Here is a 358811-nt window from a genome sequence, read left to right as displayed (position 1 = left end):
GGCCTGCCGCGCGTCCGCTTCGGCAAGTGCCCCCGGTCCCGCTTGCCAAATGATGGCGCAAAACGGCGCTCCCTGGCGCGAGGTCGGGTATAGCGTGATGGGGTCGTTGTCGCATTCGTCGGCGTCGCAGTTGTCGCCGGGCAAGCCCACATGGGCGTCGGGGGCAAGGCAATCGGCGACGAAGGCAGGCGCGGCGGTAGTGCCGGCCGCGACTGCATGCTGGAATGGGGAAGGGCTGGCGTAAGCCATGCTGGCGAACGCCTGGGGTAGGGCGATGAAAACAAAAAGGCAGAGCAGGACGAGAGCTCGTCTCATATACAGGCAGATAGTTCTGGAACCGTGGAGTATAGCACGGGCACATAACAGCCCGATGACAGGACTTGCGCAACTGACAAGCATGACGTAAATTGCGAGAGCAATAATTTCACGTGGCGGCGAAGACGCAGCGCGGGCACCGTGATCATTCTTGCGTTCGTATCGCATTGTGCTTGCGTATCTTTCATTGCGCTTGCGCATCTTTATAACGTAGTGCCACCAGGACTCCGACTTGAAACCAATTACCGCCCTCCTGCTTGCCGCCGGCATCCTCTCGCCGTCGTTCATCCTGGCCGCCACCCCGGTCGATGCCGCGCCGGCCCAGAAAACCGGCAAGCTTGCCGCCAGCCGCGCCGCCGCCGTCAAGGTCACCTCCGTCGAAGGCATCACCGAATACCGCCTGGCCAACGGCTTGCGCGTGCTGTTGTTCCCTGATGCCAGCAAGCCTACGCTTACCACCAACATCGTCTACCTGGTCGGCTCGCGCCATGAAAACTATGGCGAAACGGGCATGGCCCACTTGCTCGAGCACTTGCTGTTCAAGCCCAGCGCCAACTTCGGCGTCAAGAAGGGAACCAAGACCCCCGTCGAGATACTGAACTCGACGGGCGCGCAGTTCAACGGCACCACCTGGTACGACCGCACCAATTACTACGCCACCTTCCCCGCCAACGACGACAACCTGCGCCAGATGCTGGCCATGGAAGCGGACCGCATGGTCAACGCGGCCATCGACCAGAACGACCTGTGGAACCCGAAGACGCAAAAGGGCGAAATGACCGTCGTGCGCAACGAGTTCGAGATGGGCGAGAGCGACCCGATCGGCGTGACCAGCGAGCGCATCCAGGCCATCGCCTACGACTGGCATAACTACGGCAAGTCGACCATCGGCGCCCGTTCCGACATCGAACAGGTGAACATCCCCCGTTTGCGCGCCTTCTATCATAAATATTATCAGCCCGATAACGCCGTGCTGATGGTAGCGGGCCGCTTCGATGAAGCCAAGGTCCTGGCACAGATCAATGAGCTGTTCGGCAAGATACCGAAACCCACGCGCGTGATCGAACCGACCTACACGGCCGAACCGGTGCAGGATGGCGAGCGCGCCGTGACGGTGCGCCGCAGCGGCGGCACGCAGTTCGTCGGCGCCGGCTACCACGTGGCGCCGTCCGGCAACCCGGACGCCGTCGCCATCGAGGTGCTCGGTCACGTGCTGACGGACGCGCCGGCCGGCCGCTTGCACAAGGCGCTGGTGGAAACCAAGCTGGCCAGCAAGATCGAATACAACTCGGTGAGCAACCTGGAGCCGGGCTACAACCTGTTCGGCGCGCTGGTGCCCGTCGATGGCAACCTCGATGCGGCGCAGGCGGCCATGCTGAAAGTGCTGGAAGACTTGAAATCGCAGCCGATCACGGATGCGGAAGTGGCGCGCGTGAAACAGCAGCTGAACAAGCAGGTCGAGCTGATCACTTCGAACACGGCGCGCATGACGATCGCCCTGACGGAGTCCCTGGCGGCCGGCGACTGGCGCCTGTTCTTCCTGCAGCGCGACCAGCTCGACAAATTGACGACGGCGCAGGTGCAGGCAGCGGCCGAGAAATACCTGAAGAGCTCGAACCGCACCCTGGGCCGCTTCATCCCCACCGATGCGCCGGACCGCACGGTCGTGCCGGCCTACGCCGACGTGGCGCCGCAGCTGGCCGGCTACACGGGCCGCGCCGTGGTGGCGCAGGGCGAGGCGTTCGACCCCAGCCCCGACAATATCGAAGCGCGCACCACGCGCTTCACCTTGCCGAATGGCTTGAAGGGCGCCTTGCTGCCGAAGAAAACCAAGGGCAGCAACGTCAGCGTCGTATTGAAATTGCAGCTCGGCAGCGAAGAAAGCTTGCGCGGCAAGGCGCAAGTGGGCGGCTACACGGCCAATTTGTTATCGCGCGGCACGGATAAACTGTCGCGTCAGGAAGTGAAGGACAAGTTCGACCAGCTGGGCATGCAGGTGGCCATCACGGGCGGCGCCGAGGGCGTGACCGCCATGCTGACGGGCAAGCGCGAGAACTTGCCGGCCGCCATGGACCTGCTGGCGCAAGTGCTGCAAAAACCGGCCCTGAGCGAAACGGAATTCCTGGAATTGCAGCGCGAGCGCGTGGGCCGCGCGGAGCAGGAATTGCCTGAACCGCAGCCGCTGGCCGTGAACGCCTTCCGACGCCTGCTCGACGCCACGCCGGAAGGCCATGTGCGCCATGTGGCCACCTTGCCGGCCGAGCTGGCGCAATGGAAAGCCATCAAGGTTGCCGATGTGAAAGCCTTCCATGGCGCTTACTATGGCGCGGCGAACGCCACCTTTGCCGCCGTGGGCGACTTCGACCCGGCCGCGCTGAAGGCGCAAGTGGCCAGTCTGTACGGCAGCTGGAAGGCGCAGCAGCCGTATGTGCGCATCCCCGACGCCGTCAAGCCCGTCAGCGGCGAAAAAGTCACGCTGGAAACGCCGGACAAGGCCAACAGCGTGCTGTTCGCCGTCCAGCCGGTTCCCCTCAAGGATGACGCGGCCAGTTATCCGGCCTTGCTGATCGCCAATCACATGCTGGGCGGCGGTGCCTTGCGCAGCCGCCTGGCCGACCGCATCCGCCAGAAGGAAGGCCTGTCGTACGGCGTCGGCTCGCAAGTGTCCGTGCCGTCGCGCGAAGCGGCCGGCTACTGGATGGCCTACGCCATCAGCGCGCCGCAAAACACGGTCAAGGTGGAAGCGGCCCTGCGCGAGGAAATCGCCAAGGCGCTGGCCGACGGCTTTACACAAGAGGAACTGGCCGAGGCGAAGAAAGGCTGGCTGCAATCGCAGGAAGTGGGCCGCACGCAGGACAGCGGCCTGGCGCGCGAACTGGCCGGCTACCTTGCCGAAGACCGCACCATGGCCTATGACAAGGACCTGGAAGCCAAAGTGGCCGCCCTGACCCTGGCGCAAGTGAACCAGGGCCTGCGCGAATACCTGAAGCCAGCGGCCGTGTCGGTCGTGACGGCGGGCGACTTTGCCAAGGTGGCGAAAGAGGGCGAGAGCGGCGCCAAGGCAACGACGTCGAAATAAGCTACTTCAAAATAAGCTGCTTTAAATGAAAAAAACCCGTTGGCAAGTGACCGTGCCAGCGGGTTTTTTTACGATCTTGATTTTGATGTCAACGTCCCGACACCGAACAAAACCGTAGCGAGCGGAAGGGAGAGGTGGCCGAGAAGCGCAACCGTACTCTGGTACGGTGAGCATCGCCGGCCGCCTATACCGATGCGCAGTAGGTTTGGTTCGGTGTTACCCCCGTGGGGCTAGCTCTGCTACGTAGATTTCCACGCGGCGATTGCGTGCGCGTCCCGAGGCATCCGCATTCGAGGCGATCGGCTCGCGGGCGCCGCGGCCCTCCGTGACGACGCGCGTCGGCGAGACGCCGCGCATGGCAAGGTAGTCGCGCGTGTGGGCGGCGCGTTCCACCGACAGCGGTTCGTTGATGGAATCGCTGCCCGTGCTGTCCGTGTGGCCGATGATGCTGACCGTGGTGTTCGGGTTTTCATTCAGCGTGGCGGCGAAGCGGTCGAGGATGGGGCGGAAGTTGCCCTTGATGTCGGCGCGGTTGGTGTCGAAGGAAATGTCGCTCGGGATTTCCATTTTCAGGCGGTTATCGGCCGTCTGCGACACTTGCACACCGGTACCCTGTGTCGCCTGTTCCATGGCGCGCTTCTGGTTTTCCATGCGGTTCGACCAGATATTGCCGACCACGGCGCCAGCTGCGGCACCGATCAGGGCGCCGCCGGCCGTGCGGCCGCTGCTGCCGCCACCGGTGGTGCCGCCGATCAAGGCACCGAGGCCCGCGCCGATGCCGGCGCCCGTGGCCGTGCCACGTTGCGTCGAGGACATGTCCGCGCAGCCGGTGGCGGCCAGCGCGATCACCAGCATGCCGATCAGGGATGTGGCGCCAGGACCTTTTTTGAATGCTTGTTTCATGGATTTTCTCCTTGTTTTGTTATTGGGACATACCCAGGAATTACCTGCACACGTTACTGCAAAATGCCGCGGCGTGCCAGTGCGCGCATACGGACGCAAAAAGCGGCAAAAAGGCGGCGCCCGTTTGCACGCGCGCCGCCCTGTCTGGCTAGTGCGCCAGCCTCTATAAACCGCGCCCGCTGATCAGGCGCAGCAGGATCATGATGACCGCGACGACCAGCAGGATGTGGATGAAGCCGCCAATGGTATAAGAAGTTACCAGGCCCAGCAGCCAAAGAATAATGAGTACGACGGCGATTGTATACAGCATGATGTGTCCTCCGAGAGTAATGTGTGGATGACGGCGACTGCCTTGGCCTTGTGCTGTCATCGGTTTTTGTCATTGCGCGGCGACTTGGTCGCTGAGCGCTGATGCCATGACTTATTGTCTACTTTGTTTCTGAAACTTTCTGTACGGTGCCGTACACAAGCCTTATTTACCCAACTTATTTGCTTTATTGGGCCAGCTTATTTGGCCAGATTCTGTTCGCGCATCGGCCGGCGTTCCTGCTCGCCATCCATGCCCGGTATCCAGGCCAGCATGCCGGCCATGCCGACGGCGCCGGCCAGGCAGCTGACCATGCCGCCCGTCAGCAGCAGCATGACGCCAAACACGGGGGCGCTGCTGGCCGCGGGCGCCAGGTCCAGCGCGCAGAAGCCCAGCGCGGTAGCCAATATGCCGCCGCCGATAAAGCCGAGCCAGATCCGGTGGCTGCCTGTCTTGTCGTTTTCCATCGCATCTCCTTGAAGATATCCGTTGAACTTTCTTGAATGCATCATCTCGCGGGACGGCAAGCTCATCTGTACGCCAGCGAACATTGCCAAAAAGAAAACGCCCGGACAGGCCGGGCGTGTGTTTGATTTGCTGCGCTGGCGGGCGGCGCGCTGGCCGCCGAGAGCTTAGCCGATGGCGCGCAAGCCGCCGTTGACGACGCGCACGCGGTCGCCCTGGCGCCAGTTCGGCGCGGCGCTCTGGTGCACGGTGCGCGTCTTGCCGTTATCGAGGCGCACGACGATGTTGTAGCTGCGCGTGGCGCGCACGCTGCCTTCGATCTGGTTGCCGGCCACGGCGCCGCCAACGGCGCCCAGCACGGTGGCCAGCTGCTTGCCGTGGCCGCCGCCGACCTGGTTGCCCAGCAAACCGCCGACGACGGCGCCGCCGGCCGCGCCCACGCCGCTGCCTTCGGCGCGCGTATTGACTTCATGGATGGCTTCGATCACGCCGCAATTGCCGCACACCTGCGGCGCCGGCGCGGGGGCGGCCGCGTATTGCGGTTGCGGTTGGGGCTGTGGCTGGCGCACGGGCTGCTGCTGTGGCTGCTGTTGCTGCGGCGGCAGGGCGGCCAGCGGCTGTGCGGCGGCAGGCTGCAGGTTCGCTGGCGGCTGGTTCGCCTGCAGGCTGGCCATCTGCTCGGCGGAAGTGCTGGCCGCCAGCGGCTGGCTATCACCCTGCGACGAGGGCAGCCAGCCCATCAGGGCCGCCGTGCCCACGCCGCAAAACAGCAGGACGGCGACGGCGGCGGCAAGCACCAGCGGATGGAGGGATTTGGTGGTGGTGGTCATGGAGAGCTCCTTGGTTTTTATAAATAATGAAATGGGTAGTGCGTGTTATCCGTGCGATTCGCGTGTATTGCCAGTGTGCTGTGCCGCTTGCCTCGCTTCCGTGCGTCACCGTACATACAGGGATGGTATGGCACCGTAGGCTAGGTAAAAATTATGTCGAGTTGTAACGGCACCAAGGAAAAGCAATGCCACTAACGAACGCCAGCATGACCCTGTCCCGCGACGCAGGCCGATCCGGCCTGGGCACGCCTGCGGGCACGCTTGACGCGGGCAACCGTCTGCTGGCCAGCCTGCCCGAGCACGACTTGCGGCACCTGACGGCGCTGTTCGATACCGTCACGGTCGAGGTGGGCGAGGTGCTGTACGAGCCGGGCCAGCCTATCGGCCACATCTACTTCCCCGGCGACTGCCTGATCTCGCTGCTGGCCGTGGCGGAAGGCCGCATGACCCTGGAAGTGGGCTCCGTCGGCCGCGAAGGCGTGCTGGGCGCATCCGTCGCGCTGGGCCACGACCTGGCGCAAGTACGGGCGGTGGTGCAACGTTCCGGCACGGCCAGCCGCATCTCGCGGACCGATTTCTGCGCCGAGTTCGCTCAGCTCGAGTCCCTGCAGCGTTTGCTGTACCGCTACACGGACACCCTGCTGGCGCAAGCCATCCAGATTGCCGTGTGCAGCCGTTTCCACGTGCTCGAGGCGCGGCTGGCCCGGTCGCTGCTGATCACGCGCGACCGCCTGCAGTCCGAAAAATTTCACCTGACCCATGAATTCCTCGCCCACACCCTGGGGGTGCGGCGCGTCGGCGTGACCAAGGCGGCCAGCGCGCTGCAACAGCAAAAGCTGATTACTTACAGTCGCGGCAATATCGAAATCCTCGATTCGGCCGGCCTGGAAGCCGTTTCTTGCCGCTGCTACGAGCTGGTCAAGGATAGCGGCGCCATCGGCATGGCCAACGTCTTCGTTTAATTTCCTCAGAATAACTTTTCAATGTCGTCAACGGAAGCCGGACGCAAAAAAGCGGGGCAGGCGCCTGGGCGCCCACCCCGCTTTTCGGATGGCCGATTACTTCGGCTTGACCTGGTTGCCGATCACGCCGCCGACTGCGGCGCCGCCGACTGCGCCGACAGCGCTGCCGCCCGTCAGCACGGAACCGGCAACGGCACCGACGCCGGCGCCGATGGCCGTGTTCTTATCCTGGTTGGACATGTTGGCGCAAGCAGTCAAGCTCAGCAGCAGAGCGGCAACGGAAGTGGTAGCGGCGATTTTTTTAATGATTTGCATGATAGTTCTCCTATGAATTCGGACCTCGTGGCGCCGGCATGGTATGGGCCGGGGGACTTCGTATCGCCACGTCTTGGGTGTTTCAGGCACGATCACAGAATAGGATTGTGACAAGGCAGGGTCTGTTCGGCAACGCACATAGGGGTGTAACAATTGTAATCGTGCACGGCTGCCCTCTCTTCCCCTCTTGTTCAGCGGTGTTTGCGCGCCGTCTTGCCCGGCTTCGGCGCCACCGGTTTCACGCGCGCCTGGGCCAGCAGCGCCGCGCATTCGCTGTCTTCGACGGGGCCGGTATTGACCAGCGGCAGCAGTGCCGCCACGGGCGCCACCACGGCCAGCGCCAGGGCGCCGCCGGCGCGCAGGGCCAGCACGCCCTTGTCGACGCTTACGTCGGGCTTGCTGAAGGTGCCATGCACATACAGGGGCGAGCGCAGCGAAAAGACGCGCAAGCCCTTGCTGTCGGGCCGCAAGGTCAGGTCCAGCCGTTCATCGGCCAGGTTCACCGTGCCATCGATATGCAGGACGGCGTCATCCGTGTCGACGATGAACTGGCGCGTCTGCATCAATCCCTTGGTGACGGCGAAGTCGGCGGCCATGCAATTGAGCTTGACCTGCTTGTCACCGGCCAGCTTGGCCAGCACGACACTGCCGATATTCAAGCCCATTTCTTCCAGCAGCAGCTTGCTGATGCTGCCCCGGTTGATCAGCGCGCGCACTTCGCCGTTCGAGCTGCCCAGCAGGCTGGCGACGGAATTGCCCGTGGCCGACAGTGAAGCGTCGCCATTGATTTCGCCCACGCTCGCTTGCAGGGCTGGCAGGCGGGGGAACAGTTGCTGGATATGCAGATGGCGGGCGCTGGCCTTGAGTTCGGCGGCGATGCCGTTGGCGATGACCTTGCCGCTGCCGTCGAGCTTGATCTGCGAGCTCAGGGTGCCGCCCGCCACGTTGAAGTTGAGCGGCATCAGGGACAGCACGCCGTCCGTCAGCACCACGTGCGTGTCGAGCTTGCTGATCGGCAATTCGGCGTCGCGCGTGATCTTGTCGGCCGTGTAGCGCACGTCGGCGTCCAGGCTGGTCCAGCGCTCCGTCTTGAAGGTTTCCACCGGCAGCACGCGGCCGGCCGGCTGCGTCGACGGCACGCCACGCTCCTTCTTGCTGGCGCTGGAATCGGCGCCCACCAGCGGGCCCAGATCGGAAAATTGCAGCAGGCGCGAGTGGACTTCGCCCGTCAGGCGCTTGCGCGGCTTGCTGGCGGAAAAGGCCAGCTTGCCACTGATGTCGCTCGAACCCACCTTGCCGCTGAACTGGTCGTAGACCCACTCGCCGCCGCGCGGCGCCAGCGTGCCCGTCAAATGGCCTTCCGTGCTGAAATGCGGCGTTTCCGGCAGCAGCACGCCCGTCAAGGGGTACAGCCGGGCCATGCTGGGTCCCGAAATTTTCAGGCGCACATCGAGTGCGGCCAGGTTTGCCGGACGCGTCAGGGTGCCTTCGATGGCCACGCTGCTGCCGCCCGCGCGCATGTCGGCCTGGATGGGGAAGGGCGTGCCCTGCTGCTGCAGTGACAGCACGCCGCCCGCCTTGCCGCCGCCCTTGATGGTTTCGCCATGGTATTTGCCCGACAGCGTCCACGCGATGCCATAGCGCGTATCGCCGGTGATGGTGTCGACATCGGCGCGCATGGTCGTGCCCGTCACGTCATCGTCGAGCACCACCGTGCCTTTGCTGAAGACCACGCTTTGCAGTTCCAGCTGCCACGGCGATGGCTGCTCCTGCTTGTCGAAGGTCCAGTTGTTCTTGCCGTCCTTGTTGCGCAGCAAACGCACCTGCGGCGTGTCGAAGCGCAATTCCGGGATGACGATCTTTTTGTCCAGCAGGGCCAAAGGATTGAGAGAGAACGCCAGCTGGCTGACGCTGGCCAGCTGCGCCTGGTCACCCGTCCCGGCCATGGCACTCGGGTTGCCCAGGCACACGTCCTTGGCCTGCAAGTGCGGCCAAGGCAAATAGTCGCGCCAGCTTTGTTTGCCTCCAGTCGTGGGCTGCTGCCACGTCAGCGTCAGGTCGCCCGCGATGGCGAACGGTCTCCCCAGTGCTTCGCTGGCGCGCGCATTGAGCCAGGGCTTGGCGCGGTTCCAGTCCATGTTCAGCAGGACGATGGACGCCGTGACGGGCAGGGCGACGAGCACGGCGGCGCTGGCGAGGGCGATTTTCTGGCGGCGCGAGAGGGAGGTAAAGCGTGGCATGGGAGAGATTCTTTCTGGACAAGTATTCACGATGCTACAGGAATCGCTTCAAAGCCGGGCCCGTTTCTCGCTTTTGCGGTCCGGCACGTGCGCTGGCGCACGTTGCCGATGCAAGTATTGTCGATTTCCTACTCTATGTGCGGCACCGAACGGATATGCGGGAAGCTGGAGCCTATAACGTCATACATCAAACGCAGTTCCTGATTCCAGATGCACCGACGTTGATACCTACCGCTTAAACATTCTCCAGGAGAAAAAAAATGACAAACCGAGATTTCAAGATTTCCCCGCTGGCCGCCTTGGCCGCCTGCGCCACCGCCGTCGTCCTGATGACGGGCTGCTCCAGTCTGAAAACGCCAGCCACGGCCGATGTCGCCGTGTCGCGCGCCGCCGTCGATAACGCCGCCAGCGCCGGCGCCGCCGACCTGGCACCCGATGAAATGCGTTCGGCCCGCGAAAAAATGCGCATGGCTAACCAGGCCCTGAAAGACCGCGACTACAAGACGGCGCGCGAGCTGGCCGACCAGGCGCAAGCCGATGCCAAGCTGGCGCAAAGCAAGGCCAACTCGGCCAAGGCCACCAGCGCCGCCGATGAAATCAACGAGAACATCCGCGTCATGCGCGAAGAACTCGACCGTGCCAATCAGCAAGCCCCAAAACAATAACGAATAACAGGATCCCATCATGAAAAAAGCTACCTACACCACCATCCCCGGCCTGCTGGCCATGGCCGCCCTCGTTGCCGCCTGCAGCTCCGCACCGACCACCACCAGCCTGCTCGACCAGACGCGCGGCGACTACATGGCGGCGCAATCGAACCCGATGGTATCGACCTACGCGCCGCGCGAATTCCGCGAAGCGAGCGCTGCCCTGGAAGCGGCAAACGCAGCCGCCACGCGCCAGGAAGATAGCGAAAAAGTCGACAAGCTGGCCTACCTGGCCAAGCAAAAGATAGCCACGGCGCAAGAAGTCGCCAAGCAGAAGGCGGCCGAAGCCGATATCGCCAACGCCGGCAAGCAGCGCGACCAGCTGCGCCTCGATGCGCGCACGCAGCAGGCTGACCAGGCCACGGCCCGCGCCCAGGCGGCGCAAGCGGATGCGGAAGCGGCCAAGGCCCAGGCCCAAGCGGCCGAAGCATCGGCGCGCGATGCGCAAGCCCGCGCCGCCGGACTCGAAGCGCAGCTGGCTGACCTGGCCGCCAAGAAAACCGAACGCGGCATGGTGATCACCTTGGGCGACGTGCTGTTTGGCACGGACAAGGCAAACCTGACGGCCGATGGCGCGAATACGGCGCGCAAGCTGGCCGACGTGCTGAAAAACAACCCGCAACGCACCGTGCTGATCGAAGGCTTTACGGATAGCACGGGCGGCTCCGCGCACAACCTGGAATTGTCGCAACGCCGCGCCGAATCCGTGCGCAATGCGCTGCTGGAGCAAGGCATCAGCCGCGACCGCATCGCCACGAAAGGCTATGGCGCCGCCTATCCGGCCGCCGGCAACGATACGGCGGCGAACCGCCAGCTGAATCGCCGGGTGGAAATCGTCTTGTCGGAAGATAACACGGCCATTCCCGCCCGCCGTTAAAACACCAGGCCAAACTACGGTTTTGCCTAGTGTTTGATTTGTTAGTAGGCAGCACCGGCCGAAGGCTGGCCGGTGGATACCCATGCAAGACTTGAAAGGAAACATCATGACCCAAACATCTGTTGAGATTCCAGCTGGCATCGACACGGCCGCCATCCGCGCTGCCGCCCGCAACCTGGACGACGGCGCCGTGACGGCCGGCTATCAGGGCGACCGCCAGGAGTTGATCACCCTGTTGAATGGGGCGCTGGCAACCGAACTGGTGTGTATTGCGCGCTATAAACGCCATTACTACACCGTCAGCGGCCGCGACAATGGCACCATCAAGGCCGAGTTCCTCGAGCATGCGCAGCAGGAGCAGGAACACGCGGACTGGCTGGCCGAGCGCATCGTGCAATTGAATGGCAAGCCAGATTTTAATCCTGCAACATTGCTTGCACGCAGCCATGCCGAGTATGATGACTCCGAAGACGTGCAAAGCATGGTGCGTGCCAATCTGATCGCGGAACGGGTGGCGATCGAGTCGTATCGCCAGATGATCGTGAAAATCGGCGACAAAGACCCAACCACACGCCATTTGTTGATCAAGATCATGGCTGTCGAGGAAGAGCACGCCGATGATATGCGCGATCTAATGGAATAGTGTTTTTGAGTAAAGTAGGTATAGTAACTACATTCATCCACAGCTAAGGAGCTAAACCATGTTGGAAAACAATATCACCACCGTTAATAACGATGTCAAAACCCTGGTCAAGGATGCGCAAGCCCTGTTCAGTGCCGCTGCCGCCCTGACCGGCGAAAAAGCCGATGAAGTGCGCGTCAAGGGCATGAAAACCCTGGACGCCGCCCTGGCCAAGGCGCATGAAGCGCAAGCATCGGCCATCGTCGCGACCAAGCAGATGGCTGCCCAGGCTGACGGCTATGTCAAGGAAAACCCATGGCGCACGGTGGCCGTCGCCGCTGGCGTCGGCGTGCTGGTCGGCTTCATCCTGGGCCGCAAGTAATCCACTTCAGGAGCGATATGGACAAGTCTGCTTCGTCTCACCAGGGGCCGGGATTGATCGGCTCGGTCGCCGGCCTGGCCAAAAACGCCGTCGGACTGATGTTGTCGCGGCTGGAACTGGCCACCATCGAACTGTCGGAAGTGCGCAATCACATGTTGCAGCTGATTGTCATTTTCGCGTTGGCGACGGTGGCGGGCTTGTTCGCCATTGCTTACGGCAGCGTGCTGATCGTCTTCCTGGCCTGGGATAGCCTGGGTTGGAAGATTCTGGCGATCATGACGGTCGTGTTCGTACTGCTGGCCATCGCCCTGGTCATGTATGCGCGTGCCATGCTGCGTCAAGGAAAGCTGTCCATGCCGGCCACCATGGCGGAATTGAAGGCCGACCGCGACATGCTGATGTAAGCGGCATTACGAGGAGAATTCATGTCGGACAACGACAAACTGGCGGCGCAAGCCGCACGCAAGCGCCTGCTGATCGCCCAGGGCGAAATGTACCGCGTAGGCATCGTGCATGCGCGCGCCAACGTCGGTTATGCCTTGCGCCCCGAGTCGATGCTGCAGGGCGTGGTGGAAACGGCGGTCGGCTTTGCCGGCCACCGCGTCGAGTCCCTGCTGGCGCCGGGCGGCATGCGTTTGCAAGGCGCCATGCCCTACGTGCTGACGGCGCTATCGTTTATCGGACGCAAGAAGCTGGTCAAGCCGGCCCTGGTCCTCGTGGCCGTGGCCGCCGTGGCCGCCAGCTGGCTGCGCCGCAAGCGCTGAACGCCAGCCGCACAGGAACGCCGTCATTGACGGCGTTTTTTTTGCCCGTACCCAACGTCCGGCACGGGCAGGCGCAATCCCTTACAATGATTCACGCCGCATTTTGCGCGGCGCACAGAGGGGCCATCTTGATGACGAATTCGAAGACACCGATCAATCAGTTAAATCCCTCGCGCCTGCGCATCGTGCTGGTGCTGCAGGGCGGCGGCGCACTGGGTGCCTATCAGGCCGGCGTCTACCACGCGCTGCACGAACATGGCCTGGCGCCCGACTGGGTGGTGGGTACCTCGATCGGCGCCATCAATGCCGCCATTTTGGCCGGCAACAAGCACGAGGACAGGCTGGTGCGCCTGAAACAGTTCTGGCAGCGCGTGGCGCACCGCGACAGCATCGACATGAACCTCGTTTCGGACCGGCAGCGCCGCTCGAACATCTGGCTGGCCACGCTCGATACGGTGCTGCGCGGCGTGCCCGGCTTCTTCAAGCCGCGCGCCTTCAGTCTGTTTCCCGTCGGAATCGCCGTCAAGCCGGAAGAGGCCAGCTTCTATGACACCAGCGAGCTGGCCGATACCCTCGAGGAACTGGTCGATTTCGATTACCTGAACCAGCCCGGCGGCATGCGCCTGACGGTCAACGCCCTGCGCGTCAAATGTGGCAGCCTCACCAGTTTCGACAGCCAGCAGCAAGCCCTGACGGCGGACCATATCCGCGCCAGCGGCGCCCTGCCGCCCGGCTTTGCCGGCGTGCGCGTCGATGGCGATTTATATTGGGATGGCGGCCTGTACTCGAATACGCCGCTGGAAACCGTGCTCGACGACACGCCCCACGTTGACACCCTGGTCTTCATGGTGGACCTGTGGAGCTCGGAAGGGCCGGAACCGACCACCCTCGATGAGGTGCAGACGCGGCAAAAGGACGTCACCTTCGCGTCGCGCTCGAAGCGGCATATCGCCGATTATGTCAATACGCACACCTTGCAGCGCAAATTGCGCGAGCTGTACGCCGGCCTGCCCGACACCAAGCACAACCGCCAGCAGACGGAAGAGCTCGTAGCGCTGGGCTGCGACAGCACCATGCATATCGTGCGCCTGCCGTATGCGGGGCGCGACTGGCACATGGCGGCCAAGGATATCAATTTCTCCAAGGGCTCCATCGAGTGGCGCTGGGAGCAGGGCTACCAGGATGGCTTGCGCGCGATCAAGGCGGCCGGCTGGCTGGCCTTCGTCACGGAAGACACGCCGCTCGTGGTGCACGAGTTGCCGCCGTACGAACGCGACGCCGCCTGATCAGGCGTTGCCGGAAACGGCATATCACTGCGGATGGGCCGCTGCACGCAGTTTTTCCGCATTCGCCATGTCTTGCCGGTAAGTATCCTGCGCCTCCTTCAGGCAGGTGGCGCGCGTGGCGGATGGCTCCAGGCGGCACGCTTTTTTGGCCTCGGTCAGGGCGGCGGCGATTTCCTTGCGCAGGGTGCGCAGCTGGGCTTGCGCCGTGCTGTCTTCCTGGTACCAGCGTTGCGGGTCGCCCGGCTGCGGCGTGGCCGTCTGGGCCAGTGCCAGTGGTGCCACGCTGCAGGCGAACAGGGCGGCCAAGAGTGTGTTGTGGATAGTCATGATATTTCCTCCTTGAAATAGAAAAGGCGCCGAAGCGCCTTTTTTTACAACCTGCCCGTCAGTAATAGCAGGATCAGTATCACTACGACCAGGCCGGCGATGCCGCTGGGGCCGTAGCCCCAGTTGCGGCTATGCGGCCAGGTAGGCAGGACGCCGACCAGGGCCAGGATCAAGATGATCAGAATGATGGTGCCCATGGCAACTCCTTGTTATCGTACGACTCATGCGGATGGCGGATGCCTGCTGACAAGCTCCGCCGAAAATTAATAGCGGTAGACGCGGCCGTCGACGACGCGCACGCGATTACCTGGGCGCAAATCATTCGCGTTGTCCTGCACCACGGTGCGGTATTCGCCGTTGTCGAGACGCACGCTGATCTGGTAAGCCTGGGCTTGCTGTTTGCGGCCTTCCACCTGGTTACCGACCACGCCGCCGGCAACGGCGCCCGCCACGGTGGCGGCCGTGCGTCCGCTGCCTGAACCGATGGTATTGCCCAGCAGGGCGCCGGCGATGCCGCCGACCACGGCGCCGGCGCCGCTGGTTTGACCGCCACCCTGCACGATCTGGATGGAATCGACGGTGCCGTACATGGCGGACTCAGGCTGGTTGGCCGGGTAATACTGTTGTGACTGGGAAGGACCGGTGGCGCAACCGCTCAATACGGCGGTGGCGGCAAGCATCAGTGCAGCCAAGGTGGCGTTGGTTTTCATTTTATTCTCCTGACGAGGTGAGGGTGTAGTGCCATCTTAGTCATGCCCCCGTCCCCGGTCTGTACGCTGCCGCACGTACCTATTTGGTATCAAAACGGCACTTTTGGCTGGAACGATCCGCCAAAACGTTGTTATTTCTCCCTGTCTGCCTTCCGCTTTCAAAATAAATTACTTGTGTACGGCAGCGTACAGAAGAGTGGCCACGATCCACGTAAAACGGTAGTCATGCCAAGCAGACATGCTTGCTACCACCAGGGAGAAATACAACATGAACAAGAATAAGCTTTTCACCGCCATCGTCGTCAGCCTGGCATGCGCCGCCTGGGGCGGCCAGGCAGTGGCGGCCACGCCGGAAGCGAAAGCAGCCTACAAGGCGGCCAATGAACAGGCTGGCCTGAACTACAAGCTGGCGCATGCCGAGTGCGAAAAAATCACGGGCAACCCAAAGGATGTCTGCATCGCTGAAGCGAAGGCCGTGCGCGCCTACGATGAAGCCGTGGCGCAGGCGCAATACACGAATACCTTGCGTGCCTATACCAAGGCGCGCATCAAGATTGCCGATGCCAATTACGACGTCGATCTGGCCCGCTGCAATGCGCTGACGGGCAACGACAAGGATGTCTGCGTCAAGCTGGCCAAGTCCACCAAGGTGGCGGCCCTGGCCGACGCCAAGGCGGACAAGAAAGTCATCGAAGCGCGCAGCGATGCGCGTGAAGCAAAAAGAAAAGCCGAGTACAAGGTCGCGACAGAAAAATGCGATGCATTAGCCGGCGCAGCCAAGGATGACTGTATCAAGGCTGCAAAAACCCAGTTTGGCTACTGAACGCCCTCCGGCGCGCAGGCACCACGCTGGTATAAGAAGCTCATTGTGAGCACATTGATTGACCACTCCTAAGGAAAAAACCATGAAATTCACTAAATCTATCGCTACTGGCCTTTTCGTCGCTTCCCTGTTCGCCGTTGCAGGCTGCGCTTCGACCCCAACCAAGGAAGGCACGGGCGAGTACATCGACGACGCGGCCATCACCACCAAAGTGAAAGCCAGCATCTTCAACGAGCCGACCCTGAAATCGACGGAAATCAACGTTGAAACCTTCAAGGGCGTGGTTCAGCTGAGCGGCTTCGTGGCCCAGCCAGCCGATGCCGCCAAAGCGGGCGAAGTCGCTCGTGGCGTCAAGGGCGTGAAGTCGGTGAAAAACGACATCCGCGTCAAGTAATGGCCTGACCTGCCGCAGCGGCCAGCCCTACGGCTGGCACTGCGGCCCTCCACCGACCGTCGCGGGAATCGCATGCATATCCAGCCTACAGATACCCCGCCCGAGCCGGTGGCGGCTGCCTCCACCGAGCCTGCCGGGCCACCTCCCGGCGCGCCCGTCGAGCACCCGGACGCCTCGCTGCGTTTGCCGCTGCACGTCAACGCGCGCGGCATGGCCCTGGGCATCATCGCCACCGTCAGCTTCATCTATGCGCTGCAGTGGGCACAGAAATTCCTCATTCCCGTCATCTTCGGCATTTTCATTGCCTATACCCTCAATCCCGTCGTCGCCTGGCTGGAAAAGCTGCGCCTGCCGCGCGCCATCGGCGCCACGGCCGTCACGGCCCTGATACTGTTCGGTTCCATCGTCGTTGTCGAGCGCGTGCAGGGCGAATTCGAATCCATCGTGGAAGAGTTACCGGCCGCCACGCACAAGCTGTCGCGGCTGATCGCCGCCAATACGGGCGGCAAGAACAGTACCTTCCAGAAAATGCAGGCCGTGGCCAATGAAATCGAGCAAGTGGCCGCCGGCGCCGAAGCGCGCCGCAACAACCGCCGCGCCGCCGCCGCCGAGGCGCCCAACTTCAAGATCATGGACTGGGTCTGGGCCGGTTCGCTGGGCCTGGTGGGCTTTCTCAGCCAGGCCACCATGGTCATCTTCCTCGTGTTTTTCCTGCTGCTGTCGGGCGATACATTCAAACGCAAGCTCGTCAAGCTGACGGGACCGTCGTTAAGCCGCAAGAAGGTTACCGTGCACATCCTGGAAGACATCAATACCTCGATCCAGAATTATATGTTCATGCTGCTCGTCACGAATGTCTTGCTGGCCGTCCTGATGTGGATCGCCCTGCGCGTGATCGGCCTGGAAAACGCGGGCGCTTGGGCCATCGTGGCCGGTTTGCTGCACATCATGCCGTACTTCGGCCCCTTGCTCATCACCATCGCCACGGGCCTGGTCGCCTTCCTGCAGTTCGAATCGCTGGAAATGGTCTTGCTGGTGACGGGCACGTCGATGGCCATCGCCACCCTGGTGGGCACCTTCGTCACCACCTGGATGACGGGGCGCATCGCGCGCATGAATCCTACTGCCGTGTTCGTCAGCCTGCTGTTCTGGGACTGGCTGTGGGGCGTCTGGGGCTTGCTGCTGGGCGTGCCCATCATCGTCATGGTGAAGGTCGTCGCCGAGCGCGTGCAAGGCATGGAAGTGGTGGCGGAACTGCTGGGCGAATAGCTTGCGGCAAGGCCAAGAAAAACGGCGCCCTCGGGCGCCGTTGCTGCATCCGGAACGACACCTTACGACTGGTGGCGTTTCAGTATCTTCACTTGCACGTCGCCATCGTCCGTCTTCGGCATATCCTTCATGCTGCCCAGCTGCAGGGCGAACTGGCGCGTGAATTCGGCACCCAGGAAGAAGATTTGCGCCGAGTAATACACCCACAGCAGCAGGGCGACCAGCGAACCGGCGGCGCCATAGCTGCTGGCCACGCCGCTATTGCCGATATACACGCCAATCGCATATTTCCCCAGTGAAAACATGAAGGCCGTGCCCACGGCGCCGATCACCACGTCGCGCCAGGACAGGCGCACGCGCGGCAGCATCTTATAGATGACGGCAAACAGGCTGGCGATGACGGCAAAGCCGATCAGGTTCGACAGGATGGTAAACAGCACGGCCGTATCTTTCCACACGCCTTCCCAGAAGTTGGCGAGGATGGCCATGGCGGCGTTGACCACCAGCGACACCATCAGCAGGAAGGCCAGCACCAGCACCAGGCCGAAGGACAGCAAGCGCGTGCGCACCATATCCCAGGCACCGGCTTCCTTCAGCGGTGGTACTTGCCAGATTTCATCGAGGCTGGCCTTCAGTTCGGCAAACACGCTGGTGGCGCCAAACAGCAGCAGGGCGCTGGCGATGAGGGTGGCGATGCGGCCCTGTTCATGGTTTTTCGCGCCGGCCAGCACCAGTTGGATGGCTTCTGCGCCTTGCGTGCCCAGCAATCCTTGCAGTTGCCCCATCAGCTCGCCGCGCGCGGCGGCCGGGCCATAGAAAAAGCCGGCGATGGCGATCACCAGCACGAGGATGGGGGCGATGGAAAACAGGGTGTAATAGGCGAGGGCGGCGCCCTTGCTCGAAGCGCGGTGCTCCAGCCATTCGGTGACGGAGCAGACGATGACACTGCGCATCTGCCTGCTGAGCGGCGCCAGGCCGGCCAGCCTGGGATAGCGGGTAGAGAAATTCATGATGGCTTTCAATGCAAAAAAGGGGCGCGAGCCCCTTTTTCTATTCACAAGTGGCGTACCACTGTCGAGCTTACTGCACGCGGCGTTCGATGGTGATCTGTTCCACTTCAACGCGGCGGTTTGGTTCCAGGCACTTGATCAGGTCGGCACGTTTCTTGTTATCGCAGGTGACGACAGGATTGGTCGAGCCCTTGCCTTCGGCCGTCAGGCGGTTGGCGGCGACACCGTGGGCCACCAGGTATTCCTTGACTGCATCAGCGCGCTGCTGCGACAGTTTCAGGTTGTACTTGGGTGAACCGATGCGGTCGGCATAACCACTGATGACGACGTTGTTGACGTCCGGCGCTGCGTTCAGCACGCGGGCGATTTCGTCGAGCTTGGTCTGTGTCGGACCCAGCTTGGCGCTGTCGAACGCGAACAGTTCCGTTGCCGACATCGTCACTTTTTCAAAGCGTGCTGGCGGCGGTGGCGGTGGTGGCGGCGGCACGACGACGACGACTTCCTCGCGCACTGGCGGCGGCGGCGGTGGTGGTGGCGGCGCAGCCGGTTTGTCGAACGCGTAGTTCAGGCCCACGGTGACATAGTAGTTGTTGGATTTGCTGCTTGGATCGAAGGTATTGCCGCGCAGGAAACCGTGCACGTTGCGCACGTCAGCCTGCAGGGACAGCTGCTCCGTGATGCTGGACTGGAAACCCAGGCCCACGCTCGCGTATGGCGAGCTCTTCGTGCGTTCACCGAAGGCGAAGCTGGTGTCCTTGTCGCGCTGCATGCCGGCACCGACCAGCAGGAAAGGACGGAAGGCTTTACGCGAGAACATGTACAAGCCGTCTACGCCCAGCGTATTTTGCTGGTAGCGCTGACCGCCATCCTTGGAGCGGGCATACGTGGTGCCCAGCTGGATATCCCAGTCCTGGGAAACAGGCTTACCGAAACGCAAGCCTGCGCCATAGCCGGTTTTGTCCGTGGCGAAGTCGGAATCTGGCTTGAGTGCGTTGATGCTAGGTTGAATATACCAGGAGGGATTGATTTCCTGGGCCTGTGCGCCGAGGGCGGAGCACAGGACTGCGGCGGCAACGGCGATTTTTTTTAGATTATTCACAAGTAACTCCCAACGTTGATAAGAGATTTTCTCTACGGCATCAAAACGACATCTTGCTACACGTGCTATTGCTAGAGATAGACCACACTTCCAGGTGCGCTTTCTTGCGATAAATGCACTGCTGTTGGACTAGAGAATACGTTTGCAGGTTCAGGTGGTCGGTGCGCTGGCGCACAAAGCATTGCGGTATATCAATGGTGTTGCAGATTCACGACAAAGACTTTGGTGTTGAAAAAAACTAATTTTATTGGTGAAATTTTTACAAGCGCGGGCTTTTCCTGGCGGCGCGGCAAGAGGCAATCGTACGACTTGTCACCTGCATGCCACTGTATATTAGCAACAATGATGAGCTTGATAACTAATATTACATTGATGTTGTATTCCTGCCGCGTTCTGTTGCTTTTCCAGGCTTCCGCCAAGCAACTTTTGCGCGCCGCAGCCAGCTCCGCCACTTTTCATCAAGGAGTTACCCGTGCCTGACCTGAGCCATATTCTTACTTCCCCGCTGCCTGGCAAGCTGGGCCCGCTGTGTCTGCTGCTGTCGCTGGGCCTGGCGACGCCGGCCTGGGCCGATAGCGGCGTGTCCCTGTTTTCACCGAGCGGCACGGTCAAGGCCGTGCGCCAGGTACGGGCCCAGTTCGCCACGCCGATGGTGCCGTTCGGCGACATGGGCTTGCCCGCGCCGTTCGCCATCGATTGCGGCAAGGCGGAGCCGGCCGTCGTGGCGGGCGCGGGGCGCTGGGCTGACGAACGCAACTGGAACTTCGATTTCGAGCGCGACTTGCCGGCCGGCGTGGCCTGCAGCTTCACCTTGCAGCCGGGGCTGAAGGATCTGGCGGGCAAGCCTTTGCAGGGAACGGCATCCTACCGCTTTTCCACGGGCGGTCCGGCCATCGTCGAGGCCGTGCCCTATGATGGCCAGCCCTACATCGATGAAAACCAGATCTTCGTGCTGGGCCTGGACGCCGCGCCGAACGAGGCCAGCGTGGCCGCCAACGCGTATTGCCGCGCCGATGGCATCAATGAAAAGATTCCCGTGCGCCTGCTCAAAGGCAAGGAACTGGAGCAGGTATTGACCCTGCGCAAGAGCTTTCTCGACCGCTACCTGACCGTGTACTTCAAGAAGCGGGGCACGGTCTGGAAAGCGGGCATGCCCGTCGCCAGCAAGGGCGCGCCGCCGCTGCCCGTGACCGTGCTGCAATGCAAGCGCAGCTTCCCCGCCAACGCCAAGGTATCCTTGGTGTGGGGCGAGGGCATCGCCAGCGCCGGCGGCATCGCTACGGACAAGGCGCAAACCCTGCAGTTCAAGACGCGGCCCGATTTTACGGCCAAGTTCAGCTGCGAGCGCAGCAATCCGAAGGAGCAGTGCATCCCCTTCCTGCCCATGCGCGTGCAGTTTTCCGCGCCCGTGAGCGCGTCGCTGGTGCGTGCCATGACCCTGAAGGGCGGCGGCAAGACGTATGCGCCGACGATTTCCAAAGAGGAAGAAAAGGCGGAATTCCTGTATGGCGCCGTCTTCAATGGCCCATTCCCTGTGCAGGCCAGCCTGGTGCTGAGCTTGCCGCCGGGCTTGAAGGACGATGCGGGCCGCGCCTTGCTCAACCGCGCGCGCTTCCCCATGACGGTGCGCACGGGCGAACAGCCGCCGCTGCTGAAGTTCCCGGCCCCGTTCGGCATCATCGAAGCGAAGGGCGACGGCTTGCTGCCCGTGACGGTGCGCAATATCGAGCCCGTGCTGTCGGGCAAGGAAATCGCCCAGCCATCCGCTGCCGCCACGGGTGCCACCTTGCGCGTGCCCGACAATGACGACAAGTTCGTCATCGAGTGGATGCAGCGCCTGGCCGGCAATGGCGCCGGGGGCGAGTACTGGCAGCCGTACGCCCAGTATGCGGGCAACATGAGCAAATCCGTGCTGGCGGACGCCGCCGGCACGCGCCCCATCAGCCTGCCGCGCCCCGATGGCAGGAAAACCTTTGAAGTGATCGGCATTCCGCTGCAGAAACCGGGCTTTTATGTAGTCGAGCTGGCCAGCCCCATCCTCGGCAAGGTGCTGCTGGGCAAGCCGACGACGGCGTATATCCGCACGGCCGCGCTGGTGACGAACCTGGCGGCCCACTTCAAGCACGGCGCGCAATCGTCGCTCGTGTGGGTCACGTCGCTGGACAAGGGCGCGCCTGTTGCGAAAGCGCAAGTGGCCGTGCGCGACTGCGCCGGCAAGCTGCTGTGGCAGGGCGCCACGGGCGCGGACGGCGTGGCGCACATCCCCGGCGAGCTGGCCGCTTCCAGCTGCAAGAACAATGGCCGCTACTTTATCAGTGCGCGCAGCGGCGGCGACATGACGTTCACCCTGTCGGACTGGGTGGGCGGCATCGAAGCCTGGCGTTTCAACCTGCCCACGGACGACACGCGCGCCGACAACACCCTGCTGGCGACGGTATTCGACCGCACCCTGCTGCGCGCCGGCGAAACCGTGCACATGAAGCATTTCATCCGCAAGCACACGGGCGAGGGCATGAGCCTGGTCGACAAGAACAACGGCCCCGGCAGCGCCACCTCCATCGTCATCACGCACCAGGGCAGCGACCAGAACTATCAATTACCGCTGCGCTGGTCCGCCGGCGGCACGGCGGAAAGCGACTGGCTCATCCCCGCCGACGCCAAGCAGGGCGAATACAGCGTGACGATGGCTGGCCGTCCGTCCGGCAGATTCCGCGTGGAAGCGTTTCGCGTACCGACCATGAAAGCCGTGCTGCAGGGCCCGAAAGCGCCCGCCGTGCAGGCCAGGCAGCTGGCCCTGGATGCGCAAATCAGCTACCTGGCCGGCGGCGCCGCCACCAACGCGCCCGTCAAGCTGCGTACGGTGCTGCAGGACAAGAGCGTGACGTTTGCCGACTATCCCGACTATAGCTTCAGCAATGGCGACGTGAAGGAAGGTCTTGTCAAGCAGGGCACGGGCTATGACGACGATGAGGGCGAGTGGCAGGACGAGGGCCGTGGCGGCCCCGCCGGCGCCGGCGCGGCTGCCGCGCGCACGCAAAGCTTGACCCTGGACAAGGCGGGCGGCGCGCGCATCGTCATCGACCAGCTGCCGCAGCTGTCCGTGCCGCGCGACCTGGTGGCGGAAATGGCTTTCCAGGATGCGAATGGCGAGACGGCCTCGGTGGCCACGCGCGTGCCGCTGTGGCCCTCCAACTATGTGATCGGCATCAAGCCCGATGCCTGGGCCTTGAGCAAGGATGCCTTCAAGTTCACGGTGGCCGTGCTCGGTACCAATGGCAAGCCGGTGGCGAATGCCCCTGTGGCCGTCGACTTCTTCCAGCGCAACAGCTATTCGCACCGCCGGCGCCTGATCGGCGGCTTCTATGCGTATGAAAACAGCAGCGAAGTCGTCAAGCTGGGCCAAGCGTGCTCGGGCAAGACGGACAACAAGGGCTTGCTGGTCTGCGACGTGAAGGCGCCCGCCAGCGGCAATCTGGTGTTGCGCGCCCGCACGCAGGACAGTGCCGGCAACGCGGCCGTCGCCAACCGCGAAACGTGGGTGGCCGGCGGCGGCGACTGGTGGTTCAACGCCAGCGACAATGACCGCATCGACGTCTTGCCTGAAAAGAAACGCTATGAACCGGGCCAGGAAGCCAGCTTGCAGGTACGCATGCCGTTCCGCGCGGGCACGGCGCTGATCACGGTCGAGCGCGAAGGCATCCTCGACACCTATGTGCGCCAGCTCAATGGCCGGGAACCGGTGGTGACCATCCCGGTCAAACCGAATTATGCGCCGAATGTGTATGTGTCCGTGTTTGTCGTGCGGGGCAGGGTTGATGGCGTGCAGCCGACGGCCCTGGTTGACCTGGGCAAGCCGGCCTACAAGATGGGCATCGCGCCGCTGAACGTGGGGTGGCAGGCGCACGAGCTGAACGTCATGGTGGTGTCCGACAAGGAAGTGTACAAGACGCGCGACAAGGCGGAAGTGTCCGTGCGCGTGCGCCGCGCCGACGGCAAGGCCTTGCCGGCCGGCGCCGAAGTGGCGCTGGCGGCCGTCGACACGGGGCTGCTGGAACTGATGCCCAACGATAGCTGGAAGTTGCTCGATACCATGATGGCGCAGCGCAGCTTGCAAGTGGAAACGGCGACGGCACAGATGCAGGTGATCGGCAAGCGCCATTTCGGCCGCAAGGCCTTCCCGGCTGGCGGTGGCGGCGGCAAGGGCGCCAGCCGCGAGCTGTTCGACACCCTGCTGTTCTGGAAGGGCACCGTCAAGCTCGACGCCAAGGGCGAAGCGACGGTGCAAGTGCCGCTCAACGATTCCTTGACGGGCTTCCGCATCGTTGCCATCGCCAGCGCGGGCAAGGAATTGTTTGGCACGGGCAGCACGGACATCCGCAGCTCGCAAGACTTGATCTTGATGTCGGGCTTGCCGACCCTCGTGCGCGAAGGCGACCAGTTGCGCGCGGGTTTTACTGTGCGCAACACCTCGGCCGCATCCTTGAACGTGGAACTCAACGCCAGCGCGGCAGGCAAGGCGCTGCCGCGCCAAAGCTTGACGTTGGCTGCCGGCGAAGCGCGCGAAACGGGCTGGGATTACCAGGTGCCGCTCGGTGCGCAGAATGTCGTTTGGGAGATAGTCGCCAAGGCGGGCAGCCACACGGACAAGCTGAAAATCACGCAAAAGGTAGGCCAGGCCACGCCCGTGCGCACGTATCAAGCCACCTTGCTGCAGATCGAGAAACCCGTCAATATGTCCGTGCAGATGCCGGCCGGCGCCTTGCCGGGCCGGGGCGGCATCCAGACCAGCTTTGTCGCCAGGCTGGGCGGCGAGTTGCCCGGCGTGCGCGAGTACATGGCCGCCTATCCGTACACCTGCTTCGAGCAAAACACGTCGAAAGCCATCGCCCTGCAAGACCAGGAGGCGTGGAACAAGCTGGCCGCCAGCCTGCCCGCCTATCTGGACAGCGATGGCATGCTGAAATACTTCCCCATCATGGAGCAGGGCAGCGACAGCCTGACGGCCTACGTGCTGTCGGCCACCAGGGAAGCGGGCTATGCGATTCCGGAACAGACGAAGAACCGCATGGAAGCCGCCTTGACGGCCTTCGTGCAGGGCAAGATCGTGCGCCGTTCCGCGCTGGCCACGACCGACCTCGCCGTGCGCAAGCTGGCCGCGCTGGAAGCGCTGTCGCGTTCGAATAAAGTGCCGCCCGATGCGCTGGAGAGCATCAGCATCAGCCCGAACCTGTGGCCCACTTCCGCCGTCATCGACTGGAGCTTGTTGCTGCAACGCACGCCCGGCCTGGCGCGCCGCGATGCGCTGCTGGCCGAGGCGCAGCAGATCTTGCGTTCGCGCCTGAATTTCCAGGGCACGACCATGGGCTTTTCCACCGAGCGCAAGGATAACTGGTGGTGGCTGATGGTGTCCGGCGACGTCAACGCCAACCGTTTATTGCTGGCCGTGATGGACGACCCGGCGTGGAAGGATGACATCGGCCGCCTGGTGCGCGGCAGCATGGGGCGCCAGAAGAAGGGCCGCTGGGATACGACGGTGGCCAACGCCTGGGGTACCCTGGCCATCGCCAGATTCTCGGCCAAATTCGAGTCCACACAAGTGACGGGCGCCAGCGCCGTCAAATTAGGCGGCGATACGCAAGCGCTCGTGTGGAATGGCGCGGCGAAAGTGGGCCCCGTGCTGCAGGCGTGGCCGAAGGGCACGGACACCCTGGGCCTGGCGCACAGCGGTACGGGCAAGCCGTGGGCCACCGTGCAAAGCCTGGCGGCCATCCCGCTCAAGGCGCCCGTCTCCAGCGGCTACACGATCAAGAAAACCATCACACCCGTGGAGCAGAAGACGGCGGGTGCCTGGTCGCGCGGCGACGTCTACCGCGTCCGCCTGGAGTTGTCGGCGCAGGCGGACATGAGCTGGGTGGTGGTCGACGACCCGATACCCGCCAGCGCCAGCGTGCTGGGCAATGGCCTGGGCCGCGATTCGCAGCTGCTGACGGCCGGTGAAAAGTCCACGGGTTGGGTCTGGCCCACGTTCGAGGAACGCGCGTTCGATGCTTTCCGCGCCTATTACGCCTTCGTGCCGAAGGGCAGCTGGAGCGTGGAATACACGGTGCGCCTGAACAATGCCGGGGATTTCAGCCTGCCGGCCACGCGCATCGAGGCCATGTATTCGCCCGAGATGTTTGGCGAAGCGCCGAATGCGAATGTCAAGGTGGGCCAGTGAAGAGTTTGATTTTTATCATGGGCGGCCTGCTGGCCAGCCCGGTCTTCGCCGAGGCGGTCCTGACGCCGGCCCAGGTGCAGGCCGCCTACCGCAGTTCGGAAGCGCAGCTGCTGGACCGCGGCGGCGCATCCTTGCAATCGTTGCGCGTGGATATGAAGGTGCGGCGCTTGCCGTGGGTGCCGCTGGCCGATATTTCCCCCGCCGTGCAGCAGGCCGTGCTGCTGGCGGAAGACCAGCGCTTCATGCGCCATGGCGGCGTGGATGTGTCCGCGCTGGCCACGGCCGCCTGGGACAATCTGTTTTCCAAGAAAGCCCGGGGCGCCTCCACCATCACCATGCAGCTGGCGGGCCAGCTGGACGCGGACTTGCAGGCGTCCTCGGGCGGACGCAGCCTGCGCCAGAAATGGGACCAGATGCGCGCTGCCCAGGCCATCGAGGACAGCTGGAGCAAGGCGCAGATTTTCGAGGCCTACCTGAACCTCGTGTCGTTCCGGGGAGAACTGCAAGGCATCGCCTCCGCCTCGTACAGCCTGTTCGGCAAGGCACCGTCGGGCCTGAACCAGACGGATGGCATCATCCTGGCCAGCCTGGTGCGGGCGCCGAACGCGCCGCCGGCTACCGTCACGCGGCGCGCCTGCGCGCTGGCAAAGGAATGGCGCTTGGACAGCAGCTGCCAGCTGATCGGCCAGCGCGTGCAGACGGCCTTGCAGCGCAATGCGCTGTATGCGGAGCTGGCCCCCGCGCCGCAGGTGGCGCAGCAGTTATTGAAACAGCCGGGCGCGCAGGTCGCCAGCACGCTCGACGGCCCTTTGCAGCGCTTCGCGCAGGAAAACCTGCGCCAGCAACTGGCGTCCTTGCGCGAGCGCAATGTCAATGACGGCGCCATCGTCGTTTTAGATAACCGCAGCGGCGAGATCCTCGCCTATGTGGGCAATGCGGGCGGCAGCCACGTCGATGGCGTGACGGCCCTGCGCCAGGCCGGTTCCACCCTGAAACCATTCCTGTATGAACTGGCCATCGAGCGCCGGCTGATGACGGCCGCCTCCGTCATGGACGACTCCCCGCTGGACGTCGCCACGGCGTCCGGCATGTATGCGCCGCAAAACTACGACCGCAATTTCAAGGGCTACGTCAGCGCCCGCACCAGCCTGGCCAGCTCCCTCAACATTCCCGCCGTGCGCACGGTGCTGCTGACGGGGCAGGACGGTTTTTATAACCGCCTGAAGGACGTGGGGCTGTCCAGCCTGACGGAGCCGGCCGAATACTACGGCCCGTCGCTGGCGCTGGGCTCGTCGGAAGTGACCCTGCTGGAACTGGCCAACGCCTACCGCGCGCTGGCGAATGGCGGGCTGTACAGCACCGCCAGCCTGCAGCCGGGGCATGCTGGCAAGGACCGGCGCCGCGTGATGGAACCGGGCGCCGCCTTCATCGTCGGCGACATCCTGGCCGACCGCGCCGCGCGCAGCATGACCTTTGGCTTGCGCAACGAGCTGGGGACGAATTTCTGGAGCGCCGTCAAGACGGGCACGAGCAAGGACATGCGCGACAACTGGTGCATGGGCTACTCGGAGCGCTACACGGTGGGCGTGTGGGTGGGCAATTTCGACGGCAATCCCATGTGGGACGTGTCGGGCGTGACGGGCGCCGCGCCCGTGTGGCGCGACGTCATGGATTACCTGCACAAGAACGTGCCCAGCCATGCGCCGAAAGCCCCGCCCGGCGTGCTGCAGCAGATGGTGGCGTACCAGCCCGCGCTGGAAGCGCCGCGCCGCGAATGGTTTATCGTCGGCACGGAAAGTCCCGTCATCGCCGTGCTGGGCGACACCGTCAAGCCGCCCGCCATCGTGTATCCGGCCGAGGACAGCATCCTCGCCATCGACCCCGACATCCCGCCCGCCCTGCAGCGCGTCTTCTTCCAGGCACAAGGCAGCCACGGCTTGCGCTGGGTGCTCGACGGCAAGGATATGGGCGGTGCAGCGGAGAGCATCAGCTGGCGCCCCGTGCCGGGCAAGCATGCGCTGGCCCTCGTCGATGACGCCGGCAAGACGGTGGCGCAGGTGGCGTTCCAGGTACGGGGCAATGCCCTGGCGCAGCTGAACTAGGCGGTGTGGCGTCTCCCCTTGGCCCGCTTGCTATCCGCCACTTCCGGCGCCAGCCACAGCAGCAATACCCAGACAAGAAAAGAGAGGCTGCGCTGCAGCGGCACGCTGCACAGGCTGAAAATAATGACCCAGGCGAAAGAGTACGTACGTGGTACTTGCGCGTAATCGAGCAGCCACAGCGTGGCGGCCATGGCGATGAACATGACCGGCAGGGCAAACCACCATTTGCGTTCGATGGGCGACATGACTTCCTAAAAAAGTGTGTTTCACCGATTCTAGCGCAAAAGTTGCTAAAAATTACGGCGCGCTGATGATGTTTGTCAGCGCAATGCGATACGCGGGCTGCACGTCGCCATCCTGGTCAATCTTGTCCGTCATGATCACGCCGAAACCCTGCGCATACCACACGTATTCGCCGCTTTTACCCTTGCTCTTGCCGCCCACGTCGTGCAGTTCGAACTTGCAGGCGTCGGGGAAGCGGCGCCCGCCCAGTTCCAGGCGCTCCCAGCCCAGGAAGGTGATCGAGAAATCGCGTTGATCCGTGCGCGTGGAGGTGGTGATCTTGTCGGACAGGCCCGCCAGCGGGTAGTGGGTGCTCGTTTGCGTGTCCGTGAACTGCACGCGCACTTCCTGGCCCGGGCGCATCCTGGCGGGGATGGCGGACTGCGGCGCGTAGACGTTCTTGCTGCGCACAGTGCCGTCTTCGTTGTAATGGACCGTGCCCGTCAGGAAGACCTGGCCGTCGCGGATGTCCTGGTAGGACGTGGCCAGCAGCACGCCGCCGTCGAGGATCAGCTGGATACCCTTGAGTTTCTTGCCTTCGAAGACTTCCTCGACGTTGACTTGCGCGTCGCCATTGTTCTTGCTGAACTTGACGCCCGTCGTCAGTTCCATGCACTCGCCCACCGTGGTTGCCGCCTGTACGCCTGTGGCCGCCAATACGCCTGCCGCCACCATCGCTTGCCATGCTGCTTTCATTGTCATCCCGGCTATCTTGTAAAGGCGCGATGATAGCGTGCCTTGGAGCAATGTGGCGCAGCGCTGATCTTATTTTGCGGGGGCGGGGGGGATGCTGGGCACAGCGGGTGTAGATGCTGTCGGCTTGCCGCGCCGCGTGCGCTTGTCGGTGCGCGTTTTGGCAGGCTTGCCGTCGTGGATCAGCTTGCCCTTGTTGTCGAGCTTGTCGGATTGGTCCGATTGCTGGCCCGGATCGTTGGCATTGTTGGTGTGGTTGCCCGTCTGGTTCACGTTTGTCGTCGACTGGGCTTGTACCCAGGCGCCGCCGACGGTCATCAGGGTGGCGGCCAGCAAGAGAGCGGCGGTTTTCATGGCAGTGTCCTGTGCAGAAATGAATAAGAGCTTGCATTCTCACACAGGAGACCGCCCGCACGGGTAGGACGCCGCCCCATGGCTGTGTCGGCCATTTGCTTCAGATTAACGGAATTGCTCCGTCGAGATATCAAATCGCTTGAGCTTGTCGTACAGGGTTTTCTTCGGGATATTCAAGCTGGCGGCCGCGTCGATGACGTTGCCATTGTGGCGGCGCAAGGCTTCCTCGATGATGGAAATCTCGAAGGTGTCCACCTGTTCGGCCAGCGACGCTTCGCGGCAGCCGGCGGGACTCAGGGTCTCGTCCAGCAAGCCCAGCACGAAGCGGTCGGCCACGTTGTGCAGTTCGCGCACATTGCCGGCCCAGCGCTGCGCCATCAGCGAGGCGATCAGTTCGCCGCTGACGAGGGCCGCCGGCTGGCCGTAGCGCAGCGCCGCCTGCAGCACGAAAAACTCGAACAGCAGGGGGATATCCTCGCGCCGGTTGCGCAGCGCGGGGAGCGTGAGGCTGGCCACGTTCAGGCGGTAGTACAGGTCGGGCCGGAACTTGCCCTGTTCGGCCAGCACATTGAGGTCTTCCTTGGCGGCGGCGATCACGCGGAAATTGACGGAAATGAGCTTGTTTGAGCCGAGGCGCTCGACTTGCCGTTCCTGCAGCACGCGCAGCAGCTTGACTTGCAGGGCCAGCGGCATGCTTTCGATTTCGTCTAAAAACAAAGTGCCGCCGTTGGCGTACTCGATCTTGCCGATGCGCTGGCGCTGCGCGCCCGTAAATGCGCCTTCCTCGTGGCCGAACAGTTCCGACTCGAAGATCGATTCGGGCAGGGCGCCGCAGTTGATCGCCACGAACGGGTGGTCGCGCCGCTCGCTGAAGTCGTGCAGGCAGCGTGCGATCAGCTCCTTGCCGGTCCCCGTTTCGCCGAGGATGATGATGTCGGCCGACTTCGGCGCCAGGTTCAGCACCAGCTGGCGCACCTTGGCCATGGCCGCGCTGCGGCCCACGATGCGCGCCTCGATGCCGACGCGCTGTTCGAGCTGGCGGCGCAAGTTCATGTTTTCCAGCACCAGGTGGCGTTTATCCAGGGCACGGCGGCACACTTCCACCAGCAGATCGGCGGAAAACGGCTTTTCGATGAAATCGTAGGCGCCGCGACGCATGGCGCCCACGGCCATCGACACGTCGCCGTGGCCCGTGACGAGGATCACGGGCAGGCTGGCATCCTGCGCCACGGCGATATCGAGCAGTTTCAAGCCATCCATGCCGGGCAGCTTGATATCGCTCAATAAAATACCGGCAAATTCGGGTACCAGGTAAGGCAGCGCCTCCTCGGCCGTGGCGACGGCCGTCACTTGCAGGCCCGCCAGTTCCAGCGATTGCCGGGCGCCCTTGCGCACGACGGCGTCGTCTTCCACCAGCAGCACTTGCATGCCTTCAAAATTATTCTCGTGCATTCCCTATTCCTTCGTCTCTATCTTATTCTCCCCCGGGGCGCAGCTCAGGGTGATGGTAAATTGCGCGCCGCCCCCTTCCTGCGCGCTGCGGTTGCGCACGGCCAGGGCGCTGCCGGCCGCGCGCAGTATGCCAGCGCTGATCGACAATCCCAAGCCCAGCCCGTGTTCCTTGGTGGTATAGAAGGGGTCGAAGATCTTGTCGAGCGAAGCGAGCGGGATGCCGGGGCCATTATCGGTGATATGCAGCACGGCAAGGCTGCCTTCGCGCCGCACCTGGAGCCAGATTTGCACGGGCTCGCTTTCCGGCACGGCATCCATTGCGTTCGTGATCAGGTTGGTAAATACCTGTTCCAGGCCGATGGCGTTGCACAGCACGATGATGTCGTCCTCAAGCCAGCTTTCATGCAGGGTCAGGCGCTGCGAGCCTTTGCGCGTGCGGATTTGCAGCATGGTTTGCGCAAACGCCTGCCGCACGCTGACGGGTTTGCGGGCATCGTCGCTGCGCCGCGCAAAGCCCTTCAGCTGCGACGTCACGTAGCCGAGGCGCTTGACGAGGTCGGAAATGGTCGACAGGTTGTCGAGCGCGTCATCGATCTGGCCGCGTGCCAGAAACACCTTGGCATTGTCGGAAAACGTCTGCAGGGCGGCCAGCGGCTGGTTCAGCTCGTGCGTGACGCCGGCCGCCATCTGGCCGATGGCGGCCAGCTTGCCGCTTTGCACCAGTTCCGCCTGGGCATAGCGCAAGGTTTGCTCGGCCCGCTCGCGCTCGGTCACCTCCGCCTGCAGGCGGCCGTTCGCGTGCACGAGGTCGGCAGTGCGCTGCTCGACCTTGATTTCCAGCTGTTCATAGGCACGGGCCAGCGTTTGTTGCGCATTGAGCTTGTCGGCGATGCGGCGCCGGCGCTGGCGCGCATACATCAGGGCCAGCAGCAGCAAGGCCCAGCCCAGCGCGGCGGCGATGGCCGCGTTGCGCGCCGCCTCATTCACCTGGTCGAGCTCGGCCAGCACGGTGATTTGCCATTGCAGCGGGCCCAGCACGCGGTTCACGGCCAGATAGTCCGCCTTGTCGGCACTGCCGGACAGGGCGGGGGAGTCGCCAGCCTGGGGACGTTCCAGGGTCATGACGCTGGCGCCGTCGGCGAACTGGCGCTGCACCTTGTGCGGCAGGATGGGCAGATTTTCTTGCAGGAACTGGCGCTGCTCGCTGATGTCTTTCTTGGCGGCCGGCGACAAAGGCGCCAGGGTCTTGAACTTGAAGGCGGGGGTGGTGGCCAGGATGATCACGCCATTCGCATCCTTGACCCAGATCTGTTCGCCCGCACCGGGCGTGCGCCACGATTGCTCGATCCAGTCCAGGTTGACCTTGGCGGCGACGATGCCGAGGATGCGCCCGTCGCGCTGCACGGGCTGCGAAATGAAATAGCCGGCCTCGAAGGTGGAAAAGCCGATGCCGTAGAAGCGGCCGATGCCGCCCGCAATGGCGTTCTTGAAATACGGACGGAAGCCGTAGTTGACGCCCACATACGAGCTGCGGTCTTGCCAGTTGCTCGACGCCAGGGTCGTGCCCTTGTCGTCGAGCACGTAGACGGCAAAGGCGCCCGCGCGGCGGTTCATGTCGACCAGGTAGGCATTGATCTGCGTGACCTTGTCGGCGCTGGGCCGCTGCAGCAATTGCGCCACCGCATCGCTCTGGGCCACGGCCAGGGGCAGGAATTCGTATTTGTTCAGGGCGCCGCCGATGGACGCCGCATACAGTTCCGCGCGCGAATCTAGCGTGCGGTGCAATTCATCGAGCTGGCGCTGCTTGACCCAGGCATACGAGACCCATGTCAGCACGACCAGCGAGCCCACGGCCAGCAGGGGGCCGAATAGCCTTGGGGTCTGACCCGCCGGGTCAGACCCCAAATAAGTTTGCGGTCGCTTAATCAAGCTACCTCAATCGGCGGTGCTGGCCATCGTCTCGGCGTTATGGTGCCTTTGCTGCTCTTCCATCACCATCTCGCCCAGCATGCGCTTCAGGCGGTTGAACTCGGGGTCGCTCGGGTCGCGCGGGCGGGGCAGTTCGATGGCCACGTCGCGCTTGATGGTGCCGGGACGGTAGGTCATGACGATGGTGCGGTCGGCCAGGTAGATCGATTCCTCGATCGAGTGCGTGACGAAGACGATGGTGGTGCCGAAGACTTTCCAGATTTTCAGCAACTCATCTTGCAGGTTGCGCCGCGTCAAGGCGTCCAGCGCGCCGAACGGTTCATCCATCAGCATGATCGGTGAATCGAGGGCCAGCACGCGGGCGATGGCCACGCGCTGGCGCATGCCGCCGGACAAGTCTTTCGGGTAGCGGGCACGGAATTCCGTCAAGCCCAGCATGCTCAGCAGCATGTCGACCCGTTCCTTGATCTCGGCTGGCGTCTTGCCGGCGATTTCCAGGCCGAAGGCGATATTGCTTTCGATGGTCATCCAGGGGAACAGCGCGTATTCCTGGAACACCATGCCGCGGTCGGGACCGGGCTCGGTGATCAGCTTGCCGCCGGCCAGGATCTGGCCCGAGGTCGGCTGCGAAAAGCCGGCGATGGCGTTGAGCAAGGTCGACTTGCCGCAGCCGGACGGTCCCAGCAGGCAGATGAACTCGCCGCTGGCGATTTCCAGGTTGATGTCCTTCAGGGCGATGACGTCCGCGCCGCCCGTGGTGAAGATTTTATTGACTGCATTGATATTGATCGTGGTCATGGCCGTTCCTCTCAGTGTTCCAGGCCGCGGTGCCACTGCAGCAAATGATTATTCAGGGCATTCATGGCCATGTCGATGGCCAGGCCGAACAGGCCGATGGTAAACATGCCGGCGATAATCTTGTCAGACCAAAAATACTCGCGCGCTTCCAGGATGCGGAAACCGAGGCCGCTATTGACGGCGATCATTTCCGCCACGATCACGACGATGAAGGCCGTGCCCATGCCGATGCGCGCGCCGGCCAGGATATACGGCGTGGCCGCCGGCAGGATGACGCGGCGGAACATGGTCATCTGGCTGGCGCCCAGGTTGCGTGCGGCGCGGATATAGATGCCGTCGACCTGGCGCACGCCGGCGATGGTATTCATCAGCACGGGGAAGAAGGAACCGATGCTGATCAGGAAGAAGGCGGGCGGGTTGCCCAGGCCGAACCACAGGATCGCCAGCGGAATGTAGGCGATCGGCGGAATCGGGCGCAGCACCTGCACCAGCGGGTCGAACAGTTTATAGATGGTCTTGTTGGTGCCCATCAGCAAGCCCAGCGGCAAGGCCAGGCCGGCGCCGATGGCGAAGCCGCCCAGCACGCGCGACAGGCTGGCCCAGGCGTCGTGCGGCAGTTCGCCGGAGAACATCCACACCAGGTAGTTGCCCGCTTCGGGCGTGTACGCTTGCATCGGCATCAGGTATTCATACCACTTCACCAGCACGGCCACGGGCGAGGGCAGGATTTGCGGGTTGATCCAGCCGAAGGTCGACATGGCTTGCCACAGCAGCAGCACGGCGACGGGCACGGCGGCGCCGTGCGCGAAGCGTTTCATCATTTGAATATTCATCGTGACACTTTCAGATTAGCGTGGTCGTGGTTAGCGTGGGACATAGGACTTCTTGGCTTTTTCCAGCAGATCCAGTTTGACCCAATCCTTGGCGGCAGGCGCCTTGGCCATGCGGCCCACGCCGAATTTCACCATGTAGTCGGTGGTCAGCTGCACGTGGCTTTGCGTGATGTCTTCCGTGAAGATGGCGTTGTCGATGGCGTCGCGGTAATCGTCGCTCGTGATCTGGTTCTTGAACATCGATTCGCGCACGTATTTTTCCGCCAGTTTCGGGTCGGCCAAGAACGCCCGCGTGGCGGCGACGAAGCAATCCATGAAGCGCTGGGCCACGGCCGGCTTTTCCTTGTACATCTTTTCCGTCATCACGAGGGCGCGCACGGGCTCGCCCAGCGGCGTGTCGTAGGGCTTGATGATGGCCGCGCCGTATTTCTTGTGGATCGCCTGCGTCGAGTACGGTTCGGACTGGCTCATGACGTCGATATCCTTGGTCAGCAGCGCCTGGTTCAGGTCAGGGTAGCCCATGTACAGGATCTGCACGTCCTTGCCCGGCTTGTCGGACCAGCTCAGCTTGGCCTTGGTCAATTCGGCAAACAGCAGGATTTCCTGCGGGCCGCCGCGCGTGACGCCGACTTTCTTGCCTTTCAGGCCAGCAATATCCTTGATGTTGAGGTCGGGACGCCCGACGATCTGCACGCCGCCCTTGGCGAAGCCGCCCACCAGGTACACGGGCAAGCCCGTGGCGCGGCCCGTGATGGCCGCTTCCAGCGCGCTGGCGGAGACGTCGATTTCGCCGGCGATCATGGCTGGCACGATGTCGAGGCCCTTGGCGAAGATGCGCTCTTCAATTTTCAGGTCGTATTTGGGCGCGATTTCCTTCATGTAGGCGACGGCGCCGTAATGGGCGAATTTCAGGTTGCCCAGGCGAACCAGATCGGCCGCATGGGCCGCCAGCGGGAATTGCGCGGCCAGTGCGACGGCCACGGCCAGTGCCTTGGTGTTCAGGACGGATGCGATGCGGAAGGTGCTTGCCATGCTGTTGTCTCCAAAAAAGGTAGATGGTTTTTATATTGGGTGAGGCTGCCGCTCTGGTGGCGGTTACAAAAATATAAAAGCATCTTCCGTGCCAGTGGAGCGCATTTTGGCGTTTATTGCAAGTGATTGTTTATAAAGGTTTAATTTGAATCTATTGAAAATGGGAAATGGCGAGATTCCGCCTTTCCGCACGGCGAGGGGAAAGGCTGTGCGGATTGCCGCATTTTGGCCGGTGGATGCGATGCGGGCTGGCGCCGCGTGGGGGCCGGCATGCGGGTGAACCTAAATGGCGCGGCCGACTCCAATCGTAAAAAAACGCGTTGCAAACAGGCTGGCAACGCGTAACTCCCCCGTGGAGTAGGGGCGGCGCCGCGCGGGCGCCTGATCGGTCGGCTTTGGCGGGCCTTATTTCGGCGCCGTGGCGGGCGGCAGGGCCGGCGCGGTGGCCGGATCGGTCAGCGGCGCGGGCGGCGTGGTGCTGCCCGGGCCCGTTTCCGGCGTGGCTGGCGTCATGGGGGCGGGCAGTACCTGCGGGGCGGATGCGGGGTTGGGCGCCGTTTCAGGCAGCGGCGCCTCGGCCGGTTTTTTGCAGGCGGACAGGGTGACCAGGGCAGCGGCGGCCAGCAGAGTAGGCATGTTCATGATGGTTCCTTTGCAAAATATTAAGAATTGGCGCGATGCGGACGGCGGGCGCCGCGCGCGAAGCTTGAATTTATTGCAAGAATGCCGACGCTTCTGTTCGCTATTTCACTTTGTGCGCGTATGGGATACGGGGTTTTTCAGATGTCTTTTATAGATGCCGCGAGAGAAATAATTCAGCAGGGCAATATTTTTCACTTTCTTGCTTCTAATGTTCGTTAACGCACAGACCAGTGAGGAGCAGGATGGCATTCTGTGTCCAGACGCTCAGGATTCGTGGCGTTCTGGTATAAAAATTGCCAAGAACTTAACAATCCGGGCTACCGGCAATCGTTTAAAAGGAGTATTCAAATGCATGCAATGACTCAGTCTCACGTGAAGAGCGAATTAAAGGCAGCGCACCAGGAACTTCGTAGCCCCGAAAAAGGCTCGCAAATGGTCGAACGCGCAGCACCCATCCCCCCGGAACGCATGAATCCCATTTCCATGGCACCGATCGAGCGCGTGCGTTCGACGTCGGCCACCCTGCGCCGCATCGAAAACATGCAAAAACTGATCGGCGAATTGTCGCTGCACGAGATGCTGGCCGACGAAATCGCCTGGTTCCTCAAGTTTTCGCCATCGGGCGCCCGCAAATACATCCGCGACCTGCGCGAAGCGGGCGTGATCGAACTGGCCCGCTACATCGAAGGCACCGCCACCTACCTGGGCAAGGCAGTGTACCAGCTGACGCCGGATCCTGAGCGCGTGCGCGCCTTCCTGGCCGCCATCGTCCAGCCGAAACGCGAAGGCGCGCCACCGCGCAAGGACCGTCCCGGCCTGCGCGAGCAAAGCATGGCAGGCAGCGGCCGCCACTTCCACATCCTGGCCGATGACACGCATTACGCCATCCGCGTCAACCGCGGTCCCGTGACGCGCGATCCGCTGGTGGCCGCCCTGTTTGGCGCGCCACAGCAAAAGTCGGCCGAGTAACACCTGACCAAACCTCGCGCGGCGTGCGGCCTGCGATGCTCACCGTACTAAGGTACGGTTGCGCTTCTTGGCCACAAATCATCGCCGCTCGCTACGGTTTTGTCAGGCGTTGGGACGTAATAGAAGCCGGGTTGCAACCCGGCTTTTGGCGTTGGGGCAAGCCCTTTGACCTTGGCGGATTGAAAAGATATTAATCAACCCCATGTGGGCTGGACTGCTGCCCGCAACGCGCGGGTTCATTTGAAGGAGCTTGTCCTTGTCTGCCTACGCCGCCCTGTTATCGTTCCCGCCATTGCGCTGCCTGAAACGGGCCGCCGCATGAATCCGTTCCTGTGGATCGCCCTCGTCACGGCCGCCATCGTCTTTTCATTATGGTTCCCCCGCTGGCGCTTGAAACGTGCCCTGTCCAGGCCCTTGCCGCCGGAAGGCCTGGCCGTGCTGGAAAAGAATATTCCCGTGTATCCGCGCATGCCGGCGCCGCTGCAGCAGCAGTTGCGCCGGCTCGTCGTGCAATTCCTGTATCAGAAGAAATTCGTCGGCTGCGGCGGCCTGGAGATCACGGACGAGATGCGCTACACCATCGCCGGTCAGGCGTGCTTGCTGCTGCTGAATCGCCAGACCCAGGTGTATCCGGAACTCGACACCATCCTCGTGTACCCCACGGAATTCATCGTCACGCGCAATGAAGTGGGGCCGGGCGGCGTGGTCACGCCATCGGCCAATGGTCTATTGGGCGAATCCTGGGGCGATGGCCGCGTGGTGCTGGCCTGGGACCACGTGCAGCGCGGTGCGGCCGACTGGACCGATGGCCACAACGTCGTGCTGCATGAATTCGCCCACCAGCTCGACAGCGAATCGGGCGCCGCGAATGGCGCGCCCTACCTGCCCAGCGTGTCGAGCTACCGCAGCTGGGCCACCGTGCTGTCGCGCGACTTCGACAACCTGCGCCACGACGCCATCTATCAGCAGCACAGCGTGATGGACCACTACGGCGCCACGAATCCCGCCGAATTCTTTGCCGTGGCGACGGAAACCTTCTTTGAAAAGCCGTACCAGATGGCCGAGCACCACGAAGAGCTGTACGCGCAATTCTTGCAGTATTACAAGGTCGACCCGCGCGACTGGATGGCGCCGCCTGTGGAACCCGAACACATGGCCTCGCCGTTTCCCAATTACGCGCCCCACTGGTAGGCGGGGCTTCAGCCCAGCAACCGCTGTTTCAGCGCGGGATAGCTGCTGCGCGAGACGGGGATGCCCGTGCTGGTTTGCGTGTCGAGCGCGTATCTGCCGCCCGCGGCGATCTGCAGCCGTTTGAAACCCAGGCTGTTGACGAGGTAGGAGCGGTGCACGCGCAGGAAATGGGGCGGCAGCAGGGCCATGAGCTTGTCGATCGGCAAGTCGTGAAAGCACTGTTCGCCGCTGCGCAGCACGATGTTGCTGTAGTGGCCATCGGCTTGCACGTGGTCGATCTCGGCCATGGCGATCCATTCCAGCGCCCCCCGTTTCTTGACGGCCAGCGAGGCCGCTTGCGTATGCCGCCCCGTGTAGCGTTGCAGCGCCTTCTGCAGCCGTTCGCGGCTGAAGGGCTTGGCGACGAAATCGAGCACGCTGAATTCGAAGGCCGTGATCGAGCGCTCCGCGTGGGCCGAGACGATAATGGTCTGGAACGGGGCTTGTTGGGCCAGGCGCAGCAGGTCATAGCCGTCCCGGCCATGCAGGTTCAAATCCAGCAGCAGCAAGTCGATCTTGTTCTGCGCCAGGGCGGCCAGCGCTTGCGGCACATTGTCGTGCAGCGCCAGCGCCGCCAGGCGCGTCCCGAAATGCGCGCGCACCTCGCGTTCCAGGCCTTGCGCGATCAGCGGTTCATCTTCCAGTATCAATACGTTCATGGGGCCGCCGGCAAGGTAAAGGTGAGGCGCCAGCCTGTCGGCGGCTGTTCGCTGGCATATTCACAGGCATAGCTGGCCGCATCGCCGAATACGGCATGCAGGCTGGCGCGGATGTACTGTTCGCCCACGCCGCTGCCCGCATGAGTGCGGGCCTCGCCCTCGGGCAGGATCAGGGTCAGTATGTGCGTTTGCGCAAGCCTGGCGCTGCGCAGCACGAAGTGGGCGCCGTGGCGGTAGCGGTTATGGCTGAACGCATTTTCCAGCGCCGTCAGCAAGATGGCGGGCGGCACGGTGATGCCCGCCGCCTCCCCATCGAGCTGCAAACGGCACGGCTGCTGCAGCCGCGTGCCCATGATGCTCAGGTAATTCTGGCACAGGGCCAGTTCCTGCGTCAGGGCGATGCTCGGTTGCTGGGCAAATTCATTGAGCATGCGCAACTCGGCTCCCAGCGCCTCGATGAAGGTTTCGGCCGCCTGCGGCGATTGGGTATTGAGTTCGCTGATCAGGCTGAGGGAATTCATCAGGAAATGCGGTTGCATGCTTTTGCGCAAGAGCTGGTTTTCCAGCTGCCGGGCGCGCGCCGCCTTGCTGCGTTCGCTCAACAGCTGCGCCAGCAATTGCGCGCACAGGGGCAGCAGCAAGAAGCACACGACGAGGGCGAAGCCGCCTTCGGCAAACTGGCTGCCCGTCAGCAGGAACATGGCGCACGAGGCCAGCGCGATCAAGGTGCCGCCGCGGCTGCCCGGCAGGCGGCGCCACAGGGCGCCCAGGTTGAGCAGCAGACTCGCTGTCAGGCCCGTCAGAAACATCAGCCAGCACCGGGCGTCGAAATGCGCGGGTAGCGCGCCGGCCAGCGCAATGCACGCGAGCAACACCGCCGCCGCCAGCGGCCAACGGGGCAGGCGCCAGGCCGTATAAAAATACAGGGGCAGCAGGGCGGAAAACAGCCAGGTCAGGGCGCTGACGGCATACAGGCGCGGCAAGTGCCAGGGGTAGGCGTAGCCGGTAACGCTGCGCCAGAGTTCCGCCACCAGCAGCAGCGCCGCCACCAGGCACAGCGCGGCAAACATGGTCCAGTGCCGCTGCCGCTGGTACAGCGCCGTCAAGGCGAGGAAGAGCAGGGCGACGGCGCCCAGCGCGCCGGCCAGCAGCAGCGGCGGCAGCCGGTACCAGGCCAGCGCCGCGCGGTACTCTTGGCGGTCGACCAGGTACAGCGCATAGAATGGTGACACCAGGCGGGCCGGCGCCTGCTGCGTCGATAGCAGCAGGCGCAGGTGGTGCTTGCCTACGGTCAACTGTTGTGGCGTCAGGTGGATGGCGAAATCGATGTCGCCCGGCCTTTCATCGACAGCCTGGCGGGCCGGCAGGCCATTGCTGCCGATCAAGTTGCCATCGAGCCACAGCTCGCTGGAAGCCAGCGCCGACAGGACCAGCAGCTGCGTCGACGACGGCGTGGCGGCCAGGATCAGTTCGCGCTCGATGCACAGCAGCTGGCCCGGCCGGAGCAACTGCCGCAGTGTGGCGGCGGGCGCGGAGGGACTCGCGCCGCAGGTGCGCCAGCCTTCGTCCAGCCAGAGCGGATGCATGGCGCAGGCGAAAGAGGGCAAGGCCAGGCAGCACAGCAACAGGTAGCGGAAGAGGGAGGGCATGGCGGGCATTGTAGCTGTTCATTTGCCAACCCTTTGCAACATTTTCATGCTCCCCGGTGCCGTTCATGCAGTCCGCGTGCATTTCATGCATCGCCCGCCCATGGCGCTGTCATGATGCTTATCATGCATCAGTGCCGCGTGGTGGACGCGGTCTCACCATGGAAGCATGACTATGCAAAGCAGCAACTACTACGGTTTCGCCGGCGCGCTGGCGCTGTTCTGCGGCGTGGCGCAGGCCGCATCCGCTCCCGCATCTGTTCCCGCCCCTGCGCTGGCCGCGCGCCTGGCGGATTTCGACGGCTGGGTGGCCCGGCGCATGAGTGCGCAGCGCATCCCGGGCGTGACCGTCGGTTTCAGCCAGGGCGAGGTGGAATGGGTAAAAGGCTATGGTTATGCCGACCTGGAAAACCGCGTGCCGGCCACGGCCAGCTCCAGCTACCGGCTGGCGTCCGTCACCAAGCCCATGACGGCGGTGGCCGTGCTGCAGCTGGTCGAGCAGGGCAAGGTCGACCTCGATGCGCCCGTGCAAACCTATGTGCCGTATTTCCCCGTCAAACCGTTTACGGTCACGGTGCGCCAGTTGCTGGGTCACCTGGGCGGCATCGATGCCTACCGCAACAGCCAGGCGGAACAGCATTTCAAGGAGCACAAGGATACGCGCCAGTCCCTCGCCGTCTTCGAGCAGTTCGACCTGATCGCCGAACCGGGCACGCGCTTCCGCTACACGAGCTATGGCTACAACCTGCTGGGTGCCGTCATCGAGGGCGCCTCGGGCGAAAGCTATGGCGGCTACATGCGGCGCCACGTGTGGGGGCCGCTGGGCATGGACACCATCGTGATGGACGACCCGCACGCCCTGATCGCCCACCGCGTGCGCGGCTACCGGCTGGACGGCCAGGCTTTGAAAAACGCGGAATTCGTCGACATCAGCAGCCGCTTTTCCGCCGGCGGCACGCGCGCCAGCGTGCCCGACATGCTGGCCTTCGGCCGGGGCGTCCATGAAGGCAAGATCCTGTCGCCAGCCAGCGTGGCCGCCATGGTGCAGCCGATGGCCACGCGCGCGGGCCGCTTGACGCGCTACGGCATGGGCTGGGAAATCCTCCCCACGGGCGGGCGCTACGCCATCGCCCACAGCGGCCAGCAGCCGGAAACCGTCACCTATCTGTACAGCTTTCCCTCGCGCAAGCTCACCCTTGCCGTTGCCGCCAATCTCGAGCGCGTCAATCCCGAGGCCTTCGTGCAGCGCCTGTTCGAGGTGGTCACGGGCGAGCCGTGGCAGCTGAAAACGTATATCGCCGATGCGGGCGCGCAGCGTGCTTACCAGGTGGCGCAAGGCTTGTTCGAGGAGGGCAGAGCATACGCCGAGCGCACGCGCCAGCCGTATGCGGATGCGGCCGCCACGCGGGCAGCCTTTGCGCAAATCAACGGGCAAGCGCTGGCGCCGGACGCCACGGCCGCGCGCGCCTTCATCGAGGCGGCCCGCCATCCGGCCGGCGGAAGCGTCTTCCTGGCAGCAGGCGCCAGCATGGCCGAGGCGTTGCGCCGGTCGGGCGCCGACCTGGATACCTACTCGCGCGGCGGCGCGCTGGCGTTTGCGCGCGACTATATTTTGCTGTCGCAAGGAAAAGCGTCCGGCACCTTGCCCCGCTTCGATCCCGCCTTCGAGCAAGCCATCGTGGCCCTGGCCGCCAGCTGGGATCGCACGGCCGCCATCGCCTGGCCGCAGGCCCCCGTATCCATCGCCGCACTCGACGGCCAGCTGCGCGCCGCTTTCCGCGGCCAGCGCGCGTATCCCGATTTCGTGCCCGAGCTGCTTGAGCTGGCGCAAGCGTCGGCCGCGCGCGGCGAAGCGGAGGCGGCGCTGGCGGCCGGCCGCCTGGCCGTGGCACTGTATCCGCTCAGCGACGGCGCGCATGCGCTGCAGGGCTTGACCTTGCTGCGCGCCGGCAAGATGGAAGATGCCACGGCCGCCCTGCGCGTGTCGCTGGCCCGCGACCCGCGGGGCGCGGCCAGTCCGGCGGCGCTGAACTTGGAAGCGTATCGATTGAAAGGAAGCGGCGCCGTGGCGCAAGGCATGGCCGTGCTGCAGGCGGCCGTCAGCCTGCATCCGCGCGACGCGAATCTGCACGATAGTCTGGCCGAGTTTTATGTGGAGCAAGGCTTGCGCCCGCAAGCCGTCGAGGCTTACCGCCAGGCATTGCAGCTCGATCCCCGCTATCCGGGCGCCGTGGGGGCCAAGGCGGCAATCATCCGCCTGGGCGGCGAGACGAAGGCGCTGGCGCCTTAGCTGAGGTCTTCACTGATGCCTTAGATGAATTCTTTATAAGCAAGGCTGAAAAGATTCCTTTTTGGAAATAAGGACGCTGCGGTCTAATGGCGGCATTCGTTATCCACCAGAGGAATCCCATGCAGACCCGCCTTCATTTCGCCGCGCTTCTTTTCACTTCCATCGCCTTTACGCAGGTGGCGCAAGCGGACCAGCTGGCCGCCATCAAGGCGAAGGGCGAGCTGGTCTGCGGCACCCTGGGCACGGATGAGCCGAACAGTTTCATCGACGCCAAGTCGCGCCAGCTGGTCGGTTATGAAGTGGACCTGTGCCGCGCCATCGCCCAGGGCCTGGGCGTCAAACCGGTGATCAAGCAGCTGGCCGTGGCCGCCCGAATTCCCGAATTGCAGCAGGGCCGCATCGATATCCTGACGGCATCCCTGACGCACAACAAGGAACGTGAGGCGCTCGTCGATTTCTCGCTGTCCACGTTTTACACGGGCCAGCGCGTGCTGGTCAAAAAGAGCAGCAACATCACGACGGTCGCGGGACTGGCCGGCAAGAAAGTGCTGACCGTCAAGGGCGGCACGCAGGAACCGAATATCCGCAAGGCCGTGCCCGGCGTGGACGTGGTGACGTTCGAGACGGCGGGTCAGGCTTATCTGGGCTTGCAGCAAGGTAAGGGCGTTGGCTATGTCGACGATGAAGTGTCCCTGCTGAACAATTACGCCAAGCTGGGCAGCGCGCAAAAAGACTATATTGTGCTGCCGCAAAACATCAGCCAGGAAGTGTTTGCCTTCGGCATCCGCAAGGGCGAGACGGGCGTGAAAACGGCCGTCGACCAGGTGCTGCGCGGTCTGGAAAAATCGGGCGAGGCGGAAAAGCTGTTCTTCAAATGGTATGGCCCGACGAGTAATGTGAAATTTGAGAAACGTAATTTCAAGATCGAATCGGACAAGATCGACGCCTGAACCTTGCCTGACTCTCCCGCATGTTTGATCTGCACTTTTTGCTGGCCGGCGACTACCGCGACTGGCTCGTTTCCGGCTTGCTGCTGTCCCTGCAACTGATGGGCATTACCTTGCTCTTGTCTTTGCCGCTGGCCTGCGGCGTGGCCATGCTGCGGCTGGCCCCGTCGCGCCTGCTCAATGCCCTGGGCGTGGCGTATGTCGAGCTGATCCGCAACGTGCCCCTGCTGGCGCACTTCCTGTTCTGGTATTTCGGCGCGCCCGAATTGTTGCCCGAGGCGTGGAAGGAGTGCTTGTATGCCGGCAATATCGAAGCCGTCAGCGCCGTCACGGCCCTGACTTTATATACGGCCGCCTACATGGCGGAAGACATCCGCAGCGGCATCCGCGCCATTCCCGCCCAGCAATTCGAGGCGGGCCGGGCGCTGGGCTTCAGCTTTCTCGCCACCATGCGCCTGTGCATCGTGCCACAGGCGTTGCGCCTGGCCGCACCGCCGCTGCTGTCGCAAACCCTGACCCTGTGGCAAAACACCAGCATCGCCACCGTCATCGGCGTGGCCGAGCTGATGTACCAGACGCAGCGCGTGGAAGCGGCCTCGTTCCGCAGCGTCGAGACCTTCGTCTTTGCCAGCGCGGCCTACCTGGCCGTCTCCCTGCTGATCGCCGGCCTGGCGGCCTGGCTGCAAAGAAAGGTGGCCTGATGCTGGAACTCCTCCATGATTACTGGTTGTATTTCCTCGTCGGCCGCTATCCCGAGGGGCCGCTGGGCGGACTGGCGCTGACGGTCGTGCTGGCCAGCCTGGCGCTGGTGCTGAGCCTGCCGTTCGGTTTGCTGCTGGGGCTGGCGCGCCTGAGCCCCTGGCGGCTGCTGCGCTGGCCCGTCGCCGCACTGATCCACGTGGTGCGGGGCATCCCCTTGCTGCTGGTTATCTTCTGGGCGTACTTCTTCCTGCCCAGCATCACGGGACATGAAAGCGGGCAGTTCGGCACCATGCTGGCCGCCCTCGTCCTCTTCGACGGCATTTATCTGGCGGAAATCGTGCGCGCCGGCGTGCAAGCCGTGCCGCGCGGGCAGGTGGAGGCGGCCCGTTCGCTGGGTTTGAACTATCTGGACAGCATGCGCTCGGTGGTGCTGCCGCAGGCGCTGCGCCACATGCTGCCCTCGCTGGTCAATCAGTTCGTCTCGACCATCAAGGAAACCTCGCTCGGGTACATCATCGGCCTGGCCGAGGTGTCGTTCATCGCTTCGCAAGTGAACGGCCTCGTGCTGACCAAGCCCGTGCAAGTGTATTTCCTGTTGGGCATGACGTATTTTGTCTTGTGTTTCAGCCTGTCGCGCGCCGCCTTCTGGCTTGAGCGGCGCCAGGCGCGTTTCCTGAAAGCGGCAGCATGATTACCTTTGACAATGTCAACAAATACTATGGCGATTATCACGCCTTGCGCGAGATCAATGAACACGTCGCCAAGGGCGAGGTGCTGGTCGTGTGCGGACCATCCGGCTCGGGCAAGTCGACCCTGATCCGCACCATCAACCGCCTGGAGCCGGTCGCCTCGGGCCGCATCACGGTGGCGGGCCAGGATATCCACGCGCCGGGGCTGGACGTGAATGCCTTGCGCTCGCATATCGGTTTTGTGTTCCAGCAATTCAACCTGTTTCCGCACTTGTCCGTGCTGGACAATTGCGCGCTGGCGCCGCAGCGCCTGCGCGGCCTCACCCGGCGCGAAGCGCACGAGCGGGCGCTGGCCCTGCTGGAGCGCGTGGGGCTGGCGCACAAGGCGCGCGCCATGCCGGCGGCCCTGTCGGGCGGGCAGCAGCAGCGGGTGGCCATCGCCCGCGCACTGGCCATGCAGCCGCCGCTGATGCTGTTCGACGAGCCGACCAGCGCGCTGGACCCGGAAATGGTGGGCGAGGTGCTGCAAGTGATGCGCGACCTGGCGCGTGAGGGCATGACGATGGTGTGCGTGACGCACGAGATGGGTTTCGCGCGCGAGGTGGCGGATCGCGTCTGGTTCATGGACCACGGGCAAGTGCTGGAACGGGCCGCGCCCGAGGATTTCTTTGCGCGGCCGCAACATGTGCGCGCACAGCAATTCCTGGCCGATATCCGCAGCCCGTTCAGCGCGAGCGCATGAATGAGCGCATGATAGTGTGGCTGTGTGCGCAAGCGAACGGTCTGTTGGCGCCGTCCGGCGCACGCTATCGGGGTGGCGCACGGGGCGCCCGCAGCCGACCAGGAGGGCCTTATCATGTCACGCATCATCGCAGGTCATTTTCAGTTGCAGGAGCAGATAGACGCCGCGCGCGCCGCCCTGAACCAGGCGGGCTTTCCTGACAGCCGCATCAGCGCCTTCTTTGTCAACCAGCCGGGCCAGCACGATCTGCACGCGCTCGGCGGCGACCGCGACATCTCGCCCGGCGCCAAGGAGACGCCCGAGGGCGTGGTGGAGGGGGTGGCCGTCGGGGCCGCCGTCGGCGCGGGCATCGGCGCGGCCACCACGCTGGCGACGGGGCCGCTGGGTCCTGTGGTGGGGGCGCTGGTGGGCGCCCACGTGGGCTCGCTCTACAGTTTCAATAAAATGAAGGAGGCGGGCGAGCCCGAGAAAAATGGCGAAAACCACCGCCAGCCGCGCCATCCGGGCATGCTCATCGCCGTCGCGCTGGGCGGCCTCGACGAGCGCGAACGGGCGCTCGAGACACTGCACCGGCTGGGCGCCGAGCATATCGAGGAAGCGGAAGGCACGATCGCCAATGGCGACTGGCATGACTTCGATCCGCTCAGCATTCCCGTGCTGGTGGCGTGAATCGGCGCCTCTGTGGTGCCATATGCATAAATTCCGCGCTGCACGAAATTTAGGTATGATCCTTGTTAGTATTGCTAATGATTGGTAAACAATGCCGACAGGGATAGTTTCCGCGCGCCCGAAGTGACACTGGACCCAGGTGACTGCCCGTAGTACTTGCCTCGCATGCTAACGAGTATGGATAGGAGGGCGCGTCATGACACAGGCATGGTTCATCCTGACACGGGCCGATGGGCGCGACATCTGCGCGCCCTCGCCGGCACAGCTGGCCGATGCGCTGGCCGAGGTGTACCGCGGCGGCGCCGTCGCGCCGGACGGCAGCCCGGCCGCCGTCTTGTTGCGCTTCGGCTACGACGATGGCTTGATGTATCAGGTCGAAGTCGCTAGCGGAGGCGAAGTCACCTTCGAGGAATGGTCGGACCGCGATTGCGAAATCGCCCTGGCCAGCCCGCGCCACATGTCGGCCCTGCCGCAGGACGACGCGCTGCAGCTGTGGCAGTGGCTGGCGCAGCGCCAGGTGGCGAAGATCCGCAGCCTGCCCTGGCAGGGTAGCTAGCCCTGCCGTCTTGCCAAGAGCCTAGTGCGCCATCAGCACGGGGATGGTCATGCTCTGCAGAATCGTGCGCGTGACGCCGCCCAGGATGGTTTCGCGCAGGCGCGAATGGCCATACGCTCCCATCACCAGCAAGTCGGCCGACAGGTCGGCGGCCTGCGACAGCAGCGCCTCGCCGATATCGCCGCGCCGCACGCCGCCGCCATCGAGCAAATGCAGCCGCGCTTCCACGCCGTGGCGCGCCAGGTACTGCAGCAGTTCCGCGCCTGGCTGTTCGCCGTGTTCGGCCGCATGCACCTGGGCGTCGAAGATGGCCACATGCACATGTTCAGCCCGCTGCAGCAGGGGCAGGGCGGCGGTCACGGCGCGGCTCGCTTCCTTGCTGGCGTTCCAGGAAATGAGTACATTGCGCGCCCCTGCCGGCGGCGCCAGCAGGGGCAGCGGCGGCGCATACGGCACGATCAGCACGGGGCGGCCCGAATGCAGCAGCACATAGGCGGGAAAGTCGCGCATCACGGACGGCGATTTATCCTTGGCATTGTATTGGCTGATGACCACCAGGTCCGCATAGCGGGCCAGCAGGCTGATGCCGCCCGCCGCCTCGTCGTCGAGCACGCGCTGTTCGAACGAGGCGACGCCGGCCGCGCGCACCTGCTGCTCGAAACCGTCGAGGGCGCGCGTGGCCCGCTCGCGCAGGAAGTTCAGATGCAAGCTCAGGTTCGGGTCCGCATCGAGGTCGGGCTGGTGCTGGTACAGCAGGCGCGACACGCCCGTCAGCGCCACGCCCGTCAGGTGGCCGCCGCACGCCTGAGCGATGCTGGCCGCCGCTGCGATGCGGGCGGCGCGCCCGGCGCCATCGTCGATGTGGAGCAATACGGTCTTGTACGTCATGGCCTGTCCTCTCGCTGTGCAGTAGCGGCCATTCTGGCACAGTCCGGGGCGCCGGCCGCGCACGACTGCGGCCGGCGCTTGTCGCTTCAGCTCATGGCGATGATGATGATATCGGCGTCGCAGTTGCGATAGTGAATCACGATGACGATGATGCGCCGCAATTGCGCCGCCTTTTGCGCCACCTCCAGCATGGCGCGGCTGGCACGGTTCTTCATGGTCACCTGCACTTGCGAGGCGTCGCTGACGGGGATGCCCATGGCCTTCAGCGCCGCCTTCGGGTTGGCCATCAGGGCCAGCGCATGCTGTGGATCGAGCTCCGCCTGATGCACCGATTCCACGTCGCTCATGCCGGGATTGATGTCGTTGAACAAGTCCCTCAATGCTTCTGTGTCGTCCTGGATTTCCATCGCGTTCTCCTTTGGATCATGCCATCAGGCAAGGATTATCTGCCTTGCCCGCCGAGGTGCCATCACCTCTCCGATGAGTATGATTTTGATAATTTCTCGCATGTGGACACAGCGCAGACGAACGCGGCAGTAAGCAGACCGGGCCTTTGATCTGGCGCAATGCCCGCTTCAAAAGCGCCACCTACACTTGATCCCACGCAGAACAACCATAACAAGCGGGGAGAGACAGCAATGAAGGAACAAAAGGTAGCGTTGGTGACGGGCGGCATGGGCGGCCTGGGCACGGCCTTGTGCCGCCGCCTGCATGCGGCGGGCTTTGCCGTCGTGGCGGCGCATACGCCGGGCAACACGCGGGTGGAAAGCTGGCTCGACGAGCAGCAGTCGCAGCAGTATTATTTTCATCCGCTGGCCCTCGACGTGACGGATTTTGCTGCCTGCAGCGAAGCCGTCGGCAGGGTGCTGGCGCAATTCGGCCGCATCGACGTGCTGGTCAACAACGCGGGCATCACGCGCGACCAAAGCATGCGCAAGATGGAGTTGCCGCACTGGTCCGAGGTCATGCGCACCAATCTCGACAGCCTGTTCAACATGAGCAAGCAGGTGCTGGAACCCATGCTGGAAAAGAAATGGGGCCGCATCATCAATATCTCGTCCGTCAATGGCCAGAAGGGCGCGTTTGGCCAGTGCAACTACGCGGCCGCCAAGGCCGGCGTGCATGGCTTCAGCAAGGCGCTGGCGCTGGAAGTGGCGCGCCACGGCATCACCGTCAACACGGTCTCGCCCGGCTACCTGCGCACGCAGATGGTGACGGCCGTGCCGGCCGATATCCTGGAAACGAAGATCCTGCCGCAGATTCCCCTGGGCCGCCTGGGCGAGCCGGACGAGGTGGCGGCCCTGGTGGCATACCTGGCGTCCGACGAGGCGGCATTCGTCACGGGCGCGAATATCGCCATCAATGGCGGACAGCACATGAGCTGATCCGGGGTGCCGCGGGACACTTGAAACTGGGCAATGGCAGTAGAGGAGACCCGTCCACCCAGCCGGCGCATAGACGCTGGCGGAGGACGGCAGGCAGCATGGTAGTCACGCTGGAAAACAGGGGGCAGGGCAGCGATGCCTTGCCCTTTGTTGTTGTGCCGCCGTCATGCTGCCGTCATGGTAGCGGGCGGCGGGCTTTCTCCAGCCGCGTCTGGCAATCGATGCACAGCCGCGCTTCGGGGCGCGCGTTCAGCCGCGACAGGCCGATGGCTTCGCCGCAGTTGTCGCACAGCCCGTAGCTGCCGTCGGCAAACTTGGCCAGCGCGTGCTTGATGATGGCCAGCTGCGCCTGATTGTGCTCGGCCGCTTCGCTGACGAGGGCGTTCAAGGTGCGCACGCTGGCATTGTCGGCCGGCGAGGCTTCGACTTCATTGAGCAGCGAGGCGCGCGCATCGGCCTCGGCCGTTTCATTCTCGATCTGTTCCTGCAGCGCCAGCTTGCGTTGCTCCAGCACGCCCTGCAGGCGCTGTAGCTGGTCTTGCGGCAATCCATTCATGGCGGTCCCCGATAGGAGTCACTCCTCTATGGTAGTCCAGGATGGGCGCTTCTGCTTGCGCTACTGCCCGCGCCGCGTTTGATGCGGCGCAGGCAGGCGCGGGCCGATCTATGCTGGCTCTTTCAGGCAGTTGACCATCCAGGCCACGCCGAACTGGTCTTTCAGCATGCCGAAGCGCTTGGCCCAGAACGTTTCCTCCAGGGGCATCTGGATGTTGCCGTCACGCGCCAGCGCGTCGAAGACCCGCTCCGCCTCCTCCGGCGTATCGACGGTCAGGCAGATCGAGCTGCCGCTCATGCCCTTGGCGCCCTCGTCGCAGCCGCCGTCCGAACCCATCAGCATGGTGGGACCCAGCTGCACGGAGCCGTGCATGATTTTGTCATACCAGTCTTCCTTGACTTGCTCCTGCATCGGCGTGCCGCGATACGGCATCAGGCACAGGTCGGTGCCATGCAGGTGCTGGCGGTAGTATTCCAGCGCTTGCGCGCAGTTTCCATCGAATTGCAAATACGGTTCGATACGCATGTTGGTCTCCTCTGGCAATCGCCCCGCAGGCACGATTGCCAGGCGGGGACGTCCCAGTATAGGCGCTCGCCGGCCGATTTCAATCAGTCCGGCGCCATCTCTTGCAGCCGCTCACGCACCTTGCCCAGGGTGCTGAGGATGCGCTCGGGATTGCCGGCCAGGACGGCGCTGCCCAGGTGCAACAAGCTCGTCGCCAGGCTGATCCAGTGCCGCACGTCGTCGTTGCGGGCGATGCGCAGGCGCACCGTGTCGAGCAGGCCGCTGAGCTGGCGCTGCGCCGTTTCCAGGCCCATTACCGTATGCCCGGCCGCATCGGCATACAGCTGGTTGGCTTGCTGGCGCAAGGCCACTTCCAGGGCGAAGACGGCTTGCGCCTGGCTGTGGCTGATGCCGTTGGCGCCCTGGCTGGCGCGCTTGCGGATGGCGCGCATGACGGCGCCGTGCAAGGTGACGGCCGCCTGCGACAGGCTGTCGGCCAGTTGCTCGACGCGCATGGCGCTGCTGAGGGCCGCTTCGCGGCGTTCGCTGCCGCCGCTCCTGCCTACCGATCCGTCCATCTTGCCTCCGTGGTGGTGAGGGCGGCGGCCAGCTGCGCGTGGCTGCGCGCCAGTGCCGCCAGTTGCCGGCGCGCCAGGGTATGGCGCAGGCCTAGCAGCCGGTATTCTTCGGTTTTGCTTTGCTGCATGGTTTTCGCCAGCACGGCCAGCAGGCGCTGCCGCGGCGTGTCCGCATACGCGATTTCCACGTCGAGCAGACCGAGCACGATGTCGCGCTCGTTGTCGCCGCTTTTGTCGTACAGCGCCAGCAAGCTGTCGAGCGCGGCCAGCAGCGCTTGCAGGGGCGCGTCGCCATCGTGCAGCACTTGCGCCAGGTGCGCCTGCTGGCTGGCCGCCCCGCCCAGGCGCGACAGCTGCTGCAGCAACAGGGTGTAGGCGCTGACGTGGCGGTCGTCGATGCCGCTGCCGGGCCAGGCGCGGATGGCGGCGCCCGCGCCGGCCAGTTCCGCCTGCACGTCATACGCATCGGCATTCGCCAGCCGGCCCAGCGCCTGCAGGTACAGGCGCACGGCTTGCGCCAGGCGCGCGACGTCCGCTTGCGCGGCGCGGCGCTGCGCATCGAGTAGGCGTTCGCGCGCGTCTTCGGCCGGCGATAGATACGGGCGGGCGCGCTGGTAGCTGTCCACGTGGCGCTGCGACAGTTCGCCGAAGGCGGTCAAGGCATCGGTGCCGGCGGCCAGGGCGCGCACTTGCGCCAGGTCGGTGCGCGGGCTGGCGCAGCCGCACAGCACGACGGCCAGGAAGAGGCTCAGGTACAGGTTGAGGCACAGGGCGCGGCGAAGGCGGGCAGGCAGGGCGGACACGTCACCTCTCGACAGGAAATACTGTATGGAAAGGTATTGTCGTGCCGGCCTGCGCTGCCCGCCTTGTGCGGGCGCAAGCGCGCTGCGATCAGGCGCCCATCGTGCCCGTCGTGGCCGTCAATTGCTCGCGCCAGCCCAGTCCGGCCAAGGTGTCGCTGGCGGGACGGTATTCGCAGCCGACCCAGCCCGCGTAGCCGACCTGGTCCAGCAGCTTGAACAGGTGGCGGTAGTTGATCTCGCCCGTGCCCGGTTCATGGCGGCCCGGCGTGTCGGCGATCTGGATGTGGCGGATCAGGGGCAGCAGGGCGCGGATGGTGTTGCTCAGCTCGCCCTCCATGCGCTGCATGTGATAAATGTCGTACTGCAGGAAGATATTGCCGCGCTGGCAGTCGGCGATGATGTCGGCCGCCTGCTGGCTATGGTTCAGAAAGTAACCGGGCATGTCGTAGCGGTTGATCGGCTCGATCAGCACGTTGATGCCGTGCGGACGGCAGGCGTCGGCCGCAAATTGCAGGTTGCCGATCAGGCTTTGCCGCGCCCGCTCCAGGCTCATGCCGGGCGGCACGATGCCGGACATGCAGTGCAGCTGTTTCGCCCCCAGCGCCAGCGCATAGTTGAGCGCCAGCTGCACGTTGCTGCGGAATTCCTCGCCCCGGCGCGGGTCGCAGGCGATGCCCCGCTCGCCGTGCTCCCAGTCGCCGGGCGGGAAGTTGAAGACGGCCAGCTGCAGATGGTGGCGTTCCAGCCGCATGGCGATCTGCCGCGCCTCGACGGCATAGGGAAACAAAAACTCGACGGCATCGAAGCCCGCTTCCCTGGCGGCGGCAAAGCGGTCCAGGAAGGGCAGTTCGGTAAACATCATGCTGAGATTGGCAGCGAAGTTCGGCATGGCGGCACGCAGGTGAGGAAGATGGATACTATCCTAGCCCAAATCGGCAAAAGGTGGCGTGCATGAAAAAACCGTTCCAGAAGCAAGTCCTGGAACGGTTTTGATTGCTGCGATACGCGCTTACAAGCGGGTATTAGCGGCCGCGGCCGCCGGAGCGGTGGGAGGCCGCCGAACGCGGCGCATTGCCGGAACGGTTGCCGCCGCCACCGCCGCCCGCTGGGCCGGCGCTGCGTGGCTTGGCGCCGCCGCCGCCCGTTTTCACGCGCACCACGGCGCCGGCTGGCGCGCGGCTGTTGTTGCGGTGGCCGCCGGTGCCGCTGCGCAGTTGCACAGGCTGGGCGCGGGCGTTCAGGTCCGGTTCGAAGCCGGGGATGACTTCGCGCGGCAGCGTTTGCTTGATCAGCTTTTCGATGTCTTTCAACATTTCGTGCTCATCCACGCAGACCAGCGATACGGCTTCGCCCTTGGCGCCGGCACGGCCCGTGCGGCCGATACGGTGCACATAGTCTTCCGGAATGTTCGGCAAGTCGTAGTTGACGACGTGCGGCAACTGGTCGATGTCGATACCGCGCGCGGCGATGTCGGTGGCGACCAGCACTTGCAGGGTGCCGTCCTTGAACTCCGACAGGGCGCGCGTGCGGGCCGACTGGCTCTTGTTGCCGTGGATGGCCAGGGCGCCGATGCCGTCCGCGCCCAGCTGCTCGACCAGCTTATTGGCGCCATGCTTGGTGCGCGTAAAGACCAGCACTTGCGTCCAGTTGTTCGACTTGATCAGGTAGGACAGCATCGGGTGCTTCTTGTCGCGGTCGACGGGATGGATCTTTTGCTTGATCACTTCCACGGTCGAATTGCGGCGCGCCACTTCGATCATGGCCGGCTTGTTCAGCAAGCCGTCGGCCAGGGCCTTGATCTCTTCCGAGAAGGTGGCCGAGAACAGCAGGTTCTGGCGTTTCGGCGGCAGCACGGCCAGCACTTTCTTGATGTCGCGGATGAAACCCATGTCGAGCATGCGGTCGGCTTCGTCCAGGATCAGGATTTCCACCTTCGACAGGTCGACGGTGCCCTGGCCCATGTGGTCGAGCAAACGGCCCGGCGTGGCGACGAGGATGTCGACGCCATGCTTGAGCTGCTTGATTTGCGGGTTGATGCCGACGCCGCCGAAGATCACGGCCGAGTTCAACTTGGTGTACTTGCTGTAGGCGCGCACGCTTTCCTCGACCTGGGCGGCGAGTTCGCGCGTCGGCGCCAGGATCAGGGCGCGGATCGGACGCGTCGAGGTGTTGCTGGTGATGGCCGCGCCATTCGCGTCGGTCGACAGGCGGTGCAGCACGGGCAGGGTGAAGCCGGCCGTCTTGCCGGTGCCGGTTTGTGCGCCGGCCAGCAAGTCGCCACCAGCGAGCACGGCGGGAATCGCCTGCGACTGGATGGGGGTCGGCACGGTGTAGCCGTGTTCGGTAACGGCACGTACGATAGCGTCGGACAATCCGAGGGAGGAAAAGGACATGGTAACTTTATTGTGAGATCGGCCTGTCGCCATCGTGGGGCGCCAGTCGCAGGCAATCAGATTAGGGGTCGAAAGACAGCGGCAAGGGGACTGGTCATATGTGCCGCACACGCGAAGTATAACAGCCTGGCAAAAACGCGCCTGTTTTGTTTCAGGTTTGCAATGTCGCAAGTAAAGAAAAGTGAGGCAATGGCGCGCTGCCCTGGCGTAATTCTGGGTAAAATTCCTGTCTGCACCCCTTGCGCGGGGGATGGCCGCGCTGCCGGGGTTCTTGTTCCTGGAGGAATACCATGCGCATTGCCGATCTTCGCATCGCCACCCGCCTGTACGGCGGTTTTGGCGCCATTGTCCTGCTGCTGGCCGTCCTGGTCGCTGTTGCTACTTTGAATTTCTCGAAACTGGCCGACGCCAACGCCATCAATACCCATACTTATCAGGTGCTCAGTGAAAATGATGCCATCCTGGAAAGCTTGATCAATATGGAAACGGGGCAGCGCGGCTACGTGATCACGGGCGCGGAGGCGTCGCTGGAACCATATGTGCTGGGCAAGGCGGCATTCCGCGCGCATCTGGACAAGACGCGCGCCCTGACCAGCGACAATCCTGCCCAGCAGGAACGCCTGGCGAAACTCGATGCCGCTCAGCAAGCCTGGCTGGCCCGCGCGCTCGATCCCGTGATCGCCCTGCGGCGCGCCGTGGCGCAGGGCACGGCCGCCATCGAGCCCGTGCTGGCGCTGGAAAAAGAAGGCCGCGGCAAGCAGGGCATGGATGCCATGCGCGCGCTGCTCAAGGAGGTGGGCGAGGCGGAAACGGCGCTGCTGGCGCAGCGTTCGCAGGCGCTGGCCGGCCTGCAGCTGCAAACGCGCTGGGTCTTGCTCGGTGGCGGCCTGGTGGCCCTGGTGCTGGCCGGCCTGGTGGCGATGTGGCTGGCAAGAAATATCAGCGGACCCTTGCGCTCGGCCATCGACGTGGCCAGGCAGGTGGCGCAGGGCGACCTGACGGTGCGGGTGGCGGTGCGCTCGAAGGATGAGACAGGCGAGTTGATGCAGGCATTGAAGGAGATGGCGGCCAGCCTGCTGCACATCGTCACCGAAGTGCGGGGCGGCACGCAAGCCATCGCCACGGCCTCGCGCCAGATTGCCTCGGGCAATCTCGACCTGTCGTCGCGCACGGAACAGCAGGCCAGTTCGCTGGAAGAAACCGCTTCGTCGATGGAGGAACTGACCGGCACGGTACAGCAGAACGCGCAGAATGCCCGCGAAGCCAACGGCCTGGCGGCGTCGGCCTCTGCCGTGGCTGGCAAGGGCGGCGCCGTGGTGGCGCAAGTGGTCGACACCATGGGTTCGATCAATGCCTCCTCGCGCAAGATCGTCGACATCATCGGCGTCATCGACGGCATCGCCTTCCAGACGAATATCCTGGCCCTGAACGCGGCCGTGGAGGCGGCCCGGGCGGGCGAGCAGGGGCGCGGCTTTGCCGTCGTCGCCACCGAGGTGCGCAACCTGGCGCAACGATCAAGCCAGGCCGCCAGGGAAATCAAGGCCCTGATCAACGATTCGGTGACGCAGGTGGAGAGCGGCGCGCGCCTGGTCGACGAGGCGGGCAGTACCATGCACGAGATCGTCGACAGCGTGCACAAGGTCAGCAGCATCGTGGGGCAGATCGCGGCCGCCAGCGACGAGCAGCGGACCGGCATTGAACAGGTCAACCAGGCCATCAGCGAAATGGATCACGTGACCCAGCAAAACGCTTCACTGGTGGAAGAGGCGGCCGCGGCTGCCGAAGCCATGCAGGAGCAGGCGGCCCGGCTGGCCGATGCGGTGGCCGTGTTCAAGACGGCGCAGGCGGACGCCATCGCGGCGCCGGCACCCCGGCCCGCCGTGCGCCGCCCCGTGCCGCTCAAGGTGGCGCGCGCTCCCGCCCGCCTCAGCGGCAAGCCCGTGGCGCGCCATGCGCCGCAAGTTCCGGCCGGCAAGCAGCGCCCCGGGGACGATGAGTGGGACGAGTTTTAATGGCGGCGTCCGAGTGCATGCGACAGCTGTCGCAAATAGCGCTTGCGTGCGTGTGACTGTTGTCGCATAATTGTGTCAATAGTCACTCAAAGGATGCACCATGAGCACGCCCTCCGTCACCGAACTGTCTTTATTGAAAGCCTTGTGGAAAGACCACCCGCTGTCCGCGCGCGAATTGCATGCCCGCGTGGAAGAAGAGCTGGGCTGGTCGTTTTCCTCCACGCGCAAGACGCTAGAACGCATGCTGGACAAGGGCATGCTGCTGCAGCGCAGCGTGCACGGCGTGCTCGTGTATGAGTCCAACGTGGACAAGGTGGCCACCCTGGCTGCGTTTGCCCACGACTTTGGCCGGCGCGTGATGGAGATCGACAGCCCCTTGCCGGTCAGTATGTTTACGGGCAGCAAACTGGTGGACCAGCAGGAACTGGCGGCGCTGGAACAGCTGCTGCACGACTGGCCTGCGGACGCGAAGGAATAGGCCATGACCCTGTTCGCCCTGACCTTGTTGCAGGCGACGGCCGCCTGCCTGTGCGCCGGCTTGCTGCTGCAGTGCTTGCTGCACCTGGCGCAGGGGCGCTGGCCCGCGCTGGCGGCCCAGCGCAGCGCATGGCTGGTGGCCGCGCTGGTGCTGGCCGCCGTGTTCCTGCTGCCGCTGCTGCCGCAGGGCCAGCAGATCAGCGTGGTACCCGAGTTCAGCCTGTCCGCCGCCGCGCAGGCAGCGCCCGAGGCGGCTTTGCCGATGGCCGCACCCGCGCCACGCTCCGCGCCCATGCCTGCGCCGCTGGTGGCAGCGCCATCGGTGATGACCTGGCTGAGCATGCTGGCCACGCTCTGGCTGGGTGTGTATCCGCTGGGCCTGGCCGTGCTGGCGTGGCGCCGCTGGCGTAGCCGCGGCACGCTGCGGACCTTGCTCCAGGCGGCGCGGCCGCTGGCGCCGGCAGCCTTGGCCGCGCATGGCGCGTTTGCGCCGGAGCAACTGCGCCAGCTGCAAGCCCAGCGCACCGCCGTGCTGGAAATCGACGCGCCTATCTCGGCCATGCTGGTGGGCGTGTGGCGGCAACGTTTGCTGTTGCCCGCGCATTTGCGGCAATTCACGGCCGAGCAGCAGCAACTGGTCATCGAACACGAGCTGACGCATGCGCGCCGCCGCGATCCCGTGCTCCAGCTGCTGGCCAGCGGCGTGCAACTGCTGTTGTGGTTCAACCCGGCAGCGCGCTGGCTGGCAGGCAAGCTGGCCTGGGCGCAGGAACTGGGCTGCGACCGCCATGTGCTGGCTGGACGTCCGCAGCAGCAGCGCCGGGAATATGCGGCCGCGCTGGTGCGCCAGCTGGGCCTGCAAACCCGTGCCCCTGCCGGCCTGGCGTTTGGCGGCCAGCCCGACAGCATGCTGGAGCGCGTAGCCCGCATGCGCGACAGCAGCGCCGTCAAGATGCACTGGCGCGCCCGGCTGGCCATGGGCCTGGCCCTGTGCGCGCTGGGTGCGGCCAGCGTGGCCTTGCAGCCGGCACTGGCCTTGCAGCCGGCACCGGCCATGCAGCCCGCAAGGGCCTGGACATCGGCCGCGTCCCTTGCCAGCCCGGCCCCGCTTTCGGCCGCGGCGCCTGTCCATGCGCCGTGGCGCAATCCGCTCGCCACCATGCGCGTCACGGGTTTCTTTGGCGTGGTGCGCCCCATCACGCAGAAGGGCTTGCGCGGGATTGACCTGGCGGCGCGGCGCGGCACGCCCGTGCAGGCAGTGGCCGATGGCATCGCCACGGTGACGCAGGACGACTGGCTGGGCAAGGCCGTGCACATCGCCCATGGCGGCGGACTGCAATCGGTGTACGTCCACCTCGACAGCGTCGCGCTGGAAGACGGCGCCATCGTCGAGGCCGGCCAGCGCATCGGCACGGTGGGCGACACGGGCCGCGCGACGGGGCCGCACCTGCACTTCCAGGTGCGCCAGGACGGCCGCGTGCAAGATCCGCAGCGCTGGCTTGCCGGCCTGGATGCCAACGCCAGCGAGCGGGCCCTGCGCATGCGCAAGGAGCAGTTCGGCCGCTGACGCCGTACGGTTTTTTGTCACCCAGGAACAACAAACGGGGGCGGACTCGGCAGGGTCTGCCCCGGCGTGAGGCTCTTGGTTTTCACTGAAATATCCTTTCTTTCGGGAATCCCCATGCGATTGAGTATCTTGTTGTGCAGCCTCGCGCTGCCGTTGACGGCGCACGTCCGTGCCGAAGACATTCTCCCTTCCGTGACGGTCCATGCGGGCAAGGCGGAGCAGCGCCGCAACGACACCGTCGCCGCCATCGTCGTCGGCCGCGATGAATTGATGCGCCAGGGCGACCGCGTGCTGTCCGATGCCCTGAAGCGTCTGCCCGGCATTTCCATCGGCGGGCCGTCCGGCGCGGCTGCGGGCGCCGCTGGCGGGCAAATCCAGATGCGTGGCCTGGGCCAGGGCTATACCTTGATCATGCTCGATGGCGTGCCCGTGGCGCCCGGCTTTTCGCTCGACGCCCTGGACCCGGAACTGGTCGAGCGCGTGGAAATCATGCGCGCCGCCACGGCGGAATTTTCCACCCAGGCGATCGCCGGTTCCATCAACATCGTGCTGAAAAAATCGGGCGGGCGGCGCGAACGCACGTTCAAGCTGGGCGCGTCCGCCAGCCACGGCATGCCCGCCGGCAGCGCCACCGTGCAGTGGTCGGACAAGGATGGACGCCTGTCGTACGCGCTGGCCGGCACGCTCAGCCATACGGGACGCGAGGCGCTGCTCGACGAGTGGAACCGCGAATTCGATGGCGGCGGTGCGCCCACGGTGGTGCGCCACGTGCCGCTCACCGAGCGCGTGACGAGCGACGGCATCGAGCTGGCGCCCCGCGTGCAATGGGCGCTGGCGGGGGAGGGCAGCCTGGCCTGGCAAAGCCTGGTCAACGTGCGCCGCCTGGCCAGCCGCCGCCACGCGCTGGAAACGGCTTACCTGGGCGGCACGACCGCCTATCCGGAGAACCAGGCGCATTTCAACCAGGACAGCAGCACCGTGCGCAGCGACCTGCACTGGCTGCGCAAGCTCGACCATGGCGCCAGTCTCGACGTGAAGCTGGGCGCCAGCGTCAACCACCGCGCCAATGATTATCAGTTCCTGGGCCGCGGCGCGGCGCCGGGACAGGGCATCACGCGCCTGGTCGATTCGGGCCTGGACGAGGTGGGCGTGCAGGCGAGCGGCACCTACCGCCGCGCGCTGGGCGAACACCACGCGCTGGCGGCGGGCTGGGATGCGGGGTACCGCCGGCGCACGGATTTTCGCCGCGAACGCCAGCTGGAGCCGGGCGGCCTTCCCGTGCTCAGCGACGAAGATTATGCGGCCACGGTGCGGCGCCTGGCCCTGTTCGCGCAGGATGAATGGGAACTTTCCGCGCATTGGTCGCTGTACCTGGGCTTGCGCTGGGAAACCTGGCGCACGGCCAGCGCCACGGGCGGCGGCGAGCCGGTCGACGTGCGCGCGCAGGTATGGAGCCCCTTGCTGCAAAGCCTGTGGAAGTCCGGCGGCAAGCAGCAGGTGCGCCTGGCCGTCACGCGCACCTACAAGGCGCCGCAGATTTTCGAGCTGATCCCGCGCCCGTACACGGTCGACAATGGCAACAGTCCCACGAATCCCGACACCCAGGGCAATCCGGCGCTGCGCCCGGAACTGGCGTGGGGCCTCGATGCCGCCTATGAATACTATCCGGGCGCGGGCGCCATGCTGGGCGCCAGCGCCTCGCTGCGGCGCATCAGCGACGTGATGCTGGAGCGCCTGTATCAGGACAACGGGCGCTGGGTGAGCACGCCCGTCAACCAGGGACATGCCGACGTGCGCTCGATCGCGCTGGAAGCGAAGCTGCCCTTGACGGCGCTGTGGGCGGGCGCCCCCGCGCTGGACTTGCGGGCCAACGTGGCGCGCAACTGGTCGAGGCTCGATGCCGTGCCCGGCCCCGATAGCCGCCTCGACAGCCAGCTGCCGTGGAGCGCCAACGTGGGAGGGGACTACCAGCTGGCCCGCCTGCCCCTGAGCCTGGGCGCAGACCTGAGTTACCAGGCGGGCGGGCGCTCGCGCGAGTCCGGCCAGCTGCTGGCCTGGCAGGGCGCCAAGCGCGAACTCGATATGTACGCGTTGTGGAAAGTCAGCGACAGGCTGCGCCTGCGTCTGTCGGGCGCCAACCTGCTGGGGCAGGATTACCGCACGCGCAGCCTGTATGCGGATGGCGCGCGCAGCGTGCTGCGCACGCTCGATACGGGCAGCTACCGCAGCTGGCGGCTGATGCTGGAGGGGACCCTGTAGCCGGCCTAGTCGTCAATCTCGTCGACGGTGTAGCTGACGCCCTGCGCCTCGAGGTAGCCGCGCACGGCGTCCAGGCCGTGCCACGGGTCGGGGCGCAGGTGCTGGCATATATACAGACCGGCGTCCGTCAGCCTGGCGTCGGTGTCGGGCATGGCGCCGCTGGTCGCGCGCGGCGCCTGCGGCAGCACCGCCAGCAGCTGTTCGAGGTGCTGGCGCTGGCGCGGCGCCAGGCTGGCCGCGATCCTGAATTCAAATCCCATGTTCTTCCCCTTGTGCGTCTGTCGGTGTGCTTATTTTATATCATCGAAAAAATTGCACATAGCTTGGCATTCTTTCCGTTTTTGTTTTCAAAGTATCTCGTCCATACTGCACAGCACTGGCCCGGCACACACAGCGTGACGCAAGGGCAGGAGCAGAAGCACCGTACAAGGACCTCTCTTTTTTCATATTCAATTATTTTCACTAAGGAAAACATCATGCCTATCGCCACCGCCCAAGCCGCCCACAAACTGCTGACTCCAAACGATCATACCCTGATCATGATCGACCACCAGTCGCAGATGGCGTTCGCCACCCGCTCGATCGACCTGGCCTTGCTGCGCAACAATGCGGCCCTGGTGGCCAAGGCGGCGGCGGAGTTCAAGGTGCCGGCGATTCTGACGACGGTGGCCGCCAAATCGTTCTCCGGTCCCATCTTTGACGAGATCCAGTCCGTCTTCCCCTAGCAGGCGCCGATCGACCGCACCAGCATGAATACCTGGGAAGACGCACGCATCGCCGACAAGGTGAATGGCTACGGCAAGGGCAAGATCGTGCTGGCCGGCCTGTGGACGTCCGTCTGCATCGTGGGCCCTGCGCTGTCGGCGCTGGAGCAGGGTTTCGAGGTGTACGTGATCGCCGACGCCAGCGGCGACGTGTCCGACGAAGCGCATGCGATGGCCATGCAGCGCATGATACAGGCGGGCGCGCAGCCGATGACGTCCGTGCAATACCTGCTGGAACTGCAGCGCGACTGGGCCCGCGGCGAGACCTACAACGAGACGGTGGCGACGGCCGTGGCGCACGGCGGCGGCTATGGCCTGGGCTTGATCTACGCCAAATCCATGTTCAACGCCAGCGAAGGCCATTGATTTTTCACTGACTCCGGCTCTGCCGCCCGCTGGCGGGGCCGTGTTTTCACCTGATCCGGGAGTTCCCATGCACGCAAACACGATCTTGCTCAATGGCCGTTTCCATACGGTCGACCGGACGCGGCCGCTGGCGTCCGCCGTCGCCATCGCCGATGGCAAATTCCTCGCCGTCGGCGACCTTGAAGACGTGATGCGTCATCGCGGCCCCGCCACGCAGCTGATCGACCTGGGCGGCCGCACCGTGATTCCCGGCCTGAACGACTCGCACCTGCACCTGATACGGGGCGGTTTGAACTATAACCTGGAATTGCGCTGGGAAGGCGTGCCCTCGCTGGCCGACGCCCTGCGCATGCTCAAGGAGCAGGCGCTGCGCACGCCGAATCCGCAGTGGGTGCGCGTGGTGGGCGGCTGGACGGAATTCCAGTTCGCGGAAAAGCGCATGCCGACGCTGGACGAAATCAACGCGGCCGCGCCCGACACGCCCGTCTTCATCCTGCACCTGTACGACCGCGCCCTGCTGAATCGCGCCGCCCTGCGCGCCGTCGGCTACGACAAGAACACGCCGAACCCGCCGGGCGGCGAAATCGTGCGCGATGCATCGGGCAACCCGACCGGCTTGCTGATCGCCCGGCCGAACGCCATGATCCTGTATGCGACCCTGGCGAAAGGCCCCAAGCTGCCGCTGGAATTGCAGGTCAACTCCACGCGCCAGTTCATGCGCGAACTCAACCGTCTCGGCATCACCAGCGCCATCGACGCGGGCGGCGGCTTCCAGAATTATCCCGAGGATTACGCCGTCGTCGACGAACTGGCGCAAAAGGAGCAGCTGACGATCCGCATCGCCTACAACCTGTTCACGCAAAACAAGGGCGCGGAATTGCAGGACTTCCAGAAGTGGACGGGCATGATCAAGCCCGGCGACGGCACGGATTACTATCGCCACAACGGCGCCGGCGAAATGCTGGTGTTTTCCGCCGCCGACTTCGAAGATTTCCTCGAGCCGCGTCCCGAGCTGGCGGCCGGCATGGAAGACGAGCTGGAAAAGGTCGTGCGCCACCTGGTCGAGCAGCGCTGGCCGTTTCGCCTGCACGCCACCTATGACGAATCGATCGGCCGCATGCTCGACGTGTTTGAAAAGGTCAACCGCGACACGCCGTTCGGCGGCCTGCACTGGCTGTTCGACCACGCTGAAACCATCAGTCCGGAAAATATCGACCGCGTGAATGCGCTGGGCGGCGGCCTGGCCATCCAGCACCGCATGGCTTTCCAGGGCGAATACTTTGTCGAACGCTACGGTTTTGAGGCGGCCAAGGCCACGCCGCCCGTGCAGCGCATGCTGGACGCGGGCGTGCCCGTGGGCGGCGGCACGGATGCGACCAGGGTCGCCAGCTACAACCCGTGGACGGCGCTGTACTGGCTCGTATCCGGGCGCACCGTGGGCGGCCTGGCCCTGACGGATGCGGCGGGCAGGTTGCCGCGCGACACGGCGCTGGAGCTGTGGACGGCGGGCAGCGCCTGGTTCTCGAGCGAGCAGGGCAAGAAGGGGCGCATCCGCGAAGGCATGCTGGCCGACCTTGCCGTGTTGTCGGCCGATTATTTCGCGGTGCCGGAAGAGGCGATCAAGTCCATCGAATCCGTGCTGACCATGGTGGGCGGCAAGGTCGTCTACGCCCAAGGGGAATTTACCAAGCTGGCGCCGCTACCGATTCCCGTGCTGCCCGAGTGGTCGCCCGTGCGCACGGTGCCGGGACACTACCGTCCCGTGGCCAGGCCGGTGCAGGCGCAAGCCATGCTGCCGCACCAGTGCGCGGGCGCCTGCGGCGTGCATGCGCATGCGCACGACCGGGCGCGCAAGTCGGCCGTGCCGGTTGCCGACTTTTCCGGCTTCTGGGGCACCCTGGGCTGCAGCTGCCTCGCCTTCTAGATGGCGGCCGGGCCTTATCTGGAAATGCGCAGGATGGCCGAAGCGAGCCGCGTGAAACATGGGCTCAGCTCGCTTTCGGTGGCCGCATAGCAGTACAGGCCCGCGGGTTCGGCCGGCTTGCGGCAAGCCGCCTTTGCATCGGTGGTGTTGGCCAGGCAGCGCAGCAAGTCTTCGCCCAGCTCGTTGTCCGGCCCTTCCTTGGTTTTCAGCGAGGCACCCATGCCCAGGGTAAAGACGAAAATGCCCTCCTGGCGCGCTTTTGCCGCCATCGCTTCTACCAGGTTGCGCGAGGCGCGGTGCACATTCGTCCATTGCGCTTGCGCCGAGGCGATGGAAGAAGTCACCACGCGGGGCGTGCTGGTCACGATGGGAAACTCGCGCAGCGCCGCGTCATTATTCGCGTTATACCATGCGGGAAGCCCGGTGATCTGACTGGCGGCGCAATCGCCGTATTGGAGCGAGTCGCTCACTTTCATCCTGTACAGGCCCGCCAATGCCGGGTTTTGCAGTTTCGGAAAGGTGGCGAGGCCGCCTGCATCCTTGCATTTGTTGTCCTTGTTGGGAAAGTACGCGGAAAACGCCGCCGGCGAGCCATCGGAAAAAAACACGATGACGCGCAGGCTGGAGCGGTTCAGTTGTTCGATATCGTTCAGCTGTTTGCGCGCCTGGAACATGCCGGCGGAGGAATTGGTGCCGCCGACAAACGTGAATTGATCGATCTTTCCATTTTTCATGGTCATGCTGCCGCGGTCGAAACCGCGCTCGACCTGCCTGATCGGGACATCGATCTGCGCCTCCGAAGCGAAGTGCAGCAAGCCGACCCGGTCGACCGTGGAATTGAATTTGTCCAGGAAGGACTTGCCCGCCGCCCGCACGGCGTCCGCATTGTTTTTCAGCGAACCGGACGTATCCATCACCAGCACCATGTCCAGGTCCTTGCGGATGGTTTGCGCGCTGGCCGCCACGTTCAGGGTCTTGAAGCCGAGTATGCCCATCAGCGAGACGGGCAGCGAGGCGGTGGCCGAGACGTCGATGGTGACGGTGCCTCTGTCGAACGTGACGTCGACGGGATTGAGGACCGGCGTCGAGAGCAGGAAGTTGTCCGGATAATTGATGTCGAAAAACTCCCTGGCCGACTGGCGCGCGCTGGCCCGCTGTTCCGCTTCCGAATTGCCCGCCGTGATGCCGCGCGCCGCCGCCAGGCTGGCCGAGTCGACGGCCGCATTGAGCTTGGCCTTGACGAAGTAGCCGAGGGCGGAATCGACGGCCAGGCCCACCGAGGCGATCAGGACGACGGCCGACAGCGCCACCATGATCAGCACTTGGCCGCTTTGCCGCTTGTGTGGAATGCGCATCAGAATACCGTCATCGAAGTGAGGTTGGGGCCCAGCACGGGCGTCGTGCTGTTGCCAAAGTTCAGGGTGCCGAACAGCATGTCGAAATCGTAGAACGTTTCCACGGCGTAGATCAGTTCGCCATCGGCCAGCTGATTCCGCATCAATGCCACCGTGGGGGCATGCTCGTCCCTGGCGATGCCGGTGCACGTGCCGTCGCTCCAGCTGCCGCACTGCCACACCTGGCTGGCGGGCAGGTAGCCGCTGGCCCTGGCGCCGGCCTCCCAGCGGTATTGTTCCAGCACGATATTGCGCAAGCCGTTCTTTGCCGTGTAGCCCATGATCTTGGTGATGTAGATCATGCCGCGCCTCTTCATGTCCAGCGGCGGCGTGCTGGCGGCCAGCGCATTCATGATGGCCTGGCCCGAGCCGCTCAGGTCGGACGTGGAGCGCGAGGCCAGGTTGGCGCCTTCGCGGCTGATGTTGAGCAGGATGGTCTTGGCCTGGATGGCGCGCGACAGGTCGACCAGCATGAACAGCAGCAGCGCCAGCAGCGGCAGCACGATGGCCAGTTCCACGGCGGCGATGCCGCGCGCGGCGCGCGGCGCAGGAGGGCGGGCGCGCATCACAGGCCGCCAAAGCTTTCATTGCGCATGGTGGCGGCCACGACGAAATGCGCCTGCCCGTCGCGGAACAGGGCACGGATCATCGGCGTGGCAAACGCCCAGCGGCAATCGACGGAGATGACGACGATATCGCCGGCCTGGCCGAACATGGCGGCGCCGACCGCATCGCTGCCGTTGACGGAGATCACGGGGCTGACCTTGTCATACATGCCCATGGAACTGTCGCGTATTTTTTGCATCACGGCCTGGTAGCGCTGCTGGTTGGCGCTGTCGGGGTCGAGGTCTTTGGCCCCCGTGACGGCATAGCGCGCGCCTTCGCGCACCGCGTGCTGCATGGTCATATTGGCAAAATACGCCATGCTCAATTCGATGATGCCGATTATCAGCATGAGAAATGCCGGTGTTATCAGGGCCAATTCCAGCAAGGTGGCGCCGCCCTGTGCGCCGGGCTTGCGGAATATGGGGGAGTCGGCCTGTTTTAAGCGCATGGGAGTAATCCGGTTAAGTGCCGCGATGAAGAATGCCGGGTGGCTGGCATTGCGCCATTTGACTGGTGATTATTCTATATCGATTTTCAAGGGCATGGCCGTCATTTAAATTATTACAGGTCAAGATAATCGAAATTAACTGCCTTATTTCAAGTGTGCGGGTCCCGTCCCTACAGGGCCGGGAGTAATATGCGCGGGTATGAAAACAGGCCTGGTGTCAGGATTGTCCTGCGTGCAGGCAAGGACTTGTTGTGCAAGGTGAAGCAATAAACATGCTGCAATGTAAGCAACAGCAGCGGTGGCAGCAGCGATGGCGCGCCGGCGGCCCGCCCGCCCTGGCCGCGCTGACCATCCATTGGCACGCGCCCGGCGTGCGGCGACCGCCGGCGTGGGTCACGCACCGCGTTTGCGCGTGCCGGCCCAGCGCCTCTTCCTTCGTGCCCCCATGACTTCCTCCCCTGCGCGCGGCTGCGGAGGCGCGCGCGGACGACGTAGGCAACCCGATTCGGATCAACAACATTCCCCGAAGGGAATGGGCTACACGTTAAGAGGTAAAGCATGTCAACAAAAAATGTCATACGCGTCATGCTGGTGTCGGACCACAAGACCTGGCTGTGGGGCCTGGAGCAGCTGCTCGCCGGCGCCCAGCCGGCAATGCAGGTGGTGGCCAGCGCCACCGAGATCGACGGCGCGCTGCTGCTGGCCCGGACCCTGTGTCCCGACGTCATCGTGCTCGACGCCGATCTGGGCTGCGGCGACACCTGCGCCATCGATTATCTGCCGCAGCTGCTCGGCAATGGCGTCTCGCGGGCATTGCTGTTTCGCGGCACGCAGGACCAGGCCGCATGCGGGCGCGCCGTGCGCAGCGGCGCGCGCGCGGTGGTGGGCAAGGAGACGCCCGTCAAGCAAATGGTCGACGCCATCGTCCGCCTGCATCAGGGCGAGTTGTGCCTGGATCCGGCGTTGCTCGACAGCATGCTGGGCGTGCTGAATAAGCCGGAAGCGGCGCCCGATCCGGAAGAACAGCGGATCGCCAGGCTGACGCTGAAGGAGCGCAAGATCGTCGCCATGATGGTGGAAGGAAATGGCGCGCTGAACCGTGCGATAGCCCAGCGCGCTTTTATCTCGGAGCAAACCTTGCGCAATCATCTGACATCGATCTACAGCAAGCTCGATGTCACCAACCGCCTGGAATTATATGTGTACGCCACCCGCAACCGGCTGGCCGAGCCCGTCCACGCGGAATGACAGTACATATGTCCTGATTATAGACAAAAAATTAAGATGGTTTGTACTGCGCATAAAATGACTTTTCTCTGATTCGATTTAATGTTTGTTTATATAAAATACACGCATCAGAAATTGGCAAATAAAAACAAGGTGAATGTTTTTATTTTCAGACTGTATTTTCAGTTTTTATCATGTTTAAAACTTGACCTGAAAGGGAATAATATGAATTGCATTAAAAACTTTATCGCCGAAGAAGATGGCGTGACCGCCATCGAATATGCGCTGATCGCCGCGCTGGTGGCGGCCGCACTGGTCACGGCCGTCGGCTATTTCACCACCGGCCTCGATGGCGCCTTCAAGGCCATCGGCACCAAGTTGACGGGCGCGGCGATCTAACACCCCTGCCCACCGCGCCGCACCCCGGCAGGCCGGTTGCCCATGCGCACCGGCCTGCCGGCTTCCCGCCCAACGATGCGCATGCCGTCATGCGCTCGGCTTGCATCAGGTACACGATGGACCCTCATTCTTTCTGGACGTTCAGCCCCGCCATAGTCTTGTGGGGGCTGCTGGCCGCCGCTGTCTGGCATGACGCGCGCCGCCGGCGCATTCCCAACCGCCTGGTATTTTCCGGCGCCTTGCTCGGCGTGCTGCTCAACAGCCTGGCGTTGCCCGGGCTGACGCCGGCCGGGCCGTGGCTGGCCTTGGGCGGCCTGGCCGTCGGCCTGGGCTTGCTGCTGCCCATGTATGCGCTGAAGGCGCTGGGCGCGGGCGACGTCAAGCTGATGGCGATGGTGGGCGCCTTTGTCGGTCCGCGCCCCGCCGTGTCTGTCGTGCTGTGCAGCCTGCTTGCTGGCGGCGTGCTGGCGTTGGCCGTCGCCCTGTGCCAGGGCACGCTGCGCCAGACGTTGGCCAATGCCCGGCAATTGCTGCTGCAAGGCTGGCTGCGCGCCGCGGCAGGCGAGGCGCCGCAGGTCGGCGCGCCCGCGCTGCCAAGCGGCAGCCTGCCGTACGCGATCGCCATTGCCGCCGGCACCGCCATCAGCCTGGCCCTGGCGGCCGCCGGCCATGCATGACCCGGCCGGCAGCGATCTGGCCGCGTGCACCCGGAAACCCAAGTTTTACCAAGAGGACAAATCATGAGAAATAGCCGCGTTGCGATCGTGCTGCTGCTGGCGCTGCTGATGGCGGGCGGCGCCGTGCTGGCGGCGGCGCGCTGGATGTCAGGGCAGGGCGCGCCGGCCAGCCAGACGGTGATGGTCGCGCTGGTTGACATCGGCGTGGGCGCGAAGGTGACGCCGGCCATGCTGCGCGGCATGGACTGGCCGGCGGGCGCCCTGCCGCCGGGGGCGTTTGGCGAGGCCGGCGCGCTGGACGGGCGCATCACGCGCAGCGCCGTCAGCAGGGGCGAGCCTGTGCTGGAAAGCAAGCTCGCGCCGCCTGGCGCCACCGGTGGCCTGTCGGCCATCGTCGCTGCCGGCAAGCGCGCCATGACCGTGCGCGTCAACGACGTGGTGGGTGTGGCCGGCTTCGCGCTGCCGGGCAACTTCGTCGACATTCTCGTGCATACGCAGGATGACCGCGCCAGGCCCGCGGGCGGCGGGCCGCTGGCCATTTCGAAGATCGTGCTGGAACGCATCCTGGTGCTGGCCGTGGCGCAGGAATCCGGCCGCGACGACAACAAGCCCAAGGTGGTCAATGCCGTGACCCTGGAGCTGACGCCGGAGCAGGTGGAAAAGCTGGACCTGGCGCGCAGCGTGGGCAGCCTGTCGCTGGTGCTGCGCAACCAGGTCGATCCGGCGCCCGCCGACACGGGCGGCGCCACCAAGGAGTCGCTGCTGGAATTGAAGGCGCCGGCACCGGCTGCCCCGCCCGTGCGCGCGGCGCGGCGCCCGGCGGCCCCGGCACGCGCTGCCGCGCGCGACAGCGTCACCGTCATCAAGGGCATGGATACCAGCGTCCAGCAATTTTAAATCAGCAGGCAAGCAAGGATGATCGATGAACACATTTCGTAAGCACACCCCGGGTGCGGGCATGCGCCTGGCCTTGACCCTGGCCTTGGGTGGCGCGGCGGCGGGCCCGGCCTGGCCCGGCGGCGCCGGCGCGGCGGCGCCTTCCCGGCAGGCCGTCATGACGCCCGTCGCGGCGCCGCCCATGTCGCTGGGCGCCGATATCGCCCGCCTGGGCGCGCCCGTGCGCATCGCCGTGGGCAAGTCCACCTTGCGCAGTCTGAGCCTGCCGGTGTCGCAGATCGCCGTCAACGATCCCCGCGTGGCCGGCGCCAGGATGCTGGGCTCGTCCAGCCAGCTGTTCGTCTGGGGCCTGGCCCCGGGCAGCACCAACCTGATCCTGTGGGACCGGCAGCAGCGCCCCGTGATCGTCGATATTGAAGTCGAGATCGACGTCGAGGGCTTGCAGGCGCAGCTGGCCTATGTCTTCCCCGGCGAACACGCCGTCAAGGCGGGCGCGGCCGGCGGCAGCATCGTGCTGTCGGGGCAGGTCAGCGACAGCGTCAAGGCCAGCCAGATCCTTGAGATGGCGCAAGCCTATGCCCAGCGCGGCGCGGGCGAAGCGGCGGCGCCGGCCGACGGCGCCGCCAGCACTGTCAATGCCGCCGGCGGCGTCAAGGTCATCAATATGCTGACGGTCGCGGCGCCGCAGCAGGTCATGCTGGAAGTGAAGATCGCCGAAGTGTCGAAGACCCTGGTCGACCAGTTGGGCGCGAGCGTGGGCATCAGCGGCACGCGCGGCAACTGGAGCTACGGCCTGCTGTCGAACCTGCTCAGCGGCAATCCCAGCCAGCTGGGCGCCGTCAACGGCAAGAATGGCAACGGTCTCACGCTCGATGCGCAAAAGCGCGACGGCCTGGTCAAGGTGCTGGCCGAACCGAACATCATGGCCATCAGTGGCCAGGAAGCCAGTTTCTTGGCGGGCGGCAAGATTTTCATTCCGGTCGCGCAAGACAGCACCACCAACAAGATCACGCTGGAAGAAAAGGAATTCGGCATTGCCGTCAAGTTCACGCCCACCGTGCTGGAAGGCGGACGCATCAACCTGAAGGTGGCGCCGGAAGTGTCGGAGCTGAACCGCGAAGGCATCGGCATCACCACCGGCGGGGGCGCCGCCGCCAACGCGGTGCTGCCGGCCTTTACCACGCGGCGCACCACCACGACGGTGCAGCTGTTCGATGGCCAGAGTTTTGCCGTCGGCGGCTTGATCAAGAACAATGTGACGACCAATATCAAGGCCTTGCCCTTCCTGGGCGAGATACCCGTGCTGGGCGCGCTGTTCCGCAGCAGCGATTTCCAGACGGACCGCACCGAGCTCGTCTTCATCATCACGCCGCACCTGGTCAAGCCGCTCGACAGTGAGATTGTGCTGCCGACCGATGCCTATGTGGCACCCAGCCGCGGCGAGTTCTTCTTGCAAGGAAAAATGGAAGGCGCCGCCGCGCCACGGCCGCGGCAGGAAGCGGCCACGCAGTCAGCGCCGGCCGGCCCGGACATTCAATAGGAGCACATCATGCAGCATGCCGTTTTCCTTCACCTACTGCTGGCCGCCCTGGCCGCCAGCGGCTGCGCCGCCACCCCGAATCTGGACCGCCAGTTCGGCCACAGCGTTGAGCAACTGCGCCAGCGGCAAGTGCTGTCGCCGCAGGCGGGCGCGAACCGCGACCCCGTGGCCGGCCTGGACGGCAAGGCCGCCCAGGCCGCCTACGCGGCGTATCAGAAAAGCTTTGCCGCGCCCGCGCCGCAAGCGGCCGCCTTCACCATCGGTGTCGGGGCGCGCAAGTGAGCCTGGCACCGTCATCACAGAACCAGCAAGGCCTATCGTGAAAATCGCCATCAATTCCAGGGATGAAAAAACGCTGTCCGCGCTGGGCCAGCTGCTGCGCGGCCGCAACCGGCTCGACGAGATCAGCGCGGGCGGCGAAACGCTCGAACCGTTGCAGGCGGCGCCGTCGCCGCCCGACGTGCTGATCTTCGACCGCCCGTCGAACGACGGCGCCGACCTGGCCGCCATCGAGCGCCTCAGCAACCTGCATCCGCGCATGGCCCTCATCGTGCTGTGCCACCAGCAGCCGCCCGAATTCCTGCTGCAGGCCATGCGCGCGGGCGTGCGCGACGTGCTGCCGTTTCCCGCCGCGCCGGCCAGCCTGTATGCGGCGCTCGAACGCATCGAGGAAAAGCTGGAGCGGCGCGAGCATGGCCATGGCAAGGTGCTGGCCTTCATCTCGTGCAAGGGCGGCAGCGGCGCCACCTTCATCGCCAGCAACCTCGGTTACGCGCTGGCCGCCGGCGGCCAGCAGCGCGTTGCCCTGATCGACATGAACCTGCATTTTGGCGACGCCTCGCTGTTCGTCTCCGAGCACAAGCCGCTGGCCACGCTGTCGGACGTCACGCGCGACATCCACCGGCTCGATTCCTCGTTCCTGGGATCGAGCATGCTGCACATCCTGCCCAACTACAGCGTGCTGGCCGCGCCCGAGGACCCGGCCCACGCCAGCGAAGTGGCGCCCGAACACATCGACGCCATCATCCGGCAGGCCAGGCGCCAATACGATTTCATCGTGCTCGACGTGGGCCGCAACCTCGATGCCGTCAGCGTGCGCGCGCTGGACCACGCCGACATGATCTTTCCCGTCCTGCAGGCGACCTTGCCCTACATCCGCGACGGCAAGCGCCTGCTGGGCATGTTCCGCTCGCTCGAATACGCCAGTGACAAGGTGCATATCATCGTCAACCGCCACGACAAGGGCGGCGAGATCCGCCTGCGCGACCTGGAAGCGGCGTATGGCACGGCCGTCTACCGCACGGTGCCCAATCACTACGCCTCGGCGGCCGCCTCGGTCAACCAGGGCGTGCCGATTTTACAGCTCGACAAAGCCAGCCCGATCACCCGCTCGCTGCAGGAATTCGCCGCCAGCCTGGCCGGCGGCGCGGCCGGCACGGCGCGCCAGGGCTGGCTGGGCCGCGTCCTGCGGCGCGCCTGATTCACGCGCTTGATCCACATCATAGAACAGGAGCATTTCATGGCTGGTTCCCCCATCGCCGCCTTGTCCATCCGCGAACGGCTCGGCAGCGCCAAGATCGCCGCACTCGCGCCGCAACGCATGGCGGCCATCGACAACCGCGGCTACCGCGACCTCAAGCTGCGCATCCATGGCCTGCTGCTCGAACGGGTCGACCTGGAAAGCATGCAGCGCCTGTCGCAGGAGCGCATCCGCGAAGAATTGCGCGCCCTGGTCGAGCGCTTGCTGGACGAGGAGGCGGTGGTCATCAACGAGGCCGAGCGCAGGAGCCTGACGCGCGACATCCAGCACGAGATGCTGGGCTTCGGCCCGCTGGAAACCCTGCTGTCGGACGCCGGCGTGTCGGACATCCTCGTCAACGGCCACCAGCAGGTCTATGTGGAGCGCGGCGGCCGGCTGGAGCTGACCGACGTCAGTTTCGACGATGACGCCCACCTGATGAAAATCATCGACAAGATCGTCTCGCGCGTGGGCCGGCGCATCGACGAATCGAGCCCCATGGTCGATGCGCGCCTGCCCGACGGTTCGCGCGTCAACGCCATCATCCCGCCGCTGGCCATCGACGGCCCCGTGATGTCGATCCGGCGCTTTTCCGTCGATCCGCTGCGCCTGGCCGACCTGGTCGCCTACCGCAGCATGACGGCGGAGATGGCCGAGGTGCTGCAGGGCCTGGGCAAGGCGAAGATGAACATCCTCATTTCCGGCGGCACGGGCAGCGGCAAGACCACCATGCTCAACGTGATTTCCGGCTTTATCGGCAATACCGAACGCATCGTCACGGTGGAAGACGCGGCCGAACTGCAATTACAGCAGCCGCACGTGGTGCGGCTGGAAACGCGGCCCGCGAATATCGAAGGCAAGGGCGAGGTGAGCCAGCGCGCGCTGGTGCGCAATGCGCTGCGCATGCGCCCCGACCGCATCATCCTGGGCGAGGTGCGCGGCGCCGAGGCGCTCGACATGCTGGGCGCCATGAACACGGGCCACGAAGGCTCGATGGCCACCATCCACGCCAACACCCCGCGCGACGCGCTGACGCGGCTGGAAAACATGATCAGCATGGCGGCCGCCAACCTGCCCAGCAAGGCCATCCGGCAGCAGATCAGCTCGGCCGTGTCGGTGGTGGTGCAAGTGTCGCGCCTGATCGACGGCAAGCGCAAGGTGACGTCGATCCAGGAAATCACGGGCATGGAAGGGGAGGTCATCACGATGCAGGAAATCTTCAGTTTCCGGCAGACGGGCGTGGCCGAGGGCGGCGCGGTGGTCGGGCATTTTTCGGCCAGCGGCATCCGCCCGCGCTTTCTCGAGCGCCTGAACAGCTTTGGCATCGGCGTGCCGGCCTCGCTGTTCGAACCCACGGCGGCGGGGCGCTGACATAGCATGCTTTCCTACCTGGTCTATCTGTTGATTTTCCTGGCCGTCCTGCTGCTCGTGGCTGGCGCCTGGCTGGCGTGGCAGGCGGCGCGGGGGCCGGGCGCGGCGCGCGTGGCGCGGCGCCTGCAAGCCATGTATACGGCCAGCGATGGCGAACAGGCGCTGTCGATCACCAAGCAACGTCCGCTGAGCGTCCATCCGTTTCTGCAAGGCGTGCTGGAAGGTTTACCCGGCGCGCGGCGCATCGAGCAGCTGCTGCTGCAGGCGGGCATGCGCTGGCTGGTGGCCGGTTTCCTCGGCTATTGCGTACTCGGCGCGGCGGTGGGTCTGCTGCTGGCCGGCGCGCTGCCACTGCCCTGGTATGTGCGCCTGGGCCTGGGGGCGGGCGGCGCCATGCTGCCGTATCTGCTGGTGCGCCGCGCCAGGAGCCGGCGGCTGGTGCGCATCGAGCAGCAGTTGCCGGACGCGCTCGACCTGATGGGCCGCGCCATGCGCGCCGGCCATGCCTTTCCCACCGCGCTGAAAATGGTGGGCGAGGAGATGACGGGGCCGCTGGCCGAGGAATTTCGCGCCGTGTTCGACGAAGTCAGTTTCGGCGTCGCGATGGCCGATGCGCTGGGCAACCTGGCCGCGCGCGTGCCCAGCACGGACTTGCGCTATGTCGTCATCGCCGTGCTGATCCAGCGCGAAACGGGCGGCAACCTGACTGAATTGCTGAGCAGCATCAGCGCCATCATCCGCGACCGCCTGAAATTGCTGGGCCAGGTGCGCGTGCTGTCGGCCGAAGGGCGCATGTCGGCCTGGGTCCTGGGCCTGCTGCCGTTCGGCGCGGCGCTGATGATGCACGTGATGACTCCGCAGTTTATCGCCGTGCTGTACACGGATGGGGGCGGGCGCAAGATGGTCGGCGTGGCGCTGGGCTTGCTGATGGTTGGCGTGCTCTGCATCAGAAAAATTATCCATATCCGGGTGTGACATGAAAGAAAAAACACGATGAGCGGCATGAGCGCGGCGCAGCTGGCTTTGCTGGGCCTGCTGTTCCTGATCGTTTTCGCGCTGGCCTTGCTGGTGCTGCGCATGGTCGCCGGCAGCGCCGTGCAGGAGCGGCTGCAGGCGCTGGGCGACGCCGGCGCCGCTGGCGATAGCGGGCGCCATGCCAGGCGGCGCTGGCTGGCGCATGCCGTCAGCCTGACGCGCCCGCTGGCCAGGCTGTCGCTGCCCGACGAGGGCTGGGAAAGTTCGCCCATCCGCAGCCGCTTCGTCCATGCCGGCTGGCGCAGCCAGGCCGCGCCCGCGCTGTTTTACGCGGCCAAGACGGCTTTGTCCGTGGGCTTGCCGCTGCTGGCGTACTTCCTGCTGCGCCACGGCGGGCAGAATATGCTGTTGTGGCTGGTCGCGGCGGCGGCCCTCGGCTATTACCTGCCCAATCTCTGGCTGTCGCAGTGCCTGAAACAGCGCCAGCGCGAAGTATTCGAGACCTTTCCCGATGCGCTGGACCTGATGACGGTGTGCGTCGAAGCGGGGCTGGCCATGGATGCGGCGCTGGCGCGCGTGGCGCAGGAGATCGGCTTGAAAAGCGCGGTCCTGGCCGAAGAGCTGCAACTGGTGACGCTGGAACTGCGCGCCGGCAGCGCCAAGGACAAGGCCTTGCGCAACCTGGCCCTGCGCACCGGGGTGGAAGATGTGGACGCGCTGGTGACTCTGCTGATCCAGGCCGAGCGCTTCGGCACGAGCATCGCCGCGTCGCTGCGCGTGCAGTCCGACCAGCTGCGCACCAAGCGGCGCCAGCGCGCCGAGGAAACGGCGGCCAGGATCGCCCTCAAGCTGCTGTTTCCGCTGATCTTTTTTATCTTCCCGTCGCTGATGGTGGTGCTGATGGGGCCGGCGTTCCTGCAGATTTACCGCGTGCTGCTGCCGGCCATGCGGGGCGGCTGAGGGCTGGCCAGGGCAAAAAAAAAGCTGCCGGAGTTTCCTCCGGCAGCTTTTCTACATCAGGGCGCGCCTGGCGATCAGGCGAATGGCGCCAGCAGGGTGATCATCTGGCCGAAGATCTTCGGGCTGGCGGCGATGACGTCGCCCTTGTACAGGTATTCGGATTCGCCGGAAAATTCACCGACGATGCCGCCCGATTCCGTGATCATCAGGGCGCCGGCGGCGATATCCCAAGGCTTCAAGCCTTTTTCGTAGAAGCCGTCCAGGCGGCCGCAAGCGACGTTGGCCAGGTCCAGCGCTGCCGAGCCGGCACTGCGCACGCCCTGGCTGCGTTCGGCCATGATCTGGTACATCTTCAGGTATTCGTCGAGCGCGCGCGGGCCGGCGCCGTGGCCGGTGCCCAGCATGGCGTTCGAAATGCGGTCGAGCTTGGTGACGCGGATGCGTTTTTCGTTCAGGTAGGCGCCGGCGCCCTTGGTGGCCGTAAACAGGTCGTTGCGGACCGGATCGTAGATGACGGCTTGCGTGACGACGCCGCGATGCGCGAGGGCGATCGAGATGCAGTATTGCGGGAAACCGTGGATAAAGTTGGTGGTGCCATCGATCGGGTCGATGATCCACTGATATTCATTCTCGTCGTGCGAGTTGGCGGAAGCTCCCGATTCCTCAGCCAGGAACGCGTGGTCCGGGTAGGCTTTGGACAGCACCTCGATGATGGCTTGTTCGGCCGCCTGGTCGACGTCGGTGACGAAATCGTTATGTTGTTTTTCCGTGACGACGACGCGGTCGAGGTCAAAAGAGGCGCGATTGATGACGGCGGCGCCGCGGCGGGCGGCTTTGATCGCCGTGTTGAGCATTGGGTGCATGTGAGCTTCCGTTAAAAGCACGCGACCGCCCATGGCCGCCTTGCGGCGCCGGTACGATAGAGTGCAAGAATGAATTAAAGAGCGGAGCGGTGCCGAAGTGGTTAAAATCCCGGCCTGGCGTCAGCGTTTTGTGACTCCGTTTCCCGAAATTTCCTGTATCGATACCGCGCAATAGCGCTATTTTAAATGAATCTGCCCGAAATCAACACGTCTCTTTTCACACGCCTGCGATTTATTCTTGTCGAAACTAGTCGCTCTGGCAACATTGGCGCCGTCGCGCGCGCCATGAAAACGATGGGTTTTTCCGATCTGGTGCTGGTCAATCCCCGCTTTCCCGACGCCTTGACGGATGCGGAAGCGGTGGCCTTCGCCAGCGGCGCGCAGGATATCCTGTCCGGCGCGCGCATCGTCGGCAGCATCGCCGAGGCGCTCGAAGGCTGCAATTACGCGGCGGCCGTGTCGGCCCGGCTGCGCGAATTCTCGCCGCCCGTCACCACCCCGCGCGCCATCGCCGGCCAGCTGGCCGCCGGCACGGACCTGCACGCGGCCGTCATCTTCGGCAACGAGCGCTTCGGCTTGCCCAACGAGATCGTCGAGCAGTGCAATGTGCTGATCAACATTCCCGCCAATCCCGCGTATTCCTCGCTGAACCTGTCGCAGGCGGCGCAGGTCGTGGCCTATGAATGCCGCGTGGCGGCCCTCGATGCGTCGGACGAGGCCCGGGCGGCCAGCCCCGTCGGTTTCCATGGCGACGCGGCCAGCCTGGCGCAGGTCGACGGCATGTATGCGCACCTGGAACAGGCCCTGGTCGCCATCGATTTCCTCGACGCCGACAACCCGAAAAAGCTGATGCCCCGTTTAAAACGCCTGTTTTCGCGCACGGGGCTGGAGACGGAAGAAGTCAATATCCTGCGCGGCATCGCGCGGCATATCCTGGCGGTCGCCAAAAAAGGCCCATGATCGAGACGCGGCTGCTGCGCCAGTTCATCGCCGTCGCCGAGGAACTCAATTTCCGCCGCGCGGCCGAACGGCTGCACATGGCGCAGCCGCCCCTGTCGCAGGCGATCCTGCGCCTGGAAGACGCGCTGGGCTACCCCGTATTCGAGCGCACCAACCGCAAGGTCAGCCTGACGCCGGCGGGGGACGCTTTCCTGGCCACGGCGCGCCAGGTGCTGGCCAGCCTGGAAGAGGGCGTGGCCGCCACGCGCCGGGTGGCCCAAGGCATCGAGGGGTACTTGCGCCTCAGTTTCATCCACATCACGCCGTACTCCCACGTATTGAACGCCTTGCGCGCCTTCCGCGCCGCCTCGCCCGCCGTGCAATTCACCTTGCGCGAAGCGTCGACGCAGCAGCAGGTCGAGTGGCTGGAACGGGGCGAGGTCGATATCGCCCTGCTGCGCGCGCCCGGGCGCGGCACGCCCGGCCTGCGCTTCGAGCGCCTGTCCGGCGAAGACATCGTGATCGCGCTGCCGTCGGACCACCGCTGCGCGGGCCAGGCGCGCGTGGACCTGCTTGACCTGGCCGGTGACGATTTCGTCGCCTCGCCGCGCGAGCTGGGCCAGGGTTTCCACGACCAGCTGGCCAGCCTGTGCCTGCATGCGGGTTTCGTGCCGCGCGTGGTGCAGCAGGCGCGCCGCTTGCAGACGGTGCTGGGGCTGGTGGCGGCAGGCTTCGGCGTGGCCCTGCTGCCGGCCAGCCTGGCGGCCTGCGCGCCGGCGGGCGTGGTCATGCTGCCGCTGGCAAGCAGCGCGCCCGAGGCCTTGCGCCAGCTCGACCTGTACATGGCGTGGGACCCGCGGCGCACGTCCGCCGTGCGCGAGCGGTTGCTGGCGCAATTGCGGCGGTCCGCTGCTCAATGAGACGTAGATAGTCTCATTTCAAGATAAATAAGATATTTTACAGATGATGGCGCAGGGGCCAGCATGGCGTTTTTGATTGTCGGGAATGCCATGTCCAACGTTTCGCCGCGCAGCCGCGCGCTGCCTCCTTCGATTTATTGGCTGTCCTTGTGCAGCTTTGCCTTCGGCTTGTCTGAATTCATCGCCGCCGGCCTGCTGTCGCCCATGGCGCGCGACTTGCACGCCAGCGTGGCGGCGGCCGGCGGCGCCATCGCCGCGTATGCGCTGGGGGCGGCCATCGGCGCGCCCGTGCTGACGGCCCTGCTGGCGCGCCGGCCCGTGCGCCAGGTGCTGGTGGCCACCATGCTCGTGCTGGCGGCCGGCAGCGTGGCCATGGCGGCCGCGCCGGCGCTGGGTGCGCTGCTGGGTGTGCGCTTTGCCGTCGGCCTCGCGCATGGCGTGTTCATGGCCGTCGCGTCGCATGCGGCCACCAGCCTGGTCGACCCGTCACGCGCGGGACGGGCGCTGTCCATCGTCTGGCTGGGCCTGACCCTGGCGCTGGCCGGCGGCGTGCCGCTGGGGACGTGGCTGGGCGCCGTCTCGTCGTGGCGCTGGGTATTTACGGCCATCGGCGTGCTGGCCCTGTGCGGCGGCGCCGGCTTGCGCTGCGCCATGCCCGCCGCGCGCCAGCCGGCCGCCGCCACCTCGGCCCTGGCCAGCCTGCGCGCCATCCTGCAGCCGCCCCTGCTGCTGGCGGCCGGCGTGGCGGCGCTGGTCAGCGTGGCCACCTTCAGCTTTTTCACGTATGTCTCGCCGTTCCTGCTGCAGCTGGGCGGGCTCGATGCGGGCTGGCTCAGTGCCGCCATGCTGTGCTTTGGCGCGTGCGCCATCGGCGGCAACCTGCTGGGCGGCTGGTGCGCGGACCGCCCCCACGCCCTGCGCTGCACCATGCTTGCCCTGGCCGCGCTGGCGCTCAACCTGCTGGGGTTTTATGCACTGCGCACGCATCCCCTGGCCATGCTGGCCCTGTGCGGTACTCTGGGCTTGCTGTTCTTTGCCCTCGTGACCCTGTCGACCATGCGGCTGCTGCGCCTGGCGCAGCAGCATTGCCCGGGCAGCGACGCGGTGGCGGCGGGCTTGAATATCGCCGCCTTCAATGCGGGCACGGCTGCCGGCGGGGCGCTGGGCGGTGTGCTGATCGTCGCCTTCGGCTTGTCCGGCATCGCCATCGGCGGGGCGCTGGCGGCGCTGCTGGCCATGCTGCTGCTGTGCTTCCAGTCGCGCAAACTAGACGGCTCGCTCTAGTTTTTGCGCGCGGAGCGGCGCTGCCTTTGGCGTACACTGGCCTGCAAAAGGCGGTACAAAACAAGGGGAGACATGGGAATGCGACGCAGATCGTTTTTGAAGCTGGGCGTGCTCGGCGCCTGTGCGCTGGCGGCCGGCGGCGCCGCCTACCGCCTGGTGCGCGGGCCGGCGCCCCCTGGCCGCTTCGTGCTTGACGGCGAAGCGCGCGCGGCGCTGGCGGCCATCGTGCCGGCCATGCTGGGCAGCGCGCTGACGCAAGATACGGGCGCGCGGGCCGCGGCGCTCGATGGCGCCATCGCCGGCGTGGACACGGCCATCCATGGCTTGCCCTTGGCGGCGCAGCAGGAAGTGCAGGACCTGTTCGGCTTGCTGGCGCTGGCGCCCGCGCGGCGCTTCGTCGCCGGCGTAAAAGGCGGCTGGCCCGGGGCCGACCCGGCCCAGGTGGCCGCCTTTCTGCAATCGTGGCGCACGCACCGCCTGGCCACCCTGCAGACGGCCTACCTGGCGCTGCACGACCTGATCCTCGGCGCCTGGTATGCCGATGCCGCCCAGTGGGCCGCCATCGGCTATCCCGGACCGCTGCCCGAATTGAGCGCATAAGGCATCCATGAGCACATCCCCCATTCCTGATCCCATCGCCGCCGGCCTTGCCGCCGGCTGGAACGTCACCGACGCCAGCACCCTGAGCACCGACCGCACCCTGGAGGCGGACGTCGTCATCATCGGCAGCGGCGCCGGCGGCGGCGTGACGGCGGAAATCCTCGCGCTGGCTGGCTTGACCGTCCTGATCGTCGAAGAGGGCGGCTTGAAGTCTTCGCAGGACTTCAAGATGCGCGAAGCGGATGCCTATCCCGCGCTGTACCAGGAATCGGCCGCGCGCAAGACGCGCGACAAGGCGATCAATATCCTGCAGGGGCGCACGGTGGGCGGTTCGACCACCGTCAACTGGACCTCGAGTTTTCGCACGCCGCCCGGCACCCTCGATTACTGGCGCCGGCACTTTGGCTTGTCCGGCTATTCGGTGGACGCCATGGCGCCGTGGTTCGCCATGATGGAAAAACGCCTGCACGTGAGCGACTGGGCCGCGCCGCCCAATGAAAACAACGATTTATTGCGCCGTGGCGCCACGGCGCTGGGCATCCCCACGGCCGCCATCCGGCGCAACGTGAACGGCTGCTGGAATCTTGGCTACTGCGGCATGGGTTGCCCGACGAATGCCAAGCAGTCGATGCTGGTGACGACGATTCCGTCGGCGCTGGCGCTGGGCGCCGGCCTGCTCGTGCATGCGCGCGCCGAGCGCTTTACCTTCAAGGGCGAGCGCATCGACAGCCTGCAGGTGACGGCGCTGGACGCGGCCGGGCAGGCGCCCACGGGCGTGCGCCTGACGCTGCGCGCCAAACACTTCGTGCTGGCCGGCGGCGCCATCAATTCGCCGGCGCTGCTGCTGCGCTCGCAGGCGCCCGATCCGCACGGCTTGCTGGGCCGGCGCACCTTTTTGCATCCGACGGTGGTATCGGCGGGCCTGTTCCCGCAGCGCGTCGACGCCTACGCGGGCGCGCCGCAGACGATTTATTCCGACCATTTCCTGCACACGGCGCCCATCGACGGCCCCATCGGCTACAAGCTCGAGGCGCCGCCTTTGCACCCGCTGCTGATGGCCACCACCATGGGCGGCTTCGGCGACGAGCACGCGCGCACCATGCGCGCATTCCCCCATGCGCATGCCTTGCTGGCCCTGCTGCGCGACGGCTTTCACCATGAGTCGGTCGGCGGCAGCGTCTTCATCGACAGCTTCGGCGCGCCCGTGCTCGACTATCCGCTCACGCCGTTCATCTGGGATGGCGTGCGGCGCGCGCTGCTGTCGATGGCGGAAATCCAGTTCGCCGCCGGCGCCAGGAGCGTGTATCCCGTGCACGAGATGGCCAGCCATTACACCAGCTGGACGCAAGCGAAGCAGGCCATCGGCGCTTTGCCGATGCAGGCGCTGCTCGCCAGGGTTGTCTCGGCCCACGTGATGGGCGGCTGCGCCATGTCGGACGATGCGCGCCTGGGCGTGACGGGCGCCGACGGCCGCTACCACGGCGTGCGCAACCTGTCCGTGCACGACGGCTCGCTGTTTCCCACCTCGATCGGCGCCAATCCGCAACTGACGATCTATGCGCTGGCCGCGCGCCTGGCCAGCGGCCTGGCGCGGGAGCTGACGGGTAAACCCGCGCCCGTTCCCATGCCCGCCTCGGCCACGGCATGATCGCGCGCATCCTCAAGTGGTTGATGCTGCTGCAGGTGCTGGCCGTGCTGGGCTTTGCGTACCTGGCCATGCAGGCGTGGGGCGTCGCTTCCCCTGTGCTGGCCGTGCTGCTGGGGGCCGCCATGCTGCTGGCCGTGCGCGCGCTGATCGTGGCGCGCAACTTCTGGGAAAGCCGGCGTGCCGGCAGCCCCGTGCCGGCGCAATACCAGCTGGGCGCCGGGGGCGCCGCGCGCCTGTTTTTCGGCGAGCTGCGCGCCACCCTGTGGACGTCGTCGTGGGGCATGCTGCGTCCGCGCCTGCATGTGGCCGACAACGTCGCTGGCCAGGGTCTGCCCGTGCTGCTGATCCACGGCTATGTGTGCAACCGCGGCTACTGGACAAAACTGAGCCGGCAGCTGGCGCGGGCCGGCATCGCGCACGACGGCGTCGACCTGGAACCGATAGGCGCCGACATCGAAGAATTCGTGCCGCAGGTCGAGCAAGCCATCGAGGCGCTGTGCGCGCGCACGGGCAGCGACCGCGTGATTCTCGTTGCCCACAGCATGGGCGGCCTGGTGGCGCGCGCCTGGCTGCGCCGCCATGGCGCGGCCCGCGTGGCGCGCATCATCACCATCGGTACGCCGCACCACGGCACGGCGCTGGCCAATCTGGCGGCGGGCGCGAATGCCCGCCAGATGAGCCGCGTCGATGGCGCGCCGGACGCCTGGCTGGCGCAGCTGGCCGCCGGCGAGACGCCGGCGCTGCGCGCGCTGATCACGTCGATGTATTCGCATCACGACAATATCGTCGCGCCGCAAGCGTCCGCGCAGCTGCCCGGCGCGCGCAATCTGCCCTTCGGCGGCATCGGCCACGTGGCGCTGGCCAGCGATGCGCGCGTGCTGCGCCAGCTGCTGGCGGAAATCACTATCAAGGACGAAGTCGCGCAGCCCCCTTCGGCCTCCCATTTCGCCTGAGCCCTGTTGTGTTTTGTCTGCATGGCAAGACTGTCTCTTTTGACTCTGCTGTTGCTCTTGTTTAACAGAGCAAGGGACAGAAAATGCTGTTTTCCACTGGCGTACTGTATTAAGCTAATGCCGGAAGACAGGCGTGGAAATTTGTTCTTGAGGCCGCTTGCCCCGTTCCGCAGACATCCGGTGGCCACCTATTTCTCTGGATATATGGCAAGATGTTGTAGGATTGTTATGTTGGCCGCGCAAGCGGAAAGTTGAACGCAGGCAGAAAATGAGTCCATGCAGTTTTTATTGGGGGCGCTAATTGTCCGCACGTATACTGATTATCGAAGATAACGCCACCAATATGGAATTGATGGTGTACCTGCTGCGTGCCTTCGGGTACACGCCGCTGGCCGCCTACGACGGCGAAGAGGGCGTGCGCATGGCGCGCAGCGAATTGCCGGACTTGATCATCTGCGACGTGCATTTGCCCAAGCTCGATGGCTATGGCGTGGTGGCGGAACTGAAAAAAGACCCGTTGCTGCGCAAGATCCCGGCCCTGGCCGTGACGGCGCTGGCCATGGTGGGCGACCGCGAACGCCTGCTCGAAGCCGGTTTCAACGGCTACATCGGCAAGCCGATCGAGCCCGACCTGTTCGTGGCGGAGCTGGAGTCTTTTTTACCCGGGGCGCCGTCGACGCCAGTTAAAAACGACATAGCCACCATCCTGATCGTCGATGATCATGTGCTGAACCGCGAATTCCTCACCGCGCTGCTGGGCTACGGCGGCCACCGCCTGCTGGAGGCGGCCAATGGCGCCGACGCGCTGGAAATCCTGCGCACCGAGCGGCCGGACCTGATCATCTCCGACATCCTCATGCCGAACATGGACGGCTACGAATTCGTCACGCGCGTGCATGCCGACCCGGCGCTGACCGACGTGCCCATCATCTTTTATACGGCCACCTACCGCGAGCAGGAGGCGATCCTGCTGGCGCAGGCGTGCGGCGTGCGCTGGGTGCTGCCCAAGCCGTCCGACCCGGAAGTCATCGTGCGCACCGTCAACGAAGCGCTGGGACTGATGCCGGCGGTGGTCCAGGTGCCGGCGGCGCCGGAGGCCGGCGGCGGTGCGGCCCTGCCCGCCACGGGCAAGCTGGCCGGCATCGAGCACCAGGTCAGCGGCTACCTCGACGAACTCGAATCGAGCAGCCAGCAGATTTCGCAGCTGGCCAGCCAGCGCGAGGGCCAGGCCGCCCTTCCCGAAGACCTGGGCGTCATGACGGAGCGCCTGTCGCGCTCGCTGTCTAGCCTGCAGGCGGTGAGCCTGCGCCTGACGGCCCTGATCGAGCTCGGCATCGAGCTGGGCGCCGAACGCGATCCGCGTGCCCTGATCGAGGCGGGCTGCAAGGTGGCGCAGAATATCTGCGTCTCCAAGTACGCCTGCATCGGCGTGCTGGAAGAGGGCGCCGAGAAGCTCAGCTATTTTTCCTCGTGCGGCGCCGAGAAAAACCTCGAGCGCATCGCCAGCGCGCCGCGCACGGGCATTTTGAACCGCTTGCTGGAGCAGCGCCAGCCCTACCGGGTCAATGGCCTGAAGGGCGACCCCGGCGCGCTGGGCTTGCCCGACACGCATCCGCCCGTGCATTCCTTCCTGGGCGTGGCCATCGCTTCGCGCGAGCGCAGCCACGGCTGGCTGTACCTGGTCGACAAGCTGGGGGCGAACGAGTTTTCCGAAGTCGACGAGCGCGTCGCCGCCACGGTGGCGGCGCAGATCGCCGTCGCCTACGACAACCTGCTGCTGTACGACGAGATCAAGCGCCACCACGAGCAGCTGACCCTGGACATGGCGGCGCGCATCCGCCTCGATGAAGACTTGCGCCGCTTCCGCCTGGCGATGGACGCCACGGCCGATGCGATTTTCCTCGTCGACCGCGCCGGCATGTGCTTCGTCGACGTCAACCAGACGGCTTGCCGCATGCTCGGTTTCGAGCGCGAGGATTTCCTGCGCGTGGGGCCGGGCCGCGCGCACGAGGGCGAAGCCCAGCTGGAAGAACTGTACAACAAGCTGCTGGCCGGCGACCAGGGCGGCCCGATGACGGAATTGCAGCTGCAGCGCAAGGACGGCTCGCCCCTGTCGGTGGAAGTGCAGCGGCGCACCCTGCGCTCTGGGCAGAGCTGGATCCTGGTGGCCGTGGCGCGCGACATCACCGAGCGCAAGGATGCCGAGCAGCGCCTGATGAAGCTGGCCCATTTCGATACCTTGACGGGCTTGCCGAACCGCGGCCAGTTCTACGCCTCGCTGACCCATTCGCTGGCCCAGGCGGCCGAGCACCAGTGGGCCGTGGCCGTGCTGTTCATGGACATCGACCGCTTCAAGAATATCAACGATACCCTGGGCCACACCATCGGCGACGACCTGCTGCGCCAGTTTTCCAGCCGCCTCGTCGATTGCCTGCGCGTGCGCGATACCATCGGCCGCTTTGGCGGCGATGAATTTGCCACCATCCTGCTGCTGCCCGAAGGCGCCCAGCATGCCGTGGGCGTGGTCGATAAGATCCGCGAGGCGATGCGCAAGCCCTTCGAGCTGCAGGGCCACGAGGTGACGGTGACGGTCAGCATCGGCATTTCCGTGTTCCCCGAAGACGCGGCCGACGCGGACACCCTGATCCAATACGCCGACACGGCCATGTACCGCGCCAAGGAAGCGGGGCGCGACGCCTTCCGCTTCTTCACGGCGGAAATGAACGCGCAATCGATGGCGCGGCTGGACATGGAAAATGCCCTGCGGCGCGCCATCGACAACGAGGAATTCGTGCTGTTCTTCCAGCCCAAGGTGAATATCATCTCGGGGCGCATCAGCGGCGCCGAGGCGCTGATACGCTGGCGCCGTCCGGGCCACGGCATGGTCTCGCCGGCCCTGTTCATCCCCCTGCTGGAAGAAACGGGGCTCATCGTGCGCGTCGGTAACTGGGTGCTCGACGAGGCCTGCAAGAAGATCAGCGAGTGGGGCGCCAGCAGTATCGGCCCCGTGCACCTGTCGGTCAACGTGTCGGGCATCCAGTTCTTCGTCGGCGGTCTGGAAGAAGAGGTGCTCAAGGCCATCCGCAAGCACGATATCGCGCCCGACCTGCTGGAGCTGGAGCTGACGGAAAGCTCGCTGATGTCGAACGCCGAGGAAACCATCGCCGTGCTGCGCAACCTGAAGGCGCTGGGCATCCAGATTTCCATCGACGATTTCGGCACCGGCTATTCCAGCCTGGCCTACCTGAAGCGCTTCCCCATCGACAAGCTGAAGATCGACATCGCCTTCGTGCGCGAAGTGACCAGCAACCCGGACGACGCGGCCATCGTGCTGGCCATCATCAGCATGGCCCACAGCATGAAGCTGGAAGTGATCGCCGAAGGCGTGGAAAACGATGCGCAGCTGGCCTACCTGCGGCGCCACGGCTGCGACGAGATGCAGGGCTATTATTTCAGCCGCCCCGTGCCGCAGGAAGAATTCGAGCAGATGCTGATGAAAGGCAAGCAGCTGCAGGCGCCGCAGGATGATGGCGGCGACGAGCAGCAAACCTTGCTGATCGTCGACGACGACGTCTTCATGCTCGACGTGCTCAGCGACTTCCTGGCGCAGGACGGCTACCGCATCCTGACGGCGCAGACGGCCGCCGAGGGCTTCGATATCCTGGCGCGCCACAAGGTGCAGGTGATCCTGTGCGACCAGTGCATGCCGCTCATGAGCGGCACCGAGTTCATGGAGCGGGTCAAGCACCTGTGTCCCGACACCTTCCGCATCATGCTGTCCGCCTTTGCCGACCTGACGCCCATCATGGCGGCCATCAACCGCGGCGCCGTCGACCGCTTCTATACCAAGCCGTGGAAGGGCGCCGTGCTGCGCGAGAATATCCGCGAAGGCTTCCGCCTGCATAAGCTGCTGCATGGTCCCGTGAAAGCGGCGGCCTAGGCGCTGGCCGCGTGCAAGCGACCGGCCGCCGCGTGCGCTGGCGCACCTTGGGGCGCAGTTCGCTATCGAATTAGACTCCCGTCTCTAGTTTTGCTCACTAGAATAAAAATATCCATGAAGTGGCATGGCCTTTCACATGACGGGAGCTGGCGATGGTGAAGAAATTGAAGGAACTGGCGGAAGACACGGAATTGGCGAGCGCCGTGCGCTCGTCCGCGCAGCAGATCTGGCAGGCGGGCCTGGGCGCCTTCGCCAAGGCGCAGGAAGAGGGCGGACGCGTGTTTTCCCGGCTGGTGAAGGAGGGCACGGAATTCCAGAAGCGGGCCGAAGACAAGGTGGCCGATGTCAGCGGCAGCGTCGGCAAGCTGGCCGACGGCGTGGGCAAGCAGGCCAGCGGTTCCTGGGACAAGCTGGAACAGGTGTTCGAAGAGCGCGTGGCGCGGGCGCTGGCCACCATCGGCGTGCCCATGCAACACGATATCGCCGCGCTGCACGCGAGGATCGATGCCTTGAACGTGCAGGTGGCGGCGCTGTCGGCCAAGGCCGTGCCGGCGGCCAAGCCGAAGGCCGTGGCCAAGCCCGCCGTGAAGGCGGCGCCGAAAACAGCGCCGAAAACAGCCGTCGCCAAGGCCCCGGCCAAGCCCGCGAGCAAGCCGGTGAACAAACCCGCTGGCAAACCCGCCGCCAGGCCGGCGGCGAAGAAAAAAGCGCCGGCCGCCTGAGCTGACGCAGCATTCCTCCAGCCTGCTTGCGCAGGCTTTTTTTTGTCTGCCTTATTCGCCGGCGCCATGGGGCGGAGTGTTTCATTACGGCTATCTTAGGTGGTATGCTTGAGGCAGAACACAGAGAGATTGCCCGCCATGCTACAAAAAGCACCACGCCGTACCCGCGAACGCATCCTGGAGTTGTCGCTGCGCCTGTTCAATGAGTTTGGTGAGCCGAATATCACGACGACCGTGATTGCGGAAGAGATGAACATTTCGCCGGGAAACCTGTATTACCACTTCCGTAACAAGGACGACATCGTCAACTCGATCTTCGTCCAGTTCGAGGCGGAAATCGAACGCATCCTCACCGTGCCCGACGGGCGCCGCTCGAATATCGAGGACGTCTGGCTGTACCTGCACCTGATGTTCGAACTGATCTGGCGCTACCGCTTTTTCTATCGCGACCTCAACGATTTGTTGTCGCGCAACCGCAAGCTGGAATTGCACTTCAAGCTGATCCTGGCCCACAAGATCAAGGTGGCCACGCAGCTGTGCGAAGATTTGCGCAGCGAACAGTCGCTCGAGGCGTCGGACATGGAAGTGGCTGCCATGGCGACGAATATGGTCGTCGTCGCCACCTACTGGCTGTCGTACGAGTACGTGCGCAACCCGCGCAAGTACAGCGAGCAGCAATCGATGTCCGATGCGCTGGCGCGCGGCTGCTACCAGGTGCTGTCCCTGATCGGGCCCTATTTGCGCAATGAAACGCATTTGCTGTTTCGCAAACTGTCGGAAGAGTATGTGACCAAACTCAAGAACGACTGACACGGCTGCTGGCGCCGCGTCGTCATTTACAGGAGAGAGATATGGCTTGGCAACAATTTCCCTATCCGGACGCAGCATATGTCTACACGCCGCAAACCCTGGAAGCGGCTTGGTCGCGCCTGCATGCGGGCGACGTGGAACCGTTTCCCACGCACCCGGCGCTGCTGCAGGCCTGGCTGGCCTTCCATGCGGGCGACTTCGAGCGTGCCGTGAAGCTGGGCCTGGCCGTCGGCGTGCCCGGCTATGCGGTCGCGCACAAGGCCACCTGCATCTATACCACGCACCTGGAAGTGGACGACAGCCAGAAACTCGACATGTACGAAGAAGTGGCCGAGCGCTGCGAGCGCCAGCAGAGCGAGCAGCCGGACAATCCGGCCGGCTACTACTGGCATGCCTACAGCCTGGGCCGCTATGCGCTGGGCACGTCCGTCGTCAAGGCCCTGGCGCAGGGCATGGGCGCGCGCGTGCGCAACAGCCTGGACCGCACGATGACGGTGGCGCCCATGCATGCGGAAGCGCATATCGCGTTTGGGATTTATCATACGGAAATTATCGACAAGGTCGGCGCCATGATCGGCAGCCTGACCTACGGCGCCAACAAGGAAGACGGCTACCAGCACTTCAAGACGGCGCTGGCCCTGACGCCCCATTCGGCGCTGGCGCACAGCGAATATGCGCGCGCGTTGAATATGCTCGATGGAAAGAAAAAGCTGGCGGAAGCGCTGGCCCTGTATGAAAAGGCGGCCCAGTGCGTGGCACTGGACGCCAAGGAACGCCTCGAGGTCGAGGCGGCGATCGATGAATTGAAAGGCTAGGGATTACTGTGATCAAGGCTTTATGTGTGTACTGTGGCGCCAACGCGGGCGTCTCGCCGGACTATGCCGTGGCGGCGCGCGAACTGGCGCGCGTGCTGGTGGCGGAAAATATCTCGCTCGTGTATGGCGGCGGCAAGGTGGGTCTGATGGGCGTGATCGCCGACGAAGTACTGCGCCTGGGCGGCGAGGTGACGGGCGTGATTCCCACCCAGCTGGTGGAGCGCGAAGTGGGCCACATGGGCTTGACGCGCCAGTTCATCGTGAAGGATATGCATGAGCGCAAGGCGATGATGGCCAGCCTGTCCGACGCCTTCATCGCCATGCCCGGCGGCTATGGCACGCTGGAAGAGCTGTTCGAGATGCTCACGTGGGCCCAGCTGGGCTTGCACGCCAAGCCCATCGGCTTGCTCAATGTCGACCGTTTTTATGACGGCTTGATCGCCTTTGTGCAAAACGGCAAGGAGCAGGGCTTCATCCGCCCGCAGCACGCGGCGTTCCTGAATGCCGACGCCGATCCTGCAGCGCTGGTGCTGCGTCTGAAGGAGTGTACGCCGTAATTCCGTTTTTGCCTGGCACCGCGATCCTTGCCGGCCAACTAGTTTTCCTGCCGCTTGAAGAAGGCCATGCGTACTGCATGGCTTTTTTATTTCCGCACGGGAAAACTGATCGGGCTTGGTGATTTAATTAATAAAAATATGGCAAAAAAATTACTATGTTGGCATGTTTTTTTGAAAATGAAGATGCTTTTCAGGCATGGGTGTGGTCTACTGGCAGGGTTCAAAAGTTAGGAATATCGGACACCGACGAGCGTTGTACAGACTCCCCAAAAAAGGTGCCGACCCGTTTCAAGTTGCCACAGCCACGCTACTTCATCATCTCGAAAGGATGCTATTTTGAAACCTATGACCCTCTTGCGAGCGACCGCTGTCGCCGCCATTCTCGCCGCCTCCGCTGGTGCCCAGGCACAGACCACCACGATCACCTTCGATCCGCTGGAGCAAGCCGGCTACTTTGCTTCCACCTTCAAATCCTATTCCGAAGGCGGCTACAACTTCGACAGCAGCTGGTTAGGCTTGCTGAGTTCGGCACACCAGGACAGTTTCGCCTATGCCGGCTCGGCCGGTCTCGGTGCGACGCCCCTGTCGACGACCACCCTGAGCCGTGCCGATGGCGCCGCATTCTCGCTGAGCTCGATCAGCCTGGCCGACTTCGTCAGCTTGCCCGGTTCCTTTGACGTGACCTTCGTCGGCCACCAGGTGGGCGGCGGCACGGTGACCCAGACCTTCACCCTCGGTGGCGGCCACACCTTCGCCGACTACACGTTCACGGGTTTCAGCAATCTGCTGTCGGCCACATGGCGCGAAGGCGCCTTGCACACCTTCCAGGTCGATAATATCGCCGCCACTGTCAGCGCCGTGCCGGAGCCGGCCACCTATGGCATGCTGCTGGGCGGGCTGGGCCTGCTGGGCTTCATGCTTCGCCGCAAGAACGCCGCCTGAGCCTGAACATGGCGCCGGCCATGCCGGCGCATCAGGAAAAATGCCGCCCTGTGTATGCCGGGCGGCATTTTTACGTGGACGTCATGACCAGGACGTCATGACCAGGACTTCACGAACAGGATTTCACGACCACAGGCGCCGGCCAGACAGGTCGAGCTGGGTCAGGTACAGGCGCACGTCGAATTCGTACTGGTGGTATTGCGGTTCCATATACGTGCACAGCTTGTAGAAGGCCTTGTCGTGCTGTTTTTCCTTGACGTGCGCCAGTTCGTGCACGGCGATCATGCGCAGGAATTCCAGCGGCACTTCTTTGAACATGGTGGCCACGCGGATTTCATGCTTGGCCTTGAGCTTGCCTCCCTGCACGCGCGAAATCGAGGTGTGCAGGCCCAGCGCATGCTGGATCACGTGGATCTTGCTGTCGAACGCCACTTTGTTGATGGGCTCGGCATTACGCAGGAATTCATTCTTCAAGTCCTGCACATACTGGTATAAAGCCTTGTCGTTGCGCACGTCGTGGGCGTTCGGATAGCGTTTTAACAGGACCTCGCCCAGTTTGTCTTGGGCGATCAGTTGCTGCACTTGCGCTTGCGTTTGTTCGGAATAGGCGCTCAGGTATTTCAGGGATGGCTGCATGCGGGGAAGGGCGGGGCGGGGCGCGGCGGTGTCGGTAAGGCGAGAATGTACCATACCGCCGTGCCCGGCGCTGCGCCATCCCCTGCACGGGGCCGCCAAGCCCCGTGCCTTCCTGCGCCTTGTGCGTCAAGCCGCGCTGGGCCCTGCCTGCCCCGTCAGCCCTTGTCGTCCTCGTCCTTGCCGCCCTGCCGGCCGGTGCGGCCCTGCTCGCTGCCGCCGCTGCGCGCCGCCGTGCTGCTGCGGTTTTCATTGGCGCGCTGGGCCGATTGCCGGCTTTCGCCGCCTTTCCTGCCGATTTCCGCCATGTGTTCGCGGTTGCGGCTGACGGCTTCGCCGCCTTTCTGCCCGGCCCGGCGTGCTTCTTCCGAGTCGAATTCATGCGCCGTGCCCTTTTGATGGGCTGCCTGGCCGCCTTTGCTGGCAATTTCGCGTTGCTGTTCCTCATTCATGGCGGCGAAACCGCGCTTGCTCGTGCCTTTGGCGCTGCCCGATTCGCCGGCCTTCTGGCTGCTGCCAGCGCCTTTGCCCTGTTCATTACCTTGATTGCTAGCCATGTCGCTCTCCTTGCTGTCGAGTGGGGGTCAAGTGGTCTATGCAGGCGCTCAACGCGCCTGATCGGATTGCCTGTTGGTATCGTGGCTGCGGCCCGCGCCGTCGCGGTGGCCCGTGGCGTGCATTTTTTCGATCATTTCACGCTGGCGCTGCGTGGCTTTTTCCGTTTCCTCCGCCGTCTTGCGCACCACTTCGTCAGCGAAGGCCACGGCCGTGCGGCTCGTTTCGGGCAAGTGGTTCTCTGCTGTGCGGTTCATCTCGACATTGGCGTTGGCGACGAGATTGCCGAGCTGCTGCTGGTACTGGCGCAGCTTGTGGCTGCCGGGCTGCAACTGGCCGGCGGCCAGCGACATGAACTCACCCGTGTCGCGCGCGCCCAGTAGTTGCTGGCTGGCGTTGCTCCACTCGTGCAGCAAGTCTTGCGCCAGCCGCAGATGCAGCTCGCTCAATTGCTGCGCCGTATCGAACATCTTGCGCGATAATTCCGTGGCGAAATTGCACTGGGCCTCGAGATGGGACTTCAGGGCCGGGCTGAGACTGGGAAAAATACTGTTTGTGAACATGTTCTACCTCAATGAAAAGCGGATCCAGAAAACATCCGGTGCACCGGATGCGGCGTATGGTGAAACAAGCAAAGAGATAGACGCCGGATGGCGTGCCAGGTTCCACGCCAGGTACCGGTTTGGCGCGAGAATAAGGCCTGGCAGAAGGAAAAATGCGATGACTTTGCGCCAGATCAAATGAACGTCAATCCGCTTGGCGTCGCCGGCAGCCATGCTGCTTGTGCGGAAAATGCAGGTTTACAGGCCCGGCCGTGCGACAATAGCCGGCTCGCGGCAGCGCAGCCGATGGCCGGCGCGCGTGGCTGAGCCGAGCATAGCCCTAATTTTTTGCCTTATTCCGCGACCATGACGCATCCCGAATACATCCTGACCCTGTCCTGCCTGGACCAGCGCGGCATCGTGCACCGCGTCTCCGGCTTCCTGGCCGATCACGGCTGCAACATCCTCGATTCCGCCCAGTTCGGCGACCAGGAATCCCAGCTGTTCTTCATGCGCGTGCATTTCGCGCTGGAAGACGGCGCCGTCAGCGACGCCCAGTTGCGCAGCGACTTCGCCGCCTTGTCGCAAGTCATGCAGCTCAATGGCCAATTCCATGGCCAACTGCACGATGCGCGCGTCAAGCCGCGCGTCATGCTGATGGTGTCGAAGATCGGCCATTGCCTGAACGATTTGCTGTTCCGCTACAAGAGCGGCTTGCTGAACGTGGAAATTCCCGCCATCGTGTCGAACCACATGGAGTTCTACCAGCTGGCGGCCAGCTACAATATTCCCTTCCATCATCTGCCGCTGGCGGCCGGCGCGCCGGAAGCGGCCAAGCTGGCGCAGGAAGCGAAGATCATCGAGCTGATGGACACGCACAAGATCGACCTGGTGGTGCTGGCGCGTTACATGCAGATCCTGTCGCCCGGCCTGTGCCAGGCGCTTGACGGCCGCGCCATCAATATCCACCATTCCTTCCTGCCCAGCTTCAAGGGCGCCAAACCGTATGCGCAGGCGCATCACCGCGGCGTCAAGCTGATCGGCGCGACGGCGCATTTCGTCACGGGCGACCTGGACGAAGGCCCGATCATCGAGCAGGACGTCGAGCGCGTCGACCATGCGATGGATGCGGAAACCCTGACGGCCATCGGCCGCGACGTCGAGTGCGTGGTGCTGGCGCGCGCCGTGAAATGGTTCGTCGAGCACCGCATCCTGAAAAATGGCGACAAGACGGTGGTTTTCCGCTGATACCGGCTTCATTATTCACTTTACCGAGACAGAAACACGATGGCCCTCAAAGCAACAATTTTCAAAGCCGATCTGCAGATCGCCGACATGGACCGCAATTACTACCAGGATCACGCGCTGACCCTGGCGCGCCACCCGTCCGAGACGGATGAGCGCATGATGGTGCGCCTGCTGGCGTTCGCCATCCACGCCGACGAGGCGCTGACCTTCACCAAGGGCCTGTTCGATACGGAAGAGCCCGACCTGTGGCAGAAGGATTTGACGGGCGCCATCCAGCTGTGGATCGAAGTGGGCCAACCGGACGAAAAGCGCATCCTGAAGGCCTGCGGCCGTTCGGAGCAGGTCATCGTCTACAGCTATGGCGCAACCAGCCACATCTGGTGGAAGCAGATCGCGAACAAGCTGGAACGGGCGAAGAACTTGACCGTGATCAACCTGCCATCCGAGGCGGCGCAAGACATGAGCAAGCTGGCGCAGCGCACCATGCAGCTGCAATGCACGATCCAGGATGGCCAGATCTGGCTGACGGACAGCGTCAATACCGTGCTGATCGACCGCGAACCGGTCAAGCCGGCACGCTGATATAGTCTGTCTGAAATGCAAAAAGCCCGGATCGCTCCGGGCTTTTTGCATTGTGATTGATCAGTTAGGCGCGCTGCCGAGGTGCTTGATGCTGCTCGACCGCTGCATGCTGCGGCTGATGCGCGGGTCGCCGTAGTAGCTGACTTCGCCCGAGCCGCCGATGCTGATGGTCAGCTCATCCTTGGCCCACACTTGCGCCTCCCCCGAGCCGCCGATGCTTACCTGCACCGCACGCGCGGCCAGGCGGCCCGCCTGGATATTGCCCGAGCCGCCGATCGAGGCCGTCAGCTGCTCCGTCTTGCCGCTGGCCTTGAAGCTGCCGCTGCCGCCGATGGCGATGGACACCTGGCGGCTGTCGAGATCGCGCGCATTGATGGAGCCGGAGCCGCCCACGTCGAAGCGCAGATTCTCGGCGCGCAAGCCCGTTGCCGTGATGTTGCCCGAGCCGCCCACGCTGACGCGTTCCACCTGGCGCGCCTGGATGACGATGGTCAGGCTGCTCTGGCGGAAGCTGGCGTTGCGCTTGGCGGGGCGGATGCGCAGGGTGCCGTTTTCCACGGCCGTGTCGATCAGCGGCAGGATATTGTCGTCGGCTTCGATGGTGACGCTGTCCGTGTTGCCGATGCGCAGCTCGACCGTGCCCGGCACGTTCAGCGCCACGGCATGGAAACTGCCCACTTCGCGCGTCTGCTTTTGCAGCTTGCCGCTGCCCTGGATGCTGTTGCCGGCAATCCAGTCGAGCGGCGAGGCCAGCGCCGGCGCGGCCGGGATGGCCAGCGCGCAGGCGGCCAGCAGCAGGGCGGCCGCGGCGCTGGCGTGACGGCGGTGGAAAAGTGGCTGTGTCATTCTTGCTCCCTGTTTTGAATTGGACTGCGTGCATGGTATGCCAGCCGGCCGCGCCTGCGTAGCGCGCTGCGACAGACTGCGCCGGCAGCGGCATGGAATGCAGGAGGATGCGACAGGATGGCATGAGGTATGATGTCGGTGGGACATACGACGAGCGGCACGCGCCGCTCACACTACTGGAATTACATGCTGATCATCACCATCAAACAGGGCAAGGAAAAGAGCTTGCTGGGCCAATCGTGGATTTACGCGTCCGCGATTGAAAAAGTCGAAGGCAAGCCGCAGGAAAAAATGAAGCCCGGCTCGACGGCCATCGTGCAGAGTTCTTCGAAACAATTCATCGCCCGCGCCGCCTACAATTCGAAGTCGCAGATCCGCGCGCGCATCTGGAGCTTCAAGGAAGACGAACCGGTCGACCACGCGCTGATCAAGCGCAGGGTCAAGGCCGCCATCGAGAAAAAACTGCCCGCCATCAAGAAGGCGGGCGACAACCAGCTGCTGACGCTGATCAAGGGCGAGGACGAGGGCTTGCCCGGCCTGGTGGTGCAGCTGTTCGGCGGCGTGCCAGGTTACCTGATCTGCGAATTCAACGCCGGCGGCGTCGATGCGTGGAAAGTAGCCATCGTACAATCGCTGATGGCGTCCACCGGCTGCGTCAACGTGTACGAGCGCTGCGACGACCTGATGCGCAAAGGCGAAGGCTTGCCCCTGATCGACGGCGCCCTGGCCGGCGAGGAACCGCCCGATGAAGTCATGCTGACGGACAACGGCGTGCGCTATGCGCTGGACCTCAAGACTGGGCACAAGAGCAAGTTCCGCTGAGGATTGCTGCTTGCGATGAAAAAACCGGCGCTTGCCGGTTTTTTTACGAGCTCACCCGTTAAATGAGTGCTGGGGTCAGACCCGGCGGGTCTGACCCCGGATTTCCGCTGCGTTACTCGATTATTCCAGCGGCACGCTGCGGTATTTATTTACCTCCAGCGCAGAAACCGCCGGCGCATCATTGCCCCACGAGGCCCGCAGATACGTCACCACGGCGGCCACTTCCGCGTCATCCATGACGGGGCCGAACGGCGGCATGCCATACGGGCGCGGGTTGCCGCGGGTTCCTGGCGCGAAGCCGCCGTTCAGCACGAGGCGGATGGCGTTGACGGCCGACTGCGTCGTCAGCGCGCGGTTGCCGGCCAGCGGCGGGTAGCCGGGCGGCATGCCCTTGCCGTCGGCCTGGTGGCAGCTCGCGCATTGGGCTTCATACAGTTTCGCGCCCAGCGCAAGTTGCTGCCGGGCTTGCTCTGACGTGTCGCGCGGCGTCCGTGGTGCGGGCTGCGCCGGGCCGGGCAGGCTTTTCAGGTACACGGCCATCGCCTGCACGTCGGCGCCGCTCATGTGCTGCAGGCTTTGCCGCACCACCTCGGCCATGGGGCCGAAGACGGTGGCGCGCGGCGAGACGCCCGTTTGCAGCAATTCCACGATATGCGCCGTGTCCCAGTCGCCCAGGCCCGCTTCCGCATCCGACGTCAGCGAGGGCGCATACCAGCCCAGCACGGGGATCAGGCCGCCCGACAGGCCGTCGTCGCTGCCGCCCAGGGTGGTGCGGCTGCTATGGCAGGCGCTGCAGTGGCCCAGGCCCTGCACCAGATAGGCGCCCCGGTTCCATTCCATGCTTTTGCTTGTCAGCGGCTGGTACACGCCAGGCTTGAAATACAAGGCGCGCCAGGCGGCCAGCGCGATCTGCTGGTTGTAGGGGAAGCGCAGCGCGTGCGGCGCGTTCGTCTGTTTGTGCGGCGGCACGCTCTGGAAATATGCATACAGGGCGTCGCTGTCCTCGCGCTGCACCTTGGTGTAGTTGGTGTAGGGAAAGGCCGGATACAGCAGGCGGCCGTCCTTCGACTTGCCGTTGTGGATGGCGCGCCAGAAATCGTCGGCTGTCCAGCTGCCGATGCCCGTTTCCTTGTCCGCCGTGATGTTGGGCGAGAGCACCTTGCCGAACGGCGTCTGCAAGGCCCGTCCGCCCGCGTACGGCACGCCGCCGCGCGTCGTGTGGCAGGCCATGCAGTCGCCCGCCTTGGCCAGGTAGGCGCCGCGCGCGACCAGCTGTTCCTGGCTCAGGGTGCTGGCGACGGCGGGCGGGCCCATGTCGTCGTCTGGCCACAGCAGGAATTTGGCGCTGGCGCCGGCGATCAGTACCAGGCCGGCAGCCGCGATCATCCATTTTTTCATGGCGCCACCTGCGCGCTCGAGCCGGGCACGCCGCCGCAATGCAGGGGCAAGGGCAGGGCGATGCCGCTGGCGGGGCGGGCGTCGGCGCTGGCCACCTGGGTGCCCAGCCAGGCGGAGACGGCGCCCACGTCCGCATCGGACAGGCGCTGCGCCACGTGCGCCATGCAGTCGGGTGCGTGGGCGCGGCGGATGCCGTTCTTCCAGGCGCCCAGCTGGGCGTTGATATAGTCGCGCGGCAAGCCCAGCAAGCCGGGGATGGCGGGCGCCACGCCGGCCAGCTTCTCGCCATGGCAGGCGATGCAGGCGGGAATCTTCTTACTCGCATCGCCATGCAGCACCAGCTGCTTGCCGCGCGCCAGGGCCATCGTGCCGGCGCTGCTGGGCTGGGCCGGCGGCGGGGCCGGGTGCTGCGCCGCAAAATACTCGGCGATTTCGCGCAGGTAATCGTCGGGCAAGTGCTCGACCATGTAGTTCATCATCGGATACTGGCGCCGTCCCTCGCGAAAGTTCAGCAGCTGGTTGTACAGGTAGCCTGAAGGCTTGCCGGCGATGCGGGGAAAGAAGGCGTCGTGGCGTTCCTTCGGCGCATGGCAGGCCGTGCACGCCTTGATGCGCTGCTCCAGGCTGTCGTGGCTGGCGGAAACGGTGGCCGGCGCGGCCAGCGCCATGCCGGGCCAGGCGATAGCCAGGGCCAGCACCAGCACGGGAGGGGAATGCAGTAGCATGGAACGTTGCATGGGAAAATAACCTGTCTCGTCGGTCGATATGGCGTGCCGGTGTTGCTGCCCGGATGTTGTTACCCTAGCATATACCGGGTGCTGTCACTGTGACAGGATCAGTTGTGCAAAAAAACTACGGATCAGTTTGAGGAGCAGGGTTGAAACGATACGAGGAAATGGCGGAAGAAGTCGCCGCCATGATAGCCACGCAGCTGTTGCTGCCTGGGGATAAATTGCCGTCCGTGCGCCAGCAGCATGCGCGCAGGGGCGTGAGCCCGTCGACAGTGTTCCAGGCGTATTATTTGCTCGAAGCGCGCGGCATGATCGTCTCGCGCCCCCGCTCCGGCTATTACGTGGCGCCGCAGCGCGCCGCGCTGGCACCCGAGCCGGACAGTTCCCACCCGCTCGACGCCAGCACCACCGTCGACGTCAGCGACCTCGTGTTCGAGGTGCTGGGCGCCGTCGGGGCACGCGATATCGTCCCGTTCGGCTCGGCCTTTCCCAGCCCGCATCTGTTTCCGATGGAAAGGCTGGCGCGGGCCGTCTCGGCCAGCATGCGCCGCCTCGACCCGTGGAGCACCGTCACGGATTTATCCCTGGGCAATGCCGAGCTGCGCCGCCAGATCGCCCTGCGCTACCAGCTCGACGGCGTGCCCGTTTCCAGCGACGACATCGTCATCACGAATGGCGCGCTGGAAGCGCTGAACCTGTGCCTGCAAGCCGTCACGCGGCCCGGCGACACGGTGCTGATCGAGTCGCCCAGCTTCTATGCCTGCCTGCAGGCGTTGCAGCGGCTGGAACTCAAGGCGGTGGAAATTGCCACCAGCCCCCGTGACGGCGTCGACCTGGCGGCGCTGGAAGAGTTGCTGCAGCGCCACCAGCCCAAGGCATGCTGGCTGATGACGAGTTTCCAGAACCCGCTGGGCAGCCTGATGCCGCCGGAAAAGAAGCGCGCGCTGGTGGAACTGCTGGCGCGCCATGGCGTGCCGCTGATCGAGGATGATGTGTATGGCGAGCTGTATTTCGGCAAGCAGCGTCCTGGCCTGACGAAAAGCCACGACGGCGCGGGTCTCGTCATGCATTGCAGCTCGTTTTCGAAGACCCTGGCGCCCGGTTTCCGGCTGGGCTGGGCCGTTGCAGGCCGCTACGCGCGCCAGGTCGAGCGCCTGAAGCTGACGACGAGCCTGTCGGCGCCGATCCCGCTGCAGATGGCGCTGGCCGACTACCTGGCGCAGGGCGGCTACGACCGGCATTTGCGCCAGCTGCGGCTGACCCTGGCGGCGCAGCAAAACACCATGCTGCAAGCGATTGCCGTGCATTTTCCGCCCGGCACGCGGGTCACGCGGCCGCAGGGCGGCTATTTCGTCTGGGTCGAGATGCCGGTGGGCATCGATGCGCTGGCCTTGCACCGCAGCGCGCTGGCGGCCGGCATCAGCATCGCGCCCGGCCCCATCTTTTCCGCCACGCGCGCGTTTCGCCACTGCATCCGCCTCAATTACGGCCACCCGTGGAGCCCGCAGCTGGAAGCGGCCATCGCCACCCTGGGGCGGCTGGCGCTGGCGGCGGTAAGCGGGGCATGAAAAAAAGTCCCTTGCGGCAGCAAGTGTTTCATTCCAAAAAGAAATATTACTGTTATATTGATGTATCTATAACTAATGATGGGAATGATAATGGATAACACGCAGCCGGAAGTGGGTCGTACGCAAGATACGACGATCGCCATCCTGTCCCATATTGGCGGCCTGTTCACCAGCTGGGTGGCGCCGCTGATCATTTACTTGATCAAGAAGGATGATGCGGACAAGTTCTCGGCCGAGAATGCCCGCGAAGCGCTCAATTTCCAGATCACCCTGATCCTCTGGTACATCGTCTGCTTCATCCTGACTTTCGTCATCATCGGCATTTTCATGTTCTGGCTGGTGGCGCTGGGCAATCTGGTGTTTTCCATTATTGCCGCCGTCAAGGCCAGCAATGGCGTCGTCTACCGCTATCCGCTGACCTGGCGTCCCGTCAAATAAGCTGGCGCCGGCCGCCGGGTTTTATCCCGGGCGGCCGGGCAGTATCAGGAATGATGCAAAGTCGGGCGCCACCGCGGTGGCGGTCCCTGTTTCGTGCGACCACAGCACGACCACCGGCTCGCCCGTGGGTCCCGTTTGCGCATAATCAAAACAATAGTAATCGCCCGTGCCGAACTGGGCAAAGGGCAGCAGGGATGCGGCATCGCCGTCATCCGCATTCTCCAGCCATTCCTGCCAGCTCGTGCGGTAATGGCGTTCTATCGATTCCCACGTCTTGCGCGCATTGGCCGCGTCGTAGACGGGAAATACGCTCAAGGCGCCCAGCGCGCGGCCATTGTTGAGCAATAACCATTGTACGTAGGACGGGGGCAGGGATCGCCCCAGCGCCTGTTCGGCGGCGGCGATCGCGTCAGGCGTGGTGCCGATGGACTTGTTCTTGCTCATGTGGCTGGAAGGCGTGCCGCCTCAGGCGGCGACCGGCGGCGGGACGGGCGGCGTGCTGGCGTGCGGGGCCTTTTGCGGCGCGACCTTGCCGCCGTCGGCGATCCAGCGGCGGTACACGCGCAGGGCCACTTGCGCATCGTCGGCCGCGTACAGGATCTGCTTTTCCGTCAGGCGCGAGGTGGCCCAGTTGGTGGTGGAGATCTTTTTCGATTTCTGCAGGTGCAGGCCGAAGAACTTGGCCACGGCCGTCTTCGCGCCCAGGTCGTTGCGCTGGCCGCCGCGCAGGGCGACGGACAGGTCGAGCACCTGGGCCGGCGCGATGCCCAGCTTGTTGCGCAGGCGCTTGACGTCGTCGGACAGGCCAAAACCCACCTTCAGGGTGGTGGTCGATTCGAGGATGGCTTTGAGTTCGGCCAGGGCCGGCGCCGGCGTGCTGCCTACCTGGAACAGGTAGGCGATGTCGTCGGTGGCCAGCTGGATCAGATGGGGGCCCGTGGAGGACTCGCCCTTGACGAACGTCGGCTTCGATTCCGTATCGAAGCCGATGGCGTCCGCTGCCAGCAGGGCAGCCATGGCCGCTTTTGCCTCATCGCTGGTGCGTACCAGCCTGACGTGGTCGAGGGCAATGCCTTGATAGGGGGGCAGTGGCGGTGCGGCAGCTGTGTCCATGAAACCGGATCAGCCTTTGCGCGAGAATTTCGCGGTCAGCTGATTCAGTTTTTCCAGGCGCAAGCGGTTCGCTTCTTCGGCGGCGGCCGCGTCGCGCTCGGCTTTCTTGCGCTCGGCTTCCTTCTTGAAGCGTTGCTGCAAGACTTGCGTGGCATGGTCGCGGTGCGTTTGCGTCACTTCCGCGCCGGCGGTGCCGTCGAGGTCGTAGCGGATCTTGGCTTTTTCCATCACGCGCAGGTAGCGCAGCGAACCCGTGTGGATGCCCAGCGCCGTGCGCATCAGCTTGCGGTCCAGGTCCGGCAGGCGCGCCAGGATCTGCTTGTCGATACCGATCGACAAGGGCAGGCAATCGCGGAATGGCGGGAATTGCTCCTGGAACTGCTTCAGCAGGGCGCGCGCGGTCAGGCCGGCAGGCGCCGGCGTGGTTGCCGCTGCGGCCGGTGCCGCCGCTGGGGCTGCATCGACTGGCGTGTCAGGAGTGGTGGCTTGCTGGTCTGGCGTGGAGCTGGTCATCGACATCATTGGTTGGGCTATAAAAGGGGAGCATAGCACGCGCCACAGGCAAGTGCATTGTCTTTTTTGGCAACTTGCGCTGTAACAAGCGGGTCCGCCCTACAGCGGACGCAGCGCGAAATGCGGGAAATGTGTATAATGTCGGCTTGCGCTGATGACTGGACCCCGTATTTGACGGTCTGGCTCAGGTGTGCAGGGGATAGGAGCAGTGCGGTGCAGGGCCATCATTATTGATATTTTTGATATCAGATATTTTGCTTATCAATTATCCAGATAACTGGCCTTCGTGCATAATCTTGCTCTCCGCTGTGTCTTCACTGAACAACAATAGATTCAAGCCCGTTCTGGTACGGGCTTTTTTTCATTCCGCAATGTACATCGCTTATTTATCTGACCCGGCTTCGGCCCCGCCGCCGCTGGATGCGCGGGCTTTGAACGTCCCGATAGACAGGCGCCGCTGCCCTTGACGGCAGCCGCAACAATACGCTCCATCGAGTCCGGTTTCGCAGGCTTAGGTGGAATCATTCACTTCGCGCCGACACCATCTGGTCTCGCATTAAGAGATATCTCATGAAGAATACGCCAAAAACTTTAACGTTGTCCGCCAAGGCGCCACGCCCAGCCGCGGCACCACTTGCCGTACCCAAAACGACTTTATCTTACTTCATCGATAATGCGCAAGCGAATCCGGAAGCCACCGTCACGACGGCGCCCACCGTCGTCACCGTGGTGAAGAAAAGCCGTTCGCGCCTGGCCGCCGTGCCGCCGGCCGAGCCAGCTGCAGAAGCGCCAGCGGCGGCTGTCGAAGCCGTTGCCGACGTGGCCGAGGTGGCCGACGCCGCGCCGGTCAAGACGCCGAGCGTGAAGATCGCCCCCGGCGCCAAGGCCCCGGCCGCGCCGCGCAAGGTCAGCGAAAGCGCCGCCACGAACAAGGTGGTGACGGCAGCCCGTTCGAAGGTCGTGCGCGCCAAGCCTGAGGCGGCACCCGTGACCATCATCACCGGCGCGCAAGTGGTCAGCAAGACCACGGACGCCGATGCCCTGGCCGCCATCGACACCTCGAATTACTTCCTGCCGACCGTCAAGGTACCAGGCCGCCGCGGCCGCAAGCCGAGCGAATTCACGCCGGAAAACGATGAAGTGGCAGCACTCAACGCCGTCGAGCGCGCCGAACTGAAGGCCGTGTCGAAAGCGCGCGACCGCAAGGCCAAGGGCGGCCTGGCGGACGCGCTGGGCGATCCGGAAGCGTCGGCAGCGGACCTGGAACGCCGCCGCAAGCAGATCACGGGCTTGATCAACATGGGCAAGGAACGCGGTTTCCTCACCTATGCCGAGATCAATGACCAATTGCCGGAAAACATCATCGATCCGGAAGCGATCGAAGGCATCATCGCCACCTTCAACGACATGGGCATCGCCGTCTACGAGCGCGCCCCTGACGCGGAAAGCCTGTTGTTGACCGACAACGTCGCCACCGTCACCAGCGACGATGAAGTGGAAGCGGCTGCCGCGACCGCCTTGTCGACCGTCGACTCCGACTTCGGCCGCACCACCGACCCCGTGCGCATGTACATGCGTGAAATGGGCGCCGTGGCGTTGCTGACGCGCGAAGGCGAGATCGAGATCGCCAAGCGCATCGAAGGCGGCCTGAAGGACATGATCCAGGCCATTTCCGCCTGCCCGACCACCATCGGCGAAATCGTCGCCCTGTCGCAAAAAATTGCGCGCGACGAAATCAAGGTCGATGAAGTGGTCGACGGCTTTGTCGATCTGAACGAAAGCAATGCCCCGGCGCCGGCCGCTGCCGCCGCGCCCGTCGCCGCCAGCGGTGACGACGAGGAAGAGGAAGAAGAAGCCGAGGAAGAAGACGGCGACGCCAATGGCGGCGCGGCCGGTTTCTCCAGCGAGCAACTGGCCCAGCTGAAAAAGAATGCGTTGGAGAAATTCAACGTCATCTCGACGCAGTACGACAAGATGCGCAAGGCGCCCGAGGGTTACAACTCGAAAGCCTACATCAAGGCGCAGGAAGCCATTTCGCAGGAATTGCTGGGCATCCGCTTCACGGCCAAGGTCGTCGAAAAGCTGTGCGACACCCTGCGCGGCCAGATGGAAGAAGTGCGCCACATCGAGCGCGCCGTGCTGGAACTGTGCGTGAACAAATGCGGCATGCCGCGCGCCCACTTCATCAAGGTGTTCCCGGGCAATGAATGCGACCTGGAATGGGTCGACCGCGAAGTCGATTGCAAGTATCCGTACAGCGCCATCCTCAGCCGCAACGTGCCTGCCGTCAAGGAACTGCAAAAGAAGATGATCGACCTGCAAGCGCGCGTGGCCCTGCCGCTGGCGGACTTGCGCAAGATCAACAAGCAGATGGCGGCCGGCGAAAAGCGTGCGCGTCACGCGAAACGCGAAATGACGGTTGCCAACTTGCGCCTGGTCATTTCGATCGCCAAGAAATACATCAACCGCGGTTTGCAATTCCTCGACTTGATCCAGGAAGGCAACATCGGTCTGCTGAAGGCGGTCGATAAATTCGAATACCGCCGCGGCTACAAGTTCTCGACCTACGCCACCTGGTGGATCCGCCAGGCGATCACGCGTTCGATCGCCGACATGGCCCGCACCATCCGCGTGCCGGTGCACATGATCGAAACGATCAACAAGATGAACCGCATCTCGCGCCAGATCATGCAGGAAACGGGCAGCGAGCCGGACCTGGCGACCTTGGCCGTCAAGATGGAAATGCCGGAAAACAAGGTGCGCGAAATCATGAAGATCGCCAAAGAGCCGATTTCCATGGAAACGCCGATGGGCGAAGATGGCGATTCGCAACTGGGCGACTTCATCGAAGACAACACGACGTTGGCGCCGCTGGACGCCGCGCTGCACGCCTCGATGCGCAACGTGATCAAGGAAGTACTCGATTCCCTGACGCCGCGCGAAGCGAAAGTGCTGCGCATGCGTTACGGCGTGGAAATGTCGAACGACCACACGCTGGAAGAAGTGGGCAAGCAGTTCGACGTGACGCGCGAGCGAATCCGCCAGATCGAAGCGAAAGCCATGAGCAAGCTGCGCCAGCCTTCGCGTTCGGACAAGCTGAAGACTTTCCTGACGCAGAACTAAGCGGTCAGCAGGCAATAAAAAAAGAGGCGCAAGCCTCTTTTTTTTCGTCCGTACCCGTATTGATTTACAGCAAATGCCGGCGCTGTCCCAGCAGGCCGGCGCGCAGGTGGCGCTGTGCGCGGTACAGGGCCGCGCCGCAGGCGGCGGCGATGACGCTCAGGAAGAGCCAGTCCAGCGGGTTGCGGCGTGGCGGTGCCGGCGACGCTTGCGACGGCACGGCGAAGGCCTGGAATTTATGCCCCGTGTAGATGGCGCCCACCACCAGGCCGGCGTCCGTGATCTTGTTGGTCAGGTACAGGCCGTCGTCGCGGCGGCGCACCGTCATCACGCCTTCCTTGTAGACAAAGGTCATCGGTTCAAAGCCGTTGATGTTGACGCTGCCGACGACGTGTCCGGCCGCGTTGACTGCCGTGGCGTAGCTGTCGCCCTGGCCGATCATGGCGCCCAGGTCGAGCATGCGCTTGCCGTCCCAGGCAAACGCGTGCCAGCGGCGCTTCTCCGTTTCCGAGGCGCCCACGATTAGGCCCGCGTCGTTGATGGCGGTGGCCGAGCTGATGCGTCCGCCGGGCAGGGTGCCGATTTCCTGCATGCCCGCGCCGGGCCGGTAGACGAAGGCGCGGCGGTAGCCATCGCCGCGCTGCGCCGTGCCCACCGCCACGCCATGGCTGTTCAGGCCGCTGGCATAACTGCTGGCGCCGCCCAGGGTGCCCAGGTCTTGCAGGCTGTGGTCGGCTTTCGTCACGAAGGCGTGGAAATCGCCGCCGCTGGTATCGGCATAGCCGGCCACCTGGCCGTCGCGCGTGATGGCCGTGGCATAGCTGCTGTTGCCGCCCAAGGTGCCCAGGTCGCGCATGCCGCCCGCCGCGTCGTAGCGGAAGGCGTGCCAGGCGCCGGCGGCCGTCTGCGCCGACCCCACCACCACGCCATGCATATTGATGGCCTTGGTAAAACCTTCATCGCCGCCCAGGGTGCCCAGTTCGCGGAGGCGGCCATGCTGGTAGGTCACGGCGCGGCGCCGTCCTTCCTCTTCCATGATGATGCCGGCCACCAGCCCTGCCGGGTTCAGGTCGGACGCGATGCTGCCATTGCCATCCTTTTCTCCAAAGCCCCGTTCGGCATAAATGGTGGCGCTGGCGATGGGGGCGGCAGCCAGCAGGAGCAGGCCGAGCAGCAGGGCGGGGAAGCGGGCGGACCGTGGCGGCATGATAGTTTCCTCAAGGAAAAAACCTACTATACTTTTATTTATCAAAAATACATATTTAATTCGCTACTGTTTTTGGTAATTTTTATGTTTTGGCATGACCGGCATGGCGCGCCTGCCCGCGTGAGGCAGGTAGATGACCAGCGCCGTGCCCTGGCCCGCCTGGCTGTCGATGCGCAGTTCGCCGCCCAGCGCGTGGACACGTTCGCGTATGCTCTTCAGGCCGAAGGCGGCCCGCTTGCCGTCGTCGCCCGGCTGCATGCCGATGCCGTTGTCGCTGATGCGCAGCACGATGGAATCCGCATCTTGCTCCAGCGCCACTTCCACTTCGCTGGCCTGGGCATGGCGCACGATGTTCGACAGCGATTCCTGCAGCACGCGGAAGATGGCCGACGTCTGGCGCTGATCGAGGCCCAGGTCCGGCGCCTCGCTGTCGAGCGTGAGCCGGTAGCGGATGGCGCCGCGGCCTTCCATCTGGCGGATCAGCCATTCGGCGGCGGGGCCCAGTCCCAGCTCCAGGGTGCTGGGATGCAAGTCATTGATGATGGTGCGCACGGAGCGGATGGTGGCGTCGATGGTGTCGAGCACGCGCTGGGCGTGGCGGTGCAGGCGCGGGTGGGTCCTGGCCGTGCGCGCGTGCAGCAGCGACACATCGATGCGCAGCACCATCAGGTTCTGGCCCAGATCGTCATGAATGTCGAGCGCGATGCGCCGGCGTTCCTCTTCCTTGATGGTTTGCTGGTGGTCGGTCAGTTCGCGCAGCTGGGCCAGGGTGCGCTCCAGGTTTTCCTCGTTGCGCTTGCTGTCGGTGATGTCGATGGCCATGGCGATGATCATCTGCGGCCGGCCTTCGGCGTCGAAGATGGGTTTCTTGTGCGTCTGCACCCGGCGATTTTCCTGCAACTGCGCATTCCATATCAGTTCTTCGCGTATCACCACCTTGCGGCTGGCAAACGCCTCCTGGTCCGCCGCGTGGAAGCCCACGCTCTGGTCGCTGGGAAAATGCTGCAGGTCGCGCCCCTCGGCGATGTCTTCCTGGCGCACGCCCCATTGCTGTTCGCAAGCCTGGTTCATCAGCAGGATGCGCGAATCGGCATCTTTCAGGAACAGCGACAGGGGCATCATGGAAATGATGTCCTGCAGCCGTTCTTCGCTGCGCGCCAGGGCCGCTTCCGTCTGCGCGCGCATGGCGATTTCCGCGGACAGCTGGAGATTGACGTCGAGCAGCTGGGCCGTGCGCAGGGCCACGCGGCTTTCCAGTTCCGCATGGGCGACGCTCAACGCGTGTTCGGCCCGCTTGTGTTCGGTGATGTCGCTGGCCAGCACGAGGGCGCCCGTCAGCGTGCCCTGCTGGTCGTACAGGCAGCGGCCGCTGATCATGGCCCAGCGTTCCGAGCCGTTGCTATGCTGGTAACGCAGTTCTCCCATGCAGCTATCCGTGGCCGTCTGGCGCAGCGGACACAGGCGCAGCAAGGTCGCCTCGTCGTGGAATTCCTCCATCGAATGGTTCAGCAGCCGCTCGGCGGGCACGCCCAGCATGTCGCACAGGCGCTGGTTGACGTGCAGGATGCGGCCGTGCGCATCCGTTTGCCACATGCCGTCCTGCGCCGCTTCGCTCAAGTGGCGGTAGCGCATGGCGCTGGCGTCGAGCTGCTTGCGCGTGCTGGCAAGGTGGGCGCGCAGCGCGCGCAGCAGCCACATGGCCGTGCCGGCGACGGCCGCCAGCAGCAGCGACAGCCAGATATGTTCCCAGACGTCGAGTTCCTGCCAGGCCGCACCGGCCAGCCAGCCCAGCATGATCAGGGTGAGGGCGGCACATGCCGTACTCAAGGTTTCAATCGACCATTTGCTCATCCGCGTCCCTGGCGTCATGGTTGGCCGCTGCGGTGCGCATGGCGCCGGAGTGGGAAAAGTATCCGACGCTAGTGTAATACCAAATGTTGTTTTCTTGAGAATATTTTTCCATCAGGAAAGCAAAAGGGCCGGCCCTTGCGGTGCCGGCCCCTGCATGCCGATGCAGTGCGACGCTATCAGCCCGTGTTGCGCAGGCCGGCCGCCACGCCGTTGATCGACAGCTGGATGCCGCGGTGCACCCGTTCATCGACCCGGCTTTCCGCGGACAGGGCGCGGTTGCGCTTGATCAATTCCACTTGCAAGTGGTTCAGCGGGTCGAGGTAGGCGAAGCGGTTCTGGATCGAACGGGCCAGCAGCGGATTGCCGGCCAGGCGCTCGGTATTGCCGGTGATCAGCTCCAGGCAGCGCAGGGTGTTGCCATGCTCGTCCGTGATGCGCTTGTAGATGCGTTCGCGCAAATCCTGGTCCGCCACCAGTTCCGCATAGCGCGAGGCAATCGCCAGGTCCGTCTTGGCCAGCACCATGTCCATGTTCGACAGCAGGGTGGCAAAGAAGGGCCATCGGGCGTACATGGCGCGCAGGGTGGCGATCCTGTCATCCTTTGAAGCTGACTCGCCATCGTTGATCCAGGCTTCGATGGCGCTGCCGAAACCGAACCAGCCCGGCAGCAGCAAGCGGCACTGGCCCCAGGAAAAGCCCCAGGGAATGGCGCGCAAGTCCTCGATGCGCTGGTTGGCCTTGCGCGAGGCGGGGCGCGAACCGAGGTTCAGCTCGGCGATTTCCGCAATCGGCGTGGCCGAGAAGAAATACTCCGTAAAGCCCGGCGTTTCATACACGAGGTGGCGGTAGGCGCGATAGGCGCGGTCCGACAGCTGCGCCATCACGGCTTCGAACTGCGCCAGCTCGCTCGCATGGGCCGGGCTGGCGGCCTGCGGCGCCAGGCTCGCTTCCAGGGTGGCGGCGACCAGCAGTTCCAGGTTGCGCCGGCCGATTTCCGCGTTGGAAAACTTCGAGGCGATGATCTCGCCCTGTTCCGTCAGGCGGATCTGGCCGTTGACGGTGCCCGGCGGCTGGGCCAGGATGGCTTCGTAGCTGGGCCCGCCGCCCCGGCCCACCGTGCCGCCGCGGCCGTGGAACAGGCGCAGCTTGACGCCGGCCTTCTGGAAGTCGGACACCAGCGCCAGTTCCGCCTTGTACAGTTCCCAGTTCGAGGTGAGGAAACCGCCATCCTTGTTCGAATCGGAGTAGCCGAGCATGACTTCCTGCAACTGTCCCTGCTTGGCGATCAATTGTTTGACCAAAGGCAAGGCCATGAGCTGGCTCATGATGCCGGCCGCGCGCTGCAGGTCGGGGATCGTCTCGAACAGGGGGATGACCATCAGCTCGCACGTGCTGTCGCCAGCTTGCCAGTCGGTGCGCAGCAAGCCTGTTTCCTTTTGCAGCAGCAACACTTCCAGCAGGTCGGACACGGTTTCCGTGTGCGAGATGATGTAGTTGCGGATGGCCCGCGCGCCGTAGCGCTGGCGGATGTCGCGCGCCGCGCGCAGGATGGCCAGTTCGGAATCCGTTTCCGTGGCGTAGCTGATGTAGGGCGAGTACAGCAAACGCGGCTGCGCCAGTTCGCTCAGCAGCAGCGCCTGCTTGTCTTCCTCGGACAGGGCCGCGTAATCGGCGGCCACGCCGCTTTTCGCGAACAGGTCGGCCAGCACGCGCTCGTGCACGTCCGAGGTCTGGCGCATGTCGAGCGACGCCAGGTGAAAGCCGAATATGTCGGCCGCGCGCGCCAGGGTGGCCAGGCGCGGACGCACGAGGGCCGCGCCATGGTGCGACTCGAGCGAGGCGACGATGGTGCGCAAGTCGGCGACAAAGGCGGCCGCGTCCGGATAGGGGGCCGCCGCGCCCACTTCCTTGCGCAGGATGTTGGTGGCGCCCAGGGCGCGGGCCGTGGCGGCCAGGCGCGCATAGATGCCGATCAGGGCGCGGCGGTACGGTTCGTCGCTGCGGTGCGGCGAGGCGTCCGGCGACTGGTCGGCCAGCGCCTGCAGTTCCGCGCTCACGCCCACCATCAGGGTCGAGACGGACAGTTCCGCGCCCAGCGCATGCACTTCGTCGAGGTAGAAATCGAGGATGGTGGTGGCGTGGCGCGCCAGCGCATGCTGCATGGTGCCCGCGTTGACGTTCGGGTTGCCGTCGCGATCGCCGCCGATCCAGCTGCCCATCTGCACGTAGGCGGCGTTGATCGGTTCGATGGTGCCGTCGCCGTTCGGGTACTCGGCGGCGATATCGTCCTCGATGTCGTCATACAGGCCCGGCAGTTCGCGCAGGAAGGTGATGCGGTAATACGACAGGGCGTTTTCGATTTCGTCGGCCACCGTCAGCTTCGAGTAGCGCAGCATGCGCGTCTGCCACAAGGTGGCCACGCGCGAGCGCAGCAGCTGCATGTTGGCATGCCGTTCCTTCGGCGTCTGCGGCAGGTCGCGCTCGGCCAGCAGGCGGGCGATGTCGTGCTCGGCGTCGAGGATGCTCTTGCGCTGCACTTCCGTCGGGTGGGCCGTCAGCACGGGGGCGATCAGGGCGTCCTGGAAAAAGGTATCGACGGTCTTGCGCGGCACGCCGGCGGCGCGCAGTTTTTTCAGCGCGAAGCTGACGCTGCCCTTTTGCGCGGGCGAGCCGGCCAGCAGGTGGGCGCGGCGGCGTCGGATGTGGTGCTGGTCTTCCGCGATGTTGGCCAGGTGCGAAAAGTAGGAAAAGGCGCGCACGACGGAAATCGTCTGTTCGCGGCTCAGTTCCTTGAGCATGGCGTCGAGTTCCAGCGCCGCGCCCGCGTCCGCTTCGCGGCGGAAGCGCACGGACGTCTGGCGTATCGTTTCCACCACGTTGAAGACGGCGTCGCCTTCCTGTTCGCGCAGCACGTCGCCCAGCAGGCGGCCCAGCAGGCGGATATCTTCTTTCAGCGGCGCGTCCTTGTCGGAGCCGGCCGCCGGGACTATTTCTGGTGCTACTGCGTCATTGAGCATAATAAAGAACCAAAGTAAGTGTAAAAGCAAGGGAATGTGGATCGCACCGGGCGTTTGGCCGCAGAGGGGAGGGGGCGCATGATAAAATTTGTGGTCTTCAACATGGACGCTAGCCTGACTTGGCCTTCTAGGCTAAGGGATAACGATTATAGCGACGCCGGGCGCCATTCCGATACAAATTGATATCGGACGGGCGAATTGGCAACGATAATGACAACGACAGCCACAGCGAAAGAACTTGTTTTGAAAGCATCCGAATTGACCCCGAACGAATTGACCCCGAAGATTCCCGCCCGCCTGGTGATCGCCACGCGCGAGAGCCGTCTTGCCATGTGGCAAGCTGAGCACGTGCGCGCGCGCCTGGCCGCCCTGTATGCGCAGTGTAGCGTTGAAATTCTCGGCATGACCACACGCGGCGACCAGATTCTGGACCGCGCCCTGTCCAAGGTAGGCGGCAAGGGCCTGTTCGTCAAGGAGCTGGAAGTGGCGATGGAAGAAGGCCGCGCCGACCTGGCCGTGCATTCGCTGAAGGACGTGCCGATGGAGTTGCCGGAAGGCTTTGCCCTGGCCGCCATCCTTGAACGCGAAGACCCGCGCGACGCGTTCGTGTCGAACGATTACGCCAGCCTGGCCGAGCTGCCGCATGGCGCCGTCGTCGGCACCAGCAGCCTGCGCCGCCAGTCGCTGATCGCCGCGCGCTATCCGCACCTGACGATCTTGCCCCTGCGCGGCAACCTCGACACGCGCTTGGGCAAGCTGGACCGTGGCGACTACGCCGCCATCATCCTGGCCGCCGCCGGCCTGAAACGCCTGGGGCTTGAGGCGCGCATCCGCGCCGTGCTGGCGCCGGAAGACAGCCTGCCGGCCGCCGGCCAGGGCGCCATGGCGATCGAGGTGCGCGCCGGGCGCGCCGACGGCGTCGACATGACGGCCCTGCTGGCGCCGCTGAACCATGCTGATACGGCGCAAGCCGTCACGGCCGAGCGCAAGGTGTCGAAGATTTTCGGCGGCAGCTGCCAGATTCCGCTGGCCGCCTTCGCCACCGTCGAGGGCGAACGGATGCGCCTGCGCGCCATGGTCGCCACGCCGGACGGCGCGCGCATGGCCAGCGCCGAGCTCGAAGGTCCGGCCGCTGCGCCGGAACTGCTGGGCGAACAGGTGGCCGAATTGCTGCGCGGCCAGGACGCCGCCGGCATCCTCGCCTCGTGCGCCGTTACGCCAGACAACCATGAAGGCCTGGCGCCGCATGCCTGACACCGTGGTGATCACGCGGCCCGCGGCGCAAGCGGGGCCGCTGGCCGCCAGGATCGCGGCGCTGGGCTGGCCCGTGACACTGCTGCCGCTGCTGGAAATCCACGCGCTCGATGGCGCAGATGAATGCGCGCAGCTGCAAGCCGTGCTGGCGCGCCTGGCGGAATATGACTTGGTGGCCTTCGTCTCGCCCAACGCCATCGATTGCGTCTTTGCGCACCTGCCCGCCTGGCCGCCAGGCGTGCCGCTGGCCGTGGTGGGCGAGGGCAGCCGGCTGGCGCTGGCGGCGCATGGCGTCACGGAAGCCAACGCGGCCATCACCAGTCCGCTCGACACGGCGCGCAGCGATTCCGAACATCTGTTGCTGGCGCTGGACTTGCCGGCCCTGCGCGGCAAGCGCGTGCTGATCGTGCGCGGCGACGGCGGACGCGATTACCTGGCCGACGGCTTGCGCGCGGCAGGCGCCGAAGTCGAGTTCGTCACGGCCTACCGCCGCCAGGTGCCAAGACTGACGCCGGCCTTGCGGGCGACCCTGGAAAAGCTGTTGCAGCATAATAATGACTGGATCATCACCAGCTCGGAAGCGCTGCGCGGTTTGCTGGCGCTTCTTGATGAATTGGATGCTGAAAAGACGGCTGTTGCAAAAATGCAACAGCAGCATCTGATCGTGCCGCACGCGCGCATTGCACAAACGGCGGCGGCCCTGGGTTTTGCCCGTGTCACCCTGACAGGATCAGGCGACGCAGGAGTGCTCGCCGCGTTACAATCACGACCATGAACGAAATGCCTACACTCTCCGAACCGAATGCAACGCCTGGCAGCGCCGTGAAGACGGCGCCGCAGGCGGCCGACCAACCTGCCGGCCGCGCGCCGACCCTGCTGGAACAGCTGCAAAAGCCGATGAGCATCGCCGTCATCGTGCTGGCCGTGCTGCTGGCGGCGCAAAGCTGGTCGACCAGCAAGCAGATCCGCAACCTGCGCGAAGAAGTGGCCAAGCGCCTGCAAAAGGGCGATGTCAGCAATGCCGAAACGGGTGTGCTGGCGCGCAACGTGCAAGAAGGCACGAAAGAGCTGCAAATCAAGGTGGGCGCGCTGGAAAACCGCCAGAGCGAAACGCAGAGCCAGCAGCTGGCGCTGGAACAACTGTATAACGACTTGTCGAAGAACCGCGACGAGTGGGCGCTGACGGAAATCGAGCAAGTGCTGTCGACGGCCAGCCAGCAGCTGCAGCTGGCCGGCAACGTGCCAGGTGCGCTGATCGCCCTGCAAAACGCGGACCGCAGCCTGTCGCGCTCCGACAAGCCGCAATTCATCACCATCCGCCGCGCCATCGGGCGCGACATGGAAAAACTCAAGGCCCTGCCCAGCGTCGATTCGACGGGCGTGGCCCTGCGCCTCGACGCCGTGATCGCCCAGATCGATTCTCTGCCGATGCTGTCCGACGAGACGCCGGCCTTGCCGGCCGCGCCGGAAAAACCGGGCAAGGCCAAGGCCGTGCGCGATGCCGCCGGCAAGCTGGTGGGGCCGCCGGCGCCGGAACCGCTGCTGCAAAAAGTGCGCGACGGCTTCAATACCTGGAGCGGCGACATGTGGGCCGACGTGCGCCAGCTGATCCGTATCCGCCGCGTCGACACGCCGGAAGCGCTGATGCTGTCGCCGACGCAGTCGTATTTCTTGCGCGAAAACGTCAAGCTGCGCCTGCTCAATGCCCGCATGGCCTTGTTGTCGCGCAATGAAACGGCTTTCCGCAACGACTTGATCGCCGCCCAGGATGCGCTGGCCAAGTATTTCGACACCCGCGCCAAGGGCACGCAGACGGCGCAAGCCTTGCTGCGCCAGGTGCAGGGCAGCAACCTGGCCATCGAAATGCCAACCTTGTCCGACAGCCTGGCGGCTGTGCGCAACTACAAAGCGAAGTCCTGAGCCCATGCGTCTATTTCTCTGGTTACTCGCCCTGATGGCCGCGGCGATCGGTATCGCCGTGACGGCCCGTTTCAACCCCGGCAACGTGGTGTTGTTCTATCCGCCTTACCGCATCGACTTGTCGCTGAACTTCTTCCTGCTGCTGCAGGTCGTGCTGTTCGTGCTGCTGTATCTGCTGGTGCGCGCCGTGCGCGCCACCGTGCGCATGCCGGCGCAAGTGGCGGCCTACCGCCAGCGCAAGCGCGAGCGCGATGGCAACAAGGGCTTGCGCGAAGCTTTGAAAGCCCTGTTCGAAGGCCGTTTCGGCCATGCGGAAAAGGCCGCCCTGCGCGCCGCCGAGCTGGATGAGAACGCCGGCCTGGCCGCGCTGATCGGCGCGCGCGCCGCGCACCGCATGCGCCAGTCCGAGCGCCGCGACAGCTGGCTGGCCCGCGTCGAAGGCGACGCCAGCCTGAAGACGGCACGTTTGATGACGGTGACGGAATTGCTGGTCGACGACCACCAGCCGGAAGCGGCCCTGGCCGCCGTGCGCGAACTCAATGCCAGCGGCACGCGCCATATCCACGCGCTGCAATGGTCGCTGAAAGCCGAGCAGCAGGCGAAGAACTGGCCGGAAGTGCTGCGCCTCGTGCGTTCGCTCGACAAGCACCGCGCCCTGCATCCGGCCCTGTCGTCGCGCCTGCGCGAGCTGGCCTACGACCATTTGCTGTCCGACCCGTCGCACGATGCCGAATCGCTGATGCGCGTGTGGTCCACCGTGCCGAGCACGGACCGGGTCAAGCCGTATATCGCCTGCCGCGCCGCCACCGCCCTGAATGCGCGCGGCCTGCATGACGAAGCGCGCCTCGTGTGCGAAGAGTCGCTGGCCGCCGACTGGGACGAGCGCGTCGTGCGCGCCTACCGCGAAGCGGCGGCGCCCGCCGGCACGCCGGCCCTGCTGCTGCAGATCGAGCATTGCGAGCAATGGCTGAAACAGCGTCCGCTGGACGCGGAACTGGCGCTGACCCTGGGCACCCTGTGTCTCAAGCAAAAATTGTGGGGCAAGGCCCAGCGCCACCTGGAGCAGGCTTTGTCCGACGCGAACGAGCCGCAGATGGTGCGCGACGCCCACCTGAAGCTGGCACAGATGCACGATGCCTTGCAGCAGACGGAACAGGCCGCCGCCCATTACCGGCAGTGCGCACTGGCCACCATCCTGTAATCTGTTGCTCCAGACGTAAAAAAGCCGTTCAGTGCAGACTGAACGGCTTTTTTTATGCGCGCACTCCAGGATGGAGTGCGCTGCTGATTACTTCTTCGGTACCGCAGTGCCTTCGGGCAAGGCATACGCGACCAGGGTATCGCTCATCTTCGTGCCCAGCGAACCGTGGCCGCCGGCCATGACGACGACGAACTGGCGTCCCGACTTGTTCGACACATAGCTCATCGGGGTGGCTTGGCCGCCGGCCGGCAAACGGGCTTTCCAGATGACTTTGCCGTTGCTGACGTCGTAGCCGCGGATGTAGTAGTCGAGCGTGCTGCTGAGGAAGGTCACGCCGCCGCCCGTGGTGACCATGCCGCCCAGGCTGGGCACGCCCAGTGGCAAGGGAATCGGCACGGGACCGCTGTCGCGCGTGGTGCCGTTCTTGTGCATCCACACTTTTTTCATGGTGCGCAGGTCGACGGCGGCCACATAGCCCCACGGCGGTGCCTGGCATGGGAAGCCCAGCGGCGACAAAAAGGCCTTGATTTCCACGGCGAACGGGACGCCCGTCTGTGGCTGCAAGCCCATTTCGCCGCCCGTGCCGCCCTTGGCCGTCGTTTCGGCGCGCGGCACGAGTTTTTCCAGGAAGCCCATGTAGTCAGGGTTGACGATCAGCAATTGACGCACGGGGTCGATGGCCGCGCCACCCCATTCGAAGATGCCGAGCGGGCCCGGCGAGATGACGGCGCCCTTGCCGGCCGTTTGCGGCGTGAACGGGCCTTCATAGCGGCGTTCCTTGAAGATGATGCGGCAGGCGAGCTGGTCAAACGGCGTGGTGCCCCACATGTCCGCTTCGCTGATATTGCGTTCAGGCAAGAAGGTCAGGGCCGAGAACGGCTGCGTGGGCGACAGGGTGTCGCCGGCGGCAGGATTGCTCGTTGGCACGGGTTTTTCTGGCGCCGGCACGACCAGGCTGCCGTCGCGGCGGTCGATCACGTAGATGTCGCCCCGTTTCGTCGTGGCGACGACCGATGGGACTTTGCCTTTTGGCGTGTCGATGTCGACCAGCGAAGGCTGGCCGCCGATATCCATGTCCCAGATATCGTGGTGCACGGTCTGGTAGACCCAGCGCACTTTACCCGTCGCCAGGTCCAGCGCGACGATGGCGCTGTTGAATTTCTCGCCATTCTTGTTGCGGTTGCCGCCCCAGGTATCGGGGGTTTCATTGCCCATCGGAATGTAGACCATGCCCAGCTTTTCATCGATGCTGGCCACGCCCCACGAGTTGGGCGAGTTGTTGGTGTAGTTCTTGCCTTCCGGGAAGGGCTGCGTATCTTCCGGCGTGGCCGGGTCCCAGTTCCACATCAGCTTGCCGGTGACGGGATCGTAGCCGCGGATCACGCCCGACGGCTCTTCCGTCGAATGGTTGTCCGTCACGCTGGCGGCGATCACGGCCATTTTCTGCGAGACGGCCGGCGGCGAGGTGGGCATCAGGAAGCCGCGCTTGATCATGGCCATGTTTTTATACAGGTTGATGACGCCGTTGTTGCCAAAGCTCTTGCACGATTCGCCCGTATCGGCATTCACGGCGATCATGGTGCCATCCATGGTCGGCGCCAGGATGCGGCGCGGGCATTCCATGCCGGCCGCTTCAGGGGCCGGGTTGTTCTTGGCGCGGCCCGCGTTGACGTCCCAGTAGGCGACGCCGCGGCAGATCATGTGCTGGTAGCTGGCCGCGTCGCGGTTGATCTTCGGATCGTGGCGCCAGATTTCCTTGCCCGTGTCCGGGTTCAGGGCGATGACGATATTGTGCGGCGTGCACAGGTACAGCATGTCATTGACCTTCAGCGGCGTGACTTCATTGGCGATCTCGCCCGGATCGTTCGGCCCCTTGAAGTCGCCCGTGTGATAGGTCCAGGCTTCTTTCAGGCCGGAAATATTGGCCGGCGTGATCTGCGCGGCCGGCGCGTAGCGGTCGCCATAGCCGGAACGGCCATACGCGGACCAGTCGTTGTGCTCGACGCCGGGCGCCAGGTCGCCGCTGGCGGTGGCGGCCATGTTTTCGGCAGGCACGTCGCCATGCAGGTCATGGTAGTCCTGGAACAGGGCGATGACGCCGGCGATAACGGTCAGGGCCACGGCGGCGGAAAGGGCCGTCTTGCCCAATTGCCCCTGTTTCTCCGCGGCGGGTGGCGCCAGGCGGCGGCTGACGAAGGGCAGCAACAGCCAGACGGCGGCGGCAAACCAGATGTCGAGGCGCGGCAGCAATTGCCACCAGTCAAATTTCACTTCGATCACGGACCAGATGAGGGTGGCGAGCAGCAGCAGCGCCATGAACGGTTGCGCGCTGCGCTTGCCCTGGAACACGAGCACGCCTGCGATCAGCATGCCTATGCCGGCCAGCAGGTAGTACCAGGAGCCGCCGAGCGTGGCCAGCCAGATGCCGCCGCCCAGCAGGGCGAGGCCAAACAGAATGAAAATAACGCCGGTGACCTTTAATAGAGGCCCGGACCGGAAGGAGGGAATCATCATATTCCTTTTTGCAAGGATTTATCGGTGGCGCGTTGAAAGCGCCATATTGAATTCAGGGAAGGCGTCGATTGCAGAATATACAAAGTTTGGAATCACCAGAATGTGACAGTTTATCAGAATTGAAGATTGTCTTCCGGTCGCGCCATTTTTTGGCAAGGACGCCATTTGAATCAGATAAACTCTTCAAATAAGAGCAAATATTATGCTGGAAGAGCAGATTGCGGGGCTGGATGGGCGTTTGGCGAAGCATGTTGAAACGCCCGCGTCATTATGTGCAGGCATCGCCGGATGCATGATAATGAAATTGTTGTTATAAGTGGCTGCAATAAATGCAATGCCGATTATAATAACCATGTTTGCCGCATGGTGATATTGAAATGAAAATACGCAGATATTCCAGATATTAATTCAGGCGTGAGCGTAGTATTACTTACGTGTTTTTACTTATTATTTTGGGCCGCCTGTTTATTCTTTCTCTGGCAGGCCGCGGGGGGCAGCGGCTCATGCATGCCACTGTTGCTGGCAGGACGCGCAAAACGCCGCCGGGCCGCTGCTGCATCGCACAAGCTGCCTGTACTTCGCTATAATTGCGCGGTTAAAACACCATCCGCTAATGAGGAACCCCATGAGTTTGAATAACGTCTCTTCCGGCCGCGACCTGCCGAACGATTTCAACGTCGTCATCGAAATCCCGATGAATGCCGATCCGATCAAGTACGAAGTCGACAAGGAAAGCGGCGCGATCTTCGTCGATCGCTTCATGGGTACCGCCATGCATTACCCGTGCAACTACGGCTACGTGCCGAACACCCTGTCGCCGGACGGCGACCCGGTCGACGTGCTGGTCATCACCCCGTTCCCGCTGATCCCGGGCGTGGTCGTGCGCTGCCGTCCTATCGGCGTGCTGAAAATGACCGACGAGTCGGGCGAAGACGCGAAAGTGCTGGCCGTGCCAGTCGACAAGGTCCTGTCGATCTACAGCCACTGGCAAAAGCCGGAAGACTTGAACGAACTGCGTTTGCGCCAGATCCAGCATTTCTTCGAGCACTACAAAGATCTGGAAAAAGGCAAATGGGTCAAGATCGACGGCTGGTATGGCCCTGAAGTGGCCAAGGAAGAAATCCTGGGCGGCGTCGCCGCCTACAAGGCAGATGCCGCAAAAGCATAAGAGCACCCAGTAAGAAAAACGCTCCCCGCCAGTCATGGCCGGGAGCGTTTTTTTATGCGCGAAACGGGCTGTGCTCGTTCAATTCATCGAGGTAGGCGTCGATGCCGCCCCGTTCCCGTTCGAGGAAGCGCTGCACGGCGTCCGCAAAGGCCGGGTGCGCCAGCCAGTGGGCGGACCAGGTCTTTTGCGGCAGGAAGCCGCGCGCCATCTTGTGCTCGCCCTGGGCGCCGCCCTCGAAGGTGGCAATGCCGTTGGCGATGCAAAATTCCAGCGGCTGATAGTAAGCCGTCTCGAAATGCAGGCACGGTACGTGCTCGAGCGCGCCCCAGTAGCGGCCATACAGGGTGTCGGCCGTGTGGATCACCAGCGAGGCGGCGATGGCCCGGCCGTCGCGCTCGGCGATCACCAATAAAATGTTTTGCGGCATGCTGGCGGCTATGCGCTGGAAGAAGTCCAGGCTCAGATAGGGCGAGGAGCGGTGCTCGGCATAGGTATTGCTGTAGCAGCGGTGGAACAGCTTCCAGTCGGCGTCCGTGGCGTCCATGCCGCGCACCTGGCGCATGGTCACGCCCGCTTCCCGCACCTTGCGCCGCTCGGCGCGGATATTCTTGCGCTTCTTGTGTTCCAGGGTGGCGAGGAATTGCTCGAAATCCGTGTAGCCGGGATTGAGCCAGTGAAACTGCACGCCACTACGCATCAGGTAGCCGGCCTGCGCCAGCTGGCGCGCCTCGCTTTCCGGTGGGAACAGGATGTGGCAGGACGTCACGTCGCTGGCCTGTTGCTGGGCTTGCAAAAAGGCCAGCAGGGCGGCGCGCGCTTCGCCATCGCGGGCCAGCAAACGCGTGCCGCTGACGGGCGTAAAGGGAATAGCGGACAGCAGTTTCGGGTAATATTCGAGGCCATGCTGCTGATAGGCATCGGCCCAGGCCCAGTCGAACACGTATTCGCCATACGAGTGCATCTTCAGGTACAGGGGCAGGGCGGCGGCCAGGGTCTCGCCTTGCCACAGCACCAGGTAATTCGGCTGCCAGCCCGTGTCTGCGCTGGCGCAGCCGGACTCGTGCAGCGCATGCAAAAAGGCGTAGGAAAGGAAGGGATTCGCATCCGCCTGGCGCGCCAGCAGTTCAGACCAGGTCGCTTCGCCAATTTCAGCCAGGGTAGTGACGATAGCCGTGCGATAATTCATTGTTGTAGTGTGCATTCATCACTCTCGGGGCGCCGCCGTCGGTCTGCGCGCCCCTGTCTTGTTTAATAGAACGAAATATCCATCATCATCATGACAGTCAAAGTCGCAATTGCTCAAATGAATAGTACGGTCGGCGATCTGGCCTGCAACCGTGCCAAGATCTTCGACCTTTCCCGCCGCGCCTTTGAAGCGGGCGCCGATATCGTCCTGACGCCGGAACTGTCGCTGGTCGGCTATCCACCCGAGGACTTATTGCTGCGCAATGCATTCTACGCAAAAACGCAGGAAGCGTTTGCGGGGCTGGCGGCCGACCTGGCGCAGTTCAAGGATTTGCACGTGGTGGTGGGCGTGCCGCTGCAGGACGAGAAGGGCGTGCGCCACAATGCCGCCTCCGTGCTGCTGAACGGTGAAGTGCTGGGCACCTACCGCAAGCACGATTTGCCGAACACCACCGTATTCGATGAAAAACGCTACTTCACGTCGTCGGACCAGGCTTTCGTGTTCGGCGTGAAGGGCGTGCGTTTCGGCATCACTATCTGCGAAGACACGTGGTTCGAGCATGCGCCGATGCGCGCCCGCGCGGCCGGCGCGCAAGTGCTGCTGGTGCCGAACGGCTCGCCGTACCATATGAACAAGCAGCATCTGCGCTATGAAACCATGCGCAGGAACGTCAGCGCGCAAGGCATGGCTCTTGTGTACGCCAACCTGGTCGGCGGCCAGGATGAACTGATTTTCGACGGCGACTCGTTCGTCATGGATGCGGCCGGCACGATCTGCGCCCAGCTGCGCCATTTCGAGGAAGACTTGCAACTGGTCGAGTTCGACGGTGCCACGCCCGTGCCGCAGCCGCTGGCCGCCCCGTTGACCACCGAGGCGCAGGTGTACCAGGCGCTGGTGCTGGGCGTGCGCGACTATATAGTCAAGAACGGTTTTCCTGGCGTGCTGATCGGCATGTCGGGCGGCGTCGATTCCGCGCTGACCCTGGCCATCGCCGTCGATGCGCTGGGCGCCGACAAGGTGCGCGCCGTGATGATGCCGTCGCAGTTCACGGCCGATATCTCGTGGATCGATTCGCGCGACATGGTAAAACGCCTCGATGTGCGCTACGATGAAATTCCGATCAAGCAAACCTTCGATGCCTTCCGCGCCACCCTGGCGGACGAGTTCGCGGGACTGGCGGAAGACGCGACGGAAGAAAACATCCAGGCGCGCATCCGCGGCACCCTGCTGATGGCCCTGTCGAACAAGCATGGCAGCATCGTTTTGACGACGGGCAACAAGAGCGAGATGGCGGTCGGTTATTGCACGCTGTACGGCGACATGGCGGGCGGCTTTGCCGTGATCAAGGATATCGCCAAGACGCTGGTGTACCGTTTATGCGCGTATCGTAACAGCGTGTCGGACGTGATCCCCGAGCGCATACTGACGCGCGGACCGTCGGCCGAGTTGCGCGCCGACCAGCTGGACCAGGATTCCCTGCCGCCGTATGACGTACTCGACGGCATCATGCAGCTGTACATGGAAGAAAACCGGCCGATCGCCGAGATTATCGAGGCTGGCTACCCGCCGGCCGATGTGGCCCGGGTCACGCGCCTGATCAAGATCAATGAATACAAGCGGCGCCAGTCGCCAGTGGGCATCCGCGTCACGCACCGTGGCTTCGGCCGCGACTGGCGCTATCCCATTACGTCGAAGTTTTACGAATAACGTGGGGAACCCCGCCAAACCTACTGCGCAGCTCACTACCGGGCATCCGTTGCTCACCGTACTAAAGTACGGCTCCGCTACTCAACCCGGTATTGAACTTGCTCGCTACGGTTTTGCGGGGTCCCGTTAAGCCAGCTAATGAAGAACTGACGATTATCAATAAGGAGAAAGCCATGAAACAGATTACCGCCATCATCAAACCATTCAAGCTCGACGAAGTACGCGAAGCGCTGGCCGATGTGAACGTGACGGGCTTGACCGTGACGGAAGTGAAGGGCTTTGGCCGCCAGAAGGGCCATACCGAGCTGTACCGTGGCGCCGAGTACGTGGTTGACTTCTTGCCGAAAGTTAAAGTCGAAGTGGTGGTGGACGACAGCGTGTCGGAACTGGTAGTCGACGCCATCATCAAGGCAGCCCGCACGGGCAAGATCGGCGACGGCAAGATCTTCGTGCGCGACGTGGAACAGGTCATCCGTATCCGCACGGGCGAGACGGGTCCGGACGCCGTCTAAGTTTTTGCTGGCGGCTACGGCAACAATGGTGTCGGATTACGGCTCTTCGAGCCTGATCCGACCTACGCCTGATATACGTCGATACGCGTAGGTCGGCTTAGCGCGCCAGCGCGTAAGCCGACACTGCTGAGCCACCCAAGCTGCCGGATTGCGCATCAGCGCCCCAGCCGCATGTCGAATTTCCAGCAGATCAGGCGCAGGATCGTGATGCCGCTGGCGCTGGTCCACAGCGCGAAGTCGTGCTCGGCGCCGAAGTGCATCTGCAATAAGTAAGCCCAGCAGCCGAAGAAGGCGCAGATGGCGTAGGGTTTGCCGTCACGAAACACCATCGGCACTTCGTTGCAGACAATGTCGCGCATCACGCCGCCGAAAATCCCCGTAATCACCCCCATCATCGACGCAATAAAGATCGGCATGCCGGCGCGCATCGCTTCGGCCACGCCGGCGATGGCGAACATGCCCAGGCCGATGGCATCGGCGATGACGATCAGGCGTTCCGAGACGATCTGCCGCAAATGCTGGATCAGGGGCGCGGCCGTCAGGGCCAGCACGAAGATCAGGATCGCATACTCCTGGTGCGAGACCCAGAACAGGGGCCGCTTGTCGAGCAGGATGTCGCGCAACGTGCCCCCGCCGAACGCCGTGATGAAGGCCACGACGAATACGCCGACCAGGTCCATGCGCTTGCGGCGCGCTTCGATGAAGCCGGAAAACGCGCCCACCAGGATGGCGATGACCTCAATGATCTTGATCAGCGAGCCAGGCGGCAGTTGGGGTGGCATCATGGGTGGAGCGCGTGCACGAGACGCTAAGCAGGAAATAATTGTCACAGGTTAACATGACACGGCCCCGAATGGTGACAAACGGGGCCGTGTGCAGTGCGGAACGTGTGACGGAATGGTAATTCCTTGCTGGCAAGCCTAACGGATGGGCTGCAGGGCTGCCGAGAGCAGCACGACGAGGGCGCCATCGCCCCCTTCGGAGCGGCGCGCCTGGCAAAAGGCGATGACTTCATCCTTTTGCACGAGCCAGCTGTGCACCATCGATTTCAAGACCGGTTCCTGGCCTTTCGAGCCAAACCCCTTGCCGTGGATCACGCGCACGCAGCGCAGCTTGCGCCGTGTCGCCTGGTTCAAAAAGGCGCCGATGCCGTCGCGCGCCTCGTCGCGGCGCAAGCCGTGCAAGTCCAGCTCATCCTGGATGGGCCAGTGGCCCTTGCGCATCTTCTTGACCACGTCCGGTCCCACGCCGGGGCGGGCGTAGTTCAGGGCCGGATCGTTTTCCAGGTAATGGTCGACTTCGAACAAGTCCGACAGCGACTCGCGCAGCACGGCTGCATCGTCCTCTTCCGGGGACAACTTGCGCGCGGGCTGCTGGACGCTTGCCGCGCCCGCCTTGGGCAGGCTGGGCACGTAGCGGTCCGACTCGGGCAGGCGCTTGACGCCGCCGATGCTGGCCTTGAACAGATTGCTTTCCACGGCCTGCACCTTGGCCTGTTGGGCGCGCGCCGCTTGCTCGGCTGCGCGCGCATCGGCCTGTTCCTTGAGCTGCTTGCTGACCGCTTTCAGGTCGGCAAAGTCTTTCATCGACGCCATGCGACGCTTACTCCTGGCCTTCCAGGTAGCGCTGGGCGTCCAGTGCTGCCATGCAACCCGTACCGGCGCTGGTGATGGCCTGGCGGTAGATATGGTCTTGCACGTCGCCGGCGGCAAACACGCCAGGTGCGCTGGTGGCGGTGGCCATGCCTTCCAGGCCCGTCTTGGTCTTGATGTAGCCGTTGTGCATGTCCAGCTGGCCTTCGAAGATGCCCGTGTTCGGCTTGTGGCCGATGGCGATGAAGACGCCATGCACGCTCAAAGCTTCGACCTTGCCGTCGATGGTCGACTTGATGTTCAGGCCCGTCACACCGCCTTCGTTGCCCGTCACTTCGTCCAGAGTGTGGTTATATTTCAACACAATCTTGCCCTCGGCAACCTTGGCGTTCAGGCGGTCGATCAGGATCGCTTCGGCGCGGAACTTGTCGCGGCGGTGGATCAGGGTGACCTTATTGGCGATGTTCGACAGGTACAGCGCTTCCTCGACGGCCGTGTTGCCGCCGCCGACGACGGCCACTTCCTGGTTGCGGTAGAAGAAGCCATCGCAGGTGGCGCAGGCGGACACGCCCTTGCCCATGAATTCCGCTTCCGACGGCAAGCCCAGGTATTGTGCGGATGCGCCCGTGGCGATGATCAGCGTGTCGCACGTGTATTCGTGGCTGTCGCCCTTCAGGCGGATCGGCTTTTCATTGAGGAAGGTGGTGTGGATGTGGTCAAAAACGATTTCCGTATTGAAACGCTCGGCATGCTGCAGCAAACGCTGCATCAGGTCCGGGCCTTGCACGCCCATCGGGTCGCCGGGCCAGTTTTCCACGTCGGTGGTGGTCATCAACTGGCCGCCTTGTTCCACGCCGGTGACCAGCATCGGGTTCAGGTTGGCGCGGGCGGCGTAGACGGCGGCGCTGTAGCCGGCTGGGCCGGAGCCGAGGATCAAAACGCGGGCGTGTTTGGTAGTGGTCATGGGAGGCTTCTCTATGAGTGGGGTCTGTCCGAATTGGGGGCATACGCGCGAAGAACAAGGGCGCATTGCGCTTGCGCAATCAATCCTCGATTATAGACCAAGCCGCCTGCAGCGACGAATCGTGGGGCCGTCCGGGGCATATATGGCTTAGAATACTTCCTTATTATGGGAAATTCCCTTTCAGAAACATTTTTCACCTTGCAGCGCTTCCCAGAATGACTAAACCAGCCCAGGCCAATCAAAATAGCTACACCCGAAAACCGGTCGAACGCCGGCCCTTGCCCAACCGGCTGGTACGGCTGCTGTCCGAGGCGCGCTGGTTCGCGCTGGCCGCGTTTGCCCTGTATTTCGTGCTGATACTGGCCAGCTTCAACAAGCTCGACCCCGGCTGGTCGCATGCCACCAATGTCGACAAGGTGGCCAACCTGGGCGGCAAGCTCGGCGCGACCTTCTCCGATCTGCTGCTGTATATCTTCGGCTTTTCCGCCTGGTGGTGGTGTGTCTGGCTGCTGCGCACCGTGTGGAATGGCTATCGCCGCCTGAGTAAGCGCTTCCTGCTGGAAGAGGAAGAGGTGGAGCGCGAGCACCATGTCGAGATGCTGATCCGCATCGTCGGCTTCTCCATCATGCTGATCGGCAGCATGGGCCTTGAATACCTGCGCATGGCGAAGAGCCTGCACGTGCAGCTGCCGCGCGACCCGGGCGGCGTGCTGGGCCAGCTGGCGGGGCATTCGGCCCACGTGGCCTTCGGCTTCACCGGCGCTACTTTATTACTGCTGCTGCTGTTCGGCCTGGGATTTTCCCTGTTCTTCCACGTTTCTTGGCTGCAAGTAGCCGAACGCATCGGCGGCGCCATCGAAGACGTTTTCAACTGGTTCGTGCTGCGCTATCAGGACCGCGAAGACCGCCGCCAGGGCGAAGTGGCTGCCGTGCGCCGCGACGAAGTGGTGGTCATCGAACGGGCCAAGCACGTGGAAAAGCACGTGGCTGCGCCGCCCGTCAAGATCGAGCCGCAAGTGGTGACCGTGGTGAAATCCGAGCGCGTGGAAAAGGAGCGCCAGGCGCATTTGTTCGAGGGGCTCGGCGATGGCAAGCTGCCGCCGCTGTCCTTGCTCGACGAAGCGCCGCCCGTGGTGGAAACGGTATCCGTGGAAACCCTGGAATTCACGAGCCGCCTGATCGAAAAGAAATTATCGGACTTTGGCGTGGATGCCAAGGTAGTGGCCGCTTACCCCGGCCCCGTCGTGACGCGCTATGAAATCGAGCCGGCCACGGGCGTCAAGGGCAGCCAGATCGTGGGCCTGGCGCGCGACCTGGCCCGTTCGCTGTCGCTCACCTCGATCCGCGTCGTGGAAACCATTCCCGGCAAGAATTACATGGCCTTGGAATTGCCGAATACCAAGCGCCAGATCGTGCGCCTGACGGAAATCCTCGGCTCCAAGGTCTACAACGATGGCGTGTCCAGCCTGACGATTGCGCTGGGCAAGGATATCGCCGGCAAGCCCGTCGTGGCCGATCTCGCCAAGATGCCCCACTTGCTGGTGGCCGGCACTACCGGTTCCGGCAAGTCCGTCGGCATCAATGCGACGATTTTGTCGCTGCTGTACAAGTCCGACCCGCTCGACGTGCGGCTGATCCTGATCGATCCGAAGATGCTGGAAATGTCCGTCTACGAAGGCATCCCGCACTTGCTGGCGCCCGTGGTGACGGACATGCGCCAGGCGGGCCATGCACTGAACTGGGCCGTGAACGAGATGGAACGCCGCTACAAGCTGATGAGCAAGATGGGCGTGCGTAACCTGGCCGGCTACAACGCGAAGATTGCCGACGCGAAAAAGCGCGAAGAGCACATCCCGAATCCGTTCAGCCTGACGCCGGACTCGCCGGAACCGCTGGAAAAACTGCCGACCATCGTCATCATCATCGACGAGCTGGCCGATCTGATGATGGTGGTGGGTAAAAAGGTCGAGGAATTGATCGCGCGTATCGCGCAAAAGGCCCGCGCCGCCGGTCTGCACTTGATTCTGGCCACGCAGCGCCCATCTGTAGACGTGATCACGGGGCTGATCAAGGCGAACATTCCGACGCGTATCGCCTTCCAGGTCTCGTCGAAGATCGACTCGCGCACCATTCTCGACCAGATGGGCGCGGAAACGCTGCTGGGCATGGGCGACATGCTGTACATGCCGCCCGGCACCGGCCTGCCGATGCGCGTGCACGGCGCGTTCGTGTCCGATGAAGAAGTCCACCGCGTCGTCAGCCATTTGAAGCTGCAGGGCGAACCGAATTACATCGAGGGCATCCTCGAAGGCGGTACCCTGGAAGGCGACGGTGCCGAAGGCGGCGCGCCGGGCGAGGGCGGCGGCGAGGCCGATGCCCTGTACGACCAGGCGGTGGCGGTGGTGCTGAAAAACCGCCGCGCCTCGATTTCGCTGGTGCAGCGTCATTTGCGCATCGGCTACAACCGCGCGGCCCGTCTGCTTGAGCAGATGGAGCAGAGCGGGGTGGTATCAACCATGCAATCCAATGGCAACCGGGACATTCTGGTGCCGGCGGCGAGTAGCGAACAAGGGTAAAACAGTATGAAGAACACGACTTTCGCAGCAAAAATGATCATCGGCGCGGCCAGCGTCGCCTGCAGCCTGCTGTTCGCGGCCAGCGCCTCGGCCAGCGCGCTGGAGCAATTCAAGAGCTTTGCGGCCGGCACCAAGTCGGCCAAGGGCGAGTTCGTGCAGCGCCAGGTCAAGAAGGCCGATGCCAGCGGTAAGGCGAAAGTGTCGACGCCCGCCAGCGGCACCTTCGAGTTCGCCCGTCCGGGCAAGTTCATCTGGACGTATCTGAAACCGTACGAGCAGTTGCTGCAGGCCGATGGCGACAAGCTGTATATCTACGACAAGGATTTGAGCCAGGTGACTGTCAAGAAACTGGGCGACGCGCTCGGTTCCTCGCCGGCCGCCATCTTGTTCGGCAGCAACGACCTGGAAAAGAATTTTACCCTGGCCGAAGCGGGTACGCGCGATGGCCTGGAATGGCTGAAAGCGACGCCGAAAGCAAAGGACACGACCTTCGACGAAATCAGCATCGGCCTGCGCAACGGCGTGCCGGAAGCGATGGAGTTGCGCGACTCGTTCGGCCAGACGTCGGTGCTGGCGTTCAAGAATTTCCAGAAAAATCCGGCGCTGGCCGCGAACCATTTCAAATTCGTGATGCCTAAAGGCGCGGACGTGATCAACAACTAAGTTTTTCACGTGCTGTTTTTTTGACCGGCCTCGCACCATGCGGGGCCTTTGCATTCTTACCCGGTACATATTATGGCGGATCTCTTTTCCACCGCACCGCGCCAGCCGCTGGCCGAAGCCTTGCGGCCTGCTACCCTCAACGAAGTCATCGGCCAGACGCATCTGCTGGGCGTGGGCAAGCCGCTGCGCCTGGCGTTCGAGGCGGGCAAGGCCCATTCGATGATCTTGTGGGGGCCACCTGGCGTGGGCAAGACGACCTTGGCGCGCCTGATGGCGAACGCCTTCGACAGCGAATTCATCGCCCTGTCGGCCGTGTTCGCGGGCGTGAAAGATATCCGGGCGGCCATGGACCAGGCCCGCCACAGCCTGGACCAGTTCGGCAAACACACCTTGCTGTTCGTCGACGAGATCCACCGGTTTAATAAATCGCAGCAGGATGCCTTGCTGCCCTTCGTCGAGTCGGGTCTGGTGACGTTTATTGGCGCCACCACCGAAAACCCCAGCTTCGAAGTGAACTCGGCGCTGCTGTCGCGCGCGCAAGTGTATGTGTTGAAATCGCTCAACGAAGACGAGATGAAGCAGCTGCTGGCCAAGGCGCAAAGCACGGCGCTGACGCACCTGAGCTTCGACGAGGCGGCGGCCGATACCCTGATCGGCTACGCGGACGGCGACGCCCGCCGTTTTCTCAATCTGCTGGAGCAGGCCGAGACGGCCGCCAGCTCGACGGGGACGACCAAGATCGACGCGGCCTTCGTCGACAATGCGCTGACCCTCAATTCGCGCCGCTTCGACAAGGGCGGCGACAATTTCTATGACCAGATTTCCGCCCTGCACAAGTCCGTGCGCGGTTCGAACCCGGACGCGGCCCTGTACTGGTTTTGCCGCATGATCGACGGCGGCGCCGACCCGCGCTATTTGTCGCGGCGCATCGTGCGCATGGCCTGGGAAGACATCGGCCTGGCCGACCCCCGCGCCTTGACCATGGTCAATGATGCGGCGGAAACGTATGAGCGCCTCGGTTCGCCCGAAGGTGAGCTGGCCTTGGGCCAGGCCGTCATCTACCTGGCGATTGCCGCGAAAAGCAATGCCGGTTACAACGCATTCAATACGGCCATGGCCTTCGTCAAGAAGGATAAATCGAAGGAAGTGCCCGTGCACTTGCGCAATGCGCCGACGAAGCTGATGAAGGAACTCGGTTACGGCCACGCCTACCGCTACGCGCACGACGAGCCCGATGCCTATGCGGCTGGCGAAACGTATTTTCCGGACGGCATGGCGGAACCGGGCTGGTACCAGCCCGTGCCGCGCGGCCTGGAAAGTAAAATAGCCGACAAATTGGCGTGGCTGCGCGAGCTGGACAGGAAAGCAGGAAAACCGGCCGGCAAGGGCTGAATTACAGTCCCAGCAAGCTAAAACCGTCGTCCTGCGGCGCGTAGCCGACCAGCTGGCGCGTCGCGTCGATGGATAGCCGTTTATAACGGTTGTCCGACACCCCATGTACGACGTGGTAGCCGGGCGGCACGTCCGCCGCGATGCAGCAGGCCAGCAGCTGCACCACGTCGCGCTCGCTGATGAAGGCGGCGATGTCGCGCGCGCTGTGCTGTTGACCTGGCGCAAACCGGGCCACGTTGGCGATGCGCACGGCAATGGCCGTCATGCCATGCTGGTGCGCGAAGGCCGACGCCACGCCTTCACCGAAGGCCTTGCTGGCGCCATACATGTTCGCCGGGCGCGCCGGCATGCTTTCGTGTACTTGCACATCGAGCGGATAGCCTTCGATGGCTTGCGCGCTGCTGGCAAACACCACTCTTTTCACTCCCTGTGCCTGCGCCGCGCGGAAGATGTTGTGCGTGCCGACGATGTTCGGCTGCAGCAATTGCGTATCGAAATCGGCGCTGGCGTGCGGCACGCCGGCCAGGTGCAGCACCACGTCGATGTCCATGCAGGCGGCCAGGCAGGCGGCGGAATTGCTGACGTCGAGCTGCATGGACGGGCAGGGCGCCGATGCCAGCCCGTCCGTGTGCAGGTCGGCCAGGCGCAGGGAGAATTCCCCGTGCCGGCGCTTCCAGAAAGCGGTGCCGATGATGCCGGCGGCGCCCGTGACGAGGACGCGCAATGGTTTGTGAGTCATGTATTCCTAGTATTCAGTGTGTGAGGCAGTGCCAGGCTCAGCCAGCGCAGCAGGGCGGGGCGCGGGGCTGCCGTCCCATGCACGCGGATGCGTCCGCTACCGACGGCTTCGACCAGCACCAGGCCGTCATTCGGTATCGTGTAGCGTTCGCCGCTGCGCAGCACGCAATCCTCGAACTGGGCGTAGGCCGTGATCCAGGCCGTGCCGGACAGGCATTCGATGACCCTGGCGCGCGCTTTTTCCAGGCGCAAGGGCCGTTCGCTGCGTAATTCGTGGTCGGTTTGCATGGCATCGCTCCTGTTGTGCTGACAGGAACAGCTTAGGCGCTTGGATAGAACCATGACAGATGCAGGAAACCGAAATTGTCATGCATACAGTGTGCTTCGTCGTACACTGTGCTTGTCAAAAAAACGGGCAACTGTATCTGTGCGTGCCGCGCGCGGCAGCCGCATACTGAAGGGATGAACATGAATGCGCCTTTGAATCTGTACGAGCACCTGGCCAACGAGCTGGGCGCCCTGATCGACGCGCGCGTGTTCGCTCCCGGCGACCGCCTGCCGTCGATCCGCCACCTGGCGCAGCAAAAGCGCATTTCCGTCAGCACCGTGATGCAAGCCTTGCGGCTGATGGAAGACCGGGGGCAAGTCGATGCGCGGCCCCAGTCCGGCTATTTCGTGCGCCACCGCGCGCCGCGCCGGCCCTGCAGTGCCGACGCGCAGCATCTGAAGGAGCCGGCCTTTGTCGGCATCAACAACCTGTTGATGCGCGTGCTGAAGGAAAACGAGGCGCCCGCTATCGTGCAGCTGGGCACGGCCTGGCCGCCCGACGAGATATTGCCCATCAAGCGCATGCAGCGCACCATCAGCGCGGTGGCGCGGCGCGAGCCCGCCTTGTTGAGCAAGGTCAGCTGCTACGACGTCAGCGAAGGCAATTTTTTGCGGCAGGTTGCGCGCCGCGCGCTGGACTGGGGCAAGCTGGACCCGCGCGAGATCGTCGTGACGAATTCCTGCACGGAAGCGATCAGCCTGTGCCTGCGCGCCGTCGCCAAACCGGGCGACACCATCGCCATCGAGTCGGCCACGTATTTCGTGCTGCTGCAGATGATCGAAAGCCTGGGCATGAAGGCGCTGGAAATTCCCACCGACCCGAAGACGGGGCCGTCGCTCGACGCGCTGGAACTGGCCCTGCGCGCCGGCCTCGTGCAGGCTTGCCTGTTCGTGCCGAACGCGAATAATCCCCTGGGCTGCGTCATGCCGGAAACGAACAAGCAGCGCTTGGCGGGCCTGCTGTCGGAGTTCAATATCCCACTGGTGGAAGACGATGTGTATGGCGACCTGTGCTTTGCGCCGCAGCGCCCGTGGCCCGTGAAGGCCTACGATACGAGCGGCAATGTGCTGCTGTGTTCCTCGTTTTCCAAGGCTATCACGCCCGCGTCGCGCGTCGGTTACGTGCTGGCCGGGCGCTACGCGCAGGAAGTGGCCCTGCTGAAAACCGTGTCGAGCGGCGCCACCAGCCATTTCTTCCAGGCCGTGCTGGCCGACTTTTTGGAGGGCAGCAGCTACGACCAGCAGCTGCGCAAGATGCGGCGCACCCTGGTGCAGCGCATCGCGCGCATGTCCGATGCCGTGGCGACCAGCTTTCCGGCGGACTGCATGCTGTCCGAGCCGCAGGGCGGTTTCGTGCTGTGGGTGCAGATGCCGCCGCAGGTCGATGCGCTGGCCCTGCATGGCCAGGCCATCGCCGGCGGCGTGGCCTACATGCCGGGCCAGCTGTTCTCGGCCTCGGGCAAGTTCGGCAATTATCTGCGCCTCAATTGCGGCAATGCGTGGACGCCGCGCATCGAGCAGGCCATCGGCCGGCTGGGCCGCCTGGTGCATGAGGCCTTGTAACTATTCTTTGCGTTTCAGTCCCCGTTTTTCACCGTTCGCTCCCTGTTTTTCGCCGCCGGTCGCAAGCCGGTGGCCTTGTTTGCCGCCGTTGGCTAAAGTAGCACCATACCAGCAGCAGTCAACGACGCAAACTAACCAGGAGTCACATCATGAACGTACTGAAAAACATGGAAATCACCTTTGTCGCCGCCGCCATCATCGCCATCGGCGCCAGCTTCGCCACCGCCGGCGCGAATACCTTGGAAGTGAGCGCCAGCAACACCGTGATCGCCCAGGCCGCCGACAGCAGCATGCCCGTCGTCACCGTCAGCGCCCGCCGCCTGACGGACGCTGAAAAAGCCGCTTTCATTTAAGTATCCGCCGTAAAGCGGGCGAGAGTGCCCGGTCAGGCTGCCATGACGATGGTTGACCTTGCGCAAAACTCATCGAAGTGAACAGGGTCTTGGTACAATGAGTGCTTTCGATACATCGGCACCGCCATCCACCCATGATAGATATCCAACTTCTCCGTAAAGACATCGCCAACGTCGCAGAACGCCTGGCGACGCGCAAATTTCAGCTCGACGTGGCAGGTTTTACCGCCCTCGAAGCCGAACGCAAGGCGATCCAGACGCGCACCGAGGAACTGCAGGGCAAGCGCAACGCGCTGTCCAAGCAAATCGGCATGTTGAAAGGCAAGGGGGAAGACACCTCGGCCGTGATGGCGCAAGTGGCCGGCCTGGGCGATGAACTGAAAGCCGATGAAGCGGCCCTGACCCTGGTGCAAGCCAAGCTGAGCGACTTCATCATGGCCGTGCCGAACCTGCCGCACGAATCGGCACCGGTAGGCACGGACGAGTCGGGCAACGTGGAAGTGCGCAAGGTCGGCACGCCGCGCACGTTTGATTTCGAAGTCAAGGATCACGTCGACGTGGGCGCCCCGCTGGGCCTCGATTTCGAAGTGGCCACCAAGCTGACCGGTTCGCGCTTCTCCGTGATGAAGGGCGGCATCGCCCGTTTGCACCGTGCACTGGCGCAATTCATGCTCAACACGCACGTTGACGAGCACGGCTACACGGAATGCTATACGCCGTACATGGTCAACGCGGATTCGCTGCGCGGCACGGGCCAGCTGCCGAAATTCGAAGCCGATCTGTTTTCGGTGAAAAAAGGCGGCGTGGAAGGCGAGGGCGAGACCTTCTACTTGATCCCGACCTCGGAAGTGTCGCTGACCAACATCGCCCGCGATGAAATCCTGGCGCTCGACCAATTGCCCCTGAAAATGACGGCCCATACGCCATGCTTCCGTTCGGAAGCGGGCAGCTATGGCCGCGACACGCGCGGCATGATCCGCCAGCACCAGTTCGACAAGGTGGAAATGGTGCAAGTGGTGCACCCGGACACCTCGTACCAGGTGCTGGAAGAAATGGTCGGCCACGCGGAAACGATCTTGCAACGCCTGGGCCTGCCGTACCGCGTGATGTCGCTGTGCACGGGCGATATGGGCTTTACTGCCAGCAAGACCTTCGACCTGGAAGTGTGGCTGCCGGCGCAAAACACCTACCGTGAAATCTCGTCCCTGTCGAACACGGAAGCCTTCCAGGCCCGCCGCATGCAGGCACGTTTCCGCAACGCCGCCGGCAAACCGGAACTGGCGCACACCCTGAACGGCTCCGGCCTGGCAGTGGGCCGCACCCTGGTCGCGGTGCTGGAAAACTACCAGCAAGCGGACGGCAGCGTCGAAATCCCGCCAGTGCTGCGCCCGTACATGGGCGGCCTGACGCATCTGAAGGCGTAAAAAAGACCAGGCAGCTTGCTGCAATGGAAGGCTTAAAATAGTCCTTCCATTTTTTCAGGCGGCTGCTATAATCTTGCCTTCTCGCAGCAATGCGGGAAAAGACCGCAGTAAATGGAGAGGTGGCAGAGTGGTCGAATGTACTTGACTCGAAATCAAGCGTACGTTAAATCGTACCGTGGGTTCGAATCCCACCCTCTCCGCCAGAACAAATAGAGAAAGCTCCCGCAAGGGAGCTTTTTTTATTTGTGGCGGCGAAGAGGAGTACGCCCCCTGCGGGGCGTACGCGTGGGATTCGAAGCCCCGCGCATATTTGCGCGGGGCTCTCCGAATCGCCCAATTGGTTTTTACGCGTGCGCCAAGGCGGCAGCTTCGAAGACGAGCGCGTACTCGCGCGAGGCTCCCCGAATCGTCCAATTGGTTTTTCGGATTGGCACCCAGCATTGAGTTACAAATCACCAATAAACCCCTACCCAACCCAACAACACCCATGCTAAAATAGCGCCTCGTTCAAACAGGCATGCCAGTTTGAATGAATAGACCGCAGTAAACGGAGAGGTGGCAGAGTGGTCGAATGTACTTGACTCGAAATCAAGCGTACGTTAAATCGTACCGTGGGTTCGAATCCCACCCTCTCCGCCAGAATACATAAGAGAAGCTCCCGCAAGGGAGCTTTTTTTATTAGCGATGCCAAAAGCCTGAGACGTATCAATGCAGGTAGAAAAACCGCCCAAAGCGCGCAGCGCAAGGCGTTTTTTTCCATTCAGGCCTTGAAAGCCAGCGCCCCACTAACGTAACCCAAGCTAGTGCACCAGCCTCGCCACCGCAAACACTACAGCTGACGTAGCAATCATCGTCCCCACGCACCATAAAATCATGGCCAATCTGGCCGCAGCCACATCGCTTTTGGTCGCGTAATCGGCATGCTCCATTTTCATATCCGCCGTATCCCGCTCCTGTGTGTCGCCCCATCCGCTCATGACAGTATCCTCCTCATTACCCACTCCATGCTCCGCGCTTCTTTCAGCGCTGTCAAACCGTGTCACGAGGGTATCGTGCACGGTCCGGCTATTGCGCTGTCGCATATCTGGCCTCAACAGCTGCCCCCCACCTTGACCCCGTTCAGCCTATGTTAATCTACCCCCTCCCATCCCGACCCCACCCATAAAAGCAATGAGCCGATTCTGGAGCAACATCGTCAGCGAGCTGACCCCCTACGTCCCCGGCGAGCAGCCGAAACTGCCCGACCTGGTGAAACTCAACACCAACGAAAACCCCTACGGCCCGTCGCCGCAGGTGCTGGCAGTATTGCGCGACGCGGCCAACGACAGCCTGCGCCTGTATCCCGATCCCACCGCCAGCGAACTGAAGCAAACCCTGGCCGCCTACCACGGCCTCAGCAGCGACCAAGTGTTTGTGGGCAACGGTTCCGACGAAGTGCTGGCGCTGGCCTTCATGGCCTTGCTCAAGCACGATGCGCCCTTGCTGTTCCCGGACATCAGCTACAGTTTCTATCCCGTGTATTGCAAGCTGTACGGCATCGATTACCGCACGGTCGCGCTCGACGAGGCCATGCGCATCCGTCCTGAAGACTACCGGGGGCCGTGCGGCGCCATCATCTTCCCGAATCCCAACGCGCCCACGGGCGTGGACTTGCCGCTGGCCGGCGTGGAAACCTTGCTGCGCGACCATCCCGACGCCGTGGTCGTGGTCGATGAAGCGTACGTGGATTTCGGCGGCGAGAGCGCCGTGGCCCTGATCGACAAGTATCCGAACTTGCTGGTGGTGCAGACGTTCTCGAAATCGCGTTCGCTGGCCGGCTTGCGCGTCGGCTGCGCCTTCGGGCATGCGGACCTGATCGAGGCGCTGGAGCGCGTGAAGAACAGTTTCAACTCGTATCCGCTGGATAGGCTGGCCCTGGCCGGCGCCGTCGCTTCGCTGCACGACGAAGCGTATTTCCAGCAGACGCGCCAGGCCGTCATCGCCAGCCGCGAACAGCTGGCGGCGGACCTGGCGGCGCTGGGCTTCGAAGTGCTGCCGTCGGTGGCCAATTTCATCTTTGCCCGCCACCCGCAGCATGATGCGGCGCAACTGGCGGCCGGCTTGCGCGCCAAGTCGGTGATCGTGCGCCATTTCAACGCTCCGCGCATCAGCCAGTATTTGCGCATCAGCATCGGCAATCCGGCTGAGTGCGCGGCGTTGATGGCGGCATTGTGCGCAGTGCTGTGACGCCATGCTGACCTTCGTCCCTGCCAGCATCGCCGATGGCGAGGCGCTGGCCAGCCTGCGCGTGGCCGCCATGCGCGACAGCCTGGAGCGCATCGGCCGCTATGATCCGCAGCGCGCGCGCCAGCGTTTCCTGTCCACCTACGACCCCGATTGCACCTGGCAGTTGCGCCATGGCGGCGCGCTGGCCGGCTTCTATGTGTTGCGCCCGCAAGCGGATTATTTGCTGCTCGACCACCTCTACCTGGCGCCGGAATGCCAGCGGCAAGGCATGGGCGCGGCCGTGCTGGCGCGCGTGTTTGCCGAGGCCGATGCGGCCCGCAAGAGCGTGCGCGTGGGCGCCTTGCGCGGTAGCGAGGCGAACCGCTTCTATGTGCGTCACGGCTTCGTGCCGGACGGCGAGGAAGAGTTCGACCTGTATTATCGGCGCGCTCCTGCGCCTTGATGCTGCCGGCGGCGACTGTTTGTGCAACAATAATCGGATTCATTCATCGACAGGACGGACAAAATGGCAAAAGTGGCATTCATCGGTTTGGGCGTCATGGGTTTCCCTATGGCAGGTCACCTGGCGGCGGGCGGGCACGACGTCACCGTGTACAACCGCAACCCGGCCCGCGCGGCCGCCTGGCTGGAGCAATACAAGGGCAGCAGCGCCGCCACGCCGGCCACCGCCGCTGCGGGTGCCGAGTTCGTCTTCACCTGCATCGGCAACGATAACGATCTGTATCAAGTGATCCTGGAAGAGGGCGGCTTGCTGTCCACCATGACGCCGGGCAGCGTCCTGATCGACCATACGACGGCGTCGGCCGAAGCGGCGCGCACCATCCACGCGGCGGCGAAGGAGAAGGGCGTGTTCTTCCTCGACGCGCCCGTGTCCGGCGGCCAGGCGGGGGCGGAAAACGGCAAGCTGACCGTGATGGTGGGCGGCGATGCGGAAGCATATGCACGTGCCGAGCCCGTCATCGCCCTGTTCTCGCGCGCCGTCACCTACATGGGCGCTTCCGGTTCCGGCCAGCTCACAAAAATGGTCAACCAGATCTGCATCGCGGGCCTGGTGCAAGCCTTGAGCGAGGGCATTGCCTTTGCGGAAAACGCGGGCCTTGATGCGGCGCTGGTGGTCGACGTGATTTCCAAGGGCGCGGCGCAGTCGTGGCAGCTGGAAAACCGCGGCAAGACCATGATAGCGCGCAAGTTCGACTTCGGTTTCGCCGTCGACCTGATGCGCAAGGACCTGGGCATCTGTCTCGCCGAAGCGAAACGCAACGGCAGCGACTTGCCCGTGACCACCTTGACGGACCAGTTCTATGGCGAAGTGCAGCAGGCGGGCGGCAACCGTTACGACACGTCCAGCCTGATCACTCGCTTGAACAAAAAGTAACTTTTTAACTCTTAAGTAAAGAGCGGCGCGTCCCTGCCCAGGGCCGCGCCGCTTGTCGTTTACGGTGCCGGCATCATTAAAACGTCAGTTTCCGGAACATCTGGTTTCGATTTTCATGGAAAAGCATGGACTTCGCTAGCTCATCGTGTATTATTAAAAAACGAGATGAAATGTCCCAATTTTTAAAACATTATGAGCGGACCCGCATGAAAACCAACTCCTCAGCGATAACACGCGTTGTCGACAAGAACATCCCCTATTTGTCTTCCGCCATCGCCATCTGGCGGCCCCGCGCCGTGCTGCGCAGCTGGCCCGGCGTGGCCATCGCGCTGGTGATCGCCCTGTCGGCCACCTTTATTTCCAGCAATTACGGCGGCCCCCAGCTGCTGTATGCGCTGTTTTTCGGCCTGGCTTTCCACTTCCTCGCGTCCGACCCCACCTGCAAGCCCGGCATCGAGTTTTGCAGCAAGGTGCTGCTGCGCACGGGCGTGGCCCTGCTGGGGGCGCGCATCACCTTCAATCAGATCGCTTCCGTGGGCGTGACGCCGTTGCTGATCGTCGTCGGCGGCCTGGTGGCGACTTTGGGCTTCGGCTACCTGCTGGCCAAATGGCTGAAACGCCCCATCACGGAAGGCATTTTGTCGGGCGGCTCCGTGGCCATCTGCGGCGCCTCGGCCGCGCTGGCCATCTCGGCCGTGCTGCCGCAAACCAAGGAAAACGAAAAATTCACCCTGTTGACGGTGGTGGGCGTGACCTCGCTGTCCACCCTGGCGATGATCGTCTACCCGCTGCTGGTCAAGCTGCTGGGTTTTGACCCGACGGAGGCGGGCGTGTTCATCGGGGGCACGATTCATGACGTGGCGCAAGTGGTGGGCGCCGGCTACCTGGTCAGCAACCATACGGGCGACGTGGCCACCTTCGTCAAACTGACGCGCGTCGCCTGCCTCGTGCCCGTCGTGCTGGGCCTGTCGATCATGTTCAAGCGCAAGGACGGCAAGAGCGAAGTCGATGCGCCGCCGCTGGTGCCGTTCTTCCTGATCGGCTTTGTCTGGCTCGTCATCACCAACAGCCTGGGCCTGATTCCGCAGGAAGTGAATGGCTGGATCAACAATGCCTCGCGCGCCTGTCTCGTCATCGCCATTGCCGCCCTGGGCGTGAAAACCTCGTTCCAGTCGCTGGCCTCGCTGGGCTGGCGTCCCGTGATCATGCTGGTGATGGAGACGGTGTGGATCGCCGCCTTCGTCGCCATCGCCGTGCTGCTGACGCGCTGAGCGCTGGCTATTCGCCATGAAGATCCTCGTTCTCGGCGCCGGCGTGGTCGGCACGGCATCGGCCTGGTACTTGCGCCAGGCGGGCCACGACGTGCGCGTGCTCGAGCGCCAGGCGGGCGCCGCGCAGGAAACCAGTTTTGCCAACGGCGGGCAGATTTCCGTCTCGCATGCGGAACCGTGGGCGAATCCCGCCACCCTGCGCAAGGTCGTGAGCTGGCTGGGCAAGGACGACGCGCCGCTGCTGTTCCGTCCCCGCCTCGATCCGCTGCAATGGCAGTGGACCTTGCATTACCTGCGCGAATGCCTGCCATCGCGGGTGGCGCGCAATATGCGCCAGATCGTCGCCCTGGCCGAGTACAGCCGCCAGAGCCTGCAAGCCTTGCGCCGCGAGACGGGCATCGCCTATGACCACCTCGAGCGGGGCATTTTGCATTTCTATACGGACCAGCAGGAGTTTGATAAATCGCAAGCGGGCGCCGCGCTCCTGCGCGAACTGGGCTGCCCGCGCAATACCGTCAGCGCCGACGAAGTGATCCGGCTGGAACCGGCCTTGGCCCATGCCCGCCAGCAGATCGTCGGCGGCGACTTCACGGCCAGCGACGAGTCGGGCGATGTGCACTTGTTTACCACGGCCCTGGCCGCGCGCGCGGCGGTCACCGGCGTGGATTTTCAGTACAGCACGACGGTGACGCGGCTGCTGGCCGATGGCGCACGCATCACGGGCGTGGAATGCATCGATGCGCAGGGGCGTCATCGCCTCGAGCATGCGGATGCCGTCGTGGTGGCCATGGGCAGCTTTTCCGCACCGCTGCTGCAGCCGCTGGGCATCCGGCTGATGCTGTATCCGGGCAAGGGCTACTCGGCCACGTATCCGATCATCGACCCCGTCAGCGCACCCAGCGTGTCGCTGACGGACGATGGCCATAAGCTGGTGTTTTCGCGCCTGGGATCGCGCCTGCGCGTGGCCGGCACGTGCGAGCTGAACGGCTACACGCGCGAACTCAACCCCGTGCGCTGCGCCGCCATCACGCGCCGCGTGCAGGCGCTGTTCCCCCACGCCTGCGATTATAGCGATCCCGTCTACTGGGCCGGCTTGCGCCCCCTGACGCCGTCGAACGTGCCCTACATCGGCGCCACGCGCTACCGCCAGCTATTCCTCAACACAGGCCACGGTACCCTGGGCTGGACCATGGGCTGCGGCGCGGGCAGGGCGATCGCCGACCTCGTGTCGGGACGGCGGCCGGAAGTCGATTTTGCGTTTTGCGGCGAAGCCCCCCGGCAAGAGGCCGCGTTGGTTCAACTTAGGAGAGCACCACGATGAGAGACGACGCCACCCCCAGCCATACCCCCGGCGGCCTGACCCTGGCCGGCACCACCTACCAGTCGCGCCTGCTGGTGGGCACCGGCAAATACAAGGACTTCGAGGAGACGCGCCTCGCCATCGAGGAAAGCGGCGCCGAGATCGTCACCGTGACCATCCGCCGGGTGAATATCGGCCAGGAAAAGGGCGAGCCGAACCTGCTCGACTTCATTCCGCCATCGAAATACACGATCCTGCCCAACACGGGCGGCTGCTACAACGCGCGCGACGCCGTCTACACCCTGCAGCTGGCGCGCGAGCTGCTGGGCGGCCACCAGTTGTGCAAGCTGGAAGTGCTGGGCGATGAAAAGACCCTGTTCCCGAACATGCCGGAAACGTTGAAGGCGGCGGAACAGCTGGTGAAGGATGGCTTCCAGGTGATGGTGTATTGCAGCGACGACCCCATCCAGGCGCGCATGCTGGAAGATATCGGCTGCATCGCCGTCATGCCGCTGGCGTCATTGATCGGCTCGGGCATGGGCATACTCAATCCTTGGAACTTGTCGCTGATCATCGAGCAAGCCCGTGTGCCCGTGCTGGTCGATGCCGGTGTCGGCACGGCGTCGGATGCTGCCATCGCCATGGAACTCGGTTGCGACGGCATCTTAATGAATACCGCCATCGCGGCGGCGCGCGAGCCTATCCGCATGGCGCGCGCCATGAAACTGGCAGTGCAGGGCGGACGCGAGGCCTATCTGGCCGGGCGCATGCCCCGGAGAGCGGGCGTCATGAGCGCATCGCCCTCGTCGCCGATGGCCGGGCTGATCGCCTGAGCCGCCGCATTTACCGCAGTCTGCAGCACCGTTGTTGATTCTGTTTGAAGCACCCATAAAAACCACAATACCTGGAGATGACATGAAACACACACTCGTAGCGGCAGCAATTTTCGCCACATTCTTCGCCGGCAGCGCCGGCGCCCAGTCGTCCGTCACCGTGTACGGCTTGCTCGACGCGGGCTTCACGTCCGAGCACGGCGGCGCGGACGGTTCCGTCACCAAGCTGGCCACCGGCGTGCAGTCGGGCAGCCGCATCGGCTTCAAGGGCACGGAAGACCTGGGCAATAACTTGAAAGCCAACTTCCTGCTGGAAAATGGCCTCGACCTCGACACGGGCGCCAACCGCCAGGGCGCCTTGTTCGGGCGCAAGGCCTACGTGGGCCTGTCCGGCGACTTCGGCACCGTGAACCTGGGCTTGCAGCACAACCCGCTGTTTACCGCGCTGGACAATATCGACCCCTTCGAGACGGGCATGACGGGCGCCTCGATCAACCTGATGAGCGTGGCCAGCCTGCGCACGAAAAACTCCATCATGTACGAGACGCCGAAGGTGAAGGGCCTGTCGGCATCGATCATGTATGGCCTGGGCGAAAAGCCGGACAGCAATACCCTGGGCCGCACCATCGACTTTTCCATCGACTACGCCAACGGCCCGCTCGTGCTGACGCTGGCGCACGACAACCGCAAGGATACGCCGCTGAACACGGCGAAAGTCACCTTGCTGGGCGGCACCTACGACTTCGGCCCCGCCAAGCTGCACGCCGCGTATGAAACGGACAAGGACGATGCGGGCACGGATTTCCGCAACTACATGCTGGGCGCGTCGGCCCCCGTGGGCGCGGCGGGCAGCGTGATGGCCTCGTACATCCGCAAGGATGACCGCACGAATGCGCGCCGCGGCGGGCGCCAGCTGGCCATCGGCTACACCTATGCCTTGTCCAAGCGCACCAACCTGTACACCTCATACGGGCGCATCAGCAACGATGGCGCGGGCACCAACTTCGTCGGCGACGCCTCCAGCGGCGGCAGCGTGCCCTTGCCTGGGCATAACTCGAGCGCCTTCACGGCCGGCATGCGCCTGAAGTTCTAAACGCGGCAGTGCAGGTGGCGATGGCGGCTTGTCTGTTGCGGATAAGCCGCCATTGTTGTTTCAGGAATGGGGCAAAGTCACAGATTCCGGATTCAGGAATGAAACAGTCCGATTTTTCATGAATTTTCATTGACAGTGCATTTCGCAACCGTTAAATTGAACACGTATTTCAAATATCGGAACAAAATATACCGATTTTTTATAAAACCGTAAGGAGACTGAGCCATGACCGATTTGTCCGACCAAAAAGCCGCCGCAGCCGCCGCAGTGCATCCACCCGCTCCTGTAGGCCCGCAAAAGATGACGCCGTCCGAAGCGTTCGTGGAAACCCTGGCCGCCAATGGCGTGACCGACATGTTCGGCATCATGGGCTCGGCCTTCATGGACCCGATGGATATCTTTGCTCCGGCCGGCATCCGCCTGATCCCCGTCGTGCACGAGCAGGGCGCCGGCCACATGGCCGACGGCTACGCCCGCGTCTCGGGCCGCCATGGCGTCGTCATCGGCCAGAACGGCCCCGGTATCAGCAATTGCGTCACGGCGATTGCCGCCGCCTACTGGGCGCACACCCCGGTCGTGATCATCACGCCGGAAACGGGCACGATGAGCATGGGCCTGGGCGGCTTCCAGGAAGCGAACCAGCTGCCGATGTTCGAGGAATTTACGAAATATCAAGGCCACGTGACCAATCCCGCCCGCATGGCGGAATTCACGGGCCGCTGCTTTGACCGCGCCATGTCGGAAATGGGCCCGACGCAACTGAACATCCCGCGCGACTATTTCTATGGCGAAATCAAGGCGGAGATCCCGAAACCGAACCGCCTGGACCGCGGCGCCGGCGGCGAGCAAAGCCTGAACGATGCGGCGGAGCTCCTGGCCAAGGCCAAGTTCCCCGTGATCATCTCGGGCGGCGGCGTCGTCATGGGCGAAGCCATCGACGAGTGCAAGGCCCTGGCCGAGCGCCTCGGCGCCCCCGTGGTGAACAGCTATCTGCACAACGACTCGTTTCCCGCCAGCCACCCGCTGTGGTGCGGTCCGCTCGGCTACCAGGGTTCGAAGGCGGCGATGAAACTGATCGCCCAGGCCGACGTCGTCGTGGCCTTGGGTTCGCGTCTGGGACCGTTCGGCACCTTGCCGCAGCACGGCATGGATTACTGGCCGAAAAATGCCAAGATCATCCAGATCGACGCCGACAACAAGATGCTCGGTTTGGTGAAAAAGATTTCGGTGGGCATCTGCGGCGATGCCAAGGCGGCCGCCAAAGCCATCCTGTCCCGCCTGGACGGCAAGACGCTGGACTGCGATGCGACGCGCGACGCGCGCTATGCCACCGTGCAAGCGGAAAAGGCCGCATGGGAAGAGGAGTTGACCAACTGGACCCATGAAAAGGATGCCTACAGCCTGGACATGATCGAAGAGCAGAAGAAAGAGCCGGGCAACTATCTGCACCCGCGCCAGGTCTTGCGCGAGCTGGAAAAAGCCATGCCGGAAGACGTGATGGTGTCGACCGACATCGGCAACATCAACTCGGTGGCCAACAGCTATCTGCGCTTTGAAAAGCCGCGCAGCTTCTTTGCGGCAATGAGCTTTGGCAACTGCGGCTATGCCTTCCCGACCATCATCGGCGCGAAAGTGGCGGCTCCCCACCGTCCGGCCGTGTCGTATGCGGGCGACGGCGCCTGGGGCATGAGTCTGATGGAAACGATGACCTGCGTGCGCCACAACATTCCCGTGACGGCCGTGGTATTCCACAACCGCCAGTGGGGCGCGGAAAAGAAGAACCAGGTCGATTTCTACAACCGCCGCTTCGTCGCCGGTGAGCTCGACAACCAGAGCTTCGCCGAGATCGCGCGGGCCATGGGCGCCGAAGGCATCACGGTCGACAAGCTGGAAGACGTGGGGCCGGCCCTGAAGAAGGCGATCGACATGCAGATGAATGAAGGCAAGACGACCATCATCGAAATCATGTGCACGCGCGAGCTGGGCGACCCGTTCCGCCGCGATGCGCTGAGTAAGCCGGTGCGTCATCTGGATAAGTATAAAGACTACGTTTGATGCGCTGAGGTTGTTGGATTACGCCTTTTAGGCTAATCCAACCTACCCAACCTACGCGACTGTGTAGGTCGGATTAGCCGGGCAAAGCCCGGCGTCATCCGACACCACCCGGGCAGTAGCCAGGCCCGGCGTCATCCGACGCCACCCCGACCGATCCTTGTATGACCCCGGCTTGCCGGGTTTTATGTGCCGGAACCATCTTTATGCTTCCATGGTTCCGGCACTTTTTTTACCGAATTGGAGTCGCCATGAAAGCCCTGCACCGCATCATCGAACAAGCCCGTGCCGTGCCGAAAAACATCGTGTTGTGCGAGGGCGGCGATGCGCGCGTGCTGCAGGCTGCTGCGCGGGCTGCCGCCGAAGGCCTGGCGCACATCACCCTCGTCGGCAAGCCGGCCGCCATCCTGGCCCTGGCGCAGGAGCACGGACTGGACCTGGACGCGGTGCGCCTGGTCGATCCGGCAACGTCCGACGAGTCGGAACACTATGCCCAGCAATTGTTTGTGCTGCGTCAAGCCAAGGGTATGACGGTGGAGCAGGCGCGCATCGCCGTGCAGGATCCGCTGTGCTATGCCAACCTGATGGTGCGCCTGGGTGACGCCGACGGCTGCGTGGCGGGGGCCGTGCACACGACGGCCGACGTGGTGCGCAGCGCCATCCAGATCATCGGCGTCGACCCGGCCTTCAAGCTCGTGTCGAGCTTTTTCCTGATGATGCTGTGCGAACCGTTCCACAGCCTGAAGGGCGGATTCATCTTTTCCGACTGCGCCCTCGTCGTTGACCCGAAGGCCGAGGAATTGGCCGACATCGCCATGGCCGCCGCCGACAGCGCGCAAGCCTTGCTGATGGAAGAACCGCGGGTGGCCATGCTGTCGTTTTCCACCAGCGGCAGCGCCCACCACGCGGCCGTTGACAAGGTGCATGCGGCCACGGACCGGGTCAAGGCCCAGCGTCCGCTGCTGGCCATCGATGGCGACGTGCAACTGGACGCGGCCATCGTGGCCGAGATTTCCCAGAGAAAAGTCAAGGATTCCGTCGTCAACGGCCGCGCCAACGTGCTGGTGTTCCCGAACTTGGACGCGGGCAATATCGGCTACAAGCTGGCCGAACGCATGGGCGGCGCCGTCGCCATCGGCCCCTTGCTGCAAGGCTTGAACAAGCCGGCCAACGATCTGTCGCGCGGCTGCAGCGCCGACGACGTCTACAACGTCATTGCCGTGACGGCCGTGCAGGCCCAGGGTGGGCGCTGAGTTGTTCAGCCTGCCCGTGCTGGCGTTGCTGGGCGTGGTGGCGGCCGGCACGTATTTCCAGACCGTCACGGGCTTTGGCCTGGGCATGATCGTCATGGGCGTGGCCAGCGGCCTCGGCCTGGCGCCCGTGCCCGCGCTGGCGGCCCTCGTCAGTTTGTTGTCCCTGGCCAATTGCCTGGTGGCCTTGCCGGGCGCCTTGCACCACCTGGACTGGCGCGCCATCCGCGCCGCCAGCATCGGCTTGCTGCCGGCCATGGCGGCCGGCGTGTTGCTGTTGGGATATCTGGACCAGGCATATGCGCCCGTGCTGAAACTGTTGCTGGGCGCAGCCATCGTGTATGGCGGCGTCAGCATCCTGCTGCAGGCGCCGCCGGGACCGGGCGCGGCGGACAAGCGCAGCTTTTTCATCAGCGGCGTGTGCGGCGGCCTGTTCTCGGGTCTGTTTTCGCTGGCCGGCCCGCCGCTCGTGTACCAGTTTTACCGCCAGGAAATGAGTTTGACCACCATCCGCTACAGCCTGATCTTTTTGTTCGCCATCAGCGCGGGCGGGCGCTCGCTGATGGCGGGCAGCCAGGGCCAGCTCGACGCGAAAGTCTTGCTGCTGTGCGCGCTGGCCTTGCCCGTCGGCGTGCTGGCCACCATGGCAGGCAAGCGCTACCCGCCGCCGATCGCCCAGCGCGGCATGCGCCGCATCGCGTTTGCCGTGCTGACCGCCATCGGCCTCTCGCTGATGGCGGCGGCCGTGCCGCAGTTGCTCAGGCCTTGAACGTCAATAAAGGTTTCAAGCGCGCCACCGATTGCAGCAAGCCCGCTTCCTCCTGCGCGGCGATGACGGGACCGATCTTTTTATAGGCCATCGGCGCTTCCTCGACGCGGCGTTCCTCGCGCAGCGTCACGCACTGGAAGGTCATCTCGTCGCCGCCCACCGTGGGCCGGATGGCGCGCATGGCTTGCCTGCGGATGCTGCGCCCCGCGCCGTGCGAGCACGACCACAGCCAGTCGGGATTGCCCATCCCCGTTGCCACATAGGAATAGTCGCCCATGGAGCCGGGGATCAGCGCCAGGTCGCCCTCGCGCGCCGGCGTGGCGCCCTTGCGGTGGATGTTCATGCCATGCTCGCGCAGGATGACGTTGTGCGGCACATCGACCACCAGGCGCGATTGATCCTGCGCAAACACTTGCGACAGGCTGTCGCGCACCAGTTCGGCCAATACCATGCGGTTGACCCAGGCGTAGCGCGAGGCTACGCCCATGGCGTCCATGTATTCGCCGGCCAGTTCGCCCGTCAAGCCGTACAGGCCCGACTGCGGGTGGCGCACGCCTTTCGGCCACGCCTCCCTGGCGCGGTCCATCCAGCGGCTGCCCACAAAAAAACCCACGTCGCGGCTGCCGCTGTGGATCATCACGACCACTTCGCCGGGCACCAGCCCGTGCCGGTATGCGGCGTGGCGTTCCATGACCGTATCGACCAGCTGGATTTCCACGAAATGGTTGCCCGATCCCGTCGTGCCCAGGCTGGGGTCGCGTATCACTTCGCGCGTGCCCACCAGCGCTTCGGGCGCATGGCGCAAGCCGCCGCCCAATTCGCGCAGGGCGATGCAAGCGTCGAGCTCGCGCAACAAACGCTCCTTGTCGACGCGGGGCCACAGGCCGCACATGCCATCCTTGTGCAGGCTGTCGATGAACGCTTCCGGCCCCACCTCGAACAGGGCGGAAAACGCCTTCGAGCGCAGCGGCACGTTGCGGCCGTCTTCCAGCAACACGTGTTTGAGCTTGCTCAATAGCTGCGGCTTGCGGGCCTCGAACTGGGCCAGGGTCAGGCCTGTCGTGATCAGGCGCATGCCGCAGGCGATGTCCGTGCCGGGAATGGCGGGGATCACCATGTCGGGGCTGGTGGCGACGATGCTGCCGACGGGCGCGATGCTGCCAGGGTGGAAGTCGGGCGTGGCGCACGCCTTGCACACATGGCCATCCTGGCCCGGCACGGCGACGGCGGCAAACTCCATCAGCTGGCGCACGGCTTTTTCCTCGAGGGGAAAGTTGTGGGGCAGCAGTACGGACGCCTGGGCGTGCGGATTGCTGAGCGTATAAATACCGTCGGCATAGGCGACGGCGATGCCCTGGCGGCGCAGGGCTTTTTGTAATCTGGATATGGGAAACACGATTCTGCTCCGGAAATAACGAATGCACGGCCCTTTTGCAAGGGCCATGTTTGTTTTCCACGCAGCAGCGACAGGAAGTGCCGCCAGCTTAGCAAATTTTGCGGGGATTGCAAAGCCAGGGATGCGCACGATAGGAAGAGCCACTTGCAAAATAATCAAACTGCCTTTATATTCGCGGTTCTTTCTCGAACCTCTTCCTTATTGGAGCCAAAAGTGCCTCGCTTCTTCGCCATCACCTGCTAACGCTGACGAAATGCTCTCTGCAGCATCGTTCGGCGCGTTGACGCCCCCGATTGCTGCGGCACTGTTTTTGCTCTTTCCGCACACGTATCCAGGACCACCGTCCTGATCGTCCACGCCCGAACACGTCGTCAGCACCCCTGACCCTGTATGGACACGCCCCGGTGAACGCGGCGTGGGACGCTATGTTTTTACAATCTTTGCCTTTATTTAAATACCCGCGCACGCCGCACCTGGAAGGCTCGCGCCTGCAGGACGGCGACGACGGTTCCGACCAGATGCCCCTGAAAAAGCTGGCCGGCCGATACGTCGTCATCGAGGAAAAAATCGATGGCGCCAACTCCGCCGTGTCGTTCAGCGATGCGGGCGAGGTGCTGCTGCAGTCGCGCGGCCACTACCTGGCGGGCGGCGGTAGCGAACGCCAGTTCAACCTGTTGAAACCGTGGGCCCATGCGCATGAGCACGCCTTGCTGCATATGCTTGAAGATCAATTTGTGCTGTTTGGCGAGTGGTCTTACAGTAAGCATTCCGTGTTTTACGACCGCCTGCCCCATTATTTCAACGAGTTCGACATGTATTGCCGCCGCAGCCAGATGTTTTTGTCGACGGCGCGCCGCCGCGCCATGCTGGCCGGCTCGCCCGTGCTGTCGGTCCCCGTGCTGTATGCGGGCACCATGCCCGCGTCGCCGAAACAGCTGTGGCAGCTGCTACGCCATTCGCTGGCCAAGTCCCTGCTGTGGCGCGACGCTTTCGAAGGCGTGGTGGCGCGCGAGCGCTTGCCGCTGGACCTGTGCTGGAAGCAGACGGACAAGTCCGACCACGCGGAAGGCCTGTACCTGAAAGTGGAAGACGACGAGCAAGTGCTGGCCCGCTACAAGCTGGTGCGCCATGACTTTACGCAAACCATCCTCGACAGCGGTTCGCACCACAGCACGCGGCCATTGATCCCGAACCTGCTGGCCGACGGCGTCGACCTGTACGCGCCGCAGCCGCTGGTGACGTGGGAAAGCCTGGGCTTGCATACCTGCCAGTCGCTCGATGAACTGGCAGCCTTCTCAAGGAGTATGAAATGATGAACTGGAAAACCCTGCAGCAACTGGTGCCCACAGCGGGCCGCTCGCCCGACTTCAGCGCCTGCCTGGCCGCTTTCCCGCAGCTGGAACTGGCGAAGACGACGCCGCAAAACCCCGTGTACCACGCGGAAGGCGATGTGTGGACGCATACGATGATGGTGGTGGAATCCTTGCTGGGCATGCCTGAATATCAGCAAGCGACGCGCGCGGAACAGGAAATCGTGTTCCTGGCCGCCTTGCTGCACGACGTGGCCAAGTGCAGCACGACGGTGATCGACCCCGTGACGGGCGCCATCGGCCAGCCCGGCCACTCGCGCAAGGGCGCGCTCGATGCGCGCATCGCCCTGTGGGACTACGACGTGCCGTTTGCCGCGCGCGAGGAAATCTGCCGCTTGATCAATGTGCACCAGGTGCCGTTCTTTGCGCTGGAACAATCGCGGCGCGGCGTGACGCCGGAATTTACCGTGCGCGAACTGTCGTGGCAAGTCGATATCCGCCTGCTGGCCATGCTGGCCGAGGCCGATATCCGCGGCCGCATCTGCCCGGACCCGCAGCGCATTTGGGATGCCATCGAGCTGTTCCGCGAACTGGCGCGCGAGGAAGGCTGCTATGGCCAGCGCAGGGTCTTCGTCGACGACCACACGCGCGTGAAGTACTTTCGCGGCGCCGAGGCGCATCCCGATTATTCCCTGTTCCAGGAGCCGGGTTCGCACGTGATCGTCATGTCGGGCTTGCCCGCCTCGGGCAAGAATACCTGGGTGGACAAGCACCATCCGCGCCTGCCCGTCGTGTCGTTTGACGATGCGCGGACGGCCTTAGGCTTGAAGCATGGCAAGAACGAGGGGCAGGTGGGCGACTATGCGGAAGAGCGGGCGCGCGAACTGCTGCGCAAGCACGAACCGTTCGTGTGGAATGCCACGCATCTGTCCAAGCTGATGCGCGAAAAGACGCTCAACCTGCTGTACAAATACCATGCGCAGGTGGAGCTCGTGTACCTGGAACAGCCGCGCAAGGAATTACTCCGACGCAACGGCCAGCGCGACACCTCGCTCAGCAACAAGAAGCTGCAAGCGATGCTGTGGAACTGGGAAATCCCGCTGCCCATGGAGGCGCACACGGTGCGTTACTGCGTCGAATGAGGCGCCAGCAACGGCGCGGCGCTCTCTTCGTCCCGCTGCATGATCGTTGCATGGGAAATCAAAATAACAATACTTATTTTTAAAATTGCAACAAACTGAGTATATTGCGACTCTTTCATTTATTACAATGAATTGTCTGGTTAGCTGAATGGCCGGGCTGTGGCGCGAGGGACCTCCCTCGCGCTTCCTGCGTGAATCACTGCGTGATCCACTCTTCCTCATTGAATGAACAGGAGTCATCCATGCAAAAATCTCTCATCGCACTGGCCGCAGCCGCCGTGCTAAGCCTTGGCGCTGCATCTTCCGCGCAGGCGGCCACCCAGACCATCAGCTTCAGCGCCGACCGCGCCCTGGGCGCCACCAATTGGTCAGATACCCTGGGGCTGGGCAAGTTCGACAGCAGCCTGGGCACCTTGACGTCGATCAAATTCCATCTGGAAGGGGGCGTGCAGGGCAGCGGCAGGGCGGAAAGCCTGGATGCGGGCGCTTCCGACGTGACCCTGAGCCTGGCCTCGCTGCTGACCTTGTACCGTCCCGACAATTCCACCCTGCTGGTGGCCAATCCGCTGTTCACGCAGACATTCGCCCTGAGCGCCTTTGATGGCAGCATCGATTTCGCGGGGACTTCGGGCGCGGACACGGGGCCCCGCTCGAGCACGGGGGCGAATAGCTACACGACCGCCAGTGCCAGCGACTTTGCCCTGTTTTCCTCGGCGGGCGGCGGTTTGATTTACCTGGGCTTGAATGCCATCGGTTCCTCGACGGGCAGCGGCGCGGGCAATTTGCTGACGCAGTTCCAGACGGCCGCTTCCGGCCGCGTGGCAGTGACGTATGAATACGTGAGCGCCGTGCCGGAACCGGAAACCTATGTGATGCTGCTGACGGGGCTGGCGCTGGCCGGCGTGATGATGCGGCGCCGCAAGCCCCGCGCCTGATCAGCGCCGGCTGCGCCCGGCAACCAGCTGGGCGATCTCGCTGAACAGTTCATTGTTCAGCGAGGCGGGCAGGGTGGTGGCCAGGCTGCGGCTGTAGTAAGCGCCCAGGTCCAGTCCCAGTCCCAGCCCGCAGATTTCCACGGCGCCCTGCGCTTCGCGGCGCGCCACCACCTGTTTCAGATGTTGCGCCAGGTAAAACTCGTCGTTGGCCAGATTCGTAGCTGTATCCATCGGGCAACCGTCTGATACGACGAGCAGGATGCGCCGCCGCTCCGGGCGTGCCAGCATGCGCGTGCACGCCCAATCCACGGCTTCGCCATCGACGCCTTCGCGGTACAGGTCCGCTTTCAGCAGGGCGGCGATGTCGGGCCGCGCGCGGCGCCAGTTCGTCTCGCCATCCTTGAAGACCATATGCACGAGTTCATTCAAGCGGCCCGGATGGGCGGGCGAGCGGGCGCGCATCCAGTCGCGCTTGACGCGGCCCCCGTTCCAGGCGCCCGTCGTAAAGCCCAGCAATTCCGTCGTGATGCCCGCCTGATCCAGTGCGCGCAGCAATATGTCCAGCAGCACGGCCACGGATTCCGCATGCGTCTTCATGGAGCCGGAGCAATCGACGAGAAAGGTGACGAGGCAATCGGCCTGCGGCAGGAATTGTTCCTTGCGGAACAAGCGGCGCTCGGACGGCGAGCTGATCAGCTGCGCCAGGCGCCGGCCATCGATATAACCCTCTTCTTCGCCGAACGACCAACCGTCGCGTTGGGGCACGGCCAGCAATTGCGTGAAGCGCCGCGCCAGGCGCGCCGTATTGATGCCCAGGCTGGCGATGCGCGCATCCATGCGTTCGCGGTACTCGAGCAGCAGGGCGCGGCGCACGAGCTCGCCCGCCTTGTCTTCGCGGTCATATGCCGTGGAGTACGCCTTGTAGCCGCCATCGCTGTCGCGCAAGGCGCGGCTGTCGCCCAGCGGGGCGGCATCGGGAACATTGTCGTTATCGCTGTCGAAATCGAGCAGCAGCCTGAAGGCCGCCTGCGCCTTCGCGTCGCCCCCGTAGTCCTCGCTGCCGTCGCGCGCCGCCTGCGCCTCTTTCAGCATGGCGTCGACGGCATGGGCGATGGCCAGCGCGTGGCGGGCAAAGGCGGCCTGGTCGGCGCGGTGGCGGCGCAAGCCCGCCAGGTCGCCGCTCAGTTGCGAGGACAGGGACCAGCGCGTCGCCTCGATGAAATCTTCCGTCTTTTCCAGCACGGGCCTGGCCGTCAGGCGCGACCAGCACATCTGGAACACGGTGTACAAGAGCAAGCCCGACGCGCCTTCGGCCAGGCCGGAATCGTAGAACGCGTGCGACCATGCAGTAAAGCGGTGGCGCAGGTTGGCGATGACGCCGGCATGCCGCTCTGGCGCCAGGGTTTCCACGCGCAGTTGCTCCAGCAGCTCGAAGACGAGCCGCGCCACGGATTCGACCGGGCACAAGGACTTGTGCAGGGCCGCATCCGTATGCAGCAAACGCAGGGCCACGCTGTCGGCCGCGCCGCGCAGCGAGGGCAAATCCTGCAGCGCCGCATCGGGCTGCAGATGGGCCGCGTGGATGGGCAGGGGGCGGTGGCCGTCGTGCAGGCGCCGTCCGCGGTAGCGGATCGCCGCCTGTCCGCTGAGCGCGCGGATGGCACCCGCGCACAGCTCATCCGTTTCCTGCTGCTCGCGCGTGTAGGCGGCGGGCGCGGTCGCTTCGGTACTCATGCCTGGCTCGCCAGCAATTCCTCGTTGAAACAGCGCTGGTAATACTCGGCCACCATGGGCCGCTCGGCCTCGTCGCATTTGTTGAGGAAGGACAGGCGGAAGGCCAGGGCCGGGTCGCGGAAGATCTGGCAGTTTTCCGCCCAGGTGATCACCGTGCGCGGCGACATCAGGCACGCCAGGTCGCCCGCCGCATAGCCGTGGCGCGTCAGGCTGGCCACGGCCACCATGCTGCCTGCCAGCTGGCGGCCCGCCGCGTCGTTCATGGCGGGAACCCTGGCCAGCACGATGTCCGTTTCCTCGTCCTGCGGCAAATAGTTCAAGGTGGCAACGATGTTCCAGCGGTCGATCTGCGCGTGATTGAGCACTTGCGTGCCGTGGTACATGCCGTTCAGGTTGCCCAGGCCCACCGTGTTCGAGGTGGCGAACAAACGGAAGTGGGGGTGGGGCGTGATGACCCGGTTCTGGTCGAGCAGGGTGAACTTGCCGTCGCGCTCAAGGATGCGCTGGATGACGAACATCACGTCGGGGCGGCCCGCGTCGTACTCGTCGAAGATCAGGGCCACGGGCCGTTGCAGCGACCAGGGCACGATGCCTTCCTGGAATTCCGTCACCTGCTGCTGCTCGCGCAGCACGATGGCATCCTTCCCGACCAGATCCAGGCGGCTGATGTGGCCATCGAGGTTGACCCGCACGCAGGGCCAGTTCAGGCGCGCCGCCACCTGCTCGATATGCGTGGACTTGCCCGTACCGTGCAAGCCTTGCACCATCACGCGGCGGTTATGCGTGAAACCGGCCAGGATGGCCAGGGTCACGTCCTTGTTGAAGCGGTAGGCGGGATCGATGTCGGGCACGTGCGGATCGCGCTCCGTGAAGACGGGCACGAGCAGGTCGCTGTCGATATGGAACAGGCTGCGCACGGACTGCAAGGTTTGCGCTGCGGCGGCGGGGGGATGTTGGCGTGAATCTGGCACCTTGTTCTCCTGGTCAAGCCGCAGCATGGGTGCCGCAGCGGTTATGAATTACCTGTCTGCAATGCGTCGTCGTCCCCGCCCGTCGTCGGCATGGTTTCCGATTCGATGGCGGCCAGGGCTTGCGCGGCGCGTTGCAATGCTGGCAAGAAATGTAAAGCCTTGTCGTGCGTCAAACGGATGATGGGCGCCTGGATCGCCACGGCCAGGTTCGAGCGGCCGTTCGGGTTCGGCACCAGCACGGCCACGCACAGCAGGCCGGGCAGGAATTCCTCGTCGTCCAGCGCATAGCCGTTGCGGCGCACCAGTTCCAGTTCGCGTTCCAGCTTGGCGGGGTCCGTTTCCGTCTTGTCCGTAAAGCGCGTCAATTCCATGTGGCCCAGCAGGCGGCGCCGTTGCACGGGCGTCATCTGCGCCAGGAACAGCTTGCCGCTGGACGAGCAGTGGGCCGGCACCCGTGAACCGGGATGCAGGTAGAAGCGCAGCGGGGCCGCCGTTTCCACGCGGTCCAGGTACACCACTTCGCTGCCGCTGAAGGCCGTCAGGTTGCAGCTTTCGCCCACTTCCTCGACCAGCTGGCGCAAGACCATGCGGCGGGCGCCATGGAAGGTGTTGTTAATCAAGAGGTTAGACGCCAGGCGGCGCAGGCGCACACCCGTGCTGTAGTGGCGGCCGTCGCTTTCGCGCTGCAGCACGCCCACGCTTTCCAGCTGTTGCAGCATGCGGTGCAGGGTGGGTTTCGGCAGCCCCGTTTCTTCCACCAGCGCTTGCAGCGACAGCAGTTGGTCTTTTTCGGCAATCACTTCCAGCAAGGCAAACAAACGCATCGTGGGCGTGTCGCCTTCCAGTTTTTCCGGCTCAAGTTTTGGGGATGAAATCATGTCCATGGTGGCCTCGGTTGGGTATCTGAGTGTTACATCAGCTTATTTCATTTTCGAACTCAAATTGTACCGTTTCCTCGAAATTCTGTTTGACTTTTGATTGCCGAACGCTTAAATTGAATTGTATATCAAATTTCGGAACAAAATATACCGTTTTTTGATAAATAAATTGATAAATACGCTGCAGTTCATTACCACAGACCAGGAGACACCCATGAATGACATGACCGAGCAAAAAGCCGCCGCCGCAGCCGCGATACCTGTAGGCCCGCAAAAGATGACGCCGTCCGAAGCGTTCGTGGAAACCCTGGCCGCCAATGGCGTGACCGACATGTTCGGCATCATGGGCTCGGCCTTCATGGACCCGATGGATATCTTCGCCCCCGCCGGCATCCGCCTGATCCCCGTCGTGCACGAGCAGGGCGCCGGCCACATGGCCGACGGCTATGCCCGCGTCTCGGGTCGCCATGGCGTCGTCATCGGCCAGAACGGCCCCGGTATCAGCAATTGCGTCACGGCGATTGCCGCCGCCTACTGGGCGCACACCCCGGTCGTGATCATCACGCCGGAAACAGGCACGATGAGCATGGGCCTGGGCGGCTTCCAGGAAGCGAACCAGCTGCCGATGTTCGAGGAATTTACGAAATATCAAGGCCACGTGACCAATCCTGCCCGCATGGCGGAATTCACGGGCCGCTGCTTTGACCGCGCCATGTCGGAAATGGGCCCGACGCAACTGAACATCCCGCGCGACTATTTCTATGGCGAAATCAAGGCCGAGATTCCGAAACCGAACCGCCTGGACCGCGGCGCCGGCGGCGAGCAAAGCCTCGATGATGCGGCGGAGCTCCTGGCCAAGGCCAAGTTCCCCGTGATTATCTCGGGCGGCGGCGTCGTCATGGGCGAAGCGATCGACGAGTGCAAGGCCCTGGCCGAGCGCCTCGGCGCGCCCGTGGTGAACAGCTATCTGCATAACGACTCGTTTCCCGCCAGCCACCCGCTGTGGTGCGGTCCGCTCGGCTATCAAGGCTCGAAAGCGGCGATGAAACTGATCGCCCAGGCCGACGTTGTCGTCGCTTTAGGTTCGCGCCTGGGACCGTTCGGCACCCTGCCGCAGCACGGCATGGATTACTGGCCGAAAAATGCCAAGATCATCCAGATCGACGCCGACAACAAGATGCTCGGTTTGGTGAAAAAGATTTCGGTGGGCATCTGCGGCGACGCCAAGGCGGCCGCCAAGGCGATTATTGCCCGCCTCGATGGCAAGACGCTCGACTGCGACGCCACGCGCGACGCGCGCTACGCCACCGTGCAAGCGGAAAAGGCCGCGTGGGAAGAGGAGTTGACCAACTGGACCCATGAAAAAGATGCGTACAGCCTGGATATGATCGAAGAGCAGAAGAAGGAGCCGGGCAACTATCTGCACCCGCGCCAGGTGCTGCGCGAGCTGGAAAAAGCCATGCCGGAAGACGTGATGGTATCGACCGACATCGGCAACATCAACTCGGTGGCCAACAGCTATCTGCGCTTCGAAAAGCCGCGCAGCTTCTTTGCGGCGATGAGCTTTGGCAACTGCGGCTATGCCTTCCCGACCATCATCGGCGCGAAAGTGGCGGCTCCCCACCGTCCGGCCGTGTCGTATGCGGGCGACGGCGCCTGGGGCATGAGCCTGATGGAAACGATGACTTGCGTGCGCCACAACATTCCCGTGACGGCCGTGGTATTCCACAACCGCCAGTGGGGCGCGGAAAAGAAGAACCAGGTCGATTTCTACAACCGCCGTTTCGTCGCCGGTGAGCTCGACAACCAGAGCTTCGCCGAGATCGCGCGGGCCATGGGCGCCGAAGGCATCACGGTCGACAAGCTGGAGGACGTGGGGCCGGCCCTGAAGAAGGCGATCGACATGCAGATGAATGAAGGCAAGACGACCATCATCGAAATCATGTGCACGCGTGAACTGGGCGATCCGTTCCGCCGCGATGCGCTGAGCAAGCCGGTGCGTCATCTGGATAAGTATAAAGATTACGTTTGATGTAGCGGGTGTTGTTGGATTACGCCCGTTGGGCTAATCCAACCTACCCAACCTACGCGACTGTGTAGGTCGGATTAGCCGGGCGAAAGCCCGGCGTAATCCGACAAAGCGTTGTGACCAAATTCTCACAGATTGTCACGAAAACATCATAATTTCATTAAAGAATACAAGGCGTCCCGTTTTTTGGATTATTTGATTTGACAAGGCCATGCTTAAGGCTTAAATTCAATAAAAGACAAAAAACGGAACGTAGCGTATCAAAAACGATTTACGGAGACCACCATGAACCACCCTGTACCGCACACCGACGCCGTCACCATCGACTTCCTGCAAGCGTTCGGCGATGCCTGGAACCGCCACGATATCGAGACCTTGATGGCCGCCATGGCCGACGACTGCGAATTCCACGCTGTGGCCGGTCCTGACTTGCTGGGCAAGAGTTTCATCGGCCGCGACGCCGTGCGCGCCGGTTTCGAGCTGGCCTGGCAAACCTTTCCCGACGCGGCCTGGCTGAACCCCGTGCATTTCGTCAGCGGCCAGCGCGGCGTGACGGAATCGACCTTTGCCGGCACCAAGGCGGACGGCACGCGCATCGAGGCGCGCATGGTCGACATCTTTACTTTCCGCGATGGCAAGATCGCCGTGAAGAACGCCTTCCGCAAGGATCGCCCACCCGTCGTCAAAGCTTAAGCCAGCACGTTCACCAGGAATGATCATGAACAAACCTGTCGACACCCCATCTGACGTACTGGGCAACAGCACCGCCGCCCGCACGGCCTACGATCCCGCCTACGATCCGCTGGTGGCCCAGCGGCCCGGCCACGGCAATGCCTACGCGCCCACCTACTGGATCGGCACGGCCGGCGAGCCGCCCGCCGACGACGGTCCCATCACGCATGACATCGACGTCGACGTGGCGATCATCGGCTCGGGTTTTACCGGTCTCTCCTGCGCCATCTTCCTGGCCCAGGAACACGGCATCAAGGCCACCGTGCTGGAAGCGAATCGGGTCAGCTGGGGCTGCAGCACGCGCAACGGCGGCCAGGCGCAATGCACGACGGGCCGCCTGAAGCGCTCGCAGTGGATCGCCCGTTACGGCATGGACACGGCCCTCAAATTGCACGCGGAAGTGTGCGACGCGATGCAGACATTCAAGAAGATCACGGCCGACATCGATTGCGACCCGCAGCCGGGCGGCCACCTGTACATCGCCCACAAGGCGAAAGCCATGCCCGCGCTGGAAAAAGAAGCCAAGGTCATGCGCGAGATCTTCAAGTATGACGCGCGCATCCTCGACGCCGACACCGTCAAGCGCGAGTATGTGGATGACAAGGAAGCGGCGGGTGCCCTGCACGAACCGGAAGGCATCGGCATCCACGCGGGCAAGCTGGCCTTCGGCTACCTGCGCAAGGCGCGTGCGCTGGGCGCCAAAGTGCATCCATCGAGTCCCGTGATGGGCTGGGAAACGCGCAACGGCGTGCATTATCTGCAAACGCCGGGCGGCGTGGTGCGTGCCCGCTCCGTGGCCGTGGCCACGGGCGGCTACACCTCGCCCCACCTGCATGCGCAAGTGAAAAACCGGCTGCTGCCGATTTTGTCGAATTCCATCGTCACGCGCCCGTTGACCCCGGCGGAAATCGAGGCGTGCAATTTCCGCACCCACCAGGTGATCACGGATACGCGCATCCTGCGCCACTACTACCGCTTGATGCCGGACAACCGCGTGCAGATCGGCAGCCGCAGCGCCATCACGGGCGCCGACGCGCCGGACGACAAGTACAAACAGTTTTTGATCAATGACCTGCACCGCAAGTTCCCCGCGCTGACCGGCATAGCCATCGATTACTCGTGGTGGGGCTGGGTCGACGTCAGCCACGACATGATGCCGCGCATCGTGCAACCGGACCCGAAGCAATCGATCTTCTATTCGCTCGGCTACGGCGGCAACGGCGTCATGTATTCGGCACAGGCGGGCCGGCGCATGGCCGAGCGCATCGCGGGCAAGGCCAGCGACACGGGCTTGCCGATCTTTAATTCGAAATTGCCGTATCCCAACATGATGGAACTGGTCGAGTCGCAGGCGTTCGCCCCGTTCCGCCGCCTGGGCCAGCGCTTCCTGTACCGCTGGTATCACTTGAAGGATGAAGTGTTTTAAATAGCAGCAGCCGTACTAAGCCGCCGTATGGTTGACAAAGAGCAACCAGCGGCGCCATCCGCAAGGATGAGATTGCCCGAACGTTCACACATAACAATAACTTGGAGTGAGACATGAACACAAATACGAGCAAAACGGTTTTTTCAACGATGCGCCGCGCCGTCCTCGGCACCTTGGTGCTGGGCGTGGCGGTCGCATCGAGCGGCACGGCCTTCGCGCAGGGCAAGGAAGTGACGATTGCCTATCAGGAAATCAACGGTCCCTTCCTGGTGGCGATCGCCAGCGGCGAGGTGGAAAAGACCACCGGCTACAAAATCAACTGGCGCAAGTTCGATTCGGGCGCCAAGGTGGCCACCGGCATGGCGTCCGGCGACGTGCAGATCGGCGTCATCGGTTCGAGCCCATTGACGGCGGCCGTCAGCCGCGGCGTCGACCTGCAGCTGTTCTGGATCATCGACGACATCAACGAAGCCGAAGCGATGGTGGCCCGCAATGGCGCCGGCATCAGCAAACCGACCGACTTGCGCGGCAAGAAGATCGCCGTGCCGTTTGTTTCCACCACACACTTCCACACCATGTTCGCGCTGGAAACGTGGGGCATCAAGCCCACGGAAGTGAAATTGCTCAACATGCAGCCGAACCAGATCGCCGCCGCCTGGGAGCGGGGCGATATCGACGCGGCCTTCGTGTGGGACCCGGCCTTGAGCAAACTCAAGCAAAACGGCAAGGTGCTGGTGACCTCTGGCGAACTGAGCAAGAAGGGCAAGGCCACGTTTGACGGCATGGCCGTCGAGCACGCCTGGGGCGAGGCGAATGCCGATTTCATGGCCAAGTTCGTCAAGGTGATGGCCGCCGCCGATGCCGACTACCGCGCCAATCCGAAGGCGTGGACCATCGATTCCCCGCAAGTCAAAGCCAACGTCAAGCATTCGGGTGCGGCTGCCAAGGACGTGGCAGCTTCCGTGGCCCTGTACGCCTATCCATCGTTGCAGGAGCAGGCTTCGCCGGCCTGGCTCGGTGGCGGCGCGAAGGGCGGCGTGGCGCAAGCCTTGCTGGCCACGGCGCAATTTTTGAAGGGCGAAGGCAAGATCGATACGCTGGCCCCTGACTACGCCAAATATGTGACACCCAAGTATGCACAGGCCGCCGGCCTGCTGAAGTAAACGTTGTGCGATGGCGCGCCTGCGGGCGCGCTGACTGAACAGAGTGCGTTGAACAGAACTGTGGGGACACGATGGAAAATCTGTACGTCAAGGATGTCAGCGTGATTTATCCGGGCAAGACGGCCGGTGAACGCGTACATGCCTTAAATAATATCAATCTCACCATCAATAGCGGCGACTTCGTCGTCGCGCTCGGTGCTTCCGGCTGCGGCAAGACAACCTTGCTGAGCCTGATGGCGGGCTTTATTGCCCCGTCCAAGGGGGAAATCATGCTCGGGGACAATAAGGTGGAAGGGCCTGGCGCCGACCGTGGCGTCGTGTTCCAGAAACACGCCTTGCTGCCGTGGCTGAACGTGATGGAAAACGTGGAATTCGGCCTGAAGCTGCAAGGCGTGCCGAAAGCCGTGCGGCGCGAACAGGCGGCCAAGAACCTGGCGCTCGTGGGCTTGAAGGACTTTCACGACAATATGATTTATCAGTTGTCGGGCGGCATGCAGCAAAGGGTGGGCATCGCCCGCGCGCTGACCAGCAATCCCGCCATGCTGCTGATGGATGAGCCGATGGCGGCGCTCGATGCGCTGACGCGCGAGACCATCCAGGAATTGCTGCTCGATATCTGGGCCAAGTCCAGCACCATGTTCTTCTTCATTACCCACAGCGTCGACGAGGCGCTGTTCCTGGCGAACCGGCTGATCGTCATGTCGCCCCGTCCGGGACGCATCACGCACACCTACGAACTCGATTTCAACAAGCGCTTCCTCGAATGCCGCGATGCGCGCGCCGTGAAATCGAGCCCGGACTTCATCAAGATGCGCGAAACAGTGCTCAACATCATTTATGGCGACGAGCGGGCAGTCAACAAAGAGCTGGAGGTGTCCCATGCATAGCCCATCCGTCGTGGGATTTCCTCCCGCCACCGCCAAGCGCGCCGGTTTCTTTGGCCGCCTGTTCGCTCCCCGCTGCGCCATGCCCGGCGAAGCGTTCGGCGCGCCGGGGCAGGGCAATTCCAGCCGCATCGCCACCGTCACCGTCATCGCCGTGCTGCTGCTGTGGTTTGGCGTGACGGCCAGCGGCCTCGTGAAACCCCTGTTCCTGCCGTCGCCGCAAGCTGTCTATGAAAAATTCATCATGGCGGCCACCACCGGTTTCGGCGGCGCCACCCTGTGGGAACACACGGTCGCCAGTCTGGTGCGGGTGTTTGGCGCATTCGGCCTGGCCTGTGTGCTGGCCATTCCCATCGGCGTGATGATGGGCGTGAACCGCGTGGCGCGCGGCATCTTCGATCCCTTGATCGAGTTCTACCGTCCGTTGCCGCCGCTCGCTTACTTGCCACTGGTCATCATCTGGTTCGGCATCGGCGAGTTTTCGAAGGTCTACCTGATCTTCCTGGCCATCTTCGCGCCGATGGCCATCGCGGCCCGCGCCGGCGTCAGCTCCGTGTCGCTGGAGCAAATCCACGCGGCCTACTCGATGGGCGCCACCCGTTTCCAGGTGATCGTGCACGTGATCCTGCGCGCGGCGATTCCGGAAATCCTCACCGGCATGCGCATCGGCATCGGCGTGGGCTGGACCACCCTGGTGGCGGGCGAGATGGTGGCGGCCACGCGCGGCCTCGGCTACATGGTGCTCAGCGCTTCCGAGTTCCTGGCCAGCGACGTCGTGATCATGGGCATCATCGTGATCGGCTTCTTCGCTTTCCTGTTTGATTTGATGATGCGCTACCTCGAACGTACTCTCGTGCCATGGAAGGGCAAGGTGTAAGACGTTCCCGGGAGTGGCGCTAATGCCACAAGTGTTGCCGCCGCTCCCATTTTTTAACCAGCAATAACTCAGCCATACCCCGTACGTATCCTCCAGCGCGCTTGCCCCTTGGGCGCCGCGCCGGGCCGCTGCATTTCCAGATTGACTTATGGCATGCAGCCAACCAGACTGATTTGATGATGTATCGATGCTGCTTGACGGTGTTGCCCAAATAAAACAAAGCCGCGCGGCAAGAACAGGCCGCAGCAGGCCAGGGCGCACCGAGCTTCAGATATTGACAACACATGACAATCGCCGTAGCGAGCGGCAGTGAGTTGTGGCTGAGAAGCGGAGCTGTGCGGATGCACAGTGAGCATCGGAGGCCGCAAATCGCGACGCGCAGTAGGCGTTGTCAGGTGTTTTAACAGGAGACAAACATGATTAGCGACAACCACAATAACACGGGCTTGCAGCACTCGCTGAAGCAACGCCACATGAGCATGATCGCCATCGGCGGCGTGATCGGCGCCGGCCTCTTTGTCGGCAGCGGCGTCATCGCCAAGGCCGCCGGCCCGGCCGCCATCCTATCCTTCTTGCTCACGGGCGGCCTGGTCGTCCTGATCATGCGCATGCTGGGCGAGCTGGCCTCGTCCCTGCCCGTGGTCGGCTCCTTTTACGAATATGCGCGCCTGGCCTTCGACGACAAGCCGAAGGTCTCGAAATTCCTCGGCTTCATGAGCGGCTGGATGTACTGGTATTTCTGGGTCGTCGTGGTGGCGCTGGAAGCCATCGCCGGCGCCAAGCTGGTCAACTTCTGGCTGCCCGACGTGCCTTCGTGGGCCATCAGCCTGGTCTTGCTCGTGTCGATGACGGTGCTCAACCTGTTCTCGGTGAAAGCCTTCGGCGAATTCGAATTCTGGTTTGCCTCGATCAAGGTGGTCGCCATCATCGTCTTCCTGTTCGTCGGCGCCCTGTTCATCACGGGCAGCTTGCCTAACAGCATCCCAAGCCTGGGCTTTTTGACCAGCCATGGCGGCTTCATGCCCCACGGCTGGGGCCCCGTACTGAGCGGCGCCGTCGCCGCCACGGCCTTTTATTCGGGCGCCGAAATCGTCACCATCGCCGCCGCCGAAACGTCGGACCCGGCCAAGGCCATCGCCCGCGCCACCAATTCCGTCGTCACGCGCGTGCTGATGTTCTATGTCGGTTCCATGTTTGTCGTCGTCTGCATCGTGCCCTGGGATTCGCCGGCCATCGCCACGCCTTTCGTCAGCGCCCTGACCGTCATGAACATCCCGTACGCGGCCCACATCATGAACGCCATCATTTTGACGGCCGTGCTGTCGGCCCTGAACTCCAGTCTGTACGCCTCGTCGCGCATGATCTTTGCGCTGACGCGCCGCGGTGACGCACCGACGGGCCTGGTCAAGCTGAGCAAGAATGGCGTGCCCATTCGCGCCATCCTGTTCAGCACCTTGTTCGCCTATTTCGCCATTGCCGTCTCGTATGTGTCGGCCGACCTGGTCTTCCCCTTCATCGTCAACTCCTACGGCATCCTGATCCTGTTTGTCTACCTGCTGATTGCGATATCTCAATTGCGTTTGCGCCGCCGCCTGGAGCGCGAATGCCCGGAACGCATCAAGGTGCGCATGTGGCTGTTCCCCTACCTGACGTATTTCACCATCATCGCCATGCTGGTGATCCTGGGCGCCATGAGCGTGTCGTCCGATACGGAGCAGCGCGTGTCGTTCTGGTTCGGCCTGTTGAGCGTGGTCATCATGAGCGTCATGTACTACATCAAGAAGCTGGTCAACGACGACCGCAACGGCGGCGAAGCGGCCGACACCAAAGTGGAGCTCAAACATGTCTGATACGACCTTGTTGCCTGCAGGCCGGCGCCGCTTCCTGCGCACGACGGCCGCCCTGGGCGCCGCCGCCGTGGCGGGGCCTGGGTCAGCCTTGGCTGCTTCCGTCACCTTACCGTTTGAAAATGGCGAGCGCGAACTGGTGGCCTTCCCGCAAAAGCGCCCGCTGATTTTACTGACCAGCCGTCCGCCCCAGCTGGAAACGCCGTTCAGCGTCTTCAATGAAGGCGCGATCACGCCCAACGACGCGTTTTTCGTGCGCTATCACTGGAGCGGCTTGCCGACCAGCATAGATGGCGGCAGCTACCGCCTGCGCATCGGCGGCCTCGTCAAGACGCCGCTGGAACTGTCGCTGGCCGAACTCAAACAGCTGGCCGACCCCGTCGACGTGGTGGCCGTGACCCAATGTTCGGGCAACAGCCGCGGCTTCTTCGCCCCGCGCGCCAACGGCGGGCAGCTGGGCAATGGCGCCATGGGCAACGCCCGCTGGACGGGCATCCCCCTGAAAACCGTGCTGGAAAAGGCCGGCATCGCTGCCAGTGCCGTGCAAGTGGCCTTCAATGGCCTGGAAACGCCGCCCGTGGGCGACGGTCCCGACTTCCAGAAAGCCTTGTCCGTCGAGCACATCATGGCCGGCGACGTGATGCTGGCCTGGGCCATGAATGGCGAGGACATCCCTTTCCTCAACGGCTATCCGCTGCGCCTGATCGTGCCGGGCTACTATGGCACTTACTGGGTCAAGCACCTGAGCGACATCACCGTGCTCGACAAACCGTTCGACGGCTTCTGGATGAGCACGGGCTACCGCATTCCCGACAACGGCTCCGGCTTCATCGAGCCGGGTACACCGGTGGGCAAGACGACGCCGATCAGCCGCCTCAACGTGCGCTCTTTTATTACCAGCGTGCAGGATGGCGCGCGGGTGAAGGCGGGGCGCGACCTGGCCTTGCGCGGCATCGCCTTCGATGGCGGGCAGGGCATCATCGAGGTGACAGTGTCGGTGGACGGCGGCCAGACGTGGCAGGAAGCGAAGCTGGGCAAGGACCTGGGCCGCTTCTCGTTTCGCGAGTGGACCATGGTCATGAAGGCGCCGCGCAAGGGCAAGCACGTGCTGATGGTGCGCGCCGTCAACCGCATCGGCCAGAGCCAGCCGATGAAAGCCCTGTGGAATCCCATGGGTTATATGCGCAACGTGGTGGAAACCACGCGCATCGACGCAGTGTGAGGAGAACCAGATGCTGATCAGAACACTTGCTACCGCCGTGACGCTGGCGCTTGCCGGCAGCGCGGGCGCGCTGGAAATTCATTTGCCGCCGGAAACGGCCACCTACAAACCCAGCGAATTGCCCGGCTACCAGCTGGTGCAGCGCAACTGCATGACGTGTCACGCGGCCCAGTATGCATCGAGCCAGCCGCCCGCTTCGCCGCGCGCCTACTGGGAAGCGACCGTCAAGAAGATGAAGAAGCCGTTCGGCGCCCAGTTTGACGACGCGGACGTGCCGGCCATGGTCGACTACCTGGTGAAAACCTATGGCGCGGAGCGGGGCGCCGCGGCGCCTGCCGTCGCAACGAAGCCCGCCGCAGCGGCTGTCCCGGCCGCCGGCGGCAAGGATGTGAAAACCCTGCTGGCGGCAAATGGCTGCATGGCTTGCCACGCCCTCGACCAGAAAGTCGTCGGCCCCGGCTTTGCGGAAGTGGCGGCCAGATACAAGGGCAAGGACAGCGTTGCCGCTGTGGCGGCCAACATCCGCAATGGCGGCGCCGGCAAATGGGGGCCCGTGCCCATGCCGCCATTCAGCCAGCTCAGTGTAGCCGATGCGGCGACCCTGGCGAAATACGTGCTGAACAGGTAACGCACTTCACCTTCTCTTCCTATCCGCAGCCAGCTTGCATGTCGGCCCTGTGCCCGACATGCAAGCTGGCTGTCCCGCCTGTTTTTTCAGTCATTTCCACTATCGATATTGATTCATTGGAAATTCATTTTTGCAAGAATGTTACATGCGCTGATGGCGCAAGAAATTGCGCCTCTGGAAGAGAAGCGGTGTATGCAAAATAGTAACATTGTTTTATCTTGCGACAATATCAATAATTCATCATTGAAACCAATATTTGGGCAGTGAAAAGTAGCATCTCGATAGTAAGCATCAGGGAAGTTTGTTGCGTGAAGACAACGAATTTCTGAGCGGAAAGATGCGTTTTCAGGTGATTTTACGGATTTTGCTGACGCACGTGTTTTGGCTGCACCAACAGAGTGAGTTACTCCCCCCGGACAGGTATTTTCGCGTCTCATGACGCGCTAAAATGGAGCAATGTTGCCGTTGAGAATTTTATTTTTTAGTTGCCATTCTATTTAACATTGGTAGCAAAAGAATATTTTTCTTCAAGCTCTTGTATTCCCCGCCAGTGCAGCCGGAAACGGCGTGCCTGGCGCGGGCGCGCCGCCTGAAAGGATGACCTTGAATACCAAATTACTTCCATTGACCTTGCTGGCGCTGATCCAGACCGCCTGGGCCGTCGATCCGCCAAGTTCCGGTAGCCAATTGCAGCAGATACCCGCCGCGCCACAGTTGCCGAAAGCGCCGCCGGCCATCCGCGTGCAGCAGGGTAATGTGCCGGCCACCACGGTGGGCGATACCACGCGCATCACGGTACGGCGCCTGCAGATCACGGCGCCGCCCGTCTTTGCCGAGAGCGAACTGGTCGCCGCCACGGGTTTTGTCCCGGGCAGCGAGCTGACCCTGGGCGAACTGCGCGGGATGGCGTCAAAAATTGCCAGCTATTATCAGAACCGCGGTTATTTCCTTGCGCAAGCCTATCTGCCCGCGCAAGATATCCACGATGGCATCGTCGCCATCCACGTGCTGCCGGGCCAATATGGCCAGGTGCAGTTGCGCAATCAGAGCAATCTGTCCGACGGCCTGGCCGGCACGATACTGGCCGGCCTGGATGGGCAGGTGATCGCCACGCCGCCACTGGAGCGGCGCTTGCTGCTGCTGTCGGACTTGCCGGGTGTGCAGGTCAGCTCGACCCTGGCGCCGGGGGCGTCCCTGGGTGCGTCCGACCTGATCGTCGACGTGCAGCCTGGCGCGCGCTTCAACGGCAGCATCGACCTGGACAACCAGGGCAACCGCTACACGGGCCGCAACCGCATCGGCGCCACCCTGAACATCAATGAACTGGCCGGCATCGGCGACGTGGCCACCGTGCGCGCCTTTACCTCGGCTGACGGCTTGAACTACGGCCGCCTGGCCTATCAGGGACAGGCGGGCCTGTTGCGTCTGGGCGGCGCCTACACGTATATGGATTACAAGCTGGGCAAGGAATTTGCCGTGCTCGACGCTAAGGGAACGGCGAAGATCGCCAGCGCGTATGGCAGTTATCCGCTGATCCGCTCGCGCAGCAACAATCTGTATGCGCAAGTGAGCTACGACGACAAGAAATTCCAGGACAGGACGGAATCGACGGGCAGCGTCAACGACAAGACGGCCAAGGTGTGGATGCTGAACCTGAATGGCGACAGCAAGGACGGCTGGGGCGGCGGTGGCGTCAGCACCTATTCCGTCACGTACACCACGGGCAAGATCGATATCGAGACGCCGGTAGCCTTGCTGATCGACCAGCTGACGGTGAAAAGCAACGGCCACTTCAACAAGCTTGCCTTCAACGCGGCGCGCGTGCAAAGCCTGGGCGGCGAGACGAGCTTGTTCGGCATCATCAGCGGCCAGGCGGCGTCGAAAAACCTCGATGTTTCCGAAAAGATGGGTATCGGCGGCGTGGGCGGCGTGCGCGCCTATCCGGGCGGCGAGGCGTATGGCGACCAGGGTTACGTGCTGAACCTGGAGCTGCGCCAGAACGTGACGGCGTTCACGGCGTTTCCCGGCCAGCTGCAGGTGCTGGCCTTTGCCGATACGGGCACCGTCAAGCTGAACCGCGACGCCTGGAGTGCGGGCGAGAACCGCCGCACCCTGAGCGGCGCCGGCGTGGGCGTGACGTGGACGGGCGCCAATGCGCTCGTCCTGAAAGCGTATTACGCGCACAAGCTGGGCAATGCCAAGGCGACCTCGGCACCCGATGCGGCAGGCCGCTTCTGGCTGCAAGCGATCAAATATTTCTAAATTACTACATCAATAAAGACATCAGGACATTGCCATGAACCGCATCTACCGCTCCATCTGGAACCAGGCCACCGGCGCTTACGCCGCCGTTTCCGAAAACGTCAAATCCGCAGGCAAGCGCTCGATGCCCGGATGCAGCGGGGGCGGGGCGCATTTCGCCTTGAAGAGCATGGCGGCGGCGCTGATGCTCGGTTATGGCTCGCTGGCCCTGGCGGGGCCGGCGGGCGGCACGGTGGTGGCGGGCCAGGCAACGATCAACGGCGCGCCCGGCTCCACCGTCATCCAGCAGGGCAGCCAGAACGCCGTCATCAACTGGGCCAGTTTCAATATCGGCAAGGGCGAGTCGGTGCAGTTCCAGCAGCCCAACAGCAATGCGGTGGCCCTGAACCGCGTGCTGGGCGGCGACGGTACTACCATCCTGGGCAACTTGTCGGCCAACGGCAAGGTGTTCATCGTCAACCCGAACGGTGTGCTGTTCGGGCAGGGCGCGTCCGTGAACACGGCGGGCCTGGTGGCCTCCACCCTGGACATCTCGAATAGCGACTTCATGGCGGGCAAGTACCAGTTTTCCGGCAACGGCAGCGGCAAGGTCTTGAACCAGGGCAGCATCAGCGCGCCGGGCGGCTATGTGGCCTTGCTGGGCGCCAACGTCTCGAACGAAGGCACGATCCAGGCGCGCCTGGGCTCGGTAGCCCTGGCGGCGGGCCGCGCCATCACCCTGGACGTGGCCGGTGACGGTTTGCTGAACGTGGCGGTGGACCAGGGCGCCGTGGGCGCGCTGGTCAACAATGGCGGCATGATCCAGGCGGACGGCGGCAGCGTGGTGCTCACGGCGCAGGCGGCGGGCGACTTGCTGAAAACCGTGGTCAACAACACGGGCGTGATCGAGGCGCACACCATCGACACGCGCGGCGGCACGATCAAGTTGCTCGGTGACATGCAAAGCGGCACGGTGCACGCGGCCGGCACCCTGGACGCCAGCGCGCCCGCTGAAGGCAATGGCGGCTTCATCGACACCTCGGCCGCGCACGTGAAGATCGACGATGCGCTGAAGGTGACGACGGCGTCGGCCAAGGGCCTGTCCGGCACCTGGCTGATCGACCCGACCGACTTCAATATCGCCGTTTCCGGCGGCGACATGACGGGCGCTTTCCTCAGCAACTCCTTGAAGTCGGGCAATGTGCAGATCCAGAGCGTGTCCGGCGGCAGCGGCACGCAGGGCAACATCAACGTCAACGACAACGTCAACTGGACGGCCAACAAGCTGACCCTGACGGCACAGAACAATATCAATATCAACAAGGCCATGCGCGGCGCGGGCACGGCCAGCCTGGCCCTCGAATACGGACAGAGCGGGCTCGCCGCCGGTAACTTGTCCACGTACAACGTCAAGGCCGAAGTGGACTTGCCATCGGGGAATAACTTCAGCACCAAGCTGGGCAGCAATGGCAGCGTCGTCGTGTATCAGGTGATCAACAGCCTGGGCGCGTTCAACAGCACGACCGGCAGCGACGTGCAGGGCATGCAGGGCAATTTGTCCGGCAAGTATGTGCTGGGCAGCAATATCGATGCGCGCGGCACCTCCGGCTGGGATGGCGGCAAGGGCTTCGCGCCCATCGGCAGCGATGCGACGCCATTCACGGGCACGCTCGATGGCCTGGGCCATGAAATCGTGGGATTGACGATCAACCGTCCTGAAGTGCCTGTCGGGATGTTCGGCAATATCGGCGCTGCCGCTGCCGTGCGCAATCTGGGTTTTAGCGGTGTCAGCGTTGCCGGATCGGCCGCCAACTATAGCAGCACCTATGCGGGCATAGGCGCACTGGCTGCCGTCAACAGCGGCAAGATCGATAATGTGCGCAGCAGCGGCGGCGTCACCGGCTCAGGTTATGTCAATCTCGGTGGCCTCGTGGGCATTAACAATGGCACGATCAGCAACAGTGCCAGCGCAGGCACGGTGACGGCCGGCGGCTATGCGGCGGCGGGTGGCCTGGTGGGCACCAATGCCTTGGGCGCCTTTGTCAAGAACAGCTCCAGCGCCGCTACCGTCACCACGCCGCATTACATGGCGGCCGGCATGGTTGTGATTAACCGCGGCGCGATCAGCGACAGCTATGCCACCGGCACGGTCAATTCTGGCGGCAACTACGGCGGAGGCCTGGTCAGCGTGAATACGGGCAGTATCAGTAACAGTTACGCCACCGGGACGATGAATGCCTCGGGCAGTGCTGGCGGCCTGGTTGGCACGAGCGACAGCTCGGAGTCAAGCATCAGCAACAGTTATGCGACAGGCAAGGTCATCTCCACCGGCGGCTACGTCGGCGGCCTGGTGGGCCTGTTGCGCGGCACCTTGAGCAACAGCTATGCGACGGGCGACGTGCAGAACACCTCGCTGGCGGGCGGCATCGTCGGCTACAACGTGGGCGGCACCATCACGAATGTGTACACCACAGGCAAGGTGACGGGGGGCGGCGCCAGCGTGGGCGCCATCGTCGGCGAGCATAACGGCGGTAGCGTCAACCGCGCCTATTTTGACAGCACGATTAATTCCGGCCTGAATGGCATCGGCCAAAGCTTCAATGGCGCCACCTCGAATGCGCAAGGGCTGAGCACAGCGCAGATGCTGGTATCGAGTAATTATGTGGGCTTCAATTTCACGACCACGGGCGGCGCGACGGGCAACAACTGGGTCCTCGTCAGCGGCGATGGCGCGATCAATGGCGCAAGCGCCGGCACGCGCCCCATGCTGGCGTCGGAGTGGTCGAATACCATCAATTCCACGCACCAGCTGCAATTGATGGCGATGAACAAGGCTGCCAGCTACACGCTGGGCAGCAGTTTCAGCGCCGCCACGACGGCGGCCAATGGCAAGGATATCTGGGGCAGCACGGGCTTCATCCCCGTCGGCACGGCGGCTTCGGCCTTCACGGGCAGCCTGGATGGCACCGGCCATATCATTTCCAGTCTGAACATCGCCAAGGCGGGCGTGAGCGACGTGGGCCTGTTCGGCACCATCGGCAGCGGGGGCGTGGTGGCGAACGTGGGCTTGTCCGGCGGCAGCGTGGCGGGCGGCACCAATGTGGGCGCACTGGCCGGCAGCAATGCGGGCACGATCAGCGGCAGCTTTGCCACCAGCGGCGTGACGAGCACGTCCACCGGAGGCGGCCTGGTGGGCAGCAATACAGGCACGGTGGTGGACAGCTATGCCAGCGGCGCCGTGAACGGTACGAGCGCCGTCGGCGGCCTGGTGGGCAGCAATGGCGGCAGCGTCGCCAACAGCTACGCGAACGGCAGCGTGAGCGGTTCCAGCAATGTGGGCGGCCTGGTGGGCGCCGGTGCGGGCAGCGTCACGGGCAGCTACTGGGACACGGTGAGCAGCGGCCAGGCGGCCAGCGCGGGCGGCACGGGCATGACGACGGCGCTGCTGAAGAACCTGTCGAATTACACGGGCGCCGGCTGGGAACTGGCGCAGATGTGGGTGGTCTACGACGGCCAGAGCGCGCCTTTCCTGCGCTCGTTCATGAAGCAGGTCGCCGTGCGCGTTTCCTACGACAGCAAGGTGTATGACGGCGTGGCCTACGCTGGCGGCAGCAATAGCGTCACCTACTCGAACACGGTGGATGGCGCCAGCCTGCTCGGTACGGTCGCGTATGCGGGCAATGCCACAGGCGCCGTCAATGCGGGCACGTATGGCGTGTCGGCCAGCGGCCTGTATTCGTCGGGCGGCCAGGCCGGCTATGCGATCAGCTATATCGATGGCGGCCTGGTGATCACGCCGAAAGCCCTGACGGTGACGGGCGCGACGGCGGTGGACAAGACCTATGACGGCAACGCCACGGCGGCCATCACAGGTGGCGCGCTGAGCGGCTTGGTGAATGGTGAAACGCTGGTCTTGAACAGCGCCAGCGGCGTCTTCAATAACCAGAACGCGGGCAATGGCAAGGCCGTCACCATCACCGGCGGGAGCCTGGGCGATGGCACTGGCCTGGCCAGCAACTACACGGTCGGCAGTTCGTCGGCCGGAACGGCCAGCATCACGCCAAAGGCCCTGACGGTGACGGGCGCGACGGCGGCGGACAAGACCTATGACGGCAACGCCACGGCGGCCCTCACGGGCGGCGTCCTGAGCGGGCTGGTCGGTTCGGAAACGCTGGTCTTGAACAGCGCCAGCGGCGTCTTCAATAACCAGAACGCGGGCAATGGCAAGGCCGTTACCGTCACGGGCGCCAGCCTGGGCGATGGCACTGGCCTGGCCAGCAACTACACGGTCGGCAGTTCGTCGGCCGGAACGGCCAGCATCACGCCGAAGGCCCTGACGGTGACGGGCGCGACGGCGGCGGACAAGACCTATGACGGCAACGCCACGGCGGCCCTCACGGGCGGCGCCCTGAGCGGGCTGGTCGGTGGGGAAACGCTGGTCTTGAACAGCGCCAGCGGCGTCTTCAATAACCAGAACGCGGGCAATGGCAAGGCCGTCACCGTCACGGGTGCCAGCCTGGGCGATGGCACTGGCCTGGCAAGCAACTACACGATCGGCAGTTCGTCGGCCGGGACGGCCAGCATCACGCCGAAGGCCCTGACGGTGACGGGCGCGACGGCGGCGGACAAGACCTATGACGGCAACGCCACGGCGGCCCTCACGGGCGGCGCCCTGAGCGGGCTGGTCGGTTCGGAAACGCTGGTCTTGAACAGCGCCAGCGGCGTCTTCAATAACCAGAACGCGGGCAATGGCAAGGCCGTCACCGTCACGGGTGCCAGCCTGGGCGATGGCACTGGCCTGGCCAGCAACTACACGATCGGCAGTTCGTCGGCCGGAACGGCCAGCATCACGCCAAAGGCCCTGACGGTGACGGGCGCGACGGCGGCGGACAAGACCTATGACGGCAACGCCACGGCGGCTATCACGGGCGGCGCCCTGAGCGGGCTGGTCGGTTCGGAAACGCTGGTCTTGAACAGCGCCAGCGGCGTCTTCAATAACCAGAACGCGGGCAATGGCAAGGCCGTCACCGTCACGGGCGCCAGCCTGGGCGATGGCACGGGCCTGGCCAGCAACTACACGATCGGCAGTTCGTCGGCCGGAACGGCCAGCATCACGCCAAAGGCCCTGACGGTGACGGGCGCGACGGCGGTGGACAAGACCTATGACGGCAACGCCACGGCGGCTATCACGGGCGGCGCCCTGAGCGGGCTGGTCGGTTCGGAAACGCTGGTCTTGAACAGCGCCAGCGGCGTCTTCAATAACCAGAACGCGGGCAATGGCAAGGCCGTCACCGTCACGGGCGCCAGTCTGGGCGATGGCACTGGCCTGGCCAGCAACTACACGGTCGGCAGTTCGTCGGCCGGAACGGCCAGCATCACGCCGAAGGCGCTGACGGTGACGGGCGCGACGGCGGCGGACAAGACCTATGACGGCAACGCCACGGCGGCCCTCACGGGCGGCGCCCTGAGCGGGCTGGTCGGTTCGGAAACGCTGGTCTTGAACAGCGCCAGCGGCGTCTTCAATAACCAGAACGCGGGCAATGGCAAGGCCGTCACCGTCACGGGTGCCAGCCTGGGCGATGGCACGGGCCTGGCCAGCAACTACACGGTCGGCAGTTCGTCGGCCGGAACGGCCAGCATCACGCCGAAGGCCCTGACGGTGACGGGCGCGACGGCGGCGGACAAGACCTATGACGGCAACGCCACGGCGGCCCTCACGGGCGGCGCCCTGAGCGGGCTGGTCGGTTCGGAAACGCTGGTCTTGAACAGCGCCAGCGGCGTCTTCAATAACCAGAACGCGGGCAATGGCAAGGCCGTTACCGTCACGGGCGCCAGCCTGGGCGATGGCACGGGCCTGGCCAGCAACTACACGGTCGGCAGTTCGTCGGGCGGGACGGCGAACATCACGCCGAAGGCCCTGACGGTGACGGGTGCGACGGCGGCGGACAAGACCTATGACGGCAACGCCACGGCGGCTATCACGGGCGGCGCCCTGAGCGGGCTGGTCGGTTCGGAAACGCTGGTCTTGAACAGCGCCAGCGGCGTCTTCAATAACCAGAACGCGGGCAATGGCAAGGCCGTCACCGTCACTGGCGCCAGCCTGGGCGATGGCACTGGCCTGGCCAGCAACTACACGGTCGGCAGTTCGTCGGCCGGAACGGCCAGCATCACGCCGAAGACCCTGACCTTGACGGGCTTGGGCGGCAACAATAAAGTCTACGACGGCACAGCCGGTGCGAACCTGACCGGCGGCACCTTGAATGGCCTGGTCAATGCGGAAACCCTGGGCTTTACCGTGCAGGGCGCCAGCTACAACGACAAGAACGCGGCAACCGGCAAGACCATCACAATCGGCGGCGTGACCTTGAACGATGGCAGCGGCCTGGCCGGCAACTATACGCTGAGCGCGCCTGGCGGCCTGACGGGTGATATCGCGAAGGCAACGATTACGGGCATCACTGGCTTGAGCGCCGATGACAAGGTCTATAACGGCAACGTCAGCGCCAGCCTCAGTGCCAGCTTGGCCGTGATCAATGGCAAGATTGCCGGCGACGACGTGCAATTGTTTAGTGCGAATGGCGCCTTCACGGATAAGAACGTGGGGACCAACAAAGCCGTCAATATCAGCAATATCACCTTGTCCGGCAGCGATCTGGTCAATTATGACTTCCTCAACAATACGGCCAGCGCCACGGCCAGTATCACGCCCAAGGCCGTCACGCTCTCCGGTGTGACTGCGGGCAATAAAGTCTACGATGGCACGGCGGCGGCAGTCTTGTCGGGTGGCACCTTGAGCGGCATGGTCGCGGGTGAAACGCTGAACTTCATCGGCGGTGTCGGCAGCTTCAGCGACAAGAATGCCGGCACGGGCAAGGTGGTCACGATCAGCGGCACGGCCTTGCAGGATGGCACAGGCCTGGCCAGCAACTACACCTTCACCAGTCCGGGCAACGTGACTGCCGAAATCAGGAAGGCAAGCATCACCGGCGTGACCAACGTGGGCATCAACAACAAGACCTATGATGGTTCCGCCACAGCCACGCTGAATGGCACGGCGACCTTCACCGGCATCATCGGCGCCGACAGCCTGAGCGTCGTCGGAAATGGCGTGTTCAGCGACAAGAATGCAGGCACGGGCAAGACAGTGGCTGTCAGCGGCATCACCTTGGGCGGCGCGGACGCGGGCAACTACATCCTGGGCAGCACGACAGCCAGCGGCGTGGCCGACATCGCCAAGGCCAGCATCGGCAGCGTGTCGAACGTGGGCGTCAACAACAAGATTTATGATGGCTTGAGAACCGCCACCTTGAATGGCACGGCGACCTTCGATGGTATTGTTGGCAACGACAGCTTGAGTGTTGCAGGCTCTGGCTTGTTCAGCGACAAGAATGCGGGCACGGGCAAGGTGGTCTCGGTCAGCGGCCTCACGCTGGCTGGTGCGGATGCCGGTAACTACATTCTGGCTAGCAATGTATCCAGCGGCACGGCCGATATCACGCCCAAAGCCCTGACGGTGACGGGCCAGGTGGCGGGCAACAAGGTCTACGATGGCAATGCGGTGGCGCAACTGATCGGCGGCAGCCTGGCCGGCCTGGTGGGCGACGAGACCCTGGCCATCGGCGGCCAGACGGCGGCCTTCGGCGACAAGAACGCGGGCAATGCGAAAGCCGTGACGGTCAGCGGCACGACCTTGCTCGACGGCACTGGTTCGGCCAGCAACTACACGGTGGCCAATCCGACCGGCTTGACGGCCAGCATCACGCCGAAAGCCCTGACGGTGACGGGCCAGGTGGCGGGCAACAAGGTCTATGACGGCAATGCGGTGGCGCAACTGACCGGCGGCAGCCTGGCCGGCCTGGTGGGCGACGAGACCCTGGTTATTGCTGGCCAGACGGCTGTCTTCGGCGACAAGAACGCGGGCAATGCGAAAGCCGTGACGGTCAGCGGCACCACCTTGCTCGACGGTTCCGGTTCGGCCAGCAATTACACGGTGGCCAATCCGACCGGCTTGACGGCCAGCATCACGCCGAAAGCCCTGACGGTGACGGGTCAGGTGGCGGGCAACAAGGTCTATGACGGCAATGCGGTGGCGCAACTGACCGGCGGCAGCCTGGCCGGCCTGGTGGGCGACGAGACCCTGGCCATCGGCGGCCAGACGGCGGTCTTCAGCGACAAGAACGTGGGCAATGCGAAAGCCGTGACGGTCAGCGGCACCACCTTGCTCGACGGCTCGGGTGCGGCCAGCAACTATACGGTGGCCAATCCGACCGGCTTGACGGCCAGCATTACGCCGAAAACCCTGACGGTGACGGGCCAGGTGGCGGGCAACAAGGTCTACGACGGCAATGCCGTGGCGCAACTGATCGGCGGCAGCCTGGCCGGCCTGGTGGGTGACGAAACCCTGGTTATTGCTGGCCAGACGGCGGTCTTCAGCGACAAGAATGCGGGCAATGCGAAAGCCGTGACGGTCAGCGGCACCACCTTGCTCGACGGTTCGGGTTCGGCCAGCAACTACACGGTGGCCAATCCGACCGGCTTGACGGCCAGCATCACGCCGAAAGCCCTGACGGTGACGGGCCAGGTGGCGGGCAACAAGGTCTACGATGGCAATGCGGTGGCGCAACTGATCGGCGGCAGCCTGGCCGGCCTGGTGGGAGATGAAACCCTGGTTATTGCTGGCCAGACGGCGGTCTTCGGCGACAAGAACGCGGGCAATGCGAAAGCCGTGACGGTCAGCGGCACCACCTTGCTCGACGGTTCGGGTTCGGCCAGCAACTACACGGTGGCCAATCCGACCGGCTTGACGGCCAGCATCACGCCGAAAGCCCTGACGGTGACGGGTCAGGTGGCGGGTAACAAGGTCTACGACGGCAATGCGGTGGCGCAACTGATCGGCGGCAGCCTGTCCGGCCTGGTGGGCGACGAGACCCTGGCCATCGGCGGCCAGACGGCGGCCTTCAGCGACAAGAACGCGGGCAATGCGAAAGCCGTGACGGTCAGCGGCACGACCTTGCTCGACGGCTCGGGTTCGGCCAGCAACTACACGGTGGCCAATCCGACCGGCTTGACGGCCAGCATCACGCCGGCGTCCATCAGCGCCATTGCCGGTATCGTGGCCGCGAACAAGGTGTACGACGGTGGCACGGCCGCCAGCCTGAACCTGGCTGGCGCCACCTTCAAGGGCCTGGTGGCTGGCGACGCCTTGAGCCTGGCTGGCGGCCCCGTGCTTGGCGCGTTCAGCGACAAGAACGCGGCAACGGGCAAGACCGTGACCATCAGCGGCCTGGGCCTGGCCGGTGCCGATGCGGGCAACTATGTGCTGGCCAGCAGCCAGGCCAGCACCACGGCCGATATCACGCCAGCGGCGCTGACGGTCAGCGCCAGCGGCGTCAACAAGGTGTATGACGCCACCACGAATGCCGTCGTCTCCTTGCGCGACAACCGTATCGGCAATGATCAGCTGAGTATTGCCAGCAACGGCGCCAGCTTCAGCGACAAGAATGCGGGCGTGGGCAAGACGGTGACGGTGGCCGGCATACGCCTGAGCGGCGCGGATGCGGGCAATTATGTGGTCAACAGCACCGCCAGCACGACGGCCACGATCTCGCAGGCGGCGCTGACGGTGAAAGTCGAGAATGCCGAAAAAGACCAGGGACGCGCCAATCCCGACTTCCGCGCCAGCTACAACGGCTTGCTCGCTGGCGATACGCTGGCCACGGAATTAAGCGGCAACCTGGCCTTCAGCACGCCGGCGACGACGGCTTCCGCGGCAGGCAATTATCTGGTATCGGCATCGGGTCAGACGTCGAACAACTACGCCTTGAGCTATGTGGATGGCGTGCTGAAAGTCAATCCGACGGAGGCGCTGCAAAGCGCGGTCGCAAGCGTGATTGCTGCCGTTGCCGTGGCGCCATCGCAGGGCAATATGGTGCAGGCGGACATGATCGTCAGTGGCGAAACGGCGCCAGGCAAGCCCGCCGCCGCGCAGGAGGCGCCGCGCGAGGGCGAGCAGGGCAGCGCAGGCAGCGCGCCGGCGGTGCAGTTGGCCGGCAATGTCGTCGGCAATGTCCTGCCAGGACTGCGCCTGAGCGTGGTCGATAGCGGCTTGCGCCTGCCGGCCGAAGCTGGCGGCAACACGCGCCAGGATAGCCAGTAAAGCCAGCGGCGTCACCGCATGGTGGCGCCGGAGATGCCGCTTCGTATTTCGAAGCGGCATTTTTTTTTACCGGCGCGTCGTTGACGCGCTCGTATAATGGCTACACCATCCTTGATTTCCGTCAGAAGAGCAGCGCTGAACAGAAAGTACAATCGCATGACATCCAACTTCATCGGCGTGGCCGGCTTGCCACGCGCCGGTTCTACCTTGCTGTGCCAACTGCTGGCGCAGCATCCCGACTTGCATTGCGAAGGCAATAGTTCGCCCCTGTGCAACGCTTTGCTGGGCATGCGGCGCATGGTCAGCGACGACGCTTTTTTCCTGTCGCAGCTCGACAGCTCCTTCGATGCCAGCTATGACCATCTGAAAACGGCCATGCAGGGCTTCCTGCGCGGCTGGTACCGGGATTGCGGCAAGCAGGGCGTGGTGGACAAGAACCGCGCCTGGCTGCATTGCGTGGAAATGCTGCTGCAGCTGGCGCCGGAAGCGAAAATCATCGTCTGCGTGCGCGAACTGGGCCAGGTCTACGGCTCCATCGAAGCGCAGCACCAGCGCACCATTCTGCTCGATTTTGTCGACCATCTGGCCGATTTCGACCGCCTGGGCCGTGCCGACATGCTGTTTGCCAAGGACCGCACCATCGGTGCTCCCCTGAGTTCCCTGCATGCCGTGCTGGACTTGCCTGCCGAAGTGCAGCAGAAGCTGTATTTCGTGCGTTTCGAAGACTTGATGGCGCGGCCGGTGGAATGCATGTCGCACCTGTACAGCTGGCTGGGCCTGGCACCGTTCCAGATCGACCCGCACGATCTTGCCGTGGGCATCCAGGAAAGCGACAGCCATTACCGCATGAAGTATACGCACCGCCAGCAGGCGACGATCAGCGCGCCCAGGCCGCATGCGATACCGCCGCGCATCCAGGCGCAAATCGAAGATGCGTATGGCTGGTTTTATGACCTGTATTATCCGCAACACCAACGCGCGGCAACGCCATCGGCCTGAAAACACCTGCGGCAGTGCTGATACCACTTGCCGCGCCGATGCTGGCGCGGTATTGCCGGAGCCGGCCGCATATCTTTCCCTTTCATTCTTTGCCAACGGTGCCTTGGGCACCGGCGCTGATGCAACTGGTATTGTAAAAAACACCGTTGTATAAAACCACTTGACTACCAATTTTCGGCGACGCATTCTTGATGCAGAAAGCCGACGCTTCGCTGTGCTTTCTTTACGTACAACATAAAAAGCTACTTCGATAGTTTTCGTATAACGTTCAGGAGACATTGTGAAGACACGGCAAATTAGCCGGCTGGCCTCGCCTTTGATGGCTGGCCTGCTGGGCAGCGCGCTGCTCGCTTGCGGCGGCAATTCCACCACCGAACCCCCCTCGACCCTGCTGGCCGCCACGGCCGCCAGCGATCAGTGCGCTGCCTGGAGCGCCGCCGCCGTCTACACGGCGGGCCAATGCGCCGTCTACGACGGCAAGGTGTACCGGGCCAAGTGGTGGGTGCAAGGCACGGCGCCGAACAACGACCAGTGGGGACCGTGGAGTCTCGATACCAGCACCCCGACACCGACGCCCACTCCGACGCCAACGCCAACGCCAACTCCGACGCCAACTCCGACTCCCACGCCAGGCGTGCCCACCAAGGCCCAGGCCGAGGCGAACGAGGCGGCGCTGACGAACAACGATTTCTTCCGCAAGGTCAAGGCGTCGATCCGCACCCTGGGAAATGCCGCCGTCGAGGCCGTACAGCCTGGACTGGCCGGCAATCCGCTCAACGTCAAGCGGGTCGAACGCCTGCTGCCAGCGGCGAAGTGGGATTACTATTTTGCCGCGCGCGACGCCAGCTACACCTACCAGCGCTTCCTGCAAGCCGTGGCCAAGTTCCCCGCCGTGTGCGACGACTACAGCGACGGGCGCAACGCGGACGCCATCTGCCGCCATAGTCTGGCCACCATGTTCGCCCATTTCGGGCAAGAAACGGGCGACCATAACGCCAGCAGCCCGCTGCCGCAATGGCGTCAGGGTTTGAAATATTTGCGCGAACTGGGCTGCGATGAAACGGGTGCCGGCTGCGGCTACAACATCGAGTGCGCCGATCCCGTCTTCAACAAGGTATGGACGTGCGGTAAGAATGCCGACGGCAGCTTCAAGAAATACTTTGGCCGCGGCGCCAAGCAGCTGTCCTACAACTACAACTATGGTCCATTTTCGCAAGCCATGCATGATGGTGACCAATCCGTGCTGCTGAAAAATCCAGACCTCGTCGCCTCGACCTGGCTGAACCTGGCGTCGGCCACGTTCTTCTTTGTCTATCCGCAACCGCCGAAACCGTCGATGCTGCATGTGCTCGACGGCACTTGGGTGCCGAACGCGGCCGATACGACGGCCGGCGCGGGCAATAATTTCGCCACCACCATCATGATCATCAACGCCGAATGCGGGCAGGGCACGGAAAAGCAGGCCGCGCAAAACCGTATCGATTACTACAAGCAATTTGCCGCCGACATGGGCTGGGATTATTCCGGCGAACAATTGTCTTGCGCCAACATGCAACGCTTCACCCCGGCCAGTTCCGCTGCCTACAACATCTACTGGGAAAAGAACTGGAGCGCCGGTGGCGAGAACCAATGCCAGCTGGTCAGTTACCAAACCCCGTACAGCGCCTTGCTGGCCGGGAACTACGTGAAATGCGTGGAAGCCAACTGGAATGTGAAGTTGCAGTAGCAGTCAATGCAAGACAGCCGGCCAGGGATAACAGTTGACAAGAGCCCCTTCAGGGGCCTGCAACAGCTCTCGATGTACAACCATAACGGAGACCAATACCACATGAAATCGAATGCATTATTGATGGCCCTGCTCAGCGGCGTGCTCGTCGCTTGCGGCGGGGGCCAGGACGGCACGACCGCCCCCCCGAACACCTTGCTTGCCGCCGTGGAGGCGTGCGCCGTCTGGGATGCCGCCACCGTCTACACGGGCGGCCAGTGCGTGACGTACCAGGGCGTCACCTACAAGGCCAAATGGTGGACGCAAGGCAATGTTCCCAGCGCCGCCGACCAGTGGGGCCCATGGGCCGTGACGGATACGCCGACGCCAACGCCGACACCGACGCCGACACCGACGCCGACACCGACGCCGACGCCAACGCCGACACCGACGCCAACGCCGACGCCGACGCCGACACCAACGCCGACACCGACACCGACACCGACACCCACGGCTTGCCGTCCGGACGGCCTGATTTCGGCCGTGCCGAATGTGCCGTATTGCAAGGTGTACGACGCGAATGGCCGCGAAGTGCTGAGCAATGGCTTGAACCGGCGCATCGTCGGCTACTTTGCCAGCTGGCGCACGGGCGTCGATGGCAGCCCAACGTATCTGGTGAATAACCTGCCGTGGGACAAGATCACCCACTTGAACTATGCGTTCGCCACCGTCGATCCGGCCACGTCGAAAATTGCCATCGGCAGCGGCGCCGCCAATCCCGATACGGGCCTGACGTGGCCCAACGTACCGGCGGCAGCCATGGACCCGTCTTTGCCGTACAAGGGCCACTTCAACTTGCTGTCGCAATACAAGAAGAAGTATCCAGGCGTGAAACTGATGATTTCCGTGGGCGGCTGGGCCGGCAGCGGCGGCTTCTACACCGCCACGACGAACGCGGACGGCAGCATCAACACGGCCGGCATCAACACCCTGGCCGACTCGATGGTGGCCTTCGTGCGCCAGTACAACTTCTTCGATGGCGTCGATGTCGATTACGAACATCCGACCACCAACAATGAAGCGGGCAATCCGAACGACTTCGCCGTGTCGAAACCGCGCCTGGCGGGCCTGATGACGAGCTACAACGTGCTGCTGAAGGTGCTGCGCCAGAAGCTCGACGAAGCGGCCGTGCAGGACAATAAATACTATCTGCTCACCATCGCCGGCTCCGCCTCGGGCTGGGTCTTGCGGGGCGAGGAAAACATGTCGGGATTGAAATATCTCGATTACGCCAGCCTGATGAGCTACGACTTGCACGGCGCATGGAACCAGTATGTGGGACCGAACGCGGCGCTGTTTGACGACGGCAACGATGGCGAATTGCGCGCCGGCAATGCCTATCAGTTCCAGAACATCGGCTACCTGAACACGGACTGGGCTTACCGCTACTACCGGGGCGCCATGCAGGCGGGCCGCATCAATATCGGCGTGCCGTTCTACACGCGGGGCTGGAAGGATGTGACGGGCGGCACCAACGGCTTGTGGGGCACGACGCCGCTGATCAGTTCCACCGTCACCTGCGCCGGCACCAAGACGTGCGGCACGGGCGCCACCGGCATCGACAACGTGTGGTTCGACCTCGATACACAAGGCAAGCCGACGCCGGGCGGCGGCAACCCCATCTGGCACGCGCTGAACTTGCAGAACGGTATCGTGCCGAGCTACCTGGACGCGTATAAAGTCACGGACAAGGCGCTGGTAGGCACCTATGTGCCGTACTACAGCAGCACCATGGTGGCGCCGTGGCTGTGGAATGCGACTAAAAAAGTATTCATTTCCACGGAAACCACGCAGTCGATCGCGGCCAAGGCCCAGTACATCGTCAATAACAATATCGGCGGCGTGATGATCTGGGAAATGGCGGGCGACTATGCCTGGGATGCCACGCGCAACGGCGGCAAGGGCGAGTATTTCATGGGCACCACCCTGACGGACGTGCTGTACCAGGCCTTCCGCACGGCTGGCGTGTACGGCAACAAGCGCGCCGAAATCGCCATGCCGGGCACGGCGGCCAACGTCAGCATCACCCTGGGCGGCTGGAAGCTGGGCGACAACAACTTCCCCATCAACCCGGTGATGACGGTGAAGAACAACACCACGTCGACCCTGCCGGGCGGCACCGTGGTGGAGTTCGACTATCCCGTCTCGGCGCCATCGGACATGAGCGACCAGTCCGGCTTCGGCTTGACGGTGATCAATGCCGGCTACACGGGGCCGAACAATATCGGCGGCTTCACGAAGAACTACAACCGGGCCCGCTTCGCGATTCCCGCCTGGCAATCGCTGGCGCCGGGCGGCTCCGTGGCGCTGACCCTGAACTACCGCCTGCCGATCTCGGGACCGGCCAACTACACGGTCACCGTGGGCGGCACCAAGTACGCCTTGACGCAGGAGTATCCGGAACTGCCGGTGGCCTTGCCGTAAGTTGAATCCGGCAGGGTAAACAGAAAAGGGCGGAACCGAGGTTCCGCCCTTTTTTCTTGGCTTTCTTTTGAAATAAAACGCCGGACAAAACCGTAGCGAGCGGCAGTGATGTGTGGCTAAGAAGCGCAACCGTGCTAGAGCACGGTGAGCATCGCAGGCCGCACAGCGCGCCGCGCAGTAGGTTTTGCTCGGTGTTTAGAACCAGGTTTCTACCTGGAAGCCGTACGACGTGCCGCTGGTATTGTTGTTATAGATCGGGCCGCCGTTGTTCGACGCATTGACCGAGGCGGTGGCCGCATCGTTCCATTTGCCGTAGGTAACAAAAGCGCGCAGCTCGGGACGCGACCACAGGCCAGGGCCGGCCGAGATCGTCGGCGCGATGGTCAGCTTGGTCAGGCGCTTGGCCGGCAGGCCGCCCGCTTGCGTCACGCGGTCAGTACCCAATTCGCCCACCAGCTTGAAGTTGTTGGTGAACGCGTACACGGGACGCACGCCGACCGAGGTCCAGGTCGAGGAACCGTTGGCGTTCGATTCGTCTTTTTGCCACAAGGCGACGAATTCCATGCCGAAATTGGCCATCGGCTGGATCGCCATGTCATTGAAGATGCGCGTGCGTTTCACGTCCGAACCGAAATTGGTGTCGCCCGAGGCGCCGAACTGCGCGCCCTTGCCCGTGCCGGGACCGACGCCGTACTGCACGCCGAAGGTATTGCCGCCGCCGAAGACTTTCGCCTGGCGGTGGAAGGCCGACAGCTGCCAGCCATTGTGCTTCTGGCCGAAAGCGTCATTGTCCTTGCCTTCGCCGATGATGTAGGTCGCGGCCAGGTCCAGCGTGCCGTTTTCATTGACGGGAATCTCGCCGTAGATGAAGTTCTGGCGCACGGCGGACTTGGTGCTGACGACGCCGGTCGGCGACACGGTGTTGATGTCGTTGTCCTTGAAGAAGGCGTACGAGAATTTGCCGGGGCCGGCAGGAATGCGGTCCAGGCCGGCGCCCGTGCCGTTCATATTGATGTACTGCAAGTCCAGCATGTGGATGTCGGGACGGTAGTAGAAGCGTTTGCCGATCCAGGCCGTGCCGCCGTTCAGGAAATCGAGTCCCTGCGCTTCGACATAGGCCTTGACGATGCCCAGCTTGTTGTCGCCGAAATCGGAGTTGGGCGCGTAGGCGTTGACCCAGATGGTGGCCAGGTAATTCACGCCGCCGGACTGGGCGACGGACTTGGTGTAGCCGAATTCCGTGTAGGCGTCGCACTCATTGCCCAGACGATATTTCATGGTATTGCCGCCCAGGCCGAAGCAGCCTTGCGAACCGCCGTCGCCCGAAGTATTGCTGCCGGCGCCGGCGCGCAGGTAGCCGTGGAAGCCTTCGGAGTCGGATGGATACATGGGGTCGGCCATGGCGGCAGCGCTGGCGATGGCCAGGAGCAGGGCAGGTAAAGTTTTCAATGCAGTGCGATTCATGCGGTCTCCAGAAGAATGTTGGTGGTAGCGGTGGCGCCCCGGAAGGCCGTTCACCGCACACGGTCTAATGCCGAAAACCAAGTCTAGCAGCGCTTTTTTAACCAGCCTGATACAAATCGAACAAGTACCGATACTTTCTTTCAAAGTGTTGTTTTTACTCGATATCGATACTCTGGCGCATAGAGGGGTTGCAAAAGAGTATCGAATTGCGGTTTTGGAGTATCAGAAAGTATCAAAGTCCGGTGCTACATTGTGGTCGTGGTGCTAAGTACCTGAGCATTGCCAACGACAAAAAACACTGGAGACACACAATGAAACGTTCCGCCATTGCCGCGCTGTGCGCCGGCGCGCTCTGCCTCAGCTCGTCCGCTTTTGCCGCAACCGATCTCGTCATCGCCACCGTCAACAACGGCCACATGATCGAAATGCAAAAGCTCGGCAAATTCTTCGAGCAAGCCAATCCCGACATCAAGCTCAAGTGGGTGACCCTGGAAGAGGGCGTCTTGCGCCAGCGCATGACCACCGATATCGCCACCAAGGGCGGCCAGTTCGACGTGATGACCATCGGCCTGTATGAAACGCCCATCTGGGGCAAGAAAAACTGGCTGATCCCCATCAAGCCGGACGCCAGATACGATATCGACGATCTGCTGCCCGCCATCCGCGAGGGACTGTCCGGCGACGGCAAGCTGTACGCCTCGCCGTTCTACGGCGAAAGCTCGATGATCATGTACCGCAGCGACCTGGTCAAAAAGGCGGGCGTGACGATCGAGGACCGTCCCAGCTGGAACCAGCTGCGCGACGTGGCGGCCAAGCTGCACGATCCGGCCAACGGCGTGTACGGCATCTGCCTTCGCGGCAAGCCGGGCTGGGGCGACAACATGGCCCTGATCACCACCATGGCCAATTCCTACGGCGGCCAGCTGTTCGACATGCAATGGAAGCCGCAATTTACCAGCAAGCCGTGGAAGGATGCGGTCACCATGTATGTCGACCTGATGAAGAAATACGGCCCGCCGGGCGCGGCCGCCAACAGCTTCAATGAAAACCTGGCGCTGTTCAACCAGGGCAAGTGCGGCATCTGGATCGACGCGACGATCGCCGCCTCCTTCATCACGGACCCCAAGCAAAGCAAGGTGGCCGACAAGGTAGCGTTCGCCCAGTCGCCCATCGGCGTGACGGAGCGGGGCGCCAACTGGTTGTGGATCTGGTCGCTGGCGATTCCATCGAGCTCGAAGCGCCCGAACGAGGCGCAGCGCTTCATCAACTGGGCCACCTCGCCCGATTACGTGAAACTGGTTGCCAAGGAAACCAGCTGGGCCAACGTGCCGACGGGCACGCGCAAGTCGACGTATGCGAGCCCCGAGTTCCAGAAAGTGGCGAAATTCGCCGCCGCCGAAGGCAAGGCCCTGGCCACCACGCGCGCCGTGCAAAGCACCTTGCCGCCATCGCCATATGTTGGCGTGCAATTCGCCTCGATTCCCGAATTCCAGGTGATCGGCGTGGCGGCAGGCCAGCAGATGGCGGCAGCGCTGCTGGGCAAGGTGACGGTGGAGCAGGCGCTGGAGTTGTCGCAGCAGACGGCGGAACGTGAGATGCGCAAGGGTGGGTACTACAAGTAAGACTTTTCTTGCCGTCTGGTTTATCAACAGGCGAAGAGATTGGCGGCTTAAAACTGGGGTCAGACCCGACGGGTCTGACCCCGGATTTCTGTTGATGATCATTCCCTCACGTCCCAAGAGTATCCTATGAAACGCATTATCCCCCGGACTTTGCTGACGCCGGCCGTGGTCGCCGTCTCCGTCATTTCCGTGATTCCGTTATTGATCACGCTGTATTACGCGTTCGTGCGTTATTCCATGCTCGATCCGAGCGGCCATCCTTTCCATGGCCTGGCCAATTTCCACTTTTTCTTTACCGATGCCTCGTTCCTGCCGGCCTTGCAGAACACGTTTACCTTGCTGTTTTCCGTCATGCTGATCACGGTGGTGCTGGGCACGGCGCTGGGCTTGCTGATCAATGAAGCGTTCCCGGGGCGCGCCATCGTGCGCGTGCTGCTGATCTCGCCGTTCCTCGTCATGCCGGCCGTGAATGCCCTGATGTGGAAAAACATGCTGCTCAATCCGATCTACGGACTGTTTGCGCAGATCAGCCTCTTCTTTGGCGCCACGCCCGTCGACTGGCTGTCGGCCCATCCCCTGTTTTCCATCATCATGATGGTCTCCTGGCAATGGCTGCCGTTTGCCTGTCTGATCTTCATGACGGCCCTGCAATCGATGGACCGCGAACAGCTGGAAGCGGCGCGCATGGATGGCGCCACCTATCTGCAGCAGCTGCGCTACCTCTACATTCCCCACCTGGGCCGCGCCGTCTCGGTGGTGCTGATGATCGAGATGATCTTCCTGCTGTCGATCTTTGCGGAAATCTTTACCACCACGGGCGGCGGTCCCGGCTTCGACACGACCACTATCACCTTCATGATCTATCAGCAGGCACTGCTGTCCTATGACGTGGGAGCGGCCTCGGCCGGCGCCCTGTTCGCCGTGCTCATCGCCAACATCGCCGCCTTCTTCCTGATGCGCGTCATCGGCAAGAATCTGTCGAAATAAGGAGACCTTGATGCATAGCAAACTCAATCTGTATGGCCGCACAGCCGCCGCCTGGCTGTGCGCGCTGCTGCTGTTCTTCCCCATCTTCTGGCTGGGCCTGATGGCCTTCAAGACGGAAGGGCAAGCCATTTCCACGCCGCCCCTGCTGTTCTTCACGCCGACCCTGGACAGCTTCCGCGAAGTGCTGGCGCGCGACAATTACTTCGGCTACGCGTGGAACTCGCTGTTTACCAGCGTGGTGTCGACGGCCATTGGCCTCTTGATCGCCATCCCGGCAGCGTATTCGATGGCCTTCTTTCCCACGGGCGGCACCATCGGTTTGCTGAAGTTCATGCTCAGCTCGCGCTACATGCCCGGCGTGGGCGCTTTGATGCCCATCTATATCTGCTACCAGTACTTCGGCCTGCTCGACACGCGCATCGGCCTGACCATCATGTTCATGCTGATGAACCTGCCCATCATGATCTGGCTGCTGTACACGAGCATGAAGGAGCTGCCGCGCGAAATCCTCGAGGCCTCGCGCATGGATGGCGCCACCGTGTGGGACGAGTTCCGCCACGTCGTGCTGCCCCTCTCCGTGGGCGGCATCGCTTCCACAGCGCTGGTCTGCATGGTGTGGTCGTGGAATGAATCGTTCTGGTCGCTGAACCTGGGCGCCTCGAACGCGGGCACCCTGGCCTGGCTCATCGCCTCGTATTCCAGTCCGGAAGGACTCTTCTGGGCCAAATTGTCGGCCGCTTCCCTGATGGCCATCGCGCCCATCATGGCGCTGGGCTGGTTCTGCCAGAAGCAGTTAGTACAAGGCATGACTTTCGGCGCTGTTAAGTAAACACTATTGGATGACATCATGGCTTACCTTCAACTGAGCAATATCGAGAAATTCTTTGGCGAACATCGCGCCATCAAGGGCATCGACCTGGACATTCAACAGGGCGAATTCGTCGTCTTCGTGGGGCCGTCCGGCTGCGGCAAATCTACCTTGCTGCGCCTGATCGCGGGCCTGGAACCGATCGACGGCGGCAAGCTGTCGCTCGACGGGCGCGACATCACGAACCTGCCGTCGTCGAAGCGCGACCTGGCGATGGTGTTCCAGTCGTATGCGCTGTACCCGCACATGACGGTGTTCCAGAACATGTCGTTCGCCTTGAAACTGGCCGGCGTCGATCCGGCCGTCATCCGCGAGAAAGTCGACAAGGCGGCCGCCATCCTCGATCTGGGTAAATACCTGGAGCGCACGCCGAAGGAACTGTCGGGCGGCCAGCGTCAGCGGGTGGCCATCGGCCGCGCCATCGTGCGCGACCCGAAGGTGTTTTTGTTCGATGAACCGCTGTCGAACCTCGATGCGGCCCTGCGCGTGCAGACGCGCATCGAGATCGCCAAGCTGCACCGCGAGCTGGGCGCCACCACCATCTATGTGACGCACGACCAGGTCGAGGCGATGACCCTGGCCGACCGCGTGGTGGTGCTGCGCGACGGCCAGATCGAGCAGCATGGCTCGCCATTGGAATTGTATGACCGCCCGGCGAACCGCTTCGTTGCGCAATTTATCGGCACGCCCAGCATGAACGTGGTGCCGGCCGACGCTGCGCCGCAGCTGCTGGCGCAGGCGGGCAGCGCGGCGCAGGCCGACGGCTTTGTCGGCATCCGCCCCGAGCACGTGCACCTGGGCGCGGCGCAGCCGGGCAGCGTGCCCGTCACCGTCGACCTGGTGGAATCGCTGGGCGTGGAAACCCTGACCTATGTGCGCCTGCCGAACAATGTGCAGGTGGTGTCGCGCGGCGCGGAGCGCAGCAGCCTGCAGCCGGGCCAGCAGACGCACCTGACGTTCGAGCCGGGCTTCGTCCATTATTTCGACCGCGCCGGCAAGACCTATGCGGCGGCGAAAGGAGCGCTGTAATGGATGCCATCGCATTGAAGCAATCGAACCTGGCCAAGCTGCCGGCGGACGTGGCCTTGCCCGCGTATGCGCGCGGCGCGCTCGTGCCCGGCATCGTGCATATCGGCGTGGGCGGCTTCTTCCGCGCCCACCAGGCCGTGTACCTCGACGATTTGCTGGCCTTGCCCGGCAACGCAGAATGGGGATACTGCGGCGTGGGCTTGCTCGCGATTGATGCGGCCATGCGCGACGCCATGCGGGCGCAGGACGGTTTATATACGGTGGTCGAGCGCAGCGCGGCCGGCGACTCGGCGCGCATCATCGGCTGCATCGGCGAGTACCTGTATGCGCCCGACGAGCCGCAGGCCGTGCTGGAAAAGCTGGCCGACCCCGGCACGCGTATCGTCGCGCTGACCATCACCGAGGGCGGCTATTACGTCAACCAGGGCACGGGCGAGTTTGACGCCGGTCATGCCGACATTGCGTACGAACTGGCGCATCCCGAGGCGCCGCGCTGCTCGTTCGGCTACCTGGCCGCCGCGCTGGCCGTGCGCCGCCAGAAGGGACTGGCGCCGTTTACCATCATGTCCTGCGATAACCTGCAAAACAATGGCGACGTGACGCGCAAGATGCTGCTGGCCTTTGTCGCGCTGCGCGACGCAGAACTGGCGCGCTGGCTGGCCACGCATGGCAGCTTCCCCAACAGCATGGTCGACCGCATCACGCCGGCCACCACGGACGAACACCGGGCGCTGGTGCGCGACAGCTTCGGCATCGTCGACGCCTGGCCCGTCGTGTGCGAGCCGTTCCGCCAGTGGGTCATCGAGGACGAGTTCCCGCAGGGCCGCCCGGCCTGGGAAAAGGTGGGCGCGCAGATGACGCACGACGTGCTGCCGTATGAAAAGATGAAGCTGCGCTTGTTGAATGCCAGCCACCAGGCCCTGTGCTACATCGGCATGCAGCTCGGTTACACGTTTGCGCACGAAGCGATGGAGGATGCCGGCATCCGCGCGCTCGTGCGGCGCATGATGGACGACGAGGTCACGCCCCTGCTCGATAGCGTGGAAGGCATCGATCTGGCGCAATACAAGGACACCCTGATCGAGCGCTTTTCGAATCCGGCCGTGCGCGACCAGCTGGCGCGCATCGGCACGGAGGGTTCGGCGCGCATCCCGAAATTCGTGCTGCCGTCCGTGCGCGAAGCGCTTGCGCAAGGCGGCGCCATCAAGCTGCTGGCGTTTACCGTGGCGTGCTGGTTCCGCTACCTGGAAGGCCACGACGAAGCGGGACGCGAGATGCCCCTGAACGACCCGTACGCGGCGCGCCTGCGCGCGCTGGCGCTGCAGGGCGGGGCGGACGCCTCGGCGCTGCTGTCACTGCGCGAACTGTTCGGCGACCTCTGCGACACACAAGCGTTCACGCAGGCGGTGGGGCAGTCGCTGGCCAGCCTGTATGGGCTGGGCGCGCGCGCGGCGCTGGAACAGATCGTCGCCTGACGGGGAGGGCGCGCCATGCCACGCAAAGCCGATGCCACCTTGCCGCAGATGGAGCTGGAACAGCAGCGCGACGCCACGCCCGGCTTCGAGCCGAAAGGCAGTTTCGGCTTCATCCGCTACCTGGAGCACGGCTTTCCGAATGCGCTGGTGCGCTGGCATTATCACGACGAGTACGAGCTGCACCTGATCCTCGAAAGCAGCGGCAAGGTCTTTGTCGGCGACTATATCGGCCAGTTCGCGCCCGGCCACCTGGTGCTGACGGGGCCGCGCGTACCGCATAACTGGGTCTCGCTCGACACGCCGCCCGAGGGCGTGGCCCTGCGAGACATGGTGATCCAGTTCGGCCATGCGCCGCTGGCGTCGATGGCGGCCGCCATTCCAGAATTGAAGGGAATCTTCCCGTTGCTGCAGCGCGCCCTGCATGGCGTGGAATTCTTTGGCGTCAGCGAGCAGTCGCTGCGGCGCTTCCGGCGCATCCGCGACAGCAGCGGCCTGCCGCGCTTCATCGAATTTCTCACCTTGCTGGGCGAGCTGGCGCAGACCAGCGATTACCAGCTGCTGTCGACGGTGCCCATGCAGTCGAGCGACGATGACGTGGCCTTGGCGCGCATCAGTTCGGCCATCAACTTCATCGTGCACAATTACAGCAGCCAGTTCTCGCTGAAACAGCTGGCCGAGCAGGTGGACATGCCCGAGCGGACGTTTTCGCGCTTCTTTCGCAGCGCCACGGGCAACAGCTTCACGGATTTCGTCAACCGCCTGCGCATCAACAAGGCGTGCCAGCTGCTGATGGAGACGGAGCGCTATGTCAGCAACATCTGCTACGAGGCGGGTTTTAACAATGTGGCCAATTTCAACCGGCGCTTCCTGGAATTGAAGGGCATGACGCCGAAGGAGTTTCGCCAGCAGGCGCTGGGCCGTTTTGGCGAGTGAAGCTTTTTGAGGTACATTCGATGGCACGGGCGGGGACAGCCTGAGAGAGACGAGCATGGAACACCTATGGCACAAGGACAGCGAGCGCAAGGCGCCCGAGCTGGAACGCGAAAGCTACGACGGCATCATCAATTACCTGGAACATGGCTATCCCAGCTCGCGCGTGCGCTGGCACTGCCATGAAGAGTATGAGCTGCACCTGATCGTCGCCACCAGCGGGCGCCTGTTCGTGGGCGACTACATCGGCGAATTCTCGCCCGGCCACCTGGTGCTGACGGGCCCGCGCCTGCCGCACAACTGGATTTCCAACGTGATGCCGGACGGCGGCGTGGCCCTGCGCGACATGATCGTGCAGTTCGCGCATGCGCCTCTGGCGGGCGCCGCGCGCGTGATTCCCGAATTGCGCGAGCTGCTGCCCCTGCTCGAGCGCTCCAGCTATGGCGTGGAGTTTTTCGACATGGGCCACGAGGCCGAACAGCACCTGGCGCGCATCCGCGCCACGCATGGCGCCGAGCGCTTCGCCGAATTCGTGCAATTGATGAGCAAGCTGGCGCGCACGGCCAACTACCGCCTGCTGTCGAGCGCCTCCCTGCGTTCCTACGACGATGACGCCACCCTGGCCAAGGTCAATTCCGTCCTCAACTACATTACGGAGAATTACCGCGAGCCGATTTCGGCGGAAATGCTGGCCGAGCAGGTGGGCATGTCGCTGAGTAAATTCTCGCGCTTCTTCCGCAAGGCGACGGGCAACAGCTTTACCGATTTCGTCAGCCGGCTGCGCATCAACAAGGCGTGCCAGCTGCTGATGGACACCGACCAATACGTGTCGAACGTCTGCTACGACGTGGGTTTCCAGAACGTGGCCAACTTCAACCGCCGCTTCCTGCAGGTGAAGGGCGTCACACCGAAGGAATTCCGGCGCCAGGCCGATGGCCGCTTCGGCGGCATCGGCGGCCCTGTTGCGGATACGCCACTGGCGTGACGGCTGTCATGGGCTTGTCACGTTGCCCAGTTACTCTCCACGGCTTCAATCCCACCTTAGCCGAGGAATGCATGAACACTGCTGTAACGTCGAACCCGAAACTGACCCTGCTGGCCATCGCCGCCGGCCTGGCCCTGGCCGCCTGCGGCGGCAGCGATAATCCGCCGGCGGAGCCTTCCAAGCCCGTGGCGCAGACGGGCGTGTTCCTCGACGGCGCGGTGGAAGGACTCGATTACGTGGCCGGCGGCGCCCCCAAGGCCAGCACCAACGCCAAGGGCGAATTCATGTGCAATCCGGGTGAGACGGTAGCCTTCAGCGTGGGCGGCCTGGCCCTCGGTTCGGCCCCATGCGGCGCCGTCGTCACGCCGCTGGCGCTGGCCGCCAGCACGAACGTGGCGGACGACAAGGTCGTCAACCGCCTGCTGGCGCTGCAACTGCTCGACGACGACAGCGATCCCTCGAACGGCATCAAGCTGACGGCCGAAGTGAAGGCCGCGCTGGCCGGCAAGACCCTGGACTTTGCCGCCGCGCCGGCCGTCTTCAACGCGGCCCTGGCTGCGCACCTGGCCAGCGTGGGCGGGAAATTCGCCGGCCGCACGGTCGACGCGGAACGCCGCGCCCTCGTGCGCGAGCATTTCGAGGACACCCTCGCCTCGAAAGCGGGCGCGCCCGTCAACGAGGCGCTGACACAGGCCAATCCTGTGGGTGAAGTGAAAGTGACGGTGACGCGCTACCAGATCCAGGCGGCCGACAAATTCTACGTGCCGTACGAAGGCGCCAATGCCAAGATCAAGGGCGAATTCCCGAATGGCTTCCTGCCGTCGTACGGTTCCGGCCTGGCCTACAAGGGCAAGAACGCGGCCGGCGACCTGGAATTCTATGGCTTGACGGACCGCGGCCCGAACGGCGACGGCCCGCTGGTGCCCGATCCTTCGGGCAAGGGCACCATCGGCAGCAAGATCTTCCCGTCGCCCAGCTTTACACCGTCGTTCGGCGTGATCACGGTCGGCAAGAACGGCGCCGTGCTGGGTTCGTCGACGCCGATCAAGGTGTCGGCCACCGTCAACAGCTCGGGCTTGCCCGTGCCCGTGGGCGCGGTCGGCAATTCTGCCGAGATGCCCGTCATGGATGCGATGAAGTTCGACGCGACCGGCAAGGCCGTCTTCAATGCGGGCGGCCTCGATTCGGAAGCCATCGTCGTCGATGCCAAGCGCAATGCGCTGTGGGTGTCCGACGAATACGGTCCCTTCATCGTCAGGATCGATGCGGCCACCGGTATCATCCAGGCCAAGTACGAGCCGGGCAAGGGCTTGCCGGCGCTGTTCGCCAAGCGCCGCGCGAACCGCGGCATGGAAGGCATGACACTCGACACGAGCAACGACAAGCTGTACGCCTTCCTGCAAAGCCCTCTGTCCGACGGCACGGCACCATATTCTGTGACGAAGAAGAATGAACAGGTCGAGCGCTTTGCCCGCTTCACGCGCTGGATCGAATTCGACCCGGTGACGGGCACCAGCGGCAAGATGTATGCGTATCCGCTCAACGCGGCTGACTACCAGGATGGCCGCACGGGCAACGCCAAGCTGGGCGACATGGTGGCGCTGGGCGGCGGCAAGTTCCTCGTCATCGAGCAGGGCGCCGCGCCGTCGGGCAAGGTATTCAATAAACTGATGCTGGTCGAACTGAAGGGCGCCACCGATATCGCGTCCGCCGCCTATAACGCGACGACCTCCGACCTGGAGAAAAGCAGCATGGGCGGCGCCCCCGTCAATGGCGCCGACTGGGCCGCTGTCACGCCGCTGAAGAAAACTGTGCTGCTGGACTTGAACGCCATCGGCTGGGCGGCGGAAAAGGCCGAAGGCCTGACCCTGATCGACGACTCCACCATCGCGCTGGCCAACGACAATGACTTCGGCCTGAAAACCAAGGTGTATGACGCGAATGGCGTGGAAGTGGCGGACGCCGACGTGACCAAGTGCACGGTCGACGCCAACGGCGCCATCGTCACGAGCAGCGCGGCCGGCTGCAACGCGGCCAACACCATCCGCGTGGCGCGCGGCGACGACCGCGAGCGTCCAAGCCGCTTGTGGATCGTGAAGTTTGCCAAGGCGCTCAATACGTATTGATGTGATGCGCAGTGTCGGATTACGCGGCGCGCGCGCCGCTAATCCGACCTACAAAACAAAAAGCCGCGCGGTGCAGAGATGCACCGCGCGGCTTTTTTTTGATATGAGGAGCGAACGTAGGTCGGATCAGGCGGGGCCGCCGAGGCCGAAGGCCGTAATCCGACTTTCACCTCATTGCTTCATGGCTTACTTCTTGGTATAGGTATTCAACCAATCGAGCACCGTGTGATGCCACAGCAGCGAATTGGCCGGCTTCAGTACCCAGTGGTTTTCGTCCGGGAAGACCAGCAGCTTGCTCGGGATGCCGCGGCGTTGCAGCGCCGTGAAGGTACCCAGGCCTTGCGCGGTGGGGATGCGGAAGTCGAGGTCGCCCTGGACCACCAGCATCGGCGTCTTCCAGTTCTTCACGAAGTTGACCGGGTTGAACTGCTCGTACTTGGCCGGCGCGTCGTAATAGGTGCCGCCGTTTTCCCACTCGGTGAACCACAACTCTTCCGTCGCGTAGGCCATGCCGCGGTTGTCGAACACGCCGTCGTGGTTGACCAGGCATTTGAAGCCGTCCGGCCAGTTACCGGCGATCCAGTTCATCATGTAGCCGCCGTACGACGCGCCCAGCGCGCAGCTGCGTTCGCGGTCCAGCCACGGGAATTTCTTGGTGGCCGCTTCCAGACCCTTCTGCAGGTCGAGCAGCGGCTTGCCGCCCCAGTCGCCGCTGATGGAGTCCGTGAACTTCTGGCCATAGCCGGTCGAGCCGTGGAAGTCGATGAAGACGGTGGCGTAGCCTGCGCCCGCATACACTTGCGGATTCCAGCGGTAGCTCCAGCTGTTGCCGAAGCTGCCCTGCGGGCCGCCGTGCACCAAAAAGGCGACCGGATATTTTTCGCCCGGCTTGGCGTTCCATGGCTTCATGACGTGGCCGTAGACGGTTTCGCCATCCGCGCCCGCGAACGAGAACTGCTCATATTCGCCAAAGCGCACGTCGGCCAGCGCGGCCGCATTCTGTTTCGTCAGCTGAACCATCGGTGCCGATTCGGACTTGGCGTCGAGCTTGCGCGTGTACAGTTGCGCGCCCGAGGCCAGGTTGGCTTGCGCCAGCACGATGGTATTGCCGCGCACGTCGAAGTCGCCCACGGCGCCCTTGCCCGTCAGCGCGTTGACCTTGCCGCTGGCCGCGTCGATGTGGAACAGACGGTGCTGGCCCACGTCATCGGCGGCGACGAGGAAGGCCTTGCCGTCCGGCGTCCAGCGGAAATCGGCCACGGAGCGGTCCCAGTCGTCGGCCAGGGTGCGCTTCTTGCCCGTGGCGACGTCCATCAGCACCAAATGAAAACGGTCCGCTTCGAAGCCCGGCTTGGTCATGGCGACGTAGGCGAGGGTGCGGCCGTCCGGCGAATAGGTGGCTTTCGCATCCCAGGCCGGATTGTCGGCCGTGAGGTTGCGCGGCGCCTGGCCGCCGGCGGCCGGTATCGTGTAGACGTCGAAGTTGGTCGACCACGATTCCGTGCGGCCGGCCACGCGCACCGAGAAGGCCACCGTCTTGCCGTCCGGGCTGAAGTGGTATTCGCCGTTGTCGCCGAATGGCTTCGATGGCGCGTCGCCATCGAGGGTGCCGCTCAGGCTCACGGGCGCGGCGCTGACCTTGCCGGTCGCATCGATCGGCGCCGAATACAGCGCATTGCGGCGGCCGTCGGCCCAGGTATCCCAGTGGCGCACGAACATCTGCTCGTAGACCATGCCGCTGGCCTTGTTTTTCGCTTTTTCATCGAGGCGCTTCCTGGTGCAGGCGATGTCCGCGCAATCGAGGAAGACGCCCATGCTGAAGGCCAGGCGGTCGCCCTGCGGCGACAAGCGGTAGGTGTCGACGTCCAGCGCCAGGTCGGTGACCTTGGCCGCTTCGCCGCCGTTCAGGGGCAGCTGCCACACCTGCGAGGAGCCGGAGCGGCCCGAGAGGAAGTAGATGGCGTCGCCGTTCGGCGACCATTGCGGGTCGCTGGCGCTGGCATCGCCGCGCGTGAGCTGGCGTGGCGCCGCGTTCGGCGCGCGCAGGTCGATCATCCACAGCTGCGTGTTGCCGCGGTTTTTCTCCAGGTTGGTGGTGCGCACCGTGTAGACGACGCGCGTGGCGTCCGGCGACAGCACGGGGCTGCCCACCCGTTCCATGGCCACCATGTCTTCCACGGTGAAACCGCGTGGCGCGGCCAGCGCCGGTGCCGCAGCAGCGGCGGTGGTGGCCATGGCGGCACTGAATGCTCCCAAGAGCAGCAGACGTAAACTCATTCAAACTCCCGATTCTGATGACGACGTTATCGATATGGTATTGACGTGGCCGGCTGTACCGCCGGCAGCCCGACATCATAGCAATAAAGACGCGCTTGCTGCGGGAGTTGACCGCCGGTTAGCCGGCCGGCGCTGCCAGTTGGTCGAGCGCCACGTGGCCCAGGAAACCGCCCTGGCTGGCGGCCGGCAAGCCCGCCTCGATGGCGTGGGCAAAGCGGATGCCGGGATCCTGTTCCAGCGCGGCCAGCACGCGCGCCACGTGCGGATAGTCGCTTAAGCGTGCCAGCTGCAGCGGTTCGGCCCAGCGCGCCGTGGCGGCCAGGTAGGCGTCGGCAATCGTCGGCGCCGCATCGGAAGCGAGCCAGACGCGGCCGGCGAGCAGGCGCTCCAGGTGCGCCAGGCCTTTGTTGACCTTGTCGACAGCCATTTCGCGCCAGACGGCCGCGCGCGCATCGCCATCGGCCGCGCGGCTGGCCTGGAAGGCGGGCATGAAGGCCGCGTGAAAGGTCGTGTGCAAAAACGAGAGCACGCTGTTCAGGCGGTCGTAGGCGGGCGTGCCTTGCGCAAAGCCCAGGCCGCTGGCCGGCGCGCGGGCGGAGATATGCAGCAGGATCGCCATGCTTTCCAGCAGCGGCGCGCCCGCGTGCGTGAGCAGGGCCGGCGTCTGGCCCAGGGGATTGATGGCGAGAAAGGCCGGATGCTGCTTGCTGGCCGGGTCGCGCGCTTCGACGCGGGCCAGGCGATACGGCAGGCCGCTCCATTCGAGGGCGGCGATGGCGGCAAACGAGCAGCCGAACGGCACGCTGTAGATCAGGGTGGTTTCCATGCTGGAGTTCCATTCAGGTGAGGGAAGGGAAGTCTAGCGGCATAAGTTACTATTTGGAAGAAGGCAGAATAATGTGGTATAGGTACATTTTTTATACCAGGTAGGGATCGCCATGAAAGACAATGTTTCCGGCTGCGCCGTGGAAGAAGCCATGCGTCTGCTGGGCGGGCGCTGGAGAGCGGTGCTGCTCAGCTATCTGATGGCGGGGCCGAAGCGCTTCAGCGAAATCCGCCGCGCCGTGCCGAATATCTCGCAGCGCATGCTGACCCTGGACTTGCGCGCGCTGGAAGCGGCGGGCTTGCTGACGCGCACGATCTATGCGGAAGTGCCCGTCAAGGTGGAATACCAACTGACGGACGAGGGCCAGCGCCTGCGCGAGCTGGTCGAGATGCTGCGCGCCATCGGCTTGCGCCTGCGCGGACAGGCGGACGGGGGCGGCGCCTTTCTCGCGCCCGATGCCGTGGATAGTTCTCTATAGAAACAGCTGTTTTTTATGCAAAGTGCTAGACTGCCGGCCTTTGACCACTACTATAGACACCCATGCGCCTGACTACTCTCGCCCTGACCGCCGCCGCCCTGTTCGCCGCCTTGCCGGCCCAGGCCGCTACCATGCCCACGCTCGAACACATCCAGGCCGCCGTGCAGGCGGGCGTGGCCAAAACGCAAGCCAGGATGCAATCGTCGATACCGGTTCCCATTCCCGTCAAGGCCACCAGCCTGCAGGGTTGCCAGGAGTCGCAGGAAGTGCCGGGCGAGGTGGTGTGTCTGGTCGGCATGAGCGCCGGCATGCGCGACGGTTTTATGGTCTTGCCGCTACGTAACGATAACGGCACCTGGGTCGGCGTCGAGCGCAAGGACGCCAAGTTCGCGGGACCGTCGCCGGCCGAGGCGCAAGCGATGATACGCGCCTGGGCCAAGGAAGAAGTGGCGCGCAATCCGGAGGCGGCCAAGGACGTGCAGATGCAGGAAGCGCAAAGCACCATGCAGGTCAAGGCCGTCAACGAGTGCGATGTCAAGCGCAAAACGGGCTACCTCGTGTGCGACACGGAATTGAGCGTGCCGAGCCGTCCGGAAGGCATCAAGACGGAACTGACCTTCATGCTGGAAAACGCCGGCTGGCGCTACGTGCCGCGCTAAGCTGCACTCCTCCTCCCATAGCGCCAGCCCCAGTTCGGGGCGCACGGCGCTGGTGTCTTTCCCTCCTGCACGTCAAGCCCGTGCGGCGGCCCATGCGGCCGCCGGCAGGCATATCGCATCCCTCATCCGTACAAGACATTCAGTCAAGTAAATCCAATATGTATTAATTGATATATTTGTTGATTTAATATTTTTCAACAACGAAAATGATAGAATTAGTGATTATCTTTATGATTGTTGTGATTTTTCCATATAAAACAATTTATTTGGTTTAATCGTTATTTTTTGGCGTATGATATTGATAATGCGCAAGTAAATGCTGCGATCTGAATGTCTGGAGAACCGCCGTGCTGAAAAAAATAACGAGTAGCGAACTCATGCTGGGAATGTATGTCGAACGTCTGGGCCGTTCCTGGCTCGATACCCCTTTCTGGACGCGGTCGTTCTTGCTGGAGTCGCCGGCTGACCTGGAGCGTATCCGCTCGGCACGCTTGTGCGAAGTGTGGATCGATACGGCGCGCGGGCAGGCGCCGCAAGTGGCGCCGCCCGTCGCGCCGCCTGCCGCGGCAGGCGCTCCCGCAGCCGCGCCGGCCGCCGTGCGCGCAAACAAATCCGGCGCCGTCGCCGAGGCGGACCCGCCCCGCTCGCGCGAGGAGGAGCTGGCGCGTGCCCGGCGCCTGATCGAACGCTCGCGCCAGGCCGTGCAGACGATGTTCGACGAGGTGCGCATGGGCAAGGCCTTGTCTGCGGAGCAAGCTTACGAACTGGTCGACGATATCGCCGCCTCGGTGCAGCGCGGCGGCGATGTACTGCTGGGCCTGGCGCGCCTGAAAACCGCCGACAATTACACGTATATGCATTCGGTGGCCGTGTGCGCGTTGATGACGGCGCTGGCCAGAGAACTGGGCCTGGCGCCTGAACAGGTGCGCTCGGCCGGCCTGGCGGGCTTGCTGCACGATATCGGCAAGATGGCCGTGCCGTCCACCATCCTCAACAAGCCGGGCAGCCTGAACGAAGCGGAATTTTCCTCCGTGCGCGCCCATCCGGCCGCCGGCCACCGCATGTTGCAGGAAGTGGGCGAGATCGATCCGGTGGCGCTCGACGTGTGCCTGCACCACCATGAAAAATTCGATGGCAGCGGCTACCCCAAGGGACTGCGCGGCGAGGAAATCAGCCTGTTTGCCCGCATGGGCGCCATCTGTGACGTGTACGACGCGATCACCTCGAACCGTCCGTACAAGCAGGGCTGGTGCCCGGCCGATTCGCTGCGCCGCATGGCAGGCTGGCGCGGCGGGCACCTGGACGCGCAACTGTTTGCCGCCTTCGTCAAATGCCTGGGCATCTATCCGCTGGGCACCCTCGTGCGGCTGCAGTCGGAGCGCCTGGCCGTGGTGGTGGGACAGGCGCCGGGCAAGCCGCTGACCCAGCCCAGCGTGCGCGTGTTTTTCTCCATCCGCGCCGGCACCTGCATCGCGCCGACCGTCATGGACCTGGCCGCGCCGGGTTGCCAGGAGCGCATCGTTTCCACGGAAAGCGCAGCCCAGTGGCGCTTGCAGGACATCGACCGTTACTGGGCCGGCGAACCTGCCGTGGCATGACGGCTGGCACGGCCGTAATAAAGTGCATTTTGTTAATAATAAAATATTAAAATAATGGTGCCAGTGCCGGGCCCGCTTTGCTGGCTGGCGACCGTTCCTTGTCCGCTTCCCCGTCACCGTACGGGCTACCACTGAGGATGTGACCATGCGACTCAATCTTCCCGTCAGCGATACCGAAGTCAACTTGAGCGATACCGAGACCATCGTCTCGACTACCGACTTGCAAGGCAATATCACGTATGCCAATCCGTATTTCATCGCCGTCAGCGGGTACAGCGCGGAAGAATTGATCGGCGCGCCGCAAAACATCCTCCGGCATCCGGACATGCCGGTCGAAGCGTTCGCCGATTTCTGGGCCACCATCCGCTCGGGGCGCTCGTGGAGCGGCATGGTGAAAAACCGCTGCAAGAACGGCGATTATTACTGGGTGCTGGCGAACGTGACGCCCGTGGTCGAGGACGGCGTGGCCGTCGGCTACATGTCCGTGCGCACCAAGCCCACGCGCCAGCAGGTGGCACAGGCGTCGGCCCTGTACGCGCGCATCAAGGCGGGACAGGCCGGCGGCATCGCCCTCAGCCAGGGCGCCGCCGTGCACACGGGCTGGCTGGCCAGGCTGGCGCGCCTGCGCGACCTGCCGCTGGGCAAGCGCATCGGCTGGAACCTGGGTTCGTTGTCCCTGTTGTTGCTGCTGCAACTGGCGTGGGATGCGGGCGTGCTGCCGGAGGCGGCCCACGGCTGGCTGACGGGCCTGTCCGTGCTGGCCCTCTGCTTGACCCTGTATTTCTGGCATGCCTTGCACAAGGTAGTGCTGCAGCCGCTGCAGCGGGCGCGCCAGGCGTGTGACGTGATGGCGGGCGGCGACCTGACGGGCGAGCTCGACACCACGCGGCGCGACGAGATGGGGCAGCTGTTGCGCTCCTTGCGCCAGTTGCGCGTGAACCTGCATTCCATCGTCGGCGACGTGCGCGGCAACTTCCTGCGCATCAGCATGGCCAGCCAGGAAATCGCCGCCGGCAATATGGACTTGTCGGGCCGCACGGAAGCACAGGCGTCGGCCCTGCAGCAGACGGCGTCGAGCATGGAGCAGCTGGCGGCCACGGTGCAGCAGAATAGCGGCAATGCCGTGCAGGCCAGCGACATGGCGGGCAAGGTGCACGGCCTGGCAGGGCGCGGCGGCGAGATCGTCGGCCAGATGGTGACGATGATGGCGGACATTGACGCCTCGTCGAAGAAGATCGGCGACATTACCGGCATTATCGAAGGCATCGCCTTCCAGACGAATATCCTGGCCCTGAACGCGGCCGTGGAAGCGGCGCGCGCGGGCGACCAGGGGCGCGGTTTTGCCGTCGTGGCGGGCGAAGTGCGCAGCCTGGCCCACCGCAGCGCGGCGGCCGCCACGGAAATCAAGCAATTGATCACGGCATCGCTGGAGCAGGTGCAGGCGGGCGCGAAGCTGGCGCGGCAGGCGGGCGCAAGCAGCGCCGAAATGCTGGGCGCCGTGCAGGGCGTGCACGGCATCATGGAAGAGATCGCCTCGGCCTCGCGCGAGCAAAGCCACGGCATCGGCCAGGTCAACATGGCCGTCACGCAAATGGATGAAGTGACGCAGCAGAACGCGGCGCTGGTGGAGGAGTCGGCGGCCGCCTCGGCATCGCTGCAAGACCAGACCTTGCAGCTGGAACAGGCGATGGCTCTGTTCAAGCTGGAACGGCGGCGCGGCGGCCAGGCGACGCCCCTGCGCGCACCCGAGCGCCGCCGTGCTACAGCAGGCGCTCTGACAGCGCCTTGAAGGCCACTTGCGGTACGAGAAAGGCGAACGGCTTCGATAGGGGCGGCAACTGCCCCAGCAAGCCGCAGTCGGCGCGCCAGGCCGTCAGCGCTTGCACTTGATCCACATCAACGGGCAAGTCGATTTCGCCGAAGACCAGCTTGCCGTTGCGCGGCACGTGCGCGATGGCCGCATCCTGGCAGGCGAGGAAGGCGACGGCGTCGCGCCAGTTGCCGAACAGTTGCTGCCAGTCGGCATCGAGGCCATGCGCCGCCGTGATGGCCGCCTGCACGTCGAGCGCCGGGGCGCTGCCGGTGCCGCCGGCAATGCTGCAGTGCGCCTGCGTGGCCGTGACGTCCAGCGTCATGCCGGCGGCCAGGTGGGTCGGCAGGATATCGCTGAACAGCCGCGTGCCCAGCGCATGCGGCAGGCTGGCCATGATGTTTTTCAGAAAGTACACGCAGGGCACGGCGGGTGCGCCCGCTGGCGTGTGGTCCAGATATAAACGCCAGTTGCTTTGCAGTGGCGATGGCAGCAGCTTGCGTAACGGACCGAACAGGGCGGGGCCGAAATGCCCGTGGCGGTAGGTCAGCACGGTGAATGGCGTCTTGCCGTCGCGCTGCCACAGGGCCACGCCCGGCGGCAATAATGTCTGCGCCGCAGCGGCGTCGACCAGCCAGCTCACGTAGACGACGTCGCGCACGTCGCTGTGCAGTTTCAGGAAGGGCAGGCGCGACATGACGGCCTGGCGCATGTTGGCGAAACGCGTGGAATTGGCGAGCGCGGCAAGCAGCCGACCGAACCGGCCCGCGCGCGGGTGGCGGTAAGTGTTGTCTTGCAATTGGGAACTTTCTGGAAAGGCGCAGGAAGATTCATACGCTGACGCTGCAACGCCCGTCCACATCATCGCGAGCGGCAGCGATGTGTGGCCGAGACGCGCAGCTGTGCTGGAGCACAGCGAGCATCGCAGGCCGCACAGGGCGCCGCGCAGCCGATGTGGGCGGGCGTCACTATTATTGCATGTGCCAGCCGTGACTGACCACGATGGACTGGCCGCTCAGGGCGTTTGACGGGAAGGCCGCCAGGAAGATGGCCGTTTGCGCCACGTCCTGCGTGGTGGTGAATTCGCCGTCGATGGTGTCTTTCAGCATCACTTTCTTGATCACCTCTTCTTCGCTGATGTTCAGCTGGGCCGCCTGTTCGGGGATCTGCTTGTCGACCAGCGGCGTGCGCACGAAGCCGGGGCAGATGACGTTGGCGCGGATGCCGTCCTTCGCGCCTTCCTTGGCCACCACCTTGGCCAGGCCCAGCAAGCCGTGCTTGGCCGCCACGTAGGCGCTCTTGAACGGCGAGCCTTCGTGCGAGTGCACGGAGCCCATGTAGATGATGGCGCCGCCGCGGCCCGCCTTGATCATTTCGCGCATGCAGGCGCGCGTGGTGAGGAAGGCGCCGTCCATGTGAATGGCCAGCATCTTTTTCCACTGCTCGAACGGGTAGTCGACGACGGGGCTGATGATCTGGATGCCCGCGTTGCTGATCAGGATATCGATGCCGCCGAAGTGGGCCACGGCGTCCGCCACGCCCTGGTCGACCTGCGCTTCGCTGGAGACATCCATGGCGACGGCAAACGCCTGACCGCCCGACTGCTTGATTTCCTCGGCCGTCTTGCTGGCCGCTTCCAGGGCCAGGTCGGCGATGACGACCTTGGCGCCCTGTTTCGCGTATTCGACGGCCATTTCCTTGCCGATGCCGCTGGCGGCGCCGGTAATCAGTGCGACTTTGTCTTTGAGTTGCATATTAATCCTTTGCATTGCGGGTTGGAGTGATCGTGGAAAACCTGACTATGCCAGTATAGCCAGAAAACGGGCCACGCATGCCCCGCGCACGCCTAAACGGCTTGCTGCCGGTCAAGCCGATCAAGCTGTCTGTCCAGCATCTCCTGCAGGCGCCAGGCGCCGGGATTGGTGCCCGACCAGGTGCGGAACGCGTGGTTGAACGCGCTTTGTTCCTGGTAGCCGAGCAGGAAGGCGATGTCGACCAGCGACAGGTCCGGCTCGCGCAGATAGTCGCGCGCCAGGCCGTAGCGGGCCTGGTCCAGCAGGGCCTGGAAGCTGGTGCCCGCGTCGGCCAGCTTGCGCTGCAGGGTGCGCGGCGTGACGGCCAGGGCGGCGGCAACGGTGGCCAGCCGCGCCGAACCGTGGCGCAAGCCTCCCACGATGGCCGCGTGCACCTGCGCGTCGATGGTGCCGCCAGTGCCTGTTTCAGCCTCGCGCTGCGCCAGCAATTGTTCCGCATGCCGGCACAGCACGGGATACAGGCTGACGTCGGCGTTCGGCACGGGCCAGTCCAGCAATTGCGCGTCGAAGGTGGCCGTGTTGGCGGGGGCGTTGAAGGCGGGCAGGCTGCCCAGCACGCGCACGTATTCGTCGCGGTGGGCCGCGTGGCGCAGCAAGTCGCCGCCGCCATCGTGGGTGAATGCCAGGCGGGCCGGCGGCAGCGGCATGCCGGCCAGCCAGTCGCCGCACACTTTGACACCGGCAAAGACGCTGTCGACCAGGTGCCGGCTGGCGCCCGGGTAGTTGCTGGCCCAGCGGTAATGCGCGATGGCGCCGTCGCGCTCCAGGGTCGAGCGGCCCAGGTCGTGCGCCAGCCGTTCGTAGCGGGCCGTCTGTTCCAGCGCCTGGCCCACGTTGCCGCAACTGAGCAAGATCAAGCCATACGCGCTGTACGTGCCCATGCGCACGCGCTGGCCCACGTGCAGGCCGAAATGCGCATCGCCCGCCAGCTGCGCGCCCGCATCGAGCAGGCGCACGTAGTCGCGCGCGGCCAGGCCCAGGCCAGGCGCGGCCGCTTCCAGTCCGTGCGGCGCCACGCCGGCCGCCTGCGCCAGGGTGGCGCTATCGATACCGTGCGCGCTTGCCGCTTCCAGCAGCGGCAGCAGATAGGCGCCGGCGACCCGGCCGTCAGTGCTTGTCATGATGGAACAATGCGATTGTCATGAAAAACCAATACCCTTCGTCTGTGGCGGCATATGCTATTGATCTAGCAAGAAAATCAGGCAAACACAGTATAGCAAGCCGTCGTGGCGCGCAACTGGCCGCAACACAGGGGATGTTCATGCAACGCTGGAATGGCTGGGGAGACGACAGCATCACGTATGCGCTGGGCGAGGATGCGCTGGCTTTTTTGCGCGGGCGCCTGGGGCCGGGCAGTCCCATCGCGGACGCCAGCTTCGACGACGCCTGCGCGCAGGTGCCCGCGTCGCGCCTGGCGCCGCATCCGCTGATCGACACCCAGCCTGCCACGCGCGTGCGTCATGCGCTCGGTCAAAGCCTGCCCGACTGGTTTAAATTACGCCACGGCCGCATCGGCGCGGTGCCCGACGGCGTGGCCTTTCCCGACAGCGCGCTGCAGGTGCGCCAGCTGCTCGCGTATGCGCGCCAGGCGTGCGTGGCCGTGATACCCCACGGCGGCGGCACCAGCGTGGCCGGGCATTTGACGGTGGCGGCGGGACCCCGTCCCGTGCTGTCGCTCAGCCTGACCCGCCTGTGCGCGCTGGCCCACCTGGACCGCGAAGCGCAGCTGGCCACGTTCGGCGCGGGCGTGTATGGCCCCGACCTGGAAGCGCAGCTGCGCGCGCAGGGCTACACCCTGGGCCACTATCCGCAGTCGTTCGAATATTCGACCTTGGGCGGCTGGATCGCCACGCGCTCGTCGGGCCAGCAATCGTTGCGCTACGGCCGCATCGAGCAGCTATTCGCGGGCGGCGAGATGGAAACGCCGTCCGGCACCCTGACGATTCCCACGTTTCCCGCCTCGGCGGCCGGCATCGACCTGCGCGAAATGGTGCTCGGCTCCGAAGGGCGGCTGGGCATCCTGACGCAGGCCACCGTGCGCGTCTCGCCGCTGCCGTCGTATGAGGCGTTCCACGCCGTGTTCTTTGCGGACTGGGGCCGGGCGCAGGCGGCCGTGCGGGCGCTGGTCCAGTCGCGCCTGCCCCTGTGCATGCTGCGCCTGTCGAACGCGGTCGAAACGCAAACCATGCTGACCCTGGCCGGGCATAAAAAACTCGTGGGACTGCTGGAACGCTACCTGTCGCTGCGCGGCTGCGGCGAAGGCAGGTGCATGCTGATGCTGGGCGTCAGCGGCGACGAGAAACCGGCGCGCGCGGCCCTGCGCGGGGCGCTGGCGCTGGCGCGGCGGCACGGGGGCGTGCACGTGGGGCGCCACATGGGCGACAAATGGAAGCAGGGGCGCTTTCGCAACGTCTACCTGCGCAACGGCGCGTGGGAACACGGCTACGTCATCGACACGGTGGAAACGGCCGTCGACTGGCCCCGCGTGGCGGCGATGATGGCGGCGCTGGAGCAGGCGGGCGTCAGCGCGCTGGCCGCGCACGGCGAGCAGGTGCACGCCTACACGCATTTGTCGCACGTGTATGCGCAGGGCGCCAGCGTCTACACCACGTATGTGTACCGGCTGGCGCCCACCTTTGAAGCCAACATGGCGCGCTGGCGCACCTTGAAGGACGCGGCCGGCGCCGCCATCGTCGCCAACGGCGGCACCATCAGCCACCAGCATGGCGTGGGCACGGACCACGCGCCGTGGCTGGCGGCGGAAAAGGGAGAGCTGGGCATCGCCGCCATGCGCGCGCTGCTGCGCCAGTTCGACCCGCAGGGCATGATGAACCCCGGCAAACTGCTGCCCGACGCCGGCGGTGCGTCATGAACAGGGAGGCGCTGCCGGGCGTCCTGGCGCGCGAGTGGGATGTGCTGATCGTCGGCGGCGGCATCACGGGCGCCGGCATCCTGCTGGAAGCGGCGCGGCGCGGCCTGGCGGCGCTGCTGGTAGAACAGCGCGATTTCGCCTGGGGCACGTCGAGCCGTTCGTCGAAGCTGGTACACGGCGGCTTGCGCTACCTGAAGCAGGGCCAGTTCGCGCTGACGCGCGAATCGGTGCATGAGCGGCAAGCCTTGCTGGCGGATGCGGCCGGGCTGGTCGAGCCGCAGGGCTTCGCCTTCGGCGACTACGCGGGCAGGAAGCCGGGGCGGCGCCAGTTCATGCTGGGCCTGGCCATCTACGATGCGATGGCGGGCAAGCGCGCGCGCCGCTATGTCGATGCGCCTGATTTTGCCATGCTGGCGCCGCACGTCCGGCGCGACGGGCTGCGGGGCGGCATGCTGTACCAGGACGCGAAGACGGACGATGCGCGCCTGGTGCTGCGCGTGCTGCAGGAGGCGCGGCGCCATGGCGGCGTGGCCGTCAACTACCTGGGCGTGGCATCGCTGCTGCGGGAAGATGGCAAGGTCGCCGGCGCCACCTTGATCGATGCGCTCGATGGCACGGCATGCACCGCGCGCGCGCGCCTGGTGATCAGCGCCACGGGCGCCTGGGCCGACGGCTTGCGGGGCCAGGTGGGAGCGCCGCCGAAATTGCGGCCCCTGCGCGGCAGCCATCTGTTGCTGCCGGCCTGGCGTTTGCCGCTGGCGCAAGCCGTCAGCCTGATGCACCCGCACGATGGCCGCCCCGTGTTTGCGTATCCGTGGGAGGGCGTGACCCTGGTCGGCACCACCGATGTCGATCACGCCGGCGGCCTGGAAAGCGAGCCGGCCATCACGCGCGGCGAACTCGATTACCTGCTGGCGGCGCTGCGCTGGCAATTTCCGCAGCTGGCGCTGGGCGAAGACGACGTGCTGGCCACGTTTGCCGGCGTGCGCCCCGTCATCGACAGCGGCCAGCTTGACCCGTCGAAGGAAGCGCGCGAACATGCGCTATGGCTGGAAAACGGCTTGCTGACGGTGGCGGGGGGCAAGCTGACGACGTTCCGCGTGATCGCCCTCGATGCCTTGCGCCGCGCCGCGCCGCTGCTGCCGGGCTGGCAAGCGGATTTGCGTCCCTTGCCGATTTTCGATGCGACGCCGCCCTTGTCAGGCAAGGCCCTGGCGCTCGACGGCGAGCAGCGTGTACGTCTGCTGGGCCGTCATGGCGCTGCCGCGCAGGCGCTGTGCGATGCGGCGCTGGACGGCGAATTCGAGCCGGTGCCCGGCACGCAGACCCTGTGGGCGCAGCTGCGCTGGGGCGCGCGCAGCGAGGACGTGCAGCACCTGGACGACTTGCTGTTGCGGCGCACGCGTCTCGGTTTGCAGCTGGCCGGCGGCGCGCTTGCTATCATGCCGCGCCTGCGCGCCATCTGCCAGCATGAACTGGGCTGGGACGATGCGCGCTGGGAGCAAGAGCAGCAGCGCTACCTGGCCTTGTGGCGCCGCCATTACAGCGTGCCGCAGGGCGACTGAAAAACCATAAAAATAAACAAGAGGAGAGCATCATCGACACCACCCTGTTTGGCCAGCCCCTGGCGCTGGGCGACGCGCGCATCACCTACGACAGCCTGTCGCCGCTGGACCTTCGCCAGCCCGTCGATACCCTCGTCGACGAGCTGGGCGAAGACCTGCTGCAAATCACGTGCGCGAATGGCGACATCGTCGACGTGGGCTGGTATCCGGCCTGGAGCGAGCAGGGACGCTTGCGCGTGGTGGCCGTGCGGGGGCAGGAATGGGAAGCGCCCGTCTTCAGCGCGCAGCCGGAAAAAGATCCGCAAGCGCTGCTGCAGGCGCTGCGCGCCGCGCTGGCCGCATTGGCGGGCTGAGGCCATGGCGACCGAGTGCGGCGCCGGACCGTACATCCTTGCCATCGATAATGGCACGCAAAGCGTGCGCGCGCTGCTGTTCGACCGGGAAGGGACGCTGGCGGCCAAGGCGCAGGTTTTCCTCGAAGCGTATTACTCCGACCACCCCGGCTGGGCCGAGCACGACGCCGACGGTTACTGGCAAGCCGTGTGCGAAGCGTGCCAGCAGCTGTGGCGCGGCACGGACATTGCCAAATCCTCGGTGGCCGGCGTGGCCGTGACCACGCAGCGGGGCACGGTGGTCAACGTGGATGCATACGGCGCGCCGTTGCGGCCCGCCATCACCTGGCTGGACCAGCGCAGCACGCGCGATATTCCCCGCCTGGCGCCGTGGTGGCGCGCCCTGTTCCGCGCCACGCGCCTCGATGGCACGATCCGGTATTTCCGCCGCGAGGCCGAGATCAACTGGATCAGCGCGCACCAGCCCGACATCTGGCGCCGCACGCACAAATTCCTGCTGCTGTCGGGTTTTTTGAACCACCGCCTCTGCGGAAAATACATCGATTCAACGGGCTCGCAAGTGGCCTACATCCCGTTCGACTACAAGCGCCATGCCTGGGCAGGGCGCTTCGACTGGAAGTGGCAGGCGCTGGCCATTCGCCGCTCGATGCTGCCGGAACTGGTGACGCCGGGCACGCGCATGGGCGCCATCACGGCATCGGCCGCCGCGGCGACGGGCATCCCGGAGGGCACGCCCCTGCTGGCGGCGGCGGCCGACAAGGCCTGCGAGGTGCTGGGCGCCGGCTGCGTCGAGCCGCACGTGGCGTGCCTGAGCTACGGCACCACGGCCACCATCAACACGACCAGCCGCAAGTACGTGGAAATGACGCGCTTTATTCCGCCGTACCCGGCCGCCATGCCGGGCGCCTACAGCACGGAAGTGCAGATTTTCCGCGGCTACTGGATGGTCAACTGGTTCAAGGAGCAGTTCGGCGACCGCGAACGGGCGGCGGCGGCCGAAGACGGCATGGGCTTGTCCGCCGAAGCGTTGTTCGACCGCCTGGTCGACGCCGTGCCGCCCGGCTCCATGGGCCTGATGCTGCAGCCGTACTGGAGTCCAGGCATCAAGGTGCCTGGGCCGGAAGCGAAGGGCGCCATGATCGGCTTTGGCGACGTGCACACGCGCGCGCACATCTACCGCGCCATCCTCGAGGGCCTCGCGTATGCGCTGCGCGAAGGCAAGGAGCGCATCGAGCGGCGCAGCGGCATTGCCATCACGGAGCTGCGCATCGCCGGCGGCGGTTCGCAAAGCGACGCGGCCATGCAGCTGACGGCCGACATCTTCGGCTTGCCGGCCGCGCGCGCCCACGTGTATGAAAGCTCGGGCCTGGGCGCGGCCATCGCCGCCGCCGTGGGCCTGGGCTGGCATGCGGACTTTCCCGCCGCCGTGCACGCGATGACGCGCAAGGGCAAGGTCTTCCAGCCCCATCCCGAGCACCGCAAGATCTACGAACAGCTGTACCGGCGCGTGTATCGCAAGATGTATGCGCGGCTGCAACCGCTGTACCGCGAGATCGCAGACATCACCGGCTATCCGGAATAGCTAGGTCTTAAATGCTATTGCGAATCATTCTCATCTGATATATGATGTGTTCCGCATTTCACTAAGGCAACTTATCCCCGGTGACTGCAGTGCGCCGCCGGCCTTGCGCCGGCGGCGTGTCCGCGCGGGCAGGGTTCCGCCGCAACGCTTCCGTCAACGCCGCCGCTTGATCGTGCACCGCCTTCCTCTGCCCAGCATTTTTTCATTCCACAAGCATGAAGCAGCAAACCCAGGCAAGGATAGCGATGAAGAGCAGCAACAAACAACGATTGACCCCGCTGGCCGCCGCGCTGGCGCTGGCATTGGGCGGCGCGCACGGCCATGCGTGGGCGGCGGCCATGGCCGACAAGGCCGAGAAGGCTGGCGCCGTGCAGATGCCCGCCATCAGCGTGTTTGGCGACGCCATCAGCGCCGGCACGGCCGGACGCTCGTACATCAACAGCGCCGACATCGAGCGCCAGCAGGCCGACAATGTCGCCTCGCTGCTCGATACCTTGCCCGGCGTGGACCTGGCCGGCACGGCCCGCCCCAGCGGCCAAAGCCTGAATATCTGGGGCTTCAATAAAGTGCAGGACGTGAAAGTCATCCTCGACGGCGTGCCCAAGGGCTTCGAGAAATACCGCCAGGGCTCCATCTTCATCGAGCCGGAACTGATCAAGCAGATCGAAGTGAACAAGGGCGCGCATACTAGCTTGTACGGCAATGGCGGCTTCGGCGGCGTCATCACGGTCGAGACCAAGGATGCGCAGGACTTGCTGGAAGGCGGCGAGAGCGTGGGCGCCATGCTCAAGTACTCGCGCCACTCGAACAATGGCGAAAACGACGCCACCGTGGCCGTCTACGGCCGCACGCAAGACGGCCGCTTCGATGCGATGGCGTTTACCACGCAGCGCAAGTCCGACGATTTGCGCAAACCCGACGGCAAGCCATTCCGCTTTTCCGCCATCGACGCGCCATCGAGCCTGGCCAAGCTGAATATCCGGCTGACGCCGGAGCAGCTGCTGACCCTGACGGCGATGAAGGGCGGCAGTTCGGGCTGGGGTCCGTTCGCCGCCATGGGCGAGGACGTGCCCACGCCGACCGAGGCGGAAATCAAAAAGTATGGACTGGAAGAGGCGTGGCAGCGCAAGGCCGTCTACCGCGACCAGGACGACGACACCTATTCCGTGAAGTGGCAGTACGCGCCGCAAGATAATCCATGGATCAAGCTGACGGCCAGCGCCGGCTATTCGCACACGGACCAGCATGACAAGCGCCTGCCGTCCGCTTCGCTCGGTTCCTACCTGGGCTCCCTCGGCAACGAGAGCTGGGCCTCGTACGTGGACCGCATCGCGGAGGTGCGCAACGAAAGCGTGTTTGCGACGGGCGCCGTGTCGCACGTGCTGCAAACGGGCCTGCAATGGCACAAGAATGTGCGCGACACCCTGATGTACTATCCGTCGTCGACGGCGCTGAAAGACCCCAGCTACAACTACGGCTACTTCCAGCCCTATTACATGCCGGCCGGGCGCCAGGAAACCACGGGCCTGTATCTGCAGGATGCGATGACGTATGGCGACCTGACGCTGACGGCGGCCCTGCGCCACGACCGGGTCGTCTCCGAAGGCGTGCCGAACAAGGCGTCGCGCTACAACAGCCAGCTGGCGGCGGCCGGCCACGACTTCAGCGAAAAGGCGCACGAAGACTGGTCGCCCCGCCTGGGTCTGTTCTGGAAGGCGTCCGGCACGTTGGCCTTGTTCGGCGACTTGAGTCGCACCTGGCGCGCGCCGACGATCGACGAGATGTATTCGAACGAATACTATGTGTCGTCCCGGCTCGGTTCATCGACGCCGGGCACCAGCCGCGACCTGGCCGTCGAGCGCGTGACGGCCGTGCGCACGGGCGTCATGCTGCACCGCCAGAACGTCTTCATGGAGCGCGACGACGTGCAGCTGCGCCTGACGGCGTACCGCAACAAGGTCAGCGACAATATCGGCCCGCGCCTGGGCATCCTGATCGAAGGCTATGTGCCGGGATCGGGCAAGGTGCCGCCGGCGCTGTCCGACTACCGCAACCTGGCCGGTTTCCATACGCAGGGCGTGGAGGTGGAGTCCTACTACAATTCGCCGCGCCTGTTCGCCAGCGCCTCGCTGTCGAAGCAGCGCGGCACGCGCACGGGTTCCCAGCGCGACCCGTGGGGCCGGGACGAACCCGTATCGACCATCGCGCCCGATAAATTGATGGCGGGCCTGGGCTGGCGCATGCCCGACCTTGGCGCCAGCATGGGCTGGCAGGGCCGCTTCGTGGCGAAGCAGGAGCGCGTGCTGCCGGTGGGGAATGTCTACCGTCTGCCGCCGTCGAAAGGCTATGCGCTGCATACCTTGTTCGCGTCGTGGAATGGCAGGCAGGGCGTGTGGCGCGGCACGGAAGTGCGGCTGACGGTCGATAATGTCTTCAACCGCAATTACATGCCTTACCTGAGCGAGGCGGTCACCGGTGTGGGACGCAATGCGAAGTTGAGCGTGTCGAGGAAGTTTTGATTAATTTTAGGAATAGCGGGCCGGAGACGCGGGCCTGAGAAAATGCCGATGGCGGCGTTGCAGCTTCCTTGCCGTACATGCGTACTGTCTGCGTCGCTGCGCCTTGCCCTCGACATTTTTCAGGCCCGCTTGGCCCGGAGTGCCTTTTTTGGTGACTTGGGCCTACTCCCGGTCCGTTGCATGTTCCGTTGAACTTCCAACTTCCAACTTCCAACTTCCAACTTCCAACTTCCAACTTCCAACTTCCAACTTCAAACGTCAACGTAAAACGATCGCCTTGACCGTTTCCCAGGCCGTGCTGCCCGAGTGCGTGGCGCGGACCTGGTTGCGGCCCGCTTCCTTGGCCACGTACAGGGCGCGGTCGGCGGCGACGAACAGCGCTTCGCGGTCGTCCAGCTGGTGCGGGCGGATGGTCGCCACGCCGATGCTGACGGTGATCCACGGCGAGGTGCTGGAGCGCGGGTGCGGCAGTCGCAGCGCTTCGATGCTGGCGCGGATGGCCTCGGCCAGGTGCAGGGCGCTGGCCGCGTCCGTGTCGGCAAACAGCAGGACGAATTCCTCGCCGCCGTAGCGGGCCGCCAGGTCGCCGGAGCGGCTGGCATGCGCATCGATGGCTTGCGCCACCTGCTGCAGGCAGCTGTCGCCGGCCGGGTGGCCCAGGCTGTCGTTGTACAGCTTGAAGTGGTCGACGTCGAGCACCACCAGCGACAGGGCGCCGCCGCCGCGCACGGCGCGCTGCCACTCTTTGTCCAGGAAGCTGTCGAAATGCCGGCGATTGGCGATCTGCGTCAGCGGGTCGAGATAGGCGGCGCGCTGCAGCGCGTCTTCCGACTGCTTGTGGTGCGTGATATCGTGCAGCAGGCCGATATACAGGGGCTGGCGCAGATACATGGGCGTCAGGGTCAGATCCATGCTCAGCGCCGCGCCGTTGCGGTGGCGGATCGCCACTTCGCGCGTGCCGTGGTTGTGCGCCTTTTCCGGATTGGCCGCGTGCATGGCGAAGTAATCGAGGTATTCCTGCGTCACGAGGGGGCTGAGCAGCTCGCCGATGGAACGCCCAGCCAGTTCGTTTTCGCGGTAGCCCAGATACTGGTCGCAGGCCGGGTTGGTGTACTGGATGCGCCCGTCGGCCTCGATGATCAGCAAGCCCTCGGCCATGTTGTTGACGATGGTGCGCAGGCGCTCGGCCTGTTCCTGCTGGGTTTCATTGTTGCTGCGGATTTGCAGCTGGGCGCGCACGCGCGCGCGCACTTCGGCCATGCGCAGCGGCTTGCTGATGTAGTCGACGGCGCCGCAGTCGAAGCCGGCCACCACGTCTTCCGTTTCCGTCTTCGCGCTCATGAAGATGACGGGGATGCGCTGCGTCAGCGGGTGCTGCTTGAGGCGGCGGCACGTCTCGATGCCATCCATGTCCGGCATCATCACGTCGAGCAGGATCAGGTCGGGCTGGGCGCGCTGGGCGATCTCCAGCGCCCGTGCGCCGGACGTGGCGACATAGGTCTGATAACCCTGCTCGCTCATCAGCTTGCGCAGCAGCTCAAGGTTGGCCGGCGCATCGTCGACAATCAAAATCGCGGCTTCTTGCCGCTGGGAATGCCCCACACTGCCTGGACTCATTGCTACCGGCCTTCTCGGATGTACTCTGCGCTGCCAGCATTTGCTGCATTGTCGGTGATGCTGAGCGGATTCAAATCTGATACAGCGGTCAAATCATACCGCCTTGCTAATTTTTTGGGTGAAAAAATCGATGTTTCGCGAGATGGGAAAGTATTATTTTTATGATATTTTTAAAAATAAATACACGCAGTTGCTATCGTGAAAGCGTTTTTTAGGCGGAAAAGACGCGTGCCCGGTGGCGCTGGGGCAGCTGGGACACGCCCCGCGGCTGCGGGGCGTGAAGAGGCGAGTTACATTTTTGCGGCGATCAGTTTGCCCAGGATGGCGATGCCTTCGCGGATGCGTTCCGGCGGCACCGTCACGAACGACAGGCGCAGGGTGTGCGTGTCCGGCGTGTTCGCGTAGAACGGCGCGCCCGGCACGAAGGCGACCTTGTTGGCGATGGCTTCGTCGAGCAGTTTCATCGCATCGATATGTTTCGGCAGGGTGACCCAGATGAACATGCCGCCTTCCGGCTTGGTCCAGGTGACGCCGGCCGGGAAGTGCTCTTCCAGCGCCGACAGCATGGCCTGGCACTGGTTGCCGTACAGGTTGCGGATGCTGGGAATGTGCCGCTCCAGGAAGCCATCCTTGATCACTTCATGCACGACCATCTGCGTCAGCTGCGAGGTGTGCAGGTCGGCCGCCTGCTTGGCCAGTTCCAGGCGGCGCACCAGCGGCATCGGCGCCACCACGTAGCCGAGGCGGATGCCGGGCGTGAGCACTTTCGAGAACGAGCCCATGTAGATGACGCCGTCCGGATTCATGTTGATCATCTTCGGATACGGCTCGCCGCTGTAGCTCAGGGCGCCGTACGGATCATCCTCGATCAGCGGCAGGCCGTGGCGGGCGCAGGTCTCCACCAGTTCCACGCGGCGCGCCACGGACAGGCTGCGGCCCGTCGGGTTCTGGAAGTTCGGCAGCGCGTACAAGAGCCGCGCGCCATCGGCGACGGGGTCGATCGACGACGGCACCAGGCCTTCGTCATCGGTATCGACGGAAACGAATTCGGGACGGTAGACGGAAAACGCCTGCAGGGCGCCCAGGTAGCTGGGGGTTTCCACCAATACCTTGCTGCCTTCGTCGATCAGGACCTTGCCCAGCAAGTCCAGCGCCTGCTGCGAGCCGGACGTCATCAGCACCTGTTCCGGCAGGATGGTGCTGCCATTGCTGGACAGCGAGTCGGCGATCCACTGGCGCAGCGGCAGGTAGCCGTCGGTGGGGCCGTATTGCAGGGCCACCTTGCCATTGTTCGACAGGACCTTGTCGAAGGCGGTCTTCATTTCTTCCACGGGGAAGGTGGCGGGCGAGGGCAGGCCGCCGGCAAACGAGATGATCTCGGGACGCTGCGTGATCTTCAGGATTTCGCGGATGAACGAGCTTTGCAGCTGTTCCGCGCGTTCGGCAAAGCGCCATTGGATCGGATTCGGATTTTCAATTTTCATACGAGTCTCACAGAAGATGCCGAGCTGCGCCGGCTGGATTTGTTGGCCCGCTTGTGGCGGTGCGTGCGCAAGCGGCGCCGGATAGGCGCCGCCATGGTGCTGCGGTATTGTACGGCTTGCACGCCGCCGTGCCCATCCGCACGCGCAACGGCGTTGCAAATGGGCGTCAAGGAACCTTACTTCAGCTTGCGTCCGATGGCCACGACGGCGATCACGGCGCCGGCAAACAGCAGGCTTTCGCCCGTCAATGGCTCGTGCAGCAGCACGGCCGCGCCCACCAGGGTGAGGAAGGGCTGCAGCAGCTGCGTCTGGCCCACGCGGGCCACACCGCCCAGCGCCATGCCCCGGTACCAGAAGAAAAAGCCGATAAACATGGAAAACACGGAGATATACGCAAAGCCCAGCCAGGCGGCGCCGCTGGCCTGCGCCATCAGCGCGCGCTGCGGCCAGGCGCTCCACAGCACCACGGGCAAGACAAAAGGCACGGCCAGCAGCAGGGCCCAGGAAATCACGTGCTGGCCCGGCATCGCTTGCGCCAGGCGTCCGCCTTCCGCGTAGCCGAGGGCGCCGAGCAGCACGGCGGCGAACATCAGCCAGTCGGCCAGGTGGAAGCTGCCGCCGCCCTGGCGCAGCGCGAACGCCACCACCAGCGCAGTGCCGAGCAGGGCCATCAGCCAGAAGCCCGGGGACGGACGTTCCTTGCCGCGCATTACGGCAAACACGGCGGTCGCCAGCGGCAGGATGCCGACCAGCACGGCGCCATGCGAGGCGGGCAGGCTGCGCATGGCGATCGACGTCAGCCAGGGAAAGCCCAGCACGCAGCCCAGCGACACGAGCGCCAGCGGCAGCCATTGTTCGCGGCGCGGCAGCGGCGCGCGCTGCTGCCATAGCCACAGGCCGGCCAGGCCGGCGGCCACGAGGGCACGGCCCAGGGCGACAAAGGTGGGATCGAGTTCGGCCACCGCCAGGCGCGTAAACGGCAGGGTCAGGCTGAAGAGGGCGACGGCGATGAGGCCCAGCAGCAGGCCCTTGCGGTCGGCGCCGAGGCGCAGGGGAGAAGTGGGGGAGGTGGTGGCGTGCGATGGCATGGCTGTCCTGGTACGGGTGGCATGGGTAAATAAAGCGGGGTGGATCAATCCGCCCCGTGCTGCTATCCTAGAGGTGAATAGCAATACAGTACAAATACACTTTCACGCATAATTTCACATACTGTCATGGTCATATGAGCAATACACCCGCCTTGCCGTCCCTGCCCTTGCTGTCGCGCGCCTCGGGCGAAACCCTGATCGACCAGATCGCGCGTTCGCTGGCGGCGCGCATCGACGACAAGCTGCTGCGCGGCGGCGCGCGCATGCCCTCGATCCGCCAGTGCGCCGCCAGCCTGGACGTGTCGTGCGCCACGGTGGTGGCCAGCTACGACAAGCTGGTGGCGCGCGGCTACCTGGAATCGCGGCGCGGCGCCGGCTTTTTCGTGCGCGAGCGCTCGCCGCTGAACACGCCGGCGCCGCCCGCCGGCGCGCAGGACGCGGCGGCGCAGCCGATGGACGTCGTCTGGCTGATCCGTAACATGTTCCGCCAGACGCCGGCCATCCCCGCGCCCGGCACCGGCATGCTGCCCGCCGAATGGCTCGATGGCGAGCTGGTGGCGCGTGCCTTGCGCGACGTCAGCCGCCAGCCGGGCAGCCTGCTGCTCGGGTACGGATCGCCGCAGGGCTTTCTGCCGCTGCGCCAGCAGTTGCAGCTGAAGCTGGCCGGCCTGGAAATCGCCTGTCCGCCCGAGCAGATCGTCACCACGGTGGGCGTGATGCAGGCGCTGGACCTGGTGGCGCGCGAGTTTGCCCGCCCCGGCGACACCATTTTCGTCGACGATCCCGCGTATTGGCTGATGTTCGGCGCCTTTGCCGCCATGGGCATGCACGTCATCGGCATCCCGCGCTTGCAGGACGGCCCCGATATCGCCGTGCTGGCCGAGCTGGCGGCGCTGCACCGCCCCAAGCTGTACGTGATCAATTCGGTGCTGCACAACCCCAGCTCGACGTCGCTGTCGGCCGCCAAGGCGTTCCAGGTGCTGCGCCTGGCCGAACAGCACGATTTCCTCATCGTCGAGGATGACATTTATTGCGACATGCACCCGGGCGGCGCGGTGCAGGCGGCCACCCGCCTGGCCGCGCTGGACCAGCTGCGCCGCGTGATTTACCTGGGCGGCTTTTCCAAGAGCCTGTCGGCCAACCTGCGCGTGGGCTTCATCGCCACCTCGCCGGAATGGGCGCAGCGGCTGGCCGACCGCAAGATGCTGGCCACGCTCACCACCAGCGACATCGGCGAGCGCGTGGTGTACAAAATCCTCTCGCAAGGGCTGTACCGCAAGCATGCGGAGCGCCTGCGCGCGCGGCTCGACAAGGTGCGCGAGGGCACGTACCGCCGCGCCGAGCGGGCCGGCCTGCGCTTCGATCCCGCGCCGGCTGGCATGTTCATCTGGGCCGATGCGGGCTGCGACACGAATGTGCTGGCCGAGAAGGCGCTGGCCGAAGGCCTGGTGCTGGGGCCGGGCAGCCTGTTCTCGCCGCGCCAGCTGCCGTCGACCCGCATGCGCCTGAACCTGGCCACCGTGCAGGACCAGCGCGTATGGGACTTTTTCGGCCGCGCGCTGGGATAAGACACGGCGTGAAACGGGAGCCCTTGAAATCGCTTATATAATCCCCAACTTCATCAAATCCGTCCCATCCACAAGACTATGAGGTAAAAATGGCTGTCTCCGAAAAGCAAACCCTGGGTTTTCAGACCGAAGTGAAGCAAATGCTGCACCTGATGATCCATTCGCTGTACTCGAACAAGGAAATCTTCCTGCGCGAATTGATCTCGAACGCGTCCGACGCGGCCGACAAATTGCGCTTCGAAGCGATCGATAACGACGCCCTGTACGGCAACGATCACGAATTGAAGATCAAGGTCAGCTTCGACAAGGATGCGCGCACCATCACCATTTCCGACAACGGCATCGGCATGACCCGCGACGAGGCGATCTCGCACCTGGGCACCATCGCCAAGTCGGGCACCAAGGAATTCTTCGGCAAGCTGTCGGGCGACCAGCAGCAGGACGCGGCCCTGATCGGCCAGTTCGGCGTGGGCTTCTATTCGGGCTTCATCGTCGCCGACAAGATCACCGTCGAAACGCGTCGCGCCGGCGTGGACGCTTCCGAAGGCGTGCGCTGGGAGTCGGCGGGCGAAGGCGATTACAGCATCGAGAGCATCGACAAGCCGTCGCGCGGCACGGACATCATCCTGCACCTGCGCGAAGGCGAGGACGAATTGCTGTCGAGCTGGAAGATCAAGTCCATCATCCGCAAATACTCGGACCATATCTCGCTGCCGATCGTGATGCGGAAGGAAGAGTGGGACGACGAGAAAAAAGAAACCGTCCTGAAGGACGAATTCGAAACCGTCAACCAGGCCAGCGCCCTGTGGGCCCGCAACAAGGCCGACATCACGCCGGAACAGTACGACGAATTCTACAAGCACGTGTCGCACGACTTCCAGTCGCCGCTGACGCACACGCACAACCGCGTGGAAGGCCGCAGCGAATACACGCAGCTGCTGTACATCCCGGCCAAGGCGCCGTTCGACATGTGGGACCGCAACAAGCGCGGCGGCATCAAGCTGTACGTCAAGCGCGTCTTCATCATGGACGATGCCGAGCAGCTGATGCCGACCTATCTGCGCTTCGTGCGCGGGGTGATCGACTCGGCCGACCTGCCGCTGAACGTGTCGCGTGAAATCCTGCAGGAGTCGCGCGACGTCAAGGTGATCCGCGAAGGCTCGACCAAACGCGTGCTGGGCATGCTGGAAGAACTGGCGAACGCGGACGAGCAGGACAAGAAGGACAAGTACGCCGTCTTCTGGAAGGAATTCGGCCAGGTGCTGAAGGAGGGCATCGGCGAGGACGCGGCCAACAAGGAACGCCTGGCCAAGCTGCTGCGCTTTGCCTCGACGGCCAACGACAGCGACGGGCAGATCACCTCGTTCGCCGACTACGTGGCGCGCATGAAGGAAGGCCAGGACAAGATCTATTACGTCACGGCCGACAACTACGCCGCCGCCAAGAACAGCCCGCACCTGGAAATCTTCCGCAAGAAGGGCGTCGAAGTGCTGCTGCTGACGGACCGCGTCGATGAATGGATGCTGTCCTTCCTGCAGGATTTCGAAGGCAAGGAACTGGTCTCCGTCGCCAAGGGCGGGCTGGACCTGGGCGCGCTGGAAGACGAGGCGGAAAAGAAAGAGCACGAAGAAACGGAAACCTCGTACGCCGACCTGGTGGGCAAGATGAAGACCGTGCTGGCCGACAAGGCCAAGGACGTGCGCGTGACGTTCCGCCTGACCGATTCGCCAGCCTGCCTGGTGGCCGATGAAAACGAATTGTCGGGCAACCTGCTGCGCATGCTGAAGGCGGCGGGACAGAGCGCGCCGGAATCGAAGCCGATCTTGGAAATCAACCCGAACCACCCGCTGGTGACGCGTCTGAAATACGAGGACGCGGAAGGCGGCAAGTTCGGCGACTGGGCCAACATCCTGTTCGACCAGGCCATGCTGGCCGAAGGCGGTTCGCTGGCCGACCCGGCCAGTTTCGTCAAGCGCCTGAACGAGTTGCTGCTCAATACGGCGAAGTAATCGCTGCAATGTACGTAGGTCGGATTAGCGGGGCCGCCGAGGCCAAGCGTAATCCGACAGCCGCAGCGGCGACTGATGCAGCGAAGCCGGCCCTTTCGTCATGAAAGGGCCGGCTTTTTTTTATGCTACAGTGCGCGATTATTTTATTTTATGGAAATAGCAATGGCGCATTGCCCGGCATGTGACAGTTCCAACATTCAACGCCTCTCCATGGTGCATGCCTCCGGCATTTCCGGCACCTCTACCCATATCTCGGGCAGGATCGATGGTGATTTCATCCACGGTCATGCGCATACGCGCAGCCAGACCTTGTTGTCGCGCCAGGCCGCCGGACCAACGATGCAGACCCACCAGAAGGTAGGGCTGATCGTGTTGGGCGTGATCATTTTTGTCATCGCCGCCGTCATCTTTTACCAGGCTGGCGCAAATGGCCTGTTCTGGATCTTCGTGGCAGGGGGTGTCGTCTCCGTCGCCTTGTCGCAAACGTCCTTCGTCGCCAATTGGGACAAGGAGGCCGCCGCCTTGCAGGATAAATATGCGCGTACCTTCATGTGCCATGCCTGCGGCCACCGCTTCATTCCTGTACTCAAGCAACCGTGAAAATCCGCCTGATGGCCGGCCTGGGCGCGCACGCGCTGGGCTGCCTGCTGTTTATTGTATTGAGCTGGCTGGGTTTTTACCTGTACACGCAGGTGTTCGGCAGTCTCGGCTCGCGCGGCGTGGCCGGCGGCCTGGCCCTGCTGCTGGTGTTTTATGTGTATGCGGGCACGAATCTGCTGCTGGCGCTGCTGCCGCCCGGCAGGGTGAAACCGCTGCTGTGCGCCGTGCTGGGCGCGGCCGTGCTGGCGTATCTGCTGCCCCAGCATCCACTGCGGGCCATCTACTTCAGCGTGCTGTCGGGCGGCTTGAGCTGGCTGGCCGTGCTGGCCAGCGCGCGCTTAAGCGGGTATTTGCGGGGCTGACAGGCTTGTAATAAAAGCGGCCACCGCATCGGCGGCCGCTTCCGGCGCCGCCTGCAGCAGCATGTGCGGCGCGGCGATGTCGACCAGTTGCGCGCCCGCTGCCTGCCGCAGTATCTGCACGGCGTTCGCCGGCGGCACCAGGCGGTCGTGGCGGCCACGCAGATACAGCACGGGCAGGCTGCCGCGCACAAACGCCCGCGTGGCGTCGGCATCGATCACGGCGCGCAGGCGCTGGCGCAGCACGCTGGGCGGCACTTGCGCCAGCGCCGCGGCCAGTTCGGCCTGCAACTCCGGCGTGGCGCATGGCGCGAGCAGCGCCTGGCGCAGGGCGAAGCCGGGCAGGGCGCCAAAGGGCACCAGGCCGAGCAGGTGGCGCAGCGGCGCCAGCATCGGGCGCGGATTGCGCACGAACGAACAGCACAGGACCAGGGCGCGCATGCCGGGCGGCGGATCGGCGCGCAAAGCTGTCCCCAGCGGACCCGAAAACGATTCGGCCAGCACGACGAACGGGCGGCCCTGCGGCAAGCGCGCGCGCACGAACGCTTCCAGCGCCGCATAGTCCAACGGCGCGGCCGGGTAGGCGATGGCCTGGGTGTCGATGGCGGTTCGCGCGCGCACGGCGGCGTCAAAGCGGTGGAACAGCCGGGCCGTGCCATCCATGCCGGGCAGGAGGACAAGCAGTGTCGGGGCAGGGGAGGGGATCGTCATCGCGGCCATCATACCAGCCCGCCGATGCGCGCGCCGTCCGCCTGCCGCACGGCATGGGCGCTGGCGCCATGCTAGAATCGCCAGCGCGCCATGCGTGGCCAGCGGCCACTGGTGGCGGCCAAATCCCCCGACAGACAGAATCATGCATATCATCTTTTCGAATTACCGTACCCTGGGCGGCGCCTTGCTGGCAGCGGCCTGCGTCCTTTCCCAGCCCGCCCGCGCCACGGCGGCGCCCTCGGCGCCGGCCGGGAAAAGCCTGTCCGCCCTGCTGGCCCGCGGCCCCTTGCCGCGCCTGAGCGAAGACCCGCAAGTGCGCGCGGCCCTGTTCGATTTCTTCGGCTACGCGCGCGGCAGCTACACGGAGGACGATGAACTGCTGCTGGCGCAGGCGCTCGAGGCGATCAGCGAAAAGCGCGACGCCACGCGCACCGTGCTGGCCGATGGCCGCCAGTTGCTGGCGTCGATGAACGACCGCAAGCAGGGGCGCGAACGGGGCGCCATGCTGCTCGACAAGCGCGGCGTCATCATCGCCTTCGGCCTGGTCAACGGACATTGCCGCCTGGAGGGCCAGCCGCTGGCGAAAGTCTGCAATCCCGATCCGAATGCCGTGCTGACGGTATTCCACCGCAAGGGCATGCTGGTCGGGGATGCGGCGCCCTTGCTGGCCTGGGCCCGGCAATTGCCGCCCATGCTGGCGCTGATCGCGGGCGACAAGGAGGCGGGCGCCGATGGGCAGAAGATCGCCAGCGTCGAATACGTGCTGGCGCAGCCGGCCCTGCCGGGCTGGAACCGCGCCCAGCTGCCGCCCGCCTATCCGCCGGCGCTGCTGCCGCTGCTGCTCGATAAATCGACGGTGCTGACGTCGGCCGGCGCCGGCGTGTTTGCCTATCCGCTCACGCTCAAGGGCAAGAAACAGAACAATGTGCTGGACCATGCCGAAGGCCGCCCGCCGCGCGACCTGGAAGTGGCGCTGCGCAGCTATGCCAGTTTCGACACGGTGGTCGAGCGCTACCGCCAGTTGGCCAAGGGCGCCAGGCTGCAGCGCAACGAGCGCACGGCCTACCTCGATGGCGACATGGGACAGGGCAGCTACCGCGTCTACATCCGCAACACGGGCGCGGACGGCGTGATGATCGACGTGGCGCTGTGGCAGCGCAGGCTGGCGGCCAGCCGCTGATTTCAGCGTTGCTGTCAGAGCTGTTGTCAGTAGTAGGGCGCCATGGCGTAACCGAGTTGCGTCAATTGCGCGCGGATTGCGTCGTCGCGCTTTTTTGCTCCCGTCGAAAAACTCAGCTGCTTTAATGCGGCCGGCATGCTCGCGGCCAGCAGCGCATCGATATCGAGCCGCGTCATGTGCACGGCCAGCGCCTGTAGCGCAGGCAAGCCCGCGAGGCCGCTCAGGTGCTCGATGGCCTTGCAATTGCGCAGAACCAGCCATGCCAGCGCCGGGTTGGCGCCCAGCCGTACTTCCTTCACCTGACTCTGGTCTTCCACCGACAGCCGCTCCAGGTGCGGAAAGCGGCCGATGTCGCCCAGGTCTTCCAGTCCGCGCACGCGCGCCACTTCAAGCTCCCGCAGCTGCGGCGCCGTGACGTGGGCGATCGATGTCCGCCCTCCCAGGATAAAGCACAGCCGCTCCAGCGCCGGCATGGCGCCGATGAAGTCCACGTCATCCTTGCTTTTGATCTGCGCCAGCGTCAACTTTGCCAGCGTTGGCACGGCGGTGATCGCCTCGATGTTTTTCGCGTGGCCGGCAGTCTGCAGCTGCGTCAGCCGCTTCCAGTGCCGCAGCGGCGCCAGGTCGATATGCGCCCTGGCCGTTGGCTCCAGGCTCAGGGATTCCAGGCCGCGCAGGTTGTCCAGCGCCAGGATGTCGCCTTCGGCCAGATGATGCACGCCCAGGCACAGGCGCTTCAAGTGGCTCAGGCCGCCCAGCTGCTCCAGGTGGATGGCGCGCATGTGGCAGTCGAGCGACAGGTTGACGGCATGCGGCAGCGCGCGCAGCACGCGGGCGTCGAAAGGCCGGGTACTGGCGCCAAAGAAGCGGATCTCCAGCGCCGTTCCGCAAGTGGAGGCCAGCGCATCGAGGCTGGCCAGCAGCGGCGCCGGCAGGCGGTCCTGCGTGAATTGAATGACCACCTGCTCGCCCTGGTCTATGCATGCGCGGATGGCGGCGGCATCGATGTGGGCCGGTTGATGGATGCGTTCCTGCACGTGTGGCTGGTACATGGGCGGGTTCCGGAAGGTGAATGGAATGCTGCTTACGGGCGGGGCGTGGCGTAGCCGCGCTCCGCCAGCTGCGCGGCGATGGCGTCGTCGCGTGTTTTTTTGCCGGTGCGCAGACGCACGTGCGTCAGCGACGCGGGCAGATCCTGCAGCAGTGCGTCCACGTCGAGCAGGGTTTCCGACGCCGACAGCTGGCGCAGGGCAGGCAGAGTGGCCAGGCCGGGCAGGCTGTCGAGCGACTTGCAGGTGTGCAGATTCAGGCGTTCGAGCACGGGATTGGGCCCCAGCGCGATCTGCCGCAGCTTGATCTGGTCTTCCACCCATAGCGCCTGCAGCAGCGGGAAACGGCCGATGTCGCCCAGCGTTTCCAGGCCGCGCACGCGTATCACTTCCAGTTTCCTCAATAGCGGCGCCTCGATGTCCGCGAGCGATGCGCGGCCGCCCAGCTGCAACAGCAGCTTGTCCAGGCGGCTCATCTCCGAGATGAAATCGAGCGCCACCTTGTTCTTGATGCGGTACAGCGACAGCTCGTGCAGCGCCGGCAGGCTGGCCAGGGTCTCGATATGCTGGTGGTGGCCTTCGATGGACATGCAGGCCAGGTGCGCATACTGGCGCAGGGGCGCCAGGTCGATATTGTTCCTGGCCGACTCGCCCAGGTTCAGGTATTCGAGGGCGCGCAAATTCTCCAATTGCAGGATGTCGCCTTGCGCCAGCTCGTACACGCCCAGGCTCAGGCGCTTCAGGTGCCGCAGTTCGCCCAGCGCTTCCAGATGGATGGCTTGCCGGTGGCAATCGATGGACAGGCTGGCCACATGCGGCAGCGCGCGCAGGATGCGGGCATCGAACACCCTCGGGTCGTAGCCGTAGATGCGGATGGTCAGCGCCGTGCCGCAAGTGGCGGCCAGGGCGTCGAGGTCGGCCAGCAGCGGCGCCGGCTCGGCCAGGGTATTGAACTGCACCAGCACCTCTTGGCCGCCCGCGATGGCGGCGCGGATCGCCCCGGCATCGATGCGCTCGGGATTCTGGATGCGCTGCGGCTGTCTTGTTTGCGTCATCGTCACAGTCCTATCGGGTAGTCGACCTTCCTGGGGGGAGGGCAGCCTTCCGGCCCCGGGAACGTCTGCTTGCCCGTGTCGTCGTAGCGCTTGCCGCATTCGACGAGCATGCGCTTGCGGAAGGTGTAGATGCTGGCCACCTTGCCATTCGGGTGGTAGCAGATATTGTCGCCATCGCGGTCGGCCGAAGCGTAGCTGATCATGGTCTGGCCATTCACCGTGCGCGTGCTGTGGCCGCTGCGCGGCTCCGTGCATTTGAGCTGGCCGCTTTCGTAATACGCGTTGACGACGGAAGTGTCGGCGGCGCGGTCGACCAGCAGTTCATCCTTGCGCTTGCCGTTCGGGTAGTTCGAATAGCCTTCCTGGCGCTGGCCGTACTGGAAGGCGTAATAGTACTGCGGCTTGCCGTCCGGGTAGTACATGTGGTGGTACTCGCACACGTCGTCGCGCGTGCTGCCGTACTCCTTGAAGGTGCAGCGGTGGATGTCGTTGAACAGCTGGCCGTCCTCATAGTATTCGCGCAGGTGCGTGAGCAGGCGTCCCTGGTCGACGACGGCCAGGCGTTCCGGCTTGCCGTCCGGGTAGTAGCGCGCATCGAGGCCCTGCTTCTTGCCGTTGTCCCACAAGGTGTCGAGGCGCAGGATCTTGCCGCTGTCGTCGAACGCCTGTTCCCGCCCATCGAGCTGGCCGTTGCGGTAGGTGGCCGTGTAGACCACGTATTCCTTGCCGGCCGGGCCCAGATAGCGCGTGCGGCTGCCATCGAGCACGCCCGCCTGGTAATGGTCGCGCACGCGCAGCGCGCCTTGCGCATCCGTGTCCAGGGCCTCACCCTGTTTTTTGCCTTTCACAAAAGCGACGCTTTGCGTGGCCTTGTCCTTGAGCTTGAGCGTCCACGGGCCGTCGCGCAAACCGTCGATAAAGCTGCCGTCACCGTCTTCCGTGATCCACGCGCTATGGCGCGCGCCGTTGACGTAGCTGCCGCGCGTGCGCAGCTTGCCGCCCATGCGGCGTTCGTGCGGGCCGTTCAGCTGGCCATCCGCGTAGGTGTCGAAGCCCGTCACTTCCTCTTCATCGGCATAGTTGACGACCGTCCAGCGGCCTTCCCGCTTGCCGGCCCGGTACATGCCGCTCTCGCTCTGTTTGGGATAATTGAAGTACCACATGCCTTCTTGCAGGCCGTCGACGAAGTGCCCCTTTTCGCTGCCTTCGTGCATGCCCTCGCGCACCCACAGGCCCTGGCGCTTGCCTTTCGCGTACTGGCCCCGCTCGACCACCGAACCGTCGTCCCAGGCCAGGCTGTAGATGACGGACGGACCGTCTTCGCTGCCCGTGAACTGTTTCGGCGCCGTTTCCCACGTCACTTGCCACAGGCGGTAATTGGGCAGGATGCCGGCGCCTGCATCGCTGTACAGCGTGTAGCTGGCGGTGAGAAAACGCTCGCCTTTTTTCAGGAAGGTTTTCTTGTAGGTGATGGCGTCCTTGCCGCCGGGCGCCACAGGCTTGCCTTCGTCGCTGTAGTAGCCGACGATGCTGCCTTGCGTATGGTCGATGGCGTCGAAGTCCGCATTGCCGCTCTTGCCGCGCGCGACGCTGTAGTCCATCGGCGCCAGTTTCGCCAGCGCGGCCTTGACCTGGCCCGCGTTGGGAGCGGCGCTTTGCGCCACGATGCGGTTCAGGGCCGGCTGCAAGCCGTCGAGGCGCCGGTACTTGCCGGAGCTGCGGTGGTAGCGGTAGGCGCGCAAGCCGTTCTTGTCGCCCTGGCGGAACAGCACCAGCATGGTTTGCACGCTGGTGTCCGATTCCTTGTCCAGCGACGCATAGAAGACGGAGCGGATGACGGCATTGCCGAACTGGTCGAGCAGGAAGGTTTTCGAAGCGCTGTTCGTGCACTCGCAGTAATAGCCGTTGACGCCGTCTTTTTCCTTGATGAAGGCGATGTCGAGGCCGCTGTCTTGCGAGGCAGTGATGGCGGGATGGGCGAGGCTCTTGCCTTCGTAGAAGGGCGCGCCGTGGGCGAGGGCGGAGCAGAGCAGCAAGGGCAGGAGAACTGGCAAGAGCGGACGTTTCATCGTGGGGCTGGCACCGGTGCGCCGCAATGGAAAGGCCACGATTCTGCCTGCGTTCTTACTTGTGGGCAAATGCGCGCACGCGTATCGTGTGCGTGCCTGCGGTTCAGGGCTGGTGCGCGGCGCAAAAATCGAGCAGCAGCTGTTCGCCGTCCGGCCAGGGACCGTAGCCCGCATCGCCGTTGATATGGCCGGCGTCGCCGATCATGGTGAAATCGCTGCCCCAGGCGGCGGCAAATGCGCGCGCCCGCGCGAAGCTGACGTAGGGATCATCGCCGCTGGCCACCACCAGGCTGGGAAACGGCAAGGCTTGCAGCGGCATCGGTGCAAAGCCCGTCGTGCCGGCGGGGTAGGAGGGCGTTTCCACGTCGCTGGGGGCGACGAGGAAGGCGCCGGCGATCCTGTGCGGCGAGCCGCTGGCCGCCCAGTGGGCCACCAACGTGCAGGCCAGGCTGTGCGCCGCCAGCACGGGCGCTCGCTCGCAGGCGGCGATGGCACGGTCGAGCTCCGCCACCCATTCGTCCTTGTCCGGCGTCTGCCATTCCCCGTGCTGCACGCGCGACCATTGCGGGTGGCGCGCTTCCCAATGGGTTTGCCAGTGCTGCGGCCCGGAATTCCACAGGCCGGCCAGGGTCAGGACGAGAGGCGACATCGATGCTCCTTAAGTTATAACTCCGTGCGCAGGGCGAACAACTCCGGGAACAATACCACGTCGAGCATCTTGCGCAAATAGCTGACGCCCGCCGTGCCGCCCGTGCCCGTCTTGAAGCCGATGATGCGCTCGACCGTCGTCACGTGGCGGAAGCGCCAGAAGCGGAAGGCCGTTTCCAGGTCGACCAGCTTTTCGGCCAGCTCGTACAGGGCCCAGTGTTTCGACGGGTCGCGGTAGACTTCCAGCCAGGCCGCCTTGACGGAGGCGTCGGAGGCGGTCGGCAGGGTCCAGTCGGCGTCCAGGCGTTCGGGGGCGATGGGCAGGCCGCTGCGCGCCAGCAGCTTGATGGCTTCGTCGTAGACGGACGGCGCGCGCAGGGCGGCGTCGAGCACCTTGTAGGTGTCGGGAGCCGTCGTATGCACGTTGAGCAGGGCCGCGTTCTTGTTCCCCAAAATGAATTCGATCTCGCGGTACTGGAAGGACTGGAAGCCGGACGAGGCGCCCAGGTAGGGACGGATGGCCGTGTATTCGGGCGGCGTCATGGTGGCCAGCACGTCCCAGGCATGGACCAGCTGGTCCATGATGCGCGCGACGCGGGCCAGCATTTTAAACGCGGGCGCCAGGTCGCCGCTTTGCAGGTTGGCGCGCACGGCGTGCATTTCGTGCAGCATCAGCTTCATCCACAATTCGCTCGTCTGGTGCTGCACGATGAACAGCATCTCGTTGTGGTTGGGGGAGAGCGGATGCTGGGCCGTCAGGATGCGGTCCAGCGCCAGGTAGTTGCCGTAGCTCATCGATTCGCTGAAGTCCATCTGCGCGCCATGCCACTGCGCATCCTGGCCGCCGGCATGCATGGGGCAGCCGCTGGTGTTTTCCTTGTTCATATTCTTGTCGTCGCTCATGGGATGGGTCAGGTGACGGCATCGCGCTTGGCGGCGATGTCGTAGGCTTGCGTGTCGAGGATGTCGCGCAGGATGTCCACGGCATCCCACACCTCGGCAAAGCTCGTGTACAGGGGCGTGAAGCCGAAGCGCATGATGGCCGGCTCGCGGTAGTCGCCGATCACGCCGCGCGCGATCAGCGCCTGCATCACGGCATAACCGTGCGGGTGCGTGAAGCTGACCTGGCTGCCGCGCCGCGCATGCTCGCGCGGCGTGACGAGGCCCAGCGGATGGCTGGCGCAGCGCTGTTCCACCAGCGCGATGAACAGATCCGTCAGGGCCAGCGACTTGCGGCGGATGGCTTCCATGCTGGTTTGCGCAAAGATATCGAGGCCGCATTCGACCAGGGCCAGCGAGACGATCGGCTGCGTGCCGCACAGGGCGCGGGCGATGCCGTCGGCAGGCGCGAAGCCCGGGTCCATGGCGAACGGCGTGGCGTGTCCCCACCAGCCGGACAGCGGCTGGCGGAAGCGCGCCTGGTGTTTTGCCGGCACCCAGATGAAGGCGGGCGAGCCGGGGCCGCCGTTCAGGTATTTATAGGTGCAGCCGACGGCCAGGTCGGCGCCGGCGCCGTTCAGGTCCAGCGGCACGGCGCCGGCCGAATGGGCCAGGTCCCACAGCGCCAGCGCGCCCTGCGCGTGGCAATGGCTGCTGATGGCGGCCATGTCGTGCTGGTAGCCGGTGCGGTAGTTCACGTGCGTGAGCATGGCGACGGCGCAATCGGCATCGATGGCTTGCGCCAGTTCGTCCGGGCTGTCGACCAGGCGCAGCTGGTAGCCCCGGTCGAGCCAGGCGGCCAGGCCTTGCGCCATGTACAGATCGGTGGGGAAGTTGCTGCGTTCGCTGACGATGACGCGCCGCGCGGCCTGCGCGGGATCGCCGGCCTGCATCTGCAGGGCGGCGGCCAGCGCCTTGAACAGGTTGACGGAGGTGGTGTCGGTGATCGCCACTTCGCCCGTGCCGGCGCCCAGCAGCGGCGCCAGTCGGTCGCCCAGGCGCTTGGGCAAGTCGAACCAGCCGGCCGTATTCCAGCTGCGGATCAGGTCCGTGCCCCATTCGGCCGTGATGACGTGCTGGGCGCGGGCCAGCGCCGCTTTCGGCCGCGCGCCCAGGGAATTGCCGTCGAGGTAAATCACGCCTTGCGGCAAATCGAATTGCTGGCGCAGGGGCGCCAGGGGATCGTCGAGGTCGCGCGCGCTGCAGTCATGTCGAGAAATCATGGTGGCTTTCATGTTGATACTTGTCTCAATGGCACGATATTGCTTGAAGCTTAAAGTATTGTGCGGAAGCAGGCAGTGTAGCAAATCCACGCCGGAAAGCGGAATTTCCAGCCTGGCTGCAGCGCGAAAAGTGCCTGGCTGCGGGGCGTCAACGAAAAAAATCACGATTTTCAAAAATATTTTCAAATCGCCCTAAAGTTTTGCCAGGCGCCGCCGTCAACGATTACATGAACGGTGTCAAACCGGCCGAAAAAGAATGCGGGTCTTTGAAATATTTTTCAAAAAAACCCTAAAGTTCCTGCCAAGGCAGCCGTTATCTAGGTAGACAGGCTTGATTCTGATCAAGTTGTTGTAAAAAAGTGATATTTTTTACAGGCCAAAAGTCGGGTAAACCCGTCGCAGAGCCACGCACCCACATCCGCGCCGTTACTGGCGTGCGACCATGATCGAGCAGTGTTTGTCAGACAAACACCTACGGTCCCATCCGCCATTCCCCGACCAAAAATACAGCGCTGCGCCTCTGTTGCGTTTAATGTTGCTCCTGCAGAATGTATCTCACTGGCAACAAACAATGCTGGCTGAATTCAACGGATTGAGGAGATGGAAATGACTGCTAACGACATGATGGCTGAGATTCGCGACGCTAACCTGAGCTACCTGATGCTGGCGCAGCAAATGATTCGTGCGGACAAGGTAACGGCCATCTTCCGTTTGGGCATTGCCGCCGACATCGCCGAATTGATCGAAGGCATGAGCAATGCGCAGATCCTGAAGCTCGCTGGCGGCAACATGATGCTGGCCCGCTTCCGCTTCGACGACAGCGCCATCCTGGGCATGCTGACGAACTACAATAAAGACCGCTCGCTGGCCCAGTCGCACGCTGCCATCCTGATGGCCGGCCAGGGCGTCGAAGAAATCGCTTAAGGTTCCCATCAAAACGTCCATGGCTGCGTTGCATTGCCTCGCCGTACATTCGTACTGTCTTCGGCAACGCGCCTTGCCCTGAACATTTTGCCGGCAATCTTTTAGTCAGTATCAGTTAGTCAGTATCAGTCAGTCGCGGAGCACACAGCATGGCCAAGAAAAGTGTCGTATCGGAAGCGCAGGAAATCCAGCTGGCCATCGAATTGATACAGCTGGGCGCACGCCTGCAACTGCTGGAGACGGAAGTCTCGCTGTCGCGCGAACGCCTGCTGAATCTGTACAAGGAATTGAAGGGCGTCTCGCCGCCCAAGGGCATGCTGCCGTTTTCCACCGACTGGTTCCTTACCTGGCAACCGAATATCCATTCCTCGCTGTTCATCAACATCCACAAATTCCTCATCGACCACGCGGGCGCCACCGGCATCGAAGCCGTGATGAAGGCGTATAAGCTGTATCTGGAGCAGATGCCGCCCGAAGCGGGCGAAGAACCGTTGCTGTCGCTGACGCGGGCCTGGACCCTGGTGCGCTTTTTCAGCAGCAAGATGCTGGACATGGCGCCCTGCGGCAAGTGCGGCGGCAAGTTTGTCGTCAACTGCCTCGACCTGAACGCCGATTATGTGTGCGGCCTGTGCCACATGCCTTCGCGCGCCGGCAAGACCAAGAAGGCGCGCGATGAGGCGGCCGCTGTCGCGCCGCCCGGCGTCGTCGCCTGATCCTGCTTCAAGAATAGCCTCAGTGAAAACCGGAGCGGTCGCCAGACCGGACTCCGGTTTTTTCATGGTGCTTTCGCTTACACTGGCGTTTTCCTCCGATGGCTGTCCCATGCTGCAACAAATCCTGCGCGCACCCGCGTTCAAGGCGATCCTGATCCAGGCGCTGGCCTTTCCCTTGATGTTGCTATCGGTATATGGCCTGGCGCGCGCCGGCGCGACCATGCCGCTGCCGGCCGTGGCGCTGGTGCAGGGCGTGCTGGCGGCGCTTCTTACCTGGCGCGCGGGTCTGGCGCGCTGGTGGTGCGCCATCGGCCTGCTGTTTGCGCCCGCCTTGCTGGGCGCCAGCCTGCTCGATTTGCCTCCGGGCGTATTCCTGGCGGCCTTTGTTTTCCTGTTGAGCCTGTACTGGTCCACATTCCGTACGCAAGTGCCGTTTTATCCGTCGGGGCCGAAGGTGTGGCAGGCGGTGGCCGAGCTGATCGCGGACCGGCCCGGCGTGCGGCTGGTCGATATCGGCAGCGGCCTGGGCGGCCTGGTGCTGGACCTGGCGCGGCGCCGGCCCGACGGGCAGTTTTCCGGCATCGAACTGGCGCCGCTGCCGTGGCTGGCCAGCCGCTTGCGCGCGCGGCTGGCGGGTAGCCGCGCGCGCTTCCTGCGCGGCGACTACGAAGGACTCGACTTCGGCCGCTACGATGCCGTGTTTGCCTACCTGTCGCCGGCGGCGATGGCGGCCCTGTGGATCAAGGCGGAAAGGGAGATGTTGCCCGGTAGCATGCTTATTAGTTACGAATTCCGGATCGCGGCGCGCGAGCCCGATAAGACCATCGCCGCCACAGAGGGTGGCCCTTTGCTTTACATATGGTGCTTTTAAGCAATTGTCTGCGTTATTTGCTTGCCCGGAGGGCAATCTCACGTTATTGTAGTTCCACACGGCATTTTCTCGGAATTGCATTGAAAAGCAGCACATTTCAATTAACTTCCGGTTACTTTTTTTGCCACTGTCCTTGCCGGCGGCGCAGCCGCCAGAAGACGGAAACAGGTTTGAACATGCCGGGCGCACAGCCTCGGCCATTATTGGGAGTCAGGGCACTTGTTAGTCATAATCGGATACATCATCGTCTGCGCCTCGGTCTTTGGCGGCTTCGCAATGGCCGGCGGCCATCTGGCGGCGCTGTTCCAGCCGCTGGAGTTGCTGATGATCGGCGGCGCCGCCCTGGGCGCCTTCCTTGTTGGTAACAATAACAAGGCCATCAAGGCGACGATCGCCGCCTTGCCCAGCCTGTTCAAGGGCTCGCGCTATACCAAAGAGCTGTACATGGAACTGATGTCGCTGTTGTTCGAAGTGCTCAGCAAGGTGCGCAAGGAAGGCTTGATGTCGATCGAAGGCGATATCGACAAGCCGGAAGAGAGCCCGCTGTTTTCCAAATACCCGGCCGTGCTGGCCGACCATCACATCGTCGAATTCATGACCGATTACCTGCGCCTGATGGTGTCGGGCAATATGGATGCGTTCCAGATCGAAAACCTGATGGACAACGAAATCGAGACGCACCATCATGAAGGCGCCGTGCCGGCCCACGTGATCGCCAAGGTGGGCGATGGCTTGCCCGCGTTCGGTATCGTCGCCGCCGTGATGGGCGTGGTGCACACGATGGAATCGGTGGGCATACCGCCGGCCGAGCTGGGCATGCTGATCGCGCACGCGCTGGTCGGCACCTTCCTCGGCATCTTGCTGGCCTATGGTTTCGTCGGCCCGCTGGCCAGCCTGCTGGAGCAGAAGCTGGAAGAGTCGAGCAAGATGTTCCAGTGCGTGAAAGTGACCCTGCTGGCCAGCCTGAACGGCTATGCGCCGGCGCTGGCCGTGGAGTTCGGCCGCAAGGTGCTGTTCTCGACCGAGCGCCCGACGTTCAATGAGCTGGAAGACCACATCAAGAAATCGAAAACGAAGTAAGCAGTGAATATACGCCTGGACACCATGAGTCATTTGCAGCACACGGAAGGGGGACGCCATGGCCGATGAAGGCATGCGCCCGATTATCGTCAAGCGTATCAAGAAGACGGCTGGCGGGCACCATGGCGGGGCGTGGAAAATCGCCTACGCCGACTTTGTTACGGCCATGATGGCCTTCTTCCTGCTGATGTGGCTGCTCGGCTCCACCTCGAAGGGCGACTTGAACGGCATTTCCGAATTCTTCAAGACACCGTTGAAAGTGGCCATGGCGGGCGGCTCCGGCAGCGGCGAAAGCAATTCCGTGATCCAGGGCGGCGGCCAGGACCTGTCGCGTCAGGATGGGCAGGTACGCAAGGCGCAGGAAGAGCAGCAGCGCAAATCGTTCGACCTCAATTCCGCCAAGGCCGCGCTCGAGCGCGAGGAAGGCAAGCGCCTGCAGGCGCTCAAGGCGCGCATCGAAGCGACCATCGACGCCAATCCCCTGCTGAAAAAATACAAGAACCAGTTGCTGCTCGATATCACCAGCGAAGGCTTGCGCATCCAGATCGTCGACGAGCAGAACCGTCCGATGTTTGCGCTCGCCAATGCGAACCTGCAACCGTACACCAAGGAAATCCTGCACGCCATCGGCTCCGTGCTCAATGAAGTGCCGAACCGCATCGGCCTGTCCGGGCATACGGATTCGACGCCCTACATGAGCGATGCCGGCTACAGCAACTGGGAATTGTCGGCCGACCGCGCGAATGCGTCGCGGCGCGAACTGGTGATCGGCGGCATGAAGGAAGAAAAGGTCTTGCGCGTGGTGGGCCTGGGTTCGGCCGCGCACCTGGACAAGCTCGATCCCTTCAATCCGATCAACCGGCGCATCAGCATCATCGTCATGAACAAGCGCACGGAAGAAAATGTCCTGCGCGATGGCGCGGCGATCGAATTGCCGGTGACCGATGCCGCTTCCGCCGCTGTCGCTTCCGGGCTGGCGGCCGGCGCGCCGCCCGCGGCGGCGCCAGTCCCCGCCCCGGCAGCGGCGAAAAAATAACACGCAAGGCTGTCGACGCGTGGTGTATTGAAACAATGAGATCTTTATGACAAGAAAGAAAATACTTGGCTCGCATGTAAAGCGCCTGCTGTCTGGCGTGTCGGACCATGGCCGCAAGCACTTGACGGAGGTGGAAACCGACCTGGTGCAGACCGGCATCTTGCTGGAAGAGGCGATCGAGAAGCTGTCCTTCAATTTCATGGCGATACACGCAGCCGTCGCTGCGCAGCAAGACACGATCGCCTTGCTGCTCGACGGCGGTATTCCTGCCGAGCAGCAGCGGGAAAAACTGCTGGCCTTGCAGGATGAGGTGGGAGGCTATGTGAATGCCGCCATCACCAGCCTGCAGTTCCAGGACATGACCAGCCAGCTGATCGAGCGCACCTTGAAGCGCGTGACGGGCTTGCGCGAGTTCCTCGGGACCCTGGGCGAGCATGGTGCGGAGATGTTGCCGGAGAGCGACAATGAAGAAATTGTCGCTTTGCTGGGGCGGGTCAGCATGGCGCTGGCGATTCAAAGCCTGGAGTTGCGCAGCGTGCTGCGCAAGGCTGTCAGTCAACAGCATTTGGAAAGCGGCGACATCGAGCTGTTCTAGCATGCCAGTGCGGAGCGCTTGTGGTTGCATGGATTGATTAATCAAATACTCGGGCAGGATGCCCGGAATAAGTGGGAGCAAAGATGGCCAAAACGATACTTGCAGTGGACGATTCCAGCTCATTGCGCCAGATGGTGGCGTTCAGCCTGAAAGCCGCCGGTTACCAGGTGGTGGAGGCCGTCGACGGTCAGGATGGACTGGAAAAAGCCAAGCTGCAAACCGTGGACCTGGTATTGACGGACCAGAACATGCCGCGCATGGATGGCCTGGAGCTGATCAAGCTGCTGCGCGAACTGCCGACCTACCAGAAGGTACCCATCCTGATGCTGACGACGGAGTCGTCGGACGAGATGAAATCGAAGGGACGTGCCGCCGGTGCCAATGGCTGGCTGGTCAAGCCGTTCGATCCGCAACGCCTGATCGAAGTGGTCAAGAAGGTGATCGGCTGATGCCAGCCGCGCAGCACAACGATGCAATTGACGGAGTCACCCTATGACCATCGATATTAGCCAGTTTTTTCAGGTCTTTTTCGATGAGGCCGAAGAACTGCTGGCTGAAAAAGAACGGCTGCTGCTGGCCGTTGATATTGCGGCGCCCGACGCCGAAGATCTGAATGCCATTTTCCGCACCGCCCACTCGATCAAGGGCGGCGCATCGACGTTCGGCCTCTCCGACATGAGCGAGGTGACGCACATCCTCGAGTCGCTGCTCGACCGCATCCGTCAGGGCCAGATGGCCCTGACGGCGGAACACGTCGACGCCTTCTTGGCGGCCAAGGATATCCTCAAGATGCAGCTCGACGGCCATCGCCTGGGCAGCGCCGTCGACCAGGATGCCGTGGCCAACGTGCGCATGATGCTGCAGTCGTTCTCGCAGGACGTGCCGGTGGCCGCGCTCACGCCCGTCGCGCCAGCCTTCCATACGGCGGAAAAGGCCGCCGTCAGCCATGCCGGCGGCCATCGCATCCGCCTGGAGCTGCCGGCCATGGAGCCGCGCGAAGTCGATGCGCTGGCGGCCGAACTGGGCTTGCTGGGCGACGTCGCCGTATCCAGCCTGCCCGATGCGCGCAAGGTGCTGGAAGTGACGACGCATGAAAGCCTGGACGATATCCTGGCCATCTGCTCGTTCGTGCTCAATCCCGACGACATGGTGATCACGCAGGCGCCGCCGCTGGCGCCGGGCGAAGCCGATGCGGCCCGCGCGGCGCAGGAAAAGGCCCAGGGCTACGGTTTCTTCGACCCGCTGCCAGGCGCGCCTGCAGCACAGGGCGCGACGGACCCCGGCTACGGCTTCTTCCAGCCGATCGAGGATATCCGCGCCGCCGCCGGCGTGCAGAGCGACGCCGAACAGGGCTACGGTTTCTTCCAGCCGCTCGAACAGATCCGCGCCGATGCCGCCAAGGCGGGCAACGCCAGCGCCGCCGCCGCGCCAGCCGTGGCGAGCGCCGTGGCCGAAGCGGAGCAGGAAAAGAAACCGGCCAAGAAAGAGGGCGACAAGGCCGGCGCCGAATCGTCGTCGATCCGCGTCTCGATCGAGAAAGTCGACCAGCTGATCAACCTGGTGGGCGAGCTGGTGATCACGCAGGCGATGATCGAGCAGCGCGCCAGCGCGCTCGATCCGATGCTGCATGAAAAACTGCTCGACAGCGTCGGCCACCTGACGCGCAATACGCGCGACTTGCAGGAAGCGGTGATGTCGATCCGCATGATGCCGATGGATTTCGTCTTTTCGCGCTTCCCGCGCATGGTGCGCGACCTGGCCACCAAGTTGGGCAAGAAGGTCGATTTCATCACGAATGGCGCCGCCACGGAACTGGACAAGGGTCTCATCGAGCGCATCGTCGATCCGCTCACGCACCTGGTGCGCAACAGCATCGACCATGGCGTGGAAATGCCGGCCGCCCGCGTGGCAGCCGGCAAGACCGAGGCGGGACGTCTGTTCCTCTCGGCCAGCCACCAGGGCGGCAACATCATCATCGAAGTGTCCGATGACGGCGCGGGACTGAACCGCGAGCGCATCCTGGCCAAGGCCGCGCAGCAGGGCCTGGACGTGTCCGAGTCGATGAGCGACGCCGAAGTGTGGCAGCTGATTTTCGCGCCCGGCTTTTCCACCGCCGAAGCCGTGACCGACGTGTCGGGCCGCGGCGTGGGCATGGATGTCGTCAAGCGCAATATCAGCGCCATGGGCGGCGTCGTCGACATCCGTTCGGCCAAGGGTTTCGGCACGACGATTTCCATTTCGCTGCCGCTGACCCTGGCCATCCTGGACGGCATGTCGATCCGCGTCGGCGACGAAGTGTATATTTTACCGCTGGGTTTTGTCATCGAATCCCTGCAGCCGGCCGTTGAGGACATCAAGGACATCAGTGGCAAGGGGCAGGTGGTGAAAGTGCGCGGCGAATACCTGCCCTTGATTCCGCTGTACCAGATGTTCGACATCGCGCCGCGCTTTACCAGTCCCTCGGAAGGCATCTGCGTGATCCTCGAGACGGAAGGGCGCAAGGCGGCCCTGTTTGTCGACGACCTGGTGGGGCAGCAGCAGGTCGTGGTGAAAAACCTCGAATCGAATTACCGCAAGGTGGTGGGCATTTCCGGCGCCACCATCCTGGGCGATGGCGGCGTGTCGCTGATTCTCGATGTCGCCGCCCTGATCCGTTCCTCTCGCCAGCTGGCCGACGAGTCCATTTTTTCGTAATACCGATAGATAAAGATAGGAAAACGCACCATGTCAGATACTCAACAAACATCCGGAAGCAATGCGGGCGACGGCAAGGACATCGCCGGCCGTGAATTCCTGGCCTTCACCCTGGGCTCCGAAGAGTACGGCATCGATATCCTGAAGGTCCAGGAGATCCGTGGTTACGAAGCGGTCACCCGCATCGCCAACGCGCCTGAATTCATCAAGGGCGTGATCAACCTGCGCGGCATCATCATCCCCGTGGTCGACATGCGCATCAAGTTCAACCTGGGCACGCCCGTGTACGACCAGTTCACGGTGGTGATCATCCTGAACATCGGCGGCCGCATCGTCGGCATGGTGGTCGACAGCGTTTCCGACGTCACCACTCTGACGCCGGAGCAGGTCAAGCCGGCGCCGGAAATGGGCACCGCCTTCTCGACCGACTACATGATCGGCCTGGGCACCATCGACGAGCGCATGCTGATCCTGGTCGACATCGACAAGCTGATGTCGAGCAGCGAGATGGGCCTGATCGACAAGCTGGCGGCGTAAGCTGCAGCATGGCGGCGCGCGGTGCGCCGCCGTTTTACCACGCAAAGAATCACTACAGATATGCATGTACCGGCGCGGGAAAGTAATCCTCGGGAAATTATTGTGAATTTATGACGAACAGAACCGGATGCTGTGCAAGGCGCCCGCAGCGACGCAGTGCGAGCACTGCCAGCTGCGGGCAACGCCGCACAGCGCCGGTTATGGAAGTCAGAAATCATAATAATTTATTGGGGGTTACTTGCTAGAGGCGCGCCGGCAGGCTGCAAGGTCCGACAGAGACCCGGCCATAACACGGCGCCGTCCGGTTGAACGGGCGCCGTTCACATAAATATTGGAGACTGTAATGAGTTTGCGCGATTTCAAGATAGGCACCCGGCTGGGGATAGGTTTTGGCAGCATCCTCGCCATCCTGGTGGTGGTGATCGTTTCGGCGAATGCCCTGAATTACCGTAACAAGGCCCAGTTGCTCTCGGGCCTGGAGCTGGCAAGCGAAAAGAATACGCAGGCGTCGCTGATGAAAAGCGCGATGCTGGAAACCGGCATCGCCATGCGCAATATCGGCCTGCAGGGCGATGTGGGCCTGATGCAGGTGGAAGAGGGCAAGGTGCGCGAGCAGCGCAAGCTGTACGACGGCGCGCGCGGCAAGCTGGCCACCTTGGGCCTGTCCGATGGCGAGAAGGCGCTGCTGGCCAACATCGCCAAGGCCGACGGCGAAGTCGATGCCGCCTTCAAGGAGGCGATGGGGCAGGTGCTGGCGTTTAACAGCGAGGGCGCGGCGAAGGTGATCGCCACCCGCATCGACCCCTTGAACAAGGCGACCCTGGCCGATATCAACAAGCTGCTCGACTTGCAGCACGTGGCGCAGCAAAGCTTCATGGGCGACTCGCTGGCGGCCGATGCGCGCCTGATGACGGTACTGTTCGTCCTGGGCGGCGCGGCGGTGGCGATCGGCGCCTGGTGCGCCATCTTCATCACGCGCTCGATCACGGTGCCGCTGTCGGGCGCCCTGGCCGTGGCGCAGAAAGTGGCTGCCGGCGAGCTGACCTCGCGCGTGGTGGTCGAGGGCAAGGATGAAACGAGCGCCCTGCAGCAGGCATTGAAGGACATGAACGCGAGCCTAGTGCAGACGGTCAGCGACGTGCGCACGGGAACCGACACCATCACCGTGGCGTCGCGCGAGATCGCCAGCGGCAATGCGGACCTGTCGGCGCGCACGGAAACGCAGGCCAGTTCGCTCGAAGAGACGGCATCGTCGATGGAAGAACTGACGTCGACCGTGAAGCAGAACGCGGACAACGCGCGCCAGGCCAACCAGCTGGCCGTGTCGGCGTCGTCGGTGGCGGAGCAGGGCGGCAAGGTGGTGGCGCAAGTGGTCGACACGATGGGTTCCATCAAGGACAGTTCGCGCAAGATCGTCGATATCATCGGCGTCATCGACGGCATTGCGTTCCAGACGAATATCCTGGCGCTGAATGCGGCCGTCGAAGCGGCGCGCGCGGGCGAACAGGGACGCGGTTTTGCGGTGGTGGCGTCGGAGGTGCGCAATCTGGCCCAACGATCGGCCGGCGCGGCGAAGGAAATCAAGGGCCTGATCGGCGACTCGGTCGACAAGGTCGATGCCGGCAGCCGCCTGGTGGACGAAGCGGGACAGACCATGGGCCTGATCGTCACGTCGATCCGGCAGGTGGCCGACATCATGGGCGAGATCACGGCGGCGACGCAGGAACAGAGCCATGGCATCGAGGAAGTGAACCAGGCCATCGCGCAGATGGACCAGATGACGCAGCAAAATGCGGCGCTGGTCGAGGAAGCGGCGGCGGCGGCCGAAAGCATGCAGGACCAGGCGCAGAAACTGGCCGACGCCGTCAGCATCTTCAAGCTGGACGGCGAGAGCGCGGCGCAGGCGGCCATGCCCGCGCCCGCGCCAGTAGTCAAAGCGGCGGCACGGCCGGCGCCTGCAGTGGCGGCAACTACACGGCGGTTGGCAAAGACGGCGCAAGCCGGCACGCCACCGCCGGCGAAAAAGCTGGCGGCGGCCGGCGGCGACGATTGGGAAGAGTTCTGACGCCGACCCGGTCCCGCTAGTTATACTTGCAAAGGCATTGGTCAGAGTAGTCATAGAGAGGTAAAAACAAAATGCCGCAAACTAAAACGGATTCGGTCAAGGAATTTGATTTCACTGGCAAGGACTTCGAACGGGTCCGCGCCATGATTTACAAGCGGGCCGGCATCGCGCTGGCCGACAGCAAGCAGGAGATGGTGTACAGCCGCCTGGCCAGGCGCCTGCGCGCGACGGGCATCTCCTCGTTCGTCCGCTACCTGGACGACCTGGAGGCGGGCCGCATGGGCGACGAATGGGAAGCGTTCACGAATGCGCTGACGACCAACCTGACGTCGTTCTTCCGCGAGGCGCATCACTTCCCGCTGCTGGCCGAGCATGTGAAAAAACTGAGCGGGCCGATCACCATCTGGTGTTCGGCCAGTTCCACCGGCGAAGAGCCGTATTCGATCGCCATGACGGTGTGCGAGGCGTTCAATACGCTCACGCCGCCGGTCACCATCATCGCCACGGACATCGACACGAACGTGCTGGCCACGGCCGCCAATGGCGTCTACAACCTGGACCGGCTCGACAAGATGCCGGCCGACCGCGCGCGGCGTTTCTTCTTGCGCGGCAAGGGCGACCGCGAAGGGCAGGTGCGGGTGCGCCCGGAACTGCGCCAGATGATCACCTTCAAGCCGCTCAACCTGTTGGCCGACGGCTGGCCGTTGACGGGCCAGTTCGACGTCATCTTTTGCCGTAACGTGATGATTTATTTTGACAAGGCGACGCAGCGCAAGATCCTGTCGCGCTTTGTGCCCTTGATGAAGCCCGATGCCCTGCTGTTCGCGGGCCATTCGGAGAATTTTCTGTACGTGTCGGATTCATTGAAGCTGCGCGGTAAAACAGTCTATGAGCTCGATCAGCCTCGGGGCGCCGCGCCCAAGGCATCGTCGCATCGTACATGAGAGTGAGATATGAGCCTGGAATCCAAAGAGCAATTCGCCACTAACGTCTATTACGACAGGACGTTCAATTGTGACGCCGCCAAGATCTTGCCTGGTGAGTATTACTTTACCAACAAGGACATGCTGATCGTCACCGTGCTCGGCTCCTGCGTCTCGGCCTGCATCCGCGACCGTGTCACGGGCCTGGGCGGCATGAACCATTTCATGCTGCCCGACGGCGGCAGCGATCCGAACAGCCCGATTTCCGCGTCGATGCGCTATGGCACCTATGCCATGGAAATCCTGATCAACGATTTGCTGAAGGCCGGCGCGCGGCGCGAGAACATGGAAGCGAAAGTGTTCGGCGGCGGCGCCGTGCTGCGCGGCTTCACGGCGATCAACGTGGGCGAGCGCAATGCGGCCTTCGTCATCAATTACTTGAAGGCGGAGAAGATGCGCGTGGTGGCCGAAGACCTCAACGACATCCACCCGCGCAAGGTGTATTTCTTCCCCCGCAGCGGCAAGGTGCTGGTGAAAAAGCTGATGCAGACGCACAACGACACGCTGGTGCGCCGCGAACTCGATTACGCCAGCCGCCTCAAGGTCGCGCCGGTGGGCGGCGAGGTCGAACTGTTCTAGTGACAGCGGACCAAACCTGCTGCGCGTCGCGCTGTGCGGCTTGCGCCGGTTTTGTCCGTTTACTAATTTAATAAAGAATAAGGGCCGCAAGGCCTGGAAGGATATTTATGAAGATCAAGGTATTGATCGTGGATGATTCGGCGCTGATCCGCAGCGTCATGACGGAAATCGTGAACAGCCAGCCCGACATGGAAGTGGTGGGGGCGGCGCCCGATCCGCTGGTGGCGCGCGAGATGATCAAGCAGACCAACCCCGACGTGCTGACCCTCGATGTCGAGATGCCGAAGATGGATGGCCTGGACTTCCTGGAAAAGCTGATGCGCTTGCGCCCGATGCCGGTGCTGATGGTGTCGTCGCTGACCGAGCGCGGTTCGGAAATCACCATGCGCGCGCTGGAACTGGGCGCCGTCGATTTCGTCACCAAGCCGAAGATTTCCATCCAGAGCGGCATGCGCGAGTACACGGACATGATCGCCGACAAGATCCGCGCCGCCTCGAAGGCGCGCATCCGCGCGCGCACCCTGCCGTCGGCCGGCGACAAGGCGGCCGCGCCGCTGCCTGCGCTGCGCAGCCCGTTGACGTCGAGCGAGAAGCTGATCATCGTGGGCGCCTCGACGGGCGGCACGGAAGCTATCCGCGAATTCCTCATGCAGATGCCGTCCGATTGCCCCGGCATCCTGATCACGCAGCACATGCCGGAAGGCTTTACGCGCTCGTTTGCGCGCCGCCTCGATTCGCTGTGCAAGATCTCGGTGCAGGAAGCGGCGGGCGGCGAACGCGTGCTGCCCGGCCACGCCTATATCGCACCCGGCCATTCGCACCTGACACTGACGCGCAGCGGCGCCAACTACATGACCAAGATCGACCAGGGCGAACCGGTGAACCGCCACCGCCCGTCCGTCGATGTGCTGTTCCGTTCGGCCGCGCAATCGGCCGGGAAAAATGCCGTCGGCGTGATCCTTACCGGCATGGGCAAGGACGGCGCACAAGGCATGTTGGAGATGAAGGCCGCAGGAGCGTATAATTTTGCGCAGGATGAAGCCAGTTGCGTGGTGTTCGGCATGCCGCGCGAGGCGATCGCCGTCGGCGCTACGCATGAGGTCGGCGCTCTGACGGCGCTGCCTGGCATGGTGCTGGGACACCTGGCGGCGCACGGCATGCGTGCTTTGCGCGTGTAAGCCACGTTTTATATGATCTGAGGCAAGTTTGTTCGCCTAAAAGCAACGAAAATGCTATCCTACAACTTGCTGCCGTAGTGTCGACCATAATGTCGGCATTCATGTCGATATTATTAACAAACCGCTACAGAAACAACGGAGTTATTCATGGCTGATCCAAAGATGAAATTTTTAGTCGTTGACGATTTTTCGACGATGCGCCGCATTGTCCGGAATCTGTTGAAGGAACTGGGTTATGCCAACGTCGATGAGGCGGAAGACGGCGTGATGGGCCTGGCCAAGCTGCGCGCGGAATCGTTCGATTTCGTCGTCTCGGACTGGAACATGCCGAACATGGATGGCCTGACGATGCTGCAGCATATCCGCGCCGATCCCGCACTGGCCAAGCTGCCCGTGCTGATGGTGACCGCCGAAGCGAAAAAAGAAAACATCATCGCCGCCGCGCAAGCCGGCGCCAGCGGTTATGTCGTCAAGCCGTTCACGGCCGCGACCCTCGATGAAAAGCTGAACAAGATTTTCGAGAAGCTGGAAAAAGCCGGCGCCTGATCACGGTTTGATTTGCTTCAAGAAAAAACGCTGCCGGTGCGAACTGGCGGCGTTTTTTTTCATCGGCTGAACTTGCTTATACCAGGCCGCCGTTCGCGCGCAGGGTCTGGCCGTTGATCCAGCGGCCATCGAGGCCGCACAGGAAGGCTACGGCGGCGGCGATGTCGTCCGGCGTGCCCAGGCGTTCCAGCGGCGCCATCTTGCTCATGCGTTCTATCGTTTCTTCCGTCTTGCCGTTCAAGAACAGGGCCGTGGCCGTGGGGCCGGGGGCGACGGCGTTGACGGTAATGTTCTTGCCGCGCAATTCCTTGGCGAAGATATTCGTCATCGTCTCGATGGCCGCCTTGGTGGCGCCGTAGACGGCATAGCCGGGCAGGGCCAGGCCGGTCACGCTGGTCGAGAAGTTGAGCACGCTGCCGCCGTGGCGCAAGCGCGTCGCCGCCTGGCGCATGGTGTTGAAGCTGCCCTTGACGTTGATGGCGAACAGGCTGTCGAAGGTGGCGTCGTCCGTATCGGCCAGGGTGGGCAGCGCGGGCGGCATGATGCCGGCGTTGTTGACCAGCACGTCGATGCCGCCATAGGCAGCCTCGGCCGCATCGAACAGCGCTTGCACCTCGCCCGCATCGGCCACGTTGGCCTTGACGGCGATGGCGGCGCCGCCTTCGGCCGCGATGGCCGCCACCAGCGCATCCGCCGCCTCCCTGCCGCTGGCGTAATTGACGATGACCTGCACGCCGTCGCGCGCCAGGCGGCGGGCGATGGCCGCGCCGATGCCGCGCGAGGCGCCCGTGACGATGGCGACCCTGGCGGGGATGGTTGCTGTGTTCATGGTGTTCTCCTGTCGTGGTGGCGACCCGCATGGGCCAGTGCAGCCATTGTGATCTTTATCAATGCATGGATAAAGATGGGAATCTTGATTTCAATGTGCAAATTCCATTAACAATGATTGCTGGCCTCGCTGGTATGGACAGGCGTGGTGCCGCTGACCATAAGTAATTGCGCAAAGGAATGAAATATTTCCCAAAGTTAACTTTACACGTCAAATAATTTGGCCCATGATCGCTGCAGTATTCCCCCTTTGTCCCCGACCCCGACAAGAAGGAGCGCAACATGCGCCGAGCACCCGTATTATTTTTTGCCCTGAGCACGGCCTTGCTGGCAGCTTGCGGCGTGAGCCTTGAACAAACCGCAGTCGTGCCTGTCGCGTCCGTAGAGATGCAGGAGCCGGCCGCGCAGTGGCCTGCCGAAGGCGATGGCCGGCATGCCTATCTGCACCGTGTGGGTGGCCGCGATTATGTCAGCCTGAGCCAGCATGGTCCGGAGGGCGGCTTGCCGATACTCACGGGGACGCAGCGCCATGCGCACGCCATCCGCCTGCTGGCAGCCGACCCGGCCCAGGTCCGTGCCATCCTGCGCAGCCTGAGGTTGCCTGCGCACCAGCGCAAGCTGTGGGCGGGAGAGGAAATCGTGCTCGATGCGGCCAGCTATGACATGTTGCAAGCGGCACGCGGCAGCAACAAGCCGCTGTTTGCCGAACTCAAGCTGGTGGGGATGGAGAAGTAATAAAAGAAACGGGGCCGAACGGCCCCGCTGTGACTGCGCTTAAATTTCCAGGTTGTCGATCAAACGTGTCTGCCCCAGCTTGGCGGCGGCCAGCACCACCAGCGGTTCGCCCGCGGCCAGTTCGGCGGCGCTCGGCGCTTGCAGGTTGGCGCGCTTGCGTACGGCGATGTAGTCCGATTTCCAGCCGCGGCTGTTCAATAGTTGCATGCTGGCCTGTTCCAGTTCGCCCACGGCCAGGTTGCCCTTGCGCACTTCCTCGGCGACGAAATTGAGGCCCTTGAACAGCTCCGGCGCTTCCGCCCGTTCGCTTTCCGACAAGTACATATTGCGCGAGGACAAGGCCAGGCCATCGTCGGCGCGGTAGGTTTCGGCGGCGATGATTTCCGTCGGCAGCGCGAACTGGCGCGCCATGTTGCGGATGATCATCAGTTGCTGGTAATCCTTCTTGCCGAACACGGCCACGCGCGGGCCCACGCACGAGAACAGCTTGGTGACGACCGTGCACACGCCTTCGAAGAAGCCGGGGCGGAATTCGCCTTCCAGTGTATTGCCCAGGTCATCGGGCGGACGCACGCGGTATTCCTGCGGTTCCGGGTACAGTTCCTTTTCCGTCGGCGCGAACAGCACGTACACGCCTTCCTTTTCCAGCTTGGCGATATCGGCCGCCATGGTGCGCGGATATTTCTCGAAATCCTCGTTCGGGCCGAATTGCAGGCGGTTCACGAAGATCGAGGCGACGACGGGGTCGCCATGCTTGCGCGCCAGACGCATCAGCGACAGATGACCTTCATGCAGGTTGCCCATGGTGGGGACGAACGCCGTGCGCAGCTGTCCGCTGAGCTGGTCGCGCAATTCTTCAATGTCGGAAATAATTTTCATGGATTGCTTTCGCTAAAACCCCGTTGTACGGTGGTCAGTGACAAAGGGAAGGGATCAGGCGGGCGAATACGCCAGCCGGACGTAGATGGGGGCAAACGGTTCTGCCTGCGTGATTTCGATCAGGGTTTCCTTGGCCAGTTCCAGCAGGGCCACGAAGTTGACCACGACCACGGGCACGCCGCCGGCAATGTCGAACAGCTCGCTGAACTCGACGAAGCGTGACGACTGCAAGTGGCGCAGGATGCTCGACATGTGCTCGCGCACGGACAGTTCCTGGCGGCTGATGCGGTGATGCTGGGTCAGCTTGGCGCGTTTCAGCACGTCGAGCCATGCCTGCTGCAAGTCCACCGGTTCCACGTCGGGCCAGGTGGGCGTCAGGCTTTGCTCGATGAAAATCTGCGTGCGCACGAAATCGCGCTCGAACTGGGGAATGGCGTTCAGGTCGTAGGCGGCCAGCTTGATCTGCTCGTACTCGAGCAGGCGGCGCACCAGTTCAGCCCGTGGGTCGCCGCCATCTTCCTCGACGTCGCTCTTGCGCGATGGCAAGAGCATGCGCGACTTGATCTCGATCAACATCGCCGCCATCAGCAGGTACTCGGCGGCCAGTTCCAGGTTGCGCACGCGGATCTGGTCCACGTATTTCAGATATTGCAGGGTCACCTGCGCCATCGGAATGTCGAGAATGTTGAAGTTTTGCTTGCGGATCAGGTAGAGCAGCAAGTCGAGCGGGCCTTCGAAGGCTTCGAGGAAGATTTCCAGCGCGTCCGGCGGAATGTACAGATCCGTCGGCATGCGCAGCATCGGTTCGCCATACAGGCGGGCGATGCCCAGCGGGTCGGCGGCGGGCGCCGCGTCCGTGCTTGCGGATGCTGCAGGGTCGCCGCTGCCGTCGCCATCGGCGACAGGATCGGGCGACTCGATGACTGCGCCGGCACCGGAAGCGTCGGCTTCCGGGGTGACTGCAGACTCTTCAGGCAACATCGTGCCGGTTCCAGGTCTTAGTTCTTGTTCTGGTAAACGTAAGCCTGTTGCTTGACGGCCGACGCCAGCTGGCGCTCCTGCTCATCGATGCTGACGGCTGGCTTGTCCCACAGCAGGGCGCGGCCCGCTTGCTGGCCCGCTTCCATGCCAGGATTCTTGGCCTTCAGTTCGGCGATGAACAAGGTGTGGTCGGATACGTAGTTGTTGTGTTTTGCAGGCAGTTTCATATTCTCTTCTGAGTGTCTTATGGGTAAGGTCAGCCGGCCGTATTTTACCGCGCCGTGCCGCTTGGCGGGTTGTTGTATCGGCAAGTCCGGGGCGAAATTGCTAAAAATCAATAACGCAGCAGGCGCCGCATCACCATCGGCGCCGGTTCGGCGGGGTTGGCGTGCGAATATTCCAGTTCTTCGGCCAGCTCGAATTCGAAGGCCGCATAAAAATCGATCAGCTTGCGCTGGTCGCGCCGCACGGCCAGGCGCAATTCCTCGGCCTGGCACGACAGGCCGTGATGAATGATGGCTTCGAGCAAGTGCTGCGAGACGTGGCTGCCCCGGTAAGCGGGCAGCACGCCCATGCGTGAAATCTTCCAGATGGCGGGGTCGCTGTCGAGCGGCATCCAGCGCAGCGAACCGGCTGGAATGTCGTCGATCAGCAACAGAAAACCGCCGCCGTGGCGCAATTGCGCTTCCACCTGCTGCGCCGTCTCGTGGTGCCCGCTGGACGAGGCCGCCACCTTGCCGGCCCACGCGGCGCGGGTCAGCTCGGCCATCAGTTGTGCATCGGCATTTGTTGCTTCGCGCACCACGATATTCATCATCGGTCCTTGTGCGGGCTTAGCGGATGCGCATGCCAGGTTCTGCGCCCGGCCATGGGTTCAGGATGTAGATGCCCGGATTGGCCTTCTCGTCGGCGGCGGAGGCGGCCATGACCATGCCTTCCGAAATGCCGAACTTCATCTTGCGCGGCGCCAGATTGGCCACCAGCACCGTCAGCTTGCCGATCAGTTCTTCCGGCTGGTAGGCCGAGCGGATGCCCGAGAACACATTGCGCAAGCGGCCTTCGCCCGCATCCAGGGTCAGGCGCAGCAGCTTGTCGGAGCCGTCGACCAGTTCGCAGTTGACGATCTTGGCGATGCGCAGGTCGACCTTGAGGAAGTCGTCGATCTTGATTTCGGGCGCCAGTTCCTCGATGGCGGCAGCGGCGGCAGCAGGGGCCGTGGCGTCGTTGGCGGCGTCGCCAGCCGGTGCGGCGATGGCGGCGGCTGCTTGCGGCGCGTCAAACAGCGCTTCGATCATCTTCGCATCCATGCGCGTCATCAAGTGGCTGTAGGCGCCGATGGTACGGCCCAGCATGCTGTTCGAGACGGCGTCGCCGAACACTTGCGTATCGGCCCAGGTGAACTCGGCGTCATTGAGGAACGATGCCACGTTCTTCGCCACGCCCGGCAGCACCGGCGACAGCAGAATCGTCAGCTGGCGGAACAGGATCAGGGCCGTCGTGCACACGTCGTGCAGCTCGGCCGTCTTGTCCGCATCCTTGGCCAGAATCCATGGTTTGTTTTCATCGACATACTGGTTGGTGATGTCGGCGATTTCCATGATCTCGCGCAAGGCCTTGCCGAATTCGCGGTTCTCGAAGTGCGCGGCGATGCTGGCCTGGCGCTCGACGATGACGCCGTTGACGTCCACCGTCAGCGCGCGGTTGATCCAGCTTTGCGCGCCTTCCGACAGCGTCGACGCCAGCTTGCCGTCGAAACGCTTGGCGATGAAGCCGGCGCAGCGGCTGGCGATGTTCACGTATTTGCCGATCAAGTCGCTGTTCACGCGGGCAACAAAATCTTCGCCGTTGAAGTCCAGGTCTTCCACTTTCGAGTTCAGCTTGAAGGCGATGTAGTAGCGCAGCCATTCCGGGTTCATGCCCAGGTCCAGGTAGCGCAGCGGCGAGATGCCCGTGCCGCGCGACTTCGACATTTTTTCGTTGTTGACCGTCAGGAAGCCGTGCACATTGACTTTCAGTTTGTCGATCACGGGGTGATCGGCGAACTTCAGCATGGCGGGCCAGAACAGCAAATGGAAGGAAACGATGTCCTTGCCGATGAAGTGGATCTGTTCCGTCGACGGGTCATTCAGGAAGGCGTCGAAATCGATGCCTTTCTTGTCGCAATAGTTTTTCAGGCTGGCCAGGTAGCCGACGGGCGCATCCATCCACACATAGAAGAACTTGCCCGGCGCATCGGGAATCGGGATGCCGAAGTAGGGCGCATCGCGCGAAATGTCCCAGTCGGCCAGCTTTTCGCCCGCCTCGCCCAGCCACTCGCTGACCTTGTTGACCATTTCCGGCTGCAAGCGGCCTGGCGTATTCAGCCAATCCTTGAGGAATTCGAAGCAGCGCGGGTCGGACAGCTTGAAGAAATACTGTTCCGACGGCTTCATCACGGGCGTCGCGTTGGTGAAGACCGAGAACGGGTTGACCAGGTCGGTCGGCTGGTAAGCCGCGCCGCAGACCTCGCAATTGTCGCCGTACTGGTTCTTGGCGCCGCATTTCGGGCATTCGCCCTTGATGTTGCGGTCGGCCAGGAACATGCCTTTCACCGGGTCGAAGAAGCGGTCGACGGTTTTCGTGACGATCAGGCCCGTATCGCGCAGCTTGCGGTAGATCGATTGCGACAGATCAACGTTTTCCGGCGAATCGGTCGAATACCAGTTGTCGAAGGCGATGTGGAAGCCATCGAGGTACTGGGCGCGGCCGGCGGCGATGTTGGCGACGAATTGCTGCGGCGTGATGCCTTCCTTTTCGGCGGCGATCATGATGGGCGTGCCATGCGTATCGTCGGCGCCCACAAAGTGCACTTCACGGCCGGCTGCGCCATCGCGTTGCATTCGCTGGAACCGGACCCAGATATCGGCCTGGATGTATTCCATGATGTGGCCAATGTGAAAAGCGGCGTTTGCGTAAGGCAGGGCAGTGGTGACGAACAGCTTGCGAGTCATGATTGATGCACTTTTGGGATGGATAATAGGACATTTTAACAGCGGAAAGGCAATATGAGCAGATGCAGCGCCGGCAAGTGATGCTTTTGCCGCCATCGCACCATGCAAATTTGCGCTAGACTGCGCCTTATTGCACATATGTAGTACACATGGAGATTTACATGAGCATCACAGTAGAAGACGTCAAGGCCGCGCTGGCCCAGGTTATTGATCCAAATACACATAAAGATTTCGTTTCCAGTAAAACCGTCAAGAATCTGAAGGTCGATGGCAGCGACATTTCGCTCGACATCGAACTGGGCTATCCCGCCAAGAGCCAGATCGACCTGATCCGCAAGTCCGTGCTGGCCGCCCTGCGCGTGCTGCCGGGCGTGGGCAACGTCAGCGTGGGCGTGTCGTCGAAGATCATTTCGCACACGGTGCAGCGCGGCTTGAAGCCGATGAGCAACGTGAAAAACATCATCGCCGTCGCTTCCGGCAAGGGCGGCGTTGGCAAATCGACCACGGCCGTCAACCTGGCCCTGGCCCTGGCCGCCGAAGGCGCCACCGTCGGCATGCTGGACGCCGATATCTATGGCCCGTCGCAGCCGATGATGCTGGGCATCAGCGGCCAGCCGAAGACGCTGGACGGCAAGAGCATGGAGCCGATGGAAAACCACGGCCTGCAAGTGTCGTCGATCGGCTTCATGATCGATCCGGACGAGCCGATGGTGTGGCGCGGCCCGATGGTCACGCAAGCCTTGCAGCAGTTGCTGGACCAGACCAACTGGCGCGACCTCGATTACCTGATCGTCGACATGCCGCCAGGCACCGGCGACATCCAGCTGACCCTGTCGCAGAAAGTACCCGTCACGGGCGCCGTGATCGTCACCACGCCGCAGGACATCGCGCTGCTGGACGCGCGCAAGGGTCTCAAAATGTTCGAGAAGGTCGGCATTCCGATCCTCGGCGTGGTGGAAAACATGAGCACGCACATCTGCTCGAACTGCGGCCATGCGGAAGAAATCTTCGGCGCCGGCGGCGGTGCGAAGATGTGCGCGGACTTCGGCGTGGAATTCCTCGGCGCCTTGCCGCTGACCATGGCGATTCGCCAGCAGACGGATTCGGGCACGCCCACCGTCGTGGCCGAGCCGGAAGGCCCCGTCGCCGTGATCTACAAGCAGATCGCCCGCACCATCGCCATTAAAGTGGCGGAAAAGGCGAAGGATATGACAAGTAAATTCCCGTCGATCGTCATCAAGAACGACTGATGGTTGGGTGGCCTTGCAAACCTGCTGCGCAGCTCACTTTCGGGTCGGCGTTACTCACCGTACTAAAGTACGGTTGCGTTACTCAACCCGACATTGAGCTTGCTCGCTACGGTTTTCAAGGCCACCAGTGGCACCATTGGCTTAACTCGTCCCCGGCGCCATGACCGCCAGGAATATGGTTTCATGCAGTCCATGTTGTTATTAAACAAGAGGAGACATCATGCAATTGAACACCGTATTCCTGCGTCGTAGTATCGCCGTGATCGCCGGCAGCCTGCTGGCCGCCAGCGCCTTTGCCCAATCCGTCTCGTTCGTCGAGCCGGTTGACGGCGCCACCGTCAGCAGCCCGTTCAAGGTCAAGTTTGCGATCCAAGGCATGGACGTCAAGCCGGCCGGCGACATGACGGCCAAGACGGGCCACCATCATCTGCTCATCAATTCGGGGCCGATGAAGGCGGGCGAGATGATACCCATGGATGACAAGCATTTGCATTTTGGCAAAGGTCAAACGGAAACGGACGTCACCTTGCCGCCGGGCCAGTACACCCTCACCATGCAGTTTGCCAATGGCGCGCACCAGTCATATGGACCGGAGTTGAGCAAAAGCATCAAGGTGACGGTCAAGTAAGTCAGATATATTGTCTGTTGCGGCATAGGCCGGGTTCCAGCGATGGAGCCCGGTCTTTTTCTTGTTATTGCCTTTTGTCATCATTGCGTCATATAGTCGGCGTATGCTGCCCGGTGGCCTAACTTTTGATGAGTGGATATGACGAAACATTTCTCCCTTTCCCGGCAAGTGGCGCAGGCGCTGCTGGTGGTCGCTGGCGTGGCGGCGTGCCAGGCGCATGCGGCCAAGGTGGTTCCCACTGCCGTGGCGCAGCCAAAGCTGGTCGTGGTGCTGGTGGTGGACGGCTTGCCGCAGGAACAGGTGACGCGCTATCGCGACCAGTTCGGCCAGGGCGGCTTCCGCCGCCTGCTGGAGCAGGGCGCGTGGTTCAGCGATGCGCACCAGGCGCATGGCATCACGGTCACCGCCATCGGCCACTCGGCCGTGCTGTCGGGCGCCTACCCGTACCAGCATGGCGTGATCGGCAATAACTGGATCGATCCCGTTACGAAAAAGTCCGTGTACTGCACCGAGGACGGTAATTTCCATTACATTGGCGAAGCAACGCAGCCGGACGACGGCACGGCGCCGACGAAGCTGCGCGTGAGCACCCTCGGCGACGAGCTGCGCTATGCCACGGGCGACCAGGCCAAGGTCGTCACCGTGTCGGGCAAGGACCGGGGCGCCATCCTGCTGGCCGGGAAAACGGGCACGGCCTATATGTACATGGAAAAGACGGGCAATTTCGCCAGCAGCACCTATTACATGCAGCAGCATCCGCAATGGGTGCAGCGCTACCAGGCGGCCAAACCGCAGGACCGTTATTATGGCAAGAGCTGGACGCCGCTGCTGGCCGATGCTGCCTATGCGCGCGACGCCCGTGATGATCTGGTGGCGGCCAAGCCGGGCACGCGCAATACCTTCCCGTTCGCCTATTACAGCGACAGCGGCAAGCTCGATGGCGAGTACTACAGCCGTTTGAAGTCTGGTCCCTTCCTCGATGAGCTGACCCTGGAATTCGCCCGCGCCGCCATCGATGGCGAGAATCTGGGCCGCAATCCGGCCGGCGTGCCCGACATCCTGGGCGTGAGCCTGTCCGCGCACGATTATGTGAACCATGCCTACGGCCCGGAAAGCAAGATGTCGCACGACCACCTGCAGCGCCTGGACCGCATGCTGGCCGGCTTCTTTAGCGACCTGGATAAAAAAGTCGGCATGGATAACGTGCTGGTGGTGCTGACGGCCGACCATGGCTTTGCCAACGTGCCGGAATTTGCCGAAACGCGCGGCTTTTCCGCCAAACGCATCGATGGCGCCAAGCTGGTCGATGCCTTGAGCCGGCACCTGGCGACGAGCCTGGGCATCGATAAACTGGTGACGACGTCGTCGCTGCCGAATATCTACCTCGACTACGCGCTGGCGGAAAAGAGCGGCATCCAGCGCGCCGCCCTGGAAGACGCGGCGGCCCGCTTCCTGCTGCAGCAGGACGGCCTGGCGCAAGTCTACACGCGCACGCAGATGGAAGCAGGCGCCGTGGTCACCCGCATGGATACCCTGATGCGCCGCGCCTGGAACCGCCAGCTGTCGGGCGACCTGATGGTCGTCACAAAGCCGGCCTGGTACTTTGGCAAGGGCAGCGGCGGCACCTCGCACGGCACGCCGTACACGTATGACACCAACGTGCCGCTGATGGTGTTCGGCCCCCGCTGGATCAAGCCGGGCGCCTATGGCCAGTACGCGGAAGTGGTCGACATCGCGCCTACGCTGGCCCACCTGCTGCGCATACGCCAGCCGTCCGCGTCGGAAGGGCGAATCTTGACGGAAGCGGTGCGGTAAAGGGCGGTGCTGCGCGCTTGTCGGCTTACGCGCTTTGCGCTAACCCGACCTACGATGACCTTGTAGGTCGGATTAGCGGGGCGCAGCCACGCGTCATCCGACAACATCGTCGGCAAAACCGATTACAGCAACCAATCGATCGGCAGCACCGACAGAATCGCCACTCCCATGCGCCTCCACACGCTGGTGCCCGGTTCCGTGTCGTAGCGCGTGGTGGCGCCGCTGGCGTCGCGGGCGATCCAGTACAGCGCGCCGTCGTCGCCAAGCAGCACCTGGTAGGCGCGTTGCGGGATAGTGGTGCGCATGGCTTGCCCCAGCTGGCTGGCCAGCGCGGGGCTGTCGACGACGAGGCCCATTTCCGTGTTCAATTCGATCGAGCGCGGATCGAAGTTGAACGAGCCGACAAAGATGCGCCGGTCGTCGACGGCAAAGGTCTTCGCATGCAGGCTTGATGCGGAACTGCCGAAGCGGCCCGGCTGCTCGCGCGCGTCGCCGGCCTCCCACGAGCGGCGCGATTCATACAGCAGCACGCCCGCTTCTAGCAGCGGTTTCCTCCACTTTGCATAGCCCGCATGCACGGCCGCCACGTCGGTCGCTTCCAGCGCATTCGTCAGGATGCGCACGCCCACGCCTTTTTTCGCCAGGTCGGCAAAGGCCTGGGTGCCGGCCTTGCCGGGCACGAAATACGGCGACACCAGGTCCACTTCCTTTTCCGGCACGCCCAGCAGGTTTTGCAGGTTTTCCGCCACGCCCGTGCCTGGCCTGGCCTGGTCCAGCACTTTGGCCGGGTCATCGCTGACCATGCGTGTGCGCGCCCATTCGAAGGGCAGGGTGCGTTCCATCATCTGCTTGACGAAGGGCGAGGTGCGCAGCGCCTGCACGTATTCCTCGGCGGCCCTGGTGTCGTCGATGCGGTCCGCCTCGGCGGCGATGGTGGCCGCGTCGCCATCGACAGGGCTGGTCAGCAGCAGTTGCGCAGGGTAAGCCGAGGCGCTGTTCCAGTAGCGGTCGAAATCCTGCGAGACCTCGCCGACGATGGGGCCGACGGCCAGCACGTCCAGGTCGGCGAACAGCACCTCGCCGGCCGCGCCAAAATATTCATCGCCCACATTGCGTCCGCCAACGATGGTGGCCTGGTTATCTGCCGTGAACGATTTATTGTGCATGCGCCGGTTCAGGCGCGAAAAATCCATGGCAAAGGCCAGCGCGCGGGGAGCGCGGGGCAGGAAGGGGTTGAACAGGCGGATTTCCAGGTTCCGCTGCTTGCCCAGCATGGCCAGGGTCTGGTCCAGGCCCGCCGTGTTGTTATCGTCGAGCAGCAGGCGCACGCGCACGCCCCGTTCCGCCGCCTGGCGCAGGGCGTCGAACAGCAAGGTGCCCGTGATGTCCTTGTGCCAGATGTAGTACTGCACGTCCAGGCTGCGCTGGGCGGCGGCGGCCAGCAGGGCGCGCGCAGCAAAGGCGTCGCGGCCGTCGACCAGCGGATAGATGCCGGACACGCCGGGATGCTGCGCCACCATAGGCGCGATGGCCGTGGCCAATTGGGTGTGCTGTGTGTCTGCGATGACGGTGGAGGGGCTGCGGCCGTCCAGCGAGGGCAGTGTAGTGCAGCCGGCGAGGACGGCGGACAGCAGCAGGGGCAGCAGCAGCCGGGTGGCGCTGCGGAAGGGAAGTGCTTGGGCGGGCATGGCGGGCTTTCATCGAGTTGCCCCGATGTTAGCAGATGCGCATGCCCGCACGCGGGCGAGGATTTACAGTTGTTCCAGCGCGATCAGCTCGGCCACCGTCTGGCGGCGGCGGATCAGGCGGGATTGCGCCCCATCGACCAGGTATTCGGCTGCATGCGGGCGGCTGTTGTAGTTCGACGACATCGACGCGCCATACGCGCCCGCGCCTTCGAAGACGACGTAGTCGCCCACCTGCGCTGCAGGTAGCAGGCGGGTTTCCACCACGCCGCCATCGCGCTGGGTAAACACGTCGCCCGATTCGCACAGGGGGCCGCCGACGACGGTGGCGTGCTGCTCATCGAGAGCGCGGCCGTCGTGCGCGATCACCGACATTTCATGGTAGCTGCCGTACATGGCGGGACGCATCAGTTCATTGAAGCCCGTATCGAGCAAGGTGAAATGGTTGCCGCCCATTTGCTTGGTGGCGCGCACTTCGGCCACCAGCAGGCCCGCGTCGGCCACGAGGAAGCGGCCCGGTTCGATTTCCAGGTGCACGGGATGGCCCAGGTGCGCCTCGATCTGCTTGCGCGCCGCATCCCACAGCTGGAAGTAGTGGTCCGTGTCGACGGGCTGCTCGCCTTCGCGGTAGGGCACGGACAGGCCGCCGCCCGTGGAAATGGCTTCCAGGTCATGGCCCATGTTCTTGACCAGGTCGACCATGGTGCCGCAGACGGTTTCCAGGTGGCTGTAGTCGACGCCCGAGCCGATATGCATGTGCAGGCCCACCAGGTGCAGGCCATGCGCGCGGATGACGGCCAGCGCTTCCGGCAGCTCTTCATGCCAGATGCCGTGCTTGCTGTTTTCGCCGCCCGTATTCGTCTTGTTGCTGTGGCCATGGCCATAGCCTGGATTGATGCGCAGCCAGACGCGGTGGCCGGGCGACACGGGGCCCAGCTGGCGCAGCATGTCGACGGAGCCGCAATTGACTTCGATCTTCGCTGCCGCCACGCGCGCCAGGGTGGCGCGGTCGAACAGGTCGCAGGTGAACACCACGCCGGCGGCGCCATTCGTTTGCGCCGGCGTAAAGCCTGCCTGCAGCGCACGCTCGATCTCGCCCAGCGAGACGGCGTCCACGTGCACGCCCGCTTCGCGCATCAGGGTGAGCAGATGGATGTTCGAGTTGGCCTTTTGCGCGAAGCGCACGGTGTCGAACTGCGCCAGCTGCGCGATGCGTGCGCGGATGGTGGCCGCGTCATACACCCACAGTGGCGTGCCGTGTTCCTGGGCGAGTTGGGCGAGGGTGGCGTCTGGCACTGGTTTCATGGTGGTGGTCTTTGTCGTGTGATGGGTGGTGTCGGAGGTGGTGTCGGATTACGCGGGCTTTGCCCGCTAATCCGACCTACGATGCTGGCCATGATGCGGCTTTTCTGTGTAAACATAAAATATCCATTTAAGGCGACCTTATTCATTTATGATATGCGCATGACCATCTCATTGCGCCATATCGAGGTTTTCCGCGCCATCATGACGACGGGCAGCGTGACGGCCGCCGCCGCCATGCTGCACACCTCGCAGCCCACCGTCAGCCGCGAGCTGGCGCGCTTCGAGCATTTGACGGGCCTGACCCTGTTCGAGCGCGAACGGGGGCGGCTGCGCCCCACGGCCCAGGCGCTGCAGCTGTTCGAAGAAGTACAGCGCGCGTATTTCGGCCTGGAGCGCATCGTCAGCACGGCGACTGCCCTGCGCCAGTTCGACCAGGGGCAGCTGTCGATCGCCTGCCTGCCCGTGTTTTCCCAATCCCTGCTGCCGCAGGCCTGCAAGCGTTTCGTCGCCGATTTTCCCAAGGTGAGCATCAGTATCACGCCGCAGGAATCGCCGCTGCTGGAGGAGTGGCTGTCGGCGCAGCGCCATGACATTGGCCTGACGGAAGTGGGCAATGCGCCGCCGGGCACCGCGCTCGACACCCTGATGTCCGTCGATGAAGTGTGCGTGCTGCCCGACGGCCATGCGCTGGCCGGCAAGGCCGTGCTGCAGCCGGCCGATTTCGCGGGCCAGCCTTTCATCAGCCTGGCCGCCGTCGACCCCTACCGCCAGCAGATCGATGCGATCTTCGCGCAGGCCGGCGTGGAGCGGCGCATGGCGCTCGACACGCACAGCGCCGCCTCCGTCTGCGCCATGGTGCGCGAAGGCGTGGGCCTGGCCATCGTCAATCCGCTCACGGCGCTGGACTACGCGGGGCAGGGCTTGCAGATCCGCCGCTTTGCCGTGTCCCTGCCGTTCACGGTGAATCTGGTCAAGCCCCTGCACCGGCCCTTGTCGCAGCTGGTGGCCCTGTTCGAGCAGGCGCTGCATGCGCAGGCGGGCGAGGTGAAAAGGCGCTTGCTGCAGCTGTGACGGCGCTTGTGGAGCGGCGGCGGTCAACAGAGTAAAATGGCGTTTTACTTATTCAAGCCTGATTACTTCGATGACCACAAACGCTACTCCCGTCCGTACCCGTTTCGCTCCCAGCCCGACCGGCTATCTGCATCTGGGCGGCGCCCGCACCGCTTTATACAGCTGGGCGTATGCCCGCCACTTCGGCGGCACCTTCGTGCTGCGCATCGAGGACACGGACGTGGAGCGTTCCACGCCGGAAGCCGTGCAAGCCATCATCGAAGGCATGAAGTGGCTGGGCCTGGACCACGACGAAGGCCCGTTCTACCAGATGGCCCGCATGGACCGCTACCGCGAAGTGGTGGCGCAGATGCTGGCCGAAGGCACGGCGTATCACTGCTACTCGTCGCCGGAAGAAGTCGAAGCGATGCGCGAGCGCATGCGCGCCGCCGGCGAAAAGCCACGCTACGACGGCACCTGGCGCCCGGAGCCGGGCAAGACCCTGCCGGCCATCCCTGCCGACCGCAAGCCCGTCGTGCGCTTCAAGAATCCGCTCGATGGCGACGTGACGTGGGACGATGTGGTCAAGGGTACGATCGCGATCTCGAACCGCGAGCTGGACGACCTGGTGATCGCCCGCCCGGACGGCACGCCGACCTATAACTTCTGCGTGGCCGTCGATGACTGGGACATGCAGATCACCCACGTGATCCGCGGCGACGACCACGTCAACAACACCCCGCGCCAGATCAACATCCTGCGCGCCATCGGCGCGCCGCTGCCGCTGTACGGTCACCTGCCGATGATCCTCGGCGCGGACGGCGAGAAGCTGTCGAAGCGCCATGGCGCCGTCAGCGTGATGGATTACCCGGCGCAGGGCTTCCTGCCGGAAGCGATGCTGAACTACCTGGCGCGCCTGGGCTGGAGCCATGGCGACGATGAAGTGTTCTCGACCGAGCAGTTCTGCGAGTGGTTCAACCTGAATCACCTGTCGAAATCGGCGGCCCAGTTCAACAATGAAAAACTGGCCTGGCTGAATAATCACTATATCAAGCAGGCCGACAATGCCCGTCTGGCCGACCTGGCGCGTCCGCAAATGGTCGCCGCCGGCGCCGTCTTCGAAGGCGCGCCTGATCTGGCGCAAGTGCTGGGCATGATGAAAGAGCGCGCCAACACCGTCAATGAGCTGGCTGCCGCCTCGATGCTGTTCTTCCGCGCGCCGCAGCCGGAAGCTGAACTGGCAACGCAGCACATCACGGACGCCATCAAGCCCGTGCTGGCGCAGTTTGCCGAGCGCATCGCCACGGTGGAGTGGAGCAAGGAAGCCGTGGCCGCCATGATCAAGGAAGTGCTGGCCGCCAACGCCATCAAGATGCCGCTGCTGGCCATGCCCTTGCGCCTGATCCTGACGGGCCAGCTGCAGACGCCGGCCATCGACCAGGTGGTCGTGATCTTCGGTCGCGACACCGTGCTGGCGCGCCTGGCAAAGTGGCTGTAATCGCCGCGCTGAATTGAGCGCGTAAACGCAGTGCGGAAACCGCCCCTATGAAAAGTTGCTCATAGACGAAAAAGGGTATTTGCAGAGTGAAACTTCTTTGCTATACTCTTGTTTCTGCACCAACGGGGGTATAGCTCAGCTGGGAGAGCGCTTGCATGGCATGCAAGAGGTCAGCGGTTCGATCCCGCTTACCTCCACCAGCAGCAATGATGTTGCTTGTTGAAGTGGTGCAGATGTTGTTTGGAAGTTCCGCGGTCCCCATCGTCTAGAGGCCTAGGACATCACCCTTTCACGGTGAGTACAGGGGTTCGAATCCCCTTGGGGACGCCAGGTAGTTGTGGTATAGTAGTGGCAGTTGTTTGTACTGATTGTTGTAAGTTCAGGCCAGTTAAAAGACGGGTTCTGGATGGAAAGCAAGTAGTGGAACAAAGTCGCCAAGTGCGGCTTTTATTATTTCTGCGCCCGGGGGGTATAGCTCAGCTGGGAGAGCGCTTGCATGGCATGCAAGAGGTCAGCGGTTCGATCCCGCTTACCTCCACCAACAGCGCAGAAGTAAGGCGGCAAATTGTAGAAGCAAAAATGCAGTACCCAGGTCCCCATCGTCTAGAGGCCTAGGACATCACCCTTTCACGGTGAGTACAGGGGTTCGAATCCCCTTGGGGACGCCAGTTCAGTCTGGTGTTGTAGTCGTAAAGAAGTAGCAGTGTTTCTGCGCCCGGGGGGTATAGCTCAGCTGGGAGAGCGCTTGCATGGCATGCAAGAGGTCAGCGGTTCGATCCCGCTTACCTCCACCAACAGCGCAGAAATCACGTGATAATCAAAGTCGCCTCGGGCGGCTTTTTTTATTTCCGCGACACTTCCCGCCATACCCCTCGGGGGAATATGGCTAAGCTGTTAGCGCGCTTGCATGGCATGCAAGAGGTCAGTGGTTAGCTCCCGCCAACCTCCACCAACAGCGCAGAAGCAGGCAGTAAATAAATCAAAGTCGCCTTGGGCGGCTTTTTTTACGTCTGCGAATTAAGTGCCATACCCCTCTGGGGTGTCGCGTAGGTCGGATTAGCGCAGCGTAATCCGACAGCGCCGTCGGCCTGCATCAACTCCACGTGCATGCTAGGTCGCATATGCGGCTTTTTTTGCGCCAGCTAAAATTGCAATACGCAGTATTTCCATATCCTGCGAGGATCTTCCGCCACATAGGAGGAGCCCCGCAAATAAGATGGAAAATAAAACTCCCGGCAGTTGATTTCGTGAATCGCCCCATGCTATACTTCGCGCACGCTTTTTTGAGGGGCTAAGCAAAGCCTTCAACGAAGAGTCCGCTGAGAGTAAAGCCAGCACAGGTCCCCATCGTCTAGAGGCCTAGGACATCACCCTTTCACGGTGAGTACAGGGGTTCGAATCCCCTTGGGGACGCCAGGATTTAGTTGTAAAGCAAGAGTGCAGTGCTGAACGGGCCTGACAAGTCAGGCTTTTTTTGTTTCTGCCATATTGCTGCAGTACCGGGTCAGGATGCGAAATAATGCATTCAGGACAGATTTCTGTCCCCATCGTCTAGAGGCCTAGGACATCACCCTTTCACGGTGAGTACAGGGGTTCGAATCCCCTTGGGGACGCCAGATTCGCGTAGTAAAAAGGTCGGGATGCAAAGCAGCGCATCCAGGACAGATTTTCTGTCCCCATCGTCTAGAGGCCTAGGACATCACCCTTTCACGGTGAGTACAGGGGTTCGAATCCCCTTGGGGACGCCAGACCGGCTGAATCAGCCAACAAAAAAGCCGCCTGGTAACAGCGCGGCTTTTTTGTTATTGGCCGCCATGCCCACGTTTTTCTCTTCCCGTCGACTATGCCACTACCTACCGATCGCGCACCATCCCTGGCCATCTTCTGCAAAGTCGTCGACAACTACGGCGATATCGGCATTTGCTGGCGCTTGGCGCGGCAGTTGAGCGGCGAGCACGGCGTCGCCGTCACCCTGTGGGTCGATGATTTATCCAGTTTCCGGCGCATCTGCCCCGCCATCGACGTGGCGGCCGAGGCGCAGCAGGCATCCGGCGTCACGGTCCGCCACTGGCGCGGCCAGGATGGCGTGTTTGCGCCCGCCGACGTCGCCGATATCGTCATCGAGTTTTTTGCCTGCGATATTCCGCCCGGCTATATCACCGCCATGGCGCAATGCACGCCGCAGCCCGTGTGGCTGAATCTGGAAGGACTGACGGCGGAAGAGTGGGTCGAGGGTTGCCATGCGCTGACGTCGCCGCGCCACGGCATGATCAAGCATTTCTTCTTTCCCGGTTTTACCGATAAAACGGGTGGCCTGCTGCGCGAAGCGGCGCTGGATGAGAAAAGGCTGGCGTTCCAGGCCGATGCGCCCGCCATGGCGGCCTTCCTCGGGCAATTCGGCGTGACGGCGGCGGAAATGTCCGCCTTGAAGGTATCGCTGTTCTGCTATCCGTCCGCGCCCGTCGCCGAACTGTTCGCGGCTTGGCGGGCGGGTGAGCAAGCTGTGGTATGTCTGGCGCCGGAAGGCGTCGCGTTCGACGCCGTTCAGGCGTTTATAGGCGACGATGCGGCAGTGGCCGGCGCGGCGCGCACGCGCGGCGCGCTCACCGTGCGCGTGCTGCCTTTCGTGCCGCAGGACGATTACGACCGCCTGCTGTGGGCTTGCGACGTCAATTTCGTGCGCGGCGAGGATTCCTTCGTGCGTGCGCAATGGGCGGGCCAGCCGTTTCTCTGGCATATCTATCTGCAGGATGAAAACTTGCATCACGTGAAATTGCGCGCCTTCCTGCGGCGCTATGCTGTCGATGCGGACGGCCCCATCGACAGCCTGGTGCAGGCGGCGCTGGCCTGGAATGGCGCCAGCGCGGACGCCTTGCCGTGGGCGCGGCTGTGGCCCGCATTGCAGGCCGATCTGCCGCGCATCCGGGCGCGCGCGCAGGCCTGGCAGCGGCAGATGCAGGCGCATGGCGATCTGGCAAGTAACTTGCTGGCGTTCGCCGGCGCGACGAGATAGGCGCTTGCCAAAAATTAAGGTAAAATGCTCGGTTATTTCTAACGTATTTTTAACCGATCAAACGCAAGCTTGCGGCGCTGATGGCGCACAGGCGGCAGATGGTCTTCATGCAACCCACTTTTTACGTACATTCCTATGAAACCCGCAAAAGAAATTCGTGTTGGCAATATCATCATGGTCGACAGCAAGCCAATGATCGTGTTGCGTTCTGATGTCAACGGTTCGAGCCGCACGGGCTTCACCTACAAATGGAAGATGAAAAATCTTCTGACGAACACCCCGATGGAAAACGTGTTCCGCGGCGACGACAAGTTCGACGTTGTTGTTCTGGATAAAAAGCCAGTGACGTATTCCTACTTCGCCGACCCGCTGTTCGTTTTCATGGACGCTGAATACAACCAGTACGAAATCGAAGAAGAAAACCTGGGCGAAGCGCTGAACTACCTGAAAGATGGCATGGAATGCGAAGCCATTTTCTACGACGGCAAGGCTATCTCCGTTGAACTGCCTACGACCATCGCCCGTCAAGTGGTGTACTCGGAGCCTGCGGTCAAGGGCAACACGTCGGGCAACGTCCTGAAAGAAGCCAAGATCGAAAACGCCATCGACGCACACCGCCACACCGTACAAGTGCCGCTGTTCGTGGCACAGGACGACGTGATCGAAATCGACACCCGTACCAACGAATACAAGCGTGTCGTACGCAACTGATACGCCCCAGTGCTTGACCATCAAGAAACGCTGCCTTCGGGCGGCGTTTTTTTTTTGCTTGAAAAATAATTCCTTTCAACAACAATTGTGTTGCTAGGACTGCTATGCTATGGCTAGCACATTATTGCGGTAGAAACATTGAAGTTTCCTGGAGATAGCATGCAGCGCAGTCAGATGTTACGCAGTGGTGCGTCCCGGGGCGTGGCGCGCCCCGTATTGGCCCGTGCCACGGCGCCCGCCAGCCCCATGGCCCATCTGCTCGATGCGGGCGTCTTGCCGCAACAGCAGATGATGCAGGCAGGCAAACTCAGTTCGCATGCGCTGACGTCGCAGTACCTGAGGCGCATCCGTTCCCTGTGCAGCACGGGCGCGCGCGCCTATCCCGGCATTGAAATCAATCCCGATGCCTTGAAAATTGCCCTGGAAATGGACCGCGAACGGCAAGTGCACAAGGTGCGCGGCCCCTTGCACGGCATCCCCATCGTCTTGCGCGACAATATCGCCACGGGCGACCGCATGAAGACGCGCACGCAAGCACCCCTGGCCACGCATGCCAGCTGCGATTCCTTTGTGGCGGCGCGCTTGCGCGCGGCCGGCGCCGTCATCATCGGCAAAAGCAATTTGCGCCAGTGGGCCGCCGTCAGCATGCCGCATGCCAGTGCCAGCTGGGCCGGCCTGACTATCCTGGCCGTCGACAGCGCGGCGGACGGCTCCATCGTCGCGCCTGCTTCAAACTGCGGCCTGGTCGCCATCAAGCCCACCGGCAGGACCGCTGGCGGGCAGGGCGGCGAGCCAGCCACGGCTGGGCCGATGGCGCCCAGCGTGCGCGAGGCTGCCTGGCTGCTCGCCGCCCTGACGGGCGAGCGCCTGGCCGATGGCTTGACGCTCGACCTTGCCGGCTTGCACGGGCGTCGCATCGGCGTGGCGCGCCACCTGTTCGGCCTGTGTGCGGGGACCGATGCCGTGATCGGGCAGGCGCTGCTGGTGTTGCGCGCACTGGGCGCGGAACTGGTCGAGACGCCGCCCGCGCCCGGGCCTGGCGGCATCGAAGCGCTGCTGCGTTCGCATACGCTCGATGCGCTCGTGGGCCCCACCTGCCATGGCGTATCGCCGCAGTCCGACTTGCCGCATATCACGGTGCCTGCCGGCATGGTTGGGGGCTTGCCGGTCGGCTTGTCCTTCATCGGCCCTGCCCACGGCGACATGCCGCTCATTGCGATGGCGTATGCCTACGAGCAGGCGACTTTGCACCGGCACACGCCCGCACTGCCATCGAGCATCGCCCTGGCGCTGCGTTGACCATGATTTTTCCTTTTGTTTTCTTTTGATAATCTATGCTTGCAATCTTGCTGCTGACTGCGGCCGCGGCCGCCAACCCGACTCCTTTTGATGCCGCGCAACTGTCCGGCAGCTGGTCCGACAGCGTGAACACGAGCAGTGTGTGCGAAGAAGCGCGGCACTTTACGCGCATGCAGTTGTCTGACGATCATCAGCGGCTGGCGATCTTCAACGACCGCACGTGGAAAAGCAAGCTGGGCGAAACCAACCGCTTTGCCGCGACGGTCGTGGCGGAAACGGAGCGCAGCCTGACTTTGCGCTATGACAATGAAACCCGCGTCAACGACGCTGGCAAGCTGGTGGAATGGCAATTGATCATCGTCGCGCCGGGCGTGTACCGCTGGCGCGAGACGGGCTGGCCGGAAGGCAAGGTCAACGGGGTCGTCGGCATCCGCTGTTCTCCCTGAGGCGCGCGCACCGGCATGCCATTCTGCTATGCTGCCTCCATTACTGAATGCTGTTAGGAGATTGCATGTCCGCACGTTTGCTGTTTCCCCTGTTCCTGGGCGCCGCCGTGGCGCTGGCCGCCATGCCGGCGCAAGCGCGTACGCCCAAACTGTCGCTGATCGAGCAGGCGCAAAGCTGCGATGGCGGCCATACCTGCCCGTATTTCCCCGACGTCTACAAGGCGGACTACGCCTTTCGCAAGGCGTTCAACGTGGGGCTGAAAAAGGCTGGCCTGAAGCGCCAGCGCTGGGTGCCCGATGGCGTGGCCAGTCCGCTCAAGCCGGTCGAGATCGACGGCAAGGCACGCCTGCTGAGCAGCGTCTGCGAACCGCACAATTGCGGCCACCGCTACTCCATTTTGTACGACCCGGTCGCGCGCAGCATGACGGGCGTGTACATGGGCAGCGATGCCAAGGGCGGCTTGCGCACCGTGTATTTCGGCGAGCCCAGCATCGCCGAAGCCGACTTGCTGTACAAGAACTGATGCACGCGCCATTACACATTTCCAGCGAGCGCGGCGAACTGGACGTGCCCATGATCCACCGCTACCTGAGCGAGCAGTCGTACTGGAAGCGTGGCGTGGCGATCGAAACGGTGCGCAAGGGGATTGCCAACGCGCTGTGTTTCGGCGGCTATGCGGATGGCCAGCAAGTGGCGTTCGCCAGGGTCATCACCGACTACACGGATTTTGCCTACCTGCGCGACGTGTTTGTATTGCCGCCATACCAGGGGCGCGGCTATGGCAAGCAGCTGGTGGCCGCCGTGCTCGGCGATGAGCGCTTGCGCGCGGTCACCTGGATGCTGGGGACCGATGATGCGCATGGCCTGTATGCGGGCTTTGGCTTTGCGCCATTGGAGGCGCCACACAAATACATGCGCCGCCCGGCATCATGATAGTTGGTAAAACAATAGTTTATTCCGGGAAAACCATTAATATTGTTGCATGAGATTAATGTTGCATTGATAATGACAGCATGTCATTATTCGCGCTCTGCAGCGTGCAGTGCATTGCTGGTGCTGTGCTTTGCCGTCGCCTCCAGGCGGGGGCAAAGGTGGTGAGCGGTCCGATTGGTCGTCCCTGGCACGTTTTCTCGTCACTTTAAAGGAATACATCATGAAACAATATGGCGCCGAGTTCCTCGGCACGTTCTGGCTGGTACTGGGTGGTTGCGGCAGCGCCGTGCTGGCCGCCGCCTTTCCCGGCCTCGGTATCGGCTTTGCCGGCGTAGCCCTGGCGTTTGGCCTGACGGTGCTGACCATGGCTTACGCCATCGGCCACATCTCGGGCTGCCACCTGAATCCGGCCGTCTCGATCGGCCTGTGGGCGGGCGGCCGCTTTCCTGCCAGTCAACTGTTACCGTACATCATCGCGCAGGTACTGGGCGCCATTGTGGCCGGCGGCGTGCTGTACGTGATCGCCAGCGGCCAGGCCGGTTTCGATGTCAGCAAGGGCTTTGCCTCGAACGGCTTCGGTGCCCATTCGCCGGGCGGCTATTCGATGCTGTCGGCGCTGGTCATTGAAATCGTGCTGACGATGTTCTTCCTGATCGTCATCCTGGGCGCCACCGACAGGCGCGCACCGGCCGGCTTCGCCCCGCTGCCGATCGGCCTGGCACTGACCCTGATCCATCTGATCAGCATCCCCGTGACGAATACCTCGGTCAACCCGGCCCGCAGCACGGGCGTGGCCCTGTACGTGGGCGACTGGGCCACCAGCCAGCTGTGGCTGTTCTGGCTGGCACCGATCATCGGCGCCTTGCTGGGCGCGCTGGCCTACCGTTTGATCGCGGGCGAAAAAGAGTAGGTCGGCTTGGCCCGCAGGGCGTAAGCCGACAATGCCGGCAACGCAGTTTGTCGGCTTACGCGCGGCGTTGCCACGCTAAGCCGACCTACGCGGCGCCCGTCATTGGCGCATTGCCCGGTGCGCAGGCATCGTCGTAGGTCGGCTTGGCCCGCAGGGCGTAAGCCGACAATGCCAACAGTGTAGCTTGTCGGCTTACGCGCGGCTGCGCCACGCTAAGCCGACCTACGCGGCGCGCCACTCGCTCAGGTAATGCTGCGGCGTGCGGCCCAGGATGCGGCGGAACATGGCGCTGAAGGCGCTGGGGCTGGCATAGCCCAGCGCATAGGCGATGGCCGCCACGCCTTCGCCCCGGTCCAGGCGGCAGAATGCTTCGGCCAGGTGGACTTGCTGCAGCCATTGGCGGTAGTGCAAGCCCGTTTCCTTTGGGAATAAGCGGATCAGGGTGCGCGCGCTGGCGCCCGCATCCTGGGCCCATTCCTCGATGCTGCGCCGGCTGCCGGGCGCGTCCATGATGGCCGAGCAGACGGCCACCAGGCGGCGGTCGCGGGGCCAGGGGATGGCGAGGGGCACGGTGTCGGCCGCCGCCAGTTCCGACAGGATCAAATGGGCCAGCCAGTCGCCGCGCCCCGCCAGCGCATATTCGATCGGTTCGGCCAGCAAGGCCAGGATCAGTTCGCGCAGCAGCCGGCTCACTTCCAGCACCTTGCAATCGGCGCCATACGGGGCCGCCACCTGCGCGTCGATGTACACGGTGCGCATGCTCAATTCGCTCAAGATATGGACTTCGTGCACGACGCCCACGGGAATCAGCAGGGCGCGCCGGGGCGGCAATATCCACACGCCATGTTCGGTGGAAACGCGCATCACGCCTTGCGTCGCATACAGCAGCTGCGCCCGCACGTGGCTGTGCGGCGCCGTATAGTCGCCCGCCGCATATTGCCTGGACATGGCCGTCACGGGGCGCGGCACGTGCTGGTAATCGTGCGAGCTCGTGCTGCGGCTGAACGGCACGCCATCGGGGTGGGTCTGGACGGGTGGGTGGGTGTACATGTCGGTCGTTGGCTTGTCGCCTGATTGTCACTTAGTTGTCACTTGAGCGACGATTATTGGAAGTTATCAGTTCAGTGACCATACTATACTGGCTTCTTTGCCGGGCCGCCCGCCGTGCCCGATTATTGCGGATGATACATGCACACAACCACAACTGCCGCGGCATTGGCCAAGTCCGTGCCGGCGGCTCCCTCGCTTCATAGTTCCCAACAACAATCCGGTCTGGCCATGCACATCCTGGGCGCCGTCGCCTTCGTGCACTTGCTCAATGACTTGATCCAGGCATTATTGCCGTCGATTTATCCGATGCTGAAAGCCGAGTTTTCACTCAGTTTTACCCAGGTCGGCCTCATAACCCTGACGTTCCAGTGCACGGCATCGTTGCTGCAGCCCTGGATCGGCTTGTACACGGACCGCCGTCCGCTGCCCTTCCTGCTGCCGGTCGGCATGTGCTTTACCCTGGCCGGAGTGCTGATGCTGTCCGTCGTCACCACCTTCCCGACCTTGCTGCTCGCCGCCGGTCTGATCGGCGTCGGCTCCTCGACCTTCCACCCGGAAGCGTCGCGCGTGGCGCGCATGGCCTCGGGCGGGCGCTACGGCTTTGCCCAGTCTCTGTTCCAGGTGGGCGGCAACGTCGGTTCCGCCCTGGGGCCGCTGCTGGCGGCCGCCGTCATCGTGAACCGGGGGCATGGCAATGTCGCCTGGTTCAGCCTGCTGGCCGTGCTGGCCATCGGCGTGCTGTACAAGGTCAGCCGGTGGTACAGCGGCCACCTGGCCAGCTTCAAGCCGAAGGCGGGCGGCCATGGCCCGAACCTGTCGCGCAACAAGGTGATGGGCGCGCTGGCCGTGCTGGCGCTGCTGGTGTTTTCCAAATACATCTACATGGCCAGCCTGTCGAGCTACTACACGTTTTACCTGATCGACAAATTCCACCTGTCGCTCGGCGATGCCCAGCTCTACCTGTTCCTGTTCCTCGCCGCCGTGGCGGCCGGCACCTTTATGGGCGGCCCCATCGGCGACCGCATCGGCCGCAAGCGCGTGATCTGGATTTCCATCCTGGGCGCCGCGCCGTTCACCCTGCTGCTGCCATATGTCGACCTGTTCTGGACGGCCGTCTTGACGGTGATCATCGGCTTCGTGATTTCTTCCGCCTTTTCCGCCATCGTCGTCTTTGCGCAGGAACTGGTGCCGGGCAAGGTGGGCATGATCGCGGGCATCTTCTTCGGCCTGATGTTCGGCGTCTCCGGCATCGCGGCCGCCGCCATGGGCCACCTGGCTGATATCTCCGGCATCGCCTATGTGTATAAAATCTGCTCCTACCTGCCGCTGCTGGGCATCCTGACGGTGCTGCTGCCGCATATCGAGCAGGCGAAAAAATAAGCGGGTGACGCGGGAGGGCTTGACGGCCCGCCCGCGTACATGCGATATTCGTCCCATGATCACTTTCATCCTCCCTCCAGTTTCTGCATCCGCCGCCGCCGCTGCGCTGTGTCCGTGTACCTGGCTTCGTGAGGATGCGGCCCGGTGCCGTTAAACTTTTTACTCCTCATTCCGATGGCCACAGCGTTGAAAAACCTGTGGCCATTTTCTTTTTCCGCAGCGTTAATGAAAGTCCCGCATGACACTTCATCTGTACGATACCTACGCGCGCAGCCTGCGCCCGTTCGAACCCCTTGCCGCCGGCCACGCGGGCCTGTACGCCTGCGGCCCCACCGTCTACGATTATGCGCACATCGGCAACCTGCGTACCTACCTGTTCGTCGACGGCTTGCGCCGCGCGCTCGCATTCAACGGCTTGCAGGTGCGCCACGTGATGAACATCACGGACGTGGGCCATTTGACGTCGGACGCGGACAGCGGCGATGACAAGATCGAGGCGCGCAGCCGGCGCAGCGGCGAGTCGGCCTGGGATATCGCCGCCGCATTCACGCGCGCGTTTGAAGATGATCTGCGCCAGCTCAATATCCTGCCGCCCACCGTCTGGTGCCGCGCCACGGACCACATCGCGGAACAGATCGCCTTCATCCTCGACCTGGAAGCGAAGGGCTATACCTACCGCACGGACGATGGCATCTATTTCGACACGACGCGCCAGGACGGCTACGGCAAGCTGGCGCGCCTGAAGCGCGACGGCCTGCAGGCGGGGAAAAGGGTGGACCTTGGGGAAAAACGCGATATCTGCGACTTTGCGCTGTGGAAGTTCAGCGGCGTGCCGGGACAGCGGCAGATGGAGTGGGACAGTCCGTGGGGCCTGGGCTTCCCCGGCTGGCACATCGAATGCTCGGCCATGGCGGAAAAGCACCTGGGGACGTATTTCGACATCCATTGCGGCGGCGAAGACCATGTGGCCGTCCACCACAGCAACGAGATCGCGCAGACGGAAGCGCGCCACGGCACGCGCCTGGCCAACTTCTGGCTGCACGGCGCCTTCCTCAAGACCCAGGATGCGAAGATGTCGAAATCCTCGGGCGACTTCCTGCGCCTGCAAAGCCTGGCGGAGCAGGGCGTCGATCCGCTGGCTTACCGCTACCTGTGCCTGGGCGCCCACTACCGCAGCAGCCTCAATTTCACGGATGAAGCCCTGCGCGCCGCCAGCAGCGGCCTGGCGCGCCTGCGCGTGGCCGTGCATGGCCTGGGGGATGCAGGCGGCGAGGCCGATCCCGCATGGCTGGCGCGCTTTGCGGCGCAGATCAACGATGACCTGAATTATCCGCGCGCGCTGGCCGTGGCCTGGGAGCTGCTGAAAAGCGCGCTGCCGGACGCCGTCAAAAAGGCTACCATGGCCCGCTTCGATGCGGCGCTGGGGCTCGATCTGCTGGCCTGGCGGCCGGCGCAGGTGGAAGTGCCGCAGCCGGTGCTGGCGTGGCTGGCGGAACGGGCCAATGCGCGCGCGCAGCGCCAGTGGGCCGAGGCGGACCGCTTGCGCGAACTGGCGCGCGCGGCCGGCTACGACATCGACGATACGCCGCAGGGCCAGCAGGCGCGCGCTTTGTGACACCCTGTGAGCGTGTGGCCGTATCTGCGGCGGCCATGCATAATGGCCGCATGATAAACGCAGGAGATGCCGTGAAGCGTGGTGTGCTGTTGTTGAGTTGCTGTCTTGCCTTTTCGTCCGTGCAGACGGCCAGCGAGTGTCCGGGCTTTCCCGTGCTGGCCACGTCCGGCGAAGCGCTGCTGGCGCAAGTGCGCGCGCTGCCGCCCGTCGGTGTCGACCGCGAACGGCAGGCGTGCGCGCCGGCGACCGTCATCGACTTCGCCTACAGCGGCGGCACCTTGTGCCGCTTTGGCGGCGACGAGGGGACGGCCGATGCCGCGACGGCCGCCGTCACGCGCCTGGCCGATGGCGGGGAACTGGTCGAATACCTGTATCTGTTCCCGTATGCGCCGGCGACGCATGCGCGCCTGCTGGCGCTGCTGGCCGCGCGTTTTGATCAAGTCGACAAGGCGGCCTGGCCGGCCTTCCTGCGGGGTGCCACGCCGGGCAAGGAAACGACGGCCCTGTTCACCCATGGCGGCTACTATATTTCGCTGGGCAAGCCCACGGACGGCGACCCCGCCGCATGGTATTCGAATGTGATCTTTGAAAAGGTGGATAAACCTGCGCTGGGCGTGCGCAAGGTGTGCCGGGAGGGGCGCGATGGCTGAAGCGGACGCCTTTCCGGCGGCCTTGGCCGGCACTGTGGCGCAGCTGCTGCCCGTGCTGGGGAGCGGCCGGGCACACCCGCCATTTGCCGTGCGCCAGGATGGCGAGGCCTTGCTGATCCCGACGCGCACCTACTACGACCGCGAGCGGCTGCTGGCTTGTACGCGGCTGCCCGGCGACGCGGGCGTGCTCGCCCTGTGCCTGGGCACGCGCCACCATGACGGCCATCTGCGCGAAGCGTGTGTCAGGCAGCTGTTGCTGCAGGAGCGGGCGTGGACGGTACCGTTCGTCGTGCACCTGTGCGGCGAATACGTGCTGGAGATTATCGAGGCAATTGGCGCGGCGCTGCCGGCCTGGAATACGGAAGCGCTGGCGCGCTACCTGCGGGAGAACCCAGCGTATGTGGACACGCTGGAGCGGCGCAGCATCAGCTACTGGAGCTGCTATTACCGCCGGGAGTATCCCGTGTGGGAAAACTATCCTGGACGCAGGACCATGGCGGCCCTGCGTACCTTGCAAGGCCTTAGGCCTCGATAAAGCGCATCTTGAAGCTGCGGCCCTTGATGTTGCCGAAGTCGCGGCCCAGGGTATTGCCCGCGTTCAGGCGCTTGAACGCCGCCTCGGCCACCTTGCGGTCGAGCGCCACGTAGGTCATGAACTCGAACACGTTGATCTTGCCCACCTGTTCCTTCGTCAGGCCCGCATCGCCCGTCAGCGCGCCCAGCAAATCGCCCGGACGCAGCTTGTCCTTCTTGCCGCCCATGATGCACAGGGTGACCATCGGCGCCGGCAGCGCCTCCATCCCATCGTCTTCCGCCAGCTCCTTCAGGTCGTGCCATTCGGCGGCGCTGTTCTGGTACTGCTCGATCAGCTTGACCCATTTTTTCTCGTTCGGCGCGCACAGCGACAGGGCCAGGCCCTTCTTGCTGCCGCGGCCCGTGCGGCCGATGCGGTGGATATGCACTTCCGTGTCTTTCGAGACGTCGACGTTGATCACGGCGCCCAGGTCGGAAATATCGAGGCCGCGCGCGGCCACGTCGGTGGCCACCAGCACGGAGCAGCTGCGGTTGGCGAACAGCACGAGGATTTCATCGCGCTCGCGCTGTTCCAGTTCGCCGTACAGGGCCAGCGCGGAAAAGCCTTGCTGGCGCAGTTCCTCGGCCAGTTCGCGGCAATGCACCTTGGTGTTGCAGAAGGCCAAGGTCGATTCCGGCTTGAAGTGTTTTAACAGCTTGCCGACGGCGCTGTTGCGCTCGTCGAAGCCGATCTCATAGAAGCGCTGCTCGATCTTGTCGTTGTCGTGCTGCGCCTCGACCGTCACTTCCAGCGGATTGACGAGGAACGACGCCGTGGCGCGGCGGATGTCTTCCGGATACGTGGCCGAGAACAGCAGGGTCTGGCGGCGCGCCGGGCAGGCGCTGACGATGCCGGCGATTTCCTCGTAAAAGCCCATGTCCGTCATGCGGTCCGCTTCATCGAGCACCAGCGTCTGCACGTGGTTCAGGTTGATGGTGCCGCGACCCAGGTGGTCGCGCAAACGGCCCGGCGTGCCGACGACGATGTGGGCGCCGTGTTCCAGCGAGGCGATCTGCGGGCGCATCGGCGCGCCGCCCGTCAGGGTCAGGATCTTGATGTTGCCGGCCGCGCGCGCCAGGCGGCGCAGCTCATTGGCCACCTGGTCGGCCAGTTCGCGCGTGGGGCACAGCACCAGGCCTTGCACGGCAAACCAGGCCGGATTGAGCTTGTGCAGGATGCCGATGCCGAAGGCGGCCGTCTTGCCGCTGCCCGTTTTCGCTTGCGCGATCAGGTCGCGGCCATCGAGCACGGCCGGCAGGCTTTGCGCCTGGATGGTGGTCATCTCGTGGTAGCCGAGCGAATCCAGGTTGGCCAAAAAGGCGGGCGTCAGCGGCAGGCTGGCAAAAGAATTGGTGGTGTCAGTGGTGGTGTTCATAGGGGCGGAGCCGGTAAAAAGCGGGTGGATGGGCACAGTCTACAGGCGTTTACGCCCTTGTGCGGATGGTGGTGTGGCCACCGGCGGCAAACGGCCGCCGGCGTTGTTACTCAGTCTGCTACTAATTGTCGGGCGCCCAGATGGGCAAGCCGGTGAGATCGAGGCCGGCGTCGCGCGTCCATACGGGCAAGCCCGTGGCATCGGTCGGCTCCAGCAATTCGAGCTGCACCTGCTTCAAGGCCACCTTGCGCGCGCGCGCGCGGCGCTGCGGTTCCGGCGCCGGCTCTGGCGCCTCGAGCGCTGGCGGCGGACCGAAACCGGGCAAGTCGATGGTGGCGTTGTCTTTTTTATCTCTCATTTGATAACCTCTGTCCCTGGCCTGCGAAGGCCAGGGGGCGGGCAGCATGCCGTCCGCCTATGTCCATACGCTTTCACTTCATCCACAAAACAAAAGCCCGGCTACAGGAGTCGGGCTCATTGTGAATATCATCGGCAGGAAAAGCACACCTGCGGATTTAAGTGCGGCACGCAGTGTATCACAGGCGTGCCGCACCGTGTAGGGCTTAACGGAAGCTGAGGGCGCCCGTCAAGTCGCCCGGCGGCAGCGCGCCGCGTGACGCGAAGGCGTCGTTGCGCACTTTCAGGCCTTCGAGCAGCGGCAGGTCGTGCAGGCGCGTGATCAAACGCAGGATCGACGTCGTGTCGTAGAAACTGTGGTCGACGGCGCCTTTTTTCGCGTACGGCGAGACGACGATGGCGGGAATGCGCGTGCCCGGGCCCCAGCGGTCGCCCTTTGGCGGCGCCACGTGGTCCCACCAGCCGCCGTTCTCGTCGAACGTGATCACCACGATCATGTCCTTCCACTGCGGCGATTCCTTCAGATGCTGGATGACGTTGGCCACGTGCTGGTCGCCCGATTCGATGTCCGAATAGCCCGCGTGCAGGTTCAGATTGCCCTGCGGCTTGTAGAAGGTCACGGCCGGCAGCTTGCCCGCCACGGCGGCGGCGAGGAATTTGTTCGAGATCGGGCTGTCGCCCGTGCCGCCGTCGCGCAGGTGTTCGGCGCGCGCCGCCGTGCCGGGCGCGAACTGCTTGAAGTAGTTCAGCGGCTGGTGGTGGAACTGGAAGTTCGGCTTGCTGCCGCCGCCTTTGTGGTCGAGCGCCGCTTGCCAGCCGCCGCCATACCATGCCCAGCTGACGCCCTTGCGCGACAGCAGGTCGCCGATGGTGTCGTAGGTTTGCGGCGGCAGCGTATTCGCGTCGGCCGGGTCGGCGTGCAGCGGGTCGCCGTCGAAGGCGGGGCGGATGTAGCTCGGTTGATACGGCGGCGCCATGGTGTTGACGGCATAGCCGTCCGGCGTGAGGGCGCCGTCGTTCACGTATTTCGGCTTGCCGTCCAGCGCGGAGGCGGGACAGTCGGGCGAGATGGCCAGGCGCACGCCTTGCGGGCCGTCCGACAGTACGGCGATCTTTTTCTTCGCCGCCGTCTCGGCCGCGTTGAAGTATTCGTTGGCGCGGCCTGTGACGAGGAACTGGTGGTTCATGTAGGAGCCGCCGAAGGCCGCCATGAAGAAGTTGTCGCACAGCGTGTACTGCTCGGCGATCTGCCACAGGTTCAGGTTTTTCGACGTTTCGCCGTAGTGGCCCATCACCAGGCCGCCGCTGTCGGCCCACGCGGCAAAGCCGTCGTTCTTGCCGCCGTTGATCTGCATCTGGTTGTTATAGAAGCGGTGCACGAGGTCGCGCGTGATGATGCTCTCGGGCAGGGGCTTGCCGGCTGCGTCGCTCAGTTTGTAGGGCGCGTTGGGCAGGCCGGAAATCTGGTCTTCCTTGATCAGGTAATCGGTGCCGCCGATATTTTGCTGGTTCGGCACCAGGCCGCCCCAGATATTCGGCAGGGTAGCCAGCGGCTTGCCGTCGCGGTCCAGTTGCTGCGCCTGTTCCGCCGTGACGGCGGACAGGGGGGCGCTGGTGCCGGGGAAGTTGGCGAACAGGTTGTTGAAGCTGCGGTTTTCCAGGTAGATCACGACCACGTTCTTGACGTGCGCCTTGAGTTTCGCGTCGAGCGAACCCTTGGCGATGGTCTTCCTGGCTGGCGCGGCGTCGGCCAGCGCCGGCAGGCTGGCGGCCAGGCCGACTGCGGAAGCGGCCTGGAAAATGCGCCGGCGCGAGGGATTGGCGGGTTGGTCGGCCGGATCGGCTGGCAGGGCGGGGGCGAGGTCCTTCACACATTCTCCTTGGGTGTCTCTATGGGCACGGGCGTTGGCGGCAATGGCCGGCAACGCCCGTGAAGCGGGAAAATTGTATCACCGGCCCTGCGCCAGTGCGAAATATTCGGCCTGCCCTAGAACTGGTAGCGCACCTTCAGTGCCACCTTGCGCGCCGGACCATGCATGCCCGAGTACCACCAGTCCGATACGGAAGCCGTGTACTGTTTGTCGAACAGGTTGGCCACGTTCACGGTGGCCGACAGCTTGTCGTTGACGTCGTAGCGCGCCATCAGGCTGGCCACCGAGTACGCCTTCTGTTCCCAGTGCAGGGTACTGTTGATCTGCCACGCGTCGATGTCGGAATACACGCGGCTTTGCCAGTTCACGCCGCCGCCCACCGTCAGGCGATGCAGCTCGCCGGGCAGCCGGTAAGTGGTCCACAGTTTCACCAGGTGGCGCGGGAAGGTGGTCAGGATCGCCTTGCCGGTATTGTTTTCCGTCTGGCTGTAGGACCACGAAGCCGAGATGTTCCAGTCCGGCGTCAGCGCGCCCGTCGCTTCCAGGTCCACGCCCTGGGTCTTGGCGCCCTTGATGGCGCGGTTGGCGGGATTGTTCGTGCCAGGGACGGTGTAGCCGGGGTCCGATTCGGCCAGGTTGCTCTGGCGGATCTGGTACAGCGCGGCGGCCGTGTTCAGGCGGCCATCGAGCCAGCCGCTCTTGATGCCCGCTTCGAAGGTCTTGCCCTCGCGCGGCGCCAGCAGCTTGCCGTAGCGGTCTTGCTGGGCTTGCGGCTGGTAGATGGTGGAATAACTGGCGTAGGCGCTGTGCGTGCCGTCGATGTCGAACACCAGGCCGCCATACGGCGTGAAGACGCGGCTTTCCGCGGCTGGCGACGCGCTGTAAAACGGCACGGTAGGCGCGTCCGAGATGTAGTTCTCGCTGTAGCGCAGCACCTTGGCGCCGGCGATCAGTTTCAGGCGCTCGGACAGGTTGAGGCGCGTGGCGGCATACGCGCTGGCCTGGCGGCGCGTGCTGTCGTAGGTGACGTAGGTAGCGCCAAACGCGGGCGTTGCCAGGCGATTCCAGCGGTACAGGTTGACGTCGCTGCCCTGGATGCTCCAGTCGAAGCGGCCGTCCGTCTTGCTCTGGAATTCGCTGTAGTCCATGCCCAGCACCAGCTCGTGCTGGCGGCCGAAGGCGCTGAACGGCCCGCGCACGTTGACGTCCACGCTGTTGACCTGGAGCTGGTAATCGCGGTAGTCGGCGCTCAGGCCCAGGCCATCGCCCGTGGCCTGGTCGGGGAAGCCGGCGCTCACGTTCATGTAGACGGCGCGCTCCTCCTGCGACGACTGCACGCGGTTGGCCGAGATTTTCAGCTTCCAGTCGTTTGTCAGCGCGTGTTCCAGGGTGACGAAAAGGTCGGTCGAATTGGTGCCGAAGCGATTCGACCTGGCGGCCGGGCTGAAAGAGCGGGGCAGGTCCGTCATGGTGCCATTGCTGTAGAACAGGGGGAAGCCCAGGTAGGAGAGGGAACCGTCCGAGCGCTTGCGCTGGTGCGTCATGCCGGCCGTCAGTTTCGTGTCGTTTGACAAGTCCGCCTCGAGCACGCCGTAGACCACTTTCTTGTCGCGGCTGTAGCCGTCGATGATGCTGTCGCCTTCCTCGTACACGCTCACCAGGCGGCCGCGCACCGTGCGCGCCTCGTTCAGCGGACCCGAGATGTCGGCCATGGCGCGCCGTTCATCGTAGGAGCCCAGCTCGCCCTCGACGGCGGCCTGGAACTGCGCCGTCGGCTTCTTGCGCACCATGTTGATGGCGCCCGAAGCGTCGCCCGCGCCCGTCATCAGGCCCGAGGCGCCGCGCAGCACTTCGATGCGGTCGTACAGCGCCATGTCGGCCAGGCTTTGCGACGGTATCGCATTGAGGCCGAGGTTTTCCGAATGCGTGCTGACGCCGTCGAGCTGATAATTGGTGATCGAGTAGCCGCGCGAAGTAAAGCCCGTGCGCTCGCTGCCCAGCGAAAACAGGGTGACGCCCGGCGTTTGCGCCATCACTTGCGCGATGGTGCTCAAGCCCTGGTCCTGCATGCGCTGCTGCGTGATGACGCTGACCGACTGCGGCGTTTCCCTGATCGACAGGCCCAGCGGCGTGGCCGTGGCGATCGGCAGGGCGGAGACATATGCGCCCGAGCCTTCGGTGGCGTCCTGCTGCGCCTTGACCGATACTTCCGGCATCATCGACAGCGCTTCGCCACCCGCTGCGGCGTCGGCCGCGCGCAGCACGTAGCTGCCATTGGCGCTGCGCTCGGCCTTCAGGCCCGTGCCGCGCAGCACGCCGTTCAGGGCGGCCAGCACGTCGTGGCGTCCCGTGAGCCCCGTGGACGTCTTGCCGCGCGTCTGGTCCGGCGTGAAGCTGAGGATGACCCTGGACTGGCTGGCGACCTGGCGCAGCGCCGCCGCCAGGTCGCCAGCCGGCACCTGGAAGTCGAGGCTGGCCGCTGGCGCTGCCGCGACTTCCTGCGCCAGGGCTGGCGCGGGGATATTCAGCAGCAGGGCCGAACCGATGAAGATGCATTGGATGGCATGCGCCATGCGCTTGATGCGTGGCCGGGACCGGGAAGACATAACTTGGGACATGGTTACCTTGTGGTGTAGTCGTCAAAAAGAACGTTGCCTACACAGGTCACGCGAGAATCGAAAACGGGTACCTTTTTTTGCGCTGGCGTGAAAATACATGTTCAGCGCTGCTGGCGCGCCTCCACCTGCACCCAGTAGCGCGTGCGCAGGCGCACGTCCACCGGCAGGGAATCGGGCAGCGACAGCAGCACGGCGTCCAGGTCGGCCAGCGGGAAGACGCCGGAAATGCGCAGGCCGGCCACCGCGTCGTCGCAGCCCAGCCAGCCGTGACGGTAGCGGCTCAATTCATGCAGGAAGTCGCGCAGCGGCATGGCGTCGGCCAGCAGCAAGCCCTGGCGCCAGGCCCAGATGTCGGGCGAGACGGCGTGCGCGGGCACGGTGCTGCGCGCCGTCATGCCGCCGCCCTGGCCCGCCTGGATCACGAGGCTGGCATGGCCATGGCGCGGCATCAGCCGCACGGCGCCTTCCTCGACGGCGACCTGGGTGCTGCCCTCGTCCTGGCGCACCGAGTAGCGCGTGCCCAGCGCCTGCGCCCGGCCTTGCGCCGTTTCGACGAGGAAGGGGCGGTAAGGCCGGCCCGTTTCGCGGGCGGTGGCGATGAAGGCTTCGCCCCGCACCAGTTGCAGCATCCGCTGCGTGTCCGTGTAGCGGATGTTGACGGCGCTGCCGCTGTTCAGATGCAGGCGGCTGCCGTCCGCCAGGGTCAGCTCGCGGCGTTCGCCCACGCCGGTGGACAGGTCGGCCAGCGCGGCGCGGGCCATGCCGGGCGCATATTCCGAGCGCGCGCCGAACCAGCCGGTGAGACCGATGGCGGAGATCCACGCCAGCAGCCGCAGGCTGCCGCGCCGCGAGACGGAACGCGAGAGGGGACTTTGCAGCAGCGCCTGGCGGCTGGCTGGCCCATCGAGTGCGCGCAAGCCGCCGCTGACGCTTTCGATGTGTTTCCATGCCCGTTCATGATCGGGGTGCGCCTGGCGCCACTGCTGCCAGGCCGTTTTTTCCGCCGGCGTCGTTTCGCCGCTCATCAGGGTGGTCAGCCATTCGGCCGCCTGCATGGCGACGGCCAGGTCGATGGGCTGGCCCTGGGCGTAGACGGTGGCGGCGCGCATGTCAGGGCGCGGCAAAATCGGGCACGGCAAAAAAGCACAGCAGGTTGGCCTTGCTCAGGTATTTTTTGACGGAATGCGTGGTGGTGCCCAGTTCGGCGGCGATCTCGGCGTAGGTCATGCCGTCCAGGTGGGCCAGCAGGAAGGCGGCCCTGGCCTTGGCGGACAGCTGGTCCAGCGCGCGGTCGACCAGTTGCAGCGATTCGAGCAGCATGGACATCGCTTCCGGCGATGGCGCACAGGCTTGCGGCTGGTGCAGCAGGGCGTCGAGGTAGGCCCGTTCGAGTTCTTCGCGCCGGCAGTGGTTGGCCAGCAGGCGCTTGGCGATGGTGGCCAGGAAAGGCCGCGGCTGCGCAATCCCGGCACTGCTGCGCGCGACGAAGATCTTGAGGAAGGTATCCTGCGCCAGGTCGCCCGCCAGCCCCGCATCGTGCAGGCGGCGCTTCAGCCAGTGCAGCAGCCACGAGTGGTGCTCGGCATACAGGGCCTGGAAATCGGACGGCGGGGAAGGGGCGGACGGCATGCGCACAGGATGGGATAGGGTATCTTAATCTAAATGAGAATTGTTCTCATGATAGCGCAGCGGCGCACGCCAGGCAATCGGGAAAACGCGGCGTTGCTGAAATGCGACTGCGCCCCTGGCCGCCTGCGGCAAGGGATTTGCGCCTGCGCACGGCAGATGTAAAAGTTTCCTTGACGCAAGCTTTCATGTGAGAAAATGCGGGCTGTCGATGTGGTGCGGAGCGAAAAATGATGTGGATGGTTGGCGGTGCCCTGGTTCTTTTGGTCGCCAGATTTTTATGGTTGGCCTTTTTTCATCGGGTCAACGCGATGTCGCGCCAGGCGGAATTGATGAACTGGCTCGACATCGGCCGCGTGTCGAATGCCGATGGCGGCAAGGATATTTTGTTGGCGAGAAACGAGCGCGGCGCCAGGATCGACTGGCGCACGGGCGAAGTCTGGCTGATGAATCCGAAGGTAGAGGAGCCGTTTGCCGATTTCCTCGCCGTCGAACGCTGGCTCACTTTGCGCGACATGCCGGCGGCGGACAAGCCGGCGCCAGCCGCTCCCGCGCCAGCGGAGCCGGAACCGGCGCCGGATGCCGGCCCCGTGCGCGATACCTTGCCGGCCTTCCAGCAAAAAGTCGATGCCTGCCTGGCCAAGGCGGAAGGCGGTCAGGAATTGCTGGAAACCAAGCAGGCGTTCGAGGCGGGCAGCGAGCCCTATCTCGAGGCGTCGACGGAATTGAGCAAGACGGCGCTGGAGCTGGAAGTGTCGCCCGCCATGGTGGCCACGTTTCATATCAGCGCCTTTGCCGCCCTGGCCGAAACGGCGGGCGCCGACAAGCTGGAACGGGTGGCGGCCAGCCTGCATGCGGCGGCCAGGCAGATCAGGGCCAGCGTCACCGCGTAACAGCATGGGCCCGGCCCGGAATGAAAAAAACCGCTGAAGCCCTTGCAGGCATCAGCGGTTTTTTATGTATTGGTTGCGGGGACAGGATTTGAACCTGTGACCTTCGGGTTATGAGCCCGACGAGCTGCCAGACTGCTCCACCCCGCAGGCGAATTATAACCGAGTTTGCTGCATTGCGAAAGAGCGCATGGAAATGAAGGATATTTGGCTTGCAGGATGGTCATTGAGATACTGCGCCGCAATGGAAAAAGCCGCTGATTCTCTTGCAAGAATCAGCGGCTTTCCGGTATCTGGTTGCGGGGACAGGATTTGAACCTGTGACCTTCGGGTTATGAGCCCGACGAGCTGCCAGACTGCTCCACCCCGCAGGCGAATTATAGCGGGGTTTGCTGCAATGCGCAATGGCCGGGTTTCAGACCCTCGATTACGCCGCCGCCAGGCGCCACAGCGAGGTGATTTCTTTCGAGCGGGCCGCGTGCAGGCTGTCGGTGGCGTCCTGCGCGCGCGGGTGCGTGGGTTTCACGTCCAGGCGGTCGACGACCTTCAAGCCTGCCTGTTCTATCCATTCGAGCAATTGCGCGCGCGGGCGCAGGCCCAGGTGCTCGGCCAGGTCCGACAGGATCAGCCAGCCTTCGCCGGCAGGTTCCAGGTGAGCGGCCAGGCCGGCGAGGAAGCCGCGCAGCATGCGGCTGTCCGGATCGTAGACGGCGTATTCGATCGGCGAGCTTGGGCGGGCCGGCAACCATGGCGGATTGCACACGACGAGCGGCGCGCGTCCGGCGGGGAACAGGTCGGCCTGCACCACCTCGACCTTGTCGATCAAGTCGAGGCGGGCCAGGTTTTCGCGCGCGCAGGACAGGGCGCGCGGGTCCTGGTCGGTGGCGACGATGCGGGCGACGCCGCGCTGCGCCAGCACGGCGGCCAGCACGCCCGTGCCGGTGCCGATGTCGAAGGCCAGGCTGGCGCGCGCGGGCAGCGGCGCTTCCGCCACCAGGCCCACGTATTCGCCGCGGATGGGCGCGAACACGCCGTAGTGGGGGTGGATGCGCTGGCCCAGGGCCGGCAGTTCCACGCCCGTGCGGCGCCATTCGTGTGCGCCGATCAGGCCCAGCAGCTCGCGCAGCGAGGCGACGAAGGCTTCCTCGCCGCGGCCATACGCTTCATTGCAAGCCAGTTTCACGTCCGGCGCGCGGCGCAGCGGGATCGTGTAATCGGCATCGAACGGCAGCAGCAGCATGGCCAGGGTGCGGGCGCGCTGCGACTGCGCCTGGCGGTGCAGATGGAAGGCTTCCGTGGCCGATGGTTCGGGTTTCGCCAGCTTGGCGGCCTTGGCCTTCTTGCTGGGTTTGTCGTTCTTGTGGTCGGCGCGCCGCGCCAGCGCCTGCAGCAGCTGGCGCGCGTTCTGGAAGTCGCCGCGCCACAGCATGGCCGTGCCTTCGCAGGCCAGGCGGTAAGCCTGGTCGGCCGTCGTGCGGTCGTCGGCGATGACGACGCGCTTGGGCGGCGGCATGCCGCTTTCCGAGCGCCAGCGGGCCGAATGCTCGGCGCCGTTTTCGCTCCAGTGGATCTGCGGATGAACGGTAGGGGAAGAAGTGTCGGACATGGGTTTCAATCGATAGAAGGGGGCGCGCGGCATGGTCGCCTGCGCAGGCCGTCTTCCATTATACGTCGCTGGCCGTGCCGTCAGCGGTGTCCGTGCCATAGGCGAGTGCCAGCGCGCGGGCGCGCGCCTGGTCTTCCGGCGTCGTTTCCACGGCTTTCCTGTCGGCTTTCACGGTTGCGTCCGGCTGCACCAGCTTGAGCAAACGCAAGCTCAGGCTGCCTGCCAGGTCGCCATCCTTGCCGCTGGCGCTGGCGCCGTCGGACGTGCCCTGATAGAGATTGCTTTGCAATTGCTGGCCCAGCAGCTGGAATAGGTCGTGCAGATTGCCGGCGAAGTGCGTGGCGGGCAGCTCCTTGGCGGGCAGGGCGGCGTCATCGGATGATGTGGCTTCCGGCGTTTCACCTTGCGTTTGTTCAAGCACGCCCGCGCTGATGTTCGATTGATATTGCACTTCCACTTCGAAGTCGAAGGTCTGGCCGTCGGCCGTGGTGATCTTGCCCTTGCCGATGAAATGGGCGTTTTCATCGAGGCTGAAGGCGGCCGCGCGGCTGCTGCTGCCTGCGCCCGAGACGCTGACGCCAGCATTGCTGAAGCTGGAACCGGCCTGCAAATCGACGGCATCGAAGGCGACGGTGGCGCCGTCGCCGAACAGCTGGCGCGTCATGTTGTTCAGGAAATCCTGCGCCACGTCGACGGTGGCGTTGCCCAGCGCATCGGTCCGTTGCGACAGCCCCTTGGCCGACAGGTCCAGGCCATTCTTCGACAGGGCCACCACGTCTTGCGCCGTGCGCTGCATCAGGGGCGAAGCGGCCAGGCCGGTGGCGCTGCCGCCCGAGCGGGACGGCCGCTGTCCATCCAGCGTAGTCGAGGCGGGTTGACGGCTGGCAAGGGCGGGAAGCTGGGACATGGTCGGTTCAAATGGGGAGGATATGCGAATTAACGGCAATATCTCCCCATTCTTTAACCATTAGTGGTGGTGCGACCAGCTACCGTCCGCCGATTCCAGGTAAGACTTGACAGCATCGGCCTGGCCCGTGGCGTGGCGCTTGAGTTCGCCGCATGCGCAAATGCCCTGGTATGGCTGGATATGCGAGCAGGCGGAGACTTTTTGCAGGTAGACCTGCATGGATTTGTGACATTTGACGCACTTGAAGGTGAGGCTGCGGGCGGCTTTCATGGGTTTCCTTGAACTGTTGCGGGGCGTAGGCGGTACCTGCGCGAAGGCGGCGATTTTAACGCACTCCGGCCATCGTTACACGTTGTTGCATCTGCGCCACGCGCAGGTCAACTGAATCCGTGCCGTGACGTTGAACGTATATAGGAGGTCGTCTGACCGCCATTGAAGAGGTAGCACCATGGACAAGCATGACAAGGAAAAGCCTGTACAGCCCGCCAAGGAGCTGGTCAGGAAGTGGCTGAAAGCGGAGCTGGAACAGCGCCGGCCCCCGCCCGACCCCGAGCAGATCCGCCGCGAACTGGGCTGGGATATGCTCAGGCTGTGCCGGGAACCGGCCAGCCGTTAGCGACCTAGCGCACCGTCACCACGCTCTTGCCGCCTGAACCGGGCTGGACCAGGATCTTGGTGGCGATGCGCTCCGTCATTTCCTGCACGTGCGAGATGACGCCCACCTTGCGGCCCATCGCTTGCAAGCCGTCGAGCGCATCCATGGCCACGCGCAGGGTTTCTGTGTCCAGGCTGCCGAAGCCCTCGTCGATGAACAGCGACTCCACGCGCACCCGGTTCGAGGACAGCGAGGCCAGGCCCAGTGCCAGGGCCAGCGAGACGAGGAACGATTCGCCGCCCGACAGCGAATGCACGGAGCGCAGCTCGCCGCCCATGTCCTGGTCGCGCACCATCAGGCCCAGCGACGGATTGTTCGGGTTGTCGATGCGTTCGAGCTGATAGCGGCGCGCCAGGTGGTTCAGGTGCGCGTTGGCATAGCCGAGCAGCACTTCCAGGGTGAATTGCTGCGCGTAGTTGCGGAATTTCTTGCCGTCGGCCGAGCCGATCAGTTCATTCAGGCTGGCCCAGCGCCGTTCGATGACGGCTTGCGCCTCGATCTGCGCCAGCATCGCTTGCGCGCCGTGGCGCCGCGCGTCGTCCTGGGCGATCGCCAGGCGCAGCCGGGTTGCTTCCTGGTTGGCCGCCTGGCGTTCCAGCAGCAGCGCGTCGAGCGCGGCCTGCAGCGCCGCCGCGTCCGTTTCCAGTGCATCCGGCGGCTGCTGCACATGCGCTGCCAGCTGCTGCCGGCGTTCTGCCAGCACGGAGACGGCTGCCGTGTGGCGGTCGGCGATCGCTTGCAGGGCGTCGCGTTCGGCGCGCATGGCTTCCGGCGCGATGGCCAGGCGCGCGCGCAAGGCGTCCATGTCGGCGGGCGCATGGGCAGGGTGGGTATCCTGGAACTGGCGCAGCCAGTCGTGCAGGGCGGCGCTGGCGCTGTGTTCCTGTTCATGCAGGGCCGCCAGCCGCTGCGACAGCTGCGCGCATGCTTCGTCCAGACGCGTGCGCTGCTGGCTGGCCGATTGCGCCGCCGTTTGCTGCCGCGCCAGCAGCTCCCTGGCTGCCGCGACGGCGTCTGCCAGCGCGCGCTCGACCTCGGCCACGCTCTGGCCCTGCCATAGCGCGTGGCGCTCCGCCTGCATTGCCGTGCGCTGCTTGTCGGCGGCGGCAAAGACGGCGTGGGCTTCCTGCGCCGCTTGCCGCGCCTTGGCGGCGGCCGGCTGCGCCGCTTCCAGCTGCGCGGCCAGGGTCGCCAGCGCGTGGCCGCAGTGGTCCTGGTCCGCCTGCTGTTTCAGCCATTGCCGGCTGTCCGTGTCTCGCGCCGCGCGGAAGGCGGCCGGACCGGCGCGCCAGCTGTCTTTCCAGTCCTCGGCGCCGTCGGCGTCGGCGAACGCGGCATCGAGCTGCGCCAGCAAGGCGTCGAGCGCGGCGCGCGCCGTCTCGCCCTTGTCGGCGTTGCCCGCTTGCTGCGCCTGCAGCTGCGCCAGCCGCGCTTGCGCATCGGCGACGCTGCTTGTGCAGCGCGCGTGCTCGCTGGACGCCAGTTCATGCGCCGCCTGCGCCTGCTCGCGCCGCGCGCCGGCCTGGCGCAGCGCCGTTTCCTGCTGCGCCAGCGCCTGTAAACCGGCCGCATTGGCCGCCAGCTGCCGCGCGAACCAGTCCGCGCGCTCATTTGCCGGCGGCAGTTCCAATGTGTCCGCATGCGGCTGCCACTGTGCGAGCAAGCTGTCGATGGCGGGCGGCAGGGCCGCCAGTTCGGCATCCGTTTGCGCCTGTTCGCGCGCCGTCGCGGCCAGCGCCGCCTTGTGCGTGGCCAGCCGCTCCAGATTGCCGCGCGCCTGCGTGCGGCAGGCCAGCACTTCATCCTGCAAGCTGGCCAGCATCGCCTGCAAAGGGTGGTTGGTATGATCGGCGTGGCTGTACGGGTGTTCCAGCGCGCCGCAGACGGGGCAGGGCTGCTCGTCCTGCAAGGTGGCCCGCAGCTGCTCGACGCTGGCCGCGCATGCCGCTTCGGCGCCTTTCAAGGATTTTTCCGCCTGCGCCAGGCGCGCTTCCAGCAGCGGCGTTTGCGCCGCTTCCGCCGCCCATGCCGTGTTTTCCGTCTGCGCGGCCTGCGCCAGCTGGGCCGCCCTCGCTTGCCAGTGCGCCAGCGCCTGCTGCTGGCGCGCCAGTTCGCTCCAGGTCTTTTCCGCGCTGGTCAACGTGCGCGCGTGCGTCTCCAGCTGGCCGCGCTGTTCCTGCAGCCCCTGGCCATCGATGGCTTGCACGGCCGCTTGCGCCTCGCGCCTTTCCGCATCGCGCACGGCCAGGGCGGCAGCGGCGCTGGCCAGCGCCGCTTGCGCCGCCTGCGTGGCGTCCGAGGCCTGGCGCAGCTGCTGTCTTGACTCGGCCATGCTGGCGTCGGCCGCATCGGCTTGCGCGGCCGCTTGCCCGGCCTGGGCAAACAATTGATCCCACAACTGCCACGATTGCGCCAGCGCCTGCCATTGCTGGTGCGATGCCAGCCACTGGCGGCCCGTTTCCTGTTCCGCTAGTGCCGCGTGCTGGCGCTGCTGCAGCGCGTGCAGCGCGGCGCGCGCCGCCTCGTCGGTCTGGTCGGCGGCCAGGGCGCCAGCTTGCGCCTGGCGATGCGCGGGCATGTGCGCCGCAATGCCCGCGTCGAGCGCCTTGGCTTGGTCGAGCAGGGGCGCCGCATCGCGCTGCGCCGCTTCCCTGGCAAGCAAGGCCGCTGCCGCCTGCTGCACGGCCTGCGCCAGCTGCGCTTCGCCGGCCACGGCCTGCGCCGCCTGCGCGCGCGACGCTTCCAGCGCGGCGCCCGTGCCGGCGATGTCGTTGGCCAGGCGCGCCACGTCGTCGATCAGGGGCCGCGCCGGCTGCAGCAATTCCCACTGCGCCAGCGCCGCGCGGCGCTCTTCGGCGGCGGTGCGTTCGGCATCGGCGCCGTCCAGCGCTTCCTGCGCGGCCGTCACCTGGCTTTGCAGCTTGTCGGTCTCGTGGTGCCAGCGCTGCTGCAGTTCCAGCACCGCCTTGCGCAGGTCGATGGTTTGCAGGGCGGTTTCGGCCGAGCCGCTTGACGCTTCGGTCTCGCTGCGCTCTTCCGGCGACAGCGGCCGCTGGTCGGCCAGTTTTTCGCCCAGCCGTTCGAGCACCTGCTTTTCCTTTTTCGCCCGCTCGAAGGCGCGCATGGAAATGTCCGTATAGATGCTGCTGCCCGTCAGGGTTTCCAGCAATTCGCCCCGTTCATTGTCTTCCGTCTTGAGGAAGGTGGAGAACTCGTTTTGCGCCAGCAGCACGGCGCGCGTAAACTGGTCGAAGGACAGGCCGATGCGTTTTTCGATTTCGTCCTTGACTTCCGTCTTGGTGCCGCCGAGGGGCTGCAGCGCGGGCAGCTGGTGCAAGCTCATGGCGGTGGCCTGCAGCGCGCCTTCCGCCTTGGTGCGCGAGCGCCGCACGCTCCAGCGCGCGCGGTAGTGACCGCCGTCGTTGCCGACGAAGTCCACCTGCGCGTAGCCGTCCGGCGTGCCCCGGCGCAGCAGGGTGCGCGTATCCTGCGCGCTGACGGTTTCCTTGCCCACGTCGGGCAGGGCGCTGCCCCGGCCCAGCACTTTCAGCAGGCGCGGCGTGGCGTCGTACAGGGCCAGGCACAGGGCGTCGAGCAGGGTGCTCTTGCCCGCGCCCGTGGGGCCGCTGATGGCGAACAGGCCGGAGGACGCCAGCGGTTCCTGCTGGAAGTCGACTTCAAATTCGCCGGCCAGCGAAGCCAGGTTCTTGCCGCTGATTTTGAGGATTTTCATGGTTCTTCTGGTGTGGTCAAGCGCCGGGCAGCAGCAGTTCGGCCAGGGCCGAGAGCAGTTCGGGCGGCGCTTCCTTCGCGTATTTTTGCTGGTACAGGCGGCGGAAGATGTCGTCGGGCTGCAGCTGGCCCAATTGGTCGAGCGTCATGTTTTCGGGGGCGCTGCCGCGCGCCGCGCTCGACGTTTCGATCTTCGCCAGGCGCACGGGCGTGCCGTCCAGCGCTGCCTCGATGCGCGTGCGCAGGCCCGGTTCGGGCGCATCGAGGCGCACGCGCACTTCCAGGAACGGTTGCGCCTCGGTGGGAGCGTCCGGCACGTCGAGGGCCGCCAGCTGTTCCAGCACTTCGTTGATGGGCGCCGGGGCGGCGGGCACGCGCAGCAGGGGCACGGCGCGCGGCACGGCGATGGTGCGTACTTCGCGTAACTGCTCGCCGTCGATATCGAGGCACAGCACCTGGTGGCGGTAGTTCACTTCCGCAAACGATAGCGGTATCGGGCTGCCGCAGTAGCGGATGTGCTCCTGGCCGCCCACGGCCTGCGCCTTGTGCAGATGGCCCAGCGCCGCATACGCGATGGACGTATCGAAAATCCCCGAGGGCAGCATTTCCGTGCCGCCGATGACGATGCGGCGTTCGGAATCGTTCGACATTTCGCCGCCCACCATGTGGCAGTGGCCCATGGCAAGGATGGCTTGCCCGGGCTGGCGGCGCGCCAGGGCCAGGTCCGTCAATTGGCGGTACAGCAGGGCGATGCCGCCCAGGTAGGCGTCCTGGGTGTCGCCGGCCGGCAGTTTCGGCACGTCGCCGGGGCGCAAAAAGGGCACGGCCAGGCACCAGGCCCGCACCTGGCCATCGGCGCCCGTCAAGGGCAGCAGCAGGCGTTCCAGGTCGATATTGCCCGCTGCATCGCGCAGCAGATGGCCGATCACGTGCGTGCCGTGCGCGGCCAGCAGGGGGGCTGGCGCTTCCAGGCGGCCCGCCGAATCGTGGTTGCCGGCGACGACGACCAGCTGCAGCGCGGGCAGGCGCGCGCGCGCCTGCTGCAGGAACACATACAGCTGTTTTTGCGAGGCGGCGGAAGGGTTGGCATTGTCGAACACGTCGCCCGCCACCAGCAGCACGTCGATCTGTTCGGCCACGAGGGTGTCGAGCAGCCAGTCGAGGAAACGCTGGTGCTCGTAGCCCCGCTCAAAATTGTGCAGGGTCTGGCCCAGATGCCAGTCGGAAGTGTGCAGCAGGCGCATGGTGTGGCAAGGGTAGGGAAGACAGGCGCCAATATAGCAGGAATGACAGCGGGCAGACTCGCGCGCTGGGCCAGCGGCCATATCAAGTAGTCAGCGCGCCGGCCCTGTAGGTATTACGCCCATCCTGCTTGGCCTGGTACAGCAGCACGTCGGCCCGCTGCAGCAGCACGGCAGGGGAAATGTCTTCGTCGCGGTAGAAGGCCAGGCCGATGCTGGCGGAAATGCGCACGGTGATGCCGTCGAGTTCGAACGGCTGCCGCATGGCGGCGACGATTTTTTCCGCCAGCACGGCCGCGTCGTCGGGCCGGGCGATCTGTTCCATGATGATGGTGAATTCGTCGCCGCCCAGGCGGGCGACGATGTCGGTGGCGCGCATGGTCTGCGTCAGGCGCTGGGCGAAGGCGCGCAGCAGGGCGTCGCCCGTGCCGTGGCCGTGCGTGTCGTTGACGGGCTTGAAGCGGTCGATATCCATGTACATGACGGCCATCAGGTGCTGTTGCTGGCGGCTGGCGTGCATGGCGTCGCTGAGTTTCTGCTGGAAGCCGGCGCGGTTCGACAAGCCCGTCAGCGCATCGACCTGGGCCAGCTTCAGCAGCCGCTGTTTCTCGCGCTTTTGCACGGTGATATCCTGGCGCATCACGTGAAAACCCACCACCTGCAGCCTGTCTTCGCCGATCTGCGGGATGTAGATCACTTCCATGCAGCGCTCGATGCCCTCCTTGTCGTCTTCTTCCTCGAAGCTCAAGGTTTCGCCGGCCAGCACTCTTTCGATATACGGCGCCACCGTGCGGTAGCGCGCTTCGCCCACCGTGTCGCGCACGCTCTTGCCCAGCGCCTGGCGGCCCGTCAGGCCGAATTCGCGTTCATACGCGATGTTCAGGAAGCGGTAGACCTGGTCGGCGTCGATGTAGGCGATCATTGCCGGCAAGGTGTCGGCGATGGTGCGCAGGCGCGCCTCGCTTTCCAGCAGCGCCACTTCCGATTCGCGCAAGGTGGTGATGTCGTCCAGGCTGCCCACGTAGCCTTCGATGCTGCCGTCGATGAGGATGGGGGCAATTTTGACGGAGACCCAGACCAGCCTGCCGTCGCGCTGCAGGCAGCGCAGGGTGGACTGGAACGGTGCGTGGCTGCGCGTGAGCTGTTCCAGCGCCACGTGCATCAGCGGATAGTCGTCCGGGTGCAGGGCGCTGGTCCAGCCAGCGCCCAGTGCGGCGGCGCGCGGCAGGCCCGTGATGGCTTCGAAGGTGCGGTTGACGTAGGTGCAGCGGCGCTGACGGTCCAGGCGCACCAGCCCGAGCGGCGAGGCGTCGTTGACGGCGGCCAGCTCGGCCTGTTTCTGGCGCAGTTCCAGTTCCTGCTGGCGGCGCTGCGAGATATCCTCGGCGATGCACAGGATATGCTCGACCTGCTGGCGCTCGTCGAACACGGGCACGGAAACCGCGCGCAGGTAGCGCAGGCTGCCATCCGCCAGGCGCAGCGGCTTTTCCGTGTGGTCGATGACGCCCCGCTCGGCCAGGATGGCGCGGTCGTCCTCGGCGTCGTGCAGGCCGAAGTCGGGCGGGAAGGCGGCGCAGTCGGTCTTGCCGATGACGTCGGCGGCCAGGTGGCCCGTGATGTCCTCGGCCGCCTTGTTCCACACTTCCATCCGGCCGAAGTTTTCCGGGCGCGCGCTTTTCACGTACACCAGCACGGGCAAATGGTCGATCAGCGACTGCAGGAAGCTGCGGTTGTCCTGCAGCGCCAGTTCGTCGTGCTTGCGCGCGCTGATGTCGCGCGAGGTGACGGCCACGCCGTCGGCGATCGGCACCACCTGGTGGCGCAGCCAGCGCGTGCCGCCCGAGGCCAGGGTCAGTTCGAATTCATCCTCCAGCGGCTGGCCCGTTTCCATCACCAGCACGAAGCGCTTGAAAAAGCGCTCGCCGCGCAGCAGCGGCACGCGCGGCAGCACGCGCTGGCCCAGCAGTTCGGAGCGCGGCTTGCCCAGCATATCGGCGGCCCGTTCGTTGACGTCGGCGAAGATGAAGTCTTCCACCGGCTTGCCCGGCGCGGGGCGCCAGGCTTTGAGCAGCAGCACGGCATCGAGGCTGGCCTGGTGCGCCGCGCGCAGCAGCGCCTGCGTTTCCTTGGCCTGGCGGATGCTGCGGCGCAGGCGCGCGCTCTGGCGCATCAGCAGGGCCGTAAAGCCGGCGATGAGCACGCTGGCGGCGAGCAGCGCGCCGACATACGCCAGGCGGCGGTGTTCGAAGCGGGCCAGGGCGGTGGCGCGGCTCACGCCCACCACGGCGAGCAGCGGGTAGCGGGACAGTTCGTGGTAGCTGTAGATGCGCGCCGTCGCATCGACGGGCGGCTCGATCAGCAATTCCTCGGGGGCGTGCTGCGGCGGGCCCGGCATGCGGAAGTCGATGCGGTCGCTGAGGATCAATTGTTCGCCGATGCGCCCCACCGTCAGGCCGCTGTCGCGCGCCACGAGCATCAGCGCGCCATGCTCGTCGAGGTTCAGACGGTCGTAATCGTCGACAAAATACGTGGGGTCGACGTGGATGATGATGGCGCCCGCAAAGCGGCCCCGGCCATCGTTCAGGCGGCGCGCCAGGCGGATGGTCCAGTGCTTGCTGCCCGCGTCGAGCATGGGCGTGTCGACCAGGGCCGTGTCGGACGCATTCGCGGCCAGCGCCCTGAAAAATGCCTGCCTGGCCAGGTTTTCCGGCAGATACGCGTTGGCGCTGTCGATCACGTCGCCGCGCGCGTCGACGAGGGCGATCGGCAGTTCCAGCTTCGACGGCAGCACGCTGTCGAGCAAGCCCTGGCGGCGCGTGAATTCATTCAGGCGCAGGGTGCCGTCCGTTTCCTCGTATTTGAGCTTGAACAATTGCGTGGCATGGTCCGTCTGGCGCAGCGTGAAACTGGTATGGTCCGCCAGGGTGCGCGCCAGCGACTGGCTGACGGCCACGGCGTCGCGCACGGCGCTGGCCCGCTCCTGGCCCACCTGGTACAAGACGGCCGCCCACAGCGCCAGCAGCAAGATGAGCGCGGACAGGGGTACCAGGCTGAGACGGTACAGGCGGCGGGCAAGGCGTTGCAGGGGTCTTGTTATCGCTATCACGGGCGCTTGCAGGCTAGGGTCATGGAAAGGTGAAGGGCGGCGTGGCGCGCATCATAGCCGAAATATGCTGACCTGCGCGCTGCCTGCTGCCCTAGCGTCTGTTCGTGGTCTGTCGCTGGCCTTATTTTGCGTTAAATCAAGTACCTGTGGGGCCGCGCACGCTAAAAAAAGCACGCCGGGGGTGGCACGGGCTGGCGCCGTGGCAGAAAAAGTACAATTGCGCCCCCATCCTCATTAAAATGGACGCTTCTTCCTCCCATATCGAAAGTTGTCATGCAGAGTAAAAAGCCCGACGCGGCAAGACTGGACAAGATCGTGGCCGAGGCGCGCCGCGCCGCCGACCAGCGCGAGAGCGGCTACCGCGAGCGCTCGCTGAAGATGTATCCGTGGGTATGCGGCCGCTGCATGCGCGAATTTACGCGTGCCAACGTGCAGCAGCTGACGGTGCACCACCGCGACCATAACCACGACAACAATCCGCCCGATGGCAGCAACTGGGAACTGCTGTGCCTGTATTGCCACGACAATGAGCACTCGCGCTACCTGGAAGCGGACCGTGGCGCCGGCCTGCTGTCGGCCGAGGTGGCGCCCGCCACGCACAATCCGTTTGCCGCGCTGGCCGGCCTGATCAAGAAGAAGGACTGAGCAGACCGCGCCGCCTCCCCATGCGCATCCTGCTGACCGAAGACGACCCGCAGCTGGGCCGCGCCACGCAGATCGGCCTGGAACAGGGCGGCTACGCCGTCGACTGGGTCACGAGCGCCGAACACGCGCACACGGCCGTGCGCCTGCACGACTACGGCTGCATCCTGCTCGACCTGGGCTTGCCGGGGCAGGACGGCATGCAGGCGCTGGGCCTGCTGCGCGATAACGGCTACAGCGGCGCCGTGCTGGTCGTCACGGCGCGCGACCAGGTGGGCGAGCGCATCGCCGGCCTGGACGCGGGCGCCGACGACTTTATCGTCAAACCGTTCGACCTCGACGAACTGGCCGCGCGCATCCGCAGCGCCTGCCGCCGCGCCGCGGGCCGCCTGCGCGAGCACCTCGTGCACGGCGACCTGGCGCTCGATATCGCGGACCGTCAGGTGACGCAAGGGGGCGTGCCCGTGACGTTGACGGTGAAGGAATTCCGCATCCTGCAGCTGCTGCTGGAACATGGCGGCCGGGTGCTGAGCCGGGAACAGCTGGAAAAGAACCTGTACAGCTGGGGCGATGAAGTGGAAAGCAATGCCGTGCAAGTGCATATCCACCACCTGCGCAAGAAGCTGGGGCGGGACTTGATACGCACCGTGCATGCGGTCGGCTATTGCATCGACAAGCCCAAAGCGGCCTGACGAAAAAAAGGCGGCCGGGAGGCCGCCCCCTTGATCAGAAATCGACGGTGGCCGACAGCCACAGGCGGCGGCCGTCCAGGCTGTTGACGTAGCGGTTGGCGTAATTCAATGCCGGTGCGCGGTAGGGCTGGTAGTCGATGAAGTCCTTGTTGAGCAGGTTGTACACGGCCGCGTTCAGGGTCACGCGCTGGTTCAGCTGGTAGCTGCTGCCCAGGTGCAGCATGGTGTAGCCCTTGTAGTCGCCCAGCGCGGCCTTGGCGGCGCGCGTGGCGGCCGAGGTGCCCGGATCGCGGAAGCGCTCGCTGCGGTATTCGGCGCGCAGCCAGCCGTTCCATGCGCGCGAGATATCCCACGACAGGCGCGCGTTGACGGCGTGTTTGGGCGTGTCGCTCAGGGGCTTGCCCGCGTTGCTGCCGCTCTTCTGCTCGCTTTCCGTGTACGTGTAGTTGGCGCTGGCCGACAAGGTCTTGCCCAGCGGGAAGCGCGTGTTCAGCTCGACGCCGCGCGTGACGGCCTCGTCCACGTTGACGGACTGGCCAAACGCATCGACGTTGGGCCAGTTGCCGAAGCTGACGCAGCCGGGACGGTTCGGCGATGGACGGTAGCTGCAGTTGACGAGGCCCGTGCCCGTCGTGATCTTGTCCTTGAATGCGTTGTTGAACAGAGAGCCGCTGGCGGTCCAGCCGGCCAGATTGTCGAAGTACGCGCCGATTTCCGTCGTCGTGCTCGTTTCCGGCTTCAGGTCCGGGCTGCCGACGAGCGGGATCGTGCCCTGGCCGCCGAAACCGTTGATGCCTGGCGACAGCTGCTCCACGCGCGGCGTCTTGTAGCCCTTGCTGACGCCGCCCTTGACGGTCCAGCTCGGCGTCGCGTTCCATACGGCATACGCGCGGGGGCTGGTCTGGCCGCCGAAGATGCTGTGGTCGTCATAGCGGGCGCCGAAGGTCAGCGCGAGATGCTCCAGTACTTGCCATTCGTCTTCCGCGAACAGGGCTTTTTGCGTGAACTCGAATTTGCTCGGCGCCACGCCGTCCGTCATGTCCGCCTTCCACCATTGCGCGCCGACGGTGGCCATGTGCTTGCCCAAAGGCATGACCAGCTTGGTGTCGAACACCTGGCTTTCCACTTCCAGGGTGCGCGCGCTGCCGGCGACGGCGCCCGGCGTGCCCGGCGGAATCGTGCGGCCCAGGGTTTCCGTCTTGTTCACCATGTAGCTGCTGTCGAGCGTGCCGAAGCCGAAGCGGCCCGTGTGCGACAGGGTCCACTGGTCGCGCTGGTATTTCTGTTCCGGGCCGTAGCCGCCCTGCAAGCCTACGGTGCCCAGCTGCTGTTTCGAGTTGTCGTAGGTCTGGCGGCCCGCGTCCGCGTCGAGGATGACGGTGTGGTGGCGGTTCGGCGTATAGGCCAGGCGCGCGCCGAAGTTGTCGATGTCCGCGCGCACGGGATTGGCGCCCATGTTCGGGGTGACTTGCGCACCGGCCACGTTGCTGTAGCGGATAGCGGCCGCGTCGCGGCGCTGCTTGCTGCCGCGCAGGGACAAGCCCAGCAGGTCGGTAGCGATGGGGCCGCTCAGGTAGAAGCGGCCGCTTTTCACGTCGCCGAAGTCCGATTCCTGCTGCGCCGTGTAGTCGGCCGAGACGGAACCCATCCACTGCTTGCCCACCTTGCGCGTGATGATGTTGATCACGCCGCCCATGGCGTCCGAGCCGTACAGGGTCGACATGGGGCCGCGGATGATCTCGATGCGTTCGATGGCCGCCAGCGGCGGCATGAAGCTCGTCTGCGTGCCGCCGAAACCGTTCGGCGTGACGTTGCCGGCCGCATTCTGGCGGCGTCCGTCGATCAGCACCAGGGTGTAGTCGCTGGGCATGCCGCGGATGCTGATGTTCATGCCGCCCGTCTTGTCGCCCGCCGCGCCCACGTCGATGCCTTCCACGCTTTCCAGCGCCTGCGTCAGGTTGCCGAAGCGTTCCTTCGACAGTTCCTCGCGCGTGAGCACGGTGATCGACGCGGGCGCCTGCTTGATATCCTGTTCGAACCCGGAGGCGGAGACCACCACTTCCGGCATGCTGGCCGGCGTGCCCGTCTGGGCGTGAGCCGGCAGGCAGGACAGGGCGGCCAGAGCCAGGGCCAGTGTGGTGGGGCGCGGCAGGCGCGCGCGGCGGGGGCTGTTGGACATGCAAACTCCTGAAGGGTGAATGAATAATTGCGCTGTATTGGCAAGGGAATGGGAATCATGAAGGCAATAAGAATCATTTACAATTGCGGCCATGGCTACCCAGAAAATATTTCGCTCCGGATCTTGCGCAGAAGTTCTTAAGAGATTCTTAACGGCCGGCGGCGGCGTCACAAGATGGTCGCTGCGGCGCACCCTGCTGACGGTCCTGCTGGGCCTGACCCTGGCCTTGTGGGTGGGCAGCGCCGCCATCGTGTACGTGGAAGCGCGCCGCGAAAGCCAGGAATTGTTCGACCAGTCGCTGACCGAGACGGGGCATTTGCTGCTGTCGCTGGTGGAAAAGGACGTGCGCGAACACGGCTTGACGGGGCCCATCGACCTGCCGTTGCGCGGCCAGCACAATCCCCACCAGTATTTGCTGTTCAAGGTGCGCGACGCGCGGCAGCGCGTCTTGTACCGCAATGACGCGGCGTCCGACATCGCCCTGTCGCGCAGTGCGCCCGATGGTCTGTCGTGGACCACGATAGGCGGCCAGCGCTGGCGTCTGTTCTCGCTGTGGGACACGCAGCGCACTTTGCAACTGCTGGTGGCCGAGCCGACCAGTCACCGCGACGACATCAGCCGCGGCTTCTTTTACCGCATCGCGCTGTTCGGCCTGCTGCTGGTGGCGCTGGCCACCCTCGCCATCTGGTGGAGCATCCACCGCGTGTTTCGCGTGCTGCAGGCGTCGGCCGATGAAGTCTCGGCGCGCACGCCCGATGAACTGGCCGACGTCAGGCTGGCGGGCGCACCGGACGAACTGCATCCGCTGCTGCTGGAAATTAACCGCTTGTTCGGCAGGGTGCGGCACAGCCGCGACAACGAGCAGCGCTTCACGGCCGATGCTGCGCACGAACTGCGCACGCCGCTGGCCGCCATCAAGACGAATCTGCAAGTGCTGCAGCGGGCCCGCAGCGCGGACGAGCGCGAGGAATTCATCACCGCCCTGGGCGCCAGCGTGGAGCGCGCCACGCGCCTCGTCAACCAGCTGCTGGCGCTGGCGCAGCTCGATCCGCAGGCGCAAGGCCAGGTGGCGCTGGCGCCGGGCGATCTGGCGCACCTGCTGGCGCAGCAGGCGGCCCAGTGGCAGGCGCTGGCCGCGCCGTACCGGCTGTCGCTGAGCGTGAGCATGGCGCCGGCGCCGTGCGCGCTGCATGCGGACAGCCTGCAGATGCTGCTGCGTAACCTGGTCGAGAATGCGCTGCGCTACACGCCGTCGCCGGGCGCCGTCGAGATCAGCTGCGGCGTGGAAGCGGGGCGCAGCTACCTGCGCGTGGCCGATACGGGGCCGGGCATCGCCGAAGAACTGCATGAGCGCGCGTTCGAGCGTTTTGTGCGCCTGGTGCAGGTGGAAAGTGCGACGCAGCTGCCCGGCAGCGGGCTGGGGCTGTCCATCGTGCGGCGCATCGCCGAGCGGCATGGCGCGGCCATCGTGCTGGGCGCCGGCCTGCAGGGCAGGGGGCTGGCGGTGACGCTGGTGTTTCCCGCCGCGTAGCGTGGCTGCCGGCTGCGCGATCCGATAGCGATAAAACGCACAAGGCGCGTCCGGAATGCGGTATCTTTCTGTTATGCACAGCCCACACCAACCCATTCCTCCCGACCTCTCCCCGCTATCGCTGGCCGCCGCGCGCGCCTTGCACCTGGCCGCGCAGGGCTTGCTGCAGACGCGGCGTAAAAAAGCCGTGAAGGCCGACGTGCTGGCCGCCATCCGCCAGATGGGCGTGCTGCAGATCGACACCATCCACGTGGTGGCGCGCAGCCCCTACCTGGTGTTGTGGAGCCGGCTGGGCGACTATCCGCAGCCGTGGCTGGAGCAATTGCTGGCCGAGGGCGCGCTGTTCGAATACTGGGCCCATGAAGCCTGCTTCGTGCCCATCGAGGACTATGGCTTGTACCGTCACCGCATGCTGGATCCCGCCGCCATGGGCTGGAAGTATTCCGTCAAATGGATGGCCGAGCAGGGGGATGCCGTCGCTGCGGTGCTCGAGCATATCCGCGCCAACGGCGCCGCGCGCTCGGCGGACTTCGAGCGCACGGATGGCCAGGCGGGCGGCTGGTGGAGCTGGAAGCCGGAAAAGCGTTCGCTCGAAGTGCTGTTTACGTCGGGCGTGCTGATGATCGCCAAGCGGCATCAGTTCCAGCGCTATTACGACCTCGCCGAACGCATTTTGCCGGGCTGGCACGACGGCTTGCTGCCGCCCGAGGACGAGGTGCGCCGCCACCTGCTGCTGGCCAGCGTGAAGGCGCTGGGCCTGGCGCGGGCCAGCTGGATCAGCGACTACTTCCGCACCAAACAGTCGCGCGCCAGCCTGGCGCATGATCTGCAGGCGCTGGTGGATGAGGGCGCGCTGCTGCGCTGCGCGGTGGCCGGCTGGGAGGATGACGTCTACGTGCATGCCGAGCATGGGGAGTTGCTGCGCGCGGCGGCCGCCGGCAAGCTGGCGCCCACCTTGACGACGATCCTGTCGCCGTTCGATCCCGTCGTCTGGGACCGTCGCCGCGCGCTGGAACTGTTCGGTTTCGACTACCGGCTCGAGTGCTACACGCCGGCCGAGAAGCGCCGCTATGGCTATTTCACGCTGCCTATCCTGCGCCGCGGCGCGCTGGTGGGACGCCTGGACGCCAAGGCGCACCGCGCGCAGGGGCGCTTCGAGATCAAGTCGCTGGCGCTGGAAGACGGCGTGCGCCTCAGCCCCCGCCTGGTGCAGGACGTGGCCGGCGCCGTGCGGCGCCTGGCGCTCTGGCATGCCTGTCCGCAGATTGACATCGCGCAGGCGCAGCCGGCAGCCTTCGGCGCGCAGCTGGCCGAGGCCCTGCGGGATGGCGGCCAAGGGGAAAGGCGGGCCGCATGATGCTGCCGCAGGCTCCGCCCGAACTGCTCGACGCCGACGGCCAGCCCCGTTTCGGCCGCTACACGGGGCAATTGGACGCCTTCGACTGGGCCGCGCTGGCGCCGCCGCACGCGCGCGGCGCCCTCTGGCGGTTGTTCCACCACAAGCGCTGGCATTACGTGGCCCTGTCGACGCCGGCCGTCTTCTGCGGCGTGGCCATCGTCGACCTGGGCTGGACCAGCACGGCGTTCGCGTATGCCTTCGACCGCCACAAGGGCAAGATCGTGGCGAGCTTTTCGCAGGATGGCGTCCCCGGCCTGTGCGCCACGGTGGCGCCGCATGCGGGCGCCTCCAGCCGTTTCCGCTTCCTCTCGCAAGCGATCTCCATCGAGGCGCAGCCGCAGCAGCGCTACCGTGTGCGGCTCGCGTGCGGCCACTTCGGCATCGACGCGGAATGCGGCCCGCCCGTGGCGCCCACCCTGCTGGCCGTGGGACCCGTGGGCGAGGGCGGCAGCGTGCATGCGACGCAAAAATCGGGCGGCCTGCCCTTGTGGGGCAGCGTGCGCTGCGGCGCCGTCGGCTACAGCCTGGACGACGGCGTGGCCAGCTTCGATTATTCGAACGGCTTGCTGGCGCGCGAGACGGAATGGCGCTGGGCCTCCGCGCACAGCCTGGATCTGGGTTTCAACCTGCAGGCCGGCTATTTCGGCGCGCATGAAAACGCGCTGTGGCTCGATGGCCAGCTGTATCCGCTGGGCCGCGCGCATTTCGACTTCAATCCCGACAACCCGCTGGCGCCGTGGCACGTATGGACGGACGACGATCTGCTGGACCTGCACTTCAAGCCGGAAGGAGCGCGGCGCGAGGATAAAAACCTGTGGATCGCCGCCAGCCGCTACATCCAGCCCATCGGCACCTTCAGCGGCTGGGTGCGCACCAGCGCGGACTCGCCCAAGCGCATCGTGGCGCAGCTGGCGGGCGTGACGGAAAGCCACCGCTCGCGCTGGTAGGCGCGAGCGGGTTTTTCGTGAAACGCTACGCAAAGTCAAATTTTTTTGGCAACGCATCCGATACACTGGGGCGTAGTCGCTTCGGCAATCCCGCTCCGGCAATCCATGAGGCCAGAACATGAGTATCCGTAATCTCGACAAGCTGTTCAAGCCGGCCTCGGTGGCCCTGATCGGCGCCACGGCGCGCGAGCGCAAGCTGGGCGCCATCGCCCTGTACAACCTGCTGGGCGGGGGATATCAAGGCGACATTTGGCCCGTCAACCCCAAGTACGACGAGCTGATGGGCCTGAAATGCTACCGCAAGCTGGCGCACCTGCCCAAGGCGCCGGACCTGGCCATCATCTGCACGCCGCCCGCCACCATCACGGCGCTGATCCGCGAACTGGGCGCGCTGGGCACGCGCGCCGCCATCGTCATGACGTCGGGCCTCGATCCCGTGCGCGAGCAGTCGCTGCGCCTGGCCATGCTGAAGGCGGCCAAGCCGCATTTGCTGCGCATCCTGGGTCCCAACAGCATGGGACTGCTGGTGCCCAAACTGGGCTTGAACGCCAGCTTCGCCCACGTCGGTGCGACGAGCGGCAAGATCGCCTTCGTGTCGCAGTCGGGCGCGCTGGTGTCGGGCGTGCTCGACTGGGCCAATGCGCATGGCGTGGGCTTTTCCAAGTTCATTTCGCTGGGCGCCAGCTACGATATCGATTTCGGCGACCTGCTCGACTACCTGGCCGGCGACGTCGACACGGCTGCCATCCTGCTGTACATGGAAGACATCCAGGCGGCGCGAAAATTCATGTCTGCGGCGCGGGCGGCCGCGCGCAGCAAGCCCGTCATCGTGCTGAAGGCGGGGCGCGAGGCGGAAGGCGCGGCCATGGCGGCCTGGCATACGGGCGCGCTGGCCGGCTCCGACGCCGTCTACGACGCGGCCATCCGCCGCGCCGGCATGCTGCGCGTGTATTCGGCCGAAGAACTGTTCGACGCCGTGGAAACGCTCACGCACATTCGCGCGCAGCGCGGCGAGCGCCTGGCGATCCTGTGCAACGGCGGCGGCCTGGGCGTGATGGCCACCGATGCGCTGGTGGGCAGCGGCGGCAAGCTGGCCGAACTGTCGCCGGACACCGTGATCGCGCTGGAAAAGGCGCTGCCGCGGGGCTGGTCGCACGACAACCCCGTCGGCTTGCCCGGCGACGCGGCCGTGCAGCGCTATGCCGACGCCATCAAGCCCCTGCTCGACGAGCCGCAGGCGGACGCCTTGCTGCTGCTGCACGCGCCCACGGCCATGGTCTCTTCGATCGACATCGCCGAAGCCGTCACGCCGCTGATCAAGGCCACCTCGCGCACGGTGCTGTCGTGCCTGTTGGGCGGCACCACCGTGGCGCCCGCGCGCCAGGTCTTCAATCGCGCCGGCATTCCCACCTACGACACGCCGGAAAAAGCCGTGCATGGCTTCATGCAGATCGTGCAGTACCGGCGCAACCAGGAAACCCTGATGCAGGTGCCGGCGCAGCTGCCCATGTCGGCCACGCCGCGCCGCGCGCGCGTGCGCGAAATCGTCGCCGCCGCGCTGGCGGCCGGCCAGACGGTGCTCGGCGAATGCCGCTCGAAGGAGATTCTGGCCGCCTACGGCATTCCCGTCGCCACCACGCGCATGGCGGCCGACGTGGAAGAGGCGCTGGCCGTGGCGGCGGACATCGGCTATCCCGTCGCGCTGAAGATCCATTCGCCCGACATCGCCCACAAATCCGACGTGGGCGGCGTGGCGCTCGACCTCGACACGCCCGACATCCTGCGCACGGCCGCCGCCGCCATGCTCAAGCGCGTGCGCCGCATGCGGCCCGACGCGCTGATCGACGGTTTTACGGTGCAGCAGATGGCGCGCCGGCCGCAATCGCATGAATTGATCGTCGGCGTCACGACGGACGCCGCCTTCGGCCCCGTGATCCTGGTGGGGCAGGGCGGCATCGCCGTGGAAGTGACGGCCGACCATGCGATCGGCCTGCCGCCGCTGAACATGGTGCTGGCGCGCGACATGCTGGCGCGCACGCGCGTGTCGAAGCTGCTGGCCGGCTACCGCAGCCAGCCGCCGGCCGATATCGACGCCATCTGCTACACGCTGATCCAGGTGGCCGAATTGGTGGCCGACATCGGCGAGCTGGCCGAACTCGACATCAATCCACTGGTGGCCGACGCGGACGGCGTGATCGCCCTCGACGCGCGCATCCGCCTGCAGCCGGGCCAGCAGCGCGACCGCCTGGCCATCCGCCCGTATCCGCAGGAACTGGAAGAGCAGGTGACGTGGATGGATCAATCGATCCTGCTGCGCCCCATCCGCCCCGAGGATGCGCCGCAGCACATGGATCTGTTCCACGCGCTGGACCCGGACGACGTGCGCCTGCGCTTTTTTACCTCCATGCGCGAGCTGCCCGTGTCGCAGCTGGCGCGCCTGACGCAGATCGATTACGACCGCGCCATGGCCTTCATCGCCACGCACACGGGGCCGGACGGCAAGCCGGAAACCCTGGGCGTGGTGCGCGCCGTGGCCGACCCGGACAATATCCACGCCGATTTCGCCATCGCCGTGCGCTCGGCCCTGAAGGGCAAGGGCCTGGGCCACATCCTGTTCGAAAAGCTGGTCGACTATTTCCGAAGCCGGGGCACGGAAGCACTGGTGGGCGAGGCGATGGCGCGCAACAAGGGCATGCAGCGGCTGGTGAAAAGCTTTGGCGGCGAAGTCACGCCATCGGAAGAGCCTGGCGTCGTCAACCTGCATATCGGCCTGCGCGCGCCGTAAAAGAAAGCGCGGCTGGTCCGCTGCGGGTTTGTGCAGGATCAAACCCATCCCTGTCGGTAGTCTTTACACTTTCACTTCCAGGATCAGACATCCAGCGCGTTTTCGGGAGTGAGTGCATGCTTACGGCAACATACATATTGGTTTCCCTGTCGGTGGAACAGGCCAGCATCCGCATCAGCCTGCTGGCTTTTCAGAAGTACATGCATGTGCAGTTGCGCCAGCAGAGCAGGCTCAGCCTGGCGCAGCTGCAGTACGCGGGCGACTGGCTGAACCGGCTGTACCAGGGCGGCTACTGGCGCAAGGTGGAAATGTATCTGGTGCCCGCCATCCGCCAGGCCGCGCCGCATGCGGACGGCTTGCTCGACGAAATCAATGGCTTGAACCACGTGGCGCTGGAAAGCATCAATATGGTGCAGCAGGGCGCGGGCGCCGCCATCGACCATTCCGAATTGCAGGCCGGGCAGCTGTGTGCGGCCATCGACGCCTTTTGCGCGGCCTTGCTGCAGCGTCTGGAAAAAGAAGAGCGCGAACTGTTCGCGCTGGCGCGCAAGGTCATCGTGGGCGAAGCGTGGTTTGCCATCGCCTACCAGTTCCTCGCCTACGATGCGCGCGCACAGGAGGCGCGCCGCGGCAAGGCGCAGGTGCTGCCCTTTGTCTTGCCGGCGCCTTTGCCGACATCCTTGCCGACGCCGGGCGCGCCTGCCACCGACGGGGAAAACGCCGAGGCCGGCGGCGCAGCGGCGCAGCGCGCACCGTCACCGCCGCTGCGCGCGCAGGCTTGAACGGGTAGCGAGCGCACACCCCGGCAGGCCCGCCTGTGCCAGGGTGGTTTTATTGCCGGGCACATGGCGCCGTCATAGGGAAAATATTCATTTTAGTCATTTGATAACTTGTTCAGCCCTGTCCGATGCAATACCCCGGGCTTTGTTATGATGGTGGTTTTGATCCACGCGAAACCCGTCATGTTCGAATTTCTCTTCAAGCGTTCTGCCAGCAAGACTGCCGTCCCCGATCCTGTCGTGGCAGAACAGGCCGCCGCCTCGGCGCAGAGCGCATCGCGCCGCGCCGAACAGGTTGCGCGTGCCCATGCCGTGGCGGGCGACGAAGCCGCCGCCTGTGAATTCATCCTGTCCAGCGAATTTGCCGATGCCCGCCTGATCGCGGCCGAACACGTCCATAGCTTGCCCCTGCTGGAAAAAGTCCACCACGCCATGCGCAATACGGACCGCCGCGTTGCCAAGCTGATGCAGGGCCGCATCGACCTGATCCGCCATCAGGCCGCCGAGACGCAACGCGCGCAGGCCAGCATCGAGACGGCCCAGCGCCTGTTGAACGATGAAAAGCTGAGCCCGAACCAGGTAGCCGAGCTGGACCGCCAATGGCAAGTCATCAAGGCCACGCCCGAACTGGAGAGCGCCTTTGCCGCCGCGCGCGCCGCGCTGGCCGCCCGCCTGGAAGCGCAGGTGGTGCTGCAGCGCGCCGTGATCGATGCCGTGGGTGCCATGCGCGCGCTGGCCAGCAATGGCCAGTCCGCCAGCGACTTGGCGCAGGCGCTGGCCCGCCTGGACGCGGAACATGCGCAGCATGCGCAATCGCCCGAGCGCGCTTCCTTGCCGAAACACCTGGAGAGCGATTTCATCCAGGCGCGCGAACAGGCGCAGTCCGCCTTGCAGGCGCTGCAGCAGCACCAGGCCGTGTTTGACGCGCGCCAGGCTGCGCTGGCCGAATGGCAGGCGCAGGACGCCGCCACCCTGGACGCCGATGTGTTGAAACGCACGTGGCAAGCCTTGCCGCGCCTGCCAGAATCGAGTTTGTCCGACAGCCTGCAGCAGCAATTTGCGGCCCTGCTGGCCAGTGCCCCAGCGCCTGTCGTTCCTGCTGCAGACGTGGATGCGCCAGCGCATGCGGAACCGGCGCCGCGCAAGCCGCGCCAGGAACACGCGCCCGTGTCGAAGGAAGCGACGGAGCAGTTCTTCAAGACCCTCGATGCCATGGAAGCGGCCTTGCAGGAAGGCTTGCTGCACGTGGCGTCCGAGCATGACAAGACCTTGCGCGATAGCAAGCATGGCCGCTTGACGCCGGCCCAGTCCGACCGCCTGGCCCATGTGCGCGCGCAATTCAAGCAATTGGCCGACTGGGCGCGCTGGGGCGGCAACGTGTCGCGCGAGGAACTGGTCAAGGCGGGCGAAGAATTGCCGGCGCAGCAATTGCCAATGGCCGAGCTGGCCAAGAAAGTGGGCAGCCTGCGCGAGCGCTGGAAGTCGCTCGACACCTTGTCCGGCCCCGCGCCGAAATCCCTGTGGGAGCGTTTCGACGCCGCCTGCAGCGTGGCGTACGCGCCGGCGGCCCAGCATTTCAAGCAACTGGCCGAAGAGCGCCACGGCAATGCGGCCAAGGCCCAGGAACTGATCGCGGAAACGGCGGCCCTGGCGGCCGAAGAGAGTACCGACTGGAAACATGTCGCTTCCGCCTCGCAGCGCTTGCGCCAGGCGTGGACGCGCCTGGGCACCATCGACCGCAAGGAAAAGAAACGCCTGGATACGGAATTCGGCGCCGCGCTGGACGCCCTGTCGAAGCCGCTCGATACGCAGCGCCAGATCGAGACGGCGCGCCGCGAGCAATTGATCGTCGAAGTGGGCCTGCTCAAGCCATCGGAGCGCAACACGGTCGACATGCTGAAAGCCTTGCAGGATAAATGGCAGGAGCTGGCGAAGGCCCTGCCGCTGGAACGCCGCGCGGAACAGGCGCTGTGGCAGCGTTTCCGCGCCGCCTGCGACGATATCTTCGCCAAGCGCAAGGAAACGGCCCACGCGGCCGACCACGAGCGCCGCGAACACCTGCATGCGCGCGAAGCGCTGTGCGCCGCGCTGGAAACGGCCGTCGTGCCCGAGGGCGACGACAAGGCCCGTACGGCCTTCATCAACCACTTGCTGCGCGACACGCGCGCCGCCTGGAACGTCACTGGCCCCGTGCCGCGCGCCAGCGAAGCGAAGATCGAACAGCGCTACCAGGCGGCTGTTGCTGGCGTGCAAGCGCAGGCGGACGCCATCGCCGAGCGCGCCGGCGCGGCCCAGGCCAACGCCTTGCGCGACAAGCTGCGCCTGGTGCAGGCGCTGGAAGCCGCGCTGGCCGATGGCGGTGCCGGCGCCGACGCGCAAGCCTGGTCCGAGCGCTGGAGCGCCTTGCCGCCGCTGGACGCCCAGTACGAACGCAGCCTGCAGCAGCGCTTTGCCGCCGCCCAGGCCGCGCTGGGCGAGGGCGCTGCCGCCTACGTGCGGCAGTTGCAGGCCAACCAGGAGCGCCTGCTCGCTGAAGTGTTGCGCCTGGAAATCGTCGCCGGCGTCGACAGCGGCGCCGAATTTGCCCGCGACCGTCTGAAGATGCAGGTGGAAGTGCTGCAATCGTCGCTCAAATCGGGCCAGAAGCCGCTCACGCAAGTGTCGCAGCTGATGCAGCTGTGCGCGATTGCTGCCGCCACCGATGCGCGCACGGCCAGCCGCATCGAAACCCTGCTGCGCCGCATCGGAGGCCATGCGAAATGAACACTTCCGTCCGCATCCAGCACGCCGATTTTGACTTGAGTCAAGAAATCGCACAATTGCGTGCAGGCAACCCCAAGGTGGGCGCCGTCGTCGGCTTCGTCGGCACGGTGCGCGACATGAACGAAGGGCTGGACGTGGCCGCGATGGAGCTCGAGCACTATCCGGGCATGACGGAAAAGTCCATTGTAGCCATCATCGAGCAGGCGCGGGAGCGCTGGCCCCTGTCCGGCGCGCTGGTGATCCACCGCGTGGGGCCCTTGCTGCCGCAGGAGCAGATCGTGCTGGTGGCCGTCTCGTCCGCGCACCGGGGCGAGGCGTTCGCCGCCTGCGAATTCATCATCGACTACCTGAAGACGGAAGCGCCGTTCTGGAAGAAGGAAGACACGCCCGAAGGGGCGCGCTGGGTCGATGCGCGCGACAGCGACGAGACGGCCCTGGACAAGTGGGCCGTAAAAGCAAGCGCCATTTGAAGCGAACGCGACCCGCACCGTAGCATTTGCCAAAATGCATCAGTTTTCTGCTTTGTGTATGCTTGAAAAGCACTGCCTCACCCCAATTTGGTTAACAACTAATTAACCGGGAGCGCTTTTCATGCGACAAGATAAACTGACTACCAAGCTACAAGAAGCCCTGGCCGATGCGCAAAGCTTGGCCGTGGGCAACGACAACCCCTATATCGAACCAGTCCACCTGCTGACGGCCCTGTTGAACCAGGACGATGGCGGCGCCCGCTCGCTGTTGCAGCGGGCCGGCGTCAACGTGGGCGGCCTGTCCAAGGCCCTGGGCGCCTCGATCGAACGCTTGCCGAAGGTCTCCGGCACGGGCGGCGACGTGCAGGTGAGCCGCGAATTCGTGGCATTGCTGAACCTGGCCGACAAGGAATCGCAAAAGGCGGGCGACCAGTTCGTGTCCAGCGAAATGGTCTTGCTGGCCATGACGGACGACAAATCCGACTGCGGCAAGCTGGCGCGCGAAAACGGCCTGACCCGCAAGGCCCTGGAAGCGGCCATCGACGCTGTGCGCGGCGGCAACAAGGTCGACTCGCAAGAGGCCGAAGGCCAGCGCGAAGCCCTGAAAAAATACACCTTGGACCTGACGGAGCGCGCGCGCAAGGGCAAGCTCGACCCTGTGATCGGCCGCGACGATGAAATCCGCCGCACCATCCAGATCCTGCAGCGCCGCAGCAAGAACAACCCCGTGCTGATCGGCGAGCCGGGCGTGGGCAAGACGGCCATCGTCGAAGGACTGGCGCAGCGCATCGTCAACGGCGAAGTGCCCGAATCGCTGAAAGGCAAGCGCGTGCTGGCGCTGGACATGGCCGCCCTGGTTGCCGGTGCCAAGTTCCGCGGCGAGTTCGAAGAGCGCCTGAAGTCCGTGCTGAAGGAACTGGCCATGGATGAAGGGCAAACCATCGTCTTCATCGACGAGATGCACACCATGGTGGGCGCGGGCAAGGCCGACGGCGCGATGGACGCGGGCAATATGCTGAAACCGGCGCTGGCGCGCGGCGAGCTGCACTGCGTGGGCGCGACCACGCTCGACGAGTACCGCAAGTACATCGAGAAGGATGCCGCGCTGGAACGCCGCTTCCAGAAAGTGCTCGTCGACGAACCGACCGTGGAAGCGACCATCGCCATCTTGCGCGGCTTGCAGGATAAGTATGCGCTGCATCACAAGGTGGAAATCACGGACGCGGCCATCATCGCGGCCGCCGAGTTGTCGCACCGCTACATCACGGACCGTTTCCTGCCCGACAAGGCGATCGACCTGATCGACGAGGCGGCGGCGAAGATCAAGATCGAGATCGATTCGAAGCCGGAAGTGATGGACAAGCTGGAACGCCGGTTGATCCAGCTCAAGATCGAGCGCGAAGCCGTCAAGAAGGAAAAGGACGAAGCGTCGTTGCGCCGTCTGGGCCTGATCGAGGAAGAGATCGTCAAGCTGCAGCGCGAATACAATGACTTCGAGGAAATTCTGAAGGCGGAAAAAGCCGTGGTGCAGGGCAGCACGCACATCAAGGAAGAGATCGAGCAAGTCAAGCTGCAGATGGAGCAGGCCACGCGCGAAAGCAACTGGCAGAAAGTGTCGGAATTGCAATACGGCAAGCTGCCGCAGCTGGAAGCCCAGCTCAAGCAGGCTGACAGCGGCATGCCCAAGCTCGATCCCGACCAGCCGAAGCTGCTGCGCACGGAAGTGGGCGCCGAGGAAATCGCCGAAGTGGTGTCGCGCGCGACGGGCATTCCCGTGTCGCGCATGATGCAGGGCGAACGCGACAAGCTGCTGCACATCGAAGAGAAGCTGCATGAGCGCGTCGTGGGCCAGGATGAAGCGATCACGGCCGTGGCCGACGCCATCCGCCGCTCGCGCGCGGGCTTGTCGGACCCGAACCGTCCCTATGGTTCCTTCATGTTCCTGGGACCGACGGGCGTGGGCAAAACCGAGCTGAGCAAGGCGCTGGCGACCTTCCTGTTCGATACGGAAGAATCGATGATCCGCATCGACATGAGCGAGTTCATGGAGAAGCATTCCGTGGCCCGTCTGATCGGCGCGCCGCCCGGCTACGTGGGCTACGACGAGGGCGGCTACCTGACGGAAGCCGTGCGCCGCAAGCCGTACAGCGTGATTCTGCTCGACGAAGTGGAAAAGGCGCATGCCGACGTCTTCAACGTGCTGCTGCAAGTGCTCGACGACGGACGCATGACGGACGGCCAGGGCCGCACGGTGGACTTCAAGAATACCGTCATCATCATGACCTCGAACCTGGGTTCGCACAAGATCCAGGCGATGGAAAGCGATGATCCCGGTGTCGTGAAGCTGGCCGTGATGGCCGAGGTACGCTCGCACTTCCGTCCCGAGTTCGTCAACCGCATCGACGAAATCGTCGTGTTCCACGGCCTCGACGAGAAAAACATCGGCGCGATCGCGAAGATCCAGCTGAAGATTCTCGAAGAACGCCTGGAACGCATGGACATGCAGCTGAGCCTGACGGACGCGGCCCTGCAGCAAATCGCCGAAGCGGGCTACGACCCGGTGTATGGCGCCCGTCCGTTGAAGCGGGCGATCCAGCAGCAGATCGAAAATCCGCTGTCGAAGCTGATCCTGGAAGGCCGCTTCGGGCCGAAAGACGAGATCCGCATCGACGCCCAGAACGGCAACCTGGTGTTTACGGGTGCGCAGGTGGGGCTGGACAAGGTGTAATGCTGGCTGGTCAGTCCCTGCGGGATTGGAAGCTACCCCATTGGGGCAGCTTCCCCCGTCGGGTCTGCCCCCCAGTTTTACGGCATTTGCAGTGAGGAAGATTTGCGACGATTTGCGACGTCTAACAAAACCGTAGCGAGCGGCAGTGATTTGTGGCAGAGAAGCGCAACCGTACTCTAGTACGGTGAGCATCGCCGGCCGCAAAGCACGACGCGCAGTAGGTTTTGTTAGACGTCCTCAGGCAGGGCGCGATCGGGCTAGACCTGATCGCGCCCTTCTTGCTATCATCGTCACTATTTTCTGACTAATTCCGGAGGCGGTACGATGGCAAACACATGGCGAGCAGGACGGCGCATTGGACTGGGACTGACCTTGGCGGCGGCCATGCTGGCATTGTCTGCCCAAGCTCAGGCGCAGGAAGAGAAGGTCCTGAACATCTATAACTGGTCGGACTATATCGGCGACGACACGATCAAGAATTTTGAGAAGGAAACGGGCATCAAGGTGCGCTACGACGTTTTCGACAATAACGAAATCCTCAATGCGAAACTGGTGGCGGGCAAGTCTGGCTACGACATCGTCGTGCCGACGGCCCAGTGGGCGCGGCTGCAGATCGATGCGGGCCTGCTGCGCAAGCTCGACAAGAGCAAGCTGACGAACCTGGGCAACCTGGACCCGAACCTGCAGGCGAAGCTGTCGAAGATCGACCCGAACAACGATTACCTGGTCGACTGGCTGTGGGGCTACACGACGGTGGGCATCAACGTCAACAAGGTCAAGGCCGCGCTGGGCGGCATGCCCATGCCCGACAACGCCTGGGATTTGATCTTCGACCCGAAATACGCGGCCAAGCTGAAATCGTGCGGCGTGTCCTTCCTCGACTCGCCGTCGGAAGTGCTGCCGGCCGCCCTGCAATACCTGGGCAAGCCCGCCTACTCGAAAACGGCCGCCGACTACCAGGAAGCGGGCAAGGTGCTGCAGGCGATCCGCCCCTACGTAACCCTGTTCAGCTCGTCCGGCTACATCAATGACATGGCCAACGGCTCCGTCTGCGTGGCACTGGGCTGGTCGGGCGACATCAATATCGCGCGCCAGCGCGCCATCGACGCGAAGAACGGCAACGTGATCCAGGTGCTGGTGCCGAAGACGGCCGCCCTGATGTTCGACACCATGGCCATTCCCGCCGACGCGCCGCACCCGAACAATGCGCACCTGTTCATCAACTACATCCTGCGTCCGCAAGTGCATGCCAGCCTGAGCAACAAGGTGTTCTACGCGAATCCTAACCTGGCCAGCATCAAGTATGTACGCAAGGACATCGGCGAGAACAAGGCCATCTTCCTGCCGGACGCGGACAAGCAGCGCATGGCCGCGCCGGAAGCGACCACGGCCGATATCCGCCGCCTGATGACGCGCATTTATACGAAGTTCAAAACGGGAGTTTGAGGCTGGAGCGTAAATACAAGGATGGCGCGAGGGACGGGCCTGTAGGCCGTCGCTGGCGCCATGCGATATTGCCGAGGTGAACACTACTCGTGGTAGCGGTCCATCAGCTTATGGTGACTGCCGCGCATTTCTTCGACCAGTTCAAAGGCGACGAAGCCGATGATGGCGGCGAAGATGGCGATGAAGAGAAAAACGAGGAAGGTTAACATGGTCTTTCAGCCGCCGTTGGACGGCTGTCCGCTGGGTTGCTCAATGTGCCGGAGCAGCGCTCCAGCACGTAGTTGATGCAATTAAACTCTAGCAGATCGGCAGCGCTTTACAAGGCTGCTGAGTTGCAATTCCTGCCAGTATTTGTCCCAGCGCACTTTCTGCGCATTTTCTGCTTCAGTCCCCCTATTTCACCACCCTCATTTCACCACCAAGTCATGCGCCATCACGGCCTTCAGATAGACACTGACGGGGTCGCCAGGCTCGCGCTGGGAGAACCTGTCCATCCTGCGCTGGCCTTGCGCATTTCCCTGTTTTACTATTTCACCACCAAGTCATGCGCCATCACGGCCTTCAGATAGACACTGACGGGGTCGCCAGGCTCGCGCTGGGAGAACCTGTCCATCCTGCGCTGGCCTTGCGCATTTCCCTGTTTTACTATTTCACCACCAAGTCATGCGCCATCACGGCCTTCAAATAGACGCTGACGGGGTCGCCAGGCTCGCGCTGGGAGAACCTGTCCATCCTGCGCTGGCCTTGCGCATTTCCCTGTTTTACTATTTCACCACCAAGTCATGCGCCATCACGGCCTTCAGATAGACACTGACGGGGTCGCCAGCCTCGCGCTGGGAGAACCTGTCCATCCTGCGCTGGCCTTGCGCATTTCCCTGTTTTACTATTTCACCACCAAGTCATGCGCCATCACGGCCTTCAAATAGACACTGACGGGGTCGCCAGGCTCGCGCTGGGAGAACCTGTCCATCCTGCGCTGGCCTTGCGCATTTCCCTGTTTTACTATTTCACCACCAAGTCATGCGCCATCACGGCCTTCAGATAGACACTGACGGGGTCGCCAGGCTCGCGCTGCGAGAACCACCACGCGCTGGCCTTGCGCATTTCCCATTCCTGCTCTTCGCCCGTCAGCAGCAGGGCGGCCGCCTGGCCCAGGGTGGGCTGGTGGCCGACGATGAGCACGGTTTCCTTGCCGCCTGGCCAGTTGGCCGCCTTCAGGATGTCTTCCGCCTCGGCACCCGGCGCCAGTTCCGGCATCAGCTTGAACTTGCGCCCCAGCGCTTCCGCCGTTTGCAGGGTGCGCAGGGCGGGGCTGACGAGGATGCGGCAATTTTCCGGTAGTTGCGAGGCCAGCCATTCCCCCATGCGGCGCGCCTGTTTCTGGCCTTTGACGGTCAGGGCGCGTTCGAGGTCGGGGACGCCCGGCTCGGCTTCTGCGTGTCGCCACAAGATGAGATCCATGCTGTACTCCTGTGTGTAGAGTTGCCTATTCGCCGACCTCCGCGCCCGGCGTGCCCAGTGTGTGCATCAAATATTGCTGGGCGCTGAACGGCGTCTGCTTGCCGCGCGGCTTGCGGCGCGCGTAGTGGCCCGTCGGCTCCAGTTCCCATGCATTGGTATTATCCTTTAAATACGGATTCAGGCCCTCGGCGATCACGCGCCGTTTCAGCGCCCGGTCCAGCACGGGGAAGGCCACTTCCACGCGGCGGAACAGGTTGCGGCTCATCCAGTCGGCGCTGGCCAGGTAGACATCGTGCGCCAGGTCGTTGCGGAAGTAGTAAATGCGGCTGTGTTCGAGGAAACGGCCGATCACGGAGCGCACCTTGATGTTTTCCGACAGGCCAGGCACGCCCGGCTTCAGGGTGCAGGCGCCGCGCACGATCAGGTCGATCTTCACTCCATCGGTCGAGGCCGCATACAGGGCGCGGATCACGGATTCGTCGACCAGCGCATTGACTTTCACGATGATGCGTCCGCGCCGGCCCGAACGGGCGATCTTCGCCTCGTTGCGGATGGCCTTGATGATCTCGCTTTGCAGGCCGAACGGCGCCAGCCACAAGTGGTTCAGGTTGTGCGGCTTGGTCAGGCTGGTGAGATGAATGAACACTTCGTTCACTTCCACGGCCAGGTCCTGGTTGGCCGTCAGCAAGCCGAAATCCGTGTACAGCTTGGTGGTCGTGGGATGATAGTTGCCGGTGCCCAAGTGGGCATAGAAGCGCAGCGCGCCTTCTTCGCGGCGGATGACGAGCGCCACCTTGGCGTGGGTTTTCAGGCCCACCACGCCGTACACGACCTGTGCGCCCGCCTGTTCCAGCTTGTCGGCCCAGTTGATATTGGCTTCCTCGTCGAAACGCGCCATCAATTCCACGATGACCGTCACTTCCTTGCCCATCTTCGCCGCCGTGATCAAGGATTCCATCAGGTCCGAGTTCATGCCCGTGCGGTAGATCGTCTGCTTGATGGCGACGACGGACGGATCGTAGGCAGCGCTGCGGATGAAGTCGATCACCGTCTGGAACGACTGGTAGGGGTGGTGCAGCAGGATGTCGTGCTTGTTGAGCGCGGCAAAGATGTCGTTGCCGATGGCCTTGTGCGCGAGGCCCGGGAAGAACGGCGGGAAGCGCAGCTCGGGCTGCTTGACGTGGTCGATCATTTCCGACAGGCGCACCAGGTTCACGGGGCCGTTGACGCGGTAGAGCCGGCTTTGATCCAGGTTGAACTGGTCGAGCAGGAACTGCGACAATTCCGGCGGGCAATTGCGCGCCACTTCCAGGCGCACGGAGGTGCCGAACTGGCGCCCCACGAGTTCGCCTTTTAACGCCTGGCGCAGATTCTTGACTTCATCCTCATCGACCCACAGGTCGCTGTCGCGCGTGACGCGAAATTGCGAATAGGCAATCACTTCGCGCCCGGCGAACAGGTCCGAGATATGCGCATGGATGACGGAAGATAGCAGGCAGAAGGACACGCCATCGCCGGAAATGTCGTCCGGCAGCTTGATGACGCGCGGCAAGACACGGGGCGCCTTGACGATGGCGATCGCCGTGCCGCGCCCGAACGCATCCTTGCCGCTCAGCGAGACGATGAAATTGAGGCTTTTATTCACCACTTGCGGGAACGGGTGGGCCGGGTCCAGGCCGATAGGGGTCAGCAGGGGGCGCACTTCGCGGTCGAAATACTGCTTGACCCAGGCGCGCTGCGCATCGTTGCGGTCGTTGTCGCGCAGCAAGTGCACGCCCGCCTCGCGCAGGGCCGGCAAGACTTCGCTATTTAATATCTCGTACTGGCGTTCCACCAGCGCATGGCATTCCTTGCCGATGCGCTCCAGGTTGGCCGCCAGGGCGGGGTGGCCGGCCAGCGAACCGCCGATGCTGCCGGCCGCCAGCAGGCTGGCCACGCGCACTTCGAAGAACTCATCCATGTTGCTGCTGACGATGCACAGGTAGCGCAGGCGCTCGAGCAGCGGAATGTTCGGGTCTTCCGCCTGGGCCATCACGCGCCGGTTGAAAGTCAGTTGCGACAGTTCGCGGTCAAGCAGTATGCCCGATTTGGTCACTTCCATGTGCAGTTCAGGTTTCATATTCTTTTGTCTTTGCAGATAGTTAATTCTAGCCGTATTTCATCCGTATTTCATCGCATATGACGCGTTGTGAGTGTAATCATGAAATATGACGTAAGCGTGACATAAGCTGTCATAAAGCGTCGCCCGTCCTGTCATTTTTTGTGCCAAAAAGGGCGATTCCCCGGGCGTAGCCAATTATTTCAGGATTTTTTACCCATGTCATAAAGCTGTCATATTCGCTTGCTAGACTGCGCAGCATTCAACCGGGACTTTGAGCCCTAACAACCCTGAGGACTTGATATGCAAATGAAGCAAATGTTCAAATTTATCGTCGTGGGTGCTTCGGCAGCGATGGCATTTTCTTCCGCTTCCGTCATGGCGGCAGATATGACAGGTGCTGGTGCAACCTTCCCGTACCCGATCTACGCCAAATGGGCTGAGACGTACAAAGCCAACACGGGCAACGGCCTGAACTATCAGTCCGTCGGTTCCGGCGCCGGCATCAAGCAAATCAAGGCCAAGACTGTTGAATTCGGCGCTTCGGACATGCCTTTGAAGGCGGAAGAGCTGGAAGAAGCGGGCCTGATGCAGTTCCCGGCCATCATGGGCGGCGTGGTCACCATCGTCAACCTGGACGGCGTGACCCCAGGCCAGCTGAAGATGACGGGCAAGGTCGTGGGCGACATCTACCTGGGCAAGATCACCAAGTGGAGCGCGCCTGAAATCGCCGCCTTGAACAGTGGCGTCAAGCTGCCGGACACGGAAATCACCGTAGTGCACCGCGCCGACGGTTCGGGCACGTCCTTCCTGTTCACCGACTTCCTGTCGAAAACCAATCCGGAATTCAAATCGAAGATCGGCGCCGGTTCGGCTGTGAAATGGGCCGTCGGCGTGGGCGGCAAGGGTAACGAAGGCGTCGCCGCCAACGTACAGCGTATCAAGGGTTCGATCGGCTACGTCGAGTGGGCTTACGCCAAGAAGAACAAGATGTCGCACACCCAGCTGCAAAACAAGGACGGCAACTTCCTGCAGCCTGACGACGAAAACTTCAAGGCAGCCGCCGCTTCGGCACCTTGGACGCAAACCCCAGGCTTCGGCGTGGTCCTGACCGACCAGGCTGGCAAGAACAGCTGGCCTATCACGGGCGTGTCGTTCATCCTGATGCACAAAGTCCAGGCTGACGCAGCCAAGGCCAAGGAAGTCCTGAAATTCTTCGACTGGGCCTACAAGAACGGCGGCCCTGCCGCTGTCGAACTGGACTACGTGCCAATGCCGGCATCGGTCGTGAAACTGGTGCAGGAATCGTGGAAAGCCAACCTGAAAGATGCATCGGGCAAGTCGATCTACTAATCGCATAGCCTGAGTCATTCATCCTTGCCCCGCCGGCAGTATGGCGGGGCAGGGAGTTAGCCAGGACCGCCCGCAAGCCCTTGCAGACGGTCCTGGCTAAAAGAATAAAAGTAGCTGAAAGAATAAAAGCAACGACGCCTGACAAAACCGTAGCGAGCGGAAGGGAGTTGCGGTCGAGAAGCGCAACTGTACGAAGGTACAGTGAGCATCGCAGGCCGTAAATCCCGACGCGCAGTAGGTTTTGACAGGCGTATTAAAACAGTAGTACCGGCAGTACCACCCACATCTGGCACAATATGAGCGCACAATCTACCTCCTCCACGATCCCCATGCCAGGCGGCACCATGACCGATTCCATCAGTCACGCGCAAATGCTTTCCACCATGCGCAAGCAGCGCTTTCAGGATTTCATGTTCCACAAGGTGACGATGCTGTTCGCCCTGTCGGTGCTGATCGTCCTGGTGGGCATCATCATTTCGCTGATCATGGAATCGATACCGGCCTTCAAGACCTTCGGCCTGCATTTCATCGTGTCCGCGGAATGGGACCCCGTCAATGACCAGTACGGCGCCCTGATCCCCATCATCGGCACCCTGGTGACGTCCGTCATCGCCTTGCTGATCGCCTTTCCCGTCAGCTTCGGCATCGCCTTGTTCCTCACGGAAATCTGCCCGGCCTGGCTGCGCCGCCCGCTGGGCACGGCCGTCGAACTGCTGGCCGGCGTGCCATCGATCATCTACGGCATCTGGGGCCTGTTCGTCTTCGCGCCCCTGTTCGCCGACCACGTCCAGCCTATCCTGAAAGCCACGCTGGGCAACGTGCCCGTCATCGGCCAGCTGTTCAGCGGCCCCATGATGGGCATCGGCTTGCTGACGGCCGGCCTGGTGCTGGCCATCATGATCATCCCCTTCATCGCTTCCGTGATGCGCGACGTGTTCGAAATCGTCCCTGCCGTGCTGAAGGAATCCGCATACGGCCTCGGCTGCACGCGCTGGGAAGTGGTGCGCAAGATCGTCTTGCCATACACCAAGACCGGCGTCGTCGGCGGCGTCATGCTGGGCCTGGGCCGCGCGCTGGGCGAGACCATGGCCGTCACCTTCGTCATCGGCAACGCGAATAAACTGTCGTGGTCGCTGTTTGCCGCCGGTAACAGCATCACCTCGCTGCTGGCGAACGAATTCGGCGAAGCGCAATCGGCGCTGCACGTGTCCTCGCTGTTCTCGCTGGCCCTGATCCTGTTTGTCATCACCTTTATCGTCTTATCCGCCGCCAAGCTGATGCTGGCTGGCATGTCCCGCAAGGAAGGCACGAAATGAGCCAGCTCAGCCAAGTTAGCACCCACGACGTTCCGGCCAAGCCGGCCATGAACCCCGTCTACCGCAAGCGCCTGCTGATGCACCGCGTCGGCATCGCCCTGTCGGTGGCCGCCATGGCCCTGGGCCTGGCCGTGCTCGTGTGGATTTTGTTCACCCTGGTGATCAAGGGTTTCGGCGCCCTGTCCATCGACCTGTTCACGCAAACGACGCCGGCTCCCGGCAGCGAAGGCGGCGGCCTGATCAATGCCATCGTCGGCAGCGCCCTGATGGTGGGCCTGGCGACCGTCGTCAGCACCCCGATCGGCATCCTGGCCGGCATCTACCTGGCTGAATACGGCGAAGAAAACAAGCTGGCGCAAGTGACGCGTTTTGTAACGGACATCATGTTGTCGGCGCCATCGATCGTCATCGGCCTGTTCGTGTATGCGCTGTATGTGGCCCACGTGAAACACTTCTCCGGCTATGCGGGCGCCATCGCGCTGTCCCTGATCGCCGTGCCCGTGGTGGTACGCACGACGGACAATATGCTGCGCCTGGTGCCGAACAGCCTGCTCGAAGCCGCGTTTGCCCTCGGCGCGCCGCGCTGGAAGGTCGCCACCCTGGTGCGCTTGCGCGCCGTGAAAGCGGGCGTCATCACCGGCGTGCTGCTGGCCCTGGCCCGCATCGCCGGCGAAACGGCGCCGCTGCTGTTCACTGCCCTGAATAACCAGTTCCAAAGCTTCAACATGAATGCGCCGATGGCCAACTTGCCGTCCGTCATCGCATCGTTTGCGATGAGCCCGTACGACAACTGGCGCTCGCTGGCCTGGGGCGGCGCATTGCTGATCACCTTCAGCGTGCTGGCCCTGAATATCCTGTCGCGCACCGTGTTCAGCCAAAAAGTCCCTAATTAAACAGATACCGAGCGAAGCGAACCCATATGAATACGCAAATGAATCCAGCCCAAGACCTGGCACCAAAGAAGAAAACCATCGAGATTTCGGGCCTGAACTTTTTTTACGGCAAAACGCAAAGCTTGCATAACGTCAACCTGGACATCCACGAGAAGAAGGTTACCGCCTTCATCGGCCCGTCCGGTTGCGGCAAATCGACCCTGCTGCGCACCCTGAACCGCATGTACGACCTGTATCCGGGCCAGCGCGCGGAAGGCTCCATCCTGTACCGCGGCCGCAACGTGCTCGACGCCGACCAGGACGTCAACATGCTGCGCGCCAAGGTCGGCATGGTATTCCAGAAGCCGACACCGTTCCCCATGTCCGTGTACGACAACATCGCCTTCGGCGTGCGCCTGTATGAAGACCTGTCGAAAGGCGAGATGGACGAGCGCGTCGAGTGGGCCCTGAAGAAGGCCGCGCTGTGGGGCGAAGTCAAGGACAAGCTGACCAAGAGCGGCCTGTCGCTGTCGGGCGGCCAGCAGCAGCGCCTGTGCATCGCGCGCGGCGTGGCCGTGAAACCGGACGTGCTGCTGCTCGATGAACCGACCTCGGCGCTGGACCCGATCTCGACCTCGAAGGTGGAAGAGCTGATCAGCGAACTGAAACAGGATTACACGATCGCCATCGTGACGCACAATATGCAGCAGGCGGCGCGCTGCTCCGACTACACGGCGTATATGTACCTGGGCGAACTGGTGGAATTTGGCGAAACGGACCAGATCTTCATGAATCCGGCCCGCAAGGAAACGCAGGATTACATCACGGGCCGCTTCGGCTGATCCGCCCGGAATAACGATATACAAGACAACTGAATACGGAGAGACGGCATGATAGGCGAACATTCATCCAAGCAATACGACAACGAACTCGAAGCGATCCGCTCGAAAGTGCTCCTGATGGGCGGCATCGTTGAAACCCAGTTCCTCGACGCGATGACGTGCTTTCGCATCGGCAACCCCGAACGCGCCGACCGCGTGATGCGCGAAGACGACGTCGTCAACCAGCTGGAAGTGTCGCTGGACGACGCCTGCAGCCATCTGATCGTGCGCCGCCAGCCGGCCGCCAACGACTTGCGCACCATCATGGCCACCATCAAGGTGATTACCGACCTCGAGCGCGTAGGCGACGAGGCGACCAAGATCGCCCGCGTGGCGAAGAATCTGCACAAGCGGGGCAACGCCGTCGTCAACCATTACGAGATGGTGCGCGGCATCGCCAACACGGCCACCGACATGCTGCACGACGCGCTGGACGCCTTCGCGCGCAACGATGGCAAGCAGGCCTTACAATTAATTGCACAAGACGCCATCATCGACCATGAGTTTCGGTCTATCATGCGCAACCTGATTACCTTTATGATGGAAGACCCGCGCACGATTTCGGCGGCGCTCGATACCCTGTGGGTGGCCAAGGCCATCGAACGGATCGGCGACCATGCGAAAAACATCGCCGAATACGTGATTTACGTGGTTGAAGGCAAGGACATCCGCCACACCAAGGTGGCTGCTCCCGCCATTTCCGAGGAGCTCCCTGAGTAAGCTTTATGGCATCTGATAAAACCACGGTATTGATTGTTGAAGATGAGCCGGCCATCGTTGAACTGGTGACCTATTCGCTGCGCGAATCCGGCTGGAATTGCTGTTCCGTACAAAACGTTGCCGATGCCTGGGAATTCATCCAGCACCGCACGCCGCATCTGATCCTGCTGGACTGGATGCTGCCGGACCAGACGGGCTTGCGCCTGCTGTCGCGTATCCGCGCCGACCGCAATTTCGCTGCCATTCCCGTCATCATGCTCACCGCCAAGAGCATGGAAGAAGACAAGCTGGCCGGCCTGAACAGCGGGGCCGACGATTACGTCACCAAGCCGTTCTCGCCGCGCGAGTTGCTGGCGCGCGCCAAGGCCTTGTTGCGGCGCAAGAGTCCGGAACACGCGCAGGCGCCCATGCGCGCCGGCAACGTGGCCCTGGACCCCGTCAGCTGCACGGTGATGATGGATGAACAGAAGATCGATATCGGCCATGCCGAATACAAGCTGCTGAAATTCCTGCTGGCCCATCCGGAGCGCGTATTTTCGCGCAGCCAGCTGCTCGACAAGGTGTGGGGCGACCATGTGGTGATCGAGGAACGCACGGTCGATGTCCACGTATTGCGCTTGCGCAAAGCCTTGAAAGAGGCGGAAAGCCTGATCAAGACGGTGCGCAGCGTCGGCTACATGTTGTCTGAAAAGTAAAGCCTCACTCTATGAATCCGAAATTGCTGTTCTGGGTACCGGCCGCCTTGCGCATGGTGCTGGCGCTGCTGGGCGTGGCCGTCGTCTGGTATCTGTTTGGCGCCACGTATGCGCTGGGCATCGCCTTCGTGCTGATGGCCATGATGGTGTTCGTGCAGCTGTCGTATCTGTTCCAGCTGAGTAACTGGCTGGACAATCCGCAAAGCGCCAAGCTGCCCGACGGCTGGGGCGCCTGGACCAGCATCTTCGCGCGCCTGTACCGCATGCGCCGCGACGACGAGAAAAACCAGGCCGAGCTGACGGAATGGCTGGCGCGTTTCCGCCAGGCCATGCACCTGCTGCCCGACGGCGTCGTCATCATGGATGACGTGCTGTTCCTCGAATGGTGCAATCCTGCCGCCGAGAAACACCTGGGCCTCACGCACGAGCGCGACAAGGGCATGCGCGTGACCAACCTGATCCGCAGCCCCGAGTTCATGGATTACATCATCCTGGGCCGCTACGACCAGCCGCTGACGATCACTTTCCGCAACCGCAAGCTGATCGTGCAGATCATCCCGTTCGAGAACCGCCGCCAGATCCTCGTCACGCACGACGTGACGGAGACGGAACGCATCGAAATGATGCGCCGCGACTTCATCGCCAACGCCTCGCACGAATTGCGCACGCCGCTGACGGTCATCGTGGGCTTCCTGGAAATCGCTTCCGCCGAGCTGGACCTGGACGCCGCCACGCGCGCCGCCCACCTCAAGCTGATGACGGAGCAGGGCCACCGCATGCAGCATCTGATCGAGGACATGCTGACCCTGTCGCGCCTGGAATCGGTCGATTATCCGCTGCGCCCCGAACCCGTGGACATCAAAAAGCTCATGCAGCAAGTCTTGCGCGACGCCAAGGGCTTGTCGGCCGGCAAGCATGACGTGACCATGGAATGCGACGGTCCCGACGTGCTGGGCAGCTACGATGAACTGTACAGCGCCTTCGGCAACCTGGCCTCGAACGCCGTGCGCTACACGCCGGCCGGCGGCACCATCACCCTGCGCTGGCAGGATGGCCCGGCCGGACCGCAATTCATCGCGCAAGACACGGGCATCGGCATCAGCCAGGAGCATATTTCGCGCCTGACGGAACGTTTCTACCGCGTCGACAAGAGCCGCTCGCGCGAAACGCAAGGCACGGGCCTGGGCCTGGCCATCGTCAAGCACGTGCTGCTGCGCCACGGCGGCACCTTGGCCATCCAGTCGGTGGCTGACAAGGGCAGCAGCTTTATCGTCAGCATGCCCAAATCCGTCGTCACGCCGCTGCAGGGCGAGTTGCTGGTCAAGTAGGCGGGGGAGGGGGCCTCCCTTCCTGTTTCCTGTGCGACTAGTGCAAGGTTGGCATAAGTCGTTACAATCTGGCTATGACTTTAATCAACGCCTCTTTTCGCCACGCCGGCGCGCAGCAACTGGCCCAGTCGCTGCTGGCCGCGCGCCAGGACACCCTTTCCCTGTTCGACTGTTACGTCACTGCCGGCCTGGACGTGGTGGCGGGCCTGCCCCGTCATCCGCGCCTCAATCCGCCTTTATGGCAACTGGCGCAGATCGCCTGGTTTGCCGAGTGGTTCATCCTGCGCGAAGCGGCGTCCAGCCATCCGGCCGACGCCATTTATAATTCCCTGCTGACGCGCGGCGACGACTTGTTCGACGCCAATATGGTCGAGCACCGCGCGCGCTGGAAGCTGGAATTGCCCAGCCCCGGCGCCGTCAAAACGTATTGCCATGAAGTGCTTGACCGCGTGCTCGATAAGCTCTCGCGCGAAGCCAATGTCGACAGCGCCCTGGCGCCGTACCGGCTGGCCCTGGCGCATGAAGACTTGTGTGGCGAGGAAATGCTGGCCGGTCTGCAATGGCTGGGTCTGGAAGCACCGGAATCCCTGGCCGCCAGCCCGGCCTTGCCGCCCGGGGCGAGGCAGATCGCTTTTCCTGGCGGTACCATCGCACTGGGCTCGCCGCGCGGTGCCGGTTTTGCCTTCGACAATGAATCGCCGCCCCATCGCTGCTACGTGGCGCCGTTTTCCATCGATGCCTGCGCCGTATCCAACGCCCAGTTTGCCGATTTTGTCGCCGATGGCGGCTATCAGAACCGCCAGTTCTGGAGCGCGGCCGGCAGCGCCTGGCTGATGCGGCAGGAGCGCTCGTCGCCCCTGTACTGGCTGCGCGAAGCGACGCAGTGGCGTACCATGCGTTTCGGCCAGCGCACGACCTTGCCGCCGAACGAAGCCGTGCGCCACATCAATCTGTATGAAGCGCAGGCGTATTGCGCCTGGGCGGGGCGCCGCCTGGCGACCGAGGCGGAATGGGAGTATGCTGCGCTGTCCTGCCACCCGCGCTTTCACTGGGGCCAGGTATGGGAGTGGACGGCGACGCCGTTCGAGCCGTATCCGGGCTTTGCGGTGGATGCCTGGCGCGAGTATTCGGCGCCGTATTTCATGCAGCACCAGGTCTTGCGCGGGGCCTCGTTCGCCACGCCGCCGCGCCTGCATTCGGCCCGCATGCGCGCCTTCCATGCGCCCGAACGGGGCGACATCTTTGCCGGCCTGCGCACCTGCGCCTGGTAGCGCGCCGAGAACAGACACCATTTCAGGATACCCTTGAGTACAGATAACGCCCCGCAGTTCATTCCCAAACGCATCACGCCCACGCCCGAGCAGGTCGCCATCCAGACGGCGCAAAAGAAGGTCGTCCTGATCGACGCCAATGCCGGCGCCGCCAAGACGACGACCCTGGCCCTGCGCCTGGCCGAAGCCTTGCACCGGGGCCGCGCGCCCGAACGCATGCTGGCCCTCGTCTTCACGGAAGCGGCGCGCGTGGCCCTGCGCCAGCGCCTGCTGGAAGTGGGCGTGCCGCTGGGCGTCGTCAAGCGCCTGACCATCGACACCTTCGACGCCTTTGCCGCCAAGGTGCTGTCGCAGCTGGAAAACATGCAGGTGGCGTTCATGCGCAGCGATGAAGAGCTGCGCCCCGTGGCCTGGGAAGCGCTGGAAGTGGTTTCCGAGAAATACGCTCACCGCTACCCGCTGGAAATCAATACGACCAACGGGGCCATTGCCGAATTCCTGAAACTGCAATTGCGCACCAAGGCGCGCCTGGATTTCCAAAATCCTGACTTCGAGAGCAATTCCCTGGACGACAACCTGGAAATGCTGGGCATGTCGCGCACGCATTATCTGTGGCTGCGCGAATACGAAGGCTTGCGCGGCGCCGACACGGGCGATATCCAGTTCCGCGCCCCATTCGACGCCACCTACGACCTCGTGCGCATGCTCGACGGCGACGAACCGCTGCGCCAGCAATTGCCCGCCTTCCAGATCATCGTGGCCGATGAATTGCACGACTTGAATGAAGCGTCGTTCCGCCTGCTGACCATGCTGATACGCCGCGGCAACGCGTTTTTCTGCGGCGCCGGCGACAAGGATCAAGTGATCTACACGTGGTCGGGCGCCGACCACCGCTTCCTGCGCCAGCGCTTCGAGCAGGAATTCCCCGCCTTGCAGCGCCTGCCGCTGACGGCATCCTACCGCTACGGCCCGCAGCTGGCGCAAGCCGTGGGCGTGCTGAAGAACAAGCCCAGCGTGTCGGCCCTGTCGCGCGCCACGCAGATTGAGCTGCTCGAATATGACCATGCGCAGCCGCAGGCGTGCAGCGCCCAGCTGATCGCCGCGCTCGAACACGCGCATGCGGGCACGACGGCCATCTTGCTGCGCGACCGCGACCAGGCCATCCGCGTGGAAACGGCGTTGTTCCAGAGCGGCATCGCGTATGGCCTGGTGGACATGAACAGCTATCTGCTGAGCCTGGAAGTGCTGATGCTGCGCGGCATGGTCGCCATCGCCCGCAAGGATTTGCACGCGATCAAGAGCGGCCCGCGCCGCGGCGAAATCCTCGAAGCCCTGGTGGCCTTCGCGGAAATCCCGTTTACGCGCACGGAATTGCAGCAAGCCAAGGCCGACGTGGCCAATTATCCCGACTTGCTGGAAGGCTTCTTGACGAACCAGCTGGCCAAGTCGCAGAACCAGGACAAGGCGGCGCTGACCCTGGCCGCCGTCGACTATCTGCGCGCGCTGCCGCCCGACGCCTTGGCGGGCGACGCGCTGCAGCACATCTTTGGCCTGATGCAGCTGGAACAGACGGCGCGCCGCATCTATGTCGATCCGGCCCAGGCGCGGGTCGTGGCCCGTTCCCTGCACGGTTTTATCGACGTATGCCGCGAAGCGGGCGTGGCGCTGGGCGGCTTTGCCGGCTGGCTGGGCGAGATGGAAGAGGCCGTGACGGTCTCGACCGGCAAGGCCAAACTCGTCATCGCCTGCATCGACCAGATCAAGGGCCTCGAGTACAACCACGTGATTTTGCCCTACCTGGCCGTCGACGAATTCCCGCGCAGCAAGACGGATCCGCTGGAAGAGGAAAACCGCTTCTATGTGGCCGCCACGCGCGCGCGCGACAGGCTCACCTTGCTGACGCCAGAAGATCCCGCCTACCGGAGCCGCTACATCGCCGCCCTGCAGCTGAAAAGCAAGATTATTGCTTCCAAGTCATAGATCTTTTGCCGCGCGGCCGCTTTTTGCGAAAGATGAAAGCGCGCATACTTTGTTGCTGTGATTGATTGCAATCTGAACCAACAAAGGAGTAATGATGCGAGTATTCTTGACAGGCGCGGCAGGTTTCATCGGCAGTTCCATCGCGGCGGGCCTCGTGCGCGCCGGCCATCAGGTGACGGGCCTCGTGCGCAAGCCGGAGCAGGTGGCCGAGCTGGCCACCATCGGCGTACAAGGCATCGTCGGCACCTTGAACGACCGCGAGCTGATCATCGAACAGGCGAGGGCGGCGGACGCCGTCATCAATGCGGCCAGCAGCGACCATCGGGGCGCCGTGGAAGCCATCATTGAGGCGCTGGCCGGCACGAACAAGGTGTTTTTGCACACCAGCGGCTCGTCCATCGTGGGCGACGCCTCGGGCGGCGAGGGCACGGAACAGATCTATTACGAAGACAGGCTGCCGGCGCCGACGGCCGACAAGGCGGCACGGGTCGCCATCGATGAGCTGGTGCTGGCCAGCGCAGGCCAGGGCGTACGCGCCAGCGTGCTGTGCAATACTTTGATCTATGGCCACGGCGCCTTGCCGCGCGACAGCGTGCAATTGCCCCGTTTGCTCAAGCAGGCGCGCAGGAGCGGCATCGTGCGCCACGTGGGGCCGGGCCGCAACATCTGGTCCAACGTGCATATCGACGACGTTGTCAGCCTGTACCTGCTGGCGCTGGAAAAATCGCCCGCCGGCACGTTTTACTTTGTCGAGTCGGGCGAGGCGGCCTTCCGCGACATGACGGCCGCCATCGCCCAGGCGCTGGACCTGGGTCCCGCGCAGGACTGGCCGCTGCCGGAAGCCATTGCGGAATGGGGCTACGAGATGGCCTCGTACGGTCTCGGTTCCAACAGCCGCGTGCGCGGCGAGCGGTCGCGCAATCTGCTGGGCTGGCAGCCGCAGGGACCGTCCGTGCTGGCATGGATCGGGAACGACATGCTGCAGCCGCCGCACGCCACGGCTGCTTGATGCAGCTCAGCAAAACGGCATCTGTGTGCGCTAGCGAACGGTGCTTTTGCCCGATCGGGAGTATGATGGCTTTGCTTGGTTGAGACGCACTGCCGTGAAGTTGGCGGCATGTTCGATCTTCCAGCAGGTCAGCCGGTCGCCTCAAGGATCGGCACCAGATTTCCGCCGCGGGCGCGCTTGCGCCATGCGGCTGCGCACTGCAACTCCAGGTCGCGGTGTGAACTGCGAACCCCTTCAAGGCCGGCGTTAGCCGGTCTTTTTTTTGCCTGTCGTTGCCGCCGCCGCGCCATTCACCGCCACCTGTCCGCCATTCGCCGAAGCGCAGTTTTCGCGCGCCTGAAATCCGCGTATCTTGACGATCAATTCACTTCAAGGGGCGACCGTGAAACCTGAACCCGCTTATTACCGCCGTACCCAGCTGCTGTGGGGCGTGCTGCTGATCGCCGTCGGCGCCGTCATCCTGCTGGACCGGCTCGATGTGATCTATCTGCATGATTACTATGCACTATGGCATTATTGGCCCCTGATACTGGTCGTCTTCGGTCTCAACAAGCTGGTCGCGCCCGTGTCCGCCAAGCAGGTATTGAGCGGCCTGTGGCTGATCTTCTTCGCCGCGTGGTGGTATGTGTCGTATGAAGAACTGTGGAACTTAAGTTTCTACAATAGCTGGCCAGCCTTGCTGATCGCCTGGGGCGTGGGCCTCGTGCTGGAACCGCTGCTGAACAAACATTTTATTGCCTACCGGGAGTCCGAGCATGAAAAATAGACCGCCGCTGCACTCGCCATCGCAGATCGTGCTGGGCGTCATCGTCATCGGCCTGGGGCTGCTGTTCCTGCTCGATAACCTGGGCTTCATCAATGTGCGCTACACCTTCCGCTTCTGGCCCACCATCCTCATCATTTTCGGCTTGCTGAAAATATCGCAAAGCCATACCCGCTCCGGCTACATTCTCGGCGGCGTGATGGTCTTGCTGGGCTTGAGCTGGACCTTGAAAGCCATGGGCTTGTTCTATATCAACTGGAGCATGCTGTGGCCGCTGCTCATCATCGCCGCCGGCGTGGCCGTCGTGTCGAAATCCTTGCCCGGCGCACAGCAGCGGCAGCGCCGCCGGCATTTTGCCGCACCGCCCGGCGGCACCGCTGCGCCAGACGCCTTCGGCCAGCCCAGGAATGGCGCCGTGTCGCTGGACAAGGACGCCGCCGAGGCCACTGCGGCGCCCGGCGCCAGCGGGCAGGCGGACGACGACAGCATCATCGAAGTGACGGCCATCCTGGGCGGCTACGTGCGGCGCGTGTCGTCGCAGCGCTTCAGGGGCGGCGATATCAACGTCATCATGGCGGGCTGCGAAATCGACTTGCGCCAGGCATCGATCGAAGGCGAAGCCGTGCTCAACGTATTTGCCCTGTGCGGCGGCGTCACCATCAAGATTCCGCCCGACTGGAGCGTGGTGCTGCAGGGCACGCCGATCCTCGGCGGCTTCGAGGAAAAGACCATCGTGCCGCCGAACCAGAACAAGCGCCTGTACGTGACGGGTTACGCCATCATGGGCGGCCTGGAAATCCGCAACTAGGCGCGCATGTCCGGACCCTTGTCGAAGCGGCGCGGCGCCGTGGTGGTGTTCCTGGTGTGCGTCGCGCTGGGCCTGGCCCTGGCCGCCATCCTGGCCAGGGCGGCCCACGCGCCGTGGATTAATGCCGTCCTGCTGGTGGTGCCCGCCACGCTCGTGTATGCGATCGGCTCGGGTTTTTCCGCGTTTTACCTGTGCCGCGCCTACCCCTTGCATGCCCGCCATCCGCTCGCCATCGCCGGCGTGATGGGCGTGGCGGCCCTGTTCGCGGGCTTGCTGTGGGCGACCCTGCTGCAGTTTCTGAACAGCGTCAGCCTGTTGCTGGAGCAGCACTGGCTGGGCGTGGACCTGACGCAATCGCTGCTGGCCCTGTTCTTCGGCCTGGGCGCGCTGCTGTATTGCCTGGCCGCCGCCGTGCATTACCTGCTGCTCGAATTCGTGCGCGCCAGCATGGCCGAGCAGCGGGGCCTGGAAGCGCAGCTGATGGCGCAGGAAGCGCAACTGCGCATGCTGCGCACGCAGATCGATCCGCATTTCCTGTTCAACAGCTTGAACTCCATCAGCGCCCTGACGTCTATCGATGCGGCGGGCGCGCGCCAGATGACGGTGCAGCTGGCCAGTTTCTTTCGCCAGAGCCTGAGCCTGGAAGCGCACAAGCACATTACGCTGGAACAGGAACTGGTGCTGATCCGCCACTTTCTCGCCATCGAGCAAGTGCGTTTCGGCGCGCGCCTGCAAGTGACGGAAAGCATCGACACCGCCGCGCTGGCGTGTCTGTTGCCACCCATGCTGATACAGCCGCTGGTGGAGAATGCCGTCAAGCATGGTATCTGCGGCTTGACGGAGGGCGGACTGATCGCCATCGAGGTCCGGCGCGCGGGCAGCCTGCTGCAGATCGCCGTGCGCAACCCCGTCGATGCGGATCAGGGGCCGGCGCGCGGCAATGGCGTGGGCCTGGAAAATGTGCGCCAGCGCCTGGCCGGCGCGTATGCTCACGAGGCAAGCATGCACTGGGGCCGGCGCGACGGCCATTTCGAAGTGATGATTTCCATGCCGGCGCAGACCGGCGACACGGAGGAAGCATGATGCAGGCAAGAATGCGCGTGGCCATCGTCGATGATGAATTACTGGCGCGCAGCGTGTTGCGCGAATACCTGGCGCGCCACGACGATATCGACATCGTGGCCGAATGCGCCAACGGCTTCGACGCCGTCAAGGCGATCGCGGAACTGGAACCGGAACTGGTGTTTCTCGACATCCAGATGCCGCGCCTGGACGGTTTCGAGGTGGCCGAGCTGGTCGGCGCGAAGACCAGGCTGATCTTTGTCACGGCCTACGACCAGTACGCCTTGAAGGCGTTCGAATGTCATGCCCTCGATTACCTGCTGAAGCCGTTCAGCGAACAGCGCTTCGAGCAGGCGCTGGCCCATGCGCGCGCCCACCGCAGCTTGCCCGAGGCTGTGCAAACGCTGGCGCGCGAGGCGGCCACGCGCGCCGCGCCCCTGGACCGCGTGCTGATACGCGATGGCGCCAAGGTCCATGTCATCGCCAGCGCGCGCATCGATTACATCGAGGCGCAGGACGATTACATCAGTATCCGTTCCGAGGGCAAGTCCTACCTGAAAAGCCAACGATTATCGGAGCTGGAAACCCAGCTCGATCCCGCCAAGTTCCTGCGCGTGCACAGGTCGTACCTGCTCAATATCGACGGCATCCGCCGCATCGAGGCGGCCACCAAGGACAGCCACGTGGCCATCCTGCGCGACGAGACGAGGATACCCGTGAGCAAGGCGGGCTACCAGAAGCTGAAGTTACTGGTTGGCTAGCTGCACATCCCACCACGTGGGCAAGAGCTGCCGTATTTCCGGGCGTGAAAAGCGGTCGTCGATCAGGTACACGACGCCCTTGTCCGACTGCGTGCGGATCACGCGGCCGGCCGCCTGCACCACCTTCTGCATGCCCGGATACAGATACGTATAGTCGTAGCCGGCGCCGAAGATGTCGCCCATGCGCTGGCGGATCTGCTCGTTGACGGGATTGATCTGCGGCAAACCGAGGGTGGCGATGAAGGCGCCGATCAGGCGCGCGCCGGGCAAGTCGATGCCTTCGCCGAAGGCGCCGCCGAGCACGGCAAAGCCGATGCCGCGTGTTTCCAGGCCGAAACGGCCAAGGAATTGCGCGCGGGCAGTATCGTCCATGCGGCGCGGCTGCTGCCAGATGGGCACGTCGGGGTAATGCTGGGCGAACAGGGTGGCCGTCTTTTCCATGTAGTCGAAGCTGCTGAAGAAGGCCAGGTAATTGCCCGGCGTTTCCGCGTATTGTTTCGCCATCAATTGCGCGATGGGCAGCAGCGAGGCGGCGCGGTGCTGGTAGCGCGTGGAAATGGTATCGGCCACGCGCACGGACAGTTGTTCCGCCTGGAACGGCGATTCCACGTCGACCCAGGCCGTGTCGGCCGGCATGCCGAGGGTGTCGCTGTAGTAATTCCACGGGCTCAGGGTGGCCGAAAACAGGGCCGTGCTGTGGCTGGCCGCGAAGCGTTCCTTGAGAAACGGTGCCGGCACGATGTTGCGGATGCAGACGGTGGAGCCCGTGTCCGTCTTGCTGACGTCGAACAGCGAATGCTCGCCGAAACTCTCCGCCAGGCGGTTGATCAGCAGCACGTCGAAATAAAAGCGCTGCAAGTCCTCGTCCAGCGCGGCAGCGTTCTCGGCCATGTAATCGCCGATGGCCGTGGCCACGCCTTGCAGCGCGCCAAAGAATTTGTCGGGCAGGGCCGCATGCACGTGGTAGTCGCCATCCTGCTCCTTGAACAGGGCCGTCCACTGGCGCGAGAGGCGGTCCAGCGGCTTTTTCAAGCCTTCGGGCGCGAACTTGCGCAGCATTTTGAGGTCGATCTGCGCCAGTTCGGCCGAATACATGCTGCGCGCGCGCGACACCATATTGTGCGCTTCATCGACCAGCACATTGACTTTCCAGTCGTGGGCCAGGGTCATGCCGTACAGCATGGCGCTGAGGTCGAAATAATAATTGTAGTCGCCGATGACGACGTCGCTCCAGCGCGCCAGCTCCATGCCCAGGTAGTAGGGGCAGATACCCTGCTGCAGGGCGATGGCGCGCACGGCTTCCTTGTCCAATATCAAACCGCTGGCCAGCGCCACTTCGCGCGCCAGCGGCAAGCGGTCGTAAAAACCCTTGGCCAGCGGACACGATTCGCCATGGCACGCTTTGTCGGGATGCTCGCAGGCACTGGTCTTGGCACTCAGTTCCAGCACGCGCAAGGGCAGCAGCGGCGCGCTCTCCTTGAGGATGGCGCAGGCGTCGAGCGCCATCTGCCGGCCCGGTACCTTGGCGGCCAGGAAAAACAGTTTATCGAGGCCATGCGCGGCCGTCGCTTTCAACATGGGAAACAGGCTGCCCACCGTCTTGCCGATACCGGTCGGCGCCTGCGCCAGCAAACCGCAGCCGCGGCTGCTGGCCTTGTACATGGCTTCGGCCAGCTGGCGCTGTCCCGGGCGGAAGTCCGCGTGGGGAAATGCCATGCTGGTGAGCTGCGCGTCGCGGCTGGCCCGGTGCGCCATTTCCTGCTCGGCCCAGTCGAGGAACAGCGCGCAATGCTGCTCGAAGAACAGGCGCAGCGCTTCGGCCGTGCATTCCTCGTGCATGACCGTTTCCTTCTGGCTGGCGATGTCGAAATACACGAGCGCCACGCGCAGCATGGGCAGGTTCAGCTGCTGGCACAGCAAGTGGCCATAGATGCGCGCCTGCGCCCAGTGCAGCTGGCGGTGGTTGGCGGGCATGGCGTCCAGCTCGCCCCGGTAGGTCTTGATTTCTTCCAGCTGCCGGCGCGCCGGGTCGTAGCCATCGGCGCGGCCCCGCACGTGCAGGGGGCCGAAGTCGCCGCACAGGCTGATTTCGCGCTGGTAATCGTCGTCGCGCCGGCCTGTGACGGTGGCGTGGCCGGCCATGCCTTCCTGCGCCGTGGGCGAGGGCGTGAAACGCAGGTCCAGGTCGCCTACCTTGGCCGTGAATTCGCACAGGGCGCGCACGGCGATCGTGTATTTCATGCACCCTCCCATTGCAGATAGCACACGCTGACGGGCATGGCGTGCTGGGTGCAATAGGCGATCCAGCGCAGCTGGTTGTCTTGCAGGCGGTCGCCCGGACCCTTGACCTCGATCATGCGGTAGCGCCGTTCCGTCGGCCAGAACTGGATCAGATCAGGCAATCCGCTGCGGTTGCTTTTGATATCGAGCAAGATGCGTTCGAACGCCTTCTTCAGGTGCGCGGCTGGCATGCAGGCCAGCGCCAGGTCCAGCAAGCCGTCGTCGAGCACTTCCCAGCTGACGAAGGGCGAGACGATGCCGTGCTTGGCGGCATGCGTGGCGCGGATGGCGGCGTGGTAGCCGCCGTCGTCCAGCAGCGCCAGGCAAGCGGCGAAGTCCGTGCTGCGGCGCAGGTAAAAATCGGCGCTGTGCAAGTCGGCAGGGCCACGGTGGAACGGGTGGAAGAAGGCGCCCGGCATGGCCTTGAAGATGGCGGGCCAGCACAGCAGGCCGAACAGCGAGTTGATCAGGGTATTTTCCACGTAGTACACGGGGGCCTCGTCCTGCATCAGGTGCTGCCGCACCACGCCTTCCACGTAGTACGCCTCGCTTGGATACGGCAGCAGCAGGTCGATGCGCTCGACGCTGGCGGGGGCGCTGGCCGCCTGCTTGGCCTGCCCCAGCTTGCGCCGCAAGCGGGGCGCCATGCGCAGCAGCAATTGCTGTTCCGCCTCGCTTTCCGGCGCGGCCAGGGCGATCTCCAGCCGCTCGTACGCCGCTTGCGGCTGTTCGTCTTTTTCCAGCACGCGGATGGCGCGGCCCCGCGCGCCCGGATAGCGGCAATCGGCATAGGCGCGGTAGGCGGCGGGCCAGTCCTGGCATTTCTCCAGATGCTGGGCGATCTGGAAACGCAGCTTGTCGCGCCGGCTGGCCAGCCAGGTATTATCCTCGGGCAATGGCAGCGCCGCCAGTTCCTGCAGCACCTCGTCCGCCGGCGCGCTGTCGTTGTAGCGTTCGCGGCACTGGTGCAGCACTTCATAGTGCTCGATATCCTGGCGCGTGCGAAAGCCGCGCGACTCGGGCGAGAATTCCACTTTTTCATATTGATACACACCGAGGTCGGACAGCACGAATTCCGACCAGTCCTGGTGATAATTGCCAAAGTAAATCAGGCGCAGGCGGTCGCACAGGGGCTGCAGGCCGATGCGGTACAACACGTCGCCGGAGGCCGGATGCCAGACGGAGAACGGTCTGTTTTCCCCATGCTGCCCGCGCAAGGCTTCCAGCTGCTCGGCCTTGCGCGCCGCCTTCAGGGATGGGGCGAGATCGAAAGCCTGGGCGATTTCCGCTTTCAACAGTTGCTCGAACAGTTCTTCGAGCGCAATGACGGGATCGGCTTCCACCCATGCCAGGGCCAGCAAGGGCAGGGCGGCGGCGCGCGTGTCGCCGATTTCCGGGTAATTGAGCTTGCTGGCGCGAAATAGACAGCCCTTGCGCATGACGAGGCGCACGAACAGGGCGCGCGACGGCTGCGGCAGTGCGCCGAAGTCGGCAATGAATTGCGTTTCCTCAAGACTCAGCAGATCGGCGTAACGCGCGCCGATCCAGCTCAGCACGTCCTGGAAATTATCCAGATAGTACAGGGGATTTTCCAGGACTCTCAACATGGGGATGGGAATAGGGCAAGTTGCAAGGTGACGGGTTTTACTGTGTTTATATACAGTTTAAACCTTCCGCCGCCGCTTGCCCAGCGATTTTATGTTCAGTCAGCCGTGCTGTAGGCAAAACAGCTGTCGAACTTTTCGTACGGAATGAGTTCGGCGCGCAGGCGGGCCAGTTCGATATCGGTCAGCAAGCCCCGGTGCGCTTCCTTGCGTCCTTTCGGCAGCACCACCTCGTAATCGAGGATGTCCCTGGCCAGCAAGGATTGCAGCACGTCGGCTTGGGGCACCGTCAGGTAGCGCGCATGCGTGACCAGGGTGTTGGCCAGTTGCTCCCTGAATTCGTCGTCGCTGACCTCGTTGTAGGTATCCTGGTCCGCCATGCTGTTTAATAACATGTGAAACAGGAAGTCCTGCAGGTTTTTCGCCAGGTATTGCGCTTCATTCTGGTCGTGCCACAGCAGCACGACGGGCATCTCGCCATCGTGCTGGCCTGAAGCGAAAAAACAGTAGTGGTCGCCCGCGCCCGTTTGCGCGAACGGGATGAAGCGGTAGGCGGGATCGATTTGCCGGTAATCGTCCGCGTCCAGCAAGGTTTCCGCTGCTTCGGCAACGGCCTTGATATTGAGCAATTCGAAATCGTCGGCATGCAGCAGCAGGGTGGGTTTATCCTTTAATGTGGGATAGACCAGCTTGTACCAGTCGGGACCATATTCGCCCACGGCCAGCATGCCGTCGCGCTCCAGTTGCCGGTACAGCGCGGGATAGGTGAAGCCGTGTTGCTGTTCAATTTCTGCCAGTGTCATGTTTGCCCTATTCAACGTGATTCATGTGGGCATGATAGCCGAGGCGATGTCTGGCACGCTTCACGGCTGCAATGATGTGCATAATTAATAAACATTTTAGTTTACTTATCTGGCATGACCACGTAGTCTTGCCAGACACTATCCGTCGAGCTCGCATGAAAAACTTCATCCTGATTTCCGCCGCCTGCCTGCTGGCGCTGCTGTCGACCATCGGCGCCTCGCTGCCATATCCGATCCTGCCGCCTCTTTTTGCGGCCGAGGCGCCGAACGCCTTCAACAATTTCCTCGGCTTGCCGTCGAAATTACTGTTCGGCCTGGCGCTGACGATCAATCCGCTGGGCTTGCTGATCGGCTCGGCCCTGCTGGGCCCCTTGTCGGACCGCTACGGCCGCCGTCCCTTGCTGATGCGCACGGCAGTGGGCGCCGCCATCGGCCACGCCATCACGGCCTGGGCGCTGGTGATCCAGTCCTACCCGCTGTTCATCGTCGCCCGTTTCATCACGGGTTTGCTGGAGGGCAACGGCGCCGTGGCGCGCGCCATGCTGGCCGACCAGCTGACGGGACCGCTGCGCCTGCGCGCCATGTCGTGGTTGAACGGCGCGTTCTACCTGGGCTGGCTGGTGGGGCCGATCTTGGCGGGCGCGACCCTGCATTGGGGCGTGACGGTGCCGTTCTGGATCGCCGCCGCCGCGCTGATGCTCGTCGCCGTGCTGGTGGCCGTGGGCTTGCCGCGCGAAACGCCGTCGCTATTGACGACGTCGTGGTGGCAAGTGGCGCGCGACCGCCATTCGCTGAATCTGCTGCGCCATGAGGAGCTGCGCACCCTGTTCATCGTGCAACTGGCGTTCACCTGCGGCGTGGCCAGTTTCTATGAGTTCTACCCGCTGTGGCTGGTCGAGACGGCCAATTACCATGGGCAGGCGATTGCCTGGGTGAACGTGGGCCTGTGCGGCACGATGACGATTACGTCGCTGCTGGCGGGCGGTCCCAGCCGGCATGCGCCGCTGCTGCGCGCCAGCTGGTATGCCTGCGGCGTGGCCTTGGCCGTCGGGATTTTGGCGCTGGGCAACATATGGGTGGGCATCGTCGCCATCGTGCTGTTCGGCATCCCGAATGCGCTGTACAACACGGTGATACAGGGCTGGTGCGCCGAGCGCTTCAGCGTGCACGGGCAGGGCGCCGTGATGGGCTTGCTGGCCACCACCTTTTGCATCGCCAATATCGTCGTGGCACTCAGCGGCTCCGTGCTGACTCTGATCGACACGCGCCTGATCCTCGTCGCGGGCGCCTGTTCCGCCGCCTGGGCCGCGTGGCGCATGGCGGCCTGGCGCCGCCAGCTGGCAGGTAGAGTTGACGCGAAAGCCGTGGCATGAATGCGAGCACGTCCGGGCAAACGCTGTTCCTGCTGAAGATGCGGGGGCCGCAGACGGCGCAGCAACTGGCGGCCTTGCTCGATATCACCTCCATGGGTGCGCGGCGCCAGCTGGAAGCGGCGCAGGACAAGGGCCTGGTGGCGTTCGAGGACGTGGCCGACAAGGTGGGACGCCCGTCGCGGTGCTGGCAACTGACGCCGGCGGGCCACGCGCGCTTTCCCGACCGCCATGCCGACCTGACCCTGGAATTGATCGCGCAAGTGAAAACCCTGTTCGGCGATGAGGGCCTGGACAAGTTGATCGGCGCGCGCGAACGCGGCAGCGAAGCGGCCTATGGCAAGCTGGTCGATCCTCGGCTTGATCTGGCGCAAAGGGTGGATAGCCTGGCCCGCGCGCGTGATGGCGAGGGCTACATGGCCCATGCGGAACCGCAGGACGATGGCAGTGTCTTGCTGGTGGAAAACCATTGCCCGATCTGCGCGGCGGCCACGGCATGCCAGAATTTCTGCCGCTCGGAGCTGGCCATCTTTCAGCGGGTATTGGGGGACGATTGCACGGTGGAGCGCAGCGAGTATCTGCTGCAGGGGGGAAGGCGCTGCGTGTACCGGATCGTGCCGGTGAATGCGTCGTCGGCCGGGTAGGTCGGATTACGCGCGGCGTTGCCGCGCTAATCCGGCCTACATCGTTACTTCTTGGCAGCCTTCGGCTTGGCGGCAGGCGCCGCCTTTTCAGCCGCAGCCTGCGCGCCGGCCGTGGCTTTTTCCGTGGCCTGCGCCACTTGCGCGCTGGCCTTGGCGATCTGCTCTTCCACGGTCTTCACGGCCTGTTTCGTGGCCTTGGTCACTTGTTCGTAGCCGAGGAAGGCGTTGTCGATGGCGGCCTTGACGATGGCCACGGCGTTTTCCGAGCCAGGCGGCACGTTCTTCGTGACGTCGTAGATCAGGGCGCTCAGATTGCTTTTCGCTTCGGCCACGTGGGCTTCGGCGGCCGTGGTGAATTCCGTGTGGATTTCCTTGATGATGTCGTCGAGTTGCTGTTTATACGCCTTCGCGCCTGCCACGCCCGGTTGCAGCTGGGCAGCGGCGGCGGCCATGGCGGCCTTCGGATCCTTGGCCTGGCTGATTTCCTTGCCGGCGGCAAGGCCATCCTCGATGCCGGACTTGGCGGTGGCCATGTTCAATGCCAGCACCTGTTCCACGCCTTGCACGGCCTTGGAAGTGAGGGTGTTGAAGGTCATCAGCTGGAATTCAAACAGGGCCTTGGTGGCCGATGCGAATTGTTCGGGATTCGTAAACATGTGGTCTCCTCGGTTTGAATAGATACGTTCTTATCGTTCCATACTCTTTCGACGCCGCAATGCCATCGCTTGATCTCAAGCCGGTGCCCCGTGTGGTCATGGCCCCATTATTTAACAAGCGCCGGTTTTTCGCAACGGCTATCTTTGTACGGTCCCGAGGCCAGTTCCCAGCCAAATCCCAGGGTGGACTGGGCGCACGACAGGGTGCCGTCGATCTTGCTGCGCCACTTGTACCAGGGGGGCGGTCCGGCCGAGGCGTATGCGCAGGCGGCCAGCAGGGCCGTGGCGATCAGGTATTTCATAAGTGCTCCGAAAGAATAGCCTGCCGGCATTGTAGCGTGCCTGCAGCTCAGGGCGCGGGCGATTGCGGCGCCACGGCGGGCAGCTGCAGGGTGAAGGTGGTGCCGCTGGCGTCACCGGTGCTGCTGGTGGCGTCGATATGGCCGCCCAGCACGCCCGTGACGATGTTGTGCGCCACATGCAGGCCCAGGCCCGAGCCGCCCGAACCGAGCTTGGTGGTGAAGAAGGGGTCGTAGACATGCACGAGGTCGTCGGCGGCGATGCCCACGCCCGTGTCGGCGATGGACAGGGTGATCGTCTGCCCGTCGTCGCTGCCGCGCGCCGTGATGGCGATGCTGCCGCCGCTGCGGCCTTCGAAGGCATGGCGCAGGCAGTTTTCCAGCAGGTTGCTCAGCACCTGGCCCAGCGGACCGGGATAGCTGTCCATGGCCAGACCGTCCGGCACGTCCTGCGTCAGGCTCAGGCCGGCGGCCTTGAGCGGCGTGGACAGGGGCAGCATCAGCTCGGCCACGAACTGGCGCAGCAGGAAGTGGCGGCGCTGCGAGCTGGCGCGGTCGACGGCGATCTGCTTGAAGCTCGAAACGAGGTCGGCGGCGCGCTGCAGGTTGCGCAGCATGATGGCGTCGGCCTCGCTGGCCTGGGTCAGGTAGGCGCCCAGTTCGGAGCGGCGCAGGCCATCGAGGAAACTGGCCTGGATTTCGCGCGTGCGTTCGGCCATCGTGGTGGCCACCACCAGGCCGTTGCCGATCGGCGTATTGAGTTCATGCGCGATGCCGGCCACCAGCGCGCCGAGCGCGGCCAGCTTGTCGCGGCGCACCAGTTCTTCTTGCGTGATGGACAGGTTTTCCAGCGCGGCAGCCAGTTCGCGGTTCGCCTGTTCTGATTGTTCCTTGGCCTGCGTCAGGGCCGCCGTGCGTTCGGCCACCAGTTCTTCCAGGTGGGCGCGATGGCGCTGCAGCTCGCGTTCGTGGCGCATGCGGCCAATCGCGATGCCGGCCAGGTCGGTGGCCGTGTCGATCAATTCCAGGTCGCGCGCATCGGGCTGGCGCACGTCGCGGTAGTACATGGCGAAGGAGCCGAGCACGGCGCCATCCTGGCCGAAGATGGGGCGCGACCAGCAGGCGCGCAAGCCGAACGGCGCGGCCAGCTCGCGGTAGGGCGCCCACAGCGGGTCCTGCATGATGTCGCTGACCACCACCGGTTCGCGCAGGAACATGGCCGTGCCGCAGGAACCCACGCCGGGGCCGATGGCCACGCCTTCGAGCAGGGCCATGTACTCGGGCGGCAGGCTGGGGCCGGCCGCGCTGTGCATGTGGACGCCGTCGTCGTCGAGCAGCATGATGGAGCACAGCACGCCGCGCGACTGGCCTTCGATCAAGAGCAGCAGCTGGTTCAGCGTGGGGACCAGGGGCGCGCCCTTGGCGACCATTTCCAGCAGGGCGCTCTGGCCCGAGCGCATCGCTTCGGCGAGGTTGCGTTCGGTCAAGTCGATGATGCGCGCATGCACGAGCTGGCGGCCCGGCACGGACAGGCGCATCAGGCGGATTTCGCAGGCGATCGGGTGGCTGTCGCGGTGGCAGCAGCTGGCGCGGAAGACGACGATCTTGCCTTGCAGGGTATCGCGGATCTTTTCTTCCAGCAGTTGCGGCGAGGCGCGGCCATCGCTCTGATGTGTGGGGAACAGCGGCTCCATGCCGCCTTGCAGCAGTGCGGCCAGCGGCATGCCGAACAGTTCTTCGGCCAGGTGGTTGGCGTCGATCAGCAGCTTGTTGTCGATATCGAACAGCAGCACGGCGTCGGGCGAACCGGCCAGGATCGAGTGGTAATTGACTTCCAGCGTTTGCGGATGCACGGGGCGCGGCGGCGTGGCGGGCGTGGCGAAGGGACGGGCGGCGGGCGCCTCGGCCTTGTGCAGTGCCAGTTCCATGAGAATTTTTTCCGCCACATCGCGTGCATTGAAGGGCATCTTGATGTAGTCGGAAGCCCCGGCGCCCACGCTGCGGCCCTGTTCCTCGGCGCTGGGGGTGGCCGACATCAGCAGCAGGGGCACGCTGTGGCGTCCGCCCGCATTGCGCAGGCGCATGCAGGTAGCGCCGATATTCGTGCCCGCCAGGGCCGCGTCGAGCAGGATCAGGTCCGTGCCGCCGGCCGCCAGTTCCACGCCTTCGTCGATATCGCCCGCCAGTCCCGTGCCCAGGTTATGCCGGTCCAGCACATACAGCAGTTCGCGCACTTCGTTCGGCGAATTGCTGACCAGTAGCACATTGGCCCGGTCGGTGATGGAAGAAATCAACTGGTTCATGGTGTCGCGCCCTTACGCGGTTCATGGGCCTAGTATTACATCAAGGCAAGTAGGAGTAAACGATAATTCTTGATGATCAAAAGCAATCTGTTCACGCCGCATTTTGCGCTGCCGGTGCCGCGTCCAGGGCCGCGCGCGCCTGTTCGATGCGCGGGTAATTATCCTCGATCCAGTCGACCAGCACGGCCAGGCGTTCGGCCGCCTCGCGACCCAGCGGCGTGAGGCTGTATTCCACCTTGGGCGGTATCACCAGGTAGGCCTGGCGCAGCACGAAGCCGTCGCCCGCCAGCGCTTCCAGGGTTTGCGCCAGCATCTTTTCGCTGACGCCGCCCACTTCGCGGCGCAGTTCGCTGAAGCGCCGCGTGCCGCTCAGCAGCAGTACCAGCACCAGCACGGCCCAGCGGCTGGTCAGGTGGCTGAGCACGGCGCGCGACGGGCAGGCGGCCGCCAGCAGGTGCGCGCCCTGGTTCTGGCGGGCGAGGGCGGCGCGCAGGCTGGCGCCGGGAGTGTCTGTGGACATGATAGTTGGCCTTCAATGTGAGGTAATTCATACTTACCAAAAGGTACGTACTTACAATAAGTAAGTAATAGTCCTATTATAGGGTTTTACGACCCACCCTCCAAGGAGAAATCATGATCGTCATTACCGGCGCCACAGGCAATCTGGGACAGCACGTCATCGCCAATCTGCTCAAATCCGTCCCCGCAGCCAATATCATCGCCGCCGTGCGCAACCCGGCCAAGGCCGCCGACCTGGCCGCCAAGGGCGTGCAAGTGCGCCAGGCCGATTACAACGATGGCGCCAGCCTCGATGCGGCATTCAAGGGGGCAACGAAAATCCTGCTGATCTCGTCGAGCGAAGTGGGTCAGCGCGCGCAGCAGCACCAGAACGTCATCGATGCGGCCAGGCGCGCCGGCGTTTCCCTGCTTGCCTATACCAGCGTCTTGCGCGCCGATACGTCGCCGCTGGGCCTGGCCGCGGAACACGTGATCACGGAAGCGTCCATCCGCGCGTCCGGCCTGCCGTACACATTCCTGCGCAATGGCTGGTATCTGGAAAACCATACGGAGCACCTGGCGCCCGTGCTCGAGCATGGCGTCGTGCTGGGCGCGGCGCAAAGCGGGCGCTTCTCGTCCGCCGCGCGCGCTGATTATGCTGCCGCCGCTGCTGCCGTGCTGGTCGCGGCCCAGCCGCAAGCCATCTATGAACTCGCTGGCGACCACGGCTTTACCCTGGCCGAGTATGCGGCCGAAGTGGCGCGCCAGTCGGGCAAGGCGATCGTCTATAAAGATTTGCCGCAGGCGGACTTCAAGGCGGCGCTGGTGAGCGTGGGCGTGCCGGAAGGCTTTGCGGACCTGCTGGCCGATTCCGATGCGGGCGCGGCCAAGGGTGGCCTGGAAGACCACGGCAGGCAATTGAGCGCGCTGATAGGCCGTCCGACGACGAGCCTGTTTGACGCCGTGAAGGCGGCGCTGGGCAAATAAGGGGAGGGTGCCGCAGGTTGGGGAAACCGCGCGGCATTCTGAAATGAAAAAAGCCGCAAACTCGTGAAAGTTTGCGGCTTTTTTGCGAATTAGGTAATGGTGCCCACGAAGGGACTCGAACCCCTACACCCGAAGGCACATGGACCTGAACCATGCGCGTCTACCAATTCCGCCACGTGGGCACTGATGCTGCTACTACTCTACTACTGCTATATCTCACTACTGTACTGCGGACTACAACGAAAACGACTCGTTGCTGGTGGTGCCCACGAAGGGACTCGAACCCCTACACCCGAAGGCACATGGACCTGAACCATGCGCGTCTACCAATTCCGCCACGTGGGCATTGTGCTGCTAACTGCGATACTGCCTTGCTACTTTACTGCGGATCACAACAATCGACAACTTGTTGCTGGTGGTGCCCACGAAGGGACTCGAACCCCTACACCCGAAGGCACATGGACCTGAACCATGCGCGTCTACCAATTCCGCCACGTGGGCATTGTTACTGCTTGCTGCTTGTCGCTGCATGTTCTGCAGCGAGGACAAAATCATAAGGGCTGGCGCGCATTCGGTCAATCAACATTTTGCACTTTTCTTCAAGAAACATGTTTTTTTGCTTGAAAAGGGCTGCTCCCTATGAAAAAGGCGTGAATTTGCCTCTTTTTTCAGCGTTTCTTGCATGTTCCTGTCTGTCGGCAGGCCGTGCTGCTCGACTGCGGCAGTGCGACCGGTAAAGTTATGTTGGCGGGAGAGGGGGGGATGTCTGGCGCGGAAATGAAAAAAGCCGCAAACTCGTGAAAGTTTGCGGCTCTTTTGCGAATTAGGTAATGGTGCCCACGAAGGGACTCGAACCCCTACACCCGAAGGCACATGGACCTGAACCATGCGCGTCTACCAATTCCGCCACGTGGGCACTGATGCTGCTCTATTACTTGTTGCTTGCTACTTTTACTGCTCGAGTACTTGTTGCAAAATAAATTTACAGCAATTCTGCTATTATAGCGGCTTGAAGAGTTTTGCGCCAGATGAGCTTTCGCTCCATACTGCACATCAACCCTGTACCGCTTTCCTGCAACTGCATTCCCGTGAAGGTTTGTCGCTGCAAGAGACCGAGATTATAGAGCAATATTTGCCGAAGTCAAATGCATTGCGCAGCTTTTCTCCTTTTTTTCATCGGCGGGGCACTTGTTCGGTTTCCGCTACGCTGTCCGTTAGGCAAACCAAGGCGTCCTCCGGTACACTACCGGACATCACCGTGTCAATATTGACGGTGATGTCATCGGTCTTTGTCTTCCGTTTGATCACTGTCAATAACAACTATAGAAATACTTTTGAGCCAAAATACCCACACCATCCCCAGCCGGGAGGACATTCTCGGCATATTCCGCAGCGTCAACGCGCCTCTCGACCCGCAGTCTCTCGGGAAAACGCTGCAAGTGCATGCCGATTCCATGGATGTCCTGGTCCGTCGCCTGAAGGCGATGGAGCGCGACGGCCAGCTCAAGTCTGACGCCAGCGGTGTTTTCAGCCTGGCCGACCAGAGCGCGCTCGTCGCCGGTCGCGTCATGAGCCACCGCGACGGCTTCGGCTTTGTCATTCCCGACGACGCCAGCGCCGACCTGTTCCTGCCCGAGAAAGAAATGCAGAAAGTACTGCATGGCGACAAGGTCATGGCCCGCATCGTCGGTACGGACCGCCGCGGCCGCCCGGAAGGCACGATCGTCGAAGTCACGCAGCGCGCCAACACCCACGTCATCGGCCGTTTGATCCAGGAAAACGGCACCTGGGTCGTGGCGCCGGAAGACCAGCGCATCGGCCAGGACATTCTCGTCACCGGTTCGGTGGGCAATGCGAAGGCCGGCCAGATCGTCAGCGTCGAGCTGACCGAGCAACCCATGCGCTTCAAGCAGCCGGTCGGCAAGATCGTCGAAGTGCTCGGTGCCCTGGATGATCCCGGCATGGAAATCGAGATTGCCGTACGTAAATTCAACGTGCCGCACATCTTTTCCGCCGCCGCCCTCAAGCAAGCTGAAAAACTGCCGTTCGAAGTGCGCGCCGCCGACCTGAAAGACCGTGTCGACCTGCGCGACGTGCCATTGGTGACCATCGACGGCGAGGACGCGCGCGATTTCGACGATGCCGTGTATTGCGAACCCGTCAAGATCGGCCGCGCCAACTGCTTCCGCCTGATCGTGGCGATTGCCGACGTCAGCCATTACGTGAAGCCGAACGACGCGCTCGATATCGACGCGTTAGAGCGCAGCACGTCCGTCTACTTCCCGCGCCGCGTGATCCCGATGCTGCCGGAAAAACTGTCGAACGGCCTGTGCTCGCTGAACCCGGCCGTCGACCGTTTGACCCTCGTCTGCGACGCCGTCGTCAGCGACAAGGGCGAACTCAAGGCTTACCAGTTCTACCCGGCCGTGATCCACTCGGCCGCGCGCCTCACGTATGATGAAGTCGCCGCCGTGCTGGGCAACACCAAGGGACCCGAAGCGGCACGCCGCGCGGACATCCTGCCGCACCTGCAGAACCTGGAAGCCGTCTACCGCGCCTTGCTGAAAGCACGCACGGAGCGGGGCGCCATCGACTTCGAGACGACGGAAACGTATATCGTCTGCAACAGCGCTGGCAAGATCGAAAAGATCATCCCCCGCACGCGCAACGAAGCGCACAAGATCATCGAAGAGTGCATGCTGGCGGCCAACGTCTGCGCTGCCGATTTGTTGCTGCGCAACAAGCATCCAGGCACCTACCGCATCCACGCCAGCCCGACCAAGGAAAAGCTCACGCAAGTGCGCACCTTCCTGAAACAGGTCGGCCTGAACCTGACGGGCGGCGACACGCCGTCGGCCTCCGATTACCAGACCCTGATGCAGCAGATCAAGCAGCGTCCCGACGCGGCCCTGCTGCAGACGATGCTGCTGCGTTCGATGCAGCAAGCCGTCTACAGCCCGGACAATATCGGCCACTTCGGCCTGGCCTACGAGGCGTATGCCCACTTCACCAGCCCGATCCGCCGCTATCCCGACCTGCTGACGCACCGCGCCATCAAGGCCATTTTGCAAGGCAAGAAATACGAGCCGAAGCTGTCCGATAAGGTCGTGCTGAACACCAACGTGTCGAACGCCACGCGCAAGCAGCAGGCGAAGGACAAGGCTGACGGCAAGCCGAAGAAGACCGATTTGACCATCTGGGACGCGCTGGGCGTGCATTGCTCGGCCAATGAGCGCCGCGCCGACGAAGCGTCGCGCGACGTGGAAGCCTGGCTCAAGTGCTACTTCATGCAGGATAAACTGGGCGAAGAGTTTACCGGCACGATCACGGGCGTGACCACCTTCGGCGTGTTCGTGCAGCTCGACACCCTGTTTGTCGAAGGCCTGGTGCACGTCACCGAGCTGGGTACCGATTACTTCCAGTACGACGATGCGCGCCATGAATTGCGCGGCGAACGCACGGGCAAGCGTTATCAATTGACGGACCGTCTGACGGTGCAAGTGGCGCGTGTCGACCTGGAAACGCGCAAGATCGACCTGCGCCTGGTCACCGATGCGGAACTGGCGGGCGACGAAGCGCCAGCCAAGCCGAACGGCGGCGGCAAGCGCAAGGGCGAGAAGAAAGCCATGGTCAAGCCCGGTCCTGCGACCGAGCAGCGCCATGAAATCAAGGCCGGCGGCAACAATGGCGGCAAACCCGGCAATGGTTCCGGCGGCCGTTCCAACGGCGCCAAGCCCGCAGCCAAGGCCGCCCTGAAGGAAGCCCCCAAGACAGCCGCGCCGAAGCGCAGCAAGAAACCAGCCGCGGCACCTGCCGCGGCGGCACCACGAGCAGCAAAAACTGTATCTGCATCAAAAACAAGCAAGAAGAAACGATAAACAATGAAGAATAAAATGATTTTCGGCTTCCACGCCGTCACCTCGCGTCTGCGTCATGAAGCGTCGTCCGTGGAAGAAATTTTCGTCGATGCCAGCCGCGTCGACGGCCGCATGAAGGACATGATCGCCGCCGCGAAAGCGGCCAACGTGCGCGTCATGCCCGTCGATTCGTCGCGTCTCGATAAAATCGTCGGCACGCGCCGCCACCAGGGCGTGATCGCGTTTGCGTCGCAGCTGTCGCTGGCGCGCAACCTCGACGAGCTGCTGGACGCCATCGACGGCCCGCCGCTGCTGTTGATTCTCGACGGCATCACCGACCCGCACAACCTGGGCGCCTGCCTGCGCGTGGCCGACGGCGTCGGCGCACATGCCGTCATCGTGCCGAAGGACCGCGCCGTGGGCCTGAACGCCACGGCCGCCAAGGTCGCCAGCGGCGCCGCCGAAACCGTCCCGTACATCACCGTGACGAACCTGGCGCGCACCATGCGCGAACTCAAGGATCGCGGCATCTGGCTGATCGGTACGTCGGACGACGGCGAAAAAGGCCTGTACGAAGCCGATTTCACGGGCCCGACGGCCCTCGTCATGGGTTCCGAAGGCGAAGGCATGCGCCGTTTGACGCGCGACACCTGCGACATCCTCGTCAGCATCCCGATGTTCGGCTCCGTCGAGAGCCTGAACGTATCGGTCGCCTCCGGTGTGTGCCTCTACGAAGCCCGCCGCCAGCGTATCGCGAAAGAAGGCTAAAAAACGTCCAGGGCGGCGTTGCATTGCCTCGCCGTACTTGCGTACTGTCTTCGGCAATGCGCCTTGCCCTGAACGTTTTGTAGCGCTTCTTTGATCAATCGCCGCCCTTGAGGCGGCGGTTGTTTATCTGCCTCTCCGGCAGCACGCCGCCGAATACGCTACCATTTGCATTCCACCTTATCCATTTTCATTATGTTCCACCACCTGCGCGAAGACATCAACAGCATCATCGAACGTGACCCGGCCGCCCGCAATGGCTGGGAGGTGCTGACCTGTTATCCGGGCCTGCACGCCATCGTCATGCACGGCTGGGCGCACTGGTGCTGGACGCGGCACATGAAATGGGTGGGGCGCTTCATTTCGTATATCGCCCGCATCATCACGGGCATCGAGATCCATCCCGGCGCCGTCATCGGCCGGCGCGTCTTCATCGACCATGGCTTCGGCGTGGTGATCGGCGAGACGGCCGTCGTCGGCGACGATTGCACCATCTACCAGGGCGTCACCTTGGGCGGCACCTCGCTGCACAGCGGCAGCAAACGCCATCCGACGCTGGAGCGCGGCGTCATCGTCGGCGCCGGCGCGCAGGTGCTGGGCAGTTTTACCGTGGGCGAGTACGCCAAGGTCGGTTCGAACGCCGTGCTGCTCAAACCCGTGCCGTCCGGCGCGACGGCTGTGGGCAACCCCGCGCACATCGTGCAAAAGGATGTCAGCGCCTTGCGCGAAGGCAGCACGGCGCATTTGTTCGCCGCGTATGGCGTCACGCCCAACGGCGACGATCCGCTGTCGAAAGCCCTGCAGGGCTTGATTACGCACGCCGTGGCGCAGGAGCAGCGCATCGAGACCATCCTCGCCACCCTGAAGGCGGCGGGCATCTGCTGCCAGGGTGTGCCCGAGTGTGATAAATTCGATTCCGAGCAAATGAACAAGCTGGTTGATTAAGGATACAGGCATGAATACTGATGTGACGGCAGGCGAAAAAAGCAATGACAATCCGAATCTGCTCGACCCGTTCGAGATCCGCGTGCTGGCCGTGCTGGCCGAAAAGGAAGCGCTGACGCCGGACAGCTATCCGCTGTCGCTCAACGCCTTGACGAACGGCTGCAATCAATTGTCCAGCCGCGATCCTGTCATGGCCCTGTCCGAGGAAACCGTCTACGACGTGCTGCAGCGTTTGATGCAGCGCAAATTCGTCAACGGCATCACGCAGGCGGGCGCGCGGGTCGCCAAGTATGAACACCGCATGCGCATCAAGTGGTCGCTGGAACAGGATAAACTGGCCATCCTGACGATCTTGATGTTGCGCGGCTTGCAGACGGCGGGCGAAATCCGCAGCCGCAGCGGCCGCGTGCATGAATTCAAGTCCGTGGCGGAAGTGGAATCCGGTCTGCAGTTCCTGATCGACAAATACCCGCCGCTGGTGGCCAAGCTGGCCGTCGCCCCCGGCGCCAAGGAGCCGCGCTATGGCCACTTGCTGGGCGGCGAGGAAGCGCTGGCGCAGATCGAGACTGCGGCCGGTTTCGCCGGCGCCGTCAGCGCGCCGCAGCAGGGCAGCCGCGTGGCCCAGCTGGAACAGGAAGTGCTGCAATTGCGCAGCGACTTCGATGGCCTGGCGGCGCAGTTCGAGGCGTTCCGCAAGCAGTTCGAATAAGCGGTCTTCACGCATGAGTTTTTCCTTCCTGTGCCGCGCCTGCGGCGAGACCCACACGGGCATGCCCAGCTTCGGCGCCGATGCGCCGTGGCTGTACGAGCAGATGGCGCCCGCCGAGCGCGAAACGCGCTGCCAGCTCGACAGCGACGCCTGCATCGTCGACGAAGAACACTGCTTCGTGCGCGCCACCATCGACATCCCCGTGCATGGCTCGGCTGACCCATTCAGCTGGGGCGTGTGGGTGTCGCTGAGCAGCGAGAGCTTCGATGCGTGGGATGCCTGTTTCAATGACGCCAGGCGCGCGCACATCGGCCCCTTCTTCGGCTGGCTCAGCACGCAGCTGCCCGTGTATCCGGCTACCCTGAACCTGAAAACCCGCGTGCACCTGCGCGACGACGGCATGCGCCCGTACCTCGAGCTGGAGCCGACCGGCCATCCGCTGGCGGTGGAACAGCGCGATGGCATCACGGCCGAGCGGGTGGCCGAGCTGTATGCGCGGCTCGTGCATGGCGCGTGACAGGGGCCGCGCCCTGTCGGTCCGGCCCCGTTTCCGGTATCATTCGGCATGAAAAATATTTCCTTCCAACCGTTTATCATTGGTGTCGCTGGCGGAAGCGGCAGTGGCAAGTCCACCGTATCACAGCAGGTGCTGGCGTCGTTCGGCGCCGACATGGTCTCGGTCGTGATGCAGGACGACTACTATTGCGACCAAACCCATCTTTCCCCTGAAGTCCGCCGTCAGCAGAACTACGACCATCCGCAGGCGTTCGAGTGGCCATTGCTGGTGCAGCACATCCAGGCCTTGCGCAATGGCGAGGCGATCGAGATGCCGGAGTACGACTTCACGCTGCACAACCGCTCCAGCAGGACGATTCCCGTCAAGCCGGCGCCGGTGATCGTGATCGAAGGCCTGTTTGCCTTGTATGACGAAGACCTGCGCGACATGATGTCGCTGAAGATCTTTGTCGACACCGCCTCCGACGTGCGCTTCATCCGCCGCATGCAACGCGATATCACGGAACGCGGCCGTTCCGTGGAAAGCGTCATCGAACAGTACCTGGAAACGGTACGCCCCATGCACAAGCAATTCATCGAACCCACCAAGCGCAATGCCGATGTGATTTTGCCGCACGGCGCCAACGGTCCCGCGGTCGACATGATCACGGCCAAGGTGGCCAGCGTCATCGGCCGCCTGAAGCCGGCCGGCTGAAATTGGCCAGTTGGGGTAGCCCGCTGCCTCAGCGCTCCCCCATCGACTCCGAAAACGTCTTGGTGATCGGTTTCGTCAGGTAGCGCAGCACCGTCTTGCGGCCCGTGTTGATTTCCACGGTGGCTGTCATGCCGGGCTGGATCAGGATCGGCTCGCCATTCTTGCCCATCAGATTGCGCCCGCTGGTCTTGATCTGCACACGGTAGTAGGGCTGCTCGTTGCCCTTGTTGTCTTCACTTAAGGTGTCGGCGCTGATGTAGCTGACGGTGCCGCGCAGACGGCCGTAGATGCCGTAGTCGTAGGCGTCGAGTTTCACGGCCGTGGGCAGGCCCGGCTTGATGAAGGCGATGTCGGCCGGTTTCACTTTCGCCTCGATGATCAGGTCATCGTCCGTCGGCACGATCTGCAGGATTTCCTCGCCCGGCTTGGCCACGCCGCCCAGGGTGGTGAGCCGGACGTTGCGCACGATGCCGTCCGTGGGTGCGTAGATGTCCGTCGAACCCAGCTGCTCCTTGCGTTGCGTCACCGTCTGCAGCACGCCGGCCAGGTCTTCCTGGGCTTTCACCAGGTCCGTCTGGCTGTCTTGCAGGTATTTGTTGCGCCGGTTGGTGATCTGCGCCTGGATGTCGACCACCTGCCGCCGCAGTTTCAGCACCTCGGCGCGGCTGACATCTCCCGTTTCCAGCAGCGGCAGATTCATTTCCAGCTCTTCCTTGATCAGCTTCATGGCGCTGTCCAGCGAGCCCACTTCCGCCTGCACGGCGCCCTGGCGCTTGCTGAACAGGGCCAGCTGGTTGGCGCGAAATTCCGGAAACGCCTGCAGTTCGGGCGGGAACTTCGGCGCGCCGCCAAACACCTCGGCTTGCAGGCGCGCCACGGCCGCCTTCAGGCCGGCCGCCTTGGCCGTGCTTTCCAGGTAGCTCGTCTCGGCCCGCGTGCGGTCGAAACGGGCCAGCAGTTCGCCCTTTTTCACCACGCTGCCTTCGTGCACGCGCAGCTCGGCCAGCACGCCGCCGTCGGCCACCTGGATGATCTGGTTGCGCGAACTGGCGATCACCTGGCCGTTGGCGCGCGTGACCTGGTCCAGCTCCGCCCACGACGCCCAGGCGATGACACCCGCCAGCGCCGCCGTGCAGCTCCAGATCAGCACCCGGCCCCGTTTTGCTTCTTCCTTCGTTTCGACCTTGGCCAGTTTCATGCGACGGCTCCTTGCGGTGCGGGCGCGGCCACCGGCGCCGTTGCGGGACTGGGTACGGCCTGCGGCTTGCCCGACAGCTTGGCCAGGACAACGTCGCGCGGGCCGTCCAGCAGCACCCGTCCCGCCTGCAGCACCACCAGGCGCTCGAGCAGGGGCAGCAGGGCGTTCTTGTGCGTGGTGGCGACCATGGTCACGCCTTCGGCGGCCAGTTCGCCCAAGAGTCCCACGATGCGCGCTTCCGTCTTCGCATCCATGGCGCCCGTCGGTTCGTCGAGCAGCCAGATGCGCGGCTTGGCCAGCAGCAGGCGCGTGACGGCGATCAATTGCCGCTGGCCGCCCGAGACGCCCCGTCCGCCCTCGGTAATGGCCAGCGCCAGTCCCCGCGGCTGGCCCAGTATCAGCTCGATCAGGCCCGTGCGCCTGGCCGCCGCCAGGATCGCTTCCTCGCCCGGGTCGGCCAGCCCCAATAGCAGGTTGTCGCGCAGGGTGCCGCTGAACAGCCGCGTTTCCTGCGGCAGGTAGCCGACCATTTCGCGCACCACGGCCGGCGCCAGCAGGGCCATGTCGACGTCGCCCAGGTACACCTTGCCTTCGGCCGGCTGGTACAGGCCCGAGGCCAGTTTCAGCAGGGTGCTCTTGCCCGAGCCGATGGCGCCCACCAGGCCGAGCCGTTCGCCGGGGCGGATGGCCAGGCTTTCCACTTCCAGCGCCACCTTTTGCGCGCCGCCGTACGTAAAGCGGATGCGTTCGAAGCGCAGTCCCGTATCGAGGCTGCGCGGCGTCAGCGCGAACTGCGCGTTGTCGGCCTCGTTGGGCAGGCTGATGACCTGTTCCAGGCCGTCGATCGAGGCGCGCGCATGCGCCCACTGCACCATCACGGCGGGCAGCTGCACGATGGGCATCAGGGCGCGGTTGCTGATGATGGTGCAGGCCATCAGCGCGCCCATGGTCATCTGGTTCTCGGCCACGAACCATGCGCCCATGGAGATCAGCGCCACGTTGGTCAGCTGCTGGAAGGCGGCCGTGATGTTTTGCGACAGGGCCGCATAGTCGCGGATATTCTGCTCCGCGTGGCTGCTCTCGGCCACCAGTCCGGCCCAGCGCGCCTGCATCATCCATTCGGCGCTGCTGCCCTTGAGCGTTTCCACGCCGTCGACGGCTTCCACCAGCAGGCCCGCCTTGCGGTTGCTGGCGTTGAGGTTCTTGCGCGTGTGGTTCTCGATGACGCGCTGGAACATCAGGCCGCACACCAGGGCCAGCGGCAGCGCCACCAGCGGCACCACCACCAGCCAGCCGCCGATGATGGTGATCATGGCGAGGAAAATCAGCGCGAAGGGCACGTCCGTGAGCACGAACAGGGAGGTCGACGTGAGCACGCCGCGCACCATTTCAAAGCCTTTGACCTGTGCCGCCAGGGTGCCGACGGAGGCGGGGCGCGCCTCCATGCGGATGCCCAGCATGCGCTGGAAAAACCACTCGGACAGCTCATGGTCGACGTCATTGCACGCGTGGTCGACGATGCGGCTGCGTACCTGCTTGAGGATGAATTCCAGGCCGATCGACAGGGCCACGCCCACCACCAGCACCCACAGGGTGCTGAAGCTCTGGTTCGGAATCACGCGGTCGTACACCTGCATGGAAAACAGCGAGGTGGCCATGGTCAGCAGGGTCACCAGCGCGGTGGCCAGCACGGCGTCGACAAACACGCTTTTCTTCAGCCACAGGGCGTTGCGCACGAGGCCCAGGGCGCCGGGGCGGGCGCCGCTTTTCTCGCTGCGGCGCGGCAGGCCCACGCAAGCCAGGCCGGTCAGCGATTCCAGCTGCAAGGCGCGCCCGTCGATGCCTTCGCCGCGCCAGGCGCCGTCGGCGCCGCGCGACTGCAGCAAGCCCCAGCCCGTGCTGGCGCTGTAGACGGCGAACGGCAGCTCGCCCGGCGTCGGCTCGTGCAGCGGGCGCGCCGCGCCATCCAGCCCGGCCGCCTGCCAGATGGCGGTCAGTACCGTGGCGGGCGCGCCGCTGTCGTCGACGTCGTCGAGCTGGCGCTGCAGGTCGGCCAGCCGCGCGGCCGCCACGTGCTGGCCCGTCAGGCGGGCGGCCCGTTCGATGAGTGTCAGCAAGCCATGTTTGATGGAGGTATCCACGCTGTCTCCTGTGTGCATCATGTCGGTGTCAATTCGCGCGCGCCATGCCTGCCGGCGCCGTGCGCCCGGCCAGGGTGCCCGTTTGCGCGGCCAGCCGCAGGCTGGCGGCAATCGCCTGCGCGCGCGTGTCTTCCAGCGAAAACCTCGCCTGGGTCGCTTCGCGCACGGCGTTGAGCACGTCGTTCCAGCTCTTGCGGCCGATCACGTACTGGCGCGCATACGATTCGAATACCTGCGTCGAGGTGGTGCTGGCCTCGCCCGCGTTGTCCAGACGCTGGCGGCTCGCCTCGGCCTCGTTCCAGTCCAGCGTGAAGCGCTCGCGCACGTCGCGCTCGGCCGCATCGTGCGCGGCGCGCGCGCCTTCGCGCCGGGCCACGGCGGCGTCCACCCCGGCCTTGGCCGACAGGCCGGCGCCCGGCTGCGCCTGCAGCACCAGCATGGCGCGCGTGCGGTTGTCGGCATTCACGCCGCCGGTGGGCTTTTCCATACGCAGCACCAGCTTCGGCATGTAGGCCGAGCGCTGCAGGGTGATCTCGGAATCGGCTGCCTGCGCCTCGAAATCGAGGCGGTGCAGGGTGGGGGAATAGTCGATGGCCTGGCGCATGACCCGTTCCAGGCTGGCGTCGGGCAGCGGTTCGCCCACGCCGATGCCCGCGCCGGTGACCAGGCGCACCGGTTTGCCGGCCAGTTGCGACAGCTGCGCCAGCGCGTTTTCCTGCGCCTGGCGCGCGTTCGATACGTCGTTGGCCGCCTGGTAGGCGCGCGATTCTGCCAGGCGCTGATCCGTTTGCGAACTGACCGACTGTGCCACGCGGCGCTTGATCATGTCCAGCAGGCGCTGGTGCTCGGCCAGGCCCTCTTCAGCCGAGCGCATGCGCGCCGTCTGGCGCAGCGCCTCGGTGTAGGCGGCGATCACGCGCAGCGAAAGGGCCAGGCGTTCTTCCTCGATGGCCGCGCCGGCCGCGTCGACCCGGCTGCCGGCGGCATCGATGCCGGCGTCGATGCGCCCGCCGCTCCACAGGGGCTGCTCGATGCGCACCACGCCGCCCGTTTCCCGCGAACCCGTGGGGACTTCTGCCGACAGGCTGGGGAAGCGCTGCCACTGGGCGCCATCGAGGTCGGCGCGCGCGGCCGCCTGCGCCGAGCGCTTGCCCTGGACGGCGGGATGGCTTTGCAGCGCCTGCTGCAAGACCTGGTCGAAACTCCAGGCCGTGGCGCCCTGGGCATGGGCGAAGGACGCGATGGATGCCATGGCCATGGCCGCCAGCAAGGCCGCGCCACGTGGCAGTACAAACAATGCTGGGAAACCGCGTAATCTCATCCCGTATTTTTCCGGCCCAAGGCCTGATGCATTTCAAGGTATGGGCGGGAGCGCGCTGCCGCACGCTCCCGCTGCCTTGCCAGGAGCGGCGCCTGGCGTGGGACGGTGTCAGACCAGGAAGTTGGCCGCCGTCAGCTGCGTGATGTTCACGCCGCTGAGCAGCACCAGCGCCGTGTCGATGGCGTTGGCGTTGCTCAGGTCACTCGAGTGATACACCGTCACGGCGCCGCTGTTTTGCGCATCGGCGATGACGATGTAGCCCTGTCCCGACAAGACGCTGTCGTCGGCCGCGATGGCGCTCGCCGCCGCGCCGATCGACACGGACGTGCCGTCGAAGATGAACAGGTTGTTGTTGCTGAAGTCCGTGCCCACGTTGACGCCCACGGCCACCGATGCCGTCAGGTGGGCGATGGCCGACATGTCGATCACGTCGCCGCCGGCGGCCGGCAGGCCCGTGCTGAAGTCGGCCACCGTCAGCGGATTGTGCAGGGCGTTCTGGCTCAGCACGAACAGCTGGCTCGCGTCCGTCAGGTCGGCCTGCGCCTGGGCCGCCGCCGCCGCCGCGGCATCGGCGTTCGCCGCCACCGTTAGCGAGCTGGCGTCCGTCAGGTCCGCCTGCGCCTGCGCCTGCAGGGCGGCTGCCGCTGCCGCATCGGCTGCCAGGTGCAGGGCGTTGGCGTCCGTCAGGTCGGCCGTCTGCGCCGCCGCCAGCGCCGCCGCCGCTGCCGCATCGGCGGCCTGCGTGAGGGCCACGGCATCGGTCTGGTCGGCCAGCGCTTGCGCGGCGGCGGCGTTGGCCGCATCCGCATTCGCCACGACGGCCAGGGCGCTGGCGTCCGTTTGCGCGGCGAGGGCGTTCGCTTGTACCAGGGCGATGTCGGCCGCCTGCGCGTCGGCTTGGGCCTGGGCCGCCGCCGCGTCGTCCGCATACGCGGCGTTCGCATTCGCATGCGCCTGGGCCGCCGCTGCTGCCGCGCTGGCGGCGGCTGCATCGTCCGCCTGCGCCGCTTGCAAGGCCAGCAGGGAAGCGGCTGCCTGCGCCTGCGCCAGTGGCGCCGCGGCATCGGCGGCATGGGCGGCCAGCGCGGCTGCCGCCGCATTGTTGGCGTTCAGGGTGGCTGCCGCAGCCGCCGCATCGTCGGCCTGAGCCTGCTGCGTCAGGGCCAGCGAGGCGGCGGCCTGGGCGGCAGCTGCCGCGGCCGCGTCGTCGTCGTTCTGCGCCGCGGTGGCCGCTGCCAGTGCGCTGGCCGCCGTTGCCGCCGTGCTGACGGCCAGGGCGTCGGCGGCGATGGCGGCCATGTGCGCGGCGGTGGCGGCGGCGGCATTGGCCGCTGCCTGATTGGCGGCCGTGTCGTCGGCCTGCGCCGCCTGTGCGGCGAGCAGCGCCGCTGCCGCTGCTGCGGCGCTGGCGGTTGCCGTGGCGTCGGCCGCTGCGGCGGCCGTGGCTGCCGCTTGCGCGAGCGCCGCGGTGGCGGCGGCATCGGCCGCCGCCTGGTCGTCGGCGACGGCGGCGTTGTGCGCGGCCTGGGCGTTGGCCGCATTGGCCGCTGCCAGCGCGGCTGCCGCGTCATCGGCTTGCGCCGCCTGCGTGGCCGCCAGGGTAATGGCTGCCGCGACGGCCGCTGCCGCTGCCGCTGCATCGGCGTCATGCGCGTTTTGCGCCGCCAGCTGGGCGGCTGCCGCCGCGGCGGCGGTGGCGGCGACGTCGGCGTCGGCGGCCAGGGCCGCGTCGAGCGCCAGCTGCGCATTGGCGGCGGCTATGGCGGCCGCTGCCGCCGTGGCGTCATCCGCCTGGGCATTGAGGGTGGCGGCCATGGAAATGGCCGCTTGCGCTGCCGCAGCTGCCGCGGCGGCATCGGCGTTTTGCGCTGCGACGGCCGCCGTATGCGCGGCCGCCGCATTGGCTGCCGCGGTGGCGGCTGCCGCATCGTCGGCCTGGGCCGCCGCCAGTGCCGCGTGGGCGGCGGCCGCATTCGCATTGGCCTGGGCCGCGTCATCGGCCGCGCTCTGGGCGGCGAGAAGGAGGTTCAGTTTCAGCGTCCTGTCATTGTCCGCATCCGTGGCGTTGACATCGGCCGTCACGGCGGCGTTCAGGTTGGCGATGGCCGCGTTCAGCGCGGCATGGGCATCGAGGGCTGCCGTGTCGGCCAGTTGCGCGGCCAGGGTAGCCGCCGCCGAGAGGGCCGCCGTATGCGCGGCATTGGCGGCGGCATCGTCGGCGGCCAGCGCCGCGCTGGCGGCTGCCAGTGCGTTGTTGGCCGTCGTGGCAAGGGCCGCCAGGGCGCCATCGGCCAGCAAGGCCGCATCGGAAAGGAGCTGGGCCGCCGCCGCTGCTGCCGCCGTGCTTGCCGCCGTGGCGTCGTCGGCCAGGGCGGCATTGGTGGCAGCGAGCGAGGCGCTGGCAGTCAGTATCGCCGCGTTGAGCGTCGTCGTGGCGGCATTCAGGGCCGCTTGCGCGTTGCCGGCCGCCGTCGCTGCGGCGCTGGCGGCGTTGTCGTCTGCCAGGGCCTGGTTCAACGCGGCCAGCGCGCTCGCTGCCGTTGCCGCGGTCGTGCCGACGGCCAGGTCGGCCGCCTGCGCCGCCTGCGTGGCTGCCAGCGAGATGGACGCCGTGAGGGCGGCGGCAGCGGCGGCGATATCGTCCGCTTGCGCATGCTGCGTGGCGGCGGCCGAGATGGCGGCCACGGCGGCGGCGGCGGCGGCAGCCGTGTCGGCGGCGGTGGCGGCAACCGCGGCGGCCGTCGCATTGGTGGAGTTCAGCACGGCCGCGGCGGCGGCCGCATCGTCGGCCAGGGCCGCATTCAGCGATGCGAGCGCGTTGGCGGCGATGGTGGCGGCGCTGGCGGCGGCATTGTCGGCCAGTTGCGCCGCTTGCGCCGCCGCTTGCGAGGCGTTGGCGACGGTGGCCGCCGTGGCGGCTGCCAGATCGTCGGCGACGGCGGCGGCAGTGGCGGCGCTCGCCGTCACGGCGGCAGCGGCCGTGGCCGCCGCGTTCGCGTCCGCCTGCAAGGCCGCATTCAGGGCCGCCAGGGCATTGGCTGCCGTCGCTGCCGTCGCGGCGGCGGCGGTATCGGCCGCTTGCGCGGCCTGGGCCGCTGCCAGCGAGGTGGCGGCCACGCCGGCGGCGGTGGCCGCGAGCGTGTCGTCCAGCGCCGCCGCGGTGGCTGCCGCCTGGGAAGTCAGGGCCAGCGTGGCGGCGGCGGTGGCGGCATTGTCGGCCGCGAGCGCATTGTTGAGGGCGGTCAGCGATGCTGCGGCCGTCGCTGCCGTCGATGCGGCAGCCGCATCATCGGCCTGCGCCGATTGCGCGACGGCCAGCGACAAGGCGGCCGTGGTGGCGGCCGTGGTGGCGGCCAGCGCGGCCACCAGGTCGAGCGGATGCGCGGCCGAATAGGCGGCCAGGGCGGCGGCATTCGCGGCGTCGTTGTTGGCGATGGTGGTGAGCGCGGCGGCGTCCGTCAGGGCGGCCTTGGTGGCGGCCACGGTGGCGGCCGTCACGTCGAGCGTGTGGGCCGTGCCCAGCAGGACGGCGTCGGTGAGGCCGGCGACGGTGGCGGCGGCCGTGGCGGCCGTGGCGTTGACGGTCGCGACCAGGCCCAGGGCGACGGCGTCCGTCAGGTTGGCGGTGGTTTGCGCCGCGGTGGCGGCGGCCGCGTCGACGGTTGCCGTCAGTCCCAGGGCGACGGCGTCGGTCAGCGCGGCGGTGGCGGCCGCCGTGTTGGCGGCGGCCGTGGCGGCCGTCGAAACGGTGCCCAGTGCAACCGCATCGGTCAGGTTGGCCACGGCGGCAGCGGCGCTGGCGGCCGTGTTGGCGGCCGTCGACACGAGGCCCAGCGCCACGGCGTCGGTGAGGTTGGCCGTCGTTTGCGCCGTGGCGGCCAGCGCCGCGTCGGCCGTGGCGGCCAGGCCCAAGGCCGTGGCGTCCGTCAGCGCGGCGGTGGCGGCAGCCGTATTGGCGGCGGTGGTGGCCGCTGCGGAGAGCGTGCCCAGGGCTGCCGCATCGGTCAGGTTGGCCACATTCGTCGCCGTATTTGCGGCGGCGGCGGCGGCCGTGGCGAGCAGGCCCAGGGCAGTGGCATCGGTCAGGTCGGCCGTTGCCTGCAAGGCGGCGGCGGCGGTCGCGTCGGCCGTGGAAATGAGTCCCAGCGCCGTGGCGTCCGTCAATGCCGCCAGGCTGGCGGCGGAGGTGGCGGCCAGCGCATCGGCGTTCGAAATGAGGCTCAGTGCGATGGCATCCGTCTGGCCGGCGGTCGTGACGGCCGCGGCTGCGGCCGCATCGGCGGCCGACGAGACGAGGCCCAGGGCCACGGCGTCAGTTTGGTTGGCAACAAATTGTGCCGTGGCCAGCGCGCTTTGCGCCAGTGTATTGGCGGCCGTCAAGGTGGTGACCGCCGTCTGGGCGGCAAGTTCGGCGGCGGCATCGGCCGTGGAAATGATGCCCAGGGCGCCGGCGTCGGTCAGCGCCGCCGTCGCGGCGGCGGCAGCGGCGGCGGCCTGTGCCGCGGCAGCTGCGCTGACGGCCGAGATATCGATTCCGCCCAGCAGGGCGGCCGTTTCCGCCGCCGAGACGGCAGCGGCCGCCGTGGCGATGAGCGCATCGGCGTCGGTCAGGCCGGCCGTCGCTTGCAGACCGGCCGCCACCACCGCATCGGCGGCGGAGATGCCGGCAAGGATGGTGACATCCGTCAGGCCGGCGGTGATATCGGCATTGTCGGCATCGAGCTGCAAGGCATTGACGGTGGCCGTCAGGTCGATCACGCTGGTCTGGCCGGCCGTCACGTTGGCGGCCAGGGCGGCGAGGTTGGCCAGATTGAAGGCATTCAGGGCGACGTTGACGTCCAGCAGGCTGGCTTGGGCATTGGCGGCGGCCGCATCGGCATCGGCCTGGTCGGCCGCTTGCTGCAAGGCCACCACATCGGTCTGGTCGGCCACTGTCTGGGCATTGGCGGCATCGCTGGCGGCGGCCGCGTCGGCAGCGGCGAGGGCGGCCGCATCCGTCTGGTTGGCCGTCGTTTGCGCGGCCAGCGCGGCGGCCGCATCGGCGTCGGAAATCACTTGCAGGGCGGCGGCGTCCGTCAATGCCGCTTGTGCGGCTGCGGCGGCGGACGTGCTGGCGGCCGCATCGGCCGTGATTTGCAGCGCGGCAGCGTCGCTCAGGCTGGCGGTGACGACGGCATTTGCCGCCGCAGTGGCGGCGAGGGCTGCTGCGGCGTCAAGCGCGGCGGCATCGGTGCTGGCGGCCAGGGCGGCCGCCGCGGCAGCGGCAGCGTCGGCATCGGAAATCAGGGCCAGCGCGGCCGCGTCGGTCAGGTCGGCCTGTGCCTGTGCCGCATCCGCCGCCAGGGTGGCGGCGTCGGCGATCAGGCCCAGGGTGGGCGCGTCCGTCATGTTCGCTTGCGTCTGTGCATTGGCGGCGTTCGTTGCGGCGGCATCGGCGGCGGCCTGCAGGGCGACGGCGTCGGTGGCGTTGGCGATCGAGGCGTCCCAGGCGGCAACGCCGGCGGCGGCGTCCGCTGCCATGCTCAAGGCGACGGCGTCGGTGAGTCCCGCTTGCGTGCTGGCGGCCGCTGCCGTATTCGCGGCGGCGGTGGCGGCGATGCCCAGTGCCGCAGCGTCGCTGGCATTGGCGTCCGCCGCCGCATTCGCTGCCGCGGTGGCGGCCGCGTTCGAGGCTGCGGCCAGGGCGGCGGCATCGGTGGCGGCGGCCACGCTGGCCGCCGCGGCGGCGTTGGCGGCATCCGCATCGGAGATCAATGCCAGGGCGGCGGCATCGGTCAGGCTGGCCTGAATGCCGGCCGCGACGGCGGCATTGGCGGCGGCGGTTGCCGCCAGGTCCAGCGCGGCGGCGTCCGTGGCATCGGCCAGCGCCGTGGCGGCCGCGGCAGCGGCGGCATCATTGGCCGAGATGACGGCCAGCGCCGCCGCATCGGTCAGTGCTGCCTGGGTGTTGGCGGCGTTGGCGACGACGTCGGCCGCATCGGCGATGGCTTGCAATGCCGGGGCGTTGGTCTGGTCCGCTTGCGTCTGCGCCGCATCGGCGGCGGCGTGCGCGGCGGCGGCGTTGGCGGCGGCCGTGGCGGCAGCCGCATCGTCATTTTGCGCCGAGGTGGCGGCGGCCTGCGACACGGCGGCGGCGGCAGCGGCGGCGGCAGCCACGCTGTCGTCATTCGTGGCGGCGGTAGCGGCCGCTTGTGCGCCGGGCACGGCGGCCGCCGTGCTGGCCGCCAGCGCATCGTCGCTGGTGGCGCTATTGGCAGCGAGCAAGG

The 358811-nt window shown here is 64.2% G+C and carries 299 protein-coding genes, 16 tRNA genes and 1 pseudogene; 197 read left to right on the top strand and 119 right to left on the bottom strand.

The genetic code is table 11. The features are described from left to right. Window positions 1-249: hypothetical protein (locus AC0V2Y_RS02270; RefSeq protein ID WP_475413719.1), on the bottom strand; the 249-nt coding region annotated here is incomplete at its 3' end. Window positions 250-547: 298 nt separating this feature from the next. Here AC0V2Y_RS02270 and AC0V2Y_RS02265 point away from each other — a divergent pair. After that, a complete protein-coding gene (locus AC0V2Y_RS02265) occupies window positions 548-3394 on the top strand; it encodes a M16 family metallopeptidase (RefSeq protein WP_475413718.1) in 2847 nt (948 codons plus the stop codon). Between the two features lie 216 nt (window positions 3395-3610). Here AC0V2Y_RS02265 and AC0V2Y_RS02260 read toward each other — a convergent pair whose 3' ends face one another. The 4 genes from AC0V2Y_RS02260 to AC0V2Y_RS02245 all read right to left on the bottom strand — a co-directional run bounded on the left by AC0V2Y_RS02260 (window position 3611) and on the right by AC0V2Y_RS02245 (window position 5899). Then, the gene (locus AC0V2Y_RS02260; protein WP_430886693.1) at window positions 3611-4249 is read right to left on the bottom strand and encodes a YiaD family glycine zipper/OmpA-like lipoprotein; all 639 of its coding nucleotides are present in this window, start codon (window positions 4247-4249) and stop codon (window positions 3611-3613) included. 211 nt (window positions 4250-4460) lie between these two features. Continuing rightward, window positions 4461-4607: a lmo0937 family membrane protein gene (locus AC0V2Y_RS02255; RefSeq protein ID WP_121670992.1), complete on the bottom strand. Its 147-nt coding sequence runs from the start codon at window positions 4605-4607 to the stop codon at window positions 4461-4463. Between the two features lie 197 nt (window positions 4608-4804). Further along, a complete protein-coding gene (locus AC0V2Y_RS02250) occupies window positions 4805-5071 on the bottom strand; it encodes a hypothetical protein (protein WP_475413717.1) in 267 nt (88 codons plus the stop codon). Between the two features lie 165 nt (window positions 5072-5236). Continuing rightward, the gene (locus AC0V2Y_RS02245) at window positions 5237-5899 is read right to left on the bottom strand and encodes an outer membrane lipoprotein (RefSeq protein WP_475413716.1); all 663 of its coding nucleotides are present in this window, start codon (window positions 5897-5899) and stop codon (window positions 5237-5239) included. A gap of 185 nt (window positions 5900-6084) precedes the next feature. Here AC0V2Y_RS02245 and AC0V2Y_RS02240 point away from each other — a divergent pair, with 185 nt between their 5' ends. Next, on the top strand, window positions 6085-6861 hold the full coding sequence (locus AC0V2Y_RS02240) for a Crp/Fnr family transcriptional regulator (RefSeq protein ID WP_475413715.1): 777 nt from the start codon (window positions 6085-6087) through the stop codon (window positions 6859-6861). Window positions 6862-6957: 96 nt separating this feature from the next. On the opposite strand, the gene AC0V2Y_RS02235 is transcribed toward AC0V2Y_RS02240, so the two are convergent. Both AC0V2Y_RS02235 and AC0V2Y_RS02230 read right to left on the bottom strand, forming a co-directional pair. Continuing rightward, window positions 6958-7176, bottom strand: a complete 219-nt coding sequence (locus AC0V2Y_RS02235; RefSeq protein WP_076570450.1) for a glycine zipper 2TM domain-containing protein — start codon at window positions 7174-7176, stop codon at window positions 6958-6960. A gap of 191 nt (window positions 7177-7367) precedes the next feature. Further along, window positions 7368-9416 (bottom strand): AsmA family protein, encoded by a 2049-nt coding sequence (locus AC0V2Y_RS02230; protein ID WP_475413714.1) that lies wholly within the window; start codon window positions 9414-9416, stop codon window positions 7368-7370. 260 nt (window positions 9417-9676) lie between these two features. On the opposite strand from AC0V2Y_RS02230, the gene AC0V2Y_RS02225 reads away from it, so the two are divergent. The 7 genes from AC0V2Y_RS02225 (at window position 9677) to AC0V2Y_RS02195 (ending at window position 14054) form a co-directional block, all read left to right on the top strand. Next, window positions 9677-10081, top strand: coding sequence for a DUF4398 domain-containing protein (locus AC0V2Y_RS02225; protein WP_046682424.1), 405 nt, complete (start codon window positions 9677-9679; stop codon window positions 10079-10081). 19 nt (window positions 10082-10100) lie between these two features. Then, the gene (locus AC0V2Y_RS02220; RefSeq protein ID WP_475413713.1) at window positions 10101-11000 is read left to right on the top strand and encodes an OmpA family protein; all 900 of its coding nucleotides are present in this window, start codon (window positions 10101-10103) and stop codon (window positions 10998-11000) included. 82 nt (window positions 11001-11082) lie between these two features. Beyond that, window positions 11083-11643, top strand: a complete 561-nt coding sequence (locus AC0V2Y_RS02215) for a ferritin-like domain-containing protein (RefSeq protein ID WP_475413712.1) — start codon at window positions 11083-11085, stop codon at window positions 11641-11643. Between the two features lie 58 nt (window positions 11644-11701). Next, a complete protein-coding gene (locus AC0V2Y_RS02210) occupies window positions 11702-12004 on the top strand; it encodes an ElaB/YgaM/YqjD family protein (RefSeq protein WP_035826246.1) in 303 nt (100 codons plus the stop codon). A 17-nt stretch (window positions 12005-12021) separates the two neighbouring features. Next, window positions 12022-12408 carry a phage holin family protein gene (locus AC0V2Y_RS02205; protein WP_034758936.1) on the top strand — a complete coding sequence of 129 codons (387 nt, stop codon included), beginning with the start codon at window positions 12022-12024 and terminating at the stop codon, window positions 12406-12408. A gap of 21 nt (window positions 12409-12429) precedes the next feature. Further along, window positions 12430-12768 carry a hypothetical protein gene (locus tag AC0V2Y_RS02200; RefSeq protein WP_034786335.1) on the top strand — a complete coding sequence of 113 codons (339 nt, stop codon included), beginning with the start codon at window positions 12430-12432 and terminating at the stop codon, window positions 12766-12768. A 131-nt stretch (window positions 12769-12899) separates the two neighbouring features. Continuing rightward, window positions 12900-14054, top strand: a complete 1155-nt coding sequence (locus tag AC0V2Y_RS02195; protein WP_475413711.1) for a patatin-like phospholipase family protein — start codon at window positions 12900-12902, stop codon at window positions 14052-14054. A 24-nt stretch (window positions 14055-14078) separates the two neighbouring features. Here AC0V2Y_RS02195 and AC0V2Y_RS02190 read toward each other — a convergent pair whose 3' ends face one another. The 3 genes from AC0V2Y_RS02190 to AC0V2Y_RS02180 all read right to left on the bottom strand — a co-directional run bounded on the left by AC0V2Y_RS02190 (window position 14079) and on the right by AC0V2Y_RS02180 (window position 15091). Next, window positions 14079-14381, bottom strand: coding sequence for a hypothetical protein (locus tag AC0V2Y_RS02190; RefSeq protein ID WP_475413710.1), 303 nt, complete (start codon window positions 14379-14381; stop codon window positions 14079-14081). Between the two features lie 44 nt (window positions 14382-14425). Further along, entirely contained in the window at window positions 14426-14578 is a 153-nt protein-coding gene (locus AC0V2Y_RS02185; RefSeq protein WP_010396415.1) for a DUF3309 family protein, read from the bottom strand. A 66-nt stretch (window positions 14579-14644) separates the two neighbouring features. Beyond that, window positions 14645-15091 carry an outer membrane lipoprotein gene (locus tag AC0V2Y_RS02180; protein WP_034758920.1) on the bottom strand — a complete coding sequence of 149 codons (447 nt, stop codon included), beginning with the start codon at window positions 15089-15091 and terminating at the stop codon, window positions 14645-14647. Between the two features lie 268 nt (window positions 15092-15359). Here AC0V2Y_RS02180 and AC0V2Y_RS02175 point away from each other — a divergent pair, with 268 nt between their 5' ends. From AC0V2Y_RS02175 to AC0V2Y_RS02165, 3 genes are all read left to right on the top strand, one after another. Next, window positions 15360-15914 (top strand): hypothetical protein, encoded by a 555-nt coding sequence (locus AC0V2Y_RS02175; RefSeq protein ID WP_071078642.1) that lies wholly within the window; start codon window positions 15360-15362, stop codon window positions 15912-15914. Between the two features lie 82 nt (window positions 15915-15996). Beyond that, window positions 15997-16308, top strand: a complete 312-nt coding sequence (locus AC0V2Y_RS02170; RefSeq protein ID WP_034758914.1) for a BON domain-containing protein — start codon at window positions 15997-15999, stop codon at window positions 16306-16308. 72 nt (window positions 16309-16380) lie between these two features. Next, window positions 16381-17577, top strand: coding sequence for an AI-2E family transporter (locus AC0V2Y_RS02165; RefSeq protein WP_475413709.1), 1197 nt, complete (start codon window positions 16381-16383; stop codon window positions 17575-17577). Between the two features lie 62 nt (window positions 17578-17639). Here the strand turns inward: AC0V2Y_RS02165 and AC0V2Y_RS02160 are convergent, their stop codons facing one another. Together AC0V2Y_RS02160 and AC0V2Y_RS02155 are read right to left on the bottom strand one after the other, a co-directional pair. After that, the gene (locus tag AC0V2Y_RS02160) at window positions 17640-18587 is read right to left on the bottom strand and encodes a YihY/virulence factor BrkB family protein (protein WP_475413708.1); all 948 of its coding nucleotides are present in this window, start codon (window positions 18585-18587) and stop codon (window positions 17640-17642) included. A gap of 70 nt (window positions 18588-18657) precedes the next feature. Then, window positions 18658-19686 (bottom strand): OmpA family protein, encoded by a 1029-nt coding sequence (locus AC0V2Y_RS02155; protein WP_475413707.1) that lies wholly within the window; start codon window positions 19684-19686, stop codon window positions 18658-18660. Window positions 19687-20158: 472 nt separating this feature from the next. On the opposite strand from AC0V2Y_RS02155, the gene AC0V2Y_RS02150 reads away from it, so the two are divergent. Both AC0V2Y_RS02150 and pbpC read left to right on the top strand, forming a co-directional pair. After that, window positions 20159-25903, top strand: a complete 5745-nt coding sequence (locus AC0V2Y_RS02150; RefSeq protein WP_475413706.1) for an alpha-2-macroglobulin family protein — start codon at window positions 20159-20161, stop codon at window positions 25901-25903. Window positions 25904-25920: 17 nt separating this feature from the next. Then, window positions 25921-28005, top strand: a complete 2085-nt coding sequence (gene pbpC / locus AC0V2Y_RS02145) for a penicillin-binding protein 1C (protein ID WP_475413731.1) — start codon at window positions 25921-25923, stop codon at window positions 28003-28005. On the opposite strand, the gene AC0V2Y_RS02140 is transcribed toward pbpC, so the two are convergent. The 9 genes from AC0V2Y_RS02140 to AC0V2Y_RS02100 all read right to left on the bottom strand — a co-directional run bounded on the left by AC0V2Y_RS02140 (window position 28002) and on the right by AC0V2Y_RS02100 (window position 36020). Continuing rightward, window positions 28002-28250 carry a hypothetical protein gene (locus AC0V2Y_RS02140; RefSeq protein WP_475413705.1) on the bottom strand — a complete coding sequence of 83 codons (249 nt, stop codon included), beginning with the start codon at window positions 28248-28250 and terminating at the stop codon, window positions 28002-28004. The genes pbpC and AC0V2Y_RS02140 overlap by 4 nt on opposite strands. 52 nt (window positions 28251-28302) lie before the next feature. Further along, a complete protein-coding gene (locus tag AC0V2Y_RS02135; protein WP_475413704.1) occupies window positions 28303-28989 on the bottom strand; it encodes a hypothetical protein in 687 nt (228 codons plus the stop codon). Between the two features lie 63 nt (window positions 28990-29052). Beyond that, window positions 29053-29334, bottom strand: a complete 282-nt coding sequence (locus AC0V2Y_RS02130; RefSeq protein WP_475413703.1) for a hypothetical protein — start codon at window positions 29332-29334, stop codon at window positions 29053-29055. 105 nt (window positions 29335-29439) lie between these two features. Further along, complete coding sequence (locus AC0V2Y_RS02125) at window positions 29440-30786, bottom strand: sigma-54-dependent transcriptional regulator (RefSeq protein WP_436500614.1); 1347 nt, start codon at window positions 30784-30786, stop codon at window positions 29440-29442. A gap of 3 nt (window positions 30787-30789) precedes the next feature. Next, complete coding sequence (locus AC0V2Y_RS02120; RefSeq protein ID WP_475413702.1) at window positions 30790-32691, bottom strand: sensor histidine kinase; 1902 nt, start codon at window positions 32689-32691, stop codon at window positions 30790-30792. Window positions 32692-32721: 30 nt separating this feature from the next. After that, window positions 32722-33513, bottom strand: coding sequence for an ABC transporter ATP-binding protein (locus AC0V2Y_RS02115; protein WP_077401587.1), 792 nt, complete (start codon window positions 33511-33513; stop codon window positions 32722-32724). 11 nt (window positions 33514-33524) lie between these two features. Next, window positions 33525-34334, bottom strand: coding sequence for an ABC transporter permease (locus tag AC0V2Y_RS02110; protein ID WP_373631952.1), 810 nt, complete (start codon window positions 34332-34334; stop codon window positions 33525-33527). A gap of 42 nt (window positions 34335-34376) precedes the next feature. Beyond that, entirely contained in the window at window positions 34377-35378 is a 1002-nt protein-coding gene (locus tag AC0V2Y_RS02105; RefSeq protein ID WP_475413701.1) for an ABC transporter substrate-binding protein, read from the bottom strand. Between the two features lie 405 nt (window positions 35379-35783). Further along, complete coding sequence (locus tag AC0V2Y_RS02100) at window positions 35784-36020, bottom strand: hypothetical protein (RefSeq protein WP_475413700.1); 237 nt, start codon at window positions 36018-36020, stop codon at window positions 35784-35786. A gap of 468 nt (window positions 36021-36488) precedes the next feature. Here AC0V2Y_RS02100 and AC0V2Y_RS02095 point away from each other — a divergent pair, with 468 nt between their 5' ends. Next, a complete protein-coding gene (locus AC0V2Y_RS02095; RefSeq protein WP_223278908.1) occupies window positions 36489-36989 on the top strand; it encodes a winged helix-turn-helix domain-containing protein in 501 nt (166 codons plus the stop codon). A gap of 318 nt (window positions 36990-37307) precedes the next feature. Further along, entirely contained in the window at window positions 37308-38180 is an 873-nt protein-coding gene (locus AC0V2Y_RS02090) for a M90 family metallopeptidase (protein ID WP_475413699.1), read from the top strand. Between the two features lie 8 nt (window positions 38181-38188). Here the strand turns inward: AC0V2Y_RS02090 and AC0V2Y_RS02085 are convergent, their stop codons facing one another. Together AC0V2Y_RS02085 and AC0V2Y_RS02080 are read right to left on the bottom strand one after the other, a co-directional pair. Beyond that, window positions 38189-38878 carry a LytR/AlgR family response regulator transcription factor gene (locus AC0V2Y_RS02085; protein WP_475413698.1) on the bottom strand — a complete coding sequence of 230 codons (690 nt, stop codon included), beginning with the start codon at window positions 38876-38878 and terminating at the stop codon, window positions 38189-38191. Then, window positions 38875-40527: a histidine kinase gene (locus AC0V2Y_RS02080; protein ID WP_475413697.1), complete on the bottom strand. Its 1653-nt coding sequence runs from the start codon at window positions 40525-40527 to the stop codon at window positions 38875-38877. The genes AC0V2Y_RS02085 and AC0V2Y_RS02080 overlap by 4 nt, the downstream gene beginning before the upstream one ends. Window positions 40528-40693: 166 nt before the next feature. Here AC0V2Y_RS02080 and AC0V2Y_RS02075 point away from each other — a divergent pair, with 166 nt between their 5' ends. From AC0V2Y_RS02075 to AC0V2Y_RS02045, 7 genes are all read left to right on the top strand, one after another. Beyond that, window positions 40694-42814, top strand: a complete 2121-nt coding sequence (locus AC0V2Y_RS02075; protein WP_475413696.1) for a serine hydrolase domain-containing protein — start codon at window positions 40694-40696, stop codon at window positions 42812-42814. 119 nt (window positions 42815-42933) lie between these two features. Then, window positions 42934-43764 (top strand): transporter substrate-binding domain-containing protein, encoded by an 831-nt coding sequence (locus tag AC0V2Y_RS02070; RefSeq protein ID WP_475413695.1) that lies wholly within the window; start codon window positions 42934-42936, stop codon window positions 43762-43764. A 20-nt stretch (window positions 43765-43784) separates the two neighbouring features. Next, window positions 43785-44462, top strand: a complete 678-nt coding sequence (locus tag AC0V2Y_RS02065) for an amino acid ABC transporter permease (RefSeq protein ID WP_475413694.1) — start codon at window positions 43785-43787, stop codon at window positions 44460-44462. Next, a complete protein-coding gene (locus AC0V2Y_RS02060) occupies window positions 44462-45154 on the top strand; it encodes an amino acid ABC transporter permease (RefSeq protein ID WP_475413693.1) in 693 nt (230 codons plus the stop codon). The genes AC0V2Y_RS02065 and AC0V2Y_RS02060 overlap by 1 nt, the downstream gene beginning before the upstream one ends. Next, on the top strand, window positions 45151-45894 hold the full coding sequence (locus AC0V2Y_RS02055; RefSeq protein ID WP_475413692.1) for an amino acid ABC transporter ATP-binding protein: 744 nt from the start codon (window positions 45151-45153) through the stop codon (window positions 45892-45894). Before AC0V2Y_RS02060 ends, AC0V2Y_RS02055 begins: the two co-directional genes overlap by 4 nt. A gap of 114 nt (window positions 45895-46008) precedes the next feature. Next, entirely contained in the window at window positions 46009-46563 is a 555-nt protein-coding gene (locus AC0V2Y_RS02050; RefSeq protein ID WP_475413691.1) for a glycine zipper domain-containing protein, read from the top strand. A 196-nt stretch (window positions 46564-46759) separates the two neighbouring features. Further along, window positions 46760-47119, top strand: coding sequence for a hypothetical protein (locus AC0V2Y_RS02045; protein WP_475413690.1), 360 nt, complete (start codon window positions 46760-46762; stop codon window positions 47117-47119). A 21-nt stretch (window positions 47120-47140) separates the two neighbouring features. Here AC0V2Y_RS02045 and AC0V2Y_RS02040 read toward each other — a convergent pair whose 3' ends face one another. Together AC0V2Y_RS02040 and AC0V2Y_RS02035 are read right to left on the bottom strand one after the other, a co-directional pair. Then, the gene (locus AC0V2Y_RS02040; protein ID WP_475413689.1) at window positions 47141-48007 is read right to left on the bottom strand and encodes a universal stress protein; all 867 of its coding nucleotides are present in this window, start codon (window positions 48005-48007) and stop codon (window positions 47141-47143) included. An 86-nt stretch (window positions 48008-48093) separates the two neighbouring features. Continuing rightward, the gene (locus AC0V2Y_RS02035) at window positions 48094-48414 is read right to left on the bottom strand and encodes a hypothetical protein (protein WP_071324588.1); all 321 of its coding nucleotides are present in this window, start codon (window positions 48412-48414) and stop codon (window positions 48094-48096) included. 231 nt (window positions 48415-48645) lie between these two features. Here AC0V2Y_RS02035 and phbB point away from each other — a divergent pair, with 231 nt between their 5' ends. Then, window positions 48646-49392 carry an acetoacetyl-CoA reductase gene (gene phbB / locus AC0V2Y_RS02030; protein ID WP_475413688.1) on the top strand — a complete coding sequence of 249 codons (747 nt, stop codon included), beginning with the start codon at window positions 48646-48648 and terminating at the stop codon, window positions 49390-49392. A gap of 175 nt (window positions 49393-49567) precedes the next feature. Here phbB and AC0V2Y_RS02025 read toward each other — a convergent pair whose 3' ends face one another. The 6 genes from AC0V2Y_RS02025 to AC0V2Y_RS02000 form a co-directional block, all read right to left on the bottom strand. Continuing rightward, the gene (locus AC0V2Y_RS02025) at window positions 49568-49948 is read right to left on the bottom strand and encodes a TraR/DksA family transcriptional regulator (protein ID WP_475413687.1); all 381 of its coding nucleotides are present in this window, start codon (window positions 49946-49948) and stop codon (window positions 49568-49570) included. Window positions 49949-50056: 108 nt separating this feature from the next. Then, on the bottom strand, window positions 50057-50473 hold the full coding sequence (locus AC0V2Y_RS02020; protein WP_475413686.1) for a VOC family protein: 417 nt from the start codon (window positions 50471-50473) through the stop codon (window positions 50057-50059). Window positions 50474-50556: 83 nt separating this feature from the next. Further along, a complete protein-coding gene (locus AC0V2Y_RS02015; RefSeq protein WP_475413685.1) occupies window positions 50557-51030 on the bottom strand; it encodes a hypothetical protein in 474 nt (157 codons plus the stop codon). Further along, a complete protein-coding gene (locus AC0V2Y_RS02010) occupies window positions 51015-51833 on the bottom strand; it encodes a hypothetical protein (RefSeq protein ID WP_475413684.1) in 819 nt (272 codons plus the stop codon). The genes AC0V2Y_RS02015 and AC0V2Y_RS02010 overlap by 16 nt, the downstream gene beginning before the upstream one ends. An 88-nt stretch (window positions 51834-51921) precedes the next feature. Further along, window positions 51922-52722, bottom strand: a complete 801-nt coding sequence (otnI, locus tag AC0V2Y_RS02005) for a 2-oxo-tetronate isomerase (RefSeq protein WP_475413683.1) — start codon at window positions 52720-52722, stop codon at window positions 51922-51924. 133 nt (window positions 52723-52855) lie between these two features. After that, on the bottom strand, window positions 52856-54226 hold the full coding sequence (locus tag AC0V2Y_RS02000) for a DEAD/DEAH box helicase (protein ID WP_475413682.1): 1371 nt from the start codon (window positions 54224-54226) through the stop codon (window positions 52856-52858). Window positions 54227-54516: 290 nt separating this feature from the next. Here AC0V2Y_RS02000 and AC0V2Y_RS01995 point away from each other — a divergent pair, with 290 nt between their 5' ends. The 4 genes from AC0V2Y_RS01995 (at window position 54517) to AC0V2Y_RS01980 (ending at window position 60541) form a co-directional block, all read left to right on the top strand. Beyond that, window positions 54517-56238, top strand: coding sequence for a methyl-accepting chemotaxis protein (locus AC0V2Y_RS01995; RefSeq protein WP_475413681.1), 1722 nt, complete (start codon window positions 54517-54519; stop codon window positions 56236-56238). A gap of 100 nt (window positions 56239-56338) precedes the next feature. Next, on the top strand, window positions 56339-56716 hold the full coding sequence (locus AC0V2Y_RS01990) for a BlaI/MecI/CopY family transcriptional regulator (RefSeq protein ID WP_436542119.1): 378 nt from the start codon (window positions 56339-56341) through the stop codon (window positions 56714-56716). Window positions 56717-56719: 3 nt separating this feature from the next. After that, window positions 56720-58282, top strand: coding sequence for a M56 family metallopeptidase (locus tag AC0V2Y_RS01985; protein WP_475413680.1), 1563 nt, complete (start codon window positions 56720-56722; stop codon window positions 58280-58282). 114 nt (window positions 58283-58396) lie between these two features. Further along, a complete protein-coding gene (locus AC0V2Y_RS01980; protein ID WP_475413679.1) occupies window positions 58397-60541 on the top strand; it encodes a TonB-dependent receptor plug domain-containing protein in 2145 nt (714 codons plus the stop codon). A 5-nt stretch (window positions 60542-60546) separates the two neighbouring features. Here the strand turns inward: AC0V2Y_RS01980 and AC0V2Y_RS01975 are convergent, their stop codons facing one another. Further along, on the bottom strand, window positions 60547-60801 hold the full coding sequence (locus tag AC0V2Y_RS01975; protein ID WP_475413678.1) for a hypothetical protein: 255 nt from the start codon (window positions 60799-60801) through the stop codon (window positions 60547-60549). A gap of 216 nt (window positions 60802-61017) precedes the next feature. On the opposite strand from AC0V2Y_RS01975, the pseudogene AC0V2Y_RS01970 reads away from it, so the two are divergent. Next, window positions 61018-61671 (top strand): annotated as a pseudogene (locus AC0V2Y_RS01970) (hydrolase). A gap of 67 nt (window positions 61672-61738) precedes the next feature. Next, window positions 61739-63595 (top strand): amidohydrolase, encoded by a 1857-nt coding sequence (locus AC0V2Y_RS01965; RefSeq protein ID WP_475413677.1) that lies wholly within the window; start codon window positions 61739-61741, stop codon window positions 63593-63595. Window positions 63596-63609: 14 nt separating this feature from the next. On the opposite strand, the gene AC0V2Y_RS01960 is transcribed toward AC0V2Y_RS01965, so the two are convergent. The 3 genes from AC0V2Y_RS01960 to AC0V2Y_RS01950 are packed head-to-tail and all read right to left on the bottom strand — an operon-like array spanning window position 63610 to window position 66043. Then, entirely contained in the window at window positions 63610-64950 is a 1341-nt protein-coding gene (locus AC0V2Y_RS01960; protein WP_475413676.1) for a vWA domain-containing protein, read from the bottom strand. Beyond that, the gene (locus AC0V2Y_RS01955) at window positions 64950-65555 is read right to left on the bottom strand and encodes a TadE/TadG family type IV pilus assembly protein (protein ID WP_475413675.1); all 606 of its coding nucleotides are present in this window, start codon (window positions 65553-65555) and stop codon (window positions 64950-64952) included. Before AC0V2Y_RS01955 ends, AC0V2Y_RS01960 begins: the two co-directional genes overlap by 1 nt. Continuing rightward, on the bottom strand, window positions 65555-66043 hold the full coding sequence (locus AC0V2Y_RS01950; protein ID WP_475413674.1) for a TadE family protein: 489 nt from the start codon (window positions 66041-66043) through the stop codon (window positions 65555-65557). Before AC0V2Y_RS01950 ends, AC0V2Y_RS01955 begins: the two co-directional genes overlap by 1 nt. A gap of 558 nt (window positions 66044-66601) precedes the next feature. Between AC0V2Y_RS01950 and AC0V2Y_RS01945 the strand changes: the two genes are divergently transcribed. From AC0V2Y_RS01945 to AC0V2Y_RS01900, 10 genes are all read left to right on the top strand, one after another. After that, window positions 66602-67291 (top strand): LuxR C-terminal-related transcriptional regulator, encoded by a 690-nt coding sequence (locus AC0V2Y_RS01945; protein WP_475413673.1) that lies wholly within the window; start codon window positions 66602-66604, stop codon window positions 67289-67291. 204 nt (window positions 67292-67495) lie between these two features. After that, window positions 67496-67669: a Flp family type IVb pilin gene (locus AC0V2Y_RS01940; protein WP_070304077.1), complete on the top strand. Its 174-nt coding sequence runs from the start codon at window positions 67496-67498 to the stop codon at window positions 67667-67669. 116 nt (window positions 67670-67785) lie between these two features. Further along, window positions 67786-68346 (top strand): A24 family peptidase, encoded by a 561-nt coding sequence (locus AC0V2Y_RS01935; RefSeq protein WP_475413672.1) that lies wholly within the window; start codon window positions 67786-67788, stop codon window positions 68344-68346. A gap of 63 nt (window positions 68347-68409) precedes the next feature. Then, window positions 68410-69243 carry a Flp pilus assembly protein CpaB gene (cpaB, locus tag AC0V2Y_RS01930; protein ID WP_475413671.1) on the top strand — a complete coding sequence of 278 codons (834 nt, stop codon included), beginning with the start codon at window positions 68410-68412 and terminating at the stop codon, window positions 69241-69243. 25 nt (window positions 69244-69268) lie between these two features. Next, the gene (locus tag AC0V2Y_RS01925) at window positions 69269-70783 is read left to right on the top strand and encodes a type II and III secretion system protein family protein (RefSeq protein WP_475413670.1); all 1515 of its coding nucleotides are present in this window, start codon (window positions 69269-69271) and stop codon (window positions 70781-70783) included. Window positions 70784-70792: 9 nt separating this feature from the next. Further along, entirely contained in the window at window positions 70793-71065 is a 273-nt protein-coding gene (locus AC0V2Y_RS01920; protein WP_475413669.1) for a hypothetical protein, read from the top strand. 37 nt (window positions 71066-71102) lie between these two features. Beyond that, entirely contained in the window at window positions 71103-72263 is a 1161-nt protein-coding gene (locus AC0V2Y_RS01915; RefSeq protein ID WP_475413668.1) for a CpaE/TadZ family protein, read from the top strand. A 63-nt stretch (window positions 72264-72326) separates the two neighbouring features. Then, the gene (locus tag AC0V2Y_RS01910; protein ID WP_475413730.1) at window positions 72327-73673 is read left to right on the top strand and encodes a CpaF family protein; all 1347 of its coding nucleotides are present in this window, start codon (window positions 72327-72329) and stop codon (window positions 73671-73673) included. Window positions 73674-73679: 6 nt separating this feature from the next. Next, window positions 73680-74648 carry a type II secretion system F family protein gene (locus tag AC0V2Y_RS01905; RefSeq protein ID WP_475413667.1) on the top strand — a complete coding sequence of 323 codons (969 nt, stop codon included), beginning with the start codon at window positions 73680-73682 and terminating at the stop codon, window positions 74646-74648. Window positions 74649-74675: 27 nt separating this feature from the next. Then, window positions 74676-75608, top strand: coding sequence for a type II secretion system F family protein (locus tag AC0V2Y_RS01900; protein ID WP_475413729.1), 933 nt, complete (start codon window positions 74676-74678; stop codon window positions 75606-75608). A 74-nt stretch (window positions 75609-75682) separates the two neighbouring features. On the opposite strand, the gene AC0V2Y_RS01895 is transcribed toward AC0V2Y_RS01900, so the two are convergent. After that, on the bottom strand, window positions 75683-76462 hold the full coding sequence (locus AC0V2Y_RS01895) for an inositol monophosphatase family protein (RefSeq protein ID WP_475413728.1): 780 nt from the start codon (window positions 76460-76462) through the stop codon (window positions 75683-75685). A gap of 195 nt (window positions 76463-76657) precedes the next feature. Between AC0V2Y_RS01895 and AC0V2Y_RS01890 the strand changes: the two genes are divergently transcribed. The 12 genes from AC0V2Y_RS01890 (at window position 76658) to AC0V2Y_RS01835 (ending at window position 90601) form a co-directional block, all read left to right on the top strand. Next, the gene (locus AC0V2Y_RS01890; protein WP_475413666.1) at window positions 76658-77431 is read left to right on the top strand and encodes an RNA methyltransferase; all 774 of its coding nucleotides are present in this window, start codon (window positions 76658-76660) and stop codon (window positions 77429-77431) included. Further along, on the top strand, window positions 77428-78330 hold the full coding sequence (locus AC0V2Y_RS01885; RefSeq protein ID WP_475413665.1) for a LysR substrate-binding domain-containing protein: 903 nt from the start codon (window positions 77428-77430) through the stop codon (window positions 78328-78330). Before AC0V2Y_RS01890 ends, AC0V2Y_RS01885 begins: the two co-directional genes overlap by 4 nt. Window positions 78331-78420: 90 nt before the next feature. Next, complete coding sequence (locus AC0V2Y_RS01880) at window positions 78421-79614, top strand: MFS transporter (RefSeq protein ID WP_475413664.1); 1194 nt, start codon at window positions 78421-78423, stop codon at window positions 79612-79614. A 72-nt stretch (window positions 79615-79686) separates the two neighbouring features. After that, window positions 79687-80214, top strand: coding sequence for a hypothetical protein (locus AC0V2Y_RS01875; RefSeq protein ID WP_475413663.1), 528 nt, complete (start codon window positions 79687-79689; stop codon window positions 80212-80214). Window positions 80215-80221: 7 nt separating this feature from the next. Beyond that, complete coding sequence (locus AC0V2Y_RS01870) at window positions 80222-81862, top strand: GMC family oxidoreductase (RefSeq protein WP_475413662.1); 1641 nt, start codon at window positions 80222-80224, stop codon at window positions 81860-81862. Then, on the top strand, window positions 81859-82815 hold the full coding sequence (locus tag AC0V2Y_RS01865; RefSeq protein ID WP_475413661.1) for an alpha/beta hydrolase: 957 nt from the start codon (window positions 81859-81861) through the stop codon (window positions 82813-82815). The genes AC0V2Y_RS01870 and AC0V2Y_RS01865 overlap by 4 nt, the downstream gene beginning before the upstream one ends. A 301-nt stretch (window positions 82816-83116) precedes the next feature. Further along, window positions 83117-86755, top strand: coding sequence for an EAL domain-containing protein (locus tag AC0V2Y_RS01860; RefSeq protein WP_475413660.1), 3639 nt, complete (start codon window positions 83117-83119; stop codon window positions 86753-86755). Window positions 86756-86907: 152 nt separating this feature from the next. Further along, window positions 86908-87477, top strand: a complete 570-nt coding sequence (locus AC0V2Y_RS01855) for a phasin family protein (protein ID WP_475413659.1) — start codon at window positions 86908-86910, stop codon at window positions 87475-87477. A gap of 138 nt (window positions 87478-87615) precedes the next feature. Next, window positions 87616-88287, top strand: a complete 672-nt coding sequence (locus tag AC0V2Y_RS01850; RefSeq protein ID WP_034758777.1) for a TetR/AcrR family transcriptional regulator — start codon at window positions 87616-87618, stop codon at window positions 88285-88287. 41 nt (window positions 88288-88328) lie between these two features. Then, window positions 88329-89102 carry a hypothetical protein gene (locus AC0V2Y_RS01845; protein WP_475413658.1) on the top strand — a complete coding sequence of 258 codons (774 nt, stop codon included), beginning with the start codon at window positions 88329-88331 and terminating at the stop codon, window positions 89100-89102. 11 nt (window positions 89103-89113) lie between these two features. Then, complete coding sequence (locus AC0V2Y_RS01840; protein WP_475413727.1) at window positions 89114-89659, top strand: LOG family protein; 546 nt, start codon at window positions 89114-89116, stop codon at window positions 89657-89659. 345 nt (window positions 89660-90004) lie between these two features. After that, window positions 90005-90601: a PEP-CTERM sorting domain-containing protein gene (locus AC0V2Y_RS01835; protein WP_475413657.1), complete on the top strand. Its 597-nt coding sequence runs from the start codon at window positions 90005-90007 to the stop codon at window positions 90599-90601. Window positions 90602-90724: 123 nt separating this feature from the next. Here AC0V2Y_RS01835 and AC0V2Y_RS01830 read toward each other — a convergent pair whose 3' ends face one another. The 3 genes from AC0V2Y_RS01830 to AC0V2Y_RS01820 all read right to left on the bottom strand — a co-directional run bounded on the left by AC0V2Y_RS01830 (window position 90725) and on the right by AC0V2Y_RS01820 (window position 92352). Then, the gene (locus AC0V2Y_RS01830; RefSeq protein ID WP_475413656.1) at window positions 90725-91237 is read right to left on the bottom strand and encodes a YgjP-like metallopeptidase domain-containing protein; all 513 of its coding nucleotides are present in this window, start codon (window positions 91235-91237) and stop codon (window positions 90725-90727) included. A 155-nt stretch (window positions 91238-91392) separates the two neighbouring features. After that, window positions 91393-91791, bottom strand: coding sequence for a KGG domain-containing protein (locus AC0V2Y_RS01825; RefSeq protein WP_475413655.1), 399 nt, complete (start codon window positions 91789-91791; stop codon window positions 91393-91395). Window positions 91792-91839: 48 nt separating this feature from the next. Continuing rightward, the gene (locus AC0V2Y_RS01820; protein WP_475413654.1) at window positions 91840-92352 is read right to left on the bottom strand and encodes a phasin family protein; all 513 of its coding nucleotides are present in this window, start codon (window positions 92350-92352) and stop codon (window positions 91840-91842) included. A gap of 345 nt (window positions 92353-92697) precedes the next feature. Between AC0V2Y_RS01820 and purU the strand changes: the two genes are divergently transcribed. Together purU and AC0V2Y_RS01810 are read left to right on the top strand one after the other, a co-directional pair. Beyond that, a complete protein-coding gene (gene purU, locus AC0V2Y_RS01815; protein ID WP_475413653.1) occupies window positions 92698-93579 on the top strand; it encodes a formyltetrahydrofolate deformylase in 882 nt (293 codons plus the stop codon). Between the two features lie 39 nt (window positions 93580-93618). Further along, entirely contained in the window at window positions 93619-94161 is a 543-nt protein-coding gene (locus AC0V2Y_RS01810) for a YaeQ family protein (RefSeq protein WP_070291303.1), read from the top strand. Between the two features lie 60 nt (window positions 94162-94221). Here AC0V2Y_RS01810 and AC0V2Y_RS01805 read toward each other — a convergent pair whose 3' ends face one another. Further along, window positions 94222-95007 (bottom strand): head GIN domain-containing protein, encoded by a 786-nt coding sequence (locus tag AC0V2Y_RS01805; RefSeq protein WP_475413652.1) that lies wholly within the window; start codon window positions 95005-95007, stop codon window positions 94222-94224. A gap of 186 nt (window positions 95008-95193) precedes the next feature. On the opposite strand from AC0V2Y_RS01805, the gene AC0V2Y_RS01800 reads away from it, so the two are divergent. Next, a complete protein-coding gene (locus AC0V2Y_RS01800) occupies window positions 95194-95829 on the top strand; it encodes a class I SAM-dependent rRNA methyltransferase (RefSeq protein WP_475413651.1) in 636 nt (211 codons plus the stop codon). A 120-nt stretch (window positions 95830-95949) separates the two neighbouring features. On the opposite strand, the gene AC0V2Y_RS01795 is transcribed toward AC0V2Y_RS01800, so the two are convergent. Then, a complete protein-coding gene (locus tag AC0V2Y_RS01795) occupies window positions 95950-97227 on the bottom strand; it encodes a c-type cytochrome (RefSeq protein ID WP_475413650.1) in 1278 nt (425 codons plus the stop codon). Then, the gene (locus AC0V2Y_RS01790; protein ID WP_475413649.1) at window positions 97224-97952 is read right to left on the bottom strand and encodes a c-type cytochrome; all 729 of its coding nucleotides are present in this window, start codon (window positions 97950-97952) and stop codon (window positions 97224-97226) included. The genes AC0V2Y_RS01795 and AC0V2Y_RS01790 overlap by 4 nt, the downstream gene beginning before the upstream one ends. 152 nt (window positions 97953-98104) lie before the next feature. On the opposite strand from AC0V2Y_RS01790, the gene AC0V2Y_RS01785 reads away from it, so the two are divergent. Both AC0V2Y_RS01785 and AC0V2Y_RS01780 read left to right on the top strand, forming a co-directional pair. Then, entirely contained in the window at window positions 98105-99526 is a 1422-nt protein-coding gene (locus AC0V2Y_RS01785) for an aminotransferase-like domain-containing protein (protein WP_475413648.1), read from the top strand. A gap of 90 nt (window positions 99527-99616) precedes the next feature. Further along, complete coding sequence (locus tag AC0V2Y_RS01780) at window positions 99617-99964, top strand: DUF4870 domain-containing protein (protein WP_326457244.1); 348 nt, start codon at window positions 99617-99619, stop codon at window positions 99962-99964. Window positions 99965-99985: 21 nt separating this feature from the next. Here AC0V2Y_RS01780 and AC0V2Y_RS01775 read toward each other — a convergent pair whose 3' ends face one another. Genes AC0V2Y_RS01775 through AC0V2Y_RS01765 form a run of 3 tightly spaced genes read right to left on the bottom strand, consistent with a single transcriptional unit; the run spans window position 99986 to window position 101590 of the window. Beyond that, window positions 99986-100408 carry an SMI1/KNR4 family protein gene (locus AC0V2Y_RS01775; protein WP_475413647.1) on the bottom strand — a complete coding sequence of 141 codons (423 nt, stop codon included), beginning with the start codon at window positions 100406-100408 and terminating at the stop codon, window positions 99986-99988. A 21-nt stretch (window positions 100409-100429) separates the two neighbouring features. Further along, window positions 100430-101077 carry a 3'-5' exonuclease gene (locus AC0V2Y_RS01770; RefSeq protein ID WP_475413646.1) on the bottom strand — a complete coding sequence of 216 codons (648 nt, stop codon included), beginning with the start codon at window positions 101075-101077 and terminating at the stop codon, window positions 100430-100432. A 9-nt stretch (window positions 101078-101086) separates the two neighbouring features. Next, window positions 101087-101590, bottom strand: a complete 504-nt coding sequence (locus tag AC0V2Y_RS01765; RefSeq protein ID WP_475413645.1) for a ProQ/FINO family protein — start codon at window positions 101588-101590, stop codon at window positions 101087-101089. A gap of 570 nt (window positions 101591-102160) precedes the next feature. Between AC0V2Y_RS01765 and rpoD the strand changes: the two genes are divergently transcribed. Continuing rightward, window positions 102161-104713, top strand: coding sequence for an RNA polymerase sigma factor RpoD (gene rpoD / locus AC0V2Y_RS01760; protein WP_475413644.1), 2553 nt, complete (start codon window positions 102161-102163; stop codon window positions 104711-104713). A 64-nt stretch (window positions 104714-104777) separates the two neighbouring features. Here the strand turns inward: rpoD and AC0V2Y_RS01755 are convergent, their stop codons facing one another. The 3 genes from AC0V2Y_RS01755 to ppc all read right to left on the bottom strand — a co-directional run bounded on the left by AC0V2Y_RS01755 (window position 104778) and on the right by ppc (window position 110785). After that, the gene (locus tag AC0V2Y_RS01755) at window positions 104778-105917 is read right to left on the bottom strand and encodes an HAF repeat-containing protein (protein WP_475413643.1); all 1140 of its coding nucleotides are present in this window, start codon (window positions 105915-105917) and stop codon (window positions 104778-104780) included. A 63-nt stretch (window positions 105918-105980) separates the two neighbouring features. After that, window positions 105981-107768: a PAS domain-containing sensor histidine kinase gene (locus tag AC0V2Y_RS01750; RefSeq protein WP_475413642.1), complete on the bottom strand. Its 1788-nt coding sequence runs from the start codon at window positions 107766-107768 to the stop codon at window positions 105981-105983. A 176-nt stretch (window positions 107769-107944) separates the two neighbouring features. Next, window positions 107945-110785, bottom strand: coding sequence for a phosphoenolpyruvate carboxylase (gene ppc, locus AC0V2Y_RS01745; protein ID WP_475413641.1), 2841 nt, complete (start codon window positions 110783-110785; stop codon window positions 107945-107947). Between the two features lie 243 nt (window positions 110786-111028). Between ppc and hemC the strand changes: the two genes are divergently transcribed. Genes hemC through AC0V2Y_RS01725 form a run of 4 tightly spaced genes read left to right on the top strand, consistent with a single transcriptional unit; the run spans window position 111029 to window position 115160 of the window. Then, window positions 111029-112039, top strand: a complete 1011-nt coding sequence (gene hemC / locus AC0V2Y_RS01740) for a hydroxymethylbilane synthase (RefSeq protein ID WP_475413640.1) — start codon at window positions 111029-111031, stop codon at window positions 112037-112039. Beyond that, window positions 112032-112814 carry a uroporphyrinogen-III synthase gene (locus AC0V2Y_RS01735; protein ID WP_475413639.1) on the top strand — a complete coding sequence of 261 codons (783 nt, stop codon included), beginning with the start codon at window positions 112032-112034 and terminating at the stop codon, window positions 112812-112814. Before hemC ends, AC0V2Y_RS01735 begins: the two co-directional genes overlap by 8 nt. Continuing rightward, window positions 112811-113959, top strand: coding sequence for a uroporphyrinogen-III C-methyltransferase (locus AC0V2Y_RS01730; RefSeq protein ID WP_475413638.1), 1149 nt, complete (start codon window positions 112811-112813; stop codon window positions 113957-113959). Before AC0V2Y_RS01735 ends, AC0V2Y_RS01730 begins: the two co-directional genes overlap by 4 nt. A gap of 4 nt (window positions 113960-113963) precedes the next feature. Further along, window positions 113964-115160, top strand: a complete 1197-nt coding sequence (locus AC0V2Y_RS01725) for a heme biosynthesis HemY N-terminal domain-containing protein (RefSeq protein ID WP_475413637.1) — start codon at window positions 113964-113966, stop codon at window positions 115158-115160. Window positions 115161-115247: 87 nt separating this feature from the next. Here the strand turns inward: AC0V2Y_RS01725 and AC0V2Y_RS01720 are convergent, their stop codons facing one another. Continuing rightward, entirely contained in the window at window positions 115248-117674 is a 2427-nt protein-coding gene (locus tag AC0V2Y_RS01720; RefSeq protein ID WP_475413636.1) for a membrane-bound PQQ-dependent dehydrogenase, glucose/quinate/shikimate family, read from the bottom strand. A 625-nt stretch (window positions 117675-118299) separates the two neighbouring features. Between AC0V2Y_RS01720 and ppa the strand changes: the two genes are divergently transcribed. After that, window positions 118300-118842 carry an inorganic diphosphatase gene (gene ppa / locus AC0V2Y_RS01715; RefSeq protein WP_086139428.1) on the top strand — a complete coding sequence of 181 codons (543 nt, stop codon included), beginning with the start codon at window positions 118300-118302 and terminating at the stop codon, window positions 118840-118842. Between the two features lie 52 nt (window positions 118843-118894). Here the strand turns inward: ppa and AC0V2Y_RS01710 are convergent, their stop codons facing one another. Continuing rightward, window positions 118895-120028, bottom strand: coding sequence for a GNAT family N-acetyltransferase (locus tag AC0V2Y_RS01710; RefSeq protein WP_475413726.1), 1134 nt, complete (start codon window positions 120026-120028; stop codon window positions 118895-118897). A 90-nt stretch (window positions 120029-120118) separates the two neighbouring features. Between AC0V2Y_RS01710 and AC0V2Y_RS01705 the strand changes: the two genes are divergently transcribed. Together AC0V2Y_RS01705 and AC0V2Y_RS01700 are read left to right on the top strand one after the other, a co-directional pair. Then, on the top strand, window positions 120119-121735 hold the full coding sequence (locus AC0V2Y_RS01705; protein ID WP_475413635.1) for an NAD+ synthase: 1617 nt from the start codon (window positions 120119-120121) through the stop codon (window positions 121733-121735). 173 nt (window positions 121736-121908) lie between these two features. Beyond that, window positions 121909-122247, top strand: coding sequence for a P-II family nitrogen regulator (locus tag AC0V2Y_RS01700; protein WP_034758685.1), 339 nt, complete (start codon window positions 121909-121911; stop codon window positions 122245-122247). A gap of 155 nt (window positions 122248-122402) precedes the next feature. Here the strand turns inward: AC0V2Y_RS01700 and AC0V2Y_RS01695 are convergent, their stop codons facing one another. The 3 genes from AC0V2Y_RS01695 to trxB all read right to left on the bottom strand — a co-directional run bounded on the left by AC0V2Y_RS01695 (window position 122403) and on the right by trxB (window position 124803). Next, entirely contained in the window at window positions 122403-123032 is a 630-nt protein-coding gene (locus AC0V2Y_RS01695) for a trimeric intracellular cation channel family protein (protein ID WP_034786156.1), read from the bottom strand. A 135-nt stretch (window positions 123033-123167) separates the two neighbouring features. Then, a complete protein-coding gene (locus tag AC0V2Y_RS01690; RefSeq protein WP_475413634.1) occupies window positions 123168-123842 on the bottom strand; it encodes a Smr/MutS family protein in 675 nt (224 codons plus the stop codon). A 7-nt stretch (window positions 123843-123849) separates the two neighbouring features. Further along, window positions 123850-124803: a thioredoxin-disulfide reductase gene (gene trxB / locus AC0V2Y_RS01685; RefSeq protein ID WP_034758671.1), complete on the bottom strand. Its 954-nt coding sequence runs from the start codon at window positions 124801-124803 to the stop codon at window positions 123850-123852. 215 nt (window positions 124804-125018) lie between these two features. Here trxB and AC0V2Y_RS01680 point away from each other — a divergent pair, with 215 nt between their 5' ends. The 3 genes from AC0V2Y_RS01680 to AC0V2Y_RS01670 all read left to right on the top strand — a co-directional run bounded on the left by AC0V2Y_RS01680 (window position 125019) and on the right by AC0V2Y_RS01670 (window position 129434). Beyond that, entirely contained in the window at window positions 125019-127379 is a 2361-nt protein-coding gene (locus tag AC0V2Y_RS01680; RefSeq protein WP_475413633.1) for a DNA translocase FtsK, read from the top strand. 6 nt (window positions 127380-127385) lie between these two features. Next, complete coding sequence (gene lolA / locus AC0V2Y_RS01675; RefSeq protein WP_475413632.1) at window positions 127386-128042, top strand: outer membrane lipoprotein chaperone LolA; 657 nt, start codon at window positions 127386-127388, stop codon at window positions 128040-128042. A 72-nt stretch (window positions 128043-128114) separates the two neighbouring features. Further along, window positions 128115-129434, top strand: a complete 1320-nt coding sequence (locus AC0V2Y_RS01670; RefSeq protein ID WP_425252029.1) for a replication-associated recombination protein A — start codon at window positions 128115-128117, stop codon at window positions 129432-129434. Between the two features lies 1 nt (window position 129435). Here AC0V2Y_RS01670 and AC0V2Y_RS01665 read toward each other — a convergent pair whose 3' ends face one another. Next, on the bottom strand, window positions 129436-130173 hold the full coding sequence (locus AC0V2Y_RS01665; protein ID WP_475413631.1) for an NAD-dependent epimerase/dehydratase family protein: 738 nt from the start codon (window positions 130171-130173) through the stop codon (window positions 129436-129438). Next, entirely contained in the window at window positions 130170-130460 is a 291-nt protein-coding gene (locus AC0V2Y_RS01660) for a DUF2917 domain-containing protein (protein ID WP_475413630.1), read from the bottom strand. Before AC0V2Y_RS01660 ends, AC0V2Y_RS01665 begins: the two co-directional genes overlap by 4 nt. A gap of 180 nt (window positions 130461-130640) precedes the next feature. Between AC0V2Y_RS01660 and AC0V2Y_RS01655 the strand changes: the two genes are divergently transcribed. The 5 genes from AC0V2Y_RS01655 to AC0V2Y_RS01635 all read left to right on the top strand — a co-directional run bounded on the left by AC0V2Y_RS01655 (window position 130641) and on the right by AC0V2Y_RS01635 (window position 134478). Then, a complete protein-coding gene (locus AC0V2Y_RS01655; RefSeq protein WP_475413629.1) occupies window positions 130641-132062 on the top strand; it encodes an aminotransferase-like domain-containing protein in 1422 nt (473 codons plus the stop codon). 149 nt (window positions 132063-132211) lie between these two features. Continuing rightward, window positions 132212-132415, top strand: a complete 204-nt coding sequence (locus AC0V2Y_RS01650; RefSeq protein WP_475413628.1) for a hypothetical protein — start codon at window positions 132212-132214, stop codon at window positions 132413-132415. 134 nt (window positions 132416-132549) lie between these two features. Beyond that, entirely contained in the window at window positions 132550-133839 is a 1290-nt protein-coding gene (gene serS, locus AC0V2Y_RS01645) for a serine--tRNA ligase (RefSeq protein WP_475413627.1), read from the top strand. A 113-nt stretch (window positions 133840-133952) separates the two neighbouring features. After that, a tRNA-Ser gene (locus AC0V2Y_RS01640) sits at window positions 133953-134042 on the top strand. Window positions 134043-134388: 346 nt separating this feature from the next. Beyond that, window positions 134389-134478: transfer RNA gene (locus AC0V2Y_RS01635), tRNA-Ser, on the top strand. 161 nt (window positions 134479-134639) lie between these two features. Here AC0V2Y_RS01635 and AC0V2Y_RS01630 read toward each other — a convergent pair. Continuing rightward, window positions 134640-134816, bottom strand: a complete 177-nt coding sequence (locus AC0V2Y_RS01630; RefSeq protein ID WP_230517721.1) for a hypothetical protein — start codon at window positions 134814-134816, stop codon at window positions 134640-134642. 193 nt (window positions 134817-135009) lie between these two features. On the opposite strand from AC0V2Y_RS01630, the gene hisC reads away from it, so the two are divergent. The 10 genes from hisC (at window position 135010) to AC0V2Y_RS01580 (ending at window position 146008) form a co-directional block, all read left to right on the top strand. Beyond that, window positions 135010-136065, top strand: coding sequence for a histidinol-phosphate transaminase (gene hisC / locus AC0V2Y_RS01625; RefSeq protein ID WP_475413626.1), 1056 nt, complete (start codon window positions 135010-135012; stop codon window positions 136063-136065). Between the two features lie 4 nt (window positions 136066-136069). Next, window positions 136070-136507 (top strand): GNAT family N-acetyltransferase, encoded by a 438-nt coding sequence (locus AC0V2Y_RS01620; protein ID WP_475413625.1) that lies wholly within the window; start codon window positions 136070-136072, stop codon window positions 136505-136507. Window positions 136508-136570: 63 nt separating this feature from the next. After that, window positions 136571-137440, top strand: coding sequence for an NAD(P)-dependent oxidoreductase (locus tag AC0V2Y_RS01615; protein ID WP_475413624.1), 870 nt, complete (start codon window positions 136571-136573; stop codon window positions 137438-137440). A 206-nt stretch (window positions 137441-137646) separates the two neighbouring features. Next, on the top strand, window positions 137647-138711 hold the full coding sequence (locus tag AC0V2Y_RS01610; protein WP_099410684.1) for a YeiH family protein: 1065 nt from the start codon (window positions 137647-137649) through the stop codon (window positions 138709-138711). Between the two features lie 16 nt (window positions 138712-138727). After that, complete coding sequence (locus AC0V2Y_RS01605; protein WP_475413623.1) at window positions 138728-140032, top strand: D-amino acid dehydrogenase; 1305 nt, start codon at window positions 138728-138730, stop codon at window positions 140030-140032. Beyond that, window positions 140029-140844, top strand: coding sequence for a thiazole synthase (locus AC0V2Y_RS01600; RefSeq protein ID WP_475413622.1), 816 nt, complete (start codon window positions 140029-140031; stop codon window positions 140842-140844). The genes AC0V2Y_RS01605 and AC0V2Y_RS01600 overlap by 4 nt, the downstream gene beginning before the upstream one ends. Window positions 140845-140926: 82 nt before the next feature. Continuing rightward, a complete protein-coding gene (locus tag AC0V2Y_RS01595) occupies window positions 140927-141937 on the top strand; it encodes a porin (protein ID WP_475413621.1) in 1011 nt (336 codons plus the stop codon). Window positions 141938-142237: 300 nt separating this feature from the next. Beyond that, entirely contained in the window at window positions 142238-143992 is a 1755-nt protein-coding gene (gene xsc, locus AC0V2Y_RS01590) for a sulfoacetaldehyde acetyltransferase (RefSeq protein ID WP_475413725.1), read from the top strand. A 248-nt stretch (window positions 143993-144240) separates the two neighbouring features. Further along, window positions 144241-145242: a phosphate acetyltransferase gene (pta, locus tag AC0V2Y_RS01585; RefSeq protein ID WP_475413620.1), complete on the top strand. Its 1002-nt coding sequence runs from the start codon at window positions 144241-144243 to the stop codon at window positions 145240-145242. A gap of 1 nt (window position 145243) precedes the next feature. Then, window positions 145244-146008, top strand: coding sequence for a TSUP family transporter (locus tag AC0V2Y_RS01580; protein ID WP_475413619.1), 765 nt, complete (start codon window positions 145244-145246; stop codon window positions 146006-146008). On the opposite strand, the gene AC0V2Y_RS01575 is transcribed toward AC0V2Y_RS01580, so the two are convergent. After that, window positions 145998-147404 carry an RtcB family protein gene (locus tag AC0V2Y_RS01575; RefSeq protein WP_475413618.1) on the bottom strand — a complete coding sequence of 469 codons (1407 nt, stop codon included), beginning with the start codon at window positions 147402-147404 and terminating at the stop codon, window positions 145998-146000. The two genes, AC0V2Y_RS01580 and AC0V2Y_RS01575, sit on opposite strands and share 11 nt — an antisense overlap. Before the next feature lie 425 nt (window positions 147405-147829). Between AC0V2Y_RS01575 and AC0V2Y_RS01570 the strand changes: the two genes are divergently transcribed. From AC0V2Y_RS01570 to AC0V2Y_RS01560, 3 genes are all read left to right on the top strand, one after another. Further along, window positions 147830-148717 carry an RNA ligase family protein gene (locus tag AC0V2Y_RS01570; RefSeq protein ID WP_475413617.1) on the top strand — a complete coding sequence of 296 codons (888 nt, stop codon included), beginning with the start codon at window positions 147830-147832 and terminating at the stop codon, window positions 148715-148717. Continuing rightward, window positions 148714-149856 carry an AAA family ATPase gene (locus tag AC0V2Y_RS01565; RefSeq protein ID WP_475413616.1) on the top strand — a complete coding sequence of 381 codons (1143 nt, stop codon included), beginning with the start codon at window positions 148714-148716 and terminating at the stop codon, window positions 149854-149856. Before AC0V2Y_RS01570 ends, AC0V2Y_RS01565 begins: the two co-directional genes overlap by 4 nt. Window positions 149857-150098: 242 nt before the next feature. After that, entirely contained in the window at window positions 150099-150791 is a 693-nt protein-coding gene (locus AC0V2Y_RS01560) for a choice-of-anchor E domain-containing protein (protein ID WP_475413615.1), read from the top strand. Here the strand turns inward: AC0V2Y_RS01560 and AC0V2Y_RS01555 are convergent, their stop codons facing one another. From AC0V2Y_RS01555 to AC0V2Y_RS01545, 3 genes are read right to left on the bottom strand one after another with little or no spacing between them, the layout of a single operon-like run. After that, window positions 150792-152525, bottom strand: a complete 1734-nt coding sequence (locus AC0V2Y_RS01555) for a cobaltochelatase CobT-related protein (RefSeq protein ID WP_475413614.1) — start codon at window positions 152523-152525, stop codon at window positions 150792-150794. Further along, window positions 152522-153496, bottom strand: coding sequence for an AAA family ATPase (locus AC0V2Y_RS01550; protein ID WP_475413613.1), 975 nt, complete (start codon window positions 153494-153496; stop codon window positions 152522-152524). The genes AC0V2Y_RS01555 and AC0V2Y_RS01550 overlap by 4 nt, the downstream gene beginning before the upstream one ends. A 41-nt stretch (window positions 153497-153537) precedes the next feature. After that, complete coding sequence (locus AC0V2Y_RS01545; RefSeq protein WP_475413612.1) at window positions 153538-154374, bottom strand: IclR family transcriptional regulator; 837 nt, start codon at window positions 154372-154374, stop codon at window positions 153538-153540. A 223-nt stretch (window positions 154375-154597) separates the two neighbouring features. Between AC0V2Y_RS01545 and xsc (AC0V2Y_RS01540) the strand changes: the two genes are divergently transcribed. The 9 genes from xsc (AC0V2Y_RS01540) to sorB all read left to right on the top strand — a co-directional run bounded on the left by xsc (AC0V2Y_RS01540) (window position 154598) and on the right by sorB (window position 165182). Then, window positions 154598-156406 carry a sulfoacetaldehyde acetyltransferase gene (gene xsc / locus AC0V2Y_RS01540; RefSeq protein WP_475413724.1) on the top strand — a complete coding sequence of 603 codons (1809 nt, stop codon included), beginning with the start codon at window positions 154598-154600 and terminating at the stop codon, window positions 156404-156406. Window positions 156407-156688: 282 nt separating this feature from the next. Beyond that, the gene (locus tag AC0V2Y_RS01535) at window positions 156689-157096 is read left to right on the top strand and encodes a nuclear transport factor 2 family protein (RefSeq protein ID WP_475413611.1); all 408 of its coding nucleotides are present in this window, start codon (window positions 156689-156691) and stop codon (window positions 157094-157096) included. 25 nt (window positions 157097-157121) lie between these two features. Beyond that, a complete protein-coding gene (locus AC0V2Y_RS01530) occupies window positions 157122-158561 on the top strand; it encodes an NAD(P)/FAD-dependent oxidoreductase (protein ID WP_475413610.1) in 1440 nt (479 codons plus the stop codon). A 113-nt stretch (window positions 158562-158674) separates the two neighbouring features. Beyond that, entirely contained in the window at window positions 158675-159724 is a 1050-nt protein-coding gene (gene tauA, locus AC0V2Y_RS01525; RefSeq protein WP_475413609.1) for a taurine ABC transporter substrate-binding protein, read from the top strand. Window positions 159725-159795: 71 nt separating this feature from the next. Continuing rightward, a complete protein-coding gene (locus tag AC0V2Y_RS01520) occupies window positions 159796-160611 on the top strand; it encodes a taurine ABC transporter ATP-binding protein (protein WP_070219220.1) in 816 nt (271 codons plus the stop codon). 79 nt (window positions 160612-160690) lie between these two features. Further along, on the top strand, window positions 160691-161485 hold the full coding sequence (locus AC0V2Y_RS01515) for an ABC transporter permease subunit (protein WP_475413723.1): 795 nt from the start codon (window positions 160691-160693) through the stop codon (window positions 161483-161485). Between the two features lie 416 nt (window positions 161486-161901). Then, window positions 161902-163335 (top strand): amino acid permease, encoded by a 1434-nt coding sequence (locus tag AC0V2Y_RS01510; RefSeq protein ID WP_475413608.1) that lies wholly within the window; start codon window positions 161902-161904, stop codon window positions 163333-163335. Further along, a complete protein-coding gene (gene sorA, locus AC0V2Y_RS01505) occupies window positions 163328-164554 on the top strand; it encodes a SorA family sulfite dehydrogenase catalytic subunit (protein ID WP_475413607.1) in 1227 nt (408 codons plus the stop codon). The genes AC0V2Y_RS01510 and sorA overlap by 8 nt, the downstream gene beginning before the upstream one ends. A gap of 10 nt (window positions 164555-164564) precedes the next feature. After that, a complete protein-coding gene (sorB, locus tag AC0V2Y_RS01500) occupies window positions 164565-165182 on the top strand; it encodes a SorB family sulfite dehydrogenase c-type cytochrome subunit (RefSeq protein ID WP_475413606.1) in 618 nt (205 codons plus the stop codon). 113 nt (window positions 165183-165295) lie between these two features. On the opposite strand, the gene AC0V2Y_RS01495 is transcribed toward sorB, so the two are convergent. Further along, complete coding sequence (locus tag AC0V2Y_RS01495; RefSeq protein WP_475413605.1) at window positions 165296-165619, bottom strand: hypothetical protein; 324 nt, start codon at window positions 165617-165619, stop codon at window positions 165296-165298. 166 nt (window positions 165620-165785) lie between these two features. Here AC0V2Y_RS01495 and AC0V2Y_RS01490 point away from each other — a divergent pair, with 166 nt between their 5' ends. From AC0V2Y_RS01490 to AC0V2Y_RS01470, 5 genes are all read left to right on the top strand, one after another. Continuing rightward, window positions 165786-167444: a ShlB/FhaC/HecB family hemolysin secretion/activation protein gene (locus tag AC0V2Y_RS01490; RefSeq protein WP_475413604.1), complete on the top strand. Its 1659-nt coding sequence runs from the start codon at window positions 165786-165788 to the stop codon at window positions 167442-167444. Window positions 167445-167478: 34 nt separating this feature from the next. Further along, window positions 167479-177579, top strand: coding sequence for a YDG domain-containing protein (locus AC0V2Y_RS01485; protein ID WP_475413603.1), 10101 nt, complete (start codon window positions 167479-167481; stop codon window positions 177577-177579). Window positions 177580-177735: 156 nt separating this feature from the next. Continuing rightward, window positions 177736-178578, top strand: a complete 843-nt coding sequence (locus AC0V2Y_RS01480) for a sulfotransferase family protein (protein ID WP_475413602.1) — start codon at window positions 177736-177738, stop codon at window positions 178576-178578. A 280-nt stretch (window positions 178579-178858) separates the two neighbouring features. Continuing rightward, window positions 178859-180304, top strand: a complete 1446-nt coding sequence (locus AC0V2Y_RS01475; RefSeq protein ID WP_475413601.1) for a glycoside hydrolase family 19 protein — start codon at window positions 178859-178861, stop codon at window positions 180302-180304. A 102-nt stretch (window positions 180305-180406) separates the two neighbouring features. Next, the gene (locus AC0V2Y_RS01470) at window positions 180407-182767 is read left to right on the top strand and encodes a chitinase C-terminal domain-containing protein (RefSeq protein WP_475413600.1); all 2361 of its coding nucleotides are present in this window, start codon (window positions 180407-180409) and stop codon (window positions 182765-182767) included. Window positions 182768-182962: 195 nt separating this feature from the next. Here AC0V2Y_RS01470 and AC0V2Y_RS01465 read toward each other — a convergent pair whose 3' ends face one another. Next, entirely contained in the window at window positions 182963-184231 is a 1269-nt protein-coding gene (locus AC0V2Y_RS01465) for a carbohydrate porin (protein WP_475413599.1), read from the bottom strand. Between the two features lie 311 nt (window positions 184232-184542). On the opposite strand from AC0V2Y_RS01465, the gene AC0V2Y_RS01460 reads away from it, so the two are divergent. From AC0V2Y_RS01460 to AC0V2Y_RS01425, 8 genes are all read left to right on the top strand, one after another. Further along, a complete protein-coding gene (locus AC0V2Y_RS01460) occupies window positions 184543-185853 on the top strand; it encodes an ABC transporter substrate-binding protein (RefSeq protein WP_475413598.1) in 1311 nt (436 codons plus the stop codon). 126 nt (window positions 185854-185979) lie between these two features. Next, entirely contained in the window at window positions 185980-186840 is an 861-nt protein-coding gene (locus tag AC0V2Y_RS01455; protein ID WP_099402681.1) for a carbohydrate ABC transporter permease, read from the top strand. Between the two features lie 10 nt (window positions 186841-186850). Beyond that, on the top strand, window positions 186851-187669 hold the full coding sequence (locus AC0V2Y_RS01450; protein WP_070219870.1) for a carbohydrate ABC transporter permease: 819 nt from the start codon (window positions 186851-186853) through the stop codon (window positions 187667-187669). Window positions 187670-187687: 18 nt separating this feature from the next. After that, window positions 187688-188737 carry an ABC transporter ATP-binding protein gene (locus AC0V2Y_RS01445; protein ID WP_475413597.1) on the top strand — a complete coding sequence of 350 codons (1050 nt, stop codon included), beginning with the start codon at window positions 187688-187690 and terminating at the stop codon, window positions 188735-188737. After that, window positions 188737-190212, top strand: coding sequence for a mannitol dehydrogenase family protein (locus AC0V2Y_RS01440; protein WP_475413596.1), 1476 nt, complete (start codon window positions 188737-188739; stop codon window positions 190210-190212). Before AC0V2Y_RS01445 ends, AC0V2Y_RS01440 begins: the two co-directional genes overlap by 1 nt. A 15-nt stretch (window positions 190213-190227) precedes the next feature. Continuing rightward, a complete protein-coding gene (locus AC0V2Y_RS01435) occupies window positions 190228-191145 on the top strand; it encodes a helix-turn-helix domain-containing protein (protein ID WP_475413595.1) in 918 nt (305 codons plus the stop codon). A 55-nt stretch (window positions 191146-191200) separates the two neighbouring features. Continuing rightward, window positions 191201-192127: a helix-turn-helix domain-containing protein gene (locus AC0V2Y_RS01430; RefSeq protein WP_475413594.1), complete on the top strand. Its 927-nt coding sequence runs from the start codon at window positions 191201-191203 to the stop codon at window positions 192125-192127. A gap of 71 nt (window positions 192128-192198) precedes the next feature. Beyond that, on the top strand, window positions 192199-194253 hold the full coding sequence (locus AC0V2Y_RS01425) for an esterase-like activity of phytase family protein (protein WP_475413593.1): 2055 nt from the start codon (window positions 192199-192201) through the stop codon (window positions 194251-194253). A gap of 186 nt (window positions 194254-194439) precedes the next feature. On the opposite strand, the gene AC0V2Y_RS01420 is transcribed toward AC0V2Y_RS01425, so the two are convergent. Both AC0V2Y_RS01420 and AC0V2Y_RS01415 read right to left on the bottom strand, forming a co-directional pair. Continuing rightward, entirely contained in the window at window positions 194440-196530 is a 2091-nt protein-coding gene (locus AC0V2Y_RS01420) for a S9 family peptidase (protein ID WP_475413592.1), read from the bottom strand. 118 nt (window positions 196531-196648) lie between these two features. Continuing rightward, window positions 196649-197356 (bottom strand): glutathione S-transferase family protein, encoded by a 708-nt coding sequence (locus AC0V2Y_RS01415; RefSeq protein WP_475413591.1) that lies wholly within the window; start codon window positions 197354-197356, stop codon window positions 196649-196651. A gap of 112 nt (window positions 197357-197468) precedes the next feature. Here AC0V2Y_RS01415 and AC0V2Y_RS01410 point away from each other — a divergent pair, with 112 nt between their 5' ends. From AC0V2Y_RS01410 to AC0V2Y_RS01395, 4 genes are all read left to right on the top strand, one after another. Then, window positions 197469-197834, top strand: coding sequence for a winged helix-turn-helix transcriptional regulator (locus tag AC0V2Y_RS01410; RefSeq protein ID WP_475413590.1), 366 nt, complete (start codon window positions 197469-197471; stop codon window positions 197832-197834). 62 nt (window positions 197835-197896) lie between these two features. Further along, on the top strand, window positions 197897-198493 hold the full coding sequence (locus tag AC0V2Y_RS01405) for a hypothetical protein (RefSeq protein ID WP_475413589.1): 597 nt from the start codon (window positions 197897-197899) through the stop codon (window positions 198491-198493). 347 nt (window positions 198494-198840) lie between these two features. Continuing rightward, window positions 198841-200091, top strand: coding sequence for an HD-GYP domain-containing protein (locus AC0V2Y_RS01400; protein ID WP_475413588.1), 1251 nt, complete (start codon window positions 198841-198843; stop codon window positions 200089-200091). A 145-nt stretch (window positions 200092-200236) separates the two neighbouring features. Further along, on the top strand, window positions 200237-201880 hold the full coding sequence (locus AC0V2Y_RS01395; protein WP_475413587.1) for a methyl-accepting chemotaxis protein: 1644 nt from the start codon (window positions 200237-200239) through the stop codon (window positions 201878-201880). Here the strand turns inward: AC0V2Y_RS01395 and AC0V2Y_RS01390 are convergent. From AC0V2Y_RS01390 to AC0V2Y_RS01380, 3 genes are all read right to left on the bottom strand, one after another. Continuing rightward, window positions 201852-202700: a DUF2071 domain-containing protein gene (locus AC0V2Y_RS01390; protein ID WP_475413586.1), complete on the bottom strand. Its 849-nt coding sequence runs from the start codon at window positions 202698-202700 to the stop codon at window positions 201852-201854. The genes AC0V2Y_RS01395 and AC0V2Y_RS01390 overlap by 29 nt on opposite strands. Window positions 202701-202872: 172 nt before the next feature. Continuing rightward, complete coding sequence (locus tag AC0V2Y_RS01385; RefSeq protein ID WP_475413585.1) at window positions 202873-203655, bottom strand: 3-hydroxybutyrate dehydrogenase; 783 nt, start codon at window positions 203653-203655, stop codon at window positions 202873-202875. Window positions 203656-203747: 92 nt separating this feature from the next. Continuing rightward, the gene (locus tag AC0V2Y_RS01380; protein WP_475413584.1) at window positions 203748-204836 is read right to left on the bottom strand and encodes an AraC family transcriptional regulator; all 1089 of its coding nucleotides are present in this window, start codon (window positions 204834-204836) and stop codon (window positions 203748-203750) included. A 140-nt stretch (window positions 204837-204976) separates the two neighbouring features. Here AC0V2Y_RS01380 and AC0V2Y_RS01375 point away from each other — a divergent pair, with 140 nt between their 5' ends. The 5 genes from AC0V2Y_RS01375 to AC0V2Y_RS01355 all read left to right on the top strand — a co-directional run bounded on the left by AC0V2Y_RS01375 (window position 204977) and on the right by AC0V2Y_RS01355 (window position 212606). Beyond that, a complete protein-coding gene (locus tag AC0V2Y_RS01375) occupies window positions 204977-206587 on the top strand; it encodes an FAD-binding oxidoreductase (RefSeq protein ID WP_475413583.1) in 1611 nt (536 codons plus the stop codon). After that, window positions 206584-208152: a glycerol-3-phosphate dehydrogenase/oxidase gene (locus tag AC0V2Y_RS01370; RefSeq protein ID WP_475413582.1), complete on the top strand. Its 1569-nt coding sequence runs from the start codon at window positions 206584-206586 to the stop codon at window positions 208150-208152. Before AC0V2Y_RS01375 ends, AC0V2Y_RS01370 begins: the two co-directional genes overlap by 4 nt. After that, entirely contained in the window at window positions 208116-208505 is a 390-nt protein-coding gene (locus tag AC0V2Y_RS01365) for a hypothetical protein (RefSeq protein ID WP_475413581.1), read from the top strand. The genes AC0V2Y_RS01370 and AC0V2Y_RS01365 overlap by 37 nt, the downstream gene beginning before the upstream one ends. 4 nt (window positions 208506-208509) lie before the next feature. Then, a complete protein-coding gene (locus AC0V2Y_RS01360; protein WP_475413580.1) occupies window positions 208510-210087 on the top strand; it encodes an FGGY-family carbohydrate kinase in 1578 nt (525 codons plus the stop codon). A gap of 245 nt (window positions 210088-210332) precedes the next feature. Then, on the top strand, window positions 210333-212606 hold the full coding sequence (locus AC0V2Y_RS01355) for a TonB-dependent hemoglobin/transferrin/lactoferrin family receptor (protein ID WP_475413579.1): 2274 nt from the start codon (window positions 210333-210335) through the stop codon (window positions 212604-212606). A gap of 258 nt (window positions 212607-212864) precedes the next feature. On the opposite strand, the gene AC0V2Y_RS01350 is transcribed toward AC0V2Y_RS01355, so the two are convergent. From AC0V2Y_RS01350 to AC0V2Y_RS01340, 3 genes are all read right to left on the bottom strand, one after another. Beyond that, a complete protein-coding gene (locus AC0V2Y_RS01350) occupies window positions 212865-214223 on the bottom strand; it encodes a diguanylate cyclase (RefSeq protein WP_475413578.1) in 1359 nt (452 codons plus the stop codon). Window positions 214224-214513: 290 nt separating this feature from the next. After that, window positions 214514-215707 (bottom strand): aminotransferase-like domain-containing protein, encoded by a 1194-nt coding sequence (locus tag AC0V2Y_RS01345; RefSeq protein WP_475413577.1) that lies wholly within the window; start codon window positions 215705-215707, stop codon window positions 214514-214516. 176 nt (window positions 215708-215883) lie between these two features. Next, window positions 215884-216795 carry a DMT family transporter gene (locus tag AC0V2Y_RS01340; protein WP_475413576.1) on the bottom strand — a complete coding sequence of 304 codons (912 nt, stop codon included), beginning with the start codon at window positions 216793-216795 and terminating at the stop codon, window positions 215884-215886. A 134-nt stretch (window positions 216796-216929) separates the two neighbouring features. On the opposite strand from AC0V2Y_RS01340, the gene AC0V2Y_RS01335 reads away from it, so the two are divergent. The 4 genes from AC0V2Y_RS01335 to AC0V2Y_RS01320 all read left to right on the top strand — a co-directional run bounded on the left by AC0V2Y_RS01335 (window position 216930) and on the right by AC0V2Y_RS01320 (window position 221334). After that, window positions 216930-218363 (top strand): aminotransferase-like domain-containing protein, encoded by a 1434-nt coding sequence (locus AC0V2Y_RS01335; protein ID WP_475413575.1) that lies wholly within the window; start codon window positions 216930-216932, stop codon window positions 218361-218363. A gap of 89 nt (window positions 218364-218452) precedes the next feature. Further along, the gene (gene htpG / locus AC0V2Y_RS01330; protein ID WP_475413574.1) at window positions 218453-220372 is read left to right on the top strand and encodes a molecular chaperone HtpG; all 1920 of its coding nucleotides are present in this window, start codon (window positions 218453-218455) and stop codon (window positions 220370-220372) included. Window positions 220373-220582: 210 nt separating this feature from the next. Beyond that, window positions 220583-220972: a hypothetical protein gene (locus AC0V2Y_RS01325; protein WP_070219819.1), complete on the top strand. Its 390-nt coding sequence runs from the start codon at window positions 220583-220585 to the stop codon at window positions 220970-220972. Beyond that, window positions 220969-221334 carry a hypothetical protein gene (locus AC0V2Y_RS01320; RefSeq protein WP_475413573.1) on the top strand — a complete coding sequence of 122 codons (366 nt, stop codon included), beginning with the start codon at window positions 220969-220971 and terminating at the stop codon, window positions 221332-221334. Before AC0V2Y_RS01325 ends, AC0V2Y_RS01320 begins: the two co-directional genes overlap by 4 nt. On the opposite strand, the gene AC0V2Y_RS01315 is transcribed toward AC0V2Y_RS01320, so the two are convergent. After that, entirely contained in the window at window positions 221311-222042 is a 732-nt protein-coding gene (locus AC0V2Y_RS01315; RefSeq protein ID WP_475413572.1) for an alpha/beta fold hydrolase, read from the bottom strand. The two genes, AC0V2Y_RS01320 and AC0V2Y_RS01315, sit on opposite strands and share 24 nt — an antisense overlap. A 142-nt stretch (window positions 222043-222184) precedes the next feature. Here AC0V2Y_RS01315 and AC0V2Y_RS01310 point away from each other — a divergent pair, with 142 nt between their 5' ends. Next, the gene (locus AC0V2Y_RS01310; protein WP_475413571.1) at window positions 222185-223222 is read left to right on the top strand and encodes a hypothetical protein; all 1038 of its coding nucleotides are present in this window, start codon (window positions 222185-222187) and stop codon (window positions 223220-223222) included. A 26-nt stretch (window positions 223223-223248) separates the two neighbouring features. Here the strand turns inward: AC0V2Y_RS01310 and AC0V2Y_RS01305 are convergent, their stop codons facing one another. From AC0V2Y_RS01305 to kynU, 6 genes are all read right to left on the bottom strand, one after another. Beyond that, window positions 223249-224274: a hypothetical protein gene (locus tag AC0V2Y_RS01305; protein ID WP_475413570.1), complete on the bottom strand. Its 1026-nt coding sequence runs from the start codon at window positions 224272-224274 to the stop codon at window positions 223249-223251. A gap of 32 nt (window positions 224275-224306) precedes the next feature. Further along, window positions 224307-225326 (bottom strand): leucine-rich repeat domain-containing protein, encoded by a 1020-nt coding sequence (locus AC0V2Y_RS01300; protein WP_475413569.1) that lies wholly within the window; start codon window positions 225324-225326, stop codon window positions 224307-224309. Window positions 225327-225328: 2 nt separating this feature from the next. After that, window positions 225329-227434 carry a toxin-antitoxin system YwqK family antitoxin gene (locus tag AC0V2Y_RS01295; RefSeq protein ID WP_475413568.1) on the bottom strand — a complete coding sequence of 702 codons (2106 nt, stop codon included), beginning with the start codon at window positions 227432-227434 and terminating at the stop codon, window positions 225329-225331. Between the two features lie 64 nt (window positions 227435-227498). Further along, window positions 227499-228044 (bottom strand): RBBP9/YdeN family alpha/beta hydrolase, encoded by a 546-nt coding sequence (locus AC0V2Y_RS01290; RefSeq protein WP_475413567.1) that lies wholly within the window; start codon window positions 228042-228044, stop codon window positions 227499-227501. Between the two features lie 14 nt (window positions 228045-228058). Then, complete coding sequence (kynA, locus tag AC0V2Y_RS01285; RefSeq protein ID WP_475413566.1) at window positions 228059-228946, bottom strand: tryptophan 2,3-dioxygenase; 888 nt, start codon at window positions 228944-228946, stop codon at window positions 228059-228061. Between the two features lie 8 nt (window positions 228947-228954). Next, window positions 228955-230205, bottom strand: a complete 1251-nt coding sequence (gene kynU, locus AC0V2Y_RS01280; protein ID WP_475413565.1) for a kynureninase — start codon at window positions 230203-230205, stop codon at window positions 228955-228957. 606 nt (window positions 230206-230811) lie between these two features. Between kynU and flhD the strand changes: the two genes are divergently transcribed. The 14 genes from flhD (at window position 230812) to cheY (ending at window position 244006) form a co-directional block, all read left to right on the top strand. After that, entirely contained in the window at window positions 230812-231129 is a 318-nt protein-coding gene (flhD, locus tag AC0V2Y_RS01275; protein WP_010396649.1) for a flagellar transcriptional regulator FlhD, read from the top strand. 149 nt (window positions 231130-231278) lie between these two features. Beyond that, the gene (gene flhC / locus AC0V2Y_RS01270) at window positions 231279-231842 is read left to right on the top strand and encodes a flagellar transcriptional regulator FlhC (protein ID WP_152282605.1); all 564 of its coding nucleotides are present in this window, start codon (window positions 231279-231281) and stop codon (window positions 231840-231842) included. 109 nt (window positions 231843-231951) lie between these two features. After that, window positions 231952-232713, top strand: a complete 762-nt coding sequence (locus tag AC0V2Y_RS01265; protein ID WP_475413564.1) for an SAM-dependent methyltransferase — start codon at window positions 231952-231954, stop codon at window positions 232711-232713. Window positions 232714-232932: 219 nt separating this feature from the next. After that, entirely contained in the window at window positions 232933-233793 is an 861-nt protein-coding gene (motA, locus tag AC0V2Y_RS01260; RefSeq protein WP_034758373.1) for a flagellar motor stator protein MotA, read from the top strand. A gap of 58 nt (window positions 233794-233851) precedes the next feature. Further along, entirely contained in the window at window positions 233852-234829 is a 978-nt protein-coding gene (motB, locus tag AC0V2Y_RS01255) for a flagellar motor protein MotB (protein ID WP_475413563.1), read from the top strand. Between the two features lie 46 nt (window positions 234830-234875). Beyond that, window positions 234876-235424 (top strand): hypothetical protein, encoded by a 549-nt coding sequence (locus AC0V2Y_RS01250; protein ID WP_034758366.1) that lies wholly within the window; start codon window positions 234876-234878, stop codon window positions 235422-235424. Window positions 235425-235507: 83 nt separating this feature from the next. After that, window positions 235508-235873 (top strand): response regulator, encoded by a 366-nt coding sequence (locus AC0V2Y_RS01245; RefSeq protein ID WP_034758362.1) that lies wholly within the window; start codon window positions 235508-235510, stop codon window positions 235871-235873. Between the two features lie 43 nt (window positions 235874-235916). Beyond that, window positions 235917-238118 (top strand): chemotaxis protein CheA, encoded by a 2202-nt coding sequence (cheA, locus tag AC0V2Y_RS01240; RefSeq protein ID WP_475413562.1) that lies wholly within the window; start codon window positions 235917-235919, stop codon window positions 238116-238118. 30 nt (window positions 238119-238148) lie between these two features. Continuing rightward, window positions 238149-238655: a chemotaxis protein CheW gene (locus AC0V2Y_RS01235; RefSeq protein WP_034758356.1), complete on the top strand. Its 507-nt coding sequence runs from the start codon at window positions 238149-238151 to the stop codon at window positions 238653-238655. 343 nt (window positions 238656-238998) lie between these two features. Then, complete coding sequence (locus AC0V2Y_RS01230; protein WP_475413561.1) at window positions 238999-240720, top strand: methyl-accepting chemotaxis protein; 1722 nt, start codon at window positions 238999-239001, stop codon at window positions 240718-240720. A gap of 71 nt (window positions 240721-240791) precedes the next feature. Next, window positions 240792-241664 (top strand): CheR family methyltransferase, encoded by an 873-nt coding sequence (locus tag AC0V2Y_RS01225; RefSeq protein ID WP_035826600.1) that lies wholly within the window; start codon window positions 240792-240794, stop codon window positions 241662-241664. A gap of 9 nt (window positions 241665-241673) precedes the next feature. Further along, window positions 241674-242282 (top strand): chemoreceptor glutamine deamidase CheD, encoded by a 609-nt coding sequence (gene cheD / locus AC0V2Y_RS01220; protein ID WP_034758343.1) that lies wholly within the window; start codon window positions 241674-241676, stop codon window positions 242280-242282. Window positions 242283-242389: 107 nt separating this feature from the next. Next, window positions 242390-243460 carry a protein-glutamate methylesterase/protein-glutamine glutaminase gene (locus AC0V2Y_RS01215; protein ID WP_475413560.1) on the top strand — a complete coding sequence of 357 codons (1071 nt, stop codon included), beginning with the start codon at window positions 242390-242392 and terminating at the stop codon, window positions 243458-243460. Window positions 243461-243607: 147 nt separating this feature from the next. After that, window positions 243608-244006, top strand: a complete 399-nt coding sequence (gene cheY / locus AC0V2Y_RS01210; protein ID WP_026132837.1) for a chemotaxis response regulator CheY — start codon at window positions 243608-243610, stop codon at window positions 244004-244006. A gap of 76 nt (window positions 244007-244082) precedes the next feature. On the opposite strand, the gene AC0V2Y_RS01205 is transcribed toward cheY, so the two are convergent. Further along, the gene (locus tag AC0V2Y_RS01205; RefSeq protein ID WP_475413559.1) at window positions 244083-244835 is read right to left on the bottom strand and encodes an SDR family oxidoreductase; all 753 of its coding nucleotides are present in this window, start codon (window positions 244833-244835) and stop codon (window positions 244083-244085) included. A 281-nt stretch (window positions 244836-245116) separates the two neighbouring features. Between AC0V2Y_RS01205 and AC0V2Y_RS01200 the strand changes: the two genes are divergently transcribed. Beyond that, window positions 245117-245569, top strand: coding sequence for a hypothetical protein (locus AC0V2Y_RS01200; RefSeq protein ID WP_326456258.1), 453 nt, complete (start codon window positions 245117-245119; stop codon window positions 245567-245569). A 39-nt stretch (window positions 245570-245608) separates the two neighbouring features. Here AC0V2Y_RS01200 and panC read toward each other — a convergent pair whose 3' ends face one another. From panC to metG, 5 genes are all read right to left on the bottom strand, one after another. Then, the gene (gene panC / locus AC0V2Y_RS01195) at window positions 245609-246448 is read right to left on the bottom strand and encodes a pantoate--beta-alanine ligase (RefSeq protein ID WP_070219724.1); all 840 of its coding nucleotides are present in this window, start codon (window positions 246446-246448) and stop codon (window positions 245609-245611) included. A gap of 54 nt (window positions 246449-246502) precedes the next feature. Next, a complete protein-coding gene (locus AC0V2Y_RS01190; RefSeq protein WP_475413558.1) occupies window positions 246503-247429 on the bottom strand; it encodes a segregation and condensation protein A in 927 nt (308 codons plus the stop codon). A 17-nt stretch (window positions 247430-247446) separates the two neighbouring features. After that, window positions 247447-247656 carry a DUF3460 family protein gene (locus AC0V2Y_RS01185; protein WP_034778041.1) on the bottom strand — a complete coding sequence of 70 codons (210 nt, stop codon included), beginning with the start codon at window positions 247654-247656 and terminating at the stop codon, window positions 247447-247449. Between the two features lie 107 nt (window positions 247657-247763). Next, on the bottom strand, window positions 247764-248243 hold the full coding sequence (locus tag AC0V2Y_RS01180; RefSeq protein ID WP_070219744.1) for a GNAT family N-acetyltransferase: 480 nt from the start codon (window positions 248241-248243) through the stop codon (window positions 247764-247766). A gap of 19 nt (window positions 248244-248262) precedes the next feature. Beyond that, entirely contained in the window at window positions 248263-250419 is a 2157-nt protein-coding gene (gene metG, locus AC0V2Y_RS01175) for a methionine--tRNA ligase (protein ID WP_475413557.1), read from the bottom strand. A gap of 161 nt (window positions 250420-250580) precedes the next feature. On the opposite strand from metG, the gene apbC reads away from it, so the two are divergent. From apbC to AC0V2Y_RS01160, 3 genes are all read left to right on the top strand, one after another. Beyond that, a complete protein-coding gene (gene apbC / locus AC0V2Y_RS01170) occupies window positions 250581-251669 on the top strand; it encodes an iron-sulfur cluster carrier protein ApbC (RefSeq protein WP_070219730.1) in 1089 nt (362 codons plus the stop codon). A 220-nt stretch (window positions 251670-251889) separates the two neighbouring features. Then, window positions 251890-252297 carry a DUF4399 domain-containing protein gene (locus AC0V2Y_RS01165; protein ID WP_475413556.1) on the top strand — a complete coding sequence of 136 codons (408 nt, stop codon included), beginning with the start codon at window positions 251890-251892 and terminating at the stop codon, window positions 252295-252297. A 138-nt stretch (window positions 252298-252435) separates the two neighbouring features. After that, window positions 252436-254112 carry an alkaline phosphatase family protein gene (locus AC0V2Y_RS01160; protein ID WP_475413555.1) on the top strand — a complete coding sequence of 559 codons (1677 nt, stop codon included), beginning with the start codon at window positions 252436-252438 and terminating at the stop codon, window positions 254110-254112. A gap of 122 nt (window positions 254113-254234) precedes the next feature. Here the strand turns inward: AC0V2Y_RS01160 and AC0V2Y_RS01155 are convergent, their stop codons facing one another. Next, window positions 254235-255800: a phospholipase D family protein gene (locus AC0V2Y_RS01155; RefSeq protein WP_475413554.1), complete on the bottom strand. Its 1566-nt coding sequence runs from the start codon at window positions 255798-255800 to the stop codon at window positions 254235-254237. Window positions 255801-255863: 63 nt separating this feature from the next. Continuing rightward, complete coding sequence (gene lysA, locus AC0V2Y_RS01150; protein WP_475413553.1) at window positions 255864-257102, bottom strand: diaminopimelate decarboxylase; 1239 nt, start codon at window positions 257100-257102, stop codon at window positions 255864-255866. A gap of 159 nt (window positions 257103-257261) precedes the next feature. On the opposite strand from lysA, the gene AC0V2Y_RS01145 reads away from it, so the two are divergent. From AC0V2Y_RS01145 to aqpZ, 17 genes are all read left to right on the top strand, one after another. Next, entirely contained in the window at window positions 257262-258173 is a 912-nt protein-coding gene (locus tag AC0V2Y_RS01145) for a LysR family transcriptional regulator (RefSeq protein ID WP_475413552.1), read from the top strand. A gap of 70 nt (window positions 258174-258243) precedes the next feature. Then, on the top strand, window positions 258244-259650 hold the full coding sequence (gltX, locus tag AC0V2Y_RS01140; RefSeq protein ID WP_475413551.1) for a glutamate--tRNA ligase: 1407 nt from the start codon (window positions 258244-258246) through the stop codon (window positions 259648-259650). Window positions 259651-259774: 124 nt separating this feature from the next. Beyond that, window positions 259775-259850 (top strand) — tRNA-Ala (locus AC0V2Y_RS01135). A 54-nt stretch (window positions 259851-259904) separates the two neighbouring features. After that, window positions 259905-259980: transfer RNA gene (locus AC0V2Y_RS01130), tRNA-Glu, on the top strand. Window positions 259981-260115: 135 nt separating this feature from the next. After that, window positions 260116-260191, top strand: a tRNA-Ala gene (locus AC0V2Y_RS01125). A 51-nt stretch (window positions 260192-260242) separates the two neighbouring features. Then, window positions 260243-260318, top strand: a tRNA-Glu gene (locus tag AC0V2Y_RS01120). Window positions 260319-260368: 50 nt separating this feature from the next. Then, window positions 260369-260444, top strand: a tRNA-Ala gene (locus tag AC0V2Y_RS01115). A gap of 546 nt (window positions 260445-260990) precedes the next feature. Continuing rightward, window positions 260991-261066: transfer RNA gene (locus AC0V2Y_RS01110), tRNA-Glu, on the top strand. Between the two features lie 124 nt (window positions 261067-261190). After that, a tRNA-Glu gene (locus tag AC0V2Y_RS01105) sits at window positions 261191-261266 on the top strand. A 56-nt stretch (window positions 261267-261322) separates the two neighbouring features. After that, window positions 261323-261398, top strand: a tRNA-Glu gene (locus AC0V2Y_RS01100). Window positions 261399-261493: 95 nt separating this feature from the next. Next, the gene (gene earP, locus AC0V2Y_RS01095; protein WP_475413550.1) at window positions 261494-262663 is read left to right on the top strand and encodes an elongation factor P maturation arginine rhamnosyltransferase EarP; all 1170 of its coding nucleotides are present in this window, start codon (window positions 261494-261496) and stop codon (window positions 262661-262663) included. Window positions 262664-262798: 135 nt separating this feature from the next. After that, a complete protein-coding gene (locus AC0V2Y_RS01090; protein ID WP_034778059.1) occupies window positions 262799-263374 on the top strand; it encodes an elongation factor P in 576 nt (191 codons plus the stop codon). Window positions 263375-263533: 159 nt separating this feature from the next. Further along, a complete protein-coding gene (locus tag AC0V2Y_RS01085; RefSeq protein WP_475413549.1) occupies window positions 263534-264673 on the top strand; it encodes an amidase family protein in 1140 nt (379 codons plus the stop codon). Between the two features lie 35 nt (window positions 264674-264708). Beyond that, window positions 264709-265119, top strand: coding sequence for a hypothetical protein (locus AC0V2Y_RS01080; RefSeq protein WP_475413548.1), 411 nt, complete (start codon window positions 264709-264711; stop codon window positions 265117-265119). Between the two features lie 65 nt (window positions 265120-265184). Beyond that, a complete protein-coding gene (locus tag AC0V2Y_RS01075; protein WP_475413547.1) occupies window positions 265185-265643 on the top strand; it encodes an Ivy family c-type lysozyme inhibitor in 459 nt (152 codons plus the stop codon). Further along, window positions 265643-266053, top strand: a complete 411-nt coding sequence (locus AC0V2Y_RS01070) for a GNAT family N-acetyltransferase (RefSeq protein ID WP_475413546.1) — start codon at window positions 265643-265645, stop codon at window positions 266051-266053. The genes AC0V2Y_RS01075 and AC0V2Y_RS01070 overlap by 1 nt, the downstream gene beginning before the upstream one ends. A 220-nt stretch (window positions 266054-266273) precedes the next feature. Then, complete coding sequence (gene aqpZ / locus AC0V2Y_RS01065) at window positions 266274-266963, top strand: aquaporin Z (protein WP_475413545.1); 690 nt, start codon at window positions 266274-266276, stop codon at window positions 266961-266963. A 222-nt stretch (window positions 266964-267185) separates the two neighbouring features. Here aqpZ and AC0V2Y_RS01060 read toward each other — a convergent pair whose 3' ends face one another. Then, window positions 267186-268013, bottom strand: a complete 828-nt coding sequence (locus AC0V2Y_RS01060; RefSeq protein ID WP_475413544.1) for an AraC family transcriptional regulator — start codon at window positions 268011-268013, stop codon at window positions 267186-267188. A 228-nt stretch (window positions 268014-268241) separates the two neighbouring features. Between AC0V2Y_RS01060 and AC0V2Y_RS01055 the strand changes: the two genes are divergently transcribed. The 4 genes from AC0V2Y_RS01055 (at window position 268242) to AC0V2Y_RS01040 (ending at window position 272193) form a co-directional block, all read left to right on the top strand. After that, window positions 268242-269393 carry an MFS transporter gene (locus AC0V2Y_RS01055; protein WP_475413722.1) on the top strand — a complete coding sequence of 384 codons (1152 nt, stop codon included), beginning with the start codon at window positions 268242-268244 and terminating at the stop codon, window positions 269391-269393. A 238-nt stretch (window positions 269394-269631) separates the two neighbouring features. Beyond that, window positions 269632-271008, top strand: a complete 1377-nt coding sequence (cysS, locus tag AC0V2Y_RS01050; RefSeq protein WP_475413543.1) for a cysteine--tRNA ligase — start codon at window positions 269632-269634, stop codon at window positions 271006-271008. Window positions 271009-271079: 71 nt separating this feature from the next. Then, the gene (locus tag AC0V2Y_RS01045) at window positions 271080-271658 is read left to right on the top strand and encodes a hypothetical protein (RefSeq protein ID WP_475413542.1); all 579 of its coding nucleotides are present in this window, start codon (window positions 271080-271082) and stop codon (window positions 271656-271658) included. Further along, window positions 271651-272193, top strand: a complete 543-nt coding sequence (locus AC0V2Y_RS01040; protein WP_475413541.1) for a hypothetical protein — start codon at window positions 271651-271653, stop codon at window positions 272191-272193. Before AC0V2Y_RS01045 ends, AC0V2Y_RS01040 begins: the two co-directional genes overlap by 8 nt. Here AC0V2Y_RS01040 and dbpA read toward each other — a convergent pair. The 6 genes from dbpA to AC0V2Y_RS01010 form a co-directional block, all read right to left on the bottom strand. Further along, window positions 272180-273607: an ATP-dependent RNA helicase DbpA gene (gene dbpA, locus AC0V2Y_RS01035; protein ID WP_475413540.1), complete on the bottom strand. Its 1428-nt coding sequence runs from the start codon at window positions 273605-273607 to the stop codon at window positions 272180-272182. The genes AC0V2Y_RS01040 and dbpA overlap by 14 nt on opposite strands. A 121-nt stretch (window positions 273608-273728) precedes the next feature. Next, on the bottom strand, window positions 273729-273965 hold the full coding sequence (locus tag AC0V2Y_RS01030; protein WP_070223821.1) for a hypothetical protein: 237 nt from the start codon (window positions 273963-273965) through the stop codon (window positions 273729-273731). 205 nt (window positions 273966-274170) lie between these two features. Further along, entirely contained in the window at window positions 274171-275835 is a 1665-nt protein-coding gene (locus tag AC0V2Y_RS01025) for an acid phosphatase (protein ID WP_475413539.1), read from the bottom strand. Window positions 275836-275951: 116 nt separating this feature from the next. Next, window positions 275952-278408, bottom strand: coding sequence for a TonB-dependent siderophore receptor (locus AC0V2Y_RS01020; RefSeq protein ID WP_475413538.1), 2457 nt, complete (start codon window positions 278406-278408; stop codon window positions 275952-275954). 146 nt (window positions 278409-278554) lie between these two features. Beyond that, window positions 278555-279562 carry a FecR domain-containing protein gene (locus AC0V2Y_RS01015; RefSeq protein ID WP_475413537.1) on the bottom strand — a complete coding sequence of 336 codons (1008 nt, stop codon included), beginning with the start codon at window positions 279560-279562 and terminating at the stop codon, window positions 278555-278557. 1 nt (window position 279563) lies between these two features. Further along, window positions 279564-280082: a sigma-70 family RNA polymerase sigma factor gene (locus AC0V2Y_RS01010; protein WP_475413536.1), complete on the bottom strand. Its 519-nt coding sequence runs from the start codon at window positions 280080-280082 to the stop codon at window positions 279564-279566. Between the two features lie 329 nt (window positions 280083-280411). On the opposite strand from AC0V2Y_RS01010, the gene AC0V2Y_RS01005 reads away from it, so the two are divergent. Next, window positions 280412-280972, top strand: coding sequence for a hypothetical protein (locus tag AC0V2Y_RS01005; RefSeq protein ID WP_475413535.1), 561 nt, complete (start codon window positions 280412-280414; stop codon window positions 280970-280972). A 70-nt stretch (window positions 280973-281042) separates the two neighbouring features. On the opposite strand, the gene AC0V2Y_RS01000 is transcribed toward AC0V2Y_RS01005, so the two are convergent. The 5 genes from AC0V2Y_RS01000 to AC0V2Y_RS00980 form a co-directional block, all read right to left on the bottom strand. After that, window positions 281043-281119: transfer RNA gene (locus AC0V2Y_RS01000), tRNA-Met, on the bottom strand. A 144-nt stretch (window positions 281120-281263) separates the two neighbouring features. After that, a tRNA-Met gene (locus tag AC0V2Y_RS00995) sits at window positions 281264-281340 on the bottom strand. Window positions 281341-281396: 56 nt separating this feature from the next. Beyond that, window positions 281397-282575 (bottom strand): methyltransferase, encoded by a 1179-nt coding sequence (locus tag AC0V2Y_RS00990; RefSeq protein ID WP_475413534.1) that lies wholly within the window; start codon window positions 282573-282575, stop codon window positions 281397-281399. Window positions 282576-282633: 58 nt separating this feature from the next. Further along, on the bottom strand, window positions 282634-283482 hold the full coding sequence (locus AC0V2Y_RS00985; RefSeq protein ID WP_475413533.1) for a hypothetical protein: 849 nt from the start codon (window positions 283480-283482) through the stop codon (window positions 282634-282636). Between the two features lie 60 nt (window positions 283483-283542). Further along, window positions 283543-283752, bottom strand: coding sequence for a hypothetical protein (locus AC0V2Y_RS00980; protein WP_034755039.1), 210 nt, complete (start codon window positions 283750-283752; stop codon window positions 283543-283545). A gap of 178 nt (window positions 283753-283930) precedes the next feature. Here AC0V2Y_RS00980 and AC0V2Y_RS00975 point away from each other — a divergent pair, with 178 nt between their 5' ends. Further along, a complete protein-coding gene (locus AC0V2Y_RS00975) occupies window positions 283931-284098 on the top strand; it encodes a hypothetical protein (protein WP_162835746.1) in 168 nt (55 codons plus the stop codon). Between the two features lie 4 nt (window positions 284099-284102). Here the strand turns inward: AC0V2Y_RS00975 and AC0V2Y_RS00970 are convergent, their stop codons facing one another. From AC0V2Y_RS00970 to AC0V2Y_RS00960, 3 genes are all read right to left on the bottom strand, one after another. After that, window positions 284103-287870, bottom strand: a complete 3768-nt coding sequence (locus AC0V2Y_RS00970; RefSeq protein WP_475413532.1) for an AAA family ATPase — start codon at window positions 287868-287870, stop codon at window positions 284103-284105. Window positions 287871-287886: 16 nt separating this feature from the next. Beyond that, window positions 287887-289113, bottom strand: a complete 1227-nt coding sequence (locus tag AC0V2Y_RS00965; protein WP_475413531.1) for an exonuclease SbcCD subunit D C-terminal domain-containing protein — start codon at window positions 289111-289113, stop codon at window positions 287887-287889. An 82-nt stretch (window positions 289114-289195) separates the two neighbouring features. Beyond that, window positions 289196-292216: a PAS domain-containing protein gene (locus AC0V2Y_RS00960; protein WP_475413530.1), complete on the bottom strand. Its 3021-nt coding sequence runs from the start codon at window positions 292214-292216 to the stop codon at window positions 289196-289198. Between the two features lie 273 nt (window positions 292217-292489). On the opposite strand from AC0V2Y_RS00960, the gene AC0V2Y_RS00955 reads away from it, so the two are divergent. Then, the gene (locus tag AC0V2Y_RS00955; protein ID WP_034755042.1) at window positions 292490-292861 is read left to right on the top strand and encodes a YajD family HNH nuclease; all 372 of its coding nucleotides are present in this window, start codon (window positions 292490-292492) and stop codon (window positions 292859-292861) included. A gap of 20 nt (window positions 292862-292881) precedes the next feature. Then, window positions 292882-293550: a response regulator gene (locus tag AC0V2Y_RS00950; RefSeq protein WP_475413529.1), complete on the top strand. Its 669-nt coding sequence runs from the start codon at window positions 292882-292884 to the stop codon at window positions 293548-293550. 34 nt (window positions 293551-293584) lie between these two features. Here AC0V2Y_RS00950 and AC0V2Y_RS00945 read toward each other — a convergent pair whose 3' ends face one another. Further along, window positions 293585-295729 (bottom strand): TonB-dependent receptor domain-containing protein, encoded by a 2145-nt coding sequence (locus tag AC0V2Y_RS00945; protein WP_475413528.1) that lies wholly within the window; start codon window positions 295727-295729, stop codon window positions 293585-293587. 91 nt (window positions 295730-295820) lie between these two features. Here AC0V2Y_RS00945 and AC0V2Y_RS00940 point away from each other — a divergent pair, with 91 nt between their 5' ends. The 9 genes from AC0V2Y_RS00940 to AC0V2Y_RS00900 all read left to right on the top strand — a co-directional run bounded on the left by AC0V2Y_RS00940 (window position 295821) and on the right by AC0V2Y_RS00900 (window position 310577). Continuing rightward, a complete protein-coding gene (locus tag AC0V2Y_RS00940) occupies window positions 295821-297260 on the top strand; it encodes a sensor histidine kinase (RefSeq protein WP_475413527.1) in 1440 nt (479 codons plus the stop codon). A gap of 73 nt (window positions 297261-297333) precedes the next feature. Next, complete coding sequence (locus tag AC0V2Y_RS00935; protein ID WP_475413526.1) at window positions 297334-298617, top strand: winged helix-turn-helix domain-containing protein; 1284 nt, start codon at window positions 297334-297336, stop codon at window positions 298615-298617. Continuing rightward, on the top strand, window positions 298614-299606 hold the full coding sequence (locus tag AC0V2Y_RS00930) for a DUF2804 domain-containing protein (protein WP_475413525.1): 993 nt from the start codon (window positions 298614-298616) through the stop codon (window positions 299604-299606). Before AC0V2Y_RS00935 ends, AC0V2Y_RS00930 begins: the two co-directional genes overlap by 4 nt. A 118-nt stretch (window positions 299607-299724) precedes the next feature. Next, window positions 299725-302391 carry a bifunctional acetate--CoA ligase family protein/GNAT family N-acetyltransferase gene (locus tag AC0V2Y_RS00925; protein ID WP_475413524.1) on the top strand — a complete coding sequence of 889 codons (2667 nt, stop codon included), beginning with the start codon at window positions 299725-299727 and terminating at the stop codon, window positions 302389-302391. A gap of 116 nt (window positions 302392-302507) precedes the next feature. After that, the gene (locus tag AC0V2Y_RS00920; protein WP_475413523.1) at window positions 302508-303173 is read left to right on the top strand and encodes a hypothetical protein; all 666 of its coding nucleotides are present in this window, start codon (window positions 302508-302510) and stop codon (window positions 303171-303173) included. Between the two features lie 180 nt (window positions 303174-303353). After that, complete coding sequence (locus AC0V2Y_RS00915) at window positions 303354-305933, top strand: DUF349 domain-containing protein (RefSeq protein WP_475418142.1); 2580 nt, start codon at window positions 303354-303356, stop codon at window positions 305931-305933. Further along, window positions 305930-306403: a molybdopterin synthase catalytic subunit MoaE gene (gene moaE, locus AC0V2Y_RS00910; RefSeq protein ID WP_475413521.1), complete on the top strand. Its 474-nt coding sequence runs from the start codon at window positions 305930-305932 to the stop codon at window positions 306401-306403. The genes AC0V2Y_RS00915 and moaE overlap by 4 nt, the downstream gene beginning before the upstream one ends. Before the next feature lie 121 nt (window positions 306404-306524). Further along, complete coding sequence (gene clpB / locus AC0V2Y_RS00905) at window positions 306525-309131, top strand: ATP-dependent chaperone ClpB (RefSeq protein WP_475413520.1); 2607 nt, start codon at window positions 306525-306527, stop codon at window positions 309129-309131. Window positions 309132-309515: 384 nt separating this feature from the next. Then, a complete protein-coding gene (locus tag AC0V2Y_RS00900; RefSeq protein ID WP_475413519.1) occupies window positions 309516-310577 on the top strand; it encodes a polyamine ABC transporter substrate-binding protein in 1062 nt (353 codons plus the stop codon). Window positions 310578-310660: 83 nt separating this feature from the next. Here AC0V2Y_RS00900 and AC0V2Y_RS00895 read toward each other — a convergent pair whose 3' ends face one another. From AC0V2Y_RS00895 to ppk1, 3 genes are all read right to left on the bottom strand, one after another. Beyond that, window positions 310661-310786, bottom strand: coding sequence for a hypothetical protein (locus AC0V2Y_RS00895; RefSeq protein ID WP_255206302.1), 126 nt, complete (start codon window positions 310784-310786; stop codon window positions 310661-310663). A 793-nt stretch (window positions 310787-311579) separates the two neighbouring features. Further along, a complete protein-coding gene (gene sixA / locus AC0V2Y_RS00890; protein WP_070304180.1) occupies window positions 311580-312038 on the bottom strand; it encodes a phosphohistidine phosphatase SixA in 459 nt (152 codons plus the stop codon). A gap of 25 nt (window positions 312039-312063) precedes the next feature. Further along, window positions 312064-314157, bottom strand: coding sequence for a polyphosphate kinase 1 (ppk1, locus tag AC0V2Y_RS00885; protein ID WP_475413518.1), 2094 nt, complete (start codon window positions 314155-314157; stop codon window positions 312064-312066). 282 nt (window positions 314158-314439) lie between these two features. Here ppk1 and pstS point away from each other — a divergent pair, with 282 nt between their 5' ends. The 14 genes from pstS to AC0V2Y_RS00815 all read left to right on the top strand — a co-directional run bounded on the left by pstS (window position 314440) and on the right by AC0V2Y_RS00815 (window position 328955). Continuing rightward, entirely contained in the window at window positions 314440-315489 is a 1050-nt protein-coding gene (gene pstS, locus AC0V2Y_RS00880) for a phosphate ABC transporter substrate-binding protein PstS (RefSeq protein ID WP_230540999.1), read from the top strand. A 344-nt stretch (window positions 315490-315833) separates the two neighbouring features. Then, window positions 315834-316805, top strand: coding sequence for a phosphate ABC transporter permease subunit PstC (gene pstC / locus AC0V2Y_RS00875; RefSeq protein WP_235194289.1), 972 nt, complete (start codon window positions 315834-315836; stop codon window positions 316803-316805). Further along, window positions 316802-317698 carry a phosphate ABC transporter permease PstA gene (gene pstA / locus AC0V2Y_RS00870; RefSeq protein ID WP_475413517.1) on the top strand — a complete coding sequence of 299 codons (897 nt, stop codon included), beginning with the start codon at window positions 316802-316804 and terminating at the stop codon, window positions 317696-317698. Before pstC ends, pstA begins: the two co-directional genes overlap by 4 nt. Before the next feature lie 38 nt (window positions 317699-317736). Continuing rightward, the gene (pstB, locus tag AC0V2Y_RS00865) at window positions 317737-318519 is read left to right on the top strand and encodes a phosphate ABC transporter ATP-binding protein PstB (protein WP_373631409.1); all 783 of its coding nucleotides are present in this window, start codon (window positions 317737-317739) and stop codon (window positions 318517-318519) included. A 48-nt stretch (window positions 318520-318567) separates the two neighbouring features. Next, complete coding sequence (gene phoU / locus AC0V2Y_RS00860; protein WP_070218051.1) at window positions 318568-319278, top strand: phosphate signaling complex protein PhoU; 711 nt, start codon at window positions 318568-318570, stop codon at window positions 319276-319278. A 5-nt stretch (window positions 319279-319283) separates the two neighbouring features. Next, a complete protein-coding gene (locus AC0V2Y_RS00855; protein WP_034755074.1) occupies window positions 319284-319973 on the top strand; it encodes a response regulator in 690 nt (229 codons plus the stop codon). Between the two features lie 11 nt (window positions 319974-319984). Continuing rightward, complete coding sequence (gene phoR, locus AC0V2Y_RS00850; protein ID WP_475413516.1) at window positions 319985-321301, top strand: phosphate regulon sensor histidine kinase PhoR; 1317 nt, start codon at window positions 319985-319987, stop codon at window positions 321299-321301. A gap of 74 nt (window positions 321302-321375) precedes the next feature. Further along, window positions 321376-322572: a selenoneine synthase SenA gene (gene senA, locus AC0V2Y_RS00845; RefSeq protein WP_475413515.1), complete on the top strand. Its 1197-nt coding sequence runs from the start codon at window positions 321376-321378 to the stop codon at window positions 322570-322572. 33 nt (window positions 322573-322605) lie between these two features. After that, window positions 322606-324552 carry a UvrD-helicase domain-containing protein gene (locus AC0V2Y_RS00840; RefSeq protein ID WP_475413514.1) on the top strand — a complete coding sequence of 649 codons (1947 nt, stop codon included), beginning with the start codon at window positions 322606-322608 and terminating at the stop codon, window positions 324550-324552. A 94-nt stretch (window positions 324553-324646) separates the two neighbouring features. Continuing rightward, complete coding sequence (locus tag AC0V2Y_RS00835; protein ID WP_475413721.1) at window positions 324647-325561, top strand: NAD-dependent epimerase/dehydratase family protein; 915 nt, start codon at window positions 324647-324649, stop codon at window positions 325559-325561. Between the two features lie 382 nt (window positions 325562-325943). After that, complete coding sequence (locus tag AC0V2Y_RS00830) at window positions 325944-326327, top strand: LiaF transmembrane domain-containing protein (RefSeq protein ID WP_475413513.1); 384 nt, start codon at window positions 325944-325946, stop codon at window positions 326325-326327. Next, complete coding sequence (locus tag AC0V2Y_RS00825) at window positions 326317-327132, top strand: LiaI-LiaF-like domain-containing protein (RefSeq protein WP_475413512.1); 816 nt, start codon at window positions 326317-326319, stop codon at window positions 327130-327132. The genes AC0V2Y_RS00830 and AC0V2Y_RS00825 overlap by 11 nt, the downstream gene beginning before the upstream one ends. A 6-nt stretch (window positions 327133-327138) precedes the next feature. Beyond that, entirely contained in the window at window positions 327139-328215 is a 1077-nt protein-coding gene (locus AC0V2Y_RS00820; RefSeq protein ID WP_475413511.1) for a sensor histidine kinase, read from the top strand. 11 nt (window positions 328216-328226) lie between these two features. Then, complete coding sequence (locus tag AC0V2Y_RS00815) at window positions 328227-328955, top strand: LytR/AlgR family response regulator transcription factor (protein ID WP_475413720.1); 729 nt, start codon at window positions 328227-328229, stop codon at window positions 328953-328955. Here AC0V2Y_RS00815 and AC0V2Y_RS00810 read toward each other — a convergent pair. The 3 genes from AC0V2Y_RS00810 to AC0V2Y_RS00800 form a co-directional block, all read right to left on the bottom strand. Next, window positions 328941-331196: an ATP-dependent DNA helicase gene (locus tag AC0V2Y_RS00810; RefSeq protein WP_475413510.1), complete on the bottom strand. Its 2256-nt coding sequence runs from the start codon at window positions 331194-331196 to the stop codon at window positions 328941-328943. The two genes, AC0V2Y_RS00815 and AC0V2Y_RS00810, sit on opposite strands and share 15 nt — an antisense overlap. After that, window positions 331193-332842: a VRR-NUC domain-containing protein gene (locus AC0V2Y_RS00805; protein WP_475413509.1), complete on the bottom strand. Its 1650-nt coding sequence runs from the start codon at window positions 332840-332842 to the stop codon at window positions 331193-331195. Before AC0V2Y_RS00805 ends, AC0V2Y_RS00810 begins: the two co-directional genes overlap by 4 nt. A 95-nt stretch (window positions 332843-332937) precedes the next feature. Beyond that, a complete protein-coding gene (locus AC0V2Y_RS00800) occupies window positions 332938-333642 on the bottom strand; it encodes an SMI1/KNR4 family protein (protein WP_475413508.1) in 705 nt (234 codons plus the stop codon). Window positions 333643-333797: 155 nt separating this feature from the next. On the opposite strand from AC0V2Y_RS00800, the gene AC0V2Y_RS00795 reads away from it, so the two are divergent. Together AC0V2Y_RS00795 and AC0V2Y_RS00790 are read left to right on the top strand one after the other, a co-directional pair. After that, entirely contained in the window at window positions 333798-335015 is a 1218-nt protein-coding gene (locus AC0V2Y_RS00795) for an MFS transporter (protein WP_475413507.1), read from the top strand. After that, window positions 335012-335656: a helix-turn-helix transcriptional regulator gene (locus AC0V2Y_RS00790; protein WP_475413506.1), complete on the top strand. Its 645-nt coding sequence runs from the start codon at window positions 335012-335014 to the stop codon at window positions 335654-335656. Before AC0V2Y_RS00795 ends, AC0V2Y_RS00790 begins: the two co-directional genes overlap by 4 nt. Before the next feature lie 44 nt (window positions 335657-335700). Here AC0V2Y_RS00790 and phaP read toward each other — a convergent pair whose 3' ends face one another. The 4 genes from phaP to AC0V2Y_RS00770 all read right to left on the bottom strand — a co-directional run bounded on the left by phaP (window position 335701) and on the right by AC0V2Y_RS00770 (window position 339434). Then, complete coding sequence (phaP, locus tag AC0V2Y_RS00785) at window positions 335701-336312, bottom strand: TIGR01841 family phasin (protein WP_070218072.1); 612 nt, start codon at window positions 336310-336312, stop codon at window positions 335701-335703. 107 nt (window positions 336313-336419) lie between these two features. Then, the gene (locus tag AC0V2Y_RS00780; protein ID WP_475413505.1) at window positions 336420-336614 is read right to left on the bottom strand and encodes a hypothetical protein; all 195 of its coding nucleotides are present in this window, start codon (window positions 336612-336614) and stop codon (window positions 336420-336422) included. Between the two features lie 47 nt (window positions 336615-336661). After that, window positions 336662-338914: an ATP-binding protein gene (locus AC0V2Y_RS00775; RefSeq protein WP_475413504.1), complete on the bottom strand. Its 2253-nt coding sequence runs from the start codon at window positions 338912-338914 to the stop codon at window positions 336662-336664. A gap of 91 nt (window positions 338915-339005) precedes the next feature. Next, window positions 339006-339434 carry a winged helix-turn-helix transcriptional regulator gene (locus AC0V2Y_RS00770; RefSeq protein WP_475413503.1) on the bottom strand — a complete coding sequence of 143 codons (429 nt, stop codon included), beginning with the start codon at window positions 339432-339434 and terminating at the stop codon, window positions 339006-339008. 113 nt (window positions 339435-339547) lie between these two features. Here AC0V2Y_RS00770 and AC0V2Y_RS00765 point away from each other — a divergent pair, with 113 nt between their 5' ends. Further along, window positions 339548-340399 carry an SDR family oxidoreductase gene (locus AC0V2Y_RS00765; RefSeq protein WP_475413502.1) on the top strand — a complete coding sequence of 284 codons (852 nt, stop codon included), beginning with the start codon at window positions 339548-339550 and terminating at the stop codon, window positions 340397-340399. A 97-nt stretch (window positions 340400-340496) separates the two neighbouring features. Here AC0V2Y_RS00765 and AC0V2Y_RS00760 read toward each other — a convergent pair. The 4 genes from AC0V2Y_RS00760 to AC0V2Y_RS00745 form a co-directional block, all read right to left on the bottom strand. Next, window positions 340497-340581 (bottom strand) — tRNA-Leu (locus AC0V2Y_RS00760). A 78-nt stretch (window positions 340582-340659) separates the two neighbouring features. Further along, window positions 340660-340744 (bottom strand) — tRNA-Leu (locus tag AC0V2Y_RS00755). 71 nt (window positions 340745-340815) lie between these two features. Beyond that, window positions 340816-340900, bottom strand: a tRNA-Leu gene (locus AC0V2Y_RS00750). A 330-nt stretch (window positions 340901-341230) separates the two neighbouring features. Further along, window positions 341231-341315 (bottom strand) — tRNA-Leu (locus tag AC0V2Y_RS00745). 418 nt (window positions 341316-341733) lie between these two features. Between AC0V2Y_RS00745 and rnr the strand changes: the two genes are divergently transcribed. The 6 genes from rnr to udk all read left to right on the top strand — a co-directional run bounded on the left by rnr (window position 341734) and on the right by udk (window position 347885). Beyond that, window positions 341734-344277, top strand: a complete 2544-nt coding sequence (gene rnr / locus AC0V2Y_RS00740; RefSeq protein ID WP_475413501.1) for a ribonuclease R — start codon at window positions 341734-341736, stop codon at window positions 344275-344277. A 3-nt stretch (window positions 344278-344280) separates the two neighbouring features. Next, window positions 344281-345024 (top strand): 23S rRNA (guanosine(2251)-2'-O)-methyltransferase RlmB, encoded by a 744-nt coding sequence (rlmB, locus tag AC0V2Y_RS00735; protein WP_086148101.1) that lies wholly within the window; start codon window positions 344281-344283, stop codon window positions 345022-345024. 192 nt (window positions 345025-345216) lie between these two features. Further along, window positions 345217-345966, top strand: a complete 750-nt coding sequence (cysE, locus tag AC0V2Y_RS00730) for a serine O-acetyltransferase (protein ID WP_215407722.1) — start codon at window positions 345217-345219, stop codon at window positions 345964-345966. 10 nt (window positions 345967-345976) lie between these two features. Beyond that, window positions 345977-346675: a YceH family protein gene (locus tag AC0V2Y_RS00725; RefSeq protein WP_475413500.1), complete on the top strand. Its 699-nt coding sequence runs from the start codon at window positions 345977-345979 to the stop codon at window positions 346673-346675. Between the two features lie 13 nt (window positions 346676-346688). Further along, window positions 346689-347192 carry a DUF2199 domain-containing protein gene (locus tag AC0V2Y_RS00720; protein ID WP_475413499.1) on the top strand — a complete coding sequence of 168 codons (504 nt, stop codon included), beginning with the start codon at window positions 346689-346691 and terminating at the stop codon, window positions 347190-347192. 48 nt (window positions 347193-347240) lie between these two features. Then, complete coding sequence (gene udk / locus AC0V2Y_RS00715; RefSeq protein ID WP_475413498.1) at window positions 347241-347885, top strand: uridine kinase; 645 nt, start codon at window positions 347241-347243, stop codon at window positions 347883-347885. A 28-nt stretch (window positions 347886-347913) separates the two neighbouring features. On the opposite strand, the gene AC0V2Y_RS00710 is transcribed toward udk, so the two are convergent. The 4 genes from AC0V2Y_RS00710 to AC0V2Y_RS00695 form a co-directional block, all read right to left on the bottom strand. Continuing rightward, window positions 347914-349083 (bottom strand): HlyD family type I secretion periplasmic adaptor subunit, encoded by a 1170-nt coding sequence (locus AC0V2Y_RS00710; RefSeq protein ID WP_475413497.1) that lies wholly within the window; start codon window positions 349081-349083, stop codon window positions 347914-347916. Next, a complete protein-coding gene (locus AC0V2Y_RS00705) occupies window positions 349080-351224 on the bottom strand; it encodes an ATP-binding cassette domain-containing protein (RefSeq protein WP_475413496.1) in 2145 nt (714 codons plus the stop codon). Before AC0V2Y_RS00705 ends, AC0V2Y_RS00710 begins: the two co-directional genes overlap by 4 nt. Before the next feature lie 28 nt (window positions 351225-351252). Next, the gene (locus tag AC0V2Y_RS00700; protein ID WP_475413495.1) at window positions 351253-352521 is read right to left on the bottom strand and encodes a TolC family protein; all 1269 of its coding nucleotides are present in this window, start codon (window positions 352519-352521) and stop codon (window positions 351253-351255) included. 132 nt (window positions 352522-352653) lie between these two features. Continuing rightward, the coding region (locus AC0V2Y_RS00695) for a hypothetical protein (RefSeq protein WP_475418318.1) at window positions 352654-358811 on the bottom strand (6158 nt) is incomplete at its 5' end.

This window comes from Janthinobacterium sp. BHSEK (genome assembly GCF_056174685.1).
The sequence above is the reverse complement of the archived record's forward strand: the minus strand, read 5'-3'. Positions and strand labels throughout refer to the sequence as shown.

Bases quoted from the DNA above. Each gene is read 5' to 3' on its own strand.
- AC0V2Y_RS00920 (WP_475413523.1), top strand. From the start codon at position 302,508: ATGCTTACGGCAACATACATATTGGTTTCCCTGTCGGTGGAACAGGCC.
- AC0V2Y_RS02065 (WP_475413694.1), top strand. From the start codon at position 43,785: ATGTTTGATCTGCACTTTTTGCTGGCCGGCGACTACCGCGACTGGCTC.
- AC0V2Y_RS01945 (WP_475413673.1), top strand. From the start codon at position 66,602: ATGTCAACAAAAAATGTCATACGCGTCATGCTGGTGTCGGACCACAAG.
- AC0V2Y_RS00800 (WP_475413508.1), bottom strand. From the start codon at position 333,642: ATGACACTGGCAGAAATTGAACAGCAACACGGCTTCACCTATCCCGCG.
- AC0V2Y_RS00780 (WP_475413505.1), bottom strand. From the start codon at position 336,614: ATGAAATACCTGATCGCCACGGCCCTGCTGGCCGCCTGCGCATACGCC.
- AC0V2Y_RS01265 (WP_475413564.1), top strand. From the start codon at position 231,952: ATGCTGCAACAAATCCTGCGCGCACCCGCGTTCAAGGCGATCCTGATC.
- AC0V2Y_RS00805 (WP_475413509.1), bottom strand. From the start codon at position 332,842: ATGTTGAGAGTCCTGGAAAATCCCCTGTACTATCTGGATAATTTCCAG.
- AC0V2Y_RS01375 (WP_475413583.1), top strand. From the start codon at position 204,977: ATGCAACGCTGGAATGGCTGGGGAGACGACAGCATCACGTATGCGCTG.
- AC0V2Y_RS02235 (WP_076570450.1), bottom strand. From the start codon at position 7,176: ATGCAAATCATTAAAAAAATCGCCGCTACCACTTCCGTTGCCGCTCTG.
- lolA (WP_475413632.1), top strand. From the start codon at position 127,386: ATGAAGAACACGACTTTCGCAGCAAAAATGATCATCGGCGCGGCCAGC.
- AC0V2Y_RS01880 (WP_475413664.1), top strand. From the start codon at position 78,421: ATGTCCAACGTTTCGCCGCGCAGCCGCGCGCTGCCTCCTTCGATTTAT.
- AC0V2Y_RS00975 (WP_162835746.1), top strand. From the start codon at position 283,931: ATGGACAAGCATGACAAGGAAAAGCCTGTACAGCCCGCCAAGGAGCTG.
- AC0V2Y_RS01870 (WP_475413662.1), top strand. From the start codon at position 80,222: ATGAGCACATCCCCCATTCCTGATCCCATCGCCGCCGGCCTTGCCGCC.
- AC0V2Y_RS01900 (WP_475413729.1), top strand. From the start codon at position 74,676: ATGAGCGCGGCGCAGCTGGCTTTGCTGGGCCTGCTGTTCCTGATCGTT.
- AC0V2Y_RS01960 (WP_475413676.1), bottom strand. From the start codon at position 64,950: ATGCGCATTCCACACAAGCGGCAAAGCGGCCAAGTGCTGATCATGGTG.
- AC0V2Y_RS01920 (WP_475413669.1), top strand. From the start codon at position 70,793: ATGCAGCATGCCGTTTTCCTTCACCTACTGCTGGCCGCCCTGGCCGCC.
- phoU (WP_070218051.1), top strand. From the start codon at position 318,568: ATGATAGGCGAACATTCATCCAAGCAATACGACAACGAACTCGAAGCG.
- AC0V2Y_RS01005 (WP_475413535.1), top strand. From the start codon at position 280,412: ATGAACTGGCTCGACATCGGCCGCGTGTCGAATGCCGATGGCGGCAAG.
- AC0V2Y_RS02200 (WP_034786335.1), top strand. From the start codon at position 12,430: ATGTCGGACAACGACAAACTGGCGGCGCAAGCCGCACGCAAGCGCCTG.
- AC0V2Y_RS02055 (WP_475413692.1), top strand. From the start codon at position 45,151: ATGATTACCTTTGACAATGTCAACAAATACTATGGCGATTATCACGCC.
- AC0V2Y_RS01200 (WP_326456258.1), top strand. From the start codon at position 245,117: ATGCGCCGAGCACCCGTATTATTTTTTGCCCTGAGCACGGCCTTGCTG.
- AC0V2Y_RS00935 (WP_475413526.1), top strand. From the start codon at position 297,334: ATGCACAGCCCACACCAACCCATTCCTCCCGACCTCTCCCCGCTATCG.
- AC0V2Y_RS01235 (WP_034758356.1), top strand. From the start codon at position 238,149: ATGTCAGATACTCAACAAACATCCGGAAGCAATGCGGGCGACGGCAAG.
- xsc (WP_475413724.1), top strand. From the start codon at position 154,598: ATGACCGAGCAAAAAGCCGCCGCCGCAGCCGCGATACCTGTAGGCCCG.
- AC0V2Y_RS02220 (WP_475413713.1), top strand. From the start codon at position 10,101: ATGAAAAAAGCTACCTACACCACCATCCCCGGCCTGCTGGCCATGGCC.
- AC0V2Y_RS02080 (WP_475413697.1), bottom strand. From the start codon at position 40,527: ATGCCCTCCCTCTTCCGCTACCTGTTGCTGTGCTGCCTGGCCTTGCCC.
- AC0V2Y_RS01965 (WP_475413677.1), top strand. From the start codon at position 61,739: ATGCACGCAAACACGATCTTGCTCAATGGCCGTTTCCATACGGTCGAC.
- AC0V2Y_RS02260 (WP_430886693.1), bottom strand. From the start codon at position 4,249: ATGCTGGTGATCGCGCTGGCCGCCACCGGCTGCGCGGACATGTCCTCG.
- ppc (WP_475413641.1), bottom strand. From the start codon at position 110,785: ATGCTCAATGACGCAGTAGCACCAGAAATAGTCCCGGCGGCCGGCTCC.
- AC0V2Y_RS01600 (WP_475413622.1), top strand. From the start codon at position 140,029: ATGAGAGACGACGCCACCCCCAGCCATACCCCCGGCGGCCTGACCCTG.
- AC0V2Y_RS00815 (WP_475413720.1), top strand. From the start codon at position 328,227: ATGCGCGTGGCCATCGTCGATGATGAATTACTGGCGCGCAGCGTGTTG.
- AC0V2Y_RS01795 (WP_475413650.1), bottom strand. From the start codon at position 97,227: ATGAAAAAATGGATGATCGCGGCTGCCGGCCTGGTACTGATCGCCGGC.
- AC0V2Y_RS00835 (WP_475413721.1), top strand. From the start codon at position 324,647: ATGCGAGTATTCTTGACAGGCGCGGCAGGTTTCATCGGCAGTTCCATC.
- AC0V2Y_RS01310 (WP_475413571.1), top strand. From the start codon at position 222,185: ATGCATATCATCTTTTCGAATTACCGTACCCTGGGCGGCGCCTTGCTG.
- AC0V2Y_RS01725 (WP_475413637.1), top strand. From the start codon at position 113,964: ATGCGTCTATTTCTCTGGTTACTCGCCCTGATGGCCGCGGCGATCGGT.
- AC0V2Y_RS01535 (WP_475413611.1), top strand. From the start codon at position 156,689: ATGAACCACCCTGTACCGCACACCGACGCCGTCACCATCGACTTCCTG.
- AC0V2Y_RS02100 (WP_475413700.1), bottom strand. From the start codon at position 36,020: ATGAACATGCCTACTCTGCTGGCCGCCGCTGCCCTGGTCACCCTGTCC.
- AC0V2Y_RS00710 (WP_475413497.1), bottom strand. From the start codon at position 349,083: ATGAAACTGGCCAAGGTCGAAACGAAGGAAGAAGCAAAACGGGGCCGG.
- AC0V2Y_RS02205 (WP_034758936.1), top strand. From the start codon at position 12,022: ATGGACAAGTCTGCTTCGTCTCACCAGGGGCCGGGATTGATCGGCTCG.
- AC0V2Y_RS02095 (WP_223278908.1), top strand. From the start codon at position 36,489: ATGAATCCCATTTCCATGGCACCGATCGAGCGCGTGCGTTCGACGTCG.
- AC0V2Y_RS02170 (WP_034758914.1), top strand. From the start codon at position 15,997: ATGAAATTCACTAAATCTATCGCTACTGGCCTTTTCGTCGCTTCCCTG.
- AC0V2Y_RS01190 (WP_475413558.1), bottom strand. From the start codon at position 247,429: ATGTTGCCTGAAGAGTCTGCAGTCACCCCGGAAGCCGACGCTTCCGGT.
- AC0V2Y_RS01595 (WP_475413621.1), top strand. From the start codon at position 140,927: ATGAAACACACACTCGTAGCGGCAGCAATTTTCGCCACATTCTTCGCC.
- AC0V2Y_RS02125 (WP_436500614.1), bottom strand. From the start codon at position 30,786: ATGCACGAGAATAATTTTGAAGGCATGCAAGTGCTGCTGGTGGAAGAC.
- AC0V2Y_RS01030 (WP_070223821.1), bottom strand. From the start codon at position 273,965: ATGAGAGATAAAAAAGACAACGCCACCATCGACTTGCCCGGTTTCGGT.
- AC0V2Y_RS02025 (WP_475413687.1), bottom strand. From the start codon at position 49,948: ATGAATGGATTGCCGCAAGACCAGCTACAGCGCCTGCAGGGCGTGCTG.
- AC0V2Y_RS01855 (WP_475413659.1), top strand. From the start codon at position 86,908: ATGGTGAAGAAATTGAAGGAACTGGCGGAAGACACGGAATTGGCGAGC.
- AC0V2Y_RS00895 (WP_255206302.1), bottom strand. From the start codon at position 310,786: ATGTTAACCTTCCTCGTTTTTCTCTTCATCGCCATCTTCGCCGCCATC.
- AC0V2Y_RS02130 (WP_475413703.1), bottom strand. From the start codon at position 29,334: ATGAAAACCGCCGCTCTCTTGCTGGCCGCCACCCTGATGACCGTCGGC.
- AC0V2Y_RS01455 (WP_099402681.1), top strand. From the start codon at position 185,980: ATGAAACGCATTATCCCCCGGACTTTGCTGACGCCGGCCGTGGTCGCC.
- AC0V2Y_RS02000 (WP_475413682.1), bottom strand. From the start codon at position 54,226: ATGTCCTTTTCCTCCCTCGGATTGTCCGACGCTATCGTACGTGCCGTT.
- rpoD (WP_475413644.1), top strand. From the start codon at position 102,161: ATGAAGAATACGCCAAAAACTTTAACGTTGTCCGCCAAGGCGCCACGC.
- apbC (WP_070219730.1), top strand. From the start codon at position 250,581: ATGAGCATCACAGTAGAAGACGTCAAGGCCGCGCTGGCCCAGGTTATT.
- AC0V2Y_RS01830 (WP_475413656.1), bottom strand. From the start codon at position 91,237: ATGCAGCCATCCCTGAAATACCTGAGCGCCTATTCCGAACAAACGCAA.
- AC0V2Y_RS01985 (WP_475413680.1), top strand. From the start codon at position 56,720: ATGACCCTGTTCGCCCTGACCTTGTTGCAGGCGACGGCCGCCTGCCTG.
- AC0V2Y_RS01705 (WP_475413635.1), top strand. From the start codon at position 120,119: ATGACAGTCAAAGTCGCAATTGCTCAAATGAATAGTACGGTCGGCGAT.
- AC0V2Y_RS01805 (WP_475413652.1), bottom strand. From the start codon at position 95,007: ATGACACAGCCACTTTTCCACCGCCGTCACGCCAGCGCCGCGGCCGCC.
- AC0V2Y_RS01610 (WP_099410684.1), top strand. From the start codon at position 137,647: ATGAAAACCAACTCCTCAGCGATAACACGCGTTGTCGACAAGAACATC.
- AC0V2Y_RS01355 (WP_475413579.1), top strand. From the start codon at position 210,333: ATGAAGAGCAGCAACAAACAACGATTGACCCCGCTGGCCGCCGCGCTG.
- AC0V2Y_RS01865 (WP_475413661.1), top strand. From the start codon at position 81,859: ATGATCGCGCGCATCCTCAAGTGGTTGATGCTGCTGCAGGTGCTGGCC.
- AC0V2Y_RS01305 (WP_475413570.1), bottom strand. From the start codon at position 224,274: ATGTACCAGCCACACGTGCAGGAACGCATCCATCAACCGGCCCACATC.
- AC0V2Y_RS00940 (WP_475413527.1), top strand. From the start codon at position 295,821: ATGGCTACCCAGAAAATATTTCGCTCCGGATCTTGCGCAGAAGTTCTT.
- AC0V2Y_RS01700 (WP_034758685.1), top strand. From the start codon at position 121,909: ATGAAACAGATTACCGCCATCATCAAACCATTCAAGCTCGACGAAGTA.
- AC0V2Y_RS00820 (WP_475413511.1), top strand. From the start codon at position 327,139: ATGTCCGGACCCTTGTCGAAGCGGCGCGGCGCCGTGGTGGTGTTCCTG.
- metG (WP_475413557.1), bottom strand. From the start codon at position 250,419: ATGACTCGCAAGCTGTTCGTCACCACTGCCCTGCCTTACGCAAACGCC.
- otnI (WP_475413683.1), bottom strand. From the start codon at position 52,722: ATGCCGAACTTCGCTGCCAATCTCAGCATGATGTTTACCGAACTGCCC.
- AC0V2Y_RS01925 (WP_475413670.1), top strand. From the start codon at position 69,269: ATGAACACATTTCGTAAGCACACCCCGGGTGCGGGCATGCGCCTGGCC.
- AC0V2Y_RS00825 (WP_475413512.1), top strand. From the start codon at position 326,317: ATGAAAAATAGACCGCCGCTGCACTCGCCATCGCAGATCGTGCTGGGC.
- AC0V2Y_RS00970 (WP_475413532.1), bottom strand. From the start codon at position 287,870: ATGAAAATCCTCAAAATCAGCGGCAAGAACCTGGCTTCGCTGGCCGGC.
- phoR (WP_475413516.1), top strand. From the start codon at position 319,985: ATGAATCCGAAATTGCTGTTCTGGGTACCGGCCGCCTTGCGCATGGTG.
- senA (WP_475413515.1), top strand. From the start codon at position 321,376: ATGACTTTAATCAACGCCTCTTTTCGCCACGCCGGCGCGCAGCAACTG.
- AC0V2Y_RS01605 (WP_475413623.1), top strand. From the start codon at position 138,728: ATGAAGATCCTCGTTCTCGGCGCCGGCGTGGTCGGCACGGCATCGGCC.
- AC0V2Y_RS01565 (WP_475413616.1), top strand. From the start codon at position 148,714: ATGATGAACTGGAAAACCCTGCAGCAACTGGTGCCCACAGCGGGCCGC.
- AC0V2Y_RS00990 (WP_475413534.1), bottom strand. From the start codon at position 282,575: ATGTCCGACACTTCTTCCCCTACCGTTCATCCGCAGATCCACTGGAGC.
- AC0V2Y_RS00765 (WP_475413502.1), top strand. From the start codon at position 339,548: ATGATCGTCATTACCGGCGCCACAGGCAATCTGGGACAGCACGTCATC.
- AC0V2Y_RS01770 (WP_475413646.1), bottom strand. From the start codon at position 101,077: ATGGACACAGCTGCCGCACCGCCACTGCCCCCCTATCAAGGCATTGCC.
- AC0V2Y_RS02185 (WP_010396415.1), bottom strand. From the start codon at position 14,578: ATGGGCACCATCATTCTGATCATCTTGATCCTGGCCCTGGTCGGCGTC.
- AC0V2Y_RS02225 (WP_046682424.1), top strand. From the start codon at position 9,677: ATGACAAACCGAGATTTCAAGATTTCCCCGCTGGCCGCCTTGGCCGCC.
- AC0V2Y_RS01205 (WP_475413559.1), bottom strand. From the start codon at position 244,835: ATGAACACAGCAACCATCCCCGCCAGGGTCGCCATCGTCACGGGCGCC.
- pta (WP_475413620.1), top strand. From the start codon at position 144,241: ATGAAAGCCCTGCACCGCATCATCGAACAAGCCCGTGCCGTGCCGAAA.
- AC0V2Y_RS01300 (WP_475413569.1), bottom strand. From the start codon at position 225,326: ATGACGCAAACAAGACAGCCGCAGCGCATCCAGAATCCCGAGCGCATC.
- AC0V2Y_RS01070 (WP_475413546.1), top strand. From the start codon at position 265,643: ATGCACGCGCCATTACACATTTCCAGCGAGCGCGGCGAACTGGACGTG.
- AC0V2Y_RS01950 (WP_475413674.1), bottom strand. From the start codon at position 66,043: ATGCGCTTAAAACAGGCCGACTCCCCCATATTCCGCAAGCCCGGCGCA.
- ppa (WP_086139428.1), top strand. From the start codon at position 118,300: ATGAGTTTGAATAACGTCTCTTCCGGCCGCGACCTGCCGAACGATTTC.
- AC0V2Y_RS01080 (WP_475413548.1), top strand. From the start codon at position 264,709: ATGCTTGCAATCTTGCTGCTGACTGCGGCCGCGGCCGCCAACCCGACT.
- AC0V2Y_RS01015 (WP_475413537.1), bottom strand. From the start codon at position 279,562: ATGCGCGCCGCCACCGTCTACGCCCAGGGCCAGCCCATCGACCTGGCC.
- AC0V2Y_RS01885 (WP_475413665.1), top strand. From the start codon at position 77,428: ATGATCGAGACGCGGCTGCTGCGCCAGTTCATCGCCGTCGCCGAGGAA.
- flhD (WP_010396649.1), top strand. From the start codon at position 230,812: ATGACTGCTAACGACATGATGGCTGAGATTCGCGACGCTAACCTGAGC.
- AC0V2Y_RS01730 (WP_475413638.1), top strand. From the start codon at position 112,811: ATGAACGAAATGCCTACACTCTCCGAACCGAATGCAACGCCTGGCAGC.
- AC0V2Y_RS01510 (WP_475413608.1), top strand. From the start codon at position 161,902: ATGATTAGCGACAACCACAATAACACGGGCTTGCAGCACTCGCTGAAG.
- AC0V2Y_RS02075 (WP_475413696.1), top strand. From the start codon at position 40,694: ATGACTATGCAAAGCAGCAACTACTACGGTTTCGCCGGCGCGCTGGCG.
- AC0V2Y_RS02180 (WP_034758920.1), bottom strand. From the start codon at position 15,091: ATGAAAACCAACGCCACCTTGGCTGCACTGATGCTTGCCGCCACCGCC.
- AC0V2Y_RS02210 (WP_035826246.1), top strand. From the start codon at position 11,702: ATGTTGGAAAACAATATCACCACCGTTAATAACGATGTCAAAACCCTG.
- AC0V2Y_RS01820 (WP_475413654.1), bottom strand. From the start codon at position 92,352: ATGTTCACAAACAGTATTTTTCCCAGTCTCAGCCCGGCCCTGAAGTCC.
- AC0V2Y_RS01165 (WP_475413556.1), top strand. From the start codon at position 251,890: ATGCAATTGAACACCGTATTCCTGCGTCGTAGTATCGCCGTGATCGCC.
- AC0V2Y_RS00925 (WP_475413524.1), top strand. From the start codon at position 299,725: ATGAGTATCCGTAATCTCGACAAGCTGTTCAAGCCGGCCTCGGTGGCC.
- AC0V2Y_RS01395 (WP_475413587.1), top strand. From the start codon at position 200,237: ATGCGACTCAATCTTCCCGTCAGCGATACCGAAGTCAACTTGAGCGAT.
- AC0V2Y_RS01160 (WP_475413555.1), top strand. From the start codon at position 252,436: ATGACGAAACATTTCTCCCTTTCCCGGCAAGTGGCGCAGGCGCTGCTG.
- AC0V2Y_RS02160 (WP_475413708.1), bottom strand. From the start codon at position 18,587: ATGAATTTCTCTACCCGCTATCCCAGGCTGGCCGGCCTGGCGCCGCTC.
- AC0V2Y_RS01445 (WP_475413597.1), top strand. From the start codon at position 187,688: ATGGCTTACCTTCAACTGAGCAATATCGAGAAATTCTTTGGCGAACAT.
- AC0V2Y_RS00985 (WP_475413533.1), bottom strand. From the start codon at position 283,482: ATGTCCCAGCTTCCCGCCCTTGCCAGCCGTCAACCCGCCTCGACTACG.
- htpG (WP_475413574.1), top strand. From the start codon at position 218,453: ATGGCTGTCTCCGAAAAGCAAACCCTGGGTTTTCAGACCGAAGTGAAG.
- lysA (WP_475413553.1), bottom strand. From the start codon at position 257,102: ATGAAACCAGTGCCAGACGCCACCCTCGCCCAACTCGCCCAGGAACAC.
- pbpC (WP_475413731.1), top strand. From the start codon at position 25,921: ATGGGCGGCCTGCTGGCCAGCCCGGTCTTCGCCGAGGCGGTCCTGACG.
- motB (WP_475413563.1), top strand. From the start codon at position 233,852: ATGGCCGATGAAGGCATGCGCCCGATTATCGTCAAGCGTATCAAGAAG.
- AC0V2Y_RS01560 (WP_475413615.1), top strand. From the start codon at position 150,099: ATGCAAAAATCTCTCATCGCACTGGCCGCAGCCGCCGTGCTAAGCCTT.
- AC0V2Y_RS00950 (WP_475413529.1), top strand. From the start codon at position 292,882: ATGCGCATCCTGCTGACCGAAGACGACCCGCAGCTGGGCCGCGCCACG.
- AC0V2Y_RS00720 (WP_475413499.1), top strand. From the start codon at position 346,689: ATGAGTTTTTCCTTCCTGTGCCGCGCCTGCGGCGAGACCCACACGGGC.
- AC0V2Y_RS02195 (WP_475413711.1), top strand. From the start codon at position 12,900: ATGACGAATTCGAAGACACCGATCAATCAGTTAAATCCCTCGCGCCTG.
- cheY (WP_026132837.1), top strand. From the start codon at position 243,608: ATGGCTGATCCAAAGATGAAATTTTTAGTCGTTGACGATTTTTCGACG.
- AC0V2Y_RS00795 (WP_475413507.1), top strand. From the start codon at position 333,798: ATGAAAAACTTCATCCTGATTTCCGCCGCCTGCCTGCTGGCGCTGCTG.
- AC0V2Y_RS01335 (WP_475413575.1), top strand. From the start codon at position 216,930: ATGAGCAATACACCCGCCTTGCCGTCCCTGCCCTTGCTGTCGCGCGCC.
- AC0V2Y_RS01680 (WP_475413633.1), top strand. From the start codon at position 125,019: ATGACTAAACCAGCCCAGGCCAATCAAAATAGCTACACCCGAAAACCG.
- udk (WP_475413498.1), top strand. From the start codon at position 347,241: ATGAAAAATATTTCCTTCCAACCGTTTATCATTGGTGTCGCTGGCGGA.
- AC0V2Y_RS01690 (WP_475413634.1), bottom strand. From the start codon at position 123,842: ATGGCGTCGATGAAAGACTTTGCCGACCTGAAAGCGGTCAGCAAGCAG.
- AC0V2Y_RS01010 (WP_475413536.1), bottom strand. From the start codon at position 280,082: ATGCCGTCCGCCCCTTCCCCGCCGTCCGATTTCCAGGCCCTGTATGCC.
- AC0V2Y_RS01775 (WP_475413647.1), bottom strand. From the start codon at position 100,408: ATGAGCAAGAACAAGTCCATCGGCACCACGCCTGACGCGATCGCCGCC.
- AC0V2Y_RS01495 (WP_475413605.1), bottom strand. From the start codon at position 165,619: ATGAGACGCGAAAATACCTGTCCGGGGGGAGTAACTCACTCTGTTGGT.
- AC0V2Y_RS01980 (WP_475413679.1), top strand. From the start codon at position 58,397: ATGCGATTGAGTATCTTGTTGTGCAGCCTCGCGCTGCCGTTGACGGCG.
- AC0V2Y_RS01440 (WP_475413596.1), top strand. From the start codon at position 188,737: ATGGATGCCATCGCATTGAAGCAATCGAACCTGGCCAAGCTGCCGGCG.
- AC0V2Y_RS01040 (WP_475413541.1), top strand. From the start codon at position 271,651: ATGGCTGAAGCGGACGCCTTTCCGGCGGCCTTGGCCGGCACTGTGGCG.
- AC0V2Y_RS02140 (WP_475413705.1), bottom strand. From the start codon at position 28,250: ATGTCGCCCATCGAACGCAAATGGTGGTTTGCCCTGCCGGTCATGTTC.
- AC0V2Y_RS01810 (WP_070291303.1), top strand. From the start codon at position 93,619: ATGGCCCTCAAAGCAACAATTTTCAAAGCCGATCTGCAGATCGCCGAC.
- AC0V2Y_RS02110 (WP_373631952.1), bottom strand. From the start codon at position 34,334: ATGATGAAACGCTTCGCGCACGGCGCCGCCGTGCCCGTCGCCGTGCTG.
- AC0V2Y_RS01825 (WP_475413655.1), bottom strand. From the start codon at position 91,791: ATGGCTAGCAATCAAGGTAATGAACAGGGCAAAGGCGCTGGCAGCAGC.
- AC0V2Y_RS01465 (WP_475413599.1), bottom strand. From the start codon at position 184,231: ATGAATCGCACTGCATTGAAAACTTTACCTGCCCTGCTCCTGGCCATC.
- kynU (WP_475413565.1), bottom strand. From the start codon at position 230,205: ATGATTTCTCGACATGACTGCAGCGCGCGCGACCTCGACGATCCCCTG.
- AC0V2Y_RS01750 (WP_475413642.1), bottom strand. From the start codon at position 107,768: ATGAGCAAATGGTCGATTGAAACCTTGAGTACGGCATGTGCCGCCCTC.
- AC0V2Y_RS01385 (WP_475413585.1), bottom strand. From the start codon at position 203,655: ATGCAACTCAAAGACAAAGTCGCACTGATTACCGGCGCCGCCAGCGGC.
- sorA (WP_475413607.1), top strand. From the start codon at position 163,328: ATGTCTGATACGACCTTGTTGCCTGCAGGCCGGCGCCGCTTCCTGCGC.
- AC0V2Y_RS01695 (WP_034786156.1), bottom strand. From the start codon at position 123,032: ATGATGCCACCCCAACTGCCGCCTGGCTCGCTGATCAAGATCATTGAG.
- AC0V2Y_RS00725 (WP_475413500.1), top strand. From the start codon at position 345,977: ATGAATACTGATGTGACGGCAGGCGAAAAAAGCAATGACAATCCGAAT.
- AC0V2Y_RS00810 (WP_475413510.1), bottom strand. From the start codon at position 331,196: ATGAAATACACGATCGCCGTGCGCGCCCTGTGCGAATTCACGGCCAAG.
- AC0V2Y_RS01085 (WP_475413549.1), top strand. From the start codon at position 263,534: ATGCAGCGCAGTCAGATGTTACGCAGTGGTGCGTCCCGGGGCGTGGCG.
- AC0V2Y_RS01020 (WP_475413538.1), bottom strand. From the start codon at position 278,408: ATGGCGCATGCCATCCAATGCATCTTCATCGGTTCGGCCCTGCTGCTG.
- AC0V2Y_RS01720 (WP_475413636.1), bottom strand. From the start codon at position 117,674: ATGATGATTCCCTCCTTCCGGTCCGGGCCTCTATTAAAGGTCACCGGC.
- AC0V2Y_RS01060 (WP_475413544.1), bottom strand. From the start codon at position 268,013: ATGTACACCCACCCACCCGTCCAGACCCACCCCGATGGCGTGCCGTTC.
- pstA (WP_475413517.1), top strand. From the start codon at position 316,802: ATGAGCCAGCTCAGCCAAGTTAGCACCCACGACGTTCCGGCCAAGCCG.
- AC0V2Y_RS02190 (WP_475413710.1), bottom strand. From the start codon at position 14,381: ATGACTATCCACAACACACTCTTGGCCGCCCTGTTCGCCTGCAGCGTG.
- AC0V2Y_RS01875 (WP_475413663.1), top strand. From the start codon at position 79,687: ATGGGAATGCGACGCAGATCGTTTTTGAAGCTGGGCGTGCTCGGCGCC.
- phbB (WP_475413688.1), top strand. From the start codon at position 48,646: ATGAAGGAACAAAAGGTAGCGTTGGTGACGGGCGGCATGGGCGGCCTG.
- AC0V2Y_RS02240 (WP_475413715.1), top strand. From the start codon at position 6,085: ATGCCACTAACGAACGCCAGCATGACCCTGTCCCGCGACGCAGGCCGA.
- AC0V2Y_RS01515 (WP_475413723.1), top strand. From the start codon at position 160,691: ATGCCCGGCGAAGCGTTCGGCGCGCCGGGGCAGGGCAATTCCAGCCGC.
- AC0V2Y_RS01520 (WP_070219220.1), top strand. From the start codon at position 159,796: ATGGAAAATCTGTACGTCAAGGATGTCAGCGTGATTTATCCGGGCAAG.
- phaP (WP_070218072.1), bottom strand. From the start codon at position 336,312: ATGTTTACGAATCCCGAACAATTCGCATCGGCCACCAAGGCCCTGTTT.
- cysE (WP_215407722.1), top strand. From the start codon at position 345,217: ATGTTCCACCACCTGCGCGAAGACATCAACAGCATCATCGAACGTGAC.
- AC0V2Y_RS01735 (WP_475413639.1), top strand. From the start codon at position 112,032: ATGCCTGACACCGTGGTGATCACGCGGCCCGCGGCGCAAGCGGGGCCG.
- AC0V2Y_RS01250 (WP_034758366.1), top strand. From the start codon at position 234,876: ATGACAAGAAAGAAAATACTTGGCTCGCATGTAAAGCGCCTGCTGTCT.
- AC0V2Y_RS01055 (WP_475413722.1), top strand. From the start codon at position 268,242: ATGCACATCCTGGGCGCCGTCGCCTTCGTGCACTTGCTCAATGACTTG.
- cpaB (WP_475413671.1), top strand. From the start codon at position 68,410: ATGAGAAATAGCCGCGTTGCGATCGTGCTGCTGCTGGCGCTGCTGATG.
- AC0V2Y_RS02085 (WP_475413698.1), bottom strand. From the start codon at position 38,878: ATGAACGTATTGATACTGGAAGATGAACCGCTGATCGCGCAAGGCCTG.
- serS (WP_475413627.1), top strand. From the start codon at position 132,550: ATGATAGATATCCAACTTCTCCGTAAAGACATCGCCAACGTCGCAGAA.
- AC0V2Y_RS02035 (WP_071324588.1), bottom strand. From the start codon at position 48,414: ATGGAAATCCAGGACGACACAGAAGCATTGAGGGACTTGTTCAACGAC.
- AC0V2Y_RS01660 (WP_475413630.1), bottom strand. From the start codon at position 130,460: ATGCAAACCGACCACGAATTACGCAGCGAACGGCCCTTGCGCCTGGAA.
- AC0V2Y_RS01555 (WP_475413614.1), bottom strand. From the start codon at position 152,525: ATGAGTACCGAAGCGACCGCGCCCGCCGCCTACACGCGCGAGCAGCAG.
- sixA (WP_070304180.1), bottom strand. From the start codon at position 312,038: ATGGATCTCATCTTGTGGCGACACGCAGAAGCCGAGCCGGGCGTCCCC.
- AC0V2Y_RS00930 (WP_475413525.1), top strand. From the start codon at position 298,614: ATGATGCTGCCGCAGGCTCCGCCCGAACTGCTCGACGCCGACGGCCAG.
- trxB (WP_034758671.1), bottom strand. From the start codon at position 124,803: ATGACCACTACCAAACACGCCCGCGTTTTGATCCTCGGCTCCGGCCCA.
- AC0V2Y_RS02245 (WP_475413716.1), bottom strand. From the start codon at position 5,899: ATGACCACCACCACCAAATCCCTCCATCCGCTGGTGCTTGCCGCCGCC.
- AC0V2Y_RS01425 (WP_475413593.1), top strand. From the start codon at position 192,199: ATGAACACTGCTGTAACGTCGAACCCGAAACTGACCCTGCTGGCCATC.
- pstB (WP_373631409.1), top strand. From the start codon at position 317,737: ATGAATCCAGCCCAAGACCTGGCACCAAAGAAGAAAACCATCGAGATT.
- AC0V2Y_RS00790 (WP_475413506.1), top strand. From the start codon at position 335,012: ATGAATGCGAGCACGTCCGGGCAAACGCTGTTCCTGCTGAAGATGCGG.
- cheD (WP_034758343.1), top strand. From the start codon at position 241,674: ATGAGCCTGGAATCCAAAGAGCAATTCGCCACTAACGTCTATTACGAC.
- AC0V2Y_RS02060 (WP_475413693.1), top strand. From the start codon at position 44,462: ATGCTGGAACTCCTCCATGATTACTGGTTGTATTTCCTCGTCGGCCGC.
- AC0V2Y_RS01530 (WP_475413610.1), top strand. From the start codon at position 157,122: ATGAACAAACCTGTCGACACCCCATCTGACGTACTGGGCAACAGCACC.
- AC0V2Y_RS02135 (WP_475413704.1), bottom strand. From the start codon at position 28,989: ATGACAATGAAAGCAGCATGGCAAGCGATGGTGGCGGCAGGCGTATTG.
- AC0V2Y_RS00965 (WP_475413531.1), bottom strand. From the start codon at position 289,113: ATGCGCCTGCTGCACACTTCCGACTGGCATCTGGGCCAGACCCTGCAC.
- AC0V2Y_RS01845 (WP_475413658.1), top strand. From the start codon at position 88,329: ATGGCTTGGCAACAATTTCCCTATCCGGACGCAGCATATGTCTACACG.
- AC0V2Y_RS01155 (WP_475413554.1), bottom strand. From the start codon at position 255,800: ATGCCCGCCCAAGCACTTCCCTTCCGCAGCGCCACCCGGCTGCTGCTG.
- flhC (WP_152282605.1), top strand. From the start codon at position 231,279: ATGGCCAAGAAAAGTGTCGTATCGGAAGCGCAGGAAATCCAGCTGGCC.
- AC0V2Y_RS01460 (WP_475413598.1), top strand. From the start codon at position 184,543: ATGAAACGTTCCGCCATTGCCGCGCTGTGCGCCGGCGCGCTCTGCCTC.
- AC0V2Y_RS01230 (WP_475413561.1), top strand. From the start codon at position 238,999: ATGAGTTTGCGCGATTTCAAGATAGGCACCCGGCTGGGGATAGGTTTT.
- sorB (WP_475413606.1), top strand. From the start codon at position 164,565: ATGCTGATCAGAACACTTGCTACCGCCGTGACGCTGGCGCTTGCCGGC.
- AC0V2Y_RS01145 (WP_475413552.1), top strand. From the start codon at position 257,262: ATGACCATCTCATTGCGCCATATCGAGGTTTTCCGCGCCATCATGACG.
- pstS (WP_230540999.1), top strand. From the start codon at position 314,440: ATGCAAATGAAGCAAATGTTCAAATTTATCGTCGTGGGTGCTTCGGCA.
- AC0V2Y_RS02045 (WP_475413690.1), top strand. From the start codon at position 46,760: ATGACACAGGCATGGTTCATCCTGACACGGGCCGATGGGCGCGACATC.
- hisC (WP_475413626.1), top strand. From the start codon at position 135,010: ATGAGCCGATTCTGGAGCAACATCGTCAGCGAGCTGACCCCCTACGTC.
- ppk1 (WP_475413518.1), bottom strand. From the start codon at position 314,157: ATGAAACCTGAACTGCACATGGAAGTGACCAAATCGGGCATACTGCTT.
- AC0V2Y_RS01340 (WP_475413576.1), bottom strand. From the start codon at position 216,795: ATGCCATCGCACGCCACCACCTCCCCCACTTCTCCCCTGCGCCTCGGC.
- kynA (WP_475413566.1), bottom strand. From the start codon at position 228,946: ATGAGCGACGACAAGAATATGAACAAGGAAAACACCAGCGGCTGCCCC.
- AC0V2Y_RS02020 (WP_475413686.1), bottom strand. From the start codon at position 50,473: ATGCGTATCGAACCGTATTTGCAATTCGATGGAAACTGCGCGCAAGCG.
- AC0V2Y_RS01615 (WP_475413624.1), top strand. From the start codon at position 136,571: ATGGCAAAAGTGGCATTCATCGGTTTGGGCGTCATGGGTTTCCCTATG.
- AC0V2Y_RS01430 (WP_475413594.1), top strand. From the start codon at position 191,201: ATGGAACACCTATGGCACAAGGACAGCGAGCGCAAGGCGCCCGAGCTG.
- AC0V2Y_RS01995 (WP_475413681.1), top strand. From the start codon at position 54,517: ATGCGCATTGCCGATCTTCGCATCGCCACCCGCCTGTACGGCGGTTTT.
- AC0V2Y_RS01905 (WP_475413667.1), top strand. From the start codon at position 73,680: ATGCTTTCCTACCTGGTCTATCTGTTGATTTTCCTGGCCGTCCTGCTG.
- cheA (WP_475413562.1), top strand. From the start codon at position 235,917: ATGACCATCGATATTAGCCAGTTTTTTCAGGTCTTTTTCGATGAGGCC.
- AC0V2Y_RS01450 (WP_070219870.1), top strand. From the start codon at position 186,851: ATGCATAGCAAACTCAATCTGTATGGCCGCACAGCCGCCGCCTGGCTG.
- AC0V2Y_RS01545 (WP_475413612.1), bottom strand. From the start codon at position 154,374: ATGATTTCATCCCCAAAACTTGAGCCGGAAAAACTGGAAGGCGACACG.
- AC0V2Y_RS01570 (WP_475413617.1), top strand. From the start codon at position 147,830: ATGTTTTTACAATCTTTGCCTTTATTTAAATACCCGCGCACGCCGCAC.
- cysS (WP_475413543.1), top strand. From the start codon at position 269,632: ATGACACTTCATCTGTACGATACCTACGCGCGCAGCCTGCGCCCGTTC.
- AC0V2Y_RS00900 (WP_475413519.1), top strand. From the start codon at position 309,516: ATGCTGGCATTGTCTGCCCAAGCTCAGGCGCAGGAAGAGAAGGTCCTG.
- AC0V2Y_RS00855 (WP_034755074.1), top strand. From the start codon at position 319,284: ATGGCATCTGATAAAACCACGGTATTGATTGTTGAAGATGAGCCGGCC.
- AC0V2Y_RS00915 (WP_475418142.1), top strand. From the start codon at position 303,354: ATGTTCGAATTTCTCTTCAAGCGTTCTGCCAGCAAGACTGCCGTCCCC.
- AC0V2Y_RS01380 (WP_475413584.1), bottom strand. From the start codon at position 204,836: ATGACAAGCACTGACGGCCGGGTCGCCGGCGCCTATCTGCTGCCGCTG.
- AC0V2Y_RS01895 (WP_475413728.1), bottom strand. From the start codon at position 76,462: ATGCTCAACACGGCGATCAAAGCCGCCCGCCGCGGCGCCGCCGTCATC.
- AC0V2Y_RS01755 (WP_475413643.1), bottom strand. From the start codon at position 105,917: ATGCCGCCACGGTCCGCCCGCTTCCCCGCCCTGCTGCTCGGCCTGCTC.
- moaE (WP_475413521.1), top strand. From the start codon at position 305,930: ATGAACACTTCCGTCCGCATCCAGCACGCCGATTTTGACTTGAGTCAA.
- AC0V2Y_RS01665 (WP_475413631.1), bottom strand. From the start codon at position 130,173: ATGACTCACAAACCATTGCGCGTCCTCGTCACGGGCGCCGCCGGCATC.
- dbpA (WP_475413540.1), bottom strand. From the start codon at position 273,607: ATGAACACCACCACTGACACCACCAATTCTTTTGCCAGCCTGCCGCTG.
- clpB (WP_475413520.1), top strand. From the start codon at position 306,525: ATGCGACAAGATAAACTGACTACCAAGCTACAAGAAGCCCTGGCCGAT.
- AC0V2Y_RS02255 (WP_121670992.1), bottom strand. From the start codon at position 4,607: ATGCTGTATACAATCGCCGTCGTACTCATTATTCTTTGGCTGCTGGGC.
- AC0V2Y_RS01345 (WP_475413577.1), bottom strand. From the start codon at position 215,707: ATGAAAATTGAAAATCCGAATCCGATCCAATGGCGCTTTGCCGAACGC.
- AC0V2Y_RS01470 (WP_475413600.1), top strand. From the start codon at position 180,407: ATGAAATCGAATGCATTATTGATGGCCCTGCTCAGCGGCGTGCTCGTC.
- purU (WP_475413653.1), top strand. From the start codon at position 92,698: ATGACGCATCCCGAATACATCCTGACCCTGTCCTGCCTGGACCAGCGC.
- AC0V2Y_RS01360 (WP_475413580.1), top strand. From the start codon at position 208,510: ATGGCGACCGAGTGCGGCGCCGGACCGTACATCCTTGCCATCGATAAT.
- AC0V2Y_RS01415 (WP_475413591.1), bottom strand. From the start codon at position 197,356: ATGGAAACCACCCTGATCTACAGCGTGCCGTTCGGCTGCTCGTTTGCC.
- AC0V2Y_RS02115 (WP_077401587.1), bottom strand. From the start codon at position 33,513: ATGACCACGATCAATATCAATGCAGTCAATAAAATCTTCACCACGGGC.
- AC0V2Y_RS01935 (WP_475413672.1), top strand. From the start codon at position 67,786: ATGGACCCTCATTCTTTCTGGACGTTCAGCCCCGCCATAGTCTTGTGG.
- AC0V2Y_RS02040 (WP_475413689.1), bottom strand. From the start codon at position 48,007: ATGACGTACAAGACCGTATTGCTCCACATCGACGATGGCGCCGGGCGC.
- AC0V2Y_RS01075 (WP_475413547.1), top strand. From the start codon at position 265,185: ATGTCCGCACGTTTGCTGTTTCCCCTGTTCCTGGGCGCCGCCGTGGCG.
- AC0V2Y_RS01780 (WP_326457244.1), top strand. From the start codon at position 99,617: ATGGATAACACGCAGCCGGAAGTGGGTCGTACGCAAGATACGACGATC.
- AC0V2Y_RS01090 (WP_034778059.1), top strand. From the start codon at position 262,799: ATGAAACCCGCAAAAGAAATTCGTGTTGGCAATATCATCATGGTCGAC.
- AC0V2Y_RS01410 (WP_475413590.1), top strand. From the start codon at position 197,469: ATGAAAGACAATGTTTCCGGCTGCGCCGTGGAAGAAGCCATGCGTCTG.
- AC0V2Y_RS01225 (WP_035826600.1), top strand. From the start codon at position 240,792: ATGCCGCAAACTAAAACGGATTCGGTCAAGGAATTTGATTTCACTGGC.
- AC0V2Y_RS01800 (WP_475413651.1), top strand. From the start codon at position 95,194: ATGCTGATCATCACCATCAAACAGGGCAAGGAAAAGAGCTTGCTGGGC.
- AC0V2Y_RS01185 (WP_034778041.1), bottom strand. From the start codon at position 247,656: ATGAAACTGCCTGCAAAACACAACAACTACGTATCCGACCACACCTTG.
- AC0V2Y_RS01630 (WP_230517721.1), bottom strand. From the start codon at position 134,816: ATGAGCGGATGGGGCGACACACAGGAGCGGGATACGGCGGATATGAAA.
- AC0V2Y_RS01620 (WP_475413625.1), top strand. From the start codon at position 136,070: ATGCTGACCTTCGTCCCTGCCAGCATCGCCGATGGCGAGGCGCTGGCC.
- tauA (WP_475413609.1), top strand. From the start codon at position 158,675: ATGAACACAAATACGAGCAAAACGGTTTTTTCAACGATGCGCCGCGCC.
- AC0V2Y_RS01710 (WP_475413726.1), bottom strand. From the start codon at position 120,028: ATGAATTATCGCACGGCTATCGTCACTACCCTGGCTGAAATTGGCGAA.
- AC0V2Y_RS01975 (WP_475413678.1), bottom strand. From the start codon at position 60,801: ATGGGATTTGAATTCAGGATCGCGGCCAGCCTGGCGCCGCGCCAGCGC.
- AC0V2Y_RS01940 (WP_070304077.1), top strand. From the start codon at position 67,496: ATGAATTGCATTAAAAACTTTATCGCCGAAGAAGATGGCGTGACCGCC.
- AC0V2Y_RS02105 (WP_475413701.1), bottom strand. From the start codon at position 35,378: ATGGCAAGCACCTTCCGCATCGCATCCGTCCTGAACACCAAGGCACTG.
- AC0V2Y_RS01420 (WP_475413592.1), bottom strand. From the start codon at position 196,530: ATGAGTTTACGTCTGCTGCTCTTGGGAGCATTCAGTGCCGCCATGGCC.
- AC0V2Y_RS02070 (WP_475413695.1), top strand. From the start codon at position 42,934: ATGCAGACCCGCCTTCATTTCGCCGCGCTTCTTTTCACTTCCATCGCC.
- AC0V2Y_RS01670 (WP_425252029.1), top strand. From the start codon at position 128,115: ATGGCGGATCTCTTTTCCACCGCACCGCGCCAGCCGCTGGCCGAAGCC.
- AC0V2Y_RS01790 (WP_475413649.1), bottom strand. From the start codon at position 97,952: ATGCTACTGCATTCCCCTCCCGTGCTGGTGCTGGCCCTGGCTATCGCC.
- AC0V2Y_RS00770 (WP_475413503.1), bottom strand. From the start codon at position 339,434: ATGTCCACAGACACTCCCGGCGCCAGCCTGCGCGCCGCCCTCGCCCGC.
- AC0V2Y_RS01325 (WP_070219819.1), top strand. From the start codon at position 220,583: ATGGTGCATGCCTCCGGCATTTCCGGCACCTCTACCCATATCTCGGGC.
- AC0V2Y_RS01370 (WP_475413582.1), top strand. From the start codon at position 206,584: ATGAACAGGGAGGCGCTGCCGGGCGTCCTGGCGCGCGAGTGGGATGTG.
- AC0V2Y_RS01765 (WP_475413645.1), bottom strand. From the start codon at position 101,590: ATGACCAGCTCCACGCCAGACCAGCAAGCCACCACTCCTGACACGCCA.
- AC0V2Y_RS01835 (WP_475413657.1), top strand. From the start codon at position 90,005: ATGACCCTCTTGCGAGCGACCGCTGTCGCCGCCATTCTCGCCGCCTCC.
- AC0V2Y_RS01890 (WP_475413666.1), top strand. From the start codon at position 76,658: ATGAATCTGCCCGAAATCAACACGTCTCTTTTCACACGCCTGCGATTT.
- AC0V2Y_RS01435 (WP_475413595.1), top strand. From the start codon at position 190,228: ATGCCACGCAAAGCCGATGCCACCTTGCCGCAGATGGAGCTGGAACAG.
- AC0V2Y_RS01990 (WP_436542119.1), top strand. From the start codon at position 56,339: ATGAGCACGCCCTCCGTCACCGAACTGTCTTTATTGAAAGCCTTGTGG.
- gltX (WP_475413551.1), top strand. From the start codon at position 258,244: ATGACCACAAACGCTACTCCCGTCCGTACCCGTTTCGCTCCCAGCCCG.
- xsc (WP_475413725.1), top strand. From the start codon at position 142,238: ATGACGCCGTCCGAAGCGTTCGTGGAAACCCTGGCCGCCAATGGCGTG.
- AC0V2Y_RS02165 (WP_475413709.1), top strand. From the start codon at position 16,381: ATGCATATCCAGCCTACAGATACCCCGCCCGAGCCGGTGGCGGCTGCC.
- AC0V2Y_RS02015 (WP_475413685.1), bottom strand. From the start codon at position 51,030: ATGGACGGATCGGTAGGCAGGAGCGGCGGCAGCGAACGCCGCGAAGCG.
- AC0V2Y_RS00945 (WP_475413528.1), bottom strand. From the start codon at position 295,729: ATGTCCAACAGCCCCCGCCGCGCGCGCCTGCCGCGCCCCACCACACTG.
- AC0V2Y_RS02090 (WP_475413699.1), top strand. From the start codon at position 37,308: ATGAATCCGTTCCTGTGGATCGCCCTCGTCACGGCCGCCATCGTCTTT.
- AC0V2Y_RS01350 (WP_475413578.1), bottom strand. From the start codon at position 214,223: ATGAGTCCAGGCAGTGTGGGGCATTCCCAGCGGCAAGAAGCCGCGATT.
- AC0V2Y_RS00775 (WP_475413504.1), bottom strand. From the start codon at position 338,914: ATGAACCAGTTGATTTCTTCCATCACCGACCGGGCCAATGTGCTACTG.
- AC0V2Y_RS01290 (WP_475413567.1), bottom strand. From the start codon at position 228,044: ATGTCGCCTCTCGTCCTGACCCTGGCCGGCCTGTGGAATTCCGGGCCG.
- AC0V2Y_RS01485 (WP_475413603.1), top strand. From the start codon at position 167,479: ATGAACCGCATCTACCGCTCCATCTGGAACCAGGCCACCGGCGCTTAC.
- AC0V2Y_RS01480 (WP_475413602.1), top strand. From the start codon at position 177,736: ATGACATCCAACTTCATCGGCGTGGCCGGCTTGCCACGCGCCGGTTCT.
- AC0V2Y_RS01655 (WP_475413629.1), top strand. From the start codon at position 130,641: ATGAATGCGCCTTTGAATCTGTACGAGCACCTGGCCAACGAGCTGGGC.
- AC0V2Y_RS00980 (WP_034755039.1), bottom strand. From the start codon at position 283,752: ATGAAAGCCGCCCGCAGCCTCACCTTCAAGTGCGTCAAATGTCACAAA.
- panC (WP_070219724.1), bottom strand. From the start codon at position 246,448: ATGAAAATTATTTCCGACATTGAAGAATTGCGCGACCAGCTCAGCGGA.
- AC0V2Y_RS01405 (WP_475413589.1), top strand. From the start codon at position 197,897: ATGCGCCTGACTACTCTCGCCCTGACCGCCGCCGCCCTGTTCGCCGCC.
- AC0V2Y_RS01955 (WP_475413675.1), bottom strand. From the start codon at position 65,555: ATGCGCGCCCGCCCTCCTGCGCCGCGCGCCGCGCGCGGCATCGCCGCC.
- AC0V2Y_RS02175 (WP_071078642.1), top strand. From the start codon at position 15,360: ATGAACAAGAATAAGCTTTTCACCGCCATCGTCGTCAGCCTGGCATGC.
- AC0V2Y_RS01650 (WP_475413628.1), top strand. From the start codon at position 132,212: ATGAACGTACTGAAAAACATGGAAATCACCTTTGTCGCCGCCGCCATC.
- AC0V2Y_RS01315 (WP_475413572.1), bottom strand. From the start codon at position 222,042: ATGACGATCCCCTCCCCTGCCCCGACACTGCTTGTCCTCCTGCCCGGC.
- aqpZ (WP_475413545.1), top strand. From the start codon at position 266,274: ATGAAACAATATGGCGCCGAGTTCCTCGGCACGTTCTGGCTGGTACTG.
- AC0V2Y_RS02050 (WP_475413691.1), top strand. From the start codon at position 46,009: ATGTCACGCATCATCGCAGGTCATTTTCAGTTGCAGGAGCAGATAGAC.
- AC0V2Y_RS01215 (WP_475413560.1), top strand. From the start codon at position 242,390: ATGAAGATCAAGGTATTGATCGTGGATGATTCGGCGCTGATCCGCAGC.
- AC0V2Y_RS02250 (WP_475413717.1), bottom strand. From the start codon at position 5,071: ATGGAAAACGACAAGACAGGCAGCCACCGGATCTGGCTCGGCTTTATC.
- pstC (WP_235194289.1), top strand. From the start codon at position 315,834: ATGACCGATTCCATCAGTCACGCGCAAATGCTTTCCACCATGCGCAAG.
- AC0V2Y_RS02215 (WP_475413712.1), top strand. From the start codon at position 11,083: ATGCAAGACTTGAAAGGAAACATCATGACCCAAACATCTGTTGAGATT.
- rlmB (WP_086148101.1), top strand. From the start codon at position 344,281: ATGAAGAATAAAATGATTTTCGGCTTCCACGCCGTCACCTCGCGTCTG.
- AC0V2Y_RS01180 (WP_070219744.1), bottom strand. From the start codon at position 248,243: ATGAATATCGTGGTGCGCGAAGCAACAAATGCCGATGCACAACTGATG.
- earP (WP_475413550.1), top strand. From the start codon at position 261,494: ATGCCACTACCTACCGATCGCGCACCATCCCTGGCCATCTTCTGCAAA.
- AC0V2Y_RS00955 (WP_034755042.1), top strand. From the start codon at position 292,490: ATGCAGAGTAAAAAGCCCGACGCGGCAAGACTGGACAAGATCGTGGCC.
- AC0V2Y_RS01850 (WP_034758777.1), top strand. From the start codon at position 87,616: ATGCTACAAAAAGCACCACGCCGTACCCGCGAACGCATCCTGGAGTTG.
- AC0V2Y_RS02230 (WP_475413714.1), bottom strand. From the start codon at position 9,416: ATGCCACGCTTTACCTCCCTCTCGCGCCGCCAGAAAATCGCCCTCGCC.
- AC0V2Y_RS01245 (WP_034758362.1), top strand. From the start codon at position 235,508: ATGGCCAAAACGATACTTGCAGTGGACGATTCCAGCTCATTGCGCCAG.